Raw genomic sequence first — 461373 nt, forward strand, 5'->3', positions numbered from 1 at the left:
ACTCTTTATAGTAAAAAAAGAAGGAGGTCTTTCTCCTTCTTTTTTTTGTTTAGAGGTAAACTCGCGATTTAGGGAATTTTAGGAGCTGTTATGCTATTTTGGGGAGTTTGCAGTTTATTTTTAGGGGGGCTATTCGGGGGATATTGTCGTTTGCGTTACACCGCAAAAGTACTCTTATTATCTTGGAAACAGCTTCTTGATCTTTCCTTGAGAAAAAGGAGAGTGCTTCACGAAATGGTGAAGATATATTCTCTTCCATTTCCTAAGCTAGAAGAAGAAATAGCTTTTTTAATACAAGGCTCTAAATACTCTCTGAAAGAGTTTCTTAATGCTTATTATGAGGATAGTTTTACTTTTTATGAGATGGAGCGATTTTTTACTCTCCGCTTGAAGCGGACTTTAGAATCCTTGAAAACTCTTCCTCACACGGAGGCCATTTCTAGTTTAATGGAAGAACTGCTAGCCTGTGAAAATGCCTTTTCTTTTGAGGTTCGTGCCTTTGAAAAGGCTGCAGAAACTTATGTATCACTCCATAATCATCTAGTTGTTGGCTTGGCAGGGAAACTTTTCCGGTTTCCGAAAGTTCCGCTTTTGTCTTTAGCTGAAATGATTTAGAAAGGCTCGGTTGAATGAAAGAGATCTATTATGAGATAGCGAGTACGGATTCAACAAATGCAACTGCTAAAAAAGGCATCTCTCTATGGGACCCCTATGCCCTTACTGTAGTAACAACCAGAGAACAAACTGCTGGGAAAGGAAAGTTTGGTAGATATTGGCATTCCACGGATCGAGATATCCTCGCTTCCTTTTGTTTCTTTTTGTGTGTAGATAGTGTGGATAGTGCTTTGTTGTTTCGTATAGGTACGGAAGCAGTTATTCGTCTTGGAGCTTCTTTAGGCATTCCTGGAGCCGTTATGAAATGGCCTAATGATGTATTAGTTTTAGGGAAAAAGCTTTCAGGAGTGCTATGTGAGACTGCCCCGGTAGATAAGGGATTATTTGTGATTATCGGCATAGGAGTCAATGGAAACGTATGTGCAGATGAATTGCTAGTTATAGATCAGCCAGCGACTTCTCTGCAGGAATTAATTGGGGAATCTTTAGATATGGAAGAGCAAGTTTATCAACTTGCCAAGGAAATTAAATACCTCATACAAGAGCTTCCCTTATGGGGATCTAAGTAAGCTTGTATTAATATTTTGCAAAGCGTCGACTATAAATGCTTTGCAAGATACCTAGAGAGGCCATTGTAGAAATTACAGAAGATCCTCCATAAGAAATTAGGACAAGGGGAACTCCCGTAATGGGTAAGAGCCCACTCATCATACTAACATTGATGAGTACGTGCATGACAAGATGCACTGTGACTCCCCCTGCTAGAAATCGTCCAAAATCATCAACCGCAACCGCAACGGTGCGACATCCAAAACAGACTAGGTTATAAAACAGCCATAGTACAAATAAAAGTCCCAGTAATCCGAACTCTTCTCCTATAGCGGGGAATACCGAGTCCGTATAGCCATAAGGAAGCCAGCCCCTACCTGCAAATTCTCCAGATTTCCATCCTTGGCCTTTTAATCCTCCGACTCCGATAGAGATTAAGGAGGCTCGTTGGTGGTGATTGGAAGGACTTAAGCGTTCGTATTGATATTCTTTTAATACTCTAAGAGCATAAGGTTTAACTGTATCATGAGGAATAATCCCAGAGAAAATCAGTAAAGAGCAAAGCATTCCTAAAGCAGCAAAGATCGAACAAATTTTTACCAAAGGAGGATAGATGTTCCCTATGTAAAAAATCGTGAGGGCTATCGGACATAGTACTAGGGCGGTGCCAAGATCGGGTTCTTTGAGGATAAGAAGAAAAGGGATTCCAACTATGATACAGGCAATAAAAGCTGTTGTTTTAGAAGAGATGCGAGCTTTACGCATTTCTAGCATGTAGCTCAACATAATGACGACAACAAGCTTAGCGTATTCCGAAGGTTGAACGCTAAGGTTAATAATAGGGATGCGATACCAGCGATGAACGTTTTGCACTGCCGGAACGAAAAACAAGCCGATGAGGCTAAAGAGAATAAGAGCATAGAGAACCCACGCCCATCTTTTAAATTGGTGATAGTCCACATATAAGCAAATAAAATAGGCGAACCATCCCAAGGCAAAATGGCGCAATTGTATTTTACTTTTTGCGGAGAAGAGTCCTCGCGAGGTATGGACCAACATGGAAGAGGGATCTTGAGATGAGATCACAATAACACTTATGCTCATGAGCAAAATGATCACTACAAAGATCCATAAGTTCACTTGGCGTAAGTATTTGGTGTTTTTCATACAAGGGATGTTATGCGTTCCTTTCTCTAAAAATCACAAGGAAATCACGTGTTTTTTAAAAGGCGAAGAGCATTAAGGCCCACAATCACGGTACTTCCTTCATGTAAAATTACGGCAAGCCATAAAGGAATGATTCCCATAGATGCTGGTCCTGAAATAAATAAAATAATAGATAAAGCCAAAGCAAGATTTTGCGACACAATTCGGCGAGTCTTTTTTGCTTTTTTTATCAGCCAGGGAAGAGAAGAGAGCCCTTGGTTTAAGAGAACTACATCAGCAGCTTCTATGGCTGTTGCGCTGCCAGCTTCCCCCATAGCGATCCCTACAGTAGCTTGCGCTAGAGCCGGGGCATCATTAATTCCATCTCCCACCATCATGATTTGTCGAGTCTTTGCGAGTTCTTGGATTTTAGAAAGTTTATTATCTGGGGTTAGATCGTAGAACACTTCATCAATTCCAAGCAGTTGAGCTGTGTTTTCTGCGCTAATACGATGATCTCCTGTGAGCATGCATACTGGATAACCATTTTTTTTCAAATAGGCGACAATATCTGCAGCATCATGGCGCGGGGCATCTCGAAAGTAAAAAAGAGACACGCGTTGCCCAGAGCAAGCAATGGAACAGGTCTCTCCTCGCGCTTGTGCTTGTTGAGCACGTTCGCGAAGTTGTTCTCGATATTCTTCAGGGACATAGCGTAGGGCTGTTGAGACTCGTCCAACAAAGGCCTGATCTCCATTAAATTCTCCTTGTACACCCTCGCCTGGAATGGTAGTACATTGTGTTGCCGGTAGGGGAAGCACTTGTTTCTCTGTTAGATAATTAACAATTGCCTGAGCAATGGGGTGGGACGAAGATTGTTCCATTGCTAGCACATAGGAGTAAAAAAGAGGGGATTCAGGGCCAAAATCTTCACATCCACAGCAGGTTAAGTCTCCGGTAGTCAGTGTCCCAGTCTTATCCATCACTACGGAGTTGCAAGAGACTAAGCGATCTAAGACTACGCCTCCCTTTAGTAAAACTCCATGTTTGGCACAGGCATTAATGGTGCTGAGATAGGCAATAGGGATAGCTATGATAAGGGCACAAGGAGAAGCTGCAATTAAGAAGGCTAAGGCTCGGTAAAAAGCACTGTCTGGCCCTAGGAAAGGCAGTGTCGTAAATAATGAACCGCCTATTGCTATAGAGGCTGAGATCGCGAAGATTGTTAAGGCATACGTTGATGAGTAACGATCTAAACGTTGCTGGAGTTTAGGTTTAGCGCTTTGTGCTTGGATAACAAGATTGATGATGTGGGCAATGGTGGACTCTGCTCCAATTCTAAGAACTTTGAGGTCAAAACTTCCTTCTAAGTTATGAGCTCCTGCGGGAACCGTATCCCCAATATTACAAGATTTGGGAATCTTTTCTCCTGTTAGATGCATCAGATTAATAGAGGAGGCTCCTTGGATAATTTCTCCATCTAAAGGGACAACCTCTCCACTCTTAACTCGGATAACCTCTCCGACTTTTACATTTTGTACTAAAATCTTTTGTAATGAGCCATCTTGTTGAACAACCCAAGCTACAGTAGGTGCCAAATGTTTTAAAGAAGCGAGAGTACTTTTGGCTTTCCCTGAGACCATCGATCCTAGAGATTCTGAAATAGCGAAAAGTACTAAAAGCAATGCGCCTTCTAAGGCTCCTCCAATGAAAATAGAGCCGAAAGCTGCAGATGTCATGAGAATATCGATATTCACCGTTTTATTAAGAATATCCTCAAAAGATTTTACGAGGGCAGGCGTTCCAGCTAGGAAGAAAGTAAGAATAAGTAGCAAAGAAGAGAGAGGCTGATATCCGGTCCAATGAGAAAGAAGCGACCCTATATAAAGAGCAAGGGATATGTAGGCAGATTTTAGGGTTAAGTTTTGGCTTAAAAGACGATTCTTTCGGGAAAGTAAAGGACTGTTTTCCTCTGCCATCCCTGATTCAAAAAAATCGTTGAGTAATTCCCGTGAAAATGGAGAAGAGAAAAGTTGTGGGAGCATAGGATACCTACTAGGAGTCTAGACTAGAATAACCGTATCAAAGAACAGCACAGGCTGATCGCAGTAATAAACATTCCTACTCCCCAGACAATTGCGGGGGTAACAGCATTTTTTATAAGACGGGCTTTCAGTGCAAGTAGAGCACCAATAATAATAGAAGTTAGAAGGGCGGCTATTGTATAGCTTACGGTAAGAGCTATTGGGGAAAATAAGAGTAGGCCAAGAAGCCCTCCACACGCTTTAACGCTCCCCTGTTTAAGAGGATGAGGGTAGTCCTCAAATTGGATGTGGAGTTCTTCTCTAAGCATTGTGTTCAAAAGAAGAGAAGAGTCCGCACACACAAAGTCCACCATTTGTGAGATTAAAGGCTCCTGGAACCCTTGATTAGCATAAAGAACTTTTAATTCTATGCGCTCTTGTTCTGGGTGTTCCTCGATCTCTTTTTTTTCCTGTAGCATATTTCTATGGGTAAGCTCCATGTAAGCCCAAGCTGATTGAGCTCGTCTACAAGCGGTGTAAAAAACCCAACTTAACCCTGTTGTAAAAAGGATTTTCCCATAAGAAAACACGGGGATCGTTGGGACAAGGAAAAATACTGTGCGAATGAAAAATATAAAAACACCGCAATCTATAGCATCATGAGCTAAGTGATACCAACAGCCTTTCTTTGTTTGATGCGGCTCTCCTTTACAGACTTTGTGCATATCCTGCACGTCTTTAATATGTTCTTCTGGGGATAAGTTCCCAAAGTGTTCATATTCCGATGTCATAAATTCTATCTCTTGTCCCTTTCGATCTCACTATAGAATTATCTATCTGTTTTGGGTAGGAGAATTTCTTGGTTATTCATATAAGGGCGCAGCGCATGAGGAATCACAACGGATCCATCCTCTTGTTGATAATTTTCTAAAATAGCTACCAACAATCTAGGAGTTGCTAATCCTGAGCCATTTAGAGTGTTCACGAAATGTAATTTGCCTTGAGCATCGCGATAGCGAGTCTCAGAGCGACGAGATTGAAAATCTCCACACTTGGAAATAGAAGAGACCTCATAAAAAGCTTGTTGCCCTGGAAGCCAAACCTCTGCATCGATCGTTTTTTTGGCTGTGAAAGACATGTCCCCTGTAGAAAGTAGAGAGAGCTGGTAAGGGAGTTGAAGTTCAGAAAGAATTTCTTCAACAATGCCAATCATTTTTTGATAAGCAATCTCTTCTTGTTCTGGGGTTGTAAAAGCAAACATCTCTACTTTATGGAATTGGTGGACTCTTACTAATCCTCGTTCATGAGATCCTCCAGCACCAGCTTCCCTGCGGAAACAAGGGGTAAAAGCTGCGTAATAGAGAGGGAGATCTTGCTCGTTTAAGATCTCTTGAGAATGGAATCCATTAAGAACAACTTCTGCTGTTGGAATAAGGAAAAGAGACTGCTCTCCGTCTTCAACACGATAGTACTGCCCATCAAATTTTGGAATTTGGCCTGAGCCAAAAAGAATATCGCGTTTGACAAGTAGTGGAGGAAGCCATAGTTGAAATCCATGCGCTTGCTGCTTATTAAGAAGGTAAGTCAACAGAGCCCATTCTAAAAGAACGCCTTCATTTTTATAAGCTGGCCAGCCGGAACCTGAGGTTTTGGCTGGAAGTTTAAAATCTAAAATTTGCAGCTTTTCATTGAGTTGTACATGGTGTTTAGGAGGAAAGGTAAAAGTTGGAATTTCTCCGTGGCTTTTAATAATTTTGTTCCCCGATTTATCAGGGGAGACAGGAACGTCCTCATCTGGATAATTAGGCAGTCTTGCCATGAGATCTAGTAGAAGAGCTTCTTGTTCTTGTAACGTTTTTTCAAAAGCAACAAGTTGGTCTGCAATAGCATTAACCCCTTGAATAAGGGGAGTGGCATCCTCGTTAGCAACTTTAGCTTTATGAATTTGGCCAGAAAGAGCTTTACGTCTTGCAAGTAAGGACTCTGAATCTGCTTTCAGTTGACGCACATTTTTATCTAAGTCTAGAAGGCGTTCTAACGAAATAGAGGGATCTTTTTTTTGAAGACGGGCTTCACATTCTTTTGGTTCCTTGCGTATTAATCGTATATCCAACATCCTTGCATCTCTTTCGCTATCTGATTTTTCAGGTTGAGTATATGGAAGTTTCGTCTGAGCAACAACTGTTTTTTATGCGCGAGGCCGTTGCATTAGGTGAAAGGGGGAGGATTTTTGCTCCCCCTAATCCTTGGGTGGGGTGTGTGATTGTAAAAAATGGATGTATAATAGGAAGAGGGTGGCACAAAGGAATTGGGTCCCCGCATGCGGAAGTTTGTGCTTTCCAAGATCAAACTAGCTCATTGGTAGGAGCAGATGTGTATGTCACCTTAGAGCCTTGCTGCCATTTTGGTAGGACTCCCCCCTGCGTAGATCTTTTGATCAAAAGTAAGGTGTCGTCAGTTTATATTGCTCTGCTAGATCCTGACCCTCGTGTTTGTAAAAGGGGGGTTGCTCGTCTGAAGGAGGCGGGAATTTCTGTTTATGTGGGGATAGGTCACGAAGAAGCAAAGGCTTCCTTGCAACCGTACTTGCATCAAAGAGAAACGGGGTTGCCATGGGTTGTTATGAAAACGGCCGCGTCTCTCGATGGTCAAACCTCGGATCGTAGAGGGATATCGCAATGGATTTCAGGAGAGCAGGCTCGGTTAGATGTAGGAAGACTTCGTGCTGAGTCCCAAGCTGTAATTGTCGGTTCGCGTACGGTGTGTTTAGATAATCCTCGTTTATCTGCTCGGATGCCTTCAGGGGATTTGTACGAGAGACAACCGTTACGAGTAGTGGTGGATAGCAGAGGGAGTGTTCCTTTAGATGCTCGGGTATGGAATCCAGATTCTGGAAATGTTTTGCTTGCTACAACGGAACAGTGCTCTAAGGAGCATATTCAAAAATTAGAAGATCGGGGAGTGGAGGTATGGAAATCTTCTCCCCAGCAGGTGGATCTCAAAAGACTTTTACAATATCTGGCAGAGAAAGGATGTCTACAAGTGCTTGTTGAAGGGGGGGCTCGGTTGCACTCCGCTTTCTGGCGTGAGCATCTTGTGAACGCAGGTGTGATCTATTGGGGCCCCAAATTTTTGGGGGATCAAGGTAGTCCTATGTTACGAGATCTTCAGTTATGTTTGGATAATGCAGAACATGTGAAAATCACAAAAACTTTTTTAGTTGGAGATTCTGTAAAGACATGTTTTGAATGCGTGGGGAGAGAGGATGGATAGGTGAGCTTAGGGTCGCAGAAAGTATAAGTTTGTGCTATACTCTGCACACAGCAAGGAGCTTGTATTAGAAAAACTTTCCACTAGCTGAGTTTTTCTCAAAAACGGGATAGATTGAGAATGGTTACATGTGAAGCCGGGATAGCTTCGGTACAGCAAGCGATAAAAGATATCGCTGACGGGAATTTTGTCATAGTTATTGATAGGGAATCTCGAGAGAACGAGGGAGACTTAATTTTAGCAGGAGAAAAGGTCTCGGCAGAAAAAATGGCCTTTCTTTTGTCTCACACAACGGGCATTGTCTGCGCTTCGGTCACTCGTGAGCAAGCAAGAGTTTTGGACCTGCCCGCAATGGTTCAAGAGAACCAATGTGCCTTTAAAACAGCTTTTACTGTTTCTGTAGATGCTTCGTCAGGAATTACTACGGGAGTTTCTGCAGCGGATAGAACGAGAACAGTTCAATTATTATCCGACCCAACGTCAATTTCTCAATCTTTTGTTCGTCCAGGACATGTTTTCCCTTTAGTTAGTCAGCCTGGTGGAGTAGTCAAACGTCCAGGACATACTGAAGCATCCATGGATCTCATGCGGCTTGCTGGGATGTATCCTTGTGGTATTTTTGCTGAGCTTGTCAATGCAGATCATTCTATGATGCGGCAACAACAGATACTAGATTTTGCTGAGCAACATGGTTTTACGGTTATTACCGTAGATGATCTGATTACTTATCGATGGACCTTTGATTCTTTAGTTGAGCATGTTTCTTCAGCACGGATTCCTACCAAATATGGGGAGTTCTTCATACATGTTTATAAATCGATTATTGATGGAACAGAGCATTTTGCTTTAGTGAAGGGAGATATTCGGGAACAAGAATCCGTGCCTGTGCGTGTGCACTCAGAATGCTTAACCGGAGATGTTTTGGGGTCTTGTCGTTGTGATTGCGGAGCTCAGTTGGATATGGCTATGCGGTATATTGCAGAACAGGGCTTAGGCGTTATTGTGTATCTTCGAGGGCAAGAAGGGCGCGGTATAGGTTTTGGGCATAAAATTCAAGCTTATGCTTTACAAGATCTTGGATATGATACGGTAGAGGCCAATCTCCAACTAAGTTTTCCTATAGATGCTCGAGAGTATGGAGTAGCTGCACAAATTCTTAAGGATCTCCGGTTGACAAGCGTGAGATTGATCACCCATAATCCAAAAAAGTTTTTTGAGCTACAGCGGTTAGGAATACACATTCTCGACCGGATTGTTTTGCCCGTCATCGTCTCTTCTGAAAATGAGAGGTATTTACGAACAAAAAAAGACCGAATGGGGCATTGGTTGAATTTCCCTGTTCTTAATGAGTCGGAGGATGAGTATGAAACTGTTGAAAGGACTTCCTGTTGCTAAGGATGTGCGTGTAGCTATAGTCGGGGCGTGCTTTAACGCTCCTATTGCTGATCGCTTGGTTTCCGGAGCTCGAGAGACATTTTTTGAGTCCGGAGGTAGTCCCGATTCTTTGACTGTTGTTCGAGTTCCCGGTGCTTTTGAAATTCCCTGTGCCATTAAAAAAATGCTCTCTAAAGGAAATCTTTTTCAAGCAATTGTTGCCTGTGGAGTCTTAATTCAGGGGGAAACTTCGCATTATGAGCATATTGCGGATAATGTTGCCGCAGGTATCGCTCGATTGTCTGTAGAATTCTGTCTCCCAATCACTTTTTCTGTGATTACTGCTCCTAATGTAGAAGCTGCTTGGGAAAGAGCAGGGATAAAAGGCCCAAATTTGGGAGCTTCAGGAATGAGAACGGCGTTAGAAATGGCGTCGCTGTTTTCATTAATAGAGAAAGAATAAAGATTGATATCGGTGAAAGCGCCCGACTAAAAACCGGGCGCTTTTTTTGTTATAGATGGATGCTGACAGATCCATTCAAGTGGATTTGAACAGCAACGTTCTCAGAGAAGATGTCCAATCCTTGACAGGAAGAAGCAGTTTCAGAGAAATCTAAAACGACTTCTTCGGGAAGAATTTGTTTGTTTTGCATCTCTTTGTGAGCTTTCAAGCTTTTTGCTACCAATGATAACGTTGTGGCGTAAATTTGCTGAGCTCGAGCTTCCGCATTCGTATTTCCATGCGCAGCGCGTGTTAGTTCAGATATAAGAGTTGGTAGTCCTCGTAAAGAAAGAGCTAAAGAGTCTCCCTTATTTGTATAAAAGCTATTCACTAAGCTTTCAGCATCTTCCAAGGAAAGAGACTTAAAGCTTGTTGTTAAAATAGCAGCTTCTGAAGGGGATAGGTTCATTAAAGTAGCTATTCTAACTAAGGCCATTTCAGTTCGAGAAGAACCCGCAAATCCTAGGCGATTAGCTCGGTAAGTAAAGTAGCGGGAGAAGGCTTCTTCAACCGTAGCATATTGTTGCAACATGGACTGTAAAGGAGAAAAGTCCATATGAAACTGAGAGGATATCCCCTGTTCTCCACAAAAATCTAAAGCATAGAGATACAAGTCTAGAGCCAAAAGCGCGCGTCGCGAGCGTACAGCAGATAGTAGTTGTAAACTAGGGGCATTTGTCAGGGAAAGTAACTCATCATAATTAGCGAGCTTTCTCAATGAGAAGAAGAGCGTTTTTTGTTCTGGAGAGAGTCTAGCAAACGAAGGGCTCAATTCTGGGAAAGTATGCAGAACATGCAAAGCTTTTGTATAGAAGACCTCTTTTTGCGTTTCTGAAAAATAAGGCTTAAATGTGGCAACAGCTTTTGTTGAACATCCTAAGTGGCGTAGGATGATAGCAGTTTCTAAAATTTTGACGGAATCATAAAACTCTTTAGGAGAATTTAGGAATAAGGAGAGCTGCTTATGTAGGGTAAGGAACTGTTTAAATGTCATAGGGGATTCATTAGCCTGCAGCTGGACAAGCTGAGCATAAGCTTGGCGGGAGCCCTGGATAAGCAGGTGTAGGTGAATCAGACTGCGTACTGCGATATCAAAAGCAGGGACTTTCTTTTGGAACAATAGGGGAGAAAAGATCATCCCCGAAGGAGCGTTTAAAGAAGTTCCTGCAGGAGAAGGTTCAACTAACCACAAAAGTTCTGGATATTGACGGACTTTTTGCTCTATCCAAGCTTCTGATCCGATTTTATTGGCTCCACTAGGAAGCGTTACGCGAGGTTGGGGTGCCGAGAAAACAGGGACACTGGACAATGTGACGAAAAACAAAAGACAGTTGCGAAAGGTAAAGTTAGTTAGCATATAATCCTCTGCTACTCCCAGAGCTTTGCCCCTTCTTAATACGATAGGAGGGGTAACTTGTAAAGAGCTTAACGGGGAGTTATGTGGTTGATATCAATGACCGCGGTGGGTCTCCAAGGAAAAGCCCTATAGTTGAGTGTTTTCAAGAAGTAAACACTCTTGAGTTTTCGGTGCTCTCGAGAGACTCGACCAGCTTCATCCTAYCATGATTTTTCGTTAGGGGCAAGGGTCCTTGCAAGATCTTTTCATTCTAAGTWGAGAAGGTGATGTTAAGATTTTTATTTAATCTATGGCTAAAAATGAAGCTTTTATTAACTACTTAGTTAATAAGATTTGTGTTATAATATTACAAATTTATTTTTAATTTAGTAGGTTTTATGAAAAAGTTTGTCTATAAGTACAGTTTTGGGGCTTTATTGCTGCTCTCTGGATTGAGTAGTTGTTGCCCTAGCTCTTATGGATCGACTCCTGCAAAAAATACAGCTGAGATAAAAGAGGAATCTGTTATACTCCGCGAAGAGCCGGAATCCGGCTGTAAGAAGAAATCTTCTTGCTGCTTACGAAAATTTTTCTCACGCAAGAAACCAAAAGAGAAACCAGAGCCTGTGTTGCCGAACTTTAAGTCTTACGCAGATCCGATGACAGATGCCGAAAGAAAGGACCTTTCTTTTGTAGTGTCTGCTGCTGCTGAGAAGTCTTCTATTGCTTTGGCAATGGCTCAGGGGGAGATCAAAGGAGCTTTGTCTCGTATTAGAGAGATACACCCTCTTGTATTGCTTCAGGCTCTTGCGGAAGATCCTGCTTTGATTGCTGGAATGAAAAAAATGCAAGGACGCGATTGGGTCTGGAATATCTTCATGACAGAGTTAAGCAAAGCTTTCTCTCAAGCAGCATCTTTAGGGGCTTTCAGCGTTGCGGACGTTGCTGCGTTCGCGTCAACCTTGGGATTAGACTCGGGGACCGTTACCTCAATTGTTGATGGGGAAAGGTGGGCTGAGCTGATCGATGTTGTAATTCAGAGCCCTACTATATAAGGCCACTTTGTTCTATAGGCCCCCTTTCCCCAGATAGGAGAAAGGGGGCTTTTGTATTATTCCGCTTATTTGCCTCCGAGGCGGATGCAAAATAAAAGAGTAGGACGATGTTACGGTTTTTAGAACAAATTAATAGTTTTTTAACTTTTTTCTGCGTGTTCCCCCTGATTCTTTTCTTGGGAGGAATATTGACATGGAAACTGCGGGGGCTACAGTTCACTTCTTTAGGAACAAGTTTTCGCTTGATGCTAAGTAATCAACAGGAACCCTCTGTCTCTGAGGGAAAAGGGGTTTCTCGTTACGAGGCTGTTGCTGGTATGTTAGCTGGTAATTTTGGAACAGGTAATATAGCAGGGATGGCGATCGCTGTTGTTAATGGGGGACCTGGAGCTTTACTTTGGATCTGGATTGTTACTTTTTTGGCAGCAATCGTTCAATACGCAGGGGCTTTCCTTGGATGTAAGTATCGCCAGTTTCAAGCGGCATCTCAGGAATATATTGGAGGACCAATAGCTTGTTTGGGATATAAAATGAAAAGCCGTTTCTTAGCTGGAGCCTTTTGTATAGCTGGTTTAATCTCTGCTTTTTTTGCAGGGAATTTTGTTCAAGTTAACGGAATTGTTTCTCTGTGTGCAGATAGTGTCTATACAAAAATTTTGGCAGGGGTGTTGTTAGCGCTTTCTATTTATCCTGTTTTAGCTGGAGGAAATACTCGAGTTCTCCGCTTTTCTGCGAAAGCAATTCCTTTTGTAGCGGGCTTCTATTTCCTTTTCTCCGTCATAGTTTTAGCGATTCATTGTGATAAAATTCTTCCGGCTTTGCACCTCGTTTTCTCTTCTGCTTTAGGTATAAAGGCTGGAATTGCAGGAATTGGCGGTTATACGATAGGACAAGTGATTTCAACAGGATTGAATCGAGCTATTATGGCGACGGATTGTGGAAATGGTATGGTTTCCATTCTACAATCCAATTCTAAAAGCTCTAACCCAGTTGCGGATGGATTAGTAACTCTTCTCCCTCCTGTAATTGTCGCTGTTGTTTGTTCTATCACAATGATGGTTCTTCTTGTGACAGGAGCTTATGAGTCCGGAGAACTAGGAGTTTTGATGGTTATGCATGCTTTCAAATCCTCTTTAGGTATGTGGGGAGGAAGTGTTGTCTTCATATCTATGCTCTTATTTGGGTATACAACAGTGTTATCATGGTTTGCTTGCGCAGAAAAAAGTTTAGAATATATGATCCCAGGAAGGCGAGCTAACCTATGGTTAAAGGCTGTTTATATATTGGTGATCCCTATGGGAGGTGTTTTAGGCATGCAATCTGTCTGGGCACTATCTGATTTAGGTTTCTGTGGGATGGTAATTTTCAATGCGATCAGTTTGATTGCTTTGTTTAAGGAGGTAATTGCTACTCGCGATGAAGTAGCTCTTCTTCGTAAAAAAGCAACAGCTCAGGTTGATCCTTTAAGACAGTAGTGCAAGCATAGGGCCGCTTTATTATAAAAAGCGGCCAAGCCTCTTCTTCAAATATAGGAGATCTTTTATGCAACTTACTTCGCAGGCTTTTTCTTATGGCCGTCCGATTCCTAAAAAATATTCATGTCAGGGGGTTGGAATCTCTCCTCCGCTTTCTTTTTCTGATATCCCTTCAGAAGCTAAAAGCCTTGCTCTTATTGTTGAAGACCCAGATGTCCCTGCCAATGTTCGGGAAGATGGGTTGTGGATCCATTGGATAGTATATAACCTCTCTCCCATAGTATCTAATCTTGCAGAGGGAGCTCAAATTTTTGCTGTTCAAGGGATAAATACAGCAGGAGAAATAGGCTATTGCCCTCCTTGTCCGCCAGACGCAAAGCATCGCTATTACTTCTATGCCTATGCATTGGACGTTGTTCTCCCTGAAGAAGAGGGAGTAACAAAAGAACAGTTGTTAGAGGCTATGGAAGGACATATCCTTGCCACAGCGGAACTGATGGGCACTTATGAACAAGATTAGAGAGATTACTCTTCTTGAGGGATAAACTCCTCTCGCTTTTTGCGGTGTTTCCAATATAACGGACCGTAGTGATAGCAGAGTTCCTCTCCAGGAAAAATGTCTTTGATAGCCCGAATAATAATATGGAATATGCCATTTTCAAAAGCCCCAACAGCTTCTAGGTTGGGGTTATCGCTGTGATTAATAAAGCGGGTAATGTTCCCTAGCTTCCCACTATCGATGGTAAAATATCGAAAGGAATGGCGGGGGACTGGATAGCGAAAGCAGTAATCATTTTCATCTAACCAAAGAGCTTGTCGTCTACGCAAAATTCCCGTGTATTCCCCGATATAGCTCCATGCAGGAATGAATTCGCGAGCAAAAACTCCATATCCTATAAGAGCATCAATCCAACAGATGGCAACAGGAGGGATTGTAGGAGCTCGGAGTTGCTGCTTATGTAATTGCCCCAACCATTTTGTTAAAGAGGAAATAGCTAGGCGTTTTTCTTCTCGGTAACATAGTCGTTGTATTCGTTTTTCTATTACGGGATCTTGGAATTGAAGTTGGGGAAGAAACGAGAACTGTAAAAGTTTCTCCACTCTTGATATGGGATAAGGGTTGGCGGAGGCAACCCCTCCATGTAAAGAGAGATATAGGGTGTCTTGAGTGCAGCTAATGGTCATACAAGGCTCGGAGAAGAAAAGAAAACAGGATCTGTGATACCAGAGCTTTGAGCAATTATTGGGCGAACATTTGTGATATCTTGAATAGCAGAGGACACAGTGTTTAAAGCTTTTTCTGCTGTATTACATTCGAGAGAAAGATGTGCAAGATAAATTTTTTTAATTCGGGGAGTGAGTACCTGCCGAAGCAAGGCTCCGCATTCTGCATTGGAAATATGACCTTGTTTGCTAAGAATGCGTTGTTTGCAACTCTCCGGTCGTGAAGATTGAAGGACCATTTCGGGATCGTGATTAGATTCTATTAGCAGGTAGTCGCAATCATATAATAGATGTGTAATCCAAGATGTTCCCCATCCTAAATCTGTGCAAAATCCTAATTTGACTCCAGAATATTGAAAAATAAATCCTACAGGATCTACGGCATCATGCGGCACATTAAATGTTTGAATGCGAAGATCTTCCATAGAAAAGTTATGCCCTGTTGTAAAAATTTTAAAAGTGGGGCACAGATCTAAAAGTTGGCGTAAACTGCGGGCGGTCTCTATGTTACATATGATTGGAGTTCTGTAGGTTTTAATAAAGCTTCTAAGTCCAGCAATATGATCGGAGTGCTCGTGAGTGATTAAAATACCCTGAATATCTTCGGGTGGAATGTCCATAGAATGCAAAGCATCAACCACAGCTTGTTTGCTAATCCCTAGGTCCACGAGTATTTTGCATGCCTCTGTCCCTAGATAGGCGCAATTGCCCTTGGATCCCGAAGCTATGGGGAAAAAGCCTTCCATTGATTAATCTTCCTGATTTGATAGTTGGACCAGTATTTGACGTGGTTTGGCTCCTTCTGAAGGGCCTACAATTCTCGCTTCCTCCAGCTGGTCAATAATACTTGCTGCTCTAGCGTAGCCAATTTTGAGTTTTCTTTGGAGGAAAGTTGTTGAGGCATTCCCTGTTTGCAATACAAGAGTTTTTGCCTGATTAAATAAAGGATCTAGACTCTCTGGATCCATAGAAGAGGAGTCGTCGTACGTATCAAATGAAGGAATTACATACTTACAAGGGAATCTTGAACATAAATCTTTAATGACTTTGTTAATATCGTCATCGCAAATATAGGCTCCCTGTACGCGCAAAGGTGCAAAGGATCCTGGAGAAACCACTAGCATGTCTCCGTTCCCCATCAAATTTTCTGCTCCCGGTTCGTCGATAATAATTTGACTATTCACTTTGTTCGCGACTTTGAAAGCAATTCGAGACGGGAAGTTTGCTTTGATTAATCCTGTGATGACGTCTCGAGAAGGACGTTGTGTTGCTAAAATGAGGTGAATCCCCACGGCTCTAGCCATTTGAGCTAAACGCACTATAGGCGTTTCGATGTCATGAGAGGAAGAAAGAAGTAAATCTGAGAGCTCATCAATAATACCGACAATGAAAGGCATTTTTTCTGGGATTTCTTTGTCGTAAGAAGCTTCAATATCTACATTGCGAGTTCGAGAGTTGAATGATTGGATATTCCGTAGCCCTAAAAATCGTAGGATTTCATAGCGAAGCTCCATCTCTCGAACAAGCCAAATTAAGGCGCTATGAGCTTCTTTGGACTCCGTAATAACGGGCGTTAACATATGAGGGAGCTGTGAGTAACCAGTCAATTCTACTTTTTTAGGGTCTACAATCACAAGTTTAACATCTGTAGGGGGAGAAGTCATGATGAGAGACATGACAATTGTGTTGATACAGACAGATTTTCCAGATCCAGTGGTCCCGGCAATAATTAAGTGAGGCATGGTTGCTAGGTCAGTCCAAAAATTATCTCCATTAGCTTTTTTTCCAAGGAGCAAAGGAACTTGAAGTCTCTGGGTACCTTTTTGGTAGTCTTCTAGTAAATCACGGAAGTTTACAGGTTGGGGATCTGGGTTAGGGATTTCAATTCCAACAGCGGCCTTCCCTGGGATTGGAGCAATAATGCGAATGCTGGAAGCTTGTAAATTTAACGCGATATCATTTTCTAGAGCCTTGATTTTCTGTACTTTAACTCCTGTATTAGGGAGAACTTCAAATGCTGCAAGGGTGGGGCCGGAGCAAATGTTCCCAATGGAAGCATCTATGCCAAAACTTGCCAAAGTTTGTTGTAAAATAGCGGCTTTCTTTTTTAATTCTTCTAAAAGCGATTCCGGCCGTCGTATGTTCCGTTTACTTAACAGATGGTATTGCGGTAAATCGGGAGCCTCTCCTGCCACTATAAAGGGAGATGGCGATGAAGATGGTATAGGCGTTGAAGAAGTTCTTTTTTGTAAAAGGTCTGGAAGATCCGGTTTCTTTTGAGGAGCCAGAGTTCTTTTCGCAGGATGTGGTGGAGAGAGAAAAATAGTGCGATTAGAGGAGTCGCCATCATGGAGGTCTTTATTTTCCAGAGGGAGGGAAATCACGGGGGTTGGAAGTTTTAAAACTTCTTTTTTGGCGAAAGAAGATGGAGCGGGTACTCGAAGTGAAGGCTCGGGACAATAGGACTTATTATTAACAAGATTTTTTAAAAGCTTTTTGCAGGCGCTCCAACATGCGTAAGATTTGTTTTTGAGAAATTTGAGGAGAGCGTCTAGAAGTGCTTTTTTTTTTAACACAAAAGACTTGGGAATAAGGTAGCAGATTGCGCAAAGCAATATAGCGAGAAAAATTAATCCAGTTCCCACTGCGCCAATTAATAGTTTTAAGGAAAAAGAGTTCCCATCATATAGCAGGTAAAAAGGAATGCCCCCTAAATAAGCTTTTGGAGGTTGAAGGTCCATAACAACCATAGGAACTCTTGTAGCCAAAAACTGGGGAAGATTTTGTGCAGGAGAAACCATGGATAACAGTATGGCGCAACAAACAGGAACAGTGCCGAAAGCTACCGCCTTTCTAAAGGCTAGTGGGGCGGGAGTTTTTTTCATATTCAAGAAAGAAAGAAAGCCGAAGTAAAGAGGGATTAGAAAGGCGGCTACTCCAAAGTTATATAATAGGAAAGAACTAAGAGACCATCCGAGCAAACCTATCCAATTTTGCGTGTAAGGTTGGTTATGCTGAAAGCTCCATAAACTAAGTCCTGAGAAACAGGCCAAGGCTAGATAGATGCAGGTTTTGATAGCAAAGACTGTTTGTGGAGAAAGAGAAACGCTGGCTTTCTTTCGTTCTTTTCTCATGATTCCTCTCTTATACACTGTACATTGATACGGACTCTTACAAGGAATAGCATTCGTATGGAGATATGGCTTGTTGATAAAGCGCAATATTCCAACGCGCATGTGTAGCTTGTTATAACAAGAAAAACAAAAGAATCGAAGCAGTCTTTTTAGGAAACAATAAAGAAGGGCGAACGACGGGGTTCGAACCCGCGACCTTCGGAACCACAATCCGACGCTCTAACCAACTGAGCTACGTTCGCCACGGCAAAACTTCCCCAACTGATGTAGCGTGCAGGCGCTTCATGCTGGGGAAAAAGCAGTATAATAGAGGGATTGTTTTTATGGAAGATGAAGGTGAATAAAATCTATCGCGCTGTTTTTTTTGGAGGGGGATAGTAATAGATTGCCTTGGATTAGGCAAAAAAGTTTTTTGATTAGCAAGTGATTGCGCAACAAGAGTGGTAGATGAAGTAAGAGAATGAAAAAAAATGGGCAAATTTTTTTGTATAAAAAGAGGTTGAGGAGGTGTTGTGAGGAGGAAAAGGTTTTTGTAAGGAGGAGTGGGTTAGGGAAAGTTGAGAAAAAATAGATGCAGAAAAAATAGAGGTTGATATAAGATGTTGCTTTCTTTCGAACGAAGGTTTGAAAAGAACACTTCTCACGATGATGAGGAGGCGCAAAAAGGGTTTACGCGAGAGTGTGAGCCTTTCTTAACAATGCAAATGAGATAGAATGCAAGCCAGTATAAATGCTTGTGAGGATTTCTTAAGGAATTAAGAAAACCCGTTAATAAATCAAAGTATATTTTTTTCTGAGAATTTGATCTTGGTTCAGATTGAACGCTGGCGGCGTGGATGAGGCATGCAAGTCGAACGGAACAATTGCTTCGGTGATTGTTTAGTGGCGGAAGGGTTAGTAATGCATAGATAATTTGTCCTTAACTTGGGAATAACGGTTGGAAACGGCCGCTAATACCGAATGTGGCGTAGATTAGGCATCTAAATTACGTTAAAGAAGGGGATCTTCGGACCTTTCGGTTAAGGGAGAGTCTATGTGATATCAGCTAGTTGGTGGGGTAAAGGCCTACCAAGGCTATGACGTCTAGGCGGATTGAGAGATTGGCCGCCAACACTGGGACTGAGACACTGCCCAGACTCCTACGGGAGGCTGCAGTCGAGAATCTTTCGCAATGGACGGAAGTCTGACGAAGCGACGCCGCGTGTGTGATGAAGGCTCTAGGGTTGTAAAGCACTTTCGCTTGGGAATAAGAGAAGACGGTTAATACCCGTTGGATTTGAGCGTACCAGGTAAAGAAGCACCGGCTAACTCCGTGCCAGCAGCTGCGGTAATACGGAGGGTGCTAGCGTTAATCGGATTTATTGGGCGTAAAGGGCGTGTAGGCGGAAAGGTAAGTTAGTTGTCAAATCTCGGGGCTCAACCCCGAATCGGCATCTAAAACTATTTTTCTAGAGGGTAGATGGAGAAAAGGGAATTTCACGTGTAGCGGTGAAATGCGTAGATATGTGGAAGAACACCAGTGGCGAAGGCGCTTTTCTAATTTATACCTGACGCTAAGGCGCGAAAGCAAGGGGAGCAAACAGGATTAGATACCCTGGTAGTCCTTGCCGTAAACGATGCATACTTGATGTGGATGGTCTCAACCCCATCCGTGTCGGAGCTAACGCGTTAAGTATGCCGCCTGAGGAGTACACTCGCAAGGGTGAAACTCAAAAGAATTGACGGGGGCCCGCACAAGCAGTGGAGCATGTGGTTTAATTCGATGCAACGCGAAGGACCTTACCTGGGTTTGACATGCATATGACCGCGGCAGAAATGTCGTTTTCCGCAAGGACATATGCACAGGTGCTGCATGGCTGTCGTCAGCTCGTGCCGTGAGGTGTTGGGTTAAGTCCCGCAACGAGCGCAACCCTTATCGTTAGTTGCCAGCACTTAGGGTGGGAACTCTAACGAGACTGCCTGGGTTAACCAGGAGGAAGGCGAGGATGACGTCAAGTCAGCATGGCCCTTATGCCCAGGGCGACACACGTGCTACAATGGCCAGTACAGAAGGTAGCAAGATCGCGAGATGGAGCAAATCCTCAAAGCTGGCCCCAGTTCGGATTGTAGTCTGCAACTCGACTACATGAAGTCGGAATTGCTAGTAATGGCGTGTCAGCCATAACGCCGTGAATACGTTCCCGGGCCTTGTACACACCGCCCGTCACATCATGGGAGTTGGTTTTACCTTAAGTCGTTGACTCAACCCGCAAGGGGGAGAGGCGCCCAAGGTGAGGCTGATGACTGGGATGAAGTCGTAACAAGGTAGCCCTACCGGAAGGTGGGGCTGGATCACCTCCTTTTAAGGATAAGGAAGAAGCCTGAGAAGGTTTCTTACTAGGTTGAGCAAGCATTTATATGTAAGAGCAGGCATTCTATTTCATTTGCGTTGTTAAGGTGGCGCGAAGAGGACGAAACATACAGTTTGTGATCAAGTATGTTATTGTAAAGAAATAATCATGGTAACAAGTATAATTCACGCATAATAATAGACGTTTAAGAGTATTTGTCTTTAGGTGAAGTACTTGCATGGATCTATGAAATTTACAGACCAAGTTGATAAGAGCTATTGGTGGATGCCTTGGCATTGACAGGCGATGAAGGACGCGAATACCTGCGAAAAGCTCCGGCGAGCTGGTAATAAGCAAAGACCCGGAGGTGTCCGAATGGGGAAACCCGGTAGAGTAATAGTCTACCATTGTATACTGAATACATAGGTATGCAAAGCAACACCTGCTGAACTGAAACATCTTAGTAAGCAGAGGAAAAGAAATCGAAGAGATTCCCTGTGTAGCGGCGAGCGAAAGGGGAAGAGCCTAAACCGAACTTATAGTTCGGGGTTGTAGGATTGGGGATAAAGGATCAAGATTCCTAGTTGAACACATCTGGAAAGGTGGATGAAACAGGGTGATAGTCCCGTAGACGAAAGGAGATCAAGACCGACCTCAACACCTGAGTAGGGCTAGACACGTGAAACCTAGTCTGAATCTGGGGAGACCACTCTCCAAGGCTAAATACTAGTCAATGACCGATAGTGAACCAGTACTGTGAAGGAAAGGCGAAAAGAACCCTTGTTAAGGGAGTGAAATAGAACCTGAAACCAGTAGCTTACAAGCGGTCGAAGACCTATGTCCCTTTAACGGGGTCGAGGTTGACGGCGTGCCTTTTGCATGATGAGCCAGGGAGTTAAGCTAAACGGCGAGGTTAAGGGATGTACATTCCGGAGCCGAAGCGAAAGCGAGTTTTAAAAGAGCGTTTAGTCGTTTGGTTTAGACACGAAACCAAGTGAGCTATTTATGACCAGGTTGAAGCATGGGTAAAACTATGTGGAGGACCGAACCAGTACCTGTTGAAAAAGGTTTGGATGAGTTGTGAATAGGGGTGAAAGGCCAATCAAACTTGGAGATATCTTGTTCTCTCCGAAATAACTATAGGGTTAGCCTCGGATAATAAGCTTTTGGGGGTAGAGCACTGAATTCTAGCGGGGGCCTACCGGCTTACCAACGGAAATCAAACTCCGAATACCAAGAGCGAGTCCGGGAGATAGACAGCGGGGGCTAAGCTTCGTTGTCGAGAGGGGAACAGCCCAGACCGCCGATTAAGGTCCCTAATTTTATGCTAAGTGAGTAAGGAAGTGATGATTCTAAGACAGTTGGAATGTTGGCTTAGAGGCAGCAATCATTTAAAGAGTGCGTAACAGCTCACCAATCGAGAATCATTGCGCCGATAATAAACGGGGCTAAGCATAAAACCGACATCGCGGGTGTGTCTTTATGGCACGCGGTAGGAGAGCGTAGTATTCAGCAGTGAAGGTGTACCGGAAGGAGCGCTGGAGCGGATACTAGTGAAGATCCATGGCATAAGTAACGATAAAGGGAGTGAAAATCTCCCTCGCCGTAAGCCCAAGGTTTCCAGGGTCAAGCTCGTCTTCCCTGGGTTAGTCGGCCCCTAAGTCGAGGCGTAACTGCGTAGACGATGGAGCAGCAGGTTAAATATTCCTGCACCACCTAAAACTATAGCAAAGGAATGACGGAGTAAGTTAAGCACGCGGACGATTGGAAGTGTCCGTAGAGCGATGAGAACGGTTAGTAGGCAAATCCGCTAACATAAGATCAGGTCGCGATCAAGGGGAATCTTCGGAGGAACCGATGGTGTGGAGCGAGGCTTTCAAGAAATAATTTCTAGCTGTTGATGGTGACCGTACCAAAACCGACACAGGTGGGCGAGATGAGTATTCTAAGGCGCGCGAGATAACTTTCGTTAAGGAACTCGGCAAATTATCCCCGTAACTTCGGAATAAGGGGAGCCTTTTAGGGTGATTATCGAACGATATGAGCCCCGGGGGGCCGCAGAGAAATGGCCCAGGCGACTGTTTAGCAAAAACACAGCACTATGCAAACCTCTAAGGGGAAGTATATGGTGTGACGCCTGCCCAATGCCAAAAGGTTAAAGGGATATGTCAGCTGCAAAGCGAAGCATTGAACCTAAGCCCTGGTGAATGGCCGCCGTAACTATAACGGTGCTAAGGTAGCGAAATTCCTTGTCGGGTAAGTTCCGACCTGCACGAATGGTGTAACGATCTGGGCACTGTCTCAACGAAAGACTCGGTGAAATTGTAGTAGCAGTGAAGATGCTGTTTACCCGCGAAAGGACGAAAAGACCCCGTGAACCTTTACTGTACTTTGGTATTGATTTTTGGTTTGTTATGTGTAGGATAGCCAGGAGACTAAGAACACCCTTCGTCAGGAGGGTGGGAGTCAACGTTGAAATACTGGTCTTAACAAGCTGGGAATCTAACATTATTCCATGAATCTGGAAGATGGACATTGCCAGACGGGCAGTTTTACTGGGGCGGTATCCTCCTAAAAAGTAACGGAGGAGCCCAAAGCTTATTTCATCGTGGTTGGCAATCACGAGTAGAGCGTAAAGGTATAAGATAGGTTGACTGCAAGACCAACAAGTCGAGCAGAGACGAAAGTCGGGCTTAGTGATCCGGCGGTGGAAAGTGGAATCGCCGTCGCTTAACGGATAAAAGGTACTCCGGGGATAACAGGCTGATCGCCACCAAGAGTTCATATCGACGTGGCGGTTTGGCACCTCGATGTCGGCTCATCGCATCCTGGGGCTGGAGAAGGTCCCAAGGGTTTGGCTGTTCGCCAATTAAAGCGGTACGCGAGCTGGGTTCAAAACGTCGTGAGACAGTTTGGTCTCTATCCTTCGTGGGCGCAGGATACTTGAGAGGAGCTGTTCCTAGTACGAGAGGACCGGAATGGACGAACCAATGGTGTGTCGGTTGTTTTGCCAAGAGCATAGCCGAGTAGCTAAGTTCGGAAAGGATAAGCATTGAAAGCATCTAAATGCCAAGCCTCCCTCAAGATAAGGTATCCCAATGAGACTCCATGTAGACTACGTGGTTGATAGGTTGGAGGTGTAAGCACAGTAATGTGTTCAGCTAACCAATACTAATAAGTCCAAAGACTTGGTCTTTTTATGATTGGAAGAGCCGAAAGGCGAAGACAATAAAGAAGATATAGAGAATGCAAGTGCGTATAAGACAGGCTTTTAAGCGTCTATTAGTATACGTGAAGAACGATACCAGGATTAGCTTGGTGATAATAGAGAGAGGGAAACACCTGATACCATTCCGAACTCAGAAGTTAAGCCTCTGATCGCTGATGGTACTATACACAAGAGTATGGGAGAGTAGGTCGTTGCCAAGCATTTTATTACAGAATATCTTAGTCACAGACTAAAAAGAAAAGGGGGTAACAGATATCTAGCTGCTACCCCCTTTTTTTGTATCAAGACGTTTCCATCTTCTTATATAGAGACTCTCTACCGCTTGTTTTCAAATGTTTTATCTCTTTCGAATCAGTATCTAGGGAAAAAAATGTTTTCTTTTTTGGAAGAACGGATCTGTAAACAATCTTTGTGTGATTTAACAGAGAGAGGAGGAGATTTACTCTGTTTTCTCTTTAGGATTATAAGCAAAACTCTCCTAACGATATTTATTACGACTAAATGGTTGATTTATAGAAAGAAGATTCATAGCGAACAATATCTACAATGCTGTAGCGAAAGAATGAAAACTAGAAGAACTCTATGCAGGGGGAAAGGATATCTTATTGGTACTTTAGGGATATCAAGATGGGGGGCTAGGATTGCCACAAGGAAGATTAGCTTCCAAAATCATCCAGGATAATAGAAGACCGCTCAACTCCGTAGTTATCAAGTAAAGTAAGAATACTGCTGTTGTGAAGTGCTGGACCACAAACATAGTATAGATAGTCTTCTGGATTGGGAAGCTTGCTCAGTTGTCCGAGCTCAAAAGCTTTAAACAAAAAGTTCGTTTTGATTGGGTCTTTACTGTCCCATCCTTTATCTAAGTCTTCCTGCAAAGGTTGAGATAGAACAAGATGGTAGTGAAAGTTAGGAAATTCCTTTTCTAATTTCTCATACTCTTCTTGATAAATATTTTCCTTAAGAGAGCGGGCACCATACCATAACGTAAGCTCTCGGTTTGTATGTTTGCTTAATAATAAATCAAGAATATGGCTTCTTCCAAAAGAGGAGCCAGCTCCTCCAATTAGGAAGATAACAGGACGGTTATCTTCTTTCATGAATGATTCGCCATAAGGACCAGATACAGTTACCTTATCACCTGGCTTGAGGGAGAATATATAGGAGGAACAGACTCCCCATGGAATCGTTGGATCAGGGGATTTATTTATAAATGGAGGCGTTGCGATACGGATATTAAATTTGATAAGAGGGAGCTCTGCTGGATAAGAAGCTAGAGAATATGCTTTATTTGCAGAGTTGGCATCCAAAGATTGGTGATCAATCACTTTATCAAAGAGGTGGAAGGTTTCCCAATCACTATAATATTGGGGATCCATAGTCTGTTTCCAGTCAGAGGTATTAGTTTTATAGGAGGGAACGGTAATTTGCAGATATCCCCCAGGTTTGAAAGGAATAGGACGTGCGGGATCTACAGACAGAACAAGTTCTTTAATGAAGGTCGCAACATTCTCGTTTGATACAACTGTGCCTTCCCAGGATGAAGCATTGAAATAACGTTCTTCAATTTCTAAGTTCATATCATGTTGTACTTTCGTTTGGCAGGAAAGTCGCCAGCCTTGTTCCAACTGTTGCTTTGAGAAGGTAGAGCGATCCGTTTCTAATGGCTCATCGACATTTTTTGTAATGCGAATTTTACATTGCTTGCATGCGGCTTTTCCTCCGCAAGGAGAAGGGATAGCAATCCCAGAATCAAGCAAAGAGGAAAGGAGCGTTTTTCCGCTATCTACAGTTTTAGTAAGAGAGTCATCATTATTGATTCTCAGTTTACAGGGATGCACTTTGATAAGAAATTTCCTGGAAAGAAGGATGATGGCTACAAGAAGAAGGCCTAAAGCACAAAATGCGGTAGAAGCAATAAAAATAGGGTACAGGCTTGAAAGCCAAGACATAATTATAAGAATCCCTGGAATTTCAACGAGACTGTAGCGTCAACTTATAGTTTACTTCATAAAAAATCAATGGAGTTTTTTAGAGTTTTATTACTAGGAAGCAAAGCCCTTTCTTTGGGCTTCGCTCAAAGGGATTCAATTTTATTTTTCAGCCTTAAAAATTTCTGAAATAGCTGCTTTAAGGATTTCAATTTTTCCAGAAGCGATATTCAGAACAACAGTGTGTTCACGGATTTCGGCAATCGTTCCAACGATGCCCATAGCAGTCACTTTATCTCCAACTGCTAACTCGCTTTTTCTTTTTTCCATAGCTTGGCGGCGTTTTTGTTCTGGTCGCCATAAGATAAAATAGAAAAAGACGATAGCAATTCCTAACATCACTGCAGGCTGTCCAAATGTTGCTCGTTGAGGAGAATCAACATCTGCAAATAAAGATGGGCAACATCCTAGAAAGAAAAGGATACTAAACAACACACGAGAGAACATCAAGGTACCTTTTATTAGGGTTAAAAAGGATAGGTTAACACAGGAACATAGGGGGATCAATCCTTTTCCAGGAGTAATGCTATCAGTGATAAGACTTTCTTAAAAAGAAAGCCTTTCCAATAGCACAACATTTTCTAGGTGGTGAGTATGAGGGAATTGATCAATAGGCTGCATGCGTTGAAGCTGATACCCATGTTCTACAAGAATGGAACATTCGCTAATTTGTGTAAGGGGATTGCAAGAAACATAAATAATTTTCTTAGGAGACATGCGCAAAAGATATTTTAAAGCTTTATTTTGCATGCCACAACGCGGAGGATCAATGACCACAATATCTAGGGGAGGAAGGTGCTCATGGCGTCTACAAACTGTTTTGCATCTTCCAGAAATACTTCCATATTTGCAGAATTAAGCTGAATATTCTCTTGGGCAGAAGCAACTGCATCTGGCACCAGTTCTACTCCAATAATTTTTTTCACATAAGGGGAGAGCGAAATTCCAATAGTTCCGGCTCCACAATATAAATCTAAGAGAGTCTCTTCTCCTGTAGGAGAAATAAAGTCTTTAATAGTTTGAATAATTTTTTCTGCTTGTCGGCTTTGCGGTTGGAAAAAGCTTCGTGGACGGACATGAAAAATATTAGAACGACCCTCTATGGATAATTGTTGCTTGAGGAATTGCTCTCCATAAAGGTGAGTTGTTCGGAAAGTGGTCGGAGAATTGCGCGCAGAGAGCTTCTCTTCCCAAAAAATAGAGGTAATCGGTAAGCCAGAATCTAAAAGAGTCTTCTGCCATTCCTGGATCACACTTAGAGGTACAGCAAACTCCTCTCTTCCCGATGTGGTTAGAATGATCATAAAATCATTAGAGACATTGCCTATTCGGACAGTGAGAGTGCACAGAGAGCCCTTATTTAATGGAGGATAGTAGGCCGATAATTCAGGATGAGTAGCCCACCAGGAACGAGTATAGTTAAGGATATCGATAGCGCGCTCATCGATCATGAGACATTCAGTAATAGGGATGCCTTTTTTAGGTTTTGATGGGGAGATAAATCCTAAGGTTTTTTCTCCATCGACTGTTTGATAAAAAGAAAATTCCATCTTATTTCTTCCGCGAAGAATTGGAGAACAAGGGATCACCGGAAGAATTTTTTGAGAAGGTATAAGAGGAGAAAATAAATTATGAAGAGCGAGTTCTTTAGCTTTTAAAGAGAGCTCATATTCCGTTTGAGGAGACGAACAGCCTCCACAGATTCCAAAATGTTTACAGTTATGATGGCAGGCCAGCAACTCAAATCCCTAAGAAAACAAAAGGTTTTACCTCTAAAAGGAGGTGCGAAGTTTTAATTTGCGAAGGTGTGCCGTTATTACAGCTCAGGAAGGATAGCAAAAAAAAGAGAAGCAATCAATGAGAAGAGAAAAGAGGGCCCTGTTGATTAAAAGTGCCCTCTACAAAAAAAGAAAGCGCTAAGAGTTTATTTTTTTGTTGAACGAACTTTTTTCGTCACTTTAGCTTTCGTTTTAGTAGCGGCTTTTTTTACTGGTTTAGCTTTTGCCTTAGTAGCGCAAGTTTTTTTTGTACAAGCTTTTTTCGTTACAACTTTAGTGGCTTTGGCAGGTTTTTTAGCAGCAGCTTTAGCTTTTTTAGCAGCTACTTTACTTCTTTTCATCAAGCCCATTTTTTCTGCTTTAATGGACTCTTTGCGATAAACTTTCGCAATTTTTTCTAATTTGATGGATTCAGTACGAACTCGCTGTGCTGCGGCTTTATTCCCTTTTTCCGCTTTTAGCAAGTTTTGTTGGATACTTTCCAACAAATCTGTCATTTTTTTTGCCGTATCTTTTAGCGCCATGAAAAAATATCCTCTAGTCGTTGTTTTAAACTATTTTTTTTAGTTTTAATTTTTAATTAGTTTGTTTGTTCAAATTCATGCAACCATTTTCTAGAATCTAGGTAAGGATCTCACAGCCTGTTTGTTGACAAGTTCTGTGTACCGCTCTGTTTATCAATAAGTTATTTTTTTCAATGACAGAAAAAAATTTTATAAAACAATGTGCTGCATAGGGTCTGGATAGGGTTTTTTATAGAGGAAGCTTTTGATCTAAAGGGACCATTAAGATGCCCTTGTGATGAGAGGTAATCTTCTTTGAAGAAGGATAAAGGAGTGTTTCCGTATGAATATTTACAAATTCATCTTTGGGAGCTGTTCATGGTTTCTGCTAGGGTGGGGAATATGCTTGGGAGCCGAAGAGCCCCTTTCTTTTGGACACCAGTGTGCAAATGTTCGCAAGGCTATGCAAGATGGTAAACCACTTTTCCCTATTTTCGATGCTTTTATTGGGCGTATTGTAAATGAAAGCACATCCTTATCCGAAAGAGATTGGGAAACGGCAACATGGTTAATTTGTGAATATATACGGGGCAGTTTGAAGCGTGGAGAGCAAGATCTGTGCTCCGAACTTGTGAAACCCCTGTTTTCTTCAGCTATAATTCCTCAAAAAGTAAAAGGACGAATCCGTCAATCTTGGCAGACTCTCAATCCTCAAGGAGCTTCTTTGAAGGATTTGGTGCGTGCATTGGAGAGCTGTGATGATTCTTCTTCTCAGGATCACTTACTACTGTCCTTGTATAGTATGACATTACATAGCAGCTATGAGAACAAAAAAGCAGAGATCCTTTTTTCAAAAGACCAAAAAAATTATGAAGAAGCCTTAAGTTTATGTGAGGAGTTGCAAGAAAGCCTCGAAACGGGGCAGAGTGCTCCTCCTCTAGCAGTCTATGACGTAGAGAAAGCTTTTTTAAAGCGAATCGTGCTTGCTATGCAATGGGAAAAGGAGAAGGAGTTGGAAGGGGCCCCTTCTACAAAATTATTGCTGGAGTATTGTGAGGCAGAGGAGTGTTATGTACAAGCAGTCGAGCAATTAATTAAAAAAATAGAATCAGGGAATCTGGAACGAACACAGGAAGTCGATGCTGTTTTATTTGCACATGCTTTAAGTAAACTTCCTTGGGAGGAGTCTCTTGGAGAGCATGAGTTGGAGGTCCTTATATCTGGAGGGAAGTATTTGACCTCTGTCTATGCTCAGCATGCCTACTTTTCTCTTCTTGAACATTACTTTAAAGAGGCGCGCATACGAGAAATTGCTCGTCTATTGGCCTTTGGGAAGAACGTTTTTATTGAGTCCCACAAAAAATATCCTGAATATCTCTTTTTTTTAGGCAAATATTGGTTTTGCTTGGGGAATTTTCCTAATGCAGAAGAGGCTTTTTCTTCCGTTATTCAATATGCCGACCGATTAGGGGTTTCTTTAGCGGAGGCTTATGAGTATTTGGGATGTTTAGCCTGTTACAGGGATCAATATGGGAGCGCTAAAGAATATTTTCTTAAAGCTTACAAAGGGTGGGGAAGAGAAGAGGCGGGTGTCGGATTATACTTATTGGCAGCTTTAGAGAAAAATCCAGCGCTTTGGAAGCAGACTCAAGAACAAGTGCCTTTATCTCTCTCTTATCAAAAGTTTGTAAAATGGATAGGTAACAACTTTTTTCCTTCCCAGGGGAAAGAGAGGCTTTCTGTGTTAAAAGTGCTCGAAAATTCTTCTTCGCTATCTGAAGAAGAATTTTATGGGCACCTTCTTAATGATATGATTAGTCGTTATCATCGAGAAAATTCTTCAGGTTCTCCTATAAAACAGCTTATGTATGATCAATTAGATCGAAGGGTTCGAGTTCGGCTAACGGAAGTTTTAACAAAAACAGAGGATGTTATCTTAAAGCGCAAGCTGTCGTTGTGGAGAGCTTTATACGAGGGATCTTTTGTTTCTTGGAGCGCAGAGAACCAAAATAAGACCTTTTTTGAGAATACCGTTCTTCTTTGTTTTCTGGCGTTATCTCAGAACTCTTCTAGTGCAATACAAGGAATAGCTGATGCTTTCTCCTCAGCAACTTCTTTATGGCAATCCTCTTTGAGGAGGGTATGGGGAATTAGTCATTCTAGCGAAGACCCTTTATCAAAGGATTATCTGTTAGGGATTACCGAACGGCCATGGGGAGATCAGCTTTATCTTTTACAGTATTCATTGGAGCAGTATTTTGCTGCAGATACACAAGTTCTGGAGTATTTAACAAAATTCCCAGAATTATTCCCGCGCTCCCCCTTGTTACCTTTAGTATATTATTTGCAGTCGAGATCAGAGGAAGCTCCTATTAGAAAGGTCTCTTGGTTAGTGAAAGCTTTAGAGAGTTTTACTGAGAATTCTTTATCTGTGAAAGATATGAGGGCTTGGGCTCATTTATATTATTTAATCAAGATTGATTTAGCTGAGACCTATTTGTTCTTAGGAAAAAAGTTAGAATCTCGGAAGCTTTTTGAAGGGATTAGAGAAGACTGGGAGAACCCTCATCATCCCTATGCAAAATTAATAGATCAGTCACGTATTCGGGTATTGTTAGAAATGCGTTGGGTTACTGGACTTGCTCATGCATATGAGTCTTTACAGGAAAATGAATGCCGAAATGCTTTACTTGTTAGTCATATTGAAAAACGTTTGTTCCAAACGCGTTCAAGACAGGAATACATAGGGAAAATGCTCTCCGTGACAAGTTCTTTATGCAAGGAGTTATTAGTAGCAGATTCTTCATGGTCGTAAAGAAGCAATAGATTCGTAGGCGGATGCTGTTGCACGGTTCAGTCCTGGTCCAGCAAAATTTTGTCCCACAATTTTTATGTTTGGGGGAAGTTTGGATAAGAGAATTTTTCGCGATCGAATAAATCCAACATGATGCTGAGGGAGCCCTTCTTTAGGAGAAAATAGCGAAAAGGCTTGAGGAGGGGTATAAATTTGCAGATACTCAGAAATGGTTGCTAGAGAGAATGCGTAAGCTTCTTCTTGGTGCCACCGCCCTTCTAAAAGGAGAGAGAGAGTCGTGCTAGGTTGCTGAGAATTGGGAAATACTTCTGTGTTAAAAACGATCCCAAGTAAAGGAGGCGTATCTGCAAAAAGCATGCCATATCCATGAGGGAGGGGGAGCGAACTATGCCATCCTAAGGCTACACAAGAAAGATCCCAAGAAGAGGTGGTTTGTTTCACTAGTGCAGATTCAGGAATCTCTTCTAAGCAAGAAGGGAGATCTTGAACAGATCCAGCATAAATGAGTATATCTCCGGTTATCTCTCCCTGAGAAGAAGAAAGAGAGATTTTCCCATTAGATAACTGACGAATTTTCGTAACAGGCGTGGAGAAGTACCATGTAGCGGGAAGTTTATCATGCAGCGTTTGGATTAAACTTTCCATTCCAGAACGTAAGGTAGCTAGATAAGGGCCTTTCCGAGCGGTTCTAGGGAAATCTCTGAGATAACTACGTAGTAAAGATCCCATCTCAGCTTCTCGCCGAGTTAATTCTGGGTAAGCCATTTGTGCAGACAGTATATGACTATGTCCTGCTCGCATAGCCAGATTAATAGGGTTTAGAAGGTGTGTTCTTAGCTTGGTAGAGCTGTGCCTTTTGAAAAAAGCTTCTACAGAGCTATCTTGTTTATAAGGACGAGCAAATAAGTCTTTAATAAGAGTAAGAGGGAGATTCTGTTTAAAAATTGTCCAAGGAGAAACTTTTCGAGTTTTATTTTTATAGTGAATAAACCGATGTTTAGCTGCGGGGGAGCTATATATAAGATCGTCTGATAAGCCCACAGACTGGATGAGATGGAGGGTATGCTTCCCATCATGGGATACAACAAAGCCCTTAGGTCCCATATTGAAAAAAAGACCTTTTTGTTTCTCAGTGACGACAAGTCCTCCCGGACGAGATTCTTTTTCTAGGATGGACAATTGCATATGTGGGAAGCGTTTGTGCAGCCACCATGCTGCAGAGAGTCCTGCAATACCAGAACCAACAACTAATGCATGTTTCATATGGATTTTGAAAAAATCGGTTTTTCTGCAACGTTTTTCAGAAAGTAATAATCAAAAGCCGTAGCAATTACTCGTACAAAAAGCTCTCCAAGAGGAGTGACTTGTAAAGAGGAAGAGTCTTGGCGGATTAGGCCAGCACTTTCCATCCCGCATAACCGATCGTAGCTATCAGCAAAGTATAGATCAAATCGTTCATGGAAAAGTTGCTCAAACTCGAGCTTAGATAAAGAAAAAGAACACATCAGAGTATGAATGACCCATTTGCGGATTTTATCGTCTTGAGAAAGGATTTTTCCTTTTACAGTAGCAAGTTTTCCGGAATGGATGGTCGTGGAATATTCACGAAGATCTTTAGAATTCTGTAAGTAAATGCCTCGAATAAAGCTAGTTGCTGACAAGCCAAATCCTAAAAGATCTTCTTCAGGAGGAAGGGAATACCCTTGAAAATTTCGAATAAGGGTTTTGTTTTTAAGTGCAATAGTTAGGGGATCATCAGGAAGAGAAAAATGATCAAGGCCAATAGCCTGGTATCCTTCTTGGATAAGGGCTTGTCGAGATTGAGAATAAATCGCAAATTTCTCTTCCATAGAGGGAAGGTCTTTTGTTCGTAAAGCTTTTTGATGAGGCTTGACCCATGGCACATGTGCAAAAGAGAATAGGGCTAAGCGATCAGGCCGCATATCTAAAATATGTTGAATGGTTTGTTTGAAACTCGATTGCGTTTGTTTAGGAAGCCCATAAATAAGATCAATATTGATACCTGTGAAATTCAGATCACGGAATTGTTTATAGGCCAAGAGGGATTCTTCATAGGATTGGCGTCTACGGACGGCCTCTTGAACTTCCCATTGAGTATCTTGGATTCCAAGGCTGACACGATTAAATCCAAGGTTCTGAAGAAATAGGGGTTTATCTGCATCTTCTCGTAGGCTACGTGGATCAAATTCAATAGCAAGTTCTTCGATATTAGAGAGATCAAAAAATTGATGAATATGAGTAAATAGGTGTGTGAATTGAGCTCGTGATAGACGACTAGGAGTTCCTCCTCCAAAGTGAATTCTAGAAACAGGCTTTTTCCCTCCTAACAAAGAGAATGTGAGACGCATTTCTTGAATCAAGGATTCTATGTAATGATCCACAATCTCCTCTTTTCTATTTAAAACAACAGAGCACCCGCAATAAAGGCACATAGATTGGCAGAAGGGGATGTGGAAGTATAAAGAAAGAGGCTGGTGCTCATCAGCCAGGTTTTTTAAGGCTGTATAACCATAATCTTGGGATGCTTCCCAATCGACGATAGTGGGATAACTCGTGTAGCGAGGGGCCGGTTGATGAAGCCCTTTTAGGAAGTTGAAATTGATGTTAAACATTTGACGACAGCCTGTACATTTTCTAATGGCGTTTGAGGTAAGATACCATGTCCTAAATTGAAAATATAATGCGATTGCTGTTTTAGGGGAGCAAGATAGGTTTCGAGATGTGCAATCAGTAAGTCTTGGGGGAGAAGTAGAAGAGCGGGATCGAAATTTCCTTGAATAGACCCAGGATCTCCTAACTGGCGATAAATTTCTGAGAGTTCTACGTGATAATCAGGATGGAGCGTATCTGCACCTGTTGCATATAAAGATAAAAATTCTTGATAAAAACATCGGCAGAATAGACTAACAGGAGGATTTTCTCTCTGTTTGATTAATCGAATGAGTTTGGCATTGGGGGAGACTACATATTTTGAAAATAGGCTGGGAGGTAGTCGTAAACTAGAAGATTCAAAAAGTTGTACAGCTGAAGCTCCTGCTTGTACTTGTAGCTGGAGATAAATGGCTGTGCCTTTAATAATTTCATTTAACAAAGCTTCGAATTTATCAGGGTACTGATAAAGGAAAGCTATGGTTTTAGAACAGTCTTTAGATGCTCCACCTTCTATGAGATAACTAGCGAGAGTGAATGGCGAGGCAGCAAAGGCTATCAGAGGGACAGTTAATCGTTTTGTGAGTTTCTGGATAGCTTCAATTAGAAATGAGAAAGTAGAAAAAGGATCCTCAGTGAAAACAAAAGGCTGATGGGGGGAATAAATAATCTCTGGCCCAGGAGCAAAGCGATACTCTATTGCAAATCCTTCTAGAATAGAGAGGATATCTGTAAAAACAATAGCAGCATCGACTCCTAATAAAGAAGGCCCTAGCAAAGTTGCTTCTATAATAGATTCTGTGTCGAGGAAAAGTTCCTTTAGAGGGCGATTGGTTTTTAATTCTTGATATTGAGGCATGTATCGCCCCACTTGACGAAGGAGCCATACAGGAGGGCGGTGTTGATTACTAGGGGAGATGATGTCATAAAAGCCCGCCATCTGGAATCCTCCGTCTCTATTATTTTTTGGGGAAAGCTTTTTCTATAGATTCTTGGACCTCTTTCACCAAAAGTGTTGGTGTTGGGGACAAAGAATAAGGTAACGTTTTTTGAACCTGCTTCTCTTTATCATGATATTGCTGGATGTATAAAGCGTTCCCTGTTCCTTTAATACTAGAAAGATGGTATTCCAGTGCAATTAAGCGAATTTGTGCTAAAGCAAACAACCAATAAACTTCTTCTGGCAAAGGTCCAAATCTATCTCTAAGTTCTTCTTCTATAGCTTCTAACTCTTCTTTAGATTCTGCATTTCCAATTTTTTGGTAGAACTCTATGCGCATAGACGCTAAGTCGATATAGTCTTCAGGAATACGCGAATGATAAGGGAATTCAATTCTCACATCATCATGGAAAAGCATGGGTTTTTTCTTATGTTTCAGAGCGGCCACAGCTTTTTTCAGTAATTTGCAATACAGGTTAAAGCCAACAGCGCTAATATGTCCAGATTGATCCGTTCCTAAAATATTCCCAGCCCCTCGAATTTCTAAATCATGAAGAGCTATTTTCATTCCTCCTCCATATTCCTGTTTATTTAATGCCTCTAGGCGCTTAGAAGCTGGACCTGAGAGGCGATCTAAATGGGGGACGAGAAAGTAACAGTAGGCTTTTTTATTCCAACGACCAACACGACCTTTCATTTGATATAAATCCGCCATTCCGAATTTATCTGCATGATCGATTAAAATGGTATTTGCATTAGGAATGTCGATACCATTTTCAATTAAAGCTGTGGCGACGAGAACATTGGTTTGTTGAGTTTTAAATTTGTAAAAAATGTTAGCAAGTTCGTCTGAATGCATTTGTCCGTGGGCAACCCCAATACGAGCTTCTGGAATCAAAGTTCGAATGGTTTCTCCTAAACGGAAAATACCCTCTATTCGATTATGAATAACGTAAACTTGGCCTCCTCGAAGAAGTTCATGTCGTATCGCTGCAGACAAGGTTTCTTCAGTGTGCTCCATGACGAAAGTGCTAACAGGGAGCCTATCTAGCGGCGGCATCGTAATGAGAGACAAATCCCTGGCTCCCGACAAAGACAGATATAAAGTCCTTGGGATGGGAGTTGCAGAAACAGTAAGGCAGTCTATGGTGGGATACCGCTCTTTCAAAGCATCTTTAGCTTTTACTCCAAAACGTTGCTCCTCATCAATGATAAGAAGTCCGGGATTGTGAAATTCTATAGATTTATTAATGACTTTATGAGTGCCAATTAAGATATCAATCCTTCCTTGAGCAACATCCTCCAAAGTTTTTTTCATTGCCTTCCCTTGAGAAAATCGGGAAAGTAATCCGATTGTAATAGGAAGGCCGGCCATCCGTTGGGAAAATGTTTCAAAATGTTGGTTAGCTAAGATTGTTGTAGGAACCATAACGATCACTTGCTTTTGGCCGTCACACACTGCTTTTACTGCTGCGCGCATGATGATCTCTGTTTTTCCAAATCCAGCATCCCCGCAGATAAGGCGGTCCATTAATTTATCAGACATCATATCTGCGTAGATCTGATCAATAGCCTTAAGCTGATCAGGGGTTTCTTCATAGGGAAAACTTTCGGCAAATTTGATAACTTCTTCGCCATGAGTGGGATAAATGAAAGAATTTGCCGTTGAGCGTTGAGCCTCCATTTGAATGAGTTTTTCTGCATAAAGGATTACAGATTTTTCAGAAAGCTCTCGGGAGCGTCTCCATTTTGCTCCGTTTAGGTGATGTAGATCAGGCGCCTTTTCTGAAGCTCCAACATAGCGGGAAATTAGGTAAGCTTGATCTGATGGGACATACAGCCGAGCTTTATCAGCATATTCTAAGACCAAATAATCTGTTTCAATATTGAGATGATTAGGTTTTTTTTCTATGCCGATAAATTTCCCAATTCCATTGTGCAAATGGACAACGGTCTCTCCTGGGACAGGAACGTATACTTCTTCTGTTGTGGAAGAAAAATAGTTTCGCTGTTTTTGTCTGCGGAGAACCTTATTAGCAGCGAATTCAGAAAGGGAAATAGCTGCGAACCCAGATTCTACTAAAGCAAAACTAGAAGAAAGTGCTTTAGGGCAATCATAAATTTGAGGCTTTTTGATAAAGCTCGCTGTTAGATCATGGGCTTCTTTTAAGGACTTAGTATTGGAGCTATATAGAGCTAAAGAGAGTGTACGATCAGAGCAAAAGTCTTGGAAAGTTTTTAAAAATGCAAGCAGAGGGTTCTGTTCATGGCTTGTTTCTATTAGCGCATGGGGATAAATAAATGGCAAAGAAACTCTTTGAACAGAGATTTTTTCATGAAAAACTTCTAGAGCACACCCGGTATCTTTATGTGTAAGAAGATTTGGAAATAGATTTTCTTCAAAGAATAGCGGAACAGATTCTCTTAGTATTCGTCGACACAGATCTTGAATAGGAATAAAGCGTTTCGGTAAGGAGGATAGAATCCCAGCAATATCTGAGAAATTATCTTCAAGTGAAGAAACCTCATCAAAGATACAGAGGGGGAACGTTTCGAAATAATCTAAAAGAGAATGAGATAACTTGTCTGTTGGAATGATTGCTGTAGCAGAAGAGATTGTGATTTGAGAAATTTTCCCAGTAGAAAGTTGATCGGAAGGGTTATAAGACCGAATAGAAGAAATGCGGTCTCCCCAAAATTCAATTCGGAAGGGTTCCGAAGAGGATAAGGGGAAAATATCAACAATCCCTCCTCGAAAAGCAAAATCACCTTTTTCTCTAGCAAGAGCTTCATGGCGGTATCCTAGATTTTTGCAAAGATCTACTAAGGTATCAGGATCGAGCTCTTCTCCTACTTTAAGTTCGAGATGATCGCTAAGCAAGGATTCTGGAGAAGGAGTCCTTTCTAGCAAAGCTTTTAGTGTGGTGATGCAGACAACAGGGGCGCACTGTTTTTGAAGAGAATACAAGATATGATCTCTTTTCCCTACAGCGTCAATATTGACCAGTTTCGGAGATAAATCTATCTCCGAAGTAGGGAATTCAAGAGGAGACTCTTTGAGGAGAGTTGTGAGATCCTCAAATAAATCATCAACTCTTGCAGGTGTTGTTATAATAACAATAGAGCGTCGCAGTTCTTTGAATAGTTTCGCTACAATAAAAGCCTTAGCTCCCGAGTGAAGATTTTCAACTAAAGAAGGGAGCTTGGAGTCTTTTAATAAAGAAAAATGTGAAAAATTTATGCTAGTCGGGTCGAAATCCATTGTCTTAAAATTGTGTTAAGAACTTCTATTTGAGGGAGTTCTTTGGAACTTCCTTGAGCGGAAACAGCTTTACCTCCGCAACGGCCTCCGTACGGAGCTAGCAATTCTTCAAGTAAGGCTTGAGCGTCAATTCCTTGTTTTACCAAATCATCAGAAACTCTGACTAAGACAATATAGCGGTCATTCTTCTCTGTTACCCATAAAGAAATGAATTTTGCTGGGACTTCTTTATGCAGAGTATTGGCATAATGCTGGATTCTTTGTCCTTCCTCTTCTGTTAGATGGTAAACTAAGTAAGAGGTTTCGTTGACTTTGTCGCAGGAGGTTAATAAGCTTTTTACCTGCTGTTGGACAAGTTGATTCTCCAGGTTAGCCAGTTGTTTGGCTAAATCTTTCTTTTCTTCCATAACATTACGGAGTTTGACAAGGAGTTGATCCTTGGGAGATTGAATAATGGTTGCTATTTCATTCAAATCGGTATCTTGTCCACGAGCAATATTTTCTGCGTCTTCCCCTGTCGTTGCTTCTATACGGCGTATCCCCGTTGAAACAGCATGTTCTTTAGTGATTCTGAAATAACCAATGTCTCCAGTCGCTCGAGCGTGCGTTCCTCCGCATAATTCATGAGAGAATCCAGCAGAAACCACACGGACAATGTCTCCGTATTTATCTCCAAAGAATTGTTTGATTTCAGAAGAATTCATTACATCAGAGTACAAAGCTTCACGAATTGTTACGGGAACGTTTTCTCGGATTTTCTCGTTAACAAGGGTTTCTATGGTTAAAAGCTCCTCTGGAGAAAGCGCTTTATTATGGGAAAAATCTAAACGAATTTTTTGGGAGTCTACATAGGAACCGGCTTGGCGAATATGTTCCCCAAGAGATACCTCAAGAGCTTTGTGTAACAGATGGCACCCGGTATGATTGTTAGCTATTTTTTTTCGAAGATTTTGGTTTACTTGTGCTGTGACAGCCATTGTTGTCTGTAAGCTTCCTTGAGAAAGTTTCCCATGATGCGCAATCAGTCCGGCTTTGGGAGTTGTTGTATGAGAAACTAAGAAGGTTCCAGATTCGCAGAAGATTTCCCCAGAATCTCCGACTTGACCACCTTTCTCTGCATAAAATGGTGTGGTACGTAGAATGATTGCTCCTTCCTCGCCTTCTTCCAAAGTTGAAGCAATCTCATTATATTTGACAATTCCTTCAATGAAAGTATCGCAGGAAAGCATATCGTATCCCACGAATTCGGACGTGTTAGTTGGATCTACATCTTGAAAAATGGAATCGCTGTCATTTTTGTTTTTAACAGTGTTTTTGCGAGAGCGTTCTTTTGCTTCCATTTCTAGTTTTCTGAAAGTGTCCATATCTACGGTGTAGTTATGGTCTTTCGCTAGTAGCGCAATTTCATCGATGGGTAGCCCATAAGTATCTTTGAGTTTGAAGGCATCTTCTCCAGAAATTTTCGATAAAGACGCCGAAGATTTTAGTACTTGATGAAGAAGATTCCCCCCACGTTGTAATGTTTTGAAGAAATGTTCTTCTTCAGTGGTGAGTACTTCTTGAATTTGTGTCTCGGCTGCTTGGAGTTCGGGATAAGCTTCGCCCATCGTCTCTATTAGTGAAGGCACAATCTCCGCCAGAAACGGTCGATGAAATCCAAGGCGTTTCCCGTAATTTACAGCACGACGAAGAATTTTTCTTAAAACATACCCACGCTCAGTGTTGCCTGGTAAAAGTCCGTCAGTTATTGCGAAAGAAAGGGAACGTACATGATCTGCTATAACTCGGAAAGCAGAGCCTTTTGATTCCGTTGGTGAGTAGGTTATTTCAGATAAATTTTCTACTTTAGCAATGAGGTGTCTCAAAACATCCGCTTCGAATACAGTATCTGTTTCAGATAATAAAGAAACCAAGCGCTCTAATCCAGCTCCGGTATCGACACACTTTTTCTGTAAAGCTAGAAGTGTTCCATCAGAAGTCCTGTTAAATTCCATGAATACTAGATTCCAGTATTCTAAAAATCGCTCCCCATCAGCATCCTCAAGAGGAGAGGTTGCTTTTCCAAATTTCTCTCCCCGATCAAATAAAAGTTCAGAGCAGAATCCGCAAGGACCGGTATCTGCCATGCTCCAAAAATTATCTTTATCTGTTAGGCGGAAAATTCTATTGGTTGGAAGATATTTTTCCCAAAGAGCGAAGGCTTCATCATCTTTTTCATGCACAGTGGCATAAATAAAATCAGGATCAAAGTTAAAAACAGAAAGAGAGACTTCCCAAGCAAAAGAAATAGCATCCTGTTTAAAGTAATCCCCGAAGGAAAAATTTCCTAGCATTTCAAAAAAAGTGAGATGTCGGGATGTGTGCCCAACATTCTCTAAATCATTATGTTTTCCCCCAGCACGAATACATTTTTGTGAAGTCGTTGCCCTTGTGTAACTAGTTTGTTCTTTCCCTAAAAAGATATTCTTGAATTGGTTCATCCCAGCGTTTGTAAAAAGAATCGAGGGATCATTATATGGGAAAACGGGAGAAGATGCGACAGGAGTGTGATTCCTGTTAGTATAGAATTTTAGGAAGTTGGATCGAAGAGTGTTGCTCAGCATGGGAGACCATTTTTAACTCGTAACAATAAAAAAACGATTTTCGAGAAGAAAACCTAAAGCAAGAAGATTTGTCCAAAGACCAAGCCTACTAGTTGAGAAGAAAAGAATATTCAGTAGGGACATTTCAAGGAGAAGAGGCCTCCGGCTTCAAGAAAGGATATACTAGTGGATCATCTATAATTAGAACAAGCCAAGATATATGCTTAACAAGATCGATTCAAAAATGTTTTTTCCAATTCAGTTCATAAAAAAAAGAAAGAGGAGTTCTGCAACAAGAGTGGTAGATGAAGTAAGAGAATGAAAAAAAATGGGCAAATTTTTTTGTATAAAAAGAGGTTGAGGAGGTGTTGTGAGGAGGAAAAGGTTTTTGTAAGGAGGAGTGGGTTAGGGAAAGTTGAGAAAAAATAGATGCAGAAAAAATAGAGGTTGATATAAGATGTTGCTTTCTTTCGAACGAAGGTTTGAAAAGAACACTTCTCACGATGATGAGGAGGCGCAAAAAGGGTTTACGCGAGAGTGTGAGCCTTTCTTAACAATGCAAATGAGATAGAATGCAAGCCAGTATAAATGCTTGTGAGGATTTCTTAAGGAATTAAGAAAACCCGTTAATAAATCAAAGTATATTTTTTTCTGAGAATTTGATCTTGGTTCAGATTGAACGCTGGCGGCGTGGATGAGGCATGCAAGTCGAACGGAACAATTGCTTCGGTGATTGTTTAGTGGCGGAAGGGTTAGTAATGCATAGATAATTTGTCCTTAACTTGGGAATAACGGTTGGAAACGGCCGCTAATACCGAATGTGGCGTAGATTAGGCATCTAAATTACGTTAAAGAAGGGGATCTTCGGACCTTTCGGTTAAGGGAGAGTCTATGTGATATCAGCTAGTTGGTGGGGTAAAGGCCTACCAAGGCTATGACGTCTAGGCGGATTGAGAGATTGGCCGCCAACACTGGGACTGAGACACTGCCCAGACTCCTACGGGAGGCTGCAGTCGAGAATCTTTCGCAATGGACGGAAGTCTGACGAAGCGACGCCGCGTGTGTGATGAAGGCTCTAGGGTTGTAAAGCACTTTCGCTTGGGAATAAGAGAAGACGGTTAATACCCGTTGGATTTGAGCGTACCAGGTAAAGAAGCACCGGCTAACTCCGTGCCAGCAGCTGCGGTAATACGGAGGGTGCTAGCGTTAATCGGATTTATTGGGCGTAAAGGGCGTGTAGGCGGAAAGGTAAGTTAGTTGTCAAATCTCGGGGCTCAACCCCGAATCGGCATCTAAAACTATTTTTCTAGAGGGTAGATGGAGAAAAGGGAATTTCACGTGTAGCGGTGAAATGCGTAGATATGTGGAAGAACACCAGTGGCGAAGGCGCTTTTCTAATTTATACCTGACGCTAAGGCGCGAAAGCAAGGGGAGCAAACAGGATTAGATACCCTGGTAGTCCTTGCCGTAAACGATGCATACTTGATGTGGATGGTCTCAACCCCATCCGTGTCGGAGCTAACGCGTTAAGTATGCCGCCTGAGGAGTACACTCGCAAGGGTGAAACTCAAAAGAATTGACGGGGGCCCGCACAAGCAGTGGAGCATGTGGTTTAATTCGATGCAACGCGAAGGACCTTACCTGGGTTTGACATGCATATGACCGCGGCAGAAATGTCGTTTTCCGCAAGGACATATGCACAGGTGCTGCATGGCTGTCGTCAGCTCGTGCCGTGAGGTGTTGGGTTAAGTCCCGCAACGAGCGCAACCCTTATCGTTAGTTGCCAGCACTTAGGGTGGGAACTCTAACGAGACTGCCTGGGTTAACCAGGAGGAAGGCGAGGATGACGTCAAGTCAGCATGGCCCTTATGCCCAGGGCGACACACGTGCTACAATGGCCAGTACAGAAGGTAGCAAGATCGCGAGATGGAGCAAATCCTCAAAGCTGGCCCCAGTTCGGATTGTAGTCTGCAACTCGACTACATGAAGTCGGAATTGCTAGTAATGGCGTGTCAGCCATAACGCCGTGAATACGTTCCCGGGCCTTGTACACACCGCCCGTCACATCATGGGAGTTGGTTTTACCTTAAGTCGTTGACTCAACCCGCAAGGGGGAGAGGCGCCCAAGGTGAGGCTGATGACTGGGATGAAGTCGTAACAAGGTAGCCCTACCGGAAGGTGGGGCTGGATCACCTCCTTTTAAGGATAAGGAAGAAGCCTGAGAAGGTTTCTTACTAGGTTGAGCAAGCATTTATATGTAAGAGCAGGCATTCTATTTCATTTGCGTTGTTAAGGTGGCGCGAAGAGGACGAAACATACAGTTTGTGATCAAGTATGTTATTGTAAAGAAATAATCATGGTAACAAGTATAATTCACGCATAATAATAGACGTTTAAGAGTATTTGTCTTTAGGTGAAGTACTTGCATGGATCTATGAAATTTACAGACCAAGTTGATAAGAGCTATTGGTGGATGCCTTGGCATTGACAGGCGATGAAGGACGCGAATACCTGCGAAAAGCTCCGGCGAGCTGGTAATAAGCAAAGACCCGGAGGTGTCCGAATGGGGAAACCCGGTAGAGTAATAGTCTACCATTGTATACTGAATACATAGGTATGCAAAGCAACACCTGCTGAACTGAAACATCTTAGTAAGCAGAGGAAAAGAAATCGAAGAGATTCCCTGTGTAGCGGCGAGCGAAAGGGGAAGAGCCTAAACCGAACTTATAGTTCGGGGTTGTAGGATTGGGGATAAAGGATCAAGATTCCTAGTTGAACACATCTGGAAAGGTGGATGAAACAGGGTGATAGTCCCGTAGACGAAAGGAGATCAAGACCGACCTCAACACCTGAGTAGGGCTAGACACGTGAAACCTAGTCTGAATCTGGGGAGACCACTCTCCAAGGCTAAATACTAGTCAATGACCGATAGTGAACCAGTACTGTGAAGGAAAGGCGAAAAGAACCCTTGTTAAGGGAGTGAAATAGAACCTGAAACCAGTAGCTTACAAGCGGTCGAAGACCTATGTCCCTTTAACGGGGTCGAGGTTGACGGCGTGCCTTTTGCATGATGAGCCAGGGAGTTAAGCTAAACGGCGAGGTTAAGGGATGTACATTCCGGAGCCGAAGCGAAAGCGAGTTTTAAAAGAGCGTTTAGTCGTTTGGTTTAGACACGAAACCAAGTGAGCTATTTATGACCAGGTTGAAGCATGGGTAAAACTATGTGGAGGACCGAACCAGTACCTGTTGAAAAAGGTTTGGATGAGTTGTGAATAGGGGTGAAAGGCCAATCAAACTTGGAGATATCTTGTTCTCTCCGAAATAACTATAGGGTTAGCCTCGGATAATAAGCTTTTGGGGGTAGAGCACTGAATTCTAGCGGGGGCCTACCGGCTTACCAACGGAAATCAAACTCCGAATACCAAGAGCGAGTCCGGGAGATAGACAGCGGGGGCTAAGCTTCGTTGTCGAGAGGGGAACAGCCCAGACCGCCGATTAAGGTCCCTAATTTTATGCTAAGTGAGTAAGGAAGTGATGATTCTAAGACAGTTGGAATGTTGGCTTAGAGGCAGCAATCATTTAAAGAGTGCGTAACAGCTCACCAATCGAGAATCATTGCGCCGATAATAAACGGGGCTAAGCATAAAACCGACYTCGCGGGTGTGTCTTTATGGCACGCGGTAGGAGAGCGTAGTATTCAGCAGTGAAGGTGTACCGGAAGGAGCGCTGGAGCGGATACTAGTGAAGATCCATGGCATAAGTAACGATAAAGGGAGTGAAAATCTCCCTCGCCGTAAGCCCAAGGTTTCCAGGGTCAAGCTCGTCTTCCCTGGGTTAGTCGGCCCCTAAGTCGAGGCGTAACTGCGTAGACGATGGAGCAGCAGGTTAAATATTCCTGCACCACCTAAAACTATAGCAAAGGAATGACGGAGTAAGTTAAGCACGCGGACGATTGGAAGTGTCCGTAGAGCGATGAGAACGGTTAGTAGGCAAATCCGCTAACATAAGATCAGGTCGCGATCAAGGGGAATCTTCGGAGGAACCGATGGTGTGGAGCGAGGCTTTCAAGAAATAATTTCTAGCTGTTGATGGTGACCGTACCAAAACCGACACAGGTGGGCGAGATGAGTATTCTAAGGCGCGCGAGATAACTTTCGTTAAGGAACTCGGCAAATTATCCCCGTAACTTCGGAATAAGGGGAGCCTTTTAGGGTGATTATCGAACGATATGAGCCCCGGGGGGCCGCAGAGAAATGGCCCAGGCGACTGTTTAGCAAAAACACAGCACTATGCAAACCTCTAAGGGGAAGTATATGGTGTGACGCCTGCCCAATGCCAAAAGGTTAAAGGGATATGTCAGCTGCAAAGCGAAGCATTGAACCTAAGCCCTGGTGAATGGCCGCCGTAACTATAACGGTGCTAAGGTAGCGAAATTCCTTGTCGGGTAAGTTCCGACCTGCACGAATGGTGTAACGATCTGGGCACTGTCTCAACGAAAGACTCGGTGAAATTGTAGTAGCAGTGAAGATGCTGTTTACCCGCGAAAGGACGAAAAGACCCCGTGAACCTTTACTGTACTTTGGTATTGATTTTTGGTTTGTTATGTGTAGGATAGCCAGGAGACTAAGAACACCCTTCGTCAGGAGGGTGGGAGTCAACGTTGAAATACTGGTCTTAACAAGCTGGGAATCTAACATTATTCCATGAATCTGGAAGATGGACATTGCCAGACGGGCAGTTTTACTGGGGCGGTATCCTCCTAAAAAGTAACGGAGGAGCCCAAAGCTTATTTCATCGTGGTTGGCAATCACGAGTAGAGCGTAAAGGTATAAGATAGGTTGACTGCAAGACCAACAAGTCGAGCAGAGACGAAAGTCGGGCTTAGTGATCCGGCGGTGGAAAGTGGAATCGCCGTCGCTTAACGGATAAAAGGTACTCCGGGGATAACAGGCTGATCGCCACCAAGAGTTCATATCGACGTGGCGGTTTGGCACCTCGATGTCGGCTCATCGCATCCTGGGGCTGGAGAAGGTCCCAAGGGTTTGGCTGTTCGCCAATTAAAGCGGTACGCGAGCTGGGTTCAAAACGTCGTGAGACAGTTTGGTCTCTATCCTTCGTGGGCGCAGGATACTTGAGAGGAGCTGTTCCTAGTACGAGAGGACCGGAATGGACGAACCAATGGTGTGTCGGTTGTTTTGCCAAGAGCATAGCCGAGTAGCTAAGTTCGGAAAGGATAAGCATTGAAAGCATCTAAATGCCAAGCCTCCCTCAAGATAAGGTATCCCAATGAGACTCCATGTAGACTACGTGGTTGATAGGTTGGAGGTGTAAGCACAGTAATGTGTTCAGCTAACCAATACTAATAAGTCCAAAGACTTGGTCTTTTTATGATTGGAAGAGCCGAAAGGCGAAGACAATAAAGAAGATATAGAGAATGCAAGTGCGTATAAGACAGGCTTTTAAGCGTCTATTAGTATACGTGAAGAACGATACCAGGATTAGCTTGGTGATAATAGAGAGAGGGAAACACCTGATACCATTCCGAACTCAGAAGTTAAGCCTCTGATCGCTGATGGTACTATACACAAGAGTATGGGAGAGTAGGTCGTTGCCAAGCATTTTATTACAGAATATCTTAGTCACAGACTAAAAAGAAAAGGGGGTAACAGATATCTAGCTGCTACCCCCTTTTTTTATATCTATGATCTTTCTTTGAAATGTAATCCTAGGCAAATTATTTTTGATTTTCTACTATCATCAAGAGTTTCTTAGATAGAACAAGAGAATGTCTTTAAGAGACTTTTGTATAATTATTTTGTTCCCCTTATTATCGCGCTTTCGATTTTACGTCGAAGCCGAATAATTCAATAGTGATCAACTTCTTCTAAAGGAAAAGACATGGCTGGCAATAGTGAATTGGATATAGATATCTTGGAAAAGATTGCAGGGACTATTAAACAGTTGAGTATAGAGAGTATTCAAAAGGCTTCTTCAGGCCACCCAGGAATGCCATTAGGATGCGCTGAGATCGCAGCATATTTGTATGGTTGCGTATTGCGATATAATTCTAAGGATTCTCAATGGATGAATAGAGATCGATTTGTTCTATCTGCAGGGCATGGTTCTGCTCTTCTTTATTCTTGTCTACATTTAGCAGGCTTTAATGTGAGGTTAGAGGATCTTCAGCAGTTTCGACAACTTCACTCCCAAACTCCTGGGCATCCAGAATTTCGGGAAACGGATGGTGTTGAAGCGACAACTGGACCTTTAGGGCAAGGAATAGGGAATGCTGTAGGAATGGCTCTTTCATTGAAGATGTTGGGATCTAGATTCAATCAGTCTTCCACGTCCATTTTTGATGCTAAGGTCTATTGCTTGGCAGGAGATGGATGCTTCATGGAAGGAGTAAGTCATGAAGCTTGTAGCTTTGCAGGTTCCTTGGGATTGGATAATCTTATTTTAATCTATGATTATAATGAGATTATTTTAGATGGGACTCTTCAAGATGTTAGTGTTGAGGATACGAAACAACGATTCTTAGCCTATGGCTGGGATGTTTTTGAAGCCAATGGTCATGATTTTGAGGATTTACATCGGGTATTTTCTCAAATCAAAAAAGGGCAACAAAAACCTACTTTGATTATTGCACATACTATTATTGGTCATGGATCTCCTAAAGAAGGAACGAACAAAGCTCATGGATCCCCTTTGGGAGAAGATGGAGTCGCGCAAACTAAAAGTTTTTGGCACCTGCCAGAAGAAAAGTTTTTTGTCCCTTCATCTGTGAAGATGTTCTTTGCAGCAAAACAACAAGAAGGACAAAAATTACAGGAAGAATGGCAGGAGCGCTTCCGGGTGTGGTCAAAACGATTCCCAGAACAACACCAGGAATATCTTAAGTTAACTCAAGAAATTTCCATTCAAGATCTTGAAGTATTATTGAATCTTATTGATATGCCAGAGTCTATAGCTGGACGGGCTGCTTCAAACAAAGTAATCCAGGTTTTGGCAGAGAATATTCCATCTCTAATAGGGGGATCGGCGGATCTTTCCAGCTCAGATGGTACCTGGATAGCTAAGGAGACTGCTGTCAACGCTTCTCATTTTCAAGGTCGGAATATTCGCTATGGTGTACGAGAATTCGGCATGGGCACGATTATGAACGGACTCGCGTACAGCCAGGTATTTCGTCCTTTTGGTGGAACATTTTTAGTATTTTCAGATTATTTACGTGCAGCGATTCGACTAGCAGCATTGTCTAAGCTTCCGGTTATTTATCAATTTACACATGATTCTATTTTTGTTGGGGAAGATGGCCCTACTCATCAACCTATAGAGCAAATTATGTCATTACGTGCAATACCAGGATTAAGGGTAGTGCGTCCTGCGGATGCGCATGAAGTAAAAGGAGCCTGGTTATCTGCATTAGAAAACTCAGGGCCTACAGCTTTGATTCTATCTAGACAAAATCTCCCAACTCTTAAAGAGACTAAACGGTCGTTTAGAGATGGAGTAGGAAGAGGAGCTTATATTTTAGTTAAAGAAGAAGGGGGAAGCCCGGACTATACATTATGCGCTTCTGGGTCAGAGGTACATTTGGCAATGGAAGTTGCGCAAAGCCTCATGGCTTTGGATAAGCGAGTTCGCGTAATTTCATTCCCTTGTTGGGAGTTATTTGAGCGACAAGACCCCGAGTATCGTGAATCTGTGATTGGTGGGGACTTAGGATTGCGTGTCTCTATAGAGGCCGGATCTGCTTTGGGGTGGTACAAATATATAGGCAGTAATGGCTTGTCTATTGCTATGGATGTGTTTGGTATGTCTGGAGCTCCCCACGAAGTTGCTGAAACTTGTGGTTTTACTGTGGATAGTATTGTTCAGAGAATTCTTTCTGTTTAAAAGTCTCCGTCAGAAATTCCAGTTTGCTCAGACAGAGAATCATCGGCTTGCCCAAACTCCATATGTGGCAAGCCTTTTGTTTTCTTAATGCCAGGCCCGACTGTTTCTTGCAAGGAAGCAAAAACTTCAATGCCTGTTAATATATGTTTTTTAGTGTATGTAGCTAAGACTTCTGAGCTGCTTTGTTTCGTTTTAATACCGTCTCTTCGTAAAGGAAGGTCTGAGATAAGCAAGAGTGCTCCTAATGGAAGATTTCGTCGGTATCCTGCAGAAAATAAAGTTGCGCATTCCATCTCAACGGTTTGTGCTTTATTTTCATAAAGTTTACGACGAAATTCCTTATTAAATTCCCAAAATCGAATGTTAGTTGTGTGGGTGATACCTATATGGTAGGGAAGATTTTTCTCTTCAAGAATGTTTGTGATCGTTTTTTGTACAACGAAATTAGCTAATGCTGGAACTTCAGGAGGAAAGTAAGCATCCGATGTTCCATCTTTTCGAATGCTAGCAACGGGAACAAAATAATCTCCTACTTGATAATGGGAACGTAGACCTCCACACATACCTAACATGACAGCAGCTAGTGCATTAGGAAGGAAAGAACAAAGATCTACAATAAGAGCTGCTCCAGGGGATCCTAATTTAAAATCAATAATGGAGGTACAGGTTTGGGGAGCATGAGCTGCAGAAAACATAGATCCTCGAGAAACAGGGACCTGATAGATTTCGGCAAAAACATCAACGTAATAAGCAAAATTCGTAAGAAGAAGGTAAGGTTGAAATTCTTGAATGGTAGAGCCTGTATAGCGCTCCAACATGTCGCGAGCAATCGTTCCCTCGCTAATTTTTTTATGAGGTTCAGTCATAAATAATTGAATATTCTAATAATTATGAAATCTAAATATGCAAAGAACATTTAGATAGATCATGTTTTCGTTAGTTTAATAATTACACTGTTTAAAAGTATAGTTTTCTTTTATAAGAAGAAAGAGTTAGTTTTGCGACATTCTTCTGGACAAAGCTTAGGAGAGAACGATAACATGGATCGAGAAAAGATAACGGGTTAAGCGTATTATGGTTCGTGTAAGCACTAGTGAATTTCGTGTAGGATTGCGAGTTGAGATCGATGGCCAGCCCTATGTAATTTTGCAGAATGATTTTGTTAAGCCAGGGAAAGGCCAGGCTTTCAATAGGATCAAAGTTAAAAACTTTTTAACTGGGCGAGTAATAGAAAAAACATTCAAGTCCGGGGAATCTATAGAAACAGCCGATGTTCGTGAACAGCAGATGCGTCTCTTGTATACGGATCAAGAGGGGGCTACGTTTATGGATGACGAGACCTTTGAGCAAGAGCTGATTTTTTGGGATAAACTGGAAAACATTCGGCAGTGGTTGTTAGAGGATACAGTTTACACCTTGGTTCGTTACAATGGGGACGTGATTTCTGTTGAGCCGCCCATTTTCATGGAACTATCTATCGCAGAAACTGCTCCAGGGGTTCGTGGAGACACCGCATCGGGCCGAGTACTGAAGCCTGCTACAACAAACACTGGGGCAAAGATTATGGTCCCTATTTTTATTGAAGAGGGTGAAGTTGTGAAGGTGGATACGCGGACAGGGAGTTATGAGTCTCGCGTATCAAAATAATTAAAAGGGGCGTTAAGCCCCTTCTTTAAGAAGGCGTTCTGCAACTTTCCGAAATAAATGCGAAGGTTCGGGAGCGTCTTTTATTTCTAAATAATCTCTTGTTGACTCTGGCATAGCTGCTAGTTTTTCTATCCAGAATTTTCTTTTCTGCGTTTCTTGTTGGGAAATAGCTCGGTCACGAAGTTTTTTCAACAGGGCGGATTCTGGCGACAATTCTAGTACTTTTTTTTCTTTCATAGTGAGATTTCCAGGTTCGTGGTTTTAAACTTCAGTACAAAGGGCTTATAAAGAGATTGAGGTTTCTTCAATAGAAATTTTTAATGGGGAGTCTGTTTCTGTTAGGTTGGTTAGCGATGCAGTAGAAATTCGGTATTCCCCCTCTGGATACAGATCTATAATATGAAAGCGTGCATTCGAAGGCAGCGTTAATGATCCGCTATTTACAACCAAAGGCGGAAGATGATCAATTTCTACATGATGATCGTGTCCATGTAGGTACATCCGTACAGAAGGGGAATTCATTAATAAAGATTTTAGAGGAGCGTAATTTAGTAAATCGTGAGCAGGCCTTGTTGTGGGAGATAAGGGATAGTGATTTGCTACGATCACGTGTTCCAAAGAGGGAAGAGAAGCAAGAAATTGCTCTAAAGCAACGATTTGAGAATCAGTTACTTCTCCATTTGCTGCACACCAACCGTTAAAGCAAGAACAGTCTAATAGAACTAACCACCAGTTAGGGGTGAGTTTCTGAAAGGCTATGCGATGCGTTTGGAGTTCTTTATTAGGGAAATAAGAATAGAAGGTTTGTTTCTTTAATGCTCGATAAGTGTATACGTCATGGTTTCCTGGAACTATATACACAGGGGCAATGGATTCAATGCGAGAGAGAAATTCTTTAGCTAAGCGGAATTCTGAATCAAGAGCGGTAATGGTAACATCTCCAGTTACGCAGACTCCATTTGCTTCGAGTTGAGCGACAAGTTGGGGGAACCGCTGGGAGATTGCGGGGGCTCGAAAGGACACCCCTCCTACAAGCTGCCTTAGTAATCCTTTGAAACGTTTATTGAAGCATTGAAAAGGATTTTTAGGGAGTACACAAAAATGGATATCGGAGCAATGGATCAGTCTAAAGACAGTCGAGGGTTTTTCTTGCATAGAGAGGTGAAGGTTTTAGGAACAGCGACTGGATTATTAATAGGTCTCGTTCTCGGCATAATAGGCGGATAGTTAGTAAAAATTAAGTTTTTTTATCGTTCGTTATAGGACTAGGCGGGGTTGTATAGGAGGAAAGGAGGAGATCTAAGGCTGCATGGAGGGAAGATGAGAAAATATCCATAACAGTATCTAAAGGTGCAATAACTCCTGCAGAGATCATATCTTCTATTTGTTGCGAGAGGACATTGAATCCAAGACTAGGAGTTCCTAATGAACAGAGTTTGTTAGCAACAAGTTTCCCATCCATATGTACGGAGCCAACTAGTTGCTCTAGGAGAGCTCGACAGGCGGTCTGTAAGATATGTGAAGCAGCGAGTTCTTCTTGAGACTGATCTTGAGATGATAGAAGATTTTGTGAAGCGTAAAGAAGAGCTGCCCCACCTCCCACAACAAAACCAGATTTTTTTGTAGTATTTAGAGTATTTAAAGCGAGTTTGTATAGGGAGGACTTGTCTTGTTCAATAGGAATAATTGCGATTGGGTGTTCTAAGCGATGTTTGCGCTCTTTGAGTGTTTGTCGAGAAAGTTCTTTTTCCGCGTTTTGTATCATATGATCGAGTTGGCGAATTTTTAATTTCACAACTTCTGGAACAAAATTTTCACAAACTAATAGGGTGTGATCTTGAGACAATTCAGCCCATGTACAAGAACCTAGTAAGGGAAGTTCTATGGGAGGTTTATTGGAGAAAGGAGGCGTTGAAAACACTGTAGTTCCTGTAAGTAATGCAATGTCTTCTAGAAGGGTGGGATCTTCTATGGTTACCACTAGAACATCCACAAGCCCTGCTATACGGTTTGCAATACAAGTGGCGAGAGGATGATGATCAATCTCTTTGCAAAAAATGATAAGGGGAGTTTGTTCTTCAGAAAACTGTTTAAGTAGAGGAAGAAAAGAGAAAACCGAATGGATTGTTTGGTCTGTGACAAAAATTTTGGGGGCTATCACGAGGTTTTCATGAAAAGCATCTTGTGGGAAAAAAGAAGGGACTTGATACCCACGTTGTATTTGTATTCCTTGAACGAAACGTAGAGTAGATCCGCTTTTTTGGGATAGAGCAATGGTGCCTTCTTGTCCTGTATATGCAACGGCTTGTGCAAATACTTCTCCAATAAAAGGATCATTAGTGTGTGAGCTTATTAGTCCAAGTACTTTTGAAGTATCTTTTAAGAGGAATGAGTGGGCTTGTAAATGAGCGCAAATAGCTTCTTTTTTTGAGGCTAAGGCCGATGTAAGAAGTCTGGGGGATATCCCTTGATCAATAAAGGGGAGCGAGGCTTTTAAAAACGCTCGCAAGAGGATAACGGAAGAGATGACTCCATCTGTATGGCGATTGTAGATTTGTTCTGCTAAGGATTGCGCAAAATATACGCCGAGACGCTCCAAGGGGTCTAACAATTCTATACGAGAGAGAATGTGGTAGCCCTTTCCTTTCAGGGAAAAATCTTTCGTAGTAAAGGAGTAAGCAGGACCGTAAAACCCTTTGACTATTTGGTAAGCTTTATCCAGGCCGGAGAACAGTTGATGGATGGTACTGCGATGCATCTCATTGTTTTCGCTAGGCATAGTGAGGGAACCCTGAAAAGGTTGCTTCTTACCCCGAACACTACCAACTCGCTAGTTAGATCACAATGAGTTTAAGAAGGTGGCACCCGGAATCGAACCGGGGATAGAGGCTTTGCAGGCCTCGGCCTTACCGCTTGGCGATGCCACCGAGAGATATCCGAGTGTACGCGAAGTGATAAAGAAAAGTCAATAACCGTGTGCATTTTAAGGGATCTTTTTTAGAAAAATGGGGAGTGAAAAAGGCTTCAATCTAAAGTTTATTTTGTAAGAGAAAAGCGTTTCTTTATAGGTTGAATTGATAATGAATATAGAATAATTTTTAGTGCAAAAGAGATCTCTTTAGGAGTTTATTTTGTTAGTGTGCTCTCAAAGATTATTTCTTATTTTGAGAATTTGGAGTTGTTTGTTTTCAGTGTGAAGATAAGGGATTGGTTATGCGCCCTATTTTATTAAAAGAGTGGTCTTCTTTGTTATTAGATATTGACATTCCTTGCTCAGGGAAGAAAGTAACGGGAGTCGCTATTGACAGCCGGCTTGTATTGCCAGGGGATGTATTTTTTGCTCTTCCAGGGAATCGAACTACTGGGCACCTATTTTTAAAGCAGGCTGCGCAATCCGGAGCTGTTGCTGCTGTAGTAGCGAGTGATTATCGTGGACCAGATTATGGGTTACAGTTGTTACATGTGGCAGATCCTAGAGAAGCTTTAAGAGCGGCTGGACGAACTCAGGGAGCTCTTTTCCATGGAGAAGTGATAGGGATAACTGGCTCTGTAGGGAAAACGACAACAAAAAGTTTTACCCAACAATTACTTTCTCCTTTTTACAAAGTCTTTGCAAGTCCGAAAAGTTATAATTCTCAGCTCACTCTACCCCTAAGTATATTAACGGCCGATGGAGATGAGGATTTTCTTGTTTTAGAGATGGGAGTTTCTGAACCCAATAATATGAAGGATCTTTTAGATGTAATTGAGCCTTCTATTGGAGTGATTACTCACATCGACGTTCAGCATGCAATGAATTTTGTGGATAAAGGGGCTCAAGGTATTGCTGAAGAGAAGAGTTTGTTGTTAGAGAGATGCGGGATTCATCTATTGCCCAGAGATTCTTCATGGTTTAACTTTTTCATGAAAAAGAATGCTGCAGCTGATCAGTTTTCTTTTTCTATGAATAATGAAACAGCAGATTTTTACTATCGAGCCATTCATTCCGAAGGGGTCCTCATTAGTGCTCCCGATGGGGATATTGAGCTGCCTGTAGTGTTCCCTTATACTCCCGCTTATATGAATTTTATTATTGCTGTAGCTTTAGCTTGGCTTACTAACGTTCCAATGGATCGTTTAGAACAGGCAAGTCAATCTTTATTTTTGCCATCTATGCGCTTTGAACAACAGGAACACAATGGTATTCGAATTATTAATGATGCATACAATGCAAGCCCAGATGCAATGCTAGCTGCTTTAGATGCTGTCCCTATCCCCTCTGAGGGAGGTAAGACAGTATTTATCTTGGGCCATATGGCGGAGTTAGGAAGATATTCGGACGAATGTCATATTGCTGTAGCAAGAAAAGCTGTGACAAAAGCACACGTAGTTTTTTTCGTTGGAGAAAAGTGGTCCCCTGTTAGAGAGGTTGTTTCTGATGCAAATTGTCAGATAGAGTTTTACGGTTCTGTTAGCGAGATTATGCATGTTGTTAAATCTTTAGTGCGACGGGGAGATGTTGTTCTGCTCAAAGGATCGCGTAGTTTGGAATTGGAGACTTTGTTGCCATGTTTTTCCATCTCGTGAGTGGAAGACAGCAGTTTCTTTTTAAAATAAGAAAAGAAATAGTTAGTTTTTGATGCTTAAGTTTAAGATAGAGAACTCCTTATAGTCGACACTCTCATAAACAAGAGAAAACAGATGCCCCCCCTATTTTGTGTTTTGAAAGCTTTTTTCATCGGTTTGGTTGTTAGCCTTATACTGGTGAAACCTCTTATTTGGTTAAAAAAACAAGGCTTGCAAGATCGGATTCACAAAGATCATTGCGAAAAATTGGAAAAGCTACACAAAAACAAAGCACATATCCCCACAGCGGGGGGAATCATTTTTGTTCTTTCTGTCGTTCTCTCAATTCTTTTATTATTGCCTTGCAATCTTTGGTCGACATGGTTTCTTGTCGGGGCAACGCTGCTGTGGGGGGCTTTGGGATGGCGTGATGATCAGATAAAAAATAAGCGTAAAGTAGGTCATGGCTTGTCGGCTAAGCGTAAGTTTTTTATCCAAAATTGTTTAGCGATCGGAACCGTTCTTCCTATCATGATCGCTTATGGAGAAAGCTTTTTATGTATGCATCTTCCCTTTGTGGGGATAGTATCTTTACCACATTGTTGGTTGGGCTATCTGTTTAGTTTTTCTATTGCAGTACTAGCAATTGTTGGAACCAGCAATTCTGTTAACCTGACAGATGGATTAGATGGTCTTGCTGCAGGATCTATGGTGATAGCTTGTTTGGGCATGCTTATCGTGACTTTTGCTTATGGAGCCCCTTGGGCTTTCATTTCTGGGGTGCTTTTAGCAACTTTAGCAGGAAGTTGTTTAGGATTTTTATACTATAATAGGTCTCCGGCTCGCATATTTATGGGGGATACGGGGTCTCTATTTTTAGGTGGGATGCTCGGGATTTGTGCGGTATTATTACGAGCCGAGTTTATGCTCCTCTTTATGGGAGGGATTTTTGTTCTTGAATCCTTGTCTGTCATTTTGCAGGTGGGGAGTTGTAAATTAAGAAAAAAAAGAGTTTTTCTTTGCTCTCCTCTACATCACCATTATGAATATAAAGGGTATCCAGAAAAGGTTGTGGTGAGAAATTTTTGGATTATTGAGTTCCTTTGTGTTGCCATTGGTATTTTCGCTGTATTTTGGGGTTAGAGGATAAGCGAATGGGATTAAAACGTGTTGTAGTTATTGGCTTAGGACTATCTGGTAAGTCTATTGCGCGTTTCTTAGCTCGAAAAGGCGTGTATGTGTTGGGAGTAGATAGTTCTATTCAGGCGTTGCAACATTGTCCGTATATTCATGAAAAATTGTTAGAAACAGATGAGTTTCCTACACAGGTAGATTATGTTGTACGTTCTCCGGGGATTTCTAAGGATCATCCTTGGGTCAAGGCTGCAAGAGCTGCTCAAATCTCTGTAGTGACAGATATTCAACTAGCTTTTCAGACTAAGGAGTTTATAGAACAGAAGTCTTTTGGAATTACAGGGACTGTAGGGAAAACGACCACAATATTATTTTTAGAATATTTGCTAAGAAAAGCGGGAATCCCAGCTTTTGCCATGGGGAATGTGGGAGTCCCTATTTTGGATGGTATGCAGAATTCGGGAGTCCGGCTTGTTGAAATGAGTTCTTTCCAGCTCGCTGATCAAGAAACCTCTTATCCGGTCTTATCAGGGGGAATGATTCTTAATATCTCGGATAATCATTTGGATTATCACGGGAGTTTTTTAGAGTATTGTCAATCCAAACAGAATCTCTCTTTATGTATGAGGAATCCAGAAGATCTTTGGGTTGGGGATCAGCGTTTTTGCGGGCGTAGTTACTGGGAAGAAGTGCAAAAGTACATGCGTTTACTAGATAAAGAAAGTGCATTAAAACCATTGTACTTGCATGATAAGTACAACTACTGTTGTGCATATCTGCTTGCTCAAGCAGAATTTCCGATAGCTAAATCCCTTTTTATAGAGGCCGTAGCTACTTTTAAGAAACCTTCGCATAGGATGGAATATTTAGGGGAAAAGTGTGGTGTGCATTATATCAATGATAGTAAGGCAACTACAGTACGCGCTACGGAAAAGGCTCTTTTGAGCATAGGAAGTCGGGCAATTGTGATTCTTGGGGGTAGAAATAAAGGATACTCGTTCGTTTCCTTGCTGCCTTCTTTGCGAAGGTTTGCGAAGAGTGTGGTTGCTATGGGAGAGTGTGCTCAGGAGATAGCTCAGGATTTGGACGGCTTCCCAGTAACAGTAGTGAGAAATTTACATGAAGCTTTGCTATGCGCTGAAGAGCAAGCGATTCCCGGAGATGTTGTTTTATTGTCTCCAGCTTGCGCTAGCTTTGATCAATTTCGTAGCTATGAAGAGCGGGGAGCGATATTTAAGCAGTTGGTTGGGATGGAAGAGGTTCTTTTATGAATCGTAGAAACACGATGATTGTAGCAGCTTCTGTGAATGCAGTACTCTTGGCAGTGCTGTTTATGACAGCACGCTATTCAGAGCAAGAGGTAGAGTATTCGCAGAAAATAGCACCTATTAAAATTTTAGAGCCGGTACCAGTTGTTGAGAAGGCTCCTGAAAAATTAGAAAAAAATCCAGAAGTGATCGCTAAGCCCGCACAGGTTGTGAGAAATCCTGTAGTCTCTAAAGCGGAGCTTGCTGCGCAATTCACAGATAAAAATCAAACTGTTGAGAAAGAGATCAAAGTCTCTCCTAAAGCGACGCCTCCTCCTGTGGTTGTTGAATCTCCTACATCCGAAATTCCTGTTGTGCAGGAAAAAAGTGCAGACAAACCTGCAGAGCAAGAAGAATTTTCTACAGTTATTGTTAAGAAGGGAGATTTTTTAGAGCGAATTGCTAGATCCCATCACACTACAGTTTCTGCATTGATGCAACTTAATGATTTGTCGTCGACGCAATTACAAATAGGACAAGTTTTACGCGTTCCTAAAACGAATAAGACAGAGAAAGATCTTCAAGTTAAGACCCCCAATCCAGAAGATTATTATGTGATTAAAGAAGGGGATAGTCCTTGGGCTATAGCTTTGAGTAATGGGATTCGATTAGATGAATTGTTGAAATTGAATGGATTAGATGAGCAGAAAGCTCGTAAGTTGCGTCCTGGAGATAGATTACGAATTCGATAGATCTCAGGCAATTGTTATGAAATGGTTCCTGATTTCCTGTTTATTAGGAATTTTTTCTCTTGGGCTGATCATGGTATTCGATACCTCGTCGGCAGAAGTGTTGGATCGGGCTTTGTCGTGTAGCACGCATAAAGCTTTGATCCGGCAGATAACCTATCTGGTGCTAGGGCTCTCTGTTGCGTCGTTCATTTATATTTTAGGATGGAAAGATTTTCTTAAGATGAGCCCTGTACTCCTCATCATGGTGGGGATGGCTTTGATTTTAGTGCTTATTCCAGGTGTCGGTGTTTGTAGAAATGGAGCTAGACGTTGGTTAGGAGTAGGACAGCTAACATTGCAACCGTCCGAGTTTGTTAAATATTTAATTCCTTGTGTTGCTATCGAATGTTTGACCACAAGAGTCGCTATTCGTAGTAGTTTTAAGCGATTCGTTGCTTTTGTTTCCTTGCTATTTATTCCTATTTTTTTGATTGCGATTGAGCCGGATAATGGATCTGCAGCGGTAATTGCTTTTTCTTTAATTCCTGTGTTTATTGTTACAGCGGTACGATTGCGTTATTGGCTCGTTCCTTTGCTCTGTATCCTTTGTATCGGAGGCATTTTTGCTTATCGGCTTCCTTATGTTCGAAATCGTTTACAGGTTTATTTGCATCCAGAATTAGATATTAAAGGGAGAGGGCATCAACCATATCAAGCAAAGATCGCAGCAGGATCTGGGAAGTTATTCGGTAAAGGTCCCGGAAAGGGATTGCAGAAATTAACCTATCTTCCAGAAGCTCAGAATGATTATATTGCAGCTATCTATGCGGAAGAGTTTGGTTTTGTTGGGATGCTCCTATTGATTCTTCTCTATATGGGATTTATTTATAGTGGATATGTCATTGCTATGAGGGCTTCCCTTTTATCTGGAGCAGCTCTTGCTATTTCAATTACTGTGATTATTGGGATGCAGGCATTTATCAATTTAGGAGTTGTTTCTGGGTTATTGCCTAGTAAGGGAGTGAATCTTCCTTTTTTTAGTCAGGGAGGATCTTCTCTAATTGCTAATATGTGTGGCATTGGATTGCTATTAAGGATATGTGATGAAGAAGATCAGCAAGGTTGTATTGGCAGTAGGGGGAACAGGGGGACACATTATCCCCGCTTTAGCAGCCAGAGAGACTTTCATTAAGGAGAAAGTAGAAGTTCTACTTTTAGGAAAGGGGTTAACGCGTTTCTTGGAAGGAGAACCAGATGTATTGTACTACGATATTCCTTCTGGATCTCCCTTTTCTCTTCGTCCAAATCAAATGTTTTCTGGAGCACGGCAGTTGTATCAAGGATATACGGCTGCGCTTCGGATGATAAAATCTTTCGCTCCAGATGTAGCAGTAGGATTTGGGAGCTATCATTCCCTTCCTGCTATTCTCGCTTCTATCAGAAAGAGAATTCCTCTATTTCTTCATGAACAAAATGTTGTTCCAGGGAAAGTCAACAAGCTGTTTTCTCATTTTGCTAAAGGGGTAGGGATGTCTTTTTCGGCAGCTGGAGAGCATTTTCGTTGTCGAGCAGAAGAGGTATTTCTTCCTATCAGAGAGCCATCAGAGCAGATCGTTTTTCCAGAAGCTTCTCCTGTAATTTGTGTAGTAGGAGGATCTCAGGGAGCAAAAATTTTAAACGATTGTGTCCCTAAAGCTTTGGCTTATGTTCGTGAAAAACATGCGAATTTATATGTTCATCATATTGTAGGCCCTAAAGGAGACCTGGAAGGGGTTTCTCGAGTTTATCAAGATGCTGGAATTCAGCATAAAGTAACGTTTTTTGAAAAAAATATACTTGGAGTATTGCAAGCGAGTGATTTAGTAATTGGAAGGGCAGGTGCTACGATTCTTAATGAGTTGCTTTGGGTTCAGGTGCCAGCTATTTTGATTCCTTATCCAGGAGCTCATGGACATCAAGAAGCAAATGCAAAATTTTTCACACAAACTCTTGGTGGTGGGACCATGATTTTGCAAAAGCATTTGACAGAAGAAAGTTTACGTAAGCAGGTTTTGCTTGCTTTAGATCCAGCAACTAGTGAAAATAGGCGCAAAGCTATGCTGGATGCTCAAAAGAACAAATCCTTCAAATCATTATATCAGTTTATCTGCGAATCTCTATAGGCTAACGATGAAAAGCTTGTGTTACCACTTCATTGGTATTGGTGGGATCGGAATGAGTGCTTTAGCTCATATTCTGCTTGACCGAGGATATAGCGTATCAGGGAGTGACCTTTCTGAAGGGAAAATAGTGGAAACGTTAAAAAATAAAGGCGTGAAGTTCTTCTTAGGAAATCAAGAAGAGCATGTCCCGGAAGAATCGGTAGTTGTATATGGTTCTGGAATTTCTAAAAACAATCCTGAATTTTTAGCTGCTCTGAATAAAGGAAACCGTCTTATTCATAGGGCTGAATTATTAGCAGAGCTTACAAAAGAGCAAATTTCTATCTTTGTCACAGGAAGTCATGGAAAGACAACGGTTTCTTCTTTAATTACAGTCATCTTGCAAGAAGCTGGGAAAACCCCTTCTTTTGCGATAGGAGGGTTAAATGGAGAAGGGATCAATGGGAGTTCAGGATCTGAGTATTTTGTTGCAGAAGCCGATGAAAGCGACGGATCTATTCGGAATTATTCACCAGAATTTTCTGTAATTACCAATATAGACGACGAGCATCTGTCTAATTTTGGTGGAGATCGGGAGCGTTTGCTTGCATCTTTACAAGATTTTTCTACCAAAACTCGTCAGATTTGTTGGTACAATGGAGATTGCTCTCGATTGCGGTCTTGCTTGGTAGGACATACATTTGGATTTACCTCTTCTTGTGATTTACATATTTTAACTTATCGACAAGAGGGGTGGAGATCGTTCTTTACAGTAAGGTATCAGAACGTTTTATACGAGGATGTGGAAGTACGGTTGGTCGGTGAGCATAATGTGATGAATGCTGCGGCAGCTATGGGAGTAGCTTTGTCATTAGGAATAGACGAAGATACGATTAGGGATGCTTTGCAGAGATTCCCAGGGGTTCAACGACGATTACAGAGGAAGAATTCTTCAGAGGTCTTTCTTTTCTTAGAAGATTATGCGCACCATCCTTCTGAGATTGCCTGTACATTGCAAGCTGTTCGCTCTGCCGTGGGATCACGACGCGTTTTAGCCATTTGTCAGCCTCACCGATTTTCTCGTTTAAAAGAGTGTATGGGATGTTTCCCTTCGGCATTCAAAGGTGCTGATGAGGTGTTATTAACAGATGTGTACAGTGCAGGAGAGGCAGAGGAAGATGTCTCTTATAAAGAGTTAGCTCAGTCTATTAGTCGGGAGTCTTTGGTAACATGTGCCTATGTTCCTTTTAGTGAGTTACAGGGCTTTTTAGAAAAGCATATTCGTGTGCATGATGTTTGCGTGGCATTAGGTGCTGGTGATATCGAGGTTTTAGGTGAGAGCTTACGAGATTTTGAACCGAAGAAACTCTCTCTAGGACTTATTTGTGGTGGAAGATCTTGTGAACATGATATTTCTATTCTATCTGCACAAAATATCGCAAAGTATCTTTCGCATTCGTTTTATGAGGTACAGTATTTCTTAATTACCCGTGAGGGGTTATGGAAGACTGGTTCTTCACTAGAATTGTCAGAGGAGACAGGAAAAACCATTTTTGATCCAGAGATAGCAGGAAAATTAAGTAAGGTAGATGTCATTTTACCGATATTGCATGGCCCTTATGGTGAAGATGGGGCTATGCAGGGGTTTTTAGAGACTATTGGGAAGCCCTATACGGGGCCTTCTTTAGTTTTTGCTGCAATAGGAATGAATAAAGTGTTAACCAAGCGTTTTATGAGCGATTTAGGTATTCCTGTTGTGCCTTATCTCCCTCTGACATTAAAGGGATGGAAGCAAGATCAAGAGAAATGTTTAGCTCAGATAAAGGCGGCTTTTTCATTCCCAATGTTTGTGAAGTCTGTGCATTTGGGATCTAGTATTGGCGTTTTTGAAGTTCATGATACTAATGAGTTGCGAGATGCAATTAATGAAGCCTTTGTTCGAGATGATGACGTTTTTATAGAAGAAAGTCGTTTGGGATGTAGGGAAATAGAGGTTTCTTTTTTGGGCGATGGATCTGGAGTCTTTTTTGTTGCAGGAATGCATGAAAGACGAGGCAGAGGCGGGTTTATTGATTATCAAGAAAAGTATGGGCTAAGTGGTAGGGCTAGTGCTCAGATCGTATTTGATGTAGATCTTTCTAAAGAAACGAGAGAACAATTGCTTGGAGTTGCAGAGAAAATTTATCGTCTATTACAAGGAAAGGGGTCTTGTCGTATTGACTTTTTTGTCGATAATGAAGGGAGCTTTTGGTTATCAGAAATCAATCCTATTCCTGGTATGACAACAGCAAGCCCCTTCCTTGCTGCTTTTGTTCGTAAGGGCTGGAATCGCGAACAAATTGTGCATCAACTTGTTATAGATGGATTACAACGATTCGACCAACGCCAACGCTTGATATCGACACCTTTAATAGATCAAGCGTTGGCTGCTCGGTAAGAAGATTCCTGTGTAAGGCAATCGAACTAACTATGATGAGAGCAATTACAGCCATGGCATGTGCCCGCTAAAGTACTGACAGCAACTGAGGATTCTTCTTCAAAGCTATCTTCAATAAAGGAATCCTCTTCAAAATCGTCAGAAGAGTCTGTTGCTGCATGGCCTAGAGATAAAGATTCTTCATCCACAGGAGAGATATTTTCTGGTTGAGCAAGCTCAACAAGGATTTTTTTCTGTAGTCTGGCGCCAACGCGTTTCAGAATAGTTCTTAATGCTTGTATAGTTTGTCCTTTTCTCCCAATGATTTTTCCAATGTCTTCGGAGTCCGCGTGAATTTCCAGCTTAAGAGTTGCGCTGGCTTTATCTTCGGATGATCGAATTTTGACGGAATTGGGATCAGTGACTAAATTTTTCACGATGTACGCTGCAAAATTTTCCATAAAATCCAAATTAATTTGAGAAATAAAAATCTTGATAAGAGTCTCTTGCCCAAGATCATGCGAAGGATATATGAAACTCTAAAAAAGCGTCAATATTTTAGCTTACAGTCTGCTATGAGCTAGTTTTGCGCATAATTCTTAGAAAGAAGAACCTTTTTTACTTACGTTTAAGCAAAAGATAATCTTCGCAACGCAGGTCACAAATGGAAGTAGCTCCAGAGGAAAAAGCTCCAAGATTAAGTGCTTGTTGATAATGTTTGATTCCAGACATAAAAGAATCTTTTCGAAAACGTAATAAAGTTCCAGAAGATAAGCTGACAACAAACTCTGATGGATAGTGATCTATTTGGGATAGATCAATGATGCTTGGAGGGTCTACTTGTAGATTGTTTATTAAAATTTTTATGATGGTGAGAATTTGACTCGAAATATGTGATTGATTAAGAGCTTCTTGTGGAACAAAGACTGTAGGAAGTTGTAATGAATAGAAAGGTAAAGCTGGAAAAGTTTGGCCTTCAAAACCTATGAATGTGTGGGTTTTATTTCCTAAAAAGGCTAAGGGTGCGTGTAAAGCATAGGAAATTGCTAGACCCTTGTGATCAGGAACCTTATCAATAGAAATCTCGGAAAAAATTCCCGTTTGTTTCAAAAAATGTTCAGCCGATTTGGTGGAAAATGTTTGTAGGTGAGGAGGATCATCTGCGGAAAGATGTAATAACTCTGAAAAGAAGGGTTCGGGAAGATGGGGAGGTTCAACGCAAGTGAGGAATAGGGTCTTAATAGGAGTGAAGGACTGTTTAAAAACAAACAAGCTTGGAAGTGTCATCCACAAGCTAATGGGTAAAAAGATAAGAATGCTAATAAAGATACATAGAAACGAGTAGGAAAGAGAGTAAACCGGGCCTTTAGAAAAAAGAAAACGCCATATGTGTGTCAAAAAAGAGAAGTAGCGGGGGAGCAAAACAACCTCAAAAACGCTTCTAGGAGAATCTAAAAAGAATTTCTTTTTTTAGAGAGAAAAAAAGTAAGAAACCCTTATTTGAAAATAAGAGGTAGTAACTCCTTCCGTCAAGAATTTCATTATTAGATTACAAGCTAACTTAGAGGGCCAACTATGGAGTGGATAGCAAGAGAATATAACAATATTTTTATCGTTTCTTTAAAAGGAGACCTAGATGCTGTTACAGTTCCTGCTTTAGAAGAGTTTTTAACAAAAGCCATTGAGAAGGGACGTGTGAATATTCTCCTAAACATGGAAAAAGTTTTTTATATGAGTAGTGCTGGTCTGCGATTGATTCTTTCGTTAGCAAAATTAACAAAAAATCATAGCGGGAAGCTTTGTATCTGTTGTCTTAGAGATGAAGTTGCTGATATCATTCGAGTTGCTGGATTGGATAAAGTAATATCCATCCGTAAAGCAGAACAAGAATCTTTTAGTGATTTTTAAACTATGCCCTTACCAGCTTCTTCGGGATCTGTTGCAGGATTCTCTGTGTGTTCAGATCCTCAAAAATCTTTTTCAAAAATGTTTAAGCGGACGGTGATTTTATTAGCTGGCCCAACAGGATCAGGGAAAACTGCTGTTTCTCTTAAGTTGGCTCCGCTTGTTGATGGAGAGATTATCTCTGTAGACTCTATGCAAGTCTATCAGGGAATGGATATTGGAACAGCAAAGGTCTCCTTAGCTATTCGTCAGGCTGTTCCACATCATCTGATAGATATTTGTCATGTCCAAGAGACTTTTAATGCTGTGGATTTCTATTATCACGCGATACAAGCCTGTCAAGATATTCTATCTCGTAATAAAGTTCCGATTCTTGTAGGGGGAACAGGGTTTTATTTTCATACTTTTTTGTCTGGTCCTCCATCAGGGCCTTCTCCTGACTTTGCATTGCGAGAGCAACTTTCATTGGAAGCTCAAGAACGTGGTATAGGAGCTCTCTATCAAGAGTTAGTGGAGTTGGATTCGGCCTATGCTGCTACTATTACTAAGCATGATAAGAATAAAATTATTCGTGCTTTGGAAATTATTCGGAAGACGGGGAATAAGGTTTCTAGTTATTCCTGGGAATCTACAGTAAACGAGTCGAAAGAGTATCATTGTCGAGGTTGGCTTTTGTCTCCAGACCCTGAATTATTGCGCCATAATATTTTGGAACGGTGCGATCAGATGTTAGAAGAAGGCCTCGTAGATGAGGTTCGCTCTCTTGTAGCTTTAGGGATCAAAGGGAATACATCAGCTTCTCGGGCAATTGGCTATAGAGAATGGATAGAATTTTTAGATGCGGGGAGCCCCGTAGAACGATTTGAGGATACCAAGCAAAAGTTTATCACTAACACCTGGCGCTATACGAAAAAACAACGTACTTGGTTTAAACGTTATCCACTATTTAGAGAACTGAGCCCTATGGGCATGACTCTTGGTGATATCGCAAGAAAGATAGCGCAGGACTACTTTCTATGTGGCTAGATCTTCGTTGAGAAGGCAGGAGAAACTGGGAGATAGAAGGTATCTCGTTCCACAGGAGTAAATCCTGCGCGGCTAAGCATCATACGAATTTCTTGCTCAGAACTTTGCAAGTCCCATCCCGTGCATTTGTGAACGCTTTCATCGAGAATAGTCCCTCCAAAGTCATCAGCGCCATAGAAAAGCCCTTGTAGTCCCTCTTCTTTTCCTTCACCAAACCAAGAAGCTGCAATGTGATCGAAATTGTCTAAAAAGATTCTTGCGATTGCCAGAATGCGATAATAGAGCTCAGGAGATGCTTGCTGAGTGACGCGTCGGCCCAGTGCTGTGTTATTGGGTTTGTAGCTCCAAGGGATGAAGCTAAAAAATCCTGGATTTTCATCCTGAGCATCACGAAGAGTTTGTAGATGTAAGAGAATATCTTCCGCGCTTTCCAAATGACCAAACATCATGGTTGCTGTTGAACGAAACCCTAGTCGATGCGCTAGCTTATGGAATTGTATCCAGCCATCGGGATACATTTTTTTTGGCGATATGCGTTTACGAATTTTTTCAGATAATATTTCTGCGCCTCCCCCAGGGACTGTACGTTGACCCGCATCCCAGAGACGTTTTAGTGCTTGTTCAGTAGAAATTCCTGATACCTGAGCCGCATGGGAAATTTCTACCGCAGAAAAAAAATGTGGGTGTAGAGAGGGGAACTCTTGTTTTGTAATGGAAACTAAAGTCTCCAAGTAATCAATGCCGATTTTTGGATGAACGCCTCCCTGTAGTAGTACTGTTTTGATACCTAATTCTACGTAGCGGTGCATCCACTCGCGAAATTCATTGAATGAAAGTAAATAGGAATCCGAAGAATTAGGCTTTCTGTAAAAGGCACAGAAAGAACAATCTATTTTACAAACATTCGTGTAATTGGGATTGGCATCTAGAACATAGGTAATAGTATTTTGAGGGTAGCGATCTCTTCGTAATGAGTCTGCGCGGATTCGAAGTTCTTCTAAGGGGGAGGAGAGAAAAAGTTGGAGCCCTTCTTGGAGTGAAATTCTTGATGGAGATCCCATAAAACCGTTGACGATAATGCATTGCCAGAGCAAACTTTGACTACCAATTGTTTTTTTTGTCAAGACTCACACTAACCAGCAGTTTATTATATGGATATTCCAGCACAGGGCTCAGATACACCAGAAGTAGAGCAAGCAGTTTGCTGCAATCAGGACACGGTAGAAAATGATCACGCTAAAGAAGAGCAGCCCTCTTCGGAAGTTTCAACAGAAGTGGTTCATGTCCAAAAATGTGAGTCAATGGAAGCTTTTGAGCAAATGGTTGCAGAAAGAAGCTTGGTTGAAGAAAAAATTTCGTTTGCGTTGGAGCAAATGGGAGTTTTGCTAAAGAGCGAAGATCAGAATAACGATTTAAAATTGTTCTGGAATGTAAGAAAATTTTGTTTACCTTTGTTCCAGCAGCTGGAAGATCCTGCTCGGCGAGCAGCTCTTTGGGGACGTTATACCGAACTGACAAGAGAAGGGCGTCATTTGAAGACCTTGCAAGATGAAGAGGGAGCCTTTTTAGTAAGGCAAATTGAGTTGGCTATTTCTTGTTTAGAGTCGGACGTTAACGAATTTTTCTCAAAAACGGAAAAAAATGAAATCTCTAAAGAAGATCAGGATGCTTTAGATATTCAAAGTTTAGCTGCACACAAAGATTTTTATTTATCCACACATGCAGATCTCCGTTGGTTGGGTAGTTTTTCTTCTCAAATTATCAATCTGAGAAAAGAGCTCATGAATGTGAGTATGCGTATGCGACTCAAGAGCCAATTTTTCCAAAAATTATCCGTTTTAGGGAACAGGGTTTTCCCGCGTAGAAAAGAGTTAACAGAAAAGGTTAGCGAGCTTTTTGCTCAAGATGTAGAAGTTTTTGTCGACAAGCACTTTTCACGATCCTCTCGAGAGTCTCTTAAAAAGGCAGTCTTTTTCTTAAGAAAAGAAATTAAGAAATTACAGCAGTGTGCAAAACATCTTTCGATCTCTTCTTCAATCTTTTCAGCAACGCGTTTACGTTTGAGTCAGTGTTGGGATCAGCTCAGGGGATTGGAAAAAGAGATACGACAAGAGCAAAGTCGCTTGGCGGCAACTTCTGCTGAGAATGTGAAAGAAATTCAGGGACAGTTGGATCAGGTAGAGGCTCTTTTGCAGGGTAATGAAGAGGTCCATAAAATTCGCAAGGAAATAGAGACGATTTCCAAGCATATCCGAGGGGTCTCTTTAGTCCATGATGACGTTGTTTTATTGAAGGGCCGCATTCAGACTTTGTTGGGGCAGGTTCGAGAAAGAGAAGCTGTTATTGAGAAAGAAATAAAAGAGCAGCAAGCAAAAGCCGAGCAAGCAAGGGCGGAAGCAATTCAAGCATTGGAAGACGAGGTACATGCTTTCTGTGAGCTGTGCAAAGAGGGAGAACTTCCTGAGGGAGCTAAAGATCGCTGTCAAGATTTGAAAGAGGCGGTAAGGAAGATGTCTTATCTTCCCTATGCGAAGAAAGTAGCTTTGGATAATCAGGTAAATGCTGCGCAAAGAACCGTTCTTGAGCGTTTGGAAGAGCAAATGTTGTCTTGCCCAGACACTAAAGAAAAAGTTTTAAATATGCGTCAAGTTTTAGAACAGCGAGTGCTACGACGTAAGGAGCTTAAAGCTAAACTTGAATGTGATAAAAAATTATTAGGGGGGTCTGGACTCGACTTCGATCGCGCTTTACAGTACAGCGCTATGGTAGAAGAAGATAGAAGGGCCCTTGAAGAACTTGATGTCGCTATTGTCGATCTGAAAAAGCAAATTCAGCAGTTTGTTTAAAAGCTAGTGGTGGGGAAAAGCAGTCAAAAGGTATTAAGCCTTTTGACTCTTTTTTTTGAATCGTTTTAAGAAGTAGGAAACTTAAGACTAGAAAACATCTACGTATACGGCGTATTCTAGAGAGCTCGATTGGTTCTTACGATGGTGTTTTATTTGTTATGTGTAGTAAGAGCGATCGAAAATGATTGCGAGAATCCAAGTCCTAACACAAAGCAGTCTCTCATAGGGATGTAATGAGAATCTAAAAATTACTCCTATGTGGATATTGGGAGCGTGTTGATATATTTTTGAGAGGACTTTCAAAAGAATTAATGATCTCGCTAAAGGAAAGAGACTATTTTTGATAAAGAATATCCGCGAGAGCTTGGGCTCAAGGGGATTTTTCTCTCTAGAAAAAAAGCTCGACCTTATCTTGGATAATCGGGTATTCTCAGGCCAGTTTTATGGATTCGTATTGTTTAAATTTATTGAAGGGAATTGTTCGAGCTATTGATGACAAGAAGGGCCGCAACCCCGTTATTTTGGACGTTCAGGGGATTTCCCAGTTAACAGACTATTTTATTTTTGTTGAAGGGAACGTTGGGGTTCATGTTAAGGCTATAGCCGATACAATTGTAGAGGAGTTAAAAAAACTAAAAGTCTATCCATTAAATGTGGAAGGGCTTAGTCATAGTGATTGGGTTGTTATTGATTACGGATTTATCGTTGTCCACTTGTTTGTCTCTTCTGTTCGGGAACAGTATTGCCTAGAAGAACTGTGGAAAGACGGAGCAATCATTACGTCCGATTGTCTAGCTTCTTAAAGGAGAAAGTATGAACAAAAAACGTGTAGTCGTTACGGGAATGGGGATAGTCTCCTGCCTTGGGAATGAAGTAGAATCTTTCTATGATAGCCTGTTGGCTGGAATTAGTGGGGTGCGGACAATCACATCTTTCCCCTGCGATGATTATGCTACGCGTTTTGCAGGTTGGATAGAGGAATTTAACTCGGAGCCTTATTTAGATAAAAAACAAGCTCGACGAGTAGACCCTTTTATTACATATGCTGTTGTGGCTGCAAAGAAAGCAATAGCTATGTCTCGTTGGGATCAAGAGACTCTTCCTGCGAATCCTCATCGTTGCGGAGTGATCATTGGATCTGGGATGGGGGGGCTTCGGACCCTTGATGAGGGGATCGAAAAATTATCAGCAGGGAATAGAAAACTGTCTCCATTCTTTATTCCTTATATCATTACTAATATGGCTCCTGCCTTGATCGCTATGGATTATGGTTTAATGGGGCCAAACTATTCTATTTCAACAGCCTGTGCAACGGCCAACTATTGTATTGATGCTGCTTATCAACATCTCGTTGAAGGGCGTGCGGATGTCATCGTTTGTGGAGGGACTGAGGCTGCCATTAATCGTGTTGGCTTGGCTGGATTTATTGCTAATCGCGCATTGTCGGAAAGAAATGATGCTCCTGAACAGGCATCGCGTCCCTGGGACCGGGATCGGGATGGTTTTGTGCTAGGAGAAGGGGCTGGCGTCCTGGTCTTAGAAACCCTGGATAATGCTTTAAAAAGAGGGGCTCCAATTTTTGCTGAAGTGCTTGGAACCTATACAACGTGCGACGCTTTTCATATTACTGCTCCTAGAGATGATGGTGAAGGAATCACTGCCTGTATACTAGGAGCTTTGAATAAAGCTGGTATTCCTAAAGAACGGGTGAATTACATTAATGCGCACGGAACTTCCACTCCATTAGGAGATCTGTCAGAGGTATTGGCTTTGAAAAAGGCTTTTGGAAGTCATATCAAAAACTTGCGCATGAATTCGACCAAGTCTTTGATAGGGCACTGCTTAGGAGCTGCAGGTGGGGTAGAAGCTGTTGCGACTATTCAAGCCATTCAGACAGGGAAGTTGCACCCAACAATCAATATAGAAAATCCTATAGCAGAAATAGAAGAGTTTGATGTAGTTGCGAATAAATCCCAGGATTGGGATGTGGATGTTGCTATGTCGAATTCCTTTGGTTTCGGCGGACATAATTCAACGATATTATTTTCGAGGTATGAACCTTCATTATGATGAAAACTAAGCACGAATATTCTTTTGGCGTTATTCCTATCCGATTTTTTGGTACTCCAGATAGAAGTACCTTAAAGGCTTGTTTTATCTGCCATACAGATGGGAAACATTGGGGGTTCCCTAAGGGACATGCTGAGGAAAAAGAGGGTCCTCAGGAAGCTGCGGAACGAGAACTTGTTGAAGAGACAGGGTTAGGGATTGTTAATTTTTTCCCAAAAATATTTGTAGAAAATTACTCTTTTAACAACAAAGAAGAAGTCTTTGTGCGTAAAGAAGTGACCTATTTTCTTGCTGAAGTTAAGGGAGAAGTGCATGCTGATCCAGATGAAATTTGTGATGTGCAATGGCTGAGCTTACAGGAAGGTTTACGTCTTTTGAATTTCCCAGAAATTCGTAATATTGTTACAGAAGCAGATAAGTTTGTGCAAAACTATCTATTTGCTTCATAAAGTTCCCTAGGATGAAAAAAACTTGATTAGGAAGGGCTATTATGAGAAATCTCATAATAGCCTTTTCTTTACTCCGCTTTACATAAAAAGATTACAATAATCTTCGTGCGCTAGTCGGATGACTTTTTGGGCTTCTTTTTTCCCATATAAGCCGATAATTTCAATTTTAGCAGGTTTGGCTTGGATTAAACTTTCAGGAGTGGCCTTATACGTTAAAAAATAGTGCTGAATCATGTCCAAAACAGATCCGGGGCAGTCAGAAATATCTTCCATAGCTCCGTAAACGAGATCATCTTCTAGAACAGCAATAATTTTATCATCAGCTTCTCCAGAATCTAAAATACGAATACCTCCAATAGGTCGAGCTTGCAACAGGATATTTCCTTGGGTGATATTCTTTTCTGTTAGTACACAAATATCAAGAGGGTCTCCATCTCCTTTGATGTTGTCTCTATTGCTTTGCTGGCCACTATATTCCCCAGAAAGATCCCCACAATAAGTTTTAGGTAAAAGGCCATATAGGCAAGGGCAAAAATTGGAAAACTTCTGTGGCCGATCGACTTTTAGTAACCCCGTCTCTTTATCCAATTCAAATTTAACCGAATCAGAGGGAGTGATCTCTATATAGCAGCAAAGAGATTCGTAATCATCGCGTGTTAATACTGGTCCATGCCAAGGATGGACTATAGATAATGGTGTTTTAGACATGAGATAACTCTCTATTAAAGTGTTTTGCGAGCAATTATCCTGCGCTAACAGCTTATTCGTCCAATAGTTTTAGCATTCTTGTTGGCTCACAAACTTTTATTTTTAATTATAGAGCTTTCTTTTTGCTTTTATTTTTGTCGTTGTGAAAAAATGCTGAAAAGTTCCTTGCAAAAATCCTCTCAGAAGGTTTTTTGGCAACAAACAAGTGTTTCTGTATTGCAGAATGATATAGGCTGAACATAGAATATGAAATACTCTTTGCAAATAGAAGACCTTCATATTGAAGGATTCGAACAGGTTTTGAAAATTAGTTGTGAGTCTGTGCAGTTGGTGGCTGTAATTGCTATTCATCAGACGAAAGTAGGACCTGCTTTGGGGGGAATTCGTGCTTTTAATTACTCTCAATTTGATGATGGATTACAGGATGCTTTGCGTTTGTCAAAAGCAATGACATATAAGGCTCTTCTTAGTAGTACAGGAACCGGTGGAGGGAAAAGTGTGATTTTCTTACCGGAGGGGCTCTCTAGCCCTACAGAAGGAATGTTAAGAGCTTTTGGTCAAGCTGTGGACTCTTTGCAAGGGAAATATATTGCAGCTGAGGATGTAGGGATCTCGGTTCAGGACATGACGATCATTCATGAGGAGACTCCTTACGTTTGTGGGCTAGCGTCAATAAGCGGAGACCCCTCCATATACACAGCACATGGAGTGTTTTTATGCATTCAAGAGACGGTTGATTACCTGTGGAATGAGGGTATAAAAGGGAAGCGAGTTGCTGTACAGGGGTTGGGTTCTGTTGGGCGTAAGCTGGTGCATGAGCTATTCTTTGCAGGGGCTGATTTAATCGTCTATGACACACGAAAACATCTTCTTGATGAAGTAGTGACTTTATATGGGGCTCAAGTTGATGAAAACATTATCTCGGTAGATTGCGATGTTTTGTGTCCTTGCGCCTTAGGAGGGGTTATTAACGCGTGCAGTGTCGATCAGCTTCGATGTCGAGCGATTGTTGGGGCAGCCAATAACCAGCTTGAAAATACTTCCATAGGGAAAGAGTTAGCAATTCGAGAGATTCTTTATGCGCCAGATTATCTTGCTAATGCAGGAGGCCTATTGAATGTTGCTAGTTCTGTGGGACAGACCTATGCACCTAAAGAAGTCTTAAAAAAAGTAGAGAGTCTACCAAAAACTCTACGACGTCTGTATGAGAAAAGCATTCAAGAGAGCATCGATACAGGGACTCTTGCTAACACTATAGTTGAAGAGCGCTTAGCTGCTTATTCTTAGTGAAGGAAGACTGCTCTTCTGGAGATAGTCTGTTTAAAGTAGACCGGTGACGGAGTCTATATAGAGTTTCCAGGATAGTGTTGTGGATGCGTTCGTTAGCGGAAGCAAGAATCAAAGGGTGTTTTTCCAAATATAAGTTAGGATTAGAAAAAGTAAGTGGGGATCCGGATATATCTGTAACAAGGCCTCCAGCTTCTTCTATAAGAAATACTCCAGGAGCATGGTCTCTGTAATGAGCCCGTGGAGGGGAATAAGGAATACGAATGAAGAAGTCTACGGTATTGTCTGCAACCCATGCATATTTGCTTTGGCTATCAGCGCGAACAGGTCGGGGATGCCATGGGAGGTGTTGACTAAGAATGTGTGTGGTCAAATGTTGGTGGTTTCTAGCTGCCAGAGAAGCTTCGCAGAATTGATGGGTAAGCTGGAAGTCTTCTTGAAGAGAGAAAAGGATAGAACGGGTGGGTGTATAAATTGTGAGCCCTTCACCTTTAGCTGCTGAATACATTTTGAAGGACGCATTGTTTGATGTAGGGTTGGCTATGACAGAAAGAATAGGGGAGTGTTCATAGAACAAGGAAAGAGCAACAGCAAAATAGCGTTGTTTGATGAATCCTGAGGTGCCGTCGATAGGATCTGTTAACCAAAATAGAGAAGAATGGGAGTTTTGGGAAGAAAGAGCTTTGTAAAGGTTTTGACACGAGACTTGTGGGTCAAGTTGTTTTGCAAAGTTTAGAATTTGAGGAATTTTGTGGTGATCCGTATCCGGATTGAGAGTCTCTTCACCAACTAAAGGGATATGCGGAAACAAAGATGTAAGTGTTTGGTGAAAATAATATTGGATAGCGTAGTCAGCAGGAGTAACATGTGTCTGATCAGGCTTTTCCCATGAAGGAATGAATGTGCGAGATTGGCGATAACGCATAAGCGCTAGCATAGCCTGCATAACAACTGTTTCTGCAGCTTTCTGGCAGTCAATGAGGAGGGGGAACATAAGCTTTTCCGCAGTTTGCAAAGGGACAACGATCTCTTTCTATAGCGAGGAAATGTTGCTATATGAGAGGACATCCTAACCAGAGAGACGGTTTTTAGCAAGAGCGGAGCTATTGGGATATTGCGAGAATAACTTATATTTTTGTAAAGATTATTAACGAAAATGCGATTCTACGATATCTTTTTGATAATAAATGAAAAGAATAGTTCTTTTCAGAATGAAAACCTGTTAATTTAGATATGATAATATTGCACTCATTTGTGCAGAAATAATTTTAACAAAACTAAGACTAAGAGGAAGTATGAAGATGGGGGGGTGGCGTAAGCTGTACGAGGTGGTTTACTCTTCTCTTATAGGGTGCGCTTTAAAGCTTCGCTATCGTGTGTCGGTTGAGGGGTTAGAGGCTATCAGTCCGAATTCCCAAAAAGGTGCTTTGTTCCTTTCAAACCATGTAGCAGAGATAGACCCTGTCATTTTAGAGCATGTGTTTTGGTTGAAGTTTCACGTGCGTCCTATAGCAGTAGATTATTTGTTTAATAGTCCAGTTGTTAAGTGGTTTCTTGACTCTGTAAGAGCCATACCTGTTCCTTCTGTTGTCCCTGGAAGGGATGACAAGCGTTTGCTTGAAAGGATGGAGCGCTTCTATGCATGCGCAACACAAGCACTGGATAACAAGGAAAGTCTGCTTCTTTATCCATCGGGAAGATTATCTAGAGATGGAACAGAAGAGATTGTGAATCAACATTCTGCCTATACTATTTTGCACAGAGCAAAGGAATGTGATGTATTCTTAGTTAAGATTACGGGGCTTTGGGGGAGTTCTTTTTCCCGCTATAAAACGGGAAGCACTCCAAAGTTAGGCAAGGTGTTCAAAGAGGCTGCAAAGGCTTTGTTGTGTCGAGGAATTTTTTTCATGCCTAAGCGTGAGGTGAAAGTTTCAGTTTGCCCAGCGGATTATTCGGTATTGAAGCAGTTCCCGACAAAACAGGAATTCAATACTTTCCTCTCGGATTGGTTTAATCAGAAGGGTGGGGAGACTCCTTTAGAAGTCCCCTACACATAGGTAAAAGATGCGAGATAATAGGAATACAGCTAAACATAAACGCGGGAAATTGCGATCAGAGAAAACAGTTTTGTGTAGTTTTTTGAAGCTTTGTGCGGAGATGACTACAGCAACAGTTTTCTGGGATGAGCAACTTGGTAAGCTCTCCTATAATCAGGTGTATAAGGCAGTTTGTGCCTTAGCTACGCGTTTGGCTAAATACCCTGATGAACATATCGGAATTATGATGCCAGCATCGTCCGGGGCTTATATTGCTTACTTTGCGACGCTCCTTTCAGGGAAGATTCCCGTTATGATTAATTGGAGTCAAGGATTACGGGAAGTAACGGCATGTGCAAATCTTGTTGGGGTAAAGCATGTAATTACTGCGAAGCCTCTTATGCAAAAGTTAGCGCAAACTCATGGAGAGAATGCAGAGTATCCTTTCTCATTGATTTTTCTAGAAGAGATCCGTAAGGAATTGACTTTTCTAGATAAGTGTCGAGTTGGGATCTGTATGTCCATGCCTTTTGAATGGATGATGCGATGGTTTGGATCCTTTGATAAAGGTCCTGAGGATATGGCAGTGATTCTATTCACATCAGGTACAGAGAAACTCCCTAAAGGAGTTCCTCTTACCAACGCCTCGTTACTTGCTAACCAAAAAGCTTGTTTCGATTTCTTCTCTCCTGAAGAAGACGATGTGATGATGTCTTTTCTCCCCCCATTCCATGCTTATGGGTTTAATTCCTGTACGTTGTTCCCATTGCTTTCTGGAGTGCCTGTTGTTTTCGCTTATAACCCTCTTTATGCCAAGAAAATAGTAGAAATGGTTGATGAGGCGAAAGTTACGTTGCTAGGAAGCACACCCGTTTTCTTCAGCTATATTCTTACTGCTGCTAAAAAAAGTGAGACTTCACTTCCTTCTTTGAGGTTTGTTGTTATTGGAGGAGATGTTTTCAAACACTCTTTATATCAAGAGGCTTTAAAAACATTCCCACACGTGCAATTACGTCAAGGATATGGAACCACGGAATGCTCACCGGTCATTACTATCAATACAGTAAATAGCCCGAAACATGAGTCTTGTGTAGGGATTCCTGTTAGAGGGATGGAAGTTTTAATTGTTTCTGAAGAGACTAAAGCCCCAGTACCAACAGGTGTCACTGGACTGGTATTAACTCGAGGAACTTCTCTATTCAAAGGATATCTTGGAGAAGATTTCGGGCATGGGTTCATAGAATTGGATGGAGAGACATGGTATGTAACCGGAGATTTAGGTTATGTAGATCGCCATGGGGAGTTATTCCTAAAAGGACGACTGAGTCGTTTCGTGAAGATTGGTGCGGAAATGGTCAGTCTTGAAGCTATGGAAAGCATTTTAATAGAGGGATGTGGACAAAATGAAGCTGATCATCCTTTAGTTGTGTGTGGGCTTCCAGGAGAAAAAGAGCGTCTATGCCTTTTCACAATATTCCCCACGTCTATTCAGGAAGTAAATGATATCCTAAAAAACTCAAAAACAAGTAACTTACTAAAAATTTCTTATCACCATCAAGTAGAAGCAATCCCTATGTTAGGGACTGGGAAACCGGATTACTGCTCACTAAATGCTTTAGCAAAACGGTTATTTGGCGAATAAGGACTTCTTTTTAGATTGTTATAGTTATGAGGAAAATGAGTTTTGAAGGGGTCGCGTTCTATTGATTTTATTACCAATGATTTCCTTGGTTTTTCTCGTTTAGAGGGTTTGTCGGATGCTGTTGAGGCTCGTTATCAACGTTATTGTATTAGCGAGCCTTATGCGCGTTTGGGTTACGGAGGATCTCGTTCTATCTTAGGTCCTTCCGAATTGTTAAATGAATTAGAGCAGGGAATAGCACATTTTCATGGTGTTGCAGAAGCTCTTGTTTTGCCAAGTGGTTTTGTTGCAAATACAACGGTTTGTGCACACCTGTCTTCTGCAGCCGATTATGTTTTGTGGGATGAACAGGCGCATATTTCTGTTTCCTATAACATGGCCCTTTTTATGCCGGAGAAACAAAAGAGTTTCCGTCATAATGATCTGAATCATTTAGAATCTTTACTCGCTTCTTGTCAGAAGCAAGGTTTCAAGCGAGTATTTATTCTTGTCTGTTCCGTTTATTCCTTTAAGGGATCCTTTGCTCCTTTGAAGCAAATAGTTGCTCTGGCGCAAAGATATCATGCGCAGTTGATAGTCGATGAAGCCCATGCTGTGGGATTATTTGGTGAGTCTGGAAGGGGATTTTGTTCCTCAATAGGATATGAAAATGTTTATGCAGTGCTTGTCACTTTTGGTAAGGCTTTAGGATCTGTAGGTGCAGCTCTTTTATCTTCTTATGATAGGAAGCAGGATTTCATCAAAGAGCCTATGGCGAGTCTTTCTACAGGAATGCCTCCGCATTCATTGATTTCTATACAAGTTGCTTATGAATTTCTATCAAAAGAAGGAGAATTTGCACGAACTAGATTGCGACAGATTCGAGAGTATTTTGCTCAAAAGGTCTCCTCAGCAGCCCCAGGGTTTGTGCAGCCGATTTCCTCTCCAAGTGTTCCTTCGCAGGTTTTACATCAGCAGCTAACTGAAGCTGGGGTTCGAGTTGGGATTACGCGATTCCCTGCAAAGGGATCTTTGCGAGCCAATTTGCATGCTTTTAATACTAAAGAGGAAGTGGATATTTTGGTTTCGATACTTTCGCAAGTATCAGATCAAAAGAATGTAGTAATGGGATCTATGTCCACGATGCATCGTACTTTAGAAGAAAGTTTAGCAGCTGAAAATGCATCCTGAAGCTGTTTATTTACAGTGAGAATGTTGCGAGTTTTGATCAAAAATTGATAGTGAAAAAGGTCTTTTACTTTGAAGTGCCCACAGGGGGATATGTCCATAAGAGAAGCCTGAGCATCCAAATTTTGTTTGATTAGCTCGTGCATGCGTTGGGCCTCTTGCAAGGTATATTCTGCACATTTCCCAAGGAAAATACAGCGGATGAGTCTAGTAAAAGGGGGATAGTTACATGCTTTTCTTCCTAAAATTTCTTCTTTGTAAAAGGCTGGAAAATCTTGAGCTAATGCATGTGATATAGTGGAATTTTGTGGAAGAAAAGTCTGAATCAGAACTTCTCCAGGAAGGTAACTACGGCCTGATCGTCCAGTGACCTGTGTAATCAGTTGGAAAACTTGTTCAGCAGCTCGGAAATCTGGGATGTATAGGCCGGAATCTCCACTTAAAACTACAGAAAGAGTGACTGCAGGAAAGTGCATTCCTTTTGCAATCATTTGTGTTCCGATAAGAATATCTGCCTTCCCGGTAGCGAATTGTTTAATTAATGCGTCATGACTTCCTCGATAGCGCGTGGTGTCAGAGTCTAAGCGTATAGTGCGGACTGTTGGGAAAAAGTCTTGGAGAAGGGCCTCGATTTTTTCTGTTCCTGCCCCCCGGTATTGCAATGTCATAGTGCCATGGCATTGAGGACATGATGTAATAGGTTTAGATAATCGCGTATTACAAAGGTGGCATAGGAGAATACGCTCGGTTTTATGAAATGTAAGGATCATGTCACAGTGAGGGCACTTCAAGGTGTATTTGCATGATGAGCAGGACACATTGGTGTGAAATCCTCGGCGATTAAAGAAAATGATCGTTTGTTCTCCAACTGCTAAGCGTTGTTCAATACTTCGAATAACTGTTGGAGAAAAGAGGATCTTTTTTCGCGTTTTTTCCATTTCCCTATTCATATCAATGAGGGAAACCTTAGTGGGGATTGATGTAGAAGCCCGTTTAGAAAGGACAGAAAGGGTATATTTTTTAGATAAAGCATTGGTATAGCTTTCTAAACTTGGAGTAGCGCTGCCTAGAATGACTGTAGCATTAGTGAATTTCCCTCGCATGACTGCTACATCTCGAGCTTGATAAAAAGGTGGTAAATCGCTTTGTTTATAGGCGCCGTCATGCTCCTCATCAACGATGATCAATCCCAGATTCTGCATAGGACAAAAAATCGCAGAGCGAGGGCCAATGATGATATTAATTAACCCTCGAGCAGCTTTGTGCCAGGTTTGGGTACGCTCGCTTTCGCTTAACTTGTAGTGCAACACGCCCACTTCAGCACCAAAGTGCATTTTAAAAAAGGAGAGGGTTTGAATAGTCAAAGCAACCTCAGGAACTAGGAGAATGACACTTTTCCCCAGGGACCTAGCTTTACGAATAACTTGAAGATACACTTCTGTTTTTCCACTTCCAGTTACTCCAAATAATAAGCATGTTTGAAACTTGGTGGTAATTAATGATTGGGAGATCGTGTTGATAGCTTCTATTTGCTCTTGAGTCAGTGTTGGAGGCTCTGGAAGGAAGTATTGTAATTGTTCGTCTTGGATCTCCAAATTGGCAGAGTCTACTATACGGATGAATCCTTGTTTAGATAAGCTATCTAAAATTTTTGTAGATATGTCGGTTTTTTTGATCAGTTCTTTGGGAGTAAGGGGCTTTGTAGTTTTGAGTAATTTGCGAAGGACTGCAATTTGATGGGGATCTTCAATGGATTTTATGATTTCTTGCGTACGCTCAGCATTTTGTCCTAGAAATACGTTATTCTGGTGTTTGGTTGAATGTGTCTGTGAGTATACGGTGGGGAGGAATAGGGATAATGTACTTCCTAAAGGGCAAAAGTAGTACTGACTGATCCAGAAAATCAAATCAATGAGATCTTTTGGGAGGGTAACCCCTTCGTAACTAATCCCTGCAATAGGCTGAATTACATTAGCAAAATCTGAAGAATCTTTAATTTTGAGAACAATAGCAAACTTATATTTGTCATTTGTAACTTTTCTTTGTAAGGGAACTTTAACAACAGATCCTATAGTTACTCGGTCTTCCAATTCAGCAGGAATGCCGTAGTCCAGGATTTTATTGATATTTGCACTGACTAAGACTTCTGCGTAGAGGCGGAAAGATTGGTGAGTAGGGTCCATAAATCTCTTTTTAATGCTGTATCTTTTTCGTACTGGGAAGAGGAATAAATGGGTATGCAGGTTATTTCATTTTGCAAAATCGGGGTATGGTATTGGATTTGCGAATTTTTATACCCGATTCTTGGTAAGGGAGCCAAACAAAAAGGGTGGGGAGAACGACTAAAATCGGATAATGTTTTTTGGTGAAAAAGGACAAGTCGAGTGGGGAAGAGCCTTTGTGAAAGAATTTTAGCTAAACGATTGAAAAAAAGAATTTCGTGTTCTTGAGTTTCATGAACAAAAATACCGCAAAGGGCTTGTGCGGGTCGCTGCACGTGAGGTTTCAAAACAGGATAATTTTCTTTTAAGAGTTCCTCATGAGAAAGCCCTGGATAGATAGGAACACAGGCCCACGAGTGTTTTGTTTCTTTGGGTTGCGGAGGAGAGGATAATGGGGCAGTCAGAGCTGTAAGAGGTTCTTTAGGTTCCAAAGGAGGTGGAGGGGCAGGGATCTCATTAGGAGGAGCTAGGTCTTCTACAGAGTGAAGAGGTTCTTCTGGAAAATATAGTGGGACCAGTGTAGACGTGGCTGGGTAGGCCTTTTCCGTATAGCGATTAAAGATTTCTTGAAAAACAGCAAGTGAATGCATGACGTGTCGACTAGATGCACAGGTTGTAAGTAGGACATTATTCCAGATAGATAAGGTTATCAGCCCAGATGAATTCATTGCAATCTACGCATCACTGTTGTCATATTTAAAGGCTAAAGAAAGCAATTTCTTACAATGAAACAAAAAAAAGAGAGAAAATTATGAGAAACTGGTTATTGGGGAGCCTGCTCGTTTTGGGATGTATGTCTGTAACAGCTCCTTGTTTTGCTGCCAAGCGTCGTAGTACAGGTTCACAGAAAATCGATCAAGTTGCTCAATCAGGGCTTCACTGGATGTCTTACCAAGATGCTCTGAATAAGGCGCAAAAAGAAGGAAAATTTGTAGCTCTATTTTTTACAGGGTCCGATTGGTGCGTCTGGTGTATGAGAATGCAAGATCAGATTTTAAAAACATCTGATTTTGTTGATTTTGCTAAACAGTATCTTTGCATGGTAGAGGTGGACTTCCCTCACAGCGCGGAGCAAACTCCAGAACAAAAAGAACAGAATCTTAAGTTAAAAAGTCAGTATCGGGTAGACGGATTTCCAACTCTTGTCTTGCTAGATTCCAGAGGTAGGGAAGTGGCAAAAATGGGATTTGAGTACGGGGGAGGAGAAGCCTACGTTTACAGATTAAAGAAAGTATTGCACATTTCGTAGTTCTTCACGGCAATCCTTGCTCTATCTAGAGAAAAGTGTGTTACTTTCAAATTAAGGGGAGAGAAAACACGGATGTTTTCTCTTTCTATTTTGGAGAAAGGAAGCTTCTCATCCTCTCTCTTCAAAATTTCTCAAGTTTGATGTAGCATAGGTCTGCTTAGGACCTTCGGAATTGTCATAAGAAGGAAAATATTGCGACCATTTTTTTGAGCCAAAGGACGGTTAATGTCTGCAGAAGTTGAATATTTGCAACACGAAGATTATTTGTATAGAACCATTAAGTTAAAAGAAATCAGAGAATTAGGAATAAATCCATACCCCTACCAGTACGCTGATTGTGTTGAGGTACAGGAAATTCGTAATCGGGTTGTAGATAATGAATTGGGGGATAGCGAAGCTGCTTTTCGGAAAGAGACTCCTAAAGTGCGGTTTGCTGGAAGGCTGGTTCTTTTCCGTTCTATGGGTAAAAATGCTTTTGGGCAAATCCTTGATAGGGATGCTAAAATTCAAGTTATGTTTAATCGAGATTTTTCTCAGGTAGCAGGGTTACCTGCTGATTCTGAAATTTCTTCCATTAAATTTATTGAGAAGAAGCTGGACTTAGGGGATATCTTAGGTATAGATGGATATCTTTTCTTCACACATTCAGGAGAACTAACAGTCCTTGTTGAGACTGTAACGTTGTTATGTAAATCTTTAATTTCTCTGCCTGATAAGCATTCAGGATTAGCTGATAAGGAAATTCGTTATCGTAAGCGCTGGGCTGATCTTATTTCATCAGAGGAAGTTCGTAAAACATTTTTAGCAAGAAGTCGGATTCTTAAGTTGATTCGTGAATACATGGATCAACAGGATTTTTTAGAAGTGGAAACCCCTGTACTGCAAACCATCTATGGGGGAGCAGAGGCAACTCCTTTTGTTACCACATTAAAAGCTCTGCATACAGAAATGTTCCTTAGAATTTCTTTAGAGATCGCATTGAAGAAAATCCTTGTTGGGGGGATGTCCCGTGTTTATGAAATCGGGAAAGTGTTCCGTAATGAGGGGATCGATAGGACGCATAATCCAGAGTTCACGATGATCGAGGCATATGCTGCTTATTGGGATTACAATGATGTGATGAAATGTGTGGAAAACCTTGTTGAATATGTCGTACGAGCATTGAATAATGGAGAGACAAAAGTACAGTATTCTCATTTGAAATCCGGCCCTCAGATTGTCGATTTCAAAGCTCCTTGGATTCGTATGACCATGAAAGAAAGTATTTCTGTTTACGGAGGTGTTGATGTTGATCAATACTCAGAGCATGAGTTGCGAGACATTCTAAAAACACGAACAGCTCTTCCTGAGAAAGCTTATGTTTCTGCTACTCGAGGGGAAATGATTGCTTTGCTATTTGATGAGCTGGTGTGTGATAAGCTTATTGCGCCACATCACATTACGGATCATCCATTAGAAACAACTCCTCTTTGCAAAACATTGCGTTCTGGGGATGAAACTTTGGTGGAAAGATTTGAAAGCTTCTGTTTAGGGAAGGAGCTATGCAATGCTTACTCAGAGCTCAACGATCCTTTGCAACAGCGAAAACTATTAGAAGAGCAAATGCGGAAAAAGGCTTTGAATCCTGATAGCGAATACCATCCTATAGACGAAGAATTTTTAGAAGCTCTCTGCCAAGGAATGCCACCAGCAGGGGGATTCGGAATAGGAATAGATCGGTTAGTTATGATGTTGACAGATGCCGCATCCATTCGAGACGTTCTGTACTTTCCTGTTATGCGGCGTATAGAGTCAAAATAGGACTAAATCTTTTTCACTTTCATCCCGGTTTTGCCGTCTTCGATGGCAAAACCTCTGGATATGATCTCATCTCGAAGGCGATCTGCTTCTTTCCAATTCTTAACTTTCCTAGCGGCTTCTCTCTCTTTTACAAGCAATAACACATCTTCAGGAATGTCAGCCTGGGAAAATGGTAAAACACCAAGAACTTGGTCTATCTGGCGCAATAAAGAGAGAATATGTTGCGCGTCTTGTTTAGAAAATTCAGAAGAGGTTTCTTCCTGAATAGATTGGCGGTCGATCATACCATTGATTTTTCGGATAAAATCAAATAGAGAGGCTAAAGCTGAGGAGATATTTAGATCATTTGTAATAGAAGTCACAAAGGCTTCTAAAAAATTCTGACAAGCAGAGCCTACTTCTGGATGGATAATATCATCGGGATAGAAAGGATCTTCTAATCTGCTAATAAAATCCCTTAAGCGTTTGAGAGACTGACGGGCAGCTTGTAATCCCTCTTGGGTAAAATTTAATTGGGTTCTGTAATGTCCTTGTAGTAAGAGATACCGAACTTCTTCTCCAGAAAATCCTTGTTGAAGTAGATCTCTTAATGTGAAGAAATTCCCCAAGCTTTTAGACATTTTTTTTCCATCAACAAGAAGGTGATGAGAGTGTAGCCAGTAGCGTACGAAGGGTTTGCGCGATAATGACTCGGATTGTGCAATCTCATTTTCATGGTGAGGGAAGATGTTATCTACACCTCCAGCATGAATATCAAGAGATTGGCCAAGAAGAGCCATAGACATGATGGAACACTCTAGATGCCATCCTGGACGTCCTTTTCCAAAAGGGCTTTCCCAGAAGATCTCTCCATCTCGATTAGGGTCATAAGCTTTCCATAAAACGAAGTCGCATAAGTTGTCTTTATCATACTCATCTGCGTCTATACGAGAGCTCTGTCGCAGCTCCTCTAGATTCAGGTGCGAAAGAGATCCATAATTAGGGAACCGGCTAATAGAAAAATAGACAGATTGGTCTTGTCCTACATAGGCAATACCTTGATCAATAAGCTGTTGAATGGCCTCGATCATTTGGGGAATATAGTGGGTAGCATGAGGGTAGGCATCTGCTTTCAAAATATGAAGGGTTTCTAAATCAGCAAAAAAAGCGTTAATATAAGGCTGGCAATATTTTTCGAGGGAACAACCCTTTTTGCGAGCTCCGGCTAAAGTCTTGTCATCCACATCAGTAATGTTCATTACGTGATGAACAGAGTAGCCTAAAAAAAGAAGGACTCTTTTTAGCAAATCTTCAAAAACGTACGTGCGGAAATTTCCTATATGAGCGTAATCGTAAACAGTTGGCCCACAAGTATAGAGTTTAACAGGATCATTAGAGGGGAGAAAACGTTCTTTTTCTCTCGATAGGGTGTTATATAGAAATAAATCCATAGCATTGTGCATGTGAAAAAGCCTTGTTTTGTGCTGCTAGAGCGAATCCTCTTTCTCATGATAAGCAACCCTTTCTGCTTAGTCTATAGAATTTTTCTACGTAGCACGGATTCTGAATTCTTATTTAGGGAATAGGGAGTATTCCAAAATAAGAAAAAATGGGGAGGGGGGATGTTGTTCCCACACAATAGAATCTTTGTTTGCTTTTAATAAAAAAAAGAATATACAAGAAAAGTGTTCGAAAAGCCGTTTCAGGAGAGGTTTTCTCAAGGTTTTCGAGGGTGCCATTACTTCTAATGGATAAGCGAGGAGTGGGAGTTCATGTCTTCTTTACGGATTACTAGAAGTTGCTCTTTTAAAGGGAGAAAGCTTTTAGCTACCATGCTCTTCTTCGGACTAGGCTCATCTAGCTTGTGCGCTACTCCTTTGGACGAGCGTAATGAGCTTTCTTGGTATGTTGATTATCAAGAGGCTAAAAGCAAGAGCGAAGAGAAAGATTTGCCGATGTTGTTGTTTTTCTCTGGTTCCGATTGGAACGGAAGCTGCATGAAAATTCGAGATGAAGTGCTGAGTTCTGCGGATTTTATAGCGACAGTTTCTGATAAATTTATTTGTGTATCTGTCGACTTTCCTCGCCATGCAGAGTTACAAGATTCGCGGATCAATGAACAAAATGAGGATTTAAAAAATAAGTTACACGTAAGTGTTTTCCCTAGTTTAGTACTATTGTCCCCTGAAGAACGAGAAATTTATAAGATTGAGAGCTTTGGGAACGAAAATGGGTCTAATTTAGGAGAGAGCCTTTGTAGGGTAATTGCTAACGACCGAGAATTAGAGCACATTTTCCCGCTTATTCCTTCCTTGTCTGCAGCAGAATTACGTAAGTACTATCAGCTTGCAGAGGAGCTATCTCGCAAGGATTTCATGGCTACAGCCCTTGATCAAGGAGTGTTGTGCAGTGATAGCTTTTTCCTATCTGAAAAGTTTCGACAACTAGTTGAAGCCGGTAGAATGGATTCGGAAGAATGCCGTTCTATAAAAGATCGTTTGTTGGAATTAGACCCAGAGAATGAACAGCTTACTCACCTCACTGTTGCCTTAATTGAATTTCAAGAGCTAGTAAAGCGCTCCCAGGGTGCAACAAATGCAAATATTGCTGAAGTGTTAGAGCCTTTGGTAGGGTATCTTACACAATTTGGAGAGCAAGATAAGGAAAATCAATGGAGACTTGAGATGATTATTTCTCAATATTACCTTGATGCAGAGCTTCCTAATAGTGCTTTAGAACATGCCGAGATTGCTTTCGAGGCAGCGCCACAAGATGTACAATCGAGCATTTCTCGCTCATTAGATCATATGCGACATCAGTCTTAAAGGTTACAAAACTAGTATTCCTTCCCATTCCATGCCTCTATAGCGTGGAATGGTTTTTTATTTTTTGACCAAAATAAAAAACTACTTAGAAGAAGTAACGAGAGGCAAAGCCTCTGGAATATGCTTAAGAAGATCCGCGGATAGTTTACCAAAATTTGGTAGAGTGCCCCCTTTAGGAGACACTACCACTTGACATGCGGGAAGATTTGGTCGCACATGCCTAAAAGCCTCTCGCACAATTCTTTTAAAGCGATTGCGCTGATGGGCTTTCCCAAATTTTTTAGAAACAGTAACCCCTACTTTACGGATGTTCGAATGACGAGAAGGAACTATTCGTAAAGTTGCCTGATCAGTACGACAATATTGCCCACAACGCTGCACGTAAACAAATTGTTTACGTTTCAATAGGCGGGCACTTTTAGGTAGAGTTAACCGATGCACAAATGAAAGATCTTAGAGATCAATTAAGGAATGTCTGCCGTGACGGCGACGACGATTTAAAAGATTTCTTCCACTTTTTGTAGCCATGCGAGCTCTAAATCCCACAGAATTTGTACGTTTTCTTTTACTAGGTTGATAGGTGCGTTTCACAATATTCTCCTAACCTTCAGTGACCTTGTCCCTAAAGAGACTAGGAACGAGTCTAAAGGATCTCATCTAAAAGATCAATATGGGGCCACAATTTTTATGATTTCCTTTGAAATGGACAGATTCTTTTAGCAGATAGAAGTCTGATTAAGTCTCTTATTGTCAAAAAGTGGGGAAAAGGGTAAATTTTGTTCCTCTAGTTGTTAATCCTCCTTTATCCGGGAAGGCTCTCGTTTGCAGTTCTGTGTACAGAGGGGGCTAGCGCCTTGGGAATGCGTAGAGAGCAGGAATCATTATAGAAGACTTTTGAAGTTTTTGATTGTACTGCGGATTTTAGCAAAAAGGTGCTTTTGCCCGGTGGGAAGCTATTTTGTTAGAGACTCTCATTTCTAATGTTTTGTGTAAGTGAGGGTATAGTGAGAATCAGTCTCTTTATTTAAGAGCGCCAGGTAAGGCATATTATGAGAGTAAGTTCATCCATTAAAGCAGACCCCTCAAAAGGTGATAAGCTTGTTCGTCGTAAGGGACGTCTTTATGTTATCAATAAAAAAGACCCTAACCGTAAGCAGCGTCAAGCAGGTCCTGCTCGTAAGAAGTAATATATAGATTTAGGTGAGAACGCATGGCGAAGAAGTCAGCAGTAGCTAGGGAAGTTAAACGTCGAAAATTAGTAGAAGCTAATTTTCAGAAGAGAGCAGAGCTCCGCAAGCTTGCAAAGAGCTTGTCTGTTAGCGAGGAAGAAAGAGAAAGAGCTCGTGAAGCTCTAAATAAAATGAAGAGAGATACATCTCCTTCTCGTTTACACAATAGATGCCTGTTAACGGGCCGTCCTCGTGGATACCTTAGAAAGTTTGCTATTTCAAGAATTTGTTTCAGACAAATGGCCTCTATGGGAGATATTCCTGGCGTTATTAAAGCAAGCTGGTAGAGCTTATTTGAAGCCCCTAAACCAAGGGGCTTTTTTTATTCATCTTTTATCGTTCCTAGAAGTTTGGGGACGTTTTTTACCCTTTCCCAATTCGACATTCCTTTTTTCCATACCCAAAGTTCCAGAGGATCTACCCCTTTTTCTGGAGAATCTTTGCAATCTTCCAGAAATGCAATGAGTTGTACTATCGAGAGGGGGCCTACGTTAGTGCGATCTTTACTCAGATAAAACCATTTTTCTGTATCAATTGGAACTTGATGAATCGTATCTGCTGGGATCGAGATAATTTCTGAATCCTCCAGAGCATTTTGTAGAAAGAAATCTTCTGAATCTTTTTGCTCCATGGAGCTATTATTTTGCGTAGAAGAAAGTGGGGGAAGAAGAAGTAGGAAAATAATTGCGAAAATCCCGAAAAACATTCCGGAAAGAAACCAGCCTATAGGATTACGATTCTTCTTTGTCGCTAGGTAAGCAGTAAGCATTCCCAGACAAATATATAATAGAAAAAATGTGAAGGGGAACATCCCGGAATTCATGAGAAGTCTGCCAAACTCAATTTTGTTGTAAATAACCACATTATTTCTAAGAGCAGCTTTTCTCACTAAAAAAATTTTGTCTTATTAAAATTTCTTAAGAAATAAGAAAGCTACCTAGTTTTTTTTGGGGTTAGGACGAAGTGCAACAAGGAAGATACCGGCTATTAGTCCGAAGAACAACGTAGCAAAAAACCAACGAATTGCTCCGCGGTTCTTTCTTTTAGCTAATAAATACCCCAGGCATCCCGAGATCAATCCTCCTAGCGGGTTGAGCATCATTAGTAAACAGACAAAGCAGCTTAATATATCTATTAAATATTGATTCTGCAACTTTATGTTCATAAATATTGTTTATTAAAACTTGTTGTAGAGAATAAAGGTTTAGATGTTTTTAGGTTACTTAAAATAGTTTTTGTATGCGAATGGAGGAATCGTTTTCTTGATCTTGTTTATTGACTTAGATTGGAGTAACTTTTAACCTCCTTGCAAAAAGTTTTTTGGAAAGAAAAGCTTTTGAAAGTGTTGCTGTTAAAAAAAAATTGGCATAGAAATAGAGCTAAATGGAAGAGAAACGATCACGAGAATGAGGCAACAGAGAGCATGGATAAACAAAAGTTGAAATTAGATGTGAAAGAGATGGAATTTCCAGAGACAGTTTTCAGTCGCGATATAGAGACTCGTGTGATTCAAGTGATCATTCTTCACTGTTTAGCAAAAATAGATGGGGTTTCTTTATTAGGAGGGAACCTCATTGATACCCTTTTTGGACGTGATATTGAAAGAATGAAGGGGATCTATGTTGAACAGGATAGTAAGAATTTATTAGTCAAAGTTCGTGTTGAGGTAAATGTTGACTATGGAGTTTCTATTCCTGAAAAAACAGATGAAATCCAGGGGTGCATTGTATCCGAAATTTCAGAATATACAGGATTGCATGTCGCGGCTGTTCATGTCGTAGTTAAGGGGTTAACGCATCCTAAAGCAAAAGATGAGGAAGTTCCCGCCATTGAAGTGATTGCTGAACCCTGTTTAGAAGCATTGCCTTCCACAGAGGCACATTTAGAGGAAGTTTCTTTGGTCAAAACAGAAGAATAGGAAAGCTCTTCATAAAATTCTGTAATTAGAGCAGAAAGCTTTTATTCTGCTCTTTTTCCCTCTTCCTGAATTCGTTGGATGTCTTTTTTGGTTAGTCCTTGAACTGTTTTTAGTTCTTCTTCTGAAGCTGAGAGTATACGTTTCCAGCTTTTGAATTTTTGAAGTAGATGTGTAGTTTTTGTCTTTCCAATTCCTGGAATTTTTTTTGTGGTTAGAATGGCTTTAGAATGTTTATTCCGGTAACGGTTGATCGCGAAACGGTGTGCTTCATCGCGTAATAGTTGGAAGAATTGAAGAATTTCTGAGGTAGGATTAAGGAGTATCCCCTGAGGGAAAGCTTCACAAAACAGTTTCTCTTGTTGTAAGCCTCTGCTGTGGTTTCCCGATTCTTTAGCAATAGAAACTACAGCGATTCCTGTTAAATTAAGTTTCTCCAAAATGTGCTGTGCTCGTCTGAACTGATTACGTCCGCCATCAATCACGATAAGATCAGGAAGTTCTGTAGTAAGAGAGCGGAAACGTCGTGTAAGTACCTCTTCAAATGCTGCTAAATCATCACCATGAGAAGTGATAGAGAAAGTGCGATACTGTTTAGGAGAGAAACTCCCTTTTTCAAATACAATATAGACACCTACATTGTGTTCTCCTTGTAAGTGAGCATTGTCATAGCATTCGATGCGATTCGGATATTGGCTGAATTTAAAAAGTTGTTGCAGTTCTTCGTAGGGAAGAGTGATGGAATTTAAGGGTTTAGCTTGCTCCGCGGCATTTTTATGAGCAAGAGCAAGAAGCTCTTTTCCATATTCCGTTTTAGGACAGCGGATTTTTGGTGGTTCGGCAGCATTTAATAGGTAGGGGAGTTCTGGGCTATCTGGAGATACGGGAACGAATATCTGCTTGGGAATACGAGTATTCTCTGCATAATATTGCAGGATGAAAGAAGAAAATAGAGAAGAGTCTTCCTGAGCATTTTCTGGGAAGGTGAAATGACGAGCCCCGAGTAATTTGCCGGAATAGACAGAGAGTACAGAAATAATAGCAAGAGGGCCTTTTCTATAGAGTCCGAGTACATCAATATCGTACGCTTGAAATTTCTCAACATGTTGTTTCGCCATTGTTTGACGGATGAGTGTGAGCGTGCGATATAAAGCTGCGGCGTGTTCGAATTTATGTTCTTGAGAAGCCTTTTTGATAGCTTCCTCTAAATTAGCTATCGTAGTGTCCACTTCTCCTTTAAGGAAAAGAATAGCTTTCTCTAAAGTTTCCTGATATTCCGTTTGGGAACAAAAACCTACACAAGGAGCTAAACATCTCTTCATTTCATAAAGAACACAAGGACGTTGTCGAGTTGAAAATTCTCGATCGGAGCAGGTTCTAAGAGGGAACCAATGGCTAATTACTTCGAGTAGGGCATAGCAGGCTTCAGCACTAACATAAGGCCCAAATAATAATTGTTTTTTTTTGCTTGGTGAGAGCGCTCGTGTCCGTATCGCTTCAATTTTAGGCCACGGATGTTGAAGAGATATCGATAAACAAAAAAAAGTCTTATCGTCTTTTAGAAGGACGTTGTAGCGAGGCTGGTATTTTTTTATTAAATTATTTTCTAAGAGAAGAGCTTCTGTTTCATTTGAAACAACAATAGTATCTATATCAGCAGTTCGTTTCATCAGAAAGGGAATGCGCTCGCGAGAGTCCCCGTTTTTTTGAAGATATGAGGAGAGGCGATTACGCAAATTTTTGGCTTTGCCAACGTAAAGCACCACTCCTTGAGAGTCTTTCATAAGATAGACCCCTGGGGAGGAAGAAACGTTTTTTAGAGAAAAATCTTCTATGCGCACGCCAATCAAAAAAAATAGAATTAAAACATGACCAGCTGTTGAGCCTTCTCAGGTTCTGGACGTAGATCAGGCCCTTCGAATTGATGCAAGATCTGCTGCGCTCTTGATACAACGGAAAGGGGGAAACCTGCAAGTTTAGCAACATGGATCCCGAAACTTTTTTTCGAGTGCCCTTTTGCGATTTCATACATGAATACGGGCTGCCCACCATTTTCTTTCACAACAGCATGAAAATTTTCTACGTGCTGACAGTGCAATTCCAGCTCTGTAAGTTCTTTATAATGCGTAGCAAATAGAGTTTTTGCTTTTTTCCCTTCTGTGAATAAAAGAAACTCTACTACAGCCTGAGCAATAGCAAGTCCATCATATGTGCTCGTTCCTCGACCAACTTCATCGAGGATAACCAATGATCTATCTGTTGCATTGTGCAAAATATTTGCCGTTTCAGCCATTTCTACCATAAAGGTAGACATTCCTTTGGAAAGATTGTCTCCGGCTCCAATGCGTGTAAAAATTTTATCGATAATACCAATGTGAGCAGATCGAGCAGGAATGAAAGATCCCATTTGAGCCATAATGACTAGTAGTGCAATTTGGCGGATATAGGTGGATTTCCCAGCCATATTTGGGCCTGTAAGGAGGATCATGCGTGTTTGAGCGCTGTGCATGATTGTATCATTAGGAATAAAAGTGCCCCGATCTAGTAAAGTTAAGGCCACAGGGTGCATTCCCTTGGTGATAGATAAAGCATCGCTATGATCAACAAGAGGACGACGATAATCATATTCTGCAGCTAGTTCTGCCAAAGATATTACGTAGTCTAGATCTGCAATGGTTGTTGACAGCTCGAGAATAAGATCTCTGTGTTGAAGGATATAACAACAGAGTTCTTTGAAGAGCTTGGTTTCTAAAGTTTGTAGCTTATCTTCAACGCTGAACACTTCATCTTGGAATTGTTGAAGCTCCTGAGTAGTAAAACGCTCTGCATGTAGGCGAGATTGTCTACGAATGAACTCTTTCGGAAGTTGAGGAGCAAAACTACTAGCGACTTCAATGTAGTATCCTAATGCTTGGGCATAACAAACTTTCAGTTTTTTAATGCCCGTTTCTTGCCGAATACGTTCTTGGTATTCAAGAATCCAAGATTTTGAGTTTGTTTTAATATTTCTAAGCCGCAGAAGATCTTGATGATAGTGATCAGCAAAAATATTCCCTTCTGAAACTTTTAAAGGAAGCTCTTGGAGTAAGTCTGTTGATAAAGCCTCTATTAGAGATTTTAAAGATGAGGAAATCAGACATTTATTAGTTAAAAATTCAGGAAGAGTATAACTCTGTAAATCATGAGCAATGTGCATACAAGAGAGCAGGGAATCACGAAGCATGCCGATATCTTTTGGACTGGCTAGGGTAGTAGAAATTTTTGTAGCCAGACGCTCTAGGTCCCGTACACAAGATAAATGACGTTTTAGTGTTTTTCGAAGGGGCTCTTGTTTTAAGAAAAACTCTACGCTATCCTGTCTTAGAGTAATTTCTTTTAAGTCATAGAAGGGATTGACTAACGTATTTCGTAACAACCGGCCTCCCATGGGAGTGGAGGTTCGTTCCATAACCTGAAGCAAAGATCCTTTGCCATGTTCTCCATGAATGGCAGACAACAATTCTAAATTAGTTTGAGAAGCTTTATCGATGAGCAGGTGCTTATGTTGTCCATAAATTTTTGGAATAGAGAGGTGGGAGATTGGGAGAAGGAGTTTATCTTGAATGTAGGAGAGAAGAGCGCCTGCAGCATTAATGGCAGGGACTAATCCTTGCAACCCAAACCCGTCTAAAGAAGAAACTTGAAAGCAGGTATATAATTTTTTTGTTGCCGACTGATATTCAAAAGCCCAAGAAACGTGTTCTGATAATGTGATGCGTAAATGCTGTTGAAGTTGTTTAACAACAGGTTCGTTTTTTTGATAAAATTTCGCGTGGCTTAATAACTCTGTAGGAGCAAGGCGGTAGACTGCCTCAATGAGATCTTTTGTATTATCGTATTCAGCAACTAGGAAAGTTCCTGTTGAAAGGTCTAAGCAAGAGAGTCCGTATAGAGAGCCTACCTGGCTGATAGCAATAATATAGTTATTGGCTTTTTCAGGGAGTAAAGAAGAGGATAATAGGGCTCCTGGAGTGATCAAACGGTTAATCGTTCTAGGTACAAGCCCCTTACCTCCTTCAGAATTATCAGCCTGTTCTGCAATGGCTATCTTAAATCCCCGGCTTACTAAACGGTCTACATAACCATCTAGATAGGCTGCCGGAATGCCGCTCATAGGAATATTTTGTCTCTGCGTTAAAGTAATATCTAGATTTTGAGCTAAGACTAAGGCGTCATCAAAGAAAGCCTCATAAAACTCTCCAAGGCGAAATAACAATAGACAATCACCAGCTTGCTCTTTGCACTGATGCCATTGCTGCATCATGGGGGTTAGTTTTTGTGTCATAGCTTTATCTAGTATTGTGTGATCGAAAATTTTTTATTCGTGATAAGGGGCAGGCTCTTGTTCGCTAAGGAACCTTTGACATGCAGAGTGTACAACGGTGTTGAATTTTTGGGGAATACAAGACTTATAGTAAAATTCTTAAGGAGAAGAGTGATCATAAAAGTGAAAAATAGTCTCACATTCCCAAGAAAATCCTAGTTCGTTACCATGCATCTCTCTTATGGCTAAGGGATAACAAGAGGATTGGGACTAGGCTAGTATGTATTACACAGAAGAGAGTTTGGAGACTCTAAAGCATAGCATTGATATTGTCAGTGTTCTTGGAGAATACGTGCATTTAAAGCGTAGCGGGGCAGATTACAAAGCTTGCTGTCCTTTCCATGATGAGAAGACTCCTTCGTTTATCGTATATCCAACAAGAGGGCATTACCATTGTTATGGATGTGGGGAACATGGGGATGCGATCAACTTTCTTATGAAGCAGCAGGGATATTCGTTTTCGGAAGCCGTGCTTTTCTTAGCTAAAAAATTTCATGTTGATCTTGTTATTAAAACAAAAACTAAAGAGTCTTCAGGTCAAGATTCTAAAGAATGTTTACGTCGCATTAACAAAGAAGCGGAACGATTTTTTCAATATTGTTTATTGTGTTTGCCGGAGGGAGGAGAGGCCTTGTCTTATTTATACAAGAGAGGGTTTTCTCTAGATACCATAGACCGTTTCCAGATAGGTTATGCTCCAGAACAGAGAGTGTTTGTCCGAGCAATGGAGGAGCGGGGTATTTCTGTGAAACAGTTAGAGTGGGCAGGATATCTTTCTAAAGATTGGTTTTTGTTCGCTCAGAGGATCATGTTTCCTATTCAAGATTCTTTAGGCTATACCATTGGCTTTTCTTCTCGAAGATTTAAAGAAGGAGGAAAAGGAGGGAAGTACATTAACTCTCCAGAGACCCTTTTATTTAAGAAATCTCGAGTATTGTATGGGTTACAATTTTCTCGAAAACGAATAGCTAAAGAAAAAAGGGTGATTTTAGTTGAAGGTCAGGCCGACTGTTTGCAAATGATCGATTTTGGCTTCAATTGTACTTTGGCTGCTCAAGGGACTTCTTTCACCGAGACCCATGTAAAGGAGCTGGTTAAATTAGGGGTATCTAAAGCCTATTTATTGTTTGATGGGGATGCTGCAGGAGAGAAGGCTTCTTTACGTGTTGGCGATCTTTGTCAGGTTGCAGGAATTGCAGTAATCGTTTGTCGTCTTCCTTCTGGGCAGGATCCTGATTCCTTTTTAATGCAAAGAGGGCCAGAAGAGTTACGTGAGTTACTGGATAGAGGGGAAGATTATCTTTCTTTTCTTGTCTGGCACAAAATTCGCTCCTACGAGCAGTTTACTCCTAGGGAAAAGGCCAGGGTAGTGGAGGAGGTTATTCAGCAGGTTCAGCATTGGGGAAGCCCCATTATGATTCATGAATATCTGAGACAATTAGCTTCTTTGGTTAAAGTCCCCGAGGCCGCAGTTTTGAGTTATCTGTCTTCCATTAAGTCTGCTACGGAGGACAAAGGCAAAAAGGCTGATGCGAAAGAAGTTTGCCCGGACCCTGAGGCTACTGCAGTAGCTTATAAAGGGGGGAAAGCTTCAAAAAAAATTTCTCCTAGGATGATTTTAGAAGCTGATGTCATACGTTGTTTATTATTTGCTAAGCCTGAAGAGGAGTTCGTCCCAGCCACAGTGAGACATTATCTTTCTCCTGAGGAGTTTCATTGTATAGAGTACCGGTCTATATTTGTGATGGCAATGAATCATTACAACGAAAAGCATATGTTGCCTTCTATGGACGATATGATGGCGCTGGTTTGGGGAACGGAAGCCATGACGCTTTTAGTAGATAGGAGGATAAATACTGAATTAATGCGGGACATTGTTGTTCAAGCAATCCAAAAATTATTAGACAAGCATTGGCGAGATCGAAAACGAAATTTCTGTCATCAGATGGGGAAAGAGTTAGATTCTTTACAAGAGTATGTTCGTCTTTCTGAGGAGAGAATTAAGGTTTCTTTAGTTTCTTGATAAAGACTTTTAACCTGTTTTTAAAATGTTGATTGTTAGTTTGTTTTTATTATAAAATATTGGCCTGTTAACTATAAGTTTATTAGGTTTTATGAGAAGTTTTCACTTTTTATTAACCGCGTTTACTTTCTCGTTGTTTTGTGGGGCAGCATTGACTGCATCGTCTCCCAAAGCTTTAAGTTTTATGGCGTCAGAGGCAGTAGGGATGGCTGTGGTTCCTCCGTCTTCTGTAACTTCGTTACTGGATTCTGCTCACGAAGTCGTTAAAAGTGCTGGGTTAGGATACGGTTCCACCTGCATTTTAAATGAATTACAAAATTTACAGAGTCAGGAACTAGAAGGGTTGCTGGCTTCTCAAGAGAGAATATAATTTCCTATTCCTAATTTCCAAAAGGAAGGCTTCTCTCTTAGTTTATTTAAGCAGCTATTTTTGTCGTATTGTGATAGCCTTGATCGAAAAAATTTTTTGTTTGAGTAGAAGAGGAGCTTTCTTATGAGATTCTTGTTAGCCTTATTCTCGTTGATACTGGTTCTTCCTACAACTGAAGCATTCTCACAAGAAGAGCGTCAGTGTCCACAAGAGGTAGAGGAAGACTCGCGTGGGAAGGGGAAAGATACTTGTGTATTTTATAGTTATGAGCAAGCTTTACGGCATGCAAGAGAACACGATAAGCTGACCTTAGTTGTGTTATTAGATCGTTCCGAAGGGTTTTCTTTCGAGCTTCTTTATGAAGTGGCTTCCTCTATGGAGGACTCTTTGTTAGCAGAGTTTGCCGATTTTGTTGTTCTTGCTAGAACTGGGGTCGTCCCGCTTATCTATCCTCCTATTCAGGATCCTATGATTGGGGAGATTACAGCCTTTTTGGCGGCATTCCCTGATCAAGAGTTTCCAGAACAGCCTGCGATTATTACAATAGCTGTTGGGGATACCTCTGCAGAAATTATGGATATCACGTTGATTCCTCAAGTGTCTGAAGATATCAAGTAAACATTAAAAATCATGAAAAAGCCCTCTCTTGACTAGAGAGGGCTTTTTTTGTCCGTAAAGTACTTTTTCGTATTTTACAGAGCATCCCAAGCATAGAATCCAAAACATTTTTGAGTTGCTACTAACAACGCAATGCGTTGGTTGCGGATGTTTTCATCGTCATCAGCAATGCGTACAGAGTCTAAAAAGAGCGCGGTGCTTTGAGATAAATCTTCTAACTGGAGTAGATATTCTCGAGAGCTAATTGGAAGAGAAGTTGTCGCTTCTTTAAATCGCTCCAAAGCTTGCTTGAACAACATGTCCTCTGAAGTTATGAGAGAGAATATTTGTTCTGTAACAGAGAAAGATAGAGAAGCTAGAATTTTCTTTAATCGATTGTGTGTCGATGCAATAGTTTCCAATGTCTGTGTGTTTTGCAGTTCTTGGATAGACCGAGCGCTATTGATGATAGTTAAAGGATTTTTTGGACAATTTTCAGTGAGAACTGCAGCAATAACCTCTTTAGCAAATCCTAGAGATGATAAAATTGTTTTTAATCGTCCCCAAACAAAAGAACAGAGTTTGTTTAAAACATCCTCAGGAGACCATACCGTATTCGGAATAGTAGTAGGGAAATGTCGAACAAGACGAGAAAATAGATCTTCTATGTCTACAGAGCTCTGTGTTGTATAGAGCAGGGTGAGAAGCTCTAGTGATTGTCGTCGCAAAGCGTAAGGGTCATGGGAGGATGTGGGGAGTAGTCCTAGGATGAAGCAAGAGAGAAGATTGTCTACTCGATCGAGGATGCTTAATAAAGCGCCTGTTGTAGAGACACTTGATCCTAGGGTAATGTGTTGGAGGTGTTCTCCAACAGCAATCGCAGCAGCTTTAGATAAAGCAGCGTTCTGCAAATAATATCTACCCATGATTCCTTGTAATTCAGGGAATTCATTGACTACAGCAGATACGAGGTCTGCTTTGCAGTAATGAACAGCGGTGTCAATGTCTTCTTTAGGACATAAAGGAAGAAGGGGATAGGTCTCTTCTAAGTGTAATTTCAATCGTGCGGTTTTATCAGCTAAACTACCTAAAGCATCAAAGTACGTTACAGATTTCAATTTTTCTACGAAAGAGTCTAAAGAAGTAAGAAGGTCTTGTTTAAACAAGAAGTTCCCGTCGGTAAGACGTGGAGCCAAGGCTTTTTCATTCCCTTCAATAATGGTATCAGTAGGAGAGTTATCGCAAACGATTAAAAATCGGTTGGTGATCTCTCCTTGCAAGTTCTGTGTTGGGAAATAGCGTTGGTGATTAATCATTTCTGCTATTAAGAGCTCTTTGGGTAGAGAGCAAAAATCAGGATTAAACTGGGCACAGATTACAAACGGATGTTCTGTTAAGAAGACGGTTTCTTCTATAAGATGTTCCGGAGCTATAGCAACAGTTTGATCTCCTGTTAGATTTTGCAGTCCTTGTTCAATGATCGATCGGCGTTCTTTTTGGGAAACAATGACACAGGCATCTCGCAAAATATCAATGTATTCTTTGCTGGATGGGATGGTCAACTGACGGTTGTCCAATTGTCGATGTCCCCAAGAAATATTCCCTGATGAAACGAATCCTAGAGATATAGGAAGCACCTGATCTCCATACAGAGCAACTAACCAGCGAATAGGACGAGCATATTCTACCCCTCCATTATCCCAGGTCATTTTTTTAGGGAAGCGCATAGATCGAATCAATAGAGGAAGCTCATTTACAAGAATCGCTGCAGTCTCTATACGCTCTTCTGGGATAACAAGGAATAGATAATCAGTTCCTTTAATGGAACGAACTCGGCAGATCGTGGAAGACTGATCTAAGGCACTTCGATGGGAAATGGATAATCCATGAGAGGCAAAAAACTGCTCTCCTTGAGAGGATACGGAGCCATCTTCCTCAAACAAAAGGGAAAGAGGAGGTCCTTTTTTCTCTGCTTCTGGGCGAATCGTTAGGTGGCTCAGGCCTTGTATACGTAATGCTAGTCGTCGAGGAGTTCCGAGTACTTCTAGATTGTTATAGGAGATGTTATGGTCAGCAAGAAGTTTTTTAGCTAGTGATTCTAATTGCTGAATTCCAGTAGGAACAAAGGCTGCTGGGAGTTCTTCACTTCCAATTTCAAGTAAGAAGTCTTCGTCTTGGCAAATATGAGGGATTTGTTTAGCCGTTACTGTTGGAGTAGAAGGAATTGTTTTAAGAAGAGGAAATCCTAGCGACTCTCTCCATATTACGTATTTATCTGCAACAGCACGGGCTAATTGACGGATTTTAGTGATATATCGGGTGCGTTCGGTTACAGAAATCACCCCTCGGGAATCGAGCATATTAAATGCATGAGAGGCTTTAATGACAAAATCATAAGCAGGGAGAGGGAGTCCTTTGTCTAGCGTAGCTAAAGCTTCCGCCGCGAAGTCTTCAAAATGTTTTAACCACATAGAAGTATTTGCGGTTTCAAAATTGTATTGACTCCAGGCCTGCTCTGCATGTTGTGTAATATCTCCATAGGTTAAGGAATCATTCCACATGACATCATAGACAGAGTTTTTTTTCTGGAGATACATTGCGATACGCTCAACGCCATACGTAATTTCCCCGCTAATTGCCTCTAGAGGCTTGCTTCCTACTGCTTGGAAATAGGTGAGCTGTGTAATTTCCATGCCATTTAACCATACTTCCCATCCTAGTCCCCAAGCTCCAATAGTTGGATTTTCCCAGTCGTCGTGGACAAAACGAATGTCATGGTCAACTAAATTTAATCCGATGACTTTGAGCGATTCCAAATAAAGAGAAAGGAAATTTTCGGGAACGGGCTTGAGGATCACTTGTAATTGGTGGTATTTCTGCAAGCGATTAGGATGCTGCCCATAACGGCCATCTTGTGGACGTCGAGAAGGTTCAATATAAGCTGTTTTAAAAGGCTCTGGTCCTAATGCCTGAAGAAAGGTCGCTGGGTTAAATGTCCCCGCCCCAACTTCCAAATCATATCCTTGATGAATGATGCAGCCTTGTTCGCTCCAAAAACGTAAAATAGCCGCCATCATGTCTTGAAGAGTTAAAGGTTGTGAGGACATAAAAACTCCTGGATGTCTGAGAAAAGGAATCACTTTACGTACATGGAACAAGGCTGAAATAGAGGCTAAGTTCCACAGGGATTAAGGAATATCTAGCATTCCTAGAGGAACATACTAGTGGAAGCTATATTAATTGAACAAGGCGAGAAATATCCTGTTGATGAGGAGAGCACAGTCTTATTAATGAGTTGTACTGTTGATAGGTTTTTTGAAAGTTTTATGGGATCCTATTTATTCTGAATTCCTGACTGGAAAAACTAGCGATAAATTCTAGAAATGCTAAGAATGAGAGAACTAAGCAAGTGAGCGTTCTCGAGAGAAGTTTTACCATTTTACAGAGGGATGGTACGAAAGAGTCTGATTAGTATGTGCGTGGCGCTGACTTTTTCAAACGGGCGCGAAACTTGGGTATTCAAAGAAAGATTTCCAGGGGAACAGATGAGCGTGAGTTTACCGAACTACCTGACATTTTTTCGTCTATTCATCACACCAATTTTTATGATTTTGTATTTGAAGGGAAAATGGTTTGGGTTATCTGCTACAGTTTTGCCGTATGTTTTACTATTTTTGCTTATCATAGCTGAGATTACAGATGCTGTGGATGGGTATATTGCGAGAAAATTCTCTCAAGTCACAGACCTAGGGAAGCTTCTAGATCCTATGGCAGATAGTGTATACCGCATTTCATTGTATCTAACGTTTACGCAACCCCCAGTAAATCTCCCTCTCATACTTGTTTTCATTTTTTTAGCTAGAGATTCTGTGACGAGTACATTGCGTATGTTATGTGCTAGTAGGGGGCAGGTGTTAGCTGCTAGGACAAGCGGGAAGTTAAAGGCAATTCTTCAAGCTATCAGTTTCTTTTTAATTATTTTTGCTATGTTCTTTTGCGCAAAAGGAATCATCTCCACGGATGATTTGGAGTTTTTTGCCACGATCACAGTTTCTTTGGTAGCTTTTTACTCTGTCTGCTCTGGAGTTGAGTATATTTGGGTAAATAAGAGCCATTTATTGCAGAAGAATGACTCGCCAGATGGCGAGTCATAGGGGATTTATTGTTGATAAATTTCTAAATATTTATTGGCTGCAGTTTCTAAGTCCGAAGAAAACTCTAAGCAAGAGCGAACAATCTGTTGCCACTTATCTTGGTCGTCTCGGTAGGTGGCAATCGCTTTTGAAAGCATATTTCGAAACTCGTGGAAATCATGAGGGTTAGAGAAAGAGAATCCATTTACTCCATCTGTTACGGTGTCAGCCAGACCTCCTGTAGCTCTTACTACGGGGACGGTCCCATAGCGCATGCCAATCATTTGGGTGAGTCCGCATGGTTCAAACATAGAGGGAATGCAGATCATATCTGCTGCAGCAAAAATTTGCCGTGCTAGTACATCGCTATAGGTTAAAAGAATCCGCACGTTAGGGGAGTCTGCTAAAGATTCTTGAAGATTAGAAAATTCTTTATGTATCTGGCCTCCATAGCAGGTGCCTATAATGATCAGGGTATAGGCGTTTTCTAGTGCATGAAGAATTGCTTGCTTCATAAATTCTGGGCCTTTTTGCTCAGCAATTCTAGAAATGATGCACATGCAGGGGGATTTGTCTAAAGACAGTCCTAACGTTTCGTACAGAGCTTTTTTATTTTCCGCTTTTGCTTCGAAGAAAGCTTTAGGATCCTCGAAAAGGACTTTACTATAGTTCTTAGCTAAATGGGGGTCTGTTTCAGGGTCCAAAATCGTATAGTCTATTCCATTCAGGATCCCTTTAAGATGATGTTGTCTAGCGGTAATGGCGTCATGAATTTCATAGTCCGAATAGTCTTGAAGGATTTCTTTGGCATATGTAGGAGAAACTGTAGTCACAAAGTCCGAACAGTATAAAGCTCCTTTTAATAAGACGCAGGTTTGTGGATCGCGAAATAGTTGATAGTGGCTCAAGTAAAATTCGTTCAAAGAAGACGCTTCTAATACTTCTCGTGTTGTATATCCCCGATAGCCAAAATTATGTAAGGTAAGCACGATTTTTTGTAGCTGGGGGCAAGGCTGTTGTTTGAGTAACCCTGCGACTAATCCAACATGCCAATCATGCAGGTGAACAATGTCTGCTCCTTCTTTTTGAATGTAAGCAGCAGCAGCAGCAGAAAAAGCACAAAAACGAAAAGCATCATCGTTTGTATAGATCGTTTCTGCTTCTTCAAATAGTTCTGGCTGCGAGTCTAATTTGAGTAGAGTTACTTTGATTCCTTCATAAAAATAAGAGAAGGCTGTTGCTTCTTGTTCTCCGGCAAAAAAATAAGGGATTTTTTGAGTTGCGAAAAGATCCTGCTCGTGGAGCGAAGTGAATAATTTGGGATATAAAGGGATAACGACTTCTGTTGTATGATTGACGGCTAAAGCTTTTGCTAGTCCGTATAGTGCGTCTCCTAAGCCACCGGCTTTGATTACCGGAGCAAATTCGATAGCTGTGTGAGTAATTTTCATTAGTAATTTTATTTTTAGTTAAATAAACTGTTAGTTATTTTATTTATAAAAAATAATCAAGTTGTTTTTGTTTCAATTAATTATTTTTCTAGGAATCTCCCTTGTTGCCCCTCTTTCTATAGAAAGTTTTCTCTAAATCTAAAAAACTTTGGTTTTTGAGAATTTTTACTATCGATAAAAAGGTCTCATAGTATATACTCGGACTCTTCCGTTGGGGTGTGGCCAAGCGGTAAGGCAGCGGTTTTTGGTACCGCGCATCGGAGGTTCGAATCCTTCCACCCCAGAATTGTCTTTTATTCCCCCCTAGATCTAGTTTAGTATAGTTTTCTCAATTTAGAGAAGATTCTCGATTGGGGCTATCCAAGGGAACAGAAGGCTTGATAATAATCAGAGGCTGTAAGTACCATGGTAGGCGCTTGCTCAAAGAAGATTTCTTTGTATGTGCCGTTTTTAGGCCTTCTGGTATAGCGCATAGGACCGTTTATCCGGTTGAGGGAAAAGAAAAGCCCCTAAGGTCTTTTCAAAGGCCTTTGAGCTCAAGGTAATGGAGAATAGCATTTTATGGAACTCGTAGTTCAAAGTCGTGAGACTGATAAGAAGTCTGTTATTAAAAAAATTCGTCAGCAGGGTGGAATTCCAGCTGTTCTTTATTCCGGGGGAAAGAGCCTAGCTAATGTTGTTATTGATGCCCGTGTTTTCAACAAGTTTCTTTCTACTTTGGAAAGTGGTGCTTTAGCTTCTACAGTTTTCACTCTTTCTTATGAAGGCCGAGAGATCAAGGCTTTAGTAAAGGATATTCAGTATCATGTAACGACTTATGATGTCATCCATCTTGATTTTGAAGAGTTAGTTGAAGATCGAGAAGTTCGTTTGAATATTCCTATTCGCTGCATCAACACTGTAGACTGTGTTGGGGTTAAGTTAGGGGGATCTTTAAGACAAGTAATTCGCTATATGCGTGTTGTATGTAAGCCAAAAGATATTGTTCCATTTTTGGAATTAGATGTTCAGTCTTTAGGGCTTTCTCAGACTTTAAAATTATCGGATATCCGTATTCCTGAGGGAATTAAACCTGTTACTCCGCTTAAAGAAGTTGCTGTAACAGTGGCTCGACGATAAGATTATCATGGTGAAGCTGGTTGTTGGTATAGGGAATCCTGGAAGGCAATATGTCTGGACAAGACATAATATAGGGTTCCTTTTTCTAGACATGCTGGCATCTCGTTTCTCTGGGGCTTTTCGTGAAGCCCCTCGTCTCTTTTCTTCGTTTATGAAGGTAGAAACTTCCTGCGGAGTTATTGTTCTTATTAAACCCTCGACTTATGTGAATCTTACTGGCAAGGCTGTTTTGGCTGCCAAGAGGTTTTTCGGCGTTTCTGTGGAAGGTATTTTGATTGTAGCCGATGATATCAATCGAGAGTTCGGATCTATACGTTTCCGACAAGACTGTGGTGCCGGTGGGCATAACGGGCTTAAAAATACCACACAAGTTCTGCAATCTAATCATTATTGGCAATTGCGTCTTGGAGTTGGCAGGCCTTCAAATCCGGAGTCGGAGGGGGTTGCTGACTATGTGTTATCCAATTTTTCTTTTAATGAAAGAAAAAGTTTAAATGGTTTTTTTGAAAAAGGAATAGAAGAAATTTCCCCTTGGTTAGGCTTTTAATTTAAAAGGGATTTACTGTTCACTTTTTGAAAAAAAGTTCCTGAAAAATAATCAGTTTCGATAACATGGAAGCGCTTCTTATAGAGTAGCTATCCATAGTTATTGGAAGAAGCAAGGTCAATGCTTAGGAGTTTTTAATGAAAAAAAAAACAGGCCAACTTTATGAGGGAGCCTATGTTTTTAGCGTGACATTAAGTGAAGACGCTAGACGTAAGGCTTTAGAAAAAGTTACTTCTGGAATCACCAACTATGGTGGCGAAGTTCTGAAAATTCATGATCAGGGGCGCAAAAAGTTAGCTTACACAATTCGGGGAGCCAGAGAAGGTTATTATTACTTTATCTACTTTACAGTAGCCCCAGAAGCTATTTCAGAGTTGTGGAGAGAGTATCATTTAAATGAAGATCTTCTTCGATTCATGACTCTTAAAGCAAGCGCTGTGAAAGAAGTTTTAGAATTCGCTACATTGCCAGAATAATAGTTAAGGAGAACGTATGAATAGACCTGTTCATAATGAACACAGAAGGAAGCGTTTCGCGAAGAAATGTCCTTTTGTTTCCGCGGGTTGGAAGACCATCGATTACAAGGACGTTGTCACTCTAAAAAGGTTTATTACGGAAAGAGGAAAGATCCTTCCAAGAAGAATTACTGGAGTTTCTTCTCGCTTCCAAGCACTACTTGCTCAGGCTGTTAAGAGAGCTCGGCATGTTGGGCTTTTGCCTTTCGTAGGAGAAGATTAAACTTAAAGGAAGAATAACGGATGAAACCACAATTACTTTTGTTAGAGGATGTCGATGGCTTAGGACGTTCTGGCGATCTTGTTGTCGCTAAACCAGGATACGTTAGAAACTACCTACTTCCTAAGGGGAAAGCTGTAGTAGCTAGCGCTGGAACTCTCCGTTTGCAAGCAAAATTGCAAGAGCAACGTTTGTTGCAGGCTGCCGCTGATAAAGAAGAGTCTCTTCGTTTGGCTGAGACACTTAGAAGCCTCGTTTTGGATTTCCAAGTTCGTGTAGATTCTGAGAACAATATGTACGGTTCAGTAACCGTGAATGATATCATTAGCGTTGCTGATCAAAAAGGTGTTGTTCTTACACGTAAAAATTTCCCACGCGCTCATAGCGGAGTTAAAACTTTAGGGAAACATGTAATTGGATTGAAATTAAAAGAAGGCGTGACTGCGGATCTTCACTTAGAAGTTCGTGCTGATCACGAAATCGCTGAACAAAAAGAACTCCAAAGCATGGAAGAACAAGAAGATTAGACTTCTTGTTTGTTAGGGGGGAGAATTTCTTTCTTCCCCATCTCTTTTTCTTTAATTTTTAGTTATGCATTTTTTTTCTCCTGCCAAGCTTAATATTTTCTTGCAGTTACTTGGCAAACGGGAAGATGGTTTTCATGAAATCGTTACGCGCTATCAAGCCGTATCTTTTGGGGATCAACTCTCTTTGTCAGTAAGCTCTCGTGATTCTTTTCAAATCATCAATGATTGTCAGCTTGAGATTTCTAATAATTCTATTTGGAAAAGCACAGCCCTCTTTCGTCAATATACTGGAATTACTGATCCCGTAAGTTGGCGCGTAGTGAAGCATATCCCTATCGGGTCAGGGCTTGCTGGAGGTAGCAGCAATGCTGCAACTGCGTTGTTTGCCTTGAATCAGATGTTTCAAACGGGATTATCGGATGAAGAGCTGCGCTCTTTAGCAGAAAAAGTCGGTATGGATACTCCTTTCTTCTTTTCTTCAGGATCTGCTTTGGGATTAGGACGAGGAGAGAAAGTTGTAACCTTAAATGAATTAGTTGTAGATAGATATATTTTATATTTTTCTAATAAGGGAGTTTTAACTAGCGAGGCTTTTGCTGTAGTGAAACCTTCAGATTGTTCTCTCAGTAAGGATCTGGAGTATGCTCGCAATGACTTAGAGAACCCAGTTTTTCGGTTGCGCTTAGATTTGAAAGAGAAAAAACGCTGGCTGGAAGATCTATGGAAAGGAATTCCAGTTTACGTAGGACTAACTGGATCAGGAGCAACTTTATTTGTGCGTTATCCAAAGGCTCTAGAAAAAAATTCTGCCTACGCCACTCAAATACAAAAAATCATTGCTTTAAGTGGGGGAGTATCAACCTCGCCTATACAAAGAGATACTCCCAATTGGTATCCGACTATTCTAGAAGCATAGTTGCTGCTACATGGGATACTTTGCAGGGGACTTCTGTATTCATCGCTTTGGAAATAGTAAACTGTTTATCGGATTCAGAATGTTTGGAAGCGGAAAGAATGCCTGATGACGCAGTAATAACTCGATCCATGATAGATGCAAGCTTTTCATTGTCGTTTTCTAAAGACAGCATAATCGTGTGTTGCATACCCCAGCTCCTTATAAATCCTGCGCTGTTGTATCCTTAGTACAAAAATACTTGATTTTTTTCGATAGCAAAAACTTGTCTACACTCTGTAAAGGCTTTTTTAGAAAAGAGTTCTTTCCTTTGTCAGCGAAATAAACAAAACATAAATGAGGGGATTCCTCTAAGAAGCCAAAAAATACTTAAGGATACAATAGAGGGGATCAATGCTGACCAAAATAGTCTAATTAAAGAGATATCTGATTGGGGGAAAGTCGGTCTAAGAATAAGGTATCCAACAATATTAGGCATGTTGGACACAAGTGTTAATCCTCCTGCAGACATACTTCCAACAAGTACCAGATATAGATAGCAATCATTAGCCATGGGGAGGTTATGCACAATATGGTTTACTAAGGCATTATCTAAGAATATAGAAAACATATATGAGGTCATCATATAGCCAAAGTCTGACATACCGTGCATTAAATCAAGCATCCACCATTCTTGAAGTTCTCCGAAAATCACTACCCCTGCATAAAATAATCCTACAAAGCAGACTTTCGCTGTTTTGATTGGGTTTTGATAAAAAATAGTGAAGCGTTGAAACCCTAAGTAGAAAACAAGAATAAAGCCCAAAAACAAAGGAATTGCTCGGCTGAGAATGACACATCCAACCAAGACAACATGAATGAAAATAGTCCAATAAGGGACTCGATTCTGCATTATGGTTGAACTTGGAATTGTCTTAGGAAATTTTTTGAATTCCTTGCGGAAGAATAAGAAAAAAATCGTTGTGGAGATAAGGACAGCTAAAATGACTTTCCAACAGAAATGGGTGATAATGAAACTACTCGTCCATTTAATTTCTGGAAGAATAGTGAGTAGTGCTCGAGATGAGAAAGATGAAGTCAATCCACTAATCGAAATATTAGAAAAGAGTAATCCCATAGTTGCATAGCAAAACTTGGGAGATGGTGCGAGTTGATAAAAGTGTTTTGACAGTAGTGTCGCAGCAATAATCATTGCCCCGGATTCTTTAAGGAAGAAAGTAGATAGTGGTGCTGCAATCATAATGGTCCACCACCAACAAATCGGAGACTGCTTTCCAATTTTAGCGACTGATGAAAAGATTCTTTGGGATAAATATTCGATAGGACGTGATTCGAGAAGAATCAGCATAACAACAATAAAAAGAGAGAATACGTAGTTACGGCTATCGAAGTAGGCCATTGTTACGCGATACCCCTCTGTATACAAAAATAAAAAAAACAGAGGGATCGCCCAAAGCACAAACACTAATTCAACGCGGCTAACAATACGAAGAAGTTCACTTAACCAAAGGTATTGACGCCAGCGTTCTGGAAAAATCATCTTTTTATGCAGACATTCCTCATATAGTCGCGTTAACCATGGAGTAAGAAAAGTATGGATCACTGCAGAAAAAAATAGAACGGCAGATCCAATGCGTAATCCTGAGGAATAGTAAGGCAAAATCATAGAGCTCACAAGATAGAGGGATGTCTTTTTGTCGTACCAAAAAGTATTTTGTCACTAGGTAACTTTTAAGTAACTCCTAGATCCCTATCACTATTTCGGATGAATATAAAGAAGCAAGAGGTTTTTCTCGGATGAAAGTCATTTCATCCGAGAAAATAAAACCGACGGGAAGGTTTTTATTCGTTTTGTTGTGAGTCAGATCCGTAAATAAGAAGCTGGATTTCTGGCCCAAACTTTTGATTAAAAAATTCTTTGCAATACTCTTTGAAATAGGAGTAGTTCATAGAACGGGCTGCAGCAATTTTTTTATCAGGGCGGGAGAAATCATGTTTTTCTGTTTCAAAGGCTATAGAAAATAATTTTCTTGCCATTGCTGAAGGCGTTGCACTTGGAAGTAAAACGGATTGAATATAGGTTTCTCGAAGTTGTTCAAAAATTTCCTCAGACAATCCTGAGGCTTCCGGATCAGTAGCAATCTTTTGTAGGAAGAGTTGTGTTTTATTCACAAGCTCTTCTGGAGAAGATTTGTTCGAGCGAATATAAAATAGTCCACAAGGAGTTTCTGCAAATTCTTGGTATTTAGCACCTACCATGTATCCAAGCTGTTGGTTGGTACGCAAATCATTATAATACAAGTTGTGGATCCAAGATAATAACATGCTCGTAGCTACAGAATCTTCATACTGATTGGGATGCTCGTTTTGTTCAAGCAGGAGCATACCATTCCCAGAAAGAGGATATTGGAAAGAGAAGTCTGTTGTGAAGAGAGGCTTTCTCTTAGGATAGTAACTAGGAGGATCATATGGTAAAGAAGCCTCTGAAAAATGAGAAAGAGATGCTAATACGTTAGAAAGATCTTGTGAAGAAAGTGTTCCTAGCGTGAAAGCCTCTATAGATAGTTCAGTGAGCATTTTGTGAGCAAAATCCTCAAATTCTTCATAGGAGATGATATCTAAAGCATTTTGCTTTTCTTCTAGAGAAAAGAAGCCTTCTAGGAGTTCCCCAGAGAGTTTATTGAGACCAGCTCGCATAGGGCAGGAAATAAGACCTTTTTGGTATTGCTCGGAGAGCTGGTCTTTGTAGTACAGAAAAAGACTCTTATCTAAGGGAAGATCGCGTAGAGAAGATAATAGAGAGTCAATAAGAACTGGAGAGGTCTCCGTATAGCCAAAAAGAGACAGGTCTACACCTGTAGCTCCGGGAGATACTGAAAAATCCATTCCGGCTCTTAAGGCCTCGTCATAATGTTTTACTAATGTTTCGTTTGCTAGAAGGCTGTATAGATCACGCAAGACTAAAGAACGAACATCTGCTCGTTGAATTTGAGGAGATCGGATACGGAGTTCCATAGCCATTTTTGGGACGGTGTAGAAGGAATCTTCGCAGGTGTATAGAGTAATAGCGTCTTGGTTATAAGTGAGTTTTGGAGAAAAAGCAAATCCCTCGTGTTGTTTCTTTTGAGATAATAATTGGACTTTTTGAGGAATAAATTTATTGGGCTGTGGAAAAGTAAACCCGAGAGAGGAATAGTCCTTTATAGGCTCAAAGTTTAAAGGTTTCTCATAGAAAATGGTATCAAAAATAGGGTCATAAAACTCGTCCGCATCTTCTAAGGAGCTTGGTAGAGTCGCTGATAAGATATAGCGAGCTTGTTGTGGATCCGCTAATAATGCAGCAAAGGTTTGTTCGTCCTCATGAGAATATTTTGGATAGATAGTAGATTGATAGGGGTAAGTTGCTAGGGGTTCAGAAGCAAAATCTGGGATCATTTGTGTTAAAGTTAAGAACAATTCTGTTTGTGTACTATAGGTGTATTCTAAAGAATTGATTCTATGTAGTTCTGGGAGAATATAGGCGGGAAGTTGTTCATCGCGAACATAATCAAGAAAAGCAAAAGTAAGTTGAAGGACTTTTTGATATTCACGTTCTCCCTTGGTCGTGAGTTTATAAATGATTTCAAAATCTTGAGTGTTGAGAGAGGTGTTATAAGTCCCAGCCTCCATGTGGGTGATAAGATGTTCTTTTTTAAGCAAAGCAATAAGGCTATGTTCTTTTTCACTGGATAGCACAGAAACCAGTGACTGCGCCCATCCTTGCAGAGAAGCTGGTGCGTCGTATAAATGCCAGTAGATAGCTAGTTGTGGAGAAGGTTCCACAGCTTTGTTAATGAACAGTTTGTTAAGGGAGGAAGTATCCTGCGTTTTTGTGAAAGGAGTTTGTGGGGTATATTTCGAGGATTTAGGAATTTGAGAGAAGATTTTTGCTATATAAGGAACAGCTACATCTAATGGAGCTGTAGTGTAGACGATTGCAGCCATGTTTTCCGGAGAGTAATGGGTAGAAAACCATGTTTGCATGTCTTGAGAGGTTACAGTATCCAAGGTCGAGAGATTCCCACAACCGAAACGCTTTAATGGGTGCTCTTTAGGAGCTATTATTTGCTGAATGCGATGCATGCGACGAGAATCTTTGGTTGGATGCATTGCGAATTCTTGCTCAACAGCATGGACTTCTTTGTTTAAATCTTCTTGGCGGAACAAAGGATGAATAAAGAGATGAACAAACTGATCCAGAGCAGTGTCTAAGTCACTATTATTTACAGAGAACAAAAAGCATGTTTTATCCGGGTAAGTAAACGCATTGTAAATCCCTCCATGAGTACTCAGGAATGCTGGGAATCCTGAGGGTTGAGGGTACTTTTCATTGCCAAGGAACACACAGTGTTCTGTAAAATGAGCTAATCCGGGGAACTCTAAGGGATCAGCGTTATTCCCAGTTTTAACAACTAAAGCTGCCCCCGATTCAGAAGCTTTGGGGGAGGAAACAATCATGAGGGGAAGCCCATTAGGGCAGATAATTTTCGCTATTTTTTGGTCTGCTAATGCAGGGGTTAAAATTGTTAAAGGATTTTCATCTTGAATCGTTTGAAAAGATTTTGAACAAGAGGTGAGAAAAGAAGAACTGCAGAAAAATAATAGGAGAAGAGAACGCTTCATATTGTCGTGGTTATGGGTAGCATCTTTGATAACAAGTGGGTGGTTGTTTTCTTATTAAGAGACAATCACTGGGATGGGGCTTTTATCAAAAGGATCGGGGTTCGTCAATTAGAATTTCTTTGTAGAGATCGGTAACGATAGAAAAGACTCGGGAGGCTCGTAAAGCTCGCAGGGAGTGTTTATCGTGGCTGTCAGCTTCTTCGGATGAACAAAGTTCATCAAGTAAGAGCTCTTCTCCGAAATTAAAAGCGATAGGAGCAAATGAAATAACACGATGCTCTCCGATAGTCTCCTCAATGGTAGGAGGGGGAGGGAGAATATCATAGGTTTTCATTGCAAAAGGGAAAAAATGGGTTGGCTTTCCAGAACTTTTCGCAAGAAGACGAAACATTTCTATGCTATCAGGATGAAATTCTGCGGGATATAGTTCTCCTTGAGAATTTTTGCGATCTCTCCCTCCTGCTGGAGCTACATAAATGAACTTGCTTCCTTCACTAAGTAGCATTTTCAATGTTCGCATGCTTTTTTGGTTGTGATTAAGCTTTTCTTCTTTAAGTTCTGGGGGATGGTTTATGTGTCTTTTTGAATAGATACATAAAAGGTCGCATCCCATGCTAAAAGGTCTTGCTAAGGGGTCCGAGGTCACTCGATCTCCTGCAACAAAGATCATATTTTCCATAAGCTGAGGATGCGAGGCCCCAAGTAAACAGTACATTAGCTGGGGATCAGATTCTGTCTGGTGGTTCGCTAAAAGAACCACATTGTGTCCGGAGCAGATGTATTCTTGGATTTGATCTAATCGATTAGAATGTAAGACTTGAGATTTTTGATCGTCAATCAGAACAGAAAAAAAGTCGATGCCAAATTGATAAAGGTCAATAGGGGTTCGAATTTTTTTATGATAGGGAGGGAAGATTATAGGATTCTTAAGGTCATCTATGATGACCTTAAGCCATTGAGAGCAAAGAGATTCCGCTCTCTCAATAGAGCATTTTCTAGTTGCTGCCTCGATGTAAGTTTGATGGCAAATTTGAAACTTTTGGTACAAAGGCTCTGGCAGATCTTCAAAAGCCTGATATAAATAGTTTGAAAAATGCATCACTACACCTATTTATAGCTCAATTCCTTCTCCTGTGATTAATGAGAAAAATTGATAGTGGTTAAGATGGATAGAATCAGACGTATTGATCTGTAGCTTAGCTTTCAATTGTTTAGCTAAGCGGACTAATTCGACATCATCTTGCTCTTGTTTCATATAGTGAGCAATTTCCGGGTGAACGACTAAACACAAATGAGTATGTTCCTTATGCTTAATGATTTTCTTTAAATCACGTTCGATTTCTATAAGGATACTCTCAGAGGTTTTGATAATGGCATTCCCATTGCAATAGGGGCAAGTTGTAAATAGGGTTTGCATCAATGACTCACGATTTCTTTGTCGAGTCATTTCTACTAAACCAAATTCGCTCATGCTTAAAATTGTACAGCGTGCCGCGTCATATTTCATATGTTCTTTTAGTCTTTCTAACACACGTCGCTGATTTTTACGCGATTTCATGTCGATAAAGTCTATAATGACAAGTCCGCCAATGTTTCGCAATCGGAGCTGTCTAGCAATCTCTTCTGCGGCTTCTAGATTGATTTGGACAAGAGTCTCTTCAACTCCACTTTCGAGTTGTGTACTTCGTCCTGAATTCACATCAATTGTGTGCATAGCCTCTGTTTTATCGAAAAAGAGGTATCCCCCACTAGAAAGCCATATTTTCCGTTTCGTAGCGCGATCAATTTCCTTCTCAATGTTGAAACGTTCAAACATGGGAACGGAATCACGATAATATTCGATCTTAACAGCTGTATCTGGGGAATATTTACTCAATAAACGTTTGCACTTTTGATAAGTGGCATAGTCATCTATTAACAAGCGTTTATAACTTTTATCTACGCAAGTCATTACCGCTTTTTTTAGAATGTCTGTTTCTTCATAAAGAAGCGACGGATGATCTGGAGAATAAAATTTTTCTAAAATACTTTGCCACGTATTCAGCAGATCTTGAGCTTCATTGATAAGTGCTTCTGTTGAAGCGGAAATGCTGGCGGTTCGGCAGATCAGCCCCATATTTTGAGGCATTTCAAATGATCGAATTAACTGTTTAAGTTGATCTCGCATTAAAGGATCTTCAATTTTACGAGAAACTCCTCGGTGAGGGGAATTTGGTAGAAGAACCAAGTAGCGTCCTGGGATTGAAATATTAGAAGTTAATCGAGCTCCTTTCGTGCCTATAGGTTCTTTAACCACCTGCACGAGTACAGGGCTATCCAGCTTAAGAAGTTCTTCAATAGGGGCTTCTGATGTTTCTTCTGACAGCGGTTCGGATTGATCGGAATCCGCATCTATGTCGAACATCTGTTCGAATTTTTTAGAATTTTCTAATACATCCGAAATGTGGATAAAGCCATTCTCTCGCTCATCTATGTTGATGAAGGCGGATTGAATGTTTCGTAAAATATTAGTTACGCGACCTCTATATATATTCCCTTTCAACTGGCGGATCTTTTTTCTTTCAATGATTAGATCAAACAATTGGCCATTTTTTAAATGCGCGTAACGAATCTCTTTAGACTCTATGTTTAGTAAGATATCGTTTTCCATGGCGTCCCTAAATGCTCTGCGCTCTAACAGGAGTTCTCACCTGATCCCGAGGATAGGGAGTTGTTTTAAAAATTATTAGGTAGAAGGCGGATTATAAGTTGGTTAGGTAAAAAATTCTACAAAAATGCTTGTTGTTGAATAGTTTAATTTAGAAACGAATTTGTTTCTTTTATTGTGATTTCTATAGTGACAACTGCTAAATTCTTTCTTTTATTGGTGATCCGCATCCTTTGGGTTTTGCTACTCAGCGACAGGATAAGAAGGCTGCTCCTTATGCTGCAAACATTTTTTTAATTTATTTTGATTCCGTTTATTTTCTCCCTGAAGGCCTTCCTCTTTTGAAGGATGGGGTAAAACCTTTTGTTTCGATAAGATCTTCTCTGTAAAATGACTGGGATTTTGTGTAAGAATTAAATCTAGGAAATTGGAAGGGCAATTGAAAAAGGACGATAATATAAAATTTTATCTTCATCGATTGAAATTCCCTGGGGATAGAGAGGAAATTCATGCTTCTGTTGCTCCCCAGGTATTTTTCGACTTTGGAGAGGGAGGGGTTTGCTCTCCTGTCGAAATACAAGGAAGTTTAGAAAGAGTAGACGGAGAGCAGTGGTTTTTGTCTTTAGAAATTTCTACGACGCTTTCTCTTCGTTGTCGAATTTGTGATTCTCCAGTTGAATATCCAGTGCGTGGTGTTATCATTCAGCAATTAATTCATTGTTTCGATGAAAAGTCGGGAGTATTTGATTGTCGGGATTTGATTCGTGATGAGTTGTTGCTAGAAGGGGACCGATTTCAAGAGTGCAGGTTAGAGGGTTGTCCTGAGAGAGAGTTTATTAAAAATTTTTTGAGTAAAGAAAACTACTAGCTTCTTAGATTGAGAAAAGAAACCTTCGACTTCCCAAAAACCTTTTTCTCTAATATACTCTTGCGTTCACCGGGATAAGTAGAGAGCGAGTCTTCCTGGTATGAGTTGAAGCTGCGTGTGGAGGACCAATCCTCCTGTTCTGTCGCAGTGTAGTTTGGGGAGTCGTTCCGCAAAAATTATCGCTCTTTTAAATCCTGGGGATCCTCAGGCTTCCTTATCGGGAAGGGTAGCTATCTGCAGTCTATAGGAGAAGTTAGGAATGGCAGTACCACGTAATCGTCATAGCAATGCTAGAAAGAACATCCGCAGAAGTCACCATGCAAAGAAAGCATGCTCTGGTGCGGTGTGCAATAATTGTAAGCAAGTTTTTATTCCTCACACAGTTTGTGCCTCTTGTGGTTTTTATAAAGGCAAAGCTGTTGTTACAGTTGAGAAGTAATCCAACGGCATAAGGCATAAAAGAAATTCATGAAAGTGCGTCTGGGCGTAGATATGATGGGGGGAGATCATGATCCTCTTGTTGTTTGGGAAGCACTAGAAGAAGTTCTTCTTTCGTTAGATGGGCAGCCAGTAGAGTTTTCGGTTTTTGCTACGCCCGATGTTCACCAGCAGTTAACTCATTCTCCTTTGTCTCGTTCTGTTCAGATGATAGCCTCTGAAAGTTTCGTGTCGATGGAAGATTCTGTGTTAGCTGCAGTTCGCAAAAAACGATCTTCTATGGCTTTAGGGCTGGATTCTCTACAGCGGGGGGAGCTCGATGGCTTTATTTCTGCAGGCAACACAGCTGCGTTGGTAACGCTTGCTCGTGCTAAAATACCTATGATTCCTGCTGTTCCTAGACCGGCATTATTGGTCTCTGTCCCCACTCTTTCTGGTTTTGCTGTTATTTTAGATGTTGGTGCTACTGTTGCTGTTAATCCTGAGGAGATGGTGGGATTTGCTCGTATGGGGCTTGCTTATCGTCAGTCCTTATCCTCTAGTGATCAATCTTTTACCCTCGGTCTGCTCAATATCGGTTCAGAGGAGCGCAAAGGAACAGATTCCCACAAACATACTTTTCGTATGCTTCGGGATGTTTTTGGTAGTGCGTTTTTAGGTAACGTAGAAAGCGGAGACGTTTTCAGCGGTAAAGTAGACATTGTGGTTACAGATGGGTTTACGGGAAATGTATTCTTAAAAACCGCGGAAGGATTGTTTGATTTTTTACGTCATATTCTAGGAGATCATCTAGAAAAAACAATTAAAACGCGGTTTGATTACACAATCTATCCCGGCTCTATTATCAGTGGTTTGTCTAGGCTTGTTATTAAATGTCATGGTAAGTCTCGTGAGACAGCCTTGTTTGGAGGAATCTCCGGAGCAGTGGATTTAGCTCGCTCAAATGTTTGCGGCCGTATTGCAGCAAAATTTGGTCTTGAAGAAGCTTAGCTTGTTTTCAGGTTGTCGATAGCCTGTTCTTAATAAAAAATCTTTCTCAAAAACTTGTTAGCATTGTACATTTCAGGGTTTAAAGCTCTACCGTCGTCTCTGGAGCTTGTCTAGAATCATCCTGTCTTACGTTCTTGGGGACAGAATGTAATGTTAGGCCGATTAGATTCGGTAAGCAAGTTTGTCAAAAAGTGCTATTTGCAGGTTTTAAATGAGTTCCGAGAAAGATAAAAAAAACTCCTGTTCTAAGTTTTCCTTATCGGTAGTAGCAGCTATTCTCGCTTCTATGAGTGGTTTATCGAATTGTTCCGATCTTTATGCCGTAGGAAGTTCTGCAGACCATCCTGCCTACTTGATTCCTCAAGCGGGGTTATTATTGGATCATATTAAGGATATATTCATTGGCCCTAAAGATAGTCAGGATAAGGGGCAGTATAAGTTGATTATTGGTGAGGCTGGCTCTTTCCAAGATAGTAATGCAGAGACTCTTCCTCAAAAGGTAGAGCACAGCACTTTGTTTTCAGTTACAACACCTATAATTGTGCAAGGAATAGATCAACAAGATCAGGTCTCTTCGCAGGGATTGGTCTGTAATTTTTCAGGAGATCATTCAGAGGAGATTTTTGAGAGAGAATCCTTTTTAGGGATCGCTTTCCTAGGGAATGGTAGCAAGGATGGAATCACGTTAACAGATATAAAATCTTCGTTATCTGGTGCTGCCTTGTATTCTTCAGATGATCTTATTTTTGAAAGAATTAAGGGAGATATAGAGCTTTCTTCTTGTTCATCTTTAGAAAGAGGAGGAGCTTGTTCAGCTCAAAGTATTTTAATTCATGATTGTCAAGGATTAACGGTAAAACATTGTGCCGCAGGGGTGAATGTTGAAGGAGTTAGTGCTAGCGACCATCTCGGATTTGGGGGCGGGGCCTTCTCTACTACAAGTTCTCTTTCTGGAGAGAAGAGTTTGTATATGCCTGCAGGCGATATTGTGGTGGCTACCTGCGATGGTCCTGTGTGTTTCGAAGGAAATAGTGCTCAGTTAGCAAATGGTGGCGCTATTGCCGCTTCTGGTAAAGTTCTTTTTGTAGCTAACGAAAAAAAGATTTCCTTTACAGACAACCAAGCTTTGTCTGGAGGAGCTATTTCTGCATCTTCTAGTATTTCTTTCCAAAATTGTGCTGAGCTTGTGTTCAAGAGTAATCTTGCAAAAGGAGTTAAAGATAAATGTTCTTTGGGAGGAGGTGCTTTAGCCTCTTTAGAATCCGTAGTTTTGAAAGATAATCTCGGTATTACTTATGAAAAAAATCAGTCCTATTCGGAAGGAGGGGCTATTTTTGGGAAGGATTGTGAGATTTTTGAAAACAGGGGGCCTGTTGTATTCAGAGATAATACAGCTGCTTTAGGAGGCGGAGCTATTTTGGCGCAACAAACTGTGGCGATTTGTGGTAATAAGTCTGGAATATCTTTTGAAGGAAGTAAGTCTAGTTTTGGAGGGGCCATTGCTTGTGGAAATTTCTCTTCTGAGAATAATTCTTCAGCTTTGGGATCAATTGATATCTCTAACAATCTAGGAGATATCTCTTTTCTTCGGACTCTGTGTACTACTTCGGATTTAGGGCAAACGGATTACCAAGGGGGAGGGGCCTTATTCGCTGAAAATATTTCTCTTTCTGAGAATGCTGGTGCAATTACTTTCAAAGACAATATTGTGAAGACATTTGCCTCAAATGGAAAAATGTTGGGTGGAGGGGCAATTTTAGCTTCAGGAAATGTTTTGATTAGCAAAAACTCTGGAGAGATTTCTTTTGTAGGGAATGCTCGAGCTCCTCAGGCTATTCCGACTCGTTCATCTGACGAATTGTCTTTTGGCGCACAATTAACTCAAACTACTTCAGGATGTTCTGGAGGAGGAGCTCTTTTTGGTAAAGAGGTTGCCATTGTTCAAAATGCCACTGTTGTATTCGAGCAAAATCGCTTACAGTGTGGCGAGCAGGAAACACATGGTGGAGGCGGTGCTGTTTATGGTATGGAGAGTGCCTCTATTATTGGAAACTCTTTTGTGAGATTCGGAAATAATTACGCTGTAGGGAATCAGATTTCTGGAGGAGCTCTTTTATCCAAGAAGGTCCGTTTAGCTGAAAATACAAGGGTAGATTTTTCTCGAAATATCGCTACTTTCTGCGGCGGGGCTGTTCAAGTTTCTGATGGAAGTTGCGAATTGATCAACAATGGGTATGTGCTATTCAGAGATAACCGAGGGCAGACATTTGGTGGGGCTATTTCTTGCTTGAAAGGAGATGTGATCATTTCCGGAAATAAAGATAGGGTTGAGTTTAGAGATAACATTGTGACGCGGCCTTATTTTGAAGAAAATGAAGAAAAAGTTGAGACAGCAGATATTAATTCAGATAAGCAAGAAGCAGAAGAGCGCTCTTTATTAGAGAACATTGAGCAGAGCTTTATTACTGCAACTAATCAGACCTTTTTCTTAGAGGAAGAGAAACTCCCATCAGAAGCTTTTATCTCTGCTGAAGAACTTTCAAAGAGAAGAGAATGTGCTGGTGGGGCGATTTTTGCAAAACGGGTCTACATTACGGATAATAAAGAACCTATCTTGTTTTCGCATAATTTTTCTGATGTTTATGGGGGAGCTATTTTTACGGGTTCTCTACAGGAAACTGATAAACAAGATGTTGTAACTCCTGAAGTTGTGATATCAGGCAACGATGGGGATGTCATTTTTTCTGGAAATGCAGCTAAACATGATAAGCATTTACCTGATACAGGTGGTGGAGCCATTTGTACACAGAATTTGACGATTTCCCAAAACAATGGGAATGTCTTGTTCTTGAACAATTTTGCTTGTTCTGGTGGAGCAGTTCGCATAGAGGATCATGGAGAAGTTCTTTTAGAGGCTTTTGGGGGAGATATTATTTTCAATGGAAACTCTTCTTTCAGAGCTCAAGGATCGGATGCGATCTATTTTGCTGGTAAGGACTCTAGAATTAAAGCTTTAAATGCTACTGAAGGACATGCGATTGTGTTCCAAGATGCATTGGTGTTTGAAAATATAGAAGAAAGAAAGTCTTCGGGACTATTGGTGATTAACTCTCAGGAAAATGAGGGTTATACGGGATCCGTCCGATTTTTAGGATCTGAAAGTAAGGTTCCTCAATGGATTCATGTGCAACAGGGAGGTCTTGAGTTGCTACATGGAGCTATTTTATGTAGTTATGGGGTTAAACAAGATCCTAGAGCTAAAATAGTATTATCTGCTGGATCTAAATTGAAGATTCTAGATTCAGAGCAAGAAAATAACGCAGAAATTGGAGATCTTGAAGATTCTGTTAATTCAGAAAAAACACCATCTCTTTGGATTGGGAAGAACGCTCAAGCAAAAGTCCCTCTGGTTGATATCCATACTATTTCTATTGATTTAGCATCATTTTCTTCTAAAGCTCAGGAAACCCCTGAGGAAGCTCCACAAGTCATCGTCCCTAAGGGAAGTTGTGTCCACTCGGGAGAGTTAAGTTTGGAGTTGGTTAATACAACAGGAAAAGGTTATGAGAATCATGCGTTGTTAAAAAATGATACTCAGGTTTCTCTCATGTCTTTCAAAGAGGAAAATGATGGATCTTTAGAAGATTTGAGTAAGTTGTCTGTTTCGGATTTACGCATTAAAGTTTCTACTCCAGATATTGTAGAAGAAACTTATGGCCATATGGGGGATTGGTCTGAAGCTACAATTCAAGATGGGGCTCTTGTCATTAATTGGCATCCTACTGGATATAAATTAGATCCGCAAAAAGCTGGTTCTTTGGTATTCAATGCATTATGGGAGGAAGAGGCTGTATTGTCTACTCTAAAAAATGCTCGGATTGCCCATAACCTTACCATTCAGAGAATGGAATTTGATTATTCTACAAATGCTTGGGGATTAGCTTTTAGTAGCTTTAGAGAGCTATCTTCAGAGAAGCTTGTTTCTGTTGATGGATATAGAGGCTCTTATATAGGGGCTTCTGCAGGCATTGATACTCAGTTGATGGAAGATTTTGTTTTGGGAATCAGCACGGCTTCCTTCTTCGGGAAAATGCATAGTCAGAATTTTGATGCAGAGATTTCTCGACATGGTTTTGTTGGTTCGGTCTATACAGGCTTCCTAGCTGGGGCCTGGTTCTTCAAGGGGCAGTACAGTCTTGGCGAAACACATAACGATATGACAACTCGTTACGGGGTTTTGGGAGAATCTAATGCTACTTGGAAGTCTCGAGGAGTACTAGCAGATGCTTTAGTTGAATATCGTAGTTTAGTCGGTCCAGCACGACCTAAATTTTATGCTTTGCATTTTAATCCTTATGTCGAGGTATCTTATGCATCTGCGAAGTTCCCTAGTTTTGTAGAACAAGGAGGAGAAGCTCGTGCTTTTGAAGAAACCTCTTTAACAAACATTACCGTTCCCTTTGGTATGAAATTTGAACTATCTTTTACAAAAGGACAGTTTTCAGAGACTAATTCTCTTGGAATAGGTTGTGCATGGGAAATGTATCGGAAAGTCGAAGGAAGATCTGTAGAGCTACTAGAAGCTGGTTTTGATTGGGAAGGATCTCCTATAGATCTCCCTAAACAAGAGCTGAGAGTGGCTTTAGAAAACAATACGGAATGGAGTTCGTATTTTAGTACAGCTCTAGGAGTAACAGCATTTTGTGGAGGATTTTCTTCTATGGATAATAAACTAGGATACGAAGCGAATGCTGGAATGCGTTTGATTTTCTAGTCGATAAGAGGCTATACAAAATCCTGGTCCCTAATCTCTAGAGTGAGATTAGGGATTTTTTTTGCCCCAACAAGATTAAAGAAAATATTTTCTAATTGTTTAGACAATAAGTTGATTAGAGAGTAAAAACTTTCCTGGTTTTTAATAAAATTGTTCAGAGGCTTGTCTAAGCTTGTTTTATCCATCTGAATGATGATTCTTTAAAGGTGATCTAATGACTATTCTTTCTAATGATGGGACCTCCGAGTTCGTGACTTCTTTTATTAACGAAGTCGAAATGGCTAAGGCTGCGCAATTCTCTCGAAAGGATTCTATTGTTAAATCATTCTGTGTTGCGGGATTGATCAGCATAATAGCTGGAGTTGCTGGACTCTTGACAATGGGGATAGTAGGATGTTCTATGGCCGCTGGCTGGGGACTACTGGGAGCTATTGTTGCTTCGGTAGTTGTAGCTGTTGGTTTATGTTGTTTATCAGTAGCTGTTTGTTTGCTAGTTAAAAAATCTAATTTATGGAGTAAAGAACATCAGCTTTGGATGGAGATGAAATCGAAGTTTCAAAGCTTGCTAGCAGAGGCTACGACAGCTGCCAAGGCATTACAAGAAGAAGTAAATAATATTTCAATAGGATGGAAAAATGATACAGAGATATATAAGGAAGATGTCTCTGGATATGAAAATGTTCTGGAGGAGCAATCTTTGCAACTTACACAGATGCGTGATCAGTGCGGTGCTCTTCAGAAGGAGAATTCTTCGTTGCGGAAGAAGGTATTTCTGCATGATATGAAAGCTTTGCGAGAGTCCGTTAAGGCTGGTAAACAAAGGCTAGGTATAAAAAAGGGGAGACGTGCTTCGATTTCTTAAGAACGACTTTGCCTAACATAAGACGTCTCGGCCTACACAGGCCGAGGCTGGTTTTGGAGCACAAAAACTAATCACGACGACTTTCGTCAATAATCGATTGAGTAAAATCCTGAATTTCTTTGGAAATGTTCTTTGCTAGAGTTTTTGTTTGTTCAGCGAATTCTCGTGTATGGTGTTTAGAATTTCGGAGTAACGCTCGTCCTTTTTTCGTGCCGGACGTTTTGACTCGAAGGAGCTTTTTTCTGAGCTGAATTCCACTTTTAGGGACAAAAAGACTAGTAAGTAGCGTAGCTAGAATGCCTCCGAATAGGACGCCACGTAACCACATACAACATTTATTTTTTTTAGGTTTTTGGCTTTTGAACATCCTTCTCTCTCCAAAAAAGTTAGTCTTTTTTTCTTATAAATAGCCATGCACATAAGGCAATGGCTGCAAGTTTAACTCCAAAAATCAATCTGTTGCTGCAAGAATCTTCGGAGTCCTCATCATTGGTGAGTTCTTCTGCTAATTGAGAAATTTTTCGATTGTTGTATTTCTTTCGTAGCCAATTCAGAACAAACTTTTTTCCAAGAAATAGGGGTGCTAGCCATCTAGCTTCGAAGTTGAATAAATCAGCAAGTCGGCTGACGTGTTTCATGATTTTGTGGAGTTTAAGCAGTATGCCAATTGCAAAAGCAAAAATTAAGACCATCCCTAAAGAAAGCAAAATGCAGCAGGTAACTAAAGTTTCTACTAAATAGGGGGTCATAAAAATAAAAAAAATAAATCGTTTAGTTTTCGATAATTATTTTCTTATTTCTTATTTAAAAAGTGAATGTCCAGATAATGTTTGTTTGCTGGTGAAACAGTAAGCTATTGATAGCCAGTGAAATATTGTGTAGGCGTTGTTGAGGAGGTAAATGCAAAGATTTTGATAAAAATAGGGAATATTTATCTTTGAAAATCAAGGATCGGGTAGTTTTGAGCCAAAGGATATTCTTGAGGATAGGACAATGACATGTGATGTAAGCCCGTTATTTGGAACTGATGGCATAAGGGGAAGAGCGAACTTTGAGCCTATGACAGTAGAAACTTCAGTTCTTCTTGGTAAAGCTGTTGCAGGGGTTTTATTGGAAAGACATTCTGGTAAACATCGTGTAGTTGTAGGTAAAGATACCCGTCTTTCTGGATATATGTTTGAAAATGCTCTTATAGCAGGACTTACTTCCATGGGGATAGAGACTCTCATGTTAGGCCCCATTCCTACTCCGGGTGTTGCTTTTATTACCCGAGCCTATCGTGCGGATGCTGGGATCATGATTTCTGCATCCCATAATCCTTATCGAGATAATGGGATTAAGATTTTCTCTTCCGATGGATTCAAAATTGGACAGGCTGTAGAAGAGCGTATAGAGGCTATGATAGCCTCAAAATCTTTTGGGGGCCTTCCTGAAGATCATGCGGTTGGTAAAAATAAACGTGTTAAAGATGCTATGGGAAGGTACATCGAATATGCAAAAGCCACCTTCCCTAAGGGACGAACTTTAAAGGGATTACGCATCGTTTTAGACTGTGCTCACGGGGCAGCTTATAGAGTAGCTCCTTCTGTTTTTGAAGAATTAGATGCAGAAGTGATTTGTTATGGTTGTGAGCCATCTGGATGTAATATCAACGAAGGATGTGGTGCTTTGTGGCCTTCGATTATTCAGAAAGCTGTTATCGAGCATGAAGCTGATGTAGGGATTGCTTTGGATGGGGACGGTGATCGTTTAATTATGGTTGATGAAAAGGGGCATATAGTGGATGGAGATATGCTTCTGAGCATTTGCGCAAGTGATTTAAAGAGAAGACAGGCTTTGCCTGAGAATCGCGTTGTGGCAACCGTAATGACCAATTTTGGAGTGTTGCGTTATTTAGAAAGCCTGGGAATACAAGTAACGATCTCTCCTGTAGGAGATCGACATGTGTTACAACATATGTTGGAAACGAAAGCTATTTTAGGTGGCGAACAAAGTGGGCATATGATTTTTCTGGATTACAATACAACTGGAGACGGAATCGTTTCTGCTCTCCAGGTATTGCGTATTATGATTGAAAGCGAGTCAACGCTATCAGATCTTACTGCTTGTATTGTAAAAAGCCCTCAATCACTAATTAATGTTCCTGTGGCTAAAAAAGTGCCGCTAGATTCTTTAAGTAATGTGCAAGTGGTTCTCCAAGAGGTAAAAGAGATTCTGGGTGATTCTGGGCGTATTCTGTTAAGATATTCTGGGACAGAAAATATTTGTAGAGTTATGGTCGAAGGGACAAAGAAGCATCAGGTAGACTCTCTTGCTAAAACAATTGTGGATGTTGTAGAAGCAGAAATTGGAGGAGCAGAGATTTCTGAATAGTAGGAATCGATATGTGTGGAATATTTGGATATTTAGGACAAAGAAATGCTGTGCCACTAGTTTTGGAAGGGTTATCTAAACTAGAGTATCGTGGGTACGATTCTGCAGGAATAGCAGCTCTCACTAAAGACCATTTGTTTGTAGAAAAATCCGTAGGGCCTGTAAGTCAGCTATGCTCGAAGGTTTCTTCTGATATGCATTCTCAGGTAGCGATAGGTCACACTCGGTGGGCTACACATGGGGAGCCTTCAAGGTTCAATGCACATCCCCATGTGGATATGTATGAGAGTTGTGCTCTTGTTCATAATGGAATTATAGAGAACTTTCAAACGCTTAGAGAAGATTTGAGTAGTAAGGGCGTTGAGTTTTCATCGGATACGGACACAGAGGTTATTGTACAACTTTTTGCGAGTCGATATAGAGAAACAGGAGATTTAGTTCAGAGTTTTTCATGGACTCTGAAACAGTTACAGGGAAGTTTCGCTTGTGCTTTAGTGCACCAGGATCACCCTGAAATTTTACTATGCGCTACCTATGAAAGCCCGCTTATTTTAGGATTAGGAGAAGAAGAGGTATTCATTTCTTCTGATGTCCATGCTTTTTTGAAGTATTCGTGCCAAATACAAACCTTAGCTTCTGGAGAGCTGGCAGTTTTACGTATAGGACGGCCTGTTGAGATTTACAACTTTGAGTTGTCTCGTATTCAAAAAGAAGTGCGCTGTATAGACCATGCAGAAGGTTCTTTAGATAAACAAGGTTTTGATTATTACATGCTCAAAGAGATTTATGAGCAGCCAGAGGTGTTTGAACGTATTTTGCATTTTGTGTGTGAAGAGAATGGATTTGCAGAATCTTTTTTAAAAGAATTTTCTTTTGAAGGTATCGAGAGTTTGCATATCGTGGCTTGTGGGTCTTCTTATCATGCCGGTTGTTTAGCCAAGTATGTCATCGAGTCAATGGTCTCGATTCCCGTGTATGTGGAGACCGCTTCTGAGTTTCGTTATCGTCAACCATACATAGCAAAACGTTCTTTAGCTATTTTGATTAGCCAATCGGGAGAGACTGCTGATACCTTGGCTGCTCTAAACGAGTTCCGTAAACTAGATGAAGTGCGTGTGTTGGGTATTTGTAATGTACGAGGGTCTGTGCTCGCTTCCCGAGTAGACCATTGCGTATTTATCGAAGCCGGTTTGGAAGTGGGGGTAGCTTCAACAAAGGCATTTACAGCGCAGTTATTAGTATTGATTCTTCTAGGTCTGAAATTAGCAAGTCAGCGTCAAGAGATTTCTAAACAAGATTTGATGCAAGCGGTACAGGGATTAAGAGAGCTGCCTCGGTTGACAAGACTTTTCTTGGATAGTTCTATTCATGATTGGCGATGTCGACAAAGTAAAGAAACGAGCTTTATTTTCTTAGGGCGCCGTTTTATGTACCCGATTTGTATGGAAGCGGCTTTGAAATTAAAAGAAATCGCTTATGTGGAAGCTAATGCTTATCCCGCGGGAGAGATGAAACACGGGCCAATTGCTCTTATTCAGGAAGGGACTCCTGTTATTGTATATTGCGGGGATCCCTTTGTATATACCAAAACTATTGGGGCAATTATGGAGGTAAAGGCTAGAAAAGCCTATGTTATTGCTCTTGCTCGAGAATCGAACCAAGATATTGCAGCGGTTTCTGACGAACAAATTTATATTCCCGATAGTCATGATCTTGCAGCCCCTATTTTATTTGCTATAGCGGGACAGATCATGGCGTATACGATGGCCTTGCAAAAAGGCACTGAGGTGGATAGACCAAGGAATTTAGCTAAATCTGTGACTGTAGAGTGAGATTTACAATTTTTTTCTCTCTTGATGAATAGCATAACCATCTGTATGTTAGAGAGAATCGAGAGATGTTAAATGGATTCATCTCTTTAAGAAGGGTATTCTCATGATAAACAAAATGTTGGGTGGAGCCTTGATTGTCGCAGGGACAACCATTGGCGCCGGAGTGTTAGCTGTTCCTATTGCCACTTCAGAGGGAGGATTTCTGCCTACAACATTACTTTATGTTGTTTCTTGGTTAATAGCAGTAGCTTCTGGATACTGTTTTTTAGAAGTGTTGACCTGGCTACATGCAAGAAAGAACGTCAATATGGTTTCCATGGCAGAGTGTACTTTAGGGTACAAGAGCAAGGTAATCATGTGGTTGGTTTATCTGCTTTTATTCTACTCCCTTCTAGTTGCTTACTTTTGTGATGGTGGAAATATTCTTATGCGTGTCATGGGATGCCGTGATTGGGATACGCCTTGGATCAGACACGCTATGCCTATAGTATTTTTCGCGCTGTTTTCTCCTCTTTTAATGGCAAAAACTTCTATTGTTGATCAGTGTAATAGAGTTTTTGTTTTGGGATTAGGGATATCGTTTGCTATGTTTTGCTATTTCGGATTCCCTTTGATGAAAACAGAACTATTAGTGAGATCTTCATGGGGAGGAACCTTAAAAGGATTCCCCATTTTGTTTTTAGCTTTTGGATTTCAAAACGTGGTTCCCACTCTATACCATTACATGGACAAAAACGTAAGAGATGTAAAGAAGGCTATTGTAATTGGAAGTTTCATTCCTCTAGTTTTGTATGTAATTTGGGAAGCCATTGTATTAGGAGCTGTTCCAGTTTCATTTTTGGAACAAGCTAAGATGGAAGGATGGACTGCGATTGGGGCTTTGCAAGGAGCTTTGAAGTGTTCTGCTTTCTATATTGCCGGGGAATTTTTTGGATTTTTTGCTTTAATTTCCTCGTTTATTGGTGTAGCTCTTGGGCTAAAAGATTTCTTTATAGATGCTTTTCAATGGGATGAGAAGAAACGTAAATTAGAAATCTTTTTATTAGTTTTTGTATTTCCTTTGGTGTGGGCCGTTTTCTATCCAGGCATTGTTTTGAAATGTTTGGAGTGTACCGGAGCTTTAGGAGAGACCATCGTATTGGGAGTCTTCCCTGTACTTATGGTCTGGAAAGGGCGCTATGGGAAGAAACGATACTACGGTCAAAGAATTCTCCCTGGAGGTAAGGGAGCTTTATTAGTTATGTCAGGACTGGTACTTGTGAACTTAGTCTTGATCGTACAGAAATTTCTTGGATATTAATTTTTTAAATCAATAACTTAGGCTCGCATTAAACAGTTGTTGGTGCGAGCATTTTTGTGTTTTGAAAATGGATGCAGATTATGAAACAAGAGGTATTCTAGTCAGTACTCCCCCGTATAGGACTGGGGAGTTATTTTTTTAATAAGAAGAGATCTCCCTAGTGAAATAAGTACAAAAGGGGAGAAGGAGGATATGTATGCGGAATAAATGTATAGGAGGGGTTTTAATTGTTGCTGGAACCGTGATCGGAGCCGGAGTATTAGCTGTGCCTGTTTTAACAGCTTTGGATGGGTTTTTGCCTGCTGCCTTACTGTATATGCTTGCTTGGTTAGTGTCATTGGCCTCTGGTTATGGTTATTTGGAGGTTTTGACCTGGTGCAAAGGGAATAAGCAAGCGAATTTGTGCTCCATGGCAGAAGAAACTTTGGGGAAAGTAGGACGCATAGTTTTGTGTTTAGTCTACTTGTTTTTATTTTATTCCTTACTTGTTGCCTACTTTTGCGATGGGGGGAATATTCTTTCTCGTATGCTTGGAGATGGGGTTCTTGAAAATCCATGGGCTCGGCATGTTATGCCTATCTTATTTTTCTGCATTTTTGCTCCTTTACTTATGGCAAAAACCTCGATCATCGATTACTGCAACCGAGTATTTGTTTTCGGTCTTATCCTGGTTTTCGGTCTTTTCTGTATCTTGGGAGCTCCGCGTGTGCAAGGGGATCTTTTATTAAGAGCATCATGGTTTTCTTCCCTAAATAGTTTGCCTATTTTTTTCTTGGCTTTTGGTTTTCAAAATGTCGTGCCTTCATTGTACCATTACTTAGATGGGGATGTTCGAGAAGTTAAACGGGCAATTTTTATAGGAAGCCTGATTCCTTTAGTTTTGTATGTAATTTGGGAAGCATTGGTTCTTGGTACAGTTCCATTAGTTTATTTGCTGAAAGCTAAGGAACTAGGATGGACTGCTGCAGGTGCTCTTCAAGGAGCTTTAAAAAATTCTGCTTTTCATATCGCTGGAGAATTATTCGGATTCTTTGCGCTAGTCACCTCTTTTATAGGGACTGCATTGGCCTTGAAAGATTTTTATATAGATATTTTTAAATGGGATGCTCGTAAGCAGCGATTGAATTTATTTTTATTAGTTTTGGTGTTCCCATTGGTATGGGCGGTTTCTTATCCCGAGATTGTTTTGTCTTGTTTGCGTTATGCTGGGGGAATAGGGGGAGCTTGTATTATCGTATTGTTCCCGGTAGCGATGCTATGGAATGGCCGGTATGGAAAACGGCATTGTTCTGGCAAACAAATATTGCCAGGAGGAAAGACCGTCCTATTGATTTTATTAGGATATACTGTGCTAAATCTCGCACCCCTGTATTATACGTTTTAGAAAGAAGAAGTGTAAAAAGTTTTTAAATAGGAGATCTCCATGGGATTATACGATCGTGATTACACGCAGGATTCCCGTTTACCAGGGACCTTCTCTTCCAGAGTGTATGGATGGATGACTGCAGGGCTGGCTGTGACAGCCCTGACATCTTTAGGGCTATATGCAACGGGAGCTTATAGAACTCTTTTCTCCTTGTGGTGGGTGTGGTGTTTCGCAACATTAGGTGTGTCTTTCTACATCCAAGCTCAGATTCAGAAGCTTTCTGTTCCTGCTGTAATGGGGTTGTTCTTGGCATACTCTGTTTTAGAAGGAATGTTTTTTGGAACGATGGTTCCTGTGTATGCTGCTCAGTTTGGAGGAGGGATTGTTTGGGCTGCGTTTGGGTCCGCTGCCGTCATTTTTGGATTGTCAGCTGCTTATGGAGCTTTTACTAAAAGTGACTTAACGCAAATTCATAGAATTCTAATGTTGGCGCTTATAGGCCTTATGGTAATATCCCTAGGGTTTCTGGTAGTGTCTCTTTTCACTCCTATGCCTTTAATGTATCTGTTAATCTGCTACTTAGGCTTGATCATTTTTGTGGGGTTAACGGTGGTTGATGCTCAATCTATCCGTCGTGTAGCTCGCAGCGTGGGAGATCATGGAGATTTGAGTTACAAACTCTCTTTGATTATGGCATTACAGATGTATTGTAACGTGATTATGATATTCTGGTATTTGCTACAAATTTTTGCTTCTTCAGATAAGAGACGCTAAAAGAAGAAGGAGATATTTGTTCTAAATATCTCCTTTTGTGTTTAAAAGAGATTTTATTTCTGTTAAACATCCAGCAGTTTATCGAGAAAGCGATCTATAGAAAATGGTTCGAAATCGTAAACTGTTTCTCCGTATCCTACAAATCGTGTAGGAATTTTTAGCTCGTCAGCAATTCGAAAGAGGGAGCCCCCCTTAGCGGAGCCTTCTATTTTTGTAAAAATTAATCCATCGATAGGCACCGCCTCATGGAATAATTTTACCTGACTTAACGTATTGCTTCCCAAGGTTGCATCAACGGTCATGAGAGTTTCATGAGGCGCTCCAGGAAAAGCCTTATTGCAAACAGTGGCAATTTTTTGAAGTTCTTTGAGAAGGTTCGTGTGAGTATGTAGTCGTCCAGAGGTATCTATGATTACTTGGTCATAGTTTCTAGCAACTGCAGCAGAGATGCCGTCAAAAGCTATAGCGGCAGCATCCCCTCCTGGCTTACCAGAAATAAATCCACAACCTAAAGAGTCTGCCCAACAACGCATTTGTTCCATTCCTGCAGAGCGGAAGGTGTCTGTTGCTACGATTAAAACCGTTTGGTTCTGAGAAAGACAATAGTGGGCGAGTTTAGCTACTGTAGTCGTTTTCCCTGAGCCATTTGTTCCTAAAATAAGAGTCACATGGGGGTGAGCAGAAGAGCTCTTTTTCTGAGGTAACTTAGCTATAATATCAGATAGAAAAGAGCGGATAAGCTCTTTAATCAAGCGCTCATCAGGATGTTTATGCCGACGTAATTCGTTACAAAAGGCTTCAGTTAGTTTAGGACCAAAATCCCCCTCATATAAAAGAGCTTCAGCATATTCCAATAAGTCCGAAGGAAGAGTCTTTTTAAAAAGAGAGCGAAGTTTGTTCCCGAAAAACTTGAACACAGACAGGGTAAAGTTGATTGAAGTAAAAAGGATAATAAAAGATAAGGAGGAAAAATTAAAGGGTTATTTATGCATCTTCATGAGTATCAAGCTAAGGACCTTTTAACCTCTTATCAACTTCCTATTCCTCCTTATCATGTAGCAACTTCCCTATCTGAAGCTGAAGTCGCAATTCAAGCTGAGCAATGGAGAAGCGGAGTTGTTAAAGCTCAGGTTCATGCTGGAGGGAGAGGAAAAAATGGAGGAGTTATTGTTGCGCGTTCTCCGGAGGACTTGTTAGCAGCAACTGATCGGCTTCTGCATATGCAATTTTCTAGTAATCAGACTGCTGGATTGTCCCTGCCAGTTAATAAAGTTTTGATTTCTCCTCTAGTAGAGATTGCTTTGGAGTATTACATTGCTATTGTGATTGATAGAAAGCATCGTTGCCCAGTGATTATGCTTTCTAAATCAGGGGGCATTGATATCGAAGAGATTGCAGAAAAACAACCAGATCTGTTGTTAAAAATAGCTCTTCCTTCTTCAGGGAAAATTTACGCGTATCAGTTGCGCCACATTGCTAAATTTATGGAATGGGATAAACTCGTTGCTGATCGGGGGAACCACATCATCCGTAAGTTATTACAATGTTTTTATGATAATGATGCTTCTTTATTGGAAATCAATCCTTTAGTGCTTACTAAAGATGGGGATCTGATTATTTTAGATGCTAAAATAACGATTGATGATAACGCTCTCTATCGTCATCCACAGTTGGCCGATTGGTATGATCCTTCTCAAGAAAACATCCGAGATGTATTGGCTAAGCAGCTGGGACTCTCTTATATTGCTTTAGATGGAACCATTGGGTGTTTAGTAAACGGAGCTGGGTTAGCTATGAGTACTTTAGATATTCTTAAGCTATATGGTGGCTCAGCGGCGAATTTCTTAGATGTTGGAGGAAGCGCTTCGGAAAAGCAAATTCAAGAAGCGATTTCTTTAGTTTTATCAGATAAAAATGTTCGCGTGTTGTTCATTCATATTTTTGGAGGCATCATGGATTGTGCTGTTGTTGCTTCCGGGCTAGTATCAGCTATGCAGGGACAACAAGGAAGCATTCCTACGGTGATTCGTTTAGAAGGAACGAATGTAGATAAGGGAAAAGAAATCATTCTTAGATCAGGAATTCCTTGTGAATTTGTTGCCTCTATGAGTGAGGGGGCTGAGCTCGCAGTGAAATTAAGTCGTTAGCCTGGGGAGAGACTGTGTTAGAATTATTAAACAAAGATCTGCCGATTATCACGCAGGGTATTACGGGGAAAGCAGGATCTTTTCATACCACTCAATGTGTCGCCTATGGATCTAACTTTGTGGGTGGCGTTACTCCGGGTAAAGGAGGGACTCAGTTTTTAGATTTGCCTATTTTTGACTCTGTTTTAGAGGCAAAGCAAGCAACGGGATGCCGTGCTTCAATGATTTTTGTTCCTCCTCCGTTCGCTGCAGAGGCTATTTTTGAAGCTGAAGATGCGGGGATTGAGTTGATCGTATGTATAACAGAAGGAATCCCTGTACAAGATATGTTGGCAGTGAATTCTCTTATGGAGAAGAGTTCTTGCCGTTTAGTTGGCCCTAATTGTCCCGGAGTGATTAAGCCCGGGGCTTGTAAAATTGGCATTATGCCAGGGTATATTCACTTACCAGGAAATGTTGGAGTCATTTCTAGATCTGGGACATTAACTTACGAAGCGGTTTGGCAGTTAACACAGAGAAAGATTGGACAAAGTGTATGTATTGGCATTGGGGGAGATCCCCTAAATGGGACTTCTTTCATTGATGTTCTCCAGGAGCTTGAAAAGGATGAACAGACTGAGGCTATTCTTATGATTGGAGAAATAGGAGGTAGTGCCGAAGAAGATGCTGCTGATTGGATAAGCCAGCACTGTAGTAAGCCTGTGATTGCATTTATTGCTGGAGCTACGGCTCCGAAAGGGAAACGTATGGGGCATGCGGGTGCAATTATTTCAGGGAATAGTGGGGATGCTTTCAGTAAACAACGTGCTTTAAGAGAGGCTGGAGTTGTCGTTGTGGAATCTCCTGCACTTATAGGAGAGGCTGTTGCGTCTGTTCTGAATTCCCATTAGTAGTTTGGAGAAGGAATTAGCAGAGTAGTCTCCTTGATTTGCATCATTAGATTTTGTATGCTGCATAACTGCTCTTCATAGTGCATAATAATGCATAAAATAAAAAAAGGCCTAGACGCCTGGATCGCTTATCAAGGAAAAGATGATGAAAAGATTATTATGTGTGTTGCTATCGACATCAGTTTTCTCTTCGCCCATGTTGGGCTATAGTGCGCCAAAGAAAGATTCCAGTACTGGCATTTGTCTTGCAGCATCTCAAAGTGATCGGGAACTTTCCCAAGAAGATTTGCTAAAAGAAGTGTCTAGAGGATTTTCCAAAGTCGCTGCTCAGGCAACTCCAGGAGTTGTGTATATAGAAAATTTTCCTAAAACTGGGAGTCAAGCTATTGCTTCTCCTGGGAATAAAAGGGGTTTTCAAGAGAATCCCTTTGATTATTTCAATGATGAGTTTTTCAATCGATTTTTTGGTTTACCCTCGCATAGAGAGCAGCCTCGTCCCCAACAGCGTGATGCTGTAAGAGGAACAGGTTTTATTGTGTCAGAAGATGGGTACGTTGTGACCAACCATCACGTAGTGGAAGATGCGGGGAAAATTCATGTTACTTTACACGATGGACAAAAATACACCGCAAAAATCATAGGATTAGATCCTAAAACGGATCTCGCTGTGATTAAGATCCAAGCAAAAAATCTCCCTTTTTTAACTTTTGGAAACTCTGATCAGCTTCAGATAGGGGATTGGTCAATAGCCATTGGAAATCCTTTCGGATTACAAGCCACAGTAACCGTTGGCGTGATTAGTGCTAAGGGAAGAAACCAATTACATATTGTTGATTTTGAAGATTTTATTCAGACGGATGCAGCAATTAATCCCGGGAATTCAGGTGGTCCATTATTGAACATTGATGGACAGGTTATTGGAGTGAATACAGCAATCGTTAGCGGTAGCGGGGGATACATTGGAATAGGATTTGCCATTCCTAGCTTAATGGCTAAACGAGTTATTGACCAACTCATTAGCGATGGACAGGTGACGAGAGGATTTTTAGGAGTAACCTTACAGCCTATTGATTCGGAGCTTGCCGCTTGTTACAAATTAGAAAAGGTGTACGGAGCCTTGATTACGGATGTTGTTAAGGGATCTCCTGCAGAAAAAGCAGGTTTGCGCCAGGAAGATGTCATTGTTGCTTACAATGGGAAAGAAGTGGAGTCTTTGAGTGCTTTACGTAATGCGATTTCTTTGATGATGCCAGGGACTCGTGTTGTCTTAAAAGTTGTGCGTGAAGGGAAATTCATTGAAATACCTGTCACTGTTACACAAATTCCTGCGGAGGATGGGGTATCTGCTCTTCAAAAAATGGGAGTTCGGGTACAGAATCTTACTCCAGAGATATGCAAGAAACTAGGATTAGCGTCTGATACTCGAGGGATTTTTGTAGTGTCCGTAGAAGCTGGTTCTCCTGCAGCTTCTGCAGGAGTGGTTCCAGGACAACTTATTCTGGCTGTAAACAGACAGAGAGTTTCTTCTGTTGAAGAATTGAATCAGGTCTTGAAGAATGCAAAAGGAGAGAATGTTCTCCTTATGGTTTCTCAAGGAGAAGTCATTCGATTCGTTGTTTTAAAGTCTGATGAATAGTGCAGACTTTTGTTCTAAAAGATCTAGAGAAAGGGGGGGCTCGATTGAGCCCCTTTTCTTTTTATAAGAGAAAAAATTAGAAAGAATATTTGTGTGGATATAAGAGACTCAACCATGTAGTCTGTCTTTCTTATTGTTAGGTAGAAATGAAGTAGAGGAGTAACAGATTAACTCCTCCGTTGTAGAAGATTGAGTGGGATATGAAAACTGGGGATACCTATAGAAATTTTGTAGTCAAATTGAGTCAGGATCTTCCCGAGATCGAAAGTAAACTCATCGAAGTAGAACACACTCCGACAGGAGCAACAATCATGATGATCGTCAATGATGACGATGAAAATGTGTTTAATATTTCTTTCCGGACTTGTCCTCAGGATTCTAGTGGAGTTGCTCATGTACTTGAGCATATGGCCTTATGTGGGTCTGAGAGTTACCCAGTGCGGGATCCTTTTTTCTCAATGACAAGACGTAGTTTAAATACATTTATGAATGCCTTCACAGGTGCTGATTTCACCTGTTATCCTGCGGCTTCTCAGATACCGGAAGATTTTTATAATTTGCTGAGTATTTATATTGATGCAGTATTCCATCCATTGTTAACGGAAAATAGTTTTTTACAAGAAGCTTGGCGATATGAACGTACGGAAGAAGGCGCTCTTTCTTACACAGGTATCGTTTTCAATGAGATGAAAGGGGCCTTGATGTCAGGAGAATCCCGACTCAGCGAAGCTATGAATGCTGCTTTATTCCCAGCAGTAACTTATGGAGTGAATTCCGGAGGGGATCCTAGGGAAATTGTTTCTTTGAATTTAGAGACTGTTCGCGCTTTTCATGAAAGTCAGTACACTTTAAGTCGTTGTCTTTTTTATTTTTATGGAAGCATTCGTCCCACTCGTCATTTAGATTTTCTAGAAGAGAAATTGTTAAGACGTGTGGGGAAAGTAGAAAAGCAAAGTGTGACTCTTCCTCTGCAAAAACGTTTCAAAGAGCCTGTTCGTGTTATGGATAAATATCCATCTGATGGGGCTGATGAGGATAAGGTACTTTTTGGATTAGCTTGGTTAACTTGTTCGATTTTTGATCAACAGGATCTACTTGCTTTGCATGTACTGGATTTAGTCCTTATGGGAACGGATGCAGCTCCTCTCAAATCTCGATTGTTAAAATCAGGGCTCTGCAAGCAGGCCGATATGAGTATTGACAGTGAGCTTCATGAGATTCCTGTATATCTTGTTTGTAAAGGGTGTTCGCACACAGGAAGCTCGAAGTTGGAGAGCTTGATTTTAGCTAGTTTAGAAGAGATTTTGCAGGAGGGAATTCCTCTAAATCTAGTTGAAGGCGCTGTGCACCAGCTAGAGTTAGCAAGGAAAGAAATTGCAGGATATTCTGTCCCTTATGGCTTGTCTTTATTTTTCCGAGCAGGATTGCTTAGACAGCATGGAGGGAAAGCAGAAGATGGTCTGAGAATCCATACTTTGTTTGCTAATCTTAGAAAAAATATTCAGGATCCGGATTATTTGCCTCGATTGGTGCGGAAATATTTTCTAGATAATCCGCATTATGCTCGCGTTATCCTTCTTCCAGATTCGCAGTTAATTGCTCAAGAGAACAAGGAAGAGCGTAATGTTCTTCATGCGATTCAAACGCAAATGAGTGAAGAAGATTTGGAAAGGGTAGATGCCATTTCTAATCGTTTAGAGGCATATCAGTCTCAAGAAGAAGATTTAAATAAAATACTCCCTCTTTTTTCTTTAGATAAGGTCCCCGCTTTAGGGAAAGAATTTGTTTTAGAGAAAGAAGTTTTTGGTGAAGGAGAGGTTCTTCACCATGATTGCTTTACTAATGACATTATTTTTGCGGAATTAGTCTTTGATCTTCCTGCTCTTTCAGTAGAAGAACTACCTTGGTTGCGTCTTCTTGTTTTTGTTTTGCTTCAGTTAGGAAGCGGGGGCCGCTCTTACAAAGAGCATCTAGAATTTCTTTTAGAGCATACTGGAGGAGTGGATGTTCTTTATGAATTTTCTTCGCAAGCTACGGATTCTAATCGGCTTTCTCCCTCTATAAGCATTCGAGGTAAGGCTTTAATCTCTAAAGCGGAATATCTATTCCAAGTAATGAAAGAAACGCTGACCACCATAGATTTTTCCGATACGGTTCGTCTTAAAGAACTGTTGATGCAGCATGCAGAGTCTTTAACTAATAGCGTGAGAAATAGCCCTATGGGGTATGCGATTAGTTTGGCTTGCTGCAATAAGTCTATTACAGGAGGGCTGGCATATCTCATGTCTGGGATGCCCTACGTTAAGCATATTCGCGAGCTTCTTAATAACTTTGATCAGCAAGCCCAAGAAATTACAAACCGTTTACAAACTCTTTATAAGAAATGCTTTGTTGGTAGACGACAGCTTGTCATCAGTAGCAGCAAAGCAAATTATCAAGCTCTACATGAGCAGCGATTTTTTGGCTTGCTAGATGATAGATTAGGTTCTGGAGAACTATGGAGAAATCCTGTTCTCGATAAGGTTAACGATTCGCGAGGTATTATGATTCCTGCTCGGGGCGCTTACAATGTGCTTTCGTTCCCGTTGGAGTCTCTCTCTTATGATCACCCAGACGCGGCTGTTCTTTCTGTTGCTGCGGAGGTTTTAGGAAATGTAATTTTACATACTAAGATTCGAGAGCAGGGGGGAGCCTATGGATCAGGAGCTAGCGCGAACCTTGGCCGGGGTACTTTCTATTGTTATAGTTATCGTGATCCAGAAGTTTCAGCTACGTATCAGGTGTTTTTACAAGGAATTCGAGATATGGCTGCAGGAGAGTTCTCGGAGGATGATGTTCACGAAGGAATTCTTGGAGTGATTCAAAATTTAGATGATCCTATCTCACCGGGGAGTCGTGGGGCTGTGTCTTACTATCGATCAAGAAGCGGTAAAGTGCCTTTCGTTCGTCAAGCCTTTCGTCAAGCTGTTTTAGCAACAACAAAGGAACAAATTTGTGAAGTTGCGCGTAACCGACTTGAGAAATACCTTTCTGAAGCTTCTTTTGTTTCTTTTGCTGGAGAGGAGATGCTACAAAAAAGTCTAAGAGATTTCGATAGTAAGCCCTTCCAAATAGAACCCGCTTTTTAAGCCCAATCTTTTAATCAAGAGAGAGGGTCTGAAGAGGAAGTGTCTTGATGAGAGAAGCATTCTGATAGAGGGGGTTCTTGACAAGGCACTTTCGGTGAATGAGGTAGGGTACTTATCTGAGAAAGTCCTTCAATTTTGTTGTGAGAAGAAGAGATTTCGAGCTTATCGAAAGTTCTCAGAATAGGAAGGACTCTAGCGGAAAGACTGGAAGACATATCATTGTAGCTGTGAACAGCTTGTCCTAAGTGTTTGCCTACTTTATGAAAATGGTCGAATAACTTGTGCATCCTTTGATAGAGATCTTTTCCTAACTGTCCAATTTCTCGAATCTGATTTTGTAAGTTTTCTTGTTTCCAAACGTATGTGACTGTTTTTAATAAAGCCATCAAAGTGACTGGGCTGGATAGAATCACGTTAGATTGTCCTGCATAATCCATGAGTTCTGGAGCACAACGGATGGCATCATTGAATAGACTTTCGCCAGGGAGAAATAAAATTACGAATTCAGGAGATTGGTCAAACTTATCCCAATAACTTTTTGTTTTTAGTGTTTTAATGTGATCTTTTATTTTTTTTACTAAGTCGGTAGGATCTGCATGACTATCTGTAAGATATTCTTCAGAAAACGGAGTTTTAGCGTCGATAACAAGACTGCGGTTTTGCGGTAAACGAATGACGATATCGGCTCGAGAAGAGGAATCATTAGCATCTACTGTTTGAACGCTATAATCACAATATTTCAACATGCCAGAAATTTCGAGAATTCTCTCCAGCTGAATTTCACCCCATCTTCCACGAGATCCTGGGTGCTTCAAAATATTAGTAAGAGCTTGGGTTTCACGTTCGAGTTTTTTTTCTGCTGTGAGTAATTGAGAGAGTTGCTCTCTAAGGGCGCCGCGATCTTCGGCTTGTTTCGTTTCAAAATTTTCTAAGTTTTGTTTGAAAACAGACAAGGTATTGTGCATTGGGGCAAGAACGGAGTGAATTGCCTGAGTCTTCTCCGAGAAAAATTCTTGAGATTCTGTTTTTATATCTCGAGCAAAAGCTTGCGATACTGAAGTCAGCTTATGGGAAAACTCTTCAATCAGTTGCTCTTGGTTTCGGCGAGCATCTAAAGACATTTGTAAAATGGCCTTATCATGCTCAAGGTTGCGAATAACCTCATTTTTCTGAGCTAATGTTTTCGTAAAAATTTTAAAAGCGCTAATCACTCCCAGTGCTAGCCCAAATAAAAAGAATACGCCTTGTATCCAGATGGTATGCGAGAGCAAAGAAATGGCAACAATGTACATATGCTAAGAAGAGAGTCTCCTATTGATAAAGGAAAAAAGAGGGGCAACAACTAGTACATATAACCAGGAAGCTAGGAAAAATACCTGAGGAAAATGATCGACTAATCCAGAAAAGAAGAGGCAGGTCCCTAATCCTATGCCTAGCACCAAAAGTGAAGAGGAAATTCGAAAACGAAAATGTTTGAGTCCTGGGAAGCGCCAAGTAGAGATCATAAGGCAACCACTAAGTAGCAGGCCAAGAGAAAGGAGAAGAACGCGAGCCTTTTCAGGAAGGCTATTCAGAGTATCTGAAGCAAGGAGGACTCCTAAGGAGACTACACATGCTGCGGCAGAGGGAATCGGAAGTCCTGTAAAGGTTGTGGCTTTTTCTCCTGTCGTAGCAAAGAGATTATAGCGAACCAAACGAAGTACTCCGCATAAAGAGTAAATAATGCAAGTAACTAGGAGGAAAGAAGAGCAGAAAGTTCCTCCATACTCCCCGTTTAAACTTTTAATCGCAATCAAGGGGGGCGCAATACCAAAAGTAATAGCATCAGATAAAGAATCAAAATGAGCTCCAAAAGCACTCTCTGCTTTCATGATTCGCGCAACAGCTCCGTCTGAAAAATCGGCAATCATAGCGCTGATGAGAAGAAGAGAGAGTCCTTGTAAGCGGTGCATAAGCTCCAAAGACGAGGAAGTCTTTAACACGCTTTTAAAAATAATAAAGAGCCCGCAACAAAGACCAAAAGCTGTAATAGCATTGGGAGTCACAACTCGGCGCTTACCACGAAAATCTATTTCAGTTGGATTCATATTTTCCCTAGGAATAGCGGAATTTAATTACAGAATTAGCGGATGGCGGAACCTTCTCTATGTTTTTTGCTGATCAGTAAGTTTATTTATATAGCCCAAAATCAGTCTATGTAAACAAGAGCGAATCTCTTTCGATATAAAACCTTCTAAAGCCAAGGAGGTTGTACATGGTTATTTTCATGTCCTTCCTTGTAAAGCTTAAGGCCATGTTACACAAAACATGTTTTCGGCACTACACAGAAAACCTGGAGATGGTTATGGTTATTGCGTGTTTTCTTTAAGCAAGTGAAATAGGTAGAGAAGTAGGGTGCTTCTTTTTGCAAGAAAAAAATCACAAAAAAGAGTGATTTTTTATATAGAGCATCACGCTTAAAAGTTTGCTCTCGAAAAGAATTTTTTCGTCGCAAGTTTGTGCTATTTTTCAATTGCAGGAAACGTTGCTAGCTTCTATATATGGTATACAAGAGCCGAGACATTCACAATATCTTGGGTTTAGGGGCTCGCATACTCAAAGGATAATACTCTGATTTTAAGCGTAGGATGAAGGTTCTTTCTGCCATTTTTTTTAATGACGGATAGGGACTGTAGGCTTCTTTGCTTCAAAATAGAATAGATAACGCGTATTCAACGTTTACAAGGATAGTTATGGTCGATCTACAAGAAAAGCAATGCACGATTGTTAAGCGCAATGGAATGTTTGTTCCTTTCGATCGGAACCGTATTTTTCAGGCTTTAGAGGCTGCTTTTCGAGATACTCGCAGAATTGATGATCATATGCCTTTGCCTGAAGATTTAGAAAATTCTATACGCTCTATTACGCACCAGGTGGTTAAGGAAGTCGTGCAGAAAATTACAGACGGACAAGTTGTCACTGTAGAGCGTATCCAAGATATGGTTGAAAGTCAGTTATATATTAACGGATTACAGGATGTTGCTCGCGATTACGTTGTGTATCGCGATGACCGTAAAGCGCATCGGGAAAAATCTTGGCAAAGCCTTTCTGTTATTCGCCGTTGTGGAACGACTGTTCATTTTAATCCTATGAAAATTTCTGCAGCTTTAGAAAAAGCTTTTCGTGCGACCGATCGAATTGAAGGAATGACTCCTGATTTTGTGCGTGAAGAGGTGAATGCATTAACGCAAAAGATTGTTGCAGAGATCGAAGAACGTTGCTCTCAACAAGACAGCCGCATAGATATTGAGCAAATTCAGGATATCGTTGAACAACAGCTAATGGTTGTTGGTCACTATGCTACTGCCAAGAACTATATTCTTTATCGAGAAGCTAGAGCTCGTGTCCGTGATAATCGAGTAGAAGATCAGATCGTAGAGGAGGCTCCTTCAGAGGAAACTTTTGAAGTTTTAAGCAAAGACGGTTCGACATACATGATTACGCACTCGCAGCTACTAGCTCGTCTAGCTCGCGCTTGCAGCCGTTTCCCTGAGACAACAGATGCAGCTCTTCTCACTGATATGGCTTTTTCGAACTTCTATTCCGGCATTAAGGAGTCGGAAGTGGTGTTAGCTTGTATTATGGCTGCTCGAGCTAATATCGAAAAAGAGCCTGATTATGCGTTTGTTGCTGCAGAGCTTCTACTCGATGTTGTGTATAAAGAAGCTTTAGATAGATCCAGAGGTGATGAAGACTTAGAACAAGTTTATCGCGATCATTTTAAACGTTACATCATGGAAGGCGATTCCTATCGTCTGAATCCAGAATTGAAAAATCTTTTTGATTTGGATGCTTTAGCCAATGCTATGGATCTGTCTCGAGATTTACAGTTTTCATACATGGGAATCCAAAACCTGTACGACCGTTATTTTAACCATGATGATGGTCGTCGTTTAGAAACTCCCCAAATTTTTTGGATGCGAGTGGCGATGGGATTGGCATTAAAAGAGCAAGATAAGACTTATTGGGCAATTACTTTCTATAACCTGCTTTCTACATTCCGGTACACGCCTGCTACCCCGACATTATTTAATTCGGGCATGCGACACTCTCAGTTAAGCTCCTGCTATCTTTCTACTGTACAGGACGATTTAGTGAATATTTATAAGGTGATTTCTGATAACGCAATGCTTTCTAAATGGGCAGGCGGTATCGGAAATGATTGGACGGCAATTCGTGCGACAGGAGCTTTAATTAAAGGTACAAATGGAAAAAGCCAAGGGGTTATTCCGTTTATTAAGGTGACTAACGATACTGCGGTTGCAGTTAACCAAGGTGGTAAGCGTAAAGGTGCTGTATGCGTGTACTTAGAAGTCTGGCATCTTGATTACGAAGATTTTCTTGAATTGAGAAAAAATACGGGGGATGACCGCCGACGTGCTCATGATGTAAATACAGCCAGCTGGATTCCAGATCTTTTCTTTAAACGCTTGCAACAAAAAGGGTCGTGGACTTTGTTCAGCCCCGATGATGTTCCAGGACTACATGATGCCTATGGAGAAGAGTTTGAGCGTTTATATGAAGAATATGAAAGAAAAGTAGATTCTGGAGAAATTCGGCTATATAAGAAAGTGGAAGCCGAAGATCTATGGAGAAAGATGCTCAGTATGCTTTTTGAAACAGGGCATCCATGGATGACTTTTAAAGATCCATCCAATATTCGTTCAGCACAGGATCATACGGGAGTTGTCCGTTGCTCCAATCTATGTACGGAAATCTTATTAAATTGCTCTGAGACAGAAACTGCTGTATGCAATTTAGGGTCCGTTAATTTAGTTCAGCACATTTTAGACGATGGATTGGATGAGGAGAAACTCTCTGAGACAATTTCTATCGCAGTTCGTATGTTGGATAACGTGATAGATATTAACTTTTATCCAACGAAAGAAGCTAAAGAAGCAAACTTTGCTCATAGAGCAATTGGTCTGGGTGTTATGGGATTCCAAGACGCCTTATATAAACTGGATATTAGTTATGCTTCCCAAGAAGCTGTGGAGTTTGCTGACTACAGCTCAGAATTGATTTCTTACTATGCTATTCAAGCTTCTTGTTTGTTAGCTAAGGAGCGAGGAACCTATAGCTCTTATAAGGGATCGAAATGGGATAGAGGATTGCTCCCTATTGATACTATTCAGTTGCTTGCGAATTATCGTGGCAAAGACAATCTTCAAATGGATACTTCGGTAAGAAAGGATTGGGAGCCTATCCGTAGTTTAATTCGAGAGCATGGTATGCGGAATTGTCAGTTGATGGCGATAGCTCCGACAGCTACTATCTCAAACATTATAGGCGTTACTCAATCAATCGAGCCTACGTATAAACATTTGTTTGTGAAATCCAATTTGTCCGGAGAGTTCACTATTCCAAATGTGTACTTAATAGAGAAATTGAAGAAACTTGGCATTTGGGATGCCGATATGTTGGATGATCTCAAGTATTTTGATGGATCGTTATTAGAAATAGAGCGTGTCCCGGATCATATAAAACATATTTTCTTAACAGCCTTTGAAATTGAGCCGGAATGGATTCTTGAGTGTGCGTCTCGAAGACAAAAATGGATTGACATGGGGCAATCTCTCAACCTTTATCTTGCACAGCCTGACGGGAAAAAATTATCCAACATGTATCTCACAGCCTGGAAAAAAGGTTTGAAAACGACATATTATCTCCGATCTTCGTCAGCAACGACTGTTGAGAAATCTTTTGTAGATATTAATAAAAGGGGAATTCAGCCTCGTTGGATGAAAAATAAATCTGCTTCGGCAGGAATTGTTGTTGAAAGAGCAAGTAAAACACCCGTCTGTTCGTTAGAAGAAGGGTGTGAGGTATGTCAATAACTAATCAAAATTAACAATTATTTAACGGTTCTTATGCAAGCAGATATTTTAGATGGAAAACAGAAGCGAGTTAATCTAAATAGCAAGCGCCTAGTGAACTGCAATCAAGTCGATGTAAACCAACTTGTGCCAATTAAGTACAAATGGGCTTGGGAACATTATTTAAATGGCTGTGCAAATAACTGGCTCCCTACGGAAATTTCTATGGGGAAAGATATTGAATTATGGAAATCCAATGTTCTTTCAGAAGATGAGCGACGAGTGATTCTTTTGAATTTGGGTTTTTTTAGTACTGCAGAGAGCTTGGTTGGGAACAATATTGTCCTAGCTATCTTTAAGCATGTTACTAATCCTGAGGCTAGACAATATCTTTTGAGACAAGCATTTGAAGAAGCTGTCCACACACATACATTTTTGTATATTTGTGAATCCCTTGGATTGGATGAAAAAGAGATTTTCAATGCCTATAACGAGCGTGCTTCGATTAAGGCTAAAGATGATTTCCAGATGGAGATCACTGGTAAAGTTTTGGATCCTAATTTCCGTACAGACTCTGTAGAGGGATTGCAAGAGTTTATTAAAAACTTAGTGGGTTATTACATCATTATGGAAGGAATTTTCTTCTATAGTGGATTTGTTATGATCCTTTCCTTCCATAGACAAAATAAAATGGTTGGTATTGGGGAACAATATCAATACATCCTGAGGGATGAGACCATTCATTTAAATTTTGGTGTTGATTTGATTAATGGGATTAAAGAAGAAAATCCCGAGATTTGGACTACGGAATTGCAACAAGAAATCATTGAAATGATTCAGCGTGCTGTGGACTTAGAGATCGACTATGCTCGAGATTGTCTCCCTAGAGGTATCTTAGGTCTAAGAGCATCGATGTTTATTGATTATGTACAACATATTGCAGATCGTCGTTTAGAGAGAATAGGCTTAAAACCAATCTATCATACAAAAAACCCTTTCCCTTGGATGAGTGAAACTATTGACCTTAACAAAGAAAAGAATTTCTTTGAAACAAGGGTTACTGAGTATCAGCATGCAGCAAGCTTAACTTGGTAAGCTTGATAAAGGGATAGACGGGCCCCAGCCAATAAGATAAGGCTGGGGTTTTTTATGGGTTGATAATTTTTCTAAGAAAATGAGAGTTTTTATAGTTTATAATTCCGTTTGTTTACCCGTGAATTTTTTGTAATTTTCTCATAATATTTTGTTGCCCTTTTATTAAAAATGGAAAAGGTCAAGCACTTCTCCTGAGACTGCTTTTAGAGTAGCAAGATTTGGGTATGGGGTTGGATGCAGCCTTTCGTAGACAAAGTATTTTTCAGTGAAACCACAAGATTTGAAATTACCCTATTTTTGGGAAGATCGTTGCCCAAAAATAGAAAATCACGTGTTCTATGTCCCTAGTTACTATCCTAAATATGAAGAATTTGTGATGCCTTCTTGGCAAAATCTCTTTGCTAATGAAGGTCCTGTTTGTTGTGAATTATGCTCTGGGAACGGAGATTGGGTAGTGGAACAGGCTTTAAAGGATACTTCGATCAATTGGATTGCGGTAGAAAAACGTTTTGATCGAGTTCGTAAGATTTGGTCAAAAATGAGCAATCATAAGGTAAATAATCTGCTCATTGTTTGTGGGGAAGCACAAACCTTTTTTACCCATTATGTGACGGATGCTTCCTTCCAAAAAATAGTCGTGAATTTCCCAGATCCTTGGCCTAAGTTTCGACATCGCAAACATCGCCTATTTCAAGATGTTTTTGTCCAAGATATGGTGCGAGTTCTTGTAGAGGGTGGGCAGTTAACTTTGGTTACTGATGACCACACTTATCTAACGAACTCTATTCAAGTTATGCTTAATTATCTTTCTCCTGGGATGCAGGATCCTTATTACGTCAATGTGAAAGACAATTATGGTGGGTCTTGGTTTGAAAACTTATGGAGATCTAAGGGAGAGAAAATTTTCTGTACAGAATTCGTAAAGAGAGTTGGGATATAGCTGACTTGAACAGCTGACCTTCACGATGTCAACGTGACGCTCTAACCAACTGAGCTAATACCCCAAACAATTCGCATACTTTATAAAGGAAATAGGATCTTTTTTCAAGAGGCTTATGATGTTAAAAGGGATAGATGTGCTTTTTAGTAATGTAATCAAGCTTTCGCATGCGATTTTTCAGCAGGTAGTCAAGCCTGGGGATGTTATTGTTGATGCTACCTGTGGGAATGGGAAAGACGCTTTGTTCTTAGCTCAATTACTTCAGGGGAAAGGGCGTTTGGTTGTTTATGATATTCAGCAAGAGGCGTTGGATCGAGCTAAAAATCATTTTGAAAATCATTTACTAATTGAAGAACGAAGGATTATTGAAATGAAGCTCTGCTCGCATGAGTATATTCAAGAGGAAGGTGCTAAGCTATTTCATTATAACCTCGGATATTTACCCAATGGGGATAAGCAGATTACCACGTGTAGAGCCTCCACAATTGCTAGTATTCAAAAAGCATTAGAGCTTGTATCTCCTTCAGGAGTGGTCAGCATTGTCTGTTATCCTGGGCATGAAGAAGGGGCAGAGGAGTTGCTCTGTGTAGATCAGTTAGCTGTGAATTTGGATCCGAGCAAATGGGAAGTGTGTACGCACTATTCCGTGAATAGAAAGAAAGCCCCACGCTTATTTCTTTTTAGGAAACGCCAAGATTAGGTTGAAAGGGAATAATGCGCACCTCTTTTTCCAAAGCAATTCCCTGTTGTTTAAGAGTTTTTTGAATGGTTTCAATAAGTTCTAGAACATCAGCAGCACTGGCATTTCCAGTGTTAATGATGAAATTGCCATGTTTTTGGGATATCTGTCCTCCCCCTATGGTTAGTCCTTTTAATCCTGCTTGATCAATAAGTGCTCCTGCAGACACGCCTTCTGGATTGCGGAAGATACATCCCACAGAAGGGTATTCGTACGGTTGTTTAAGGATGCGTTCTTCAATTAAAGCTTTTGCTCGTTGAGCTGCTTGAGAATCTCGAGTTAACTGGAATGTTGCAGAAACAATGAATGCAGTTTTTTTTTGAAAAGGCGATGTTCGATAAGAAAAAAGCAGCTCTTCTCTAGATAGTGAAAGTAAATTCCCCGCATGATCGATAATCTCTACGCTGACAAGAGATGAGGCCGTATTAGCTAATGCGGTTCCAGCATTCATAAATACGGCACCTCCAACAGTTCCTGGAATTCCTACAGCAAATTCTAGCCCTGAAAATCCTTTAGAAGAAAGCTGCCTCCCTAAAAGAGAAAAAGAAACTCCAGAAAGCACTTTAATTTGTGTATCAGAAAGGAATGTTTGGCCTTGGATATTATTGTATAGAACAAGACCATTGAATCCTTGGTCATGAAACAAGCAATTGGATCCCTTCCCTATAATAATATAAGGAATAGGAGAGGTGTGTAAGAATGAAAAAACTTTCAGAGCTTCATCAACAGAAACTAACTCTTTAAAGTATCGCGCAGGCCCTCCAATGCGAAAAGTAGAGAAGCGGTTTAACGGAACAGATTCTTGGACGGAGAAGGGAAATGCGTTAGTCATAAAATATATTGCAAAGTTGATCGTTGCGAAGAGGAAACACCATACATAACGGTATTTCCTTATGCTCTGTCATCTTAATTTGATAAGGGGTAATGCTAAAGATAAAAATTATATACGGTTAACCACACATAGAAGCGGGCTCTTGAGCTACCTGGTCAAAAATGGAACCTAAAACGGCAAGGATTAGCGAACTTCCTTCCACATAACTAAATTTTTTAATGAGGCGAGTTGTTTCCGCTATAAGAACTGCTGTTGGGATAGGGGAGCTTTCTTGATTCTGCTGATGTTCAAAAAGCATCATGCGTAAAATATTGCGCTCGATAATTGTCAGATTAGCAAGAGTGGTTGTGCGAATTGTCGCATTAAGCAGAGCATCCAGCTCTGACTGGTTGGCCCGAATTGCTTTGCAAAACATTAAGGCGTATAGTACATTTTTTTTTGAAACAGAGGCTTCTGTCATCAGCAGACTAACAAGAGAGTCCTCTCCCTTAGGGGCCATTTCCAGGGCGTACAATGCCTGTAAAACAAGTTCACGCAATTTTTGCTTTGGGAAAGGCCGGCTAGTACACACCACAGCACGAGCACTGTCAGAAGCCATTACTGACATGATCACACCTAAAAAAAGAATACAACGCTATGCACCCTATAACATGAAGGCTCAGCCTTTCCTCCTTTCTTAGGGCGCCGAAATGGAAGGAAGGCACTGAGTATATACCAAGAGTCATTTTTATGAAAGAGTAGACCTACTTATCTGTGATTGATTTGAAAATAAAAAATTTCTTGTCGAAGACTTCTCTTGAATAAGTTTATAGAATTCTTTTGAGGGAAAAAGGAGCGAAGTTTTCGGCGCAATACTTGATAATAATCCTTATCTATAGGTACCATGTAGCAGTCTGGAGCGGAGTCGTTTGGATTACGTCGCGAATGCGAAATTTGGTTTAGACCAAAAGGGAAGCCCTTCTTCTTGGAGAAGAGGGCTATAGTTTTGGGACTCTCCGCCGGCGATTACTAATTTTAGCAGGGTAGATGTGGCTTTAAACCTAAAAATAAATAGGCAGATACGAGCTCCCAGGGTGCGTGTAATAGGTTCTTCTGGAGAGCAGCTAGGCATATTGAGTATAAAAGAGGCCCTAGATTTAGCCAGGGAAGCTGATTTAGACCTTGTTGAGGTTGCTTCAAACTCAGAGCCTCCCGTATGTAAGATCATGGACTACGGGAAGTATCGTTATGACGTAACTAAAAAAGAAAAGGATAGTAAGAAGGCTCAGCACCAAGTGCGTGTCAAAGAGGTTAAGTTAAAGCCTAATATTGATGACAATGACTTTCTTACGAAAGTAAAGCAAGCTAGAGCCTTTATTGAAAAAGGAAATAAAGTAAAAGTTTCTTGTATGTTTCGGGGGCGAGAGTTGGCTTATCCCGAACACGGGCATAAAGTTGTTCAAAGGATGTGCCAGGGCTTGGAAGATGTTGGTTTTGTTGAGTCTGAACCTAAACTAAATGGCCGTTCTTTGATCTGTGTTATTGCTCCGGGAACACTAAAAACTAAGAAAAAACAGGAAAAAGTCCATGCCCAAGATGAAAAGCAATAAGTCCGTTGCGGCGCGTTTCAAATTGACTGGTTCTGGTCAATTAAAAAGAACTCGTCCGGGGAAAAGACACAAATTATCAAAAAGATCTTCGCAACAGAAACGCAACCTGTCTAAGCAGCCTTTAGTGGATCAAGGTCAGGTGGGCATGTATAAGCGAATGATGCTTGTTTAAAGGTAGAGGGTTTTAAATATGGTAAGAGCAACTGGTTCAGTAGCTTCTAGAGCGCGTCGTAAGCGCATTTTGAAACAAGCAAAAGGATTCTGGGGGGACAGAAAGGGGCATTTCCGTCAGAGCCGGTCTTCCGTTATGCGGGCTATGGCTTTTAACTACATGCACCGAAAAGATCGTAAGGGCGATTTTAGAAGCCTTTGGATCTCTCGTTTGAATGTGGCTTCTCGAATTCATGGTTTGTCCTATAGTCGCTTGATTAACGGACTTAAGCAAGCTGGAATTAATTTGAATAGAAAGATGTTGTCTGAGATGGCTATCCATGATCCTCAGGGATTTGCTTTAGTAGCTGCTCAAGCTAAACTCGCTTTGGAAGCTTCTATTCAGGGATAAAGGTTTATGACAATTCAAGAGGAACTTGAGGCTGTTAAGCAGCAATTTAGTTGTGATTTAAGCCTTGTGCATTCTTCTAAAGATCTTTTTGATTTGAAAGTAAAGTACCTTGGTAAGAAGGGAATCTTTCGAGGGTTTGCGGATCAGTTGAGGGAGTGTCCTGTAGAGCAAAAAGCGACTATTGGAGCTTCCATCAATGCTTGTAAGCAGTACATTGAGGAAGTTTTACTTGAAAAAAGTCAGGTCATTTTGGCCAAAGAAGAGGCAGAAGAGTTCCTTAAAGAGAAAGTTGATGTTAGTTTGCCCGGAGAGGATGCTCCTCTTGGGGGCAAGCATATTATCAAGAAAGTTCTCGATGATGTTGTAGACATTTTTGTTCGTTTTGGGTTTTGTGTCCGGGAAGCTCCTAATATTGAAAGTGAAAAGAATAACTTTTCTCTGCTTAATTTTGAGGAAGATCATCCCGCTAGACAGATGCAGGATACTTTTTATCTCGATCCGGTTACTGTCTTGCGTACACATACTTCGAACGTGCAGTCTCGGGAGTTAGCGAGAAATAAACCTCCTGTTAGAGTCGTCGCTCCAGGAGAGTGTTTCCGTAACGAAGACATCTCTGCACGTTCTCATGTGACCTTTCATCAAGTAGAGGCTTTTCATGTAGACAGAGATGTTTCTTTTTCGGACTTGACATCGATGTTGTCGGGGTTTTACCATATCTTCTTTGGTCGTAAGGTAGAGTTGCGGTATAGACACAGCTACTTCCCTTTTGTGGAGCCAGGGATTGAGGTAGATATTTCTTGCGAGTGCCGTGGGGCTGGGTGTTCTTTATGTAAACACTCGGGTTGGTTAGAGGTTGCTGGTGCTGGGATGATTCATCCGAACGTCTTGCGTCAAGCAAATATTGATCCGGAAGAATATTCTGGATATGCTTTGGGAATGGGTATAGAGCGTCTTGCGATGCTTAAGTACGGAATTTCCGATATTCGATTGTTTAGCGAGAACGATTTGCGGTTTTTGCGACAATTTTCTTAAGGAAGAATGGCAGAGCGGTTTAATGCACCTGTCTTGAAAACAGGAGACCTGAAAGGGTCCGGGGGTTCGAATCCCTCTTCTTCCGATTCTTTTTGAAGAACCTTTTTGGAGTGAAGAGTATGACTCTTCTTCTGAAAAGGTTTTTTTTTGCTCTCATTTGTTTTGTTTTAAATAATCTAGAATTCGTTTTATTTGCATATAGTTTGTTTGTAAAACAAATTCTTTGAAAGATAATTTGTTTTTAAAATAAACTAGAAACATTCTTTGAATAATAAAAAGCTTATTTTTTTACTAGCTCTCGGGGGAGACATGGAAAAGACTCGTAAGTTTGAAAAAGCTTTAGAGAATTTAGAGCAGTTAAAAAAAATTTCTTATGGCTATTCCGATGGAAATACGGCATCTCCCTCTCATAACAAAGCTCTTTCAGAAATGAAGGAAGCCTTACATTACATAGATCACTATTTCAAGCAAGCTGGGGCTTTCCATCAAAAAGACATAGATAAAGCAATTAAAGAGACAGATTTTCTTATTGCAGGAGTTCAGGATGTCTTTTCTTTTCTAGAAGATCGTAAAGAGGCAGTCTATCGTTCTCTTTCCAAAGATTACCTTCATCTCAATCACACTTATGATGTAGCTCGCGAATATTTAAATAATAAAGTAGTAGAACAAAAAGAGGCTCCATCTCCTTCTTTTGAGGTTTGTCAGGAACAAGAAGAGTTTTTAAATAACCTTGTGGAAGTGAAAAAAGATCGTTCCTACGAGCTTTTTTACATGGCAAACGAAAATAATAAGCGGTTTTATACAGATGCCTTGGCACAAATTATCTATAAACAGGGGAAGATTCATGAATCTATGCATGAAAATGATCCCCTAACGAAAACGATCGTATGGAATAGTGAAGAGGTAACTAAGTTAGCCTCTTCTTTAGTATATACAAGCGATATGCCCATTCGTTTGTTTTATCAGAAAGCTCTCACTAATATGAGTGCAGAACTCACGGTTAATGTGCATAATGCTTTAATGGCCTTGTTTTTAGCTCGTCATGAGGCCACAGCTGTAAGTCAACATCCAAAAAAAGAAAATCTCAGATATTTTAATGATTTTCTACATTTTTTAAGAAAAGCTACGGCTATTCTTAATGAGAAAGATTTGCTCGATTTGCAAGAAAAACATTCTCAATCTCTTGTCTCTTCGTTAAGTGCTAAATTATACGATCATACTATCGATTTTGAAGAAGCTATTAATTACATTGTTTTAAATATTTCTTCGAAAATCCAGAAAGAGGAAGGGAAAAAATCTTTATCTGCAGGACAATATGTCTCTGAAATCTATGACGAGTTACATAGATTATTCTCTAAGTACCCTAATGGGCCGTTATTTAAAGCTATAGATAGAATGCTCGATCCTTATTTGAAAGAGTTTGATCCGATTCTTTTGGGAATTCTTCCTTGTCTTGAGGGGAAACTTCATCAAGGGGACAAAGAGATAAAAATTATTCGTACACCAAGCCCTGTATCGCAAAGTTCTATCTTGTATGCTAACTGTAATGGGGAATTTCTACATTTTCTGGATTCTAAAATGCGACAAGGGGATAAGGTTTTGGTCGTAAACATTCAAAATCGCTTGTCTCGTAAAGATCGCGCTAGAAGTCGTATTATCGAAGAATCTTTGCAAAATTATCCTTCTACATATGTACTCGCATTCCCTGAACCTGAGGATTTGTTAGATGGATTAGAAAGGATTCATGGTGAGCTAGAAACATTCGCGGATTTCTTTTCTGTAGTGCAGCAAGAGTTTTTTAAGCCTAAGACTCAAGGATTTTGTCTTCTTCCAGAAGAAACAAAACAGCGTATGGGAGTTTTTCTAGAAAGAATCGTTCCATCTCTGAAAGATGTCTTCTTTTCAAAGAAAAAAATTTTATTCAAAAACGATAAAACTTTGCTTCTACATCTTATCTATTACTTTATCGTTTTTAATCTGATCGAACAGTTGGATCCTAATATTTTAGTGGTGATGTCTAAGGATGGTTTGGATTACGCCTCTATTTTTGTTTCTGGGTTTGCCTTTTTTGAAGATCAGGGAAGTTGGGATGAGGATAGCTTGAAACTTATGGTAGCAAAAATATTAGCTCCAACATTAGTGGCTAGAGATAGGCTAGTATTTGCTCAACATATGGAGCTATTCAGCAAGTTTCTAAATTGTTTAAGGAAAAATCGTCAAAATCTGAAAGATCTTCAAGCATTCTTTTCTTATGATTTAGAGAAATGGAAGTTTTCAGGTATTTAAGCAAGTTTCCGGTAAGCATATAGAGTGATTATAAGCATAACACTAGCTGGAATAAACATGACTTGCAGAGCCGGTAAAACGCTGTTATTAGCAAGAACCATTCCTGCTTTCAAAAACACGAAAAAGATGTTAATGGTGCCTAAAGGAACTAAGTAGGCCCAAGTAATTTTAGGAAGCCGATGAAAACGTAAGCAAAGGTAGGCGGATAAGATTACTGATGCTATGCAGAGTAAGGGAGAGATGAGCATATAGTAGAATAGCGTGAGCAAGGATAAAATCCTTTGAGGAACCGTTGTTAAAAGACCAAACTTTGCTGCATGCCAAGGAATAGCCTGAAAAAAGGCTGAGAAGCTGCAATCTCTTCCAGTTATGAAAATTTTTGAAAACGGATTGTCGTAATAGCTGAATTCTAATTCAGGGAACTCTTTCATATCAAAGAACTGAGTTAGAGATATCTCGTGATTTTCGTCTTCAGAAAAATAAGAAACCTCAAGTCCAATAGGAAGGGATGGGGTAGTGAAAGCGAGTTTTTTGATAGAGTAGATCGTTTTGGGTCCTTTAATCCAAAAAACATTATTCAGGGTAGCCGCCTTATGATTAATGGAAGAGAAAATAAGAACGGTTTGATCTTTCAGATAAAGCGCGGGAATTTTTTCCTGAGCTTTTTCTAAGGTCCCTTTGTCCATATGCTCTTTTGTAATAGAAATCTTTTCGCAAATGGGATGGAGCCATTGGAAGTTCGCATAAAGAAGAAGGGTAACTAAGGTACTAGACAGAATTAATGGGCGAATTACAGTTTTAAGCGAAAGACCTGAAGCTTGTAACAAAAGAATTTCTCGTTTGCTTTGCATTGAGAACAGAGTAATTGTTGAAGCAATCGCTACAAGTTGAGGAAGAATAAATTCCGCTTTCAAAGAAATTTGAGAAAGGTAGTAAAGCAAGGATAGTTGTAAAGGGGCTCCAGCAATAGCTGTCTTCCCTTCCCGAAAAGCGTGTAATGAATGGTGAATGGAAGCATAGAATATAACCGCTAAAAAAAATAAAGAAGAAAGGGAGAGCCAGAAGCGAGCGAGAATGTAGCGTTTCCAGATAGCCATATCTATGCATGTCCTTGATTTTCTTTATATATTCGCCAAGAAAAAATTAGCCATGAGAGTAGTTGGGGAAAAAGGAAAAGCATTAAAGCTGAAATAGGATGGGTGGTATTTTTCCCCACGATAAGAAAGATAAGATTGAGTACTGGAAATAGAACATAGATGAGAACTGGTTTACGGAAACGAGGTTTGTAAGTTCCCAAGGCTAATCCAGAGAAGGTCATCGTGCTACATAACAATCCTATGGCAACACGACGAAGTATTTCTGCAAGATGCAAATGAACATCTTGGATTAATTGTTTCCAGGGCAAATAATCTGTACGAGCTTTCATATAGGATTTCCCTGCAAATAAGGTCGCTGTAATTTTAGGGATAAACAATTCATCCAAAGTTTCTAGATAAAATTCATTAGGATTGGATGTACGAGCTTCCGAAAAGAGGGGGACTTTAGAAATTACCAAGACATTCTTAGCTTGAACAGAATCCTTGTTCACATCAGGAATAATGGTTTCAACAAACCCAATGTTGGATATCTCTTGGTTATGTTTTAAAGCAATAATTACGTTATCAAATTTGCTTTTCCCACAGTGGTCTATTGCAATAAAGATGCGGTCATTCTCTTTTTTTTGCAGGGTTTGTAGTAAAAGTGCTGGGGATGTCATGGCGATATTCGCGATTTCTTTCCCTGTTTGAAAGCGGCAAATAGAAGCTAGTTCCGAGCATGTGTAGAAATTGAAGCAGCAAAGGATTCCCGATGTGATTAAAATCGGAAAGATAATCATGCCTTGAGATGCTCCAGAAGCTTTTAAAAAGGTAATTTGGTTATTATCGGAGAGTTTGCGAAATAAGGTAAAAGCCGAAATAAAGCAAGAAGCTGGGAGTATAAAAGGAAGAAGGTAAGGAATTTGGTAAGCTGTGACTCTAAAGACGGTCGCATAAGGCACATCTTTAGCGATGTAGCTGACAATTTCTTGCAAAGAGCTAATGATAGAAATACAAATTAGACTAAGCGTACAGAAGACAGTTGTTTTTAAATAACGGAAAATAAGAACTTTCCATAGAATAGGCATGGCGATTCCGCAATAGACAATTAGTTAAACGTTTTAGTTAACAAAACTACGCGCATAGAAAAATCTTGTAAATCTGTGGATAGTTAAGAACGCTGTTATGGTAATCCGTTTATTCGAGAATGATAAGCAATTAGAAGTTTTTTTTTCTTCTTTAGACAAGAAAAAAAAATACTTGCTGGCGTTATCCGGCGGGAGTGATTCCTTATTATTAATGTATTTGCTGAGGTCTCGAGGCATTTCTTTCACGGCTGTACATGTGGATTATGGCTGGAGGGAGACTTCATATCAGGAAGCTTGTGATTTGGCTTCCTTATGCGAGCGGGAACAAATTCCTTTTATTTTAGATCGCCAGGAAGTCGCAAATCCTATGGATTTTAGTGACATCGAGAATATTGCTCGGCAATACCGTTACGAGTTATTTTATCGATTGTGTAAAGAACGACTTTTCGCAGGTGTGTTTCTAGGGCATCATGCAGATGATCAAGCAGAAACCATTTTGAAACGGGTATTTGAAGGAGCTCATCTTGGAAATCTCAAGGGAATGGCACGGTATGGAACATATAAGGGCATAACATTACTGCGACCGCTTCTACATATTACTAAGAGGCAAATTGTTGAAGCTCTTGATAATTATCGAATTGAGTATGTTCAGGATGCCACAAATGCTGATGAACGCTTTTTACGTGCAAGAATGAGGGAACAATTATTCCCTTATCTACAAGAGATTTTCGGGAAAAATATCAGACAGCCTTTGCTTTTTCTTGCGGAAGATTCTGCAGAGCTCAGAGAGTACTTAGATCAGCAAGCAGCACCTTTTTTATCGCAGGTTATTGATAATGAGATAGGACAATTTCTACCTGTGGGACAAGAGTTATTACAAACGGCCTTTTTGACAAAGTGGGTATGTAAGCAGTTTTTCTTCAAGCAGGGGCTTGTCGCTTCAAAGGGTTTTTTGCAAACGGTTTATGATCATCTCGTGCGAAGATCTGAGGCAAGATTACGACTTCGTAATCGAACCGTATTGGTAAAAGCTAGGGGAGTAATCATAGAAAGTATATATTGATGGTGTTTTCAGGGCTTTCATAGTATGGTTCATCAGATTGTTGAAAGAAAAACACTTCTTGTTTTTTATCTCTACAATTAGAGGTTTATAAACAAAATAATAAAATATTTTGATATATTGAATAATTATCTGCCTGTTTGATTAGCATTGTAGTGAGTTTTATGGCTAAAGATAAAAAAACAAATCCAGAATCTAAAAAAAGTTTTCCTACTGCTTTTTTCTTTCTTTTGTTCGGAGTAATTTTTGGCGTAGTTACAGTCCAAAACTTTTTCTCTGCTAAAAAAGCTTCGGTGGGCTTCAGCCATCAACTCGAACATCTCGTGAATCTCAAGTTACTGATTCCAGAAGAGAGCCGTAAGATCGCTTTGAATGATAATTTAGTGTCATTCAGTGGACGTTTCCGAGAATCTGTTCCAGCTGAAGGTCAGGTTCGGTACCAGTATCTTAATCTTATTGATCGTAAACATCAGATAGATTTTGAGTTGGAAGAAACAACGACATCCTTGTCGGTTTTATCAAAAGAAGTTCGTAATGCGGTCACTTGGTTTTCAGCTATTTCTGGAATGCCAATCCCTGAATCCGGTTATACTATTTCTCCTCGAACGGATGTAGGACTTTCGGTTTTAGAGCCTTTAGTTATTCATGGTCCTGTAAGTGTTCAGATTGTGAATCTGGCTACTTTGGAAGACCGGGTACGTTCTTTACCTAGATCTGCAGAAAGTCTTAGAGTTTTTGGTTCCGATTTGTATGCGTTGATTGGGAAATATCTTTCGCCAGCTTTGGGAATAGGCTCTGAATCCTTGAAAAAAGAAATTAAGGATTTGTATCAGCAGGTAGAAAGTTCTCTAACTCAAGTTGTTGAAGGGGAGCAGGCTATCACCTTGTACAAAACAGTATTAGAGACTTTACATAGGATTTCTTTATCGCTTGTTTCTCCAGAGGATGGAGCTCGTTTCAATCAATTGCGTTCCGTACGTCTGTATCGTGAAGATTTCAACAGATGTATGAAATTATTAGGGGAAAGTGATGAAATTCAAGCTCAGCTCGACAAAATTCGGGGTGAATTAGTCCAGGCTGTTTGGTATTTCAATAACCAAGAGCTTTCTTCTCGAGCTTTAGAGAAACAAGATCCTGAAGTTTTCAGCCGATGGTTTGAAGGTGCTAAACAAGAGTGGGCCGCGTTCTCTGGAAACAAATCTTTGTCATTTAGAGCTCCAGACCAGCCACGAAATTTAGTTTTAGAAAAAACATTTAGAAGTGAAGAGCCAACTCCCCACTATTCTAGTTATCTTTTCACTTTTATGCCGATTATTTTGGTCCTGCTATTTATCTACTTTATCTTTTCTCGTCAGGTAAAGGGGATGAATGGTTCCGCCATGTCATTTGGGAAATCTCCCGCGAGATTGTTAACAAAGGGACAGAATAAAGTAACGTTTGCTGATGTAGCAGGGATAGAGGAAGCTAAGGAAGAGCTTGTTGAGATCGTAGATTTCTTGAAAAATCCAACTAAGTTTACGAGCTTAGGGGGACGTATTCCTAAGGGGATTCTTCTTATAGGGGCTCCAGGAACAGGAAAAACTTTAATTGCTAAAGCTGTTGCTGGTGAGGCAGACCGTCCCTTCTTCTCCATAGCAGGCTCTGATTTCGTTGAAATGTTTGTAGGGGTCGGTGCCAGCAGAATTCGAGATATGTTTGAGCAAGCTAAACGAAATGCTCCCTGCATTATTTTTATTGATGAAATTGATGCTGTTGGTCGTCATCGTGGTGCTGGTATTGGAGGGGGCCATGATGAAAGAGAGCAGACTTTAAACCAGCTATTAGTGGAAATGGATGGCTTCGGGACAAACGAAGGGGTTATCCTCATGGCTGCAACAAACCGTCCAGATGTTTTAGACAAGGCTTTGTTACGTCCAGGACGATTTGATCGCCGTGTTGTTGTGAATCTCCCTGATATAAAAGGCCGTTTCGAAATTCTTTCGGTTCATGCTAAACGCATCAAATTGGATCCTACTGTGGATCTCATGGCAGTTGCTCGTAGTACTCCTGGAGCTTCAGGAGCCGATTTAGAAAATCTTCTGAATGAAGCGGCATTGTTGGCTGCTAGAAAAGACCGTACTGCTGTTACTGCGGTTGAGGTTGCAGAGGCTAGAGATAAGGTTCTTTATGGTAAAGAACGGCGTAGTTTAGAAATGGATGTTCAAGAGAAAAAGACAACAGCATATCACGAATCAGGACATGCTATTGTTGGGCTTTGTGTTGAGCATTCGGATCCTGTGGATAAGGTAACCATTATTCCTAGGGGATTGTCTTTAGGGGCTACACACTTCCTCCCAGAAAAAAATAAATTAAGCTACTGGAAAAAAGAGCTTTATGATCAGTTGGCTGTTCTTATGGGGGGACGAGCTGCCGAGCAAATTTTCCTAGGGGACGTTTCTAGTGGAGCACAACAAGATATTGCGCAAGCGACAAAGATCGTACGTAGTATGATTTGTGAATGGGGGATGAGCGATCAGTTGGGAACCGTAGCCTATGATGAGCGTTCGGATGCAGCTCCTACTGGATATGGATCTTATCATGAAAAAAATTATTCAGAAGAGACGGCTAAATCCATTGATAATGAGCTCAAGACTCTATTAGATGCTGCATATCAAAGAGCTTTGGATATTATTAACAGTCATAAGGAAGAATTAGAGCTTATGACTCAGATGTTAATAGAATTTGAAACTTTGGATTCTAAGGATGTTAAAGAAATTATGGACCATTCTTGGGATGCAGAGAAGAAGCGTGCTCGTATGAAGGAAGAAGGTATGTTGTATAAGAAAGTATCAGAAGATCTTCCTCCTCCCCCTCCCCAAGAAGATGTGCAGGATGGAACGTTGAAGTTTAATATCGGCACGTAATCTTGATGGTGAAATTCGAAACAAAAAAGAGAGCCTCCAAAAAGGGGCTCTCTTTTTTTATGGGTAAGAGATAAGCAATAAAGTTTCATCAATAAAAAAGCTAAGAGAGAATCCTCTCTTAGCTTTTCAGAGTTATTTGAATTTAGTAGGATCGTCTATTTTACTATTCTAAAGTTGCTTTATGGCTAAGTTTTAGTTGCCCCTTCTCATTGATGCTGAGCAACTTAACCGCTAGGCGATCACCTTCTTTTACGAAATCAGCTACATTGTCTACTTTTTGTTTAGACAATTCTGAAATATGACAAAGACCCTCTTTACCAGGAAGGACTTCTACAAATGCTCCAAAGGCCACAACGGAAGTGACTCGGCCGTTATAGATCTTGCCAACCTCAACTTCTCCCGTTAATCCCTCAATAAGCTCCTTAGCTTTATCGATAGATTCTTGGGTGTTAGCTGATATGTTAATGAGCCCGTTATCGTTAATGTCAACTTGAGCTCCTGATCGCTCAATAATTTGACGGATCTGTTTCCCTCCAGGACCTATTACTGTCGCGATTTTTGAAGTATTGATTTGCATAGTTTCAATACGAGGAGCATATCTGGAAACAGAATCATTAGGAGAAGACATTACCTGTGTCATAAGATTTAGGATATGGCTTCGACCTTGCTTAGCTTGGGCCAACGCCTGCTCCATGATCTCATGGGTAATTCCTTCTACTTTAATGTCCATTTGGAATGCTGTGATTCCTTCTTCAGTTCCCGCGACTTTAAAATCCATATCGCCGAGATGATCTTCTATCCCTGAAATATCAGAAAGGACAATAGCCTTATCTTGATCTAGGATTAGACCCATAGCAATGCCGGCTACAGGAGCTTTGATAGGCACTCCTGCATCCATCAGAGAAAGACAGCCCCCACATACAGAAGCCATAGAAGAAGACCCATTGGATTCTGTAATATTAGACTCCACTCGAACAGTGTAAGGGAATCGAGATGCTTCAGGAAGGACATGACTTAAAGCTTTTTCAGCTAATTTTCCGTGACCTATTTCGCGTCTCCCTGGAGATCCGATTCTACCAACTTCTCCTACAGAGAAAGGAGGGAAAAAATACTGCAAATAAAAGCGCGCTGCTCCATCCCCATTTAGGTCTTCAAATCGTTGTGCCATACTTTCACCCCCAAGTGTGCATACAGCTACACTTTGTGTTTCTCCACGGGTAAATAGGCAGCTTCCATGTGTTCGTGGAAGGAAAGAGACTTCTATGGAAATAGGGCGAATTTCTGTTGTACTTCGTCCGTCTACGCGAATGCCGAGATCTCTAATTAAAGCTCGCATTTGATTGGATTTTGCATTCTTAAATGCAGCTTTCACGTTCAATAAAGAAAAATCACTTTCTTCTTGAACTAAGTTGGCGACAACAGATTCTTCTAACTCTTTTGAGACTTGTTCTAAAGCGTCTCTATCTCTAAAAGACAGTGCTTTTTCGAATTTTTCTCTAATAAAATTCGAAACAACATTTTGCACATCTTCCGGCAGATCAAGGACAGCCGAGAGCTGTTTTTCCTTACCAATCGCTTTCTGCCAAGCTTCAATAGCGTCACATATTTTAGCTATGTATTTTTGTCCAAAAGCAATAGCTTCTAAAACTTGCTCTTCAGTCAAAAAGTCGCAATGACCTTCGATCATTAATACCGCAGAAGCTGTTCCTGCCATAACGAGATCAAGCTTGGATGCGTCTAACTCATCTTTAGTTGGGTTAACTACCCATTTTCCTTCGACGAGACCGACGCGTACACCTGCAACAATACAATTCTGAGGGACCTCTGAGATAGCTAAAGCTGCAGAAGCTCCACAAATAGCTAAGGGGTCTGGTAAAGTTTTCCCGTCATAAGACCAAACGTAGGACAAGACTTGAATGTCTTGCATAAGTCTATTAGGGAATGATGGACGCAAAGAGCGATCTATCAGTCGAGAAATAAGAATTTCTTTCTCGGAGGGACGACCTTCGCGTTTCAGAAATCCTCCAGAGGTTTTCCCCGCGGAGGAAAACTTTTCTTGATAGTCTACTCTGAAAGGCAGAAAATCTACGGCCTCTGATAAAGAGGCCGCGCACGCTGATGAAAAAACCCAAGTTTCATTCATTTTGACAAGAACAGCTCCATTGGCTTGGCGAGCTATTTTCCCTGTCTCGAAAATCAGTGTCTTATCTTTGTCTAACGCAACAGAAAAAGTCTCAAAAGCCATGAAGTTGTCCTAAAACGAAATCGGGTATTATTTTCTCAAGTTAAGGCGAGCGATTAAATTTTTATATCTTTCAGTATCAGTAGAATTTAAGTACTCTAAGAGCTTTCTTCTCTGCCCTACTAATTTTAGCAAAGCCAAGCGAGAATTTTGATCTTTAGGAGATCTTTTAAGGTGCTCCTTGAGTTCCGTTATGTGCTCAGTCAGAATAGCAATCTGCACATCCGCTGAACCTGTGTCTTTTTCGTGAAGTTGAAATTTTTTAGTAATTTCTTCTTTAGTGCCCTTATCCAAAGACATTCGCTGTCTCCTTAAATACAAAAAATGCCGTAATGGCCAATTATACCTAAGAGGTTTGTTAATGTACATCTTTTGCTAGAGTAAGAAGTTTTTTTTCTTTATTGAGCGAAATGTAAGACGTCGATTAAGTGATTTGTAGTATGTTATGAGGGCTTTTTGGTTAAGATAAAGGCTTGCTAATTATTGAAAGAAGCAAAGCTTTTTTTTATTAGGTTATAGTTATTTTTATGTGTATAGAAAAAGATTTATTTTTCATGAAGAAGGCTCTAGATGAGGCTAGGAAGGCATATGAACTAGATGAGGTTCCTGTCGGTTGCATCATTGTTCAAGGAGATGCGATCATAGCTAGAGGTCACAATAGTGTGGAGCGATTAAAAGACCCGACAGCGCATGCTGAAATGATTTGTATTAGTGCGGCAGCAGAGTATCTCCAAAATTGGAGGCTAAAAGATACCACTCTGTATTGTACTTTAGAGCCCTGTCTAATGTGTGCGGGAGCAATTCAGTTAGCGCGTATTCCCAGAATTGTTTGGGGGGCTCCTGATTTGCGATTGGGGGCTGGAGGTAGTTGGTTAAATGTTTTTTTGGAAAAACATCCTTTTCATCAAGTAGAGTGCTGCCCAGGGATTTGTCATCAAGAGTCTGAATGGTTGATGAAAAACTTTTTTTGGGAGAAAAGAAAGGAGAAAAATGAAAAATAAAATTTTTGAGTTACTTAATCACCTATATTCTAAGCAGGAAAAACGGCTAATGACTCTGGGTACTAGCATGGTTCCCGAATTGACAACAGAAGATCTTTTACAGCCGATGGATTATGATGAACTCGAGGGGAACCCTTCTTTTAGATTTGAAGAGGGGGTTTTGAGTGGGATAGGAGAGGTTAGAGCCGCTCTTTATTCCTTTTTTTCTGACCAAGAAGACTCCATGCGTGAGGAGTTTTCTAGCGATATATCCCTCTGTAAGGATTAGGAATTTTCTCTCTATAGCAAAAAAATACGGCTAAAACCATAGATAGCACAGAACCGAGTAAGGCTGCGTAAGCTCCGGACAGAATAAGAATAAGAAAATAGAAATGCAGAAGAAGGATGAAGCTCCATTTTCTAGATAAAGAGATGGGGAAAATGGGAAGAGTAAGTCTTTTTTCTGGATCTAAGAAAACTCGCACGATCAAAAGGGCACAAATTAAGCTTTCTGGTCCAAATAAGGATTGAGAGCTGCCGATTAACCATAAGAAGGCCCAAATGCTAATCCCCACGATACTTACTTGAGTGGTAAGAAGAAAAATAAAGCGGCTCATTCCTAATTTGCGGATAATCGCATCTGTAGCTTTATAAAATAGAATGAAATCCAAAGTATTACGCATGAGCAAGCGTTGCGTAATTTCCAAGCTCCGAGAATCACTAAGATTTAGGGTGTCTGCTGTGACTAGAGGGTAGGTAAACCACTGCCAAAAATAATGTTGACTGATCCCTTTCACGGAAAGAGCGAGCCACTCTATAGGGCCACGCATTTGAAAAAAATATTGTAAGAAAAACGCGATGAAAGGAGCTGAGCAGGAAGTTACCAGCACTAAAAGAGGAAGCCGTTTAAGGGCTCTACCTAAAAATGGGGTGTGTTTGTACTTGTCTGGGAAGATAACTCTCATGAAGGAGAGACCTTTTTGCAAAAGTGTTTACAATGGGCCCTATTATCTAGGCTGTGTTTTTGGCTGTCAACCTTCCTTTTGTTCTCTTATAAGTTTGTTTTTTTAGGCGCAAGGAAACCTCAGCGCCTAAAAATTTAATCTGAAGGGGAGGTTGTAAGGTTTGCTTTAATAGTTAAATCGACAAGAGAGGAGAGGAGAGCGGAAACTGCTTGAAGAATTTGCATGGATTCTGTGGATGTAGCATTCACTGATTTTTGGTTTGCTTGGGCGCGTTGTTGAGCGGCTGCTAGCTCTTGTTGGATAAGCTCCCTATTGGCAGTAATTTGTTGGTTGGATGTCTGAAAAGCTTGAATCGTAGTATTGTTAGTGTATTCATCGTCAGACCCTTGTTTTTTTTCCAAAGATGGAACGTATAACAATGGGAGGTTAATCAGCTCTTTGGTTTTGCGTTGTTGTTCGAGTGTATTTTCTTGCAGAACAGACATAATGGCCTGACTGTACTCTGTTGTGGATGAAGAAAGTTGAAGCATGACAGCGATGCAAAAATACATAGCAGACTGCTTATTGATTTCAATGGATTTGGGTACTACCAACGTGGAGTCTGGTGTAACAATAGTTCTCTTTGGTAGATCAGGTATGATTGCACTACTCATCTGGATACCTTTTTTTAGATGTTTGCGATCAAGCTAACGATTTGTGAGAATGTTTGAATGAGCGCCTGACCAACTTGCAAAGATTGTTGGATAATGTTGTTGTTTGTGTTTAAGTTACTAGAAATTACCTGAGAGGCATTCCCTAATCCAGATATCTGGTTTTGGATCGCTTGTCTAGATGCTCCTACGGCTTGGTTAACGGATTGTACGTTTTGCAAATACGCGGAGTTTTGTGAGTTTACTTGGTCTTTAGGAATCGTTGTATATTGGTACAGAGCTTCTTCATTGTTTAAGAAGGTTTGTGCCGCAGCATTCGCCTGAAGTTGTTCTGCAACTAGTTCCAGGTTATGTTGAGCCACAAGCACAGATTGGTAGATGTAGTAAACTGTAACGATAAGCGGATTAGAATCTTTCGCAAAGCGAGATATAATCTCATCGGCTGTTGCGGAGTTAGTTGTTCCTGTAACCGGAGGAGTTTCGGGTAATTGTACAGCGGCTTTCACTGATTCTTGAGGATGAAACCACATATTTTTTGCCTCAAATTAGTCTAGGGGGTTAAGACAGGGGTTTGTTTAACTGGTTAACTGTGCTACCTACGGAGTTCAAAGTTTTGATGAAAGAAGAGTTCATTTGTGCGATTTGTTGCATGATATTGATGTTTGTGGAGGCATGGGAAAGAATAATTTGTCCGTTTTGTCGGGCGGTTACTAATTGGTCCTGAATGTTAGATCTTTGCGCAGAATAGTTTTGGTTTTGGTTTTGTACCCGTGTGATTTCGTCCTCTTTGGCTCCAGCATTAACAACGGCGTATTTAATGCGATTAGTTTCTTGGTTTAATTGTTGTTGGATATTAGTATTGTCGTTGAGTTGTTGAGACTGTGTAAGAACCGTTTGCTGACGTATTTCTACAGCCTCTAAAAGAAGCGAATAAATACCGAATAAGAGTTCCGCCATTGGAGGGGTTCTCAGTGGTTCTAATGGAGGTAAAGCAGAGACGTATTTTGAGTCTTTTGCTGGTGGGATAGGTGCTGACATATTCTAAAATTTTTTTTGTTTTTATTTTTTATTTTACCAGTAATTTCTCCCTTTAATAAAAATAATATTTTGTTTTAAAAGTATGCTTATTATTTAACCCCTTTTCTTTTAAGTGCTAAAAGCCTTTAGAGGGGAATAGGAGCCTTTCTTTTATGTTCGAATAGAAAGTTCGATCTAACGTTAGTGACGAAACGTCCTGAGTGTGACATTGGTGGGGATGTTAGAACAGGAGGGCAAATAGTAGTAATTAAGTATCTTAAAGCTCTTTGTAGGAAGTTGCAGGGAGTGTTGGAATAAGAAATTTTCTGATTAAGAGGGCTTTGTGACAGAGGTTCAAGACAGCGAGCAATTGGATTTTTTAGAAGGGGATGATATTAGTGCTTATGTGGTACTGACTTGTGGGCAACCCTCGGCTGATGGGAAAATGAACGTCGAGATGGTTTATGAAGGAGATCGAGAGTTGGTTAGATTTTTGTTAACCAAAGCGTTAGCTTCTTTAGATCAGCCCTAAACAAAAAAGAGGGTTCTAATGGGATTCGGCACTGTACGAGGAAAAGGAAAAGCTTTGAAATCCTTATTCCTAAGGCCTCTACAGAGTCTTGAAGTGGGCCTTTTATCATTACCTATAGTTCTATTGTTGGGTGAGGTTGGTTGTTTATCTCTGATCTCCTCGGTTCCTTTAGTAGTCGTTTTGGGTGTTATCGGTGTCTCCGTCGCCTTAGTTTCTTTTTTCCGTAATTGGGGCTATGGGATAGCCATTTTAGGGGCTATATTTTTGGGGATATCACTCTATAATCATTCCTCTATATCCATTTTTTGGGGAAGTTTACTAGTCTTTTCGTTCGTTGTTTCTCTTGGAGTATTTTTACTGAGCGTTTCCTTGGTTGAAGGCCTTATTAGAGAGAAAACAGCATCCTTAAAAAAAGTATCCATTTGTCGTGATGAACTTCAAGAATCATATAATCGAGAAGTGCAAGAGAGAAAAGATGGAGAGCTTTTTTTCCAGGGACAAGTAGCTGCTTTGGAACGGGAGCTTTCAGTCTGTTCTGATCAGCTTCAAGAGGTTTCTAGGAAATATACGCATGCGCATGAGGATTTGCAAGTTCTTATAGACCAAAGGGATGGTTGGTTAAAGGACTACATGACGTTGCATCAAGAGTACGTTCGGGCTATTTCAGGGTATGAAGAACAAACCCTTTTCCCTTGGAGGGTTTTCCAAGGACATTCTCAAGAGAGTGTGGATGATTCACAGCAAATACAAGTTTGTGAAAAACTTGCTGATTTAGAGAAGCTATGTGAAGAAGAAAGCGGTAGCAAGCGTTATGCTGAAGAGCGTTTAGAAAAGGTTTTATCAGATCTACTAGAAGCAACTCATCATCGAGAGAGTTTAGAAAAAGAGGTTGTCGAGAAAGATAAAGAGATCGAAGCTCTAAAACAAGAGATTTCGATGGAAAAACTCCAGAATTCTTCTGCTCATCATGAAAGGGCTGTTTATAAAGGTAAGTACTTGCAGTTGAGAGAACAATTCCAGGTGAAAGATGCCTTTCTTAAGAAAGCTAGACGCGAACGATTTTTAGCTCAGGAACAGCTATTGGCTTTGAAACGGGAAGAGGAAGAAGAAGCCTCAGATCCGTCCACGATGGATAGTTTTTTTATTATTCAAAACCTTTTATTACAGATTGAGGCGCTAGAAGAAGAAATCAATTATCTAGAAGAGTTAGTATTTCATAACCAGAATCTGTGATAAGCACTGTGTGCTCCCACTGTGCGCTAGGCTGGTGGTCACAGGTTCTTGCTTCCCAGTGGTTCGTGGGGTCAATGAATCCCTCCTTCTTCCCTACATTGATCATAGGTTCGATAGTAAAGGTCATCCCAGGAGCCAAAGGAATCTTACACGAATTTCTATGGTGTGCAACATAGGGATTTTCATGGAATCTTACTCCCACTCCATGTCCGACAAATTGATCAACAACAGAGAACCCATATCTGGCAGCACAATTTTCAATCACTTCGCCAATTTCGTAAAGAGGAAGATTGGGTTCTAAGATAGCAATAGCGGCGTTAAGAGCTTCTAGAGAAGCTTCACAGACCTTTTTTTTGATCTCTGGTACTTCTCCAATCATAACCATTCGGCTACAGTCTCCATAAAATCCATCTACAATGCAAGAGACATCAATGTTCATAATATCGCCATTTTGTAAAGGGGTATCATTGGGGATCCCATGGCAAATAACTTCGTTAAGAGAAGTACAAATAGTTTTTGGAAAAGGTGGCTGCCCGTAATTTAGGGGAGCTGGAATGGCATTATACTGTTTATGTAGATTACAAGAGAGTTGATCGAGTTCATTTGTAGTTACTCCCTCTTTAGCAGCTTTACATAAAGCATCAAGAATTCGAGCTGTAACTTGGCAAGCTTTACGAATCTTCTCTATTTGATCAGGAGTTTTGATGATAATATCGTAACGAGAAGCATAGAGCTGTCTTAAATTGTCACTAGGACGTTCTGGCTTTGTAGGGTAGTGGCAGTGTTTCCATTTTTTCTGACTGCCACACCAGCAAGGGTCATTTCTTTTCATACAAGGAACCAAAAGAAGTGGTTTTTGATTGTTTTTTTTCTTTCTATTGAAAATAGAGGGAATACTCTAGGCCATAACATAATACCCTATATTGAAAGCTGTGGAAATAGCTTTTAACATAAGATTTCCAGCCATTAAGGCTAAGCTAATGCCAAACAATCTCTCTAAAGCCAGCAACCCCATTTGGCCGAACAATCGGTTAATGGAGCTGGAAAAAAAGAGCGTAATCAAGGAGAAAGCCCAAGCGAGCATAATAGCTCCTAAAACAAGCTCTTTTGGAAAGATGCCTTCTTCCATATGTCCTAAGGTAGATGTGATCGTAGCGGGACCTGTGATAACAGGAAACGCTAAAGGATAGAATATTGGCTCATCCTCGTATTGGTCAAAGGTTTCTTCTTGGGAAGGAAGCGCTTTCATCATATTAATGGCAAGGGATCCAAGAAGAATCCCTCCTGTTAATTGAAATGCTGGTAAAGAGACTTCTAGTAAACGGAAGAATCCTTGACCAAATGTTATAAACAAAATCAAGGTGAGCAGAGCAAAGATACACTCCCGCAAAATAATGCGCTGCTGCTTTCGGAAAGAGAACTTCTTCAATAACGCAACAAAGACTGGTAAAGATCCCAGGGAGTTAAAAAGAGCATAAAAAAGTAAGGTAAGGCGAAACAGTGAATGTAGCATAAATATACCTCTGCTTTCTTATAGGAAAGTTTGCTGTAAACCAGATACAAGGAGTTGCGCGCCTATAATTACGACAACAAGTCCTAAAATGGTTTGTGTTGCAATGATTGCCTGAGAGCCTGCCTTGCTGGTTAGATGGAGAACAATTGTAGTTATCGACATCATTAACCAAGAAAGAAATAGCAACGCACAAATAATAGAAAAGGGGATTTGTTGCGTGGTTAAAGGTGCGCAGGCACACAACCACGAAGGCCCAATCATCAAAGGGAGCGCTATAGGCGCTACTTTGGGTGCATGAGAAAGAGAGGAAAACTTACCCCAACGGTCTGGATGGGTATTCCGAAGGATTGCTCGCATGCCCGCTAACATAACTCCGCATCCTCCAACAAAAGTGACTGCGCACGGAGGTGTTTGCAGGGAGTAAATAAGCCCTGAAAGCCCAGGATAAAAAATAAATACCCCTAGAAGAGCAAAAAGACTTTCGCGGATCAGTAGTAGAGCTTGGCTTTTTTTGGATAGATTACTAAGGATTTTATTGAGGACCTCGACATTAGTCATAGAATCCGAAGCCAAAAATAAGATACAGCTCTGAGACAATAAAAAGAATGACCAGTCCATAAAATATATTTGTAAGAAGGTTGATTGTGTCTGAAAAAAAAAGACCTTGGAAAATTTTAGTCCAAACTGAGATTTAGTGAAACTGAATTAATAAGAGAAGATTCAAAAATCTCATTGTTATCAAAAAAATGTGACAGAAGGACAGATGAGGAAATCTAACAGAGATCTGATGGATCATTAGAAATCAGGGTTTCGATAACGAAAGAATCAATAGATGCTTGCAGATCGGGATAAGTAGAAGATAATGTTGAGAGTAAGGTTTGTAGTAATTCCCGTGATAGAGAAGATTGTGTTTTAGCGAGTAAGGGAAGCGTAGCTTCCCATTGTGCTAGCTCATCGGACCGTATCTTAGGAGAATCTTTGGTGGCTTCTACATAGATCGCGAAAGCATCTTGGGGATATTCTTGGCAGAAATTTAAACTACGCGATAAAGCTTTTTGCATGCTACGAATTACCTGAGGAGTTGTGGCATGAGATCCTCTTTTCCCACATAAAAGGAGCTGTGGACCGGTAGGAGATCCATAAGTGTCGGAAAGGAAACAGTCGGTGGGGGCTCCTTTCAAAGAAATAGTTACCCCTTCAATGTTATAAAAAGCGCCATATAAGAAGTCTATTTGGTGAGAGAGCATGGGAGAAATCATATCCGCACTAACATTTTTGATAGCTGAAGGAACAACGTGATGTTCGCGTAAAGATTTGAGTAGTTGCGGTAGATTTTTAGAATCATTGAGGCAAAAGCCGAGTACTCGGCCATTAAGATCTTCCAGTTTGTTAATTCCCTCATGTTTTCGGTAAATGAGTCCTTGCAGAGAACTATCGATTAGTCTACCAACAACCTGAATCGGAGCCCCTCTAACCGCAGTTTTTAATATTCCCAAGCTGTGGTAGAGGGTGTAATCCACTTTTTCAAGAAGAAGATGAGGAATAGAGGAGCAGGTGTCAGTATTTTTTTGCAGAGTTAAAGAAATACCTTCATCTAGAAAAAATCCTTTTTCTACGCCTACATAAAGGGGTACGTGGTTGGGATTAGGAGTCCAGTCTAAGAGTAGCGTAAAGGACTTTTTAGGAAGGGGAGTAGTATCAGTGGATTTCTCTTTTAGGCAAAATAGTCCGATGAGCAAAGTAAGAGGAATGAATGCAAAGCGCCATTGTTTTTGTGGGGATTTACGAGACGATTTTTCAGTTCTGAAAAAAGAGAATACACTTCGTTCAAGAAGGAGAATACTGTAAAACAGGCTTAAGGTGAGTAGGGTAAGAACAGATATACCTGCTAGAGCCATTGCCATATCATAGTTTCTTCGACTTTCTAAAATTAGGATTCCTAAACCAGATTGGGCTGCCACCCATTCTCCGGCAATAGTTGCAAATCCTGCTGCACTCATAGCGATCTTAAGACCAGAGAAAATATGGGGGAGTCCATGAGGGATTCTTAGTTTAATGAGGGTTTGCCAGGTGGTTGCTTGACAAAGAGTAAATTGTTCTAACAGCTCTTCGGGAGGATTTTTGATTCCCTGATGAATAGTTAATGCTAAAGGGAAAAAAATGCTTAAAGCGGTTGGAATGATGACGGCCCTAGCTCCCCATCCAAACCAAAGAACGATTAAGGGAGTCAGAGTAAACATAGGAAGACACTGCACTAGGACGCATAAGGGATGTAATACTCCCTGAATGGAAGGGAATAAAAGCATGGTAACAGAGAGAGAGATCGAAAGTAGTAATGCTAAAAAGAATCCTCCTAAAATACCTTGAACTGTATACCAAGAATGTTGAAGAAGTACCGGGAAAGAGTTGATTCCTGTCATAAGCACTTTAGATGGAGGGGGGCATATAAAGCCAAAACTCGGGTAGTTTTGAGCAAAAAATTCCCAAAATCCTATCAAGGTGAGGATCATAAGTGCATAGCTAATAAACTTTTTCATGAGAGGAGAAAAGACTTCGTTATCGGAGGAGCATAAGGAAAGAGAACATATGCGGCAAGAGAATGATAGTTTAGGGATTGTAATGGTTCCTGAAGATAAATTATTTGGTGCTCAGACGGGGAGATCAAAAAATTTTTTCTCCTATGGAAAAGAATTGATGCCTATTGAGGTCATTCAGGCGTTGGTAAAAATTAAAAAATGTGCAGCTAAGGCAAATGGAGATTTGCAGTGTCTCGATGCTAAAAGGCGGGATATGATTGTGGCTGCTTCGGATGAAATTCTTTCCGGAGGATTAGAGGAACACTTCCCTTTAAAGGTATGGCAAACAGGAAGTGGAACCCAAAGCAATATGAATGTGAATGAGGTAATCGCTAATTTAGCGATTAAACGTCACGGAGGGGAGCTAGGAAGTAAAAATCCTGTGCATCCCAATGATCATGTGAATAAATCACAGTCTTCTAACGATGTTTTCCCTACGGCCATGCATATAGCTGCTGTGCAAAGTATAAAAGGTTCTTTAATACCGGCATTAGAACATTTACAAAAAAACCTTGATGCCAAAGCTTTAGAGTTTTCTAGAGACATTAAAATTGGAAGAACACATCTAATGGATGCCGTTCCAATGACTCTAGGGCAAGAGTTTTCTGGGTACAGTCATCAGTTACGTAGTTGTTTGGAGCGTATAGGTTTTTCCTTAACCCATCTTTACGAATTAGCGATTGGAGGGACTGCTGTTGGAACAGGATTAAATGTTCCTGAAGGTTTTGTAGATAAAGTAATTTATTATTTAAGGCAGGAAACGGGAGAGCCTTTTATTCCGGCTTCTAATTATTTTGCCGCATTGTCGAACCATGATGCTTTAGTGCAGGCTCATGGATCCTTAGCTGTTTTAGCTTGCTCTTTGATTAAGATCGCCACAGATTTGAGTTTCTTAGGTTCAGGACCTCGTTGCGGGTTAGGGGAAATTTTTTTCCCAGAAAACGAGCCGGGATCTTCCATCATGCCTGGAAAGATTAATCCTACTCAGAGTGAAGCTCTACAGATGGTGTGTTCTCAAGTTATTGGTAATAACCAATCCGTTATTTTCTCAGGGACTAAAGGGAACTTTGAGCTAAATGTTATGAAGCCTGTGATTATTTATGATTTTTTGCAGTCTGTAAACTTGTTATCGGGAGCTATGAGATCCTTTGCGGATTATTTTGTTAGCGGATTAAAGGTGAATAGAGGACAACTGCAACAAAATGTGGAAAGATCTTTGATGTTGGTTACGGCTTTAGCTCCTGTTTTAGGATATGATAAGTGTTCGAAGATTGCTCTAAAAGCTTTTCATGAAAATTTGAGTCTGAAAGAGGCCTGTGTATCATTAGGTTTTCTGTCTGAACAAGAGTTTGATACACATGTTGTTCCGGGATTGATGCTAGGGAAAAGAGAAAGGGAATAGATTTTAAGAAGAGGGTATGAAAAACATCCTCTTCAATCCTAATCATGAAGAGGATGAGGAATCTCAGAATACCTGTTATGCTATTGAGAAGATTTGCTCTCTAGCTTAATAAGAGCTTTAGCAAATAATAAAGCTCCTTTGATATTTGAAAATATGTGATCTACTCCGATCAACTCATCCACGTGATATCTTCTTAAGTCATTGAGAGGAGTTTTCTTTACGCCTGCTAAGAGCAGTAAAGTTCCTTGTCTATCGCATTCCAAGAAAAATTCTTCTAGGGCATGCATTGCCGATGCATCGATCGTAGGTACTCTGGTCATGCAAAGGATGAAAATTCTTGGAGGCTTTTCAATTTCATTTAATAAATTTTTTAATCGATCAGCAATTCCAAAGAAAAAAGGGCCATTAATTTCATAAATTTCTGTAAAAGGAGGCACTTCATTTTTGCTAAATAGTAGATCATTCTGAGGTTGTTCTGACTCATCAAAATACTGTGCAGTGGAAATGACATCGGAAAGATCGCTCATTCGTTTCATGAATAAAAAAGCTGCGAGCATCATTCCTACTTGTACGGCAGAAGTGATTGTAGTCATTACCGTAAGGATGAACACTGTTAGTAAGACTAAGATATCTTCCTTAGGAGCAGTGAATAGATGGATGAAGTGGTGAATTTCACTCATATTCCAAGCAATTAAAATCAAGACTGCAGCCAGACATGTTAAAGGTATTTTAATCGTTAAGGGAGCTAAAAGTAGTAGAATAAAGGTGAGACAGATTGCATGAATTATCCCTGCAATAGGTGTGCTAGCGCCGCATTTAATACTTGCCGTGGTTCTGGAAAGAGACCCCGTGACAGGCATGCCTGCAAACAAAGAAGTTCCAATATTAGCAATTCCTTGTCCAATTAGCTGACAATTGGATTGATGTCTCCACCCAGTCATTCCATCGGCAACCACAGCAGCTAGCAAGGTCTCGATTCCAGAAAGTACTGCAATAGTCAATGCATCTGGCATAAGTTGTAGCATTTTTGTAATGCTGATATGCGGGAAAACAGGTCCAGGTAAAGAACTGGGAAGAGTTCCATATCGGCTACCTATAGTAGGGATGTCTATTTTGAGAATCCATACTAAGGTTGATGCAATGATAATGGAAATCATTACTCCAGGGTAGCGGGGTTTATAATTTCGAAAATAGATCATTAAAAGTAGAGTAAATAAGCCAACCGCAAAGGTTTTGCTATCCCAGGTCCATAGATAATCCCAATAAGCTACCCATTTGCCAATAAAATCTAGAGGAACGCCATCTCCCATTTGTAATCCAAGAAAATCTCGGATTTGAGAAGAAAAAATAATCACTGCGATACCAGTTGTCAGACCAGTAACCACAGGATAGGGCATGTATTTAATAAAAGTTCCTAACCCTGCGAGACCGAAAATAATTAGGAAAATTCCGGCCATTAATGTGATGGTAAACAGTCCATCTTCTCCGTATTTGACACCAATACAGTAAAGAATAGAAATGAAGGAGCTGGTGGGGCCAGATATCAATACACGACTGCCTCCCAAAGCAGAGGCAAGAAATCCTCCAATGATAGACGCTAATAACCCCTGTAAGGGAGAAACTCCAATCCCTATCGCGATGGCAATAGCTAAAGGAAAGGCTAGAATTCCTGCAGTCAGCCCCGCAATAAAATCTTTTTTTAATGTGTTGAAAGAATACCCTTCTTTTAAGCAGGTAACTAGTTTAGGGACAAGGTGTTTAAAGGATAGTGAAACTTTCACCAGGACCTCTTCTGTGTTCGAAAAAGATGGTTCTTTTCTTATAGTAGAAAGGAATTTATCCAACGAGAAGAGAGGTAAGGAACTTTTCCGTAGGACAATCTTTCTATTTTTTATCACGAATAAGAACTAAATCGTAGTCTTTGTAAAACTGTTTTTAACATCGTTGTGTCAACGAATCCGTGATGAGTCTGTCTTGCAATCGGATAGGATAGCTAAACAGAGAACTGTTTTGGGCTGTGTAGAGAGATTCCCAGCTTAGAAGGCTTTCAGTCTCACAGTGAAAACAGGGGTGAAAACACTTTTGATGAAAAGGGCTTTCTATGCAACAGTTTTGCGGATGGATGAGGTGAGAAAATACTTTGCAATAGTAGGTTTTGATATTTTTTAGGGGAAATAGAGTGTCATTATTTTATTTTAATTCGTCAGCCATAAGTAGTAGAGGATAGTTTCCTTTTTTTATTGAGATAGAAAGGTTTTCCCTATAGTGTCGAAAACTACTTTTGTGTAACATGGTCTGGATTTTAGCCTTAGTAATCTTGTCTTTTGGATATTTCCTCTTTCGAGGGTTATTGTGTGCTAAGAGCTGGAGCCGAGCCCAAGATCTGCGTACAAGGTTGGATTCTGACAGTACGATGATATGTGTATACGCAGGGCCTTTTGGTTTCTCGTAATTGTTTTTGCCTAAGCTTCTGAGGGTTCTTGTTTTTCTGAATGAAGCCCTCAGAGTAAGATGCTTCTCGAGGTCTTTATGTTGAAGTTTCAGTTGTGTGCGTTGTTCCTTTTCGGGTATCTCGCGATAGTTTTTGAACACATAGTTCGGGTAAATAAATCTGCGGTCTCTCTTGCTATGGGGGGCTTGATGTGGTTAGTCTGTTTCTCCCACATGCCCCATATCGATCACGTTATAATGGCCGAAGAAATTGCTGATATGGCACAGGTCATCTTCTTTTTATTTGCAGCCATGGCCATTGTAGAGCTCATTGATGCTCATAAAGGATTCTCTATTGTTGTGCGGTGCTGTAATGTTGAATCCAGAAGCTTTTTGCTTTGGGTATTGCTCACTCTTTCCTTTTTCTTATCTGCAGCTCTAGACAACCTCACGTCCATTATTATCATTGTTTCTATTTTGAAGCGTCTTGTTAAAGCTCGAGAAGATCGGCTATTGCTGGGAGCACTTTGCGTGATAGGGGTAAATGCAGGAGGGGCATGGACACCTTTAGGAGATGTCACAACGACAATGCTTTGGATTAATGATAAAATTTCGACGGCAGGGATTATTACCTCTCTATTTCTTCCTAGTGTGGTTTGTGTAGTTGTTGCGGGAGTTTGTGGTCAGTTACTGTTAAAAAAGCGTCGTTGTTCAGGATTATTAGAGGATCTTGATAGTGAGCCCGCTCTCCCTAAAAGTAACCTAATTGCTTTTGTTGGTTTTGGCTCTTTACTTATGGTTCCTATGTGGAAAGCTGTATTGGGAGTGCCTCCCTTTATTGGGGCTTTGCTAGGACTTGGTTTAGTTTGGCTTGTTAGTGATTGGATTCATTCTCCTCATGGTGAGGGACGAAATCATCTGCGCATGCCGCACATTTTAACTAGAATAGACATTTCCTCTGTTACATTTTTCATTGGAATTTTGTTAGCTGTTAATGCACTAGCGTACTCTCACGTATTGCAAGATTTATCCGTGAGTATGGATGCCGTATTTTCTCGCAATACCCTTGCTATTTTACTAGGCTTAGTTTCATCTGTCTTAGATAATGTTCCGCTCGTTGCTGCTACAATAGGGATGTACGACCTTCCAATGAACGATCCTCTTTGGAAACTCATAGCCTATGCTGCAGGCACAGGAGGAAGTATTCTTATTATTGGATCTGCTGCAGGAGTTGCCTATATGGGAATGGAAAAGGTTAGCTTCGGTTGGTATGTGAAACATGCTTCTTGGATTGCTTTAATTAGCTATTTTGGGGGATTAGCAGTGTATTTTCTGATGGAAAATTTCATGGGATTATTCGCCTGATTTTGTCAGAAGATATAGTAAAAAATTTTTTAAAAATCTTTAAATAAAGGTGCGCTCCCAATATTATAGGCCCCTTTTTGAATGGAAAAATGGGTTTTGGAGAACATCGATTATGAAAATGAATAGGATTTTGCTACTGCTGCTAACCTTTTCTTCCGCTATACATTCTCCTTTGCATGGGGAAAGTTTAGTCTGTCAGAATGCTCTGAAAGATTTGAGTTTTTTGGAGCATTTGCTGCAAGTCAAGTATGCCCCTAAAACTTGGAAAGAACAGTATTTAGGTTGGGATCTTTCTAAAAGCTCTGTTTTTGCAGAGCAGAAATTGCGTTCCGAGGACAACCCTTCAACAAGCTTTTGTCAGCAAGTAATTGCGGACTTTATTGGAGCGTTGAGTGATTTTCATGCCGGGGTCTCTTTCTTTGCTGTAGAGAGTGCCTACCTTCCCTACTCTGTACAAAAAAGTAGCGATGGACGCTTCTATTTCGTTGATGTAATGACCTTTTCTTCTGATATTCGCGTCGGGGATGAGTTACTTGAGGTAGACGGGCAGCCTGTTGCAGAAGCACTTGCTACCCTATATGGAACCAATCACAAGGGGACTCTCGCTGAAGAATCTGCTGCTTTAAGAACGTTATTTTCTCGTATGGCTTCTTTAGGACATAAAGTCCCTTCCGGGAGAATCACCCTCAAAGTTCGTCGTTCTTCTGGTTCTGTGAAAGATGTGCGAGCAAAATGGCGTTATACTCCAGAAAGTGTAGGGGATTTAGCTACGATAGCTCCTTCCATAAAAGCTCCACAGCTGCAGAAGTCTATGAGAGGGGCCTTTCCTAAAAAAGAAAGTGTATTTCATCAGTCGAGCACTCTGTTTTATTCTCCAATGGTTCCTCATTTTTGGTCGGAGTTTCGTAATCACTACGCAACGAGTGGTTTAAAAAGTGGGTACAATATTGGGGATACCGATGGATTTTTCCCAGTCATGGGACCCGTTATTTGGGAGTCGGACGGAATTTTTCATGCTTATATTTTCCCCTTGGTTGATGAAAATGGTAGAAGCCATAACGTAGGATTTATCAGAATTCCTACGTATGGTTGGCAAGAGATGGAAGATTTAGATTCTATAGGGACACCTCCTTGGGAAGAGTTTGGTAAGATCATTACGCTATTTTCTGAAAAAACAGAGGCTTTGATCATTGACCAAACGAATAATCCTGGGGGGAGCGTTATGTATTTATACGGATTGCTCTCTATGTTGACGGATAAACCTTTAGATCTTCCTAAACATAGAATGATTCTAACTCAGGACGAAGTAGTTGATGCTTTAGATTGGTTGAATTTATTGGAAAATGTGGATACAAACGCAGAGGCTCGGATTGCTTTGGGAGATAATATGGAAGGATATCCCATTGACTTGCAGGCTGCTGAATATCTGAAAAGCTTTGCTCATCAGGTATTGGCATGTTGGAAGAATGGAGATATCGAATTATCTACACCGATTCCTCTTTTTGGGTTTGAGAAAATTCATCCACATCCTCGAGTCCAATATACTAAGCCTATTTGTGTTTTGATTAATGAACAGGATTTTTCTTGTGCGGATTTCTTCCCTGCTATTCTGAAAGACAATGACAGAGCCCTTGTCGTTGGAACTCGAACAGCGGGAGCTGGGGGATTTGTCTTCAATGTACAATTCCCTAACAGAACGGGAATTAAAAGTTGCTCTTTAACAGGATCTTTAGCAGTTAGAGAGCATGGGGATTTGATTGAAAATGTTGGGGTTGAACCTCATATTGAAATTCCTTTCACAGCTAATGATATTCGTTATAGAGGGTATTCTGAATATATTCAGAAAGTACAAAAATTGGTTGCTCAGCTAATCAATAATGACAGTGTAATTATTCTCTCAGAGGATGGAAGTTTTTAACTGTTATGTTTATTTGTAAGTTAAGTAAGGGCTTTTCGACTTTGTGTCGAGAGGCCCTTATTTTGTTTAAAATGTTAACGAAAGGAGGAGATAGTGCATGCGTAAGGTTATCATCTGTTCTCCTAGAGGTTTTTGTGCTGGAGTCATTCGCGCGGTACAAACTGTAGAAAGAGCTTTAGAGAAATGGGGAGCTCCTATTTATGTTAAGCATGAGATTGTTCATAATCGTCATGTTGTGGATAAGCTACGGGCTAAAGGAGCTATTTTTATTGAAGATTTACAAGAAGTCCCTTGCAATAGTCGAGTTATTTATTCAGCGCATGGTGTTCCCCCTTCTGTAAGGGAAGAAGCTAAAGAAAGGGGACTAATTACTATTGATGCAACATGTGGTCTTGTTACAAAAATTCATTCCGCGGTCAAAATGTATGCTCGGAGGGGATACCTTATTATTCTCATAGGTAAGAGAAAACATGTTGAGGTTATCGGGATATGTGGTGAAGCACCTGATAAAATTACTGTTGTGGAAAATATCGCTGAAGTAGAGGCGCTGACTTTTAGTACGAAGGATCTTTTGTTCTATGTGACGCAAACGACTTTAAGTATGGATGATTCTGCAGATATGATCGCTGCTTTAAAAGCTCGTTATCCTCAAATTATTACATTACCAAGTTCTTCTATCTGTTATGCTACGCAAAACCGTCAGAGCGCTTTACGCAATATTCTTCCGAAGGTGGAATTTGTTTATGTAATAGGGGATCCTAAAAGTTCCAATTCAAATCAGTTAAAAGCAGTTGCTGCAAGACGCGGTGTTGTAGCTCGGCTTGTAAATAATCCTGAAGAAATTACGGATGAAATTTTACAATATTCTGGGAATATTGGTGTGACAGCAGGAGCTTCGACTCCTGAAGATGTTGTACAGGCTTGTTTAACAAAATTACAGAAACTCATTCCAACTTTAGTTGTAGAAACGGATCTTTTTGTAGAAGAAGATACCATATTTCAACTCCCTAAAGAATTGCAGTGAAATCAATAAGATGAAGAAACTTCATCTTATTGATAAAGACTGCGGGCAGCATCATGTTGTGTTTGTAGAATTTGTAGTAAGAAGCTGTCCATATTTCTCCAGTGATCTTTGAGCTCTTCTATTGATCGGACCATTTCATCGTGTTCTAAGCGAAAAATTTCTTTATAACTTTCTGCTATAGTTCGTGTTGCATTGGCACGAAGATCATAAATAGTTGAAGAGACTTTTGCTAACTCGGACAGAGAGGCACAGACTTTCCCCATTCCTTCAAAGAAAACTTTTGATGAAGATTGTTTCCAGCCTCCCGTTGCTCTACGGATGATATTGAGTAGCCCTTCTCCTCCGACTTCTCCAATTATGGGAGAAATCGCTCCGAAAATACCTAAGGTAGCTGTGGCAATGCCTAGCCATTTTGTAATTTGAGCTTGTTTAGAGAAGGAATTAGCAATAGTTTTAGCTTCCTGCATGAAGTGTTCTCGAGCGGATCTTCGTTCAAGAAGATTTTGTTCTCGGCTGTTGAGCATAAGTTTCATGATTTCTGCACAGATGCGCAAAATATCTAAATGGTTTATGCGCATGCGTAGCAATTGACTGAGTTGAGACTGGGAAAGAGCAAACTCACAAACCTCTTGAGGTAAAGATTCTGGATGAAAGTTTTGTTTCTGTTGTTTCCTTGTACAAGGAGAAACATCTGTTTCATTTGATAAATCTTCCTTTTCTTCTTGTTGGTCAGAGTGATCTTGATTGTGATTGCGCTCCTGATCGACGTCTTTAGAATGACTTTCTTGATCATGTGATAGCCTTTCTCTGATAACAGTCTCTTTATGTGCCGCTGTCTCAAAAAGCGCCATAGGGCTGAGAGGTGCTCGAAAGGGAGAAAGTTTCTCTCGAGATGAAGAAAGATGACTGGAATCCTTGGTAAGCATTGCAGAGCGATTTTTCACTGAGGCAAGAGGACTTTCTTTGCTGAAGATCTTAACAGGAACATTCAAGGTTAGAACTGTGCTTCGTGAAGTAGCTTGGTTAGTTTGTGTAAGATGAGGGCAAGGTAGCGAAACTGTAAGTGGTGTGCCTCTTAGAGGAACAGTTTGTTGTGAAGTTGTGCATAAACGTCCTTGCATAGAAGAGGTTGAGGAAGTTTTAGGGGAAGGAATTGTGCGTTGCAGCATGCTTTGGCTTTGAGAATGATTGCGCTCCGATTGACTTGTTGAGGATTCCTGAGTAGATGTGGAGATGATTATTCGAGAAGAAGAACCGGATTGTTTAGAGGTATATTGAGTAAGTAGAGGCTCTTTTTGTGGAGAAAAGTATTTGGTCTCGGGGGAAAGAGTTTTTTCTGTTTGTGTAATGACAGATACACAAAGGTCAGAAAGGTTTCTTACTAAAGCTAATTGCTGTGATTCGGGAACTTGCACGTCGATAGAAAGATCAGAGGTTGCTTCACAAGCAGTTTCTGGCTGCTCTCCGGATAATATTATTTGTGGTGAAGGGGGTGTTTCTTGAGTTGCTGGGATCGTCATAATTCTGAATCGCTATCGTAAGGCTTCTACAAATGTCTGGCCAATTTCTTTTTGTAATTGTAGGGTTTCTGAGAGTTGTTCAAAAGAGGTTTGCATAGAATCAAGAAGCTGTTCCGTACGTAAAAAGTATTCATCACGTTCCCAATTCACTAGCTCGATCTGTGCATCGATTTGGGCGCAACGTGCACGAATTTTTTGGCTGCTGGATTGTAAAGAAAGAGCAATACCCTGTGTCAATCCAAGCATGCCAGATAATGCTGGGGAAATGGATTTGACAACCCCTTCTAAAAGGGGACTCATTCCTAATTTGGCAACGTATAAAGATGAGGCTGATAAGACACAGCTGAAAAGGGTTAAGGCGAGTTTAACATAACCAAGATAACGGATCTTCCTTTCTAGATCTTTGCCAGGGAGATGTTTGGCAATGGCCCGCCAACCATCAAAAACTTCTATAAGGGATATAACGATCATAATTAAGGCTGCGAAAAGAGAGAACCAAGAAAGGATTCCACCTCCCATAGCTATAATGGTTACAGCCACTCCCATTTCTGCCCACGGGACGATAGCTGCAACGAGGCTAGCTAGAGAATCCCAGAATCGCGTAGTCTTAGATTTATCAACAATTTTTTGCATCTGTTCGATGCGTTGCTGGTGCAGCATAGTTAATTCTTTTTGAGTGATTTCTAAATTTTCTTTGTGAGCGGAATAGGCAGAGAAATCTGAGAGAATGCCCTGTTTGGTGAGAAGATAGCTTAAGGAGAAAATTCCGACAGTAGGAGGAGTAATAACAGGGACTACTGTTATTGCCCGAGCTTTTCTTTTTTGTATTCTATGAGATTTTTGTTGAGAATGCGGATCTTCTTTTGAGGGATGATCAGAAGAATCTGGGTACTCGCTAAATGTTTGCGACGGTGAGGAAGGGGAATGAAACCAGGTATTCTTTTGTTCTTGTGCTACGGCATCCTCTTTTTTTGGTGAAATGAGCTGGGCTTTTAGAAGCGATTCTGTTTTAGGAGATGGGAGGGGTGTGTCTTCTATGAAGAAAGATGGGCGCTCGTGAGAAAGAGGGGTTGAAGAACTTTCGTTATGATCAAGGCTTTGAGGGATTGTTTCTGAAAATTGGAGAGACTGCGAGAAACTTTTTTCGGAGTTTTCTTTAGGTGGAGTTTGGGGAGAAAAGAGTCCTTTTGCCGACAACGTGCGAAGAGGAGTTTTAGTATGGTGTTGGGAAAAAAGGTTCCAAGGGGAAGATGTTGTAGTGCGTATGGTTGCAGAGAGCTGTGAGGAGGGGGAGCTTCCAAAAAGCAGAATACGTTCTTTAGATGTAGCCAATTGCAGTTTAGCAAGGGGTTTGGGAGAGGATTTAGATCTAGAAAAACAGTTGGCGAAAATTTTTTGTATGCAGGGAGGGGTAGTTTCTGTGGATAGAGAGCAGGAAAAAGGAAAAGTCTCTGATTGAGAAACAGGAGTAGAGGCATCTGGAATATCAGGTGATTGAGAAAGAACGATGTCTGTTGCTTGTGCAAACCAGGATGACATAATGACGTAAGTCCTCTGTGGTCTTATTTTAGGCGTACGATTTAATCGCTAAAATCTCTTCTTTTAAAGCATTGTAAGCAGAGCTTATCTTAGCTTTTTGCCATGCGAGATCTAGGGCTTTTTCAGCTTCTTCAGGATTGTTGAGAAGAGTGTAGCAGACATAGGCATAGTAATGAGGATAAGGATCTTTTTCCCTTAGGAATGCCGCTACACTATAGGCATGAAGGGCTTGTTGATATTTTTGGAGCATGTGGAGAGAAGCTCCTAATGAAAACCAAAACTTAGAAACGAAGGGATTAAAGAAAACCAACCAGTAGAAAGCCATAGAGCTTTCATCATACTCTCCTTGAAGGTAGGCATGGTATCCTTCTTTGTAAATCTGTTCAAGGTCTTCTGAAGATAATTTGAAAACTTTTTGATAAGTATCCAGAGGAATATTTTTGTTTGGTATATATTTCTCAAAATACGCTTCCATATCCTCTGGAAGAGGATGCAGATGCGGATGAGAACGAGAGATTTTATCAAGTAGATAGGCTAAATAACGCATTAGGGACGCAAGTTGTGGACAAAAGTGTCCATAAGTTCCTTCAAGAGTTTCAAAACATTAGATCTTGTTTGATGGCATTGAGAGACTTCTTGGAGAAGCCGTTGCATGTCTGTTCGTTCTAATTGAGTAATTTTCTCCATATTTTCTTTGAACATCTGGATGTTTTCTTTCAAAAGTTTTTTTTCATCTTCGGACCAGTTATACGAGTCTCCAATCGAGACTCCTAAGTTTTTTGCATGATCAACAAGAGCGCGCATTTCTGCATTTTGATCCCAGTCAATGGCTCCTTTCTCATTGTTAATTTTTGACAATAGCAGAGTAAGTGAATCAACATTATCTGTACGTTCCTTAACGCGTGCATAGAGCTTGTTTGCCTCGGCCTCTGCTTGGCCTAAAATTCTGGCCATAAGCTCCATGAAACGGGTGAAAACGTTTTCGATTCGAGGAGATTTTTTTGGGAGGGATTCCACAGAATTTTGAGAAGAAAATAATGACATGGGGGAAGGAGGCCTTTTCCGGAAAGTACTTTGACTAGATTTTTGGTTTGGAGTGGAGTTATAGGCAAAGTAGGAAACGGAGAAAGCCTCTTCAAGATTCTCATTTTCCTGATTCGATGACGTTTTGTTCTTATTTTTTCTCTCCGACGATATCTTTATGTTTTCTGATTGATCATCTTCCTGATAAGAATCATCTCCGTTGCGCTCTCGGTCAGAGTTTTCCCTTTGACGGCCCTCTTGTTTTTCTTTTTCTGTTGAACCAGTTTTGTTTGTTTGTCCAGATAGATCCTGTTCCTTTTGAGAAAAGAACGTTATTCCCGTTGAGAGCCCAGATTGGTGAGAGCGTGTATTATCGTTAGAAGAGTTTTGAGAGGAAGTTGGATTAGCTCGGTTATGAGGAACGATAGACGAAGGAACAGCTCTAACTATGTTTTGCTCTGAATGTGAAAATAGAGAGGGTTGTCCTTGCATAGCAAGGGGGCGGGCTAAAGGTTGAGTAGATGGCTCTTTAGAAGAGAGGGAAGGAAGGGACTGTGATGATGCCTTCGTTTGTAAAGAAAATATGGAAGATTTTGTTGTCGGATTGGGACGATTCGGAGAAACTGTGCTCTTTTGCAAAGAAAGAGGGGTGTCGGAAGAGGGAGTTTTTTCCAAATCTTGTACAAGTTCTGCAATTTGAATTTCCAGATCGACTGTTTCAGGAGGAAGGAAAATGAGGTTGTGTTGGAAAGCTGGGGGAAGGAGTCCCTCCTGAGCTGCATAAATGCTAGCGATTCCTAACAAGGAGATCAGAGATTCGTTACACCCCTCTTCAATAGATTGAGACAGAGTGACATCTCCTATGGTTGTTTTCAATACTCCTCTTTCTTGAACAGTGTTTTGGGATAAATTTTCTAGGTCTCCTTTGAAAGAAGGATTTGCTGACACACTGGAAAAAGGAGAAGAGGTATCCATAGTTGCAGAAGTTTGTATCACAGGCCTTTCAGAAAGGAGGGACCTTAGCTAAAAAAGTATTTTTCATGCAAGTTTGATGATTAATCTTTTAGAAAATGTTACTGTCTGAAATTCAGTATATTAATAGAGATTTCTATCTGTTGATGATAGGTGGGAATTACGCTGCAGAGATCAGGATGATCAGGAAGAAAAAGAGGAGATATTGATACAATGGAGTAGGAATATTTATTTTTTTTATCTGATCAAAAAGTGGAAAATCGCATCGTTCTTATCGATGCATAGAGACAAATAGTCCTAGAAGGTAATTAACTTATTGCTAAAATAAGCGGTTGGAGATACCATTGTCTTCTCTATTAATCATCTGTGCCCAGGTGGTGAAATTGGTAGACACGCTGGATTTAGGATCCAGTGCTTTGCGGCATGTAGGTTCAAGTCCTATCCTGGGCATGTCTTTCTTTCCAACTTTTTCAGATAGTGTTTGTGTTTTAATCGGGTAACCATGTCTGTGGCCTGTCTACAGCATTGGAAAAAGTGGGGGAAGATTAATGAAACAACTGTCGATCCTTGCAGGAATGCTTTCGTTAAGTTCTGCTGTTTTTGGGGTGGATGCTGTACATCTTGAGGATTTGGTTGGTCAATCCGAAAGCACTCTGGTTTCGGGAGTAGAGTTTGAAGATCAGGAAGGGAGAGAAACCCCTTACAGTTTCTACTACCCTTACCAATATGAGTATTATTATCCTGAAACAGGAGTTGATGAGGAAGCTATAGAAGATTCGGATAGGAATCTAGAGTGCCCTTGTAAGAAGAAAAAAGCTGAGAAAAAAAAGAAGACCTCTCAGACCTCTCGTCGAAGAAGATCCTAGGAACTACTCCTCGGATGATGGGTGTGAAATTTTTCAATAATGCTCTCAGAAGCTACATGCGTGTAGATTTCCGTGGAAGAGATGCGTGCATGTCCTAGCATTTCTTGAATAATTCGGAGATCTGCTTGGTTGTTGAGTAGGTGTGTGGCAAATGCGTGCCGCAAAGAGTGTGGTGAGATGTGTTTTGTTGTGACGAGTTTTGCATAGAAAGTAATGCGCTTCCATACACAAGAGCGTTCTAATTTTTTCCCTCTGATGGACAAAAATACATGTTCTTCAGAGGGATTTTTCTTTTGAAATCTTTCTCTAAACATGGTCAAGTACGAATCAATAGTCTGTCGTGCTTTGATACTAATAGGAACGAGACGAGTTTTCCTGCCCTTTCCAGTCACACGAATAAAATCATCACTGATATCTCCAATACAAAGATCACAGAGTTCGGATACACGAATTCCTGTAGCATAAAATGTATAAAGGATAGCCGTATCTCTGTTTGCTATATAAGCATCTAAATTCAGAGTATTAAGCGGCTGATTCAGTAGGGAGTTGACTTCTTCTGTTGAAAGAATAGAAGGAAGCCTTTTCCAGACTTTAGGATGTTCTATGAAAGGCTGCTGATGGATAAGCTTAGCGTCTTTTAGGAAATGGAAGAACACTTTTAGGGCAATCAATCGCCTTGCTAAAGTCGTTTCTGATTCTTTTGCTTGATGACATTTTTCTACAAAAAGAAAAACACTCTCTTGGTTGATCATGTCTGTAGTTTCAATGGGTACGCGTTGCAAAAAAAGAAGGATATCTTGGCAATAAGCTTGAACAGAAAGAGGGGCGATACCGCGGTCGACAGAAAGAAAGATTGTAAACTGTTCTATCAACTGTTGATGAAGGGGGAAAAGCATGGACATCTTTTTACTTGAAGCTGAAAAACAAGAAGTATCATCAGACTTTTTATATGGATAAACATTTTTAGAATATAAGAATGCGTTCTTCCTCTGTTTAAAATAAGAGTTCTTTTAATCCTAAGCTTAGGGTGTGTTTATTGATAATAACCTTTCTAAAAGGTACCATAGAAGGTCCCTCAATTGCTTTGAAGGAAGAGCCGTTAAAATAATAATGGGATTGGGGGAGACTAGTACAAAGGGCTGGGAGTTTTATGATTAAGATAGCACAAAGTTTCAAACCTTACATAATGGAGCCTGGAGTCAAGATCCCTATTCCTGGTTCGACTTTGTACGCACAGGTATTTCCTTCGCTTTGGAGAATATTCTCTGCCTCACATACGCTATTAGACGAGGGAAGAATTCCTGTAAAAGGTCCTTTGAAACGTTTTGTAGTATTTCAGAACTTGAGTCGAGGAGGAGTTGCTGTACTGTCTGAACAGTATAAGTATTACCTTTCTCCTCAAGGATTTTATACCTCTTCTATAGCGGACCTTCCTCACTCTTCTTTTTATCCTGGGGAATATGTTTCTTTTGGAGTGCACAAGCACGCAGATTTGGAAAAAATTCGGAGGAGAAAAGATCTTAAAGAGATCCTTCCTTTCTTATTTCGGCACGGAGTGCTTTTGCAAAAGCAAGCTTTGCAACCTTTAGAAAAAACAGAGGTGTCTCTTCTCTTAAAGAAGTTGGACGAGGTGATCGCTGAAGTTGATAAAGAAAATGTGTATGCTTTATTAGTAAATTTCATTTACTCCGGGTTATCTAAAACTTTGTTGCCGCGTCTGTATGATGAAGAATATCAGGGGATAGTATCAGAAGATCCTAGACAAGGGAATGAGGAAGTTCCTTTTGCATTACTGAGAGCTGCTGCACTCAGTATGCAAAAGATCTTTATTCAAGAGCAGGAAGGAGTTGTGACCTTGTTACCCGTACTTCCCCCCGAATTCCCTTGCGGTCGTTGGGTTGGCCTTTCCCTTGATATTGGGGAAATTTCCTTCGAATGGACTAAAAAAACGATTCGAAGGGTAGTTTTGAAAGCTCATTCTTCAAGAGAAATCGTGGTAACCAGTCCAGGAGTTCGATTGTGTCGTTTCCGTATTGAGGAACAGGGTAAGATTATCTCTTGTAAAATTAAAAAAAATTTAGAAAAGGTGGAGATAAAAGCGGGAACCACGTATCTATGGGACCGTTTTTGTAAATAAACGCAGAAAATGTCGTGGATCCTTTCTTCTTAAATACACAACATGTAGAGCTTCTTGTTTCAGGGAAACAGAGTAGCCCGCAAGATCTTTTAGGAATTGTTTCTGAAAGTCTGAATCAGGATCGGATAGTTCTTTTTCGTCCTGGAGCAAAGACTGTTTTTGTTGAGCTGCAAGGAAAGATTCAGCAAGCAGAATCGCATCATTCAGGGATTTTTTCTCTCCCTGTCACGAAAGGAATTTCTCCTCAAGACTATCGAGTGTATCATCAAAATGGTCTATTAGCTCATGATCCCTATGCATTTCCTTTGCTTTGGGGAGAAATCGATTCTTTTTTATTCCATGAAGGGACCCATCAGCATATCTATGATCGCATGGGTGCTATTCCTTGTGAAATTGGAGGGGTGCCTGGAGTGCGGTTTGTTATTTGGGCTCCGCATGCTCAAAGAGTTTCTGTTGTTGGAGATTTTAACTGCTGGCATGGACTTGTTAACCCTCTTCATAAAGTTTCAGATCAAGGAGTTTGGGAGTTATTTGTTCCTGGCCTCACGGCAGGTTCTTGTTATAAGTGGGAAATAGTTACAGCATCTGGTCAGGTTCTTATCAAATCTGATCCTTATGGTAAATTTTTTGGATCTCCTCCGCAAAGCGTTTCTGTTGTTGTGGATGATCGCTATGAGTGGGGAGATAAAGAGTGGTTAGACGAGCGCTCTAAAAAAGCCGAAGGCCCTATGAATATTTATGAAGTGCATGTAGGGTCTTGGAGATGGCAAGAAGAGCAGCCTTTAAATTATAGAGAGTTAGCTGATCAACTGTCCCTCTATTGTAAGCAGATGCATTATACGCATGTGGAGTTGCTCCCTGTAACAGAGCATCCTTTGAATGAATCTTGGGGATATCAAACAACAGGATATTATGCTCCAACTAGTCGTTACGGTTCTTTTGAGGATTTACAGTATTTTATAGATACCATGCATCAGCATGGTATTGGGGTTATTTTGGACTGGGTTCCGGGACATTTCCCTGTAGATTCTTTTGCAATGAGTAATTTTGATGGTACACCATTATACGAGTATACTAGAAATCCTAGTCCATTGCATCCTCATTGGCATACATATACCTTTGATTATGCCAAGCCTGAGGTTTGTAATTTCTTATTAGGGAGTGCTCTATTTTGGATAGATAAAATGCATATAGATGGTATCCGAGTCGATGCTGTTTCTTCCATGCTTTATCTTGATTATGGACGAAATCCAGGGGAGTGGATTCCGAATCGCTATGGGGGAAGAGAAAACCTTGATGCAGTCCGTTTTCTTCAGCAATTTAACACAATCATTCATGAGAAGTATCCAGGTGTCTTGACCTTTGCTGAAGAGTCTACAACATTCCCCAAGATCACTGTGTCTGTGGAAGAAGGAGGATTAGGTTTTGATTATAAATGGAATATGGGCTGGATGCATGATACATTGCATTATTTTGAAAAAGATTTTCCTTACCGGCCATATCATCAAAGCGATCTGACTTTCCCTCAGTGGTATGCCTTTAGTGAAAGGTTCTTGCTACCATTTTCTCATGACGAGGTAGTTCATGGGAAACGGAGTTTAATTGGTAAAATGCCTGGGGATGCCTGGAGACAGTTCGCTCAGTTACGTTTGCTATTGGGGTATCAAATCTGTCAACCAGGGAAGAAATTGCTCTTTATGGGCGGAGAATTTGGGCAAGGACGAGAGTGGTCGCCGAATCGCGAATTGGATTGGGATTTATTGGATATCCATTACCATCAGGGAGTACATTTATGCTCTCAAAAGTTAAACTCCTTATATGTGAATAGCCCTCAGTTGTGGAAAGGAGATCATTTACCACAGAGTTTTCGTTGGATAGATTTTAGTGATACTCGTAATGGTGTTGTTGCTTATTTGCGATTTGCTTCTGATGAGGATAAGGAAGCATTGCTTTGCGTGCATCATTTTGGCGTGAATCATTTCCTTCATTACATTTTACCGATGCTCCCTATGAAATCGTGTTCTTTGCTTATGAATACAGACGATTTAGCGTTTGGGGGATCGGGCAAAGGTTTTCGAAATCCCAAAATGTTAACTCCTGAAATGGTTAGAAAAGAGAAAACCTCTTCAGAACTAGCTCCTCTGGATGATGATGGTAGCGTTGCTTGGGGATTAGATATCGAGATGCCTCCGTCAGCAACGCTCATTTTTTCTGTAACACTACAATAATGTTAATGTGATGGCCAGTTTAAAGCGGAATATTTGGACATGGATGCTTGGGATGCAGCGCAAAATCTAGTGAGCATAGATTTTCTATCGCATACGCTTACGGGGACTTTATCTTCGAGAGAGAAATCCGGATTTTCAAGGTACCACTCTAAGAATTGGCAGCACCAAACACCACAGCTTAATTCTCCTAGGGGTTGTACTTGGAATGTTGATCCGATGCAGGTTTGGAAAGGAGTATTAGATTCTCCTTCTGGATAGATATTCCCGAGAGCAGAAGCTAGCTCGTTTAGTTGTGCTTGGGTTTGTTCAGGATGCCATACAAAGTCGTAAAGGCTATCAAAATATGTGACACATCTTCGGCATATATCTACAATGATTAATGCCCAGTGGCTATTTCCAACTCGTCCAGAGCGTATGTTTTGTTCCATTTTTGCTAACATAGCTTCTTGTGTATGTGCGTGAGGATCATGCCATAAGATGAATGGGAAGACACAGGCTTCTCTTAAAAGTTGGTAGTAATTTTCTGGTGTACAGGTAGGAGGACAAGGAAGATCACATTCTCCACATTGTTCGAGGATTTGTTTGGCAAGTAGGCAGTTACAAATATGTTCGACACAATTGAATTTAGTAAGTGGGGCGAAGATATTCAATGGGAGAACGGTTCCGTATTTTTCGTACATTAGGCAAGAGTGTTGGAATAGGTGTTCATTATCCCAAGTAGGAACAGGACCAGATAAAGCATCCTCAACATGAGCTAGGAGTCTATCTGCAGGTCCAGAAGGGGCTTGCGTTGCGGTGTCTATGTCTAAAAGATCTCGGAATGAGTACGCACAGAGGATGAGTCCGCAAGAGAATATAATAAGGAAGAGAACCAACAATACTCTAATAACCTTGTCCACTAAAGAAGCCTCTTTAAAAGATTGGGGGGTGGTGGAAAGATTGCTAGAGTCTGAGGTTATAAAGGGAGCCAAGGAAGAAGTGGTTGGTGGTGGGTTATTCGTTATGTTCATAATAAGAAGGTTATTTTGTTATACGACAACCATTATAAATGAATAGAAAGGATTTTGCTATTCAAAGAAATTATAAAGAAGGCCAGGCAAGATCAGAGAAAAGGTTACAAGCTTCTTCGCAGGCTCATGAGAAGGAAGCAAGATTTTCAGCGGCTTCCAGGATGTTTTTAGAGGTTCGATCCAGAGGATTGATCAAGGGATCTTCTAATTTCAGAAGGATAAAGGGTATCAAGTAGAGATTTTATGTAATGGTACAAATTATCAAAGTAGACCACTAGACCACACAACGGATTCTAAGATCTACAAGAACAAATATCCAGAGACTGTCCTCTATTGTGTTAATTTGTTCCGAAGTATTGCATGGTTTGAAGAGTCTCTTGGCGTGTTTTAGGGACCGGATGATACCAAAAATGAATATAGGAATGATTTGTGCATGTTTTAAATGCTGATGGTAATGTCTGCTAAACAAGAGATGGGAATAGGGCCATTGGCTTCTCCTGTAAAACACCTAGTTTGTCCGCTAGTATAGAGCAAATTTTTTCTTTAAAATTGAATACTGTGGACGGAGGAAACAGACCAATAAGAAAATAAGTTCTGGGTTAAAATATCAAAGAGCTTTGAACAAGTCTCGTTATCCCAAGCTAGTACTTAAGATTGAATCCTTTTACGAGTAGAAATTTCTTCAAAAAACTCTAATACAACTTTCTCTGAAATAATAGGAACAAGAGACTCTTTTGTATTTATAGACTCTAATAGAGGATATGTTGATATGTACGGCTTTGCTTTAAGTAGTTCAGGAGTTTTAGGAGCGGGAGCCTTTTCTTCATGGATACTAGGGAGGTGTTGTAAAGATGGAGAAGGTGAGGCAAGGGGATAAATGATATCCTCTTTAGGAAGAAGATGTTTTCGGCAGCACCAAGGGAAAGTAGTTATCTCTGAAAAGGTATAAAAGAAGAGAATGAGTCCTAAAGTCATAATGACAACTAGCACAGCTAAAGCAATCCGGACAACTTTTTGCAAAAAAGACCACCTATTTCTCTTTTGAACAAGAAGTTGTTGGGGAGACTCATGTAGGGATGCAGATATTGTTTTAGCAGAGGGATAAGAAGGAGATACCATAGAGATATTTGCTTAATGCTCAGTTTAACAATTCTTTTTGAAATGAATAATACAAATCTTTCTTGTCAGTTCTTCTGATGAAAAGAATCTTGGAAAAGAAATAAACCTTAACTAAGTTGTTGGCCACGAAAGATCGGCGTATTTTTTCATAAGCTTTTCAAAAGTAGAGTGTAGTGATTGGAGAAGGAGAGTTTTATATGCCAGGGAATCAGGAATTTTTTGCAAAATTCCTGTATGAGAATGGTCCATATACCACTTCATGTATTGGCAGCACCACAGACCACAACAGGATCCCATCCAGTTTTGTAAAGATTCGTTAACGGCGACGTGCACATCAAAAGGACAGCCGTTGTTTTTACATAGCCCTATATTTGCAAGACAACAAGCTAAACTTTTCATTCGACGTTCCATCTCATCTGTTGAGGCGATATAATTAACTAAGCTATCAAAATAAGTGATGCACCGAGCATCCAAGTCTACAACAATTACTGTCCAGTGACTATTTCCTGGAGTCCCTTGGGAAGCAATCTCTTGCATTTTTTCAAGAGTTTGTTGATGGTTTGTGGGCTCAGGATCATACCAAAGTAAGAAGGGCAGTACACGAGACTGTTGCAATAGCTGATGGTAATTTTCAGGAGAACAAGTTATGGGGCATTGTAGATCTCCAAGAGAGCAGTATTGACCTTGATCAGCTTTTAACTTGTCTTGAATGGTATTACAAATTTCCTCGCGATAGTTGAAAATAGTTAATGGAATTAAGCAATCGTTAGGCAAAAGCTTAGGATATTGATCGTGTAAAACGCACATAAACTGAAACATTTGAGAATTATCCAAGATAGCAAGTTCGGGTAGTCGACCAGAGCTTAAGTAATCCTGCACTACCTCTTGGGAGAGTAAATTCTCGGAAATTTTTGGATTTTTTTGGGGAAGAGTAGGTTCCTTTTTTTGATAAGGTGGAGTCGTAGGAACTGGAGGACTAGATATCGGTATCTTAGTAGAAGGTATGGGTAATTCGGTAGTTTTGGTTATACAAAATTTGCAGTTTAACAGATCGGAGAACCTATAAGCGATAAGGATAAGACCTAAAGAAACAAGAATCAAAAATAAAGCAACGATTATTCTAGCGATTTTCCCTAATAGACTGCTTTGAGAAAACAAAGAGGGAGGAGATTTTGGTGCATCAAAAGTCGGCAGTGAGGAAAAACTAGAAATTTTTGCCATAAATAGAAAAGTAAAAATAAAAAGGAGATATTGTACTATTTTCTACTTTTTATACACCAAATCTTTTGTTTAATTATTTTAGAAACGTAAAGATACCTCTCCATTCAGATAATTACAGAAAGTGGAAGACGAATAGTATCCGTGATACTGGAGTTGAAGTGTTGCAAATCGCAAAAGCTGTGTTTTCTGTGAAATTTTATAAGCTAGAGCGTGGCGAGATGCAGGACTTCCATGCCCAAACCACATACCTTTACCAGCGAGTAATTGGGTAGAGATACTAGGTTCTTGTCTGTAAAGAACAGGTTGGTAAGCAAGCTCTACAGTCCAGGCCTGAGGTCTATGGGTGGCATTCATGAAGCTACCTTTTACTCCGATAGGAATCAGGACATTGATTAAAGGCGTTTCTGTAATAAAGGTTCTTGGATAGGCTCCTACTTCTGTAAAGCTAGACAGCTTAGAATACATACCAATGGCACCTAAGAAAGGAGCTGTAAGTATGTGTGTTCTTCCAAAAGGTTTCAGAGGTAGATCAAAAAAGACAGCCCCTCCAAAAGTCTGACTATGGAACTCCCCTTGAGACGATAGGTCTTCTCCTTGGGTATAGAAATGGTGGCTGTTGTGATTCCCATAACTATAGAGACCAATTAGTTTAGTCAGCATGAGTCCTTCTTGTAAGGACAAAAGCATTTCCCCTTGGCAAGAGTAATTTTTAGAAGACACATAGTTCTTGGCATAACGTTCATTGAGTTTTGTATAGGACTGGCTGAATCGTAATGAGAAGGTATGTGTGTTTCCTGTAATCATTCCTGCTGAATATCCGGAGGTATGCATGTGGAATCCAGGATGGTCTTTTCTAGGTTCTTGATAGACCATCATCCCCAAGCCCCCTCCTGTAATTCCCCAGAAAGGACGATCAAGAAGTTCTTGCCCTGAGCTATTTTTTAAGTTTTCCGTTGCAAAAAGTATATTCCCCCACAAGGTATTAGCTATTAAAGGGCTTTTATGTTTAGGGCTGGGGATATAACCAGCAGGGAGCCACGTTAATAATAAAGTTCTATGAAACTGATTAGCTTTTTTCGGATCAGTAATTGTTGCTGGAGGAGTTGTTGTTGGATTTTCAGTTTTTGCCCACCCCCAGGTCCAAAGTCCTTGCCATCCATAGTGAGGAACATTAACTTTAGAAAAGTCCATGCTTTCGGATTGCAATTGGTTATCACTGGCCTCAGAAATTGCTAGCATAGGTTGAGCGTACAATGCACGAGAGAGGTCCGTGTTTTCATAGGGAGAATTTCCATCTTCATCAATGAGAGAGAGTGTGGCTCCATTTAATGAGAAGGAAGCCGCGGTATCTGACGTATATGTTGTAGTGTTACCTTGAGTTGTGCTTATAGGTTCTACCCATAATAGAGGCATCTCTGCTCCATCCTTAAGAATAGAGGGGAGATTTAATCCAATGTGATTAAGAGTTACGGAAGCATCTGTAGTGGTGGTTGTAGGGGGAGTTTGAGTGGCGTCTGTAGTGCTGTGTTGGTAGCTGCTTAAAACTGCTCCATTTCCTAAGGCTACAATCCCTCCTGTTTGTGTAAAATTGTTCACTGTGAGCTGAGCACGATCTTCGATACACAGAAGACCGTGACTGAGAGTAAGCGTTGCAGGTGTTTTAGTTTGCAAATTAGCCTGAGAAATATCTGCAGAAAGGACAGTCGCTCCAGAGAAAACTACACATCCGGTTTGGGAGGCATCCTTATTGAAGTCTACGGTAACTCCAGCATTCGTCACTTGAATAGGATCATAGAAAATAAGATTCTGGCTCTTCCCTGCACCAAGTTCTATTCCTCCAGCGGAATTGTCCATAGTGATCGCATTTCTGTGAGGAGGATTAGTGTTGCTGCTAGATCCGTCCGCATTGGTGGCGTTTGCAGAAATGTTATTATCAAAAATAATAGCATGGTGATCTGCAGAAATCTTTGAGGTTTCTGTTCCTGTTATATAAATAGCCCCACCTGTGTGATTAGCTATATTGTTTGTAAAATAGGTTGGCCCATTACCAACAAGATGAAGACAAGGAGCATGAATAGCTCCTCCAAAATTTCTTGAGATATTATCAGAAAAAAAGATTTGACTACCATTATTGGTGATGTCCAAGCGGGTAGTTACTTTAATAGCTCCTCCATCCCCAGATTCGTTAGTTGCATTATCAACATTTTTAAAACCGTGGTTGCTGTAAAAAACAATATCTCCTTGGTTTCCTATTAGAGAACAGGTTGGAGAGAAGATAGCTCCTCCTGCACAGCCGGAGTTTTGGATGAAAAGCAGATCCTTGTTATTGTTCTCGAAAGAGCAGCTCGTACTAACGTAAATAGCACCACCTTTCCCTCCCGTCTTAGTTTGTATACAAGAGTTATTTAGGCAAAGAAAGCTCGATTTATTTTCTTTATAGGCAAAAGTATTAGCACTAATAGCTCCACCTTGAACATAAGCAAAGTTCTTTATGAATCCGACAAGGTTCTGGTTATTGCTTATGTAAACGTCCCCAGCATGAATTGCCCCGCCTTCGCGTGCTTTGTTTCCTTCATTTTCGGGATCGGTCTGTGTCCACAGTCTATGACAGGTATTATTTTCGAAAAGAACGGGGCCGATTGTATTATGAATTTTTATAGTAGGAGTGTTTTGAGTTGGGGAACCAATAACCCCTCCACTCTCTGGAGTAAGATTTTTAAAACAAAAAATACCATCCTTTTGTGTATCTGAAAAACCTAAGTAATCGGTTACTGTGAAAGCAGCTCCTTCATAAGGAGTTCTTTGTAGGCAAGCCAGAATGCATTTTAGATTATCCAAATGGTAATCAGTGAGATTATGTGTGTCTCCAAGCAAATTAACCTTGGGAAAAAATAACCCGGTCATATGGTATGGATTTAGTATAGGCTTTAAAAGAATCGAAGGAGGGACTTCTCGAGTAAATCCCAGTATAGAGCTTCCAATAAGGACAAAAAAGAACAGTTTTTTCATAGTTAAAAGACCAGAGCCCCTCCTGCATTCATGTAGTGTGAGACTGTAGAAGTAGCCACCTGCGCTTGATAATTAGCGAATAGTTTAAGATAAGAGAATTTTAGAGAAGATGATCCTCTCCCATAAAAGGAATGCTTAGCTAAAGGAGTGTTTGTTGTTTCCCAAGAACCATTGTTTTTGATTAAAACGGTATTAAGAATGGGGCGCTTCCAGTAAAGAGTAGGCTGGTATGCTACCTCCATTTCGCAGGATACAGTTGGCCATTTATTCGAAGAATAAACACCTTTAATTCCTATTGGAGAAACAACAGCTGTATGTGGTTGTTTTAACGAAAATAATCTAGCCAGGTCTCCCTGCTCCTGGATAGATGCAGGCTCTGTTCGGGAGATGAGAGCTTGAATGAATGGTGTCAACATAATCGATTGGAAAGGCATACTATCCCGCAGTTCGCAACGTAGAGAGCCCCCCAGAGTCGTAGAGTGAAAGTTCCCTTTAGAAAACTTTTTCGTTCCATAGAAGTTATATGTTTTATGAGTACCATAGTTATAAGCAGCTGCTCCAATAAGAGCGATACGATCAAACATAGGTTGTTCAAAACACAGAGCGGAGAGATAATAACGAGAAGAAATTTTATTATTGGTACGTTTCTCTTTCATTGTGTCGGAGGATTGGGAAAAGGAAAATAAAAACTTATGTCCGTGTGCTCCTGATGCTTGTGAAGATATAGCATATCCTTTCGATGCAGAAGAATATCCGTGATAATCTAAGCGTTTCTGCTGTTTGGTGAATAGCGTAGCTGCAGATCCTTGTAAAGCGAACCAAGAGTCATCTGGTAGTAATGAACGTAAGTACAGGGTTGTATTTCTTCCAGAAGACACTAAATTATTCGCAATAAGATCCCCTCTACGAGCAGGATCTGCTATATATCCGATTGGGGTCCAGCTCACTACTAAGGAGTGTCTAGTGACTGTTACGTCCGTTGTAGCAAGAGGAGTTGTTCCTCCTGTAGAAGCTCTAATGGAAGGAATCTTAGCTGTAGTTGTACTGTTGGAATCAAAAGTTTCGCTAGTGTTTTTTTGTTCTTGAATAGAATTGTTGGCTGTTTGAGTCTCTGTACTATTGGTAAGAGAGACCGTACGGGTGGTTGTCATCCAATTAGATGTCCAGAGTCCTTGGTATCCGTAATGTGGTAAAGAATATAGCGAGGTATTGAGAGTGTTTTTCCAATCATTGCTTAACTGCGCATCATTAGTCGTTTCGATATGTAAAATGGGTTGATTTGCTTTTCCTCGGGATAGGTCGCAGCTGTCATAAACTGATTCGTAATTTTCATCTACTAACGAGACAAGACCGGAGAAAAAGATCTTTTGAGTTGCCACGTTCTCTGTGCTTACTGGAGCTTGGTTAGAGTTTGTATTCTGTGTCATATCTTGGGGATTAACACGAATACGTGGAGCTGTAGTACCTTGGTCATTGAGAAGACCTGGCAAAATGATTCCAAGATGCGTAATAGTGAGAGAAGCGTCTTTCCCTACAGTAAGAATAGAATCTTGTCCTAAAGCAAGAAGGCTAGTGCTTTCTTGAGTAAGAGGGCCATTGAAAAATTCAAACTCTGCGCCATTTTCTATGGACATAGTCCCAAACTTCAAGGTAGTGGGGGAGTCTTTAATTTGGTTATGAGTTTTACTGGCAATCATGTGAGCTTGTAGATCACTGGATATGTTTTTGTATGAAAACACAACAGCGCCAGAGAACTCATCCGAAGGATTGATGGTAACGGTGTGCGGGCTATTTTCAGGGGGTGTATTAGCTTTTTTTAAGCCTCCCCATTGAAAAAGATCATAAAAATAGATGCGAGTATCTTTCTTAGCACCAAGAGATAGGGTGATAGGGTTATTGTTGGTTGTTCCAGGAATATAAAAAAGTTTTCGCAAACCTGCTGACATTCCGGTAGTTGAAAGCTCTGTATTATTGTTGAAGATAATATCCCCAGAGCCAGTATGAATATAGTTCGCAGCTGGGCTTGCAAATAGGTGAAAAGCTCCTCCATACAGAGCCGAATTATTAAGAAAATAGATAGGACCATTTTCTTGAAAATTAAGGTTGTTGCAGGAAATAGCTCCTGCTATGTATGAGGCATTATTATTCTCAAAGTAGATAGGGCCTTTATTATTTAGAAGACCAAACTCTCCTCCTGCGCTTATAACTGCTCCATTTCCTTGAGCACTAGTGTTATGCCATCCTAAAGCGCTATTATTTATAAAAATAAGCTTATCCTTATTATCTCTAAAAATACACTGTCCCCCGGTGCTGATAGCTCCTCCGTATCCTCCATAGTTGGAATTGAAGACTACCGGACCAGTATTGTGTGAGATTTCGCAGGCACCTTGGCAGCCAACAGCTCCTCCTCGAGCAAGAATTGTAGCAAATGTGTTGGGTATGTGATCAGTAGTATGGTTATTTTCAAAAGCAACTATTCCGGACGTATTTTTGATAACTAGGTTTTGGATTGTGGATACGGCTCCTCCCATATCCCCAGAAGTGTTATTGATAAAATTTAAGCTATGATTATTAATTAGCTCGATGCTTGATCCGTATAAAGCCCCTCCGCGATTCCTTTCGGTTCTTAATGCTACTCCTGTAAATTGAGTTCCAATAGTTGTATTATTATAGAACAATATGTTTTGGTTGTTTTTAAAGCTAATAAGGCCTGTAGCATTTATAGCTCCCCCTCCTCCCTGATGGGTGCAATAATTGTTACAAAAAAACAAGTCTGCATTGTCAATGGCTGTGAAAGAAGTCATAGACTCAACAAAAGCTCCACTAGAGTTTGTAGTGCTTAAACCTCTCGAAAACCATTGATCCTGCGTACAACTTGAAATAGTAAAGTTCCCTCTATAATTAGAAACATTTGCGTAAGTGATGTATTGAGCAGCAATGGAGCTAGGCGGAGTAACTATGAATTCAATCTCTCTACCACCAAAAGTCAAGTTCGGAAGTTTGAGTGTATCGGTTTCACTGGCCGAAATACAAGATAAAGGAATGAAAACAAGTGAAAGAGGGAGAATTCTGCGAGTCATTGCCGTTTACTAAGAAATTTGATACTGCCTGAAGCCCCCGGATATTAGAATTGTTAGATTTTGTAAAGTAGGAATTTTTAACTTAATTGTGAAAGGGATAGGAAAATGGTTGATCTTTAATTATATTTATTTTACGAAGCAAAGTAATTAATTTTATCTTCCAGCTGTTGTGTGATGCAAACGCCTTTTCATAAGTTCTTTCTTCTAGCAATGCTATCTTACTCTTTATTGCAAGGAGGGCATGCGGCAGATATTTCCATGCCTCCGGGAATTTATGATGGGACAACATTGACGGCGCCATTTCCCTACACTGTGATCGGAGATCCCAGAGGGACAAAGGTTACTTCATCGGGATCGCTAGAGTTGAAAAACCTGGACAATTCCATTGCGACTTTACCTCTAAGTTGTTTTGGTAATTTGTTGGGGAATTTCACTATTGCAGGAAGAGGGCATTCGTTAGTATTTGAGAATATACGAACATCTACAAATGGGGCGGCATTGAGTAATCATGCTCCTTCTGGACTGTTTGTAATTGAAGCTTTTGATGAACTCTCTCTTTTGAATTGTAATTCATTGGTATCTGTAGTTCCTCAAACAGGGGGTACGACTACTTCTGTTCCTTCTAATGGGACGATCTATTCTAGAACAGATCTTGTTCTAAGAGATATCAAGAAGGTTTCTTTCTATAGTAACTTAGTTTCTGGAGATGGGGGAGCTATAGATGCACAAAGTTTAATGGTTAACGGAATTGAAAAACTTTGTACCTTCCAAGAAAATGTAGCGCAGTCCGATGGGGGAGCGTGTCAGGTAACAAAGACCTTCTCTGCTGTGGGCAATAAGGTTCCTTTGTCTTTTTTAGGCAATGTTGCTGGTAATAAGGGGGGAGGAGTTGCTGCTGTCAAAGATGGTCAGGGGGCAGGAGGGGCGACTGATCTATCGGTTAATTTTGCCAATAATACTGCTGTAGAATTTGAGGGAAATAGTGCTCGAATAGGTGGAGGGATCTACTCGGACGGAAATATTTCCTTTTTAGGGAATGCAAAGACAGTTTTCCTAAGTAACGTAGCTTCGCCTATTTATGTTGACCCTGCTGCTGCAGGAGGACAGCCCCCTGCAGATAAAGATAACTATGGAGATGGAGGAGCCATCTTCTGCAAAAATGATACTAACATAGGTGAAGTCTCTTTCAAAGACGAGGGTGTTGTTTTCTTTAGTAAAAATATTGCCGCAGGAAAGGGGGGCGCTATTTATGCTAAGAAACTGACAATTTCTGACTGTGGTCCGGTCCAGTTTCTTGGTAATGTCGCGAATGACGGGGGCGCTATTTATCTAGTAGATCAGGGGGAACTTAGTCTATCTGCTGATCGCGGAGATATTATTTTTGATGGAAATTTAAAGAGAATGGCTACGCAAGGCGCTGCCACCGTCCATGATGTAATGGTTGCATCGAATGCTATCTCTATGGCTACAGGGGGGCAAATCACAACATTAAGGGCTAAGGAAGGTCGCCGAATTCTTTTTAATGACCCTATTGAAATGGCGAATGGACAACCTGTAATACAAACTCTTACAGTAAACGAGGGCGAAGGATATACGGGGGACATTGTTTTTGCTAAAGGTGATAATGTTTTGTACTCAAGTATTGAGCTGAGTCAGGGAAGAATTATTCTCCGAGAGCAAACAAAATTATTGGTTAACTCCCTGACTCAGACTGGAGGGAGTGTACATATGGAAGGGGGGAGTACACTAGACTTTGCAGTAACAACGCCACCAGCTGCTAATTCGATGGCTCTTACTAATGTACACTTCTCCTTAGCTTCTTTACTAAAAAATAATGGGGTTACAAATCCTCCAACGAATCCTCCAGTACAGGTTTCTAGTCCAGCTGTAATTGGTAATACAGCTGCTGGTACTGTTACGATTTCTGGTCCGATCTTTTTTGAAGATTTAGATGAAACTGCTTACGATAATAATCAGTGGTTAGGTGCGGATCAAACTATTGATGTGCTGCAGTTGCATTTAGGAGCGAATCCTCCGGCTAACGCTCCAACTGATTTGACTTTAGGGAACGAAAGTTCTAAATATGGGTATCAAGGAAGTTGGACACTTCAATGGGAACCAGATCCTGCGAATCCTCCACAGAACAATAGCTACATGTTGAAGGCAAGCTGGACTAAAACAGGTTATAATCCTGGTCCGGAGCGCGTAGCTTCTCTGGTCTCTAATAGTCTTTGGGGATCCATTTTAGATGTGCGTTCCGCGCATTCTGCGATTCAAGCAAGTATAGATGGACGAGCTTATTGTCGGGGTATTTGGATTTCTGGGATTTCGAACTTTTTCTATCATGATCAGGATGCTTTAGGACAGGGGTATCGTCATATTAGTGGGGGATATTCGATAGGAGCAAACTCTTATTTCGGGTCTTCTATGTTTGGACTTGCTTTTACTGAAACTTTTGGTAGGTCCAAAGATTATGTGGTCTGTCGATCTAACGATCACACTTGTGTAGGCTCTGTTTACTTATCCACTAGACAAGCGTTATGCGGATCCTGTTTATTTGGAGATGCTTTTGTTCGGGCGAGTTACGGATTTGGAAATCAGCATATGAAGACCTCTTATACATTTGCTGAAGAGAGTAATGTGCGTTGGGATAATAACTGTGTAGTGGGAGAAGTTGGAGCTGGGCTCCCTATCATGCTCGCTGCATCTAAGCTTTATCTAAATGAGTTGCGTCCCTTCGTGCAAGCAGAGTTTGCTTATGCAGAGCATGAATCTTTTACAGAGAGAGGGGATCAGGCTAGGGAGTTTAAGAGTGGGCATCTTATGAATCTATCTATTCCAGTTGGGGTGAAGTTTGATCGATGCTCTAGTAAACATCCTAACAAGTATAGTTTTATGGGAGCTTATATCTGTGATGCTTACCGGTCCATTTCTGGAACGGAGACAACACTCCTGTCTCATAAAGAGACTTGGACAACAGATGCTTTCCATTTAGCAAGGCATGGAGTTATGGTCAGAGGATCTATGTATGCTTCTTTAACAGGTAATATAGAAGTCTATGGCCATGGAAAATATGAATACAGGGATGCCTCTCGAGGGTATGGTTTAAGTATTGGAAGTAAAATCCGATTCTAAAAATATTGGTTAGATAGTTAAGTGTTAGTAATGCCTTTTTCTTTGAGATCTACATCATTTTGTTTTTTAGCCTGTTTATGTTCTTATTCATATGGATTAGCGAGTTCTCCTCAGGTACTGACCCCCAATGTAATCATCCCTTTTAAAGGAGACGATATCTATTTAAATGGGGATTGCGTTTTTGCAAGTATCTATGCAGGAGCAGAGCAGGGATCGATTATTTCTGCTAATGGGCAAAATCTAACAATCGTAGGACAAAACCACACTTTATCATTTACGGATTCCCAAGGGCCAGCCCTTCAAAATTGTGCTTTCATTTCAGCAGAAGAAAAGATCTCTCTAAGAGATTTTTCGAGCCTTTTGTTTTCGAAAAATGTTTCTTGCGGGGAGAAAGGAATGATTTCAGGGAAAACCGTAAGCATTTCAGGGGGAGATAGTATAGTTTTTAAGGATAACTCTGTTGGTTATTCTTCATTACCCTCTGTGGGGCAAACTCCTACAACTCCAATTGTTGGCGATGTTTTAAAGGGATCCATTTTTTGTGTGGAGACAGGTTTAGAGATTTCTGGAGTCAAAAAAGAGCTTGTTTTCGATAACACTGCTGGGAATTTTGGGGCAGTATTCTGTAGTCGTGCCGCTCAAGGAGACACGACTTTCACAGTGAAAGACTGTAAGGGTAAAATTCTTTTTCAAGATAACGTAGGCTCTTGTGGAGGCGGCGTAATTTATAAAGGGGAAGTACTTTTCCAAGATAATGAAGGAGAAATGCTTTTCCGAGGAAATTCAGCTCATGATGATTTGGGAATTCTCGATGCTAACCCACAGCCTCCTACTGAAGTAGGAGGTGGGGGTGGTGTCATTTGTACCCCAGAGAAAACGGTAACTTTTAAGGGGAATAAAGGGCCTATTACCTTTGATTATAATTTTGCAAAAGGTCGAGGAGGGGCAATCCAATCACAGACCTTTTCTTTGGTAGCTGATAGTGCTGTTGTTTTCAGTAATAATACAGCTGAGAAAGGTGGAGGCGCCATTTATGCTCTTGAGGTTAACGTGAGCACAAATGGAGGATCTATTCTTTTTGAGGGAAATAGAGCTTCTGAGGGTGGGGCTATCTGTGTGAGCGAGCCGATCGCTGCTAATAATGGAGGGCTCACTTTACATGCTGCTGATGGGGACATTATTTTCTCGAAAAATATGACGAGTGATCGTCCTGGAGAACGCAGTGCAATCCGGATCTTAGATAGTGGAACAAATGTCTCTTTAAATGCTTCAGGGGCATCGAAGATGATTTTTTATGATCCTGTTGTGCAAAATAATCCCGCAACTCCACCTACTGGTACGTCTGGGGAAATTAAGATCAATGAGTCCGGGAGTGGATCGGTTGTGTTTACAGCAGAGACTTTGACTCCTTCGGAAAAATTGAATGTTATCAACGCTACTTCTAATTTCCCAGGAAATTTAACGGTATCTAGTGGAGAATTAGTTGTTACGAAGGGAGCGACACTAACAGTAGGAAATATCACAGCAACATCAGGACGAGTAACTTTAGGATCAGGGGCTTCGTTATCCGCCGTTGCAGGTACTGCTGGCACTTGTACGGTGTCTAAATTAGGGATTGATTTAGAGTCCTTCCTAGTCCCTACTTATGAGACTGCAAAGTTGGGTGCGGATACAACAGTAGCGGTGAATAACAATCCTACTTTAGACCTAGTAATGGCGAATGAGACGGAGATGTATGATAATCCGCTTTTTATGAACGCTGTTACAATCCCTTTTGTGACATTGGTTTCTCTCCAAACTACTGGTGGTGTTACTACAAGTGCCGTTACTCTGAATAATGCAGATACTGCGCATTATGGGTATCAAGGATCTTGGTCTGCTGATTGGAGAAGGCCTCCTTTAGCTCCTGATCCTAGCGGCATGACACCTCTTGATAAAAGTAATACATTGTATGTGACATGGAGGCCATCCTCTAACTACGGTGTGTATAAGTTAGATCCTCAAAGAAGGGGTGAGTTGGTCCCGAATTCTTTATGGGTATCTGGATCTGCCTTAAGAACCTTTACAAATGGTTTGAAGGAACATTACGTCTCTAGAGATGTCGGATTTATTGCATCTGTACAAGCCTTAGGGGATTATGTTCTGAATTATAAGCAGGGTAACCGAGATGGCTTTCTAGCTAGGTACGGAGGTTTTCAAGCTGTTGCGGCTTCTCACTATGAAAATGGGGGGATCTTTGGGGTAGCTTTCGGTCAACTTTATGGTCAAACTAAGAGCCGTTTGTACGATTCTAAGGATGCTGGAAACATTACGATTTTGTCCTGTTTTGGACGAAGTTATATCGATGTTAAAGGAACAGAAACCGTTGTGTATTGGGAGACGGCTTATGGATATTCTGTTCATAGAATGCATACGCAGTATTTCAATGGAAAAACGAATAAGTTTGATCATTCGAAATGTCGTTGGCACAACAATAGTTATTATGCATTTGTAGGTGCAGAACATAATTTCTTGGAGTATTGTATTCCTACTCGTCAATTAGCTAGGGATTATGATCTTACAGGATTTATGCGTTTCGAAATGTCGGGAGGTTGGTCGAGTGGTGCAAAAGAAACGGGTGCTTTACCTAGACATTTTGATCGAGGAACAGGGCATAATATGTCTCTTCCAATAGGGGTTGTAGCTCATGCTGTTTCTAATGGACGAAGATCTCCTCCATCTAAATTGACGATTAACATGGGATATAGACCAGACATTTGGCGGGTGACTCCACATTGCAATATGAAAATTATTGCAAACGGAGTTAAGACTCCTATACAGGGATCTCCTCTAGCTCGGCACGCCTTCTTTTTAGAAGTTCATGATACTCTGTATGTTCGTCATTTGGGCAGAGCCTATATGAATTATTCTTTAGATGCTCGTCATCGACAAACTACGCATTTCGTATCTTTAGGATTGAATCGTATCTTTTAATCAAAAAATTCCTTATCAGCCCAGAGCTTTAGTGCTCTGGGCGGCTCCTTTCCCCCGGACTTTTATTAAACTTTAGTTTTTATAACTGAATAAGAAAGAAAATCTCTATGGCATAGAGATTAGTTCGTTTGTTTGTGTCTTTAATAAAATAAAAAGCGTAATATCTTCCTAAATTGGAGATAAGTCTTTGTCTAAGAGGAGTTTCGAGAAATAATTATATATTTTTTTGAATTTAGCTGATTTGATCGTTTCAATACTTTGGTTTAGGGGTCATAAAGATTGCTAAGCGGAGTGCTAAGGAACTTGAAAGATTTCAGCTGTGGTTTGCTCACTAGAAACATTGCGAACAATGGGATGGATTATTTTGATGACAGACAAGGTAGAAGCAAGAGCTCATCTCCATTTGAAGTTTATTGTTAATGATAATTGTGGGGGCCTTGAGAGATCCTAGCTGGCTTTATTATTTTTTCTTAGATCCTTTTACTCATGTCTTTGAAAAATCTCTTTCTAAGACAAGGAATAATAAGAAGGGATATAGCCTTTTTCAGATCTTTTGGGGTCATCAAAAAAGCTGTTTTCTATTTCATAAAGTCAAGGTGAGTACATGGTTTGTCCCTTACAAGGTTGTGGGCTTCTTCGTTCAGAGGCTTCTGGATCATCTTCTGAAGAAGTAAATCAAGATCCTCTTTTAGATGCGATCTCTTATTCGGTGCGCGTATGCTTAGCTGTAGCAAAGCACACAGAGAGTGCTAAGATTTATCATCAAAATCGGAAAAGATGCCATAAAGTGGGGTGTTGGGGTAAAGTAAAACGATTTCTTTGTTGCTGCTGTTGTGCAGAAAAAGAGTGGGTTGAAGGAAAAATAACAGGACTCGGTTTATGGATGCAGGAGCATATACGTTTGCATGGGATATTGATTACAGGCTATGCGGTGCATCTCTCCGGAGTGTGCTGGGAAAATATGCTTCTTGCTGGGGAAACGCTTTCTCCTGGAGATCAGCGGCAATTAAATGCGGCTTTAGAGAATTCATCAATTACGTGGATGCGATTAATGTTAGATTCTAGCGATGGTAAAGTTGATGGATTATTCTCTCCTGCAATGCAAGAAGACTTATTTGCACAATACCGAGAAAAGGTGGGAATCGGAAATCTTGCTGATGCGGTGGCCTTGAGACATTTTTGTAACAGAACCTAATATCTTTCTTTAAAGGAAAATGAAAAGCCTTAGGGAAAAAATCTCTAAGACTTTTCATAAAAATGCAAGTGAGACTGGGGTAGTAGACTAGAATCTGTAAGTAGTTCCCAAATCCAAAGAGTAACTATAGCTCTGCCCACGTAGCATATAAGACATATTCACAAGTGTCTGGAATCTATGTAAAGCTCTTTGATTCGTGAGGCGGAACATCCATGCTCGCGAATCTAGATTTGCCATAGGAGCATCCCAAGTAACTGAATTTTTGAGTAGCGTTACGGGCCCCGATTCTACACAGCGTTTTAGATCCTGAATGTAGGCTCCTAGAAAGTGGTAGTAGTTTCGAGTTTTTTGAGATTTCTTCTCGAATGCTATTCCTACAGGAAGCGAAATATTAGTGAACGAGCTATCAGCAAAGGCCCGAGCTTCACCCCGACTTTCTTCAAAGCCATCTTGTTTTCCTGAAAATCCTTGTAGTTTAGAAAAGATAGAGAAAGAACTAAAAAGTCCAGATCCATTGGATACAATAGGTATGGATGCACCGATCTCTCCGGATACCGCGACGCTGTGCCATGCACCGAAACCTTCTTTAGAGAAAGAGCGGTATTTTGTTTTTAGTTCGTGGATGCTTTCATTATAGCAGGCCTGTGCAGAGATTTTTATTAAAGAGGTAGCTATTTGTGTTTGTATAGCTGCTATATAAGAAGTGGTGTCCGCAGACGTAACAAAAGAATCTGAAGATTTCCCGAATAATTGTCCAGCAGCTAAGCAGAAAGAGTGGTCGTCTAGGCTATGCGTGCTAATACCAAAGAGGTAACCAAGACTTCTATGTTTCCAGTTGTCTGTAGATTTTCCTGAGTTGCCATGTGAATAGAATAGATTAGAAACGGCAGATCCCCAGGTTCCAAATAGATAGGCTCCTCCTTGAGCAGTTGTATTAATCATGGATTGTACAGCTTGCATGTCAGAGTACGTATTCCAAAGAGTATTTGCAACTAACGCAGATTGACGCTCGGGGTGTGGTATGTAGCTATTAGCTGTCCAGTTAGCAACTAAGGTTTCTCTCTGATCGGATGTTTGCCAAGAAAAATTCCAATCCCCTTGATATCCAAAGTGAGAAGAAAGATTCCCATCAGGAAGATCTGGATGGGGCAACCCTTTTGGAAGAGAGAGAAGAGGGATGTCTTTTTGATCTTTGCTTAATAGCTCTACATTCTCATAAAAATTTTCATGCTCTGAATTAGAAAGAAAGATTTTTTGGATAGAAAGAGTTGGAGATTGGATAGAGACACTATTTTCTGTATCTATAGAATGAAGAGGAATGCTTAGAGTGGTTAATTTCAAGTCCGAAGATGTTGTTAAAGAAGTCCCTACATCCATCACTAAGAGAGCTTGGGGGGCTTGGGAAAGAGACGGTGCAGAAAGAATGACTCGGTCTTTTAAGACTAAACATCCAGATTGCAGCTCGATTGGCTGTTGTATCTTAGAAATAAGATTGGCTTCGGTTTTCTCTTCTTTGGATAGATTTTCACTAGAAAAAATAACAGCACGGTTTGTGTTTGTCTGAATGCGTAAAGGCGTTAGAGCTGAGGTAGTAGAGAATTCAGGACTTACGACTTCTTGCACAATGGGATCAAAGAAAAGGATATCCCCATGGCGAGCTTCCAAAGAAGAGAGCAGAGCATTTTTCTCTAAGTAAATCGCATTTCTTACCGTACCTTGATCAGAGAAATGACAGGAGTTATTTTGGAAAAGGACAGAGCCTCCCCCTGCAATGATGGAGAGACTTCCTCCTGACTGGATAGCAATAGCTCCCCCTAATTTAGCACTGTTATTTACGAAGGAAACGGGTCCATTGTGACGCAAAACCATATGTTTTGTGTAAATGGCTCCCCCCTTTTCCTTCGCTGAATTGCCTGAAAATAGAGTCTCTTGGTTATATGCCAAGGAGAGGCATCCTTTTTCTGAGAGATTTTGTTCATTTATACAACAAATAGCTCCTCCATTTAAGGCAGAGTTATTGGTGAAAAAGAGAGGGTTAACATTTCCTGAACAAATGAGATTTTGGCAACAAATAGCTCCTCCATTCAGATTTGCGCGATTACGGGAAAAAGAAAGAGAAGAGACATTTCTTGACAAAGAAAGAGTTTGAGCTTGAATGGCACCGCCATTTTTTGCAGAAGAATTTTCTTCAAAATTTGTGAAAAGATAGTTGTGTTGTAGGAACAATGCGTCTGTGGAGAGTGCTCCTCCAGAGCCTTCGGAATGATTGCGATAAAAGCTCATGTTTCCATTATTTCTTAGGAATAGCTGCCCATTTTTATGGTAGAGGATAGAAGGGGAGTCTTCTGTAGAGGAAGAACAATCCGTAAATGAAAGAAATCGAAAGTCTTGAATAGAAAGATCGCCTTTTTCTTTAAGAAACCGCTCTTCATTGGTTGAGGGGTGGAGATTGGATACGAACCAGTTATGGGTATTTCCTATTATGTATAGCGGATCATCTTGTCGTGCATGAGAGAGAAGAGCAGGAGAAAAGTTCTCCATGGTGCAGTCTTCCAAAAATGTACAGACGATGCTGTTAGGATTTTTAGTAATAAGAGCGGATTTATCTAACGCATCCTGACCAAAGAGGATTGCTGTTGGGGAGAGAATAGTGGCACATAGGCAACATAAGTTCACATGATCTGGTCGCATGGGGTTACCCTTAAGAGTCTAAAAGAAGAGTTTATGTCAAAAAAAAGTAATAATTTACAGACTTTTCCTAAAAGAGTGTTGTCTAAGTCTCTAAATATAAGGGTGTGAAAACGTTATTTAATCGAAAAAAAGTGAAATTAGTTAAGATCTATAAAATTAAACGATTTGTTTTGTTGATCAAGTTTTATTAAAAAATAATTTATTTTTCCTTCGTTTTTTTTAATTCCAATTTTAAAATTAAAATAAGTTTGTTTTATTTTTTAGGTTGGTTTGTTATGGGCATCAAGGGAGTAGGCGGTAGCGGTCATAGCGATTATCCAATCCCTTCTCATAATGGAGATGGGGAGAGTGAAAAAAACAGCTCAGATTCAACAAGTAGTAAGGTTAATGCAAAAGTTACTTCTTCCTTACAGGGGGCTCCGTCAACGAATGATGAAAATTCAGTTTCCCCTTATTCTGTGGTGGATGTCACTGATTTAATAGAGAGCGGAGAGTCTTCTAGGCATGTAATAAAGAAATCTATAGAAACAGAAGAAGCTGCTCATCGAGAATCTAGTGTAGAGGGGGCTGGGCATTCTTCTCGCGGAATATTTGGACGGTTGCAAGCAGGATTAGGACGTCTGGCTAGAAGAGTGGGGGAAGCTGTCAGAAATACTGTAGGCTCTATCTTTCCACAAAGAGCTGGTGCTGAGCAAAGAACAGGCAAAGCTCGGACAAAATATTCCCCTTCAGCATCAAGAGGATTACGCCTCATGTTCACAGACTTCTGGCGATATCGAGTTTTGCATCGGAATCCTCCTATGGATGGACTTTTTGCAAAGCTTGATGCCGATGAGGCTGAAGATATGGCAGCTTACACGAAAGAGTATGTTAGCAATCTAGAAAAACGAGGAGCAGCTGATCGAGAAACTATAGAACACTGTCAAATGGTAGCTAAAAATTGGGAAAAAAGAGCTAGAGATTTGCGAGACATGGGGGCCGCAAAAAAATTTTTACGCGACCCTTTTGGTAAGAGTGATCCTAAGTATAAGGGGACACTGCCTGGAGAATACACTGTCGGAAATACCATGTTTTACGATGGACCAGGTGTGAGCAAACTATCAGAGGTTGATACAGGTTTTTGGTTGGACATGGAGAAGCTCTCGGATGCTGTCTTGTCTGCAAATATTCAAAAAGGGCTTCGAGCTCGATTTGTTTTAAATCAGTCTATTCCACAGTTAGAGAGTCTAGAAGAGCGTTTTAGAAAACTGGAGAGTGCTTGCGATGAGGCTCGTGCTTCGTTAAAGGAAGCAGGTTGGATAAAAGAAGGCAAGGAACCTAACAAAGCGCAACGAGCTTTTCGGCGATTTGTAGAAGAAAGCCGGAATCTAGAGCTTTCTTTTGGTAGTTTTGGAGAAAGTGCTCGTCGTCTTTCCGCTCGTGTTTCCCAAGGTTTAGCTGCTGCAGGGGAGGCAATTCGCCGCTGCTTTGATTGTCGCAAAGGCAAATATTCCCTTAAAAAGGACTTGTCTTCTGAAGAATTAAATTTGGCAGAAGAGTTAATTAGGTTTACTGATGAGATGGGGATAGAGAGAGACCCAGATGGAAATTACAATATTCCTTGGGTAGAAAACTGGAGAACAGGAGTTCCTGTTATTGAAGGAGAAGGGGCAGAACATATTTATGAAACGATGATGCCTGTCCAGGAATCTTTTGAGCAGGTTTATGAAGTTATGGATATGGGATTGGAAGAGCGTAGGGATTTTGCTGTGAGTCAACAACACTATCAAGTTCCTCCTAGATCTTCGTTGAATTACGAGACTCCGCGATTCAGAGAATATGACGTTCCACGTAATTCCGCTCGTTCTTATTACGATGTTCCAAGAGTACCTCCCCAAAATGAGGTAGAAGAGATGCATGTGACTAAAGGAATGAGGAGTTCTGTGTATGCTTGTTTTGTAGCAGGAATGCGCAACTACATTGTTTCACAGCCACAAGAACAGATTCCAAATTCTGAACAGGTGGAGCAGCTTTTCCAAGAGCTTATTAACGATGGGGATCAGATAATTCAAGAGCTTATGAAGATATGGAATGAGGAACTAGATAATCAATAAACACTTTTGTTAATGAAGAAAACAAAGCCCCCCAGAGAATTTCTTTGGAGGGCTTTGTTTTATAAAAAACTCGTGCTTCAAATTACACGCAAAAATCAGAGTGTAATTTTAAAGAAAGAAGTTTATTCTCTGTCCGTATGATGGTGACATCCTCCTTTAGAGGAGCAACAGTCGCTATGACGTTTTTTAAAGCAGCATTTAAAGAAGTTTAAGAAGGCTATAACCCCAGCGATTCCTGCCACTACGTAGGCAGCTTGTGTTAACATGGTGCCTTCGCCAAGCAGGCGAGCAACAATATTCACTCTATAACCAGTTGCTCCTAAAATTCCAGCATTTATAGCTCCAAGAACAACAATAAGGGAGGATAATCCTCTACAAACTTTACAAAGCATGACGTTTCTCCAACGTAGACGTGTACCTAACTCCGACTTTTAATCTTTTTTACAATTTAATAAAGTCTTTTTTTGTTCTTTCCATCAAGGGCGTGTTTTGCTGTAGCAAAAGATGCTTCAGTAAGAGCGTTTTTAGTGTAAAAAAGTACGAAGGATTTTATTCTGTATAAGATCATGATGGACCATGTTTAGGATGGAAGATGACACAGTCATATGTAAATAAAGAAGAAATTATTTCTTTAGCGAAGAATGCTGCATTGGAATTGGAAGAGGCTCACGTAGAAGAATTCGTCACATCTATGAACAATGTTATAGCTTTAATGCAGGAGGTAGTCGCTATAGATATCTCGGATATCATTCTTGAAGCTACGGTGCATCATTTCGTTGGCCCAGAGGATCTTAGGGAAGACATGGTAACTTCAGATTTTACCCGAGAAGAATTTTTAGCTAATGTTCCTGTGTCTTTAGGAGGATTAGTCAAAGTCCCTACAGTTATCAAATAAGGTGGATCGCTATGTATCGTAAGAGTGCTTTAGAGTTAAGAGATGCTGTAGTGAATAGAGAAATTTCAGTTACAGCAATAACAGAGTATTTTTATCATCGTATAGAAAGTTATGATGAACAAATAGGATCTTTTCTTTCTCTCTGTAAAGAAAGGGCGTTACTTAGAGCTTCACGTATAGATGATAAACTCGCAAAGGGAGATCCAATAGGTATATTAGCCGGGATCCCTATTGGAGTTAAAGATAATATTCATATCACAGGAGTGAAAACTACCTGCGCATCGAAAATGTTGGAAAACTTTGTAGCTCCTTTTGATGCTACTGTGGTTAGACGTATTGAGATGGAAGATGGGATTTTGCTGGGTAAGTTGAACATGGATGAGTTCGCCATGGGATCTACAACTCGGTATTCGGCTTTCCAACATACTAATAATCCTTGGGACCTGGAGCGTGTCCCTGGGGGATCATCAGGGGGATCAGCAGCTGCAGTTTCTGCAAGGTTTTGTCCTATTGCTCTAGGATCTGATACAGGTGGATCTATTCGTCAGCCAGCGGCTTTTTGTGGAGTTGTTGGGTTCAAACCTTCTTATGGAGCCGTTTCTCGCTATGGACTGGTAGCTTTTGGATCTTCCTTGGATCAAATTGGTCCGTTGACAACTGTTGTTGAAGATGTTGCTTTGGCCATGGATGCTTTTGCTGGTCGCGACATTAAAGACGCAACAACAAGAGATTTTTTCAGAGGGACGTTTTCTCAAGCATTATCTCTGGAAGTTCCTAAGTTAATTGGAGTCCCTAGGGGGTTTTTAGATGGTCTTCAGGAAGACTGTAAAGAAAACTTTTTCGAAGCTCTTGCTGTTATGGAGCGGCAAGGTAGTCGTATCATTGATATAGATCTTAGCGTTTTGAAGCATGCAGTTCCTGTGTATTATATTGTTGCTTCAGCGGAAGCTGCTACAAATTTAGCTCGATTTGATGGAGTTCGCTATGGTCACCGTTGTGCACAGGCGGACAATATGCAAGAAATGTATGCGCGTTCTCGCAAAGAAGGATTCGGAAAAGAAGTCACTCGAAGAATCCTTTTAGGGAATTATGTTCTTTCTGCAGAAAGACAAAATATTTTTTACAAAAAAGGAACAGCAGTCCGAGCTACTTTAATAGAAGCTTTTCAATCTGCTTTTGAATGTTGCGATGTGATTGCAATGCCTGTATGTGCTTCCCCCGCTATTAGAGATACGGATGTTCTTGATCCTGTTTCTCTATATCTACAAGATATTTACACCGTAGCGGTAAACCTCGCTTATCTGCCAGCAATTTCAGTTCCTTCAGGGCTTTCTAAGGAAGGACTTCCTTTGGGAGTGCAATTTATCGGGAAAAGAGGAGCGGATCAGCAAATTTGCCAGGTAGGGTATAGTTTCCAAGAACATTCGCAAATCAAACAATTATATCCTAAAGCAGTGAATGGACTTTTTGACGGAGGAATGGAGTAAAATGGGTATAGCACATACTGAATGGGAGTCTGTGATCGGTCTGGAAGTGCACGTTGAGTTGAATACTGCATCAAAATTGTTTAGTCCCGCGCGCAATCATTTTGGTGATGAGCCTAATACGAATATTTCCCCTGTATGCACGGGGATGCCGGGAGCTTTACCAGTCTTGAATAAGGATGCGGTGCGTAAGGCCGTTTTATTTGGATGTGCTGTCGAAGGGGATGTTGCTTTGTTCAGCCGTTTTGATAGAAAGTCGTATTTTTACCCAGACAGCCCAAGAAATTTTCAAATTACCCAGTACGAGCATCCTATTGTGAGAGGCGGGTGTGTGCGTGCTATAGTAGAGGGAGAGGAAAAAACCTTTGAGCTTGCGCAGACGCACTTAGAAGATGATGCTGGGATGTTAAAACATTTCGGGGATTTTGCTGGGGTGGATTATAACAGAGCAGGAGTCCCTTTAATTGAGATCGTTTCTAAACCTTGTATGTTTAGTGCTGAAGATGCCGTGGCTTATGCTAATGCTTTAGTATCTATTCTGAGCTATATCGGTATTTCCGACTGTAATATGGAGGAAGGATCGGTTCGTTTCGATGTGAACATTTCTGTTCGCCCAAAAGGAAGTAAGGAACTTAGAAATAAGGTAGAGATTAAAAACATGAACTCCTTTACTTTCATGGCGCAAGCTTTAGAGGCTGAAAAACATCGACAGATTGAGGAGTATCTTAGTCATCCAAATGAGGATCCTAAAAAGGTTGTTCCAGCAGCCACCTATCGTTGGGATCCAGAGAAGAAAAAGACAGTGCTGATGCGTCTTAAGGAGCGCGCTGAAGATTATATGTATTTTGTTGAGCCGGATCTTCCTGTTTTACAAATTACGGAATCTTACATTGATGAAGTTCGTCAAACATTGCCAGAGCTGCCTCATAGTAAGTATATGCGTTATATTACAGATTTCGATCTTGCCGAAGATCTTGCCATGATTCTTGTGAGTGATCGACATACAGCTCATTTTTTTGAAACAGCGACTATGTCTTGTAAGAATTATCGCGCCCTTTCTAACTGGATTACAGTTGAATTTGCAGGCCGTTGTAAAGCGACAGGGAAAACGCTCCCATTTACAGGAATTCTTCCTGAATGGGTGGCGCAACTAGTCAATTTCATAGATCGTGGTGTGATAACAGGAAAAATTGCTAAAGAAATTGCTGATAAGATGGTTTCTTCTTTCGGAGAAAGTCCAGAAGACATCCTGAGAAGACATCCTTCATTATTACCTATGACTGATGATCACGCTTTGCGCGCTATTGTAAAAGAGGTCGTGGCTCAAAATGCAGCATCTGTAGAGGATTACAAAAATGGAAAAGCGAAAGCTTTGGGCTTTTTAGTTGGGCAGATTATGAAGCGCACAGAAGGGAAAGCTCCTCCTAAGAGAGTGAATGAATTGTTGTTAGCAGCTATGCGTGATGCATAATTGATTGCGATATCGATACAGTGATAAAACCCTCTCCATAAAGTTATGGAGAGGGTTTTTTTATGAATTATAAAACACCATTATTTAGGTCGAGACCTGTATTTTTTCCTTCTAGGGCTAGGTAGGGGAGATGAGTCCTCATCATCAGAAGACTCTTCTTGATTTTGTCTATGATCCTCTTTATTACGGTGATGACGAGCATTCCGTTCACTTCGAGATGATCTTACAACACGACGTTTTGCTTTAGGAGTAGACGTTTTTGAAGAGGTAGAGGAGCTGCTGATTCCCGAGATATCTCCCAGAGCAGAGGTTTCAGCAGAACTTAAACCTGCCCGAGGTGTGTAATAGACGTCATCAGAATCACTCCCCGAAGGGCTTCTTCTGTTTAATGGAGTATGCAGGATCGATTTTGTATTTGGTAACTCTTTCTTAATGTTAGAAGTGTTGGGAAAAAGCTCTTTTTGGCGGAGTAAAGATTGAGAGTGGAGCACTTCTTCAGATCGCAGAGATCTCTCTGTGTTTGCGATTGATGCAGGAACTTGGCTCCCTTTGTTGGGCATTCCGGGTTTATTACGTCGAGTTTTATCTTTCCTTGCGAGGGAGGAATAACGAACGCTTGTTTGTAGAGAGCTTTCTTTACTTTCTTTAGGGAGTTTGTTTTCCCAGGCTGCTGACTCAATCTGTTTGATTTTATTCTGTTTTTGCCATTGTGAGCGGTTGCTTAAATATTGATAAGTCACTTTATGCAAAGACATTAAGGCAAAGCCTAGAGTCATAGAGCCCATCAAGAATAGTGGATTAGCTAGGATTACAGCCCCTCCTCCTACAGCAATAGCAGAGAACATCAGTCCAGCAGCCGTTCCTGTTAAAATAAAGGGGAGGGAGACTGCCGCTACAGTATCTGCAACTTCTTTACTTTTTGGGGATTCGGCAAGGTCTGAGACAAGGAGTGTTACTCCTAAAGCCCCAATAGCTAAAGCCGGGGCAATTGCAAATAATGCCAATCCGGACCCTTGAGTCCACAGGATAATACTAACAATACAGAGAATACTGATAGCTATCAGGGAGATATCATAAACGTAGCGCAGTTTGGGGTGGCGATCAGGGGCTGTCAAAAACCTTGATAAAAGCCCCTTTACCTGGGGCGATGTTGTTGGCGTTATTGGGGCCATAATTTTTACCAAAAAACAAAAAACGCTAAGTACCAGAACTATTATAAGATAATATAAGAGTTTTAGTGAGACTGTTTTTAATAAAAGGTTAAGATCTTAATTTAATATTTTTTGTATGCAGAAAGAGACTGATTGGGAGAAGTAGGTTGTGTAGATAGGGACGGGCAACTGAGATCGGGAGCGGATGAAGAACGAGAGAGCTTTGTTGTCGTATTTTCAATTTTGAGAGGAGAGGAAGGTTTATGTTCTAAAGCAGGGAAAAGGTGCGTGTAAATTTGGAAACAAGTCTCTGTGGTGGCTAAAGCCATACCGATCGATATTATGGGGAAAATAAACTCAGGAGCCCAAGCGACGCAACTGACAATACCGACAATGATAAGCGCTAAGGAAAAAAGGGAAAGGAAAGTTGCTAGCATGTATCCAGAACAAGCATCCAAGCGTCTATGGCATAAGCTAGAAATTATGCCTTTGATAGGAAAAACGAACAGACCCGCTGCACAAAGTACTGGAAACGTAATGAGTTTAAGTAATCCGAAAATAAACCCTGCGAGAGAAGCTATATACAGTGCCGCCTTAGGATGTTTCTGAGCTAAAGGGCTCATATAGGAAGCGAAAACCCTTTCAGGAAAGACAAGATTTAAAAAATGATCAGGTCCTTTTACAGGCGCAACGGTGGAGGGCATGTTTTCAATCACATTTTATGTAAGATGAAGCCCGCATTGCAGGCATAAAAATTTCTATCCGGGAGATATTCTGACAAAAAATCGAAAAATTGTATCTATTTTATTTATAGTTAATCAGTTTTATTGAGATTTTACTGGATAAAATGTTTTTCTAAACGATTTATTAGTACAATCAGTTCTATTCTCAAGCATTTTACATGCAGTTTGCTAAAAATTTTATTAAGCATTATGATCCGACAGATCCAATTTGATAAAAGAAAAAGAGCCCTGTATCTGGGATCTTTCACTAATTTTATTATGGAATTATATGCTTAAAATACTTTTCCACACGATGACTCTGTTTGGGCATTTATTATCTACGCCGGTTTATATGGTTGGAGACGCTTGTGGTAAAGATCGAGATGAGTATAGAAATCCTCCTCTAAAGGCTTTTTCTATTGAAAGTCAGTTCTTACAAATAGAAAATGCTGATTTCAAAACGCTTCCTAATCAGTCTTTGGGGTATCGACAAACAGATACCATGTTTTTCGCTACTCTCCCAGTTACCGATATGTCTGGATTTCTTGTGTCCGCTCGTTACTTAGGAGCAGAAGTCCTTTGGAAGAGCTCTAAAGATTTGCAAAATACAGATCCACATGCTTTAGGATATTTTGCTTTCCAAGATAAGTCTTTTTATCAGTATGTCTCACTGTCTGCAGGGGCCTATACATTAGCTCTTACTAATTGGCAGTGGTCTGTTCTTTTTTCAGGAATGGTAGATCCTGAAAATATCGAAATGGGATCTGGAGTATACCAGGTCGTTTTATCTTCAAAGTATCATGCTTCGGAAGCATTTGCTGTTGTAATAGGAGTAATTAATGAGGTTGGATTGCATGATAAGCAAGCTTGGCCTTTACTCGGGTTTTCTTATAAGCCAGAAGATAAACTCACTTTAAATTGTATTTATCCGGTGAATTTTTCTGCGGAATATCAATGTACTTCTGTTTGCGATTTAGGAGCGGCTTATCGATTAACTCGGTTTCGTAAAAAATTTCCTAAAAACTCTTTAACTACTTCTGAAGGGATTTTTGAATACTCAGGAAGAGAAATAGAGGGGAGTGTTAAGCTTATTTTTTGGCCGGGGCAGAGTCTGAAAGTATTTGGGGGGTATTCAGTAGGCAATGATATTTCGTTAACTAATCCTCACAATGAGGATGAAAAGATATATAAGTTTGGTTCTTCGCTATTTTTTGGAGGCTCTGCAAATCTACACTTTTAAAAATACGGGATGCTTCTGTTAAGAAGTTGAACCAAGTACTTCATAAAATGTTTTAAAATGTGTTTTGCAAACCTTTTCTAGAACAGGTTGTCCTTTGTCGCGAAGAATCTCTTTTGCTTGCTGTTTAACTTTCCCTGAAGCTCCCTTGAGTAGCCGGACTTGATACTGAGATTCTAGTGTTTGCATAGAAGAGAGAAAAGCATCTCGAGCTAAGATAGAAGCTGCAGCTACTACAACATCTTGTTCTGCACGGTGACGCTGAATTAATTCAATATCTGCTCGTTTTTTTCGGACAGCTTGCAAAAGGACTCTTTCGGAAGAAGCAAATTGATCTGAAATAGCAAAGACGTCCCCAGTAGGTTTAGGAGCCAAATCATCAATAATAGTCGCGTGCGTCCAAGCGAGGAGAGCATTTAGGTTCTGAAAATTAGCGTATAGAGCATTATATTTTTCTGGGAATAAAGTAATGACCTTACAAGTACAAAGCGAGCGGATACTACGAGCTAGAGAGGGGATCTTAGCATCGGAGATAAGTTTAGAATCACAAATGGTTATTTCGTAAAGAGATTCTATAGATTTTATAGAAGGAGCATAGACTCCAGCTGTACAAAGGGGGCCAAAGAAATCTCCTTTTCCAGATTCGTCCACGCCTATGCGTGGACGTAAATCCTGTTGCACATTTTGTATAGAAAAGGAGTGTAAAATTTCGGGTTCAAGGAAAAATTCAACAAATTCTTGAGTTCCCTTTCCTTGTACCACTATTTTCCCAGATTGATATACAGTGCAGCTTACGGTAGAAGATCTTCCTTGAAAAACAGTATGAGGAGGGATAGAAATCACAAACCCTTTTTTCTCTAACTGTTCCCTAAGAGTTGTGAATAGAGAAGGAGAAAGTTGCGAGACGAAAGGGGTGGGCATAATCATCCTAAAAAAATTATCTTTTCAAGAAAGAAACCACAATTAAGGATTTCTCTCCCCATTCTATCACCCTTAAATCTTTATGATCGAAAAATTTTTCTAAGAAAAACACAACCTTAAGTGTAACTCTTGAGAAAAAGTCTCGGAAACTTTGATACTACAAAAGAGGAAATCTAAGAGACTTATTCATTTCAGTAGCAAGAGTCTTTTTCCTTTTTATGGGTGCTAACAAGAGGAATTATATGAGCGAACATGTCCATAAAGAGTTATTGCATTTGGGAGGAGTTTTCCGTTCGCAAAGAGAAGAAAAAGCTATTTCTCTAAAAGATGTTGAAGCTGCAACATCTATTCGCCTGTCTGCATTGGAAGCGATAGAAGCTGGACATTTAGGAAAATTAATTTCTCCTGTGTATGCCCAAGGATTTATGAAAAAATACGCAGATTTTTTAGGGTTAGATGGGGATAAATTACTTAAAGAGCATCCCTATGTACTGAAAATCTTTCAGGAATTTTCTGATCAGAATGTAGACATGTTGCTTGATTTAGAATCCATGGAGGGGAGAAACTCTCCGGAAAAAGCTATTCGGAGTTGGTTAAACTTGGGTTGGGCAGGCGCGTTTGTTTTAGGAGTAGCTTGTATCTGGTGGTTGGGGACTTTGCTACATTTTTTCTAATTGGAATAGGGTTGGGTTTTACGCAATAATTTTCGAAATCTTTGTGTCAGGGGTTCCCCATGCAAAAGCGAAGCTTCCAACTCATTATTAGTGAAAATTTTTCTGGAGCCAGTTCTCTTAAAATGGCTGCGAGTTTTTCTAGATAGCCCAAATAAGTCTACAACCGCAGGGAAACTGTTTGGTATGGTTAAAAGCTCTTCTTCTGAAGCAAAAAAATGCAAAGAGTAGGGAGAAAGGCTGTTTTCAGAAACGAAATCGGAAGTTCCTATAATCGCCAAGGAAAGAGAGGCGTCGGCGTAAAATTCTGCAAATTCTGTTAAGAATGTTTGGGAAGTTTTTAACGATGCTCCTTTTACAATCAGCAAAATATGACTAAAAGCGTAGCAACGTTTGAATTTATGACGAAGTTTTCGTTTCCACCGTTTGTGTAGCCACAACCATTGTTCTGGTTTACATGCGATTCCTTTTTCAAGAAATCGCATGAGCTTGTCCATTAATTGCTCTGTAGATTCTCGTATAGAAAGTTCTGTATTTGCATAAAACGCTTTGCTTGGCACTACAAGATAGTTCCCATTCGGTTGGCGGTAAATAGCTACGGCAATAACAGGTTTTCTCGTTTTGTAAGCTAGTAACGCTGGAGAAGTCGTAGTAAATGCTTGCGATCCGAATAAGGGATAGGAATACTGCGAAGAGAGTAATACTTGATCTCCAACAATTCCTACAACTTCTCCTTTATGGAGAGCTCGCAATGCCTGGTTTATTGCATTTTGGGGAGGGACAATTTTCCCTTGGAAAGACTCTCTTAAGGAAATAATTTTTCTATTGAGTCGAGGATTTTTTACAGGTTTAGCAAAAGCTAAACCTGGGTATCTCTTAGTGATATAAAGGAAAGGTAGTTCCCAATTCGCTTGATGGCCACAGAATAAGATGGCTCCTTCTTGTTGATCTAACCGAGAAAAAAAGTTATTAAGTTCCTGCTGTGAGGAAACCTCTTCTGGAAAGAAACCTTCAGGAGCGTCTTCTGAAGAGGCGATAGTAATAATTTCATCAATATGTTTGGCGAATTTATCTACAGTTGCAAGCTCTATAAATGTAATAATCACTTGCTGTACAGACTTCAAGGCAATTTGATAACGTTCGGTAAAGCTTTTTTCTGGAAATGCAAGAGCTAAATTAGTAAGAGCAGTTTTTCTGAAGTCCGAAATAACATAAAAGATGGTTGTCCCTAAGCCCTTGCCAAAGAGTTGTAAAGAAGATCGTGGGAGCAGGCGAAGAATGGTTAGGATTCCAAGACCTAAACCATAAACGAGATGATCAACGAGAACTTTTCCTCCCGAACGTAACATTTTAAAGAGCATAGTATGTATTCCGTAGGGCCGATGTTGCTAGTGGTCATAAAACGAAGCTTTTTTTATTAGAAAAGGAGTTGGCTTCTTCGTATAAACCGCTATTTTAGTTTAAAAACACGTATCATAGCATCAGGCAGATTTTTTATTTAAAGAGGAAGAAGCGACTTGAATAATAACCTTATTTCCTGATGTTCGCGCTGTCAAAGCTAAAGGCTCTCCATTTTGGTCAAATAGTGTAAGTTTACGCAAGTATTCTCTAAAGCGATGTCGAATTCCTGCTTCATCCAGGAGCATATGTTTAGTAATTTCGCGTTCTTGAGCAAGGACTGCTTGAACAAAGGCATCTTCTAAGGTTTTTTCGTCTAAAAATTCTACAGCCCAATGGATGAAGCGTTCTTTCTGAGATTTTATGGAAGGTTCCATAATGATGGTGAGAGCAATATTATTCTTTACAACATTCAGAAATAGATGGCTGACATCTTTTACATAGAGAGGAAGGTCTAATTGGTAAATTCCATGATTCAGGACCAGTGGAGGATTCTGCTCAAGATAATAATTTTGAGGATTTATAAATAGACTGTCCTCTACAGGGAAAAACAAAAGAACAGGAAGATTGATATTGAGGGGGATGAACTCTTGTTTTAAGAAAACAAGCCGTAAAAAATCTGCTCGAGGATCATTTAATTCCACATAGCTGTTATTAAAAGGGATATACACTTTTTTCCAATCTTCAGGAACATGGTATACTATTTCATCAGGATTTCCTTGAGCTAGGCGACTACTGTCTAGTTCTTCAAAAGAAACTGTATTGAGATTGAAGGTAAGATTTAGCCCTTGATCCTTCAAAGAAGAGACGAATTCTTTAGGGCCACTTACCTTTTGTACTAAGTACTTTGGCCAAACATCAAGATATTCATATCCTTTAGGGGCTTTCCCTATAGGCTTTGTAATAGTGACAGCAATATCTTCCGTAACAAGTTGAGTTAGACGAATAAAAATATCTTCAGATGTTAAATTTTTGATATTTTGGCGCAGGCGAATGTCTGTATCTAAACAAACCAAATTATAAGGATCAATAGTTTCTATCCAACTTTCGGTTCGTCCTTTAGCACTAATCACAATCTCTAGGTCGGTGGGGCGAAGTTTTTCAATAACCGACTTATTCCCAGTTATCATCAGTGCTACTTTTTTCTTTAGCAAGCCATCGGGTTGCAAGCCAATGACTGTTTGTTCTGGAGATAGATCAATTACGCGTACTGGAATATTATGAAAGGTCCTTGTCACAGTCATAGACTGATTAGCTAATACCCAGATAATAATGGCAAAACCTAAAGAAACAAGTTTTTGTAACCAATTATGTGAAATCCACGAGACGAAAGGGATCATTTTTTACGCATCCAGGAGATAATAGGGTTTGTTTTTCTTTCATTGCGTGTTAGGATACTTCGTAAGATGGCTTTAAATCTATCTGGCTTCACTCCGCGAGTTAAGACTCCGTCTCGTGCTAAAGAAACTGCTCCGGTCTCTTCTGACACAACGATTATGAGAGCGTCGGTGCGTTGGCTAGCCCCAAGTGCTGCTCGATGGCGAGTCCCCATGGAGCGCGAGAGTTGTGTAGTGTCATGAGCAAGAGGAAGAATCACTCTTGCATAGGAAATAGTTTCTCCTTGCATTAGGACTGCTCCATCATGTAGATGGGAAGACGGCTCAAAGATAGCTTCAAGAAGTTCTTCAGAAAAGACAGCGTTGATTTTCACAGCAGAGAGAGAAAGTAGTTCATTTACAAGATGTTCGTTCTCTAACACAATAAGAGCTCCAATTTGTCGCTCAGACATGCGATAAATGCAGCTTGTCAAATGGTCGATGAATTCGTTCTGCATGTTAACTACAAAATTCCCTCTGCGCAAGCGCACCCTAGATAGTGCAAGACGAATTTCAGGCTGGAAAATAATGAACACCACGATTGCCGCAATATTTACTACACGGAGCATCAAATTACGGATAACTGGGAGATGCAGTTTTTCTGAAAGAACGAACAAACTGAGAAAAGAAAGTAAGCCAAAGACCAGGTCCATGGCCGCTGTTCCCCAGAAAAACTTTAGTAAGTAATTAAGGACAATCCAAATTAAGGCTATCTCCAACAGAGGTGTGGTGTAATACATCATACCTACAAACATTTATTAAGATAACCCTAGCTGTTGAAGTGTTTTCATTATTTCTTAGTAAAATCCTTGAAAATTATCGCGGACGAATCGAGTTCAATGGAGGTCTTAATAATGTCTAAAGGAGAAGACCCTCCCTCAGTTTAGCTGGAAGAGGGTTAATGGCAAAGTATTTTATGGAGAGGACTGATTTAACAACTGATGACAGGGAAACGTGCGTAGTATATATACTACAGAGAATGCAAATAGTTTTTGATTTGGAGAGCCAAATATGAGTGCTGAGATGTTGGCGAGAGTGCAGTTTGCGTTGTTTATTGGATTTCATTACCTCTTCGTTCCTATCAGCTTAGGATTAAGCATGATGATAGTTCTTATGGAAGGGCTCTATCTATTCACAAAAAAGAGTATTTATAATCAGCTAACTTGGTTTTGGATTAAAATTTTCACGCTAACTTTTGTAGTCGGTGTTGTTTCTGGACTTATGCAAATTTTTTCTTTCGGATCAAATTGGTCTCGATTTTCAGAATACACTGGAAATATTTTTGGGATGTTCTTAGGTAGCGAAGGAATGTTTGCTTTCTTCTTGGAATCGGGATTTTTAGGAGTTTTGTTATTTGGCCGTCATAAGGTATCTAAGAAAATGCATTTTTTTGCAGCTTGTATGGTAGCTTTAGGTGCTCATATGAGTGCTTTTTGGATTGTTTGTGCGAATTCTTGGATGCAGACGCCTTCTGGTTATGAAATGGTTATGCGAAATGGAGTCCTGATTCCCCAAATGACTTCTTTTTGGGCGGCTGTACTATCTCCTTCTGCTTTGCAGCGTTTTACACATGTTGTTCTTGGAGCATGGTTATCTGGAATATTTCTTGTTTTATCTGTAAGTGCTCATTATTTGCGTAAAGATCGACATACAGAATTTGCGAAACAAGGGTTAAAGCTTAGTATGTTTTCTGCTTTGCTAGTTTTGGTTTTGCAGCTTTGGTCAGCGGATGTCACTGCTCGAGGAGTTGCTAAGCACCAGCCTGCAAAACTCGCTGCTTTTGAGGGAGTGTTTAAAACACAAGAGCATACACCGATTTATCTGCTTGGCATTGTTGACATGAAAAAGGAGCGAGTAATTGGCATTCCCATTCCTTCCGGATTATCGTTTCTAGTTCATCGAAATGCAAAAACACCTGTTACAGGACTTGATCAGTTCCCTAAAGACGAATGGCCAAATGTATCTTTCGTCTTTCAAACTTATCATCTGATGGTCATGCTTTGGGGAGCTATGGTTCTTTTATCCCTAATAGCGTTTGCTGTGCATAAGAAAAAAGCTTGGGCTTGCAGAAAAGGAGTTCTATGGATGCTTTCGCTTTCCGTGTTATGTCCAGAGCTATGCAATGAAATTGGCTGGATTTCTACAGAAGTTGGGCGTCAGCCCTGGGTCGTCTATGGTTTATTAAAAACCAAAGATGCAACGTCGCCTATCGTTAATGCAGGACAAATTTGGCAGTCTTTGACTCTATTTTCGATAGTTTTTGTATGTTTATTGAGTGTTTTTATTTCTCTTCTTTTGAAAAAAATAGGAGAGGGACCAGATGATAAAGACCTTGTAGAAGCAGATTGGTGAGGGCTTTCATAATGGAGTTAGCAACGATTCTTCCTGTTATTTGGTATGCCATTCTTTGTATTGCAGTATTTGCTTATGCTTTAGGGGATGGGTTTGATTTGGGATTAAGCACGATCTATTTTCTTTCGAAAGAAGAGAAAGAGCGTCGTTTGTTATTAAATTCGATAGGCCCTGTCTGGGATGGTAATGAAGTTTGGTTTGTGATCATATTTGCAGGGTTATTTGCAGGATTTCCATCTGCTTATGGAACATTGCTTTCTATCTTTTACATGCCTATTTGGACAATGGTCATGTTATACGTGTTTCGAGGCTGTTCTTTAGAGTTCCGAAGTAAGGCTGAGTCTCGTCGTTGGAAGTTTTTCTGGGACATTCTTTTTTCTGCTTCAGGGACGTTTATTAGCTTCTTTCTCGGAACTTTATCTGGAAATTTATTGCTTGGACTGCCAATAGCTCCGGAGACTTCTTACAGTTCTTTGTCTTGGGGACTATTTTTTCGACCTTATTCTGTATTATGCGGGCTATTTGTAGTTGCTGCCTTCGCTTTACATGGGATTAGTTTCGCTTTGACTAAAACAGCAGAAGGGTTTCAATTACGATTGAAAAATCGGTTCTATTATGTTCTATCTGCTTACTTAGTTTTGTATCTTGGTTTACTTATCGCTACAATGCTAGGGAGACCTCATGCTATTGGAGTTTGTTGTCGTTTGGGAATTGGGACGGGTATTCCCGCTTATCCATTATTGATTTTATTGGCTGTAGCAACATTTTCTTGTTGTTATGCAGAAAAGAAAGCTATGGATGTCTCTAAATACGGCAAAGCTTTTGCTTTCTCCTGTATTAATTTGTTATTCCCAATATTAGCTTATAACGTATTGCTTTTCCCTAATTTGCTAGTGTCTTCTGTAGATGGTCGTTACACTATAACGATTTTTAATGCAGCTGTGGACCCTAAGGCTTTACAGCACCTCATTACTATTGTTTTAATCGGTCTTCCCTTTGTCATTGCTTACGCAGTATACGTGTATCGAGTGTTCAGAGGAAAAACAGATTTCCCTTCAATTTATTGAATGGTTGCTACTGTCAGAAATATAGGGCTTGTTAAAAGCTCTATATTTCTGAAGACAGGAAGCAGTGGGGGAAACAGATTTTGTTGAAAATAGTTAAAGCAGTGTCGCTGCTGCTGCTGCGAGTTCAGAACGTTCAGTTCTAGTCATGAACATATGCCCGTATAAAGGCAAGTGGCGAAATTTTCCTACCAGATAGGTAAGGCCATTGGAGTTTTCGTCAAAGTACAAACTATCTATTTGAGTGGGATCTCCTGTTAAAACGATTTTTGTTCCCTTCCCTGCTCGAGAAATGATTGTTTTGACTTCATGAGGGGTGAGGTTTTGCGCTTCATCAATGATCATAAATACCTTAGGTAGGGAGCGTCCCCGAATATAGGTCAGTGCTTCCATCTCTAGTTTTTTGGTTTCCATTAAGCTGTGGAGGGTTTCTGCAAAATCCCCCATATGATTGACATCGAACAGGAATTCCATATTATCATAGATAGGCTGCATCCAGTGCATGAGTTTTTCTTCTTTTATTCCGGGAAGAAATCCAATATCTTTCCCCATAGGAATAATAGGTCTGCTAACCAGCAGCTTATTATATTTGGGGTTTTCGAAAACTTGATACATAGCCGCTGCTAAAGCTAGGATAGTTTTCCCTGATCCAGCTTGTCCCATTAGTGTAACGAGTTTAATGTCATCTCTTAGCAATAGATCTAATGCGCAGCGTTGTTCTATGTTAAGAGGTTTAACTCCCCAAATTTTTTCTGGGGAAGGTTTTAGTGCTATAATTTTTTGATCATTAGGACTAAAACGACCACAAGCGGAATGGGTTTCATCATCTCCTGAAAGGAAAAAGTACTCATTGGGAGAAGGTGGGGAGGAGAGATCGGAGGGGAGGGCTATCGCTCCGTCCTTATAAAAGTATTCGATCTTGCTATTAGATACTTTGAGTTTTCTGTGGCCACGATAAAGGGAGCGAAACGATACGCATTTGTTTTCGTAATCTTTGGATTCAATACCCAAAGCCTCTGCATGGACTCGTCGTCCAAGACTTTTAGTTACAAAAACAACAGGTTCTCTTTGAGAAATGATTTGAAGTAATTCTAGAGTGAGGTGTTTTTTTTGCTTCTCACTGTTTGAAAGATTTGCAAGAGGAGAAACTTCTATACATAACTCGCTACCATTTTTTAATAAAATCTGCCCAGTAGTGGGTTTTTCTGATTGTTCCAGTAGCAAACGAATATGACTTAATGCTCGAGAAGCATTTTTCCCCGATTCATCACGGAATTTAGCGCAAGATTCTAGCTCTTCAATTACCGTGAAAGGAACGATAATGCGAGTATTGGAAAAAGAGGAGAGAGCCTCAGGGTCATAAATAAAAACGCTAGTGTCGATAACGGAGGTTTTTTTCATTACAAGTTCCTAATTCACTCGATGGTAAGAGGTAAACTACTTCGATGTGTATCATATTAATAAAAATTAAAACATGTCTTTATTAGATAGGGAAAACAAGATTGGTTTTTAGCAATCAGGTCGCATGTCTGCTAATCTGTTTGTCAAAAATATCCCACCTTAACTACAATGCCGAGGAAAGCGAGTCCTTCTGTTGGAGGTTGTTATGAAAGTCAAAATTAATGATCAGTTAATTTGTATCCCCCCATATATTTCTGCTCAATGGAGTCAAATAGCTTTCATAGAGTCCTATGATGGGGGCACAGAAGGTTGTGCTACCTTAAAACTTCATCTGGTGGATGGAGAGACTGTTTCTATACCGAATCTTGACCAAAATATTATCAATGAAGCGTTTCAAGAGCATTTGCTCTATTTAGAATCGCTAGCTCCTCAGAAAGGTAGAGAGGAGGACAAAATTGGTTCGCTATTAGGAGCTATCCAACAGGTTACTAAAGGATGTGAAGTACAAATTTTCCCTCAAAAAGGTTTGGTATCTATGCTTTTAGGAGGGTCGGGTCCTATCGATATGTTGTTGCAACATTCTCCGGAACATAAAGATCACCCTGATCTTCCAATCGATCTTTTGGAGAAGTTAGCGCAGATGATGCGTTCTTTGTCTATAGGATCTACATCTATTTTGGCTAAACCTGAGCCTCATTGTAATTGTTTACATTGTCAGATCGGCCGGATTGCGGTAGAGGAAGAGGATATTGAGGTTTCAGAAGAAGATTTAACTTTCCGCTCGTGGGATATCTCTCAGTATGGAGAGAAAATGTATACCGTTACGGATCCTTTGAATCCAGAAGAGCAGTTCAATGTGTACTTAGGGACTCCAATTGGGTGTACATGCGGGCAGCCATATTGCGAGCATGTGAAAGCAGTTCTTTATACGTAATGGTTTTGTGGGAGGGAAATAAAGGTCAAATCGTCTCGGTTGACTTTTTCCTTTAAGTCAATAATAATCTCCCTCTCTAGGGGTCTCGTCTTCTAGGGCTGCGGATGCCTATGTAGAGGCCTGGTTTTTAGCAAATTGCAGGAGTTTTTGCGTGCGAACGTTGTCTATTTCTATGCTCATTCTTGCCCTTTCTTGTGGGGAAAACACCTGCTTATGTGCTGCGGATTCCCCCAAAGCGAAAGTTGATGCTTCCATCGGTAATGGGGCAAGTTTTTCTCCATTTACAGGAGAAATCAAAGGAAATCGTGTGCGTCTACGTCTGGCTCCACACACGGATAGTTCTATCATCAAAGAATTATCTAAAGGTGACTGCCTGGCTGTTTTAGGAGAAAGCAAGGACTATTATGTAGTGGCTGCTCCTGAAGGGGTTAGGGGTTATGTGTTCCGCACTTTCGTTTTAGATAATGTTATTGAAGGGGAGAAGGTTAACGTTCGTTTGGAACCTTCGACTTCCGCACCTATTTTAGCAAGATTATCCAAAGGAACTGTTGTGAAAACCTTGGGTGCTGCGCAGGGGAAATGGGTGGAAATTGCTCTTCCTAAGCAGTGTGTCTTCTATGTTGCTAAGAATTTCGTCAAAAATGTGGGTGCTTTAGAGCTATACAATCAGAAAGAAGGGCAGAAGAAAATCGCTTTAGACTTGTTAAATTCTGCTATGAGTTTCGCTGATGCTGAGTTGCAGAAAAAGGTAGAAGACATTGATCTAGATGCCATTTATAAGAAAATGAATCTAGCTCAGGCAGAAGAGTTTAAAGATGTTCCCGGGTTACAACCTTTAGTACAGAAGGCTTTGGAAAGAGTTCAGGAAGCTTTTCTTGCAAAGTCCTTGGAAAAGGGCTCACACAAAACTGTAGAATCCTACAAACCTGTGGAAACTCAAGCTCAATTACAGCCACAGCGTCAGGTTATAGAAGAAAAGAATGTGTCGGTGGTTCCAGAGGCGCCGGTTTTGTCGCAAGTAGAAGAGCCGAAGAGTGTCCTAACTTCCTCTAGTGAAGTAGAACCTTTGCAGGACGTTGGTCCTATAAAAGGTTCGCTGTTATCTCATTATATTCGTAAAAAGGGATTTGTTAAGACTTCTCCTGTGGTAGAAGGGAGAGAGAGCTTTGAACGATCTTTGTTTGAGGTTTGGGTAAATCTTCAACCTGAAGAGATTCGAAATGGACTGACTATGGAGTCTTTCTATAGAGATGAGCAGAAGAAAAAACGGGTGCTGACCGGGGAACTTGAGGTATATCCTCATATCGTTAAAAATAATCCAGGTGATTATCTTTTGAAAAATGGAGAAGATGTAGTGGCATTTGTTTACGCCACGAGTATTGATTTAAGTAAATGGCTAGGGAAACGTGTGGTTTTAGAATGCGTTTCTAGGCCGAATAATCACTTTGCCTTTCCTGCCTATATTGTTTTGTCGATAAAAGAGGGCGCTTGATTGAGCTAAGAAAGCCTTGCTTTTTCTAAGAAGCAAGGCTTTTTGAGTTATTCAAAAGCTGTTTGGTGTTTCAACAAAGTGGTGTTTAGGAAAAGGTATAGCCGAAGGGGGGTATCCCGGCGAGCCAATAGAATCTCTGTTACTTGGAATAGCAAGGGCAAAAGAGAAGTTTTTGTAGAAAAACGTTTTGACTGCTCGGAAGACCTTCAAGAGAAGAGCTCCAAGAGAAACAAGCGCTTTAATTCCCAACACTTCTTGTATGGCCGTTGCTCGGGCTTTCGGCCATTCTTTTCTAATAATTGAGCACGGGAACCAGGAGCAGGGGATGGTGGGATCGTTTTTGCAAAGGAATCCCCCGGTTCTCTCTGTTAGTTCCTTCTCTAATCTGCGCATGTTGCACAAAGTGCGTATTCCTACAACGGTGCTCAAAACAGGAACATAGCTGCAGAAAGAGGTTATCCTATCGCGATGAAGATAGTTGCGTTGCAAGCAATCCCACGCCGGAAAGGTGTCAGCATTATGGGCATGCTGCATGAAAAAGAAAGAGCTAGAAAAAATGTACATGAACAATACTCCCTAAAAATTGGGTTTTTAGCTTTCTGAATGAAGGGAGAGATGTGAACAATTTTGAAAGAATTATTAAAAGCTAGGGATGAATTGTACCAAAAATAAAGAAAAAATTCGATTGATAGTTTTTGTGTAAAGAAACTTAAAAAACGATCCCTCCTCCTGACTACTTCTTAGGATCCTTGGTGGACTCGTTATTTGGGAGGACACGAAGATCCAAGGCTCCTTGCTAAGCAAAAACAGAAGAAGAGACCTATGGAGGTGGAGAGATTCGAACTCTCGTCCTTAGTAAACTCCCCGCTAACCTCTACATGCTTAGTTTCTAGAATATTTTACGTTATATCTCCTCAGCTAGAAACCTCTATAGAGACCAACGACTCTCATTAAAATTCAAATTAGTTCCCTTGAGAGTTAAAAGGCCCTAATTCTAACCAGATAAATGACGGCGTTTCGAAAACCTCTGGTGGAGCTCGCGAACACCGGGTTACCAGTACTTAGGTAACAACTTTGCTAATTAAGCAGCAACTCTTAGATCATTAAGATCAGCGAAGCTGATAATTTCGCATTCAGCCTTAGGTTCGGCATTTATTGTTTTGTCGGCTTTTTAGGAGGCCAGCCAACGCCCTCCGCATGCAATTAACGCTTCATTTCTAAGTCGAAACCTTTACACCCCCTGAGCCGAGGATTGTAAGGATTGCAGGGCTTTTCCGCAATGTTTTGATGAGTTTTTTGTATAACGAATTAACTAAGAGAGAATTAATCTTTTAGAAGATAGCAAGGAGAGGTTTTTAAAAGATCATGCAAATCATGCAAATACTTTATTGAGGGAGAGGATGAGAATTTTTACTATTTTCCATTTAGTTTGGTCAATAGGTATGATTTAATTAACGATTTAAAAGGGCGATCTACCATAATTCACCAATAAGACTGTTTCGGAAAGCTGTCAAACTGCAAACCTTATGAGCAGAATAATAATGCCTTCCAGTATCAAAAACCAAAGTGAATCATCGAAGAAATAATGGATAACGAAGATAAGGTGAGTTTTCCCGCCAAAGAGGAAAAGGTTCTAACTTTTTGGAAAGAACAAAACATTTTTCAAAAAACTTTAGAAAATCGAGATGGGAGCCCCACTTTTTCTTTTTATGATGGGCCTCCATTTGCGACGGGATTACCCCATTATGGCCATTTATTAGCTGGCACAATTAAAGATGTTGTATGTCGTTATGCTACGATGGATGGGCATTATGTGCCTCGACGCTTTGGTTGGGATTGCCATGGGGTTCCCGTTGAGTATGAAGTGGAGAAATCATTAGGTTTAACGGAACCTGGAGCTATTGATCGGTTTGGTATAGCTAACTTTAATGAAGAGTGCCGTAAGATTGTTTTTCGATACGTCGATGAATGGAAATATTTTGTAGATAGAATTGGACGATGGGTTGATTTTTCAGCAACGTGGAAGACTATGGACCTATCTTTCATGGAAAGTGTTTGGTGGGTATTCCATTCTCTTTATAAACAGGGGCTTGTGTATGAAGGGACGAAGGTTGTTCCCTTTTCTACCAAACTAGGGACTCCGCTGTCTAATTTCGAAGCTGGTCAAAATTATAAAGAGGTGGATGATCCATCTGTTGTTGCGAAGTTTGCCTTGCAAGATGATCAGGGCATTCTTTTAGCATGGACAACAACTCCTTGGACGCTTGTTTCGAATATGGCTTTGGCTGTGCATCCAGGACTTACCTATGTCCGTATTCAAGACAAGGAATCAGGAGAAGAGTACATTCTTGGTCAAGAAAGTCTGGCTCGTTGGTTCCCTGATCGGGAATCCTATAAATGGATAGGACAATTGTCTGGGGAAAGCCTTGTTGGTCGAAGATACTGTCCTTTGTTCCCTTATTTCCAGGATCAACAGGATCGGGGAGCTTTTCGTGTTATTCCTGCAGACTTTATCGAAGAAAGTGAAGGGACTGGTGTTGTTCACATGGCTCCAGCTTTCGGAGAAGCAGACTTTTTTGCTTGCCAGGAACATAATGTGCCTTTGGTATGTCCTGTTGATAACCAAGGGTGTTTTACTTCTGAAGTGACTGATTTTGTCGGAGAATACATTAAGTTTGCAGATAAGGGAATTGCTCGTCGGTTGAAGAATGAAAATAAATTGTTCTATCAAGGCACTATTCGTCACCGTTATCCATTTTGTTGGAGAACAGATTCTCCATTAATCTACAAAGCAGTTAATTCTTGGTTTGTCTCTGTAGAAAAAGTAAAACACAAAATGCTGAAAGCCAATGAATCGATTCATTGGACTCCGGGACATATCAAGCACGGGCGTTTTGGTAAATGGCTTGAGGGGGCTCGTGATTGGGCCATTAGCAGAAATCGTTACTGGGGAACGCCTATACCTATCTGGCGTAGTGAAGATGGGGAGCTTCTTGTCATAAGGTCTATCCAGGAGCTAGAAGAATTATCTGGGCAGAAGATTGTTGATTTACATCGTCATTTTATTGATGAGATTGTCATTCATAAAAATGGAAAAAGTTTCCATAGAATTCCTTATGTTTTTGATTGTTGGTTTGATTCTGGGGCAATGCCTTATGCCCAAAACCATTATCCTTTTGAACGTGCCGAAGAAACTGAAGCGCGTTTCCCAGCAGATTTCATTGCTGAAGGGCTTGATCAGACTCGGGGCTGGTTTTATACTTTAACTGTAATTGCTGCAGCTTTGTTTGATCAACCAGCTTTTAAGAACGTAATTGTGAATGGAATTGTTCTTGCTGAAGACGGAAATAAAATGTCTAAGCGACTGAATAATTATCCAAGTCCTAAAAAAATTATGGATACGTATGGTGCGGATGCTTTGCGCCTGTATTTGTTGAATAGTGTCGTTGTCAAAGCCGAAGATTTAAGGTTCTCTGACAAAGGGGTGGAGGCTGTACTCAAGCAAGTGCTTTTACCTTTGTCTAATGCTTTGGCTTTTTACAAGACTTATGCAGAGTTGTATGGTTTTTCTCCAAATGAAACAACAGACTTAGAGCTTGCTGAGATAGATCGCTGGATTCTTTCTTCTTTGTATAGCTTAGTAGGGAAAACTAGGGAAAACATGGCGCAGTATGATTTACATGCCGCAGTAAGTCCCTTTATAGATTTCATTGAGGATCTAACAAATTGGTACATTCGTCGATCACGTCGGCGCTTCTGGGAATCAGAGGATTCTCCAGACCGTCGAGCTGCTTTTGCTACCCTTTATGAAGTACTGATGGTTTTTTCTAAGATTATAGCTCCGTTCATTCCTTTTACTGCTGAGGATATGTATCAGCAATTGCGGGTTGAAACGGATCCTGAATCTGTGCATTTGTGTGATTTCCCTCACGTTGTTTTGGAAAAAATCCTTCCTGATTTAGAAAAGAAGATGCAAGACATTCGGGAGATCGTTGCTTTAGGACATTCTCTACGTAAAGAACATAAGCTTAAAGTTCGACAGCCACTTCAACATATGTATATTGTCGGTGCTAAAGAACGAATGGCTGCGTTGGCTCAAGTTGACTCATTGATTGGAGAGGAGTTGAATGTTAAGGAAGTGCATTTTTGCTCAGAGACTCCAGAATATGTGACTACTCTTGTTAAGCCCAATTTCCGTTCTCTAGGAAAAAGGGTTGGGAATCGTCTCCCCGAAATTCAAAAGGCTTTGGCAGGACTTTCTCAAGAGCAAATTCAAGCGTTTATGCATAATGGCTTTATGGTTCTTTCTTTAGGAGAAGAAACGATTTCTCTAAATGAAGAGGATATTACCGTGTCCTGGGAAGCCGCTCCGGGGTTTGTAGCAAGAAGCTCAGCCTCTTTTGTAGCGATTTTAGATTGTCAACTAACTTCTCCTCTGATTATGGAAGGGATAGCCAGAGAAATTGTAAATAAGATCAATACTATGCGAAGAAATGGGAAATTACACGTTTCGGATCGTATTGCTATACGTTTGCATGCTCCTAAAATTGTTCAGGAAGCTTTTTCTCAATATGAAGAATATATTTGCGAAGAGACATTAACAACTTCGGTTTCCTTTATAGATGACAAGGAGGGAGAGGAGTGGGATGTTAACGGTCACGCGGTCTCACTGTCCCTAGAGGTGATTGGTCATTGAGATGACATATAAAAGAGGTCCTATAGGACCTCTTTTTTTTGTTATTTGTTAGGGGAATAACCTGTGATTCTTTCGATAATACCACGCACCCACAAAGTAAATAAGAGCTCCTAAGGCTAATCCATTAACAAGATAACCAGGTAAGCTCAACGGGGTGATACTAGAAGATAATGATCCTATACGGTTAATAGGCCAAAAAATAGCTACCGGGGATCCTAAAAGGTTTTCTACGGGAACGAACCCAAAATCACGGCTGTCTGCACTCATAGGACAATTATCTCCTAAAACGAGCACATGCCCTTCCGGTATTTTAAGTCCAAAATTTGTAATAAAAGAAGTAAATTCTTCTGCAGATTCAGGGGGAGGTCCTCGATCAATGAAGGCAATGTAGGGTTTTTCTTCAGAGGACTGAAGCTCCTTTTCTTTTTCCGCCAAGATAAATTTTTGTAATGAAGGATCACTGTCAATGAAAACTGGGGAATCCATAACAAATAGGTTTCCCTGATTGAAAAAAGCATAACGATTAGGAAAAGGGGCGTATTGAGGATTTTTGGGGATATAGACTGTATGAAAACTAATGCCGCAGTTGAATAAATCAATAATCTGAGAATGGCTCAATTGCGTCAAAGGATGGGGTTGTTTCAGTTTAGTGCGGAAACCTCCTATACTAATTTTAAACACATCCCCTTTAGAAAACTCATAACAGCCATCCGGAATGTTTGGCATTGGAAGAGCAAATATTTTTGCTATGCCAGAAGTATTAATTGGAGTGGGTTGATATTTGTAGGCATATCCATCAATAACTGTGAAACGAGATGTTGTAAGGTTATTACGGATCAAATGCATGTGCTCCTTCCTTAGAGGAAGGAGAGTTTTCATAGGCTCAATAGTGGGGATAAGTTGCGTTTCTAACGGACGCAAATGCGGATGAGGATAAGAGACATTAGGAGTATGTGCAATTTCTAAGTAGGCATCTGCTAAAGGAGAAGAAAGTACGTGAGTAAGCGCAGCTTGTTTTTTTGTAAGAATACGCACCATTGCAAAATTTTTTATGCCAAATAGGTCTGCATAGCTTAAAGGCTCGGTATGAAGGTCTTTTAAAGCATAGGGGGTGTCTTTGTGCCAAGCATCTTTGTAGAAAAATTGCCCATGAGAATAGTGGGGGAAGGAAATTTTCCCACAGGGAGTATGGAATTGGTTAAAGATCACATCAGTTTGATCATCTGAATGATTAACGATTTCTGTAACGCCATCAAAAGAGATATAGGGGATGTGATAAAGGTTTTCTGTATTTTTTGTGGTGATAGGGACGCCATTACGATCTATTCCATAAATTTTCCCCCCATAAAAGTATAAAGTGTCTCCAGGTTTGCCCATGCACCGCTTTATATAACGTTTTTTCCCAGGTATAATTCCGAAATATTTGGTGTCAGCGTTCGGGATGGGAAGGTCTCCAACGGTAAAGACAACAAGTTCTCCTCGGGTAATAGTCTCCGGTGTATAGCCAATACTTTCATTACTAAAAGGCAGGCGAAGTCCAAATGTAGTTTTAGAGACCAGAATCCGATCTTGTTCAAGGATTGTAGGTCGCATTGATCCTGTAGGAACTTCATATAGTTCAAACCAGAATTGACGAATTAAAAAAGCAAGAACTGCAGCAAATGCTAAAGCATAGATGAGATCAAAAGTTGCCTGTATTTTTGACCGAGGGAATCGTTTTTGAATAGCTTGAGCTTGTTTAGCGAAAAGAGAGGCGTCTTCTCTATTTTGATCCAAAATGGCTTCTTCAAGCTGTTTTAAGATTTCAAGTAATTCCTTCTGAGTATCAGGATAAGAGAGCATTTTCTTATTTTTCAGCAATTTATAGGAGGAATGAAGAATGCGACGACTCTTATTCAAGGAATATAAGCGACTCATGTAATTGCTCGTCATTAGGAGAATTTAACGATATTCATGTTAGGAGAGCTCCCTCTTTGCTTGCTTGTGCGGAGTCTCATAGATTTTTAAAAACAAGATCTACTGAACTCATACGGAGATCTTTAAGCCAAAGCTCATCTTACACAAAATGCTTTTTCGAAACTACATGGAAACCGTTTTCGATGAAAGTATGAACAGGGGCTAAAAATTTGGAAGAGCTGGGTAGGGTGACGAGGCTTGGTGTCCTAATTCAAGAGTTTTGATAATGACGGTTCCTGTAGGGGTGTCAATGCTAGTCCATAGAGGGAAAGCTAAATTTTCTTCATCAGAGAAATACATAAGGATGTTTTTTTCTGATAATGGGGAAGAGTCTTTGGGCCAAATGGAAATCCAAGCACGAGAGGGAAGGATAACTGGGTTACCATCAAAAGAGGTTTTAGGAGACCAAGGAGTGCGTTCTTTCCCTTTATATTTTATTAAGTGATTGGGAGCTGGGGATAGAGGAAGACGAAGGATTTTCACAAAAAAAGGTAGGGGATCTTTCCTTTGAAAAGCTACCCAGTGCGTATTCTTGAGAACAAAAATGGAAAGAGAATCTCTAGAAATTCGTAAAAGGTATACTTTTCTGGGGGATTGCAGTTGATGGAAAGCTTGTTTCCAAGACTGCTGTTCGATCATTTTTTTTTCTTGTTGCGTCAGATTAGAAAATTCAGTGATTTCCACCCAAGTTGTTTCTGGGGAATTTTCACGAACTAAAAAGAAAATTTTTTGGGATCCGCGGCTAAAAATAGCGTAATCGCCTGAGCAAGAGTTTAAAATTTTTTCTTGCATTGATGAGTGGTGTAGAGAACGCGCTTCCGCGAATGGTAAAAATACGAAAAAAGCAAAGAAAAAAATAAAAAGTTTAAGAAGATTCCTAGGGTGCATTTTTTCTTGCTTTTTCATAAAACGTTCGGGTATGCTTTCCCTTCTGTTATGTGAGATTTTCACATACTAAGATAGAGATTTTGGGGTTGTCAAATGAAAAAAAACACTCATCCTGAGTATAGACAAGTTCTGTTTGTAGATTCTTCTACCGGTTATAAGTTTGTTTGTGGATCTACGTACCAAACAGATAAAACAGAGGTTTTTGAAGGACAAGAGTACCCTGTATGTTACGTCAGCGTTTCCTCATCTTCGCATCCGTTCTTTACGGGAAGTAAGAAACTTGTGGACGCAGAGGGTCGCGTTGATAAGTTCTTGAAACGATACAGTGGCGTTAAGCAGATGGCTCCTAAGCCTGAAACTTCTGTAGAAGAAGTTCTTCCAAAAGGTAAGAAAAAAGCTCCTGCTAAAAAGAAAAAGTAGTGTCTGTTAAAGACTTCTTTTGAGTTATGGAGAAGAGCGGGGATGTTCCCCGCTTTTTTTTTGCTTCAAGAGGAAGTCTCGTAGTTTGAAGTTGTCTCTTCTGTCAAAGTCTAGTGTTCCCCAAAATTGATTGCCAATGTACACTCTGATCTTTGTTTGAAAGACACCAGAGTAGAAGAAGTCGTTCATGGAAGTAAAAGTTTTAGAGTGTTTGAGACGCCTTGAAGAAGTCGAAAAGCTAATATCTGATCCAAATATTTTTAGTAATCCCAAGGAATATAGTTCTTTAAGTAAGGAGCATGCTCGTCTTTCGGAGATTAAAAATGCTCACGAATCGATTCTTGCGGCAAAAAAAATTCTTCATGATGACAAGTTAGCCTTGTCAACAGAGAAGGATCCGGAGATGATTGCTATGTTGGAAGAGGGTATTCAAGGAGGAGAGGAGTCCTTAGAACGTCTGTCTAAGCAATTGGAAAACCTTCTCATCCCACCTGATCCGGATGATGATTTAAGTGTCATTATGGAGTTGCGAGCAGGGACAGGAGGAGATGAAGCGGCTCTTTTCGTAGGCGATTGTGTGCGAATGTATCATCTTTATGCATCCATCAAAGGGTGGCAGTGTGAAGTGCTTTCTGCCTCGGAGTCCGATCTTGGTGGATACAAAGAATATATCATGGGAGTTTCAGGGACCTCTGTGAAACGATTCTTACAATATGAGGCAGGGACGCATCGTGTCCAAAGAGTTCCGGAGACGGAAACTCAGGGAAGAGTGCATACTTCGGCCGTGACTATTGCTGTCCTTCCTGAACCTGCAGAAGATGACGAGGAAGTTTTTATTGATGAGAAGGATCTACGTATAGATACCTTCCGTTCTTCAGGAGCTGGAGGGCAGCACGTAAACGTTACAGATTCTGCCGTACGTATTACGCATATTCCTACTGGCGTGGTGGTTTCCTGTCAAGATGAGCGTAGTCAACATAAAAATAAGGCGAAAGCTATGCGAGTGTTGAAGGCGCGTATTCGAGATGCGGAAGTGCAGAAGCGAGAACAGGAGGCTTCTGCTATGCGTTCAGCGCAAGTAGGGAGTGGGGATCGCTCAGAAAGAATTAGGACTTATAATTTTCCTCAAAATCGTGTGACTGATCATCGAATCGGTCTGACTTTATATAACTTGGATCGTGTAATGCAGGGAGAGTTGGATATGATTACAACAGCTCTTGTTTCCCATGCACATCGCCAACTGTTCGGTCATGAAGAGACTAATTAAGGAAGCTTCAGAATATCTGTTATCTCGAGGGATTCGGTTTCCTCAAAGGGAAGCCGAAGATATCATGATGGATTTACTAGAGGTTTCTTCTAGAGGGGCTCTTCATGATATAAAATTATCGAGCGGAGAGCGGGTTTCATACTGGGAACGTGTGCAGAAAAGGGGAAATCGTTGTCCTACTGCTTATATTCATGGCAAGGTGCATTTTTTAGGAATTGAGTTGCAGGTATCCCCTGAGGTTCTTATTCCTAGGCAAGAAACTGAAATTTTTGTTGAAAAGATTATTGGTTATTTGCAGACGCATAAAGAAAAAAAGATTTTTTATGATGTTTGCTGTGGGAGTGGGTGTATTGGGTTGTCTGTAAAGAAACACTGTCCCCATGTACACGTTGTGCTGTCAGATATTTGTTCACAGGCTTTGGCTGTTGCTAAGTCAAATGCAAAAAGAAACGATCTTATTGTAGATTTTCTTTGTGGGGATTTATTCGAGCCTTTCCGTATTCCAGCAGATGCTTTCGTCTGCAATCCTCCTTATCTGTCATATAAAGAGTTTTTTAAAGTGGATCCTGAAGTGCGCTGTCATGAACCTTGGAAGGCTTTAGTTGGGGGCGTTTCTGGGTTGGAATTTTATCATCGTATAGCCGAACATATTCACAAAATTTTGGTTCCCGGGGGAGTTGGTTGGTTAGAAATTGGCTCAAATCAAGGGGAGAGTGTCAAAAAAATTTTTCGTGATAAGGGAATTTCTGGATGTGTATTCAAAGATTACGCTCAGTTAGATAGGTTTTTTTTCCTTGAAAATCAAGCTGGTGATGCTGTATCCTCTGGGGAGGTTTCTGGCTTTTCCGAGAGATGATTAATTCTTTATCGCAAAAATTATCTAGTATTTTCTCCTCACTTTTTACTGCAAAGAGAGTAACAGAGGAGAGTATTTCTGATTCCATTAGAGAAATTCGCCTAGCTCTTCTAGATGCTGATGTGAATTATCAGGCGGTGAAAGATTTTATATCCAAGGTAAAGCAGAAAGTCATTGGGGAAGAGGTCTGGAAACACGTATCCCCAGGACAACAGTTTGTGAAATGTTTGCATGAAGAGCTTGCGGCTTTGCTTTCTTCACAACAGGCTAGTTTATTGTTGCAGGGGCGTCCTGCGGTTGTTTTATTTTGTGGATTGCAGGGAGCGGGTAAGACGACTACATGTGCCAAGCTTGCCGACTACGTTCTTCGAGAGAAGAAAGCAAAAAAAGTGTTAGTGGCTTCTTGTGATTTAAAGCGTTTTTCAGCAGTGGACCAGCTGGAGGGCTTAATAAAGCAAACTGGGGCAGATTTTTTCCGAAAAAAAGGAGAAAATCCTGTGAGTATGGCATCAGAGGCGGTTCGCTACGCAAAGGATCAAGGTTATGATTTATTAATCGTTGATACTGCTGGTCGACTTCATGTGGATGATGCATTGATGGATGAGCTGGTGGCCATTGCTCGTGTAACGAATCCGTCCGAAATCTTATTCGTTATGAATTTAGCGATGGGCCAGGATGCAGTAACTACTGCGAAGGCTTTTGATGAGCGCTTAGGGTTAACTGGTATCGTCGTGTCCATGGCAGATGGCGATGCTCGGGCTGGAGCAGTCTTATCAGTGAAGTCTTTGCTTGGCAGACCTATTAAATTTGAAGGGTGTGGGGAAAAAATAAAAGATCTACGTCCTTTTAACGCACAGTCTATGGCTGAACGTATCCTAGGAATGGGAGATACAATAAGTTTAGTTGATAAGATGCGTGAGTGTGTCTCTGAAGAAGAGAACAAAGAGTTAGAAGAAAAATTAACGAAAGCGACGTTTACTTATGAGGATTTTTATAAGCAAATGCGAGCTTTCCGTCGTTTAGGGCCTTTGCGCAAAATCATGAATATGATGCCAAGCTTCGGTGGCATGAGGCCTAGTGATAAGGATTTGGAAGAATCCGAGAAGCAAATGAAAAGAAATGAGGCGATTATTCTTTCTATGACTCCAGAGGAAAGGAAGGAGTTGGTCGAACTGAATATGAGCCGGATGAAAAGAATCGCTGCGGGCTGTGGCCTGACTTTAGGTGATGTAAATCAGTTCCGTAAGCAAATGATGCAATCTAAGAAATTTTTTAAAGGGATGACCCGAGAAAAAATGGAACAGATGGGTAAAAAAATGTCTGGAGGGAATCTGTGGCGTTAAAAATTCGTTTAAGACAACAAGGACGCAAGAACCATGTTGTATATAGATTAGTACTAGCTGATGTAGAATCTCCTAGAGATGGTAAATATATCGAGTTGTTAGGGTGGTATGATCCTCATAGTGAACAAAATTATCAGCTAAAAAGCGAACGGATTTTTTATTGGCTGAATCAAGGAGCCGAGCTTACTGAAAAAGCTGGGGCGTTGGTCAAACAAGGAGCTCCTGGAGTTTATGCTGAGTTAATGGCTAAAAAAAATGCTCGTAGAGCAGTCGTTAGACAAAAGAGACGAGCTTATCGTCAGCGACTTGCTGCGAGAAGGGCAGAAGCAGCTGCTAAGTAAAAGGATATAAGGGATGGAGATAGATATTCTTTCTTTATTCCCGGACTATTTTACTAGTCCACTACAAGCAACCATTTTGGGCCGAGCTATCAAGCAGGGAGCTTTATCTATTCGTTCCCGCGATATTCGAGAGTTTGGTTTAGGGAAATGGAAGCAAGTAGACGATGCCCCTTATAGTGGGGAGGGAATGCTTTTGATGGCTGAGCCGGTTGTGCAGGCTATTAGAAGCGTAAAAAGAGAGAAATCTAAAGTTGTATACCTATCCCCGCAGGGGCAGCTTCTTTCTGCTAAAAAGAGTCGAGAGCTCTCGTTGTGTCCGCATTTAATTTTGTTATGTGGACATTATGAAGGGATTGATGAAAGAGCTTTAGCTTCTGAAGTGGATGAAGAGATAAGTATTGGTGATTACGTTCTTACCAATGGGTGTGCGGCAGCGTTGGTTCTTGTAGACGCTCTTGCTCGCTTTATTCCAGGCGTTTTGGGAAACCAAGAAAGTGCGGAATGCGATTCTCTTGAAAATGGGTTGTTAGAGGGGCCTCATTACACCCGTCCACGAGTTTTTGAAGGCGTACAAGTTCCAGAGATACTTTTTTGTGGAGATCACCAAAGAATCGCAAATTGGCGAAAGAAGGTTAGTTTAGAGAGAACAAGAGAACGCCGACCGGACCTGTATCTGCAGTATTTTTATGGTGATAGAGCTTTTTGGGGTGCCCAGGAGGATCCTCTTAAAATGAGAGAAACTTCTCCCCAAGCTTTTTCTGTAGTTTTAGAAGTTAAAGATCTTCGAAAAGCTAAAAAATTTTATTCCAGAATGTTCGGAAAAGAACACTGGGATGGGGATAAATTACTCCTTGGGGAGAAGACGAGTCTGTATCTGCAACAGACAAATGAAAGAAGGGGTGCAACCAAGGTATTTGTAGAGTTAGAAACTGAGGATGGTTTTGTCCGCTTTTTAAGAAGGTGGGAAATGCTTGGTGGACAGCTCGGAGAGGTTGGAATGGGAAATCTACCTCTAAGGCAGGTTTTTGATTTGGATGGCCATATTTGGGTTGTCTCTTGTGTACAGAAATAGAAAAAGAATTTTAGGTGAAATACAATGGGGAACTTAATTAAGGAATTGCAAGACGAGCAGTGCAGAACTGATCTCGTTGATTTCTGTGTTGGTGACACGATTCGTGTGGCTACAAATATTTCAGAAGGAGGCAAAGAGCGGGTTCAGGTATTCCAAGGAACAGTAATGGCCCGTAAAGGCGGCGGAGCAGGAGAAACAGTTTCTCTTCATAGGGTTGCTTACGGCGAAGGAATGGAAAAAAGTTTCCTACTCAATAGTCCTAAAGTAGTAAGTATTGAAGTTGTCAAACGCGGGAAGGTATCGCGTGCACGTCTCTTCTATTTGAGAGGAAAAACAGGTAAAGCTGCTAAAGTTAAAGAGCTTATTGGTCCTCGGGCTGCTAAGAAATAGTAAAAGAAAGAGAGCAGCATAAGCCTCTTTCTGCTGTTATCAACGTTAAGAGACCTCTTTATATGAAATCAATCGTTGAGCAGGAGCTGCTTTTTAGAGAGAAGAGTGTTTTTGAGGATCAAGCTATCAAACAAGGATACTCACGAATTGCTGGTGTAGATGAGGCTGGGAGGGGGCCTCTTGCGGGTCCTGTCGTTGCTGGGGCTTGCATTCTGCCTGGAGGGAAGCTTTTTTTAGGTATTGATGACAGTAAGAAGTTATCCCCTAAGCAGAGACGGTATTTGTATGAACTTTTGCTTGAAGATCCCGAAGTCACTTGTGGGGTCGGAGTTGTCTCTGTTGAGCGAATAGATGAGATCAATATTTTAGAGGCTACCAAAGAAGCTATGGTTCAGGCCATAGCTTCTTTGCGGAGCACTCCTGATTTTTTATTGGTTGACGGGTTGTTTTTGCCGCATGAGATCCCCTGTCTTAAAATTATAAAAGGAGATTCTCGTTCCGTGTCAATAGCTGCCGCATCCATAATAGCCAAAGAATATCGTGATGAATTGATGCGGAAGCTTCATTCTGAATATCCTGAGTATGGGTTTGACAAACATAAGGGGTATGGAACGGTTGCGCATTTGCAAGCTTTAAAACAGTTTGGCCCTTGCGTATATCACAGAAAGAGTTTCTCTCCTGTAAAAGAGAGTATCCGAGAGGGAATATGTCAGTAAAGGTTGCTTCCCCTTTTTCTCCAGATGGGGTCCAATGCCTTCCTAAACTTTTTACTATCAGTGCTCCTGCTGGAGCGGGGAAGACAACTTTAGTTCATATGTTACAAGAAGAATTCCCTTCTGCTTTTGAAAAAACTGTTTCTTCAACAACGCGTTCGCCTCGTCCCGGAGAAGTTCATGGCGTTGATTATGTGTTTATGTCTGAGGACGAATTTAAGGATGTTCTAGATAAGGACGGTTTTTTAGAATGGGTCTTTTTATTTGGGACCTATTATGGGACTAGTAAGGAAGGGATTTCTAGAATTCTCCAAAAGGGGAAACATTGCATTGCGGTGATTGATGTGCAAGGCGCTTTGACTTTGAAAAAGCAAATGCAAACAGTGGCTATTTTTATTCAGGCTCCTTCTCAAGAAGAACTCGAGAGACGTCTAAATACTCGGGATTCAGAAAAGGATCTCCAAAAAAAAGAGAGATTGGAGCATAGCAATGTGGAAATTGCTGCTGCCAGTCAATTCGATTACGTTGTTGTTAACGATGATTTAACCACTGCGTATCAAGTTTTAAGAAGTATTTTTATAGCTGAAGAACATAGGATGAGTCATGGCTAGAAAAGAGCGTTTAACTAATGAAAAACTAAATAAGCTATTCGATAGCCCTTTTAGTTTGGTTAATTATGTGATTAAACAAACTAAAAACAGAATTGCTAGGGGTGATGTACGTTCTTCCAACGTAGCGATAGAGGCTCTGAATTTCCTAGATCTTTATGGTATTCAATCTGAATGCTTAGAAAGGGATGATCGGGAGCAATATGCGTCCGGAGCAGGAGAAAAGCGAAAAGAACAAAGTTCTGGAAACTCCAGAAGAAAGGATCCGTCTCTGTACAATTGGAGCGACGTGAAATAGTGGCATCTTCTCGCATTCTTATAACTTCTGCTTTGCCTTATGCAAATGGACCTCTTCATTTCGGACACATTACGGGTGCTTATTTACCTGCAGATGTTTATGCGCGTTTTCAAAGATTGCTAGGAAAAGAAGTATTATACATTTGTGGTTCTGATGAGTACGGAATAGCGATTACCCTAAATGCAGAATTAGCAGGTATGGGGTATCAAGAATATGTTGATATGTATCATAAGCTTCATAAAGATACCCTTAAGAAGCTCGGGATTTCTGTAGATTTCTTTTCCAGAACCACAAACCCTCATCATCCCGCTATTGTTCAGGATTTCTATAGAAATTTGCAGGACAAAGGGTTGATGGAAAACCTTGTAACGGATCAGCTTTATTCTGAGGAAGAAGAAAAGTTTTTAGCTGACCGTTATGTTGTGGGGACCTGTCCTAAGTGTGGGTTTGATCGGGCTAGGGGAGACGAATGTCAGCAGTGTGGAGCCGATTACGAAGCCAGAGATTTAAAAGATCCTCGTTCTAAATTAACTGGGAAAGCTTTGTCTTTGCGCGAAACAGAACATGCTTATTTTCATTTAGAACGCATGAAGGAAGAACTGCTTACCTTTGTAGAGGGCATTTATTTACGTCCCCACATGCGTAACTTTGTAATAGATTACATTAAAAATTTGCGTCCTCGAGCAGTTACTAGAGATTTGTCTTGGGGGGTACCCGTTCCAGGTTTAGAGAACAAAGTATTCTATGTATGGTTTGATGCTCCAATCGGATACATTAGTGGAACTATGGATTGGGCAGCGTCTATCGGAGATCCAGACGCTTGGAAGAAATTTTGGTTAGATGACAAAGTAACGTATACTCAGTTCGTTGGTAAAGATAATACATCTTTCCATTCGGTTATTTTTCCTGCTATGGAAATGGGACAGTCGCTTCCCTATAAGAAAGTCGATGCTTTAGTGACATCCGAATTTTTACTTTTGGAAGGATTCCAATTTAGTAAATCGGAAGGGAATATCATAGATATGGATGCGTTTTTAGAAACGTATTCCTTGGATAAATTACGCTATGTGTTAGCGGCTATTGCTCCAGAAACTTCGGATAGCGAGTTTGCATTCCAGGAGTTTAAAACTCGATGCAATTCTGATCTTGTAGGTAAATTCGGAAATTTTGTGAATCGAGTTGTTGCTTTTGCTGCTAAGAATGGATGCACCGAACTTTCTCATCCTCAATTAGAACAACAAGATTTAGAGTTCATAGCTGAAGCTCAAAAACTTGCTAAAGAAGCTGCTGATCATTATCAGCAATATAGTTTGCGTAAAGCTTGCTCAACAATTATGGAATTAGCTGCCTTGGGGAATGGTTATTTCAACGATCAAGCTCCATGGAAACTAGCTAAAGAAGATCTTTGGAATCGAGTGCGATCCATTCTATTTTGTGCTTGCTATTGCCAAAAATTGTTAGCTCTTATCTCCTATCCAATTATGCCTGAAACAGCGTGGACAATTTGGGGAATGATTGCTCCAGGTTCTTTAGATTTGCGTTCTCAAGATCCGGARAGATTGCAGTCAATTTGGACAGAAGCCTTTTTCGATTACTCAGAAGAGAGCTTCTCGTTGAAAGAACCTGAATTATTGTTCACTGTAGTTGAGTGATTTTTTTTATTGAATTTCATTTTGAAAGAGGGATTCTATGTACTAGAATCCTTTTTTTTTTGACTTGGGATTTATCTATTAGAGAAAATTACAGCTTGTCCTGTGACCTTACAAGAATGAACCCCTTCTTTTTTTACCCTAAGGTTTGCAAATCGTGTATGTGGGAGAGAAAAGCGGAATAGGCTTATTAAGGAGAGTTTGTACAGATTGTTGTAGTCCAGTGCATCGATGTTGTACTTTATCATTGCGTACAGCGATAGCAATAGCTTTTTTAGTTCCTACTAGAATAACCAGTTTTTTCCCTCTCGTGATTGCTGTATAGAGGAGGTTTCTATACAGCATAACATAATGAGAGGTATGGATAGGTAGAATCACGCATGAGGCCTCACTTCCCTGATACTTATGTATGGAAGTAGCATAAGCTGGTGTTAAGTCGTTTAGTTCCGTTTGTGAATAACAAATATATCGGCCATCAACACAAGCTACTAAACTTTTTTTAGCAAAATCTATAGAGGCGATGTACCCAATATCTCCATTGAAAACTTCTTTATTATAGTTATTTCGCGTTTGCATAACGCGATCTCCCGTAGAGAAGGAGTGAAACTTCCCTTGGATAAATGGTTTATTGGGGTTGAGAGCAGCTTTCAATTCTTTATTCAGATTGAAAATCCCTAGTACTCCTTTTTTCATAGGAGCAAGGACTTGAATGTCTTTCATAAAGATGCCGAATTTTTTCGGAACGAAATCAGAAACAAGATGGATAATATGCTTTATAGCCTCTTCTGGATCTTCTTTTTGAAAGAATAAAAAGTCTTTTTTTCCAGAAGAGCTGTTAAGGACGGGGAATTCCCCCTGGTTTACTTTGTGAGCATTAGTAATGATATTGGAATTTTGTAACTGACGGAAGATCTTGGTTAAGTAGGTTACCTCAATATGGTTTGAAAGAATGAGGTCTTTAAGGACATTGCCTGGGCCTACGCTAGGTAGCTGGTGCACATCTCCAATTAGGATAAGAATAGCATGATCAGGTAATGCAGCAAGGAATCTTTGAAGGAGAATCGTATCGATCATTCCTGATTCATCAATAATAACGAGATCGCAATCAATAGGATCTTCATGATTTTTACGAAATGACAAAGTCTTAAAATCATATTGAAGTAAGGAATGGATTGTTTGGGTACGTTTCCCTGTGATTTCCGTCATGCGTTTTGCAGCTTTTCCAGTGGGAGCTGCAAGGATGATTTTTTGGGGAGACGAGATTTTTTCAAAGATTGAGAGAATAGCCCGTGTAATTGTACTTTTCCCAGTTCCTGGTCCCCCAGATATGATGTGGATTTTTTGGGAAGAACTAGCATAGAGAGCTTCTTTTTGCTTGTCTTCCAGCTTTAAATCCAGAAGATTTTCTACTTCAAGAATTGCCTCTTGGGTATTGATAGGCTGGATGCGTTTCGAAGAAAATAAAAGTCTTCGGATGTCTATAGCGATTTGTTGTTCGGCAAGAAAAAGCTGTCTAGACCAGATATAAGAGTCCTGTTCTAGTTCTTTGATATAAACAGCTTTTTGTCGAGACAGAAAATGCACTTGAGTAAGGATTTCTTCCTTACGTACAATTTTTTCAGGAGTATCTTCGTTCAGTAGTTTTTCAACGAGAACAATGAAATCATTAAGGGGATAGCACGTATGGCCTTCTTCTTGCAGTTCATCTAAAGAGTATTGAATTCCTGCAACGATACGATTAGGAGAATTCAGTGGGACTCCAAGACATGAGGCAATGAGATCTGCAGTTTTAAACCCTACACCATACATTTCCTTTGCAAGAAGAAAAGGATCTTGACAGACTTTATCAATAGTTTGGTTTTGGTATTTTTTATATAGACGTAAGCCATAGTGAATAGCAATTCCATGTCGTTGCAGAAATAGTAGGGCATTACGTAGGTCTTTTTGCTCGTGGAGTTGCCTAGAAAAATCCTCACAGCGGGCAAGAGAGATTCCATCTACTTCTACAAGTTTGGAGGGACATGAATCAAGCACAGAAAGAGTTTCTTCTCCAAAGGTTGCTATAATTTTCTGAGCAAGTTTGGGACCCACGCCTTTGATTTGGGAAGTAAGGTAGGCTATGATTCCCAAAGAAGGACTGTACGTTTTGGCTGTAGTAAAGCGAAAAACTAAAGCTCCGCTAGCGTCCACACTCCAATAACCTGTTAAATCAACAGAAGCTCCAATTTTAAAGAGAGAAAGAGAGGAATTTCCACAAATGGTCACTAATGAATTTTTGTAAGGGACTCGTAGGAAAGCATATCCCATTTGATTGGATAGGGAATCTTCTGGAAGAATAAGTTCCAAAGTACCGGAAAGTTTCTCTTCGCAACCCATATCTTTTTAACTCTCTTGGAAGTATTCGAATCTTAGAAAGGCTTAAGTCGGTATCGGACAGCATTATAGATTATCATAAGTCTCCGATCGGTATTTTTTTATATTTAACTCACAAAAGAAGTCCATGGAAAAATGAAACTTTCTCTGAATGTTTTTAGAGATTTTAGAGCTGTTAGATAAAGAAGAGAAGACACCTCCCAAGAAGAAAAGATAACTTTAGGGGAGGTGTAACCAAGAAGAATGGAAAACTTAGTTCGAATCAAGTTCTGTAACTACGAAAGTTTTTTCAGAATCTTCTCGTTCATTGGCTTTTTTCTGTGCAAAAAGAAGACAGAGACTGGCTCCTAGCATTAAAGAGAATCCTAATCCTTCTTGGAATGATGGAATTTCTTGTTTGCATACATAAGAGAGGATCCAGCCAAAGAGTGGTTCAAAGATAAGAAGAGCTCCTAATAACGCTGTAGATAGGTGGAGGGAAGCTTTATTCCAAGCCGAAATCGCTCGGGAAGATGAAAAAATACCCATAGCGGCGCAGAGAAGAATGAATAAATATCTTTCAGAAACAGGAATGTGAAATAGAAAATCTTGGGTCACATGGGTGATGCCAAAGCTATCTCCTAAGATGATCAGGGGGAGGCTAATGATAAGAGAGCTAATACCCAGCATATGGCACCAAGTTTCAGGAGAAATTTCTGAATATCTCTCTAGAAAATCATGATTACATATGATGTATCCCGCCCAAATGCTAGTAGCTATTGTTACACATACCAGTCCAAAAAGATAGAGAAGAGGGGAGGAACTTGAATTGGATTGAAATTCTGAAAGATTGGATAGGATGATTCCAATGATGATAATGCCGCTCATACTTAGAAGAAAAGGATAAGAGAGCACCTTTTTTTTTAAATTAGAATAAAAAAGGATGGTAATGGGAGCTAATCCTGCAATAATCACTGTAATTGCAGCTCCTGAATAGCGGACGGATTGCGCAATGCAAAAATAATATACAATGTTAATAAGAAAAGCCCAGAACAAGCTGGTTTTCCAGAGGGAAAAAGGAACGGTTTTGAAAATATTGGAACGTTTATAAAGAATAGTAACTAACGAACAGATCCCAAAAACGGAATATCGAGTAAGTACAATATCTAGGTCGGGAAAGTTCCCTAGCATACTAGGGATCACAAAAACAATGCTCCAATAGAAACAGGCCAATAAGCTATAGAAGATGCCTAAAGGTGTATTACGAGAGGTTGACATCGGACTATGGTAGGACATCATGCTTTATCGGATCTCCAGCTTAAACGTTATATTACTAAGATATTACTAAAAACAGGGGACTAGTGAGGACGAAAGTCAGATAAAGACAAAAAGAGTTGGTGGAAAGCCTCCCTCTTCTTTTCTCCCTTCTTCAGGGAGCCCACAGTCCGAATGGACTTATCAAAGAACAATTATATTCTCATAAAGATTTTTCGTAAACAGGGTGAGGGAGCGGCTACTTACTGTTTTTAGTAAAAAAATTAAAATATTTTTTTTATTGAATAGTTGACAATTTTCCATTTTGGTTAGAAGTAAACAAAGTTCGTTTTCTGGTACAATGAGAAGAGGCTTGTTGTAAGGGATTGAATATGCAACGTATTTTAGTTTATTCAGACAAAGGAGTTTCTCCTTACTATTTACGTCATACTGTTCGTTGGCTGAAACAGGCTGCTTTTCCTTTCCAGATGGAAGTATGTCGTGTGAATGGGCAATTTCTCATCCACGAGCCTCTTTGGGAGGAGACTACCCAGCTTTTAGTTATCCCAGGAGGGGCAGATGTTCCCTATCATCATGTGTTGCATGGGTTAGGGACTGCCAGGATTGATAATTATGTAAGAGAGGGGGGAGCGTATTTAGGGATTTGTGCAGGTGCATATTTTGGGTGCGCCCATTTTTCTTTTTTAGAACCTAATGGTTCTCTATTGGTTGCTAAAAGAGATTTAGGCTTTTTCCCCGGTATGGCTAATGGCCCTGCCTATGACAGTGCTTTTTCTTATACAAGCTCCTCTGGAGTTTTAGCTGCTTCATTACGTTTTACAGATTTCCCTGGAAAGAGCTTTGCGCTCTTTAATGGAGGGTGTTACTTTGAGAATGCCGAAGATTTCTCAGAAGTGCGGGTAGAGGCGCGTTACAATGATCTTCCAGGAAGTCCTGCGGCTATCATTTCTCGACGTCTTGATAGAGGCTTGGTGGTTCTTTCTGGGCCCCATATTGAATATCTTCCAGAGTTCTGCTCGCTACAAGAAGAGAATGTTGTTCATGCTCGAGAGCAAATTGCAAAGAACTCTGCGGGGCTTGAAGAATATAAGCAGACTTTAATCAAACGTTTGTTAAGCAATGTCGTCGAGCACGTTTTGTATTAGGGTTGCCTCGAATCTTTGAGGATGGGCTATCTCTGCTGTGAATAGGAACGGCTGCATTTGTCCTAATAGCCCTAGTTTGTCTTCCTCTTCTAGTCCGGAAAGGACAATGGTTGTTAATTTTGTTGCGTTCATAGGTCTAGCAGGAGATGAGATCCTCATATTGGATGCAGGGCATTGTTTTTTTATGAGGATTGTAAAGAAATCTTTATAATCTAAAGGTGGTGTCGGATCGAGTTCTTTTGTTCCCCAATCTCCTAATGTTGTGTAGCACAGATATTCTAGTGCACAGAATAGGGCGAGCGACTCTAGAGTTCTAGCTTTATGCGTGTGTACGGGAGTTTTTAAAGGTTCTAGTAGCAAAACCCTACTCGATAAATTGCGTTCTATAATTTGGACATAGTGTCTAAAAAGTGTTTTAAAAAGCTCTTCCTGTTGGAGGAGCGCGCTTTCTTGAATTGGAATAAAGAAGGTTTCTGTTCCTGTATTATAGAGCTGTTGCAATACCCCCTGCCGAGCTTGGCGAATAACGGGATTCGCTGGAGGTAGTTGGTGAGCATAGCCTACATGACACCTTAACTTATTGGATTTGACTATGTAGGTATGAAGAGTTTCAAAATCAAGAGTGGATAATGTGAGAGAGAAGGGTAGACAATAGTGAGATAGGACGATAGTTTTAGTCTGTTGTGGAGCCGAAGGACCGATCTGAGGTGTCCAATCCATAAAAGCCGAAGATAGGAGTGTTTCTGGATGATCAAAGAAAAACTTTTTATATTCAGAAGAGGTCCCTTTGAAACAGTTTTTTAACTTAGGATCAGGAAGTAGGCTCGAAATACTTGTTGATTCTGTTTTTAAAAAATCAATGAGGGAATCTGAGAGAGCAGGAAGAGATTTCGTATAGGAAATGAGTCGTTGTATTCCGTAGGGGATGAGTTTCCGGCATCCAAAGAAGCTGATTACAGAAACGAGTAAAGCCAAACAGATTCCCGAGGTTATAAAAGCCGGAGGACTGGCAAAAAGGAGGCAACACCCTGTGATCAATCCTATTATCAAAGAGAGCGACGCAGAGAAGACTACAAAAGCCTTAGTCTTTAACTGTTTGGCCGTTAAAGAAAGAATATGTTTGCAGGATGAATAAAGTGGGGGAGGATATTCTACAGGGTACATAAGGTCTGTTGATCTTCCAAATAAATTAAAAAAGATTTTTTAACTAAACTCCAATAACAATTTGTGAGAGGGGAAAAACTTACTCTTCTTACTGCTTTTTTTGGGAATCGAGGGAAAGAGAACAACAACTAGAATAGCCCTTAGCGAACGAACAACTATGCCAAACTCTCTATCGAGATCTAAAAGAAAAAGGATACGCTAAACGAATAAAAAGGACTCCGGAGGATGGGTTCGAACCAACGACCAATGGATTAACAGTCCACTGCTCTACCGCTGAGCTACTCCGGAACAGTTCAAAGCAACATTTTGCATGAGTAGGTAATAAAAAGTCAAGTAATTACGAATGAGATTTTTACTTACGGGGATTTTTTTTCGTTTTAGGGGGATCCTGGAAGCAGATTTTTTCATAACCTTTAGGCACTAGACCAAGTTTATGAATCAGAGCTAGCTCTATTACTTGAGGATTATCCCAAGAAGCTAAATGGGTGCTGAACTCTTGTTGTTTATCCAGGGCTTCTTCTAAACGAGATTTTAAATGAAAAACACGCTGTTGTAATCGTAATTCTTGCACATGCAATTGAGAGATGGCTCTGTCATACACAAAACCACCTCCAAGTAGATAAAGAATGAGCCACCAAGAGCGAATGACAATTTCTTCAACATACCCGAACCAAGAAGTCTGTTTTTTACTTACCATATTAGTCCAGGAAGATAGGGCTTACACAAAAGGAACTGTAATGCCTTGTTGTTTTTGATATTTCCCTTGGCGATCTGCGTAAGAAACATCACATGCGGAGTCTCCTTCAAAGAAAAGAACTTGAGCAATTCCCTCATTAGCATAAATTTTTGCAGGTAGTGGAGTGGTATTAGAAATTTCGATGGTCACATATCCTTCCCATTCGGGTTCAAAGGGGGTGACGTTTACAATAAGTCCACAGCGTGCATAAGTCGATTTTCCTATGCAAACGGTAAGAACATTGCGAGGGATTCGGAAATATTCTACGCTGCGAGCCAAGGCAAAAGAATTAGGAGGAATAATACAAACATCATCCACGATGGAAATCAAAGCGTCTTCTGTGAAACATTTCGGATCAACTAGGGAATTGTATATATTGGTAAAGACTTTAAATTCTCTAGAGATACGTAAATCATATCCGTAACTGGACAAGCCATAACTAATGAGTTTTTCTCCAGTTTCTGGATGTACTTTTACTTGATTATCAGCAAATGGCTCTATCATACCCTCTTCAATTGCCATTTTGCGAATCCAGTTGTCTTCTTTAATCCCCATAACTTCTCTCGATTATTTTTTATGCCTGTATTTTAGGAACGATTGTAGTTAGAAAAAAGAGCCGGAACTCTCAACACTACAGCATGTGCAATTGTATGAAAAGACGCAACGTTTTAATGTCTTAGTGAAGAGTGTTTTTTCTTTAAATAGTATTTTATATAGGTCAAGGTATTTCCTAATAGTCTTGGGAATACCTTGACTTCGGTTATTATGGGATGTCAAAATAAGATTTCTCGACGTTAGTTAACGAATAAATCTATGACTCATAAAATTTCTGTTTTACACCAAGATAAAAAATTCGATTTTTCTTTGAGGCCAAAAAAGCTAACAGAGTTTTACGGGCAAAAACAGCTAAAAGAACGACTAGATCTTTTTCTTCGCGCAGCAGTTCAACGGAAGGAGGTCCCTGGCCATTGTTTGTTTTACGGCCCTCCAGGATTAGGGAAAACTTCATTAGCACACATTATGGCGAATACAGTAGGAAAAGGTCTAGTAATCGCTTCTGGTCCCCAGTTATTGAAACCATCTGATCTTATAGGACTATTGACTGGGTTACAAGAGGGTGATGTATTTTTCATTGATGAGATCCATCGCATGGGGAAAACTGCTGAAGAGTATCTGTATCCGGCAATGGAAGATTTTAAAGTGGATATTACTTTAGATTCTGGTCCAGGGGCACGTTCCGTACGTCTTGATTTGGCTCCTTTCACTCTAGTTGGTGCGACTACTCGTGCAGGAATGTTGAGTGAACCTTTGCGCACACGTTTTGCTTTTACTGGACGAGTAGATTACTATAACGAGGAAGATTTGGTTGCAATTCTATCTCGCTCTGCGCAGTTGCTTTCTATAGAAGCAAATAAGGAAACTCTTCTAGAGATTGCTAGAAGAGCACGCGGGACTCCACGTTTAGCGAATAATTTGCTTCGATGGGTTCGGGATTTTGCACAAATGCGAGAGGGAAATTGTATTAATAGCGTCGTAGCAGAAAAAGCTTTAGCTATGTTATTAATAGATAACTTAGGGTTAAACGAGATTGACATTAAACTTCTCTCCGTGATGATTGATTTTTATCAAGGGGGCCCTGTTGGGATGAAAACGCTTGCAATGGCTGTAGGCGAGGATGTCAGGACTCTGGAAGATATGTACGAACCCTTTTTGATTTTAAAAGGATTGGTTCAACGAACCGCGAGAGGGCGGGTTGCAACTCCTTTGGCATATGAACATCTTAACAGGAACCCAAAGGACAAGTAGGGAGAAGAAGAAAGTGAAAAAGTTAAATCTACTCGTGCTGTTAGGAGTGTTTTGTGGGGTGGGGGCTGTTGGAGATGCCGATGTTAAGGTATCTGATGCCCTGTCTCAGTCTATTCTTTCCGAACCAAGGATCCGCGTTCTTTTGTTGAGTGAAAGTACGACGGCTTTAGTTGAAGCTAAGGGAGCTTTTTCTGTATTTGGAGATGGCGAGCTTTTGCGAGTTTCTTCTCAAGGACAACGTTGTGCTGCTCATGCATTATATGGAGGGATTCGTTGGGGAGAGAATTATCCTAATGTTGAGTGTTTAAAAATCGAACCTCTTGATGGATCCGCGTCTCTATTTGTTAATGGTATTCAATACAAAGGCTCCGTATACATTCACAAAACAGAGCGTAACTGTTTGTTTGTGGTGAACGAGCTTGCGATAGAAGACTATCTGAAGTCAGTCCTTTCTGTGAAATATTTGAAAGAATTGGATAAAGAAGCTTTATCGGCTTGCGTCATCTTAGAGAGAACGGCTTTGTACGAGCGTCTTCTTGCAGGTAATGCTAATAGCTTTTGGCATGTCAATGCTCAGGAAGATCGTTATGGGGGGTATGGAGTTACATCCCAGTTTTATGGTGTAGAAGAGGCTGTGGATTGGACATCTCGACTCGTGTTGGATAATCCCGAGGGATTAGTTTTCAATGCAGATTATCTGTTGCAATCCAATGTAGATCGTTTAGCTATAGAAGGCTATAATGCGCGGCAAATTTTAGAGAAATTTTATAAAGATGCTGATCTTGTCGTCATTGAGTCTTGGGAAGACAATAATAGAGGTGTTTGAAGAACTTATTAAGTTCTTTTGTGTGTAAGGACCGAACTCTTTATAGGGTTCGGTCTTTTTATTTGGGTTCAATAGGTTTCTTTTTTCTACTAATTGCCACCAAAGAGCTATATGGTTCTAATGAGAGTTTAGGAGATAAGATTTGAGAAAAGAAGCCAGTTGTACTATCCACAATTTTCTCATAGGCTAGATGTTCTTGTCTTAGTTTAGGTAAAGCGATCTCAATACGCTCATTTCCACTGTAGAAAGCTATAAATAGACTGTAATTGGGATGTTTTAATTCAAATGCTAGATAGTGGTCTGGAGTCCATTCTCTAGGCAACCCTTGAGAATTTAGCCAGGTTATTGTCTCCTCTGATAAGAAATTTGTGTTGAATAGTTCAGCATGCGTTGTACGCAAAGTAATGATTTGACACAGGAAAGAAAAAAATTCTTTTCTTTCAGCTAATCGATCCCAAAGGAAGTGATTAATTTTAGTATCCAAGCACCAATGGTTGTTGTTTCCATAAGCAGTATGACCATATTCATCGCCAGATTTTATCATAGGGATTCCCTGGGATAAAAAGAGGGCGAGAAAGAAATTTTTCATTTGTCGTTCACGTAACTGGCAAATGTTTGGGTCAGTAGTTTCTCCCTCACATCCAAAATTATAGCTGTAATTTGCCGAAGTTCCGTCACGGTTGTTCTCTCCGTTCTCTTCATTATGTTTGTGATTATAGGCAACGCTATCATAGAGAGTGAACCCGTCATGAGAACAAATATAATTAATAGAATTCGTAGAATTTCCTGCAGGATAGATATCACGAGATCCGGATATTCGAGACGCGAAAGAACTAACCTGATGAGGATCCCCATTAAGGAAGGCTTTTACGTGGTCGCGATAGCACCCATTCCATTCGCTCCACCTAGTTGATATAGAAGGGAAGTGCCCGAGTTGATAGAGTCCCCCTGCATCCCAAGGCTCTGCAATAAGTTTGGTTTCCGATAGAATGGAATCAGACGATATTGCTTGCAGAATAGGAGTCAAAGAGCGGGGAACTCCTTGCAAATCTCTTGAAAATACTGCAGCTAAGTCAAAACGAAATCCATCTACATGCATTTCTTGAACCCAGTAACGCAAAGCATCAAGAATCCATTTAATGGCTATAGGTGTATTTGTATTTACTGTATTTCCACATCCGGAAAAATTAAGAAGATCTCCATTGTCATTGACCATATAATACGACTCGAGATCTATCCAAGGGAGAGGGCAGCTTGTTCCTTCAAATCCCGTGTGATTGAAAACTACGTCTAATATAACTTCTATCCCTGCGCGGTGTAATGTTTTTACTAAAGTTTTAAATTCGCGTGCAGGAGCGCAAGGATCTGTTCCATAGGTATAACGGCGAGAAGGACAGAAAAAATTAATCGAAGAGTACCCCCAGTAATTACATAAGTGGGGGAAATCTTTATTTTTAAATGGGTGAATAGTTTCATCAAACTCAAAAATAGGAAGCAATTCGACAGCATTAACACCCAGTTTTTTAAGATGATCAATTTTTTCTATGATGCCAAGGAAGGTTCCTGGATGCGTAACTTGGGAAGAAGGGTCCTGCGTGAACGAACGAACATGCATTTCATAGATGAAATAGTTTTCTTTAGGAAGCCTTAAGGGAGTATCCCCTTCCCAGTCAAAATCTTCTTGTTTTAAGTAACTAAAAGTGTAGTCGTTTGGTTGTTTAGATGATCCGAATAGCTGAGGAGAGAAAATGTTTTTAGAGTACGGATCAGCGATATAAGCATTTGTAGAGAAATTAGGAAAAGCGGAATCCGATTGTCTAAGTTTATAAGCGTAAGACCATTCGTTTGAAATTCCTGAAATTTCTATATGCCAGATAGCTCCTGTTCTATGATCTGTAGAAGAAAGAGGGATTTCATGAATCTCAGAAAAAGGATCTAGTAGTACTAAAATGACTTGTTGCGCACGGGGAGCAACCAGCGAGAACCGATAACGATCCGAAGAGAGTTTTTGAGCTCCTAAGGGAAGCGGGGTGGTGAGGTGAATAGACAAAGATCCCATAAAAAACTAGAATGCATAAGTTAAATAAAAAAAAGGAAGAGGGGAGACTCTTCCTTTTATCATATGAAAGCTAAACCTACGCACGAATTCCTGTTGGAGGAGGTTGAATTCCTCCGCTGCCTCCTTGAGGCATTTGAGGCATAGTGTCAACGGAAGGTTCTCGTCCAGCGCTGATATCAGAACAGACCGTTCGCCATTTCACAACAGTTTCAATGAAAAGCTGTGCAAAAGCTTTCAATAGATTAGTCTCTGCATATTTCATATCTAACACGCAATGCATTAGGATCAACTGTTCTTTAGTAGCAACTCCTACTCCTCCACCAGCCATTTGGCCTCCGAGCATAGAGCCTTCCAACAATTTCTCATACAGAGCCAACTTTCTTTGCGGATTATCTGGGAGTCCGTCAAGGAGAGGTGCGTAAACATAAAGGCGATCAGAGTGCTCTTCGTAGGTCAGGTGAAGAGAAAACTCTCCATCAACAAACAAAATGCACGTATTATTCTGATCGAAGGCCACGTCGGGGAGCTTGAGCTCTTTAGCAAAATTTTTTAGATTTTCCTCAGCATTCTGTCTGGACATGAGGGAATCTCCTTTGTACTGTTTTTTTTAACTTAACATGAGCAGGTTTGTTAGTAAACGATTAGAGCCGCGATAAGAATACTTGCTGTTAGGCTAAACTTTCTTATCGAGGAGTGAGGCATCCTTTCTCAAGATTTCTTGACACATCAAGTTGCAACTGACAAGAAAATAAGAAGGCGCAAGCTCGTGCTCCCTCGTTCTACTATGTATTGAACGTACGCTTTCTAAAGTCCCTTTAGTTTTTGTAAGCTTAAGCTTAATCTATCCGTAGATACAATGAGGGGACAATTGTCACAGGATATTTTTTTTAGTTATTTTCTGCAATACTCTATAGAGAATACTTGTGTTCACGAAAAAATCAGTCCTAGTGTACAGTCTTCGAAGAAGACGAAGAGGTTCTGAATGAACAGCTTCTTCTTTTGAGTAGGGTAATTCGCAGGAAGTAAGTTTTAATAGACAAGGGTGGTTTTTATGTTGTTCGGATATTTGGTAGGATTTCTAGCTGCCGATCCTGAAGAAAGAATGACGTCAGGGGGTAAACGGGTTGTTGTTTTACGTTTAGGCGTTAAATCCCGCGTGGGGTCTAAAGACGAAACAGTATGGTGCCGATGCAATATCTGGAATAATCGTTATGATAAAATGATCCCTTATCTGAAAAAAGGATCTTCAGTGATTGTTGCGGGAGAGCTTTCTGTAGAGAGCTATATGGGGAGAGACGGTTCTCCTCAAGCTTCTATCTCTGTAAGTGTAGACACACTGAAGTTTAATTCAGGGTCTTCTCGTCCTGAAAGTCGGGGTTCGGATGAGGGGCGTCAGCGATCTAATGATAATGTCTCTCTTGGATTTGAAGGAGAGAGTTTGGATACAGAAATCGCCCTTGATAAGGAAGTATATGCTGGATTTGGAGAGGATCAGCAATACGCTAGCGAGGATGTTCCTTTCTAATTTTTCGTTTTTGGCCCCTTGGCAAGAGAGTTTCTTTTTCCTAAGGGGCCTGTCTTTTTTCATTTCATTTAACCAATCAGCTAAGAAATTATTGGTCCATTAGTGAATAAGGCTGCGTAGCATATTTGCTAAAAAGACGATTCTTTCCTATAGTCCTTTTTTTCACCTAGGAATAAGTTAGAGGTGAAAGCTGGGTCGTTTTGCTTTTTAGTCTTCTCTTCCGGAGTCAATTGTTTGGCCAGGTCGCCAGTTTGAGATGGGAATTTGCAAAACGCGTTCTGCTTGTAATTTTGACTCAATCGATTCAACAAAGAGGTTATTGTGGTGTTGCTCTATTCTCAAGCGAGTTGGGATAAACGATCGAAAGCAGATGCGCTTGTTCTTCCTTTTTGGATGAAGAACGTTAAAGCTCAAGAGGCTGCAGTTGTTGATGAGGACTACAAGCTTGTCTATCAAAACGCATTACAAAATTTTTCTGGAAAGAAGGGGGAAGCTGTTTTTCTTTTTGGAAATGATAAAACCAAAGAGCAAAAAATAGTTCTTCTAGGGTTAGGAAAGAGCGAGGAGGTTTCCGGGACTGCAATTTTGGATGCCTATGCTCATGTTACTACAGTTTTACGAAAAGCTAAGTGTAAGACTGTAAATATTTTGTTACCTACTATTTCGCAGTTGCGTTTCTCTGTAGAAGAATTTTTGACGAATCTAGCTGCAGGAGTTCTTTCTCTTAACTATAACTATCCGACTTATCATAAAGTCGATGCCTCCTTGCCTTTATTAGAAAAAGTCACTGTATTGGGGATTGTTCCTAAAGTAGGAGACAAGATTTTTAGAAAAGAAGAGAGCTTATTTGAAGGAGTATATTTAACACGAGATTTAGTAAATACGAATGCTGATGAGGTAACTCCAGAAAAACTTGCTGCTGTTGCTAAGGGACTAGCTGGAGAATTTGCTAGTTTGGACGTCAAGATCCTTGATAGGAAAGCCATATTAAAAGAGAAGATGGGACTATTGGCCGCAGTCGCTAAGGGGTCGGCTGTTGAACCTCGGTTTATTGTTCTGGATTATCAAGGAAAACCTAAGTCAAAAGATAGAACGGTGCTCATTGGTAAGGGGGTGACGTTTGACTCCGGTGGATTAGATTTGAAGCCTGGTAAGGCGATGATCACTATGAAAGAAGATATGGCTGGAGCAGCTACAGTTTTGGGCATTTTTTCTGCATTGGCTTCTTTAGAACTCCCTATCAATGTGACAGGAATCATTCCTGCTACGGAGAACGCTATAGGATCTGCAGCTTATAAGATGGGAGATGTCTATGTGGGCATGTCTGGGCTGTCTGTAGAAATTGGAAGCACAGATGCTGAGGGAAGACTTATTTTAGCGGATGCGATTACCTATGCTTTGAAGTATTGCGCCCCTACGCGAATTATTGATTTTGCCACTTTGACAGGAGCCATGGTGGTTTCTTTAGGAGAAGCTGTAGCTGGATTTTTTGCTAACAATGACGTTTTGGCTAGGGATTTGGCAGAGGCTGCATCAGAGACTGGGGAGGCCCTTTGGAGAATGCCTTTAGTCGAAAAATATGACCGTGCTCTTCATTCAGATATTGCAGACATGAAAAATATCGGAAGCAACCGAGCAGGGTCCATTACTGCGGCTCTGTTTCTACAACGTTTTCTTGAAGACAATCCAGTAGCGTGGGCACATTTGGATATTGCTGGTACCGCTTACCATGAAAAAGAAGAGCTTCCTTATCCTAAATATGCAACAGGATTTGGTGTTCGTTGTTTAATTTATTATATGAACAAGTTTTTATCTAAATAGTTCTTGTTTAGGTTTGTCAAAATAAAAAGATTTGGTTGGTTTTTAATTTTTTTATTAAAAACCAACCTTTTTTATTAAAGTTTTTCATTCTTCCTGTCGATAGATCAAATAAGTGGTAGTTACCTGTCTAATTAGGGGAATGAACATGTTGGGAGTACAAAAGAAACGCAGCACAAGAAAGACGGCTGCAAGAAAGACTGTAGTACGTAAGCCTGCCGCTAAGAAGACGGCAGCTAAAAAAGCTTCGGTAAGAAAAGTTGCAGCTAAGAAGACTGTGGCTCGCAAGACTGTAGCTAAAAAAGCAGTAGCAGCTAGAAAGCCTGCCGCTAAGAAGACGGCAGCTAAAAAAGCTCCAGTAAGAAAAGTCGCAGCTAAGAAGACTGTGGCTCGTAAAACTGTAGCTAAAAAAGCAGTAGCAGCTCGCAAAACAGTAGCTAAAAAATCTGTAGCAGCTAGAAAGACGGCAGCTAAAAAAGCTCCAGTAAGAAAAGTTGCAGCTAAGAAGACTGTGGCTCGCAAGACTGTAGCTAAAAAAGCAGTAGCAGCTAGAAAGCCTGCCGCTAAAAGAACTGTCTCAACAAAAAAAACAGCCGTAGCAGCAAAAGCTGGAGTTTGTATGAAAAAACATAAACATACTGCAGCTTGCGGACGTGTAGCTGCTTCTGGAGTAAAAGTTTGTGCTTCCTCTGCTAAGAGAAGAACACATCATAATCGTTCTCGTACAGCTCATAGTTGGCGTCAGCAATTAATGAAGCTTGTTGCTAAATAGCAATTGCTGTTTCCAATCTGGAGTAACCGGGAAAAAGAATGCTCTTTTCCCGGTTTTTTATATTTATTGGCTGAGTTGAAATAGCTAGTATGGCTAGAATCTTAGAGCAAGAGGAATGATCCTAATGGGTTGAGTTCAGGCATTGCTTATGGAAACCTGCCAAAATAGTGTCCGCATAGAGTCTATAAAAGACTTTATTCATCATTTTGAAAATCAACGCTTTAAAGTGTTTATAATTGGCTCTTCATTTCCCGAAGACAAGGATATTTTTCTGGAACTTTATGTTTCCGGAAGAGGGCGACTATTTGATGGACAACGTTTAGTTAAACAAGAGCTTTTATCTTGGACTGATAATTTTGGGTTGTTCACTTCAAAGGAAACTATTGGTATTTATCAAGTTGAGAAGATGAGCTCCTCTTTACAAGAGTTTATCATAAGCTATGCTCATCATCCTAATCCGCATCTCACATTATTTCTTTTCACAAGTAAAGCAGAGTTCTTCTCAGCTTTTTCATCGAAGCTCCCTAATGCCCTTTGTTTATCTCTCTTTGGTGAGTATTTTGCAGAACGCGACTCTCGTATAGCACAGGTATTGATCAAGCGTTCAATGGATGTTCAACTGTCTTGTTCTTTAGGGGTCGCTAAGCTTTTCGTAAGTAAGTTCCCGCAGGTTGGAGTTTTTGAAATTTTTAGTGAATTTCAAAAGTTGATTTGTCAAATTGGGGGCAAGAGTTGTTTAGAAGCTTCAGACGTTCAATCGTTTGTAGAAAAAAGAGAATCTGCTTCTTTATGGAAATTACGGGATGCTCTTCTTCGTAGAGATCTCTCAACAGGGCAAAGTTTGATGCAATCTCTGGTATCTGATTTGGGAGAAGATCCTCTTGCTATTCTCAATTTTTTACGTAGCCAATATTTATCTGGGCTTCGAGCAATAGCGGAACAGTCGAAAGATCGCAAAACACAAATCTTTTTCGCAGCAGGAGAGCAGGCTCTTTTGAATGGATTAAACTTATTTTTTCATGCGGAGAGTTTGATTAAGAATAACGTGCAAGATCCCATTCTTTCTTTAGAAACCATGATTGCAAGACTGTAAATTTCTTTTGATCGGACGTTTTCGCAGTGTATTTTTTCCTTGGCATCTTCTAGAATGGACTCTAATCCAATTATTTAGGGATGCTTATTGTCTATGACGCTATATCTTCTTCCCAATACTTTAGGTAACAAAAGAGTGGAGGACCTTCCTTCTATTGTAGGAGAGATTGTCCGGAATAAAATTCAGGGATTAATAGTAGAAAGTGATCGTGGCGGTCGTTTGTTCCTAAGTTTATGGAAGGTTAAAGATCCGCATAAGTTCCCTCTTGCTGTAATGAGTAAGAATGATACTTCTGTTAAGGCTTGTGACTTCTATTTAGAACCTATTATTAAAAAGGGAGAGTCTTGGGGGGTTATTTCTGATGCAGGATTGCCATGCATTGCTGATCCAGGGGTAAGGCTCGTTCAAAGAGCTCGGTCATTAGGAGTGCCTGTTCAGGCTGTAGCTGGTCCTTGTTCCATTACGCAAGCATTAATGCTTTCTGGTCTACCTGGTCAGAATTTCACATTTCATGGCTATCTTCCTCAAAATCCTAAAGAAAGAGCTCGTTATGTACGGGGATGCTCGGGGAAAGCGCATACGCATATTTGCATAGAGACTCCTTATCGTAATCAATACACATTCGAAGCTTTGTTAGATCAGCTTCCAGCTCATGGAGAGCTTTGTGTTGCCATTGATTTGATGGGGGATCAGGAATATGTCTCGACACGTAGCGTTGCTGTTTGGAATCAATCTTCTGATCTAGAAGAGGTTCGCGAACGTTTGAAAAAAGTCCCCGCTATTTTTCTGTTCGTTAATTCTTTTTAGTTGTTTTATGCGAAACTTTGTTTTGTTTGTTAATTTAATTTTTTCTAATTAAAAGGAAATTAGTTTTAATTAATTAAAAAGACAAAACATGAATGATAAAACGATAATTCATAAAGAATCTGTTGCTTTTGCGGCAATCCCTCCTACCCAGCCTGCAGCTCCTGTTACCAAAATGTTGTTGGAATGTACTCAGACAGGGGGAAATACTGGTGTTGATGGGATGGTCACCACAGCTTATGTTAATTTAGATGCCAAGAATCAGCAAGTACGTCAGGTTGGTGCTGGGACTGAAGACCAGGATGTTGTCGTGTTGTCACAACTGGATGGCTACTTACAGAAAGGGGCTAAATCAATAGCCGGATTATTTCTTTCGACTTCCGGGGGAATGATGGTTGGAGATATTAATATGGGAACCAACCAACAGAATACCATTCGAGGTCTTCCTTCTTCCTGGGGAGAAGCGTCATTTCTAGGAAATGATTATGCAGCATCTGTTGGGATAGTAAATGATGTCTTAGGAAACTATGAGGACCGATTAAATGATCTGATTGCTAAAATCAATATGTATGCTGGGACCGGAGAGGGCAGCATGGCCAAACTCATCACAGATCTAGGAAGTCCTAAAGAGACCACGTCAGGATCGACGACTACCATAACATTTGATAAGCCTGAAGAGGCTAAGTGGCTGTTATTAAGCGCTAAGAATGCTATGACAGGGACTTTGCGTTTCGAGCAACAGCAGGGAGCTTTGCCAACAGCTGCCGCGCCTACAATAAAAAATCTAAAAACTGGTGACATAGGAGTCGTGGGAACGGCAACGCCTAAAGAAAAGTTACAGAAAATTGTCACTGTCTCAGATTTAACGACTATACTGAATGATTTACAAAATAATTCCTCTGGAGGTTCAGGATCAGGAACGGGGTCAACGACAACACCTACTTTCCCAAATTGGACAGGGCAAGAAGTTCCTTATTTTGTGGAGCAGAATCCCAATGGGACTTCAGGTAGTGGTACTCAAAGTCCTATTAAATCTACTAATGCTGATAAGTATATTAAAAAGGAGAATTCTACCTATTCTCTATTGAGACGAGGCGTTTATCTCGTAACATTTGCTTATGAATTTACTTCCTCTCAAAATCAGGCTGTCACATGTACCGGAACACTTACAGAAAAAACAACGGGAGGAACAGGATCTAATCCTGAAACCCTATTTTCTGTAGTAGGTTCCTCAGATGGTTTGACTGTAGTGGGTAGTTTCTATATTCTGGTTCCTGGAGAGAAAGCATTTTCAGAACATACGTTAGAGTTGAAATTAACTACCGGAACTGCTGGAACAGCTGCTACAGCTTCTAAGAGTTATGTAGCTATTTCTTATATGGGAGCTGGATATTAATACTCTTAAGTTAAGGGAGAGAATCTCCCTTAACATTTCTTGGTTAGCTATCTTGTAATGCTAGGATCTAGGGTGTAGGCGTAGTTGTGTTTTTTGTCACGTTTCCTTGCGTTAGCGTTAAAGACCAGTCAAAAGATTCCAATGTAATACCCGTAGGATCGGCTGTTCCCCCTGTATTGTTATTTGGATTATTATATTTCAGTTTTAATGTTGACCCCACCGCTTGTACAGGAATTTGTATTACGCAAGATTGTCCTGAAGAGAGTGTAAGTTGTTTGGTGATAGGGGGTATTGTTGTTGTCGTTGTTGGAGCAGTGACTGTAAGCTCTAAGGTAATTGGGTCTGTAGATGGGGTTGTAGCATTAGCTGGATGTGTCCAAGTTCCTTGCATAAAAAAGGTTAGGATTCCAGTTTTTTGAATCACCATTTCTGATCTGGAACTGTCTGCAAAAGAAAAGAATTCTTCCCATAAAGGAGATTTTTCTGAAAAAGTAGTTGTGTTTCCTGCATCTGGCTGAGAAGGATCAGGTTCTTGTAGCCAATTAAAGTATTCTGAAACGACAACATTGGATAGATTTTTATCGTTATTTTTTAGGAAGGCCATTTGTGGAGAAGTAATCTTGGCCTGTACGAACTCTACATTGATAGCACTTTTTGTATCTTGATTTGTTGGGGTCCCTAAATCCGATATGGTATGTTGGCTCATATCGATATTTCCGTATACTGTTCCTCCGCTTGTTTTCAAGAATTCCGCGGACATGTCTGATTCAGGCTCTTCAGTAATGCCTTCTTCGTTAATGCCTAATAGTCGGTTTAAGTATGCAACTTGTGTGTCAATACTTGATAAGTTGGTAATCGCATTGGTAATTTTGTCGTTCTTTTTAATGACATCAGCTTGCTGATTTACGTAATTAATGGTGACTGCAGAGTGGTCCACGGGAGTCTGTTGACCATTTTTGTACATAACTAGGTCTGTAATATTATTCCCTTGCATATCAATGCTCCCAGTCATTGTTCCTCCTGTTGTGGGTAGGAACCCAGGATTGGGATCATTTTCTTTTGTATAATTATCTTTTAGATATTTGAGTGTAACGGCATCCGAAGGGTCTGTAGGGTCTATGGACTTGGTTATGGTTTTAGTTTCCTTGATGATTCCAGGAGTCGATTCAATATGGGACTCGCTGATATTTAACAGGACTTTTGTAACAACTTGATTAGGGTTCCAAAAGGAGGAAGAAATATTATTTTTTTTATGACTCATAATTTTAATTTATTGATCTTTAGTTTCCGAACCTTAAATGTTTTTTGATTTAAATCTGGTTTGATTTAAGGACTGAGCTTTGCTTAGCCCTTAAATCAAAAATCTCTAAGGAGATGTTGTTGTGGAAGTCACATCTATTGGATATAAAGCAGCTTCCCAGGACCAGGAGGATAGTGTTGAAGGTGTTGTCCCGCTTCCTCCGGAAGTTGTGGAGGGAGCTATTTTCACTTGGGCAGCTGCTGTAATAGGAAGTTGCATCATCACAGAATTCCCAGAGTGGAGAGTTATGGGGAGGGTGAGTGTAGTTGCACTTCCTGTTGATCCGCCTCCGCCAGTTGTATCGGGTGTAACAGTTAGACTTACAGGAAAAGTAGCGGGAGTTTGAGTATTCCCTCCGGAAGTTGAGCCATTCCAAGTTCCTCGAACAGATAAAACAAGTAAGCCTGCAGTTTTAATTTTAAGATTCTCTTGTGTTGTTTCAAAATATTGATCGGAGTCAGTCGTTTTAAAATCAGGCTCAGAAGTGGATCCACTGGTTGTGCTAAGCCAGGGGATATGCCCACTAATTGTAGTTTGGGAGAAGGTATTGGAAATAAAGGTTCTCTTGGGTTGCTTAAGTTTAGATTCAAGATAGGTAACATTGGCTGCGTAGTTGTCTTCTCCGCTATCTGCAGGAGTTTTGATATTAGAGATCTGAGCGTTAGTCATTTTCAGATCCCCTGTAAGAGTGTTATCGGATTGTGTTACCACGAACTCGGAATTTTTGATATTAGATGGGAGATTATCATAAGATGGTGTCGAGCTAGTAGTAGGGGGATTTGTTGATCCTCCAGGTGCAAAGGTCCCTGTAGTAGGATCAATTGTCGGTGGAGGAGGGGGAGTGGTTATCTCAACCCCAAGGGTTTTTTGTGCTAATGCAATTTTTTTTTCGACTTCTTTAGCAGAAGCATTGGCAGTGTCTAGTTGTGTATTGGTTGTTAGTCTAGTGACTATACCATTTACGTATTGTACAGTTGCGGCTTCGGAATAAAACGCTTTCCAAGCTACATTGTAGTCACTAATTTTCTTTTGATATGCAGCCAATTTTGTGTTGTAGTCTGCAATAGCGGCTTCTTGTTCTTCTTTTGTTTTATTTTGAAAATCAACATCTTCACTAGGATCTGAGGGTTTTTCAGAGTCGGGGGGGAGTTGTATAGTCGGGGCAGTTGGTTGTTTCAAATTGAAGATAGAATGCGTCCCCATATTGATGTTGCCAGTCATCTTCCCTCCTTGAATAGGGAGATAACCCGGATTCGGATCATTCTTGGATAAATAGTTTGCTCGAAGATATTGTAAAGGGACTGCATCAGTCTCTCGAGTTGGATTCGCTACTCCAGTTAATTTCGCTATGTTATTAAAACTTAGTTTGGTGAATGAGGAGAATTGTTGCGAGCCAATGCTCAATATCGAATTCGCAGGTGTATTCCGTTGAAAAACTATAGATGCATTAAAATTGGTTGTTTTTTTTGTTTTTATTCATTTTTCAATTAAAAATTAATCGATTAGTTTTATTGGTTTTAATATCGATTAATTTTTTATTTTTAAAATGAAAAAGAAGAACACATGATTTCTTCTGCTATAGAATCATGAAAAAGTCGGCCTTGTTTATTCAATGAAAATGTTTGGGCATTTATTGCAAATAGAGGACGTATAGATGGGTTCATTAAAATTTCATTAACCAGCTCTTCAGGAAACATGCAAAAAGGAATGGGATCACAGAGACGAAGACGTAAGGCTAGAGCTTCTTTAATGCGCTCGCAGGGAGGGAGCTCTTCCATAGATTCTGCAGTTGGTTGATGGTGATGCGCGGCTCTTAGATAATGGGAAATCCGAGAAAAATTTTTAGATCGGATGCCGTTAAGATATTGCGAAGCTGAGACTCCCAATCCTAAAAAAGGTTTATCAGTCCAGTAGTAGGTATTGTGTTTAGATTCTGCATGGTTTTTTGCATAAGAGGCTAGTTCATATCGATTAAATCCATGATTCTCTAAAAGTTCTTCGGCTTTTAGTGCCATTTCTGCCAAAGAATCCTCATCCGCTATGGAAGGAAGAATGCTCTTGCGATGTTTGTAAAAAGAGGTATGAGGATCTACGGTAAGATTATAGACGGAGATATGCTGGATGGGGAGAGTAATTGCTTGATGAAGGTCGGTAATAAAATCGCTAATAGATTGCGTGGGGAGTCCATAAATAAGGTCGGCAGACAAGTTAGAAAAGCCGTATTGAGAGCAGAGTAAGAATGTCTCAATCGCTTTAGATGAGGAATGGGTTCGTCCAAGTAATTTAAGCAAGGGATCGTTAAAGGTTTGTATACCAATGCTTATGCGATTAACCGCGGTCTGGGACAGATCTCGGATATATTCTTGAGAAAGATTTTCGGGGTTGGCTTCAAGGGTGACCTCTGTCGCAGAATGAGCTTCCAGCGTTGTGAGAATATCCTGAATAAGGGAAGGCGGGACTAATGAAGGCGTCCCTCCTCCAAAAAATACAGTGTCGATATAGTAATGACAACGCAAAGGAGCTAGCTTTCTTAATCCCTCTTTAATCACAGCTTCACAGTAAGAGCGTACTAACTCTTCTTTGTATGGGATCGTGTAAAAACTGCAATAATGACATTTTTTTGAGCAAAAAGGAACGTGTATGTAAAGAGCTAAAGGAGTCTTACCATTCATTTGCGTCTGGATCTATGATGCCTCCTCGGCGCCAACGATTGCGATCACTGAAAGGATCTTCATCGTCTTCGCTGGAATAATCGAGTTCACTTCCGCTCTCTTCTCCTCCTTCCTCGCCTAAATCAATCTCAATAGTTTCACTAGTATCGAGATCGACCTCTGTATCCGAAGATTCCACAAACTCCACATCCGAAACGCTAGGGCCATCAGGGTAAATTGTTTTAGCAGGACTTCTACGGGGAGTTACATATTCTTTGATCTCACCGCTTTCCTTCAGAAGTTGTAGGCGCTCTTTCTCTTCTAAGATCTTGCTCTCTAGAAGACGGATCTCTTCTTGGTGTCTCTCAATTTCTTTTTTGGGGACGAGGCCAAGTTGCATCCACTGGGTAAGGTCATGAAGCTCTGATTCTAATTTTTTTAAACGCTCACTTTTCATTCGTAAATAGTCCCGTTCTATGATTGAAATAGGCCCCCCTGAGAGCCAATTTACTTTTTCCTACCAAGGGTAACAGCATTCTTTTGCTCAAAAAAGCAGAAAGTGAGCAGGCATAAACAAATAGATCAGGAGAGATTTCGGCTAATAAAATACTCGTTCCTAAGTATTTGTTCAACTGCTAAGCCAAGCTCCATTAGCTCTTGTAATAAGTCAGGAGTTCAGGTTATTCGATACTCAAAAAAAAGCAAAGTTTGCTTTTTTTGAAAAATAAAAATTTTGTTATGGAAAGCTTTCTAAAAGCGTCACTCTCAACAAATAGATTCGTCTTATGGATTCAGATTTTGCCAAACATGTACATTCATTGGATATCGATTGGATAGAGTCTTTGTTAGAGCGATTTGAGAATCATGAATCCTTAGACGCTTCTTGGAAGTATTTCTTTGAAGGCTATCAAGTTGGGAAAATAGATGGTTGTCCAAAAGCTGATGCTGGGGATCAGGCTTTCGAGGCGTTGCAAGAGAAGAAAGCGCAAAGCCTCTTGATGGTATACCGTTATTACGGTTACTTACAGGGGCAAATTTCTCCAATAGCTTCTGTGGAAGAATCCTCTTTAGTTGCAGAAAAAGTTCAGGGGTTTGATTTGCAGGAGATGATTCCTTCTTTAGGATTACTCCCCCAATCTCATGTTCGTGTCACAGATTTTATTCAGGTATTAAAGGATAAATATTGTCGCAGTATCGCGGTTGAGACATTGACATGCTCTCCTGAGATCCAAGAGTACATTTGGCAACTTATGGAAGGGGAGAAGCCTATCTTAACTAAAGAAGAGTTGCTTTCTAGGTATCAAGCAGTCAAAAAAGCTGTAGCTTTTGAAGAGTTTTTGCAGGTTAAATTTACTGGACAGAAGCGCTTTTCCTTAGAAGGAGGGGAGAGTTTGATCCCCATGTTGGAACATCTTATTGCTTTTGGAGCAAAGCAAGGGACCAATCGTTATGTGATGGGGATGCCGCATCGTGGTCGATTAAATGTTTTAGGAAATATTTTTGGTAAACCTTATCGACAGATTTTCATGGAATTTGAAGACACTCCTCAGATAAGAGGTCTTCAATCAGTGGGGGATGTCAAGTATCACAAGGGGTATGTTGCCGATAGGCCAAAAGAGAATGTCATCATGGCCCTATTACCGAATCCTAGCCACTTAGAAGCAGTAGATCCTGTTGTAGAAGGAGCTGTAGCAGCAATTCAACACCAGGGAGAAGCGGGAAAAGAGCAATCTTGTTTAGCTGTTTTAATGCATGGGGATGCTGCTTTATCTGGTCAGGGGATTGTGTACGAAACCTTCCAATTGAGTGGGATTCCGGGATACTCCACGGAAGGGACCTTACATATTGTAGTGAACAACCAGATAGGGTTTACCGCACATCCACGAGAATCTCGTTCTACTCCTTACTGCACAGATATCGCTAAGATGATGGGAATCCCTGTATTTAGGGTTAATGGTGACGATGTTTTAGCCTGCCTACAGGTTATTGAGTATGCTATGCGTGTTCGCAATCGCTTTCATTGTGACGTGATTATTGATTTATGTTGTTATCGCAAATATGGTCACAATGAAAGTGATGATCCTTCTGTTACAGCTCCGTTCCTTTACGAAGAAATTAAGAAGAAACAGCCCGTTTCATTGTTATTTAAAGAAAGATTGATTAGTTGCCCTGATTGGCAAATCAGTCCCCAAGAGTTGGACAAAATTGATGAAGAGATAGAGCATGTTTTAAACCAAGAATTTGCTTCTTTGAAAGATTCTGGTGTTGAGCAGTTGGATAAAAAAGAATGTATGCATTGCTCTCGCATGGCAGTAGGAGAGCTGCTGGTTGATAATATAGATACTTCTTTGGATAAAGATTCGCTATTTGACGTAAGTGCAAAGCTTTGTGATATTCCGGATCATTTTACTCCTCACACTAAGATTCGCTCCTTGCTAAATAAGCGAATGAGTATGGCCAATGGGGATATTGGTTATGATTGGGGAATGGCAGAAGAAATCGCTTTTGCCTCTTTGTTACAAGAAGGTTTTTCTTTACGTTTATCTGGACAGGATTCTATTCGAGGAACCTTTAGTCAGAGGCAACTTGTTTGGACTGACGTTCGGACAGGCGATACATTCTCACCATTATATCATCTCTCTTCGAGTCAGGGAAGCGTGGAGTTATATAATTCCCCATTGTCTGAATATGCTGTATTAGGGTTTGAATATGGCTATGCGCAACAAGCAGAAAAAACGCTGGTTATTTGGGAAGCTCAGTTTGGAGACTTTTCTAATGGAGCGCAGATTATTTTTGACCAGTATATTTCTTCAGGAATTCAGAAATGGGATTTGCATTCCGATGTAGTAGTCTTGTTGCCTCATGGCTATGAGGGACAGGGACCGGAACATTCTTCCGCTCGTATAGAGCGTTATCTTCAGCTTGCTGCTGATTGGAATTTTCAAGTAGTGCTTCCATCTACTCCAGTGCAATATTTCCGTATTCTTCGGGAGCATACAAAACGGGACTTATCTCTGCCGCTTATTGTTTTTTCTCCTAAAATGTTACTCAGACATCCGCAGTGTGTGAGTTCCATTGAAGAATTTGGGATCAAAGGGGGATTTAAACCCTTCTTGGAAGATGCGAACCCTAATTATTATGCAAAAGTTCTCGTTTTATGTAGCGGTAAAATTTATTACGACTATCGTGCAGCATTGCCAAAAGATTATGAATGCAATTTTGCTTGCATACGAGTAGAGAGTCTGTATCCATTGTATTTAGAAGATTTATTGGCTCTAATAGGCAAGTATCCTCAAGTTGAACATTACGTATGGTTGCAAGAAGAACCCCAAAATATGGGAGTATTCAGTTATTTTGCGTTAGCAACGGACGAGATTTTCCCTAGTAAATTGCAATGTGTTTGTCGTCCTAGAAGTAGTTCGACTGCAACAGGATCTGCAAATTTGAGCCAAAAAGAATTATCCACATTAATGGAAACATTGTTTTCTATAGGTAGAGAGTAGAGCATGAGTATAGAGGTTCGTATCCCCAATATCGCAGAGTCTATTAGTGAAGTCACGGTATCTGCATTGCTGGTTGCATCCGGAGATTTTGTGCAAGAGAATCAGGGGATTCTAGAGATAGAAAGTGATAAGGTGAATCAATTGATTTATGCTCCCTGCTCAGGAAGAGTAGAATGGAGTGTTTCCGTAGGTGATACGGTGGCTGTTGGAAGCGTCGTGGGCACCATCTGCAAATTGGAAAACCAGGATACTCCATCTATTCATGAGCAAATGCCATTCAGTCTTGTGGAGCAAGAAAGCGATGCACAGATTATCTCCTTCCCTTCATCAGTACGACAGGATCCTCCTGCAGAAGGGAAAACATTTGTTCCTCTGAAGGAGATAGAACGAGATTCTTCCGATAAGAAAGAATCTCGAGAATCTATGAGTGCTATTCGTAAGACGATTTCTCGTAGATTAGTTCAAGCTTTGCATGATTCGGCAATGTTAACTACGTTTAACGAAGTATGTATGGGGCCGATTATTGCTTTGCGAAAAGAAAAACAAGAAGCTTTTGTTTCCAAGTATGGTGTTAAGCTTGGTTTTATGTCCTTTTTTGTTAAAGCAGTAGTAGATTCTTTGAAAAAATACCCTAGGGTTAATGCTTATATCAATGGGAATGAAATCGTTTATAGACATTACTACGATATTTCTATTGCTGTAGGGACAGATCGTGGATTGGTCGTTCCAGTGATTCGTAATTGTGACCGGTTATCATGTGGAGAAATTGAGGTGCAACTTGCAGATTTAGCTTCGCGGGCTAGAGATGGGAAGCTTGCTATTCATGAGTTGGAAGGAGGGAGCTTCACAATTACTAACGGAGGGGTTTATGGTTCTCTTTTATCAACACCTATTATTAATCCTCCTCAGGTTGGGATCCTTGGAATGCACAAGATAGAGAAACGTCCTGTAGTTAAAGATGATTCAATCATTATAGCGGATATGATGTATGTGGCTATGAGTTATGATCATCGGATTATAGATGGAAAAGAGGCCGTAGGGTTCCTTGTCAACGTTAAGGAATTATTGGAGCAGCCGGAGCTTTTATTGACTATCTAGTCTAGAAGAATATCTGAATCAAAGGGATAAGGCTATCTAAGAAGAAGCAATACTGCAGTAACATTGTTCGCGCGAGGACGAATTGCTGCAGGATCATTTTGATGGCGAGATCGCCAACTTCTAAAAGAGAAAAAAGTATCGGCTTCAGAACAAGTGCAACGTTCTGAGATAAAGATATTTTTTTTCAATAAACCTTCTGAAAGTAGTTGGTTTCTTGCCACAGCTCGGAAATCTAGGTGATTTTCTTTAGGCATTAAAGGGAAAAAACTAGAGGGGAAGAGTTTTCGGTAATCAGGATAGATAGCCATATCGGGGCCCAAAGATGGGGATATAGCTACCACAAGATCCTGAGGACGACTGTGAAACTTCTTTTTAAGAAGACGAACTGTAACAGCATAGATATTGCCGACAAGACCTCTCCACCCCGCATGTACATTTGCAATCACATGGTTTTGGGGGTCATAGAAAATAGCTGCCTGACAGTCGGCATGATAAATATGTAGAGAGAGTAAAGGGGTAGATGTAAATAACCCGTCAGCAGGACATCGCTTTGGCGTTTTATGAGTGACGTAGCGTAGACTTGTTCCGTGCACTTGATGCGCATTGAAAAAATCCGATCCTCCTAAGGAAAGGGAGATTTGCGCATCAGAAGCTTGACTAGCATTTTCTTTATCATTTTGTTTTGGGAAAATTCCATGACGGATAGGGAAGTGTTCCAGCTCGGGGAAAGTTTGCTTATGTAAAGCTTCAGAAGGAGAGGTCATTGGTTATCCTATTCAGGTTCTTTCCATACACCATGTTCTTTTAGCAATTGGATTAATTCTTCTTCAGCATTTTCCATAGGAACATAGGATTTGACGCATTTATGTTTGACGTATAGATCGATCATTCCAGGTTTAGAGCCTACATAGCCAAAATCTGCGTCAGCCATTTCTCCCGGTCCATTAACGATACAACCCATGACAGCAATTTTTAATCCTCCAGGAAGATGCTTGGTTCTTTCTTTAATACGTTGGGAAACCTCAGGAAGGTCAAAGAGTGTCCGACCACATCCAGGACAGGAGATGTATTCTACCGTTGTCGATCGAATGTTTGCGCTTTGTAAAATCGAAAATCCTAAAGTTCTAGCGAGTTTTAAATCAGAAAAATTGAATAGTACGCAGGATCCTAAACCATCTAGAAGTAGGGCTCCTAAACGAATCGACAAATCTATTGCTGCAGAGTTCTTAGAAAGATTAGCCTTTAGAGAAAAGCTCAAACAAACAGGTTGAGAGTAGTTTTGTCGCAAAGCAAAAAAGCGACGGGCTTGATAGATACTTTCTACTTCAAAATACACAAATGGAGTGGCAAGGGTTTTGTCGGATAGCCAAAGTTCCTCATTCATTTCATTAAGAATAGGAGCATCCTCCTTATAAAAGATACGAAGGTGTTTCTCTATTTCGGAAACGATAGCAGAAGAACGCATGGATTTTGGAATGACCACGCCGTCAGGTGATGTAAGATCTTTTTTACCAGTTGTGATATCGACTCCCAAGCACTGGAGAAGCGTATTAGGTTCTATAGTTAGTAAATGATCCTTGGTTAATCCGACCAAAAACCCATAAACATTCTCTACGGGGAAATGTTTTGGAGTTGTTTGAGTAGTAAGTTGTTTTGAATGGTAGATTTCAAAAGGATTGTATTTCTTTGTAGATTTGGAGTATTTCGCTGTTTCCTTAAGAAGATCTAAGCAAACCGGAATTTCAAGGGTTGGGGAGCCGGTTAGAGAACAACGAATCGTGTCTCCAAGTCCTTCGGAGAGTAAGGTTCCTATTCCTACAGAGGATTTTATCATTCCATCCATGCCAGATCCAGCTTCTGTAACTCCTAGGTGTAAAGGATATAACCACTTTCTTTGGTCTAACTCGCGAGCCAAAGCTCGATAAGCTGCCACCATGGTCCTAGGGTTGCTGGATTTCATTGAGAAGACAATATTATGATAATCCATATTGACGCAGACTTCAGCGTATTCCAAAGCGGAGAAGACCATACCCTCAATCGTATCTCCATAACGTTGCATGATGCGCTCGGATAAGGAGCCATGATTGACTCCTATGCGCATAGCTCTTCCTAAGCGTTTACATTTTGCAACGAGCGGAGAGAACTTTTCGAATAAGCGTTCTAAGCTACGAGTGTATTGCTCATCAGAGTAGATCTTCCCAGAAAACATATTACGTTTATCTACATAATTCCCAGGGTTAATGCGTACTTTATCGACGAAATCTGCGACATGTATAGCTGCTTGGGGAAAGAAATGAATATCTGCTACAAGAGGGATTGTTACGTTTTGTTGAACCAGACGGTCTTTTATCTGTTCACACGCACCAACTTCTTTCAATCCTTGAACTGTAACACGGACGATTTCGCATCCACATTCCTGTAGAGCGTAAATCTGTCGAACTGTTCCCTCCACATCCGTTGTGGCGGTTGTTGTCATGGATTGTATTTTGATAGAGTGTTCGCTACCAACAAAAAGATTCCCAACTTTTACTGAGAGAGTTTTACGTCGAAAACCATTTTGTAGATAGGATTCTGCCATGATAAAGCTTCTAACAAATAACTTATTGAATTTCTGAGAGCATACTCCACTCTCCCAAGAAAGAAAGTTTAGGGATAATTGTAAGCTTTTTTTGATTTATAGGAAGGTTTATCCAAGCAAACCTTCCTAGGACTTATTCCCTATCTTAGAAATAAATAGGTCTTGGGATGCTCGTTAAAACAATCACTATATTATCTGATCGATGTTGGTGAGCAATTATTGCGATAGCATGGAGCAAGGCTAGTTTAGTTGAATCGATCCAGACTTTTTCTTTGTGTTGGGAGCCTGGAAGGAAGTCTGGGAAAGAGGCTATGAGAGGAATTTGAATGATGTGACAGCCATGGCGGATAGCCTCTTTAAAGCAGGACAAATAGGCTTTAAAGCAAAGTTGATAACAATAAGCAGGGCTATTGGAATACATAGAGGCTTTAGGAGCCGAAATTTGGATAAAGCGAGTGGGTTTATTATAAGTTTGAGTTTCAAAATTCCAAGTGGGGGATTGAACGTCATTGTCTTCCCAAGGTGCGGAAGAGCATTCTCCTGGAAGTAAGAGGCCCGAACTTGGTTTAGATTCTTCCCAGCATCTATCAGTAATCACTGCAGAAAATAAATCATTAGTTCCTCGTCCACCTTTAGGGCAAGATATGGATTGTACAGAATTTGCAATTGCCGAAGGCAAATTGGATTGAAGCTTTAGGGAAGCATATTGTCCAGAGGTAGTAATGAATAGTGTATTTGATCCGGGGATATTCCATGCTCTGAATCGAGCTGAGGGGTTGTTAAAAGATAAAAGAATTTTGTCTGAAGAAAGAAAACAGGGAAGCAGTTTTTCAGATTCTATACTGTTCCAGCCAAATAACATTTCTTTTATGGTATTTTTTAAAGCTAGTTTAGGGAGTAAGGGTGGTTTTGGGGGGATAAAAGATGGGGGAGGGGTACTTGGTTCTAGGAGCTCGAGTTCAGGAATTTCAAATTCTGGGATCTCCAGCTCTGGAATTTCCTGTTCTGGAATTTCAGGTTTTAATACGTTGTCTTGAGAACAAAAACGCTGGGAAAGAAGAATCCCTGCAATGAGAAGACTAACTCCTAAAATAAAACCAGAAACGATAATCAGAGAAGTGATAGAAGAGAGGATTCCAACCAAACAACCAGCAAGTCCTAAAATTATCCCCGATGCGAGGGAAGTAATAAGGGCCTGTTTGTAAGTCAAAGTAGGAAGTTTGCAATCAGGAGGTAAAAAATTCCGCATTGCGGATATCAGAGTACACATAAACCCTTAAACCTAAAAATTTTTGTTTAAGAGCTTAAGATAATGGCTCGTTTTGCGCAAGAACCGGGTATTAGGGATTAAAAGGTTAGCTTAACGCAGCCACCTTTAATACAGCACTGACAAGCCAGACGTTCGTTGGAGGAGTCAGGATCTCCTAAGAAATCTTGCTCAGCTTCAGAAAATTCAGACAAGTTGTCTGTACCTTCCAATATCTCAACAACACAAGTTCCACAAACCCCTTCTGTGCAGGCCAACGGTACACCAGCATTCTCACAAGCCTCCGCTATAGGGGACCCATCCTCTAAATCAAACTCCTGATTCTCGCCATCCGCTGAAACGATGAGCTTAGCCATAAGATCTCCAGAAGGAAAATAATGTTGAATTATTAAGAAATCGGAGTAGAGGGATTCGAACCCCCGACCTATTGCTCCCAAAGCAACCGCGCTAACCAGGCTGCGCTATACTCCGATCAAGAAAGTAGGAGCTCAGAAGGTTAGCATATAAATCATATACTCGACAAGATAAAGATGTTAAAAATGATAAATATTTCTGAGAACTTCTTCTTGAAGATATATGTTTTTGCTGGGTATTCGTTCGATGTAGAATTGGGGGGCTATCGTGAATCACATTAGAGGAAGTTCATGGAAAATTGTAACAATCCCCATTTGTATATTATTCACTTTAGTCATCCCTCTACCAAGATGGATTATTGATTTTGGAGTATGTGCAAATCTAGCCTGTTCTTTATCGATCATTTTTTGGGTGTTCTCTTTACGATCTTCTGCTTCTGCTAGAATTTTCCCTTCACTCCTTCTATATCTTTGTTTATTACGTCTTGGACTCAATTTAGCTTCCACGCGATGGATTTTAGCTTCTGGATGGGCATCTCCTTTGATTTTTGCTCTAGGAAGTTTCTTTTCTTTGGGGAGTATCCCCGTTGCACTAACAGTATGTTTACTACTATTTTTCATAAATTTTCTTGTTATCACCAAAGGAGCAGAGCGAATTGCAGAGGTACGGGCGCGTTTTTCTTTAGAATCGCTTCCAGGGAAGCAGATGTCTTTGGATGCCGATATTTCTGCAGGAAGAATTGGCTCTAGTAGAGCTTCTGTCAAAAAGAACTCTCTTTTGGAAGAGAGTGATTATTTTTCAGCTATGGAGGGAGTTTTTCGCTTCGTAAAAGGTGATGCAATAATGAGTTGGGTGCTGTTAGGAGTGAATAGTCTGGCAGCTTTATTTTTGGGACGTCATGTTGGGGTTTATAATTTATGGTTAACTGTGTTGGGCGATGCCTTAGTCAGTCAAGTTCCTGCATTGCTAACATCTTGTTCAGCAGCCACCCTTATAGCAAAAGTTGGAGAAAAAGAGAGCTTAGCGCAACATCTTGTGGAGTATTATGAGCAATGTAGACAAAGTTTTTTATATATCGCATTGATTCTTTGTGGAATGGCTTTTATTCCAGGGGCTCCTAAAGCTCTTATTTTAGGATTTTCTGTTTTGTTACTGTTAGGGTACAAGAGCCCCTATTCAGAAGAATCTTTATTATTCCAGAAGGAGCGGATAGAGCTATTATTACCCAATAAAGGAAATGAAAATCCTGTAAGTTTGTATAGGGCTGCTCGTCATCAAATTTATCAAGAATTAGGGGTAATCTTCCCGGAAGAGAGTGTGGTGCGTTATGTAAATAATGTTTCTCCGAGATTGGTATTTTCTGGGCAGGAGATCTCTTTAACAGAGCTTTCTTGCTCTGCCATGTTAAAGGCTATGAGGAAGCTAGCTCCCGAGACGATAGGTGAACGTTTTATTGCTCGTCTTATTGAGGAATTTCAAGAGCAGGGGGGGCTGTCTATAGAGGAGATCATTCCTCTTAAAATATCCGAAAACTCTTTAGTTTTCTTATTGAGAGCTCTTGTTAAAGAGCAGGTCTCTTTACATTTATTTCCTAAAATTCTTGAAGCTATTGATTTATTTGGCTCCCAGGCAAAAAGTTCTCTGGAGTTAGTAGAGTCTGTGCGCAACTACTTAGGGAAACAAATAGGTTTATCTTTATGGAACAGAAAAGATGTTCTAGAAGTAATTACCGTAGATTCTCTGGTTGAGCAATTTGTGCGAGATTCGCAAGCGAAGGTTTTTGTAGATTTGAACGAAAAAGTTGTTTCTCAAGTGAAAGACTTATTACGGGAAGGGGAGGGAAATTTTCGAGCTATTGTCACAGGATCTGAAACAAGAAAAGAACTAAAGCGCATAGTGGATCCTTATTTCCCAGATTTACTCGTTTTAGCTCATAGCGAGCTTCCTGAAGAGATGCCTATAACCTTGCTAGGAGCTGTTTCTGATGAGGTTTTATTATCTTAAAAAGGTTGTTTGTTGGGAGTTATTTGTTACTTGTGAAAATGTAGACATTGTTTAAAATTTTTATTTGATTTAATCTTATTTTTTTAGTCTGTGAAAGAATTATTTTTGTGAAGACTCAAGATCTTGCGGATACTTGGCAGTTGTACTGGTCAACTAAGGAAATCCATCACAGGGATTTTTTGATCGAGGCCTATCTCCCTCTTGTGAAAAATGTGGCGCATCGACTTGCTTCAGGCATGCCTTCTCATGTGAAGATAGAAGATCTTTATGCTTCTGGGGTTGAGGGATTAGTTCGGGCTGTTGAGCGTTTTGATCCAGAAAAAAGTAAGCGATTCGAGAGCTACGCTCTTTTTATTATAAAAGCGGCGATTATTGATGATTTGCGCAAGCAGGACTGGGTTCCTAGAAGTGTCTATCAAAGAGCAAATCGCTTGGCTGATGCAATGGACGCCTTGAGACAAACTTTAGGGAAAGAGCCTACAGATGGAGATCTTTGTGAGTATTTAAATATTTCACAACAGGAGTTATCGCACTGGTTCTCTTCCTCTAGACCAGCTCTAGTTCTTTCGTTGAATGATGATTTTTCTTGCCAAGATGAGGACGAAGGTCTTGCTTTAGAAGAAAGAATAGCGGATGAGCGGGCTGAAAATGGATACGATGTCATTAGGAAAAAGGAAGCTATTTCTATCTTAACGGAGGCCCTGCTTTCCCTTGATGAGAAAGAGCGGCAGGTAATGGCCTTGTATTACTATGATGATTTAGTTCTTAAAGAAATAGGAAAGATTTTGGGGGTTAGCGAGTCTCGAGTTTCCCAAATTCATTCTAAAGCCCTACTCAAGTTGCGGGGCACATTGTCGAGCCTTTTATAAAGGCCGTCTCTAGATCAGAATTTTCGTATTTTCTATCAATGTTTTGTTAGATATATTGACCTATTTTGTTAGCAGTATATCTGGAACAGCTTGCCTTGCTATAAAAGGAACAGGATAGATAAGATGTTGCTAGATAAGTTTATATGGACAGATTTTTATGCAACAATTAATCGATAGCCTTCAGAAACGGGGTATTCTAGATAATTCTTCCGCAGGATTAGAAAGTTTAACAGCTCCTGTTTCTGCCTATTTGGGGTTCGATCCAACTGCTCCTTCCTTGCATATAGGGCATTGGATTGGAATTTGTTTTCTGCGTCGATTATCGGCATATGGAATCACTCCTATTGCTCTTGTTGGAGGAGCAACAGGGATGATAGGGGATCCTTCTGGTAAAAGTGTGGAGCGCTCGCTATTAGATCAAGAGCAAGTACTTGATAATAGCAAAAAGATTGAGGTGGCTCTTGCTAATTATCTTCCCGACATTCGCATTGTGAACAATGCCGATTGGTTGGGATCATTGAGTATGGTGGATTTTCTAAGAGATATTGGGAAGTATTTCCGCTTAGGCTCGATGTTAGCTAAGGACGTAGTGAAACAGCGAGTTTATTCTGAAGAAGGAATCAGTTATACAGAGTTTAGTTATTTGTTGCTGCAATCCTATGATTTTGCTCATCTTTTTAAGCACCATGGTGTTGTATTGCAGTGTGGAGGAAGTGACCAGTGGGGAAACATTACCTCTGGAATTGATTATATTCGTCGGAAGGGGTTAGGACAAGCTTTTGGACTCACCTATCCTTTGTTGACTGATAGCAAAGGGAAAAAAATTGGGAAAACGGAGTCGGGAACTGTTTGGTTAGATCCTGAATTAACGTCTCCTTATGAATTATTTCAGTATTTCTTACGTTTATCGGATCAAGAAATCCCTAAAATAGCGAGGATGCTCACTTTACTTGATGATGATGAGGTTCTTGCTCTTGATAAGCGGTTGGAGAATGATCCGCAAGCAGTAAAAAGGTATGTGGCAGAAGTCATTGTTAAGGATGTGCATGGTGCTGAGGGATTAGCACAGGCACTGGCTACTACAGAGAGCTTTTTTGCTAATAAAGGAAAAAATATTACCGAATCGGAACTCGCGGCGTTAGTTCAGTCTGGTGTTGGTATCAATGTAGCTCGAGCAGATGTTATAGGGAAACGCTGGTTAGATGTCGTTGTGCAATTGGGATTTTGTTCTTCAAAAGGGGAAGCTAGAAGACTCATTCAGCAGCGAGGTTTATATGTGAATCAGGAACCTTTAATAGATGAACAGAGTGTCCTAGATGGGACATATCTCTGTTTTGATCGGTATATTCTTCTCTCTCAAGGGAAAAAGAAAAAACAAGTTATAGATCTTAATTAGGAGGTGGCAGTGGCTCCAGCAGATATTGGGTTGATTGGTTTGGCCGTAATGGGCAAAAACCTTGTGTTGAATATGATTGATCACGGTTTTGCTGTCTCTGTCTATAACCGCAGTCCAGAGAAAACGGAAGAGTTCTTGAAGGAGCATGGAGAGAATATATCTCTTCAAGGGTTTACTGCCATCGAAGAGTTCGTTCAATCTTTGAAACGTCCTCGGAAGATTATGATTATGATTAAGGCGGGAGCTCCTGTTGATGAAATGATTTCCTCGCTACTTCCCTTTTTAGAAGAGGGGGATATTCTCATTGATGGGGGGAATAGCTATTATCTGGATTCTGAGCGTCGCTACATTGATCTCAAAAAGAAAGGGATTTTATTTGTCGGCATGGGGGTCTCTGGAGGAGAAGAAGGGGCTCGTAAAGGACCTTCTATTATGCCCGGAGGGAATATTGAAGCTTGGCCTGTTATCGCTCCTATTTTTCAATCAATAGCTGCTCAGGTTGATGGACAGCCTTGTTGCTCTTGGATTGGTACAGGAGGAGCGGGTCATTTTGTTAAAGCCGTTCATAATGGTATAGAATATGGGGATATTCAGTTAATCTGTGAAACCTATGAGATTCTTAAATCTCGGCTTGATTTGTCTCTTGAACAGATAGGAAACATCTTCTTTGAGTGGAATCAAACGGATTTAAATAGCTATCTTATGGGAGCTTCAGCAGCTGTTTTAACAGCAAAAGATGAGAATGGAGTTGCTGTGGCTTCGACTATTTTGGATGTAGCTGGGCAGAAAGGTACTGGGCGTTGGGTTGCGGAAGATGCGATTAAGGCAGGTGTTCCTATGTCGCTTATCATAGAGTCTGTTTTAGCTCGTTATCTCTCGGCTTGGAAGGAGGTGCGTAGACAAGCTGCTCGAGAATTCCCTGTAGCTTCTCTTCTTTATCAACCTTCGCAAGAGGCCTCGGTCTTGATCGAAGATGCAAGAGAAGCTCTTTACGCAGCAAAGATTATTAGTTATGCCCAAGGCTTCATGCTATTAAAGCAGATCTCTGAAGAAAGGAATTGGGATCTTAATTTAGGAGAGCTTGCTTTGATATGGCGCGGCGGATGTATTATCCAAAGTGCTTTCTTGGATAAAATTCACCAAGGGTTTGAGAGTTGCCCGGATGCACACTCTTTGATGTTACAAGATTATTTCAAAAACGTTTTGTTGAACTCAGAAACTGGTTTTCGCCGAGCTATTTTACATGCTGTTGGAGCTGGTGTAGCAATTCCTTGTTTAGCTTCTGCCTTAGCTTTTTACGATGGGTATCGGACGGAAAACTCTCCATTATTCTTAGTTCAAGGATTAAGAGATTATTTTGGGGCTCATGGTTATGAGCGGCAAGATCGTCCTCGCGGGGAGTTTTATCATACGGATTGGTTAGGAAGCAAAAACGCTTCCCGGATGTAAAAAGATAAAGCCCGGCAAAAGTATTTGCCGGGCTTTTTTATGGAAGAATTTTTGAGAAAACTTGCCCTTATTCCATCTTAAGGACTTCAACAAATGCTGTGTTGGGAATAGACACTTTCCCAAACTCTTTCATTCGTTTTTTACCCTTTTTCTGTTTTTCCCATAACTTACGTTTTCTCGTGATGTCTCCTCCATAGCATTTTGCAGTAACGTTTTTCGCTAAAGCGCGAATCGTTTCTCTAGCAATAATTTTTTTATTGATAGCAGCTTGAATAGGAATTTTAAAGAGTTGAGGAGGAATAACATCTACAAGTTTTTCACAAATGCTTCGTCCTTTTGATTCCGCTTTATCCCTATGTACAAGACAAGAAAAAGCGTCTACAGTTTCGTCATTGATAAGAATTTCTAGTTTAATGATGGCGCCAGGTTTGTAATCTCCTAGACGATAGTCGAAAGAGCCATATCCTTTTGTAACGGATTTAAGTTTATCATTAAAATCAGAAACAATTTCATTAAGAGGAAGCTCATAGGAAAGGACGAGTCTGTGCTGGTCAAGCATATCCGTTTTCAAGCATATTCCCCGCTTGTCCATACATAGGCTCATGATGTTGCTTAGATACTCTTGGGGAGTAATGATATTTACATGAACCCAGGGCTCTTCCATATGCTCAATAAGAGCCGGGTCTGGATATGCCGTCGGATTATCAATAAAAAGAGTTTTCCCATTTTTTAAGACTACTTTGTAAATAACGCTTGGGGCAGTAGCGATAATATCAAGATCAAATTCTCTCGAAATTCTTTCAAAGATAATTTCTAAATGAAGAAGGCCTAAAAATCCACAACGGAACCCAAACCCAAGGGAATGGCTACTCTCTTGCTCAATCGTAAGAGCTGAGTCGTTAAGTTGTAAACGGCCTAAAGCATCTTTAAGGGTATCAAAATCAGAAGAGTCTATGGGATAGATTCCTGCAAAAACAACAGGTTTAATTTCCTTGAATCCTTCTAAAGGCTCTTTCGCGGGATGCTTAACTGTAGTAACTGTATCGCCAATTTTTACATCCTTAACCTTTTTCAGGTTAGCGATAAAATATCCTACTTGTCCAGCTCGTAAAGACCCTTCTATTAAGGTAGCTTCCGGTAAGAAGGCCCCAATCCCTAAAACTTCAAAAGAAGAGCCCTTGGTTGACATAAAGGTAATACGATCACCTTTTTTGATTTCTCCGCTAATCACTCGCACATATACCATGATTCCTACATAAGGATCATAGTGAGAATCAAAGATTAATGCTTTGAGTTCTGTTTCTTGAGATGGTTTTGGGGGAGGCACGAGCCGTATAATAGACTCTAAAATTTCTGGGATGCCTTGACCTGTTTTCGCTGAGCAAGCAATAGCATTAGATGTATCTAGTCCAATGAATTCTTCGATTTGTTTTTTTATAGCCTCTGGTTGAGCTGCAGGAAGATCTATTTTATTTAAAACTGGAATGATTTCTAAATCTCGTTCTAGCGCTAGGTATACATTAGCTAAGCTTTGCGCTTGCACACCTTGTGCCGCGTCGACTATAAGCAAAGCTCCTTCACATGCTGCCAGGGATCGAGAAACTTCATAAGAAAAATCCACGTGTCCTGGAGTATCTATGAGATTGAGTTCGTAAGTTTCCCCCTCGTATTCATAAGTCATTGTGACTGGATGCGCCTTAATGGTAATACCACGCTCTCTTTCCAAGTCCATAGAGTCTAAAAGCTGTTCACGCATTTCTCGTTGTTCAATCGTGCTAGTGCTCTCTAGCAACCGATCTGCGATAGTGGACTTACCGTGGTCAATATGGGCAATAATAGAAAAATTACGAATGTTTTCAATCTTATACGGTTTCAAGTTTGTGACCGAATTTCTGCTTTGAAAAGGATATGTTAACGGAATTGATAGTTGTCTATCTAGAGAAAAATAGTAGGAGATTAGAAGAGATTTGTGAAGAAAAGAGATTTTAAAGACAAAAGAAAAGCCCCGCTCAAAATAAGCGGGGCCCTCTTTTTACTAGAAAGTTTCTAGAAAAATGATGTTAGGAAACACCCTCTATAGCAGGAGAGACTTCTTTCGCTGCAGGAGAAGCTTCCTTCTCAGCTGCTGCTGTGGCCTCTGCCAGCTCTTGTTCTTTAGCAGCTGAAGCAGCTAAGAACAATTTATTAAGTTTGGTTGCAGATGTTAACCAAACCATAATAATTGCAAAGAGAGCTACCGCTAGGAATGGAGTCATCGCACTGATGCTTCCGCAAACAACTAGGAGTCCTTGTTGGATCAAAGATCCCCCAGATTTACCAAATCTAGCAGCAACAACGTCAATAGCGGCTTTTCCTTTAACTTTTTGCTCTTGATCCAATGGGATGTAAGCCATCTCTTTAGTTGCATCAAAGAGAGCATATTTAGTCGATTTGGAAAGAATATTTTGGACGGCTCCAACAACAACCGCTAGCATTAAAGGAGTTGTTCCCAAAGCTGCAACCAATCCTGTTGCATGATCTCTGAAGATAACGAGAGCAAAGAAGATCGCTCCTGTTACGAGGACCATGACAGGTGTAACTAAGGCGCCTGTTAACCAGCCAAAACGACGGATAACATTACCACCAATGAACAGCATAACGAATACGGATACAACCCCTGTCCAGAAAGAGAATGTTCCCATGAATGCGCTGTATTCATTTGGATTAGGGAATTGCATTTTGAGCTGGCTCTTCCAAGTTACTTCAACAAGGTTGATGCAAACTCCGTAGCAAATAACTAGCAAGGCTAGAAGAAGCATGTAAGGGGATCTTAACAGATAAGAGAAGCTCTCGCCCATGCTCATCTTAGGTTTAGATTTTTTAGCTTTTAGCTCTGCTGGGTTATAGAATCTAGGATCAGTAAGAACGTAACGATTCATCCACCAGTAGCAGGCAGCGATAATGGCACAAGAACACAGGAACATAGCCATTAAGAAGTAAAGAGTAACTCCCCATGGGTCTACGCCTTCACCTAAGCTTGCGCGTAATTTAGAAGACCAAACAATAGCTGGACCGGAAATTAAGAGAGCTACGTTAGCTCCAACTCCGAAAAGAGCGTAGAAACGTTTAGCTTCGCTAATTTTAGTGATTTCATTTGCAAATCCCCAGAACATTAGCGAAAGCATTACACTTCCCCAAAGTTCGGAAAGAACATAAAACGCTGCAAAAGTCCAGTTGCGTAGCATCGCAATGAAGCCTAAGAACCCAGAAGGGAGAATGGCCTGTAGTGTATCAGCGAAGTCTGTTGGGTGAAGTATATGACGATATGGGTAAATCACCAAAGGGAACAGTGCAAAAAACACAACGAATGGAGAGAGCACTGCATAGAAAAGAGCCTGTTTGCTCAAAATATTGCTTAACTTTGCGTAGATAAGCATGAACACAACAGCAGAAGGAACAACCAGCCACAACTTAATAAAGGGAATGGCTTCTGCTCCAGAGCCTGGTGCTGTGACGATAAGAGTGTCTTTTGTATCTCTCAAAATCGTGTAATTGAATGAAATACAGAAGAACATTAGGAACATTGGCAGAACTTTCTTTAGCTCATGCATGTGTATCGGCCAAAGGAAAGAGCGCAATTTTCCAAAAGGTTTTTCCGCGGTTTGAGTCATATTTCACCCTCTGAAAAGCTTATGTTTATTGTTAAGTTTTCTTTGTTGACTAGGTCAACGAATTTTAAAGTATCTTTTTGAGCAGATTGTAAAACAATAATTTTTTTTACAGAGCTCATCCCGGCTGAATCTTCGATTACACGGAGAAGAGATACCCTCCACTCAGGGAGTTTAAGAGGGCGGAACAAAAATGGCAGAAATCCAGCCTTTAGGAAAGAAGTATACCACTAAAGGTGTCGGAAGGCAATAGAAAAGGGGCAAGTGCTTGATAAGCAAAAGGGCTCTCTAAGAGAGCCCTTCTAGGGGAATTTTTTTATTTAGATATTTAAAAAGTTTTTTACAATTTTTATTCGGTAGGTTGAGAAAGCGCTTCCACATAGGCATTCCAAAGCTCTGTACTTACAATATTATTGCGGATAGAGCGAATGAGTTCTCGTTTTAGAGAAGGAAGCGGTTTTTTAGGACTAAACCGAGCTAGGAGATCTTTGTCGCCAACTTGACGAGCGAGCTCTAAAACGCGTTCAATATCTGTTTTCGTGAAATTCACAAAATCTTTTCGTTTTTTAGAACCTCGTGGAGCTCTTGGTTTGGGATTAATAGATCTGGGAGTCATGGAATCTATTACAAATGTCTTCAACATTTTCAAGAGTTGTTCTGGAGCGGAATGTTTCATTTTTTTCAAAGTGAAATGATGCATGTATCCGCCTGTTGGTCCTGGGAGATAACGACAAAGATCATTTTCTTTACTTCCTCCAACTTTGCTAATCGCTTTAGTTATGAGCTGCTCTATTTCTTCTTGGATAGTAATCTGTGCCGTAGCCATGAAAGCTCCTTAGTGGATAAATCTAGTTCTACAGATGATAGTTTTGGCTTTATTAATTGTAATAGTTAACTAGGTCTGTTTTTTCGATTTAATGTTCAGTCGAAATAAAAATCAATTAGTGTTTATCTTTTGTTGAATTCTATAGAGGTTTTTGTTTTTTTCGCAATCTCATTTTAGAGATTTTTTGATTTGGACAAAAGAAAATAAAGTGCTTCAGATTATTTTCTAAGTTTGTTTGCATAACTTTTCTTTAGTTGTGTTGATTGGAGAAGTTACTTGGAACGAATTTATCTATAAAGATCGTTTTTTTTAGAAAGTGTTTCTCTATTACTAAAATTATTTAAAATGGTTTTTTCAGAGAAAGAAGTAGGATAAGATTTCCTTTGAGTTGAGGATATAAATCCATCCTGTTAAAAGTGTTTTTGCAATAAGGTGGTTGCGTTTTTAGAAGAAAGATCTTCGTGTAACATGTTGTTTTCTTTGTAAAAAGATATGGAAGGGAGATGTGTAACCCGATTGTAATAAGCCGGGATTGAGCGGCAGAGGACCGGTTAGTTTTTAGTGGCTTTAAAGGAAATAGCGAGGAACTTTCAGACTTAGTTTCTCGCATCAATGGTCAGGAGGCTCTATGTTTTTTTTGCATGTTAGAAAATATAAGCATGTTATTGGGGGACTCTTGTGTTTAGCAGGTTGTTTTGTAATAAGTAGCTGTTCCTCTGGCAGAGGAAACAAATCTATCGATGAAAGAATTCACATTTTGTCTATGAATCGCATGATTTATGATTGCGTTTCGCGCATAACAGGAGATCGAGTCAAAAATATCGTTCTGATTGATGGATCTATAGATCCACATTCCTATGAGATGGTCAAAGGTGATGAAGATAGAATGGCTATAAGCCAGCTGATTTTTTGTAATGGCTTAGGTCTGGAGCATTCAGCTAGTTTGCGAAAACATTTGGAGGGGAACTCTAAAGTTATCGATTTGGGGGCTCGATTGTTAGATAAGAATTGTTTTGTCCTTTTAAGTGAAGATGGGTTCCCTGATCCCCATATCTGGACAGATATGGGTGTATGGATTTCGYCTGTAAAAGAAATGGCTTCAGTGTTGGTTCAACAAATTCCTCAGTATGCGGAAGAATTTCAAAAAAACGCGGAACAAATTCTTTCTGAAATGGAAGATCTGGACCGCTGGGCCGTACGTTCTCTCGCTACCATTCCAGAAAAGAATCGTTATTTAGTCACGGGGCATAATGCGTTCAGCTATTTTACTCGACGGTACCTATCTTCTGATGAAGAAAGGGAATCTGGGAATTGGAAATTGCGTTGCATGTCTCCCGAAGGCTTGTCTCCAGAAGCTCAAATTAGTATTCGGGATATTATGCGTGTAGTGGAGTATATATGTGCAAATGATGTGGGGGTTGTCTTCTTAGAGGATACTTTAAACCAGGATGCTTTAAGAAAGATTGTCAGTTGCTCGAAAAGTGGGCAAAAAATTCGTTTAGCTAAGTCTCCTTTGTATAGTGATAATGTTTGTGATAATTATTTTAACACTTTCCAGCATAATGTCCGTACCATCACGGAAGAACTAGGAGGAACTGTTCTTGAATAGGGATAATACGATTGCTTGGGCTGTAGATGATCTGTGTGTTAACTATGATCACTCAGACGTTTTATGCCATATTGCCTTTTCTTTGCCTTCTGGGGCGATGGCGGCTATAATTGGCCCTAACGGGGCAGGGAAGAGTACTCTACTTAAGGCCTCCTTAGGCCTGATTCGTGCCTCTTCAGGCCAAAGCTTGTTCTTTGGCCAAAAATTTGCTAAAGTGCATCAAAGAATAGCATATATGCCTCAAAGAGCTAGTGTGGATTGGGATTTTCCAATGACTGTTCTTGACCTCGTATTAATGGGGTGTTACGGCTACAAAGGTATGTGGAATCGTATTTCTACAGGTGATCGTCGCGAGGCTATGAATATTTTAGAACGAGTTGGGTTGGCAGATTTTGCAAATAGGCAGATTGGGAAGCTTTCTGGTGGACAGCAACAAAGAGCTTTTTTAGCGCGCTCATTAATGCAAAAAGCTGATTTATACCTTATGGACGAGCTTTTCTCAGCTATCGATATGGCTTCCTATCGTATGGTAGTAGATGTTTTACAGGATCTAAAAAAAGAAGGTAAAACTATCGTAGTCATTCATCATGACTTGAGTAATGTTCGGCAGCTATTTGATCATGTTATTTTATTAAATAAACATCTTGTGTGCTCTGGCAGTGTAGAAAAATGCCTGACAAAAGAAGCTATTTTTCAGGCTTATGGGTGTGAACTTGAGCTTTTAGATTACACACTTAAGTTGTCTAGGGGAAAGTATCAAGGATCATGTTAGATGCTTAGTTGTATATTCAAAGACACGATCTTCCTGTCCAGTTTTTTGGCCGTTTCACTGATTTGCATGACAACAGCTTTATGGGGAACCATTCTTTTAGTAGAAAGACGTCCCTTGTTAAGCGAAAGTCTTTCGCATGCTTGTTACCCAGGTCTTTTGATAGGGGCCCTTCTTTCCTACAAAGTCCCTTTATTTTCAGATTCTTTGTGGATCATTATCTTGTGCGGCTGCGCGGCTTCTATTTTGGGATGCTTATGCATAGCTTTTTTAGAAAAAAAACTTGCTATGCATAAAGATTCAGCTTTGTGTTTAATTCTCGTTTCATTTTTTGGGGTGGGGGTTATTCTTGTTAGCTATGTCAAAGATAGCTGTCCTCTTTTATATAACAAGATCAATGCTTACTTGTATGGACAAGCGGCAACTTTAGGCTATGCCGAAGCTAGGCTGGCACTCATCATTTTTTGTTTATCAGCATTCGTGCTGTGGTGGTGGTATCGACAAATTTCTGTAGCAATTTTCGATAGAGAATTTGCTTATTCCTGCGGGTTAAGAACTCGTACGGCGGAGATGATTGTTCTTGTATTCATTTCATTAGTCATAGTAAGTGGTGTTCGTTCTGTAGGGATTTTGCTTATTTCGGCAATGTTTGTTGCCCCACCTTTATCTGCCAGACAACTCTCAGATAAATTAAGTTCAATACTCATTTTATCTAGTATTTTTGGGGGAATCTGTGGGGCTTTAGGATGTTATTTTTCCGTAGCGTTTACCTGCCAATCTATTATTGAAGGGAAGGCAACGGTAATTGTCCTCCCAACTGGTCCACTAGTAGTATTTTTTGCGGGAGTTCTTGTTTTCTTGTGCTTAATTTTCTCATGGAAGACTGGTTGGATCACGCGATATATCCGTAGGAAATTATTTTTATTTTCTCGTGATGAGGAGCATTTATTGAAGATCTTTTGGTATTTGCAAGAACAAAATATCTATCGTGTTAGTATGTGGGACTTTGTTCGTTCTAGAAAGTTACAGGAATATTTTGGGTCCAAAGCATTTTCAGGATTTAGGATGTTTTGGCTATGTAAGAAGGGATTAGTATCTTGTTTCGATCATCAATGMTTTTTGACGGATAAAGGAGAAGCCAAAGCGGCTAAATTAGTTCGTGCTCATAGATTATGGGAGTCTTATCTGGTCAGTGAATTAGATTTTAACAAAAGTAAAGTACATAATTTCGCAGAAGAGATGGAACATGTTTTGACTGATGAATTGGATACTACTCTATCGAAGATGCTGCAAAATCCTGATTATGATCCACATAAGCGAGAGATTCCAAAACTAAAAGGGAAGTAAGATGTTTGCTAGTATCTCTCCGTACTACGGGGTATCATTTTTTGAGTTTTTTATCGTCTTTTTTTCGCGTCTTTTTTCTGGGAAATTGTTTTATGATCACCTGTATATCGATGATATTCAAGTGATTGTATTCTTTGCGATAGCCGTTTCTTGTTCTATAATCGGAACCTTTTTAGTTCTTAAAAAAATGGCTATGTATGCAAACGTAGTTTCCCATACCATATTATTTGGTTTGGTATGCGCCTGTTTGTTTACTCATCAGCTTACCCATTTGTCGATGCAAAATTTGACAATAGCTGCCATTTCAACAACTTTATTAACCGGAGCCTCTATCCATTTTATTCGCAATGTATTTAAAGTAGCGGAAGAGGCTAGTACTGCTTTAGTTTTTTCTCTTTTGTTTTCAGCCAGCTTATTGCTTCTTGTGTTTTTAACAAGGAATGCTCATGTCGGGACTGAGTTAGTTATTGGAAATGCTGATGCATTAGCTAAAACAGATATTTTCCCAGTATTTTTGGTTTTATTGAMTAATTTGGGCGTTTCTTACTGCTTCTTCTCGAGTTTTATTTGTGTATCTTTTGATACCGTATTCGCGTTTTCTTTAGGTATTCGAGTCAAATTAATTGATTATCTTATGATGTTTTTGCTTTCTGCTTCTATTGTTGGAGCTTTCAAAGCTGTGGGCGTGTTAATGTCATTAGCTTTTCTACTAGTCCCAGGATTAATCGCTAAGTTGATCGCTTCCTCTGTTCAGGAGATGATGGGATATTCCATGATTTTTGGAGTGCTTTCAGCTTTGATTGCTCCTGCTCTCTCTAGATCGATTTTATCTGTTCATGGGATTGGCTTATCGACTTCAGGGTTAGCTGTATGTCTGTTACTTGTTTTTTACATAGGGACGCTTGCAACTGTTTTTGTCAGAAGGCATATTTTACTTCAATCGAAAAATTGACCAACAAAAGATGTAAGAGGGTGTTTTGAAGCGATTAGCTTTAATTGGCTCAACAGGAAGCATAGGAAAGCAAGTTTTACAGGTAATTCGGGAAATTCCAGACGCTTTTGTCATAGAAACGCTTGCTGCATATGGACGTAATAGAGAAAGTTTGATTTCTCAGATTAGAGAATTTTCGCCGCGAGTAGTAGCTGTTCGTGATGAGACTACTTATAAGGAATTGCGGAAGTTATTTCCTCATATTGAAATCCTTTCAGGAGAAGAAGGACTGATTGCTGTCGCTACTGCGGCTTCTGTAGATATGACTATTGTAGCTTCTTCTGGAATAGATGCTTTGCCTGCAGTAATGGCTTCTATTCAAGAGAGAAAGACGATCGCTTTAGCTAATAAAGAGTCTCTAGTAGCTGCTGGAGAGTTAGTTACTACTTTGGCTAAAAAGAATCATGTACAAATTCTTCCCATTGACAGCGAACATAATGCTCTTTTCCAATGTTTGGAAGGTCGAGATCCTTCTACAATAAAAAAATTAATATTAACGGCGTCAGGCGGTCCATTAAGAAATAAATCAAAAGAGGAGTTGCAAAAGGTTACTTTACAAGAGGTCTTAAAGCATCCTATTTGGGATATGGGGCCTAAAATTACGGTAGATTCTTCTACTTTAGTGAATAAAGGATTAGAGATTATAGAGGCTTTTTGGTTGTTTGGATTACAGGCTGTTGAAATTGAAGCTGTGATACATCCCCAAAGCCTTATTCATGGCATGGTGGAGTTTTGTGATGGGACAATCCTTTCAGTGATGAATCCTCCTAGTATGCTTTTCCCGATACAACATGTTTTAACTTTTCCAGATCGATATCCCTCGATAATCTCAGGATTAAATTTTCTTACAAATCAAACTTTAGAATTTCTCCCTATTGATGAYGAAAGATTCCCTAGCATTCGGCTAGCAAAGGATGTGCTTCGTGAGGGTGGCTCTATGGGATGTTTTTTCAATGGAGCTAATGAGGCTTTAGTTCAACGATTTCTATCTGGAGAGATTGCTTGGTATCAAATTGTCTCTAAATTACAGACTCTTATGGATAAATATGTGGTGCGATCCTGTCTATCTTTAGAGGATATCTTGCAGGTAGACTCAGAAGCTAGAGCTCTTGCTAGCGAGTGCTAACTATTTCTATGTTCGTAGGATGCTAGCCTTTTTCGATAGTGGTGCGGAAAAAAACGATTCGTGTAGTATAGGGGGCGACTCTTCATTTTGCTGAGCGTCTTGTAGTAACTTAGGTTTCTTTATGGAGGCCTTTTAGCAGCTGTTTTAAGTGATGTTTTAAAGCCGGCTTAGAACGTTGATTATCCAGGTATAGAGTATGACAGTAATATATTTTGTTCTTGCAGCCCTGGCCTTAGGCTTTCTGATTTTAATTCATGAACTAGGCCATTTGTTAGCAGCGAAAGCTGTAGGAATGACTGTAGAAAGTTTCAGTATAGGGTTTGGACCTGCACTTGTTCGAAAAAAAATGGGGAGTATTGAATACCGGATAGGGGCAATTCCTTTTGGAGGATATGTTCGTATCAAAGGTATGGACAGAAATGATAAAGAAATATCTGAAGACAGGGAGAAAACGGTTTATGATATCCCTGGAGGATTTTTTAGTAAGTCTCCATGGAAACGTATCTTCGTTTTAGCTGCAGGTCCTCTAGCTAATATACTGGTGGCCCTATTTGCTTTCGGGATTCTCTATTTTTCTGGAGGAAGAACAAAACCTTTTTCTGAACACACCAGTATTGTTGGGTGGGCTCATCCTTCTTTGGAGCAAAAGGGATTACGTCCAGGGGATCGTATTTTCTTGTGTAATGGGCAGGTCTACTCTGGGAATAAGATGGCGTTTTCGTCTTCTTTGCTTGATAGAAAATTATCATTGCAAGGGGAGCATCCTGCTTACTTCTCTGAAGCGGAGTCATTTTCTCTAGACGTACCATTTAATCCTAGCTTAGAAGGAGTCCCTTGTTTAGGGGCTAGCTATTTACTGTATCGTGGTTCTGAGCCTTTGCCTGAAAAATCTCCTTTGATAGATGCAGGATTATCTGAAGGGGATCGTCTAGTATGGATGGACGGTGCTTTGGTATTTTCTGGCGTGCAGGTTTCTCAAATTCTCAATGAGAAAAAAGCTTTTTTGCGAATCGAACGTCAGGGAAAGATCGTATTCGTTCGTCAATCTAGGGTTTTGGCGGGGGATCTTCAGCTCACTTCATATTTTAAGAATGAGCTGATTGATTGTCAGTATGAGGCGGGGCTTAAAGGAAAATGGGCTTCTCTATACATGTTGCCTTACATTATTAATAGTGATGGTTTTGTTGAAAGTAAGATCAATCTGCTAAACACGGATCAGCAGTCCTTAGATTATCATCTGGAGTTAGGAGATAGAATTGTTGCTGTAGATGGAATTCCTGTTATGAGCAATGCAGATATTTTGCGTCTTGTTCAAGATCACAGGGTTTCTTTGATTTTTCAGAGGATGTCTTCGGGACAGCTCTCTGTTTTGGATCAAAAAGCTGCAGACAAAGCATTTATTGATTCCTATGATATGGACGATCTTCTGCGTGTTGCAGGGTCTGTAGGAGAAGAACGGGAGGTATCTCACTTAGGAGAGTATCGTCTGGTAACTCGAGTACAGCCTAAGCCATGGGTGCATATTTATTCTGAAGAATTATTAGATAAACAGCGTGCCCTTGCGTCTAAATTCCGAGATGAGCAAGAGAAGCGCTATTACTTAGAAAGAATAGAATCCGAAAAACAGCGCATTTCTTTGGGCATTCCCCTTAAGGATCTCGCTGTGCAGTATAATCCAGCTCCCTTAGTTTTGATGGGAGAATCCATTTCTGATAGCTTAAGGACTGTAAAGGCCTTAGGATCTGGCCGGCTGAGTCCTCAATGGCTTTCAGGGCCTGTGGGAATTGTCCGTATTCTACATACAGGATGGTCTATGGGGATTCCCGAGGCTCTATCTTGGATCGGATTGATCAGCATAAACCTAGCAGTATTGAATCTCCTCCCTATACCGGTTTTGGATGGGGGTTATATACTTTTATGCTTATGGGAGAGCGTTTCTAGACGTCGGTTAAATATGCGACTCATTGAAAAAGGACTAGTCCCATTTATGATTCTGCTGATCTTATTTTTTGTGTTCTTGACCCTCCAGGATCTTTCCAGAGTTTTCATTGGATGACATTTTGCTTTTAGGAAATCCATAAAGGCTATAGGGGTGAGCTCCTAAACAGTGAATAATATAGATGTCTTTGCTCTTCTCTTTTTTCGCTGTAGTGTTAGGGGCTTGTTTCATATTGGCCTCTATTTCTTCTGGAACCTGAGTCAGTGCAGGGCTTCTGCTGCCATTTCGTAGGAACTCTTTCATAAGAAAGAGAGAAGTCTTATTGGTAATAATGTACGTATGATTCGCATCAATAACGTAATTTTGGTGAGGTGTGTCCAGTCTTGTTTCTGTTACACAGACTTTCCCATCATTCTCTTCTTCCAATCGAAAAGGTAAAAACTTGCTTTTTTTACTTCCGCTTAAAACTAGGACATCAACAGTAGAAGGCATTTTGGCAACATTTAACATATGCTCGGGGCTATATGTTAGGAGCTGCATACCTAATTTCCCTCCGAAAATAAATTGTACTAGAGAGCTTCGGCTATAGCGTCTTGCTAATGTAGATCCTGCATTAGGAGGGGCCATGAGGATAGCTTTCCCTTTTTTCGCTTCTTCAGGACAATCTGGATGAGCCAACGCTACGCGAACAATAACTCCTCCTACGGAGTGCGTAACGAAATTAATAGGCACACCAGGTTTTAGTTCTGCAATTTTATTTAGTAAGCGAATAAGGTGTTCAGCATGTCTTTCTAATGTAAATTTTCGAGTTTCATAGTTCCAAATGAAAACATCATAATTTTCTTTTTCCAGAACTCGACCAATAGGTTTTAGCGAACTATAGGATCTTAGAAATGCGTGAACACACACAACAGATTCCTTTTCTTCGCGGATCGAGGGTACCCCAGCAACTCCTGATGTTAAAGTTTGAATAACAGCGGGATCTGCTAATAGGGAAGTTCCCATTAATAAAAAGAGTATAGTTAATAAAAAATTCTTCATTTCGCAACACCGATTAATATTATTTTAAATAAGTTTGTTTTATTAAAAACAGGTGTTTGTTTGATTGTTTTGTTTATGCGATCTAAATATCTTTTTATTAATAAAATAAAACTAAAAAGTTTGTTTCGATTAATAAAACAAATATTGCGAATAAAGAATTATAAAAAATTGGAAGTGACAAGCGATACTTGAGCTTGTGTAACGTGAAAAATAGAAGAGTTAGAATCTAGATGATTCGGACAAATGGTGGAAGTAGTAACAGTTTGTCCTAAAGAAGTTGAGAGTTGGAAGAGCTGATCTAATCGATTTTGATCTAAACAAGCGTGAATATCATCCATACATAGAAGTGGATGGATAAGAAATTCTTCCTGAAGATATACACATTCAGCAAATCGAAGAACTGCTAAAAGAGAATGTTTTTGGCCTTCACTAGAGAATTTAGAAACAGGTAAATCATTAAGCGTGATGATAAGTTCATCTCGATGAGGGCCTACTGTTGTGTAGCCAAGTTCAAAGTCTTTGGTATTAGCTAATCTAAGTTGTTCATAGTAATTACTTGCAATGTCATTGAGTGTAGGAGACTCTGTTGTAATGAGAGAACTCTCATAACGAAGAGAAAGAGTTTCTTTTAATGTGTTATCCCAAAGATTTTGAAAAATTTTATGCAGTTTTTTAGCGCATTCATAGCGCAACAAGGCTACCAGGCTTCCATAAGCAATAAGAGGGGAGTTCCAGGCAGCGATGGTTTTATAGTCTTGTGTTTTAATAGCTGCATTACGTTGGTCCAAAGCTTTGTGATACAAGGCAATCTGACCTGTATATTTTTCTGAAGCTTGGGCTAATAAGAGATCTAGAAACCGGCGCCGTTCTGCTGGGGAGCCTTCAATAATTGTTGTGTCTTTTACAGAAAAAAGAATAACAGGAAATAGTCCTACTAGTGCGGACAACTTAGTAATAGGGGCTCCATCAAAAAGAATTTTCTTCCCTCGTTTATCTACTTGAATAGAGAGGGTATGAAAAACTTGGTTTTGGGAGAAAACAGCTTCGATAAAAAAATGAGACGATCCAAAGCGTATAGCCTCAGTCAAACGACTTGTTCGGAAGGATCTTCCTAAAGATAAGATATACAATGCCTCAAGAATATTTGTTTTCCCCTGAGCATTAAGACCAAAGATAGAATTCATCTCTGGTCCTAATTCTAGACGCAGTTCCGAGTAATTTCTGAAATCTTTAAGAAATAAAGAATGAACTCGCATTAATCGTCATGTAATCTCATAGGCATAATGACAAACAAACTGCGTGTGGAATCTGTAATAATCCCAGGATTATAGGAATCGGAGATTCCTAATTGAACAAGTTCATCACGGCTGTGTTTCAGTATGTCTAAAAAGAAGAAAGGATTGAAGGCTATTTCTAGAGTTTCACCCGTGTAATTCACGGCCATACTCACCTTCCCTTCTCCGACTTTTGTACAGTTTGCTGTAAGAGTAAGTTCTCCTGGAGAAAAGCTAAATTTTACAGAATGGGAGGACTCGTTTGTGAAAAGAGCTACTTGCTTAAGAAGGGAAATAAGCTCTTCACGATGAAGGTTTAATTGAACGCTACTCTGTGTAGAAATCACAGGGGAAAAGTCTGGGAATTCTCCAGAAAGGAGTTTAGTCACTAACAGAGTGTTTCCACATTCTACAGCAATTTTAGTTTGATCTAAAAAGATCGTTGATTGGACATCTTCCGAAGCCATGCGAATGATCTCTTCAACCGCCTTGATAGGAATAATATAGTCTCCTGAAAAGCTTGGATCCAAAGAAATATTAGTGTCGATTTTTGCTAAACGCTTACCATCGGTTCCGACAACAGTCATGGTGCCGTTAGAGATGGAAAGCAAAACCCCGGTAAGTACGTAGCGACTCTCTTCTCGAGATACTGCAAAAGATGTTCTTTGGAACATATCCTTTAATTGCTCAGAATCAAGGGTGAAACGAAGAGCGTTTTGCATGTCAGGAAGCATGGGGAAATCTTCCTTCCCCATACTTAGCAGTCTAAAACACGAAGATCCAGAGGTAATCGTTGCCATCTCTCCAGAATTAGCCGCCACTTCAATGTTAGCTTCTGTTAACTCTCGAATGAGTTGGAAAAAACGTCGAGAAGGTATAGTTACAGACCCAGATTCATATACTTTCGCTTTAACAACACAACGAGTACTGACTGTTAAATCTGTAGCAGTGAACACTAATTCATCGTTGCAACTCTCTATGAGTACATGGGTTAGCACGGGAATTGGTGTGCTTTGCGGAACAACGTTTTGAACCTTTTTAATCAGATTTCCTAACTCATTTCGGGAGATAACGAATTTCATTACTTTCCTGTAATTACGTAAGTCTTTTTGGAATGAACAACCGAGCTTTGCGGCGCGGAGGTAAATAAATCGTCTCCCGGGGGCCAAATCTATAAAAAATATCTTGACAAAAGACAGCTTAGGTAAAGCCTCCCTGAAGGCGGAAATCCACATGGTACTTGCTGATTGGGATTATTATCAATGACAAAGGATGAATACTTTGTAGAGGAAAAGAAGAAATCTTTTTTGCTATACTGCCATTAGCTTTTAAGAGGTAAAACATGAGCGTTAAGGAAATTGTTTCGAATCGCAAAGCCTTTCACAACTATGAAGTGTTAGAGACGTTTGACGCTGGGATCGTTTTAACTGGAACAGAAATCAAATCTTTACGAGATCATGGTGGAAATTTAGGGGATGCTTACGTAACGATCTCAAAAGGAGAAGCTTGGCTACTACAGTCAAGTATAGCGCCTTATCGCTTTGGGAATATTAACAACCATGAAGAGCGTCGTAAGCGCAAGCTTCTTTTACATAAGTATGAACTTCAAAAGTTGGATTCACGAGTTTCTCAAAAAGGGTTAACGATCATACCTCTTAGCTTCTTCTTCTCTAAAGGTTTTGTTAAAGTGCGTATTGGCTGTTGTCGAGGGAAAAAATCCCACGATAAGCGTCAGGCACTCATTGAACGAGAAAAGAATCGTGAATTAGCTGCCGCTATGAAGCGTTCTTATCGGTAATATAGACACAAAGATGTTTCTTTTTTGCCCAATCAAGAGCTTCTTGCTTAGAGGTGAAGGTAGTTAATGCTGTAGCCATAGCATCTGCAAAAGCACAATTTTCATCGATTACAGATACTGCTAAGATAGGATAGCTACTCTCTTCTAGAGGAATTCCTGTTAAAGGATCCAAAATATGAGTGTAAATTTTTTTATTTACATACCAACGTTGGTATTGGTTTCCACTAGTTGCTATGGAGCTATTATTGAGATGAAGAATTTCTGGCGTTGCTGATGATGCTATGGCCCAAGACCTACCAGAAGGGTGCTTTCCTGATGTCTTGATTTCTCCACCCCATTCCACGTAATAATTTTGACAAAATTGGGAACAAAATATTCCTAACAGATCTACAGCGAATCCTTTTACAGCTCCACAGAGATCTAATTGGACTGAAGGAGACAGTTTTTTTAGCGTGTGATTGGTCTTATCAAGAGAAAGTAGATGCCATCCAGTGTTTTGCTTATACGAGTGAAGTAGTTCTTGAGGGGGGAGAGTCTGTGATTTTAAGTGAAGCAGCCATAAGTTTTTTAAAGCTCCTAAGGTAGGATCAAAACGTCCGTCTGAAAAGGTATGGAATCGATCTATTTCACATAAAAAAGAGAAGAGTTCTGGAGATAGGGAAATGGGTTCAAGAGTTTCAGAACGATTAATGCGCGAAATTTCAGAGAAAGGATTCCAATTATTAAATATTTGGTCAATGTGATCAAATATTTGATCGATTTCCTTTTGAGCTTGTTTTTTTTGAGAAAAGGAAAGAGTTTCCCCGAGCACGACTCGGTAAGGAATTGTCATGCGGACACCTTCAAAAATAGTTTTTGAAGGAGAAGAGCAGGCTTGAATCAAGAAAACGAATATGATCAAAGCGTATGGCGTAAAAAACTTTCCCATGTATTTCTCATTAGCATGGCAACGGTCATGGGGCCCACCCCACCAGGGACAGGGGTAATAGCTTGGCAAACAGGAACGACATTGTTAAAATCGACATCGCCCACTAAAGAATACCCTTTAGGGTTGTCTGCAGGGACTCTTGAAGTTCCAACATCTATAACGATACATTTTTCTGAGATCATTTCCTTAGTTACAAAGAGAGGAACACCAATTGCAGAGACAAGAATGTCTGCAGTTTTAGTGATTTCTTTTAGATGTTCGGATTGGCTATGAAGAACTGTCACGCTAGCATTAGTATCTGCATGTTTTTGCATAAGCAATGCTGATAAAGGTTTCCCTACAATATTACTACGTCCCAAGATGACAACGTGTTTTCCATAGAGAGGAATTTCATAATATTTGAAAAGTTCAACAATTCCTGAGGGGGTACAGGGGATAAACCCATCCGTTTCTCCAAGAAGAAGTTTCCCCATATTCACAGGGTGTAAACCATCAACATCCTTATTAGGGGAAATAGAAGAAAGGATTGTTTGAGTATCTAGATGTTTAGGAAGGGGGAGTTGAACTAGAACGCCATGAATATTTTCATCGCAGTTTAGCTCGTGGATAAGAGATAGAATATCAGAAAGAGTTGCATCCGAAGGCTTCCGGTAAGATCTGGATATCATTCCCAAATCTCTGGCGCGCTTTACTTTCATATTTACATAAATTTCTGAAGCAGGGTTGTTGCCTATCAAGACAACAGCAAGACCAGGAGAACCTGATTGGGATCGGATATTGTCTTTGACAGTTGCTAGAATACCATCAGCGGCTGGAGCTCCCTTTAATAACATGTACAAACACTTAGTTAAATGATTTATTGTCAGTTGTTCTAGAAAATAGGGGATACAATCCTCTCGATCAGTGTACAGCAGCTGATGAATTTTTAAAACTAGAAGACAGAGCAGGAATTAGATCTGTGGAGTAAAAGGTGTTTTATGGGTCAGAAGGCTGAGAAATGCTCCATAAGGAAGGTCTACTAAGATCACATGTTGTAAATCAGCTAGAAGGGCTGTTCCGCACAGACAAAGGGGGTGATTGAAAAACGCGAGAACTGGGTAGGAGAGCAAATAGAAGGTTAGAGCAAACAGAGCGCTGATCAAAGGAAGTGAGATCCAACGCTCCTTTATAAAGAACTTTTGTGTTTTGTAAAGGATAAGAGCTGTGCTCACATAAAGAAAGGCTTGAATGCCCATAAAACAAGTGGATCCCATATCGCAAAGAAGACCTGAAAGCATAGCCCAAAGAAGAACGCGTTCTTTAGGATGGGAATAAAAAGTAGTAACGACCAAAGGTGCAAAATATACGGGCCGCCATTCAGGAAAATAGCGTGGAAACAAGAGAAAACTTGCCAAAGAGACAGAGAACAATGTCGCGCGTGACAAATTTTCAGAAAAGATTCCGAAGATAGTCGGGAAAGGAACCTTAGTAAGAGGAATAAGAGCCTCAACAGAGTTATTATGAATATTTTCGGAATATAAAAGATGAAGCGATTTATATCAATCGATGCACAATATTTAGTTAATAAAGATGTGTTTCTATTTATTTTATAGTTTCGTTCAAAATGCATTCTAATTTAATATATAGAATATATTTTTAAAAATAAAAACATTCTGGTTTCTGCTTATGAAAAAAAGAGGCAGTCGCAGTTTAGCACAAGTGATTAGATGTAAGACGGGAAAGTATTTTCCAGCTTCTGTTGAAAGTGGAACCAAAAAAGAGAAAAAACATCACTATAGCACGGCTTCAAAAGAAAAAGAGGTTCTTAGAAAACGTGCAGCAGAGTTTGATGTACTAGTTCGTTCACTTTTGAATAAACAAATGCCTAAAAATCCTGACCAAATTTTGGTTTTCACATACCAGAAGGGGTTTGTGGAGACGGATTTACATAATTTTGGCAGGTATTCTGTAAAATTGTAATTGGAGAAAGATCTAATAAAAAACTAAATAAGTGGGATTAACCCACAATGGAATGATGGTGGGGCCTGGGTTATTTATTATAGGTCTCAAAGACCGCTTAGTAATAATGATCTCCAAAGTCTTTATTACTGAGCGGTTAGGCATGAGTGCCTACTTGGGGCTACAGAGATGCACTTTATTGCATCTACCCGCTTTTCTTTGCTGTCAGACCTATTTTTTTGGTTTTTTTCGCAAGGCTTCACTGCCTTGCGTTTTTTTTGTCCAAATGTTTTTCTATTATGAATTGATTTAAAACTCAATGTATTTTGTTTTGTTTTATAATTAACTGTTTCAGTTTAAAATTATTGTTACCATTCACTGGCTTTTTATTTTTTAAGGAAATAGCATGTCTGTTTTTGGAAGTGGTAGCATATCTCCCGCAACGCCTGATTTTGATCCTTCTATTTTTATGGGGAAACAGGCGGAATCGGCAAACACCGCTAAAGAATCTGTCGGGGCATCGAGAGCTAAGGAGTCCTCTGCCGCAGAACAGCAAGCTGCAATAAGTTCGGGAACAGAATTAGATTATGTTACTGATTTACAGCAAAGTGAGGGAAAATACAAAAAGACTCTTGATAAAACTTCAAAATCTCCCAAAACCAAGTTAAAAGGGAATTTTTCTAAGGTACGGGCTGGCACTCAAGGGTTTTTAACAGGGTTTGGAACTCGAGCTTCGCGTATTTCTGCACGTAGAGCTGAGGCCAATGGAGAGGGGATGTCTATGATTCCCAGCCAGATGGAATATGTTAAGAAAAAAGGAAATCGCGTTTCTCCTGAGATGCAAAATTTTTATCTCGGAGCCTCTGGATTATGGAGTCAAACGTCCCAAGTTTCTTCTATAACGGAAAAGCATTTAGGGGCTACCGCGCTATCATCGACCCCTTCATTAACGGCTTTGCATAGTCCTCTGGCTATTGAACAGCTATCAGATGGGGAGATAACAGCTTTAGCTTCTTTTAATCCTAATGCTCGGGCCTCTTATTTGGACCCGCACACGATCAGTGCATGGACGGAAGCTCGATTGGGAGGAGAAATGATTTCTACTCTTTTAGATCCCAATATTGAGACTTCTTCTCTTTTACGTAGAGCACCTACTGTGAGTAATGAAGGAATGATCGATGTCTCGGATATGAATAAACAGACAGAAAGTTTATCAATGGTAGGGTTAGTGAACTCAGTTGTCGACGATCCTGTCTCTGTAGTAGAAGAGAAGAAAAAGGACGAGCTTTCTTTAGAAGAGATGGCTGCTATGGCAAAAATGATGGCAGCGTTATTAAGTTCTGGGGAGGGAATGGCTTTCTTTGTAGCCTCTTCTACCTCTGGATTGGGAGTTACACAATTTCCTGAACCTAAATTTTCGGGAACGATTCCTCACAATTTTACCAAAAAGGAAACGAATCAAGATATCTGGGAAGAGAGTTCTCGGATAGGGAATCTATCTTTTAATCCGAGAGGATCGGGAAATACAGTCTCTTTGTCGGCAACGAGTCTGCATGAAGAGGCGTCTTACAGGTTCCCCAAGGGAGATTCTCCATGGGATGTTAACGAACTTCCTTTTGCTGTTCAACAGAGCGCCATGTTTAAGGCGCCGTATGCCAATATAGAACAAGATCTTATTCAGGATACAAGTGTAGGAGTTGTTTCTGTTTCGGCTGATACGGTTGGACAGGATACGATCAGCTCCGCTTATCAGTTTCCTTCTCAATTGGGAATGTCGGTGCTATCTCCGATTCCTCTTTCTACAGCTGATTATAAGGCCGTTTTAGAGCATCGTAAAGGGCCTGGTGGTCCTCCGGATCCATTAATTTATCAATACCGTAATGTGGCTGTTGATCCAGCAATTATTTTCCAATCCATTTCGCCATTTAGCGTTTCTTCGCGTTTTTCTGTACAAGGGAAACCAGAAGTATTTGCTGCGTATGATGATGATCAAGAATCCTCCGGAGGTAATAGTGGGGAAGGAGAACAAGATCAAGATCAGGACAAAGCAAATAAAACAGAAGATGCAGGAGGTGATTCGTGAGAATTATCCCTTTTGATCCTTACGGATCAATAGCTTTTCAGGGGATAACGAAAGATCCTCAAGAGAAAAAGTCTGGTAGTATATCAGAGAAAATAGCAGAAGAGATTTCTCGCAATGAAGCGTTGCGCATGGCCTTATTGGTTATTGCTGAGCAGGAAGATAAAGAAAAGAGACAGCGTCATCGATTTAAAATTCTGACCAAAAAACAAACCAGCGTGTTACTTGGCCAGTTGCGTCATTTTCGGTTAGATTTTCAAAAACTCCAGATGGGAGGCTCTATTGAGTGGTCTTGGGATGATGAATCTGAACATCCTAAGTCTTTAGGTAAGCGGATTACAAAAAAATCTAAAAAATCAATTCGTATTGGTGCTACTGCAGCACAAGCAATTGCTCATGCTGCAGAGGCTTGGGTGATTTCTCGCAATGAAGGAATTTTGGAGATGACTCTAACATTATTCCAAAATAATAAGGGTGACGAGTAATCTTGCATTAATATCAGGCTGCTTGATTTTCGTTATTTGTGGGAAATGGAATGATTATAGGGTTCTGTTCCTGTTGATCTGGAGAATAGTACAGAGTACATTCTTCTATTAATCCATCCCAGATGGCTTGTATTTTACATTGCTGTTTTTCTGTAAGATTTTCAATGACAATCATGTCTTCTGTATTAAGGAAAAATCCTTTTTCAGACCAATTTACTGATCCTGTGATGAGAGTCTTTTTATCGAATATTCCGAACTTATGATGTAGTTGATAGGGAGTTACTTTCTCATAAATAGAAAGACTTGGATGTTCCAATTGTTGAATTTGTTTTAAGGTTAAGGATTTGAATCCTTTATCTACCAGGATCACTACATCGACACCTCGATTCTGTGCATTATTTAATTCTTTAATAATTTGTGGAAGGGTAAGAGCAAACATCCCAATTTGAATGGATTCCTTAGCAGAGCGAATGTGTTGGAGTACCTTTTCTAAGGCAGCAGAATTTCCCTCATTTAGAGAGAAGTATTCTATGGGTTGATTGTTGATACAGCAGATTCCAGAGGTTTGGGTCTTAATGAAATGACAAAGTTCTGGGCTTTTCAATCCAATGACTAAATTTGCACTTTTTTCTAAGGATGTAAATGTCAAGTTTGCGGATGCTATCCAAGCTGTTTTCCCATCTATAGCCATGGTTTTTTGGTGCATCAGCTTGTTTTTTACAGGAGGGTGTTCTACCAGAGTGAGTTGTGGAGATGGGGAGAAATTAGTGCTTTTTGAAATGCGTTGGTAGTGAATGCATAGGGGAATTTGAGACTCTTCTTGTTTTTTCAATTCGGAAATAATAGCCGAGGAAGAAAGATCATAGATACTCAGAAAAATATCCTTTTTTGCAGAGTTAATTGCATCACAGAGAACCTGAGTAATATTGTCCCCACATTGTTTAGAGAAGATAATAGGTTCATTGGACTCGATAAAAGTTTGAAAGGTATCAGAAGATTGATTTGGAGGAGGGGCTTTTAATAAATATCCTCCAATAAAAAGGGAAATTAAGCTGAATGTGATTTTAGAAATAAGTTGTTTTGTTTTTTTCATTTGATTGTATTGCTCATTGACACCTAGACAAGGTGTTATACTTAAAATTAATCACAAATAGTTGTCGCTAAAGTGATTTTTGTTGGTATTTATTTTCTTTTTATTAAAAACAAAACAAAAACTTAATAAAAAGAGATTTTTCTTTTTAAGAGAAGTATTTATCCCAACGCGAAGAAACGTGTTTTTTAGTTTCCTCATCAGCTTCGACTTCTTTAGGATAAGAAGGTTTCATGAGAGCATTAAGAATCATTGGGGGGCGGTAACTGATTTTGTGATTCGTTACATGACTGACAGGGATGTGCAAGTCTGTTGCGGGGGATGATCGTGTAAATGTTCGCCATAAAAACTCTTTCGTATCAGAAAGAGTTTTTGACAGATCTTCTACTAAAACAATTAAAGGCCACTGTTCTAAATGAGATTCCTTCAGTAATAGAGGAATGTTTATTTGTTGAATAGAGGTTTCTAGAACTAAACAGCCTCRGCAAAATACTCCTATGCGAGATACTCCTGGGAGAGAGGGGCCTTGGTAGTGTCGAGGTAAAGAGCGGATTGGAGTCCCCACACCTAAAAAGATGCCTCTAGACCCCTTATTTAAGGCAGGGCCAGTGTAATCTAACGTATCATTTGCTGTGTCCGAAATGATAATAAGATCCTGATCAAATCGCATACGTTTTAATACGCATTCTAACAGACTAGGGAAGTTATTTAAATCTACGGATTGATCTGTAATCCATAAAAACTTCGTTAAAGAGAGCTGTCCTTCTCCAAGAATCCGTAAAGCAGATCGTAGGGCTTCTTTCCAATATCGCTCTTTAACTACTGCGGCCGCTACAGCATGGAATCCTGCTTCTCCGTAGCTTTTGAGATCTTGAACTCCTGGCATAATTAGTGGAAAGAGTGGAGAAAGAATCTCTTGTAGTTTATTTCCTAGGAAAAAATCTTCTTGAAAAGGCTTTCCTACGATTGTTGCTGGGTAGATAGCATCCTTTTTATGATATAAGTGCTGGCAGTTAAAGATGGGGAAATCATGCGTTAAACTGTAATATCCGAAGTGATCTCCGAAAGGGCCTTCCGGACGACGCTTCCCTGCAAGAGCTTCTCCAGTCAGAATGAATTCGGCATCGCATAGTAGCGGGTGATTGGATAAGGGGGCTTTTTTAACAAAAGAAAGCTTTTTGTTTTGTAAAAAAGAACAAAATAACAGCTCCGGAACATTTTCAGGCAGAGGCGCAATAGCTGATAGAATGAGAAAAGGATTGCCCGAAAGGAAGATCGTGACAGGAAGATTTTGTTGTTTTTGCTCAGCTTCAAAGAAGTGAGCCCCGCCTCCTTTTTGAATTTGGAAATGCAAGCCTAGGGTTTGTTCATCAAATCGCTGCATACGGTACATCCCCAAATTAGGGATACCATTTTCAGGGGATTGCGTATAAACCAAAGGGAGCGTTAAAAATGGCCCTCCATCTTCTGGCCAGCTTGTAAGCATAGGAAGTTGTAAGAGATTAGGGGCATCTTGATGAAGAAATGGAGAAGGGCGAAACCGTTGTTTACGGAGTCCTAAAGACGAAAGCCCCCGTTTTAAAAGAGAACGATGTTGCCATAATGAAGAGAAAGAGGGGGGGGAGGATAGTAAGATAGCAATTTGATCAAAAATCCCAGAAGAAAGATCTGGAAATAGAAGATCAACACGTTTCTGCGTGCCAAATAAATTCGTGAGCACGGGAAAAGGAGATCCTTTAACATGATGAAAGAGAAGAGCTGGCCCTTCGTTTTCTACAACGCGACGATGGATCTCTGCTATTTCTAAATAAGGATCTACGGGAGTATAGATGTCAATAAGTTCACGCTGAACACGTAGGTAATCCACCAAAGATCGTAAGGAAAACACGCCGCAGTCCGTCTATTCGAATATTCAAAATAGTCTTCCTAGATTCCATAAGAAGGATTTTCTCGGGGGAGAAATAGATACGCATGCTGAGAAAGATTTTCTCTCAGCATGCATATGAGAGACTAAAAACCTTTGCTTTTAGCTCGGGCAACAACCTTATCCAAGCCCAATTTATCAACCAGACGTAAAGCTGCTGCGGAAATTTTGAGTTTAAGGAAGCGATTTTCTTCTGTAGACCAAAGTCTTTTAGTCATCATATTAGGGAGGAAGCGACGTTTTGTTCTTCCTGTAACTTTCAAACCGATTCCTTTTTTCTTTTTAGAAATCCCTCGGATAGCGTAGCTATATCCGCGACGAGGCTTTCTTCCTGTAAGAGCACATTTCTTCGACATGACTTCCCTATATTCACTGGCCGCTATCTCTCGACAGGGCAACTGTAACAAAAAGAAACCATGTTAGACCTTTTTTAATATATCGGGAAGAAGTTTTCTTGAAAATGTAGCAGAAAATGTATTTCAAAATAAAAATACCTAAGTGCCTTTAAAAAAGTGATGCAAGTAAAGAATTTAGCTTGGAATGAGCGGATAATTGTTCAATAGAAGGTTTAACTCGATATACCCAGTTATTTTTTGAAATAGTTCCAGGAAGATTAATTCTTTCTTGTAAAGGATTGGTCGAGATTAAGTCAGGACATAAAGCTAGGTAGTCGTTGATGAGATTGATATGAAAAATGGAAGAAGTTTTGTGAGAAAGTTTTAGGATTTCCTTATGATTATGAAAAGAAAGGGAAGGCGTATAGGGCATTCCTAAAAATTGAGCAAATAATCTGGCTTCTTGGGGAGCTTCTTGCCACCATAAAGCTAAAGTAGAGGAGTCGTGGGTGGATAAACTCGTGACGGATAGAGGATTATATTGATCGAAAGGTATGTAGGCGCCGGTACCTTCCCAGTCTCGTTCCCAGCGAGGAATTCGGGTGCCGCATACGGCTAAAGATTCGAGTGCTTGTTTTACATCTACGGGGATAGTGCCTAAATCTTCTCCTATAGGGAGCATCGATGAAGCTTTTAATAAATGGGACAAAATGTCTGTCCCTTGATCTAGGTAGTCTTTAGGATCTTGTGGTTCGAAGCGTCCACGTCCCAATTCATCCCATACCCAAAATCTAAACAATCCAACTACATGATCAAGACGATATAAAGAATAAAAATTTTCTGCGTAACGCAATCTTTCTTTCCACCAATGGTAAGCGTCTTGTCGCAAAGTCTTCATGTTATAAATAGGGAGGTTCCAGTTTTGACCTTCCGCATTATAAAAATCAGGAGGAGAGCCTACAGATTCGGAAGAAGAAAAATATTTTCTATAGAACCAGACATCACAGCTATCTTTACTGATAAGAATGGGAATATCCCCCTTAATAAGACAGCCTTTGTGATCCGCATGTTTACGAACTTGCTTCATTTGTTCGAAGCAAAGGTATTGTAGATAGGAGTAAAACTCTATATCTTTAGCAAAGGTGTGTTCGTGTTGTGAAATGTAAGAAAGATCTGTGTAAGTTGTTGACCAATGATTAATCGGAAGGTAGTTAAGGTGTTCTCGAATGGAGCAGAAAAGAGCGTAAGGGTGTAACCAATATTTCTCTCGTTCACAAAAGTCACAAAAATCTGGATGGTTAGTAAGGTTTTTACTTTTACATACACGAAAGTATTCTTTGAAAAAAGCTCTCTTCATAGGGATAACTTTCTCATAATTTACTTGAGAGAGCTGAGAAAGTCTTTGCATTTCTTGTATGAGTTTTCTTGAAGATGAGACTTCTTCTTTATAAGGAAGGGCCGATATAGATAGATGAAGGGGATTCAGAGATATGGAAGAAATGCTATTGTAAGGGCTTGAACAAGATCCGGTGTCATTAATGGGGAGAATTTGAAGAATTTGAAATCCGCATAGAGTGCACCAGTCAATCATAGGGATCAGATCGAGAAACTCTCCTATTCCGCAGCTGTTTTGAGTATGTATGGAAAAAAGTGGCACACAAATCCCGTGTTTTGGGGAAGTATCGACTTGATTCCAAACTTTTCGAATAGGAGAGTTTTGGATGATACGTAAGGATCGGGATAATAATGGCATAGGTCTACAGGTGATACATCCCCAGAGCATGTAGATCTGGGAGTTCTCCTTTTACAAGAGCTTGAATCCAAATTTTGGCATGTTGAGAAAAAAGTACCAAGTAACGAGATAATTTTTCTCCGTTTAGATAGGTCATATTGATTCGGTCGCACAGATATAATTGATTCGAAATCTCGCCATAAGCCAGGGTGCCTTTAATATTAGATTGAGGGGAACCATTAATAGATAAAGCAGCTCTAAATACCTTTTGTCTAAAAGTATTTTCAGGAAGTTTACCGAGAACAACTCCTGCAACTAAAAATCCTGAATTTCCATCTTCTTCAATTTGTACAGCAACGTCATTATAGCCAAATCGGACGACACAGGCATTATTTTCATCTGGAGAGAGTGGACTATTAAGTTGGGCACTAAGTTCTGTAAGGAGTTGTTCGAATTGATTTTGCATAATAGGAAGCGTTCTTTTCTGGGATTATTTCTATTATTGGTCTGCAGAGTTTGTTGTTGCTGATGGAATATCAGATAGAGACACTGGAGCATGAGGAGGAGTGCCATGGAAGGAAGGTTTGGGGAAATCGCTAGGTTTAGGATAATCTTCGTTATCGGCATTCACGGTATCTAATGTGTTAGTAATTACTGTTGCTAGCTGCTGTTTTTTCTCAGCATTGCCGAATATTCGTGGGGAACAACCATTGAGCGCTCGGTAAAAGAGATTTAAAACTTCAGTTTGAGGAGTAACGTCAGAACCAACAAGGCCATCCAACAATTTTTGAGCTTTTTGGGAGGACGGGAACTTATCTTCCACTAACTTTAAAAAAGTTTGAGCAAGATTACTGGGAGTTAGGGATGGTGGAAGGGTATGTCCTTCGGCTTTTAAATTGTCTTCTAGTCCTTTTGTATTTTTGTCAAAAAAACTGTCTACAGAGTTGAGGGCTTGTAGATTGCTGAGCTCCGTCATATACACTTGCAATTGTGGAGCAGGGATGGAAGGCCCTCCTGATTTGAGATCAGACACCATACCATTTGTTAAAAAATCTATAACAGCTGCTTTTTCTGTAGGAGAATAAGAGGATAGCATCTGACTTAGAGAAGCACAATTAGCCGGAGATGAGGTTACTTGGGTATACAATGCGCGTAATGATGCAGGGGAAGTGTTTGCTTTAGAAGCAAAGGCTTCTGATGCTAAAAGAACGTTGCGCCCTCCTTTGACTGCTTGAGGATTTTGTTGAAAAAGCGTCTGTTTTGCCTGAATAAGAGAGGCTCTTAATTTCCCATCAGGAGGACTCGATTGAATCAGAAAGTCTAGAGCAAGATCTTTAATTGTGGGGTCCGAAAATTTGCCTGACAGCTTCTCAAGAATCTCTTCAGGAGAGGAATCTTCACTCAGAGAATCCTTTAACCCTCGAAAATCTTCTCCAGAAACATCCGAAAGATTTTCTGTGAAGCGCTCTTCAAGAGAAGAGTCTGATTTCTCTTCTGTACTTTCTGATTTTTTTTCGGATTTACTAGTTGTTTTTCGACGAGCTTCTAATGACTGAAATTTGTCTTCTTTCTTTTTGATTCTAGTCGCTGCAGCAGGATTAGCAAGATCCTCACTTCCTTTAATCAAACTGGCTTCAGAAGCTTCCTGAGAGCCTATGATTTCTTGTGCATCCTGAGTAGCTGCTGCAGCTTGCGCTTGTGCTACGTTTACTGTTTGGGTTCCGCCTAACCCTCCAGCTCCTCCGGATGCAGTCATCTCTTCTTACCTCACGGTTAGAAAATTTGAATTCTTCCTAAAGGCTGGATTCTAATTTCAGGTAAGACCTCTTGATAAGAAATCACAGCAATATCAGGAAATTCTGTCTCTATTAATTTTCGTACATAGCGTCTGACGTCAATTGCTGTCAACAGTACTGGGGGTTGGCCTCCAGGAGGTGTTGGGGTAATAGTCATTCGCATGGATTTTAAAATGAGGTTTACGGAATCTGGATCTAAGGCCAAATAAGAGCCCGCAGAAGTTTGTTTAATAGCGCCACGAATCATCTCTTCAATTTCAGGATCTAACAGGTAGACTGAAATTGCTGATTGCCCTTGAGAAAATTTGAAGCTGATATAAAGTTTCAAGGAAGAACGTACATACTCTGTCAGTAATACAGTATCTTTCTCAGTTTGGGCCCATTCGCTTAAAGATTCTAAAATGGTTCGCAAATCTTTGATGGAAATTTGCTCCTGAACTAAACGCTTGAAAATTTCTGTAAGCTTCTGCAGAGGAATAAGGCGTGTAACTTCTTTAACAAGATCAGGGAAAGATCGTTCCATAAATTCAATCATAGAACGAACTTCCTGAATTCCTAGAAACTCTTGAGAGTTTCTATGGAAGAAGTAAGAAAGATGAAGAATAATCACTTCCAAAGGAGACCAGTACTTAATAGCTGCTTTTTCTAAAATAGTAAGAGCATCGGTGCTGACCCAAGTTGAAGGCAAACCTGCAGCATTTTTGTAAGTGATAAAAGGTAGATTATAACGAGAAAGGTTTTCTTCCACTTCGTTTGTTAAAACGTGGTTAGGAGGAATTTTCCCTCGAACATAGGGGACTTCGTTAAGAAGAATCATATAATCATTCCCTTCTAAAGAAGGGGAATCTGTTCGTACGTGGATTCCTGGATAGCGAATTCCAATATCTTGATAAAGAGCTTGGCGCATTTTAGGAATCATATCATCCACAAAGCTTTGCCCTGATTTTGTTCTTTGCTGAATAAGTTTGGAAAGATCTTTACCAAGTTCGAGAATTACAGGAAGAGTAAGCGCATAATCATCGGAGTTTTCTCCTGAGGCCGATGCTCCGTCAGCAGCACCTACGGTAGTAGAAGAACTGGAACTTCCCTTTTTGCCAGGAGAATTTTTCTTGGTGATTAACAAAATACCTAATACTGCAAAAACAACAGCCATTAGGGCAAATGACCATAAAGGGAATCCTTTAAAAAAACCGATTCCTAAGGTAGCTACCGCAGAGAGGAGTAAGGCTCTAGGTTCTTTAACCAACTGGCTAGAAATTTCTTTCCCGAGGTTTGTATCTTTATCACTAGATACTCGAGTAGTTACGATACCAGCGGTTAAAGAGATCAATAGGGAGGGAATTTGGGAAACTAATCCATCCCCAATAGTAATGAGGGTGTAAATGTGAGCAGCTTGAGCCATTGTCATGCCTTTCATTGTGACACCAATGACTAACCCTCCGACGATGTTAATCAAGGAGATGACGATACCGGCAATAACGTCTCCTTTGATGAACTTCATGGCTCCGTCCATGGCTCCGTAAAGTTCACTTTCCTTCTGAATTTGAGCTCGTTTATCGCGAGCTTGTGTGGCATCAATCATCCCCGCACGAAGGTCAGCATCAATAGCCATCTGTTTACCAGGCATCGCATCTAATCGGAATCGAGCAGCAACCTCAGCGACCCTTTCCGCACCTTTAGTAACCACAATAAACTGTATGATGGTGATGATTAGGAAGATAATAAATCCAACGACATAGTTTCCTCCAACGACGAAGTCCCCGAAGGCCTGAATCACGTTCCCTGCATAAGCATGAAGGAGAATTTGTCTGGAAGAAGAGATGTTAATTCCTAATCGGAACATTGTGGTGATTAGGAGTAGGGAAGGGAAAACCGAGAGTTGCAATGCGCTAGGAATATATAAGGCAACCATCAGCAGGAATACGGAGATTGCCAAGTTGATGGTGATCATGAAATCCACCATAACTGGAGGCAATGGCATAATGATCATCAAGACCACGCCCAACATCCACATAGCAAGGATGAGGTCGCTGGACTTGTTTATCATGTTCAGGGCCGCGTCTCCCCCGAATGTTCTACTGACAAAATTGAGTAGCTTGTTCATTACAGATTATCGAATTGGTTAATGTTTTTATTCTCAATGTTTTGCGCATTAAGAGAAGTAATGTAAAGAAGGATTTCCCCAACCGCTTCATATGTGGTCTCAGGAATAAACTTCAACTCTTTTCCTTCATCTAAAAGCTGGTGTGCTAAGGGGACGTTCCGCATTATGGGAACTCCATACTTCTCAGCTTCCGCAATAATTCTTCGTGCTCTTAAGTTTACTCCCATGGCTATAATCCATGGAGCTTTGTATTTTTCAGGCATATAACCGATGGCAACGGCTATATCCTTAGGGTTAGATACGACAGCGCTCGCATGTTTAATTTGAGAGGAAGTGTCTTCATAGGCAATTTCTTGCGCAATTTGACGACGGCGCCCCTTAATTTCTGGGTTCCCTTCTGTATCTTTGAATTCCTGTTTAACTTCGAACTTTTCCATCTTCAGTTCTTTAGCAAAACTGTGTCGTTGATACACAAGGTCTATTACCGCAACAACAAGGAAAAACATGCCAATGGAAGTAACAGCCTTGTATAAAATCTCTTTGAATATTTGCGCTGTAACTAAAGGGGGAACACCAGCTGTTTCAATAACAAGTTCTACACGATTTTTTAGAACAATATAGAGAATTAATGCTGCTCCAGAGATTTTAAAAATAGATTTAAGTAATTCAATAAACGTTTTTAATTTGAATTTTTGTTTAAGGTTTTCAATCGGATTGAATTTTTTTAAATCTGGTTTGAAAACTTCTGTGGAGAAAGTAGGACCAACAACTAAAAATCCTATTAATAATCCTACAAAGCCTACTGCTCCTAGTAGAGGAAGTGAGACTGTAAGAATTAGCATTAAGCAGTTTTTCAAATAATAAACGGCAAGGCGAGGATCATGTTGTTGGGGAGCCGTTCGGAAAATGGATACTAAGAACCCTCCTAAATGTTCAGCAAAAAATGAAGACAGAGAAAACGTCATGAACATGGACACTATGAACGTAATCGCAGAAGGAAAATCTTGAGATTTGGCTACCTGCCCCTTTTTTCTAGCATCTCGAAGACGCTTGGGGGTCGCCTTTTCTGTTTTTTCGCCCATAGGTGGCCAGTTGCTTAAGCGCTAAAAGGAATATTTCGCAAGTTACCCTATGTAAATGTTTTTCTCAAGAAAGAAGGTGATTGAAGCTCATCTCTTTTATATACAAAGAGTAAGGCGTATCTCAAGCAAGAGAAGATTTTTTTTTAAAGAGTGTTTTTCATGAAGCGCTAATCTTGCTTTTTCTTTAGAATCTCTCTTCCCTTGTCAGTTAAGAAAGAAAGGCATTTTTTGCCTTTAAAAAAGAATCAAAATTTCTGGGTAATAAAATGGGACAAACAGAGTGCGGAATAGTAGGGCTTCCTAATGTAGGAAAATCGGGGTTATTTAACGCGTTAACAGGTGCGCAGGTTGCTTCTTGTAATTATCCTTTTTGCACGATTGATCCTAATGTTGGTATCGTTCCAGTTGTTGATTCTAGGTTAGAGATTTTGGCTCGTATTAGTCAGAGTCACAAGATTATCTATGCAGATATGAAATTTGTGGACATTGCAGGACTAGTAAAAGGTGCTGCAAGTGGCGCTGGGTTAGGGAACCGCTTTTTATCGCATATTCGAGAAACTCATGCAATTGCTCATGTTGTGCGCTGTTTTGATAATGATGATGTGACGCACGTATCTGGAAAGATCGATCCAGAGGAAGATATTGCTGTTATCAACCTGGAACTGATACTAGCAGATTTTTCTTCTGCTACTAGTGTTCGTGATAAACTTAGCAAACAGGCTAAAGGGAAGAAAGATATAGGACAATTAATCCCTATTTTAGATCGAGTAATTGAACATTTAGAATCGGGAAACCCTGTTCGAACGCTTTCTCTTTCTTCTGAAGAAGGAAGTTTATTGAAACCCTATCCGTTCCTTACAGGAAAGCCTATGCTTTATATTGCTAACATTGACGAAGATTCCTTAACAGATTTAGACAATCCCTATGTCCAGAAAGTACGGAGGATTGCCCAACAAGAAGGGGCTAACGTCGTGCCTATTTGTGTAAAATTAGAAGAAGAGATTCTGTCTCTTCCTCCGGAAGAGCGGCAAGACTTTTTACATAGTTTGGGCTTACAAGAATCTGGGCTAAATCGTTTAGTAGCTTCTGCATATCAGACCTTAGGGCTAATTTCTTATTTCACTACAGGTCCACAAGAGACGAGAGCTTGGACAATTTCTAAGGGAGCAACTGCTGCAGAAGCTGCAGGAGAAATTCATTCAGATATTCAAAAAGGATTTATTCGTGCTGAGGTGGTGACTTTAGAAGATATCGTTACCTATAATGGAAGGGCTGGAGCTCGAGAAGCAGGTAAATTACGAGCAGAGGGTCGGGACTATATTGTTCAGGACGGAGATATCATGCTGTTTCTGCATAACTAAAAGGGGATGTGGCTTTTTTAACTTAAACGAGCTTTGCGTATATCCTCTTGAATAGCAAGAGCAAGTTCCTTTTGAGAAGAAAAAGTTTTTTCTTCTCTAAGGAACTGCTTAGGGATGACAGTAACTCGCTGTTCGTAAAGATCAGCTGAAAGGTCGAGAATGTGCGCTTCTAGACAAAGTTGGTTTCTCTGTACGGTAGGTGCCATACCTAGATTCATTACTCCTAAATAGCTTTCACGCCCAATTTTTATGGAGCAGCTGTAGACTCCTAAAGGTAAAAGGGAACGAGTAAGATTAAGATTAATAGTAGCGTATCCTAAAGAAGAACCTATTCCTTGGCCTCGAGTGACTGTTCCGGTATAAGAAAAAGGTCGGCCTAGAAATTTTTCTGCGGAAAGAAGGTCCCCTTCTCGAAGAAATTGACGAATTTTTCTACTGGATACAATGGTTCCGTTGATGCTTAAGGGAGGGATTTCTTCTAATGATATCCCTAAAGAAGAAGCAAAAGGCTTTAATGTTTGTGCATTTCCAAGACCACCCCTTCCTAATCGAGAATCATACCCAAAGATAATTCTTGATGGATGTAGCGACTCATAAAGAGATAGAATAAACATTTCAGCCTCTTCATTGGCTATCTCTTGGTTAAAAGGAAGAATTGCTAGATAATCAATGTGACAATTCGTTAGCAACTGAATGCGCTCTTCAAGAGAAGTAATAGTTTCTGGAGGAGAGTTCGATAAAGTGTGTTTAGGATGCTCGCTAAATGTAATGACACCAGATTTTCCTGGAAATTGTTTCAAGGAAGAAAGCAATGCTTGATGTCCTAAATGACATCCATCAAAAAAGCCTATCGTAATAGATTCTATAGGATCAGAGGACGGGAGTAGGCTGTAGGATAAGTCCATTTGCATCACGTAAGTGAGGAAACACATCAAACCCAGGTTCATCCAGATGATTTCCATCGATACACTGATCAATAGAAAAATTTCCGCTGCGTAATCGGCGAAGCTCTTCCAAATAAGCTCCACAACCTAACATGTTGCCGAGTTCATGAGCAATGCTCCGGATATAGGTTCCCTTGCTGCATTTCACTACGAAATGTAGGCGAGGATACTCGTACTTAATTAAACGGAGATCCACTCTTACTGTTGCAAAGCTACGCTCTATAGACAATCCTTGTCTAGCATATTCGTACAATTTCTTCCCTTGTACCTTTTTAGCAGAGAACATAGGAGGGACTTGCTGAATTTCTCCTTGGAAATAGCTTGTGCACTCCAACACTTCTTCCATAGTTGGAACTTTTTTAGAGCGACCTACAATTTTCCCATCGCAATCATAAGTGTCTGTAGTAGTACCTAAATGTGCTACGGCAGAATATTCTTTGTCTTCAAATAGCATAATATCAGACAGTCGGGTGAATTTCCGCCCTATTAGCATAACCATAACGCCTGTAGCAAAAGGATCAAGAGTTCCGGCATGGCCAATTTTCTTCACGCCTATTAACCTAACAAGAGAACGAATAAGACTAAACGAAGTCCTCCCTTGTGGTTTATCTACCAGCAAAACGCCTTCAATAGGTTCTGTCGCAAGTTCCATAATATTTTAATCGTGGAGTTCAGAAGAATTGTTGTTGTTATGGGTTAATTTTTTATCTTGTTCAGCTATTTTCAGAAGAAGACTTTCTATATGGTCTTGGGGAGAAAAAATATCTTCCATATAGAAATTCAAGTCTGGAAAGTACTTTAGAACTACGTCTTTAGAAGCTTGACAAGCAATAAATCCCGCAGAGGCTTTCAATGCCGCAAGAGTTTCTTCTTGAGAATTCTCATGCGGCATAATGGACACGTAAACACGAGCAGATTGCAAGTCTCTTGACAAAGATACTCGTGTTATTGTGATCCAACGGTTCGAAATTTTGGGGTGCTTTACATCCTTCAAAATGACTTTTGCAATGGATTCTCTCAACATTGCATTTACTTTTTTCATCCGTCTGTTTTCAGTCATGTTAGCCTACAATTTTTGTGGGTGATAAATGACCTCGTAGCACTGCAATGTATCGCCAATTTGTGCTTGTTGGTAGTTATCTAATAGAATACCACATTCCATTCCCTTCTTCACTTCCTTAACGTCTTCTTTAAGGCGTTTTAAGGAGGAGAGAGAGCATTTCCAAAGAACCTCTTTGTCTCTAATAATACGAACTTTCTGATTGCGTACCATGGTTCCTTCTGTAACTAGGCAGCCGTAAATTGTGCCCAACTGGGAAGATTTAAAGGTCGCTTTAATTTCCGCTGCACCCAAGTTTTTCTCTTCTGCTATAGGATCCAGAAGACCTGTCATAATTTCTTTGATAGCATCCACAGCATGGTAAATGATATCAAATAGACAGACCTTAACATTCAAGCTCTTAATCAGAGACTCGGCATGACTCTCTACGCTCGTGTGGAAACCAATAACGGTTGCTTTAGAGGCGGATGCCAAACGGATATCGGATTCTGAAATATCTCCAACTCCACTGGATAAAATTTCAACATCCACTTTTTCCGAACGGATGTTAAGTATTGAATGCGCCAGGGCCTCTATAGAACCTTGAACATCAGCCTTGATGATTAATTTCAAAGTCTTCTTATTCTGCAATACAGCATCGAAATTAGGTCGTTTCTTCTGTAAAGCTGCGGACCTTTGTTGACCTGCAAGACGGGCACTAATAATTTCTTTTGCGACTTTTTCATTTTTCACAACTATGAAAGGATCGCCAGCTTTAGGAATCGCTGATAACCCTGTAATAAGAACTGGGGTAGAAGGTGAGGCTGATTGTAAGAGTTGATTATGCTCATTATGCATAGTCTTTATCTTACCGTAACAATCGTTAAATACCAGAGCTTCTCCTAGATGAAGAGTTCCGTTTTGAACAAGTACGGTAGCAACAGCTCCCAATCCTTTGTGCAGCTCGGACTCGATAACAAGTCCTCGTGCTCTGGCAGATGGGTCGGCCTTCAGTTCCAAAACTTCTGCTTGTAATGCTAACATTTCAAGAAGGTCTTGTAATCCTTCGCCTGTTTTAGCAGAGGTATTAATAGTCGCAATGGATCCTCCCCAAGCTTCAGGAAGAAGATTGAGTTCAGCTAGTTGACGATAAACAGTTTCCTCATTGAAGTTTGGTTTATCACACTTGTTAATTGCGACAACGATGGTAATATTTGCAGCTTTTGCATGCTCAATGGCTTCGACAGTTTGTTCTTTAATCCCTTCATCTCCGGCGACCACCAACACTACAATGTCGCAAACCTCTGCGCCTCGAGCTCGCATAGCAGAGAAAGCCTCGTGACCAGGAGTATCAAGAACAGTAATTTCTCCAACTGGAGTAGAGCATTTAAAGGCTCCCATATGTTGCGTAATTGCGCCTGCTTCTGAAGCAGCCATGTTACTTTGTCGCAAAGCATCGATTAGAGTTGTTTTCCCGTGGTCCACGTGTCCCATAAAAGCTACGATAGGGGAGCGGATAACAAGCTTCTGTGGATTTGTTTCGTTAATTTCATCTCGAACAGTGTTCTCTACTAAACAAAGCTTCTCTTTCTCTGAAGAATCTATTTCAATAGTACATCCAAACTCTAACCCAATGTATTGCACGACAGTCTGGCTGTCCAAAACATCGTTTACTACGTAGGTCATACCATGGATGAAAAGTTTTTGGATAAGCTCCGAAGCTTTTAACTTCATCTCCGCAGCCAGATCTTTAACCGTAATAGGAAGTGCGATCTTAATATGCGAAGGACATTGTACAACGTGTTCCTCGGATTGCTTTTTCGTTTTATGAACACGTTTTTTGCGCCACTTATCTTCTTCTGAAGATCCCTCGTTTAATCCATAACGGTCGCGACCTGTGAATGCTTTGACGTTTTCATCAGATCTCTTAGTGCGATCGCGATCGGGCCCTCGCTTTGAGTTATTATTGTTGTTAGTGGATTCCCTACGATACGCAGGAGCGGACTGAGCTGGACGAGTATTTGTTCCAGAAGGCTGCTGCTGCTTGGTAGAAGCTGTTTCGACTGAAGGCCGAGTCTGTTGAGTAGTTTCTTCTGCTGGAGCAGCAGCCTTTGTCTCTTTAGCCGGAGCTTTGAAAGTTTTGGCTAGCAAATGATTGATATGCTTCCCTGTAGGACCAAATTTGGGTTTAATAGAAACAACGCTCTTGGGCTCCGTTCTTGTTCTAATAATGGGAGTTTCCTCATTGCGCGCAGGCTGCTCATTGGCTACTTCTTCTTGAAGTTCCTTCCCATCTTCTTGTGGAGAGTTAGGTGTTTCTACCGCATCCTCTACAATTTTTTCTTGTGAAGAGTTAGAAAGGGGTTCTGTAGAGTCTGCTGAAGGGAGCGCATCTAAAGTCAAATGTGATGCATCGCCGGGCAAAGCTACTGTTGTAGAAGGCTCTTCTGCAGCAAAGGAAGAGCGATCCTTCGCACGAATTCTTCGCGCAGTAGATTCCGTTGCGCCCGATTCTATTTCAGGCGCAGAAGCTGTTGTGCCAGCAGTCTTTTTGGAGCTCTTTTCTTTGGTTTGAGCTTTACTTACTGGAGAATTTTTGGTGTCAGAAGATCCGGCTTGAGCTAGTTTCTGTTTCAGCTTATCTAAGCCAGCAGCCTTCGTTAACTGTGCGTTCTTAATCTTCAACTTTAGGTTTTTCGTCAACTTTGCATGCTCCATATTTGCTGACCTGTTCGAGGATTTTGTAAGCTAACTCTAAACTAATTCCTGGAACAGAAGCCAATTCGCTAGCACTAGCCAGCAATATTTTCCTAATCGTGTCGTATCCTGCGTGCTCTAAGTTCTGCACTATTAACGTATTAATTCCTTCCACTTCTAAAGGCTGATCCAATCGAGGATCTTCGAATTCAGCTAGCTGTAAGCGTTGAATTTCTAATAGCTTGTTGTATTCACTCATTCTTTGGACTTCAAGTTCATAGCCCAAAATTTGACTGATTAGACGAGCATTGATACCCCGTTTACCAATAACAGTTGCATAGTCCGAATCTTGGACGATAATAGCGATAACTTTATCGTCTTCTAAAATAGCGATCTTTTGAATCTCTACAGGATAGAGCAAATTTTGTAACAATTCTGTCGATACAGGGGAATAATTTACAACGTCTATTTTTTCGTCATTTAATTCTCGAATGATGTTTTTGATGCGAGAGCCACGCATACCTACAAAAGCCCCTACAGCATCTGTTTGAGGGGAAGAAGAGCGCACTGCCATTTTTGTTCGATAGCCAGCTTCTCTTGCAATTTTCACAATCTCAACAGACCCTTCTTCTAATTCTGGGACTTCTTGCATGAATAATTGTTTTACAAATTCTGGGTGACTTCTACTGAGAATAACTTCAGCTCCGCCATTTTCAGATTCCTGTACTTCGTAAAGAAGCGCATAAATCTTATCGCCTACTTTATGTTTTTCCGTTTTAGGATAAAAGCGAGCGGGAAGTAACCCCTCTACTTTCCCCAAATCAACCACTAAGTTTGATCCGCGAGAGAAACTTTTAATCACCCCCGAAATGATTTCATTTTTTCGATGGCGATACTCTTCATAAATTACATCGCGTTCGGCATGACGAAGTTTCTGACCGATAATTTGGCGAGCTGCATGAGCTGCAATTCTTCCAAATTGATCAGAGACAAAAGGAACATCCATATATTGCCCGATTTGACAATCTGGATCATATTCACGGGCTTTATCTAAGGGAATTTCCTTACTTGGATTTTGGCATTTTTCAACGATCTGTTTTTCACAAAAAACTTCTATGTCTCCGGTGCGAGGATTGATACTCACGGACACATTCGCGTCATCTCTAAGAGTCTTTTTCGCAGCAATTTTCAGAGCGGATTCAATAGCTCCTACTATTGTAGAGCGTTGAATACCTTTCTCTCTTTCCATGTAGTCAAAAATAGCCACAAGATCCTTGTTCATTAATACTCCTCTTATGGGTAAGGGAAAAAAACAAAAAAATAATGCTAAATGCTAATGGAGCAGAGCCTTATTAGCTCTGCTCTTACGTTTATCCCTCATTAACGAGGGCATTAGCAAAAAGACTAGTCTCTGTTAGAAGATGTTTCTTCTTCTGCATCTTGACCAGCATGTCCTCCATGAGCAAGGAACTCTTTAATGGAAAGAGAAACTTTCTTGTGATCAGGATCTAGCTTGATAACCTTAGCAGAAACCTTGTCTCCGATAGAGAGAATATCTTCAATTTTAGCAAAAGGTTTATCAGAAAGTTTGGATACGTGAATCAGTCCTTCGATACCATTTTGCAATTCAACGAAAGCTCCGAAAGCTGTAATTTTAGTTACTATACCGGAGATATCGCTTCCGACAGGGAACATAGCTTCAATCTCATCCCATGGATTAGGAGTCAATTGTTTTACGCCTAAAGTGATTTTTTTACTTTCCTTGTCTACGGACAAAATAACAGCCTCGACAGTATTTCCTTTTTTGAAAAGTTCGGAAGGATGAGAAACCTTTTTAATCCAACTCATATCAGAAATGTGAATTAATCCTTCGATTCCGGGCTCTAATTCAACGAAAGCTCCATAATTTGTTAGATTTTTAATTTCTGCTGTCACACGCAATCCAATAGGATATTTTTCTTCAATATTATCCCAAGGATTATGTTCTGTTTGTTTCAAGCCGAGAGAAATTTTCCCTTCATCTTTTTGAATAGAGAGAACGACTACTTCGACCTCATCACCTTTATTTACAACTTCGTTAGGATCAACGATGTTTTTAACCCAAGACATCTCTGAAACGTGAATGAGGCCTTCAATACCTTCCTCAATTTCAATAAATGCTCCATAAGGGAGAAGTTTAACAATTTTTCCACGAACACGTTTTCCTGGAGGGTATTTCTTCTCGATATCTTCCCAAGGATTGTGTTCTTTTTGCTTCAGACCAAGAGCTACACGACCTTTCTCTTTATCCACGCTGAGGATGATTACTTCCAATTCTTGGTTGAGTTCAACCATTTCAGAAGGGTGACGGATACGTTTCCATGTCATATCTGTGATATGAAGCAGCCCATCGATACCATCGAGATCTAAGAAAACTCCAAAGTCAGTAATGTTTTTGACGATACCTTTACGACGTTCTCCGATTGTGATTTGCTCAATCAACTCAGCTTTCTTAGAAATGCGTTCAGCTTCCAGAAGTTCTCTTCTAGACACAACAACATTTCTGCGATCTACGTTAATTTTGAGAATCTTGAATTCACAAACTTTCCCTACGTAGTCATCCAAGTTTTTAATTTTTTTATTGTCGATTTGAGACCCTGGAAGGAAAGCTTCCATACCAATATCAACAATTAAGCCACCTTTGACTTTTCGAGTGATTTGTCCTTTAACAATCGAGCCTTCTTCACAATGAGCAAGAATGTATTCCCATTGACGTTGTCTTGTTGCCTTTTCTCTGGACAGGACGACCTTTCCTTCTTCGTCTTCAGTTTGGTCCAAATAAACTTCAACCTCAGCTCCGACGGACAAACCTTCTGAAGAGTCAATAAACTCCGACATCGGGATGACTCCTTCAGATTTTAATCCAACGTCAACCACGACAAAATCTTTGCTTATGTCGACAACTGTACCTTTTAGGATCGCACCAGGCTGTACTTCGCTAGTGGGTTCTTCTTCTGTCGCGGTGAAGCCATGCATCGCGTAAAGAAGGTCTTTAAATTGTTTAACGTCTTCTGGTAAGCAAGCTATCGTGTCGAGATTCTTTTTTGCTCCCCAAGTATAATCAGCTTGTTTTGGCATTTAGTGATGTTCTCCTAAAAACTACAAAGTCAAAAAGAACAGTGTAAATATTCACCTTAAAAAAGGCAAGATCTCCCTTGCTATAGGGGGTAATAAGCTGTTCTAAAAATTCATAAATTTTTTATGAGAGTTTAGTTTTTGAGCTGAATTTATAAATAAATGTTTTGTCTATTACTTCTTTTTTTTAATGTGTTCCTTTCGCATTAGGATTCTGGAATGAATGTCGTTTGCGTAAAAAGTTTGGTTAGTTATAGTTCCTTTTTGCAAAATCAAGAAGACTTTTCCCTATATATTTGCAGCTCTTTTATCCTTATCTAAGTTTGTATCAGGAGTTCCCATGACACATGTAAAGTTAGCCATTATAGGCTCTGGGCCTGCAGGTTACACGGCTGCTATCTATGCTTCTAGAGCGCTTTTGACCCCAATACTATTTGAAGGATTCTTTTCTGGTATCGCTGGAGGCCAATTAATGACTACGACTGAAGTGGAAAATTTTCCGGGGTTCCCTCAAGGGGTGTTGGGTCATCAGCTCATGGAAAATATGAAAATGCAAGCCCAGCGTTTTGGCACGCAGGTGATTGCTAAAGACATCACTTCTGTAGATTTCAGTGTTAGACCTTTTGTTCTGAAATCCGGAGAAGATACTTTTACATGTGACGCGTGCATTATAGCTACAGGGGCTTCGGCCAAGAGATTATCTATTCCAGGTGCAGGGGATAATGAATTTTGGCAAAAAGGTGTGACAGCATGTGCAGTTTGCGATGGAGCTTCCCCCATTTTTAGAGATCGGGATTTATTTGTTATTGGAGGGGGAGATTCTGCTTTGGAAGAGGCCATGTTTTTGACTCGTTATGGTAAGCGTGTATTCGTTGTGCATAGAAGGGATACTTTGCGTGCTTCAAAGGCTATGGTGAATAAGGCTCAAGCTAATGAGAAAATTGTTTTTCTCTGGAATAGTGAAGTAGTAAAAATATTGGGGGATTCTTTGGTTCGTTCCATTGATATTTTTAATAATGTCGAGAAGACTACTGTAACAATGGAAGCCGCTGGAGTTTTCTTTGCTATTGGGCATCAGCCCAATACAGCATTCTTAGGGGGGCAGTTGTCCTTAGATGAGAATGGATATATTATTACAGAGAAGGGAAGTTCTCGAACATCGGTTCCCGGAGTTTTTGCTGCAGGAGATGTTCAAGACAAGTATTATAGACAAGCCATTACTTCCGCAGGTAGCGGGTGTATGGCGGCTTTAGATGCTGAAAGATTTTTAGAAAAATAAGTTTTATGTTTGGGATAGGGACTGACATTATAGAAATTGATAGGATTCGCAGAGCTTATCACACTTATGGGGATCGATTCCTAAACAAAATTTTTACGAAAGGGGAGCAGGCTTACTGTTTTTCTAAGTCGGATCCCTATGCTTCTTTGGCAGTGCGTTTTGCTGCTAAAGAGGCTGTATCCAAAGCTTTGGGTACGGGTATAGGTAAATCTTTGAAATGGAAAGAAATCGAAATATCTAGGGGGACTCAACACCCCCAAGTTTCCGTTCCGGAGTCTTTGCTGGCTTTGCTGGAGGTGAAAAGAATCCTTCTTTCCATGAGTCACTGTCGAGAGTATGCCACCGCAGTAGCTATTGCAGAAGTAACTAATAGTAGTAAATAGAGTATTTAGCTTTTAGTTCTTTAAGCAGCTTCCAGTGAGCAAGGCTTGCTTTGAAAAGGGCATAGCTGACGGAAGAGCACATAAGAAATGAGAACAGTGGTATGGTTGTTGAGCGATGCATCGTAGAAGAAATTATTGACATACTCAAAATGACAAACATACGCTTCGACAGCAAAGATCTTCGCACAAACATCAAAGGAGAAATTTCTTTGATGAGAAGCTGAGCGTCAAGTTCATGCTGTTTCATTACGCTTTTCTTTAAGATTAGACGGAATTTGATAGAGGATATTACCCAAGCTGCAGCAAATAACTGTGCTGCTAGGATAGGAGAAAACTGGTTGTGCAAGGCAAGATATAAGGCTTTTGCTAATAGTTTTGTCCCAGAAAACAACCAAATGGTTAGAGGGATGCAGGCAACTCCAAACCTTGAAATCATTCAGGATCCTCTAAAATTCTTTAGAAAAAGCGAGTATGCCAAAGCTTTCTGATTAGAACAAGGGATCTTGATTAATAAGCTTTAGCTTCGTAGGATGGGGGACATATCTTGATTCAGATCCTGAGAGGAAGAGGTCTTTATGTTGCGTTTGTTTCAACATATTTTATGTTTTTTGGAAGAAGACCCTTCTTTGGTGGAAATCCCTCAAGAGCTCTCCTTTGTTAATGAGGTTTTTTCCGATTCTATGCATTGGGAATTAGGAAAAATGTTCGCCTCTTTAATTTTGTTATTGGGAATATTCGGATTGGGGTGTTGGTTATTTCGACGTTTTTTGCGTTCTCGAGGACATATCCCAAGCAGCAACTCATCTATTAAAGTTTTAGATCGCCGTGTTTTACCCTCCAAAACCTCTATTTACGTGATTAAAGTAGCGAATAAGACCATAGTGATTGCAGAGAGAGGGGAGCATGTGACATTATTATCCGAATTTCCTCCGAATACAGATCTGAATGAACTAATGCAGCAGGATCAAAAGAAAACGCCGACTCCCCGCAGAGAGATGCTTTCAGGTTTCTTAAATCAGTTTAAAGATAAAAAATAAGGAGTCGTTGGCAAAAGGAGAGCTTCTTTTTTATGAGTTTAGATAAGTTATTAGTTACAGATATTGACGGGACAATTACACACCAACCACACCAACTTGATGATCGAGTTATAGAAGCTTTGTATCAGTATCACGAAGCCGGGTGGGATTTGTTTTTTTTAACAGGAAGATATTTTTCTTACGCATATCCTCTTTTTCAAAACTTGTCTGTTCCTTTTTTATTAGGTAGTCAAAATGGCTCTTCCGTATGGTCCTCCACAGAAAAGGAATTTATTTATTTTCAGAATATGCCCCGAGATTTTCTTCGGGTTTTAGAAAGATATTTTGAAGGCTTAGATCTTATTGTGTGCATAGAGTCCGGAGCTTCTAATCGGGATACCTATTTTCGACAAGGATTAGGGAATAAAACTCGTGAACTTAAAGCGATTCTTGATACTGTATATTTCCCTTCGGAAGAATCTGCAGAATTGCTCGTTGATGTTCAGGGATGTCTATCGGACGAGTTTACTTATGAAAATTTTGCTGTTGCTAAATTTTTTGGCAGACGAGAAGAAGTTAAAAAAATTATGGATAGATTTGTTGAAGCGCCGGAAGTGTCTTCGCGTGTAACGATGAATTACATGCGTTGGCCTTTTGATTTTAATTATGCAGTGCTTTTGCTCACCTTAAAAGATATTTCTAAGGGGTTTGCTGTAGATCAAGTGGTCCATACGTTCTATAAAGGGAACAAGCCTTTTATAATGGCTTCTGGGGATGATGCTAATGATATAGATTTATTGTCTCGAGGGGATTTTAGAATTGTTATGCAGACAGCTCCAGAGGAAATGCATGGATTAGCAGACTTTTTAGCTCCCCCAGCGAAGGATCTTGGCATTCTCTCCGCTTGGGAAGCTGGTGAACTGCATCATAAGCAGCTTCTTAATCCTTAGGAAGCATTTCTGGACCTATGCCCATAATGTTGGCTCCGTGGTCTACATATAAAGTTTCTCCTGTAATGGCATTAGCTAAAGGAGAAACAAGGAATGCCGCCGCGGCGCCCACTTGTTCAGCTTCCATTGGAGATGGTAGTGGCGCCCAATCAAGATAGTAATCCACCATCCGCTCAATAAATCCAATCGCTTTTCCAGCTCGGCTGGCCAAAGGTCCTGCCGAAATGGTATTTACGCGAATTCCCCAACGTCTACCAGCTTCCCAAGCCAATACCTTTGTGTCACTCTCTAAAGCAGCTTTTGCAGCGCTCATCCCGCCACCATATCCAGGAACAGCACGCATAGAAGCGAGATATGTCAAAGAGATTGTGCTGGCGCCTTCATTCATAATGGGTCCGAAATGGGAAAGAAGGCTAATAAAGGAATAGCTAGATGTGCTTAGAGCTGCAAGATACCCCTTGCGTGAAGTATCAAGTAAAGGTTTGGCAATTTCGGGGCTATTCGCAAGAGAATGGACAAGGATATCGATATGCCCGAAATCTTTTTTTACCTGCTCTACCACTTCGGATACAGTATAGCCAGAAAGGTCTTTGTAGCGTTTATTTTCTAAGATATCTTGAGGGACATCTTCTGGGGTGTCGAAACTGGCATCCATTGGATAGATTTTAGCAAGAGTAAGCAGCTCTCCATTTGATAATTTGCGAGATTCATTAAGTTTTCCTAGTTCCCAGGATTGGGAGAAAATTTTGTAAATAGGAACCCAAGTGCCCACAAGAATGGTGGCGCCGGCTTCCGCTAACATTTTAGCAATGCCCCAGCCATATCCATTGTCGTCACCTATACCTGCTATGAACGCAATTTTTCCTGTTAAATCAATTTTCAACATGAGCTAACCCCATTTTGTCTTCTTGAGAAGGAGAGTAGCAGATTCTGTTATTATTGAGAAACGGACCTGGTAAGGGAGGGGCCTATCTGAGCTAACTTACCGAACTCTGTGAGAGGTGAGAGAGAAGTGTATAAACTTTATTTTAATTTTTTATAGCTGTTTGTCGGCAGGTTATGTATTGTTTATCGCTTTTTACTTTCAAACGTTAAAAGAATACAGAGGAGGGGGTAAAATATGTCGTTAGGTATTAGTGGCATTTGTTCTTCTTTATGGTCTCGCCTTTTTGGGAGTTCTCAGAATTTTAATGTTACAGAGGTTGATGAAGAGCCCATCTCTTTGGAGTCAAATTTCTCTGTACACACTCAACCGGATCCTATTAATTCGGTATGCGGGCAGCTCCCATGCAATTTTTTGATGGCTGCCCAGGCTCCTAATGTGCAGGGGCTTATTTTTCATGATCATGGAAGGGAGATTTTTGGTAGAAGGTCTCAGGACAGGTACTCTTCTTCAGGTTTTGCTCTAACTTCTATCTCCCTTAGAAGTGGCGATTGTATTGATAGTCCCTCCTCCGAATCTGTGATCGATCAACAGCCTCGGCTTGGATCCTCTTCTTCTCAGCATCGTTCACTACAGTTGGCTGCGATGCTTTCTGGCATGAGCTCCTTTTCTTCTAAGAACATTTTTAGCTTATTTGGAGAAGATCGTATTCGCTCTTTCACAGAAGTGGATAGTCCATCAACAGCTTCATTATCTCAGTTAAGAGGCTTATTGAAAGATGCAAACGTGTCAGATACCGTGTCTTTATTGCTCGGATTAAATGGTATAGAGACTTCGGACATGTCTTCTCCGCTCGTTAACTTGTTACTTAGTCAGTATAATCTTTCTGGAGCAGCGAATAACAAGAATTTGAATGATCTTGTTGAACTTTTGCAGAAGGTGCAAAACAAAGAAAGTTCTGTTGATGAAGCTTCAACGCAAAGTTGTTTGAGAGTATGTTGCTCCACTGTTTGCGGGCTGTTAGCTAGTTCCCCTAATCCGATTGTTAGTGGTATTGGTATAGGAGGAACAGCATTAACAGAGCTTCTTGTAATGGCAGCAAAAAGTCAACGGGTTCAAAAAAGCTTAGAGTTGTGCCACGATTCTTGTAAACCTTGTTGCACTAGATCTTGCGGGTGTTCTTCTTGTGGTTGTGATGGAGGAGAATGTGGTTGTGGTAGATTTGGAAGTCTCTTATGTGGTTGCACAGAGTTATGGTGTTTCAAAGAGTCTGTTAGAGAAGAGGTTGATTTAAAAGATTATGCTAATAAGATTCAGCAATTAGAATCTGCTGTAGGGTCCACAACGTTTATGATGGGATTACAGAATTTAGGGATTACCATCTCAGATTTATTGAACGGCGATGTTAAAAATATTCCTTCTCCAGAACAACTAGAAAATGCTTGTAAAGAGGCGGTATCCACTATTGGGCAATTGATGATGCGTATGACTCAAGAGAAATGGATGAATCGTTTTTGCTCTTGTATGACGATACTAAATCAATCTTTCTGGAAAGGAGCTATTTGTTCTGGATTATCGGGAAGAACAACTATGCTATCTCTAGAGGATCTGGCCAATCGTGTTAAAATTGTTACATGCACTGGAGGCAAACAAGAAGCTGAGAATTTTAATCCCGCATTACTGCTTCCAGCCTTGTCATGTTTGCAGATAAAAGGAATGGAGGAAGATAACGAAAATAACGAAGGAAATGGTTTAAGTGCTGATCAGAAAACCTTACTTCTTTGTAAGCTTTGTTCGGTTCTTTCCTCCGCAGTAGGGAATGACAGAAAACCTATTTGGTTAACGCCTAAACAATTAACTGAAATCGTCTGTGTTTGCATGATTATGTGCGGAATTTCAATAGAAGGAGGTCCGTCTAGCGAAAGCGAAGAGTGTAAAGAGTTCCGAGATTGTATTTTACAAGAGAGTTTAGATTGTTTGCGAGATCGGTTACGATGTTCATTGCGTACAACAAGCAAAACTCGTAGAGATATTCGTAAGCTAGTTGTAGTCCATGAATCACAAAATGCCTTTATAGAGTTACTTTTAGCTTTAAAAGATCCTGATAGTAGAGAGAGTAAAGGCCTTTTAAGAGAGTGTTTCTCCTCCTGGGCAACTAAAGCAGGAGTGGTAAAGGTTACTGAGGCTTAAAATCTGCATCAAAAGGATAGAGGGTATCTGGAGTTAGGGATGAGACCTCTATCTTTTTTTTGGAGAAGGGGGAAATAAAGCAAAGACTGTTAGCGTGAAGTAAAGGCCTAACGACATGCTTTGGCTGTTCTTTATTTCCGTAATCAATATCCCCAACGATGGGGTGTCCAATTGTTTTCATGTGTAAGCGTATTTGATGAGTTCGTCCTGTAATAGGGCGACAAAGGAGTAAAGCATACTTAGAATAGTGAGTGAGAACTTCCCATTCAGTGATCGTTTTTTTCCCCAATTTTTCATCTGTATTTCCAAACAATACAGCGCCAATTCGTCTATGGCAAGGGGCTGTATAGGTTGTAATGATTCCAGATTGTTGGCGTGGGTGACCAAATACTAAAGCTATATAACGCTTATCTATTTGCCGAGTTTTAAATAGTTGTGTGATAGGGGTAATAGCCTTTTCGTGTTTTGCAAAAAGAATGCAGCCAGATGTATCTCGATCTAATCGATGGACAAGATGAACATGAAGTTGGCAGGCAAGGGCCTCTGAAGTTTGTTTTGCAGGCTTATTATAGATGCAAAGATGCTCATCTTCCCAAAGTAATTGTGCAGAAGAACGCTCGATAATCTGTAAACAAACACGGTCTCCGGGGTGAAGTTTATAAGATTCAAACCGTTCAATGCGACCATTTACTCGACAGCCATGATAGCGAATGGACTCTAAAATAGTTTTTTTAGGTAGATGGGGTAAGGAAGTCCGGAGAAAACAAGCAAGCCTTGTCTGGCGATCTGCTATACCAATAAACTCTTGCATAATCCTTTACCAATAAGTATGTTGGTACAATTTTACGCAAATTTCTATGATAAGAACAGCTTTTTCCCAAGATAATGACCGTTTTCCTCTGGAAGCGTTTCGTTTATGGTTTCTTGAATGTAAAAGATCTTTCCCATGGAGGGAATCTCCTACTCCTTATCGTGTTTGGGTTTCTGAAGTTATGCTTCAACAAACTCGAGCAGAGGTTGTGGTTCCCTATTTTTTAAGATGGATGGAGCGATTCCCTTCTATACAAGATCTTGCTCATGCCGAGGAAAGTGAAGTTGTACGTCTTTGGGAAGGGTTGGGTTACTATTCTCGGGCGCGGAATCTTTTATCTGGAGCGCGTGTAATTACAGAGCTTTTTCAAGGCGAGATTCCACAGGATCCTTTGCTTCTTAACTCTATTAAAGGGATAGGTCCTTATACTGCAAATGCTATCTTAGCGTTTGCATTTAAGCAAAAAAAGGCTGCTGTTGACGGCAATGTTTTGCGCGTAATGAGCCGTTTATTTGCAATAAATCAATCCATTGATCGTATTAAGACACGACAAGAGATCACGGAATTGTGTGAAACCTTGCTTCCGGATTATGAGCCTGAGGTTATTGCAGAGGCTTTTATTGAACTAGGTGCAAGGATTTGCAATCGGAAGCCTGTTTGTGAACAGTGCCCATTACGCTCTTTTTGCAAAGCGTATCAAGAAGGGACTGTGTTGCAATACCCAGTTAAAAACTCTCGTTCTGCAATCACACCTCTTTTTCGCGCTGTAGTGATTATTGTATCTAAGGATAGGGTCCTTATGACAAAAAGAGAAGACCATGAGATTATGGCAGGATTATATGAATTTCCTTACTATCAGCTTTCTCAAGAAGATTGTTGTGATGTTGAGAAAATAACCGATCTGGTTCGTCAAGATTTTGGAGACTCTATTCGCTTTGTTGGAGGCCTTCCCTCCCAGAAACAGATTTTTACTCGTTATCGCGTTTCTCTATTCCCTTATATTTTTCATATTAAAACTCTCTCTTCAGAACAAAATAGTTATACATTAGTAGAACTGAAAAATCTTCCAAGTTCCTCAGGACATCGTAGAATTAAAGAGGATTTTTTGTCAGAGTACTGTAAATTTCCTGAAAAGATGGCCGGTTATTCTGGGGATCAATAAAACAAAAAGAGTCTATTAAAACCTCGTAAGGTTTCTATATGAATGTTGCTGATCTTTTGCATGTTTTGAATGAATTATTATATCCTGAATTGTTTAATGATTATGGCCCTAACGGGTTGCAGGTTGGGGATGCGCAGGCACCAGTCCGTAAAATAGCTGTTGCAGTGACTGCAGATTTAGCAACTATTGAGAAGGCTATTGCTTGTGAATCGAATGTTTTGCTTGTGCATCACGGGTTATTTTGGAAAGGAATGCCTTATCCTATCACAGGGATGCTTTATCAAAGAATGCAGCGTCTTATTGAGAACAATATTCAGTTAATAGCTTATCATCTGCCTTTAGATGCGCATCCAGAAGTTGGGAATAATTGGAAAGTGGCTAAAGATTTAGGATGGGAGCGATTAGAATCTTTTGGGAGCACGAAACCGTCTTTAGGTGTAAAAGGGGTGTTCCCAGAAATAGGCATTCATGACTTTGTGTCTCAATTATCCTCCTATTATCAAGCTCCAGTATTAGCTAAAGCCCTTGGAGGAAAGGAAAGTATTTCTTCTGCAGCATTGATTTCTGGCGGAGCTTATAAAGAAATTTCTGAAGCTAAGAGTCAGGAAGTAGATTGCTTTATCACAGGAAACTTCGATGAGCCAGCATGGTCCTTAGCACATGAACTAGCCATTAACTTCTTAGCTTTCGGACACACAGCTACTGAAAAGGTCGGACCAAAAGCCTTGACTCAGTACTTGAAACAAGTGGGATGTGATTCTGTTGTATTTTTGGATACAGAAAATCCTTTTTGATTGAGAAACGGATCATCGGAAAAGAAGTTCCTTCATAAAACCCTCGATCTCATGAGTAAGGTTATTAGGAGGAAAAGCTCCACGTTGCCTTAGATGAGAATACTCTGATAGGGAAGAGTTAAAGTAAGCTCGCGCTTGTTTGGCTAGAGGGCGCGCTATATCTCCAGAGACATTAGCATGGTAAAAACTTTCTTCAACAATAAGATAGAGCAAGGATCTTGCTGTTTCTCCTAAAGTGGGGAGAGGAGAGCAAGACAAAGCTCCTCTAAATTCAAGAGAAGGGATCGGTGTAGTAGGAATTTCTTTATAATTGTTTTTAACGCCACAAACTCGAGTATTTGTGCATAAGCAGCGTTTAATAAAAACGGGAACAGTATCTATAGACGATTCAAAACTTTGGGAGTGGAAAGTAGGTGGGCTGCTGAAATGGTTGATAAAATTATCCCAAAAGAAAGACCAGTTTGTTTTAGCGGATCCTTCGCAAGGGAATACGGTTAAAGATGTTCCTTGTAAAATGACATCTGAAATATCGATCTTTTTAGAAAGAAGCATGGTTACAATAGAGTATCTAAGGCTTACGTATTCCACTTCTACCGCATAAGGGTACTTGTCAGAGGGAAAAGGATTATGGATACATAGGTGGCGAATTTTTGTCTTGGAGAGGCCAGGAGAGATGTTCCCAACAGTAACCTGTGTATGCAGTTGTCTGGACAGCCATTGCTCTACAATACTCTCTTTTTTTATCCAAAAGTATCCTAAAACACAGCAAGTAAGGAGAAATGCGCTTTTGATTAGTTTAAACATAAGAAAGATGGTCGTAAGCACTAGATGTTTACGATAGAGGAATAAGGAAATATTAGGAAATGAAAAAAGCCCCGTTCCTTATTGGAAACGAGGCTCGAATAAGATTGTAATCCTTTTAGGGGATTAATAATCCATTCCTGCACCAGGCATTGCTGGAGCTGCAGCAGGTTTTTCTTCTGGAATTTCTGCAATGAGAGCTTCTGTTGTCAATAGTAGACCAGCTACAGATGCTGCACTTTCCAAAGCGGAACGAGTAACCTTAGCAGGATCCAAGATACCAGCTTCTATCATGTCTGTATAGGCATCACGTAGAGCATCGTATCCTTCATTTGCAGAACGGGACATTACTTGTTGGAAGATAATAGCACCTTCTTTTCCTGCATTTGCTGCAATTTGTTTCAAAGGAGCAGAGAGAGCTTTCAAAACAATACGGGCTCCAATTCGCTCATCTTCATTTGTCAACATAGGCAAGAAAGCTTCAAGAGTTGGAATGCAACGAATTAATGCTGTTCCACCGCCAGGAAGAATTCCTTCTTCAACAGCAGCGATTGTGGCATGTTGAGCATCGTCTACACGATCCTTTTTCTCTTTCATTTCGATTTCTGTTGCTGCTCCAACGCGGATGACCGCTACGCCGCCAGAAAGTTTAGCAAGACGTTCTTGGAGTTTTTCCTTGTCGTAATCGGAAGTGCTGTCTTCAATTTGTTTTTTAATGCTTTCGCAACGAGCGTCCAAAGCTTCTTTTTCGCCCATTCCTTCAACAATAGTCGTGTCTTCTTTAGAAACGATAACTTTCTTAGCTTTACCAAGCATTGCTAAGCTAGCATTTTCTAATTTCATACCCAATTCTTCGCTGATAAGCTGACCGCCAGTTAAAATAGCGATGTCTTCCAGCATAGCTTTTCTTCTATCTCCAAACCCAGGAGCTTTAACAGCACAAACTCTGAATCCTCCGCGAATTCGGTTAACAACCAATGTCGCCAAAGCTTCTCCCTCGATGTCTTCTGCTATAATAAGAAGAGGACGGCCTGATTCCGCAACTTGTTGTAAAACAGGGAGGAAATCTTTAATTCCAGATATTTTTTTGTCGTAAATCAAAACAAGAGCGTCTTCTAATACACATTCTTGAGTTTCTGGATTCGTTGCAAAATAGCTAGAGAGATATCCTCTATTGAAATTCATTCCCTCAACGACATCTAAGACTGTTTCGAATCCTTTGGCTTCTTCAACAGTAATAGATCCGTTTTTACCAACTTTTTCCATTGCTTCTGCAATAAGATTACCAATTTCTGCATCATTGTTTGCAGAAATAGTGGCTACTTGAGCAATTTCTTTGTGATGTTGAACGGGTTTGCTAATTTTTTTAATTTGATCTACAACGACTTTAACAGCTTTATCGATACCTCTTTTGAGGTCCATTGGGTTTGCTCCAGCTGTTACATTACGTAACCCTTCTGTATAGATAGCTTCGGCAAGAACAGTGGCTGTTGTGGTTCCATCCCCAGCTTTGTCAGCAGTTTTACTAGCGACTTCTTTAACCATTTGAGCGCCCATATTTTCATGCTTATCGGCGAGCTCAACTTCTTTTGCAACAGTAACTCCGTCTTTGGTTACTTGAGGAGAACCAAAGCTTTTGTCTATGACAACATGTCTTCCTTTAGGCCCCAGAGTGACTTTTACAGCCTCAGCTAGAGTCTTAACTCCTTTTTGAATTTTTTTTCTGGCTTCTTCGTTATATTTAATATTTTTAGCGACCATCGATGCGCTCCTTAAATCTTACTTCACTCTCTTAGTTTTTATTGCAGGACTGCTATAACTTCGCTCATTTGAACGATGACATATTCTTCACCTTCGACAGTGAGTTCTTGGCCAGAATACTTATCAATTAAAACGATGTCGCCAACCTGAACTTCAAAAGGAAGCTGCTGCCCTTTATCATCTTTTTTGCCAGTTCCTAAAGCCAAAACTTCAGCTCTGTCTTGTTTTTTCTTAGCAGTATCAGGAAGAATGATTCCACCTCTTGCAGTAGAAGCTTCTTCTTCTCTTTTAACTAAAATTCTATCTCCCAAAGGTTTAATCTTGAGGGTTGTTGCTTGATCTGACATGTTTAAGCTCCTCGTATTTTCACATTCTATGAGGCCTCGTTGTTCAGCGCCTCTCCGCTATCAACGTAGGGATTTGAACGACAGAACGTTCAGAGGGGGAACGATAACAAAGCTTTAGCTTTTTTGCAATAGGTTTAGCAGTTGAGCACCTCAACTGCTATTTTAAAGTTTTATAGTAGGTTAGTAAGTTCGTCTAACTTCCGTTCAATATAGGAAAATGCTTTGAGCATAGGAGCCGATGAAGTCATATCTAAGCCAGATTTTTTCAAAATTTCGATAGGGAAATCTGACCCTCCACTCTGTAAAAATGTAAGATAGGCCTCTTGAGCCCCAGCTTCTTTAGAAAGAATTTTTTCGGAAAAACATAGAGAAGCAATGATTCCTGTAGCATATTGATAGACATAGAAATTGTAGTAAAAATGAGGAATACGAGCCCATTCAATGGAGCTAAGTTCGTCAAATGTTACACAATCGCCATAGAAGATATGCTGTAGCTTCTTATAGCTTTGGGAGAAAAATTCTTCTGTTAAAGGGATTCCTTGTTCAGCTGCAGAATGAGCTTCTAACTCAAAATCTGCAAACAAAGTCTGTCGGAACAGAGTTGCAAAGATGGTGTCTAAAGACCGGGAAAGAATGGCAATTTTCTCTTCCTTAGACGGAGCATTTTTCAGCAAAAATTCCATCAAAAGAGTTTCATTTAATGTTGAAGCGATTTCGGCCAAAAAAATGGGGTATTGTGCTTCATGGTATTGCTGGTGTTTGTGACTCAAAAATGAGTGCATGCTATGACCGCCTTCGTGAGCAACCACAGACACATCATAAAGAGTTCCAGTGTAATTTAAGAGTATGTAAGGCTTGCTGTCATAACATCCAGAAGAATAAGCGCCAGAGCGTTTATTTTGGTTTTCGTACTTATCTACCCATCCTTCAGAGGTGAGACCTTTGCGTAAAGCTTCCACGTAGTTATCTCCTAAAGGGGTTAAGCTATCACAAATTAGAGAGACGGCTTCTTCGTAAGAGTAGTGGCGAGCAAATTCGCTAGCTGCTATCGGAGCATAGACATCGTAAAAATGGAAATCTGGTAGTCCCAGAGCTTTTTGTTTTAACTGAAAATATTTAGTTATCAGATGTGTATGTTGCTTGACTGTCTCAATGAGTGTCGTGACGACCGAAGTGCTAATATTGTTTTGAAATAGAGCAGCTTCTAAACAAGATTTATAATTATGGGCCTTTGCGTTGAACAAATGTGCTTGAATTTTTCCGTTCAGTAAGTTTGCAAGAGATAGGCGATACCCATGGTAACGTTGGCATTGTTTTTGATAAGCGCTTTTTCGTAATTCTCGATCCGGGGACTGCATATAAAGAGAAGACAAAGCATGGGAAAGAGGATGGGATTTTCCTTCGGAATCCACAGCTTCTCCAAACGGAATTTCAGAATCAGTCAAGCTTGAAAACGTTTTGTAGGCTACTTCTAATGCAGGAGAAGAAGATGCTAAAATTTTTTCTTCTCGAGAAGTGCCTGTGTGAGGAGCTAAACGAAATATTTTTTTTAGGTAGAAATGGTATGTTTGGAGTTCGGGAGAAGTAAGTAGCTCTTCAGAAATTTTTTGAGGAAGAGCAATGAGGGCCGGTTGAATCCAAGAGATTTCTTCTGAAAATGACGTAAGTAGATAGGTGATAGACTTAAGGTCTGCTGTAGCCTCTTGGTTGGATATATCCTCATCGTGAGTGAGATGGGCGTAGACATAGAGTTTTTCCAAGGTTCTTTCAATAGAAAAGACTTCGGTAAGTAACTTATAAAGAGAGGATGGCTGTTCTATATGGAATTGCTTTTCGTTGAGATGTGGCCAAAATGGAGCTTCTTTACCACATAAATTTTCCAAATCTTTTTTCCATGCTTCACGGCTTGCATATAAACTTTTGGTATCCCAACAATCAGAAGAAGGAACATCTTTTCTAGAGCGTAAAACTGTTTGAGAAGTTGTATCAGTCGTCATGAAGATCTCCTAGAAGAAATTGGGAGCCAGAGAAAATCATAAATCCTCCTTTCAAGAGGAAGGAGGGGGATTTTATCCAGCTTTCGATAAAAAGGAGCAGTTTTGATCAATAGGGATTTCTAATCAAGCCTTTTGCCAATCGTTTCCTGTAGCAAAAAGCCTATTGCTCTTTTGTTGACTGTAAGAGAATTAAGCTGTATGGATATGAGGTCTGTTTTATAGATCTAAGTGGTCGATAGGTCTCTTCTTATGAAAATAAGTGGTTTTCTGCAGAAGTTATGATAAAAAGGTGTTTATGGAGAAGTTTTCAGACGCGGTCAGCGAGGCCTTAGAAAAGGCTTTTGAGTTAGCCAAAGATGCTAAGCATTCTTATGTAACAGAAAATCATTTGCTAAAGAGTCTTTTGCAAAACCCAGGTTCTTTGTTCTGTTTAGTTATCAAGGATGTGCATGGGAATCTAGGACTATTAACTTCTGCTGTGGATGACGCTTTGCATAGAGAGCCAACTGTGGTTGAGGGTGCAGCTATTCCCAAACCATCGCCAAGTTTACAGCAATTATTGCTAAACGCTCAAGAAGAAGCTCGAAGTATGGGGGATGAATATCTCTCTGGAGATCACTTGTTATTAGCTTTTTGGAAAACTACCAAAGAGCCTTTTGCTTCATGGAGAAAAACAGTAAAAACTTCTCCGGAAGCTTTGAAAGAATTAATCATCAAATTAAGACAAGGAAGTCGTATGGACTCGCCCAGTGCCGAAGAAAATCTAAAAGGGTTAGAGAAATACTGTAAAAATCTGACTATTCTTGCAAGAGAAGGCAAATTGGATCCTGTGATCGGTCGAGATGAAGAGATTAGGCGTACGATACAGGTCCTTTCTAGACGAACCAAGAATAATCCCATGTTGATAGGAGAGCCTGGGGTTGGAAAGACTGCGATTGCCGAAGGACTTGCTCTTCGGATTGTGCAAGGAGATGTTCCAGAAAGTTTAAAGGATAAGCATCTCTACGTGCTAGATATGGGAGCGCTGATTGCTGGTGCGAAATATCGAGGAGAATTTGAAGAGCGTTTGAAAAGCGTTCTGAAAGGAGTAGAAGCTTCGGAAGGAGCATGCATTCTATTTATCGACGAGGTACATACCTTAGTTGGGGCAGGAGCCACAGATGGGGCTATGGATGCTGCAAATTTATTAAAGCCAGCTTTAGCTCGAGGAACGTTGCACTGTATTGGGGCAACGACTTTGAATGAATATCAGAAGTACATCGAAAAGGATGCTGCTTTAGAAAGACGTTTCCAACCTATTTTTGTCACCGAGCCCTCCTTGGAAGATGCCGTTTTTATTCTTCGAGGATTACGAGAAAAGTACGAAATTTTTCATGGGGTACGCATTACAGAAGGAGCTTTGAATGCTGCTGTAGTTCTTTCTTATCGTTATATTACGGATCGTTTTCTTCCAGACAAGGCGATTGATTTGATCGATGAGGCTGCTAGTTTGATTCGTATGCAGATAGGAAGTTTACCTTTGCCTATCGATGAAAAAGAGCGGGAATTGTCAGCTTTGATTGTTAAGCAAGAGGCTATTAAGCGGGAGCAGGCTCCTGCTTATCAGGAAGAAGCCAATGAAATGCAAAAAGCTATCGATCGCGTTAAAGAAGAGCTGGCGGCTTTACGGTTGCGCTGGGATGAAGAAAAAGGGTTAATTGCGGGATTAAAAGAGAAAAAAAATTCTTTAGAAAATTTAAAATTTGCAGAAGAAGAAGCTGAGAGGACCGCGGACTACAACAGAGTAGCGGAACTTCGCTATAGTCTCATTCCTTCACTTGAAAAAGAAATTCGTTTGGCGGAAGAAGCTTTGAATCAGAGAGATGGGCGTCTTTTGCAGGAAGAGGTGGATGAGCGGTTAATTGCTCAAGTTGTTGCCAATTGGACTGGGATCCCTGTGCAAAAAATGTTAGAAGGAGAGTCTGAGAAGTTATTAGTCTTGGAAGAATCTTTGGAAGAACGGGTGGTAGGACAGCCGTTTGCGATTACTGCTGTTAGTGATTCTATTCGATCTGCTCGAGTAGGTTTAAGCGATCCACAGCGTCCACTAGGTGTGTTTCTCTTTTTAGGGCCTACAGGAGTCGGGAAAACGGAACTTGCTAAGGCCTTAGCAGAGCTTTTATTCAATAAAGAAGAAGCTATGATTCGGTTTGATATGACCGAATATATGGAAAAACATTCTGTTTCAAAATTAATAGGCTCTCCTCCAGGATATGTAGGTTACGAAGAGGGGGGTAGCCTTTCCGAAGCCTTAAGAAGGCGTCCTTATTCTGTAGTTCTTTTTGATGAGATAGAGAAAGCTGACAAAGAAGTATTTAATATTTTGTTACAAATTTTTGATGACGGAATTCTTACTGATAGCAAGAAACGTAAAGTAAACTGTAAGAATGCTCTTTTCATTATGACATCTAATATTGGGTCACAAGAATTGGCGGATTATTGTGCGAAGAAGGGGACTATAGTCGATAAAGAGGCTGTGTTATCTGTCGTTGCTCCTGCACTAAAAAATTATTTTAGTCCGGAATTTATCAACCGGATAGATGAAATCCTTCCATTTGTTCCTTTGACTACAGAAGATATTGTCAAAATCGTAGGCATTCAAATGAATCGAGTGGCTTTGCGTTTGTTAGAAAGAAGAATTTCATTAACTTGGGATGATTCTGTGGTTCTATTTCTTAGCGAGCAAGGTTATGATGGTGCTTTTGGGGCTCGTCCTTTGAAACGTTTGATTCAACAAAAAGTGGTGACTATGTTGTCTAAGGCTCTTTTGAAGGGGGATATTAAATCCGGCATGTCAGTAGAGCTTACTATGGCCAAGGATGTTGTTGTTTTTAAAACTAAAACAAATTCTGTGGTGTAGGGCGTTTGTGTGTGGAAGCACTGGATTCGCATTATTGGGATAGGTAGTCTTCTTTCTCCAACAGTCTTACTTGCATTGGGAGAGAAGACGCCAGCCTTTTTTTTAGAAAGGAATCGTAATTTTTGGAATATAGATCCCTATTGTTTAGAGTCTATTTGTGCTTGTTTTATTTCTAATCAAGATCCTTTAAGTGCTGAACGGTTAGAGGTTTTGTTTCCACAACTATCTCAAGAGGATCTATTGGTTTTTGCTAAGTGCATTTTGTCATCAAAAAATGCAGAGTACCTTTTCTCGGATGCAGAAGAGAAAATTTTTGCTAAGCTAGCTCTTCCTCGCGTTTCCTTGGGGTGTAATCGAGCTGATGATTTGGCTAAGGTGTTAGTATTAGCCGAAGCCGGTTCCACTGCAAAAGAGCAGAAAGCTCGATACTATTCTTTATATTTGGATGTTCTAGCTTTGCGAGCCTATGTTGAGAGAGCGCGTTTAGTAAATGCAACTTGTGAAGTTGCTAGTCAAATAGATTTAGCAAGTATAGAGGCGATTAATACTATTCTTTTTGAAAAAGAAGGAGTTCGTTACCCCTCCAAAAAAGAGATGTTCGAAAGCCGATTTTCTGAGTTGGCAGCTGTTACAGATAGCAAGTTTGGAGTTTGCTTGGGGAGTGTTGTGCTTTATCAAGCTGTAGCTCAACGACTCAATCTCTCCCTTGAGGCTGTAACTCCTCCAGGCCATATTTATTTGCGTTATAAGGATGTGGTAAATATTGAAACGACTTCTGGGGGAAGGCATATTCCTACGGAAAAGTATTGTGAGTGTATACCGGAATCTCAGTTGCGAGTGCGATCGCAGGAAGAGCTGATAGGTTTAACCTTTATGAACCGGGGGGCTTTTTTTTTACAAAAAGGAGAATTTCTTCAAGCTTCTATAGCCTATGAGCAAGCCAAAAAGTATTTGGCGGATGAGCAGATCTCTGACTTGTTAGGTATAACATACATTCTTTTGGGCAAAAAAAAAGAGGGAGAGGATATTTTAAAAAAATCTTCAGAAAGGACTCGCAAAAGCTCGGCTATACACGATTATTTTGAACGCAATATTTCTCCTGAAATATTGGCAGTATTATTTGCTGATTCGGGTGTAACCTATCAAGAAACTTTGGATTATCACAAAAAACTTCTTGTGCTTGTTGAGAAGTTCCCTAGGAGTGGTGCTTTGAGATTACGACTTGCTGCGACAGCTTTGGAACTAGGATTAGTGAAGAAGGGGGAGCAGCTTTTAGAAAAGAGCGTGGAAGATGCTCCGGATGATCTCTTCTTGCGACTTCAGCTTTGTAAAATTCTTTGTAATAGGCACGACTATACGCGAGCAAAGCAACACTTTGATCAGGCTAAGAAGATCTTAGCTGAGGAAGGGATGCTTTCGGAAAAATCTTCCTATACTCTTTTAAAAATACTCGAGAAAAAACTAGCTCTTGTTTCTCCCCACTGATTTTTCTTTGTGCGCAAAGATCTTAACAAATTGAAAAATAAGGGCTTGGAGAATCTCTTAAAAGAGAGCGTTTTTTTCTAAAAAATTGCTTTAAATTTTTTTTTCAGTTAAAATAAACGCTAAATTATTTAAATCTAATAGTTTTTTTTGTTAACCAAGGATTTATTTTATTAAAACAAAGGCCCGGCTGAAAGCTATCGGAGGAAAGGTTCATGACAAAAATTTGTTCGACTAGTCAAGGGCTGGCAGCGTGTCGGATCGAGAGGATTAATCTTTTAGAAAAGAGTTTGAATCCAAGGAATGCAGCTCCAACAACGAAGAGATTAATAACGGTTGCTCTGGCTGCTATATCAGCCATCACTTTTCTAGTTATTGCAGGTTTGTTGTTTGTAGGGGTGCTTTGCTGTCCTGTACCACTCATTGCCTCTGCTTTACTTCTTGGGTTAGGAGCGTTCTTTTTGGGATGTACTGTGGTTGGGGGATTGCTAACTGTAGAGGCTGCAGCTAAAGATCGTTTATACCGATCGCAGGTTTTGTCATGGAACAATTTATGCTATAAAACAGCTGGGGTTATTCGAAACGGTTAATAATCTAAGAACATTGTGAGAAACTTGGTTTGTAAAAAGAAACCATGTGCTAGCTTGTTAGCTCTTAAAGGTGTTTTCATGGTTTAAGGAGGCTCTATGGAGTGTATTAGACTGTTTTGTAAGGATCACTTGTGCTTAGACAAGGTGACCAATCCTGTTTGCTCGTTGATCAAGAAAGGAAAAACTTGTGAGAAAGTGCAGATGGTCGCTGGTTGTATAGGGGTGATTTGCTCCATGGTTTGCTTAGCTTTAGGCATAGCCGCAGCAGGGACAGGTTTGCTTGGTGCATTTACTGTCAGTCTTGGTGTTGTAGCGCTTCTTTTGGGAATTGTTCTGTTTTGTATGTCTATTTATGACGTTTTGGAACGCCATGGTGGCTTAGGATGTCCCATAAAAATGACTAGGGAACCAGCTCCTGAACCAGCTCCTGAACCAGCTCCTGAACCAGCTCCTGAATTATCAGTGAAATTTACTAAAGGCAAGGATGGGCAGGAGGACTGTGCTGTTATTGTTGGGTGTCGCAAGTAAGGTGAGATGTGATGATACAGAGTATAGAGAGAGAGGGTACTTTTATTGAAAGTCACCACAGGCCCTGTGATTCCTTGAAGCATAAAGCGAAGGCAGCTTTCGGTATTGCTAAACTGATAGCTGCTCTAGTTGCGCTCATTTTGAATGGGGCTTTATTCGCTCTTTCAGTAATTGCTGTATGTGTTGGATCTACCCCAGCAAGTCCTTTAGTAGGATTAGCTGCAACAACTCTAGCAAGTTTTTTATGTGCTGCTCGTGTTTTGTTCTTAATTACTAAAGATCGAGGGTGGGTGTAATCGTCTGCCTAATAAACGGAAAAATATTTGATAAATGGATGGGAGAATGGTCTGTTGCGGAAAAATTTTGTTAGGAGAACAACAAACGCTGCCTACTGTAGAGAGGAGCCCTTCGTCAATTTGTGCGATAACGGTTAAGAAGACCGCTCTATTAGCTGTTTCTTTATTTGCTGTGCTCACAGCAGGGAGTTTGGCTGTATTGTCGGGGCTTGTGTTGTTTAGTGGAACTGCGTCATTCCTACCATATTTGCTGATATTTGCTGCGGCTTTGTTTGGCTTTGTTTGTGCTTCTATAGTGTTGGTGAAATGTATTTCATCGGTTGTTCAAGATGTTAAAAAGAAAGAGAAAGCTCCAGAATCCATTCCGATGAGCGATCTTAGCTCCTCTTCTAGTTCTTCTGAATTGGAGAAACTTGTTGATTCAAGTTCCAGCCTTGGTAGTATTTTATGTTCTATAGGAGACTGTGTTGATGAAGCATTTGGGTCTCGGAACAATGAGCTGCGGGCTATGCGGGCTAGAGCAAATAGCTGTTAATGAAAGAAGGGGAGGGGAGCCTCTTCTTTTTTATCATTTTAGGAGCATTTTGATTTGTCCCTGTAATAAGGTTATCTTGTCGCAGGGATTTTTCTTTTTTAAAGTCGCATGATTTGTAAGGGCATAGAGTTTCTGTATGGAAGACTTTGCCTTTAAATTAGGATAGAAAAATTGGCAAAGGCACTCACTCTGAAGAGTGCCTTAATCGTGAGCGAAGGATCAAATATTTTAGGCGGAAGAATCAGAATAAGATTGAGAGAGCGCTTTTGTTATATTGGCGTAAAGTTTTTCATTTTCTTCTATTTGCGATGCGATCTGCTCACTTAATGTTTTGGAGGCTTGCGAAAGGTTATTGATTTCTGCTCGTAATTTATCTCGAATATCTTGCAGATCTTGAACAATCTTTAGTAAATCTTCTTTATTCTCAGCCAAACGGCGAACTTCCTCAGTCAATGGGACGATCTCTTTTATCTCTTCTTTTAATGATAGGATAGTACTTTTGAGACTCTGCACGGTTTCTTGAGAAAAAATTTGACGAAGATCCTCTGCAGAATTTTTATAGTCCTCCAGTAGGTCCTCAAACCCTTGATGGGAAGATTGAAAATCTTGTAGGAGATTATGAAAATCTAGGGATACATCAGAGAGGTCTTTGGAGGTTGTTGCGAAATCTTTTGATAACCCTAAAAATTCCTTTTGAACAGATTTTAACAAGAAATTTACTTCTTTTAGAGACGCAACCTCTTGTTGAAGCTCTTTGTATAGACGTAATGGAGCCGTTTTGCATAAGTAGAGAGCATTTCCTAATAAGGAAATGATAAATACCGCAATAAGAACTAGGGCAACTTGTGGAGCTATCAGAAAACCAATAGCATGCCCTAAGATAGCCAGAAAGCCTATTATGCTTAAGATAGCTAAGGAAACAAAAGCAGCCACTCGTTGAACAGTTTCTATTAATGAGGGCTTATAGAGTGATGAGCTTCTTTTTGTGCAGGCTGTTGAACTGGTATGTGTTGGGGGATAGCAAGATAGAGGCATCTCAACTAGAGTAGGTGATGTCATAAGTACTTGCGTATTTTAAAATTTATTGTAAGCAGATTGTAGGGTTTTTTATATAAAAAATTCTATGTGAAAATAGGTTGTGATTTGACTATAAAATGTTTGTTTTATAGTAGATACACTCTATTGCATAGCATGTGAAAATCCTTGGTAATAGAAAATAGTTTTCTTGATACCGGATTAAGCCGCCTCTCAAAGATCTCTGTTCAAGAAAAGAAAGGGAAATAAGCTCAAGATAGGGGATAGGGAACTCTTGTGTTTCCCTAAAATAAATTACCATTGTACACTTTCCTCTTGTCATGAAGAGTGAAAAATTTTGATTACAGGGGTGATACCTGTATCAGCGTCTCTAGAGAAGAAAGAGAGAGAAAGATCATGAAAAAACAAGGGGTGTTAATTGCTCCATCTATTATGGGGGCCGACTTGGCTTGCCTAGGGGATGCAGCACGAAATATAGAAGAGTCTGGGGCAAATCTTATTCATATAGATGTCATGGATGGGCATTTTGTTCCGAATATTACCTTTGGTCCCGGTATTATTGCCGCAATCAATCGGTCAACAGATCTATTCCTTGAAGTTCATGCTATGATTTATACGCCGTTTGAATTTGTAGAGGCTTTTGTTAAAGCTGGAGCAGATCGTATTATTGTGCACTTTGAGGCAGCAGAAAACCTTAAAGAAATTCTTGATTATATTCGAAAATGTGGAGTGCAGGCAGGGATCGCTTTTTCTCCAGAGACTTCTATTGAGTTCATCTCGGCTTTTATACCTTTGTGTGATGTCATTCTACTTATGTCTGTACAACCGGGATTTTGTGGTCAAAAATTTATTCCTGATACGATAGAAAAGATTCGATTTGTTAGACAGGCAATACAAACTCTTGGGAAAGAGGGAAGTTGCTTGATCGAAGTTGACGGTGGTATTGATGAGGAGTCTGCCCGAGCATGTAGAGAAGCCGGTGCCGATATTTTGGTTGCCGCTTCTTATTTTTTTAAAAAAGACTCTATAAATATGAAAGAAAAAGTTTTGTTACTTCAAGGGGAAGAACATGGTGCTAAGTAGCCAACTCTCAGTAGGGATGTTTATCTCTACAAAAGATGGCCTGTATAAAGTGGTTTCTGTTTCAAAAGTTTCAGGAAGCAAGGGAGATACCTTTATTAAGGTGGCTCTTCAGGCCGCAGGATCTGACGTTGTTGTCGAAAGAAATTTTAAGGCAGGTCAAGAGGTTAAAGAGGCTCAATTTGAACCAAGAAATTTAGAATACTTATATCTGGAAGAGGATAATTACTTATTTTTAGACTTAGGAAATTACGAGAAAATTTATATTCCAAAAGAAATTATGAAAGAAAACGCTATGTTTTTAAAGGCTGGTGTTACTATTTCTGCACTAGTGCATGAAGGAATCGTTTTTTCAATGGAATTACCTCACTTTTTAGAGCTAATGGTTTCTAAAACAGATTTTCCTGGAGATTCTTTGTCTTTATCTGGAGGAGCTAAGAAGGCTCTTTTGGAAACAGGAGTAGAGGTTTTGGTTCCTCCTTTCGTGGAAATAGGAGATGTTATTAAGGTCGATACGCGTACGTGTGAATATATCCAACGCGTCTAAATTGAGGATAACATGGATTTAAAGCAGATAGAAAAACTCATGATTGCTATGGGCCGCAATAAAATGAAGCGCATAGCGATTAAACGTGACGGTTTTGAGCTGGAGTTAGAGAGAGACACCGGGCCAAATATTCAAGAACCTGTTTTTTATGATAATCGATTGTTTGCTGGGTTTACTCAAGAAAGACCTATCCCTTCAGATCAAAATCTTGGTAATCCGATTGTCAAAGAAGTAGGGGAGAAGAAGGAAGATAAACCTGTTGAGGGAGATTTTATTGTTTCTCCATTGGTAGGCACTTTTTATGGGGCTCCTTCTCCTGAATCTCCGGCATTTGTTAAGCCTGGAGATATTGTTTCTGAAGATACGGTTGTTTGTATCGTAGAAGCTATGAAGGTGATGAATGAAGTGAAGGCAGGAATGGCTGGTCGTGTAGAGGAGGTATTAATTACCAACGGCGATCCAGTTCAATTTGGTTCTAAGTTATTCCGTATAGTTAAGGCTTAGTTAATGAAGAAAGTTTTAATTGCAAATAGAGGCGAAATAGCTGTTCGGATCATTCGGGCATGTCATGATTTGGGATTGTCTACTGTTGCCATATATTCTGTAGCAGACCAAGAAGCTCTACATGTGCTTCTAGCTGATGAGGCTGTTTGTATTGGTGAAGCACAGGCTGCCAAGTCTTATCTCAAGATCGCAAATATTTTAGCTGCTTGTGAGATTACCGGAGCAGATGCCGTGCATCCTGGTTATGGCTTTTTAAGCGAAAATGCAAATTTTGCGTCTATTTGTGAAAGTTGTGGGTTAACATTTATTGGCCCTAGTGCGGAATCTATAGCAACTATGGGAGATAAAGTTGCTGCTAAGCAGTTGGCAAAAAAAATTAAGTGTCCGGTCATCCCTGGGTCTGATGGTGTCGTTAAGGATGAAGTCGAAGGGATAAGAATTGCTGAAAAAATAGGGTTCCCAATTGTTATCAAAGCCGTCGCAGGAGGCGGAGGGCGAGGGATACGCATCGTTAGAGAAAAAGATGAATTTTATAGGGCTTTTACTGCTGCTCGAGCTGAGGCTGAATCTGGCTTTAACAATCCCGATGTGTACATTGAAAAATTTATTGAAAACCCAAGGCATTTAGAGGTCCAGGTCATTGGGGATAAATACGGAAACTATGTGTATCTTGGCGAACGAGATTGTACTGTACAAAGGCGTCGACAAAAATTAATAGAAGAGACTCCGAGCCCCATTTTAACCCCTGAAATGAGAGCTAAGGTTGGGAAGGTTGCTGTTGATTTAGCAAGAAGCGCGGGGTATTTTTCTGTTGGAACTGTGGAATTTTTATTAGACGCAGAGAAACGATTTTACTTCATGGAAATGAATACCCGTATTCAGGTGGAACACACTATTACGGAAGAAATAACGGGAATAGACTTGCTAAAAGCACAAATTAGCGTTGCAAAAGGAGAAAAACTTCCTTGGAAGCAGAAGAATATTGAATTTACAGGACATGTTATTCAATGCCGAATCAATGCCGAAGATCCATGTAATAATTTTGCTCCATCTCCGGGGCGGTTAGATTACTACCTTCCTCCAGCAGGCCCCTCAGTTCGAGTAGACGGAGCTTGTTATAGTGGTTACGCGATACCTCCTTACTATGATTCAATGATTGCTAAAGTGATCACAAAAGGGAAAACTCGAGAAGAAGCAATAGCCATTATGAAAAGAGCTTTAAAGGAGTTTCATATTGGCGGCGTTCATTCCACGATTCCTTTTCACCAATTTATGTTGGATAATCCTAAATTCATCCACTCTGATTACGATATCAATTATGTAGATCGGCTTTTAGCAGAAGGCAGTACTTTTTTGAAGTTAGCAGAAGGTGACTAATAGATTTTTTAGTTGCCTAGATATTTATAGCCAGTAAAAAAATGCTGTTGTTTTAGAGACAAAAGAGAAGAGATTTTTTTTGAATTTTTCTTTTCTAAATTCTTTAGAAGGCAAATAGTGCTGCTTTTTGTTTGGAAAAAATAATCATCAAAATTATAATCATTCCCTCTGATAAGGTGATTTAAGTTATGGAAAAAAGAAAAGATACGAAAACGACCCTAGCGAAGGCTTCGGACGATCAAAACAAAGCCTGGTATGTAATTAATGCCGAAGGGAAGACCTTAGGGAGACTATCTTCAGAAGTCGCGAAGATCCTGAGAGGTAAGCATAAAGTTACTTTCACTCCTCACGTAGCGATGGGAGATGGTGTCATCGTGATTAACGCTGAGAAAGTGCGTTTGACTGGCGCAAAAAGAGCTCAGAAGGTGTATCACTATTACACAGGATTTATTTCCGGAATGCGAGAAGTTCCTTTTGAGAACATGATCGCAAGAAAGCCTGCGTATGTTATCGAACATGCTGTTAAAGGAATGTTGCCTAAAACTAAACTTGGAAGACGTCAAATGAAGTCTTTGAGAGTTGTGAAAGGTAGTTCTTACGCACAGTATGAAGCCATCAAACCAATTGTTTTAGACGCGTAATTTGGGGTAATTTGTGACAAAAAATACGATACAAGAGTCTGTAGCAACAGGAAGAAGAAAGCAGGCTGTTTCTAGCGTTCGCCTCCGTTCTGGAAATGGAAAGATTGATGTAAATGGAAAAACTTTAGAGCAATATTTCCCACTAGAGGTACAGAGAGCAACGATTTTGGCTCCGCTCAAAATGCTCGGAGATGTAAATAGTTTTGATTTGATTATCCGAGTAAGTGGTGGTGGCGTTCAAGGTCAAGTTATTGCTACTCGATTAGGGTTGGCCAGAGCTGTCTTACAAGAAAAAGAGGATATGAAGCAAGAGTTGAAATCTCAAGGATTTTTAACTCGAGATCCTCGTAAGAAAGAACGTAAGAAATACGGTCGCAAGAAAGCTCGTAAGAGTTTCCAATTCTCCAAACGATAAGATCACTACTTGTCAGATATTTGTGTCAGAAAAGCCTTCTTTTATTTTTAAAAGAAGGCTTTTCTGTTTTTCGGCATCCCAAATACAGCTTCTCGGGTCTGATTTTCAAAATAAAACGTATTTCTCTTGAAGAAAGAGTCTTCTCCTAAGATGACTTTTTCCACCATCCCTTTTTTTTCTGAGGCGTGCATGAATTGGTTTTCTGCGGTTTTTATCATGACGTGGTTAATCTGTCCCGTGGTCTCTTTTTTAAGAAAGATCAGTCCTCCTATAGGTAAGGAAAAGAAATTTTTTATCGACAAGCAATCTTTATACTGGTCTCTAGCGTTGCGAGGGATATTTCTTCCAGTTGCTTGATAAAGCAGTTGAACAAAGCCTGAGCAGTCTACTCCATTATGGGGGAGTTGTTTGTGAATGCATCTTCCACCCCAAACATAGGGAGTTTTTATAAGCTGTTCCGCAAAGTCTACTAGATCATTTGAAGAGAGGGGATGGTCTAAGAACTGAAAGTTTTTAGTAAGACAAAACCCTTTTGGATGATTACTTTTATAAAAAAAATTTAATAATGCTATGCCATCAGAGGATAGAGATACTTGATTCGAACTATTTATGTGAAGTGGGGATGCAAATGGTATCGGGATGTGCCAGGGTTCTAAGAAAGCTTCCTGAGAGCAAACAACAGCATTAGGAGTAGAGATTTGAGGAGCCAAAAGGGGGATCTTTTTAAGGGAATCTCCTGGATAAGGCTGCCAGGAGGAAGAAAAGAATAGCTGGGAATAAGCATAGAACCGATTATTGTACTTACCTATCCTTTCTCCAAACAAAATTTGAGTTTCTATGCCTTCGGAATTTGATAATAGATCACAAACAGGGGAAAGCAAGGCATAGAACACAGGACCACCTTAGCAGAAAATTCGCAAGAAGACTGTAGATAAGCGATCTACTTCCCCCGAACTATATCAAAAAAAATTTTCGTACGCTACTCTTCGCAGTCACAACCATCATAGCAGTCACAGTCACAACAATCGCAACAACTTTTCTTATGAATGGTATAGTTAGATTCAGGAAGAGCATCTAAAATGTTCTTAAACACCTGCTGGGTGGGAGCATTAGCATCAATAGTGATGAGTCTTTGCAGAGCTGCATAATAATCCAAAACAGGCTGTGTTTCTTGTTTATAGGTCTGAATTCTATCAAGAATCACTTCTGGAGTGTCATCAGATCTACGAGTTAGCTCTACTAAACATTTAGGACATCGAGAGAATCCTTGTTGTTTGTTATAAATACCCTGACAAGACGGACAGATGTAGCGAGAAGTTAAGCGATTGAGGACTTCTTCATCAGAAATATCTAAAAGGATGATTTTATAATCAGGGAAATAGGAGCAGAGAAACTCATTCAACAGTTTGGCTTGAGCGACTGTTCTTGGGAAGCCATCTAAAATGGCGCCATTTTCTGAACGAGATAAAAAGGAAAGTTTTCGTAATAAAGTATCTTGTTGTAACTCATCAAGTTTTTCATGGACTAACTTCCAGACTAATTGATCTGGTAACAATTTGCCCTGATCTAAGTAGGATTTGATTTCTTGGCCAAGTGGTGTGTTTTGGGAAACCGCATTTCTGAGTAAGTCCCCGGAGCTGATATGCTGGAGAGACAATTGAGATGCTAATAACTTTGACTGGGTGCCTTTTCCGGATCCCGGGGCTCCCATGATGATAAGAAAGAGGGGGGATCGATCCATACTAATACAATACCTTAAAGCCCGATACAAAGAATTTAGGGGCCTTGTAAAATGTACACGAGTTTTTATTTTTCTGAAACATAAGTTGTGTAAAAAATCTATAAAAGATTTTTAATTAGGAAAGGCTTTTTTTATAAAAAGCTTTAGGTCAAAATAGTTGTCATAGATTTTTGCAACACTAATGATGGGTAGGGAGTAGTGGAGCACTATTTACTGACAGCAAAATTACTTCTTCGCGGATGCGGATATACTCTATTTATTACAGCGATTTCTTTGGTGTGTGGGTTCGTCCTTGGTTGGGGTATAGGAACAGTTAATTCACGTTATTTCCCTTGTCGAATTGCAAAATTTTTAGGGAATTTTTATGTGATGGCTGTACGAGGTACACCTCTATTTATTCAAATCTTAATTGTCTATTTTGGTTTGCCCTCTTTGATAAAAGTAAATTTGTCTCCGCTTGTTGCTGGACTGATTGCTTTGACTTTCAATTCCGCTGCTTATCTATCAGAAAATGTTCGCGGAGGGATCAATGCCATTCCTATTCAACAATGGGAGGCTGCAAAGGTATTAGGGTATAAAGCATCCCAAATATTTTGGCATATTCTGTATCCGCAGGTGTTTAAGAATATCCTTCCTTCTTTAACGAATGAATTTGTTTCCTTGATTAAGGAAAGCAGCATTCTTATGGTAGTTGGAGTTCCTGAATTAACGAAGGTAACAAAAGATATTGTGGCTCGAGAGCTAAATCCTATGGAGATGTATCTAATCTGTGCAGGGTTATATCTAGTTATGACTTCCGCTTTTTCTTATTTTGCTAGGTTATCAGAGAAGGAGTCGGCATGACTGTTGAAGTTAAAAATTTGGCCGTATCTGTAAATGGCAAAGAGATTCTTTCAAAAGCATCTTTTTCTCTAATTCCAGGGCGAATTACCTTGTTTATTGGAAGAAGCGGATCAGGTAAAACTACGATTTTACGTTCGTTAGTAGGTCTAGCTCCGATTTCTAACGGGAGTATTTCTATAGCCGGAGATCCTCCAGGGTTTGTTTTTCAACAACCAGAACTTTTTCCCCACATGACTGTGTTAGATAATTGCGTACATCCACAGATTGTGGTGAAGAATCGAGACCCAAAAGAAGCAAAAGAAAGAGCGATGGAGCTTCTGGGTATGCTGGAGATTAGGGAATATGCTTTGAGTTATCCGAATCAGTTGTCAGGAGGTCAGAGGCAGCGTGTAGCGATTGCTCGAGCTCTTTCTCTTGATACGCGAACGATTCTTTTTGATGAACCCACTTCTGCTTTAGATCCATTTTCTGCATCTAGGTTTCTACAAATGGTTCTTTCATTGAAAGATCAAGGCATGACTATCGCGATCTCTACTCACGATATGTTATTCATTAACCAATGCTTGGATAGAGTATATCTTATAGATAAAGGGCGGATTATTGGTTTTTATGACAGTCAGAATGAGGATCCGCAAGTAAGCAGTCCTGTAAAACAATACTTGTCTTTGCAGGAAAATTCTTCAGAGTTCTAGAGATTGCCAGATTACTCTGACTCAGAAACTTCCCATGGAAGGGGGGACACTGTCTGTGAAGGAGTGGGTTCTCCTAATGACGAAAATAATTTGTCTGCTAATGAGTTCAGAGGACCCGCGATCGTGTAGCTTTTCAGTAGAGCGATTCTAGCGTAAGCGGACGACCAGTCAATTTCTGGTGACGAGATAGGGCCGCGAATCTTGATTAAGAAAAAATTTTTCGTTTTGAGCATCGTGTTGCGGAACAGTTTTTTAATGAGTTCTGGATCAATCCCTAGAGTCATTGCTAATCTGTCTCGGATAACGTCGGTTTTTCCCCATAGAGCTAAGCGTATGCGTCCGTCGATTAAAGCATCAAAGCGCTTATAGATAATTTGACCGTTTTGTACAGAGAAAAAGATAGGTGTAAACCAAGATTCCACTCTTTGCTGCTCCGCCTCGACATCTAAGAATTGAAAGAGGTCTTGCATAGTTCCTGTATTCTCTATCTCTATTTTCCCGAAATCTAGGGAAGCAGATTGAATACGAAAATTTTCGAAAGAGTAAGGTTTAATAGGCAGATAAAAATTTTGCGGATTTACTCGTAAACTTACTGGATGTTTTGAATAAGCACCCCCCTCTGAAATCAATGGGTTGAATTCTCTAAGGAATGCCTTATTAATTTCTTCATTGATGTGCAAAGATGCTGTAAGGTCTTCTTTTAGCAGAATAGCATGCTCTGTAAGCTCTAGAGGTAAATAACCTGTCAGATTTTCAGAATCTACCTTAATGGTTAATGGTCCTTCTCCTTTATAAAAATCATTGTAGATAGAGATATGGATTTTAGGTCCTGCTAAGGAGGTGAGTTTAGCTCTAACTCCAGGAGAAATGGGAACAATGCCCGTGATAAAGGATGTCGGAATGTTTGTCCAGGTTGCTGTTTGGGTTAAACTTCTTGTTTCATTCATTAAAATATTTTTGGCTTCACCTTCAATGACAAAAGATACAGGGGATTTATTATCTTGGTTAGGAGCTAAACAGTTTCCAGTGAATTTATATTGGATTAGGTCATTTAGATTTTGTGCGTGAACAGATCCATTTATATTGTTTACGATGAAGTTTTCTTTGGATAAATGGTCATAAAAAACTAAAGGCGTGGAGGATAGTTTTCCTTCTATTCCACCTTCTGACAAGAGAGAAAGACAAGAGTATCCCGTTTTTTTGTCTGAGCAGGAAATTTTAGAAAGAGCTAGGCGGAAGGTAGTGGGGCGATGTAGAAGGCAGGATGGGGAGCTGGAAGCTTTTTCAAAGAAAGAGCTATAACGCTCCGGAGAAACTTCCCATTGTAGTGAGCCATAAGTGTTCTCTGTCAGAGATAACGAGCTATCCATAACAAAGCGGAAATCCCCAGTCAAAGCATCCGTTTTAAATGTTGAAGCGATGGAGATAGTTTCCTCTTTATCTGGAGAGTAAAGAAGTTGGAAAGAGGCTTTTCCTGTTTCCCCAATGTAACGGGATAAGGAGGCATCTTTATGCTGCAATCGAATGAGCCTATCTACAGGCAATTGTAAAAGCTCTCCAGATGCTTGAATGGAGATATTCTCCGCATCCCAAGGGGATGTAGGATCTAAAGATGAGATCACAATGTCGGGAATTAAGAGCTTTGTTTCCGATAAGTGAGGGAATTCAGGATCGGTTATGGATAATTTTAAGTTCCCTTTAAGCACACCTTTCCCTCCATCAGAATGTAAGGAAAAGCTTGAATGTGTCATTTGCAGCGGAGCGAATTTAGAGGAACAGAGGTCCATAGGAAGAGAAAAAAGGTTCCCATACACTAGAAGAGAAGTATTGGAGGGCTTAATTTCTTCATTAGCTTTACCAAATTTCCCATGGATGAAAACTTCGTTTTCTCCTGCAAAGAGTTTGACAGATAGTTTTGGGAAAAAGATATGTCGTTGAGTAAAATGCATTTTCCCAGAAAATGATGTTTGCATTTGCAGAAAATAAGGAGAGAAACGGTCTTTCCAGCGTTCAGACAACGTGTAGGCTCCTTCTCCATTAAATTGCAAAGTTTGTAAAGGTCCGGAAAGGGTGCATGATAAGCGTAATAAGGGGTTATCTAAAAAAGCTTCGCATGAGAGTTGGGTATTACGATATTTCCCTTTGACATCCAAAGTGTAATAAGGGACTTCAAGGGGGATATTTATTTCGAAAGGTTTAGGAAGAAGCGCTCGTAAATACGTATGTGGTAAGAGAGATTGTTGGATATGAAATTCTGCAGAGTGTTTACGGTTATCTATAGAAAGAGATCCATGAATATAAGAAGGGGAGGCTCCTCCTAGTCTTGCTGCAGAAGAAGATCGAATGAGTGTAAAACGGTCAGATTTTTTTACCGAAATTTTTGTATTTTCTGTTTGGATAGAGAGATTAGGATCGGATGTTTCTACAGAAATTTGAGGCAAGTTAGCCTGCAATGAAAATTCAGAAGAATTCCATTTTGAGATAGAAAGGGGAAGTTTCGCGTCAGATATAAATAGGTGAGCTTCTTTTGAGCGAATGGAGGTCTCTACTGCTAATAACTCAGAGAGGATACTTGAGGTTATTGCTGGTGGCAAAACTATGGATGAGGCTCCTCCTTGAGTGATTAAAAATGTATTATCACGTATATGACCTCGAAGTTTTGCAGTTATTTGATTTCCTTCTGTGGTCAAGGTAATAAGAGTAGAGTCCTTTTCTTGGTGAGCCTTGGCTGTTAGGTTAATAAGATCCTCTGTTGATAGGATTCTATCTATAGAAGGGGAGGCAATAAAGAGCTTAAAAAGTGAAGCGGGAACAGAAGAAAGCTGAACATTAAGAAGAAAATGAGGAGAAAGAGCTCCTTCTACAGATACAGAACCCTGTATATCATTTTCTTTTGTAAGAGCTCGGATGAGTAATTGTTGGGCTGTTTTTTTTACATAAAATCCTGAAACAGAAAGCGTAGATCCTTTGATTGTTTTCATGGTTATGGATCCTAACTCGGATGTAATATCGCTGCGTTCTATTTTAGAAAGGAGGGACCCAGGATCTAGGTGATATAAGGAAGGAGAATTTATCGATAAAGATTCATCGATTTGTAAAGTCCATCCAGTCAGCGTTAGGGATTTGGGGAATCTGTAAAGAAGTAAACGAGGAAGAGATCCACTTACAATAATTTGTTCTGCAGAGAAAATCTCGGATTCAGAGTCAATTCCACGAATACGCACTTTTTTAGCTGTTTGGGAGCCAAACCAGGATAGATGTAACTGTTCAATTTCGCATTGCAACCCCGTTTCTTTATTCAGTACAGAAAGAAAGAGATATTTCCCGGATTCACTGGAAAGAAATTTAGGAAGTAGGACAAAAAAAGCTAACGGTAATCCTACAAGGAGATAATAGCTAAATCTTTTGTACCACAAAGAACGCTTCATGAATTCACTTTTTTAGCAATTTCTGAAAGAGAGAGGTTATGCGAGCTCTTTTTGATCTCTGCTAGTATATGAGCAAGGTTTTCTTGTATAGGCATTAGAGAGGAAGAGCAGATGTTCGCGAACGAGGGAGATTTTGTTAAAAGGACAAAGATAGCATCTATATGCAAGTTAGAAATGTTATGGGAGGGCTTATAACCGTCTTTGTGTTTTAGGATCATACCCTCTTTTTCTAGGATATCTAGACATTGGGAAGCTTCTCCAATAGAAGCTTTAGCTCTTTTAGCAAGGTAACTGGAGCTTGGAGGGGGGAGGGAGTGATCGAAATGCTCTGTAATAAGAGTCAGAAAATACAGACATAAAATGAATTTGAAGTAGCTATTAGGAAAAATCTCCTCTTTCGGAATTAGAGTGATAAATCCTTTATTTTGAAAGAGGAAGGACAATGCTCCTCCGAACAAATAAATAATAGAGTAAAGATAGAGAAGAAGGAGGAAGGAGGGTAAAGCAACTAGGGCTCCATAAGTAAAGCTATAGTTGAAAATATAGAGTTGCAGGCAAAAGAAAATTTTCTGAGAGATTACCCAGGCACTACCAGCTATGGCTGCGGCCAAAAGAGACGAGGATTTTTGTGTGGGAACTCTGGGGAGAAATGCATAGCAGCAAAACAGGCCACCATAAAGTAGGGCATAAGGTAGTATTCGCGAAATCACATAAATGCAGGCCATGGCATGGCTAAAACTAAATAGCTTGGGGTAACTAATAGGCATGATTTGTGTGATATAGATCCAAGATCCGCAAACAATGATGAAGATCATGGGGCTAATAAGGGTAATAATTAAGTAGCTAATGAGTCTTTTTAAAGAGGCTTGTGTGATTCCTGGGCAGAATATTTTATTCAGGCCATCTTCTAAAGATTGCAGCATGAGAATTCCAGCCCAACAAAAAACAAAAAAACTACTGACCAGAACGACTACGATGCTGCTTGTTGTTGAATAAGCTGCTTCAAAAATAGCTAGAATAGGAGTTTCGTAATCAGGGTAATGGAGCAATAGCCATTCTTTCCAGTCCAAGCTAATGAACAAATATTGAGAAAGTCTTAGAAAGAAGACCAGTATAGGAATGCAACTAAAAAGACCATAGTAACTTAGAATGCAGGCTTCTTTAGAGGCCTCATTGTAGTAAAGAACTTTAGGAGCTTTTAGAAAAGATTTGATAATGAAATTGTTGCGAAAGGCATGGTGAAGCTTTTTAAGAAAAGACAAAGGGCGCAACATGGTGAATATATATATAAAAAGATCTTAAAAAGATTTTAAACTAAAAAGCAGATTTTTAATTATAGTTTTTCAAAAAAACTAAGATCTTTTTATCGCTGAAATAAACAAGAACAGCGGAAACTCTTTGCGGCAAAGGTTCTCGGCTTTGGCTCTCTTACCAGACGATTTTTTGGGAGAGGTCCACTCTTCCATATTGTCAATTAGGAGATGGGTTTTTGATAAGGATTGCACCCAGTAACTTAAAGGAAAATGAAAAGAATACGTTGTTTCGGAGTGTTTTTCTCCAGGATGAGCAACAATAGGCACTGATAAGGGAGAGAGATAACGATCTATTTTTCTAGACATCAACTTTTTAGGTTCATCATAAAACCAGGAAGAGAGCCTGGGAATGCGAAAACATGGATGGTTGAGTATGATGAATAATCTTCCTTGAGGAGCCAGAAGTTGAGCTGCATGCGAAATAGCTTGCGCTGGAGATTCCATGTTCTGAAGAGAGAGAATAGCTACGGCATGGGAGAACTGATTATGGTAAGTCTCTGGTAAGGGGTGCGTCATATCGTGATGCAGGAATTGACGAGATCTTGAACCGGAGTTTTTTTTTGCAAAACGCAGCAGACTAGGAGAAAGATCGATCCCTAGGTAGGGAAGTTTTTTAGGCAACTGCTTCTCTAAAACTCCTTGGCCGCACCCTATATCAACTAGGGATGACGAAGGCGATAATTGTAATTTAGATAGTAAATTGGGAAGAATCACTTCTCTATGATAGAAGTGTCCATCTCGGTCGACTGCTTTGTTGTAATCTTGGGCAATAGATTCCCAGGAAGTGTCTGGGGACATTTTTGTTGGTCTCGATGAATGAGAAGCCGATTTTTTGGACATAGCAAAGGGTGTGTTCCTAAATTTCTATCCCAAACACCATAAGTTGTTTCAGTCGGTTTCGTCAAGGAAGAACCTTCGTCAAGTTCTTAATATGAAACTCAAGAAAAGGAAGCCTCGGTCTCTAAGTAGAAATCAAATAAAGATTTGTCAATTAATAGATTGCTCGTCATTATTTTATGTGATTTTCCTTAAATCGGGTACAATATCTCTCAAATCACAGGTTAATTTAGGAATTTAGAGCAGAATGGCTGCTGTATAGGCTTTAGTTCTTTAGGGGGATAAGGGATAATTTTCGTTCTTCTCTTTTGGACACAGTATGTCAGTGGGCAGACTTTGGAAAGAATGACAGAAATTCTGCTGTAGGAGGGGAAGTAGAGTGGCTTGTTGTGTTTGCGTGTACGGTTACAATGAGATCTGTTATAAAGAGACCGTAGAAAAGGCTGTTGCAGTTGCAGTGGATTGTGTGCTTTTTAATGTAGCTGCGGTTGTGGCTACGCTCATCTCTGCAGTATTTCTTCTTATCAGATGGATTTCTTGTGCGATTTACAATTGTTGTTCTACAAAAGAACGATGGCATTTCCTTCCCACTACAGAAAGCCGTATTGAGTGGCTCACATTAATCCCAATCCTTGGCCCACTAGTCGTTGCTTCCGTTGTTTATGCTAAAGCTAGGGAGGATGGATATTGTTGTTTGGATTCTCTTGTGTGTGCCATGCAGTCACCATGGATGTTACTAGACTCTATTCGTCAGAATCGAAATGAACCGGAGTGGATGGTAGTCTAGAAATGTATTAGGAGGCCTTGGGAGAAAATAAAAATAGGTTAACTTAAAAATGGTAAGTTTCGATTTAAGTGTGACAACAACGAATATTGGTGCAGGATATGACGATATTCAACGTATGTTAAACGGTGTGACTTGTTCTTCCGGAGGAATGGGATTATTAACTCCTTCCGCATGTTCTCCAATGAGTAGTTTCTGTTCTTCTAACCAGCCCTATAGTGCTAGAGATTTAAAGAATCGCATTCACCAGTTTTGTCAGCATTCGGGTCCTATTACGGGATTTTATTCCTTGTACAATGAGAAGATTATGTTTGAGGAGGCTCTTCTTGTTCCGACTGTTCTTGAAGCTGTAGAGTCAACTTTTTGGATATCAGCTCTTTCTCGTTTAGGAGGAGAGCGTCCTTCGACTTTTGACACGGTAATTCTGAGCTTTTTTGTTGGGCTTATTTCTTTGGTGTGCGGGGCGATGTTTGTTGGTATTGTTTCTAGTGCCGTGAAAATTTATCGTCTTATGCAGACAATGAGGCAAGCACGTACTTTGAATGAAAATGTGCAAAGACTATTAGCTCCACAAGCTACGAACATGCGGTCTGCTTTTGCAAAACTTAAAGGGATTGTTGCTTCGAAAGCGCTTGATCAAGTAGAGCAAGGTTATCGCAAATTCAGAAATCGAATGATTACTTCTTTTGTTGCTAATGCTCTAATTACAATAGCCTTTTGTGCTTTATTAGCATCTGTAATTCTTTCTGCTTTCTTCATTGGTGGAGCAAGTGGGTGTCTGATGGCAGCGTTCTTCGGATGTTTAGGAGTGGGACTTGGATCTTTGACTATTGGAATGCTTGTGGGGATTGTCTCCGCTATCTGTCAGCGTAAGCATAAACAAGAAGCTGCACGATGCATTCAGAGAGGTATTTTTTACTCCCTTATTTTGGAGCAAATGCAAAGATTCCCCAAAGACTTTTTTAGAGATCCTGTGGCGAAAAGTATTATGGCCATTCAAGCAGGAGAAGCTTTGGATGAAGGAAAATTGTCTTGGAAAGAAATGCCAAGCATTACAGCTTGCTTAGGAAGAGAGGGATTAGATGCTCAAGCCTATTCCTTTATTTCTTCTTCTCCCTTGGATGGTCGTATAGAAGAAGCTTTTCGATGAGGCAAAAAATTTAATAAAAAAGAATTTTCTGCTCATCGTGAAAAGTTTGTGATATAGTGTGCCTCTTTTTGAAGTTATGGATAAGCGCTACAGGAATGTATGGGGTATTCTTTTTTTCGTCGCAAGCTTGCCGGGGTGGAATTTATAGAGAGTCCTGGAGATCCCGAGGCTCCTGTGGTTATTTTTTGCCATGGGTATGGAGCCAGTGCTGATAACCTTACCTTTTTCCCTTCTGTGTGTGTATGCGGTTCTTTGCGTCCCACGTGGATATTCCCGCATGGCATAGAGAAACTTCCTTATGAATTGGGTGGTGGCCGGGCGTGGTTTCCTTTAGATACTAAGCTTTTTGAGACTTTAATTTCTTCTCAGGAAGTTACTCCGGATACGGATCGTCTATACCAGCAATTATTGGACGTAGATTTTGAAAAGCCTAAACAGGCTTTAGAAGGCCTAATCCAAGAATTAGGGAAACCACGATCTGAAGTGATTATAGGAGGATTCAGCCAAGGGGCTATGATGACAACGCATCTTATGCTTTCTTCGCGGATTCCTTATAAAGGTGCATTGATTTGTTCTGGAGCTGCAGTTCCTAATCAATCATGGAAGGAAAATATTCTATTATGCGGAAAAACTCCTTATATCCAATGTCATGGATACGAGGATCCGATATTGCCCTACTTCTTAGGAGAGCGCTTACATAAGATATTGAGCCCTTCTTTATCAGGGGAGTTTGTTTCTTTTCATGGAGGCCATGAAATTCCCGTTGTTATGATGCAAAAAATACAGGAAAGCATCACGCTTTGGAACCAGCAGATATAGAGAGGTCAGGCGTGCTTTCTCAGCATATTGAAAGAATTAGGTCTGGGCAAGTCTTTGCTTTCCCGACGGATACAGTGTATGGGCTAGGAGTCTCGTTTCTCATACCTGAAGCTGATAAGCAGTTATTTGCTCTTAAGCGTAGGAATCCTCAAAAAGCTTTATCTGTTTATGTTTCTTCTCTTGAAGAATTGGAGTATGTTGCCCAGCGCCGCTTAGGAGAGGCTTCAATTAAGATTGCTCAAAAATTTCTTCCCGGTCCACTCACATTAATTACCAAACATAATAACCCAAGATTTTCTCAAAAAACGTTAGGATTTCGAATAGTTGAACATCCCATAGTGAAGCAAATTATCCAAGAAGTAGGTCCCTTGCTTGCCACCTCAGCAAATGTATCGGGGTTCCCTTCGGCGGTTTCTTCTGATGAAGTAAAGCAGGATTTCCCTGAAAAAGATATTTTAGTGATTTCTGGGACTTGCTCTATAGGATTGGAATCTACTGTAGTAGATGCTGAAGAGCGTATCATTTATCGAGAAGGGGTGGTATCTGCTGCGGAAATAGAAGATGTTTTACAAGCAAAATGTACTTGTTCCCCTAGAAGCCAGTCTTTTAGGGAAAGTATTCGTATTTACGTTGTAAAAAATCATGTGGATTTGAGCTCTTTTCTCTCTGCTAAGCTAGCCTTCAAGGGAGTTATTTGTCAGCATCCTCAGCCATGCACTTTTTACTCGGTTTTGAGACAAGCTTTGCGATCTTCTACTCAAGAAGTGATTTTTGTTTATGATGAAAAAAATACGGAATACCCAGTTCTTTCAAGGTTTTTAGGAGCAAGTTATGATAGTGGATATGCATTGTGACATGTTATCTCATGAAAATTTTTCTCCTGCAAATCCAGCCGTAAGAAGTTCTCCCGACCAATTAATAGAAGGGGGAGTTAATGTACAGGTATGTGCTCTATTCACTGAATCACAAGAGTTCACAACGTTAGATCAACAAAATCAATTGTTTTTTTCGTTAATAGAACAAGATGAGAGATTGACGCCAATAGCTTATGAGCCACAGATGGAAGGCTCCTTGCAAATGATCCGTAGTGTAGAAAATGCTTCGGGATTGGGTTCGGATAAGATTCCCTTACAAGCTCTGTTTCAGAAGCTTTTGATTTTACACAGTCAGGGGCCTTTAGCATATGTAGGTCTCGTCTGGAATTTCGCGAATCGTTTTGGTGGAGGGGTTTTAGAGCCCAAACGGTTGTCTAAGGATGGAAAAAATCTTTTAGAGTTCTTGTATGCTTTGGCGATTCCTGTAGATCTTAGCCATTGCTCAGATCAGCTAACAGAAGATATTTTAGATTTTACTGTAGACAAGCTTCCTAATATGTTTATATTAGCCAGTCATTCTAATTTTCGTAAGGTTCAGGGAGTTGCGCGCAATTTGTTGGATGTTCATGCTAAAGAAATTTTCGCAAGAAATGGAGTAATTGGGCTGAATGGAGTCAACTACTTTGTGGGAGAGTCTTTAGAAGATATGAGAAAGCATATCGCCTATGCCCAAGAGTTAGGTATCTTAGATGGCTTAGTGTTAGGAACAGACTTTTTTTATACGGACGAAGAGAAATTTTTCCCCAATTTTTCCACAGCCAAAGACCACCCTAAATTACAAGCTTTGATTGAAGACACTCTTTCAGTTAATCAGGCGCGGGCTTTGTTAGCAGGAACTGCCCAACAGTTTTTAACAAAGGTTGTTACTGCTCAAAAGAGCGTTGTGAATACAATTACACTTTAATGAAAACGTGCGTATATCAAATCAACGCTTCCTGAAGGGTGGTGAATCACATGATCCAGTGGCTTGCCTAAGATGTAATCATATTCCATATGGTATAAAGGTAGGCAAGTGAAGTCGTTTAGTGCTGTGTGATCGAATTGGGCGCAGGTTAAGGGGTGGAAAGTTATAGAAGTCGCTGTGGAAATAGAAAAATCTTGCATGGCGCGTTTTTGAACAAATACATGATATTCTAGTCCTTGTAGTACTAAGTTAATGCCTGCATTGCGACACTGTTCCTGCAACACTTCAGCTAATCGTTGGCAGCGAGTAATGTTGTTGGGGTATATTAGAGTTATTTTCCCTGGAAATTGTGCGGAAGAGTCTTCATAGCAACAAAATCTTTCGTCCTCATTTGGGGAGGGACTTTCAACCACTTTATATTGGTCTCCCAAAGCATATCTCACGAGTTCTTCCTTTCGAATGGCAGCAACTAATCGTTTTCGGTTGGCTAATGACGATAATATGGGGTCTTTAGAATTCAGAATTAACCAAAAGGTCCCGTCTACAGGATAGTGAGCATAGAAAGGAGAAGCCGAACGCAGTTCGAAAGGGATTCCTTGGTGCCAAGGTTGTCCTACCCAATCCACATCTCCTCTCCGCAATAGATGTAAGGCTGTATAAATATTCGGAATGATTCGAAAATCGATAGATTGTAGCTCTACAAGCGCGTCATCGTAGTAATGAGGATTTTTGTGCAGAACGAGAGTTTCTCCTTGTAAATAAGTGTGGACCATAAAAGGTCCGGAAGATAGGAGGGGGCTCTCAGGGCGATATACAGAAAAGAAAGGTGAGGCCAATATAGCCAGTAGTTGAGAGCTCGGGTCCTTTAATTCCACAACAACTTCTGAAGAAGAAGGAGCGTAAAAAGTTAGATTGTCAAATAACTCGGGGTAGCGACCTGTTTTTTTTGTGTGTGTCCATGCAGCAACAACATCTTCTGCCAGTAAAAGAGAACCATCGCTCCACTTGGCGTCTTTGCGAATAAAAAATCGATAACATAGTCCGTTTTCAGAAGGTTGATACGAAGAGGCAAGAGCAGGGATTAATCCAGAAGGCTCCTCGCGAAAGAGCGTAGCAAATAAGATTCTGGATAAAGAAAAATTGAACGCATTCTCCCCTTGTTCAGGAGAAAGGGAGTGAGGATCGTCATGAATGGCTATAGTTAGTGTGTGTTTTGGGAGAGAATAAGAGCATCCTGTTATCAAAAATATGACAATAACAAGAAAGATACAGCGGAAACTCATAAAAAATCTTTTGATTGTTAGCGAAAGGAATCGGAGACTTTTGTTTGTTGCTGGTTGTATTTCAGAAGCGTACAATGTTTCTGTAAAGAGTAAACAATATAGTCTCTTTTAGAGAAAAACACACAGTCTTTTTCGCTAAGAAAATCCTTTATCCTATTTCAAAAGAGTTAGTTTTATGTTGAATGAGTCATTGTTTTTATTACAGATCCTTTTTGTGATTGGTTTTGGAGCTTTTTTTGCAACAAGAAGCGTGAGCATGTTGTCTGCATGGGTTTCACTACTTTCTATCATTATGAATATCTTTGTATTGAAGCAAATTGTCCTGTTTGGATTTGAGGTAACTGCTGCGGATGTTTACGTCATTGGACTTTTCTCTTGTTTGAATTGCGCTCGGGAATTTTGGGGAAAAGAGGAAGCAAAAAAAATTATTTTTGTTTCTTGGTGTAACACGCTTGCTTTTCTGCTGCTTACACAATGTCATCTTTATTTGGTTCCTTCTTCTGGGGATGTGAGTCAACTTCATTACGAAGCTCTGTTTTCGCCTTCACTGAGGATCGTTTCCGCATCTATTATCTCAACTATGACGGTTCAATTTGTAGATTTTAAGGTGTTTGGATGGTTGAAACGATGTTCACAGGGACGTGTTTTTGGATTGCGTTCCGCTGTTTCTGTGGCGCTTTCGCAAAGCTTAGACACAGTCATTTTTTCTTTCCTTGGGCTCTATGGACTCGTTGCTAATCTTTGTGATGTTATGCTGTTTTCTTTACTATCCAAAGGAGCCGCTCTTTTATTAGCTTCCCCTTGCGTGGCATTGGCTAAAGTGTTTTATAACAGGATGAATAAAGAAGAGACCCTTTTAAGTGATTAACATTTCTTGATAAGCAAGCTTTATTTAATTTTACGAATTAACGAGAACCTGTTAGCATCCCAGCGTTCTCATTTCTCTAGCTGCTAAATAATTCAAGCTTTTTGTGAAAGCAGGTGTTGCAGAGAAGGTTCTTTGCGGGTAGTTTTACGAATAGGAAGAGACAGGAAAGAATTCATGTTGAAAAAGCCTAATAGAAACGATCCTTGTCCTTGTGGATCTGGGAAGAAATATAAGCAGTGTTGTCTGAAATCTCAGACGCAAACTGTTCGCCATACTCCTGATGGGAAGTTTAGATTTTCTATAACAGCTTCTCCTACGACTAGCTCTTCAACGGAGAGTTTTGCTAAGTTATTTCAGCGATCGGTGGATTCCTATTCCTCAGAGCAAAAAGAAGAGATGAGAAAGTTTCTTATCACCAAGAATAAGGAACCTATAGGAAAACGTGCGCTTCGAAAAGCAAAAGCAAAAGAAGAGAGAACGATTTCCAAGAAGCTCAGTCAGCATGAATTTCAAGTGTTGGATACAGATGCTTCGGATGAAAATATTTCTTCTGCGCAAGATCACGAACAGTTCCTTCCTACGCAAGAAGATTATCGTGTTCCAAAAAAAGGAGATTCGCAAGGGTCGGAAAATTCTTAACTTTTTCATTGCGAATAAAGTTTTCTTTTTGTCATAATATCACTTCTTAAGCTGGAGTAGCTCAATTGGCAGAGCATTCGATTTGTAATCGAACGGTTGAGGGTTCAATTCCTTTCTCCAGCAATTCTTTGGGGGTGTCGCATAGCGGTCAATTGCATCGGACTGTAAATCCGACTCCTTACGGATACGTTGGTTCAAATCCAGCCACCCCCAGGACTTCACTTTCTATATTCTCTTGTTAACAAAGTTCTAATCTCCGAACTTTGTTTTTTTTGCATTTTTTGTTTCAACTTTCTTTTAAAAATAAAAACTAAATTATTTTTTGACTTCTATTTATTAGTTTGTTTTTTATTCAAAATAAAAACTTGGAACAATAAATGAGTGCTTCTGACAAAATTATTAATGATTGTCGGTTTGACTTTGATACAACTGTTCATGGAGATCTGTTAGCTTCAAATTTAACTACTGAAGGTGACATTACAGCAAAAACGGTTTCTGCAACCGAGACCTTTTCTGTAGGAAGAGATGTTGACGTGAAAACAAAGGACATCGTTGTTGACGGTCTTACTGGAGCCGGGGGGTATGATCTAACAACTCAAGGCAAAATTTCAATCAATCTTAAAGGGAATCGACTTAGCAATGTCAAACGCCCTGTAAATGATACAGAACCTGTCCCTGCGAATTACATCCGAACTCCAGAATATTTTTTCTGTTCACTGAAATATGGAGCAAGAATCGAATGGAGCCAAGGATCAATTCTTCCTCTAGTAGGGCCTTCACGGCTGGTTTACCAATCGTCTCGCATTGGTAAATTTATCCGTTTTGCAGATTTCAGCGTCAATAATAATAGCATAAAAGTAGATCCGACAGGAACCAAAGGGCTACAACTACTATCTAGAGGGTTGTATATAATCAATGTAGGTATAGGAAAACGCTGGGGATGGAACAATGGATATGGGGGAGATTACTGCTTAGGAATACCTGGAGGAGTGGGATATAGTGAGAGTTCTACGTTCAGTAGAGGAGGGTACTATGCATCTACTGCTGTAGGAACAGCTATTCATATAAGAAATAAGCTGGCTAATCCAGATGAGATTCCTATAGCTGATCAAGAGGCAATGAAGACACTTTTGGAAATACGTTACACGAGTAAAGACGATTATTCCATCTTGTCTACTTTTTATCTTGGAGTGCTCGTATACCCAGAAGTAGGAGAATAGTTATGAAGAAAAATTTTTTAAAAGGAGTTGTTCCTATTCCCGGTTTGAGCACAGATGAGGGAACGGGGGTTAAAGATCAAAACTTATGGCTAAACAATGCAACTCTCAATGTAAGGGGTGATGCTACCGTTGAAGACAAGGTAACTGGACGAGATTTGAATGTGACAGGTCCTAAAATACAAACAGATGTTGATCTATCGGTAGGAAGAGATGTTAAAGGAGGGCGAACTGAACTTGGAGAAACGGTTCTGAAAGGAGATTTTAGCATCAAGTGTGATATGGGACAAGCCCCTCAGTTTACAAACTTGAGTGATCCTCTTTCAGCAAGAGATGCGATTACGTTTGACTATTATCGAGATAGGTCTACGCAAGCCTATAATTGCGTAACTGGATATAGGGTGTCCGTTGCAGGAGAGAGTTTTCTTGATCTGCATGCGAACAATAGCAGAGACGTAGAGTCGTTTACTCCTATGTATCGAAACAGATTCTATTGGAACGGCAATGATAAACAAAGGCTATACTTAAAAAGTCCTGGAATTTACCAGGTAGCTTTTCAGATATTGCGCAATTCGGGATATCACGCAGGGAATGACGACCCAACTGTCTTCTTAAGGTTATATACTTCCGAATATGAATACACAAATCTCTGTACAGGAGACACAAGAGGATTCTCTCAGGGTAATACGACCAACACTTCTTTGTATTCCATATTTTCTATCCCGTCCATAGGAGACGAGATGCCATTTGTACGTGTCTTTACTAAAATTTATATTGATATAGCTCGTACAATGATTAACGTGATCTGGTTCCCATTCGGGTCTTCTTATACGGAGGAGGATTAAATGACGACTCCTACAAATAATAACACCGATGTTTCTTTCCCAACATTTGTGCGTTTGAATATAGAGACGTTAGGGCTAAACGAAGAAAAAAAGAAAAAAGCTGTTATGATTTCAGAAATGTTAACAGCCAATGATATGGATATTACACAGGATTTGACTAGTAGTACGGCAAAACTTGAGTGTAAGCAAGATCTTATTGCTAGAGGTAATTTTAAGATTACTAATCCCCAATCAGATATTTTTTTCAACGGTCGAGTAAACTTAGCAGATAATACTGTAGATTATAAGCTATCCTCTAACAATCAACCAGTTTCATTTACGGAGATTAATTCTCGTCAAGGCAAACAGTATGTCCCCTATGGGTTATACAAGATAGGGGAGCCCAAAGTAAGTATGCGTTCAGCTACTTCTTCAGGCCATGTAGGTTCTGGAGATACTGGAGGTGGTGGGGCTGAGGTTCTTTGGGATGCCTATAATGAGGTAATGAAGGACACTCAAGATGAAGCGGTAAGCTTAGATTCTTCACATCGGGGTAAATTATTTTTCACAGCTTCTCCCGAAGCTCCGATTCTATTCCGACTTTCTGTCTTTTTAAGAAAAAGTGGGGCCTGGTTGGATAACGGAGTAGGAGGACCAGTTAGTCTATATGCAAATACCTATGAGGTCGGAGGAAAAGTAGTGCGTAGAATATTAGGAACTGCGGTTTGTTATGGATCCACCTGGTATACAACAGTTCCCATGTTTTGGTGTGCAGCTACTTACTATGCGACTTCAATGGGATATTTCCAGCTGATTGTGGAACAACGAAACTTCCGGGTTGCTTCTTTTTCTTGGAATGTTGTTCGCTTGCCATTTGTTCCATAACAAAGGTTCTTTGCTTATGCCGCTTGGCTAGCCGTTAGTTAAGCGGTTCTTTTTAGTAAAATAAAACAAGGAATCTTTTGTTGTAGACTGATCGAAAAGCTACAAGTATAGTACTAGGAAGAGAAGGCACTTAGTAGGCTCAGTCAAAGAACTTCGAAACAGGTATAAGGGTCCCAAAAATGGAAGAGCAATCCACAGTTGAATATTGGGGAGATTACAAAGTTATCGCGGAACTCGAGCAAGGATTGTGGAGTCGAGATGTTCTTACAGAACATCGGTTTATTAAAAAACGTTACGTGCTCAAGATACTTCCTTCGGAACTTTCATTGTCAGAAGATTTTATGAAAGTGTTTCAAAAGGTCATTGTTCAATTAGCTACGATTCGCCATCCAAGCTTGGTAGCTATTGAGAATGTTTCTCAGGAGAAGGATCGCTATTTTATTGTGACGGAAGAGAATAGCGGTACGATCTCTCTGGCCAAGTATTTATCTGGAAGAAAACTATCAGAAGAAGAGATTGTGTATTTGATTCAACAACTTTGTGAAGTTTTGGAGCTAGTACATGAAATAGGATTAGCTCATGGTCAGATTAATTTACATTCTGTTCATGTCTCTTTTATCAATGGAGTAGCCAATATTTATCTTCCTGAGGTGGGGTTCGCATCTTTGCTTAGAGAACGTATGTTCTCCTCTATTATGCAGAAAGCTTCCATGCAAGAAAGCGTGGAATGTATTCGTGATTTGTTGGTGTTTGAGGCTCCTGAAGAGAAATCAACCAATCACCGTGCGACAGATGCGTACTCAGTTGGTGTGTTAGCTTATTACTTGCTAGTAGGAGCATTTCCTTGGGGAGCTTTTCCTAAACCCTCGTCTTGTATACCTGACAGTATTTATGATTGGGATAGTTTTATTTTGAGTTGTTTGCAGCAACAACAACAAGCCAGACCGAAGCGATTGCGAGATGCTCTAAAGAAAAAAACATTAGGAGAGCAGCTCCAGTCGACTATTGACCACTGTCGTGAGTCCTTGCGTGCGATGGAAGTTCAAGAGGAGGTTTCGGAACCTATTGCTCCGACGTCTCTGATTCGAGAGGGAGAGAAGCTTTTTGAGGGCAAAGAGGAACAACAAGCTTTTGTATTAGTAGAGGCTAAATCGATTGATGAAGCAATGGTTACTACTGTGGATTCAGAGGAAGTATCGGAGAGTGGAGAAGGATATGTCAATCCGTTGCAGTCTTTATTAGCAAGAGAACCGGTCGTTAGTCGCTACGTAGAAATAGAAAGAGAAGAAGTGAAACCTCAACCGCTATCTACCGAAATGGTGTTTATTGAGGGAGGAGATTTTTCTCGTGGAAGCAGAGATGGACAGAGGGATGAATTACCGGTTCATAATATCACCCTTCCGGGATTTCTTTTAGATATTCATCCTGTTACGAATGAGCATTTTGTACGTTTTTTGGAGTTTATTGGCGGAGAACAGGACGAACATTATAATGAACTAATTCGTTTAAAAGATTCTAGGATTCAGCGTCGCTCAGGCAGGCTTATTATTGAGCCTGGATATGCTAAACATCCTGTTGTGGGTGTGACTTGGTATGGTGCTTCTTCTTATGCAAGTTGGATAGGCAAGAGGTTGCCTTCGGAGGCTGAATGGGAAGTGGCGGCTGCCGGAGGGAAGTTAGGAATGCGTTACCCTACCGGAGAAGATGTAGATAAAAGCAAAGCTAACTTCTTTAGTTCAGATACAACGCCGGTTATGAGCTATCCAGCTAATATACTAGGTCTTTATGATATGGCAGGGAATATATACGAATGGTGCCAGGATTGGTACAGTTACGATTTTTATGAAAATTCCGCTTTAGAGCCAGATTCTCCTCAGGGGCCTCCTCAAGGTGTCTATCGCGTTTTGCGAGGAGGGTGTTGGAAGAGTCTAAAAGAGGATCTCCGTTGTGCACATCGCCACCGAAACAATCCAGGGGCAATTAATAGCACCTATGGGTTTCGTTGTGCGAAAGATGTAAAATAAAGGGCTTGCTATGAGAGCTTTGTCTCAAGACTATTATATTGCTTTATGTACAGAGTTGATAGAGCATGATCGGCGTTATTATGTGTTGGATCGACCTACAATTTCTGATTACAGTTATGATATGAAGATGCGAGAGCTTCAAAAAATAGAAGCTCAACATCCGGAGTGGAAGGTGCCTTGGTCGCCAACCATTTATTTGGGAGATCGTCCTTCTGGTCAGTTTCCTGTAGTTCCTCATTCACATCCTATGGTGTCTATAGCGAATGTGTACTCTTTAGAGGAATTAGAGGAATTTTTTTCCCGGACAGAAAAGCTGCTTGGTTATTTCCCTACATATTCTTTAGAACTCAAAATTGATGGAATCGCTGTTGCGATTCGTTATGAAAACAGGACGTTTGCTCAGGCTTTGAGCAGAGGAAATGGAGTTAAAGGGGAAGATATTACAGCTAACGTAAGTACGATACGTTCTTTGCCTATGACTCTTCCTCAAGATGCACCAGAAGAGGTAGAGGTTCGAGGAGAGGTATTTCTTTCATACCAGGCTTTTGAGAAGCTCAATATTTGTCAGCGAGAACAAGGGAAATTAGAATTTGCGAATCCTCGCAATGCTGCTGGAGGGACTCTTAAGCTGTTGTCTTCTAGGGAGGCAGCTAAAAGGAATCTGGACTTATCCATTTATGGACTCATCACGAATCGTGAAGAGCATTCTCACTTTGAAAATCTTGGTCTATGTGCTCATTGGGGATTTCCTATCGCAGGCATGCCTAAACAGTGCCGCACGAAAGAAGAGGTTATAGAACGCATACGAGAAGTTGAAGGAATGCGATCGCGGCTTCCCATGGCCATAGATGGGGTGGTCGTTAAGGTCGATAGTGTTGCCGAGCAGCATCGTTTAGGATTGACTAGCAAGCATTATCGTTGGGCGATAGCCTACAAATATGCTCCGGAAAGAGCAGAAACCATTTTACAAGATATTACCGTGCAGGTTGGTAAAACAGGGATTTTAACTCCAGTTGCCGAACTAACTCCCGTTTTGCTGTCTGGGAGCCGAGTGTCTAGAGCATCTCTATACAACGAGGATGAAATAGAGAAGAAGGACATTCGCATAGGAGATTCTGTTTACGTAGAAAAAGGTGGAGAAATTATCCCTAAAATCGTTGGGATTAATTTAGCTAAGCGTTCTCCTGATAGTAAACCTTGGAAAATGCCAAGCCTATGTCCTATGTGCCATAATCCAGTCATTAAAGAAAGAGTGTCTGTTCGTTGTACAAACCCTCTTTGCCTTGGGGGAATGTTAGAAAAGATTTGTTTCTTTGCAAGTAAGGGAGCTTTGAATATTGATCATTTAGGCGAGAAGGTTATAGCCAAATTATTTGAAATGGGGCTGATTCGTTCTTGTTCCGATGTGTTTGCGCTTACAGAAAATGATTTGAAGCAGGTTCCAGGATTTAAGGACCGTTCTGTCCACAATTTATTAGCGAGTATTGCAGGAGCCAAAGAAGTGACTTTGGATCGATTTTTGACAGCGCTTTCCATACCTTTTGTAGGGAGTTCTGGGGCTATAGCTCTAGCGGACCATTTTGGAACTTTAGATAAAGTAATGAAAGCTTCCTTGGATGAATTACTCTCTATAGAAGGTATTGGTCAAAAAGTTGCAGCGTCTATCATAGATTTCTTTTCTAAAACTGAGAATGTAGAAGAGATTTGTCGTATGCAAGAGTTGGGGGTTCGCATTCTTCCTAAACAGGTAGATAGATGGGCCCCTTTACAGGGTAAGATTTTTGTTCTTACAGGGACTCTTCAGGAGATGACGCGATTACAAGCCGAGGAGCGTATTCGTTCGTTAGGAGGAAAGATTAGTTCTTCTGTATCGAAGAATACCTATGCTGTAGTTGTGGGAAGAGAAGCTGGGTCTAAGTTAAAAAAAGCTCAGGAATTAGGGGTGCAGGTTCTAGAAGAAAGTGATTTGTTAAAAATTCTTAATCAAAACTAGCTAATTTCAAGATGCGTTTTACAAAGCTTTTATCAAGAGATCTGAGATTTATATGTAAGAATTTGGTATAATATTTTTCTTTAAAAAAGATTTTTTAGGAAAATATGACAAATCCGGCTGCAACTTTATCGACAAGTCCGGACCTTTCTTTGAAAGAGAGACTGGACGCTTCTGGTCAGCTATGCACTCAAGCTGGTCAAGGGAGTCCTCAGCCTCTGAGCTTAGAAGCTCGACGCTTGAATTCTAACTTCTCTATGCGACGGGATTTGGTCGATGTTGTAGAAAAAGCTATTGAAAGCACCAAGGGGAATGAGCTCAAGAAACTTACTATATATGAAATTGCTCTAAAAGTTTGTACGGTGATCGGGGCTGCGATTCTTTTCGCTATTCCTCTTTGTATGTTGCTTGGAGTTCCTTTATGGATCCCTGTTGTTATTTGTATAGGTGCAGGAATTACGTTCAGTATTGTTAAGGGCTGTTTACGAAGAAGGTGTCAGCAGATCCGACAAGAATATCGCGCTCTGCATCTGTATCATCGTTATCTGCTTTCTAATAAAGACTCTATCGACGGGACTTTTTTGAGTCGTTTCGATGTTCGTGTTCGAAAGCCTGAGGAAAAATTACACGGAGTAGATTCTGAAAAACGCGGAGATAATCATCCAATAGCTGCGGATCGAAAATATGATTTTGCTGGATTAGCTCATCAACGTTATCAGGTAGATGCCGCTATTGGAATACCATCTGTTCAAAATAGTTTTTGGAGATCTGCAGCTCAACAAGTGAAAGTTGTTAAAGATGAGATTATCTCAGGGGAAAAGACTAGTGAAGATCTACGTCTTATATCTAAACAAGCTTTGCAAGTAGCTGGTATAGATTTTTCTGGAGCAGCAGGAAAAGAGTCCGTACTAGATGTAGCTAAATCTTTAGCAAGTTTATTAGCCTTTGGGGCTCAAGTTGGGAAAGATGCCCAAAAATCTACACAGCAATATCATCAGCGATTTTTTGGCAGTCCTCTTCTTGCAACATGGTGTGGGGCAGATCTTTCTTTGGCAGCTCAAGATTTTGTTGCGCAAGGAAAGAATTTTTTAGACGTTTCTAGCCGTCATTATGCGACGCTTCAAATTGCTATTGAAAAGGTACAGTTGGTGCCCGTGTTATGTAAGATCCGGGGATGGAAAGATAGGATTCGTTCCCTAGCTCAACAAAAAACACTCACGGCAGCTCTTTTACGCAAGTTGTATTGTGAAATCGAAGATGCTATGCATGAGATCTGTATTGAAGATGGGATTTCTCCTTATATACAGGATCAGGTGCGGATTGTAACGCAAAAGTGTTTGCGAGAAGAGTTAAAAGATCTTCTTGGGAAAACAGATGAAGAACTGAAACCATGTGATCTTTCTAAGATACAGAGAAGCGTCTGTTTGTTTGCAACTTCCGTTGTTTCTCTTTTAGAGGGTCGAATGGGGGTTTCAGAAAAAAGTTCGATAAAAGAAATAGAAGAAACCGTTTATCGGGAGTTAGGCAGTACCATTTTACAATTGGGGGGATTATCTGGTGGAATTACCCCATTGATTGACAATGTGCATAAAGCTATTAGACAGGGAAGAGCTCTAAGTAATGAACTCCGCCAATCAATACAGTTACACCCAGAGCGACGTTTCCATCGCTTGCAGGCTAAGGTAGAAAAATTACAAGGATTTATCCGCGATCCAAAGTGGGGGGCTTCCGCAGTTCACCTTTCTTCTCAAGAGACGTTAGAGCAAAAACGCCAGTTGCTTGACAAATTGACTGGAATCCAAACGCTCTTATCAGATTGGGAGACACGTTACAGTGTGTTTAAAGAGACGAAATTGACTCACATTGTAATGGAAGACTTCTTCAAAGAAACCGAAAAATTTTTAAATTCTCACTCTGCTGTAGCAGAGTCATGTTCTTTGGATTGTTCTGTCGAAGAGCTGAAGGACTGCGATCAGGCTTTGAACGCAGATTTAGGAAATATAGAGAAGGTTATGAATCCAGCAGATGTAGAATCTGCGGAGAGGGAATTTAAGCAGTTAATATCAGATCTAGCTGGCGTACAAGAGCAGCTAGACCAGCTTTCTGTCCCTATTTGTGAAGAAGGGGTGAGTGGTAAACGTCTCTTATTGAATACACTGCTCTCCCATCCAGATACTCTACAGAAGAAAGAGTTAGAAAAAAGGGCTGCTTTAGAAGCTTTCACTTCGGGAGAGGATCCAGAGTTTCCTGTCAGAAAAGAGGAAACTTTAGATATGGTTTCTAGTGGATATGACTATCTTTCTAATCTTTTAGGTAAGATCAACTCCTTTGAATCTATTTTGGAAGAATCTAGAGATAAGAAGATCTCTTCCCAATATATGCAGCAGTTAATGGGCTTAGCGAATGAAATTTCTTATGAGTTATCTTCGTCCCGAAAAGATCCGATAGACAACCTATTGTGTCGATTAGAAGGGTTAAGTACATCGATTCCTCTAGAAGAGAGTGTTGAAGTTTCCTCATCCCCTGTGGCAGAAAAAATTGCGCGGGCTTCTTATCAGCGAATTAATAGGGTGGAGAAAAGCAAAGTTTCCAAAACGTTAAAGGCTTTTACACACCTTATTAAGGAATTGCGAAGATCTTTACGTAAAGCAATGCTCTCTAAAGCTGTAGTGGCTGCGGTCCTTTCTATCGCCTTTTCTTGCCTAGCCATTGCGCTATTTTCTGTACAGCTGACTTGGTTGCCTATCGCTTTTTGTGTCATTGCCTTAGTGCTGGAGGCTATCCCTGCTGCATTGTCTATTTGGGTAGATAAAGAGAACTGGAAGGTAGAAGTTGCTTCTCTTGCGAAGGAGTTGTCTTCAGACAAAAGGAAGCTTCCTTATCCAGAGATGGATGTTCAAAATATCAGAAAGTTGAAAGGCCTTAAAGACTCCTATGGGTTAGATGGTGTTTCTGAATTGCGTGTAGCGGAAGCAGCTTTATTGGGAGCAAAAAAACTTCCGGAAGAGCAAAAGCAGGATACTTTGCAGAGTACGATAAAAGCATTGAGAGCCGATTTGAAGGTTCTTAACAAGAAGTTTAAAAGGCTTCCGGAATCCTATCAGCCTAAAAAATCGTCAGAAGCTGTCTCAGCGAAACGAAGCAATGGAAACGCTGCTTCAGTAGAAAAAGAGCTAGCTGCTCTAGAAGAAAAACAAAAAGAGTGCCATGCTGCCTGCTTACAATTTGAAACTGAAAGTTCGAGATTTTTGGCAGAACGGAATAGAGCAAAATTGTTTGAGTCTAAAATAGCTCAACAACGTAAAGAAAGGGAGGAGCTAGGGAATCAGGAAGCGCGCTATACTCAGGTAATCAGTTGTTTAGAAGCGTTTATTGCAAGAAAAGGCGTATCTGCTCAGCACAAGTCTAAAGAAGATCTTTCTCTCAAAATAACTGAGTTGTTGTCTCTTAACAATCAGAGTCTCAAAAAACGAGATTGTAACCCGCTCTCTAGGATGCAAGGACGATTTCAAGCATTTGCTGAAGAAGGGTGCTTACAAGACGTCAAGGGATTGTTGGAATTGAATATGTGTTTAGGTTCCGCCGAATTTTCTCTGTATCGTGATGAACAAAATCGAATGAGTTCCGAGAGATTTCCCTTCCAGAATTCGCAGCAACTTCTTCAGTACGGTAAAAATCTTTTCGATTCTTATGATAAAGGCGATCGAACTCCACTTTTGCAGTTTATTTTAGGATCTGGATGGGGGGCGATTCGTGAAGCTTGCTTCGAGCTGAAATCTTTAAATAAACGTAAGCAAAAAGGCTCTTCTTTTGCTCCTGAAGATTATGAGAACGCTTGTAAAGCTTTAAAGAGGTTCCTTAAAGCACGAGAAAGTCTACGTTTTAAACTTAGCCTCCCTTTAGGGGGAAATAGTGAGTTAGAGATTGGATTGCAACATCACATACGGAATCAGCAATGGACAAAGGATCGTTTAACAGGTAGACACCAAGAGTGTTGTCGAGATATTTTGCAGCATTTAGAAGATTGGATTACGAAAACTCGAAACGAGTCCCAAGAATGCCAAAAAGTAGAAACGGAAATACAAAACTTTTGCCAAAAAGAAGGATCCTGCAAAAATTTACAAGATAGTGTGAAGATTCTATTTTCTAATTTACAGGCAGATCTGAACAAAATTCCTCAGGATATTCTTCGAGCTGTCTTACGTTCTCTATCCTTGAAGCTTTGTTATATTATGGACAAGAAATTAGAATGTGAGAAGTTGGAGGAAAAATTTGCTAAGGTTGACGCTGTTGTTAAAATAAAAGAGTCTGAGTTCGAGGAGCATGGAGAGAAGTGGTTTGATCAGTATCAACTGTTACAAACTCAAATGAAACAGCTAGAGCTACAAAAAGAGAAATTATTGGCGGAGAAAAACTAAAAAGAAGAGAGGTTTTTGGTAAACCTCTCCTTCTGTTAGAATGAAGTTTTGAGATCAAGGATTTCGTTAATCAGACACTTTCTGTAGCAAAAATACGGAGCAGGTAGGAAATGAGTTCGTGCAATTTGAATGCGTGTGTTCTGTAGCCAATATAACGGTCCGGGCGAATAATAAACAAAGATTCGGGATTGGCATGGTACAGTCTATGTACCTTAGGATTTTCAGTTGCAATAACATCTACCCATTCCCCATACTCTTCGAGAAGAGCATGCGTTAAATCTGGACGCTCCTTAAAGAAAATAAGCAAATGCTTGGCATTTTTTAACGAATCTAATAGATAGCCCGCAGTTTCAAGTTGAATATCTAAAGCGCGAGACCCTGGTTTAGGTCCGCGAATTTCTTTATCATTAGGAGAAACCTTAATAATATCACTAGTTTCGTATTTTGAAGCTCGATGAGAGGGGTAGTATAGTTCTCCTTCCGCTGTATCAAGCTGTCGACATCCCTTAAGGTAGTAGTACATTAAAGCTGGAGTATACATCTTTGAAAAAAGAAGCTTTGCAGTTCTTTTTTGATGAACCTCATTAAAATGAGGTAACACATGACTTGTTTTCAACTCTCTGGAAAGAATCAGTTGAGAGGAGGCTGCTTTTTTTATTACTGGAAGAAGTTTCCAGCCTAAATTAAAAGCTTCATGAATATTTAAGTTCACTCCAGAGAGATAAGAAAAGGAGAGGTTGTTAGCAACGCTTCCTAAAAAAATGTAGCGGTTATGGCAAAAAGGATATTGCATAAATGATGCAGAAATGGAAAGAGGGTTTTCTGCTAATGCAAGACCATATGTGTACAAAAGCTTGTTTTTAAATTTAGGAGAAAGAGGGCCAGAAGTGTTTGCTAGGTACAGCTGACGAGATCCTCTATATGGGTTGTAAAAAACAAAGTTAGCAAAATTTTTCGTTACAGGAAGAAGGTGAATATGAGCTTCTTCAAAAGGTTCTCCTTCTTCGCAATCTACGAAAAGAGCTTCTTTATGGAATTTTTTTGGTTTGATTTGTGTTTTGACTAAGTCTCTAAGATCTGGATCCGCATCCATTTCACAAGCAACGATCCACTTAGGAGCAAAGATCTCCCGTTTTTCATAGACTTGCGAGGAAGTTTTTGTGCTCTCTATGAATAGATTTTCTTCGACTTGGGTAACAGGTCTTGTTGCCCAATCTACTACGCCACCACGTTTTTGAAACTCTTGGAGCAAATGGTTAACCAAATCCTCATAAGAAATCAAAAGGGAAAAAGGATAACGAGAAGCGGAAGACTGATTAAATTTAAAGAGCACCGTACGTTGTTTCCAATGATAGCGGGCACCAAAGAATTTACGTCCTTTATCCAGCAGGTCTCCCAAAAGATTGATGTTATCAAGAAGTTCTAAAGAAGATGACGATAAAACCAAGGGAAGAGAAGGTCGAGGAATGGCAAGGGGGGCTGTTATGCTATCTCGGGAGTCGATTACTTTAATGCAGATGCCATGCTGCTGTAAGATGTTGGCAAGAATCAATCCTGAAGGATTGGCTCCCATAATTAAAACATCGATCATAGTAGTGTCCCCACGAGCAAATGTGTACTCTATTTGAGAAAACGTCCACTTAAAGGAAAGGGCGAAAATATGTCTGTGCTAAGTGAAGGAGTATACGCAAGAGATCTTTTAAAAGGAATCTTGAGAATATAAAACCTTATAGAAAAAATTAAAGATTTGATTGGAAGTGCATTAAAATATCTTGTAAAGCTTGTTGTCGGTAAGGAGATGAAGCTATGTCATGTTGTGTGTCAGCATAAATTTTGAAACACATTTGTGCTGGAGCCGCTCCTAGAAATAGTCGCTGGTGGGACATAGAAACGATACAATCTTTGAGTCCATGTTGATGAAGAATCGGAATTTTTTTCGGTAAAGAAAGCATAAGGACGTGGTCTTGAATGCCTAAGAAAAAATCGATGTCTTCTCGACAGAGTTTGATAGGAAGATTTTTGAACCCAAATGCTTTACCCACGCTGTCAGCTGCAGAAGAGTCTGCTAGATTGGACATGCCAATTGTTGAGCAGATTTCTTTGAGAAGAATAATTCCATCTGCAACAGGGGCCCAAACAGAGATGGCTCGAATTGTATAATCTCTAGGTTTATAAGAGCTAGCTAAATGTATGGTAGTATGACACCCTAACGAAACCCCAGCGACACCAATGCGATGAGCATTGACCTCTGGGTATTTAGATACGGCTGCTAGGATGTCTTCTCCATTTCGTAAATAGGTCCGAGCTGGAATTTGATCGCAGATCCCCTCGCTATTTCCGCATCCTGCCATATCAAATCTAGCAACAGCAATTCCATTCGAAGCGAGAAGGTAGGCAAGTTCGCGATAAACTCCATCAGATCCATAACAATTTCCTCGGAATCCATGGAAAAAAATGACGGTTGGATAGCCTCCTTCAGGCATGGGAGTTGTTGGGGTATGGAAGACTCCTACAAGGTTATATCCGCAGCTCTGGACATTAACGCTGCGGCAACGTTCTTGTGGCACAGTTTTCTCTTCAATGATGGTGAGATAAGTTTCTGGAATTGAGGGAAACCCTGGAACCTCAACAGGAGCCGCAAAGCCACTGTTGGACAATAATAAACATAAGAAGGAAGCAAACTTTTTCATTCTATAAAAAGCCCTTTATTTTCAAAAAGCTTCTAAAAGAAGCATGTTTTTGCAGTTTTTCGTTTCGAAAAAAAAACGAAAGGAAAGAATGATAGGGCAATTTATTGGATAAAACAACTCTTTTTGCGAATTTTCAAAAACAAAATTGGTTTTATAGGGAGAAGCCAAGCTTAGAAAGGGCGTCAATAAATTGCTTGAAAGATGATTCATGTGGATAGGCGGCATTAGGATTCTCAGTTAAAATTTTTTAATCGAAAAATAAAATTTTTCTTGAAAAAGAGAGCCTAGTATTTTCTCTTTAAACAAAATAGAGAGCAGATCTTGATTATTTTTGAAAATAGCTATAGCATATAGGCTGATTTAGCATTTTCTTGAGAAAAGGTTCATTCATGGCCAGCAAAAACCGCGAAATTATTAAATTGAAAAGCACAGAAAGTTCTGAAATGTATTGGACTGTTAAAAACAAAAGAAAAACAACCGGTCGACTAGAACTTAAAAAATATGATAGAAAGCTGCGTAAGCACGTTATCTTCAAAGAAGCTAAGTAGGCTTTTACCTAGCTTCTAGATCCTCATGGGTGTCATGAAGTTAGAATTATTATTAGCCTTTAAGTATCTAATTCCAAGAAGAAAAAGTTTTTCCTCTTCCATAGTTTCGGTTTTTTCCGTAGGGATCGTTGCCCTTGTTGTGTGGTTGTCCGTGGTCTTTATGTCTGTGATCCACGGACTACAGCAAAGATGGGTGGGGGACCTCGCGAGGTTGCACGCTTCCATTAGAATTGAGCCCTCCGATAAATATTATGAGTCCTATTACTATCAGATTGACTCTCATGCCGAAGCTTCGCAATACATTTATAAGACCATAGGGGAAAAGCTTCTTTCTGATCAGACAGATCCATATGATCCAGATGTGGATTTTGCGCTTCCAGAAACATTTCCGGCTCCAGAGTTCTCTGTGAGTGGAAAGATTGTGGATCCTGTTCATATAGCTAATGAAAAGATGCTTTCTTTTCTTCCTTCCCGGAAAGGCTCTTTTGTTGAGTTCGAAGAGGGGATGGGGTATGTGCATATGGACAGAGCTTCTCAAAGTAGTAGGATAGAGCCTCGCTCTCTGTCTCAGTACATTGCGTATTCTTCAGAAGCCTTTTATCAGCAACGCGTTCTTCCTTTCGAAGAAACGGACTACTCAACAGAGGTTCTAAATCGCTTCAATGCTTCGTCCGAAGGTTGGTTAGCTGATTTTCTTCTTCTTCAAGAGAAATTTCGAGGTGTGTCAGTCATTCTTCCCGTCCATTATCGAGACCTCGGTTATCGAGTTGGGGATACAGCATCGTTGTCTATCTTTTCTGTAAAAAAAGAAGGGGAGGTCCGATTCCCTTTGCGGGTAATTGGATTCTATAATCCAGGTGTTTCTCCCTTTGGGGGAAAAACAATTTTTATTGATAAAGATCTTGTTGCATCTATTCGTTCAGAATCTGAGGGACTAGGTATGCACAATGGATGGCAAGTATTTCTTCCAGATATTAAAGAGATTTCTGTTGTCAAAAGAACCCTTCAAAAATTGTTACAGGAAGCTGACGTTTCCTCATATTGGGAAGTATCTTCTTTGTATGATTATGAGTTCTTTAAGCCTATTTTAGATCAGCTTCAAAGCGATCAGGTTTTATTTTCTATAGTTTCTTTTATTGTGTTGATAGTGGCTTGTTCCAATATTGTGACCATGTCCATTTTGTTAGTGAATAACAAAAAACGAGAGATTGGTATTTTGAAGGCCATGGGAGTTTCTTCCTCGCGCCTGAGATTGGTGTTTGGAGTATGTGGAGCCTGTTCAGGGATGCTGGGTGCTTTATTGGGATCTATTTTAGCAGCATTGACATTAAAGAATTTGGGAGTTTTGACTCATTGGTTGAGCGTATTGCAGGGAAGAGAAGCTTTTAATCCGTCCTTCTTTGGCGAACAACTTCCCCAAGATTTCCACCTTCCAACGGTTATCTGCCTTTCATTAGGAGCCTTTGTTTTAGCAGCAATTTCTGGGGCTCTTCCTGCGCAGCATGTTGCACGCATGCAGGTTTCTGATATCTTAAAAGCTGAGTAGAATTATGGGAATTCTTATTGAAGCTCGTCATGTTTCGAAAACGATTAAGCAAAGAGATCTCCATATTGATATTCTGAAAGAGGTGTCTTTTCAATTGCACGAAGGAGAGGTTGTTGCGATTACCGGAGCTTCAGGGAGTGGAAAAAGTTCTTTGTTACATCTTTTAGGAACTTTGGATCAGCCAAGTTCTGGACAAATATTATTTTTTGGTAAAACTGTTCGTCTCGAGGACCTTCCTATTTTTAGAAATCGTAGAATAGGATTCATTTTTCAAAATTTCTATTTGTTAGAAGATGATTCGGTGATCAATAACGTATTGATGCCTGCGCGAATTGCAAGAAAAGATACTGGGAAGAAGTCTGAAGCAAGAGAAAGAGCGATTTATTTATTAGAATCTGTAGGGCTTGTAGATCGACAAGAAGAAAAAGGTTGCTTGTTATCTGGGGGAGAAAAACAACGAGTTGCCATAGCGAGAGCTTTGATGAATGATCCTGAGATTGTATTAGCTGATGAACCTTCTGGGAACCTGGACCGTCGAACAGCCGATACGATCCATGAACAGCTGCTATCACTTGCGGGGAAGCATCGTGGGGTATTGATCGTAACTCATGATCGAGAGTTAGCTGAAAAATGCCATCGAGAAGAAATTCTCCGCGATGGCACTTTAACACAGCGTAGAAGGGGACCCCTCCAGGCTTCCTTGAAAGGTATAGGCACCCTTCCATCCGGGAATTATTAAGAGCCTTATACCCTTACTTAACACACCTACAGAGCAATTTTAACACAAAAGTATGAGATCTGTAAATCGTTCTCCGTCAATAGCTCGAAGGTTTTTTGATAATAAAAACAGCATTCGATTCGGTGCATGTACGCGAGAGTGTGCAATGGGAATCCTTAATAGGAATTGTAGACAGATACTCTCCGCTATAAACATGCTTTAGTTGCACTTCATCCTCATCGCGGAGAATTTGATCTTTAGTAGTATTTAACTTTTCAACAATCCATCCACAACGTTCTGGATAACCGCCATCAAAATAAGCTTCTCCAAACCTTCCATAGAAAGATAAATAAGGATTCTCAGCAAATTCTCTGCCAAAAATCTTTTGTCGAATAGGTAAAGAACCTATGAAGCAATATGTTTGGTTTAAAATTTTTTGGGAGGCGTGTTCATTATTATCCACACAAAAATAAAAAACGATGGGAGCTGCTGAAGAACGCTCTTTTAATGTGGGGAAGAGATAGGGGAGAGTAGACCAATACGTCATGTAAGGAGAACTCACAACAAGAGGTGAATTAGCAGATTCTAATGTGAACCAGGAAGAAGGACTATTGATCCCCGCTGTGAATACGGAGCGTTCGCTTTGTTTAGCTGAACGATGGTCTTTAAGGTAAACTCGAACCGCTTGTTGGAGAGCATTACGTTTATTAGATAGTTCGGTTGTATCCGTTTCAGGAAAATAAAGAGGGGTGAGCAAGTCTGTTAAGGGGAGTAAAGAAATGTGAATGGGAACAGGTTCTAAACAGACACTTTCAGACCAATCTTTAAAATCTAACTGTCCATCATGAACAGAGGGTAATACAGTGCCCCCTAGGAATACTGTATGAGAAGAAGAAGAGGAATCGTAAGTAGAGTAGCCAGATTCCGTGCTGTTTGACACAGAGCTTTTTAATAAGGAATTTGCTGCTGCTGCTTCTAGGGAGATCTTCTTACTACGGAGGCCTTCTACCTGTTCAAAGGATAATTTAAGAACTTGGAACCCAGATCCTCCAAAAGTTGCCGATGTGATGTAATGTGTGCCGAATTTTTGAATAAATGCAGTACAAGAATCTGGAGAATTTGCGTTCAACTTATTTTCGACCCAGTTTCGGAAACTGTTGTCTAAGCGTTTTTCTGCAGCATTAGCCCCGTCATCTTCTTTGAGAATATACAGAGAGTGCGATACCGTGGAGCAAGTTACAGTATTCTTAGCATGATATGTATTTTTCTTTACGAACTCGTAAGTTAGGCTTGCTGAAAACGCTGCTGCTTCAAAGAGACTTAAATCGGAGCTTTCGGATTGAGATAACGGAGATATCTTCGGAGGTTGTGAAGACAGAGAAAGATGTTTTTTTACTGCGACTTGATAAATGTGTTGGTCATCCAAACTACATTGGAACCCTGATTTAATTTTTCTTACAGCGTAAGTTTGTTCGGGGAGGGATTTGACGTTAGCAATTTCCGGATCAATTAACACGGCTGCAATTGTATGAGATCCTACTTGAAGTTGGTAGTTAAACAGCTCCCCTGTAAATCCTTGTAAATCCAAGCGAACAGAGCCTTCTTTTAAGATTTGACTTTTGGCATGACTTCTCCATAGTTTCTCGAACTGGATCTTGTTTACTAGAATCTTTGCGTCTCTTTTGTGTCGTTTGACAATATCAATAAGTTTAGGGGTATAGCTAGGGAATAAGTGCTTTTTAGTCACAAGAATTTCCTGCTGTCCAGCTCCCACTAGAGGAGGTTCTTGCAAAGGAGAAAAAGAGGTAAGAGGTGGTACACAAAAAGTAATAGAGGAAGAAAAGTTTTGTTCAAAAGAAGAGGTTTCCTCAAAAATAGAGGTGCTAATTTCAACTTCAAGAGAGGGAGCTGGCAAAATTTTTGTCCCTTGAGGGATGCCAACTCGTCCGTCAGGGCTAAGTTTGGCGGTTTCCCTTGTGAAAGAGTAATCGAGAGCATTCTCCTCGCTTACGGTATTAGGAATATTCAAGGGATCCAATTTTACAATATCAACGGAACGTCCTAAAAAATCTACATTGCGGATAAGTTCGATATCATCAGCAACTAAAGAGACTCTGGGGGCTTCATCTTTGTTTTGGAGAGTCTCTCGGGTTACACGATATTGTACGCCATCACAAGAGCTTTTCAACAAAGTGTGTTTAATTTCTTCTAAGAGCTCGTTATCGGGCTCCATAGGAATAGAAGAATCCACAAGGCAAGTAGCTACGCAGGCAGATAGTTTGGGTTCTAGAACGGTAAAAAGAGTGCCATCTTTTGTGGATTCCCTAGACAAGACATAAGAGGCTTCTAAAGAAGCATTTTCCAAGAAAGAAGGGGCTCCAAAAATTTCTAAAGGTAGGTTTTCAATAAAATCAGCTAATCGATTCTTTTCTTTGATGAAATCTAAAGTAATAGGGTGCCGCTCTCCCAATCTAGGATTAAAAACAGAATGCGGTTGAACAACATATAAAAAAGGAGAGTGGGGCATTAGAGGGCTCCGATTAAATAATAAGACAGCTCATAATGAAAAGATTATCTTTTTAAGAAAAGCAAAGAAATAGAAAAGATATTACATGGTGGTAAGGGAGAGTATCTGCCGCAGGAAAATATCTTTTATCAAAAAAGGATCGCCTTAACAAGGGATCCCTTTTTTGAGATTACAGAATTCACTGAATTCTTCTCTTTTTAGTCGGAGGAGAAAGATCTTCTTGACTAGTCGAAGTTCCTTCTAGAGGATCTTCCTCTTCTTCTCTAGAACGTTTCACAGGTTGTGTGTTTTCTTGCACAGATTGCCATATTTCTGATAAGGATTGGCATTGAGTTTCTGTTAGACCTCTAATGACAAACAAATCTTCGGTATTTCTTGCCAGTCCTACGAATGACCAATTAGAAGATCCAATAATTAAAATTTTGTTGTCAATACAACACATTTTGACATGCAAAGGTGGGCTTCCAGGCTTGCGTACACGAAGTGGAAGGGAAAGTTGTAATCGTTCTAATGTCCTCTGAGTCTGTTTGCTTTCACGAGTATCGACAGCTACTTCTACTTTTACACCCCTTTCAGCGGCAGCTTGAAGAGCTTGAAGAATTCCGGGATGGGAAAGGATGTACATAGCAATAAGAATATTTGATTTTGCGTTCTGAATAAGATCCTGGACAAGATGGATTCCTATTTGACTGCTTTTCTGGGAGCGTCGATAAATAGGGAGATAGGAAACTAACTGACTTCCAATAATACCGGTGAAGGATTGACTGCATGCTACTCGAGTCGCCAACATAGCATCTTTGAAAATAGCTGAGAGATTGATGTCTTGCTCAGTAGAATTTATGGTGAAGTTCCCGGTACTTATGAATAATTTTTTGTTATCAACAACCAGCGATTTTCTGTGGAATAGAGATCGGCCGGGTTGTTGTTGCAGGATAATCGAAGAGTTTTGAGCAGCCGATATAAGTTCATCTCCATCCCTAAATAGAACAGTTGTCCGAACATCTTTTGCAGCAACATTTAAAGCGTGTTGAATAATTGTGGGGTGTGTGAATCTGTATACTTGAATGAACAGACTGCTACAGGCCTGGTTCATAAGCTTACAAATGACTGACAAAGGATTGCTATGTGTTTTTTGCTGAGCAGAAACGAAGGTAATAAGTTCTTGTTGTGCAACGGGTCTGGGTACGCTGCTCCCAGTCCTACGTGCTTTAAGGATTTTTCGGGATGAGCGCGACGTTTTGCTAGAAGTCTCTAACGAATGACGATTGCTGCTACATTGAATTTTGCGAGGTGTTTGATTTTTCCCATGATCATAGTCATAAATAACTCGATGGGAGAGATCTTTTCTGTGATATTTAAATAATTGTGTTACTACGACTGCTGCTGCCGTTGTTGTTGAAAGAGGTCTCTTCCTGGGGGGGGGGGGTAGAGCAAGTTGGGCAGTCAGAGACTATGGGAAAGGTATGACGTGAACAGGGAGAACACATATTTTTATTTTAACAACATTGAATTTAAAACCTCAGATTGTAATTAACTCATTTAATTAACCTCAATTTAAATTGGTTTTTTATTTAAATATAGTTTGTTTATAAAATATAAAAATTAAATTTTACAATAAACGCGATAGATCACAGTCTGATTTCAAAGAAAAGGGATCGCTTTAAAAAGAGATCCCCTTTCTGAGATTACAGAATTTATTGAGTTCGGGCTTTTTTAGTTGGAGGAGAAAGATCTTCTTGACTAGTCGAAGTTCCTTCTAGAGGATCTTCCTCTTCTTCTCGAGAACGTTTCAAAGGTTGTGTGTTCTCTTCAACAGCTTTCCATATTTCTGATAAGGATTGATATTGTAGTGCTGTTAGATTTCGAACGATAAACAAATCTTCTACATTTCTTGCTAATCCTACTAATGACCAATTAGCAGATCCAAAAATTAGAGTTTTGCCGTCAATGCAACACATTTTGACATGCAAAGGTGGGCTTCCAGGCTTGCGTACACGAAGTGGAAGGGAAAGTTGTAATCGTTCTAATGTCATCTGAGTCTGTTTGCTTTCACGGGTATCGATAGCTATTTGTACTTTTACACCCCTTGCAGCGGCATCCTGAATAGATTGAAGAATTCCGGGATGGGAAAGGATGTACATAGCAATAAGAATGCTTGATTTTGCTTCCTCAATAAAGCTCTGGATAAATTGGCCTCCTATTTGGCTGCTTTTCTTGTTACGTCGGAAAATAGGGAGATAAGAAACTGGCTGATTCCCAACAACGCCCGAGAAGGGTTGACTATGTTCTACTCGAGCCGCCAATTTAGAATGATGGAAGACAATGGAGAGATTGATGTCTTGCTCAGTAGAATTTATAGTGAAGTTTCCGGTACTTACTAATAACATTCTGTGATCAACAACCAGCGATTTTCTGTGGAATAGAGCTCGTTGGGGTTGTTGTTCCAGGATAATCGGAGAGCCTTGAGAAGCCTCTACAAGTTCATCTCCATCCCTAAATAGAACAGTTGTCCGAACATTTTTTGCAGCAACATTTAAAGCGTGTTGAATAATTGTGGGGTGTGTGAATCTGTATACTTGAATGAACAGCCTTTTGCTAGCCAGGTTCATAAGCTTACAAATGGCTGACAAAGGATTGCTATTTGTTGTTTGCTGAGCAGAAACGAAGGTAATAAGTTCTTGTTGTGCAACGGGTCTGGGTACGCTGCTCTCAGTCCTACGTGCTTTAAGGATTTTTCGGGATGAGCGCGACGTTTTGCTAGAAGTCTCTAACGAATGACGATCGCTGCCAAATTGAATTCTGCGTGCTGGTTTATTTTTTCCATGATCATAGTCATAGATAACCCGATGGGAAAGATCTTTTCTAGGATACTTAAATACTTTTGTTGCTACGAGTGCTGCTGCTGTTGTTGTTGAAAGAGATCTTTTCCTGAGGGGGGTAGAGCAAGTTGGGCAGTCAGGGACTATAGGAAAGATATGACGTGAACAAGGAGAGCACATATATTTTTGTTTTGTTTTAACAATATTAAATTCAGCCCTCAAATTGTAATTAGCTTATTTATTTAACTTCAATTTAAATTGTTTTTTTTATTCTATCGAGCTTGTTTATAATTTTGTAAAAAATTAAAAGTTTACAATAGCTGCGGTGGATTATAGACTTTCATAAGGTTATTGAGGAGATGACAGAGTTGCTATGAGCAAGCTTATGATAGCTCCTGTTCGGAGGAAGAAGAGTCAGCGTTTTCGGCTTCCTCGTATGTTATAGCAGTACTATTCTCACAAAGAAAATGCCACCAAGTGTTCAAATCTTGTTTTTGACTCTCTGTAAGGGGATTTATAATTAACACTTCTTCTTTATTAGCATTTAGTCCGCGGATAGACCAGTTAGAGGAGCCGACGATAACAGTTTTATGATCGATAATGCATACTTTGCAATGCATCCAATAAGGCAGGGTTACTATTCTTAGGGTTATTTGAGAGTTAAGCGATTTTAGCATTTCAAGGGTTTGTGCTTTTTTGTGGGGGTCGATAATAATCGTAACAAGAACAGATCGCTTTGCGGCTTCATTAATAGCTTGGATAACAGATTCGTTTGTAAGAATACACATTCCAAGCTGAATAGAACTGGAGGCCTTCTGGATTTCTTTTAAAATTTTCCCCTCATTTCCATCTAGCCTATTATTCATAGGGCGGTAACAAATTGTTTGCTCTCCTACACAAACCTTGCCTTTTTGATTTTTCTCCATTAAATCAGCGAGTTCTGGGCTATTTACTCGCATCATAAGATTTACATCTCTATGTAAAGAAGCTATGGTGAAGTTCCCTGTTCCAGTAATAACTCGTTGTTTATCAATGATAAGAGTTTTTTTGTGAAATAGTGAACGTTTACTCCCTAGAGGGATTATCTCTATATTTGGCTTGCACAATTTAAACCAAGTATTTGATAGCATGTGATGGTACTGTACGGTTACGGATACACCTTGTTGCGCTTTGAGGACAAGAGCCTGGATAAGTCTTTCAGAAGATAGATTAAAGGTATTCAGAACAATAGAAGTAGTTGCAGAGAGAATGGCGTGTTCAATAATCTCAAGAGCATTATATCTACAGTGTCTAGAGAAAAAACATACGGGATCTGAGGACAGAGGAAGAGAGTAGGGAACTAGAGTTAAAGATTGGATACGTGTTTGTGTTAACCCTTGTATTTTTTTTGTAGAAGTCATCCCTTCTTGAGAAGGGGTGGATGTCGTTAGTATCCTGTGAGCAGGAGTTTCATAAAATAGTAATGAATAGGGCAACCCCCTACTTCCCCCTAAGAAACGTTTTTGTAATAGGCGAAGATAGGGAGAGGTGGTAGTTATTAAAGGTGCGGTCATAAATAACGCAGCCTATCTAACTTACATAATCGCAGATCCTAGGTTTTTCGTTTATTTTTGTAAAACTTGATTTCTAGATTCATAGGAGACTTATCTTTAACAAAGATAGTCGCTAAAGAATACATTTCATCTTGGGAAAGTGTTGTAATTCCAACAACTATTAGGTGACACATTAAGGTTGTTGAGGAGTAAGCCTTAGGTTATGCTTCTTATTCAGAGGAAGAAGAATCCGCGTTTTCGGCTTCCTCGTATGTTATAGCAGTACTACTATCGCAAAGAGAGCGCCACCAAGTGCACAAATCTTGTTTTTGACACTCTGTAAGGGGGCTTATAATTAAAACGGCTTCTTGATTAGCATTTTGTCTGCGGGTAGGCCGGTTAGAGGAGCAGCCGATAATGGCAGTGGTATGATCAACAATACATACTTGACAATTGGAAGAAGAGCGAGTTCCTACTCTTATGTTTATCTTTGTACAGAGAGAGGATAGCTTTTCAAGGGTGTATTGTTTGTTATTAGAGTCAATAATAACTGTGACAATAACAGATCGCGTGACGGCTTCATCAAGAGCTAGGATAATAGATTGGCTTGTAAGACAACTCGTTCCAAGTTGGATAGAACTAGTGGCTTTTTGAATTTCTTTCAAAATTTCCTTCTCATTCCCGCCTTTCTTATTTTTACTTATAGGACAGTAACAAACTTTTTGTTGTCCTAAACAAACCTCTCCTTTTTGATTTTTCTCTATTAAATTAGCGAGATCCAAGCTACTTATTCTCATCATAAGATTTGCTTCTCTATGTAAAGAAGTCGTGGTGAAATTTCTTGCTCCAGTAACAACTTGGTGTTCATCAACGATGAGAGTTTGTTTGTCTGATGATGCATGGCTAGAGTATAGCGTTACATTTGTTTGTTTGGATAAATCACCCAAAGCTTTTAATGTCTTATGAGGGCAATGTATGCTTACGGGTACACCCTGTAGCGCTTTGAGGATAAGAGCCTGGGCAAGTGATTTAGAAGACGGAACAACGTTCTTCAGAACGATAGAAGAAGTTGCTGAAAGAATGACCTTTTCAATAAGGTCAAGAGCATTATATCCACAGTGTTTAGAGAAAAAACATACGGTCTCTGAGGATAGAGGGCGAGAGTAGGGAACTAAAGCTAAAGAGGAGGGCCTTGTTAGCTCTTGTATTTTTTTCGCACAAGTTTTTTGGTTTTGAGAAGAGCAAGACGTCGTTAGTGTAAAGAGTAAACGTGCTTGCAATGTGAGAAGATAGGGGGAGGTGGTAGTTATTAAAGGAGAGACCATAAGTAACGTAGTTTATTTAATCAAGGATCTTAGGAGTTTTTGTTTCTTCTGCTAAAACGGTACTATTTTCACAAAGAAAGTGCCACCAAGTGCACAAATCTTGTTTTTGACCCTCTGTAAGGGGGCTTATAATTAAAAGATCTTCTTTATTGGTGTTTAGTCCGCGGTTAGACCAATTAGCGGAGCCGATGATAACAGTTTTATGATCGATAATGCATACTTTACAATGAATGCAAGAAGCCAGGGTTCCAGCTCTTACTCTTATTTTAGAATTAAGAGCTTTTAGAGTTCCGAGGGTTTGTTGTTTTGTTATAGAGTCAATGATAATCGTGACAAGAACAGATCGTTGTGAGGCGGCTTCATCAAGAGCTTTGATAATAGCTTCATTTGTAAGAATATACATTCCAAGCTGAATAGAACTGGAGGCTTTCTGAATTTCTTTCACAATTTCCCCCTTCCTATTCACAGGGAGATAACGAACTTTTTGTTTTTTTATACACGCTCTTCCTGCTTGATTTTTCTCCATTAAACTAGCGAGATGCATGTTATTTATTCGCATCATAAGATTTACATCTTCACACAAAGAAGCTGAGGTGAAGTTTCCATTTCCAGTAATAATTTGTTGTTTATCAATGATAAGAGTTTTGTTGTGTAATAGTGCGTGGCTATTTTCTTGAAACTGGATTAGCTCTATAGTTGTTTTGGACAAATCAGAATAAGTTTTTGTTGATATATGGTGGTAAAGCATGCTTACGGACACACCTTGTATCGATTTGATGGCAAGAGCTCGGGTAATTTTTTTAGAAGATATACTAAAGATTTTCAGAAAAATGGAAGTTTTTGCAGAAAGAATGGCAGTTTCAATAACATTAATAGCATCATGTCCACAGTGTTTAGAGAAAAAACATATGGACTCTGAAGATGGAGAATTCCAGTAGGGAATTAGAGCTAGAGATGAGGGCGTTGGTAGCTTTTGTACTTTTTCTGTAAAAATCTCCTTTTGTTGATAGGGGCTGGGTGTGAGTAGTGTTCTGCGAGCAGGAATCCAAGAAAATAGTGATGAATAAACTGCCCCCCCCCCCCACGAGAGGAAACGCTCTTGTAATACGAAAAGGTGTGTTTCGTTGATACGCATAAAACTCAGAAAGGATCTAATCTTTTTAGATGATTTTTTCTGGTGAAACCCTCGAATCGGGTCCATTTATTAACTCAGATCTAAGCTTGGGTAGGGGTAATTTGATAGGGTAAAGAAGCAGTTGTTAAAGATGAGGTCATAAATAACGTAATTTGTTTATGCTTAAAGCACTCTTGATCTTAGGACTTTCATTTGTTTTTGTAAAATTTTATCCTAAATGAGCGGAACAAGTTTGGCTAAGTAGATATTTCTATAAGGTACTTATTGGGGAAAGTTCGTTGCAAGACGGATTTAAAAAAGTTTTTGCAATTTTATTTTTTGATGTGTTGAATGTTTGTCCTAGATTAGCCCTGCTAGATCAAGTAAACACATAATAGATACGATTAGCGTACTGAATACACTATAAACAATAACTTGCATAGTGAGAGGCTTGTTTAGATAAGTGAATTCAACCCTATAATTTTACTAGTAGTTTAGTTTAAAAAAGTGCATTTCCAAGATTTTATTATTGAAACAGATCGTCCAATAGACGATTTTCCTTAGGTAATTTTATCATTTTCTATCTCCAGATGTTCAAGAGCACTTGAATACCATTTCAGATAAACAATGGCTTTTCTTTAGTGGGCGAGTAGCGTCGATTTTATTAGAGAAAGCCTTCTCAGCTACTTATCAAGTGCATAACGAAGAGTCAATCAGGGGTGTTCGAAGGGCGAGTTTTATTATGAGCCATTTGCCAATCCTGATTAAGTAAGTTTTATTCAAAGAGATCTCTAATTACCAGATTGTTGATTCGAAGTTGGTATGGATAGGGGGGTCTTTTTTTTAACCTTCTGCAGGTTTTGTATATAGTCTTTGCAAGTTCTATTTTTCGAGGGAAATAGGAGATAATATGCCCCCTTCAGCAATTTCAAAAATTTCAAACTCTACGACGCCTCAAGTTCAGTCTTCATCGGCTCCTAACCTTACCATGCTCGAGGGGAAGGGTATTTCTGTTGAAAAATCCTTCAGAGTTTATTCTGAAGAAGAAAATCAGAATCACACAACAGAAGATGTTGTTCGCATTGGTGCGATGCTGCAACAGCAATTCTATAATATGACAACTGGACGAAACGAGTCCTTTACGGTTTCTCCAGCCCATCATTCAGGTAATTGGAAGACTTCTTTGCTTTATAATTTTGCTCAACTCGTTGCGCATATTTTTTCTTTGAATACGGTTCCGGCAAAGATTATCCATCATGAAAATGGGACGAAACAGAATTGGGAGAGTAAACAGCCTACAGTTTCTTCAGAAAAAAGTTCTAATAAAAGAGATGTGTCCGAATCCATAGCTGTGGTTCAGCGAGTGAATCCGGAAGTGATCACGAAATCTTCTTTGAAAGCAACCAAGTCTATTAGGAGAAGAAAGCCTCGATCGGTTGAAGAAAAACGTGAGCAACTTGTAAAGGATCCAGCTGATAAGATTGTATATGATCTACGTGCAGATACGATCGCCTCGCGCTTAAAGTTGACTGAAGAGCAAATTCAGAAGTGTCGAATTTCTTTGAATAATTTAAAAAAGGCCATTCAAAGATATCTCAATATAGATGAATCAGAAAGGAATTCGAGAAAAGGACAGGATCTGCTAGTCAAACAGTCCATTTTTCTTAACAACATTCTTGAAAATGCCAAAATGGAGGAAAGTGAAGAGTTTAAGAATGTGATGTCTGTCATCAAAACTGAATTTAATTCTCATCGAGTAAAAATTGACAGTCATTTTCACGGAATTTGGATTGCTGGAGCTCCTCCAGAAGGCACAGATGTTTATATCAAAACTTTTCTGCAAACTTATGAGGAGTTTGATTTTTTATTTTGGGTAGATAGACAAGCTTTTGGAGCGGCTAAATTTTCCTCTATTTTAAAAAAAATCGCTTTTGATTCTTCTCTTAAGGAATTGAGATCGATAACTTCTCAAGAAACTCAAGATTTTGTGAAAGAATATGACGAACTACAGGCGAAGTATCAGACTTCTGGTAGGCGTGAAGAAAGACGTGAATTGGAAAAAGATTTACGTAAGTTATTTGATCGCTATAAGCACCTTAGCCAAGAGATCCGAACAAATTTTGATGCTTTGTTTCTTAAAAATATGGTCCTTTCCCAAGACGGGTTTTTTAATTACTGCCTTTTGAAAGGAATTGGAACAATTGATGACCAAACTCGTATAGCCTATCTTCAGGATGAGTTACATCTTCCTGAAGAAGAAATTCAACAATATAAAGATCTAATAAAGGCGAATGAGCAAAAAATAAAAGATATTGTTGGTAAGGTAAATACAGACTTAGGGAAAGAGAGAGTTTTCATTAAGAATATTAGGGATCTGTCTTCAATGCAAGATAGAACTAATACGTACAACTATGAAATGGAGATGCTTTTGAGGTGGAATTACCCTGCTGCTTCAGATCAGATCCGAATGTACATGTTAAAAGAGTTAGGAGGAATTTATACAGATCTAGACATGATGCCGCAATACTCTCCGGATGTTTTGCAAATGATTAATGAGATCGGGGGAGATAGATTTTTCGAGGAATTACCTATTCGACGAGCGGTTTCAGATGGGGTTTTGAGATTAGCAAATGGTGAGTCAGGGATCACTATTGATAATATCGCTCAGGACATTGATATCTCAAAGCTTACTAGAAGTGATAGAACACAACTCGAAAAACTTTTGACGGACATAGAGAATAAACAAAAATCAAGTGGCACTTCTAAATTTTCTCTATTCCAAAGGATGGCCCCAGACTCTGTTAGAGATTTTATGCCTATTTTGCAAAGGCATCATAAATGGTCTACAGGATGGAATGTCCGGGGCTTAAATGGATTAATGATGGCTCATAAAGGAAGTGCTATGGTGGATGCTGTGATCAAGGGACAGCGTCAAGCTTATCGCGAGCTAAAAAGTCTTCGAGAAACTGTTTTAAGCGGCGAATTTTTTAAAACATTGGATGATTTAAAACATCTCAATCACAAAGCTTTGATCGGAGGGCATTTAGTCGAAGATTTCCTTGGTAAAAGTCTTTTTTCAGAGTTTAGACAAGATACAATTATTGCTGGAGCTTTAAGTACTTTAGGTATAACCGGCCCAGATTTAATTGTAGACGAAATGAAGACGTATTTTCGTTCTTTAGGACCTATTGGAAAGGACTATCTGGAAGGGAAAAAATTAGGGAACAAAGCTTTCTTAGGTTCGTATAACAAAATTGTAAAGGAGGGTAAACAAACTTTTGACTGGCTGCATCCCGTAACTGTAGGAGCAAATGATGTTACTCCTGCAGATGAAAGCACCTGGTGTGGAATTAAGCAAAGATGTCTGGCAGAATTATTATTTTCTGACGAATCCAAATTTCGTCCAGAAACTCCCAAGGGCATTTCTCGAACGAAAATTGACAAAAAGACTTTTACAAAGTTGTGGTCTGAACAATCTAAGCGTGCCCTTTCCCCCGAGTTGCTAGATCGATTCAATGAGCTTATAGAAGCCAAAAATTTTGATCTTATTAAATTTACTGACGTAGATCGAGCGTTATACGTTCTTCGTAATCAAGTGTGTGATGATGCTTCAGCAAGTGCTGCTGTGTTTTCATTGCAATTGCAATTAGCTGAGTTGCTTCGAGGGACTTCTTTCCCTATCGCTAATCAACTTAACGTATTCCCCGACTTAAATAGAAATATTGCATCTAGTCTTGAAAAAACGATTAAGTTGTACTTACAAAGCCATTCTCAAACGGAAACAGTGATTTGGCATAGCGCCATAAGTGATCGGGTAATGTTTTTAAGGGATATGTTGGCTACCGCAGAGAGGATGCGCTTAGTTAAAGAGAGTATCTTTTCTAAAGAAGAAACTCCCTTAACAACTGAAGAAATAAAGCTTTTAAATTCTTGGGCAGAGCTGCAATCCAAAGATAACTTGGGTATTTTATCTCTTGAAGAGGTCGATAAATTGTTAGATGTAACCTCTTCAATTATGGAGAATTCAAAACTAAAAAAACGCGTGTCAGCAATAGAAGACTCCATAGTAGCAGGCTATTTTTATTTAAGATTAGAAGAAACGCTGTCTGAGTGGGTACGTATTCCTCCGAAAGATCTAAAGAAAAGAGTCATTCGATTTATGGAGGGAATGGATGCTAATCAGCAGCATCCTGATGAACGAGGAGGACGATGGTATAGTCAACTTTATGATGAGAGCTTCAAAAAACGGGTAACAGCTCCCGTGAAAAAAATACAGGAGTTAGCAAAAAAATATTTAAATGAACAGCGCGTACATGTTCTTGAAATAGACGATTATTTAACAAAGAATCCCTTGTTTAATCGCCTGCATGAGGAAGGTTATGCTTTTTCTGATTTAACAGAGATCACTCGGTATATGCTCGCCGAATATGGGATCTCTGGGATTTTTTCAGAAGGGAATATTTTGCCTTCTCCATCTGCTAGATTAGTGAATATTATCAAAACTTATGTAGGAGGGGATTACCATGACATGCAAGACGTTCTTCCTAAGATATATGACTGGTTGGCTTCTGGAGGTGCGGCAGATTTAACTAATGAGCGTTTTGCAGCTATTCCAGAAAGTTTAAGAAAAAATTTAGAAGGATTACACGGAACAGATTTATTAACACCTCCTGTTGACGCTAGCGTATCTGGATGGGGAATGAGTTTCGGGGTAGAAAATGGTGTAGAAAGTGACCATACGATGATCAGCATTGCTCCAGGATTCTTTAACGGAGCATCGTATTCTATGCAGCATTATTTAAGTGCTTTATATGAAATTCATCGGCATATCCATTTGGGCTCGCTTACTAGTGATCTGATAAAGAAAGAGTTAGAAAGCAAGGGAGCTGGTTGTTTTGTACATGAAGAGCGCTTTGACAGCCTTTTAAAGGCTTCTTCAGAGAAGCAATATTTATCTTTAACAGAAATCCATAAGTCTCTTTCTAATCAGGTGCATTTAGCAGAAGCTGTATCGCACTTGATGAACACAGCTTTGCCTGGGGTAGGGAAAATTATTGAAAGGGAGGGAGATTTTGGCCGCTTGGGCATAACGACAACAGAAACCTCGGTGGCTATGCGTTCTTATGATTACCGGGGGATTGGAGTAAGTAAAGACTTGTTCTCTCTTCCACAAGAAGTCCCCACTATACAGAATGTAGTGGAGCAAGCCAAGTATACTTTGTTATCTTGGCCAGAATTTTATAATCGCTATGCAAATGCTTGGAGTGATTTAGCTACTCATTATGGAGCAGAGATTCTAGAGGCTCATCCTCAGTCTTTTCTTTATGAGGTGGAGGGGCGCTGCATGGGATTGTCTCTGTTGTATATGTCCATAGAAGATGAGGGAGGCTATAGAACTCTTCAAGGGAACCTAGACACTGTTTCCGCACTATATCAGCAAAAAGAACGCGATCATCTTCCCCTATCAAGTAAGGATCAATCCTTACTAAGTCGAGACCTCTCATTAATTAACTGGCTACAGTATCAAGGGAATAAAGTCTTACTAGAGAATAGGGGCTTTAATCACGCTAAATGGGACGTTTTGCAGTTAACGAGTACGTTTGAGAAAAGTCTGACTAAAAGTCTTCTTATAACAACCCCGACACATTCTTTAACTCTAAATTTTATGGGGTCTTTTTTTAGAGTAACAGATCCTAATTTTGGGCATGTTGACTTTCCTTCGCTGGCAGCGGCACTTTATTTTATTGAAGATATGGTGCAAGTGTCCCCTCACATTAAACAACGGTATGGTTTTTCGGAAACCTTGTCCGTAAGAGAACAACTCCAGGTTTATTTTTTGGATGCTCCTGAGGGAATACAGTCATTGTTGTCTTTTACCGATGCGGGACTTTTATCCAGTCATCAGGCAACTACTTTAGAAAAAATGCGAGAAAGGGGACCTGTTATCATAGAAAGAATCCAAACCACTTGGGGGAAGCTTTATGAAATAGGAGGTTCTATTCATCATAGAAGGATTGATGAGTTCACTTCAGAAACCGATTTAGATGAAATGAAGTTAAATGGAGATGTATTAACAGACTTTCTTACAAAACATGTTTTAGATTCTGAAACGGTATCTCTGATTCTAGTTTTATTAGAAACAAGAGGACTAGAAGAAGGAACTAAACATGTTAGTCGTTCTTTGATTGTAGAGACGCCAGACGAGGCAGCATCTCTATTTCAATTTCTTAAGAATAAGACTGCTAAAACAAGAGAGATGTTAGTTAGTTTGTTATCTGAGGTAACAGACAAGTTAAAAAGCGCGCAATTAGACGGTGAGGATGTTGAAGTCTCAAGGGTCAGTTTTTCAGATAATTCCGATGAGATCACTGTTGAGGTAAAAAAAGGAAGCCTTCTCAAAAAACTCTCGATACGAGGAGGAGGAATTTTTGACTCTTTCAAGCAGTTTAGCGCTAAGGCGAATGAATTAGGCGCTACTGGGGTTATGGATTTAGAGCTCGGAATGAGTATAGTGTCCATTGTGCAATACATGCGTTTGTTGGAAGAAGGGAAGGGGAAAGATCCCTTAGCGGTAGCAAACTTAGTAATGGACGTGAAAGAAACTGCAGAAATGACAGTCGGTGCGGTTATACAGGGTCTTTCAAAAAAATTTATTACTCAAGAAGGAGTTGATGGGTTCCGATTAGAAACTGCCATAGCATCTCAGTTAAAAAAAGCTTCATCTAGGGTGGGAGGGAGTGTTGGAAAGGTTTTTTCTAAAACCGCAGCTGTTTTAGAGCTTCCTGTTCTTGAAACCGCATTAGGAGCCTGGAACTTATATGACAGCGTTGTTTCTTTAAAAGAAGCTCAAACGCATTCTGACCGCATGGCTGCACGTGTGGACATTGCGTTTAACAGTATTACTTTAGGGATTACAATAGCTTCTGTTGCTTTACCCTCTTTGATGCTAGCTGTGGGTCCTTTAGCTGCCATTGGAATGGGAGCAAGTGCTATTGCCCGTAATGTAGCGTTAAAGGAAGAACGTTACGATCAGTGGTTAGTATACAAGAAATTTCTCACTGAAGGAGGCTCTCACATTTTATTCGCTGATCCGGATCGGCATTTATTAGATTTTTCTGGCAATTATGTTTTAGGAAATTTTCTTTTAGATTTACGCCAAAATCCACCTATTCTTAAAGGAGATCGCTCTTATAATTCTAATTGGAGAATAGGGAATAAGGCTGGTTGGACAGACTGGCAAATTCGAGATAGAATAGGTTACGGTTATCGAATTTCTCCGACGTCAGCATTAGCTCGAGGGCATGCTAATAGCTTTTGGCCGCCAGAGTTGCCTACTATCCCTAAAGGGGATTATAGGACAGTTATTTTAGGGTATGGCACTACTTATGAAGCCGTCACGGAGGTGGTCTATCTTTCTAACAAGGTTGTTTGGAGAGAAGCTGTCATGGAATCATCTTCTCGATATTATAGGCCTCCCTTAACAGCGAAATCAAAATTAAGCACCATTATTGGGGGAGATTCTCCATTAACAGTTATCCCTGTCAGATTGATTGAGAAAGATGAAAAGGAAAACATAGATCATGCTGCCTCTTATAAAGATTATAAAATTAATATCAAAGGAGGGAAAGGAGGGCTTACTGTACAGATAGGAGGGGCCGGTTTTTATAATTTAACAGGGACTCTCCCCGCAACTAATACGATTTCTTTCCGAGCAATACCAGCTCCTTTTGGCGTTAAGTTTAATCTTTCATTAGTAGAACAAGATGTTCCGCTGATAAGGCCAAATGGCACAGAAGAAAAGTTTTTAAAAATTCGTCAGACTGGTTTCAATACGATTTTGGGTTCGAGTGAAGGGAATGATACTCTTACAGGAGGGAATGACACAAAATTTTATTCCAGCCCTGGAGGAGGAACTATTTATTCAGGTAAAGGAAAGGTAGAATATCATATTCCTCAGTTAACGCATCCTCTTCATATTATTTTATCTAAAGGTTCTTCTGCGCATCAGCTTGTTACTGAGATAAACGCAGACCAGGTAAAACCTGTTCTCGGTAGTTTAAGTTTAACAAGCAGCATGGAGCTTATATCAAAACAAGAGATTCACGTTTCTAGTGAAGACACTAAGGAAGATCTTGGAGTTTGGAAAGAGCGCTATGAGGTACGTTTAGGTGATGGAATCACTGCTACACCCATAGATCAGATGAATGCAGGAACTAGACTCGTAACTATGGGAGTTAAAACGTGTGATGTAGCGAAGTGGCAAAAGCAACACCCGACAGAAACAAGCTATCCAGAAGATATTCTCGATTGGTTAACACAAAAATCTTGGTTTTTGGCTCCCGAAGTCTTATTTGTTCTTGAAAATGGGACAGCCAAATTTATAACTAACCGAAAACATATTGTATATTCTCCAAAACCTTACTCAGAGTTAGCGGTGACTCAATCTAGAGACATCAAAGCCTTCGTACAAGGAAATACTGGGTGTTCCTATGTATTCTCTACAATTTATCGTAGTAGCCAAAAGACTCAACAGACAGAACTGACTCTAGTAGATGATGATGTTTATGCTCAAACCATAGATGTAAGTTCCATTCTACCAACTCTTATATTAGCTAAGAAATCTGGAGACAATCAAATAGATTTTGAGTTCTCGTCTTCGCATCATCTTATGGCTATTCGAGTCAGTTGGAAAGGGGTTATTCCTGAGAGAACTCGTGTAAAAATTAATAACGAAACAATCCTGCGATTGGGGTGGCTGAATGCAAAACTTATGGCATCTAGAAACCCAAGTTATTGGAATCTGCTTTATTATAACAGGAATGTTATCCCTGAGCGGGTTGAGGATGTGAAGAGCCTCAATAATACCGTAATTTTAATGCCTCCCAACACAAAAAGAAATGGTGAACATGTGTTCGCTATAGAAAATCAGGAAGGCGTAGATGTTAAAGTATTAGGATTTTTGCAATCAGGGCATGTTTTAGGAGAATATGAAGAAGATTTGATGTACAAAGATGTTTTTGCCCGAAAGATTACCCATTTTGCGGTAACGGTACCCGCACATAAAACGAAATATCTTTTCTTTACAGATGAGGAGTCTTTAGCTAATCCGGAAGATAATGTTCTTTTTTATAGTAAGTTAGGTTCGAATACTCTCCAAGCTAGTCAGAAACCTTTAACACAGTTTGCTAGACAATTGTGGGCATCTTACGATGAGATCAGCGTAAGCGATACTTCATTAAAATTAGAAAATTTTGTTCGCTACTTAATGGAAGCTGAAACAATAGAGTTATATCGGCAGCTTCTGTATGCGCAAAATCTCTTAAGAATTCATAATAGAGACCTTGTCTTAAAACTATTTTATGTTCGTCAATCTGAAGGGATGGGCGCAGTACTCATCACATTTAAAAACTTTTTCATAGAATCCATGGAGGGGATTTCAGCGCCTACTTTAGAGAGAGAAGCGAAACCCATACTGGCTTCTGATCCTATGGGATTAATTAATCCTGCATATAGAGAACATTTAGATCTTTTCCTAGGTGAAGACAAGCTCAATTTAGCGATTTTAGTTCAAGAATTCAGCATGTTGCAGTACATCGTCAGCATGCAAGAAGGAAAAGCTCTTGGATCCTTACTTACACCTCCAAGATATAAGGATATGAACTTAGCTGTGCTCACATATACAGTGGCTTCGTCTTGGGAAGGTAGAAGAGAGGCCTCTTGGCTAAAAGCTCCTATAGAATACAAACTTCCTTTGGAAACTACACTGACCGCATCCTATTATCTASATCCTGTAAGTGGGGATTTATATGTCACCTGTTTAATGAACAGAAGGCCTCAAAATCAGGCGTTTGTTATCAGATTTAAAGGATATAAATTCCAGAAAGGAGCTTTTCGTTCAATAGCATTGATTTCTTCACATAGTGTTGGTGAATCTCGGATCGCGAAAACTGTATTGCAATTTCGGGGGCAAGAATTATTCCATTTAGAGAAATCTGCTCCAAATAAGAGTGCTGTTTTGCAATTGGATAGTAAATTACTTTCCCTATCTAGAATGCTTTTTTATGGTGGCGATCAGGTCATTCGGTACACGCCGCTTTCTGTACAACAGTTCCTCTCTCTAGATGACTTATGGTTAGCTGATCTTAAAGAAAGAGTAATGAATGCTAATGAAGAAGGGTTTAAACTAATCTCGCAAATGCATGACAGTTATTTAATGGAATCCTGTATGAATTTGCGAGATGCCGTACCTCAATGGAAAATTAATCCAAATGTAATAAACAATGCGATTACCTATTATAGAGTGGTAGTTCCTTTCTGGATTCGAAATCGATTAACGAAAGGATCCTTAATTCGAATTCCTGCTCACAGTATTCCTATAGCTTTAACAACAACGCAAAATGATGTTTTCAAAACAATTTATGCTCCAGGATTTAGTATTTATTTCAGCTTCTTAGGATTAGACGCATTCTTGAAACCTCGTACTCATAATAGGGTTGGGGATATGCTCCTTGAGCTGGAAAAAGAGGTTGTTGTGACCGTCAAGAAAGTTGATGAAACAGATTATAATAAGAAAAGGGTCTATATTGTTACGGAACTTACAAAAGAAGAAGAAAGAGTTTTAAAGGCCAACAAAAACGTCATTACGATTCCAATGAAGTCTTCTTACACAAAGAAATAATTCTATAGTGAAGGTGAATCATGCCTGTTTCCGGTTCAATTGTTGCATCGAAAGAAAATACTTCTGCGTCATTGCAACCGGCTACAACTCTTAATAACGGAAGTTCTGTAGAATTCTTCCAACAAATTACTGTATATGATGACGCCCGAAATTTTACGAATCATACAACAGAAGATGTGATTAAAATTGGGGAACAGTTACAACGTAAGTTTTACAATATGACAGAAGGAACTCAAGTTCCTTTTACAACCTCTCCTGCTTACCATACCGGAAATTGGAAAACAGCTTTTATCTATAACCTGGCCCAGGTGATAGCAAATCTTTTTCCTTCGACTATACAACCCATCCGAGTTAATTCTACTAGAAGCTCACCATTTTCAACTAACTCCTCAGTAGAAAAAAGAAATCGCTTCACTTCTAAAGATACGAAAGTCCAACCACCACATACGACACGGTCAGTCTCGCCCCGTAAGAGAAAGTCTGTAATTGTTACTCGTTCAGTAAACATTCATAACCACACACCAGATAAAAAATCCTCTGGGGAATCCCTTCGTAATATTTCTTTGGAGAAACCTGTTTTATCTAGGAAAAGGCGTGATGTAGAAAAGAATAAAGAAATAAAGAATGAGCCGTCTGTCAATAAGTATGATCTTACATATAAAAACATAGCGGAAAAACTAGGGCTCTCTTCTGAACAGCAAACTTCTGTTAAGGAGCTATTAAATAAGCTTAGAAAAGCTATTACTAATTACAATGCCCTGATCGAAAAAAACTCTAGTGAGGGGCAGTCTTTACTAATTAGGCAAGCCAAGCTAGTGGAGGAAATCCAAGAGAAGATTTCTCCTGCAGTCTCAGATAAAAAGGGCAATGAGAAGAAAACTGAAGAAAAGTCTAAAGTATCTTTTATAAAAGATGTTGCTGACATCATCAAAGCAGAGTTTAGCGGGCACCTTGTACCAGTTGATAAAATTATTCATGGGATATGGATTGCTGGAGCTCCTCCAGAGGGCATAGAACAGTATATGAGGGTATTCTTAGATACCTATCCAGACTATTCTTTTTACTTTTGGGTAGATAGTAACGCTTATGGGGCAGCTAAATTTTCCGGAATTTTGAAAAGAATGGCTTTTGACGTAGCTATTCAGGAATTACGAGATTCTACAGAAGAATCAACAAAAGTCTTTGTTAAAGAGTATGACGATTTAAAGAAAAAATACGAGCAAAGAATTGCACAAACCCATTCTACAAAGAAAAAAAATGAATATCTCCAAGATCTTCAATCGCTTTTAGAAAAATATAAAACAGTCTCTGATGAAGTTCGTGGACGATTCGACGTCCTGTTTCTTAAGAACGTAGTAATCACTCAAGATAACTTTTTTAATTACTGTTTGTTAAAGGGTGTGGGCAACATTTCCGATGAAACTCGTATGGAGTATTTGGAAAAAGAATTGAAGTTTTCTAAAGAGGAGATAGAAGAATACAGAAAACTTAAGGAAAGTAACAAGGAGAAGATTGCTTCTGTTGTTAAAAAATTAAATGAGCAGCTTGGAAGTGCTCGGGTCCACATTAAGGATATTAAAGAACTTAATTCCATGAAGCACTCCCAAAATATCTACAATTATGAAATGGAGATGTTCCTTCGTTGGAACTACGCGGCAGCAACAGATCAGGTCCGTATGTATATGCTTGAAGAGTATGGAGGACTGTATACGGATTTGGATATGATGCCAGCTTTTTCTCAAGAGGTATTAGAAGTTATAAAGAAACATAGTGTTGGCGACCGTATGTTTGAAGATATGACTTCTAGACGGGCTATTTCTGATGCAGTTTTAAAACTAGCCGTGGGGGAAACAACAACGGTCTCTATAGAGGATATTGGAAAGGACATAGATATCTCTCGCTTAACTGAAGAAGACAAAACAAAATTAGGAGAATTATTTAAAGAGTTAGAATTTTTTGTAAAAAAAGATACTCAAAATAGTTCTAAACTAGGAAAAGCTAAAAGTTTCTTTCAGCCAATGAATATGGATATTGTGAGAGATACGATGCCTATTTTAAGGCGTTATCATTACTATCCTGAGCTAGGTTGGTTTGTTCGAGGCTTAAATGGACTAATGGTTTCTCATAAAGGAAGTGCTGCGGTTTCTCATGTGATTAAAGGGCAGCAAGATGCTTATCAGGAACTAGCGGCAATGAGACAAGAAGTCCTTTCAGGAGAGTTTTTCCGTTCTTTAGAAGATCTAACGCATAGACAACATAAAGATCTCATTGGTGGCCATCTTGTCTCAGACTATTTAGCGAAGAGTCTTTTTTTTGATTACCGACAAGATTCGATTATGCCGGAAGCTGTGAGTACGTTAGGTATAACAGGGCCTGATCTTGTAGCGCAAAAGCTTGTGGAATTGTTTAAAGATTGGGGACCTCTAGGACGCGATTTTTTAACTCCTAGAGGGAAAAAACTTGGAGATATGGCCTTTTTAGGTTCTTATAAAAAAATTCCATTAGATCCTTCTGATCCCAGAAAATATACCTTCGATTGGATGAATCCACTGACCGTAGGTAGCAATGACGTAACTCCGGCTGACGAGAGCACTTGGTGTGGTAGTAAAAAACGATGTGTGGCCGAGTTGCTCTTTTCTGATTCATCAACAAAGTTAAGTACAAATAAACTTCAAGGAGTAACTCGTACAAAGATAGATACCAGTACGTTTACTTCTTTATGGAAAGAAGAAAGCAAGAAAAAACTTCCTCCTGGATTATTGGAAAGTTTCAATCGTTTTATTACAGAAAAAACTGTTGATATCCTAAAACTTTCAGAGTTGGATCAGAAGATTTATGTAACTCAGTCAGCTATTCAAGATGATAACATTGCTAAAGCCTCCCTATTTTCTCTGCAGTTACAGTTAGCTCATTTATTGCGTTTTGCTCCATATCCGGTTACGAATCATGTTCATTTCTTCCCTCAAATTCAAAAAGAGCTTGATAGCGATTACGTAAAAGCCATCAAGCTCTTTTTGAAAACATCTTCTACAACTACAGTAGTCTTATGGCACAGCTCTCAGCAAAATTTAAGCTTATTCTTTAAAGAGCTATTAGCGATTTCAGAGAGAAGGGTTGCCATTTATAATCTGTTAAATCCAGAAGAAGCTGCAAAAGCAAGAAAAGCTTTAGAAAAAAAGGAGCGGGACAAGAAAGGGAAGCAGCAAGAAAAAGACTCTTCTGAAGGTGAAGATCAACAAGGAGATCAAAAGAAAAATTTCTCAGAATATGCAGAACTTTTGAAACAATACGAACAACATAAGGCTAAGGATAGTCTTGGCTTGCTATCTGAAGCAGAGCAAATGACTTTTCTTGAGATCACAACGCAAATCGCAGAAAATCCCACGTTATTTTCTGTAATTAGCCAAATAGAAGCAGAAATTTCGTCAGGATATGTATTTCGAGCTTTAGAAAGTCAAGTATCGAAATGGTTTTCTCTTCCAGAGCAACAACGACGACAGCAAATACTAAATTTATTGAAAGAGCTCGAAAAGGATGCCATTAAAAATTCCAAGCAAGATAAGAAGGATCATAAAAATTGGCTAGAAACCTTGTACGATCAGGCAGAACAGAAATGGTTGCAAGAACCGAAGAAGAAGCTGCAAGATCTCATTAAAAATTCAGGTGACAATTCAAGGGTTATTTTAAAAGACTCCGATCAGCTTCTATCAAGAAATGAACTATTTCAGTCCATGATTAAAAAGGGCTATCCCTTTGCAGATTTCGCGAATATTCTACGTTTCATGGTAGCCGATGCGGGAATTTCTGGGATTTTTTCTTCAAAAGCTATTTTCCCAGCCCCATCAAAGCAGCTGGTCGATCTTTTAAAAAAGACATTGGGAGGCGATTTTGCAACACTCCAAGATGCTCTACCAACTGTTTATGATTGGATTTTAGAAGAACCTAATTCTGAACGAACTAATAAGTTATTCAAGCAATTCCCTGAAAATTTGCAAAAAGAGCTTAAAAATATAGCCCCAGAGCATCTTCTGACACCTCCTATAGATACGTCCGTATCAGCTTTGGGGATGCGTTTTTCCACGGAAGTTGGTTTAGAGTCTGATAGTGTTATGGCCTCTATAGGTAGTGGATTTTTCAATCCATCTTCTTACTCAATGGCTCGATATATGGAGGCTATTTTTGAACTTCAGCAAAAAATTGTGAATGGGGAGTTACAAACTGTAGAAACCGTTAAGAATATTTTGCAGAAAAAAGGAGCAGAATCCTTGTATCATGCCGATAGAGCTGCTTTGTTAGTGCAGTTCTCGGAACTAAGATATCATCTCTCTTTAACAGAGGTACAAAAGGGATTAGCTGATCTCGATAATTTAGGACAGGCTCCCTCTTATCTTCTTACTGGTCCATTGCCAGGCCTTGGACACATCATGCTACGAGATCGAGATTTTGGGCTTCCTTTAGCAACTTCTATGACAGATCCTATAGGACTTAGTACCTATGATTTTTCCGGAATAGGGGGGAGAAAAGATGTATTTTCTACACCATCGGAAGTACCATCTATTCATACGATTATAGATCGTGTTAAGTATGATACCTTTTCGTGGACAAAGTTTTATGAACGTTATTCGGGAATTTGGGGAGATTTAGCTTTTCGATTAGGAGCTGAGTCATTGCGAACCCATCCTCAGACGTTTATCTATGATACGGAAGGGCGTTGTATGGGCCTTTCTTATTTGTTTTTAGCCGCTGAAAATATAGCTGCTTATGGGATTTTGCAAGACAATCTATCCACTTTATCAGCATTATTTTTAGAACGTGAAAGAGAAAAGCTTCCGTTATCCCGAGAAGATAATAGATTTTTAGATCGTGGGCTCGCTCTTATCGAATGGTTACAACATCGAGGGAATAGTGAATTGCAAGCAGGGGGTATTTTCTCTACTGTGGATTGGGATATTCCCTCTTTAACTAAACTTTTTGAAAAATCTTCTGTTCCTGGTGTATTGGTGACCACGCCTTCACATGCAGTCACTCTCCACTTTTTTGATGGGGCATTTCGAGTAACAGATCCCAATTTTGGACACGTAGATTTTCCTTCTTTAGAATCTGCCCTCTACTTTTTGGAATATATGGTTCAGATCTCTTCAGATGTTCGTGCTCAATATGGAATAAAGGAAGGTGTCTCCGTTCCCCAGCAACTCAAAGTATATGTTCCAGATAGTATTGAAGCTCGTAATGCTTGGAATATTCCTACGGATGCAGGATTAGTAACCGGTTATCAAATGACTACATTAGATCGCATGATAGTCAGAGGAGAGGCTTCTTTTTCAGGAATCCGAACAACTTGGGCAACTCTATTTGCAATGGGATTGACTCTAAATGGTAACCGCATTGATGAAAGAACTAAAGAAAGTGATCTTGATAAAACACAAATAAACGGAGACCTTTTAACTAGCTTTTTATCTAAAAATGTTCTTGATGAACGAGGAGTTGCATTAGGTAGAACCTTAGTAGAAACATTACCTTTTGTTGCAGGGACTCGTTTAGTCAGTAGTGGAGCTATTGTCGAAACTCCTAATGATGTAGCTTCTTTGTTACAGGCATCTAGAGAAAGACTGAGCCATTTTAAAGATGTTATCCAAGTGCTTTTACGAGAATTGGCAACAAAAATTCATGGTAAGGGGTTAAAGGATTCTGACAAGGTATCAGTAAAATCAGTAACAGTAGAACCTTCAGGAGAAGCTGCTATTGTCTTGGAAAAACAAGATACACCAAAAAAAACTTCCTCTTATACGATTTCTGTGAAAATAAAATCTCTAAGAGATGCTTTTCAAAATTTTGGGAAAAGTTTAAACGAACTGGCAAACACTGGGGTAATGGACGTTGAGTTAGGCCTTTCGGTGCTTTCATTAATCCAATACGCTCGATTAGTGGATGCTGGGAAAGGGTCTTCTCCTGAGGCACTCTTTAATCTTATTCTAGATGTAAAAGAACTTACAGAGATGACTGTCGGAACGGTCATTCAGGCACTACAAAAACAATTTATTACTCCAGCTGGAATAGATGGATTTCGAACAGAAACTTTATTAGCTCGGCAAATACAAAAAGTTGGAACTCGTGTAGGAGGAACGGTAGGGAAAGCTTTAGGATCGGTTGCTAGAGTTTTAGAACTTCCAGTTTTAGAAACGATAGCCGGGGTTTGGGGATTAGTTTCTAGTGTAGAAGACCTTTTACATGCAGATTCTTATAGTGATAGAGTGGCGGCTAAAGTACAGATATCCTTTGATGTCATTACATTAGCCCTAACACTTTCTTCTGCTTTAGCTCCTTTAGCCATGTTAGCTGTTGGACCAATAGCTGCCATTGGAATGGGAGCGGCTTCTATAGCAAGAAACGTAGCAAGAAAGGAAGAGCGTCATTACGCTTGGGTAGAATATAAACAGTTTTTAGATTCAGCAGCCAAACTTGTTGTTAAGGCTTACCCGGAGAGTCACCTTTTAGATTTATCAGGGAACCGAGTATTAGGGAATTTATATCTTGATTTAAGTCAGAATCCACCTCTTTTAAAAGGGGATGTTTCTCGTAATTATGATTCGCTAATTGGACACGTTGGGGATTGGTCAGACAGGCAAGTTCGAAATCGTTTGGGATATGGATATCGAAGCAGTCCAGAAAGAGCTTTAGCAAAGGGACACGCTAATACTAGATGGCCTAGAGAGATCCCACATATTGCTAAAGGGGTTTATGAAACTGTTTATTTAGGATATGGTATCCAATACAAAGTGTATACGGAGATCGTTTATCTTTCTAATCAGGTTGCATGGCGAGATGCAGTAATGGATCCTACATCGCGCTATTATATACCTCCTTTAGTTGAAGAAGGAAAAAGCGCAACAATTATAGCCGGAAATACGCCTTTAAATGTAATCATGTTGCGTCTTTTGGACGAAGATACTCCGGCCAGAATTAGTCAAAACCTTGCTTATAAAGACTATAAAATTAAACTCGTTGGAGGAAAAGGTGGCTTAACAGTTCAAATAGGTGGTGGAGGGACGTATACTCTAACAGGAGATGTTTCTGCAAAAAATACTATCTCTTTTCGAGCAATACCACCTCCTTTGGGGGTATGTTTTAATTTATCTAATCATGCCATGCAAAACGTTCCTATGATGCGTCCCAATGGCACTAAGATAGAGGCTTTAAAAATCCAGCAGACAGGATTCAGTGTGATTGCAGGATCTGCTGAAGGGTATGATATACTAACTGGAGAGAAAGATACTCACTTCTATATAAGTTCTGGAGGAGGGAAAATTTTTTCAGGTTTAGGGAAGAACTGGTATCACATCCCTAAACTTAAAGGAAGATTAGATATTATTCTTGCCAAGAACTCTGCTGAGCATCTTCTTTTGATGGATGACTATTCATATAATTGGCAATCTCTTGGTACAAATCTCACTCTTATTCCTAGAGGAGAAGGAAATAACAATTCAGGGATATTTGTTTCAAATTTTGATGCGAGCCCTTCCTTTGAACAATGGGTAAATAAATTTACTGTAAAAATGGCAGATGGGATTACTCTTTTTGCCTTAAATAAATCTTCAGAGGACCAAAATTTTTCGTTAGCAACTACTAATACAATAGTGACTTTAGGGGTGCATTCGGTAGATCAAACTATTTGGTCAAATCGTTTACCTGAAGAGCCTTCTTACATAGAAAATATTTTTAATTGGTTGAAAAAATTTTGTTGGTGGCTAGCTCCTAAGGTTACCGTTTTACAACGTGAAGGAACCGCAGATTTTTATTATCGTGATCAAAAATTGATCTACCATCCAAAACCTTTTGCTGAACTAGATCTTCATCCTCAACCAGGATATCATACTTATGTAAACGGCTCTATCGGCGATACGTACATATTCTCAGAGTCTCCCTGGGTTAATCTTTCTACAGTGAAATTGTCGTTAGCAGATGATCTAGGGCATTCACAAACAGTTGATTTAAGTTCTCTTGTTCCGACTTTTGTACGGGGGAGAATGACCAGCCAAACTGTAAATGGGCCCTCTATTGATTTGGAAATTTCTTCTCCTCGCTACACACTTCCTTTACAGATAAGTTGGGGGTCTCATGTTTTGCCTAGAAACACCCGATTTGATGTGATGCCAAATCACTCTCCAACGTTAGGAGAATGGTATGACAAGTTAAACACAAATACTTCTGAATGGCACACGCTATTCCACAATAGTATGTTGATTCCAAAAAGTCTGGTCAGTGTATTGAGTTTGAATAATACCGTAACGGTGATGGTGCGCCATCTAGAAAGAAAGAATGAGCATATTCTAGGGGTAGAAAATAGAGACAGTATCAATCGCAAAGTACATGGACAACTTTATGCAGGCTTTATCACACATACTATAGAAAATCGCCACTGGTATACGTTGCAACCTAACCTAGTTGAGTTCGATATTACTGTTCCAGCCAAGTCCATTAAATATTTTGTGTTCAGAGGGAGGTTGCTATTCCGTAGCTATCTTGAGCCCAAAACTCTAGAGGTAAGAAGTGGTACGCCAATTGATTTCCATGTCTGGTCACAATATGATAAGATCCACGTACATGCAACAACACTAAAATTAGAAAAATTCCAAGTATATAATGTAACTACCGCGACAGATGCGTTAAACAGATACTTAATGTATGCGCAGAACCTTGCATATATTTATGGTAGAGATTTTGTTCTGAAGTTCTTCTTTATTCGTTCTGGAACTGGAATTGGCGCCATTCAATTGGTATTTAAAGACCTATTTAAGGATAGTTTCGGAACAGAAAAAACTTTGGGGAAAGAAGCTAAATCTACCACGCCGTTATACTCAATCATAAATCCTTCATATAAAGATCACTTGAAATTCTTCTTAGGGGAAGGAGAGTATGATTTAACACAATACATTCAAGAGATTAGTGATACTTCGCATATTATTGAAATGTTGCGCGACCCAACAACACATGAATTACAAGAGCCTTCGCATCTACCAAAAAATCCTATTGTTCTAACTTATACAATTGATCCCCAGAAAGATAGTGCTGGTGGAGGGAAACTACAGTTTTTAGATAAAACAATAAAAGCTTATCAATTGCCATTCCCAACAATGGCAGAGCACTATTATTACATGGATCCTGTGAGTGGGGATTTATATATAACCTGTATAGCTCTGACAAACCCAGTAGAAAGAGCTTTCTCATTGAGACTCCCCAAATTCAAATTGAACTGGTTAGAGTTTCAGAACATTTTTATTTTTGGAACCCATTCTCGTACATCACAAGCTTTAGGATCTTCAGGGACAGGCGTTATGTTTGTTGGGCCTGAGATTCTGTATATGGAAATAGATCTTTCGAGAGTTATTGCTGATCGTTCTTTCCCTGATAGAGTTTCATCTAGATCGAGTGTCGTATTCCCAACAAATGATCAAGTTGTGCTGTATAATCCATCTCTTGCAAAGAAATTCTACAGCTATTCAGAATCTATGATTTGGAATCTGCGGGATAGAGCAAAAGGGGAATCGGATAGAGCAAAGGCTTATGACATCTATCTGCTAGACGCTTGCACATCTAAAGACAAGAACCTTAATTGGGCAATTCCTCCGAAACTCTTAGACTTTGCCTTAGCCTATTATCGGGCATGGGTAAGTCATTGGGTGAAACAATCCTTGAAAAAAGGCTATTTGATTCAGTTGCCTGCTGGCAGCATTCAAGTATCGTTAATTACAACACAGAGCGAATATTTCGCGCGTCAAAGAAAACAAGGATTCCAAGTCTTTTATAGTATCTATGGATTACAAGGGAAAGTGATTCCTAAGCAATTTCCTGGAGATATGCTTTGTGATATCAAAGAAGATGTAGTATTGACGGTCAAAGCCGTGGATGAAAGTGATTATGATAATAGAAAAATTTATGTTGTTTTAGATTTAGCAACAGAAGAAGAGCGTAAATTACGAGCAGATAAAAATGTCATTGTCATTCCCGGAGGAGAACAGTCGAAATACTAAAAAATTATGCACCAAAACTACTGCTTAAAACAATCAAGTTATAGCTCTCCGAAGCAGTTAGCCAAGCATTGTTCAGCTTTTGACATGTATAGTTTGATAGTACCCACTTTTTCTAAAAATCAAGATCTTTTTTAAATTATAGAAACAAAAAGGAATCATTAAGGCATTTTTATAGCTATGCTGTATTTCATAAACAAGCACTATTCTCTTTCAACTATAGCTCGAAGCATCCCTGTAAGGGCTTTGTTGACATCCTTTTGATTGTACATAGCTACCCCCCCCCCTGTAAAAAAAGAAAAATTTTTTTTGCGAGGAATAAAAAAAAGGGGGGGATGGAACACATTGGATCTTCTACCTTCTGAGTACGCTTAGCAGTCTCTTCTGCCAAAACTTGTATCTGTAGTCTTGTATTTGTGTGTATGGGATCCTGTTTTGTCAGTTGCAGTGTGTCTACACGTGATGAACACTTGCTTTCAATTCAGCTAACAAGGCAAGTTTTTAAAAAAAAATATACAATTATTCTGATCTTCCTATTCTTTATAGTCATCATGGAGAGTAATAAGCCGTTTTCTCTTGGAACAAGCATTGTGTACTATGACTCTTTCGAATACAGCCTCTTCCACAGTTTCACCTAAGTCTACGCAACTTAACCATACTTTATCCAATCAAACTCACCCTGTTGCTCAAAGCAATAGGAATATAGATTTCCAAATCTATGATGAACAGATTCATAATAATCATTCTACAGAAGATGTAGTTGCTATAGGACGTCGTATTCAGCAAGAATATGCGAATCTTACCACATCAAAACAGGTTAATTTCTCGGCATCTCCATCTAACCATACTGGAAACTGGAAGATTTCTTTGCTTTATAATTTATCGATGCTGGTTGCAAATCTATTCCCTACAACTATTCAGCCTGTGCAACCTCAAAAAGTCATCTTTAAGAATCAAGACTCTTCTAAGGAAACCCAACTGACCAAATCATCCAAAGTAGTTTCTTCTCGCTCTTCTTTAAAAGAGATTTTTTCGAAGAAATCTCCTCCTTTGAGAAAGTCTTTTTCTTCCTCTAAAATTTCTAGAGCAATCCCTAGAAGAAAAAAACGATCAAACGATGATCCAGTTCAAGCCACAAATACTTATGATTTGACCGCTGAAAATATTCTTGAAAAACTCTCTTTAACACAAGAACAACAAATTAAGCACGATAATCTGATTAGCAATCTCAAAGAAGCAATTAATCGATATAGTGATCTTAATCGGAAAAATTCCCGGAAAGGACAATCCCTTCTTGTTAGGCAAGCCAAAATTCTAGATGAAATTCTTTCACAGACTAAATCTACAGAGGAACGAGCTTCCAATTCTGTAATGACGACTATTAAGAAGGAATTTACCTCCCACCGCGTACCTGTAGAGAAAAATATTCACGGAATTTGGATTGCAGGTTCACCGCCAGAAGGGACCGATGAATATATTAAATTGTTCCTTCACACTTATCCAGAGTTTTCCTTCCTTTTTTGGGTGGATAAAACAGCTTATGGCGCAGCAAAATTCTCTTCTACTCTTAAACGAATTGCTTTTGATGCAGCAGTTAATTCCTTACGAGAGGCTACTCCAGAGCCTGTCAAGCAGTTTGTTCAACGTTATGATAAGCTAAAAAAATCATACGATACTTCGCGAGATTTTGATGAAAAACAGCGGTTATCTGAGCAGTTAGTTGAGCTATACGATAATTACAATAAATTTAGTAAGGAGATTCAAAGTAACTTTGATGTTTTGCTATTGCATGAAATGATCACTATTCAAGATAGCTTTTTTAACTACTGCCAGCTCAAAGGAGTAGGTGCAATAACAGATGAGACACGTATAGAGTATCTTGAGAAAGTTTTGAAAGTAAAAGAAGAGGATCTATCTCACTATAAAGAAACTATCAAACGCAACAAAGAGTCTATTGAAAAACTTGTAAAAGAGATTAATGACTCTACTGGACGGGAGAGAGTAGTTATCAAAGACATCCGAGATTTGAAGTCTTTACAAGATCTTACTAATAGCTACAACTATGAAACAGAAATGTTACTCCGATGGAATTATGCAGCGGCTACCGACCAGCTTCGTATGTACATGCTTAAAGAATATGGGGGGATTTATACAGACCTAGATATTATGCCACAATACTCTCAGGATGTTTTGCAAAAAATTATGGATGTTGGTGGGAGTAGGTTTTTTGAGCATGATAAGTTACGGCGGACTCTTTCTTTTGCAGCTCTAAAATTAGGAAGCGGTAAGCAAACAACTGTTTCCTTTGAAGAGGCTAAAAAAGCTATGACTCTCCCCACATTTACTCTTCAGGATAAGAGTCAAATTTCTGAAATTTTTAAATATCTAGAAACGGAAACGCAAGCAAAAAAATCACTTTTCCAACCGATGGATGTTACCGTCGTCCGTGATTTCATGCCTATTTTACAACGTTATCATAAGTGGCAAACAGGATGGAATGTTCGGGGATTAAATGGTTTAATGATGGCTCATAAAGATAGTGCTGTTGTCGATGCTGTTATTGCTCGCCAGCGAGCGGCCTATGATGAGATGCGTGCACTTCGTCAGAATGTTGTTAGTGGAGAATTTTTTCGTTCTCTTGGAGATCTTGAACATGTAAATCGTGAAAAGAATATCGGCGGCTATTTAGCGAAAAATTATCTTGGGGGCAGTCTTTTTTTCGATTTTCGTCAAGATTCAGTGATTCCAGGAGCTATTAGTACCTTAGGAATTTCAGGTCCCGATATCATCATGGATACCATGAGCGATTATTTTACAAATCTTGGACCAGTTGGAGAAGATTTTTTATATGAAGGGAAATTAGGAAAAGCAGCTTTCCTTGGAGCTTATCAAGCACAAAAAACTCCGAAAGGAGAACTTACCTATGATTGGCTCCATCCTTTATCCATTGGAGCTAATGACGTTACTCCTGCTGATGCAAGCACCTGGTGTGAAACTCGACAGCATTGTGCCGCTGAGCTTCTTTTATCGGACTCTATATCCTCAGACGAACACCCTAAGGGTATTCGTCGAGAAAGAGTAAACCCGAATGATTTCTCTAAATTATGGAGTAAGGAAGCTCAGGGAATCCTTTCTAGTGATTTCGCGGATCTTTTACCACGCTTTAACTTACTGATAGAATCATCTGCGTTAGATATTCATACTTTATCGGCTCTTGATCGAGATATCCAACACCTTTTTACAAAAGTTCAAAAAGACCCTGTAGCATCTGTAGCTGTATTTTCTTTACAGTTACAATTAGCTGAAATGATTCGTGCGATTCCTTTCCCTATACGTAATCAGGTACATATCTTGCCTGAAGCACAAGCACATTTCGAAGCAGATTGGAAGAAAGCAATCCAATTATATCTTCACAGTCATCCCCAAACAGAAGTGGTTATTTGGTACAGTTCTACTCATACTCAAATTGTTTTTGGAAAAGATTTGCTTGCTGTTGCAGAACGAGTTGCAGCAGCAAAATCCTTAATGTCTGATCATGATCCATCACTTATAACCAGTTATCTAAAATATAAAACTCAATCTCATCTTGGGGTGCTTACTGAGTTTGATCAAGAAGATTTCTTTGAACTGATGGTAGATATTGCAGAGGAACCAGAGCTTCATAAACAACTATTGAAAATAGAAGAACAAGTTAATTCAGGACTCTACTCTCATGTAGAGCATTCTTTAGGAGAGTGGTTAAAATTATCCAAAGAAGAAAGAAAATCAAAGTTTCTTAAGATTTTAAAAGAAACGTTTCAAGAGGAGGAAAGAGAAGACTCTCAACAACAACATAAAACATGGTTTGAAGAACTCTATGAGAAAAGACATCAGGAGCGCGTAAAGGATCCAGCAAAAAAAATCCAAGAACTAATCACAGTTTTTCAAGAAAGTCAGCGCGTTCAAGCTCAAGACATAGATACTTATTTTGCTCATAAACCGTTTTATCAAGATCTGATGAAAGATGGTTACGCTTTTGAGGACATTTCTGTGATTACGAAGTATCTTTTAGCGAGTGACGGTGTTTCAGGGATTATTACTACTGATCCTATATTTCCTCCTCCATCTAAACAGCTAATTGACGCTATGAAACAATCTTTGGGAGAAGATTTTGGTGAGCTACACTATACGTTACAGATGGTCTATGATTGGTTATCTAAAGAGACTAACAGCGTAACTTCTGAACAGGCAAAACAAAAATTACCACAGAAACTACATGAAAAACTAGAAGGTTATACAACACATGATTTGCTTATTCCGCCTATTGATGGAAGCGTCAGCGCTTTAGGATTGCGATTTTCCACGGAGGAGGGGAAGGTATCCGATCGCGTTTTAACAAGCATAGCACCTGGAGTTCCTAATTCTGCTAGCTATGCTATGACTAGTTATTTGTATGGTTTGTTCTTAATTACGAAAGATATCCAAAGTGGTCGATTAACCCATGAAATACTAAAAGAGAGATTACAAACCTATGGAGGCGCCTATTTTATCAATGAATCAAAAATTGATGTGCTACTTGCTTTATCCCGGAAAAAAGCTCAGATATCCCTAATAGACGCCCATAAGGCTCTTACAGGTTTTTCTTCTTTTAGCGAAGCATCTCTGGCTTTACTTACAGGAAGGATGCCCGGAACAAGCAGAGTTCTATCAAGAGAAGTAGAGTTTGGACGACCTTCAGCTATCGTTATGGAAGGAGCAACAGCTATTCGTGCTCAGAGTTACGATGCTGTTGGATTAAGGAAAGATTTTTTCTTGTTACCTCATACAGTTCCTTCCATACAGTCTATTGTTGAGCAAGCGAAATATACAGTATTATCCTGGCCAGAATTTTATGAAAATCATGCGGATAAATGGAACGATCTTGCTAATCGTTTTGGAGCTGAGGACCTTAGTGTTCATCCGCAAACATTTTTATATGACACAGAAGGTCGCTGTATGGGGCTTGCTTTACTGTATATGTTAGCAGATGACTCTGTATCCTACAGATTATTACAACAAAATCTGATGACTTTAGCTTCGTTATTTGATGAGCAAAACAGAAGAAATATCCCTTTAACTCCAGCTGATCAGAAATTTTTAAATAAGGGGCTTTCTTTAATTGAGTGGTTACAGTTCAAAGGAAATCAACAACTTCAAACAGAGGGATTTTTCCATACCTTAGACTGGGATATCCCTCAATTAATGAAGCACTTTGCTTCTTCAACTGTAAAAAGTTGGTTAATTACTACGCCTGCGCATAGTCTTGTTCTTTCTTTAATGGGGAATTTTTTTAGAGTAACAGATCCAAACTATGGCCATACAGACTTTCCTTCATTAGAAGCTGCTATTACTTTTTTAGAAAGGATGGTTCAAGTATCCCCAGCTGTTTTGGAGCGTTATGGATTTGATAAGGAAAAGTCTGTAACTAGCCAACTCAAAGTCCACTCTTTAGAGACTTCAGAATTGCAAAATGCAGTTTTTGCTTCCTCAGATCTTGGCTTTACTAGTCGCTATTTTACGACAACGTTAGAAGAGATGACCGTCAGAGGCCCTATTACGATGAATCAACGTCACACGGATTGGGCCACTCTTTATAAGATTGGGGGGACTGTTCAAGGTAAACGTATTGATAGTAGAACACGGGAATCGGATTTAAATTTTTTAAAAATTAATGGGGATATTCTAGAGGAATTTTTAACAAGAACTGTTCTAGATAGTGACTTGGTGGAGTTAATACAATCTCTGCTCAAAACACATGGCCTTGAGCCAGGCACTACCCTTATTAGTCCAAGTTCTATTGTAGAGACCGCAATAGACCACGTCTCGCTATTACAAGCGGTGAAAACAAAAACCTCTCGAATGCACACTATTTTACAAAGCCTAGGAGAAAGAATTTTTAAATTGTTTAAAAATTCTGGGGTACAAGACTCAGACAAAATTTCTATAGACAGAGTCCAACTAGTTGATGAATCTGATAGCGCAACGATAGACTTCACAGTGATTAAAGATAAACAGCGTTCTCAGAAAAAAAGTATTACTGTTGGCATAGAAAGTTTAGCTGGATCCTTTAGAAAATTTAGCGCATCGATGCACGAAGTTATTGGAACTGGAGTGCTTGATTTAGACTTAGGAATGACTGTCGTCTCTTTAGTTCAGTATGTCCGTTTAGTAGAAGCAGGACAAGGAAAAGATGCTTTAGCAGTTGCTAATTTAGTGATGAATCTTAAAATAGCTCTCGAGGTCTCTATAGGGAATGTAATTCAGGCTCTGGGTAAAAAACTGCTCACTCAGGAGGGGCTTAATACTTTCCGTTTAGAAACAGAATTAGCTCGTCAACTACACAAAGTGGGAGCACGAGTTGGAGGAACTGTTGGTAAGACGTTAACCAGAGTAGCGCATGTATTAGAACTCCCCATATTAGAAAGTGCAATTGGAACATGGAACCTCTATAATAGTGTGAACGAGTTATTACATGCTGATTCTTGGAGTGACCAGGTTGCTGCTAGAGTACAAGTAGCTTTTGATTCAATCTCTTTAGGAATCACTATAGCTTCGGTTGTTTCTCCAGCACTTATGATGGCAGCAGGCCCCATTGCTGCCATAGGGATGGGGGCAGCATCCATTGCTCGTAATGTTGCCAGAAAAGAAGAGCGGCACTCTCAATGGCTCAAGTACAAGAGTTTTCTTGATAATGGATCAAAACATACAGTTGCCGCATTCCCTCATAAAGGGCTTATAGATTTATCTGAGAATTTAGTACTTGGGAACATTGTGCTGAATTTAAGGGTTTACCCACCTCTGCTTACAGGCGATCGCTCTTATAATGCAAATCGGTGGTTTGGGAATAAGCCTGGATGGTCTGATTGGCAAGTTCGAGAAAGATTAGGTTATGCCTATCGAAGCAGTCCATCTTATGCGTTAGCCAGAGGACACGCTAATAGTTTTTGGCCACTATCTATGCCTAGTATTGATAAAGGTGTATATCGCACAGTAATTCTAGGATATGGCATTCAATATAAAGCGGTTACAGAAGTTGTCTACTTGTCTAATGAAATGGTTTGGAGAGAAGCTGTGATGCAGTTTGACTCTCGATACTATGTAGAGCCATTAACAGCGGAAAAGGAGTGTGCAACAGTACTAGCAGGAGATACGCCACTATCAGTGATTCCTGTACGTTTATTAGAAGAGGAGTCTCTGGAACGCGAGAAGAACGCGGCTTCTTATAAGAACTATCAGATCATTATTGAGGGAGGGAAAGGAGGACTTACTGTACAGATAGGAGGAGCAGGTTATTACAAGTTAACAGCACAGCCAGGAAAAGGGAATATCCTCTCTTTCCGAGCAATACCTGGATATCTTTCTGTAACGTTTGATCTTAGCCGATTGGAACAAGAGGTGCCTCTCACCAAACAAAATGGAACAGCCTTAAAGATACTTAAAGTACGTCAAACTGGGTTTGATACTATTGTTGGATCTTCAGGAGGTAGTGATAATTTAACAGGCAATCACAATACAAAATTTTATCTAAGCACCGGAGGAGGACATGTCACCTCAGGATCCGGTAAGAACTGGTATAACATTCCATCTTTAACACGTAGCCTTGGTTTTGATTTTACTTCTAATGCTATAGAGCATAAGGCTTCTGTAGAGATGCTTTTAGCAGATTTCTCTCCTGCTAATAATTTAAGTTTAATAGTTGAACGATTTGCAAATGTTAGCATTCATGTTTTTAATTATAGCAATAAAACAGCCCCTTATACTGTGAATTTGAAAGACGGGGTGTCTTTACAAGCTTCTAAGCAAGGCTTTAGCGGTAGTTTATTAGAGGTGGCTTCCTTTGATCAAACGCTATGGCAAAAGAGCTATCCAGAAGATAGAGGATTTGTAGAAGATATTTTATCTTGGTTATTAAAACTGCAATGGTCGTTAGCTTCTCGAGTAAGGATCTTTTTACAGGGAGGCACAGCACAATACGAAACAACGCAGAAAAGTCTTATTTATAGACCTGATCCACACTCAAGTATATCTATTCAGGCTACAGATTCTTATAATACACAAGTTTATGGTAACGTTGGCTGTTCTTATATTCTATTCTCTTCACCAGGTGTGACCGCCAAAACACTCGATATTTTGTTATTCGAAGATTCGGGGTTACCACAAATTATTGACTTAAGCACACTTGTTCCAACTTCTATCCAAGGGTTCCTCTATCCAGGAGGGTTTATAAACTTTCAAGTCTCTTCTGCAAGATATGCATTTCCTTTTTCTGTCAGTTGGAGAAGGCATCATTACACTTTCCCTGCTCAAACGATTATTCAAGTTCTACCTCGCTTGCGGTTTGAACTAGGGGATTGGTTTACAATTTTGCAAAAGAGTGTAGGAAAATGGGTAACATTGTACCAACACGACATGATTATCCCTGAACGTATTGAAGGTGTTTTAAGTCTAAATAACACAGCGACATTAATGTCACACCACAATCAAACAACCCATATGCTTGGAGTAGAAAACAGGGGAGATTTGAGTCTAAAAGTTTTAGGAATACTCCAATCTGGTCAAATTAAAGGATCTAAATCGGAAAATAGCGCGAGTGGTCATTTTTCTAAATTGTTATCTGTCCCAGCACATACGATCAAAAATCTTTCGTTTAAAGAGGAAGAGGGAACTAAGAGTAAAAATATTTTATTCTACAGTGTGCTGGAGGAAACATTCCTTAAAGCTACAGATAAACCTTTAACTATTATTAAACGTGATAAATGGTCTCTGTATGATGAAATCCAAGTATTTGCAACAACTCTTAATCTGCAAAATTTCTTGCGTTATCATATTTCGGAAGAGACTCCAATGTTATCTAGACTGCTCATGTATGCGCAGAAACGCGTTTCCATCCAAAATAGAGATCTCGCATTGAAATTTTTCTATGTTCGAGAGCGAAGTGGTATTGGTGCAATTAGATTGGTATTCAAGAACTTTTTCGAAGAGAGCTTGCAGGGGATATTACATGGAACCTTAGAGCGAGAAGTTAAACCTATGCTAGCTGAAAATCCAAATACACTAATTCATTCATCGTATCGGAATCATTTAGAACTCATCCTAGGGGAGGAAACCTTAGATCTCGCAATTATCGTTCAAGAGTTTAGCTCTTCAAAAAATATTGTTGAGTTGCAAAAAGATCTAGCAACCCATCGGCTTATTTATCCTCAAGGAAAAGAAGCCTTGTCTCTTGCAATCTATACCCATACTTTCAGTAAAGAGAGCTTAGTCACATCTAAACAACGAAGCGAAGGGTTAAAATTCATCGATCCATCAATGCAGGAATATCGTTTACCTGAGACAACGATTCTCGAAAACTCTTATTATTTAGACCCTTCCACAGGAGATTTGTATTTAACAAAGATAATTGCGCAACCTTCACAAAGTAGAGCATTTCTTATCAAATTTAAAAAATACAAACGCCACTGGCTAGATTTCCAAAAATTAGTTCTTTCTGGATCTCATTTAGAACTTATCGCATCTACTGGAACAGCTTTAACATTTGTAGGCCCCGAATTACGGCATTTAGAGATTGACTTCCCAGGCGCGTTAAATGGGACTATTGCCAAAGAACACATCTCATCTCGGGCAAGTATTGTAATCCCAACAAACAATCAGGTGACACACTATGACCCAAGAATAGCGAAGCAGCATTATAGCTCTATCAATTATATGCTGTGGGATCTGCGTGATCGTGCGACACTATCTAAGCGAGCAAAAACTTTAGATAGCTATTTGTTAGAAGTTTGTATGAACTTAGACTCTTCTAATCCAACGTGGAATATTCCAAATGATGTGTTGAACTACGCGGTAGGATATTATCGAACAATCCTTCCTAGCTGGGTAAAAAATAAAATCCGTGTAGGTTCCTTAATTAAAGTAGAAGCTGATACTGCAAAAACTTTGAGTTTCTCACTAATTACGACACAAAATGATCTATTCCAACCTGTAGTGGATAAAGGATTCTATATTTACTACAGCGTTTCGAAACTAGCCAATCATGTTAAACTGCGAAATGTTACTGGAGATATGTTGCTTGATATCGATAAGGAAACCACATTTATTGTTCGAGGAGTAGATGAATCTGATTATGATAAGAAACAAATCTATGTTGTTTTAGATCTGACAACAGAAGAAGAACGTAAATTGCGAACGGATAAGAACATCATTATTATTCCTGGAGGAGAACGATTGAACCGATGATAATCCTTGAGCGCGCGCAAAAGCTTTAATACCTTCTTGATTTGGCATATGCTAATTCAACATAATAAATATTATCAGACCTTACTTTGATCGATAGTTAGGGAATCTCCTCCCACTATCAAATCCTCCCTACTACCCTCGCTTCTTTTGCAAGAGCTCGGAACAATTATCACAATATGACCTGCCAGTTCATATTGTGATAAATAAAAAATTTACGCTAAAGAAATAATATAGAAACTTTCTGTGAATGTGAACAATCTTTGGATACTGACAATGTTCGAGTTAATAAATCCACGTTAGTTTGGATAGCTGTTCTCTTGTGCAATTAAATATTTTATGTGATCAAAAAAAACGATAAAAAGCGAATTAATTTGAAATCAATTAAATAAGCTAATTACAATTTGGAAGCAAAAATTCAACTTTGTTAAAATAAAAAACATGTGTTCCCCCTGTCCACGTCATCTCTTTCCTATAGTCACTGACTGCCCAACTTGCTCTACCCCCCCCCTCAGAAAAAGGCCTCTCTCATCGACAACAGCAGCAGCAGTCGTAGTAACACAATTATTTAAATATCATAGAAAAGATCTCTCCCATCGAGTTATTTATGACTATGATCATGGGAAAAATAAAACACCTCGCAAAATTCAATGTAGCAGCAATCGTCATTCGTTAGCGACTTCTAGCAAAACGTCGTGCTCATCCCGAAAAATTCTTAGAGCACGTAGGACTGGGAGCAGCGTACCCAGACCCATTGCACAACAAGAACTTATTACCTTCATTTCTGCTCAGCAAAAAACAAATAGCAATCCTTTGAAGAGTATTTGTAAGTTTATCGACAGAACACATCAAAATCTACACATTCAAGTATTCTGCTTCAATCATCCCACTATTATTCAACACCTTGTAAAGGCCGCTGCAAGGGAAGTTCGGGTATCTGTTCAATATAGGGATGGAACCGAACTTGAAGAGGCTTGTAAAGACTCTACGATTTGCCTACAAAAACAAAGCGGGCGATCTTTATTCCACAAAAAATCGATGGTTGGTGATAGCCAAAGAGTATTAGCAAGTAGCGGGAACTTTACCCCAGATTCTACTGAGCAAGACATCAATCTCTCACTGCTCATCAATGATTCTGAATTAGCGCGTCACATAGAAACAAACCAATTTGTAACGAGACAAATTGGTAATCAGTTTCTTGTCTACATCCCTATTTTCCGACGCAACAAGGACTTCCGATTAGCAGTTCGCACTATCAAGAAATGTATTGCTCAAGCAAAAAAGACTATTGTTGTTGTTGTGTACATCCTTACCCATCCCGTCATTCTTAAATCCCTTCAAGCTGCCGCTGCAAGGGGTGTAAAAGTAGAAGTAGCTGTCGATACTCGTGAAAGCGAACAGACTCAGAGGACATTAGAACGATTACAACTTTCCCTTCCACTTCGTGTACGCAAGCCTGGTGCTCCACGTGTGCATGTCAAAATGTGTTATATTGACAACAAAATTTTAATTTGTGGATCTGCTAATTGGTCATCTGCAGGACTAACAAGAAACAGAGAAGATTTGTTTGTCATTCGAGGTCTAACAGAAACTCAACGCCAATCCTTATCAGAAATATGGCAATCTGTGGAAGAAAAAACAGAACCGCTAACTGCACAATCTTTGAAACGTCCTCGAGAAGAAGAGGACGATCCTGGAGAAGGGACTTCGAGTGGAATAAGTAGCGCAGGTGCTTCAGCTAAAAAAGCTAAAACTCAGTAAATCCTGTAATCTCAAGAAGACAATCCCTTTTTCGTAAGAAAAGATATTTTCCGTATCCCCTAAGATATTGCTACCCCGCGTCTATGCTACTTTACAAAAAAGCTTTACCCTCAAGCAGATTGTAGTCTTTTTTGATCTTCAAATAAGTACTTAAGTATTCGTGAATACTATTTAAAAGCATTATTTTTGTATCAACATCCACAAATGAAGAGACTATAGCCTCCACATTGAGTTGAATGATTTCTTTAAAAGTTAGAGGTGAAGATGTCACATGAGTTAAATGAGAATCTTCATCAGCAGAGAATCCAGATAAAAGCAACATCGTATTTTGCACAGAAGTTCCTCCCATTTGGGGATTATCAGAACTCAATGTTACGCTGAGCTTATGGTCTCTAAATAATGCAAAGAAAGGATGCTCATCAAGATTGTTAATCATCGTTTTACTGATCTTTTCCAATCCAGAATATTGATGCAATGAAGCCCCAAGTACCAGGTTAATAGCCGGAGCCATAACAAGTGTGATGTTTTTCTCTTGAATTGCATGAATCGTTGGCACATGTTCAATTGCCTGAAACCCATGGGCTATTCTTTGTATAGGTAAAGCTTGTATTGTTTGGTTTAAATATAAAAATCCCGTCCCCTCTCCTGCGTGAGCTTCACAACCAAATCCGTTCTCATAAGCATGATGATAACCCGAAGTTAATTTTGTTGGTGCTGCCTCAGGACAACTTTCTGCTCCGGCAGATTGCAATCCAACAAAGAGATTAGGAAAAAACGATGCGGCTTCATCGAGCCAACTCGCAGCCTCTTCAGAACGTTGTTGTGTAGATTGCTGAAGATTAGAAGAGCCGGTTTTATTAAAACAATTGAGAAAACGAAGGGTAATTCCTTGACTCAGGAAAAGTTGAGAAGCTCTAGAAAATAGATCGTACAATCGTAAGCGAGCTTCTAGAGGTTTAAGCGAAGGATAGATTACATAAGCTATGCGGATATTTTGTTGAACTTCGGTATAAATGATATTATCTTGTATGCATTGTTTTAAGTAATTTTGCAGAACAAGCCACAGATCATTTTCATTCTGGATTCCTCCCGGAGGATGTCTATGCCCCTGTACGGTAGCCATAATCCGATCGAAGCTAGCAAAATCACGGGTGATAATAGCATATTTTAATAAAGAAACATTAGGGTCCCGCTCATAGCGAATACTCTCAAAGTTTCTGAATATTTCAGCATAACTCTTGTGAGGGTTCCCATTCGAGAAAGCTGGAGATACCCATTGATTATTCTTCCACTTTATCAGACCATTTCTGACTCCCAACTCCCAAGCCGTTTCTGGAGAAATAGTTCCTGGAAGATGCACGTGAATATCCGCTTTAGGGAGGCCTTTAATAAACTGATCCGTACAAGGAGTGTCATCGCTCAACTCAGATGTTAACAGTGACAACTGTTGGATAATAAAAAAAAACTTCTTATCGACCATATCTTATTTTGATCTTATTCCCACTCAATAGTTGCCGGTGGTTTATCGGAAATATCGTAAACTACCCTGCAAACTTCAGGGATTTCATTAATGATACGTGAGGAACAACGGTTAAGAAATTCTCTAGATAAAGATGGCCAGCATGCTGTCATAAAATCAGTAGATTCTACTGCACGTAAAGCTATCGTATAACCGTAATGACGGCAGTCACCTTTTACAGCAACAGATTTACATGGCAAGAAAACAGCAAATGCTTGGCTAACCTTGTGGTATAAATTCGCTTTTTTTAGTTCTTCAATAAAAATGCTGTCCGCGTTTTTTACTATTTCTACATATTCCCGACGAACTTCTCCAAGAACTCGGACTCCTAAACCAGGACCAGGAAAAGGATGTCGGGATATTAGGACGTCCGGCAAACCCAGAACTTTACCTAAAGCTCTGACTTCATCTTTAAAAAGAAAACGCAGAGGTTCTAAAAGCTTCAAATTCAACTTTTCTGGAAGTCCACCTACATTATGGTGAGACTTGATTACTTGTGTTGCATCACAAGATTTTGCAGATTCAATTACATCAGAATAAATAGTCCCCTGAGCTAACCATTGAACATCGAGATTTTTAGAGGCTTCATCAAAAACTTCGATAAAGGCGGCTCCTATGACTTTACGTTTTTGCTCAGGATCTTCTATTCCGGATAGGTCATGGAAAAATTTTTCAGAAGCATCTACCACAAGGATCTCTAACCCTAGAGAAGAAAATTGTTGTTTAACTTCTTCCACTTCATTTTTTCGTAATAGTCCAGTATCAACGAAGACACAAGACAGACGATCACCTAGAGCATTATGAAGTAAAACAGCTAAAACAGAAGAATCTACGCCTCCAGATAGGCCGAGAAGGACACGTTCTGTTTCTCCCACTTTTTCTCTAATGCCTTGAATAAGTTGTTTTTCTATTGTTTCAATTTTCCAAGTTTCTGAAGTCTGGCAAATATGCTTCACAAAATTTGATAAAATTTTATCCCCTATGTCTTGAGAATCTGAAACTTCAGGATGAAATTGAAGACCAAAAAGTTTTTTCTTTGGGCATTCTATAGCGGCAATGGGACAGTGCTGAGAACTCGCTATAACAAAGAAATCTTTAGGAGGAACAACAACACAATCACAATGACTCATTCGAATTTCTGTATGAAAAGCATCCTGATCAGCAAGACCTTTAAAAAGTTCGCTTGGATAAAACACTATAGGTGTATAACCAAATTCGCTCTTCCCCCCCTGAACTTCACTTCCAAAATCTCTAGCAATCAGCTGCATGCCATAGCACACTCCAAGTATAGGGATGTTGCTGTTATAGATTTCCTTATCAACTTCTGGACTATTATTCTGATAAACCGAATGTGGTCCTCCTGAAAAAATTAAACCTGAGGGAGACTTTTGAAGAATCTTTTCTAAAGGTGTATTCCAAGGGAGAACCTCACAAAAAACGGAAAGCAGACGTATTTTTTTTGCTAGAACATTCGTATATTGGGAGCCAAAATCAAGAATGAGAATATTACTCAAAATAGAAACCCTCTATTATTTAGAGATTTGATAATTCGGAGCATGCTGAATGTATTGCAAGTTATGGATGTGGCTTTCAGATCTTCCAGAATGAGTGATTCGGGAAAATACAGCATTCTGGCGCAATTCTTCTAAATTATGAGCTCCCAAATAGCCCATTCCTGATCGAATCCCTCCTAAAATTTGATAGAGAACGTCGTGAAGAGAGCCTTTATAAGGCACAAGCCCTTCAACACCCTCTGGAACAAACTTTTTAGCATTATTTTTTTGAAAATAGCGTTCAGCACTACCTTTCTTCATAGCACCGAGAGAACCCATACCTCGATACATCTTGTAAGAATGTTCATTAATCTGAACGATTTCTCCAGGAGCCTCATCAGTTCCTGCTAACATGCTACCGAGCATAACACAATGCGCTCCAGCAGCTAGAGCTTTAACAATGTCTCCAGAATAGCGCATCCCCCCATCGGCAATGATACGTACAGAAGAATCATGCAACGCTTCAGCAACATCCATAATTGCTGTCAATTGAGGCAATCCTACACCCGAGACAATCCGCGTTGTACATATCGATCCGGGACCAATCCCCACTTTAACAGCGTCCACACCAATTTCAGCCAAACAAAGAGCAGCTGCCTTTGAAACAATATTCCCCACAATGAGAGTTACAGGATAATTCTTTTTAATGGTAAATGCTGTATCAAGCACCAATTTAGAATGCCCATGAGCAGTATCGACTACTAAAGTATCTATACCTGCCTCAACTAAAGCTTCTGCTCTTTCTAAACCTTGTTGACCGATACCTACGGCACCGCCAATTACTGAAGAGGTACTTTGCGATTTTATCTGTTTTACGATGGCAACTTGTGCATTCACATCCATATTTTTGTGAACAATCCCAAGTCCTCCTGCCACACTCATGGCTGTAGCCATAGACAACTCTGTGACGGAATCCATTGCTGCGGATAAGATAGGGATAGTTAAAGATAAAGATTCTGAAACAGAAGAAGTTAAACAAGCATCTTGAGGAAGAACTTCAGAATACTGAGGAACTAATAAAACATCATCAAAAGTCAGAGCTTCGCGCATATACTTCTCAATGAGGAAAAATGACTAAGACCGAGGCTGATTGAGAAACTTTTTCTCATCAGTAATAAATAAAAGAAAAATCGCACTCGAATAGAGTTAAACGATTTTAATTAGGTTGGAGGGATTGTAATGCCACCACACAATAATCTCAATAGATTATTGAAGAATTTAGGAAATTAAATCGACAGCTGTTGTAGATCCTGAGACAATAAGAGAGGCAAAATTATTCAGGAATATTTGATTTAGAATGGGAAAACTAAGAGCTGATGCTCCCAGATAAAAAACTATTTGGTTCATCCTTATTAATAAGGCAACGAAGCGTCTTTATTCATGAATAGTCTTTATTGACTGCTCATTCTACTTTGGTTAAACTGAGTAGTCCTTCTGCATAATCACGCAACCAAACAGCATAAAGATGGTATTTTTCAAGAGTATTTCTTGCTAAATAGGAATATAATTACGATGAGCCCCCTAATTCATTGCCTTTTATGAAATCTGTTAACTTCTTAATGTAATATTGATCGTTCGACTCTTTCTCCAAAATAGATAATTATCAGACCTTTATTTTGATCGATAGCTGGGGTGTCTTCTCCCATTATCAAACCCTACAACGAAAATAAAAGTTAATAATAAAGATGATTTGTTATAAAATCATTGGAATTTTTTTTCTTATTTTAAGGGATTTATGTTTATTTCTTTTGATAAAACTTTATCTAGACATTCTACGGATTTGGCAGAAGCTTTTGGAAACAAGCTTCTCTATCCTGTGACCCAAGGATTTGGAACCCGTATTTCAGTAAAGCCTGTTTTAGTAATCGATGATATGACGATCCATGGCTTCTCAGTGAAACAAGAGTCTCTTTGTAAGCGAATCTGTTGTGTTATAGCGTGTATCTTATTGGCGCCCATTGTCCTTCTAATGACCCTTATCGGAGTCATAGCATATAACTGTTCAGCTACTTATAAAAGAGTACAAGATCTTTATCTTGCAACTGGTTTAGAATTTGGAAAAGAATGGGGTCCGTGGACGTGCGCGCCACAAATATAAAGATTATCAACTGATTGGCAAACATATTGGGAAGTCCTCCCCCCCCCCTTTTTTTTACTAAAGTAATTTATTGGATTATTTTAATCTTGTTAAATAGATTTTTTAAATCATTATCGTTAATAATAATGACTACTCTTTATATACTCGAGAGCTAGTTTATTCGATTTTTGGAGAAAAAATGTTCATTTCATTTAAGGGGACACGTGCTGATGCTGCAGAAATTATTGGAAGAAAGCTTCTTAGCCCTGTAACCTCTGCATTCGGATTCAATGTCTCGGTAAGGCCTGCAATAACATTCAAAGGCTGCAAGGAAGAGTTTTGTATTTTCTCAGTGAAACAAGAGTCTCTTTGTAAGCGAATCTGTTGTGTTATAGCGTGTATCTTATTGGCGCCCATTGTCCTTCTAATGACCCTTATCGGAGTCATAGCATATAACTGTTCAGCCACTTATCAATTCACATGTCAGCGTCTTTATATCTATGGTTTAGAGTTTGATAGGTCAAGCAGTTCAAAATTAGAAGAAGTTTAGTGCTAATTTGATTTTGATTAGTTGCCGAAACTTTATGCCTAAAAAAAAGTTTTTATATATCTTGATCCCCTTCTTGAGCCTTACTTTTGGCTTAACGTCTTGTCACCAGAAAGAAGAAAACCTAAGAAATATTTTGCGTGTTGCTATTTGCCACGATCCAATGTCTTTAGATCCTCGCCAAGTTTTTTTGATTAAAGATGTTTGTATAGCAAAAGCACTTTATGAAGGATTGGTTCGAGAAAATGATGGCAGTCTTCATTTGGCTCTAGCAGAAAGATACAGCTTGTCCCAGGATCGGTGTGTCTACACTTTTTTTCTAAAAAAAACTTTTTGGCATAACGGAGATCTTGTAACAGCATATGATTTTGAAGAGTCTATAAAGCAATTTTATCTCCATGAGGTTGATAATGTTGCGTTACGATTGCTTGCGTTAATTAAAAATTCTCATGCTGTTCTAAAAGGAGACATTCCTGTTGAAAATTTAGGTGTTCGCGCTTTAGATGAACATACTCTTGAAATCACTCTAGAACACCCCTCTTCTCATTTTTTAGAAACTCTCACACATCCCGTTTTTTATCCAGTGCATGCTTCTTTGAGAGAATATTATAGAAATCGAAGTAAACGCTCTCTTCCAATAATTTCTAACGGGCCTTTTATCATTCGGTGTTATGAGCCACAAAATTTTTTGTTGCTTGATAAAAATCCTTTTTATCATGACCAAAAAAATGTTTCTTTAGATGCTGTACGCTTACAAATAGTTCCCGATATTCATACAGCGGTGCAATTGTTTCAAAAAAAATATGTGGATTTAGTGGGGTTGCCTTGGAGCTCCTCCTTCCCTCTAGAAGAACAAAAAAATCTTTCTCAAGATTTTTTGTATGATTATCCGGTGCTAAATTGCACAGTTCTATTCTGCAATGTTAACCACAAACCATTAGATAATCCTTCGCTAAGAGCGGCACTCTCTTTAGCCATTGATCGAGAAACATTATTAAAATTAGCTGGCAAAGGAAGCATTGCTACCAGTTTTGTACATCCTAGTCTATCTAAGATGCCTTTAGATGTTCTTTCGCAAAAAGAGAGAATCTCTTTAGCTAAAAATTACCTAGCGGAAGCTTTAAAAACTGTTCCTCAAGAAGAGTTAAAAAAAATCACACTCATCTACCCCATAGAATCTATTGTCTTGCGAGCAGTTGTTCAAGAGATTCGTCAACAGTTATTTGATGTTTTAGGATTTAAGATTTCTACTTTAGGATTAGAATACCACAGTTTTTTGGATAAACGTTCTAAAGGAGAGTTTTCTTTATCAACAGGAAATTGGGTTGCTGATTATCAACAAGCCAAAGCTTTTCTATCCATCCTTGGTAATGGGACTAAATATAAAGATTATCAAGTGATTGATTGGCAAAATCAAGAATATACGGATATCGTATCTCGACTTTTGGTTGAGGATTCAACAGATTTACAAATTCTAGCAGAACAACTATTGCTCAAAGAATCCCCTCTTATTCCCCTTTATCACTTGGATTATGCTTACGCTAAACATCCTAAAGTCTCTAATCTCCAAACCTCCTCACTCGGAGAAATTGATTTAAAAAGAGTCTCGTTAGTGGAGTAAGTGTGGAAAATGCTCGCAACAAGCAAGATAGGCTCTTAAACCTCCAAGTACGCGACTCCCGTAGTTTCGATATTCAGCACTAACGATGCTCTTACTGCTAAGCATTAATTTTTACAAAAATAAACGAAAATTCTAGGATTTGTGATCAAAGAATTTTTAAATTAAACAATCTACGTTACTTATGACTTCACCTTTATCAACAGCTGCTTCATCCTATCTCCGCACATTACAAAGAGCGTTTCCTCTGGGGGGGGGGGGGTATCCTACTAATCCTAACTCCGCTCAAACTGCACTAAGAGTACAGACAGCAGCAACATCTTTAGCTATAGTTCCTTACCCCCGTCCTCTGTCCTCAGAGCCGGTAAGCTTTTTCTCTAAACACTGTAAAAATGATGCTCAGAGCATTATTGAAAATGCTATTCTTTCCGCATCTTCTTCTGTTTTTCTGAAAATCTTTAGTCTATCTTCTGAACCCATTGTCCAGGATCTTATCTGCAAATCGGAAGAAAGTATACCAGTAACTATACATTACCAGCATATACCAGAACCTATTGTGAATAAATTGGAGGAAGCCGGGGCAGAACTAATCCGTTGTCACAGAAATAGACGCTCTCTACTCCATAGAAAAACTATGATCCTTGATGAAAAACAAGTGATTACTGGAAGCGCAAACTTCACTAGAAATTCTATAAATAATGACGTAAATCTTTTGGCTCGAGTAAATAACGTGCACATAGCTAATTTGATGCAGAAAAATCAAAAAGGCAAAGCGATTATAGAAAATTCTACTAAAGGAAAACAAACTGTCTGTTACTTGCCTATAAATCATAAAAAATGCGGGAATGAAAGGCAAATTGTGAAAGCAATTAATAATGCCACGAGTTCTATTCAGATTGGAATGTGTATTCTTACACACCGAGGCATTCTCCAAGCTCTTAATGAAGCGGCCACACAACGATCTGTTCTTGTTACAATCATTATCGATTCTCTAGAAAGTCAACAAACCATAGACATACTAAAAGCTCTTGGATCTAAATTAAGAGTACGAGTCGGAACCGGCGATCGCATTCACTGTAAAGCATGTATTCTCGATCATAACACTGCCATTATTGGCTCCGCTAACTGGGCTGCCAGCGGACTAAAAGCTAATAAAGAAGATATTATAATTGTAAATCCTCTTACAGAGCGTCAAAGAGAAGATTTAAGCATTTGGTGGCGGTACCTTTGTGATAATAGTGCTATCTTACCAGAAGACTAAAAACACTATTTTTGTCTCTCTGAAGAGGCCTTATTCTGATTTTGTGGCAAATATAAGTAGATTAGCGATTGCAAAAAAAGCTAAGGCTGAGGCCATTGGCATTGTAATAAATCCTAAAAGAAATAATTTCGTACTGCATGAGACTTTGCCACAAATATCAAGCGTCATTCCTGGAATTTCTTGTAAACAAACTTGGTAAATAGCAATGCAAAAACCAATAAGAGCTAGTGGAAGAGCGTATATTTTAACCGACAAGTCGTCAAGATACGCAGAAATCCCCAAAATAACCACTAAAGGAAACAAGCAAATACGCTGGTAATAACAAAGAACACAAGGTTCTACATTGAGTAGATAGCTATAATAGACACTCATGAGAGTCCCTATACAAGAAACCAACCAGGCAAAATATAAGCAATAAGAACGTAAGAGTTTAATCACTATTCCTCCTCTTCCATTGCTTGTAAATGACGCAGTTGAGTAATTACTCTTTCAATTTCATCAAACGTTGGATCCTCAATAAGATAGTCCCCCACTATTGCTGTGGGAGTAGCAAGTTGACCACCCATGACTTGAGATCCATAAATATTGTTCTTTTTTAGCTGTTCCGCAAATTTCTGCGAATTTACACATTGCATCAACCCTGTAGGATTAATTTCTCTACCAGAATGCGTAGGAATATTTTCTGCTAATTTCGTAAGAACTTCAGTAGTAGCCCAGTGTGATCCTTCTGTTTTTTTATGAGTAAGGATTCTGTGAAAATACTCCATATAGGCTTCTGGATCAGGTCGTTTAGGATCATGATGATAGACACAAAGCAAAGCCTGTGCAGCGGGCATTGATCCTCTAATAAAACAGACCGGAATCAAAGTGAAAGAGGCTTCCCCGGTATCAATAAAGCGTTTTTTGATCAAAGGAAAGACTTCTGAAGAAAACTCCTCACACGCAGAACAAGAAGGCTCTTCAAACACAGTAATATTAATGGGTGCATAAGGATTCCCTATTGTAGGAAAATATTTTGCTGTGGTGGGTATATGTGCTTTTGGCGGCATAATAGAGCGTTTTGTTTGCACCATCAAGCCCACGCATGAAACAAATCCCAATGCTGTAACAATAATAAGGATCTTTTTCCTCAAAGGAATCCTCTGATTCATTCTTTCATATAGGAGTTGAGATAAGACAAAATTAAAAAAAACGAAACCGTTTTTTGCTGACATAGAAAAAGTTTCTATAAGCACTTCTATTAAAAAAAACTTTCTCTTTTCTCTTAGACTTTTTATGAGTCAAGAAACTTAAAGGGTCTTGTTTATGGATAAAGATCTTCTAGAAAACGTTTATCGTCATTTTCGTTATCGTTTTTTTAAATTAAGTATACTTCCTGCTTTACTCGGGCTGTGGCTATTTTTTACGCCAGACATTCTTAATTACTTAGATGCAACTGTCATTTTATCAGATAGGGTATGTGGAATCCTTTTGATTCTGCTGTCGGCTCTATCTTTTTATAATCCTATTATTTTGCGACTAGGTGTTTTCATTGGGCTCTGGGTCTCCGTATTTTCTTGTTCTCCAAATTTCTCGCCTTTAGTTTTTGCTCACGATTCTTTATTAGGGTTTGCAACACTTGCTATTATTTGCCTGCTTCCAAATCGCCCTGAAGATCTAGAAGTCGGACCCACTATTCCGGAAACTAGCGATTATAACCCCTCTTCTGGAGGGAAAAGAGGAGCTGTTCTTCTTTTTTCTTTTTTAGGCTGGCTACAAAGTCGATACCTCACTTCCATAGCATTGAATATTGCTGATGCCGATACAACTTGCTCTCTTTTCTTCTCCTCTATTTTAATGGTTATTTATTCCATGCTTATTGTGTTGTCACTAACAGGAGGAGAACGTCGATGGCATACTCGGCCCAAAGCTGTGTGTGTTACGGCATTTATGCTTTTCTTTGCGCTAGGAGCAACTTTAATCGCTATTCTCTTATCTCAGTTATCTTTAACAAATTATGCGGGAATAAATCTAACAATTGCCCCAGTGTTCTCTTTAGCATTCTTTTATGATGAAATCCGGGCAACATGGCAGTATCTCACCCAATTTTCTTCAGATAGAAAGAAACTAACTAAAGTAGCGTTTTATGGATCTGAATATTATAGAGAGTCTTTTTTCTGGGAAGAGCGTTCTGTTTTACCTTTTTCAAAAGCTTGCAAACAAGCGTTTGAAGGACTTTCTTTCCCTCTCAATTTAGTCTTTGCCTGCATATTAGCTATAGGTTTCGTACAAATAAACACAAACCTGGCTATCCCAAATACATGTCGATTTTTTGTGAATAATGCTTGTTGGTTTATCCTTGTATTATCGATTTTTTCCTTTGCAAAGAGCCTTCGACATCTTCGATGGTTAAGCCTACTATTTGCCGCAGGAATCTTGCTTTCTCCTGTGATTTTTCACCTTCCTTTAGAAGCAAAACCCCTATTGTCCATTGTTGCGTCAGGCATTGCTTTTATCGGCTTATCTATAGGTCGTTTATAATTAACAAATAGTGAGTTTCAAAGGTTGTTAGTTTTGATTTAATTGGCTATCGTGATCCAGCTTATCTGATCCTGATAAATAAAGCCCTTCTCGAATATGAGAGAACGCTTTTTCTATAATCTCATCAAAAGGAGTTTTAGTGAAAGAGCTCTCTTTTGCCAATAAAGAAGGCTTTGCTAATGTTAATACAGCAAATATAAATCTTTTTGAGAATCCTGTGGGGAGCACTTCATCTTGAATAAACTCTACGAGTCGTTTTACTGAAAGTTTCCCTGGTTCACAAGATTTACAGAGAGCTAATGACTCAAAATAGCAACTAGTAGCCACTTGCAGTTGCTTCTGAGAGACCAGATTTTGCTCTTTCCAAGCAAAATAAAGCAGTAAGGCTGTGAACGCTAACGATAAAATTCCAGGAAGAATAAAAGGAAGGAAAACTTCATAAAGAAAAAATAAGTCATTAATAAAGCAAAGAATAGTACCTATGCATAAAGCAAAAAGAGCCCCCGTCATCATGAGTGCTGAAAAAAAGATGATAGGCAAACTTTTGATTTTATGTTTATGAATTTCATCTTGTAGAGAGAGTTTGTTATCTCTGGAAAGCATTAGTAATTCTTGATCATAAAAAGAACGTGCAGCTTGCTCAAGTTTTTGAAGAGGGATCATCGTTAGATCAAATGGTTTTTTATTTGCTGCAAAAGCCCTGCAATTCCTTGCTGTTTATCTAAAGAAATTGGATGTAGCTTGCGATTTCTAATAGCAAAAAAAGTCTCTCCTATTTCTAAGCAATCCTGAACATCATGAGAAGCTAGGATGATAGCTTTACCTTCTTCTTCAGCAAGTCTTCTCACATCCTGATATAACATCTCTTTTGTCAGAGAGTCTAAAGATGTAAAAGGCTCGTCCAACAATAAAATGGGTTTAGGAGACAAGCATTGCATAGCGAAAACAACACGCTGCCGCTGCCCCCCAGACAATTCATCAGGAAACCGATCCAACAATGAGGATAGCCCAAAAGATTGGATAACCTTATGAAAATTATGATCTTGAACTAGAGGCTTCTGTTTGTGAGGTCCCAATTCTGTTGGTAGTAAAATATTTTTTCTAACCGTTCTCCAAGGCAACAGAGCTTCTTTTTGTTGCATATAAGCCACTAGTTCCTGTTTTACAGGCTGCCCATTCCAGAGAACCTCTCCTATAAAGCTTGTAAGCAATCCAGCTATAATTCTAAAGAGCGTAGTCTTTCCGCTCCCAGACCCCCCTAATATGAAAGAAATCTGACCAGGAGCAAAGCTTGCTGCAGCATCTTCAAAAACAAAATGAGACGCATGAGCATAGCATAAAGACTTTACAACTAACATGAAAAAAAATTGGAAATCTTCTAGACTTGCGGTTACCAAGACTTGAACTTGGGACCTCGACATTATCAGTGTCGCGCTCTAACCAACTGAGCTATAACCGCGAGATGGAGACTAGGAGATTCGAACTCCTGACCTTCTGAATGCAAATCAGACGCTCTACCAACTAAGCTAAGTCCCCTAAGAGCGGTTGCTACCGACCCATTGTCAGTAACAAAGCGCTATCTTAATCCAACTAAGATTTTAAGCACAAGAAAAGATTATCAAAATAGAAAAGTTTTTCTTTTTAAGAAGATGCGACTCCCTTTGATAGCACTTTTTAGGTGTTGTTGACCTAGAAGAGAGCCGCTCTGTACGGATGTTTTATGTCCTTATAAGGACACCCTTTTCCTTATATCCATTTTTTTGGAATTTCTAACCTTTGTGACTTTGAAAGATTGAATAAAGATATTGTACTCCTTATCCAAAACTTCTGGAGAACGCCCTTTGTAAACCATAAATACTTGATATAAGGTGTGGTTTACAGAAACAAGCATCCCTCGGAAATATACATCTTCACAGGCAACCCAAAATTCTAGAGCCTTATGCCCTTGTACTTCTGTTGCTTTAAGATATAACACTTGTGATTCAGGAAGTGCATATAGCATTCCTGAAAAACCTTCTTGTAGATTCAACTCCGGCTTGCTTATATCCACCTTTTCTGGGTATTCCCAAACAGATACTACATAAACCGTGCTATCATTAGGAGTTTCTGCCACATACGTGTCATAACGGATAGCTAAGTCTGATTGAGGAATCTCCACAATCTGCCCTGAATGCTCCGGGAACTCCGGGAACTGAACAGAAAAGCCGCCTTCCTGCGTATAATCGTAGCGCTTCCAAGACAAAAGGTCTGAGACTTTTGTAATAGCAGAAGTCTGCAAATCCTCTGTAGTTGGGAGACTAGTCTTTTCTCCTGAGATCCACGATTTCATTCGACCAATAAAACCTGTTGTCCCCTCGGCAGAAAAAACCTCTACAGGAGAGAACATGTTGATCAATAAAACAGCAGATAAAGAAAGTTTGTAGAACTTAGAAAGCATAATAACAATAAAAACCAAAAGCTTTTCATTACTTTATGATAACTCTGCGAACAGTTTTTATTATAAATAAAAATCTCAAATAAAAACCCAAATTTCACATTGTTAGCTCTTTAAAAGAAAGTTCGTTTTAGCGATCTTTTCATGGATCTTTTCTTGCCCCTTTTTTTGTTTCATTCGTGAAAAATGGAAAGATCCATTATTTAAAACTTGGAAAAGCAGATACAGATTATGACCTGTGAATAATCTTGATAGTTAACAATCTCCTTGTTAGGATGATCTGTTTCTGTGTGTTACGACTCTGATTTAAGAAATTTTTTCTTAGGAAGAGTGTATTTAAGGGGGTGCGATGTGTTTGCGTTCTTAACAAGCAAAAGAGTCGGTATTCTCCCCGCTAGATGGGGAAGCTCTCGCTTCCCTGGAAAACCTTTAGCAAAGATTTTAGGGAAAACCCTTATTCAAAGGTCCTATGAAAACGCCCTAACCAGTCGATCTCTCGATTGTGTTGTAGTGGCAACAGATGATCAAAGAATCTTTGATCACGTCGTGGAATTCGGAGGACTGTGCGTGATGACTTGTGAATCGTGTGCTAATGGAACAGAACGAGTGGAGGAAGCTGTTTCTCAACATTTTCCTCAAGCTGAAATCGTTGTGAATATCCAGGGTGATGAACCCTGCTTATCTCCAAGCATCATAGATGGCCTTGTAGAAATGCTCGAAGGCAATCCCGCTATAGATATAGCTACACCCGTTACAGAAACAGTTGATCCTGATGCAATTTTAACCAATCACAAAGTAAAGTGCGTTTTCGATAAAACTGGCCGAGCTCTTTATTTTAGCAGAAGCGTTATTCCTAATAACTTCAAACGCTCAACTCCTATTTATTTACACATAGGCGTTTACGCTTTTAGAAGAGCTTTTCTTAGTGAATATGTGAAAATTCCTCCTTCTTCATTAAGTTTAGCTGAGGATCTCGAACAGTTGCGAGTGTTGGAATCTGGTCGTTCTATCTATGTTCACGTCGTTCAAAATGCAACAGGACCTTCAGTAGATTATCCCGAAGATATATCCAAAGTGGAGCAGTACTTATTATGTCCTTCAAAAGTATCTTTTTGACCGGAGGCGTGGTTTCTTCTTTAGGGAAAGGGCTAACCGCGGCTTCTTTAGCTCTCCTATTAGAGAGACAAGGCCTAAAAGTCGCCATGCTTAAGTTAGATCCTTACTTGAATGTGGATCCTGGAACCATGAACCCTTATGAGCATGGAGAGGTGTATGTTACTGATGATGGCGTAGAAACAGATCTTGACCTTGGGCATTATCACCGTTTTTCTTCCGTTCAGCTGTCCAAACATTCTACTGCTACCTCTGGGCAAATCTATACCCGAGTGATTACTAAAGAACGAAATGGGGAATTCTTAGGAAGTACAGTTCAAGTCATCCCTCATGTCACCAATGAAATTATCAATGTCATTCAAGCATGTGCAGAACATCATAAACCAGATGTTCTTATTATAGAAATCGGAGGGACTATTGGTGATATTGAATCTCTTCCTTTTCTAGAGGCAGTAAGGCAATTTCGCTGTGAACATCCTCAGGATTGTCTCAGCATTCATATGACTTATGTCCCTTATCTAAAATCAGCAAAGGAAATTAAAACCAAACCAACACAACATTCTGTTCAAAATTTACGGAGTATCGGCATCTCTCCTGATGTAATCCTCTGCCGTTCTGAGGTGTCCCTTAGTTCAGAAGTGAAAAGAAAAATTAGCCTATTTTGCAACGTTCCAGAGAACGCTGTTTTCAATGCGATAGACTTAGAGAACTCCATTTATGAAATGCCTCTGCTCTTGGCTCGAGAAAATATTGTAGACTTCTTATTGTCCAAATTTGGTTTTTCGCCTAAATCCTTAGATCTTACTGATTGGCAAAATCTTGTAACGACTTTGTGTGATGGGAATCGGCATCTTGTTCGTATAGGACTCGTTGGTAAGTATTTAGAACACAAAGATGCTTACAAATCAGTGTTTGAATCGCTCTCTCATGCTTCCATCCCTGCAAACTGTTCCCTCGAGATAGTTCCTATTTCTCCTGAATCTGAAGCTCTTACTAATCAACTCTCTCAATGCGACGGCTGTTTAATTCCCGGAGGGTTTGGAACCAGAAGCTGGGAAGGGAAAATTGCTGCTGCGCGCTATTGCAGAGATAACAACATCCCTTGCTTCGGGATTTGTTTAGGAATGCAGGCATTAGTAGTTGAGTATGCAAGATATGCTTTAAGCCTTCCTCTTGCTAATTCCTTAGAAATGGATCCTAACACACCAGATCCTGTTGTCTGTATGATGCAGGGGCAAGATACCATGATTAAAGGAGGGACCATGAGACTAGGCGCCTATCCTTGCCAAATTACGCCTAAATCTTTAGCCTTCGAAGCTTATAAGACAGATCTTGTCCAAGAACGTCACAGACATCGTTATGAAGTGAACCCTGCTTATGTAGATCTTCTACAAAAAAATGGATTAAGAATAGTGGGAGTTTGTCCTCAGGGAGATCTTTGTGAGATTATTGAAATCCCTAATCACAGATGGATGCTTGGTGTACAATTCCATCCTGAATTTTTATCAAAACTAGCTGCTCCCCATCCTCTTTTTGTAAAATTTCTTAGCGCTGCTCTAGACTATTCTTTGGAGAAAGGTCGTGAATAGCATGAAACAAAAAGAGGCTTTTTTAGGAGTGGATTATGGGAAAAAACGTATTGGTCTAGCCTTTGCTAGCGCTCCTCTTTTGATCACGCTACCTATAGGAAGCATTAATACCTGTTCATCCCTTGCTTTAACAGCTCAAGCTCTTATTACTATTATTAAAGAGCGCGCTGTCACTACTGTAGTGTTTGGAAATCCGTTGCCCATGCAAAAAAGCTATGCTTCTAGCGTGCAGTCAGAAATTCAGGAGTTAGCCGCGCTCGTTCGAGATATGACCTCTTTAGAGGTCATCCTTTGGGATGAGCGCCTGTCCTCAGCACAAGCCGAACGTATGTTAAAGAACGATTGCGGTCTAAGCAGAAAACAACGTAAAAATTCTTCTGATAGTCTTGCTGCAACATTAATCCTTTCTAGTTTTTTAGATTCTCGCAAATTATATTAGAGCCGGCTCATGATAAAGCCTGTGTTTAGGAAAGAAATCTTTTTAGGCACATATTCCTATTTTTGGTATCGTGGGCTTTTTCTTTAAAAATTAACACTCTATATTAGGTTGTACCGTGGAAGAAATAAAAGAAATGGGGCCCACATTACCAGCCTGCCCTCCTTGTGTCATGGTTATTTTTGGGGCTACAGGAGACTTGACTGCAAGGAAGCTTTTTCCCGCTTTATACAATTTAACAAAAGAGGGACGGTTATCTGAAAACTTTGTTTGCGTGGGATTTGCCAGAAGACCCAAATCTCATGAGCAATTTCGTGAAGAAATGAGACAAGCTATTCAAAATTTCTCTCATTCATCAGAAATTGATATTCGTGTTTGGGAGAGCCTTGAACACAGAATTTTCTATCATCAGGCGAATTTTTCCGAAGCAGAAGGGTATTCTTCTTTAAGATCTTTCTTAGAGAGCGTGGATCAAAAATATGGGACAAAAGGAAATCGTCTTTTCTACCTCTCCACTCCTCCAGATTATTTCCAAGAAATAATCCGGAACTTGAACAGACACCAACTATTTTATCATGAGCAAGGAGCCCAACAGCCCTGGTCTAGGCTAATTATAGAAAAGCCTTTTGGAGTTGATTTACAAACTGCTCAAGAGCTTCAGCAATGCATTGATGCTAATATCAATGAAGAATCTGTTTATCGAATAGATCATTATCTTGGGAAAGAAACTGTTCAAAATATTCTGACCATACGTTTTGCTAATACGCTATTCGAATCTTGTTGGAACTCTCAATATATAGATCATGTACAGATTAGTGTTAGTGAATCGATTGGTATAGGCTCTCGAGGGAACTTTTTTGAAAAGTCTGGCATGCTAAGGGATATGGTGCAAAATCACCTGATGCAATTACTGTGTCTACTTACTATGGAGCCCCCTTCTGAATTTTCTTCTGCAGAGATCAAAAAAGAAAAAATTAAGATTCTAAAAAAAATCCTTCCTATTCGAGAAGAAGACGTAATTCGTGGTCAATATGGTGAAGGAGTTGTGCAAGGCGTTTCTGTTTCTGGCTACAGAGAAGAAGAAAATGTTGATCCAAATTCTTTGGTAGAAACTTACGTAGCCTTGAAATTATTCATTGATAATCCTCGCTGGAAAGGGGTTCCTTTTTATTTACAAGCAGGGAAACGTCTTCCTAAAAGGACAACGGATATTGCCGTTATCTTTAAAAAATCTAGTTACGACTTGTTTAATTCAGAAAATTGCCCTCTGTGCCCTTTAGAGAATGATTTGCTCATCATCCGCATTCAACCAGATGAAGGAGTTGCTCTACAATTTAACTGCAAAGTTCCAGGGACAAATAAACTCGTTCGTCCTGTGAAAATGGATTTCCGTTACGATAGTTATTTTAATACAGTTACTCCAGAAGCTTATGAACGATTGTTGTGTGATTGTATCCTTGGCGATAGGACCCTTTTCACTAGCAATGAAGAAGTCTTAGCATCTTGGGAACTATTTTCTCCCTTATTGGAGCAATGGTCTAAGATCCGTCCCATTTTCCCTAATTATATTGCAGGATCTTTGCGCCCGCAAGGAGCTGATGAGCTATTATCTAGAGATGGAAGAGCATGGCGTTCTTACTAATTGATTTTGCGAGAGGTGTTACATGGCTACCCTTATTAGCTTAAATGACGCGAATAGAATGCTTATTGCTGAATCTCAGGAAGATTTTTTACAAATCGCATGTTACGATTGGATTTCTACAGCAAATAAAGCGATTCAGAAACGCGGAGCTTTCTATGTTGCTCTTTCCGGAGGAAAAACTCCTTTACAAATCTTCCAAGAAATCGTTAAAAAACGTGCTGCTATTTCGGATTGTTCAAAAATTTTTGTTTTTTGGGGAGATGAACGTGCAAGTGAAGATACAGAAGCCGGCAGTAATTATTTAAAGGCTATGGACATCTTAAAATGGCTACGTATTCCTGATACACAAATCTTTCGTATGGACACAGCGAATCCCAAGGGAGATGAAATTTATGAAAATCTTATCCGAGAGCATGTTCCTGATACCATTTTTGATATGGTCATGCTTGGGGTTGGTGAAGATGGGCATACCCTTTCTCTTTTTCCAGGGACTGCCGCGTTAGAAGAGAAAGATCGTTTGGTGGTTTTCAATGAGGTCCCCCAATTACAAACTCGTCGGATGACCTTAACCTTTCCGATTGTTCGGCAAGCCCGTCATTTGGTTGCGTACATTCAAGGAACTGCTAAACAAGATCTTTGTCATAAGCTGTTACATCCTTTAGGAAGAGATACCTTTCCTATAGAGCGAGTAGGGACTCCTCTAAATCCTCTGCAATGGGTATTGTCATCTGATTGTTGTAGAGCGGCGGATCTTGCAGATATTCCTGCAGAATGTAAATTAGAAATGTTTTAACATCCTTTTCGATTGCGGATAGCTGTCCTTTGACGATTTCTAAAAGACCATAACTGCAAAGACATCCATTCTAGACAGCTTGACGCGGAAGAGTATGTATCAAGAGCTTGCACAGCCCGAGTAATAATTGAAAGAACCTCTTCCAGGGGATATACCGGCATAGTTTTTATCTCATCTAAAAAATCCGGATAGGTAAGTAGAGACTCTGGCATCTTCTTGGCCAAGAAAAACCGATCCCTGAATAACTGCAAAAGAACGGTTAACATGGCTTTTGTTTTATCTCGAAGCACTTGCTTATCGTCATCAGGTGCTCCTTTTACCCTAGATCCCACTCGCATCACAGATTCTTTACCTTTTGCTAAGCTGATTAAAAATGAGATGTCTTTCTTATCAATTAAATCCCTTTTTTCTAAAGGAATATGGAATGACACGCATCTAGATCGAATGGTGGGCGGCAACCTCTGTGGAAGTGCTGAAACGAGTATAAATATACTGTAATACGGAGGATCTTCTAAAAGTTTTAAAAAAGCTGATATAGCGTCTAATGATATCCTGTCAGCTTCATAAATAATATAAATTTTATAAGAGCTTTCATAAGGATGTATCCAGATATTTTTTCTAATAGCTCGAGGAGTCTCAATCGTGTGAAGACGTCCCTTCCCTTGAGGGGAATACTCGTAAATATCCGGGTGCAATCTATTTGCTATTTTATAAGAGGCATGCGGGGAGCCTTCTTTAAGAATTAAAGAAGCATACTCATATGCGCAAGTTGACAAAGTCGACAAATCTTGCCCATGCAAAATAATAGCAGAAGGAACCTTCTGATCGCGCACTCTTTGTATAAGAGCGTCCCAAGCAGAGCTTTCCATCTCTCCCCCCCCTTTCTATATCAATGCTCGAATCTGTAAAAGAGCTTGATCGACAGATACCTCTGTTGGTAATAATGCATCTAAAATTTTATACCTGTCTGGGGATCTTTCTGCTAAAGAAATAAATCCTTCTCGAGCAGCCCGGTGAAAAGATGTGGGTTTTTGCTCAAACCTATCAAGATTCTTTTGACGAGTCTTTCTTAGCAACCCCTCTTTTTCTGGCAAATCCAATAAAAACGTGATGTCGGGAAGAAAAGGCTCATCCCCTACAACACGATAACATAAATCCGTAACGAAGGCCTCTCCTAGCCCCCCAGCAATTCCTTGGTATACAATAGTAGAATCATGAAAACGGTCACATATAACTGTTTTTCCAGATTCAAGAGCAGGCAATATTTTTTCTTGAATGTGCTGAGCTCGCGCTGCCAGAAACAGTAATAACTCCGCGTAGGAAGATATCTCCTGTGTTACATCCAATACAAGATCTCGAAGCTGCTCTCCAAGAGCACTCCCTCCTGGCTCCCTTGTTAAAACAACCTCTTTCCCTTCTTCCATTAAACGTTTAGAAAGTGCCTGTGTAAATTGGGTTTTCCCAGCACCTTCTCCGCCTTCTACTACAATAAACACTCTATTCCTCTACCGCATGTCCAACTTGGATGCTAACGCTTTCTTCTGTTTCTCCAGACTCTGTATTCACTGATAATTTTTCCATAGCAACCAGAGTATCCCCTTCTCGAAGATTTACAAGACGAACTCCCTGAGTAGCTCTTCCCATTACCCGAACATCCTGCATATTGATTCGGATAGCCTGCCCTTGAGCAGACATAAGCAATATACTATCAAAGTCTGTTACCGAAATAGCTCCTAATACATCTCCATTTCTTTGATTAATTAAGATAGAGCGAACGCCAACGCTACCTCGGTTAGTTTCCCTAAAATCACAAACTAAAGAACGCTTTCCGAATCCATTATCACAAACAACTAAAACACTTTGATCATCTGTAACAACTTGACAACTGACCACAAAGTCTTCTTCATTCTTCAAAGAAACACCACGGACTCCTCGAGCTGCACGTCCCATTGGACGTACTTTATCATGAGGGAAGCGAACAGCCATTCCTAAACGAGTAAATAACATAACCTTTTCCTCGTCATTCACTATGTGACGAGCCGCAATAAGTTCATCGCCATCATCTATTTCTAATGCACGAATTCCTTTCTTACGTGGGCTACCGAAGGCATCTAAAGAGACTTTTTTAACCACACCTTTCTTCGTAGCTAAAAGGAGATATTCTCCTTGTTCGAAACGCTTCACATTAAGGACCGCAGCAACCTGTTCGCCAGGACGAATACCTTCTAAAAAGTTGATAATAGGCTTGCCTTTAGCACGTCGTTCTCCTTCAGGAAGTTGCCAAACTTTTAACCAGTAACATTGACCCATATTAGTAAAGATCAGCAAGTAATCTTTTGTTGATGCAGAATAAACTGCTTTCAAGAAGTCTGAGCCTTTCTTCATGTCAAACCCAGTCACTCCTTGCCCACCTCGTTTCTGCTCACGGAAAACTTTCACAGGCATACGCTTCACATAATCATCACCTGAAATAGTAATGATTACTGACTCGTCCGCAATGATATCTTCTATATCTCGAACATCTCCCGCATCCATTTCAATTGTGGTGCGTCGAGGAGTCTTATGAACTTTATGTAATTCTTGAAGCTCTTCACGAATAATATCTTTGACAAGTTCTTCTTCTGCCAAAACTCTGCGATAGTAGGCGATCTTCTCTAAAAGCTCGTTATACTCTTTCTGTACTTTGTCTATTTCTAAGCCAGTGAGTTGGTATAATCGCAATTCGAGAATGGCAAGAGACTGTGCTTCCGAAAAGCCAAACAATTCAACCAATTGCTGCTTCGCATGCTCTTTGTTCGAGCTTTCACGAATAGTTTTGACCACTTCATCCATACAAGAAAGAGCTTTTAAAAAGCCTTCCAATATATGTGCGCGTGTTTCTGCTTTATTTAACTCGTAACGAGTTCTCCGTCGAATAACGTCCATACGATGACGGATCCAAGCAGAAATCATTCTATGGATACTCATAGTTCGCGGAAGATTTTTATCCAACGCTAACATATTAGCCCCAAATGTCACTTGTACATCCGTGAACTTATATAAACGATTGATAATGACTTCAGAAGATTCGCCTTTTTTCAACTCCAATACAACACGAATACCGTCTTTATCAGACTCATCGCGAACATCAGATATCCCTGTTAAAGTTTTTTCATTAATCAGTTCTGCTATCTGCTCAACTAATCGCGATTTATTTACGTTATAGGGCATTTCCGTGAGAATGATATTCTCCCGTTGCTTATCAGAGTTTTCCTCTACGTGTATACGAGCACGCAAACGTAATTTCCCTCTTCCTGTGTAATAAGTAGAACGAATGCCTTCCGTTCCACAAATAATTCCTCCGGTAGGGAAATCAGGACCAGGCATAACTTCCAAAATTTCCTCAATAGAAGTTTGTGGGTTAGCTAAAACTAACAGCGTAGCTTCAATCAATTCTCCTAAATTATGAGGAGGAATATTAGTCGCCATACCTACAGCGATTCCTGAAGAACCATTACAAAGTAGATTAGGAAACTTTGAGGGGAAAACGACAGGCTCATACTTTGTTTCGTCATAGTTAGGGACCATGTCTACAGTATCTTTATCTAGGTCCTCTAATAAAAAGATCGAACTATGAGTCAACCGGGCCTCTGTATATCGCATCGCAGCAGCAGGATCTCCATCGATGGATCCAAAATTCCCTTGACCGTCAACTAGCGGATATCGCATCGCCCAGTCTTGAGCCATTCGCACCAATGTAGGATAAATAACAGCCTCACCATGAGGGTGATAATCCCCAGAAGTGTCTCCACAAATTTTTGCGCACTTTCTGTGTTTCGCTCCTGGAGTCAAATTCAATTGTTTCATAGCGTATAAAATACGCCGCTGAGAAGGCTTTAATCCATCCCTAACATCAGGCAAAGCTCGGGAAATAATTACAGACATAGAGTAGCGAAGGTAGCTCTCCTTCATCTCCTCTTCAAGATTTTTAGGGACGATGATTTCTTCTTTATTTAGCATGGCGATTCTGTCTCCTAAATATCTAAATTACTCATCCGAATGGATAGCGCATGGCTTTCAATAAATTCACGTCGCGGAGGGACTTCTTCTCCCATTAACATTGTAAAGATATGATCCGCCTCCACAGCATCTTTCAAAGAGACGCGAACAAGCGTTCTTTGTTCAGGATTCATTGTGGTATCCCACAGCTGGTCAGCATTCATCTCTCCAAGTCCCTTATATCGCTGAATCTCAATTCCCTTTCGTCCAAGGCCCTTCAAGTAATCTATAACTTCTTTCAAAGTATAACAAGTGTAATTAGGAGTTTTGGAATCTTCTGTAGAAACCGTGATTCCCGTCCCTTTTGGATGAAGATAGTGGCGAATATCATAGCCGTACTCATTCAAATTATGCTGAATCTCCTCAAAGGCTGAAGCCTTATATAACTCTATGATTCTTGCCGCAGCTTCTTCATTAGCGGCAACTGCTGCCTCTTTTTCTTCATTCGAATAAAGATAATTTCCTCCCTGTTTTCCACTTTCTGGAGGGTAATAATATAAGGGGTACGCCCCATCACGGAACATATCTAAAAACTCAGAAAATGGAATCGCTCTCTTCTCTAGAGCAATAATAAAGCTTTCCACTTCCAAAATAAGGTTAACAAACGATTCTAAAGCTGTTCCCTCTAGTTCTCTTGCCGTATCATCGAAAACCACTCGGCTTTCTCGTGTTCCTAAATTTAAAAGATAGCCATCCATCTCTTTTTCAGAGAGGATATAGCGGAAATCTTTCTTCTTACTTACCCGATATAATGGAGGCTGAGCGATATAAACACATCCGTTCTCTATCAATGCTGACATATGTCTATAGAAGAACGTCAATAATAAGGTTCGGATATGAGAGCCATCAACGTCAGCATCTGTCATGATAATGACACGTTTATAACGCAATTTACTCAGGTTAAAATTATCCGTTCCAATACCGCAGCCTAGGGCAGCTATAATACTTCCGATTTCTTGGTTCTGAAAAATTTTCTGTAGACGAGCTTTTTCTACGTTTAAAATTTTACCCCGAATAGGCAGAATAGCCTGGAATCGTCGGTCTCTTCCTTGCTTAGCTGACCCCCCTGCAGAGTCTCCCTCTACGATGTACATTTCACATTTTTCAGGATCTTTTTCTAAACAATCCACTAACTTTCCTGGTAAACGGGCGCTATCCAAAGCACTTTTTCGGATAGTCAACTCCCTAGCTCTTTTAGCAGCTTCTCTTGCTTGGGCAGCAACAAAGACTTTGTCTACAATAGTTTTGGCTATTTGAGGATTTTCCTCGAAAAATGTTGTTAATACTTCGCCACTAATTTGCTGAGCTACAGAGCCTACGTCGCTATTTCCTAACTTCTGCTTTGTTTGTCCTTCGAACTGAGGATTTGGAACTTTGACTGAAACAATCGCTACCAACCCCTCTCGAATATCTTCTCCAGTCAGAGACAATTTATCGCTTTTAGCTAAGTTGTGAGACTTAATATAGGAGTTAACGGCTCTTGTCAAAGCTGTAGAAAATCCTGTTAAATGAGTCCCCCCTTGCCGAGTAGGAATATTGTTCGCATAAGAATAAATGAGTTCAGAATAGCCTGAATTCCACTGCAAAGCAGCTTCAAACTCTATATCCCCATCATCTCCACGTTTTGATCCCTGAATATAAATGGGGGTCGGGAAAAGACTTTCTTTGTTCTGATTTAAATAGCTGACGAAAGATTGAATTCCCCCCTCGTAAAAGAAGGTGACTTTATCAAAACCTGCATCACGATCATCTTCAAAAATAATCGTTATTCCACGATTTAAAAATGCCAACTCTCGCAAACGCTTCATTAGAATCGCGCGATCAAAAACGCATGTAGAGAATACAGTTGGGTCGGGATAAAAAAGAATCTCAGTCCCTCGTTTATCCGTAGATCCCAATACTTGTAGAGCTGTTAGTGGAGCCCCTTTTGAAAACTCCATGCTATACGCTTGCCCATCCTTAAATACGTTAGCAATAAATTTTTCAGATAAAGCATTAACGCATGACACCCCAACCCCGTGCAACCCTCCGGAAACTTTGTAGCTGTCTTTGTCAAACTTCCCTCCGGCATGCAATACAGTAAGGACGACTTCTAAAGCAGAAATCTCTCGACCTTGCTTGGCGGATTCTTTTTCATGAATTTGAACAGGGATCCCTCTACCATTATCCGAGACAGAGATGCCTCCATCTTCCAATATACGAACAACAACCTCGGTACAAAACCCCGCCATAGCCTCGTCGATGCTGTTATCAACAACTTCGTAAACCAGATGGTGCAATCCAGTAACGCCTGTGTCCCCAATATACATTCCAGGACGCTCACGAACGGCTTGTAATCCTTCTAAAACGGTAATGGCTGATGCATCGTATTTCTTTTCTTGTGCGTCCATAATTATCCTAATAAAAAGCGTATCTCTTTAATTTTGGCACCGGGAACAGCTGAATGAATTTGGGATATTAACTCTTTTTGGGAGCTTTGTTTTAGTACAGCGTACAGTGAAGCATTGCGAACTTTTATCGACAAAACTCCATCTCTAAGCCCCACAGCCTGAGTCATGCCATTATACTTCTTTCCTAGAATTCTATACCACGCCTCTATAACTTCTTGCGGTCTCCCTGCAAGAATTTTTCGTAAATGCGTCAAATGGTCTCGGAGAAAATATTTAGCATGTTTAATAGGAGAATCTGTTCGGCTTTGCTTTTTGCGGCGAAAATTCGGCAGATTTTGAGGATAAAAAGACACAACGCTCCTTCAATGTGTGCAAAGCGCACCTTTTTTCGCAGAATGCCTAGGAAAAAGGCTCTTATACTTGTTGCGAACTAAAAAAGTCAAAATATTAGCGTTAAATTCCAAGAATTTGAAACTTTCTTAGAACTTAATCCTCTGAACTTGCGCGATCAGCGGATGTTTTACTTACAGACGTGTCGCCTAGTGTAGCAGGCAAAACTTTACAACAAAAACCATCTAAACGAACGAGTTCCCCCATTCGCCCTAAAGCAAACAATTCATCCCAAAGGCGAACTAAAGTCTGCCCTGGATTAACATTCCCCCTTCTCCCCATAGGACCTATCATCCCTACCTTAACAAGCTCAACCACACTATTCCCTACAGCAATGAACTTCGGAGTTTCAGCAGGTTTTGATCCTCTTTGTAAAATAATAGGACGGTGGCACCGCACTTCTTCCTGGCTAGATAAAGGCAGCTCAGGCTCATGAGAATAAACGGCTTGTTCAATAAAAGGTAATGTCGCCTCTTCTCGAATGGGCGAGCTTTCTAATACTTCCTGTTGTGTTTGAATCTTTTGTTGTCTTCGACCATACTGTGCGCGACAAATTTCCATCAGCGCAAACAAAAAACCTGTAGCCAACAGAACTCCGCCAACTACCAGCGTTCCCAATCCAATAGACCACACACCACTAATAACCGCAACAGCACAAGCTCCAATAGCAGCTAACACAGTTCCCAACACAATTAGAACCAATGCGACCTCTTTACGAGTCGCAATCACCTCAGGTATTCGATAACTAACCTCACAAGATGACAAATTTTTCAGAGCACAGGATGAGTCCATAATCCCGACTATTCTTTATTAACAAAAAAAGAGAGCAAGGATCTTATACTTATTTGAGTATAAAGACAATTACACTGTGCATTTTAAAGGACGAATTGCTAAAACTCCCAACAAGATCCCTACCGCCAATACAACTCCGGCAATAGCAAGTGCGATTAAACAAACAGGGGTCGCTCCACTGAAAATTGAGGCAACTGTTACAATTGCGGCTAAAGCAGCACCAAGGAAAATCATAGTTGTTGCCAGATCTTTTCGCGCCGTTATTATGTCTGACGCTAGGCATCTTAACTCCCTAGACGATAAATTTTGGGTCTGTGATGTGCTAACTGAACTACTCATAATCCCCACCCTCATTTCTTTTATTTTTTAAGAAAAAGAGGGATTATTTTAACAGTTTTTAATTAAAAAATAAACAACAAACTAAATAAATTAATTTACAGTTGATCATTTAAAATCTTTTCTCTAATTTTACTCATTATTTTTTGCATATAATGCATATTATGAATGGAGGCCCAGATACCCGCATTTGGCTCATGCACCTTAAACAAATGTCTTAAATAAGCTCGCGATATACCTTGTGAACATGCGGGACAAGCACACCCTGGTTCTATCGGATTCAAATCCGAAGCGTACCGTTGATTGTTAATTTTTAAAGACCCCTGTGATGTCAGAATCATCCCATGTCGCGCTGCTTTAGTTGGATAAGAACTATCAAAAGAGTCTATCCCAAACCCAACGGTTGCCCAAATAGAGGGCAAATCTCCTATTCCCAATAAATGTCGAGGCCTTTCTATAGAAAGATTCGCCGTAGTCACATCGACTACTCCCACAATGTCCCGAAGATTTTTTCCAAGACTGCCGCCAATAGCTGACCCATCAAAGGGCAAATCTTCTACAAATTGACACCCCAGTTTTCTTTGATCAGGGAAAGTTCCTCCATGAATCACTCCATACATGGATTGATACCCGGGATTTGCTAGATGATAATCCAAAGATCGTTTTTCCCAAGCGTAAGTGCGCTGGGATGATTGTTGAAAATATGCGGGATCTGTATGAAAGGGGAGCAATTCATCTAAAGGGATGATAATATCGGCCCCCAGATGCTTTTGTGCTTGCACAGAAACTTCTGGAGACAAAAAAAGCTTGCGTCCATCCCGATAAGATTTAAACCAAACCCCCTCGTCATTAATTTTAATAATGCTATTCTCACCCTTCTTTTTCCCGCAACTTTTGATCTCTTCAGCGACAGAGCCGTAAGCTAAACTAAAAATTTGGAACCCTCCAGAATCAGTAATAATAGGGGCATTTCTACCAATAAATTGATGTAACCCGCCCATAGCAGCAACAGCTTCTGCTCCTGGGTGAACAATAAGATGGTATGTATTGCAAAACATCAGAGGGATATTACTATGGTCTAACACCCCTTTTAACGCTCCATTTGTAGCTACAGGAACAAAAGCGGGGGTATCAATACACCCATGCTCAGTTTCTATTCGGCCTACCCGAGCTCTAGATTTTTTCGATTGATGCAAAATCTCGAATCGCAAAGCCACAAACCAACCTCTATTCTAAGTAAATTCCAAACTCTTCAAAATTCATGAACTATTTTAAAGAGAGATAAAGAAAAGGGATAGAAAAAAAGTCCGAAGAAAGTTTTATCTTCGGACTAACGGATTATTTGAAGAACAAAACGTTTAAAGTGCCTGTAATTAGCAGGAAAATGACCATCGACATAATATCGTTAAGAGCCGTAACAATCGGGCCTGAGGCCAAAGCTGGATCCACGCCAATTTTTGCAAAAAAGAAAGGAGAAAGGACGCCTAGAGTTGTTGCAGTTAATGAAGCTCCTAATATACCTACGGAAACCGTAACCCCTAACTGAACGCCTCCCGTGGAAAATAACCCAAGTCCCAAGCATCCCATACAGCAAACAACTAGACCACAAAGAATCCCTAACGCAACCCCTGTTAACAGCCCAATGCTCATTTCCTTGAGTATTGTCTCTCTTCGTCTTCCAAAGGAAAGAGTCCCTGTTGCCATACTACGGACAAGAATTGTGCTACACTGCACCCCAACGTTCCCTGAAAGTCCATTAACCAATGGAATAAAGAAAATCACCATGGCTAACAATGTCGGAGCAATTTTTTGAAAATAAGCCATCACAGAAGCACTGACTAAACCAGCACACAAAGTAATAAGCAGCCAAGGGGCTCTCAACAAAAACCTTTGCACAACATGACAATCATGATATCCCACATCCTCTGTTGTACCCGCCATTCTAGCAATAGTCTCGTCAGCAATGTCTTCTATCGTTTCAACCACATCTTCATAAGTAATAGCCCCTATCAAAAAATTTTCCTCATCCACAACAGGAAGGACAGCAACTTTATATCTCTCTACAAGGTCTACAACTTCTTCCCGAGTGGTATCGGCTAACACCTTATGCTCTACAGGGCGCATGATCTGTTTTAAAGGCATTTCAGGAGAAGCTATAATCAAGCTCCTATCAGTCACAAATCCTTGTAACTCTCCTTTAAAATCTAAAACAAACACGAGTCTGGTGAGATCAACCCCAGGATTATTTCGTATGCAGGTCGCCACCTCTTTAACGGTGGTTTCCATTAAAAAAGCAAAAAACTCATTCGTCATGAGTCGGCCGGCTGTATTTCTGCCATGTTTCTGCAAATCACGGATTTTCAGGGCTTTTTTGACATCAATCAAATCTAAAATACGGCGATAGCGTCGATCCGGAATATCGTCGAGAACCCAAATCGCTTCATCAGGAGGCATTTGTTCTATGAGAGCACAAATTTCCCCATCCGATAAGTTACGAAAAATAGCCCATCGCGACGCGGAATCTGTATTAATAATGAAGGCTATTTTAGAGGCTATACTATCAAGGCTTTTGTAAAGAATAGAGCGCGAATCGGAAGGGAGACACGACACAGCGTAAGCCAAGTCGATGGGGTTATATGCGCTAACTATCGATGTAAGATCCTGCGAATGCTCCCCTGCTGTTAGAGTGTCAAACGCTTCTTCTAGTTTAAAACTCAATTCATCATCAAGATGACTGGTTTTAGAATCCATAAGGTTACCGGAAGTCAGCGCAACATCCAATTTCTCTTCGTTTCTATTTTGCTCTCCCACGCCCTTCTCCGTTCTTTTATTAAAGACTCTTAAAAGTCGTTCATTAGCGACAAATCCGGCTCAAAATTCTGAACCAACCCTAATACCCAGAACTATCCATCAAGAGACTTTTTTACGAAAACGACAAAAAGTCTTTTGGGGTTCTTAAAAAAGAGCCCTTTAACTATAAAAATATATTTTACAAGCAGATATGGTCCTGACAGCAGCTAAAAATAATCTTTGCCGCCGCAAGTTTAGTTTCTTCCGATAAAAGAAAACAAGGGAACTCATGGATAAAGCGCACACCGTGCACTTCCCTCCTCAACTCCAACTATATGATGAAGATTTTACTGTAGATCTGCAAGCAAAATCGCTTGGATTGCTAAAAACTGTAGCAGTTTATGCAAAACTAGCGGCTAGTCAACCTTCCCAAGGCAGCCCCATATAAGTAAGATGTTAAATACTCTTTGTTTTCAGGGAAAGCTTGGATTGATGGGCGCGCCCCAGAGACAATTTCCCCATCTTTTAAGAGAAATAGTCGGAAAGGCTGAAAACAGCCTAACAGATACCAAGCATGTTGTCCTAATCCAGATCGAGTTCCTCCTCCTTCTAACAAACAATTTTTTTCGCAAAAAATTCCCCAAATTCCTCGGGATCGGATCACATCATTGTTCCAATCTCGTTCCACACTAGCCATAATCACTCTTCCTGATAAAGGATTTAGCAATCCATACAAACTTGCTAGATAACAAGCTACTCCGTAGAAGGGAGCTTTTACAGCTTGCACAAACGAACGAGACATTTCTCGAAATATATCGGAGCAAATAAACTGCTCTTCAAAAGGAAGGTCTTCTTGATAGAGCTGACGAATCATCTGAAAAACAATATAGAAGGGAATGAGCAAAAAGCGGAATGCGTTATATAACACTCGCACCACAGTAATGATTGGCAATAAAATGCATGCAATAAAACAAATGGCTGTGCGAGCTTTGGCGGGAGGATATGTGTAAACAGGGGCAATACCCGAACCTTGTTTATCTAAAAGAGAAACATCCATATACATATCGGGATCTTGAATAGGCCGGATAGTTTGTCCTCTTTTCTCACATAAAATGACCTGCTCCCATTTCCGAATCGCGAATGGTTGAATCTTCTCTCCGTACAAAACATCTATTTTACGCGCAATCTTGCAGAGAACCCCTATCCCTCCTCCCAGCAGAACAAGGGATGATAGCGCTATAGCCAATATTTTAGGAGAAAAAAGCAGCCCTGCATTAGCCAAATAAGCTATTCGACAACAAATTGCCCCCAAAACAATAAGTATCCCAACAACAAAGCAAACAATCCGAGTCAGAGATGTTTTGTAGAAGGGGTTAGTTAAAGTACAGCTTGTTATACGCTTTTGCGTAGCTTTCCAAGAAGAAGCTCTGGGGAAAGATTCCGTAGTCACCGGACGCAATCTAACCTCTGCGGAAGGGAGATTTAGAAACATAGAAATTATTTTACTCCTAATCCTATAAAAACTAGTGCCTGGAAAAGCTTAGACCTTCTTTTTCCCCTGAGCATTAAACAAAAATTCATCAATTAAAAAAATGTTTTGTTTCTAATGGAGTCGCTGATCACGAAGTCAACGTCTGGTTTAATAAAACCTAAGCAGTTATAATGAATTATCTTTTCTCTTTAAACAATCAAAAATTAAAAGCTCGCATGCAACTAACAATAGTTAATACTAACTCGCGTATTTTTCCGTTTTCAAATGAAAGAATATTACCAGGCAGCACATTAAGCACTGACTCTACTTTTAGCTATATAAAAATTTTGATTCCTCTTTTAGCAGGGAGCATTTGCCTATTATTGGGGGCTTTGATTTTAGCTGGGACCATTACAACAGTCCCTGCCATAGCTGCCAGTTATTTCCTTTCTCTTGGAGTCACTTTAGTTGTTGCTGGAATAGGATTATGCTCAGTTTTTAGACCTCACCTCTTTTCGATAAATCAATCTCAAGACCTGCATATCATTTATTATTAACACCTTGCTTGATTAACAATCTCATGATACGATCCTTCTCTTTGCCTTCTTTTTAAGTTTTTGCCATGCTAACACTAGGCTTAGAAAGCTCTTGCGATGAAACCTCTTGTGCTCTTGTCGAGAATGGAAAAATCCTTGCAAATAGGATAGCATCTCAGGACATTCATGCGGCTTATGGAGGCGTAATCCCTGAGCTAGCTTCCCGTGCACATCTACAAATATTCCCAAAACTTTTGGCCGCTGTAGCTCAAGATGCCGAAGTTTCTTTAGAAGATGTCGAATTAATTTCTGTAGCCAATACCCCCGGCCTTATTGGCGCGCTTTCTGTTGGCGTTAACTTCGCAAAGGGACTAGCTAGCGGGTTAAAAAAAACTCTTATAGGAGTCAACCATGTAGAGGCACATTTATATGCTGCCTGCTTGGAAGAACCTTCCATTCGCTTCCCCGCTCTAGGCCTAGCTATTTCGGGAGCACACACTTCTTTATTCTTAATGCCTAATGCCACAACCTTCCTTTTAATAGGCAAAACTCGAGATGATGCTATAGGAGAAACTTTTGATAAAGTAGCTCGATTCCTTGGGCTCCCCTATCCAGGAGGACAAAAATTAGAGGAATTGGCTCAAGATGGCGATGAAGAAGCTTACCCCTTTTCACGAGCCAAAGTTTCTGGAAACGATTTCTCTTTTAGTGGATTAAAAACCGCCGTATTATATGCCTTGAAAGGTAACAATAGCTCGGCCAAAGCACCTTTCCCAGAAGTCTCTGAAACGCAAAAACGAAACATCGCTGCATCTTTCCAAAAAGCAGCTTTCATGACTATTGCTCAAAAACTTCCTGATATTGTAAAAGCGTTTTCTTGCGAGTCTTTGATTGTTGGTGGGGGCGTAGCAAACAACCGTTACTTCCGTCGCCTGCTGAATCAAACGTGCTCTCTTCCTACATATTTCCCTTCTTCGCAGTTGTGCTCTGATAATGCTGCAATGATAGCTGGATTAGGAGAGAGACTGTTTTGCAATCAGACATATGTTTCTAAGGAGGTTATTCCATGCGCAAGGTATCAGTGGGAATCTGCTTGCTTATCGCATTAGCAACAGCAATTACCGGCTGCTCCAAATCCTCCTCAAACAAATCAAATCACTCCTCCTCTAATCAAAGCGTATCTGTGAGCATGAAGGACGATCCTCGCACGTTTGACCCTCGAGAGGTTAGGCTTCTTTCGGATATTAATTTGATTCACCATCTTTATGAGGGACTGGTTCAAGAGACTCCTTCCGGAGAGGTTTTCCCTGCATTAGCAGAAAGTTTCTTCCTATCTGAAGATAAGAAAACCTACACTTTCCACCTAAAAAAAGCACTCTGGAGTAATGGAGACCTGATTACTGCTCATGATTTTGTACGTTCTTGGAACGATGTTTTGCAAAATCGCATTGCAAGTATCTACTCTTTCGCTTTTTTACCCATTGATTTAAGTAAAGATTGTGGATTCTTCGCTAAGGACAATCATACACTTGTTATCAATTTGCATACCCCTACTCCACACTTTCTGAAATTACTTACCCTTCCAGTATTTTATCCTGTGCACCCCGAACATCAAATTCGGAATGAAGCAAAAGCTCTTCCAATATCTACAGGGGCTTTTTGTTTAAAAGAGAAAAAAGATCGGCGGTGGCTTAAATTAGAAAAAAATCCCTATTATTATAACAAAGAGCAAGTTGCGATCCAGGAAATCCACATACATGTGATTCCTGATCAGCAGACCGCTTCTGCTTTGTTCAAACAAGGAAAATTGGATTGGCAAGGACTTCCTTGGGGACACAGCATTCCCCAAGAAGCTTTAGCAACAGCAAATAAACGTCGTACTCCTCAATCATTTGATATATCTGGCACCTCGTGGCTCACGTTCAACACATCAAAAGTACCCTTCAGCCATCCCAAGTTGCGACAAGCTTTAAGCCTTGTTCTAAATAAGGAAGCCTTAGCCTCTCCAACCTTTGTTAAGCCCGCTAAACACCTACTTCCTACACACCTGCACACTTATCCAGAGCAACCTACTTACAAACAACAAGAAGCCGTCATTTTAGCCAAAACTCTGTTACAAGAAGCATTAACAGATCTTAATATGACTATAAAAGATCTTGAAAAATGCCCTTTGATTTTTTCAGCGACATCTAGCGTCAACTCACAAATGGCCCAAATGATGCGCGATCAATGGCGAAGAATTTTAGGAATAACATTCCCTATTTGCGGGAAAGAGTATGCTTTATTACAAAATGATTTGACCACCAACACTTTTTTTATGTCCATAAACGGTTGGTTTGCAGACTTTTCCGATCCTTTAGCCTTCTTGTCTGTTTTTTCTTCTAAGGGAATCAAACCTTATGCCTTACAAGACCCTCTGTTTGACCAGCTTATTCTCTCTATAGAAACGGAAAAAGATCCTCGAAAGCGTATTTCTCTGATTTCCGAAGCTTCTCTATACCTAGAAAAACAAAATATCATAGAACCGCTCTATCACGATGTTTTTCACTATGCCGCAAATAATAAACTTTCTTTTGTTAGATTACATCCCTCAGGTCTTGTCGATATGCGGTATGCAAAAAACTCTTGAAGGTATTTTACTCCGTGCGCAGAAAAATCCCTCCCTTTAAAATAACGCGGAAGAAAGCACTCTGTATTTTAAAGTAACTCTGTGATCAAACATAACGTGCAAAGGAATCTGTCATGCTCGGGTACATAAAGAAGCGACTACTTTTTAATTTGCTTTCTTTATGGGTAGTGGTCACTCTAACATTTTTTATCATTAGAACAATTCCAGGAGACCCTTTTAACGATGAAAATGGGAATGTTCTTTCAGAAGAAATTTTAGCAATTTTAAATAAGCGCTATGGGCTGGATAAGCCTTTATTTACTCAATATCTCATCTATCTAAAATGTTTACTAACATTAGATTTCGGAGAATCACTCATTTATAAGGATCGCACTGTAATTGGCATTATTACTACCGCGCTTCCCTCTTCTGCTATTCTCGGACTTGAGAGCCTTTGTTTAGCTCTTTTTGGAGGAATTACTCTTGGGATTCTTGCAGCCTTTTATAAAAGAGGATGTGGCAGAACTATTTTTTTCTCATCTATCATTCAAATATCTGTTCCTGCTTTCGTTATAGGAGCTTTTCTGCAGTATATCTTTGCTATAAAATACTCATTGCTTCCAATAGCTTGTTGGGGAGATTTTTCACACACATTACTCCCCTCAATTGCTCTAGCAATTGCTCCAATGGCATTCATTACTCAGCTAACCTATGCTTCCGTGTCCGCATCTTTAAAAAAAGATTATGTTTTATTAGCTTATGCCAAAGGACTTTCTCCTCTTAAGGTGTTAATAAAACACGTTTTACCCTACGCATTATTTCCAGTAATTTCATACTCGGCTTTTCTCATAACGACTCTAATGACTGGGACTTTTTCTATAGAGAACCTTTTCTGTATTCCTGGTCTAGGGAAATGGTTTATTTGCAGTATTAAACAAAGAGATTATCCTATGACCTTGGGACTCTCAGTCTTTTACGGTGCTTTTTTCATGTTAATCTCTCTTCTTTGTGATCTTTTGCAAGCATGGATAGATCCTCAAATTCGTTATTCTTATGGGAAAGAGCATTCTAAACAATAATTCAAGTGAAGGATAAAAAACGCATGTTTCGATCTGGTTCGTTACGTACTTGGAATTATATCCGCACAAACAAAATGCTATTGCTAGGCTGCACGGTTTTAACCGTTTTGATTTTATCTGCAATTTTTCTACCTAGCCTTTATCCTGATTATGAAAAAACTTTTCCTAACTATGCTCTTCAAGCGCCTAACAAATTATTTCCTTTCGGAACCGATAATTTAGGGCGCTGCATGCTGGCTCGCACTCTTCAAGGAATTCGGCTCTCTTTATTAATTGCAGTATCCGCCACAATTATTGATGTGTGTCTTGGATTATTGTGGTCTACCTTAGCTCTTGCCGGTGGGAAAAAGATTGCAGATTTTATGAGTCGCATTACAGAAATTCTTTTTTCTCTCCCACGAATTCCTGTGATCATTCTTTTGTTAGTAATCTTTAATCATGGAATTCTCCCCCTCATTTTAGCAATGACAATAACTGGATGGATTCCCATAGCGCGTATTATTTATGACCAATTTTTATTGTTAGAAAATAAAGAGTTTGTTTTATCAGCTCGAGCCTTACAAGCATCAACTTTTCATATTTTAAGGAAGCATTTACTTCCGAATACTCTGGGACCAATCATTTCCACCTTAATTTTTACCATCCCTAATGCTGTATACACAGAAGCCTTTATTAGTTTTTTAGGGCTAGGAATTCAACCTCCTTATGCCAGTCTAGGAACTCTTGTAAAAGAAGGTATTCATTCTTTGGACTATCATCCCTGGCTTTTTTTTATTCCTTCATTTTTTATGGTGATTATTTCTGTTAGCTTTAATTGTATCGGAGAGGGACTACGAACTAAATTGTTAGAGGAAAACACCCTTGTCTAAAACTTTATTGAAAATCGAAAATTTAGTCGTGGCGATAAAGGAATCGAATCAACGATTAGTTAATCATCTATCGCTGACTATCAAACAACGCCAAAGTTTGGCGCTTGTAGGAGAAAATGGTTCAGGGAAAACAACCGTTTCCAAAGCGATCCTTGGGTTTTTACCAGATAACTGCTGTATTCAATCAGGGAAAATTTTTTACTCAGGAACAGATATTACTCGTTTATCTCGAAAAGAATTTCAAAGCATTCGAGGAAAAAAAATATCGACTATTTTCCAAAATGCTATGGGAACCCTTACACCCTCTATGCGCGTAGGAACTCAAATTATAGAAACCTTACGACACCATTTTGTCATGTCCAAAGAAGAAGCTTTTGCTAAAGCTCGAGAGCTTCTTGTAAGTGTGCATATTGAGTCTCCCGATCGCTGCTTACAATTATATCCCTTTGAACTCAGCGGGGGTATGTGTCAGCGGGTCAGCATTGCTATAGCTTTAGCAACAAATCCAGAATTAATTATCGCAGATGAGCCTTCAACAGCTTTGGATTCTATATCACAAGCTCAAGTCCTTCGCGTATTAAAGCAAATTCACCAAAATAACAACACAGCTCTGCTACTTATCACCCATAATTTGGCTTTGGTATCAGAGCTCTGTGAGGAAATGGCTATTATACACCATGGAGAAATCGTAGAACAAGGTCCTGTGCACGAGCTATTGCGCTCACCATCCCATCCCTATACTCAAAAGTTGATTAGGGCTATTCCCAAAATTCCCAACCTTTACAATCCTAAACATTCAAAAACCGCTGCAATACCAGCATATCAACCTTTTAATTAGTATGCCTAAGCTAGTTACAATTAAGAACCTTTCTCTTACCATTCGAAAACAGACAATTCTAAAAAACATTCACATGGAAGTGCATCGAGGAGAATGCCTGACAATAGTTGGCGCGAGTGGATCTGGTAAAACTTCTCTGGCACTCACAATTTTAGGATTATTATCCCCTGATTCTCAAGATGCTATAACCTTTCACCTTCCCTCGAAAACACCAAAAGCTAAAGCTATCCAAATGATTTGGCAAGATGTTTATAGTAGCTTGAATCCTATGATGACCGTTCAAGAAATCATCGCGGAACCTTTGCATATCATAGGTGGCCTCTCTAAAAGTCAACAACAAGCAGAAATTACTCGCGCTCTGAAACTAGTTAACCTTTCCAAATCTTTTCTATCTTTACGCCCTAATAAACTAAGTGGCGGTCAACGTCAACGCGTAGCCATAGCAAAAGCTTTGGTTTGCAATCCGGAATTAATTATTTGTGACGAGCCTTTATCTGCTTTGGACACAATGAATCAAGGACTTATTCTTGAGCTATTCCAAACAATAAAAAATCAGTACAATAACGCTTTTTTATTTATCACCCATGATATGTCCGCTGCCTATGCTTTAGCAGACAAAATTGCTGTTATGGACCAAGGAGCTTTAGTAGAAATTGCTTCTAAAGAAGAAATTTTTTTCTCTCCCCAACATATAAAAACTCGTGAGCTTCTTGATGCTATTCCGTCATTTACTTTCGCTTTTTGATTATCTATTGTTATCTTGTTGCTCTTTGTTAATGCTTTTTTTTGCCATAAATCTATAATAGCGTTGCATGCTTTCGACTGTTATCTTTTGCATGCTAACCTAATACGGTTTAAACTTGCCTTATCTGCTTAGACGCCAAGCGTTGCAGCTGTTACTTTGTGGCGTCTGCTCGTTTTCGGGAGGGATCCTTCCATACAAAGCCTGAAGGTTTTCGCTTATATAGAGTCATTGACATAAGATTTTTGGCATGCTACGACCAAGAAACAATTGATTATTCACAAATCCTCAGAACTGGAGTACTTCTGACGATGGAAATCTCCCATATTTTGGAAGACCTCGTTTATGACAACGGTGTTCTTCCTAGAGAAGCTATAGAAGCTGCGATCGTCAAACATAACCAAATCACTCCTTACCTTCTTAAAATTTTGGAAGAAGCTATTGATCATGTGTCTGATATTATTGACGATGACTGCTATCAAGGTCATCTTTATGCCATGTATCTTTTAGCTCAATTCAGAGAAACTCGAGCTCTTCCTCTTATCATTAAGTTATTCTCTTTCGAGCAAGATATCCCTCATGCAATTGCAGGAGACGTGC

General features: G+C 40.1%; 351 protein-coding genes, 12 tRNA genes, 6 rRNA genes, 1 other RNA gene and 3 pseudogenes (1 of these 373 running past the window's edge). 203 read left to right on the forward strand and 170 right to left on the reverse strand.

Annotated elements, in window-relative coordinates:
- The first annotated feature begins 90 nt into the window (after positions 1–90).
- Together TC_RS00510 and TC_RS00515 are read left to right on the forward strand one after the other, a co-directional pair.
- On the forward strand, positions 91–615 hold the full coding sequence (locus TC_RS00510; RefSeq protein WP_010229357.1) for a hypothetical protein: 525 nt from the start codon (positions 91–93) through the stop codon (positions 613–615).
- Positions 616–629: 14 nt separating this feature from the next.
- Positions 630–1184: a biotin--protein ligase gene (locus TC_RS00515; protein ID WP_010229360.1), complete on the forward strand. Its 555-nt coding sequence runs from the start codon at positions 630–632 to the stop codon at positions 1182–1184.
- A 7-nt stretch (positions 1185–1191) separates the two neighbouring features.
- Here the strand turns inward: TC_RS00515 and TC_RS00520 are convergent, their stop codons facing one another.
- Genes TC_RS00520 through serS form a run of 4 tightly spaced genes read right to left on the reverse strand, consistent with a single transcriptional unit; the run spans position 1192 to position 6450 of the window.
- Positions 1192–2331 (reverse strand): FtsW/RodA/SpoVE family cell cycle protein, encoded by a 1140-nt coding sequence (locus tag TC_RS00520; RefSeq protein WP_010229362.1) that lies wholly within the window; start codon positions 2329–2331, stop codon positions 1192–1194.
- Positions 2332–2375: 44 nt separating this feature from the next.
- The gene (locus TC_RS00525) at positions 2376–4355 is read right to left on the reverse strand and encodes a cation-translocating P-type ATPase (protein WP_010229366.1); all 1980 of its coding nucleotides are present in this window, start codon (positions 4353–4355) and stop codon (positions 2376–2378) included.
- 23 nt (positions 4356–4378) lie between these two features.
- A complete protein-coding gene (locus TC_RS00530) occupies positions 4379–5125 on the reverse strand; it encodes a VIT1/CCC1 transporter family protein (RefSeq protein WP_010229370.1) in 747 nt (248 codons plus the stop codon).
- 38 nt (positions 5126–5163) lie between these two features.
- A complete protein-coding gene (gene serS / locus TC_RS00535) occupies positions 5164–6450 on the reverse strand; it encodes a serine--tRNA ligase (RefSeq protein ID WP_010229376.1) in 1287 nt (428 codons plus the stop codon).
- 41 nt (positions 6451–6491) lie between these two features.
- Between serS and ribD the strand changes: the two genes are divergently transcribed.
- The 3 genes from ribD (at position 6492) to ribH (ending at position 9441) form a co-directional block, all read left to right on the forward strand.
- The gene (gene ribD, locus TC_RS00540; protein ID WP_010229380.1) at positions 6492–7607 is read left to right on the forward strand and encodes a bifunctional diaminohydroxyphosphoribosylaminopyrimidine deaminase/5-amino-6-(5-phosphoribosylamino)uracil reductase RibD; all 1116 of its coding nucleotides are present in this window, start codon (positions 6492–6494) and stop codon (positions 7605–7607) included.
- A gap of 117 nt (positions 7608–7724) precedes the next feature.
- Positions 7725–8999, forward strand: a complete 1275-nt coding sequence (locus tag TC_RS00545; RefSeq protein ID WP_010229383.1) for a bifunctional 3,4-dihydroxy-2-butanone-4-phosphate synthase/GTP cyclohydrolase II — start codon at positions 7725–7727, stop codon at positions 8997–8999.
- Entirely contained in the window at positions 8968–9441 is a 474-nt protein-coding gene (gene ribH, locus TC_RS00550; protein WP_010229385.1) for a 6,7-dimethyl-8-ribityllumazine synthase, read from the forward strand. The genes TC_RS00545 and ribH overlap by 32 nt, the downstream gene beginning before the upstream one ends.
- 49 nt (positions 9442–9490) lie before the next feature.
- Here the strand turns inward: ribH and TC_RS00555 are convergent, their stop codons facing one another.
- Positions 9491–10837 carry a hypothetical protein gene (locus tag TC_RS00555; RefSeq protein ID WP_010229387.1) on the reverse strand — a complete coding sequence of 449 codons (1347 nt, stop codon included), beginning with the start codon at positions 10835–10837 and terminating at the stop codon, positions 9491–9493.
- A 377-nt stretch (positions 10838–11214) separates the two neighbouring features.
- Here TC_RS00555 and TC_RS00560 point away from each other — a divergent pair, with 377 nt between their 5' ends.
- The 3 genes from TC_RS00560 to TC_RS00570 all read left to right on the forward strand — a co-directional run bounded on the left by TC_RS00560 (position 11215) and on the right by TC_RS00570 (position 13866).
- Positions 11215–11871, forward strand: coding sequence for a hypothetical protein (locus tag TC_RS00560; RefSeq protein ID WP_010229389.1), 657 nt, complete (start codon positions 11215–11217; stop codon positions 11869–11871).
- A 107-nt stretch (positions 11872–11978) separates the two neighbouring features.
- The gene (locus TC_RS00565) at positions 11979–13346 is read left to right on the forward strand and encodes an alanine/glycine:cation symporter family protein (RefSeq protein WP_010229391.1); all 1368 of its coding nucleotides are present in this window, start codon (positions 11979–11981) and stop codon (positions 13344–13346) included.
- 67 nt (positions 13347–13413) lie between these two features.
- Positions 13414–13866 carry a YbhB/YbcL family Raf kinase inhibitor-like protein gene (locus tag TC_RS00570; RefSeq protein WP_010229395.1) on the forward strand — a complete coding sequence of 151 codons (453 nt, stop codon included), beginning with the start codon at positions 13414–13416 and terminating at the stop codon, positions 13864–13866.
- A 5-nt stretch (positions 13867–13871) separates the two neighbouring features.
- Here TC_RS00570 and TC_RS00575 read toward each other — a convergent pair whose 3' ends face one another.
- The 4 genes from TC_RS00575 to TC_RS00590 all read right to left on the reverse strand — a co-directional run bounded on the left by TC_RS00575 (position 13872) and on the right by TC_RS00590 (position 17946).
- The gene (locus TC_RS00575; protein ID WP_010229397.1) at positions 13872–14531 is read right to left on the reverse strand and encodes an SET domain-containing protein; all 660 of its coding nucleotides are present in this window, start codon (positions 14529–14531) and stop codon (positions 13872–13874) included.
- The gene (locus tag TC_RS00580) at positions 14528–15316 is read right to left on the reverse strand and encodes an MBL fold metallo-hydrolase (RefSeq protein ID WP_010229400.1); all 789 of its coding nucleotides are present in this window, start codon (positions 15314–15316) and stop codon (positions 14528–14530) included. The genes TC_RS00575 and TC_RS00580 overlap by 4 nt, the downstream gene beginning before the upstream one ends.
- A 3-nt stretch (positions 15317–15319) precedes the next feature.
- Complete coding sequence (locus TC_RS00585; protein ID WP_010229403.1) at positions 15320–17704, reverse strand: FtsK/SpoIIIE family DNA translocase; 2385 nt, start codon at positions 17702–17704, stop codon at positions 15320–15322.
- 168 nt (positions 17705–17872) lie between these two features.
- Positions 17873–17946, reverse strand: a tRNA-His gene (locus TC_RS00590).
- 547 nt (positions 17947–18493) lie between these two features.
- Here TC_RS00590 and TC_RS00600 point away from each other — a divergent pair.
- The 3 genes from TC_RS00600 to rrf (TC_RS00610) all read left to right on the forward strand — a co-directional run bounded on the left by TC_RS00600 (position 18494) and on the right by rrf (TC_RS00610) (position 23463).
- A 16S ribosomal RNA gene (locus tag TC_RS00600) occupies positions 18494–20046 on the forward strand.
- 246 nt (positions 20047–20292) lie between these two features.
- Positions 20293–23230 (forward strand): 23S ribosomal RNA (locus TC_RS00605).
- A gap of 118 nt (positions 23231–23348) precedes the next feature.
- Positions 23349–23463: ribosomal RNA gene (rrf, locus tag TC_RS00610) — 5S ribosomal RNA — on the forward strand.
- Together the 16S, 23S and 5S rRNA genes form the textbook arrangement of a ribosomal RNA operon.
- A gap of 456 nt (positions 23464–23919) precedes the next feature.
- On the opposite strand, the gene nqrF is transcribed toward rrf (TC_RS00610), so the two are convergent.
- The 4 genes and pseudogenes from nqrF to TC_RS00635 all read right to left on the reverse strand — a co-directional run bounded on the left by nqrF (position 23920) and on the right by TC_RS00635 (position 27556).
- The gene (nqrF, locus tag TC_RS00620) at positions 23920–25215 is read right to left on the reverse strand and encodes an NADH:ubiquinone reductase (Na(+)-transporting) subunit F (RefSeq protein WP_010229428.1); all 1296 of its coding nucleotides are present in this window, start codon (positions 25213–25215) and stop codon (positions 23920–23922) included.
- A 141-nt stretch (positions 25216–25356) separates the two neighbouring features.
- Complete coding sequence (gene yajC, locus TC_RS00625) at positions 25357–25701, reverse strand: preprotein translocase subunit YajC (RefSeq protein WP_010229432.1); 345 nt, start codon at positions 25699–25701, stop codon at positions 25357–25359.
- A gap of 99 nt (positions 25702–25800) precedes the next feature.
- Positions 25801–26993 (reverse strand): annotated as a pseudogene (gene rlmD / locus TC_RS04915) (23S rRNA (uracil(1939)-C(5))-methyltransferase RlmD).
- Between the two features lie 185 nt (positions 26994–27178).
- Entirely contained in the window at positions 27179–27556 is a 378-nt protein-coding gene (locus TC_RS00635) for a histone H1-like protein HC1 (protein ID WP_010229436.1), read from the reverse strand.
- A gap of 322 nt (positions 27557–27878) precedes the next feature.
- On the opposite strand from TC_RS00635, the gene TC_RS00640 reads away from it, so the two are divergent.
- Entirely contained in the window at positions 27879–30350 is a 2472-nt protein-coding gene (locus TC_RS00640) for a hypothetical protein (RefSeq protein WP_010229438.1), read from the forward strand.
- Here the strand turns inward: TC_RS00640 and TC_RS00645 are convergent.
- The 5 genes from TC_RS00645 to alaS are packed head-to-tail and all read right to left on the reverse strand — an operon-like array spanning position 30339 to position 39825.
- Positions 30339–31613, reverse strand: a complete 1275-nt coding sequence (locus tag TC_RS00645; RefSeq protein ID WP_010229440.1) for a protoporphyrinogen oxidase — start codon at positions 31611–31613, stop codon at positions 30339–30341. The genes TC_RS00640 and TC_RS00645 overlap by 12 nt on opposite strands.
- The gene (hemN, locus tag TC_RS00650; protein ID WP_010229443.1) at positions 31610–32983 is read right to left on the reverse strand and encodes an oxygen-independent coproporphyrinogen III oxidase; all 1374 of its coding nucleotides are present in this window, start codon (positions 32981–32983) and stop codon (positions 31610–31612) included. Before hemN ends, TC_RS00645 begins: the two co-directional genes overlap by 4 nt.
- Positions 32956–33960, reverse strand: a complete 1005-nt coding sequence (hemE, locus tag TC_RS00655; protein WP_010229446.1) for a uroporphyrinogen decarboxylase — start codon at positions 33958–33960, stop codon at positions 32956–32958. Before hemE ends, hemN begins: the two co-directional genes overlap by 28 nt.
- 19 nt (positions 33961–33979) lie before the next feature.
- Entirely contained in the window at positions 33980–37222 is a 3243-nt protein-coding gene (mfd, locus tag TC_RS00660; protein ID WP_010229449.1) for a transcription-repair coupling factor, read from the reverse strand.
- Positions 37198–39825, reverse strand: coding sequence for an alanine--tRNA ligase (gene alaS / locus TC_RS00665; protein WP_010229452.1), 2628 nt, complete (start codon positions 39823–39825; stop codon positions 37198–37200). Before alaS ends, mfd begins: the two co-directional genes overlap by 25 nt.
- Before the next feature lie 626 nt (positions 39826–40451).
- On the opposite strand from alaS, the gene TC_RS00675 reads away from it, so the two are divergent.
- From TC_RS00675 to tkt, 4 genes are all read left to right on the forward strand, one after another.
- Positions 40452–42004: ribosomal RNA gene (locus TC_RS00675) — 16S ribosomal RNA — on the forward strand.
- Positions 42005–42250: 246 nt separating this feature from the next.
- A 23S ribosomal RNA gene (locus TC_RS00680) occupies positions 42251–45188 on the forward strand.
- A 118-nt stretch (positions 45189–45306) separates the two neighbouring features.
- Positions 45307–45421, forward strand: a 5S ribosomal RNA gene (gene rrf / locus TC_RS00685).
- Between the two features lie 281 nt (positions 45422–45702).
- The gene (tkt, locus tag TC_RS00690; protein WP_010229481.1) at positions 45703–47703 is read left to right on the forward strand and encodes a transketolase; all 2001 of its coding nucleotides are present in this window, start codon (positions 45703–45705) and stop codon (positions 47701–47703) included.
- On the opposite strand, the gene TC_RS00695 is transcribed toward tkt, so the two are convergent.
- Complete coding sequence (locus TC_RS00695; RefSeq protein ID WP_010229483.1) at positions 47700–48569, reverse strand: AMP nucleosidase; 870 nt, start codon at positions 48567–48569, stop codon at positions 47700–47702. The genes tkt and TC_RS00695 overlap by 4 nt on opposite strands.
- A gap of 208 nt (positions 48570–48777) precedes the next feature.
- Between TC_RS00695 and efp the strand changes: the two genes are divergently transcribed.
- Complete coding sequence (gene efp / locus TC_RS00700) at positions 48778–49350, forward strand: elongation factor P (RefSeq protein ID WP_010229486.1); 573 nt, start codon at positions 48778–48780, stop codon at positions 49348–49350.
- Positions 49351–49362: 12 nt separating this feature from the next.
- Here efp and TC_RS00705 read toward each other — a convergent pair whose 3' ends face one another.
- The 4 genes from TC_RS00705 to TC_RS00720 form a co-directional block, all read right to left on the reverse strand.
- Positions 49363–49587, reverse strand: coding sequence for a hypothetical protein (locus tag TC_RS00705; protein ID WP_010229489.1), 225 nt, complete (start codon positions 49585–49587; stop codon positions 49363–49365).
- A gap of 45 nt (positions 49588–49632) precedes the next feature.
- Complete coding sequence (locus TC_RS00710; protein WP_010229492.1) at positions 49633–50505, reverse strand: metallophosphoesterase family protein; 873 nt, start codon at positions 50503–50505, stop codon at positions 49633–49635.
- Between the two features lie 82 nt (positions 50506–50587).
- Positions 50588–52129 carry a variant chaperonin GroEL3 gene (gene groEL3, locus TC_RS00715; RefSeq protein ID WP_010229495.1) on the reverse strand — a complete coding sequence of 514 codons (1542 nt, stop codon included), beginning with the start codon at positions 52127–52129 and terminating at the stop codon, positions 50588–50590.
- A gap of 77 nt (positions 52130–52206) precedes the next feature.
- Positions 52207–52277, reverse strand: a tRNA-Cys gene (locus TC_RS00720).
- A gap of 286 nt (positions 52278–52563) precedes the next feature.
- Between TC_RS00720 and TC_RS00725 the strand changes: the two genes are divergently transcribed.
- The 7 genes from TC_RS00725 to TC_RS00755 all read left to right on the forward strand — a co-directional run bounded on the left by TC_RS00725 (position 52564) and on the right by TC_RS00755 (position 61585).
- Positions 52564–53916 (forward strand): UDP-N-acetylmuramoyl-tripeptide--D-alanyl-D-alanine ligase, encoded by a 1353-nt coding sequence (locus TC_RS00725; RefSeq protein WP_010229498.1) that lies wholly within the window; start codon positions 52564–52566, stop codon positions 53914–53916.
- Between the two features lie 114 nt (positions 53917–54030).
- Complete coding sequence (gene mraY, locus TC_RS00730) at positions 54031–55038, forward strand: phospho-N-acetylmuramoyl-pentapeptide-transferase (protein ID WP_010904273.1); 1008 nt, start codon at positions 54031–54033, stop codon at positions 55036–55038.
- 11 nt (positions 55039–55049) lie between these two features.
- Positions 55050–56300, forward strand: a complete 1251-nt coding sequence (gene murD / locus TC_RS00735) for a UDP-N-acetylmuramoyl-L-alanine--D-glutamate ligase (RefSeq protein ID WP_010229504.1) — start codon at positions 55050–55052, stop codon at positions 56298–56300.
- Complete coding sequence (locus TC_RS00740) at positions 56297–57028, forward strand: LysM peptidoglycan-binding domain-containing protein (protein WP_010229505.1); 732 nt, start codon at positions 56297–56299, stop codon at positions 57026–57028. Before murD ends, TC_RS00740 begins: the two co-directional genes overlap by 4 nt.
- Positions 57029–57044: 16 nt before the next feature.
- A complete protein-coding gene (gene ftsW, locus TC_RS00745) occupies positions 57045–58199 on the forward strand; it encodes a putative lipid II flippase FtsW (protein ID WP_010229507.1) in 1155 nt (384 codons plus the stop codon).
- On the forward strand, positions 58111–59169 hold the full coding sequence (gene murG, locus TC_RS00750) for an undecaprenyldiphospho-muramoylpentapeptide beta-N-acetylglucosaminyltransferase (protein WP_010229509.1): 1059 nt from the start codon (positions 58111–58113) through the stop codon (positions 59167–59169). Before ftsW ends, murG begins: the two co-directional genes overlap by 89 nt.
- 7 nt (positions 59170–59176) lie before the next feature.
- The gene (locus TC_RS00755) at positions 59177–61585 is read left to right on the forward strand and encodes a bifunctional UDP-N-acetylmuramate--L-alanine ligase/D-alanine--D-alanine ligase (RefSeq protein ID WP_010229511.1); all 2409 of its coding nucleotides are present in this window, start codon (positions 59177–59179) and stop codon (positions 61583–61585) included.
- Between the two features lie 26 nt (positions 61586–61611).
- Here TC_RS00755 and TC_RS00760 read toward each other — a convergent pair whose 3' ends face one another.
- Both TC_RS00760 and TC_RS00765 read right to left on the reverse strand, forming a co-directional pair.
- Positions 61612–62025 (reverse strand): KH domain-containing protein, encoded by a 414-nt coding sequence (locus TC_RS00760; RefSeq protein WP_010229513.1) that lies wholly within the window; start codon positions 62023–62025, stop codon positions 61612–61614.
- Positions 62026–62182: 157 nt separating this feature from the next.
- Positions 62183–62986, reverse strand: a complete 804-nt coding sequence (locus TC_RS00765; protein WP_010229515.1) for a hypothetical protein — start codon at positions 62984–62986, stop codon at positions 62183–62185.
- A 153-nt stretch (positions 62987–63139) separates the two neighbouring features.
- On the opposite strand from TC_RS00765, the gene TC_RS00770 reads away from it, so the two are divergent.
- Both TC_RS00770 and miaA read left to right on the forward strand, forming a co-directional pair.
- On the forward strand, positions 63140–63472 hold the full coding sequence (locus tag TC_RS00770) for an anti-sigma factor antagonist (RefSeq protein WP_010229518.1): 333 nt from the start codon (positions 63140–63142) through the stop codon (positions 63470–63472).
- A gap of 3 nt (positions 63473–63475) precedes the next feature.
- The gene (gene miaA, locus TC_RS00775) at positions 63476–64495 is read left to right on the forward strand and encodes a tRNA (adenosine(37)-N6)-dimethylallyltransferase MiaA (protein ID WP_010229522.1); all 1020 of its coding nucleotides are present in this window, start codon (positions 63476–63478) and stop codon (positions 64493–64495) included.
- Here the strand turns inward: miaA and mqnC are convergent.
- Positions 64492–65556 carry a cyclic dehypoxanthinyl futalosine synthase gene (gene mqnC / locus TC_RS00780; RefSeq protein ID WP_010229525.1) on the reverse strand — a complete coding sequence of 355 codons (1065 nt, stop codon included), beginning with the start codon at positions 65554–65556 and terminating at the stop codon, positions 64492–64494. The two genes, miaA and mqnC, sit on opposite strands and share 4 nt — an antisense overlap.
- Before the next feature lie 90 nt (positions 65557–65646).
- Between mqnC and TC_RS00785 the strand changes: the two genes are divergently transcribed.
- The 4 genes from TC_RS00785 to TC_RS00800 all read left to right on the forward strand — a co-directional run bounded on the left by TC_RS00785 (position 65647) and on the right by TC_RS00800 (position 69860).
- Positions 65647–67341, forward strand: coding sequence for a hypothetical protein (locus TC_RS00785; RefSeq protein WP_010229527.1), 1695 nt, complete (start codon positions 65647–65649; stop codon positions 67339–67341).
- A gap of 443 nt (positions 67342–67784) precedes the next feature.
- A complete protein-coding gene (rsfS, locus tag TC_RS00790; protein ID WP_010229529.1) occupies positions 67785–68144 on the forward strand; it encodes a ribosome silencing factor in 360 nt (119 codons plus the stop codon).
- A 10-nt stretch (positions 68145–68154) separates the two neighbouring features.
- On the forward strand, positions 68155–69411 hold the full coding sequence (gene fabF / locus TC_RS00795; RefSeq protein ID WP_010229532.1) for a beta-ketoacyl-ACP synthase II: 1257 nt from the start codon (positions 68155–68157) through the stop codon (positions 69409–69411).
- Positions 69408–69860, forward strand: a complete 453-nt coding sequence (locus TC_RS00800; RefSeq protein ID WP_010229534.1) for a bis(5'-nucleosyl)-tetraphosphatase — start codon at positions 69408–69410, stop codon at positions 69858–69860. Before fabF ends, TC_RS00800 begins: the two co-directional genes overlap by 4 nt.
- A 78-nt stretch (positions 69861–69938) precedes the next feature.
- Here TC_RS00800 and TC_RS00805 read toward each other — a convergent pair whose 3' ends face one another.
- Positions 69939–70568: an inorganic pyrophosphatase gene (locus TC_RS00805; RefSeq protein ID WP_010229535.1), complete on the reverse strand. Its 630-nt coding sequence runs from the start codon at positions 70566–70568 to the stop codon at positions 69939–69941.
- A gap of 246 nt (positions 70569–70814) precedes the next feature.
- On the opposite strand from TC_RS00805, the gene TC_RS00810 reads away from it, so the two are divergent.
- Entirely contained in the window at positions 70815–71855 is a 1041-nt protein-coding gene (locus TC_RS00810; protein ID WP_010229539.1) for a Glu/Leu/Phe/Val dehydrogenase family protein, read from the forward strand.
- Here the strand turns inward: TC_RS00810 and TC_RS00815 are convergent.
- Entirely contained in the window at positions 71821–72849 is a 1029-nt protein-coding gene (locus tag TC_RS00815) for an inositol monophosphatase family protein (protein WP_010232069.1), read from the reverse strand. The two genes, TC_RS00810 and TC_RS00815, sit on opposite strands and share 35 nt — an antisense overlap.
- A 301-nt stretch (positions 72850–73150) precedes the next feature.
- Between TC_RS00815 and TC_RS00820 the strand changes: the two genes are divergently transcribed.
- From TC_RS00820 to TC_RS00830, 3 genes are read left to right on the forward strand one after another with little or no spacing between them, the layout of a single operon-like run.
- Positions 73151–73912 carry a lysophospholipid acyltransferase family protein gene (locus TC_RS00820; RefSeq protein ID WP_010229542.1) on the forward strand — a complete coding sequence of 254 codons (762 nt, stop codon included), beginning with the start codon at positions 73151–73153 and terminating at the stop codon, positions 73910–73912.
- 7 nt (positions 73913–73919) lie between these two features.
- On the forward strand, positions 73920–75533 hold the full coding sequence (locus TC_RS00825) for an AMP-binding protein (RefSeq protein ID WP_010229546.1): 1614 nt from the start codon (positions 73920–73922) through the stop codon (positions 75531–75533).
- 42 nt (positions 75534–75575) lie between these two features.
- Entirely contained in the window at positions 75576–76703 is a 1128-nt protein-coding gene (locus tag TC_RS00830; RefSeq protein WP_010229548.1) for an aminotransferase class I/II-fold pyridoxal phosphate-dependent enzyme, read from the forward strand.
- Here TC_RS00830 and priA read toward each other — a convergent pair.
- Complete coding sequence (gene priA / locus TC_RS00835; RefSeq protein WP_010229552.1) at positions 76622–78883, reverse strand: primosomal protein N'; 2262 nt, start codon at positions 78881–78883, stop codon at positions 76622–76624. The genes TC_RS00830 and priA overlap by 82 nt on opposite strands.
- The gene (locus tag TC_RS00840; protein ID WP_010229556.1) at positions 78838–79512 is read right to left on the reverse strand and encodes a hypothetical protein; all 675 of its coding nucleotides are present in this window, start codon (positions 79510–79512) and stop codon (positions 78838–78840) included. Before TC_RS00840 ends, priA begins: the two co-directional genes overlap by 46 nt.
- A 161-nt stretch (positions 79513–79673) precedes the next feature.
- On the opposite strand from TC_RS00840, the gene dsbH reads away from it, so the two are divergent.
- Together dsbH and lysS are read left to right on the forward strand one after the other, a co-directional pair.
- Positions 79674–80171, forward strand: coding sequence for a disulfide reductase DsbH (dsbH, locus tag TC_RS00845; RefSeq protein ID WP_010229559.1), 498 nt, complete (start codon positions 79674–79676; stop codon positions 80169–80171).
- A 225-nt stretch (positions 80172–80396) separates the two neighbouring features.
- A complete protein-coding gene (lysS, locus tag TC_RS00850) occupies positions 80397–81971 on the forward strand; it encodes a lysine--tRNA ligase (protein ID WP_010229564.1) in 1575 nt (524 codons plus the stop codon).
- A gap of 2 nt (positions 81972–81973) precedes the next feature.
- On the opposite strand, the pseudogene cysS reads toward lysS, so the two are convergent.
- Positions 81974–83460 (reverse strand): annotated as a pseudogene (gene cysS, locus TC_RS00855) (cysteine--tRNA ligase).
- Positions 83461–83722: 262 nt separating this feature from the next.
- On the opposite strand from cysS, the gene TC_RS00860 reads away from it, so the two are divergent.
- A complete protein-coding gene (locus tag TC_RS00860; protein ID WP_010229573.1) occupies positions 83723–84775 on the forward strand; it encodes a thioredoxin family protein in 1053 nt (350 codons plus the stop codon).
- Positions 84776–84856: 81 nt separating this feature from the next.
- Here the strand turns inward: TC_RS00860 and rnpA are convergent, their stop codons facing one another.
- On the reverse strand, positions 84857–85216 hold the full coding sequence (gene rnpA / locus TC_RS00865; RefSeq protein WP_010229579.1) for a ribonuclease P protein component: 360 nt from the start codon (positions 85214–85216) through the stop codon (positions 84857–84859).
- Positions 85217–85228: 12 nt separating this feature from the next.
- On the reverse strand, positions 85229–85366 hold the full coding sequence (gene rpmH / locus TC_RS04750; protein WP_010904284.1) for a 50S ribosomal protein L34: 138 nt from the start codon (positions 85364–85366) through the stop codon (positions 85229–85231).
- A gap of 458 nt (positions 85367–85824) precedes the next feature.
- Here rpmH and rpmJ point away from each other — a divergent pair, with 458 nt between their 5' ends.
- Positions 85825–85962: a 50S ribosomal protein L36 gene (rpmJ, locus tag TC_RS00870; RefSeq protein WP_009872166.1), complete on the forward strand. Its 138-nt coding sequence runs from the start codon at positions 85825–85827 to the stop codon at positions 85960–85962.
- 23 nt (positions 85963–85985) lie between these two features.
- Positions 85986–86291 carry a 30S ribosomal protein S14 gene (gene rpsN / locus TC_RS00875; protein ID WP_010229698.1) on the forward strand — a complete coding sequence of 102 codons (306 nt, stop codon included), beginning with the start codon at positions 85986–85988 and terminating at the stop codon, positions 86289–86291.
- A 35-nt stretch (positions 86292–86326) separates the two neighbouring features.
- Here rpsN and TC_RS00880 read toward each other — a convergent pair whose 3' ends face one another.
- Together TC_RS00880 and TC_RS04920 are read right to left on the reverse strand one after the other, a co-directional pair.
- Positions 86327–86827 (reverse strand): DUF4339 domain-containing protein, encoded by a 501-nt coding sequence (locus TC_RS00880; RefSeq protein ID WP_010229701.1) that lies wholly within the window; start codon positions 86825–86827, stop codon positions 86327–86329.
- 114 nt (positions 86828–86941) lie between these two features.
- Positions 86942–87169 carry a hypothetical protein gene (locus TC_RS04920; protein WP_080502207.1) on the reverse strand — a complete coding sequence of 76 codons (228 nt, stop codon included), beginning with the start codon at positions 87167–87169 and terminating at the stop codon, positions 86942–86944.
- A gap of 258 nt (positions 87170–87427) precedes the next feature.
- Here TC_RS04920 and TC_RS00885 point away from each other — a divergent pair, with 258 nt between their 5' ends.
- Entirely contained in the window at positions 87428–87922 is a 495-nt protein-coding gene (locus tag TC_RS00885; RefSeq protein WP_010229703.1) for an Asp23/Gls24 family envelope stress response protein, read from the forward strand.
- A 41-nt stretch (positions 87923–87963) separates the two neighbouring features.
- Here TC_RS00885 and uvrC read toward each other — a convergent pair whose 3' ends face one another.
- Both uvrC and mutS read right to left on the reverse strand, forming a co-directional pair.
- The gene (gene uvrC / locus TC_RS00890; RefSeq protein ID WP_029589537.1) at positions 87964–89760 is read right to left on the reverse strand and encodes an excinuclease ABC subunit UvrC; all 1797 of its coding nucleotides are present in this window, start codon (positions 89758–89760) and stop codon (positions 87964–87966) included.
- 20 nt (positions 89761–89780) lie between these two features.
- Positions 89781–92243, reverse strand: coding sequence for a DNA mismatch repair protein MutS (gene mutS, locus TC_RS00895; protein ID WP_010229708.1), 2463 nt, complete (start codon positions 92241–92243; stop codon positions 89781–89783).
- Between the two features lie 259 nt (positions 92244–92502).
- Here mutS and dnaG point away from each other — a divergent pair, with 259 nt between their 5' ends.
- The 3 genes from dnaG (at position 92503) to TC_RS00910 (ending at position 95293) form a co-directional block, all read left to right on the forward strand.
- The gene (gene dnaG / locus TC_RS00900) at positions 92503–94305 is read left to right on the forward strand and encodes a DNA primase (RefSeq protein WP_010229712.1); all 1803 of its coding nucleotides are present in this window, start codon (positions 92503–92505) and stop codon (positions 94303–94305) included.
- 91 nt (positions 94306–94396) lie between these two features.
- A complete protein-coding gene (locus TC_RS00905; RefSeq protein ID WP_010229715.1) occupies positions 94397–94675 on the forward strand; it encodes a hypothetical protein in 279 nt (92 codons plus the stop codon).
- A gap of 123 nt (positions 94676–94798) precedes the next feature.
- The gene (locus TC_RS00910) at positions 94799–95293 is read left to right on the forward strand and encodes a hypothetical protein (RefSeq protein ID WP_010229717.1); all 495 of its coding nucleotides are present in this window, start codon (positions 94799–94801) and stop codon (positions 95291–95293) included.
- A 74-nt stretch (positions 95294–95367) separates the two neighbouring features.
- Here TC_RS00910 and TC_RS00915 read toward each other — a convergent pair whose 3' ends face one another.
- Positions 95368–98379: a glycine--tRNA ligase gene (locus tag TC_RS00915; protein WP_010229721.1), complete on the reverse strand. Its 3012-nt coding sequence runs from the start codon at positions 98377–98379 to the stop codon at positions 95368–95370.
- A gap of 438 nt (positions 98380–98817) precedes the next feature.
- On the opposite strand from TC_RS00915, the gene pgsA reads away from it, so the two are divergent.
- Positions 98818–99426: a CDP-diacylglycerol--glycerol-3-phosphate 3-phosphatidyltransferase gene (gene pgsA / locus TC_RS00920; RefSeq protein ID WP_010229728.1), complete on the forward strand. Its 609-nt coding sequence runs from the start codon at positions 98818–98820 to the stop codon at positions 99424–99426.
- A 5-nt stretch (positions 99427–99431) separates the two neighbouring features.
- Here the strand turns inward: pgsA and glgA are convergent, their stop codons facing one another.
- Complete coding sequence (gene glgA / locus TC_RS00925; protein WP_010229734.1) at positions 99432–100856, reverse strand: glycogen synthase GlgA; 1425 nt, start codon at positions 100854–100856, stop codon at positions 99432–99434.
- 212 nt (positions 100857–101068) lie between these two features.
- Here glgA and TC_RS00930 point away from each other — a divergent pair.
- The 7 genes from TC_RS00930 (at position 101069) to ispE (ending at position 104700) form a co-directional block, all read left to right on the forward strand.
- A tRNA-Gln gene (locus tag TC_RS00930) sits at positions 101069–101140 on the forward strand.
- Positions 101141–101417: 277 nt separating this feature from the next.
- Entirely contained in the window at positions 101418–101975 is a 558-nt protein-coding gene (locus TC_RS00935; RefSeq protein ID WP_010229737.1) for a 50S ribosomal protein L25/general stress protein Ctc, read from the forward strand.
- Positions 101976–101982: 7 nt separating this feature from the next.
- Positions 101983–102522: an aminoacyl-tRNA hydrolase gene (pth, locus tag TC_RS00940; protein ID WP_010229742.1), complete on the forward strand. Its 540-nt coding sequence runs from the start codon at positions 101983–101985 to the stop codon at positions 102520–102522.
- A gap of 137 nt (positions 102523–102659) precedes the next feature.
- Positions 102660–102998: a 30S ribosomal protein S6 gene (rpsF, locus tag TC_RS00945; RefSeq protein ID WP_010229748.1), complete on the forward strand. Its 339-nt coding sequence runs from the start codon at positions 102660–102662 to the stop codon at positions 102996–102998.
- A gap of 16 nt (positions 102999–103014) precedes the next feature.
- On the forward strand, positions 103015–103260 hold the full coding sequence (rpsR, locus tag TC_RS00950) for a 30S ribosomal protein S18 (RefSeq protein ID WP_010229752.1): 246 nt from the start codon (positions 103015–103017) through the stop codon (positions 103258–103260).
- Positions 103261–103280: 20 nt separating this feature from the next.
- Positions 103281–103784, forward strand: a complete 504-nt coding sequence (gene rplI / locus TC_RS00955) for a 50S ribosomal protein L9 (protein WP_010229759.1) — start codon at positions 103281–103283, stop codon at positions 103782–103784.
- Positions 103785–103848: 64 nt separating this feature from the next.
- Complete coding sequence (gene ispE / locus TC_RS00960; RefSeq protein ID WP_010229763.1) at positions 103849–104700, forward strand: 4-(cytidine 5'-diphospho)-2-C-methyl-D-erythritol kinase; 852 nt, start codon at positions 103849–103851, stop codon at positions 104698–104700.
- Here the strand turns inward: ispE and rbp7 are convergent.
- From rbp7 to TC_RS00985, 5 genes are all read right to left on the reverse strand, one after another.
- Positions 104684–104887, reverse strand: coding sequence for a reticulate body protein Rbp-7 (gene rbp7, locus TC_RS00965; RefSeq protein ID WP_010229765.1), 204 nt, complete (start codon positions 104885–104887; stop codon positions 104684–104686). The two genes, ispE and rbp7, sit on opposite strands and share 17 nt — an antisense overlap.
- Positions 104888–105010: 123 nt before the next feature.
- A complete protein-coding gene (locus tag TC_RS00970) occupies positions 105011–106363 on the reverse strand; it encodes a putative Na+/H+ antiporter (protein ID WP_010232760.1) in 1353 nt (450 codons plus the stop codon).
- A gap of 176 nt (positions 106364–106539) precedes the next feature.
- Positions 106540–109359, reverse strand: coding sequence for an insulinase family protein (locus TC_RS00975; RefSeq protein WP_010229773.1), 2820 nt, complete (start codon positions 109357–109359; stop codon positions 106540–106542).
- Positions 109360–109444: 85 nt separating this feature from the next.
- A complete protein-coding gene (locus tag TC_RS00980; protein WP_010229776.1) occupies positions 109445–110458 on the reverse strand; it encodes a 1-acyl-sn-glycerol-3-phosphate acyltransferase in 1014 nt (337 codons plus the stop codon).
- Positions 110459–110470: 12 nt separating this feature from the next.
- Positions 110471–112009: an Rne/Rng family ribonuclease gene (locus TC_RS00985; RefSeq protein WP_010229779.1), complete on the reverse strand. Its 1539-nt coding sequence runs from the start codon at positions 112007–112009 to the stop codon at positions 110471–110473.
- A gap of 436 nt (positions 112010–112445) precedes the next feature.
- Between TC_RS00985 and TC_RS00990 the strand changes: the two genes are divergently transcribed.
- The 5 genes from TC_RS00990 to inaC all read left to right on the forward strand — a co-directional run bounded on the left by TC_RS00990 (position 112446) and on the right by inaC (position 119938).
- Entirely contained in the window at positions 112446–112874 is a 429-nt protein-coding gene (locus TC_RS00990) for a YceD family protein (protein WP_029589504.1), read from the forward strand.
- 259 nt (positions 112875–113133) lie between these two features.
- Positions 113134–113313 carry a 50S ribosomal protein L32 gene (gene rpmF, locus TC_RS04765; protein WP_010229787.1) on the forward strand — a complete coding sequence of 60 codons (180 nt, stop codon included), beginning with the start codon at positions 113134–113136 and terminating at the stop codon, positions 113311–113313.
- Between the two features lie 29 nt (positions 113314–113342).
- Positions 113343–114302 (forward strand): phosphate acyltransferase PlsX, encoded by a 960-nt coding sequence (gene plsX, locus TC_RS00995; protein ID WP_010229789.1) that lies wholly within the window; start codon positions 113343–113345, stop codon positions 114300–114302.
- 211 nt (positions 114303–114513) lie between these two features.
- Complete coding sequence (locus TC_RS01000; RefSeq protein WP_010229791.1) at positions 114514–119076, forward strand: polymorphic outer membrane protein middle domain-containing protein; 4563 nt, start codon at positions 114514–114516, stop codon at positions 119074–119076.
- Positions 119077–119290: 214 nt separating this feature from the next.
- A complete protein-coding gene (gene inaC / locus TC_RS01005; protein ID WP_010229795.1) occupies positions 119291–119938 on the forward strand; it encodes an inclusion membrane protein InaC in 648 nt (215 codons plus the stop codon).
- A 67-nt stretch (positions 119939–120005) separates the two neighbouring features.
- Here the strand turns inward: inaC and TC_RS01010 are convergent, their stop codons facing one another.
- Both TC_RS01010 and TC_RS01015 read right to left on the reverse strand, forming a co-directional pair.
- The gene (locus TC_RS01010; RefSeq protein WP_010229797.1) at positions 120006–120305 is read right to left on the reverse strand and encodes a YtxH domain-containing protein; all 300 of its coding nucleotides are present in this window, start codon (positions 120303–120305) and stop codon (positions 120006–120008) included.
- Positions 120306–120324: 19 nt separating this feature from the next.
- Positions 120325–120687 carry a hypothetical protein gene (locus TC_RS01015; RefSeq protein ID WP_010229799.1) on the reverse strand — a complete coding sequence of 121 codons (363 nt, stop codon included), beginning with the start codon at positions 120685–120687 and terminating at the stop codon, positions 120325–120327.
- Positions 120688–120931: 244 nt separating this feature from the next.
- On the opposite strand from TC_RS01015, the gene glmM reads away from it, so the two are divergent.
- The 5 genes from glmM (at position 120932) to TC_RS01040 (ending at position 127583) form a co-directional block, all read left to right on the forward strand.
- Positions 120932–122311 (forward strand): phosphoglucosamine mutase, encoded by a 1380-nt coding sequence (gene glmM, locus TC_RS01020; RefSeq protein WP_010229802.1) that lies wholly within the window; start codon positions 120932–120934, stop codon positions 122309–122311.
- 11 nt (positions 122312–122322) lie between these two features.
- Positions 122323–124143 (forward strand): glutamine--fructose-6-phosphate transaminase (isomerizing), encoded by a 1821-nt coding sequence (glmS, locus tag TC_RS01025; protein WP_010229805.1) that lies wholly within the window; start codon positions 122323–122325, stop codon positions 124141–124143.
- 103 nt (positions 124144–124246) lie between these two features.
- Positions 124247–125443 (forward strand): aromatic amino acid transport family protein, encoded by a 1197-nt coding sequence (locus TC_RS01030; protein ID WP_010229808.1) that lies wholly within the window; start codon positions 124247–124249, stop codon positions 125441–125443.
- A gap of 190 nt (positions 125444–125633) precedes the next feature.
- Positions 125634–126827 (forward strand): aromatic amino acid transport family protein, encoded by a 1194-nt coding sequence (locus TC_RS01035; protein WP_100065006.1) that lies wholly within the window; start codon positions 125634–125636, stop codon positions 126825–126827.
- 39 nt (positions 126828–126866) lie between these two features.
- Positions 126867–127583, forward strand: coding sequence for a Bax inhibitor-1/YccA family protein (locus TC_RS01040; protein WP_010229817.1), 717 nt, complete (start codon positions 126867–126869; stop codon positions 127581–127583).
- A 62-nt stretch (positions 127584–127645) separates the two neighbouring features.
- On the opposite strand, the gene ftsY is transcribed toward TC_RS01040, so the two are convergent.
- On the reverse strand, positions 127646–128500 hold the full coding sequence (ftsY, locus tag TC_RS01045) for a signal recognition particle-docking protein FtsY (RefSeq protein ID WP_010229820.1): 855 nt from the start codon (positions 128498–128500) through the stop codon (positions 127646–127648).
- 69 nt (positions 128501–128569) lie between these two features.
- Here ftsY and sucC point away from each other — a divergent pair, with 69 nt between their 5' ends.
- From sucC to TC_RS01065, 4 genes are all read left to right on the forward strand, one after another.
- Positions 128570–129730 (forward strand): ADP-forming succinate--CoA ligase subunit beta, encoded by a 1161-nt coding sequence (gene sucC, locus TC_RS01050; RefSeq protein WP_010229824.1) that lies wholly within the window; start codon positions 128570–128572, stop codon positions 129728–129730.
- Positions 129731–129744: 14 nt separating this feature from the next.
- Complete coding sequence (gene sucD / locus TC_RS01055) at positions 129745–130620, forward strand: succinate--CoA ligase subunit alpha (protein ID WP_010229825.1); 876 nt, start codon at positions 129745–129747, stop codon at positions 130618–130620.
- A 142-nt stretch (positions 130621–130762) separates the two neighbouring features.
- The gene (locus TC_RS01060; protein WP_010229828.1) at positions 130763–132256 is read left to right on the forward strand and encodes a serine protease HtrA; all 1494 of its coding nucleotides are present in this window, start codon (positions 130763–130765) and stop codon (positions 132254–132256) included.
- Positions 132257–132456: 200 nt separating this feature from the next.
- Positions 132457–135384: an insulinase family protein gene (locus TC_RS01065; protein ID WP_010229831.1), complete on the forward strand. Its 2928-nt coding sequence runs from the start codon at positions 132457–132459 to the stop codon at positions 135382–135384.
- A gap of 14 nt (positions 135385–135398) precedes the next feature.
- Here the strand turns inward: TC_RS01065 and TC_RS01070 are convergent, their stop codons facing one another.
- Entirely contained in the window at positions 135399–136676 is a 1278-nt protein-coding gene (locus tag TC_RS01070; protein WP_010229834.1) for a DNA recombination protein RmuC, read from the reverse strand.
- A gap of 3 nt (positions 136677–136679) precedes the next feature.
- Positions 136680–137471: a CDP-alcohol phosphatidyltransferase family protein gene (locus tag TC_RS01075; protein ID WP_010229835.1), complete on the reverse strand. Its 792-nt coding sequence runs from the start codon at positions 137469–137471 to the stop codon at positions 136680–136682.
- Between the two features lie 645 nt (positions 137472–138116).
- On the opposite strand from TC_RS01075, the gene TC_RS01080 reads away from it, so the two are divergent.
- From TC_RS01080 to TC_RS04775, 3 genes are all read left to right on the forward strand, one after another.
- Positions 138117–141260, forward strand: coding sequence for a ribonucleoside-diphosphate reductase subunit alpha (locus TC_RS01080; protein ID WP_010229837.1), 3144 nt, complete (start codon positions 138117–138119; stop codon positions 141258–141260).
- Positions 141261–141293: 33 nt separating this feature from the next.
- Positions 141294–142334 carry a ribonucleotide-diphosphate reductase subunit beta gene (locus TC_RS01085; RefSeq protein ID WP_010229839.1) on the forward strand — a complete coding sequence of 347 codons (1041 nt, stop codon included), beginning with the start codon at positions 141294–141296 and terminating at the stop codon, positions 142332–142334.
- A 265-nt stretch (positions 142335–142599) separates the two neighbouring features.
- Positions 142600–143274 (forward strand): tRNA (guanine(46)-N(7))-methyltransferase TrmB, encoded by a 675-nt coding sequence (locus TC_RS04775; protein WP_010229841.1) that lies wholly within the window; start codon positions 142600–142602, stop codon positions 143272–143274.
- Here the strand turns inward: TC_RS04775 and TC_RS01090 are convergent.
- A tRNA-Val gene (locus tag TC_RS01090) sits at positions 143265–143338 on the reverse strand. The two genes, TC_RS04775 and TC_RS01090, sit on opposite strands and share 10 nt — an antisense overlap.
- A 51-nt stretch (positions 143339–143389) precedes the next feature.
- Between TC_RS01090 and TC_RS01095 the strand changes: the two genes are divergently transcribed.
- Positions 143390–143974 (forward strand): class I SAM-dependent methyltransferase, encoded by a 585-nt coding sequence (locus tag TC_RS01095; RefSeq protein WP_010229843.1) that lies wholly within the window; start codon positions 143390–143392, stop codon positions 143972–143974.
- Here TC_RS01095 and murB read toward each other — a convergent pair.
- Positions 143955–144845 (reverse strand): UDP-N-acetylmuramate dehydrogenase, encoded by an 891-nt coding sequence (gene murB / locus TC_RS01100; RefSeq protein ID WP_010229846.1) that lies wholly within the window; start codon positions 144843–144845, stop codon positions 143955–143957. The two genes, TC_RS01095 and murB, sit on opposite strands and share 20 nt — an antisense overlap.
- Positions 144846–144963: 118 nt before the next feature.
- On the reverse strand, positions 144964–145452 hold the full coding sequence (gene nusB, locus TC_RS01105; protein WP_010229848.1) for a transcription antitermination factor NusB: 489 nt from the start codon (positions 145450–145452) through the stop codon (positions 144964–144966).
- A gap of 421 nt (positions 145453–145873) precedes the next feature.
- Here nusB and infC point away from each other — a divergent pair, with 421 nt between their 5' ends.
- From infC to TC_RS01135, 6 genes are all read left to right on the forward strand, one after another.
- Positions 145874–146434 carry a translation initiation factor IF-3 gene (infC, locus tag TC_RS01110; RefSeq protein WP_010229851.1) on the forward strand — a complete coding sequence of 187 codons (561 nt, stop codon included), beginning with the start codon at positions 145874–145876 and terminating at the stop codon, positions 146432–146434.
- Positions 146412–146606 carry a 50S ribosomal protein L35 gene (rpmI, locus tag TC_RS01115; protein ID WP_009872221.1) on the forward strand — a complete coding sequence of 65 codons (195 nt, stop codon included), beginning with the start codon at positions 146412–146414 and terminating at the stop codon, positions 146604–146606. Before infC ends, rpmI begins: the two co-directional genes overlap by 23 nt.
- 18 nt (positions 146607–146624) lie before the next feature.
- A complete protein-coding gene (rplT, locus tag TC_RS01120) occupies positions 146625–146996 on the forward strand; it encodes a 50S ribosomal protein L20 (RefSeq protein ID WP_010229859.1) in 372 nt (123 codons plus the stop codon).
- Between the two features lie 6 nt (positions 146997–147002).
- Positions 147003–148028, forward strand: a complete 1026-nt coding sequence (pheS, locus tag TC_RS01125; protein ID WP_010229860.1) for a phenylalanine--tRNA ligase subunit alpha — start codon at positions 147003–147005, stop codon at positions 148026–148028.
- A tRNA-Ser gene (locus tag TC_RS01130) sits at positions 148029–148113 on the forward strand.
- Between the two features lie 224 nt (positions 148114–148337).
- A complete protein-coding gene (locus TC_RS01135) occupies positions 148338–150314 on the forward strand; it encodes a hypothetical protein (protein WP_010229862.1) in 1977 nt (658 codons plus the stop codon).
- On the opposite strand, the gene TC_RS01140 is transcribed toward TC_RS01135, so the two are convergent.
- Together TC_RS01140 and TC_RS01145 are read right to left on the reverse strand one after the other, a co-directional pair.
- Positions 150311–151411 (reverse strand): LptF/LptG family permease, encoded by a 1101-nt coding sequence (locus TC_RS01140; protein ID WP_010229863.1) that lies wholly within the window; start codon positions 151409–151411, stop codon positions 150311–150313. The genes TC_RS01135 and TC_RS01140 overlap by 4 nt on opposite strands.
- 2 nt (positions 151412–151413) lie before the next feature.
- Positions 151414–152478: an LptF/LptG family permease gene (locus TC_RS01145; protein WP_010229864.1), complete on the reverse strand. Its 1065-nt coding sequence runs from the start codon at positions 152476–152478 to the stop codon at positions 151414–151416.
- Positions 152479–152575: 97 nt separating this feature from the next.
- Between TC_RS01145 and tilS the strand changes: the two genes are divergently transcribed.
- Positions 152576–153541, forward strand: coding sequence for a tRNA lysidine(34) synthetase TilS (gene tilS / locus TC_RS01150; protein WP_010229866.1), 966 nt, complete (start codon positions 152576–152578; stop codon positions 153539–153541).
- Between the two features lie 161 nt (positions 153542–153702).
- A complete protein-coding gene (ftsH, locus tag TC_RS01155; RefSeq protein ID WP_010229868.1) occupies positions 153703–156441 on the forward strand; it encodes an ATP-dependent zinc metalloprotease FtsH in 2739 nt (912 codons plus the stop codon).
- Between the two features lie 163 nt (positions 156442–156604).
- Here ftsH and pnp read toward each other — a convergent pair whose 3' ends face one another.
- Together pnp and rpsO are read right to left on the reverse strand one after the other, a co-directional pair.
- Positions 156605–158686, reverse strand: coding sequence for a polyribonucleotide nucleotidyltransferase (pnp, locus tag TC_RS01160; protein WP_010229870.1), 2082 nt, complete (start codon positions 158684–158686; stop codon positions 156605–156607).
- 27 nt (positions 158687–158713) lie between these two features.
- Positions 158714–158983: a 30S ribosomal protein S15 gene (gene rpsO, locus TC_RS01165; RefSeq protein WP_009872230.1), complete on the reverse strand. Its 270-nt coding sequence runs from the start codon at positions 158981–158983 to the stop codon at positions 158714–158716.
- Positions 158984–159210: 227 nt separating this feature from the next.
- Here rpsO and TC_RS01170 point away from each other — a divergent pair, with 227 nt between their 5' ends.
- Together TC_RS01170 and TC_RS01175 are read left to right on the forward strand one after the other, a co-directional pair.
- Positions 159211–159684, forward strand: coding sequence for a nucleoside deaminase (locus TC_RS01170; protein WP_010232772.1), 474 nt, complete (start codon positions 159211–159213; stop codon positions 159682–159684).
- Positions 159674–159952, forward strand: coding sequence for a hypothetical protein (locus tag TC_RS01175; protein ID WP_010904292.1), 279 nt, complete (start codon positions 159674–159676; stop codon positions 159950–159952). Before TC_RS01170 ends, TC_RS01175 begins: the two co-directional genes overlap by 11 nt.
- Here the strand turns inward: TC_RS01175 and TC_RS01180 are convergent.
- From TC_RS01180 to TC_RS01195, 4 genes are all read right to left on the reverse strand, one after another.
- Entirely contained in the window at positions 159924–160628 is a 705-nt protein-coding gene (locus TC_RS01180; protein WP_010229897.1) for a hypothetical protein, read from the reverse strand. The genes TC_RS01175 and TC_RS01180 overlap by 29 nt on opposite strands.
- Before the next feature lie 134 nt (positions 160629–160762).
- Positions 160763–161281 (reverse strand): CT847 family type III secretion system effector, encoded by a 519-nt coding sequence (locus TC_RS01185; RefSeq protein WP_010229899.1) that lies wholly within the window; start codon positions 161279–161281, stop codon positions 160763–160765.
- A gap of 14 nt (positions 161282–161295) precedes the next feature.
- A complete protein-coding gene (locus TC_RS01190; protein WP_010229902.1) occupies positions 161296–161808 on the reverse strand; it encodes a DUF720 domain-containing protein in 513 nt (170 codons plus the stop codon).
- 28 nt (positions 161809–161836) lie between these two features.
- The gene (locus tag TC_RS01195; protein WP_010229905.1) at positions 161837–162316 is read right to left on the reverse strand and encodes a DUF720 domain-containing protein; all 480 of its coding nucleotides are present in this window, start codon (positions 162314–162316) and stop codon (positions 161837–161839) included.
- 322 nt (positions 162317–162638) lie between these two features.
- Between TC_RS01195 and TC_RS01200 the strand changes: the two genes are divergently transcribed.
- Both TC_RS01200 and TC_RS01205 read left to right on the forward strand, forming a co-directional pair.
- Entirely contained in the window at positions 162639–162827 is a 189-nt protein-coding gene (locus TC_RS01200; RefSeq protein ID WP_010229909.1) for a hypothetical protein, read from the forward strand.
- Positions 162828–162845: 18 nt separating this feature from the next.
- Positions 162846–164060 (forward strand): membrane protein, encoded by a 1215-nt coding sequence (locus TC_RS01205; protein WP_010229912.1) that lies wholly within the window; start codon positions 162846–162848, stop codon positions 164058–164060.
- On the opposite strand, the gene TC_RS01210 is transcribed toward TC_RS01205, so the two are convergent.
- The 4 genes from TC_RS01210 to TC_RS01225 all read right to left on the reverse strand — a co-directional run bounded on the left by TC_RS01210 (position 164017) and on the right by TC_RS01225 (position 168110).
- A complete protein-coding gene (locus tag TC_RS01210; RefSeq protein ID WP_010229916.1) occupies positions 164017–164892 on the reverse strand; it encodes a methionyl aminopeptidase in 876 nt (291 codons plus the stop codon). The two genes, TC_RS01205 and TC_RS01210, sit on opposite strands and share 44 nt — an antisense overlap.
- A 66-nt stretch (positions 164893–164958) precedes the next feature.
- Complete coding sequence (locus tag TC_RS01215; protein ID WP_010229920.1) at positions 164959–165573, reverse strand: MarC family protein; 615 nt, start codon at positions 165571–165573, stop codon at positions 164959–164961.
- Between the two features lie 18 nt (positions 165574–165591).
- Entirely contained in the window at positions 165592–166191 is a 600-nt protein-coding gene (locus tag TC_RS01220) for a MarC family protein (protein ID WP_010229921.1), read from the reverse strand.
- A 155-nt stretch (positions 166192–166346) separates the two neighbouring features.
- Positions 166347–168110: an ABC transporter substrate-binding protein gene (locus TC_RS01225; protein WP_010229923.1), complete on the reverse strand. Its 1764-nt coding sequence runs from the start codon at positions 168108–168110 to the stop codon at positions 166347–166349.
- Positions 168111–168159: 49 nt separating this feature from the next.
- On the opposite strand from TC_RS01225, the gene fumC reads away from it, so the two are divergent.
- A complete protein-coding gene (gene fumC / locus TC_RS01230; RefSeq protein ID WP_010229926.1) occupies positions 168160–169551 on the forward strand; it encodes a class II fumarate hydratase in 1392 nt (463 codons plus the stop codon).
- A gap of 80 nt (positions 169552–169631) precedes the next feature.
- On the opposite strand, the gene TC_RS01235 is transcribed toward fumC, so the two are convergent.
- A complete protein-coding gene (locus TC_RS01235; RefSeq protein WP_100065016.1) occupies positions 169632–171335 on the reverse strand; it encodes a solute carrier family 26 protein in 1704 nt (567 codons plus the stop codon).
- Between the two features lie 745 nt (positions 171336–172080).
- Between TC_RS01235 and TC_RS01245 the strand changes: the two genes are divergently transcribed.
- The 3 genes from TC_RS01245 to ispH all read left to right on the forward strand — a co-directional run bounded on the left by TC_RS01245 (position 172081) and on the right by ispH (position 176288).
- Positions 172081–173346: an NhaD family Na+:H+ antiporter gene (locus tag TC_RS01245; RefSeq protein WP_010229935.1), complete on the forward strand. Its 1266-nt coding sequence runs from the start codon at positions 172081–172083 to the stop codon at positions 173344–173346.
- 112 nt (positions 173347–173458) lie between these two features.
- Positions 173459–175264, forward strand: coding sequence for a protease-like activity factor CPAF (locus TC_RS01250; RefSeq protein WP_010229939.1), 1806 nt, complete (start codon positions 173459–173461; stop codon positions 175262–175264).
- Between the two features lie 97 nt (positions 175265–175361).
- Positions 175362–176288: a 4-hydroxy-3-methylbut-2-enyl diphosphate reductase gene (ispH, locus tag TC_RS01255; protein ID WP_010229942.1), complete on the forward strand. Its 927-nt coding sequence runs from the start codon at positions 175362–175364 to the stop codon at positions 176286–176288.
- Between the two features lie 26 nt (positions 176289–176314).
- Here ispH and TC_RS01260 read toward each other — a convergent pair whose 3' ends face one another.
- From TC_RS01260 to TC_RS01275, 4 genes are read right to left on the reverse strand one after another with little or no spacing between them, the layout of a single operon-like run.
- The gene (locus TC_RS01260; RefSeq protein ID WP_010229944.1) at positions 176315–177808 is read right to left on the reverse strand and encodes a hypothetical protein; all 1494 of its coding nucleotides are present in this window, start codon (positions 177806–177808) and stop codon (positions 176315–176317) included.
- A 12-nt stretch (positions 177809–177820) separates the two neighbouring features.
- Positions 177821–179347 (reverse strand): hypothetical protein, encoded by a 1527-nt coding sequence (locus tag TC_RS01265; RefSeq protein WP_010229946.1) that lies wholly within the window; start codon positions 179345–179347, stop codon positions 177821–177823.
- A 28-nt stretch (positions 179348–179375) separates the two neighbouring features.
- A complete protein-coding gene (locus TC_RS01270) occupies positions 179376–179894 on the reverse strand; it encodes a SycD/LcrH family type III secretion system chaperone (RefSeq protein ID WP_010229948.1) in 519 nt (172 codons plus the stop codon).
- Positions 179894–181345: a hypothetical protein gene (locus tag TC_RS01275; protein ID WP_029589507.1), complete on the reverse strand. Its 1452-nt coding sequence runs from the start codon at positions 181343–181345 to the stop codon at positions 179894–179896. Before TC_RS01275 ends, TC_RS01270 begins: the two co-directional genes overlap by 1 nt.
- Positions 181346–181710: 365 nt before the next feature.
- Here TC_RS01275 and TC_RS01280 point away from each other — a divergent pair.
- Together TC_RS01280 and TC_RS01285 are read left to right on the forward strand one after the other, a co-directional pair.
- Positions 181711–181792, forward strand: a tRNA-Leu gene (locus TC_RS01280).
- A 98-nt stretch (positions 181793–181890) separates the two neighbouring features.
- A complete protein-coding gene (locus tag TC_RS01285) occupies positions 181891–182208 on the forward strand; it encodes a hypothetical protein (protein ID WP_010229951.1) in 318 nt (105 codons plus the stop codon).
- Here the strand turns inward: TC_RS01285 and TC_RS01290 are convergent.
- A complete protein-coding gene (locus tag TC_RS01290; RefSeq protein ID WP_010904294.1) occupies positions 182205–183110 on the reverse strand; it encodes a site-specific tyrosine recombinase XerD in 906 nt (301 codons plus the stop codon). The genes TC_RS01285 and TC_RS01290 overlap by 4 nt on opposite strands.
- Positions 183111–183358: 248 nt before the next feature.
- On the opposite strand from TC_RS01290, the gene TC_RS01295 reads away from it, so the two are divergent.
- Complete coding sequence (locus TC_RS01295; RefSeq protein ID WP_010229955.1) at positions 183359–184345, forward strand: glycoside hydrolase family 95-like protein; 987 nt, start codon at positions 183359–183361, stop codon at positions 184343–184345.
- Between the two features lie 14 nt (positions 184346–184359).
- Positions 184360–186573 (forward strand): 1,4-alpha-glucan branching protein GlgB, encoded by a 2214-nt coding sequence (gene glgB, locus TC_RS01300; RefSeq protein ID WP_010229958.1) that lies wholly within the window; start codon positions 184360–184362, stop codon positions 186571–186573.
- A 2-nt stretch (positions 186574–186575) separates the two neighbouring features.
- On the opposite strand, the gene TC_RS01305 is transcribed toward glgB, so the two are convergent.
- The 5 genes from TC_RS01305 to TC_RS01330 form a co-directional block, all read right to left on the reverse strand.
- Positions 186576–187583, reverse strand: a complete 1008-nt coding sequence (locus TC_RS01305; protein WP_010904295.1) for a Ulp1 family isopeptidase — start codon at positions 187581–187583, stop codon at positions 186576–186578.
- A gap of 648 nt (positions 187584–188231) precedes the next feature.
- A complete protein-coding gene (locus tag TC_RS01315; RefSeq protein WP_010229966.1) occupies positions 188232–188702 on the reverse strand; it encodes a hypothetical protein in 471 nt (156 codons plus the stop codon).
- Between the two features lie 111 nt (positions 188703–188813).
- On the reverse strand, positions 188814–189923 hold the full coding sequence (locus tag TC_RS04925) for a Ulp1 family isopeptidase (protein ID WP_010229969.1): 1110 nt from the start codon (positions 189921–189923) through the stop codon (positions 188814–188816).
- A gap of 78 nt (positions 189924–190001) precedes the next feature.
- Positions 190002–192932: a polymorphic outer membrane protein middle domain-containing protein gene (locus tag TC_RS01325; RefSeq protein ID WP_010229972.1), complete on the reverse strand. Its 2931-nt coding sequence runs from the start codon at positions 192930–192932 to the stop codon at positions 190002–190004.
- A gap of 2 nt (positions 192933–192934) precedes the next feature.
- Positions 192935–196012, reverse strand: coding sequence for a polymorphic outer membrane protein middle domain-containing protein (locus TC_RS01330; RefSeq protein WP_010229975.1), 3078 nt, complete (start codon positions 196010–196012; stop codon positions 192935–192937).
- Positions 196013–196186: 174 nt separating this feature from the next.
- Here TC_RS01330 and TC_RS01335 point away from each other — a divergent pair, with 174 nt between their 5' ends.
- From TC_RS01335 to TC_RS01345, 3 genes are all read left to right on the forward strand, one after another.
- Complete coding sequence (locus tag TC_RS01335; protein ID WP_010229977.1) at positions 196187–199147, forward strand: polymorphic outer membrane protein middle domain-containing protein; 2961 nt, start codon at positions 196187–196189, stop codon at positions 199145–199147.
- Positions 199148–199177: 30 nt separating this feature from the next.
- Positions 199178–202120 carry a polymorphic outer membrane protein middle domain-containing protein gene (locus tag TC_RS01340; protein WP_010229979.1) on the forward strand — a complete coding sequence of 981 codons (2943 nt, stop codon included), beginning with the start codon at positions 199178–199180 and terminating at the stop codon, positions 202118–202120.
- Between the two features lie 604 nt (positions 202121–202724).
- Positions 202725–203315 (forward strand): hypothetical protein, encoded by a 591-nt coding sequence (locus TC_RS01345; RefSeq protein WP_010229982.1) that lies wholly within the window; start codon positions 202725–202727, stop codon positions 203313–203315.
- 87 nt (positions 203316–203402) lie between these two features.
- On the opposite strand, the gene TC_RS01350 is transcribed toward TC_RS01345, so the two are convergent.
- Entirely contained in the window at positions 203403–206006 is a 2604-nt protein-coding gene (locus TC_RS01350) for a polymorphic outer membrane protein middle domain-containing protein (protein ID WP_010229984.1), read from the reverse strand.
- 275 nt (positions 206007–206281) lie between these two features.
- Here TC_RS01350 and TC_RS01355 point away from each other — a divergent pair, with 275 nt between their 5' ends.
- Positions 206282–208099 carry a type III secretion system early effector TepP gene (locus tag TC_RS01355; protein WP_010229986.1) on the forward strand — a complete coding sequence of 606 codons (1818 nt, stop codon included), beginning with the start codon at positions 206282–206284 and terminating at the stop codon, positions 208097–208099.
- A 122-nt stretch (positions 208100–208221) separates the two neighbouring features.
- Here the strand turns inward: TC_RS01355 and TC_RS01360 are convergent, their stop codons facing one another.
- The gene (locus tag TC_RS01360; RefSeq protein ID WP_010229989.1) at positions 208222–208491 is read right to left on the reverse strand and encodes a DUF378 domain-containing protein; all 270 of its coding nucleotides are present in this window, start codon (positions 208489–208491) and stop codon (positions 208222–208224) included.
- 200 nt (positions 208492–208691) lie between these two features.
- On the opposite strand from TC_RS01360, the gene gatC reads away from it, so the two are divergent.
- From gatC to gatB, 3 genes are read left to right on the forward strand one after another with little or no spacing between them, the layout of a single operon-like run.
- Positions 208692–208994, forward strand: coding sequence for an Asp-tRNA(Asn)/Glu-tRNA(Gln) amidotransferase subunit GatC (gene gatC, locus TC_RS01365; RefSeq protein WP_010229992.1), 303 nt, complete (start codon positions 208692–208694; stop codon positions 208992–208994).
- An 11-nt stretch (positions 208995–209005) separates the two neighbouring features.
- On the forward strand, positions 209006–210481 hold the full coding sequence (gatA, locus tag TC_RS01370; protein ID WP_010229994.1) for an Asp-tRNA(Asn)/Glu-tRNA(Gln) amidotransferase subunit GatA: 1476 nt from the start codon (positions 209006–209008) through the stop codon (positions 210479–210481).
- Between the two features lies 1 nt (position 210482).
- Positions 210483–211949: an Asp-tRNA(Asn)/Glu-tRNA(Gln) amidotransferase subunit GatB gene (gatB, locus tag TC_RS01375; RefSeq protein WP_010229997.1), complete on the forward strand. Its 1467-nt coding sequence runs from the start codon at positions 210483–210485 to the stop codon at positions 211947–211949.
- 80 nt (positions 211950–212029) lie between these two features.
- Here the strand turns inward: gatB and TC_RS01380 are convergent, their stop codons facing one another.
- Both TC_RS01380 and TC_RS01385 read right to left on the reverse strand, forming a co-directional pair.
- Positions 212030–213121 (reverse strand): IncV family inclusion membrane protein, encoded by a 1092-nt coding sequence (locus tag TC_RS01380; protein WP_029589508.1) that lies wholly within the window; start codon positions 213119–213121, stop codon positions 212030–212032.
- 101 nt (positions 213122–213222) lie between these two features.
- Positions 213223–213804: a DUF5422 family protein gene (locus TC_RS01385; protein WP_010230002.1), complete on the reverse strand. Its 582-nt coding sequence runs from the start codon at positions 213802–213804 to the stop codon at positions 213223–213225.
- A gap of 307 nt (positions 213805–214111) precedes the next feature.
- Between TC_RS01385 and TC_RS01390 the strand changes: the two genes are divergently transcribed.
- Positions 214112–215062: a hypothetical protein gene (locus TC_RS01390; RefSeq protein ID WP_010230005.1), complete on the forward strand. Its 951-nt coding sequence runs from the start codon at positions 214112–214114 to the stop codon at positions 215060–215062.
- A gap of 18 nt (positions 215063–215080) precedes the next feature.
- On the opposite strand, the gene rnhC is transcribed toward TC_RS01390, so the two are convergent.
- Positions 215081–215980 (reverse strand): ribonuclease HIII, encoded by a 900-nt coding sequence (rnhC, locus tag TC_RS01395; RefSeq protein ID WP_010230008.1) that lies wholly within the window; start codon positions 215978–215980, stop codon positions 215081–215083.
- A gap of 242 nt (positions 215981–216222) precedes the next feature.
- Here rnhC and TC_RS01400 point away from each other — a divergent pair, with 242 nt between their 5' ends.
- Positions 216223–216654, forward strand: a complete 432-nt coding sequence (locus tag TC_RS01400; protein WP_010230011.1) for a helix-turn-helix domain-containing protein — start codon at positions 216223–216225, stop codon at positions 216652–216654.
- On the opposite strand, the gene TC_RS01405 is transcribed toward TC_RS01400, so the two are convergent.
- From TC_RS01405 to cdaA, 3 genes are all read right to left on the reverse strand, one after another.
- Entirely contained in the window at positions 216651–218012 is a 1362-nt protein-coding gene (locus TC_RS01405) for a lipid A biosynthesis lauroyl acyltransferase (protein WP_010230014.1), read from the reverse strand. The two genes, TC_RS01400 and TC_RS01405, sit on opposite strands and share 4 nt — an antisense overlap.
- Positions 218013–218132: 120 nt before the next feature.
- The gene (locus TC_RS01410) at positions 218133–219389 is read right to left on the reverse strand and encodes a hypothetical protein (protein ID WP_010230018.1); all 1257 of its coding nucleotides are present in this window, start codon (positions 219387–219389) and stop codon (positions 218133–218135) included.
- Positions 219386–220180: a diadenylate cyclase CdaA gene (gene cdaA / locus TC_RS01415; RefSeq protein ID WP_010230020.1), complete on the reverse strand. Its 795-nt coding sequence runs from the start codon at positions 220178–220180 to the stop codon at positions 219386–219388. The genes TC_RS01410 and cdaA overlap by 4 nt, the downstream gene beginning before the upstream one ends.
- A 256-nt stretch (positions 220181–220436) precedes the next feature.
- Between cdaA and TC_RS01420 the strand changes: the two genes are divergently transcribed.
- Together TC_RS01420 and cydB are read left to right on the forward strand one after the other, a co-directional pair.
- On the forward strand, positions 220437–221777 hold the full coding sequence (locus tag TC_RS01420; RefSeq protein WP_010230026.1) for a cytochrome ubiquinol oxidase subunit I: 1341 nt from the start codon (positions 220437–220439) through the stop codon (positions 221775–221777).
- A gap of 11 nt (positions 221778–221788) precedes the next feature.
- Positions 221789–222844 (forward strand): cytochrome d ubiquinol oxidase subunit II, encoded by a 1056-nt coding sequence (gene cydB / locus TC_RS01425; protein ID WP_010230030.1) that lies wholly within the window; start codon positions 221789–221791, stop codon positions 222842–222844.
- Positions 222845–222937: 93 nt separating this feature from the next.
- Here the strand turns inward: cydB and TC_RS01430 are convergent, their stop codons facing one another.
- Positions 222938–224242 (reverse strand): PhoH family protein, encoded by a 1305-nt coding sequence (locus TC_RS01430; RefSeq protein ID WP_010230038.1) that lies wholly within the window; start codon positions 224240–224242, stop codon positions 222938–222940.
- Between the two features lie 205 nt (positions 224243–224447).
- Between TC_RS01430 and TC_RS01435 the strand changes: the two genes are divergently transcribed.
- Together TC_RS01435 and TC_RS01440 are read left to right on the forward strand one after the other, a co-directional pair.
- Positions 224448–225176, forward strand: coding sequence for a hypothetical protein (locus TC_RS01435; RefSeq protein ID WP_010230040.1), 729 nt, complete (start codon positions 224448–224450; stop codon positions 225174–225176).
- A gap of 172 nt (positions 225177–225348) precedes the next feature.
- Positions 225349–226668 (forward strand): SH3 domain-containing protein, encoded by a 1320-nt coding sequence (locus tag TC_RS01440; protein WP_010230042.1) that lies wholly within the window; start codon positions 225349–225351, stop codon positions 226666–226668.
- Between the two features lie 51 nt (positions 226669–226719).
- On the opposite strand, the gene TC_RS01445 is transcribed toward TC_RS01440, so the two are convergent.
- Together TC_RS01445 and ssrA are read right to left on the reverse strand one after the other, a co-directional pair.
- Entirely contained in the window at positions 226720–227232 is a 513-nt protein-coding gene (locus tag TC_RS01445) for a hypothetical protein (protein ID WP_010230044.1), read from the reverse strand.
- A 256-nt stretch (positions 227233–227488) separates the two neighbouring features.
- Positions 227489–227909, reverse strand: a transfer-messenger RNA (tmRNA) gene (gene ssrA / locus TC_RS04780).
- A 344-nt stretch (positions 227910–228253) separates the two neighbouring features.
- Between ssrA and ileS the strand changes: the two genes are divergently transcribed.
- Entirely contained in the window at positions 228254–231364 is a 3111-nt protein-coding gene (gene ileS, locus TC_RS01450) for an isoleucine--tRNA ligase (RefSeq protein ID WP_010230051.1), read from the forward strand.
- Between the two features lie 48 nt (positions 231365–231412).
- On the opposite strand, the gene lepB is transcribed toward ileS, so the two are convergent.
- Together lepB and TC_RS01460 are read right to left on the reverse strand one after the other, a co-directional pair.
- Complete coding sequence (lepB, locus tag TC_RS01455; protein WP_010230054.1) at positions 231413–233296, reverse strand: signal peptidase I; 1884 nt, start codon at positions 233294–233296, stop codon at positions 231413–231415.
- A 186-nt stretch (positions 233297–233482) separates the two neighbouring features.
- Complete coding sequence (locus tag TC_RS01460) at positions 233483–234226, reverse strand: hypothetical protein (protein ID WP_010230058.1); 744 nt, start codon at positions 234224–234226, stop codon at positions 233483–233485.
- A gap of 75 nt (positions 234227–234301) precedes the next feature.
- Between TC_RS01460 and TC_RS01465 the strand changes: the two genes are divergently transcribed.
- The 11 genes from TC_RS01465 (at position 234302) to metG (ending at position 243168) form a co-directional block, all read left to right on the forward strand.
- Positions 234302–234628, forward strand: a complete 327-nt coding sequence (locus tag TC_RS01465) for a type B 50S ribosomal protein L31 (RefSeq protein ID WP_010230059.1) — start codon at positions 234302–234304, stop codon at positions 234626–234628.
- Positions 234629–234815: 187 nt separating this feature from the next.
- Positions 234816–235895, forward strand: coding sequence for a peptide chain release factor 1 (prfA, locus tag TC_RS01470; RefSeq protein ID WP_010230060.1), 1080 nt, complete (start codon positions 234816–234818; stop codon positions 235893–235895).
- The gene (gene prmC / locus TC_RS01475; protein ID WP_010230061.1) at positions 235879–236751 is read left to right on the forward strand and encodes a peptide chain release factor N(5)-glutamine methyltransferase; all 873 of its coding nucleotides are present in this window, start codon (positions 235879–235881) and stop codon (positions 236749–236751) included. The genes prfA and prmC overlap by 17 nt, the downstream gene beginning before the upstream one ends.
- Positions 236748–238094 (forward strand): signal recognition particle protein, encoded by a 1347-nt coding sequence (gene ffh, locus TC_RS01480; protein WP_010230063.1) that lies wholly within the window; start codon positions 236748–236750, stop codon positions 238092–238094. Before prmC ends, ffh begins: the two co-directional genes overlap by 4 nt.
- Positions 238085–238435, forward strand: a complete 351-nt coding sequence (locus TC_RS01485; protein ID WP_010230065.1) for a 30S ribosomal protein S16 — start codon at positions 238085–238087, stop codon at positions 238433–238435. Before ffh ends, TC_RS01485 begins: the two co-directional genes overlap by 10 nt.
- Before the next feature lie 13 nt (positions 238436–238448).
- Positions 238449–239507 carry a tRNA (guanosine(37)-N1)-methyltransferase TrmD gene (trmD, locus tag TC_RS01490; protein WP_010230072.1) on the forward strand — a complete coding sequence of 353 codons (1059 nt, stop codon included), beginning with the start codon at positions 238449–238451 and terminating at the stop codon, positions 239505–239507.
- 24 nt (positions 239508–239531) lie between these two features.
- A complete protein-coding gene (gene rplS, locus TC_RS01495) occupies positions 239532–239897 on the forward strand; it encodes a 50S ribosomal protein L19 (protein ID WP_010230075.1) in 366 nt (121 codons plus the stop codon).
- A gap of 62 nt (positions 239898–239959) precedes the next feature.
- Positions 239960–240613: a ribonuclease HII gene (locus TC_RS01500; RefSeq protein ID WP_010230077.1), complete on the forward strand. Its 654-nt coding sequence runs from the start codon at positions 239960–239962 to the stop codon at positions 240611–240613.
- Entirely contained in the window at positions 240604–241221 is a 618-nt protein-coding gene (gene gmk, locus TC_RS01505; RefSeq protein WP_010230085.1) for a guanylate kinase, read from the forward strand. The genes TC_RS01500 and gmk overlap by 10 nt, the downstream gene beginning before the upstream one ends.
- A complete protein-coding gene (locus TC_RS01510; RefSeq protein WP_010230088.1) occupies positions 241214–241516 on the forward strand; it encodes a hypothetical protein in 303 nt (100 codons plus the stop codon). The genes gmk and TC_RS01510 overlap by 8 nt, the downstream gene beginning before the upstream one ends.
- Complete coding sequence (gene metG / locus TC_RS01515; protein ID WP_010904306.1) at positions 241516–243168, forward strand: methionine--tRNA ligase; 1653 nt, start codon at positions 241516–241518, stop codon at positions 243166–243168. The genes TC_RS01510 and metG overlap by 1 nt, the downstream gene beginning before the upstream one ends.
- A gap of 138 nt (positions 243169–243306) precedes the next feature.
- On the opposite strand, the gene TC_RS01520 is transcribed toward metG, so the two are convergent.
- Positions 243307–245541, reverse strand: coding sequence for an SF1B family DNA helicase RecD2 (locus TC_RS01520; RefSeq protein WP_010230095.1), 2235 nt, complete (start codon positions 245539–245541; stop codon positions 243307–243309).
- A gap of 249 nt (positions 245542–245790) precedes the next feature.
- Complete coding sequence (locus TC_RS01525) at positions 245791–246816, reverse strand: DMT family transporter (RefSeq protein ID WP_010904307.1); 1026 nt, start codon at positions 246814–246816, stop codon at positions 245791–245793.
- A 347-nt stretch (positions 246817–247163) separates the two neighbouring features.
- Between TC_RS01525 and TC_RS01530 the strand changes: the two genes are divergently transcribed.
- Positions 247164–247937, forward strand: coding sequence for a BPL-N domain-containing protein (locus TC_RS01530; RefSeq protein ID WP_010230107.1), 774 nt, complete (start codon positions 247164–247166; stop codon positions 247935–247937).
- Here the strand turns inward: TC_RS01530 and TC_RS01535 are convergent.
- From TC_RS01535 to dcd, 4 genes are all read right to left on the reverse strand, one after another.
- A complete protein-coding gene (locus TC_RS01535; protein ID WP_010230110.1) occupies positions 247905–249101 on the reverse strand; it encodes a hypothetical protein in 1197 nt (398 codons plus the stop codon). The genes TC_RS01530 and TC_RS01535 overlap by 33 nt on opposite strands.
- Positions 249102–249317: 216 nt before the next feature.
- Positions 249318–249389, reverse strand: a tRNA-Asn gene (locus tag TC_RS01540).
- A gap of 64 nt (positions 249390–249453) precedes the next feature.
- A complete protein-coding gene (locus TC_RS01545; RefSeq protein ID WP_010232106.1) occupies positions 249454–249798 on the reverse strand; it encodes a hypothetical protein in 345 nt (114 codons plus the stop codon).
- 21 nt (positions 249799–249819) lie between these two features.
- On the reverse strand, positions 249820–250392 hold the full coding sequence (gene dcd / locus TC_RS01550; protein WP_010230114.1) for a dCTP deaminase: 573 nt from the start codon (positions 250390–250392) through the stop codon (positions 249820–249822).
- Between the two features lie 258 nt (positions 250393–250650).
- Between dcd and ruvB the strand changes: the two genes are divergently transcribed.
- Together ruvB and TC_RS01560 are read left to right on the forward strand one after the other, a co-directional pair.
- The gene (gene ruvB, locus TC_RS01555; RefSeq protein ID WP_010230117.1) at positions 250651–251643 is read left to right on the forward strand and encodes a Holliday junction branch migration DNA helicase RuvB; all 993 of its coding nucleotides are present in this window, start codon (positions 250651–250653) and stop codon (positions 251641–251643) included.
- A gap of 13 nt (positions 251644–251656) precedes the next feature.
- Positions 251657–252469 carry a SpoIID/LytB domain-containing protein gene (locus TC_RS01560; protein ID WP_010230120.1) on the forward strand — a complete coding sequence of 271 codons (813 nt, stop codon included), beginning with the start codon at positions 251657–251659 and terminating at the stop codon, positions 252467–252469.
- 58 nt (positions 252470–252527) lie between these two features.
- Here TC_RS01560 and TC_RS01565 read toward each other — a convergent pair whose 3' ends face one another.
- Both TC_RS01565 and TC_RS01570 read right to left on the reverse strand, forming a co-directional pair.
- On the reverse strand, positions 252528–254528 hold the full coding sequence (locus TC_RS01565; protein WP_010230122.1) for a glycogen debranching protein: 2001 nt from the start codon (positions 254526–254528) through the stop codon (positions 252528–252530).
- A 76-nt stretch (positions 254529–254604) separates the two neighbouring features.
- A complete protein-coding gene (locus tag TC_RS01570) occupies positions 254605–255108 on the reverse strand; it encodes a type III secretion chaperone Slc1 (RefSeq protein WP_010230124.1) in 504 nt (167 codons plus the stop codon).
- 471 nt (positions 255109–255579) lie between these two features.
- On the opposite strand from TC_RS01570, the gene TC_RS01575 reads away from it, so the two are divergent.
- The 6 genes from TC_RS01575 (at position 255580) to TC_RS01600 (ending at position 261936) form a co-directional block, all read left to right on the forward strand.
- On the forward strand, positions 255580–256053 hold the full coding sequence (locus TC_RS01575) for a single-stranded DNA-binding protein (RefSeq protein WP_010230127.1): 474 nt from the start codon (positions 255580–255582) through the stop codon (positions 256051–256053).
- A 321-nt stretch (positions 256054–256374) separates the two neighbouring features.
- On the forward strand, positions 256375–257874 hold the full coding sequence (locus TC_RS01580; protein WP_010230133.1) for a leucyl aminopeptidase: 1500 nt from the start codon (positions 256375–256377) through the stop codon (positions 257872–257874).
- Between the two features lie 145 nt (positions 257875–258019).
- Positions 258020–258643, forward strand: a complete 624-nt coding sequence (hctB, locus tag TC_RS01585; RefSeq protein WP_010232112.1) for a histone H1-like DNA-binding protein Hc2 — start codon at positions 258020–258022, stop codon at positions 258641–258643.
- A gap of 148 nt (positions 258644–258791) precedes the next feature.
- Complete coding sequence (locus TC_RS01590; RefSeq protein WP_010230142.1) at positions 258792–259736, forward strand: DNA polymerase III subunit delta; 945 nt, start codon at positions 258792–258794, stop codon at positions 259734–259736.
- Positions 259737–259829: 93 nt separating this feature from the next.
- Positions 259830–260543, forward strand: coding sequence for an SAM-dependent methyltransferase (locus tag TC_RS01595; RefSeq protein WP_010230146.1), 714 nt, complete (start codon positions 259830–259832; stop codon positions 260541–260543).
- Positions 260544–260631: 88 nt separating this feature from the next.
- Entirely contained in the window at positions 260632–261936 is a 1305-nt protein-coding gene (locus tag TC_RS01600) for a hypothetical protein (RefSeq protein ID WP_010230149.1), read from the forward strand.
- 67 nt (positions 261937–262003) lie between these two features.
- Here the strand turns inward: TC_RS01600 and TC_RS04870 are convergent, their stop codons facing one another.
- The 4 genes from TC_RS04870 to TC_RS01620 form a co-directional block, all read right to left on the reverse strand.
- On the reverse strand, positions 262004–263197 hold the full coding sequence (locus TC_RS04870) for a hypothetical protein (RefSeq protein ID WP_010904313.1): 1194 nt from the start codon (positions 263195–263197) through the stop codon (positions 262004–262006).
- A gap of 105 nt (positions 263198–263302) precedes the next feature.
- Positions 263303–264676, reverse strand: a complete 1374-nt coding sequence (locus tag TC_RS01610; RefSeq protein ID WP_370894917.1) for a hypothetical protein — start codon at positions 264674–264676, stop codon at positions 263303–263305.
- Between the two features lie 101 nt (positions 264677–264777).
- Positions 264778–265908, reverse strand: a complete 1131-nt coding sequence (gene hemW, locus TC_RS01615; RefSeq protein ID WP_010230160.1) for a radical SAM family heme chaperone HemW — start codon at positions 265906–265908, stop codon at positions 264778–264780.
- Complete coding sequence (locus TC_RS01620) at positions 265898–266344, reverse strand: hypothetical protein (protein WP_010230163.1); 447 nt, start codon at positions 266342–266344, stop codon at positions 265898–265900. Before TC_RS01620 ends, hemW begins: the two co-directional genes overlap by 11 nt.
- Before the next feature lie 328 nt (positions 266345–266672).
- Between TC_RS01620 and TC_RS01630 the strand changes: the two genes are divergently transcribed.
- Together TC_RS01630 and sucB are read left to right on the forward strand one after the other, a co-directional pair.
- Entirely contained in the window at positions 266673–269390 is a 2718-nt protein-coding gene (locus TC_RS01630; RefSeq protein WP_010230166.1) for a 2-oxoglutarate dehydrogenase E1 component, read from the forward strand.
- A 3-nt stretch (positions 269391–269393) separates the two neighbouring features.
- Positions 269394–270488 carry a dihydrolipoyllysine-residue succinyltransferase gene (gene sucB, locus TC_RS01635; RefSeq protein WP_010230167.1) on the forward strand — a complete coding sequence of 365 codons (1095 nt, stop codon included), beginning with the start codon at positions 269394–269396 and terminating at the stop codon, positions 270486–270488.
- A gap of 32 nt (positions 270489–270520) precedes the next feature.
- Here sucB and pgeF read toward each other — a convergent pair whose 3' ends face one another.
- The 5 genes from pgeF to TC_RS01660 all read right to left on the reverse strand — a co-directional run bounded on the left by pgeF (position 270521) and on the right by TC_RS01660 (position 274804).
- Positions 270521–271252 (reverse strand): peptidoglycan editing factor PgeF, encoded by a 732-nt coding sequence (pgeF, locus tag TC_RS01640; RefSeq protein ID WP_010230168.1) that lies wholly within the window; start codon positions 271250–271252, stop codon positions 270521–270523.
- 8 nt (positions 271253–271260) lie between these two features.
- Complete coding sequence (locus tag TC_RS01645) at positions 271261–273066, reverse strand: 4-hydroxy-3-methylbut-2-en-1-yl diphosphate synthase (RefSeq protein WP_010230169.1); 1806 nt, start codon at positions 273064–273066, stop codon at positions 271261–271263.
- Positions 273067–273211: 145 nt separating this feature from the next.
- A complete protein-coding gene (locus TC_RS01650; protein ID WP_010230171.1) occupies positions 273212–274336 on the reverse strand; it encodes a macro domain-containing protein in 1125 nt (374 codons plus the stop codon).
- Positions 274337–274413: 77 nt separating this feature from the next.
- Positions 274414–274689: a 2Fe-2S iron-sulfur cluster-binding protein gene (locus TC_RS01655; protein ID WP_010230174.1), complete on the reverse strand. Its 276-nt coding sequence runs from the start codon at positions 274687–274689 to the stop codon at positions 274414–274416.
- 40 nt (positions 274690–274729) lie between these two features.
- A tRNA-Pro gene (locus TC_RS01660) sits at positions 274730–274804 on the reverse strand.
- 147 nt (positions 274805–274951) lie between these two features.
- Here TC_RS01660 and TC_RS01665 point away from each other — a divergent pair.
- From TC_RS01665 to gnd, 4 genes are all read left to right on the forward strand, one after another.
- Complete coding sequence (locus TC_RS01665; RefSeq protein WP_370894915.1) at positions 274952–276691, forward strand: EscV/YscV/HrcV family type III secretion system export apparatus protein; 1740 nt, start codon at positions 274952–274954, stop codon at positions 276689–276691.
- Positions 276692–276798: 107 nt separating this feature from the next.
- The gene (locus TC_RS01670) at positions 276799–277560 is read left to right on the forward strand and encodes a FliA/WhiG family RNA polymerase sigma factor (RefSeq protein WP_010230178.1); all 762 of its coding nucleotides are present in this window, start codon (positions 276799–276801) and stop codon (positions 277558–277560) included.
- A gap of 157 nt (positions 277561–277717) precedes the next feature.
- The gene (gene tyrS, locus TC_RS01675) at positions 277718–278956 is read left to right on the forward strand and encodes a tyrosine--tRNA ligase (protein ID WP_010230180.1); all 1239 of its coding nucleotides are present in this window, start codon (positions 277718–277720) and stop codon (positions 278954–278956) included.
- A 9-nt stretch (positions 278957–278965) separates the two neighbouring features.
- On the forward strand, positions 278966–280405 hold the full coding sequence (gene gnd / locus TC_RS01680; RefSeq protein WP_010230184.1) for a decarboxylating NADP(+)-dependent phosphogluconate dehydrogenase: 1440 nt from the start codon (positions 278966–278968) through the stop codon (positions 280403–280405).
- Between the two features lie 67 nt (positions 280406–280472).
- Here gnd and lepA read toward each other — a convergent pair whose 3' ends face one another.
- From lepA to TC_RS01700, 3 genes are all read right to left on the reverse strand, one after another.
- Positions 280473–282281: a translation elongation factor 4 gene (lepA, locus tag TC_RS01685; protein WP_010230188.1), complete on the reverse strand. Its 1809-nt coding sequence runs from the start codon at positions 282279–282281 to the stop codon at positions 280473–280475.
- Between the two features lie 184 nt (positions 282282–282465).
- Positions 282466–284055 (reverse strand): NTP/NDP exchange transporter Npt1, encoded by a 1590-nt coding sequence (gene npt1 / locus TC_RS01690; RefSeq protein WP_010230191.1) that lies wholly within the window; start codon positions 284053–284055, stop codon positions 282466–282468.
- Between the two features lie 346 nt (positions 284056–284401).
- A complete protein-coding gene (locus TC_RS01700; protein ID WP_010230197.1) occupies positions 284402–284878 on the reverse strand; it encodes a DNA binding protein DdbA in 477 nt (158 codons plus the stop codon).
- A gap of 628 nt (positions 284879–285506) precedes the next feature.
- Between TC_RS01700 and TC_RS01710 the strand changes: the two genes are divergently transcribed.
- The 6 genes from TC_RS01710 (at position 285507) to TC_RS01735 (ending at position 292776) form a co-directional block, all read left to right on the forward strand.
- Entirely contained in the window at positions 285507–286487 is a 981-nt protein-coding gene (locus tag TC_RS01710; protein WP_010904314.1) for a metal ABC transporter solute-binding protein, Zn/Mn family, read from the forward strand.
- A complete protein-coding gene (locus tag TC_RS01715) occupies positions 286480–287259 on the forward strand; it encodes a metal ABC transporter ATP-binding protein (RefSeq protein WP_010230210.1) in 780 nt (259 codons plus the stop codon). Before TC_RS01710 ends, TC_RS01715 begins: the two co-directional genes overlap by 8 nt.
- Positions 287260–288603 carry an iron chelate uptake ABC transporter family permease subunit gene (locus TC_RS01720; RefSeq protein WP_010904315.1) on the forward strand — a complete coding sequence of 448 codons (1344 nt, stop codon included), beginning with the start codon at positions 287260–287262 and terminating at the stop codon, positions 288601–288603.
- 1 nt (position 288604) lies between these two features.
- A complete protein-coding gene (locus TC_RS01725; protein WP_010904316.1) occupies positions 288605–289555 on the forward strand; it encodes a metal ABC transporter permease in 951 nt (316 codons plus the stop codon).
- Between the two features lie 25 nt (positions 289556–289580).
- A complete protein-coding gene (dxr, locus tag TC_RS01730) occupies positions 289581–290720 on the forward strand; it encodes a 1-deoxy-D-xylulose-5-phosphate reductoisomerase (RefSeq protein WP_010904317.1) in 1140 nt (379 codons plus the stop codon).
- Positions 290721–290916: 196 nt separating this feature from the next.
- Positions 290917–292776, forward strand: coding sequence for a site-2 protease family protein (locus TC_RS01735; RefSeq protein ID WP_010230221.1), 1860 nt, complete (start codon positions 290917–290919; stop codon positions 292774–292776).
- Here TC_RS01735 and TC_RS01740 read toward each other — a convergent pair.
- From TC_RS01740 to dnaN, 3 genes are all read right to left on the reverse strand, one after another.
- Positions 292723–293700, reverse strand: coding sequence for an esterase/lipase family protein (locus TC_RS01740; protein ID WP_010230222.1), 978 nt, complete (start codon positions 293698–293700; stop codon positions 292723–292725). The genes TC_RS01735 and TC_RS01740 overlap by 54 nt on opposite strands.
- 158 nt (positions 293701–293858) lie before the next feature.
- Positions 293859–294956, reverse strand: a complete 1098-nt coding sequence (gene recF, locus TC_RS01745) for a DNA replication/repair protein RecF (RefSeq protein ID WP_010230223.1) — start codon at positions 294954–294956, stop codon at positions 293859–293861.
- The gene (dnaN, locus tag TC_RS01750) at positions 294956–296056 is read right to left on the reverse strand and encodes a DNA polymerase III subunit beta (protein WP_010230225.1); all 1101 of its coding nucleotides are present in this window, start codon (positions 296054–296056) and stop codon (positions 294956–294958) included. The genes recF and dnaN overlap by 1 nt, the downstream gene beginning before the upstream one ends.
- Before the next feature lie 260 nt (positions 296057–296316).
- On the opposite strand from dnaN, the gene smpB reads away from it, so the two are divergent.
- Positions 296317–296772 carry an SsrA-binding protein SmpB gene (smpB, locus tag TC_RS01755; RefSeq protein WP_010230227.1) on the forward strand — a complete coding sequence of 152 codons (456 nt, stop codon included), beginning with the start codon at positions 296317–296319 and terminating at the stop codon, positions 296770–296772.
- Here the strand turns inward: smpB and TC_RS01760 are convergent.
- The 3 genes from TC_RS01760 to mreD all read right to left on the reverse strand — a co-directional run bounded on the left by TC_RS01760 (position 296750) and on the right by mreD (position 299094).
- Positions 296750–297700, reverse strand: coding sequence for an FAD:protein FMN transferase (locus TC_RS01760; RefSeq protein ID WP_010230229.1), 951 nt, complete (start codon positions 297698–297700; stop codon positions 296750–296752). The two genes, smpB and TC_RS01760, sit on opposite strands and share 23 nt — an antisense overlap.
- The gene (gene folD / locus TC_RS01765) at positions 297670–298533 is read right to left on the reverse strand and encodes a bifunctional methylenetetrahydrofolate dehydrogenase/methenyltetrahydrofolate cyclohydrolase FolD (protein ID WP_010230231.1); all 864 of its coding nucleotides are present in this window, start codon (positions 298531–298533) and stop codon (positions 297670–297672) included. Before folD ends, TC_RS01760 begins: the two co-directional genes overlap by 31 nt.
- Positions 298534–298650: 117 nt before the next feature.
- Entirely contained in the window at positions 298651–299094 is a 444-nt protein-coding gene (gene mreD / locus TC_RS01770) for a rod shape-determining protein MreD (protein WP_042107577.1), read from the reverse strand.
- A 271-nt stretch (positions 299095–299365) separates the two neighbouring features.
- Here mreD and ltuB point away from each other — a divergent pair, with 271 nt between their 5' ends.
- The 4 genes and pseudogenes from ltuB (at position 299366) to TC_RS01785 (ending at position 302203) form a co-directional block, all read left to right on the forward strand.
- Entirely contained in the window at positions 299366–299659 is a 294-nt protein-coding gene (ltuB, locus tag TC_RS01775; RefSeq protein WP_010230233.1) for a late transcription unit protein LtuB, read from the forward strand.
- A gap of 55 nt (positions 299660–299714) precedes the next feature.
- A pseudogene (locus TC_RS04930) lies at positions 299715–300035 on the forward strand (hypothetical protein).
- A gap of 9 nt (positions 300036–300044) precedes the next feature.
- Positions 300045–301721: a hypothetical protein gene (locus TC_RS01780; protein ID WP_010230235.1), complete on the forward strand. Its 1677-nt coding sequence runs from the start codon at positions 300045–300047 to the stop codon at positions 301719–301721.
- Positions 301718–302203: a hypothetical protein gene (locus tag TC_RS01785; RefSeq protein WP_010230237.1), complete on the forward strand. Its 486-nt coding sequence runs from the start codon at positions 301718–301720 to the stop codon at positions 302201–302203. The genes TC_RS01780 and TC_RS01785 overlap by 4 nt, the downstream gene beginning before the upstream one ends.
- Positions 302204–302216: 13 nt before the next feature.
- Here the strand turns inward: TC_RS01785 and TC_RS01790 are convergent, their stop codons facing one another.
- From TC_RS01790 to cdsU, 8 genes are all read right to left on the reverse strand, one after another.
- Entirely contained in the window at positions 302217–303296 is a 1080-nt protein-coding gene (locus TC_RS01790) for a phospholipase D-like domain-containing protein (RefSeq protein ID WP_010230240.1), read from the reverse strand.
- A gap of 145 nt (positions 303297–303441) precedes the next feature.
- A complete protein-coding gene (locus TC_RS01795; protein ID WP_010904323.1) occupies positions 303442–305181 on the reverse strand; it encodes a menaquinone biosynthesis decarboxylase in 1740 nt (579 codons plus the stop codon).
- 122 nt (positions 305182–305303) lie between these two features.
- Positions 305304–305573, reverse strand: coding sequence for a 50S ribosomal protein L28 (gene rpmB, locus TC_RS01800; protein ID WP_010230244.1), 270 nt, complete (start codon positions 305571–305573; stop codon positions 305304–305306).
- Positions 305574–305721: 148 nt separating this feature from the next.
- Positions 305722–307305, reverse strand: a complete 1584-nt coding sequence (locus tag TC_RS01805; protein ID WP_010230247.1) for a 4-alpha-glucanotransferase — start codon at positions 307303–307305, stop codon at positions 305722–305724.
- A gap of 4 nt (positions 307306–307309) precedes the next feature.
- Positions 307310–307750, reverse strand: a complete 441-nt coding sequence (locus TC_RS01810) for a CesT family type III secretion system chaperone (protein WP_010230250.1) — start codon at positions 307748–307750, stop codon at positions 307310–307312.
- A gap of 33 nt (positions 307751–307783) precedes the next feature.
- The gene (gene sctW / locus TC_RS01815) at positions 307784–309040 is read right to left on the reverse strand and encodes a type III secretion system gatekeeper subunit SctW (RefSeq protein WP_010230252.1); all 1257 of its coding nucleotides are present in this window, start codon (positions 309038–309040) and stop codon (positions 307784–307786) included.
- Between the two features lie 17 nt (positions 309041–309057).
- Positions 309058–311184: a SctV family type III secretion system export apparatus subunit CdsV gene (gene cdsV, locus TC_RS01820; RefSeq protein WP_010230254.1), complete on the reverse strand. Its 2127-nt coding sequence runs from the start codon at positions 311182–311184 to the stop codon at positions 309058–309060.
- Entirely contained in the window at positions 311184–312266 is a 1083-nt protein-coding gene (gene cdsU, locus TC_RS01825; protein WP_010230256.1) for a SctU family type III secretion system export apparatus subunit CdsU, read from the reverse strand. Before cdsU ends, cdsV begins: the two co-directional genes overlap by 1 nt.
- Before the next feature lie 266 nt (positions 312267–312532).
- On the opposite strand from cdsU, the gene ychF reads away from it, so the two are divergent.
- On the forward strand, positions 312533–313627 hold the full coding sequence (ychF, locus tag TC_RS01830; protein ID WP_010230258.1) for a redox-regulated ATPase YchF: 1095 nt from the start codon (positions 312533–312535) through the stop codon (positions 313625–313627).
- A 17-nt stretch (positions 313628–313644) separates the two neighbouring features.
- Here ychF and TC_RS01835 read toward each other — a convergent pair whose 3' ends face one another.
- The 6 genes from TC_RS01835 to rpsA all read right to left on the reverse strand — a co-directional run bounded on the left by TC_RS01835 (position 313645) and on the right by rpsA (position 321424).
- Entirely contained in the window at positions 313645–314541 is an 897-nt protein-coding gene (locus TC_RS01835; protein WP_010232129.1) for a bifunctional riboflavin kinase/FAD synthetase, read from the reverse strand.
- The gene (truB, locus tag TC_RS01840) at positions 314498–315223 is read right to left on the reverse strand and encodes a tRNA pseudouridine(55) synthase TruB (protein WP_010230262.1); all 726 of its coding nucleotides are present in this window, start codon (positions 315221–315223) and stop codon (positions 314498–314500) included. The genes TC_RS01835 and truB overlap by 44 nt, the downstream gene beginning before the upstream one ends.
- Positions 315224–315229: 6 nt before the next feature.
- Positions 315230–315631, reverse strand: a complete 402-nt coding sequence (gene rbfA, locus TC_RS01845; RefSeq protein WP_010904325.1) for a 30S ribosome-binding factor RbfA — start codon at positions 315629–315631, stop codon at positions 315230–315232.
- A gap of 6 nt (positions 315632–315637) precedes the next feature.
- Positions 315638–318328: a translation initiation factor IF-2 gene (gene infB, locus TC_RS01850; RefSeq protein ID WP_010230269.1), complete on the reverse strand. Its 2691-nt coding sequence runs from the start codon at positions 318326–318328 to the stop codon at positions 315638–315640.
- Entirely contained in the window at positions 318285–319589 is a 1305-nt protein-coding gene (gene nusA / locus TC_RS01855; RefSeq protein ID WP_010230274.1) for a transcription termination factor NusA, read from the reverse strand. The genes infB and nusA overlap by 44 nt, the downstream gene beginning before the upstream one ends.
- Positions 319590–319711: 122 nt before the next feature.
- Positions 319712–321424: a 30S ribosomal protein S1 gene (gene rpsA, locus TC_RS01860; protein WP_010230276.1), complete on the reverse strand. Its 1713-nt coding sequence runs from the start codon at positions 321422–321424 to the stop codon at positions 319712–319714.
- Between the two features lie 337 nt (positions 321425–321761).
- Here rpsA and trxB point away from each other — a divergent pair, with 337 nt between their 5' ends.
- Both trxB and acpS read left to right on the forward strand, forming a co-directional pair.
- On the forward strand, positions 321762–322700 hold the full coding sequence (trxB, locus tag TC_RS01865) for a thioredoxin-disulfide reductase (protein ID WP_010230279.1): 939 nt from the start codon (positions 321762–321764) through the stop codon (positions 322698–322700).
- A gap of 5 nt (positions 322701–322705) precedes the next feature.
- A complete protein-coding gene (gene acpS / locus TC_RS01870; protein WP_010230282.1) occupies positions 322706–323083 on the forward strand; it encodes a holo-ACP synthase in 378 nt (125 codons plus the stop codon).
- Here the strand turns inward: acpS and TC_RS01875 are convergent.
- Complete coding sequence (locus TC_RS01875; protein WP_029589512.1) at positions 323067–323519, reverse strand: hypothetical protein; 453 nt, start codon at positions 323517–323519, stop codon at positions 323067–323069. The genes acpS and TC_RS01875 overlap by 17 nt on opposite strands.
- 139 nt (positions 323520–323658) lie before the next feature.
- Here TC_RS01875 and TC_RS01880 point away from each other — a divergent pair, with 139 nt between their 5' ends.
- Positions 323659–324120: a flagellar biosynthetic protein FliO gene (locus tag TC_RS01880; RefSeq protein WP_010230286.1), complete on the forward strand. Its 462-nt coding sequence runs from the start codon at positions 323659–323661 to the stop codon at positions 324118–324120.
- Between the two features lie 32 nt (positions 324121–324152).
- Positions 324153–325049, forward strand: a complete 897-nt coding sequence (locus TC_RS01885; protein ID WP_010230289.1) for an HAD-IIB family hydrolase — start codon at positions 324153–324155, stop codon at positions 325047–325049.
- Here the strand turns inward: TC_RS01885 and TC_RS01890 are convergent.
- Positions 325039–325935, reverse strand: coding sequence for an enoyl-[acyl-carrier-protein] reductase (locus tag TC_RS01890; RefSeq protein ID WP_010230294.1), 897 nt, complete (start codon positions 325933–325935; stop codon positions 325039–325041). The two genes, TC_RS01885 and TC_RS01890, sit on opposite strands and share 11 nt — an antisense overlap.
- A gap of 234 nt (positions 325936–326169) precedes the next feature.
- On the opposite strand from TC_RS01890, the gene TC_RS04875 reads away from it, so the two are divergent.
- On the forward strand, positions 326170–328122 hold the full coding sequence (locus TC_RS04875) for a hypothetical protein (RefSeq protein WP_010904328.1): 1953 nt from the start codon (positions 326170–326172) through the stop codon (positions 328120–328122).
- Here TC_RS04875 and TC_RS01900 read toward each other — a convergent pair.
- Positions 328109–328933 carry an RluA family pseudouridine synthase gene (locus TC_RS01900; RefSeq protein WP_010230298.1) on the reverse strand — a complete coding sequence of 275 codons (825 nt, stop codon included), beginning with the start codon at positions 328931–328933 and terminating at the stop codon, positions 328109–328111. The genes TC_RS04875 and TC_RS01900 overlap by 14 nt on opposite strands.
- A gap of 46 nt (positions 328934–328979) precedes the next feature.
- On the opposite strand from TC_RS01900, the gene mutY reads away from it, so the two are divergent.
- Both mutY and TC_RS01910 read left to right on the forward strand, forming a co-directional pair.
- Positions 328980–330095, forward strand: a complete 1116-nt coding sequence (mutY, locus tag TC_RS01905; RefSeq protein WP_010230300.1) for an A/G-specific adenine glycosylase — start codon at positions 328980–328982, stop codon at positions 330093–330095.
- Between the two features lie 38 nt (positions 330096–330133).
- The gene (locus tag TC_RS01910) at positions 330134–330889 is read left to right on the forward strand and encodes a Nif3-like dinuclear metal center hexameric protein (protein WP_010230301.1); all 756 of its coding nucleotides are present in this window, start codon (positions 330134–330136) and stop codon (positions 330887–330889) included.
- Between the two features lie 12 nt (positions 330890–330901).
- Here TC_RS01910 and TC_RS01915 read toward each other — a convergent pair whose 3' ends face one another.
- The 4 genes from TC_RS01915 to pepF all read right to left on the reverse strand — a co-directional run bounded on the left by TC_RS01915 (position 330902) and on the right by pepF (position 335795).
- A complete protein-coding gene (locus TC_RS01915) occupies positions 330902–331693 on the reverse strand; it encodes a hypothetical protein (protein WP_010230302.1) in 792 nt (263 codons plus the stop codon).
- A gap of 123 nt (positions 331694–331816) precedes the next feature.
- The gene (groL, locus tag TC_RS01920; protein WP_010230304.1) at positions 331817–333451 is read right to left on the reverse strand and encodes a chaperonin GroEL; all 1635 of its coding nucleotides are present in this window, start codon (positions 333449–333451) and stop codon (positions 331817–331819) included.
- Between the two features lie 38 nt (positions 333452–333489).
- On the reverse strand, positions 333490–333798 hold the full coding sequence (locus TC_RS01925) for a co-chaperone GroES (protein ID WP_009872382.1): 309 nt from the start codon (positions 333796–333798) through the stop codon (positions 333490–333492).
- 170 nt (positions 333799–333968) lie between these two features.
- The gene (gene pepF / locus TC_RS01930) at positions 333969–335795 is read right to left on the reverse strand and encodes an oligoendopeptidase F (protein WP_010230337.1); all 1827 of its coding nucleotides are present in this window, start codon (positions 335793–335795) and stop codon (positions 333969–333971) included.
- A gap of 295 nt (positions 335796–336090) precedes the next feature.
- Between pepF and TC_RS01935 the strand changes: the two genes are divergently transcribed.
- The 6 genes from TC_RS01935 to TC_RS01960 all read left to right on the forward strand — a co-directional run bounded on the left by TC_RS01935 (position 336091) and on the right by TC_RS01960 (position 342125).
- Positions 336091–338694 (forward strand): ATP-dependent Clp protease ATP-binding subunit, encoded by a 2604-nt coding sequence (locus TC_RS01935; protein WP_010230340.1) that lies wholly within the window; start codon positions 336091–336093, stop codon positions 338692–338694.
- Between the two features lie 9 nt (positions 338695–338703).
- Positions 338704–340179 carry a transglutaminase family protein gene (locus TC_RS01940; protein WP_010232137.1) on the forward strand — a complete coding sequence of 492 codons (1476 nt, stop codon included), beginning with the start codon at positions 338704–338706 and terminating at the stop codon, positions 340177–340179.
- 212 nt (positions 340180–340391) lie between these two features.
- Positions 340392–340766: an inclusion membrane protein IncD gene (gene incD, locus TC_RS01945; RefSeq protein ID WP_010230343.1), complete on the forward strand. Its 375-nt coding sequence runs from the start codon at positions 340392–340394 to the stop codon at positions 340764–340766.
- Between the two features lie 96 nt (positions 340767–340862).
- Positions 340863–341294 carry an inclusion membrane protein IncE gene (incE, locus tag TC_RS01950; RefSeq protein ID WP_010230346.1) on the forward strand — a complete coding sequence of 144 codons (432 nt, stop codon included), beginning with the start codon at positions 340863–340865 and terminating at the stop codon, positions 341292–341294.
- Between the two features lie 11 nt (positions 341295–341305).
- Positions 341306–341590, forward strand: coding sequence for an inclusion membrane protein IncF (gene incF / locus TC_RS01955; protein WP_010230349.1), 285 nt, complete (start codon positions 341306–341308; stop codon positions 341588–341590).
- A 34-nt stretch (positions 341591–341624) separates the two neighbouring features.
- Entirely contained in the window at positions 341625–342125 is a 501-nt protein-coding gene (locus TC_RS01960) for a hypothetical protein (protein ID WP_010230352.1), read from the forward strand.
- A 228-nt stretch (positions 342126–342353) separates the two neighbouring features.
- Here TC_RS01960 and TC_RS01965 read toward each other — a convergent pair whose 3' ends face one another.
- Positions 342354–343184, reverse strand: a complete 831-nt coding sequence (locus tag TC_RS01965; protein ID WP_010904330.1) for an IncA family protein — start codon at positions 343182–343184, stop codon at positions 342354–342356.
- A gap of 372 nt (positions 343185–343556) precedes the next feature.
- On the opposite strand from TC_RS01965, the gene rpe reads away from it, so the two are divergent.
- The 6 genes from rpe (at position 343557) to rpsI (ending at position 347724) form a co-directional block, all read left to right on the forward strand.
- The gene (rpe, locus tag TC_RS01975) at positions 343557–344243 is read left to right on the forward strand and encodes a ribulose-phosphate 3-epimerase (protein ID WP_010230361.1); all 687 of its coding nucleotides are present in this window, start codon (positions 343557–343559) and stop codon (positions 344241–344243) included.
- On the forward strand, positions 344230–344787 hold the full coding sequence (locus tag TC_RS01980) for an elongation factor P (RefSeq protein WP_010230363.1): 558 nt from the start codon (positions 344230–344232) through the stop codon (positions 344785–344787). Before rpe ends, TC_RS01980 begins: the two co-directional genes overlap by 14 nt.
- A 12-nt stretch (positions 344788–344799) precedes the next feature.
- The gene (gene accB / locus TC_RS01985; protein WP_010230365.1) at positions 344800–345291 is read left to right on the forward strand and encodes an acetyl-CoA carboxylase biotin carboxyl carrier protein; all 492 of its coding nucleotides are present in this window, start codon (positions 344800–344802) and stop codon (positions 345289–345291) included.
- A 3-nt stretch (positions 345292–345294) separates the two neighbouring features.
- On the forward strand, positions 345295–346668 hold the full coding sequence (gene accC, locus TC_RS01990; protein WP_010230374.1) for an acetyl-CoA carboxylase biotin carboxylase subunit: 1374 nt from the start codon (positions 345295–345297) through the stop codon (positions 346666–346668).
- A gap of 188 nt (positions 346669–346856) precedes the next feature.
- Positions 346857–347309: a 50S ribosomal protein L13 gene (rplM, locus tag TC_RS01995; RefSeq protein WP_010230377.1), complete on the forward strand. Its 453-nt coding sequence runs from the start codon at positions 346857–346859 to the stop codon at positions 347307–347309.
- Between the two features lie 13 nt (positions 347310–347322).
- The gene (gene rpsI / locus TC_RS02000) at positions 347323–347724 is read left to right on the forward strand and encodes a 30S ribosomal protein S9 (RefSeq protein WP_010230381.1); all 402 of its coding nucleotides are present in this window, start codon (positions 347323–347325) and stop codon (positions 347722–347724) included.
- A gap of 47 nt (positions 347725–347771) precedes the next feature.
- On the opposite strand, the gene TC_RS02005 is transcribed toward rpsI, so the two are convergent.
- Together TC_RS02005 and TC_RS02010 are read right to left on the reverse strand one after the other, a co-directional pair.
- On the reverse strand, positions 347772–348617 hold the full coding sequence (locus TC_RS02005) for a C40 family peptidase (protein WP_010230382.1): 846 nt from the start codon (positions 348615–348617) through the stop codon (positions 347772–347774).
- An 86-nt stretch (positions 348618–348703) separates the two neighbouring features.
- On the reverse strand, positions 348704–349465 hold the full coding sequence (locus tag TC_RS02010) for an adenylate kinase (protein WP_010230383.1): 762 nt from the start codon (positions 349463–349465) through the stop codon (positions 348704–348706).
- Between the two features lie 198 nt (positions 349466–349663).
- Here TC_RS02010 and TC_RS02015 point away from each other — a divergent pair, with 198 nt between their 5' ends.
- Together TC_RS02015 and TC_RS02020 are read left to right on the forward strand one after the other, a co-directional pair.
- Positions 349664–350308 carry an amino acid ABC transporter permease gene (locus TC_RS02015; RefSeq protein WP_010230384.1) on the forward strand — a complete coding sequence of 215 codons (645 nt, stop codon included), beginning with the start codon at positions 349664–349666 and terminating at the stop codon, positions 350306–350308.
- Positions 350305–351000 carry an ATP-binding cassette domain-containing protein gene (locus TC_RS02020; protein ID WP_010230385.1) on the forward strand — a complete coding sequence of 232 codons (696 nt, stop codon included), beginning with the start codon at positions 350305–350307 and terminating at the stop codon, positions 350998–351000. Before TC_RS02015 ends, TC_RS02020 begins: the two co-directional genes overlap by 4 nt.
- A gap of 11 nt (positions 351001–351011) precedes the next feature.
- On the opposite strand, the gene TC_RS02025 is transcribed toward TC_RS02020, so the two are convergent.
- From TC_RS02025 to TC_RS02035, 3 genes are all read right to left on the reverse strand, one after another.
- Entirely contained in the window at positions 351012–354428 is a 3417-nt protein-coding gene (locus TC_RS02025; protein WP_010904331.1) for a hypothetical protein, read from the reverse strand.
- Positions 354425–355702, reverse strand: coding sequence for a YihY/virulence factor BrkB family protein (locus tag TC_RS02030; RefSeq protein ID WP_010230389.1), 1278 nt, complete (start codon positions 355700–355702; stop codon positions 354425–354427). Before TC_RS02030 ends, TC_RS02025 begins: the two co-directional genes overlap by 4 nt.
- A 78-nt stretch (positions 355703–355780) precedes the next feature.
- Entirely contained in the window at positions 355781–356581 is an 801-nt protein-coding gene (locus TC_RS02035) for a class I SAM-dependent methyltransferase (protein WP_010230391.1), read from the reverse strand.
- Between the two features lie 376 nt (positions 356582–356957).
- Between TC_RS02035 and TC_RS02040 the strand changes: the two genes are divergently transcribed.
- The 5 genes from TC_RS02040 (at position 356958) to TC_RS02060 (ending at position 361110) form a co-directional block, all read left to right on the forward strand.
- A complete protein-coding gene (locus tag TC_RS02040; RefSeq protein ID WP_010230393.1) occupies positions 356958–357365 on the forward strand; it encodes a hypothetical protein in 408 nt (135 codons plus the stop codon).
- A gap of 49 nt (positions 357366–357414) precedes the next feature.
- Positions 357415–358512, forward strand: a complete 1098-nt coding sequence (gene garD / locus TC_RS02045) for an inclusion membrane protein GarD (RefSeq protein WP_010904332.1) — start codon at positions 357415–357417, stop codon at positions 358510–358512.
- 99 nt (positions 358513–358611) lie between these two features.
- A complete protein-coding gene (locus TC_RS02050; RefSeq protein ID WP_010230395.1) occupies positions 358612–359331 on the forward strand; it encodes a hydrolase in 720 nt (239 codons plus the stop codon).
- Positions 359332–359342: 11 nt separating this feature from the next.
- Positions 359343–360185 (forward strand): L-threonylcarbamoyladenylate synthase, encoded by an 843-nt coding sequence (locus tag TC_RS02055; RefSeq protein WP_010230397.1) that lies wholly within the window; start codon positions 359343–359345, stop codon positions 360183–360185.
- Positions 360163–361110, forward strand: a complete 948-nt coding sequence (locus tag TC_RS02060) for a membrane dipeptidase (RefSeq protein WP_010230400.1) — start codon at positions 360163–360165, stop codon at positions 361108–361110. Before TC_RS02055 ends, TC_RS02060 begins: the two co-directional genes overlap by 23 nt.
- Here TC_RS02060 and TC_RS02065 read toward each other — a convergent pair.
- Complete coding sequence (locus TC_RS02065) at positions 361107–362393, reverse strand: ABC transporter substrate-binding protein (RefSeq protein ID WP_010230402.1); 1287 nt, start codon at positions 362391–362393, stop codon at positions 361107–361109. The genes TC_RS02060 and TC_RS02065 overlap by 4 nt on opposite strands.
- 175 nt (positions 362394–362568) lie before the next feature.
- Between TC_RS02065 and TC_RS02070 the strand changes: the two genes are divergently transcribed.
- The 10 genes from TC_RS02070 (at position 362569) to TC_RS02115 (ending at position 375258) form a co-directional block, all read left to right on the forward strand.
- Positions 362569–363261: a queuosine precursor transporter gene (locus TC_RS02070; protein WP_010230405.1), complete on the forward strand. Its 693-nt coding sequence runs from the start codon at positions 362569–362571 to the stop codon at positions 363259–363261.
- A 174-nt stretch (positions 363262–363435) separates the two neighbouring features.
- Positions 363436–363900 (forward strand): YecA family protein, encoded by a 465-nt coding sequence (locus tag TC_RS02075; protein WP_010230409.1) that lies wholly within the window; start codon positions 363436–363438, stop codon positions 363898–363900.
- A gap of 50 nt (positions 363901–363950) precedes the next feature.
- Positions 363951–364023: transfer RNA gene (locus tag TC_RS02080), tRNA-Thr, on the forward strand.
- Between the two features lie 7 nt (positions 364024–364030).
- Positions 364031–364113, forward strand: a tRNA-Tyr gene (locus TC_RS02085).
- 164 nt (positions 364114–364277) lie between these two features.
- On the forward strand, positions 364278–365120 hold the full coding sequence (locus TC_RS02090; protein ID WP_010230412.1) for a hypothetical protein: 843 nt from the start codon (positions 364278–364280) through the stop codon (positions 365118–365120).
- A gap of 2 nt (positions 365121–365122) precedes the next feature.
- Positions 365123–365962: a hypothetical protein gene (locus TC_RS02095; protein WP_010230414.1), complete on the forward strand. Its 840-nt coding sequence runs from the start codon at positions 365123–365125 to the stop codon at positions 365960–365962.
- Positions 365963–366826 carry a hypothetical protein gene (locus TC_RS02100; protein WP_010230417.1) on the forward strand — a complete coding sequence of 288 codons (864 nt, stop codon included), beginning with the start codon at positions 365963–365965 and terminating at the stop codon, positions 366824–366826. It begins immediately after the preceding gene.
- A gap of 179 nt (positions 366827–367005) precedes the next feature.
- A complete protein-coding gene (locus tag TC_RS02105; protein WP_010230419.1) occupies positions 367006–368850 on the forward strand; it encodes an SUMF1/EgtB/PvdO family nonheme iron enzyme in 1845 nt (614 codons plus the stop codon).
- A gap of 10 nt (positions 368851–368860) precedes the next feature.
- Positions 368861–370843 (forward strand): NAD-dependent DNA ligase LigA, encoded by a 1983-nt coding sequence (ligA, locus tag TC_RS02110; RefSeq protein WP_010230420.1) that lies wholly within the window; start codon positions 368861–368863, stop codon positions 370841–370843.
- 104 nt (positions 370844–370947) lie between these two features.
- Positions 370948–375258, forward strand: a complete 4311-nt coding sequence (locus TC_RS02115; RefSeq protein ID WP_010230421.1) for a hypothetical protein — start codon at positions 370948–370950, stop codon at positions 375256–375258.
- 70 nt (positions 375259–375328) lie between these two features.
- On the opposite strand, the gene TC_RS02120 is transcribed toward TC_RS02115, so the two are convergent.
- Positions 375329–376849, reverse strand: coding sequence for an FAD-dependent monooxygenase (locus TC_RS02120; protein WP_010230422.1), 1521 nt, complete (start codon positions 376847–376849; stop codon positions 375329–375331).
- Positions 376850–376997: 148 nt separating this feature from the next.
- Positions 376998–377948 carry an alpha/beta hydrolase gene (locus TC_RS02125; protein ID WP_010230423.1) on the reverse strand — a complete coding sequence of 317 codons (951 nt, stop codon included), beginning with the start codon at positions 377946–377948 and terminating at the stop codon, positions 376998–377000.
- A gap of 389 nt (positions 377949–378337) precedes the next feature.
- Here TC_RS02125 and rpmG point away from each other — a divergent pair, with 389 nt between their 5' ends.
- From rpmG to TC_RS02145, 3 genes are read left to right on the forward strand one after another with little or no spacing between them, the layout of a single operon-like run.
- A complete protein-coding gene (rpmG, locus tag TC_RS02135; RefSeq protein WP_010230425.1) occupies positions 378338–378496 on the forward strand; it encodes a 50S ribosomal protein L33 in 159 nt (52 codons plus the stop codon).
- Positions 378497–378530: 34 nt separating this feature from the next.
- Entirely contained in the window at positions 378531–380042 is a 1512-nt protein-coding gene (locus tag TC_RS02140; RefSeq protein ID WP_010230427.1) for an ABC transporter permease, read from the forward strand.
- A gap of 4 nt (positions 380043–380046) precedes the next feature.
- Positions 380047–380781 carry an ABC transporter ATP-binding protein gene (locus tag TC_RS02145; protein WP_010230428.1) on the forward strand — a complete coding sequence of 245 codons (735 nt, stop codon included), beginning with the start codon at positions 380047–380049 and terminating at the stop codon, positions 380779–380781.
- 76 nt (positions 380782–380857) lie between these two features.
- Here the strand turns inward: TC_RS02145 and TC_RS02150 are convergent, their stop codons facing one another.
- From TC_RS02150 to TC_RS02175, 6 genes are all read right to left on the reverse strand, one after another.
- Positions 380858–383287, reverse strand: a complete 2430-nt coding sequence (locus tag TC_RS02150) for an MAC/perforin domain-containing protein (protein WP_010230430.1) — start codon at positions 383285–383287, stop codon at positions 380858–380860.
- A gap of 178 nt (positions 383288–383465) precedes the next feature.
- A complete protein-coding gene (locus TC_RS02155) occupies positions 383466–384380 on the reverse strand; it encodes a phospholipase D-like domain-containing protein (protein WP_232500341.1) in 915 nt (304 codons plus the stop codon).
- Between the two features lie 601 nt (positions 384381–384981).
- A complete protein-coding gene (locus TC_RS02160; protein WP_010230434.1) occupies positions 384982–386286 on the reverse strand; it encodes a phospholipase D-like domain-containing protein in 1305 nt (434 codons plus the stop codon).
- 203 nt (positions 386287–386489) lie between these two features.
- Positions 386490–387659 (reverse strand): phospholipase D-like domain-containing protein, encoded by a 1170-nt coding sequence (locus tag TC_RS02165; RefSeq protein ID WP_010230436.1) that lies wholly within the window; start codon positions 387657–387659, stop codon positions 386490–386492.
- A 209-nt stretch (positions 387660–387868) separates the two neighbouring features.
- A complete protein-coding gene (locus TC_RS02170; protein WP_010230439.1) occupies positions 387869–388963 on the reverse strand; it encodes a phospholipase D-like domain-containing protein in 1095 nt (364 codons plus the stop codon).
- Between the two features lie 16 nt (positions 388964–388979).
- A complete protein-coding gene (locus TC_RS02175) occupies positions 388980–390098 on the reverse strand; it encodes a phospholipase D-like domain-containing protein (RefSeq protein ID WP_010232149.1) in 1119 nt (372 codons plus the stop codon).
- An 889-nt stretch (positions 390099–390987) separates the two neighbouring features.
- Here TC_RS02175 and TC_RS02180 point away from each other — a divergent pair.
- From TC_RS02180 to TC_RS02195, 4 genes are all read left to right on the forward strand, one after another.
- Positions 390988–400755, forward strand: coding sequence for a LifA/Efa1-related large cytotoxin (locus TC_RS02180; RefSeq protein ID WP_010904337.1), 9768 nt, complete (start codon positions 390988–390990; stop codon positions 400753–400755).
- 20 nt (positions 400756–400775) lie between these two features.
- Positions 400776–410783 carry a LifA/Efa1-related large cytotoxin gene (locus tag TC_RS02185; protein ID WP_010230448.1) on the forward strand — a complete coding sequence of 3336 codons (10008 nt, stop codon included), beginning with the start codon at positions 400776–400778 and terminating at the stop codon, positions 410781–410783.
- Between the two features lie 594 nt (positions 410784–411377).
- A complete protein-coding gene (locus TC_RS02190) occupies positions 411378–421034 on the forward strand; it encodes a LifA/Efa1-related large cytotoxin (RefSeq protein WP_010230453.1) in 9657 nt (3218 codons plus the stop codon).
- 438 nt (positions 421035–421472) lie between these two features.
- The gene (locus tag TC_RS02195; RefSeq protein ID WP_010230456.1) at positions 421473–422792 is read left to right on the forward strand and encodes a phospholipase D-like domain-containing protein; all 1320 of its coding nucleotides are present in this window, start codon (positions 421473–421475) and stop codon (positions 422790–422792) included.
- Positions 422793–422883: 91 nt separating this feature from the next.
- On the opposite strand, the gene TC_RS02200 is transcribed toward TC_RS02195, so the two are convergent.
- From TC_RS02200 to guaB, 3 genes are read right to left on the reverse strand one after another with little or no spacing between them, the layout of a single operon-like run.
- Positions 422884–424272: an adenosine deaminase gene (locus tag TC_RS02200; protein ID WP_010230458.1), complete on the reverse strand. Its 1389-nt coding sequence runs from the start codon at positions 424270–424272 to the stop codon at positions 422884–422886.
- A 14-nt stretch (positions 424273–424286) separates the two neighbouring features.
- A complete protein-coding gene (gene guaA / locus TC_RS02205) occupies positions 424287–425825 on the reverse strand; it encodes a glutamine-hydrolyzing GMP synthase (RefSeq protein ID WP_010230464.1) in 1539 nt (512 codons plus the stop codon).
- A 15-nt stretch (positions 425826–425840) separates the two neighbouring features.
- A complete protein-coding gene (guaB, locus tag TC_RS02210) occupies positions 425841–426914 on the reverse strand; it encodes an IMP dehydrogenase (RefSeq protein ID WP_010230468.1) in 1074 nt (357 codons plus the stop codon).
- 685 nt (positions 426915–427599) lie between these two features.
- Here guaB and TC_RS02215 point away from each other — a divergent pair.
- The 4 genes from TC_RS02215 to TC_RS02230 all read left to right on the forward strand — a co-directional run bounded on the left by TC_RS02215 (position 427600) and on the right by TC_RS02230 (position 431367).
- Positions 427600–427962, forward strand: coding sequence for a hypothetical protein (locus tag TC_RS02215; RefSeq protein WP_010230470.1), 363 nt, complete (start codon positions 427600–427602; stop codon positions 427960–427962).
- 178 nt (positions 427963–428140) lie between these two features.
- Positions 428141–428491 carry a hypothetical protein gene (locus tag TC_RS04800; protein ID WP_080502210.1) on the forward strand — a complete coding sequence of 117 codons (351 nt, stop codon included), beginning with the start codon at positions 428141–428143 and terminating at the stop codon, positions 428489–428491.
- Between the two features lie 34 nt (positions 428492–428525).
- Complete coding sequence (locus tag TC_RS02225; protein ID WP_010230472.1) at positions 428526–430109, forward strand: peptide ABC transporter substrate-binding protein; 1584 nt, start codon at positions 428526–428528, stop codon at positions 430107–430109.
- Positions 430110–430290: 181 nt separating this feature from the next.
- Positions 430291–431367: a phospholipase D-like domain-containing protein gene (locus tag TC_RS02230; RefSeq protein ID WP_010230473.1), complete on the forward strand. Its 1077-nt coding sequence runs from the start codon at positions 430291–430293 to the stop codon at positions 431365–431367.
- A gap of 30 nt (positions 431368–431397) precedes the next feature.
- Here TC_RS02230 and TC_RS02235 read toward each other — a convergent pair whose 3' ends face one another.
- Positions 431398–431805 carry a disulfide bond formation protein B gene (locus TC_RS02235; RefSeq protein ID WP_010230476.1) on the reverse strand — a complete coding sequence of 136 codons (408 nt, stop codon included), beginning with the start codon at positions 431803–431805 and terminating at the stop codon, positions 431398–431400.
- Positions 431805–432518 (reverse strand): thioredoxin domain-containing protein, encoded by a 714-nt coding sequence (locus tag TC_RS02240; protein WP_010230477.1) that lies wholly within the window; start codon positions 432516–432518, stop codon positions 431805–431807. The genes TC_RS02235 and TC_RS02240 overlap by 1 nt, the downstream gene beginning before the upstream one ends.
- Before the next feature lie 154 nt (positions 432519–432672).
- Here TC_RS02240 and TC_RS02245 point away from each other — a divergent pair, with 154 nt between their 5' ends.
- Positions 432673–433887 carry a vitamin K epoxide reductase family protein gene (locus TC_RS02245; RefSeq protein ID WP_010230479.1) on the forward strand — a complete coding sequence of 405 codons (1215 nt, stop codon included), beginning with the start codon at positions 432673–432675 and terminating at the stop codon, positions 433885–433887.
- Positions 433888–433914: 27 nt separating this feature from the next.
- Here the strand turns inward: TC_RS02245 and TC_RS02250 are convergent, their stop codons facing one another.
- The 5 genes from TC_RS02250 to TC_RS02270 all read right to left on the reverse strand — a co-directional run bounded on the left by TC_RS02250 (position 433915) and on the right by TC_RS02270 (position 436324).
- The gene (locus TC_RS02250) at positions 433915–434550 is read right to left on the reverse strand and encodes a hypothetical protein (protein ID WP_010230483.1); all 636 of its coding nucleotides are present in this window, start codon (positions 434548–434550) and stop codon (positions 433915–433917) included.
- 2 nt (positions 434551–434552) lie between these two features.
- Complete coding sequence (locus TC_RS02255) at positions 434553–435245, reverse strand: ABC transporter ATP-binding protein (protein WP_010230486.1); 693 nt, start codon at positions 435243–435245, stop codon at positions 434553–434555.
- A 27-nt stretch (positions 435246–435272) separates the two neighbouring features.
- A tRNA-Ile gene (locus tag TC_RS02260) sits at positions 435273–435346 on the reverse strand.
- Between the two features lie 4 nt (positions 435347–435350).
- Positions 435351–435423 (reverse strand) — tRNA-Ala (locus TC_RS02265).
- A 190-nt stretch (positions 435424–435613) separates the two neighbouring features.
- A complete protein-coding gene (locus TC_RS02270) occupies positions 435614–436324 on the reverse strand; it encodes a hypothetical protein (RefSeq protein WP_010230489.1) in 711 nt (236 codons plus the stop codon).
- A gap of 348 nt (positions 436325–436672) precedes the next feature.
- Here TC_RS02270 and kdsB point away from each other — a divergent pair, with 348 nt between their 5' ends.
- The 5 genes from kdsB (at position 436673) to pgl (ending at position 441894) form a co-directional block, all read left to right on the forward strand.
- Positions 436673–437437, forward strand: coding sequence for a 3-deoxy-manno-octulosonate cytidylyltransferase (kdsB, locus tag TC_RS02275; protein ID WP_010230493.1), 765 nt, complete (start codon positions 436673–436675; stop codon positions 437435–437437).
- Complete coding sequence (locus TC_RS02280; RefSeq protein ID WP_010230497.1) at positions 437413–439023, forward strand: CTP synthase; 1611 nt, start codon at positions 437413–437415, stop codon at positions 439021–439023. Before kdsB ends, TC_RS02280 begins: the two co-directional genes overlap by 25 nt.
- On the forward strand, positions 439016–439462 hold the full coding sequence (gene ruvX / locus TC_RS02285) for a Holliday junction resolvase RuvX (protein WP_010904342.1): 447 nt from the start codon (positions 439016–439018) through the stop codon (positions 439460–439462). The genes TC_RS02280 and ruvX overlap by 8 nt, the downstream gene beginning before the upstream one ends.
- A gap of 115 nt (positions 439463–439577) precedes the next feature.
- Positions 439578–441101 (forward strand): glucose-6-phosphate dehydrogenase, encoded by a 1524-nt coding sequence (zwf, locus tag TC_RS02290; RefSeq protein ID WP_010230499.1) that lies wholly within the window; start codon positions 439578–439580, stop codon positions 441099–441101.
- A 22-nt stretch (positions 441102–441123) separates the two neighbouring features.
- The gene (gene pgl / locus TC_RS02295) at positions 441124–441894 is read left to right on the forward strand and encodes a 6-phosphogluconolactonase (RefSeq protein WP_010230500.1); all 771 of its coding nucleotides are present in this window, start codon (positions 441124–441126) and stop codon (positions 441892–441894) included.
- Here pgl and TC_RS02300 read toward each other — a convergent pair.
- The 9 genes from TC_RS02300 to mgtE all read right to left on the reverse strand — a co-directional run bounded on the left by TC_RS02300 (position 441891) and on the right by mgtE (position 452591).
- Positions 441891–442763, reverse strand: a complete 873-nt coding sequence (locus TC_RS02300) for a DNA polymerase III subunit delta' (protein WP_010230501.1) — start codon at positions 442761–442763, stop codon at positions 441891–441893. The genes pgl and TC_RS02300 overlap by 4 nt on opposite strands.
- Positions 442764–442778: 15 nt before the next feature.
- Entirely contained in the window at positions 442779–443390 is a 612-nt protein-coding gene (tmk, locus tag TC_RS02305; RefSeq protein WP_010230503.1) for a dTMP kinase, read from the reverse strand.
- A 1-nt stretch (position 443391) separates the two neighbouring features.
- Positions 443392–445893, reverse strand: coding sequence for a DNA topoisomerase (ATP-hydrolyzing) subunit A (gene gyrA, locus TC_RS02310; RefSeq protein WP_010230505.1), 2502 nt, complete (start codon positions 445891–445893; stop codon positions 443392–443394).
- A gap of 14 nt (positions 445894–445907) precedes the next feature.
- Positions 445908–448322: a DNA topoisomerase (ATP-hydrolyzing) subunit B gene (gene gyrB / locus TC_RS02315; RefSeq protein WP_010230507.1), complete on the reverse strand. Its 2415-nt coding sequence runs from the start codon at positions 448320–448322 to the stop codon at positions 445908–445910.
- 2 nt (positions 448323–448324) lie between these two features.
- Positions 448325–448675 carry a DUF721 domain-containing protein gene (locus tag TC_RS02320; RefSeq protein WP_010230509.1) on the reverse strand — a complete coding sequence of 117 codons (351 nt, stop codon included), beginning with the start codon at positions 448673–448675 and terminating at the stop codon, positions 448325–448327.
- Positions 448676–448808: 133 nt separating this feature from the next.
- On the reverse strand, positions 448809–449504 hold the full coding sequence (locus tag TC_RS02325) for a hypothetical protein (RefSeq protein ID WP_010230510.1): 696 nt from the start codon (positions 449502–449504) through the stop codon (positions 448809–448811).
- A 69-nt stretch (positions 449505–449573) separates the two neighbouring features.
- Positions 449574–449843 carry a hypothetical protein gene (locus tag TC_RS04850; protein WP_144242783.1) on the reverse strand — a complete coding sequence of 90 codons (270 nt, stop codon included), beginning with the start codon at positions 449841–449843 and terminating at the stop codon, positions 449574–449576.
- A gap of 95 nt (positions 449844–449938) precedes the next feature.
- Positions 449939–451057: a tRNA guanosine(34) transglycosylase Tgt gene (gene tgt, locus TC_RS02330; RefSeq protein WP_010230512.1), complete on the reverse strand. Its 1119-nt coding sequence runs from the start codon at positions 451055–451057 to the stop codon at positions 449939–449941.
- A 121-nt stretch (positions 451058–451178) separates the two neighbouring features.
- Complete coding sequence (gene mgtE / locus TC_RS02335; RefSeq protein WP_010230513.1) at positions 451179–452591, reverse strand: magnesium transporter; 1413 nt, start codon at positions 452589–452591, stop codon at positions 451179–451181.
- A gap of 328 nt (positions 452592–452919) precedes the next feature.
- Between mgtE and TC_RS04855 the strand changes: the two genes are divergently transcribed.
- Positions 452920–453078 carry a hypothetical protein gene (locus TC_RS04855; protein WP_010904344.1) on the forward strand — a complete coding sequence of 53 codons (159 nt, stop codon included), beginning with the start codon at positions 452920–452922 and terminating at the stop codon, positions 453076–453078.
- On the opposite strand, the gene TC_RS02340 is transcribed toward TC_RS04855, so the two are convergent.
- The gene (locus tag TC_RS02340) at positions 453040–454131 is read right to left on the reverse strand and encodes a hypothetical protein (protein ID WP_029589514.1); all 1092 of its coding nucleotides are present in this window, start codon (positions 454129–454131) and stop codon (positions 453040–453042) included. The two genes, TC_RS04855 and TC_RS02340, sit on opposite strands and share 39 nt — an antisense overlap.
- 161 nt (positions 454132–454292) lie before the next feature.
- On the opposite strand from TC_RS02340, the gene TC_RS02345 reads away from it, so the two are divergent.
- From TC_RS02345 to TC_RS02380, 8 genes are all read left to right on the forward strand, one after another.
- The gene (locus tag TC_RS02345) at positions 454293–454658 is read left to right on the forward strand and encodes a hypothetical protein (RefSeq protein WP_010230517.1); all 366 of its coding nucleotides are present in this window, start codon (positions 454293–454295) and stop codon (positions 454656–454658) included.
- 65 nt (positions 454659–454723) lie between these two features.
- Positions 454724–455746 carry a tRNA (adenosine(37)-N6)-threonylcarbamoyltransferase complex transferase subunit TsaD gene (gene tsaD / locus TC_RS02350; RefSeq protein WP_010230519.1) on the forward strand — a complete coding sequence of 341 codons (1023 nt, stop codon included), beginning with the start codon at positions 454724–454726 and terminating at the stop codon, positions 455744–455746.
- The gene (locus TC_RS02355) at positions 455704–457266 is read left to right on the forward strand and encodes a peptide ABC transporter substrate-binding protein (RefSeq protein ID WP_010230522.1); all 1563 of its coding nucleotides are present in this window, start codon (positions 455704–455706) and stop codon (positions 457264–457266) included. Before tsaD ends, TC_RS02355 begins: the two co-directional genes overlap by 43 nt.
- A 113-nt stretch (positions 457267–457379) precedes the next feature.
- Complete coding sequence (locus TC_RS02360) at positions 457380–458324, forward strand: ABC transporter permease (RefSeq protein ID WP_010230525.1); 945 nt, start codon at positions 457380–457382, stop codon at positions 458322–458324.
- Positions 458325–458347: 23 nt separating this feature from the next.
- The gene (locus TC_RS02365; protein WP_010230530.1) at positions 458348–459193 is read left to right on the forward strand and encodes an ABC transporter permease; all 846 of its coding nucleotides are present in this window, start codon (positions 458348–458350) and stop codon (positions 459191–459193) included.
- Positions 459186–460031 (forward strand): ABC transporter ATP-binding protein, encoded by an 846-nt coding sequence (locus TC_RS02370; protein WP_010230533.1) that lies wholly within the window; start codon positions 459186–459188, stop codon positions 460029–460031. Before TC_RS02365 ends, TC_RS02370 begins: the two co-directional genes overlap by 8 nt.
- A gap of 1 nt (position 460032) precedes the next feature.
- Positions 460033–460776 (forward strand): ABC transporter ATP-binding protein, encoded by a 744-nt coding sequence (locus tag TC_RS02375; RefSeq protein ID WP_010230536.1) that lies wholly within the window; start codon positions 460033–460035, stop codon positions 460774–460776.
- Positions 460777–461078: 302 nt separating this feature from the next.
- Positions 461079–461373, forward strand: partial view of a DUF1186 domain-containing protein gene (locus TC_RS02380; RefSeq protein ID WP_161634201.1) — the 5' portion only. 461 nt of this gene lie beyond the right edge of the window; only the first 295 of its 756 coding nucleotides appear in the window; its start codon is at positions 461079–461081; its stop codon lies off the right edge, out of view.

This window comes from Chlamydia muridarum str. Nigg, from assembly GCF_000006685.1.
GTDB classification, from domain to species: Bacteria; Chlamydiota; Chlamydiia; order Chlamydiales; family Chlamydiaceae; genus Chlamydia; species Chlamydia muridarum.

Coding starts and splice junctions, on each gene's coding strand:
- serS (WP_010229376.1), bottom strand. CDS start 6,450: ATGTTGGATATACGATTAATACGCAAGGAACCAAAAGAATGTGAAGCC.
- ruvB (WP_010230117.1), top strand. CDS start 250,651: ATGACTCATAAAATTTCTGTTTTACACCAAGATAAAAAATTCGATTTT.
- TC_RS02115 (WP_010230421.1), top strand. CDS start 370,948: ATGACAAATCCGGCTGCAACTTTATCGACAAGTCCGGACCTTTCTTTG.
- TC_RS02360 (WP_010230525.1), top strand. CDS start 457,380: ATGCTCGGGTACATAAAGAAGCGACTACTTTTTAATTTGCTTTCTTTA.
- TC_RS01565 (WP_010230122.1), bottom strand. CDS start 254,528: ATGGGATCTTTGTCTATTCACCTCACCACCCCGCTTCCCTTAGGAGCT.
- TC_RS01295 (WP_010229955.1), top strand. CDS start 183,359: ATGATTAAGATAGCACAAAGTTTCAAACCTTACATAATGGAGCCTGGA.
- TC_RS02035 (WP_010230391.1), bottom strand. CDS start 356,581: ATGTCCAAAAAATCGGCTTCTCATTCATCGAGACCAACAAAAATGTCC.
- sctW (WP_010230252.1), bottom strand. CDS start 309,040: ATGACTGCATCCGGAGGAGCTGGAGGGTTAGGCGGAACCCAAACAGTA.
- TC_RS01075 (WP_010229835.1), bottom strand. CDS start 137,471: ATGAATCCAACTGAAATAGATTTTCGTGGTAAGCGCCGAGTTGTGACT.
- acpS (WP_010230282.1), top strand. CDS start 322,706: ATGTTTGGGATAGGGACTGACATTATAGAAATTGATAGGATTCGCAGA.
- TC_RS01510 (WP_010230088.1), top strand. CDS start 241,214: ATGGCTAGAAAAGAGCGTTTAACTAATGAAAAACTAAATAAGCTATTC.
- fabF (WP_010229532.1), top strand. CDS start 68,155: ATGAACAAAAAACGTGTAGTCGTTACGGGAATGGGGATAGTCTCCTGC.
- TC_RS00520 (WP_010229362.1), bottom strand. CDS start 2,331: ATGAAAAACACCAAATACTTACGCCAAGTGAACTTATGGATCTTTGTA.
- rpe (WP_010230361.1), top strand. CDS start 343,557: ATGAAAAAACAAGGGGTGTTAATTGCTCCATCTATTATGGGGGCCGAC.
- ispE (WP_010229763.1), top strand. CDS start 103,849: ATGCATTTTTTTTCTCCTGCCAAGCTTAATATTTTCTTGCAGTTACTT.
- accB (WP_010230365.1), top strand. CDS start 344,800: ATGGATTTAAAGCAGATAGAAAAACTCATGATTGCTATGGGCCGCAAT.
- TC_RS02145 (WP_010230428.1), top strand. CDS start 380,047: ATGGGAATTCTTATTGAAGCTCGTCATGTTTCGAAAACGATTAAGCAA.
- TC_RS04855 (WP_010904344.1), top strand. CDS start 452,920: ATGGATAAAGCGCACACCGTGCACTTCCCTCCTCAACTCCAACTATAT.
- TC_RS02065 (WP_010230402.1), bottom strand. CDS start 362,393: ATGAGTTTCCGCTGTATCTTTCTTGTTATTGTCATATTTTTGATAACA.
- TC_RS01405 (WP_010230014.1), bottom strand. CDS start 218,012: ATGCTCTTTAAAATGTTACGTTCGGGAGGAAAAGTTCTCGTTGATCAT.
- TC_RS01980 (WP_010230363.1), top strand. CDS start 344,230: ATGGTGCTAAGTAGCCAACTCTCAGTAGGGATGTTTATCTCTACAAAA.
- tyrS (WP_010230180.1), top strand. CDS start 277,718: ATGCAACAATTAATCGATAGCCTTCAGAAACGGGGTATTCTAGATAAT.
- TC_RS01400 (WP_010230011.1), top strand. CDS start 216,223: ATGAGCGAACATGTCCATAAAGAGTTATTGCATTTGGGAGGAGTTTTC.
- gyrA (WP_010230505.1), bottom strand. CDS start 445,893: ATGCTAAATAAAGAAGAAATCATCGTCCCTAAAAATCTTGAAGAGGAG.
- rplT (WP_010229859.1), top strand. CDS start 146,625: ATGGTAAGAGCAACTGGTTCAGTAGCTTCTAGAGCGCGTCGTAAGCGC.
- priA (WP_010229552.1), bottom strand. CDS start 78,883: ATGGACCCTACTCACCAATCTTTCCGCCTCTACGCAGAAGTCTTAGTC.
- plsX (WP_010229789.1), top strand. CDS start 113,343: ATGAAAGTGCGTCTGGGCGTAGATATGATGGGGGGAGATCATGATCCT.
- TC_RS01430 (WP_010230038.1), bottom strand. CDS start 224,242: ATGAAAAAAACCTCCGTTATCGACACTAGCGTTTTTATTTATGACCCT.
- TC_RS00755 (WP_010229511.1), top strand. CDS start 59,177: ATGAAAAGCTTGTGTTACCACTTCATTGGTATTGGTGGGATCGGAATG.
- gatA (WP_010229994.1), top strand. CDS start 209,006: ATGTATCGTAAGAGTGCTTTAGAGTTAAGAGATGCTGTAGTGAATAGA.
- cdsV (WP_010230254.1), bottom strand. CDS start 311,184: ATGAACAAGCTACTCAATTTTGTCAGTAGAACATTCGGGGGAGACGCG.
- hemE (WP_010229446.1), bottom strand. CDS start 33,960: ATGGCGGGCTTTTATGACATCATCTCCCCTAGTAATCAACACCGCCCT.
- pth (WP_010229742.1), top strand. CDS start 101,983: ATGGTGAAGCTGGTTGTTGGTATAGGGAATCCTGGAAGGCAATATGTC.
- TC_RS01070 (WP_010229834.1), bottom strand. CDS start 136,676: ATGTACATTGTTGCCATTTCTTTGCTCTCGCATACCATCTGGATACAA.
- TC_RS01015 (WP_010229799.1), bottom strand. CDS start 120,687: ATGACCCCCTATTTAGTAGAAACTTTAGTTACCTGCTGCATTTTGCTT.
- infB (WP_010230269.1), bottom strand. CDS start 318,328: ATGGAGCATGCAAAGTTGACGAAAAACCTAAAGTTGAAGATTAAGAAC.
- TC_RS02010 (WP_010230383.1), bottom strand. CDS start 349,465: ATGGATCGATCCCCCCTCTTTCTTATCATCATGGGAGCCCCGGGATCC.
- rpmB (WP_010230244.1), bottom strand. CDS start 305,573: ATGTCGAAGAAATGTGCTCTTACAGGAAGAAAGCCTCGTCGCGGATAT.
- nusB (WP_010229848.1), bottom strand. CDS start 145,452: ATGTCAGTAATGGCTTCTGACAGTGCTCGTGCTGTGGTGTGTACTAGC.
- TC_RS01170 (WP_010232772.1), top strand. CDS start 159,211: ATGTGTATAGAAAAAGATTTATTTTTCATGAAGAAGGCTCTAGATGAG.
- glmM (WP_010229802.1), top strand. CDS start 120,932: ATGACATGTGATGTAAGCCCGTTATTTGGAACTGATGGCATAAGGGGA.
- TC_RS01525 (WP_010904307.1), bottom strand. CDS start 246,816: ATGATGTCCTACCATAGTCCGATGTCAACCTCTCGTAATACACCTTTA.
- rpmF (WP_010229787.1), top strand. CDS start 113,134: ATGGCAGTACCACGTAATCGTCATAGCAATGCTAGAAAGAACATCCGC.
- TC_RS01185 (WP_010229899.1), bottom strand. CDS start 161,281: ATGAGTAGTGCAATCATACCTGATCTACCAAAGAGAACTATTGTTACA.
- TC_RS01325 (WP_010229972.1), bottom strand. CDS start 192,932: ATGAAAAAACTGTTCTTTTTTGTCCTTATTGGAAGCTCTATACTGGGA.
- TC_RS00525 (WP_010229366.1), bottom strand. CDS start 4,355: ATGCTCCCACAACTTTTCTCTTCTCCATTTTCACGGGAATTACTCAAC.
- ffh (WP_010230063.1), top strand. CDS start 236,748: ATGATTAATTCTTTATCGCAAAAATTATCTAGTATTTTCTCCTCACTT.
- TC_RS01265 (WP_010229946.1), bottom strand. CDS start 179,347: ATGTCATCCTGGTTTGCACAAGCAACAGACATCGTTCTTTCTCAATCA.
- TC_RS00645 (WP_010229440.1), bottom strand. CDS start 31,613: ATGAAACATGCATTAGTTGTTGGTTCTGGTATTGCAGGACTCTCTGCA.
- tilS (WP_010229866.1), top strand. CDS start 152,576: ATGGTAATCCGTTTATTCGAGAATGATAAGCAATTAGAAGTTTTTTTT.
- rbfA (WP_010904325.1), bottom strand. CDS start 315,631: ATGACTGAAAACAGACGGATGAAAAAAGTAAATGCAATGTTGAGAGAA.
- TC_RS01875 (WP_029589512.1), bottom strand. CDS start 323,519: ATGATTTCAAGGTTTGGAGTTGCCTGCATCCCTCTAACCATTTGGTTG.
- TC_RS02125 (WP_010230423.1), bottom strand. CDS start 377,948: ATGAAAAAGTTTGCTTCCTTCTTATGTTTATTATTGTCCAACAGTGGC.
- sucC (WP_010229824.1), top strand. CDS start 128,570: ATGCATCTTCATGAGTATCAAGCTAAGGACCTTTTAACCTCTTATCAA.
- TC_RS02160 (WP_010230434.1), bottom strand. CDS start 386,286: ATGTGCTCTCCTTGTTCACGTCATATCTTTCCTATAGTCCCTGACTGC.
- TC_RS02280 (WP_010230497.1), top strand. CDS start 437,413: ATGTCCTTCAAAAGTATCTTTTTGACCGGAGGCGTGGTTTCTTCTTTA.
- rpsF (WP_010229748.1), top strand. CDS start 102,660: ATGAAAAAAAAAACAGGCCAACTTTATGAGGGAGCCTATGTTTTTAGC.
- TC_RS01040 (WP_010229817.1), top strand. CDS start 126,867: ATGGGATTATACGATCGTGATTACACGCAGGATTCCCGTTTACCAGGG.
- TC_RS01445 (WP_010230044.1), bottom strand. CDS start 227,232: ATGTACATTTTTTCTAGCTCTTTCTTTTTCATGCAGCATGCCCATAAT.
- TC_RS00740 (WP_010229505.1), top strand. CDS start 56,297: ATGAATCGTAGAAACACGATGATTGTAGCAGCTTCTGTGAATGCAGTA.
- TC_RS02300 (WP_010230501.1), bottom strand. CDS start 442,763: ATGGAAAGCTCTGCTTGGGACGCTCTTATACAAAGAGTGCGCGATCAG.
- rpsR (WP_010229752.1), top strand. CDS start 103,015: ATGAATAGACCTGTTCATAATGAACACAGAAGGAAGCGTTTCGCGAAG.
- lysS (WP_010229564.1), top strand. CDS start 80,397: ATGTCTGCAGAAGTTGAATATTTGCAACACGAAGATTATTTGTATAGA.
- mqnC (WP_010229525.1), bottom strand. CDS start 65,556: ATGGGATCTCCATCAAGAATTTCACTCCAAGAAGGGCTCCAACTTTTT.
- TC_RS01790 (WP_010230240.1), bottom strand. CDS start 303,296: ATGAAAAAAACAAAACAACTTATTTCTAAAATCACATTCAGCTTAATT.
- TC_RS02175 (WP_010232149.1), bottom strand. CDS start 390,098: ATGCGTATCAACGAAACACACCTTTTCGTATTACAAGAGCGTTTCCTC.
- smpB (WP_010230227.1), top strand. CDS start 296,317: ATGAGCGTTAAGGAAATTGTTTCGAATCGCAAAGCCTTTCACAACTAT.
- TC_RS00885 (WP_010229703.1), top strand. CDS start 87,428: ATGGATAAACAAAAGTTGAAATTAGATGTGAAAGAGATGGAATTTCCA.
- guaB (WP_010230468.1), bottom strand. CDS start 426,914: ATGCGCGAAGCTCTGACTTTTGATGATGTTTTATTAGTTCCTCAGTAT.
- TC_RS01535 (WP_010230110.1), bottom strand. CDS start 249,101: ATGTACCCTGTAGAATATCCTCCCCCACTTTATTCATCCTGCAAACAT.
- dnaG (WP_010229712.1), top strand. CDS start 92,503: ATGTATTACACAGAAGAGAGTTTGGAGACTCTAAAGCATAGCATTGAT.
- TC_RS00970 (WP_010232760.1), bottom strand. CDS start 106,363: ATGATTTTGCCTTACTATTCCTCAGGATTACGCATTGGATCTGCCGTT.
- TC_RS01205 (WP_010229912.1), top strand. CDS start 162,846: ATGGGATTCGGCACTGTACGAGGAAAAGGAAAAGCTTTGAAATCCTTA.
- TC_RS01135 (WP_010229862.1), top strand. CDS start 148,338: ATGGAAAAGACTCGTAAGTTTGAAAAAGCTTTAGAGAATTTAGAGCAG.
- ligA (WP_010230420.1), top strand. CDS start 368,861: ATGAGAGCTTTGTCTCAAGACTATTATATTGCTTTATGTACAGAGTTG.
- cdaA (WP_010230020.1), bottom strand. CDS start 220,180: ATGTTTGTAGGTATGATGTATTACACCACACCTCTGTTGGAGATAGCC.
- TC_RS00860 (WP_010229573.1), top strand. CDS start 83,723: ATGTCTTCTTTACGGATTACTAGAAGTTGCTCTTTTAAAGGGAGAAAG.
- TC_RS02255 (WP_010230486.1), bottom strand. CDS start 435,245: ATGTTAGTTGTAAAGTCTTTATGCTATGCTCATGCGTCTCATTTTGTT.
- TC_RS02325 (WP_010230510.1), bottom strand. CDS start 449,504: ATGGACTCATCCTGTGCTCTGAAAAATTTGTCATCTTGTGAGGTTAGT.
- TC_RS01215 (WP_010229920.1), bottom strand. CDS start 165,573: ATGCTACATTCACTGTTTCGCCTTACCTTACTTTTTTATGCTCTTTTT.
- tkt (WP_010229481.1), top strand. CDS start 45,703: ATGGCTGGCAATAGTGAATTGGATATAGATATCTTGGAAAAGATTGCA.
- TC_RS00570 (WP_010229395.1), top strand. CDS start 13,414: ATGCAACTTACTTCGCAGGCTTTTTCTTATGGCCGTCCGATTCCTAAA.
- TC_RS00580 (WP_010229400.1), bottom strand. CDS start 15,316: ATGGAAGGCTTTTTCCCCATAGCTTCGGGATCCAAGGGCAATTGCGCC.
- TC_RS01655 (WP_010230174.1), bottom strand. CDS start 274,689: ATGGCTAAGCTCATCGTTTCAGCGGATGGCGAGAATCAGGAGTTTGAT.
- TC_RS02050 (WP_010230395.1), top strand. CDS start 358,612: ATGGGGTATTCTTTTTTTCGTCGCAAGCTTGCCGGGGTGGAATTTATA.
- TC_RS00785 (WP_010229527.1), top strand. CDS start 65,647: ATGGATATTCCAGCACAGGGCTCAGATACACCAGAAGTAGAGCAAGCA.
- TC_RS01960 (WP_010230352.1), top strand. CDS start 341,625: ATGGATGGGAGAATGGTCTGTTGCGGAAAAATTTTGTTAGGAGAACAA.
- pepF (WP_010230337.1), bottom strand. CDS start 335,795: ATGACGACTGATACAACTTCTCAAACAGTTTTACGCTCTAGAAAAGAT.
- npt1 (WP_010230191.1), bottom strand. CDS start 284,055: ATGACTCAAACCGCGGAAAAACCTTTTGGAAAATTGCGCTCTTTCCTT.
- groL (WP_010230304.1), bottom strand. CDS start 333,451: ATGGTCGCTAAAAATATTAAATATAACGAAGAAGCCAGAAAAAAAATT.
- TC_RS01270 (WP_010229948.1), bottom strand. CDS start 179,894: ATGCGTTATTTAGCCTATCTACTTGATAAAATCTCTCGTTCTCATCCG.
- TC_RS01935 (WP_010230340.1), top strand. CDS start 336,091: ATGGAGAAGTTTTCAGACGCGGTCAGCGAGGCCTTAGAAAAGGCTTTT.
- TC_RS02375 (WP_010230536.1), top strand. CDS start 460,033: ATGCCTAAGCTAGTTACAATTAAGAACCTTTCTCTTACCATTCGAAAA.
- TC_RS00905 (WP_010229715.1), top strand. CDS start 94,397: ATGAGAAGTTTTCACTTTTTATTAACCGCGTTTACTTTCTCGTTGTTT.
- TC_RS02025 (WP_010904331.1), bottom strand. CDS start 354,428: ATGAAGCGTTCTTTGTGGTACAAAAGATTTAGCTATTATCTCCTTGTA.
- garD (WP_010904332.1), top strand. CDS start 357,415: ATGGTAAGTTTCGATTTAAGTGTGACAACAACGAATATTGGTGCAGGA.
- TC_RS01195 (WP_010229905.1), bottom strand. CDS start 162,316: ATGTCAGCACCTATCCCACCAGCAAAAGACTCAAAATACGTCTCTGCT.
- TC_RS02105 (WP_010230419.1), top strand. CDS start 367,006: ATGGAAGAGCAATCCACAGTTGAATATTGGGGAGATTACAAAGTTATC.
- TC_RS00985 (WP_010229779.1), bottom strand. CDS start 112,009: ATGGAAAACGATATCTTACTAAACATAGAGTCTAAAGAGATTCGTTAC.
- TC_RS01900 (WP_010230298.1), bottom strand. CDS start 328,933: ATGCAAGAGTTTATTGGTATAGCAGATCGCCAGACAAGGCTTGCTTGT.
- TC_RS01340 (WP_010229979.1), top strand. CDS start 199,178: ATGCCTTTTTCTTTGAGATCTACATCATTTTGTTTTTTAGCCTGTTTA.
- TC_RS00815 (WP_010232069.1), bottom strand. CDS start 72,849: ATGTTCCCCCTCCTCATTGACTGCCAGAAAGCTGCAGAAACAGTTGTT.
- TC_RS01330 (WP_010229975.1), bottom strand. CDS start 196,012: ATGACTCGCAGAATTCTCCCTCTTTCACTTGTTTTCATTCCTTTATCT.
- TC_RS01315 (WP_010229966.1), bottom strand. CDS start 188,702: ATGGTATCTCCTTCTTATCCCTCTGCTAAAACAATATCTGCATCCCTA.
- TC_RS01620 (WP_010230163.1), bottom strand. CDS start 266,344: ATGAAAAGTGAGCGTTTAAAAAAATTAGAATCAGAGCTTCATGACCTT.
- hemN (WP_010229443.1), bottom strand. CDS start 32,983: ATGTTTAACATCAATTTCAACTTCCTAAAAGGGCTTCATCAACCGGCC.
- TC_RS01250 (WP_010229939.1), top strand. CDS start 173,459: ATGAAAATGAATAGGATTTTGCTACTGCTGCTAACCTTTTCTTCCGCT.
- mutS (WP_010229708.1), bottom strand. CDS start 92,243: ATGACACAAAAACTAACCCCCATGATGCAGCAATGGCATCAGTGCAAA.
- accC (WP_010230374.1), top strand. CDS start 345,295: ATGAAGAAAGTTTTAATTGCAAATAGAGGCGAAATAGCTGTTCGGATC.
- TC_RS01965 (WP_010904330.1), bottom strand. CDS start 343,184: ATGACATCACCTACTCTAGTTGAGATGCCTCTATCTTGCTATCCCCCA.
- ychF (WP_010230258.1), top strand. CDS start 312,533: ATGGGACAAACAGAGTGCGGAATAGTAGGGCTTCCTAATGTAGGAAAA.
- TC_RS00585 (WP_010229403.1), bottom strand. CDS start 17,704: ATGAGAAAAGAACGAAAGAAAGCCAGCGTTTCTCTTTCTCCACAAACA.
- TC_RS01410 (WP_010230018.1), bottom strand. CDS start 219,389: ATGATCCCTTTCGTCTCGTGGATTTCACATAATTGGTTACAAAAACTT.
- TC_RS01420 (WP_010230026.1), top strand. CDS start 220,437: ATGAGTGCTGAGATGTTGGCGAGAGTGCAGTTTGCGTTGTTTATTGGA.
- TC_RS01465 (WP_010230059.1), top strand. CDS start 234,302: ATGAAAAAAAACACTCATCCTGAGTATAGACAAGTTCTGTTTGTAGAT.
- gatC (WP_010229992.1), top strand. CDS start 208,692: ATGACACAGTCATATGTAAATAAAGAAGAAATTATTTCTTTAGCGAAG.
- TC_RS01520 (WP_010230095.1), bottom strand. CDS start 245,541: ATGGGTTGCGAAGAGAAACTTTCCGGTACTTTGGAACTTATTCTTCCA.
- mgtE (WP_010230513.1), bottom strand. CDS start 452,591: ATGGATTCTAAAACCAGTCATCTTGATGATGAATTGAGTTTTAAACTA.
- TC_RS02020 (WP_010230385.1), top strand. CDS start 350,305: ATGACTGTTGAAGTTAAAAATTTGGCCGTATCTGTAAATGGCAAAGAG.
- TC_RS00710 (WP_010229492.1), bottom strand. CDS start 50,505: ATGCAAGAAAAACCCTCGACTGTCTTTAGACTGATCCATTGCTCCGAT.
- TC_RS02140 (WP_010230427.1), top strand. CDS start 378,531: ATGAAGTTAGAATTATTATTAGCCTTTAAGTATCTAATTCCAAGAAGA.
- TC_RS01810 (WP_010230250.1), bottom strand. CDS start 307,750: ATGCAAAATCAATTCGAACAACTCCTTACAGAACTTAGTGCCCAACTT.
- dcd (WP_010230114.1), bottom strand. CDS start 250,392: ATGGGGATTAAAGAAGACAACTGGATTCGCAAAATGGCAATTGAAGAG.
- TC_RS01575 (WP_010230127.1), top strand. CDS start 255,580: ATGTTGTTCGGATATTTGGTAGGATTTCTAGCTGCCGATCCTGAAGAA.
- TC_RS01355 (WP_010229986.1), top strand. CDS start 206,282: ATGGGCATCAAGGGAGTAGGCGGTAGCGGTCATAGCGATTATCCAATC.
- TC_RS02185 (WP_010230448.1), top strand. CDS start 400,776: ATGCCTGTTTCCGGTTCAATTGTTGCATCGAAAGAAAATACTTCTGCG.
- sucB (WP_010230167.1), top strand. CDS start 269,394: ATGAGTATAGAGGTTCGTATCCCCAATATCGCAGAGTCTATTAGTGAA.
- TC_RS01290 (WP_010904294.1), bottom strand. CDS start 183,110: ATGTCCATGCTTTTCCCCCTTCATCAACAGTTGATAGAACAGTTTACA.
- TC_RS00575 (WP_010229397.1), bottom strand. CDS start 14,531: ATGACCATTAGCTGCACTCAAGACACCCTATATCTCTCTTTACATGGA.
- TC_RS02355 (WP_010230522.1), top strand. CDS start 455,704: ATGCGCAAGGTATCAGTGGGAATCTGCTTGCTTATCGCATTAGCAACA.
- TC_RS00975 (WP_010229773.1), bottom strand. CDS start 109,359: ATGAAGCGTTCTCTTCTCCTATTATTTTTCTGCAGTTCTTCTTTTCTC.
- TC_RS00510 (WP_010229357.1), top strand. CDS start 91: ATGCTATTTTGGGGAGTTTGCAGTTTATTTTTAGGGGGGCTATTCGGG.
- TC_RS00760 (WP_010229513.1), bottom strand. CDS start 62,025: ATGGAAAATTTTGCAGCGTACATCGTGAAAAATTTAGTCACTGATCCC.
- TC_RS00820 (WP_010229542.1), top strand. CDS start 73,151: ATGAAGATGGGGGGGTGGCGTAAGCTGTACGAGGTGGTTTACTCTTCT.
- TC_RS01435 (WP_010230040.1), top strand. CDS start 224,448: ATGAAAGTCAAAATTAATGATCAGTTAATTTGTATCCCCCCATATATT.
- groEL3 (WP_010229495.1), bottom strand. CDS start 52,129: ATGCCTAGCGAAAACAATGAGATGCATCGCAGTACCATCCATCAACTG.
- rplS (WP_010230075.1), top strand. CDS start 239,532: ATGGGGAACTTAATTAAGGAATTGCAAGACGAGCAGTGCAGAACTGAT.
- TC_RS02190 (WP_010230453.1), top strand. CDS start 411,378: ATGACTCTTTCGAATACAGCCTCTTCCACAGTTTCACCTAAGTCTACG.
- TC_RS00980 (WP_010229776.1), bottom strand. CDS start 110,458: ATGCATTTTTCAAACTATTTATATCAGGCTTTTGAAGATCTGCCAGAG.
- TC_RS01220 (WP_010229921.1), bottom strand. CDS start 166,191: ATGGACTGGTCATTCTTTTTATTGTCTCAGAGCTGTATCTTATTTTTG.
- TC_RS01460 (WP_010230058.1), bottom strand. CDS start 234,226: ATGAAAAAGCAAGAAAAAATGCACCCTAGGAATCTTCTTAAACTTTTT.
- TC_RS01735 (WP_010230221.1), top strand. CDS start 290,917: ATGACAGTAATATATTTTGTTCTTGCAGCCCTGGCCTTAGGCTTTCTG.
- TC_RS00545 (WP_010229383.1), top strand. CDS start 7,725: ATGGTTACATGTGAAGCCGGGATAGCTTCGGTACAGCAAGCGATAAAA.
- TC_RS00935 (WP_010229737.1), top strand. CDS start 101,418: ATGGAACTCGTAGTTCAAAGTCGTGAGACTGATAAGAAGTCTGTTATT.
- nusA (WP_010230274.1), bottom strand. CDS start 319,589: ATGAACAAGGATCTTGTGGCTATTTTTGACTACATGGAAAGAGAGAAA.
- nqrF (WP_010229428.1), bottom strand. CDS start 25,215: ATGTCTTGGCTTTCAAGCCTGTACCCTATTTTTATTGCTTCTACCGCA.
- truB (WP_010230262.1), bottom strand. CDS start 315,223: ATGGAACTTGCGACAGAACCTATTGAAGGCGTTTTGCTGGTAGATAAA.
- murD (WP_010229504.1), top strand. CDS start 55,050: ATGGGATTAAAACGTGTTGTAGTTATTGGCTTAGGACTATCTGGTAAG.
- TC_RS01065 (WP_010229831.1), top strand. CDS start 132,457: ATGAAAACTGGGGATACCTATAGAAATTTTGTAGTCAAATTGAGTCAG.
- TC_RS00560 (WP_010229389.1), top strand. CDS start 11,215: ATGAAAAAGTTTGTCTATAAGTACAGTTTTGGGGCTTTATTGCTGCTC.
- TC_RS01700 (WP_010230197.1), bottom strand. CDS start 284,878: ATGGCTACGGCACAGATTACTATCCAAGAAGAAATAGAGCAGCTCATA.
- gmk (WP_010230085.1), top strand. CDS start 240,604: ATGTCAGTAAAGGTTGCTTCCCCTTTTTCTCCAGATGGGGTCCAATGC.
- trxB (WP_010230279.1), top strand. CDS start 321,762: ATGACACATGTAAAGTTAGCCATTATAGGCTCTGGGCCTGCAGGTTAC.
- incE (WP_010230346.1), top strand. CDS start 340,863: ATGGAGTGTATTAGACTGTTTTGTAAGGATCACTTGTGCTTAGACAAG.
- TC_RS01910 (WP_010230301.1), top strand. CDS start 330,134: ATGAATGTTGCTGATCTTTTGCATGTTTTGAATGAATTATTATATCCT.
- TC_RS02170 (WP_010230439.1), bottom strand. CDS start 388,963: ATGGTCTCTCCTTTAATAACTACCACCTCCCCCTATCTTCTCACATTG.
- TC_RS01305 (WP_010904295.1), bottom strand. CDS start 187,583: ATGAACATAACGAATAACCCACCACCAACCACTTCTTCCTTGGCTCCC.
- TC_RS00810 (WP_010229539.1), top strand. CDS start 70,815: ATGAAATACTCTTTGCAAATAGAAGACCTTCATATTGAAGGATTCGAA.
- TC_RS01350 (WP_010229984.1), bottom strand. CDS start 206,006: ATGCGACCAGATCATGTGAACTTATGTTGCCTATGTGCCACTATTCTC.
- TC_RS04850 (WP_144242783.1), bottom strand. CDS start 449,843: ATGAGTAGTTCAGTTAGCACATCACAGACCCAAAATTTATCGTCTAGG.
- TC_RS00840 (WP_010229556.1), bottom strand. CDS start 79,512: ATGCATTCACTTGCTGTTTTTCAAGAAATCTTTAATCGCTATACGGAA.
- TC_RS02230 (WP_010230473.1), top strand. CDS start 430,291: ATGACTTCACCTTTATCAACAGCTGCTTCATCCTATCTCCGCACATTA.
- ileS (WP_010230051.1), top strand. CDS start 228,254: ATGGATAACGAAGATAAGGTGAGTTTTCCCGCCAAAGAGGAAAAGGTT.
- efp (WP_010229486.1), top strand. CDS start 48,778: ATGGTTCGTGTAAGCACTAGTGAATTTCGTGTAGGATTGCGAGTTGAG.
- mutY (WP_010230300.1), top strand. CDS start 328,980: ATGATAAGAACAGCTTTTTCCCAAGATAATGACCGTTTTCCTCTGGAA.
- TC_RS02030 (WP_010230389.1), bottom strand. CDS start 355,702: ATGTTGCGCCCTTTGTCTTTTCTTAAAAAGCTTCACCATGCCTTTCGC.
- TC_RS00635 (WP_010229436.1), bottom strand. CDS start 27,556: ATGGCGCTAAAAGATACGGCAAAAAAAATGACAGATTTGTTGGAAAGT.
- TC_RS01570 (WP_010230124.1), bottom strand. CDS start 255,108: ATGTCCAGACAGAATGCTGAGGAAAATCTAAAAAATTTTGCTAAAGAG.
- TC_RS00530 (WP_010229370.1), bottom strand. CDS start 5,125: ATGACATCGGAATATGAACACTTTGGGAACTTATCCCCAGAAGAACAT.
- TC_RS02150 (WP_010230430.1), bottom strand. CDS start 383,287: ATGCCCCACTCTCCTTTTTTATATGTTGTTCAACCGCATTCTGTTTTT.
- dsbH (WP_010229559.1), top strand. CDS start 79,674: ATGAGAAACTGGTTATTGGGGAGCCTGCTCGTTTTGGGATGTATGTCT.
- pgl (WP_010230500.1), top strand. CDS start 441,124: ATGGCTACCCTTATTAGCTTAAATGACGCGAATAGAATGCTTATTGCT.
- TC_RS01180 (WP_010229897.1), bottom strand. CDS start 160,628: ATGAGAGTTATCTTCCCAGACAAGTACAAACACACCCCATTTTTAGGT.
- ltuB (WP_010230233.1), top strand. CDS start 299,366: ATGAAAAAAAGAGGCAGTCGCAGTTTAGCACAAGTGATTAGATGTAAG.
- TC_RS00640 (WP_010229438.1), top strand. CDS start 27,879: ATGAATATTTACAAATTCATCTTTGGGAGCTGTTCATGGTTTCTGCTA.
- TC_RS01650 (WP_010230171.1), bottom strand. CDS start 274,336: ATGTGTACTCTGATATCCGCAATGCGGAATTTTTTACCTCCTGATTGC.
- TC_RS02200 (WP_010230458.1), bottom strand. CDS start 424,272: ATGGTCGATAAGAAGTTTTTTTTTATTATCCAACAGTTGTCACTGTTA.
- TC_RS02075 (WP_010230409.1), top strand. CDS start 363,436: ATGTTGAAAAAGCCTAATAGAAACGATCCTTGTCCTTGTGGATCTGGG.
- mfd (WP_010229449.1), bottom strand. CDS start 37,222: ATGGATTTCGACCCGACTAGCATAAATTTTTCACATTTTTCTTTATTA.
- TC_RS02225 (WP_010230472.1), top strand. CDS start 428,526: ATGCCTAAAAAAAAGTTTTTATATATCTTGATCCCCTTCTTGAGCCTT.
- dnaN (WP_010230225.1), bottom strand. CDS start 296,056: ATGAAATTCGTTATCTCCCGAAATGAGTTAGGAAATCTGATTAAAAAG.
- rbp7 (WP_010229765.1), bottom strand. CDS start 104,887: ATGCAACACACGATTATGCTGTCTTTAGAAAACGACAATGAAAAGCTT.
- TC_RS01880 (WP_010230286.1), top strand. CDS start 323,659: ATGTTGCGTTTGTTTCAACATATTTTATGTTTTTTGGAAGAAGACCCT.
- TC_RS00910 (WP_010229717.1), top strand. CDS start 94,799: ATGAGATTCTTGTTAGCCTTATTCTCGTTGATACTGGTTCTTCCTACA.
- TC_RS02060 (WP_010230400.1), top strand. CDS start 360,163: ATGATAGTGGATATGCATTGTGACATGTTATCTCATGAAAATTTTTCT.
- TC_RS01885 (WP_010230289.1), top strand. CDS start 324,153: ATGAGTTTAGATAAGTTATTAGTTACAGATATTGACGGGACAATTACA.
- TC_RS01145 (WP_010229864.1), bottom strand. CDS start 152,478: ATGCCTATTCTATGGAAAGTTCTTATTTTCCGTTATTTAAAAACAACT.
- TC_RS01175 (WP_010904292.1), top strand. CDS start 159,674: ATGAAAAATAAAATTTTTGAGTTACTTAATCACCTATATTCTAAGCAG.
- TC_RS02245 (WP_010230479.1), top strand. CDS start 432,673: ATGGATAAAGATCTTCTAGAAAACGTTTATCGTCATTTTCGTTATCGT.
- hemW (WP_010230160.1), bottom strand. CDS start 265,908: ATGAATGGTAAGACTCCTTTAGCTCTTTACATACACGTTCCTTTTTGC.
- trmD (WP_010230072.1), top strand. CDS start 238,449: ATGGAGATAGATATTCTTTCTTTATTCCCGGACTATTTTACTAGTCCA.
- TC_RS01595 (WP_010230146.1), top strand. CDS start 259,830: ATGACGCTATATCTTCTTCCCAATACTTTAGGTAACAAAAGAGTGGAG.
- TC_RS01085 (WP_010229839.1), top strand. CDS start 141,294: ATGCAAGCAGATATTTTAGATGGAAAACAGAAGCGAGTTAATCTAAAT.
- TC_RS01740 (WP_010230222.1), bottom strand. CDS start 293,700: ATGAAGAATTTTTTATTAACTATACTCTTTTTATTAATGGGAACTTCC.
- TC_RS01500 (WP_010230077.1), top strand. CDS start 239,960: ATGAAATCAATCGTTGAGCAGGAGCTGCTTTTTAGAGAGAAGAGTGTT.
- TC_RS00515 (WP_010229360.1), top strand. CDS start 630: ATGAAAGAGATCTATTATGAGATAGCGAGTACGGATTCAACAAATGCA.
- folD (WP_010230231.1), bottom strand. CDS start 298,533: ATGTTATTAAAGGGAGCTCCAGCCGCTGATGGTATTCTAGCAACTGTC.
- TC_RS01260 (WP_010229944.1), bottom strand. CDS start 177,808: ATGACGATCCCAGCAACTCAAGAAACACCCCCTTCACCACAAATAATA.
- TC_RS00555 (WP_010229387.1), bottom strand. CDS start 10,837: ATGCTAACTAACTTTACCTTTCGCAACTGTCTTTTGTTTTTCGTCACA.
- pgsA (WP_010229728.1), top strand. CDS start 98,818: ATGAGCGTGAGTTTACCGAACTACCTGACATTTTTTCGTCTATTCATC.
- TC_RS01925 (WP_009872382.1), bottom strand. CDS start 333,798: ATGTCAGATCAAGCAACAACCCTCAAGATTAAACCTTTGGGAGATAGA.
- TC_RS02345 (WP_010230517.1), top strand. CDS start 454,293: ATGAATTATCTTTTCTCTTTAAACAATCAAAAATTAAAAGCTCGCATG.
- cdsU (WP_010230256.1), bottom strand. CDS start 312,266: ATGGGCGAAAAAACAGAAAAGGCGACCCCCAAGCGTCTTCGAGATGCT.
- TC_RS01545 (WP_010232106.1), bottom strand. CDS start 249,798: ATGGTAAGTAAAAAACAGACTTCTTGGTTCGGGTATGTTGAAGAAATT.
- TC_RS01140 (WP_010229863.1), bottom strand. CDS start 151,411: ATGGCTATCTGGAAACGCTACATTCTCGCTCGCTTCTGGCTCTCCCTT.
- TC_RS01390 (WP_010230005.1), top strand. CDS start 214,112: ATGCTTAAAATACTTTTCCACACGATGACTCTGTTTGGGCATTTATTA.
- TC_RS01645 (WP_010230169.1), bottom strand. CDS start 273,066: ATGGCAGAATCCTATCTACAAAATGGTTTTCGACGTAAAACTCTCTCA.
- TC_RS02195 (WP_010230456.1), top strand. CDS start 421,473: ATGTGTTCCCCCTGTCCACGTCATCTCTTTCCTATAGTCACTGACTGC.
- pnp (WP_010229870.1), bottom strand. CDS start 158,686: ATGGCTTTTGAGACTTTTTCTGTTGCGTTAGACAAAGATAAGACACTG.
- TC_RS02270 (WP_010230489.1), bottom strand. CDS start 436,324: ATGCTTTCTAAGTTCTACAAACTTTCTTTATCTGCTGTTTTATTGATC.
- ribD (WP_010229380.1), top strand. CDS start 6,492: ATGGAAGTTTCGTCTGAGCAACAACTGTTTTTTATGCGCGAGGCCGTT.
- TC_RS01890 (WP_010230294.1), bottom strand. CDS start 325,935: ATGTTGAAAATTGATTTAACAGGAAAAATTGCGTTCATAGCAGGTATA.
- TC_RS01780 (WP_010230235.1), top strand. CDS start 300,045: ATGTCTGTTTTTGGAAGTGGTAGCATATCTCCCGCAACGCCTGATTTT.
- TC_RS01530 (WP_010230107.1), top strand. CDS start 247,164: ATGCAACGTATTTTAGTTTATTCAGACAAAGGAGTTTCTCCTTACTAT.
- TC_RS00695 (WP_010229483.1), bottom strand. CDS start 48,569: ATGACTGAACCTCATAAAAAAATTAGCGAGGGAACGATTGCTCGCGAC.
- TC_RS01590 (WP_010230142.1), top strand. CDS start 258,792: ATGGAAACCTGCCAAAATAGTGTCCGCATAGAGTCTATAAAAGACTTT.
- TC_RS01080 (WP_010229837.1), top strand. CDS start 138,117: ATGGTCGATCTACAAGAAAAGCAATGCACGATTGTTAAGCGCAATGGA.
- TC_RS04920 (WP_080502207.1), bottom strand. CDS start 87,169: ATGAACATAAAGTTGCAGAATCAATATTTAATAGATATATTAAGCTGC.
- pheS (WP_010229860.1), top strand. CDS start 147,003: ATGACAATTCAAGAGGAACTTGAGGCTGTTAAGCAGCAATTTAGTTGT.
- rpsN (WP_010229698.1), top strand. CDS start 85,986: ATGGCGAAGAAGTCAGCAGTAGCTAGGGAAGTTAAACGTCGAAAATTA.
- TC_RS00565 (WP_010229391.1), top strand. CDS start 11,979: ATGTTACGGTTTTTAGAACAAATTAATAGTTTTTTAACTTTTTTCTGC.
- cydB (WP_010230030.1), top strand. CDS start 221,789: ATGGAGTTAGCAACGATTCTTCCTGTTATTTGGTATGCCATTCTTTGT.
- TC_RS02155 (WP_232500341.1), bottom strand. CDS start 384,380: ATGAACCAGGCCTGTAGCAGTCTGTTCATTCAAGTATACAGATTCACA.
- lepB (WP_010230054.1), bottom strand. CDS start 233,296: ATGACGAGCAATTACATGAGTCGCTTATATTCCTTGAATAAGAGTCGT.
- glgA (WP_010229734.1), bottom strand. CDS start 100,856: ATGAAAATTACTCACACAGCTATCGAATTTGCTCCGGTAATCAAAGCC.
- TC_RS00825 (WP_010229546.1), top strand. CDS start 73,920: ATGCGAGATAATAGGAATACAGCTAAACATAAACGCGGGAAATTGCGA.
- TC_RS02165 (WP_010230436.1), bottom strand. CDS start 387,659: ATGACCGCACCTTTAATAACTACCACCTCTCCCTATCTTCGCCTATTA.
- TC_RS01275 (WP_029589507.1), bottom strand. CDS start 181,345: ATGGATACCTCTTCTCCTTTTTCCAGTGTGTCAGCAAATCCTTCTTTC.
- TC_RS01225 (WP_010229923.1), bottom strand. CDS start 168,110: ATGAAAAAGTTTATTAGCTATGCACTTATGATCCTCACCTTGATAGGA.
- rpmJ (WP_009872166.1), top strand. CDS start 85,825: ATGAGAGTAAGTTCATCCATTAAAGCAGACCCCTCAAAAGGTGATAAG.
- TC_RS01360 (WP_010229989.1), bottom strand. CDS start 208,491: ATGCTTTGTAAAGTTTGTAGAGGATTATCCTCCCTTATTGTTGTTCTT.
- TC_RS04925 (WP_010229969.1), bottom strand. CDS start 189,923: ATGGCAAAAATTTCTAGTTTTTCCTCACTGCCGACTTTTGATGCACCA.
- TC_RS04875 (WP_010904328.1), top strand. CDS start 326,170: ATGTCGTTAGGTATTAGTGGCATTTGTTCTTCTTTATGGTCTCGCCTT.
- TC_RS02250 (WP_010230483.1), bottom strand. CDS start 434,550: ATGATCCCTCTTCAAAAACTTGAGCAAGCTGCACGTTCTTTTTATGAT.
- TC_RS02365 (WP_010230530.1), top strand. CDS start 458,348: ATGTTTCGATCTGGTTCGTTACGTACTTGGAATTATATCCGCACAAAC.
- TC_RS01245 (WP_010229935.1), top strand. CDS start 172,081: ATGTTGAAGTTTCAGTTGTGTGCGTTGTTCCTTTTCGGGTATCTCGCG.
- TC_RS01600 (WP_010230149.1), top strand. CDS start 260,632: ATGAATGATAAAACGATAATTCATAAAGAATCTGTTGCTTTTGCGGCA.
- hctB (WP_010232112.1), top strand. CDS start 258,020: ATGTTGGGAGTACAAAAGAAACGCAGCACAAGAAAGACGGCTGCAAGA.
- TC_RS00915 (WP_010229721.1), bottom strand. CDS start 98,379: ATGTCCTCACAACCTTTAACTCTTCAAGACATGATGGCGGCTATTTTA.
- alaS (WP_010229452.1), bottom strand. CDS start 39,825: ATGCTGAGCAACACTCTTCGATCCAACTTCCTAAAATTCTATACTAAC.
- TC_RS01345 (WP_010229982.1), top strand. CDS start 202,725: ATGGTTTGTCCCTTACAAGGTTGTGGGCTTCTTCGTTCAGAGGCTTCT.
- TC_RS02100 (WP_010230417.1), top strand. CDS start 365,963: ATGACGACTCCTACAAATAATAACACCGATGTTTCTTTCCCAACATTT.
- TC_RS01385 (WP_010230002.1), bottom strand. CDS start 213,804: ATGCCCTCCACCGTTGCGCCTGTAAAAGGACCTGATCATTTTTTAAAT.
- rpmI (WP_009872221.1), top strand. CDS start 146,412: ATGCCCAAGATGAAAAGCAATAAGTCCGTTGCGGCGCGTTTCAAATTG.
- recF (WP_010230223.1), bottom strand. CDS start 294,956: ATGCGAGTTCATTCTTTATTTCTTAAAGATTTCAGAAATTACTCGGAA.
- TC_RS00805 (WP_010229535.1), bottom strand. CDS start 70,568: ATGTCTAAAACACCATTATCTATAGTCCATCCTTGGCATGGACCAGTA.
- glmS (WP_010229805.1), top strand. CDS start 122,323: ATGTGTGGAATATTTGGATATTTAGGACAAAGAAATGCTGTGCCACTA.
- mraY (WP_010904273.1), top strand. CDS start 54,031: ATGCCCCCCCTATTTTGTGTTTTGAAAGCTTTTTTCATCGGTTTGGTT.
- TC_RS00725 (WP_010229498.1), top strand. CDS start 52,564: ATGCGCCCTATTTTATTAAAAGAGTGGTCTTCTTTGTTATTAGATATT.
- TC_RS02070 (WP_010230405.1), top strand. CDS start 362,569: ATGTTGAATGAGTCATTGTTTTTATTACAGATCCTTTTTGTGATTGGT.
- incD (WP_010230343.1), top strand. CDS start 340,392: ATGACAAAAATTTGTTCGACTAGTCAAGGGCTGGCAGCGTGTCGGATC.
- TC_RS01805 (WP_010230247.1), bottom strand. CDS start 307,305: ATGCCATTATTATCCCGATCCTTACGTATCATCCAAAACTCTCCTATT.
- pgeF (WP_010230168.1), bottom strand. CDS start 271,252: ATGACCTCTCCTTCTGAAGCTTTACATAAGCAAACTTTCCCCGAGCTG.
- TC_RS01190 (WP_010229902.1), bottom strand. CDS start 161,808: ATGTGGTTTCATCCTCAAGAATCAGTGAAAGCCGCTGTACAATTACCC.
- TC_RS02215 (WP_010230470.1), top strand. CDS start 427,600: ATGTTTATTTCTTTTGATAAAACTTTATCTAGACATTCTACGGATTTG.
- TC_RS01285 (WP_010229951.1), top strand. CDS start 181,891: ATGAAACAACTGTCGATCCTTGCAGGAATGCTTTCGTTAAGTTCTGCT.
- ispH (WP_010229942.1), top strand. CDS start 175,362: ATGCGTAAGGTTATCATCTGTTCTCCTAGAGGTTTTTGTGCTGGAGTC.
- ribH (WP_010229385.1), top strand. CDS start 8,968: ATGAAACTGTTGAAAGGACTTCCTGTTGCTAAGGATGTGCGTGTAGCT.
- TC_RS01440 (WP_010230042.1), top strand. CDS start 225,349: ATGCTCATTCTTGCCCTTTCTTGTGGGGAAAACACCTGCTTATGTGCT.
- TC_RS00770 (WP_010229518.1), top strand. CDS start 63,140: ATGGAGTGGATAGCAAGAGAATATAACAATATTTTTATCGTTTCTTTA.
- prmC (WP_010230061.1), top strand. CDS start 235,879: ATGAAGAGACTAATTAAGGAAGCTTCAGAATATCTGTTATCTCGAGGG.
- gyrB (WP_010230507.1), bottom strand. CDS start 448,322: ATGGACGCACAAGAAAAGAAATACGATGCATCAGCCATTACCGTTTTA.
- rpmG (WP_010230425.1), top strand. CDS start 378,338: ATGGCCAGCAAAAACCGCGAAATTATTAAATTGAAAAGCACAGAAAGT.
- prfA (WP_010230060.1), top strand. CDS start 234,816: ATGGAAGTAAAAGTTTTAGAGTGTTTGAGACGCCTTGAAGAAGTCGAA.
- TC_RS00880 (WP_010229701.1), bottom strand. CDS start 86,827: ATGAATTCCGGGATGTTCCCCTTCACATTTTTTCTATTATATATTTGT.
- TC_RS01060 (WP_010229828.1), top strand. CDS start 130,763: ATGATGAAAAGATTATTATGTGTGTTGCTATCGACATCAGTTTTCTCT.
- yajC (WP_010229432.1), bottom strand. CDS start 25,701: ATGTTCTCTCGTGTGTTGTTTAGTATCCTTTTCTTTCTAGGATGTTGC.
- TC_RS01000 (WP_010229791.1), top strand. CDS start 114,514: ATGAGTTCCGAGAAAGATAAAAAAAACTCCTGTTCTAAGTTTTCCTTA.
- TC_RS00705 (WP_010229489.1), bottom strand. CDS start 49,587: ATGAAAGAAAAAAAAGTACTAGAATTGTCGCCAGAATCCGCCCTGTTG.
- TC_RS01760 (WP_010230229.1), bottom strand. CDS start 297,700: ATGGGAAAGTTTTTTACGCCATACGCTTTGATCATATTCGTTTTCTTG.
- TC_RS01030 (WP_010229808.1), top strand. CDS start 124,247: ATGATAAACAAAATGTTGGGTGGAGCCTTGATTGTCGCAGGGACAACC.
- rsfS (WP_010229529.1), top strand. CDS start 67,785: ATGGATTCGTATTGTTTAAATTTATTGAAGGGAATTGTTCGAGCTATT.
- TC_RS00800 (WP_010229534.1), top strand. CDS start 69,408: ATGATGAAAACTAAGCACGAATATTCTTTTGGCGTTATTCCTATCCGA.
- murB (WP_010229846.1), bottom strand. CDS start 144,845: ATGACTAACGCATTTCCCTTCTCCGTCCAAGAATCTGTTCCGTTAAAC.
- TC_RS01010 (WP_010229797.1), bottom strand. CDS start 120,305: ATGTTCAAAAGCCAAAAACCTAAAAAAAATAAATGTTGTATGTGGTTA.
- TC_RS01210 (WP_010229916.1), bottom strand. CDS start 164,892: ATGAAAAGAAATGACCCTTGCTGGTGTGGCAGTCAGAAAAAATGGAAA.
- TC_RS01630 (WP_010230166.1), top strand. CDS start 266,673: ATGGATTCAGATTTTGCCAAACATGTACATTCATTGGATATCGATTGG.
- TC_RS02120 (WP_010230422.1), bottom strand. CDS start 376,849: ATGATCGATGTTTTAATTATGGGAGCCAATCCTTCAGGATTGATTCTT.
- fumC (WP_010229926.1), top strand. CDS start 168,160: ATGCGGCAAGAGAATGATAGTTTAGGGATTGTAATGGTTCCTGAAGAT.
- TC_RS01335 (WP_010229977.1), top strand. CDS start 196,187: ATGCAAACGCCTTTTCATAAGTTCTTTCTTCTAGCAATGCTATCTTAC.
- incF (WP_010230349.1), top strand. CDS start 341,306: ATGATACAGAGTATAGAGAGAGAGGGTACTTTTATTGAAAGTCACCAC.
- TC_RS04800 (WP_080502210.1), top strand. CDS start 428,141: ATGTTCATTTCATTTAAGGGGACACGTGCTGATGCTGCAGAAATTATT.
- tsaD (WP_010230519.1), top strand. CDS start 454,724: ATGCTAACACTAGGCTTAGAAAGCTCTTGCGATGAAACCTCTTGTGCT.
- TC_RS02090 (WP_010230412.1), top strand. CDS start 364,278: ATGAGTGCTTCTGACAAAATTATTAATGATTGTCGGTTTGACTTTGAT.
- miaA (WP_010229522.1), top strand. CDS start 63,476: ATGCCCTTACCAGCTTCTTCGGGATCTGTTGCAGGATTCTCTGTGTGT.
- ftsH (WP_010229868.1), top strand. CDS start 153,703: ATGGCTAAAGATAAAAAAACAAATCCAGAATCTAAAAAAAGTTTTCCT.
- rpsO (WP_009872230.1), bottom strand. CDS start 158,983: ATGTCTTTGGATAAGGGCACTAAAGAAGAAATTACTAAAAAATTTCAA.
- TC_RS01095 (WP_010229843.1), top strand. CDS start 143,390: ATGATGTTAAAAGGGATAGATGTGCTTTTTAGTAATGTAATCAAGCTT.
- rnhC (WP_010230008.1), bottom strand. CDS start 215,980: ATGCCCACCCCTTTCGTCTCGCAACTTTCTCCTTCTCTATTCACAACT.
- TC_RS02095 (WP_010230414.1), top strand. CDS start 365,123: ATGAAGAAAAATTTTTTAAAAGGAGTTGTTCCTATTCCCGGTTTGAGC.
- rplI (WP_010229759.1), top strand. CDS start 103,281: ATGAAACCACAATTACTTTTGTTAGAGGATGTCGATGGCTTAGGACGT.
- ftsW (WP_010229507.1), top strand. CDS start 57,045: ATGAAATGGTTCCTGATTTCCTGTTTATTAGGAATTTTTTCTCTTGGG.
- murG (WP_010229509.1), top strand. CDS start 58,111: ATGAAGAAGATCAGCAAGGTTGTATTGGCAGTAGGGGGAACAGGGGGA.
- gatB (WP_010229997.1), top strand. CDS start 210,483: ATGGGTATAGCACATACTGAATGGGAGTCTGTGATCGGTCTGGAAGTG.
- TC_RS01915 (WP_010230302.1), bottom strand. CDS start 331,693: ATGTTTAAACTAATCAAAAGCGCATTTCTCCTTACTTGCTGTGTTTTA.
- inaC (WP_010229795.1), top strand. CDS start 119,291: ATGACTATTCTTTCTAATGATGGGACCTCCGAGTTCGTGACTTCTTTT.
- rpsA (WP_010230276.1), bottom strand. CDS start 321,424: ATGCCAAAACAAGCTGATTATACTTGGGGAGCAAAAAAGAATCTCGAC.
- TC_RS04870 (WP_010904313.1), bottom strand. CDS start 263,197: ATGAGTCATAAAAAAAATAATATTTCTTCCTCCTTTTGGAACCCTAAT.
- TC_RS02240 (WP_010230477.1), bottom strand. CDS start 432,518: ATGAATCAGAGGATTCCTTTGAGGAAAAAGATCCTTATTATTGTTACA.
- TC_RS01380 (WP_029589508.1), bottom strand. CDS start 213,121: ATGGCCCCAATAACGCCAACAACATCGCCCCAGGTAAAGGGGCTTTTA.
- rplM (WP_010230377.1), top strand. CDS start 346,857: ATGGAAAAAAGAAAAGATACGAAAACGACCCTAGCGAAGGCTTCGGAC.